This window comes from Actibacterium mucosum KCTC 23349 (genome assembly GCF_000647975.1).
Lineage (GTDB): Bacteria > Pseudomonadota > Alphaproteobacteria > Rhodobacterales > Rhodobacteraceae > Actibacterium > Actibacterium mucosum.
Genome location: NZ_JFKE01000003.1, coordinates 109,166 through 548,243, shown reverse-complemented (window position 1 = coordinate 548,243; position 439,078 = coordinate 109,166). Strand labels below are relative to the sequence as shown.

The window sequence follows — 439,078 nt, the reverse complement described above, 5'->3', positions numbered from 1 at the left end:
CGCGCTGATCGCGGGCAAGATCATGTGCTACGCGCAGGGCTTTGCGCTGTTGTCGAAGGCGGGCGCGACCTATGGCTGGGACCTGCCGATGCCGGCCATTGCCGAGGTCTGGCGCGAGGGCTGCATCATCCGCTCGTCCATGCTGAACGACATGGCGACGGCGTTGACCCAGGACGCCGCGCGCAACCTGATGTTCGCGCCTTACTTCGCCGATTTGATGACCACCCACGCGGGCGCTTTGCGCCGTGTGGTGGGCACGGCGGTGGCGCACGGGCTGCCGGTGCCGGCGATGTCGGCGGCGCTGAGCTATTTCGACACGATGCGCACGGGGCGCTCGACCGCCAACATGATCCAGGCCCAACGCGACTTCTTCGGCGCCCACTCCTTCGAACGCACCGACACCAAAGGCGCACACCACGGACCATGGGGTTCAAACGCGTGAGGGGGCACTAGCTCCAACAAGCCCGCAAATAGTCGATCATAACCCTGATTTTTTGCGGCATGTACGATCGGCTGGGGTAAAGTGCCCATGCGCCCGTGTCGAATTCGGTCGCTGTGCACTCGTAGCCAGGAAAAAGTTCAATCAAGTGGCCCGCGGCAATATCACGGTCCACCAGCCAATCCGCCAGCATCACGGGTCCCAATCCGTCACGTGCGGCTTGCCTCAGCGACAATGCGTTGGCTATTACGCACCACCCGTGCAGGGGAACTTCGAAAGACGCCTCTGTATCTTTCCGGAACAACCAGCGGCTGCGAAACTCGGGCAGGGCGAAACGCAGGCAATCGTGGTTGGCAAGGTCACGTGGATGGTCGAGTTTTTCAGCGGTTTTAAGGTATTCCGGGCTTGCACAGACGCGGTACCGCGTTGTCCTTATCCGCGTGCTGATTACATCGCCTGAAGGGGCAGAGGCAAGGCGCAGCGCCAAGTCGATACCATTGGCCAAAATATCCAGGTTGGCGTCTGTTGGAATCAAATCAATCGAGATTTTGGGGTATCGGCGGTGAAAATCTGCCAGAAAAGGCACGACACACTCATGCGCGAAGGCGACCGATGCCGTCATGCGCAGGGTTCCCGACGGCGTTTTGCGAAGCTGGGTCGCCTCGTCACGTGCGCGATCCAATTCCTCGACCAAAGGTGAGACGCGCCTAAGATACAATTCGCCCTCTTCCGTGACGGATAGTGACCGTGTTGTGCGCTGAAACAGGCGCAGACCGACTTCGGACTCGATGCTGGCCACCAATCGGGAGACGGAAGAGGGATCAACATTCAGGACACGGGCAGCGGCTGCAAAGCTGCCGTGCTGCGCGACCAGAGCGACGGTTCTGAGGGCTTCAATATCCATTAGTGCAAAAATTGCACGGCTGAGATGATATGCAAGGCCTTTTTGGGCGAATTTATCATCTTTACTTCAAAGCCATCACCACCCAATCCGCCATCTGTAACGCATTCAGACGGGCGGCTGAACTTGAACGGAGACGGAAATGAAACCTGTTTTTTTAGCTGCAGCATTAGCCGGTGCCGGCATGGTGTCTGCGCAGGCAGAACCACGCGAATGGACCCTTGATCTTGGCCATGCCCATTTCGGCTGGCAGGTGGATCATATGGGGCTGAGCAGAACGGTTGGAGTGTTTCGGGAATTCGACGGAACCTTCCTGATCGACGAAGAGAACCCCGCCAATAGCCAGATCAGCTTTGCAGTTAACGCGGCTTCGGTGGAGTCCAACCACATTGGACGCGACAACCATATCCGCAATGCCGACTATCTGAACGTTGGGCAGTACCCTCAAATCACCTTTGTTTCGACCGAGGTCGAGATGCTGACACCCGAGACGGGCATACTGCACGGTGATCTTACTATGCTGGGCGTGTCTGCTCCTTTGACGCTGGACTTCAAGATGGTCCGCAACACGGTCTACCCTGAGTTCATCCCGAACTACGACGAGGTCCGCGTTGTCGGTTTCGAGGTAACAGGACAGGTTCTGCGCTTGGACCATGGGATGGATTTTATCGCGTTTCTCGGTTCACCGACCGGGTTGGCGATCGATCTGGATATCCACTTTGACCTTGTCGATTGCGCGGATGTGCCGGACACGAACATTCCGTGCCACTGGGGCCGCGTCGCGGGCTTTGCTGGGCCGAACGAGTGATTGACATGCGCGCTTGGCATCCAATCGCAAAACTTTTGCACTGGGTCATGGCGGCATTGCTGCTGTCCATGATCGGGTGCGGTTTCTTGATGGCGCAGACCGCCGCCAAAGGGGATTTCGCGGCCCGCGTTTTGGGTTTGCGTGTCTACGACCTGTACCAACTGCACAAGTCGATCGGCGTTTCGTTGTTTGCTTTGCTCGTGTTGCGCGTGGTGTGGCGGGCACTGCATCGGCCGCCACCGTTCCCACAGGGGATGTCGGCAGGTGTTGTCCGGGCCGCGAAACTGACCCATCTTGGACTGTACGTGTTGATGGCGACCATGCCGTTGACCGGGTGGCTGATGGCGTCGTCCTCGCCGCTGGGCATTCCAACGGTTGTGTTTGGCGTCTTGCCAATTCCCCATCTGGTGGGCCCCGATGCCGAAGTCAGCGCGTTTTGGGGACGTCTTCATTGGATGGGGGGCGTGTCGATGTTGGCCCTTGTGACGCTACATGTCGCCGGCGCGTTAAAGCACCACTTTGTCGACCGAGACGATGTTTTGCGGCATATGCTGCCGTTCGGGCGCCGGCTTGGCTGGGTCGTGGTGTTGATCCTTCCCTTTGCATTCGTTCATCCCGCGTTGGCCCAGACACATTGGAAGGTTGACCCCGCAAAAAGCACGCTGGCCTTCGAGGTGAAAATCGGCACCTCTATTGCATTTGGCACCTTTTCAGACTGGACCGCTCATATCCAGTTTGATCCGCAGGACCAGAACCAAAACAGTGTCCAAGTTCAGGTTTCAACCGCGACGGCGTCCATCTCTGCGCCGCAAGCGGCCGCACCGCTGGCGGGGTCATCCTGGCTGGACGCCGACGCGTTTCCAGTTGCCGAGTTCGTCGCAGACAGCCTCACATGGGATGGGCAGCACCTCACCGTGCCGGGAACTTTAACCCTGAAGGGTGTGACATTGCCCCTCGTGCTTTCGGGCACATTGGACATCGCAGGATCAACGGCAACGGCACAGTTGCGCAGCACGCTCAGTCGTCACGACTTTGGCATTGGCGATGCCAACCCGGCGGTTTCAACCGACGTAATAATTGCCGTTTCCCTAACCGCACACCGCGTTCAATGAAGCAGTAAAAGGAACTGAAACATGACAAAAATTGCTTTTCTTGGCCTTGGTGCCATGGGGTCTCGAATGGCCGGAAACTTGCTTGCTTCAGGGCATGAAGTAACGGTCTGGAATCGCAACAGGGACCGAGCCGACGCCTTGGGCAACGCGGGTGCCGTTGTTGCGGAATCCCCAGCGATTGCAGCCAAAGGCGCCGAAATCGTTATTTCCATGGTGCGCGATGACAGGGCGTCGCACGCGGTCTGGGCGGCACCGGAATCCGGAGCGTTTGCGGGTATGAGTCCCGGTACCTTGGGTGTTGAATGTTCAACCGTTTCGCCCGGTCATGCAAAAGCGTTGCACAACATCGCTGCGTCGCGCGGTGTCGGGTTTCTTGATGCGCCATTGGCAGGCTCTCGGCCGCAAGCCGAGGCCGCTCAGCTGATCTTTATGGTTGGCGGCATGGAAAGCGATCTGGGCAAGGCCCAGCCGGTCTTGAACGACATGGGCAGCGCCGTTCACCACGCAGGGGATGCCGGTGCCGGGGCGGTTGTGAAACTGATGGTCAACACGCTGTTTGCAGCGCAGCTTGCGACATTGGCTGAATTGCTGGGGTTGGCTTCCAGCGGCGGTCTGGCCCCGGCGCGGGCTTTGGAAATCCTATCTGCCACGCCAGTAGCCAGCCCGGCGGCAAAGCTTGGTGGCAGCGCGATGTTGGCGCAGGCGTTTCAGCCGGCATTCCCGATTGAGCTTGTGTGCAAGGATTTGGGCCTTGCGCTGGACACAAACGAGGAAGGGGGGCAAGCCGCACCAATGACCCAAGCCACGGCCGAGGTTTTTGCCAAGGCCGCCGACAGTGGGTTTGGCGCCGACAACATCACGGCCATCGCAAAACTCTATGCGCCGTTCGGATAAACCGTCGCCGATCTGAACAATGGCACCGCGCCTTCTTACATTTCGTGCAAGGCGCGGTGCTTCGATTGTGGAATTTGGACTTCACACTTTGGCGCGCTGATAGACAGTATGCTCGGTGGTATAAAACTGAACGGTTGACGGCCCATTTGATCCCCCGACCCCCATGGCGCTGTCTTTGACGCCGACGAAGGGAAGGTGGTTTTCAGGGAAGCTGCCTGCATTCACATGCAACATGCCGCTTTCACTTTCAGCAACGAAGCGTTCGATAACCGGTGCCTGCTCTGAGTAGACGCAGGATGACAGGCCAAAGGAGACGCCATTGGCAATACTTAGCGCTTCGTCGATGGAGCTATACGGAATGACTGAAAGAACCGGGCCAAAAACTTCTTCGCGGGCGATCTCCATTTCACGCGTCACGTTCGAAAGAATGGTCGGCGCGTAGAAATAGCCGCCCGTCTCTGTCTTTATGGCTTTCCCACCCGCAGAAATTTTTGCACCTTGCGCGGCGGCCCGGGCGACAAAGGCAGAGACATCCTCCAACTGCTGACGACTGGAAAGTGGGCCAAGTTGGGCGCCTTGTGCCGTTCCATCCATCGGATGCATGGCCTCAGCACGTGTGGACAGGCCATCGACAACAGCGCGTTCAAGGTTACGGTTCACGATGACACGGCTGACGGCTGTACATCTCTGCCCACACACGGCAAATGCCGCCGCCATGATTTGATCAAGAACCGCATCCAGATCACTGGCGTCATTCAGGATGGCCGGGTTCTTGCCGCCCAGTTCCAAAGACACTTCGGCCAGATGCCCCGCAGCAGCTTGCGCAACACGTTTCCCGACCCCAACAGATCCGGTAAAGCTGATGGCGTTGACGCCAGGATGTTCGGCCAAAGCCTGTCCCAATGCGCCGTTGCCGATAGCGGCTTGAACAATGTTTTCAGGTAAATGATCGCTCGCAATCTGTGCCATCAGGTCAATGGCCCCCGGAGACAGTGATGCAGGCTTCAGGACAATTGCGTTGCCGTACACCAGTGCTGGAATGGCCTTGCGCATAGGTGTGCTGAAGGGAAAGTTCCACGGGTTGATGCCCAAGATAACGCCCCGTGGCCGCCTTGTCGTATAGGCAACGGTTCCCGGCAATTGCGAAGGGAAAACCTCGCCAACCGGCGCACCCGCCCGTGCAACCATGGCCCGCGCTTCGCCCAGAGCTTTGGTCACCTCTCCCCGCGCTTCGGCCAAGGGTTTACCCATTTCCTTGGTGATTGACAGGGCGATGTCCTCGCGACGCGCCTCTAACGCATCAATGTAGCGGGCAATAATTGCACCACGTTCAGGCTGGGGTACCAAGGCCCAATTGGCCTGAGCCTGATGCGCACGCGTTATCAGTCCGTCCAGATCACCCGGTTCCGTTTCGGTGTATCGTGCTGCGACTTCCCCCGGTACAGCGGGATTGCGAATTTCGATGGTCATAATGTGTCCTGCTTTGATTTGGGGTTAGGCGGAAGAGCCGGAGCGGATCAGGTCGGCGGCTTTTTCAGCAATCATGAACGTAGGTGCGTTAGTATTGGCCGAAGTGATCTTTGGCATGACCGAGGCATCCACGACCCGCAAACCTTCCACACCTTTGACGCGCAATTCTGGGTCGACCACGGCGGTGTCATCGCGCCCCATGCGGCATGTACCCACCAGGTGGTACACCGTGGCAGCCACCCGGCGGATGGCGTCCAGCAACTCGGCATCGCTTTGATGCGCGGCCCCGGGGATGATTTCGTGTTTCCAACGGCCGCGGAACTCGGGCCTGTTGTAAATGGCGCGGACCATTCGCAGACCTTCGATCATGACATTCTGGTCCAGTTCCGATGACAAGTAATTGGTGCGAATAATCGGATCTGCAAATGGATCACGGCCGGCGATTTCTATCGAACCGCGGCTTTCAGGATGGCACTGCCAAAAAGAGGTCGTGAAACCGGCATATCGGTGCAGGGGTTTGCCGGGCTTGTCCACCGACAGCGGCATGACGAAAAGCTGCAGGTCGGGGCGGCCGTTCTTGGCAAATTTGCTGCAGGCCGCACCACCAACCTGGCCCGCACCAACGGTCAGCGGGCCGCGTGCACCGATCAGCCATTCCAATCCCATCTTCGCGAGAGAGAAAGGGTTTCTCACGTGATCATTCAGCGACATGCCCCGCTCGGACATCTCGACGATTGTGCGCATCTGCAAATGATCCTGAAGGTTTGCGCCAACCTCGGGGGCGTCGTGGCGCACGGGAATGCCGTGTTCGCGCAAAAGGTCGGCGGGCCCGATGCCGGACAGTTGCAGCAATTGCGGCGACTGCACCGCGCCACCACACAAGATGACCTCGCAGTCGGCGTGCACTTCGTTTGTTTTGCCCCTGTGTACATATCGGACACCTGTGGCCCGCGACTTGTTGAACAGAATTTCGGTTGCGCGTGCGCGGACTTTCATCGTCAGGTTCGGGCGTTTCAGTGCGGGATGCAGGAACGCGGTTGCCGCGCTGTCGCGCCAACGTCCGCGCGGGGTCAGTTGGTATCGACCAACGCCCAGCGAATCTGCGCCGTTAAAATCTTCGTTCTGGGGCAGCCCGTAACCGCTTGCGGCACGCAGCCAGTCATTGCAGGCGGCGTTCTGATTGCGCAAATCCGAGATTTGCAACGGCCCGTGTGCCCCACGATACTGCGACGGCCGCCCATTGTAGGTTTCCACCGCTCGGAAATGAGGCAGCACGTCCCGATAGCTCCAGCCGTCTGCGCCCAAGTCGTGCCAGTCGTCAAAGTCTTGGTGTTGCCCGCGAATATAGATCAGCCCGTTTATCGCGCTTGATCCACCGACAACTTGACCTCGGGGGCAATCCATACGGCGATTTGCAATACCGCTGTCAGGCTGCGCCCGGTACAGGTGAGACACGCGTGCATTATAAATCGACTTATAGTAGCCAACCGGCAGTTTCAGCCAGAAACCACGATCAGGCCCACCCCCCTCAAGCAACAGCACGCGTACTGCCGGATCCTCGGAAAGGCGGGAGGCAAGCGTTGCGCCTGCGGTGCCTGACCCAATGATGATATAATCGTATCCCGCCATTGCGCGCCTCCAAAAGTTCTATGATTAGAACTATTGTGATTCCGCTGGCATCGCAACATAGATTCTATATATAGGATTTTAAGTCTTTTGAGGTTTGGGACCAATGACCGACACATTCCGTCAAAGCCGCGCACCGCTCTACCTTCAGATCACAGAAATCCTGCGACAAAACCTTGAACGCGGTACATGGCTGCCTGGCGAGCTGTTGCCGACGGTAACAGAGCTGTCTCAGAAGTATTCGGTTGCAAAGATCACGATCCGACAAGCCGTGAAGATACTGGAAGACGAAGGCCTGCTGGAATCGCGGCGGGGACGTGGAACAACCGTTCTGCCTCCGCCTCCGACGCCCACGCCATTGCATTTGGGGACTCGCCTGTCGACCCTTGTCGACATGTATCGTGGCGACCGGCCCACGATGGACTTGCTGGATGATCGCAAGGCGGACATACCGGGCGCACCCTTGATCGGCACTTTGTCAGAGACCGGGTATCACCTTCTCAAAAGGACCCATACCCGCGACGGCGCGGTTTATTGCGTTATCGCGATCTACATTGCCCAAGACGTATTCAACCCGCGCGAAGACGCGTTTCGCACGCAACTGGCGCTGCCCGTTCTTGTGGATTCGCCGGATGTGGACATCGCCCGAGCGCGTCAGTCGCTGAGCATCGGTAAATGCGATGACACGTTGGCCGGTATGCTCAACCTTGCGATCGGCGACCCGGTTGTCGAGGTTCGGCGAACGCTTTGCGACAGCAACGACCGTGTGATCTATCTGGCCGATGTCAGTTATCGCAGCGATTATGTGCGCCTCGAAATGGATCTGATGGCATGATCGAGATTGCGCGTATTCAAGCCTGGGCCTTTCGCAGCCCGACAAAGCGCCCGGTCGCCACGTCATTTGGGGTCATGCATGACCGGCCAGCCGTTCTGATCCGCGTTGAGGATCGCGACGGGGTCTTTGGTTGGGGCGAGGCTTTTGCCAATTGGCCCGCCGCGGGCGCTGAACACCGTGTGCGATTGTTGCAGATGGATATTGCGCAACTGGTGTTGAACAAACCCGCCGCCACGCCCGCAGAATTCTTCCACCAACTTGCAGATCAAACCCGAATTCGTGCGGTGCAATGTGGCGAGGTCGGGCCATTTTCCCAGGTGCTGGCCGGGTTGGATATTGCAATCTGGGACCTCGCTGCCCGACGGGCGGGGCTGCCGCTTCGCAAGTTCATTCGCCAAGATGCTGCAGATCAGGTTCCGGCCTATGCCAGCGGGATTCAGATCAACGCTGCCGCCGAAATTTTGCCAGCGGCCCGCATGGCAGGCCACCAGCGTTTTAAAGTTAAGGTGGGGTTCAACATGCCCACTGACATCGCGTTGGTGCATGATGTTCAGACCGACCTGTCCGGCGAAGAAACCCTGGCGTGCGATGCCAATCAGGCCTGGAATCTGGAGCAGGCATGCGCGTTTGTCGACGGCGTCGCGGGTCTGCCCCTGCATTGGCTGGAAGAGCCGATGCCCGTCTTCACCGACCGCACAAAATGGCAAGAGTTGGCCCGCCAAAGCTCTATCCCGCTTGCAGGTGGAGAGAACATCATCGGTGTCCCGGAGTTTGGGAAAGCCATCGACGCGGGTCATTTGTCTGTTGTCCAGCCGGACGTGGCGAAATGGGGGGGGATTACCGGGTGTCTTGCCGTCGCCCAGCAAGCTCTGCGCGCCGGGCGCAGATACTGCCCGCACTTCCTTGGCGCAGGTATCGGCCTTGTCGCGTCGGCAGAATTGCTGGCCGGTGTTGGCGGCGACGGTCAGTTGGAAGTGGATTTCAACGCGAACCCACTTCGCACAATGTTTCTTGACGGCGAAAAAGAACCCATCATTCGCGGCGCGTGGCAATGTTCAGACAAACCCGGCCTTGGCGTCGAAGCCTTGCCCAACGACATCACGCAGTTCCAAACGTTGCACGTGGACCTTTGCTGACAGGTCTCATGTATCTCCTCAGAACACTGCGTCGTCCTTTACGGCCTCCATCGACACATGGGTTGATGTGGTCTGAACATGTGGCAACATGGCAATTGTTCCGCCCAAAAATTCGCGGAATGCTCGCATGTCCGAGCCCCGAACTTTCAGTAGGTAATCATAGTGGGCAGCCACCATATGGCACTGCTCGATCTCGGGATGGTCACGCACCGCTGCGTTGAATTCGCTCAGCGCTGAACTGCGTGTTGAACTCAGTTTCACTTCCACAAAAGCAACATGGCTCAGGTCCAGTTTTACCGGATCCAACAGCACGCGGTAGCCTGTGATAAACCCCTCTGCCTCCAACCGCCGGATGCGATTGTGGCACGGTGTTTTTGAAAGCCCAACCTGTTTGGAAAGATCGGCAACACTGATCCGGGCGTTTTGCCCCAGCGCCTTAATGATCTTAATGTCGAAGTCGTCTAGTGACGCAGAAGCCAATCTTTTCTCCTTCGCAAAAGCACCCCGAGCAGGACTAAGGGCGCGTTTAGTCGTAGTTCTATGCACTACAGTTTCGCACAAATTCGGTAAATTGTACCTCAGTATTCGGAAAAGCAGGAATTTCGTCCAGTCGCGTTTCGCTAAGCTGACTGTGTTGAACTCGGCCATGCTGACGGTCCGGAACAGAAGGCGACAGCTTTAGTCGCGCCCAACAGAAGTTGCTTTTGATGAATATGACTGCGATCAGATCAGAAATGCAGGCGCATTACACGGCTGCGGACACGGCTGTTCTTGGGCAACTTACCAAACGGTTCGCTCCAACGGCTGAACAAAGAAAACGCATCGTTGATCGTGCTACGCACCTGGTGGACACCGTTCGATCCGACACCAAGCCGGGAATAACCGAGGCGTTTTTGGGGGAATACGGTTTATCCTCGGAAGAGGGTGTCGCCATCATGACCTTGGCCGAAGCCTTGCTGCGCATTCCTGATGCCGAAACCAAAGATGCCCTGATCGAAGACAAAACCACAGGTCGCGCGTGGATGCGGCACGCAGGTCAGTCCGAGAACCACGTGGTCAACGCCTCGACCCTGGCCCTGTCACTGACGGGCCAGTTGATGTCCGATGCGGAAGGAACCGGTGTGGGTGCGGCTCTTAGAACGGCAACAAAACGTCTGGGTGCACCAGTCATCCGTACCGCGGTTGGCCGTGTCATGCGTGAACTGGGGCATCAGTTTGTTCTGGGAGAAACGATTCAAAAGGCAACCGGTCGAGCCACCGCATTTGAAGCAAAGGGCTACACTTATTCGTACGACATGCTGGGCGAGGCCGCCATGACAGCGGCAGATGCAAAGGCGTTTTTTGAAGCCTACCTGTCGGCCATTCACCACATCGGACGGACATCGACGGGCACCAACGTCGCCACGCGTGCGGGAATCTCGGTCAAGCTGTCCGCCCTGCATCCTCGTTATGAATTTCTCAAAGGCAAAGTGGTTGTTTCCGAAATTTCAGATCGATTGACGACCCTTTGCATGCAGGCTGCTCGGTTCAACATCGGCTTGAACATTGATGCGGAAGAGGCAGACCGGCTTGACCCATCGCTTGCAATCATCGACGCCACCTTGAAGCGGTTACCTGCCGGATGGGATGGGTTTGGCGTCGTTGTGCAGGCTTATGGCAAAAGAGCGGGCTGGGTCATTGACTGGTTGCACGCACTGGCCGTGCGCGAGAACCGCAAGATCATGGTACGGCTTGTGAAAGGCGCCTACTGGGATGCCGAGATCAAGCAAGCACAAATACAAGGTGTGAGTGGGTTTCCCGTGTTCTCCAGCAAGGCCGCAACCGATGTGTCCTATATCTGTTGCGCTGCAAAGCTGTTGGGAATGCGCGATCGTATCTATCCACAGTTTGCAACCCACAATGCCCACACCGTTGCGGCCGTGGTCGAAATGGCAGGCAACACAACAGGGTTCGAATTTCAGCGTCTTCACGGCATGGGCGAAGCACTGCATGATGTGAACCGGCAAGAGAACAATGCTCTGTGTCGTATCTACGCGCCCGTTGGAACGCACAAAGAACTGCTGGCTTATCTGGTGCGACGCCTTCTGGAAAACGGCGCAAACAGCTCGTTCGTCAATCAGATCGTCGACAAAGGCATTCCGACAATTGACGTGGTTGCCGATCCGTTTGAACAGCTCGGCGAGGGCAGGGTAACGAATGCCGCCCTGCGTCAGCCCGTAGATCTGTTTATGCCCGAACGGTTGAACTCGGCGGGTCTGAACCTTCAAAACATCTGCGATGTCGAAGCTTTGGAAAAGGATCGCGCGCCATACTTGCAGAATTGTTTTACCGCGCATCCCCTTACCGTGCCCAATTGGCACGCCTTAGGGGAAGAGAATGTGATCAACCCGGCTGATCCGACGGACGTTGTCGGAACGGTAAGGAGCGCCGATGGTCCAACCGTCGACGCAGCGATTGCGGCGGCGGTCCCATGGGCGCAAATTGCGCCTCTGGCGGTACGTCAGGAAACGCTGAATCGGGTCTCGGAACTGCTTGAGGGGAACAGACCGAAATTCGCCGCATTGTTGTCTCGCGAGGCAGGCAAAACGCTGACGGATATCGACGCGGAACTGCGCGAAGCTGTGGATTTTCTTCGCTTTTACGCAGCCCGGGCTGCTCGCCATCCCCGCGCACGACCCAAAGGCATCGTGGCGGCGATTTCCCCCTGGAATTTTCCATTGGCGATCTTCACAGGTCAGGTTAGTGCGGCCCTGGCGACGGGCAACGCTGTACTGGCGAAACCGGCAGAGCAAACGCCGTTGACTGCATTTCTTACCGTTCAACTTATGCATGAGGCCGGGGTTCCGATGGAAGCATTACAATTATTGCCCGGTTATGGTGCCGACGTGGGGGCGCGGCTAACCTCGCATCCCAAGGTGGATGCCGTGTGTTTCACCGGCTCAACGGCAACCGGACATGCGATCAACCGGACCATGGCCGAAAACCTGCATCCTGACGCCAGCCTTCTGGCTGAAACCGGTGGCTTGAACGCGATGATCGTGGATTCCACTGCTTTGCCCGAACAGGCCATCAAGGACATTGTCGCGTCCGCGTTTCAGTCTACGGGGCAGCGATGCTCGGCCCTGCGTGTTCTGTATATTCAGGACGATATTGCCGCACCGTTTCTGGACATGCTGATTGGCGCCATGGACGAACTGATCGTCGGTGATCCACTGGACCGGGCCACAGACATCGGCCCGGTAATCGATGCACGCGCAAAGGCAAACATCGAAGCACATATTGCGGCGTGCAAGGGCCGTGTCCTGAAACAGGTTGCTGCCCCCGAAACCGGAACTTTTGTTGGGCCGACCATCATCGAGATCGACGGAATATCAGACCTGCAGGCCGAAGTTTTTGGACCCGTGCTGCATGTTTGCCGTTTCGGGGCTGGTGATATTGCGAAGGTGATTACAGACATCAACTGTTCCGACTATGCGTTGACCTTCGGTTTTCACAGCCGGATCGAAAGCCGGGCTGCCGAGGCAGCGGCGGCGATCCGCGCAGGCAATGTCTATGTCAATCGCAACCAGATCGGCGCGGTGGTGGGTTCACAGCCATTCGGCGGCGAGGGGCTGTCTGGTACCGGCCCAAAGGCTGGCGGCGCGCGCTACCTGACGCAATTCGTGAAAGCGGAAAGGGAAGTCGTCGCAGCGCGTACCACTGCGCAGCTTCCACAGATAGGGCAGGCCGAAATCGACAACGCAAATGCGCGGTTCAAACCAAGGGTCGTGGACCAAAAAGCCCTGGCAGGCCCAACAGGCGAAAGCAACATTCTGACGACCAGCGGGCGCGGTGTGGTGCTGTGTATGGGGCCCGGAAGCCTTGCAGAGCGGCAGGCGTTAATTGCTTCGACCATGGGGTCTGTTGGTGTCATCGGTACCTGCGACGCTGCAAGGCTTGGTGAGTTCAGCGGCTTTACCGGGGTCGCGTACTGGGGCGATACGGACACAAAAAGAAAAATCCGCACGGCACTTGCCGGGCGCGACGGGGCGATCCTGCCTTTGCTGACAACAGCGGATGCGATGGAACATTTTGTGCGCGAACAGCATGTTTGCGTCGACACGACAGCGGCAGGGGGGAACACGGCGTTGCTGGCCGGGCGGCGGGAATAACGACCCGCCTTGTTAAACCACTGTTGCCACGTATTCAGACCGTTCAGTCAAGCAGCCGCCCCAATGTTCCGGTGTGGCTAGAGGGATGAGATTTTGGCCTCGTCCAATGTCCGCGTGTTGTCGGAAATCGTCAGGTTGTGCCGTATTGGCGCCGATTCTGCGATGCATTTTCCCTTGCGGAAAACCTTCAATCGATGCGCACGCAGCCGAATGGCCTCAATCGGATCGTTGGCCTGAAGCACCACAAAGCTCGCGTCGCACCCCTTGTCCAGACCATAACCATCAAGCCCCATGATTTGTGCCGATGTGCGCGTGACTGCGTCAAAGCACCAAGCCATGTCGGCGCGGCTGGACAATTGCCCAACATGCAGCCCCATAAAAGCCACGTCCAGCATGTCGGCCTTGCCCAGAGAATACCACGGGTCCATCACGCAGTCCGACCCAAACCCCACGACGACTCCGGCATCGCGCAATTCCCGTACGCGCGTTTGCCCGCGCCGTTTGGGAAAGGTGTCATGGCGGCCCTGCAGCATGATGTTGATCAGCGGGTTTGGAATGGCGTGAACCTGCGCCTCGGCGATCAGCGGAATAAGTTTCGAGACATAGTAATTGTCCATCGAATGCATCGATGTCAGGTGCGACCCGGCAACCCGCCCCTGCAGGCCCAATCGCTGTGTCTGATAGGCCAGCGTTTCAATATGACGGCTGTGTGGATCGTCGCTTTCGTCGCAGTGCATGTCGACCATCAGCCCGCGCTCCGCAGCAATTTCACACAGCAAACGGACACTTTCGGCACCATCCGCCATCGTGCGTTCGAAATGCGGAATGCCGCCAACAACATCCACACCCATATCCAGCGCCCGCACCGTGTTCTGCAACGCCGTGGCGTCCCGCAACACACCGTCTTGCGGGAATGCGACGAGTTGCAGGTCCAGATAGTCTTGCACTCGTTCGCGCACTTCTATCAACGCCTGCACGCCCTTCAACTCGTCATCGCAGGTATCCACATGGGTGCGAATAGCGCCAATGCCCTTGGCCACGGCCAGATCGCAATACCGCATGGCGCGTTCAATAATGTCGTCCACCGACTGAATGGGCTTCAACTCGCCCCACAGCGCGATACCCTCCAGCAGCGTGCCCGAGACATTCATGCGCGGCGTGCCCAGAGACAGGGTCGCGTCCATGTGAAAATGCGGGTCGACGAATGGCGGCGAAACCAGGTTCCCGGCGGCGTCAAAGACCTGTGCGGCGTCGGCGACGATGCCAGGTTCCACCGCGGCGATTTTGCCTTTCACACAGGCGATGTCTTGTCCCGTGCGGTCGTCGGGCAGGGTGGCATTCCTGACAATCAGGTCGAACATCTTGGGTCTCTCCTAGCGTTGGCCTTTGAACCACGGGGTCAGAAGGGCACGGGGATAATCCGCCGACCGCGCTGCAATCACAAGCGCGACGATCGACAGGATGTAAGGCGCCATCAGGAAGACCTGCCCCGGTACCAATGCGCCCATCTCTGTTTGCAGACGCACCTGCAACGCATCGAAGGCGCCGAACAAAAGCGCACCCAGCAACGCCTTACCCGGCCGCCATGATGCAAAGATCACCAGCGCGATACAGACCCACCCCCGCCCGTTAACCATCCCGAAGAAGAAGGCGTCAAAGGCGCTCATTGTCAGAAAAGCGCCTCCCAGTGCCATCATGGCCGAGCCTGCAACAATGGCCCAGATACGCAGCGCGTAGACCGACAAACCCTGGGCGTCGACACTGTCTGGATTGTCACCCACGGCCTTCAGCGCCACGCCCAATGCGGTGCGGTCCATCACGTACCAAACCAGCGCGACCATAAGCAGTGCCAGCCATGTCAGCGCGGTTTGTTGAAACAGAACCGGGCCAAGGAACGGCAGATCGGAAAGTATCGGCACGTCCATCGGCTGAAACGGTTCGATACGCGGCGGGGACGAGACATTGGGCAAGGCGGTTCGATACGTGAAATAGCTGACCGAAGTGGCAAACAACGTAATGCCCAGCCCCGACACGTGTTGCGACAGGCCCAGGGGCACGGTCAGAAAGGCGTGTAAAAGTCCAAACAGGCCGCCCGCCAAAGCCGCCACAAGCACGCCCCCCCACAGCCCCGCACCCAGCCAGACCGCCATCCATCCGCACATGGCACCTACGACAAAGATCCCCTCGATCCCAAGATTGAGTACACCCGCACGCTCGCAGATAAGCGCGCCCAGAACGCCAAAGATCAAGGGCGAAGCGATCCGTAAAGAGGCGGCCCAAAAGCTTTCGGTGACAAGGATGTTGAACAGGTCCATCATGCTTTGGCCCCCCGGCGTCCGGTTCGCTCGATCCGGAACTTGGCAAGGAAACCGCCGATCAATACGCAAAGCAGCGACATCGATACGACCAGATCGGCCAAAAAGGACGACACACCCATTGCGCGGCTCATGCTGTCCGCGCCAACAAAGACCGAGGCGATGAACAGCGCGGCAATGACAACGCCCGCCGGTGACAGCCCGGCCAGCATTGCCACGACGATGCCGGTATATCCGAAGCCGGGCGAAAGGTCGGTCGTCAGGTAACCCTTAAGGCCCGCAACCTCGCTGACACCCGCCAGTCCGGCCAACGCACCGGAAATTGCAGCGACCCCAAATAACGAGCGGTTTACATTGATGCCGGCATGGCGCGCCGCCGGGGCGTTTTCACCCACAGCCCGCAGTTTGAAGCCCCAGACCGAACGGACCAGCATAAACTGCGCCGCTGCAGCCAGAACCAGTCCGATGATCAATCCTGAATGCACCCGCATCCGGTCCATCAACGGTGGCAACACGCCTTGATCGAGGATCGGCGCGGATTGTGGCCAGCCCAGGCTCATTGGATCCTGTAGCGGACCCTCCAGCATCATTTGCAAGAAGATCAGGATGATAAAGTTCAACAACAGCGTGGTCACAACCTCGTCCGCGCCAAACCGTACTTTCAGATAGGTCGGCGCCACCATGCCCGCGGCGCCCGCCGCGGCACCCATCACAATGACCAGCGGCACCAACAGAACGCCCGAGATGTCCAGCAGGCCCGACCCAACAGCAACGGCGGCCATTGCACCCAGGTACAGCTGCCCCTCGGCCCCGATATTCCAAAGCTTGGCGCGAAAAGCCAGGGCGGCAGCAAGCCCGGTGAAAATCAACGGTGTGGCACGGGTTAGCATTTCGGATATGGCAAAGACCGAGCCAAAGACGCCCTTCAGCATTTGCCCGTAGGCTGCGATTGGATTGGCCCCGGCTGCCAGCAAGGGAATCGCGGCCAAGGCCAGTGCAATCAGGGCCGACAGCACCGGTATTCCCAGCGCAAAGGCTCGGGACGGGTTTTCGCGCGGCTCGATACGGATCATGCGGGTTCTCCAGCCATCATCAGCCCGACTTGCGTGCGGTTTCGGTTGGGTGCTTCGATCAACGCGCCGTCGCGGATCACCATGATCCGGTCCGCCAGACCCAGAACTTCGTCCAGGTCTTCCGAGATCAGGATCACGCCCGCTCCCCGGTTGCGGGCCTCTAGCAGGCGGCGTCCAACCTCGGCCGCAGCCCCCATATCAAGCCCCCGTGTGGGCTGATTTGCCAGGATCACCCGCGGAGAGCGTTCGAAAACGCGGGCCAGTATCAACTTCTGAATGTTGCCTCCCGATAGCAGCCGCGCGGGGGCATCGGTACCCGGTCCGCGCACGTCATAAGACCTGGCAAGCCTTTCGGCATTGGCCTGAATGGCCTCGCGACGCATAAGCCCGCGGGATTGAACTTCGGGGTCGTGCAGGCGCTCGATCACCATGTTCTCGGCGACGCTCATCGCGCCAACAATCCCTTCGTGATGGCGGTCTTCGGGAATGCGGCCTATGCCGGCCTCGATCATTGCCGCCGGGGTAGGGTGGGCGATCTGTTCGCCGTGAACGTGCAAAGTACCGTTGCTGGGTACAGCAAGCCCGGACACCAAGTTGGCAAAGCCTGTCTGTCCGTTGCCTGATACGCCCGCAATCCCCAGAATTTCGTTGGCATGAACGGTTACCGAAACGTCGTTCAGGGTGTCCCGTTTTGAACGCCCTGAAACCGACACGTTTTTGAGGCTGAACAAAGGGGTGCCCGGCGTGGCGGCCTGCCGTGTGACCTTTGGCGTTTCCGCCCCCACCATCAAGGTAGCGATCATGTTCTCGTCTGCGTCGGAGGTGGGCATTTCGCCCACTTTCTTCCCGTGACGCAGCACAGCAATCCGATCGGAAAAGGCCAAAACCTCGCGCAGCTTGTGACTGATGAAAATGACGGATAACCCGTCCTTGGTCATCGCCTTGATGCTGGCAAACAAGGTATCAGCCTCTTGCGGTGTCAGAACCGCCGTGGGTTCGTCCAACACCAGGATCCGGGCATCGCGATACAGCGCCTTCAGGATTTCGACACGCTGACGCTCGCCCACGGACAAACGCCCAACCGGAACGTCCAAGGGCGCGGTCAACCCACTTCGCGCCATAAGCTCTTCGACTTTGGCGCGCGCAGCCTGCCGGTTGCGCCGCAGCGACAACATGGGTTCCGAACCCAGCGTGATATTGTCCAGCGCATTAATGTTCTCGGCCAATGCGAAATGCTGATGCACCATGCCAACCCCCGCGGCCAACGCGGCCTGCGGATGGCCCAGTTGCAGTGCCTGCAAACTGCCCTGAGTATCAGCAACCTCTACCGAACCGGCGTCAGGCAGGTAGTGGCCGAACAGCATGTTCATCAGGGTCGTCTTTCCGGCGCCGTTTTCTCCCAGAAGTGCCAGAACCTCGCCGCGGTTCAGTGACAGGCTCACGTCGTCATTGGCTACGACAGGGCCAAAACGTTTGCTAAGCCCGTTCAGCTTCAGAACCTTGGTGTCAGTCATGGAAAAACTTCAAAAAAGGAGGGCTGGCGGTGACCGCCAGCCCACGGGTTCAATTGTCTGATACCGGGCGCTGGTCGTTCACGTTCACGCGGAACAACCCGTCCAGAATCTCGGTTTCTTTTGCTTTCACCGCAGCCACGGTTTCCGCATCCACCAGGCTTTCGTCCATCACCAGCGAGCCGCCGCCATAAGCCATGAAGCTGTACTGACCATAATCCGCTGCTTCGAACGTGCCAGCGGCTACTTGCGACACCGCCTTGTCGACAGTGGCTTCCATGTGCCAGATGGCCGAGGCCATGATTGTACCCGGATAGTCGCCCGACGTGTCGATCACGTTTCCGATGGCCTTGATACCCCGCTCTACCGCGGCGTCGGACACGCCGAAACGTTCGGCATACATCACGTCGGCCCCGGCATCCATCATTGCAAAGGCGCTTTCCTTGGCTTTGGGCGGATCGTACCAGCTGTCAATGAAGTTCACGAGGAACTTCACCTCTGGGTTTACGGCACGTGCGCCGTCCATGAACGCATGCATCAGGCGGTTCACCTCGGGGATTGCGTAACCACCGACCATACCGATCAGGTTCGATTCCGTGGCCGCCCCGGCGACCATGCCCGTCAGGTAGGAAGGTTCGTGAATCCAGTTGTCAAAGACCGAGAAATTCGGCGCAACAGGCCCAAAGGACGACCCCATCAGGAACGCCGTTTCCGGGTAATCCTTGGCAACCTTGCGCGCCGCGCGTTCAAGTGCGAACACCTCGCCCACGATCAGCTGCATGCCCTGCTCGGCATATTCGCGCATGACACGCTCATAGTCGGTGTTGGCCACGCTTTCCGAGAATGAGTATTCGATATCTCCACGTTCAGCGGCTGTGTTGAGTGCCTTGTGAATGCGGCTGATCCACTGTTGCTCCACCGGCAGAGTATAAATCGCGGCAACTTTCAGCTTCTCTGCTGCCGCAACACCGGCAGACATAACGCCGAACGATGCGACCATCGCCGCAAGGAATGTCCGTCTTAGCATTGAAATTTTCATCTTTTTTCTCCCGTACTGCGGGAAGTTGGCGGCATTTTGATCAGTCAGTCAATTTTTTTCATGCCGTGGCGTAACCCCTGATGGGGCGAACGCTTGGGAATTCGCCGCCTGAAACGTGCAAATTGAATGCGGTGTTCAAATTTTGTGCGGCGTAGGAATTGCTACCAGCGTACAGTGCTTCCTCAGGTGTTTTCAGGGCGTGCACGCTGTGCCAAGCTGTGGCAACTTGTGGGTCAAATTGAACTGTACCTGTGTTATGAGCAGCAAAATCCGTCTTCTTGTCCGCGCCGATGATGCCGGGTCCAGTTGGTCCGCGAATGTGGGCTGTCTGCGCGCCTGCACCCATGGTATTGCCCGCAGCGTCGAGGTCATGATGCCCGGCGCTTGGACAGCCCACGCGGCCGAGCTTTATAACCCGCATTCTGAGATCGATATCGGCATTCATCTGACCCTTGCCAGCGAGTGGGAGGCGGTGAAATGGCGGCCACTCACACACGCGCCCAGCCTGACAGACGCAAACGGGAGCTTTCCGGCATCGATCACCCTCTGGGCGGGCAATGACCGGCCCAGCCTGTCACAGATGAACTGGTCGCTGGACGAGGTGGCGGCCGAGTTTCGTGCGCAAATCGCGCTGGGCCGGTCTATGTTCAAACACGCTTCGCATATCAGCGGGCACATGGTCCGCCATTTCCGAGACTTCGACCCGCGCCTTGGCGATATCATTGTCGAGCTTTGCGATGAGTTCGGTCTTGCCGACGATGCGTTGGGCGATGGCTTGGAGCGGATCAAGGGCTATCCGCCTTTGCCTACAGATACACAGTCGCGGGTCGCTTCTTTCAAAGAAACATTGGCCGGACTGACTGCCGGCACATACGTTTTCATTGACCATCCCGCCGCACCCTCGGCCGAGCTGAATGCGACCGGATTTGCCGGTTACGAAAATGTCGCGGCAGACCGCGTGTCGTGCCTTGAAACGTTGACCAGCGCTCAGTTGGCTGCCCACGTGGATCAACTTGGTATCGAGCTGATCAGCTACCGAGACCTGTAAAAAATGCGATCGCGTCCGTTGTCAAAATGCTCCTGCGGACCGTCCAGTGCGGTAGACATCTTGCTGTCCGTACGATCCGGTTGCGGACCCCATGCGTTTCGAAGCTGAAGGATCGTAAACGGTGGCCGATCTGCCTTCACGCATTGACGACTTGCAGAAAGCTCTCGGTGAGCCGCAATCCGAGTTTGTGTTTGGGGATCACCACACAAGTGGAAAACTGCTGCTTCAGGTCCACCACGCGGATTTCCTTCAATCGATCCTCCTTGACCGAGCTGGCTTCGAGGAAAAAGCCAACCCCGATGCCCTGCAGGATGGCTTCTTTCATAACCGGGAACGTTGTCATGGTGACAAGCCGGCTTGGTTTGATGCCGCTGTCCGCCAACGACTTTGAGATAACACGCTGGGTAAGCGACCCTTTCTCGGGCAGGATCACCGTATAGGGCTGAACGTCGTGCAGAGAAATTATATGCCGCTTGGCCAGTTGGTGGTCCATGCGGGCGTATAACACGTACTGGGCCTTCAGAAGTGGCTGGATATACAAGTCATCCGAGGTGCGCGGCTCGGTAATGATGGCCACGTCCACGCGGCGCTCGCGTACGCGCTCCATGGCCGACGCCCAATCAAAGAGCGTGAAGTCAATGGACACTTGTGGAAACTGCTGCGCGTATTTGTGGATCAGCGACAGCGCCGGCTGTGGGGCATTTGCGATGATCGTCAGGTTCCCCTTTTCCAAGGTGGCGTGACCGCGCAAATGTTCGGTGATCTGCTGATCTAGCGTGTTGAACTGGTCGGCGAGCGGGAACAGGTTCTGACCCGCCGTCGTGAGTTCGATGCCATCGCGTTGCCGAATAAGAACCTGCGCCCCCAATGTCGCTTCCAGCTTGGCGATGTGCTGACTAATGGCAGACTGCGACACCCCCAAAAGCCGCGCTGCGTCCGAGATCGATCCTTCGCGAACCACGCAGGCAAAGGCGCGCATTTGATGGGTGCTGGCAGACATGTGGCGGCTTTAGCACCCATAAGTCTCGCTAATATGACGTTACAGAATCGTGTCCTGCTATCGGCAAAGATTAGTCCGAACGAATTTACTGCTCGGACAAAAGACGACCATGGCGCGCATTCAACTCGACCAAATTGAAAAGCGGTTTGGCGACACGCCTGTCCTTAAAGGTGTGTCACTGGATATCCAGGATGGCGAGTTCGTCACGCTGGTTGGGCCGTCAGGATGTGGGAAATCCACCCTGCTGCGTATTCTGTCCGGCCTGGAGGCCGCGGATTCAGGGCGGGTGGTCATTGACGATCGCGACGTAACCGGCGTGCGCCCGGCTGACCGTAACCTTGCCATGGTGTTTCAAAGCTATGCCTTGTACCCGCACCTGACCGTCGCAGAAAACATGATGACACCGCTTAGGATGCGGGACCTGACACCGGTGCAGCGAATGCCGGTGGTTGGCCCGCTTATCGCGCGCGGGCCGCATCGCGACATGCGCAAGCAGGCCAGTGACGTGGCCGAAACACTCAAGATTACAGCGCTGATGGACCGCAAGCCGGGGCAATTGTCGGGTGGTCAGCGTCAGCGTGTGGCCTTGGGGCGGGCCATGGTGCGCAAACCACTTGCGTTCTTGATGGACGAGCCTTTGTCCAATCTTGATGCGGCTTTGCGTGTGCATATGCGGGCAGAACTTTCAGAGCTTCACCGGCGCCTGAAAGCGACCTTTGTTTATGTGACACATGATCAGGCCGAAGCCCTGACCATGTCAGATCGCATGGCTGTCATGATGCACGGGGACATCCTGCAGGTGGGCGCGCCGGACGAGATCTATCTCGATCCCAACACGCTGGAGGTTGCGCGTTTCATTGGGTCTCCTGCGATCAACACCTTGCCAGCCGAGGCACAGGGCGATGGCTTGTTGCACGTTCTTGGCGTGTCGAAACCAGCGCCGATGACGACAACCCGGCAACCCGTGACCGTGGGTGTTCGGCCCGAGCATCTTGTGCTCAAAGAAGCGGGTCGCTTCAGCGGGACGGTCCGGCATCGCGAAAACCTGGGCGCCGACGTGTTCCTGCATCTGGAAATGGCCGGCCTGCAGCAGCCTTTGGTCCTGCGGGCGACGCCGCAAGACGCCGCCCGCATTGCACTTGGCGACAATGCGGCATTCGACTTTGATCCGGCTGACATGCTGGTCTTTGACGCCCAAGGCGGACGCCTGCGGGCAACGACGCCTGCGCGCGAGGTCGCGTGACCATGCAAAGCCGCGCGCATCTTTGGTTTATCGGGCCTGCCATGGCCCTGATGTTCATCGTTTTGCTGATCCCGATCCTTATCGCGGTGGGGCTGAGCCTGACGGATTACTCGCTTGGCAACCAAGGGGCGGAATTCGTGGGGCTCGAGAACTACGAGCGCATTTTCACTCGCTCCACCTATGAAAAGATGTTTGTTGCCACATTTCGCTATGTCTTTGTGGTTGTGCCTTTGACGGTCGGGCTTGGGCTGGGTGCGGCACTGCTGATCCATTCCCTTGGGCGGTTCGGTGACCTTTACAAAACCATTTACTTCCTGCCGGTCATGGCCGCCCTTATTGCAATGGCCATCGTGTGGGAATTTGCCTTTCATCCGACCATCGGCATCATCAATTCAACGTTGGAAAAAGGCTGCGGGACATTCCTCGAGGCCTGGCCATGGTACGCCAAAGGGTGCGAACGCACCTTTCCGTTGTGGCTGAATGACCGGGACTATGCGATTTGGACCGTCAGTTTCATCGGGGTTTGGCAGGGCTTTGGGTTCAACATGGTGCTGTATCTCGCCGGTCTGACTTCTATTCCGCCCCAGCTTTACGATGCAGCTGAAATGGATGGCGCGACCCGAGGTTGGGACAGGTTTCGCCTGGTCACATGGCCGCTTTTGGGGCCGACAACCGTATTTGTCGTGACGATCAGCTTTATCCGGTCTTTTCAAGTGTTTGACATGGTCGAGGCGTTCTATCCCCAAGGCGGCGGGCCGTCGAAATCGGTCTTTGTCATGATGTTCGCCATCTACGAAAAAGGCATTCAGCAAAACCTGATGGGTATCGGGGCCGCGATTACGGTTGTGTTCCTTGCATTCGTGATGGTCCTGACCGTGATCCAACGGTGGCTTGTGGAACGGAGAACGCACTATGTCTGAAGCCCGCGCACAGTCATTCCGCTTTAACACGGGCGCCGCGACAACCCATGCGATCCTGATTGTGGGGGCATTGATCGTGTTGCTGCCCTTTTACACAATGATCAGCCTGTCCCTGAAAGCCCCGCACGAGATCATGCAACAAACCGGCGGCTTCATCGGTGCGCAAGAGGCGTTTCGAGACGATTATTGCGTAAAGCTCGGCAATGCGGCCGAAAACTGCATGGTTAATCCGATCATCTACAACTACAGCACGGCGTTCGAAAAAGCACCTTTGGTCCGCTATCTTCTGAACGGGTTGATCGTCACGGTGTCGATCTTTGTCATTCAGGTTCTGGTGGCGCTGCCCTGTGCCTATGCGCTGGCCAAGCTCAGGTTCTGGGGCCGAGAGGCTGTCTTTGCGTTGGTCCTGTTCTGCCTGCTGATACCGGTGCATGCCATCGCGCTGCCATTGTACATCATGTTGGCAAAGGCCGGGCTGACAAACACATATGCGGCCTTGATCATCCCGTGGACGATTTCAGTTTTTGGCATTTTCCTGATGCGGCAGTTTTTCATGACCGTGCCGGACGATTTGATCGACGCGGCGCGGATGGATGGGATGACCGAGTTCGCCATCATCTGGCGTGTCATGCTGCCTACCGCCATTCCGGCACTGATGGCCTTTGGCATCTTCAGCGTGGTGGCGCATTGGAACGACTATTTCTGGCCGCGCATCGTGATCACAGGGAACCGTGATCTGTTTACGCCGCCACTGGGACTGAGAGAGTTCAAGGGAGACGCGGACGGCGATAATTTCGGCCCCATGATGGCCACGGCCTGCATCATCGTGACCCCGTTGATCGTCTGTTTCCTGCTGGCGCAACGCCGCTTCATCGAGGGAATTACGCTGTCCGGCATGAAATAGGGTGCGTGGTCGCCCACGCACCCACAAGCATCCCGCAAGGGATTCATCACTGGGGTCCGCCAATCGCCAAACCGTCAGGCCCCGCAACAGGAGTAAACTAATGAAATATGCAATGACTGCAATGGGCTTTGTGCTCGCTGCAACCGCCGCTGCCGCAGAAGACAAGATCGTTGTCGAATTCGGTTACCCTTACAGCCACCTCTTCGACGTGACTTACGAAGCAATCCTGCCCAAGTTCTATGCGGCCCATCCGAACATCGAAATCAAGATGCGCGCCACCTACGAGTCGTATGAAGATGGCACCAACACCATTCTGCGCGAAGCCGTTGCTGGTAACCTGCCCGATGTGACGATGCAGGGTCTGAACCGTCAGGCGATCCTGGTGGAAAAGGGCATCGCGCGCTCGCTGGAGCCATTCATCGCTGCCGAGGCCGATTTTGCAAAAGACGGCTACCACAAGGCGATGCTGGACCTGGGTACATTCGGTGACGAAGTCTATGGTCTGCCCTTCTCGATCTCGCTGCCGGTTGGTTACTACAACATGGAAGTGATGGCCAAAGCGGGCTACGACGCCACCAACCTGCCCGCCACTTGGGAAGACGTTGTTCAGGCTTGTGTCAAACTGCGCGAAGCCGGCGTTGACAACCCCATGTTCTGGGGCTGGAACATCACCGGCAACTGGTTCCTGCAGGCTCTGATGTGGTCGCAGGACAAGCCAACCGTCGAAGGCAACGACTTCCAGCTGGACAGCGACGAAGGCCTGGTTGCCCTGGAAACCATGCAGAACATCTTCACTGGCTGCGAAATGCAGAACCTGGAATGGAAATCTGCACTGGCTTCGTTCTCGGCAGGTGATCTGGGCATGATGTACTGGTCGACCTCGGCGGTTGGTGCCGTGGAACGCGCCATGGGTGACTTCACACTGGTGACCAACGAGTACCCTGGCATCACGGCTGAAGGCCCCATGGGTCTGCCGGCAGGTGGCAACTCGGCCCTGCTGACCTCGACCTCGGACGATCCCGAGCAGCTGGCTGCGGCTTGGGCTTGGCTCAAGTTCATCACGTCGGGCGAAGGTGCCGCAGACGTGGCGCGCACCACTGGTTACATGCCGCCGAACCAGGCCGCCAACGAAATCATCCTAGCGGATTTCTATGCCGAGAACCCCGCCAAGGCCACGGCCGTGCGCCAACTGCCTCTGCTGCGCGAATGGCAGGCCTATCCGGGTGACAACGGTCTGGCGGCCACTCAGGTCATCTATGACGGTCTCGAAGGCATCGTGACCGGCGAATATGAAGACATGGCCGAGCTGCAAGAAGAGCTGTCCGAGGAAGTTCAGGACCTGCTCGACTAATCCCTTCACACCAGAGATCCCGGGCGCCTTGTGCCCGGGATTGACCAAGAAAGTTGGCCATGAAACTCCTGCACTTCACTGATATCCACCTGACCAAGGATGGCGAAACAATCGGCGGGCGCGACCCGAACGCAAACTTTGCCAAGGGTCTTGCCCACGCCATGACGCTTCACAGCGACGCCGAAGCGTTGTTTATTACGGGCGACCTGTCGGATTGGGGCGACGCCGAGGACTACGAGCGCCTGAAGGGTCTTTTGTCCTCCTTGCCCATGCCGGTTCACCTATTGATCGGCAATCACGACGACCGCGGCACGCTGCTGGACGCTTTCCCTGCGTTGGAAGGTCCGGGCGGGTTTGTGCAATACACCGCGCCCCTGTCCCTTGGAACCGCCATCTGTCTGGACACTTGGGGGCCTGAAACCCATGCCGGCCATTTCTGCATCGACCGTGCAGCATGGCTTGATGCCGAGTTGGACAAGGCCGAGGGGCCCGTCTGGCTGTTCATGCATCATAATCCGGTTCCGATCCATGTCGCCCCGATGGATAAGATCATGCTTTTGGACGCGGATCGTTTTGCCGAAACGGTTGCCCCGCACCGGGACAAGATCCGTCATATCTTTCACGGCCATTGCCACTTGCCGTTAACCGGGTCGCTTCATGGCATCCCGCTTTCGGCACCGCGTGGCACCAACCACGCCGGTTGGGCTGATTTCGCCGCTACACGATTGTTGTCCTCGGCGGAATTGCCGCAAGCCTATTCGGTGGTTTTCGCTACCCCTACGTCGGTGCTGTCGCACATGGTCGAGTTCGGCTACGAGGGCGAGATCAAGGGCGAAGGTTCTCCGGATTATGCCGATTGGAACCGGATGACGATGGTGCGGTGACACCCGAAAGCCATGCAAACCATCGATGCCGACAGATCAGCGACCCCGGCTTTGTCATGACAGCTGGGGCCGCGACCAGCGGACGGGTGCCCGATGTGGGCCTCGATTGAAGGTCAGGTCGTCTCGCCCACTCTAAGCTCTGCCGACAGCTCAATTTTCTGCGGGTCGGCGGGCGCGTCAGCCTGCGACAGCCACGTTGCTGCTGCCGTACCAATTTCGAAGCGCGGTGTGACGGTTGTCGTCAGAAGCTTTGGCAAAGCCGTCAGGAACGCCAGCCCGTTAAAGCCGGCCAACGCAACCTCGTCGGGCATCGCAATTCCCTCGGCCAGACAGTGCATCATACCACCGGCGGCCAAGTCATCATTCGCGTAATAGATTGCGCGTGGCGCTTCGGACTGTTGCAAAATCTCATGCGTAATCCTGCGCCCAGCTTCCATCGAGGTCGCCCCCTCCGGAGATTGGTTGAAGACCAGACGTCCCCCGGCCTCGCGGATGACGCGGACAAAAGCATCAAACCGCTTAACCGCGCGCAGGTCGGCACCCCCCTGGCTGCCAACATATCCAAAGGTTCTATAGCCCCGTTCAACGAGGTGTTTCGCCATGTCCGCCCCCGCCTTGGCATGGGAAACACCAAAGCAGGCCGAAATCGGATCGCCATCGACATCCATGACCTCGGCCACCCGCACACCGGTTTGCGCGATGATTTTTCGCAGCGAAGCGGTGTGTTCAAGGCCCGGCAGAATCAACCCCCGAGGCCGCCACGATAACAGGTCGAAAACAAGATCTTCCTCTGCCTCAAGCGAATACTCGGAAACACCAAAGACCGGGCGCAAGCCACTTTCGCTGAGCGCTTCGTTGACGCCTGAAAGAACCTCGGTAAACACCCGGTTTTGCATCGTGGGCACAACGACGCCCACGATTGGATTATCATAGGTGGCGTTCCCACCGGCCAACCGATTGTGGACGTATCCAATCTCTCGGGCAGCTCTAACCACTTCACGTTTAACGTCTTTTGAGATGTAGCCGGTCCCACGCATAACGCGAGACACGGTCATTTGGCTCACGCCTGCGACGCGTGCGACGTCGTGCATCGTGGGTTGAGATTTCTGCGAACTATCGGCGCTGCGTTTAACCATTTTCACTCGCTTTTGAATCTATGCCGAAAGCCTGTTTATGTAAACATCCGGGGCGCTGTCAGTTCTCTTGCCTACATCCGCGCTGTTCAATTGCAAGTAAAACAGCAGTCGGGCATTCCAACTTTTGGGACCCGCGAAGACCCAACTGTTGACCAAGGCGGCCGCCGTGGCAGGCACTGGCACGTTCCCTGCAAACACCTGTAACGTTGAAAATGTTGCGCCATAACTAGGGTCAGGCTTCATGGCCAACGGACGACGAAAGCGGCGGGTGCGATGGCTGACAGGAAGACCTGGGGGCATCTGTCGTATCGTGTTGCGACACGTCGCCAATCTTTCGGCCTGCCAAACATGATCTCGATCCGGTTGCGGCGTTTGCGGCGGCGCTTATCGATTTTCACCGGTTTCTTGCGTTGCTTTCGGCTGGGGATGCGTGGTCGTATCCCTTTGTCTTTCAACGCTTCCCGGAACCAATCGGCGTCATGGCCGCGATCCCCGAGGAGCCAGTCGACATTTGGGCAAGCTGCCGAGTAAAGCCCGGGTGCCAATAAAGTCGCTGACCTGACCAGCCGTCACGAACGGGTTCAGCAGGCGTCCTTGGCTGTTGAAATGGCGTGCAGCTTGGTATTCATCCCGCCTTTGGTTCGATAGGTCTAGCGTCCACGTCCCCCTTTTTGACGCCCATACTGGTCGCCGCGCGATGTGCCCTCATGTAGGTTGCATCGATCGTCACGGTTTTCTTCTCGCCGTGTTCGGCAGCCAGACCCGCCATCATCCGAGCAAAGACGCCCTTATCGCTCCACCGCTTCCAACGATTGTAGAGCGTTTCCGGGGCTTGCGCGGCCCCACCGGGGCCACGGTCCCTTCAACTGTGTGGGCCATAGGCCGCAGAGGCATCGCGCCAGCGTAAGCCATTGCGATTGATGAAGATATGTCCACTCAACACACATCGATCATCGACCCGTGGTTTGCAGTGTATCTTTGGATAAAGAGCTCACGGTGCGCCAACTGGGCATCCGTTAGCCAGAAAAGATCAGACATGGTCACCGCTCGGTTTTTGGAGCCGTGAACCACGCAGCGCTCGGTAAATTAATGCATCCTGACCCAAGACGACCTAGACGAGGACGGTGAGAAAGTGGCGGAGACGAAGGGATTCGAACCCTCGAGACGGTTTCCCGCCTACTCCCTTAGCAGGGGAGCGCCTTCGACCACTCGGCCACGTCTCCGTTGGCCGGTTTAGCGTTCCTGAGGGGGGAGATACAAGCGGTAATTCTGCGAAATCCGCCTGAAAAGAAATTTCACGCCATGTGCGGGGTGGAAATGGTGTTGATTCTGGTATACCAGATCGGAAGAATTCTGGTATACCAAAACACGGGCGGGCTTAACCCGCCACAAAACTCAGGACAACAGACATGGGAAACACCCGCGCCAACAAGACCTTTCGCAGCCAGGAATGGTTCGATAATCCCAATAACCCCGGCATGACGGCGCTTTATCTGGAGCGTTACCTGAACCAGGAGTTTACCCGCGAGGAATTGCAGGGTGGCAAGCCGATCATTGGCGTGGCGCAGACCGGCTCGGACCTGTCGCCGTGCAACAAGATCCACGTCTTCCTGATGGACCGGATCAAGGCAGGCATCCGCGACGGCGGCGGCATCCCGATGGAGTTTCCGGTGCACCCCATTCAGGAGACCGGCAAGCGGCCCACCGCGGCGCTGGACCGCAACCTGGCCTATCTGACGCTGGTCGAGGTGCTGCATGGCTATCCGATCGACGGGGTGGTGCTGACCACCGGGTGCGACAAGACCACGCCCGCGATGCTGATGGGGGCGGCCACGGCCGACCTGCCGGCCATTGCGCTGAACGGTGGGCCGATGCTGGATGGCTGGTGGAAGGGCGAGCGGGCCGGTTCCGGCACCATCGTCTGGGAAAGCCGCCGTTTGCTGGGCGAGGGCAAGATCGACTATGACGAATTCATCAGCCGCGTCTGCGCCTCGGCCCCGTCGCTGGGGCACTGCAACACGATGGGCACCGCCAGCACGATGAACGCCATGGCCGAGGCGTTGGGCATGTCGCTGACCGGCAATTCGGCCATTCCCGCACCGTTCCGCGAGCGTATGGCCATCGCGTACGAGACCGGCAAGCGGATCGTGCAGATGGTGCATGACGATCTGAAACCCTCGGACATTCTGACCCGCGAGGCGTTCGAGAACGCGATTGTCGTGAACGCCGCCATCGGTGGGTCAACCAACGCGCCGCCGCATCTGCAGGCCATTGCGCGCCATGCGGGCGTCAAGCTGGACGTGACCGATTGGGAGACCATCGGGTTCGATGTGCCCCTTTTGGTCAATATGCAGCCCGCCGGTGAATATCTGGGCGAAAGCTTTTTCCGCGCCGGGGGCGTGCCCGCCGTGATGGGCGAGCTGCGCAAGGCCGGGCGCATCCACGAAAGCGCCATGACTGCCACGGGGCAGGGCATGGGCAAGAACCTTGATGGCTGGGCCAGCGAGGACACCGACGTGATCAAAACCTACGACGCGCCGATGCGGGTGAATGCGGGGTTCAAGGTGCTGTCGGGCAACCTCTTTGACAGCGCGCTGATGAAGACCAGCGTGATCTCGGCCGATTTTCAGCAGCGTTTCCTGTCGAAACCGGGCTCCGAGAATGTGTTCGAGGCCCGCGCCATCGTCTTTGAAGGCCCCGAGGATTACCACGACCGTATCAACGACCCTGACCTTGGCATCGACGAAAACTGCATCCTGTTCATCCGCAACGTGGGCTGCGTGGGCTATCCCGGTTCGGCCGAGGTGGTGAACATGCAGCCGCCCGATGCGCTGATCCAGCAGGGCATCCACCACCTGCCAACGGTGGGCGATGGGCGGCAATCGGGCACCTCGGAAAGCCCGTCGATCCTGAACGCCTCGCCCGAAAGCGTTGTGGGGGGTGGCCTGGCCTATCTGGAAACCGGCGACGCGGTGCGGCTGGACCTGAACAATTCCACCATGAACGCGCTGGTTGACGATGCCGAGTGGGAGGCGCGCAAAGCCGCCTGGACCCCGCCCGAGATCCACAACCAGACCCCCTGGCAAGAGATCTATCGCAACACCGTTGGGCAATTGGCCGATGGTGGTTGCATCGAGCTTGCCACCAATTATCACAAGGTTGCGAAGGATTTGCCGCGCGACAACCACTAAGGGGCTGATATGAGCCAGAAACGTATTGTTATCACCGGCGCATCGGGCGGCATTGGCCGCGCCTGCGCCGAACATTTCCTTGGGCAGGGTCATCAAGTGGCCCTGCTGGCCCGCCGCGAAGAGGCATTGCAGGCCGTGGCCGCCGGGCGCGACAACGCGCTGGTTGTGCCGTGCGACGTGGCAGATCCGGGGGCCGTTGCCACAGCCTTTGACACGATCAAATCGGCATGGGGCGGTCTGGACGTCCTGTTCAACAATGCCGGGATCGGTGTACCCGCCGCCACCATCGACGAGGTCCCGACCGAGGATTGGCTGCGCCTGTGCAACATCAACATCAACGGCATGTTCTTCTGCGCCCAACACGCGTTTCGCATCATGCGGCACCAGTCTCCGCAGGGCGGGCGCATCATCAATAACGGCTCGATCTCGGCCCATGTGCCGCGCCCCGGCTCGGCCACCTACACGATGTCGAAACACGCGGTGACGGGCCTGACCCGCTCGCTCAGCCTCGATGGCCGCGCCTTCGACATCGCCTGCGGGCAGATCGATATCGGCAACGCGCATACCGACATGGCCGACGCCATGACCCGCGGTGTGCCGCAGGCCGATGGCTCGGTGAAGGTAGAGCCGGTGATGGATGTCTCCAACGTGGTGTCCACCGTGGCCCATATGGTCAGCCTGCCGCCCGAGGCGAATATTCAGTTCGTCAACGTCATGGCCACCAAGATGCCGTTTATCGGCCGGGGGTAGGGGGCGGCCCGGCCTTCCGCCGGGCGGCCTAGCGCGCGATATCGTCTTCCAGGAACCAGCGCACGCTGTCCTCGAAACTATCATCGGCGACAAACCCCAGATCGATCGCCCGGCCCAGCGTCACCCGCCCGCGCCAGCCGTTCACGATGGCCTCGATCACCGGGTCGCGGTCCCACGTGATGCGTGTCGCGGGTTCCGGCCCGGCCACGGCTGTCATCGCCGCGATCATCGCACCAATGCTGTCACAGCGCCCCGGCAGGTTGATGCACCGGTTTTCGCCCAACGCCCCGCCGTCCATCTCGGCGGCATGGATAAAGTTGCGAATGACCGTGCGCGGCGCCGTGTGCCACAGCTCATAGCTTTCATCGACCGGGCAGTTCGACAGGTTGCCCTGCATCGTGTCGCGAAAGATCGACGACATGAAGCTGCTGGCCGCCGCGTTGGGCTTGCCCGGCCGGATCGAAACCGTCGGCAACCGCAGCCCGCGCCCGTCCAGAAACCCCTTGCGCGACATGTCGGTCAGCAACAGCTCTCCCATCGCCTTCTGCGCGCCATAGGATGTCTGCGGGTTCAGCTCCACCCCGTCCACAATCGGATCGGGCGCCATGCCGCCATGCACCGCCATCGAGCTGGCGTAAACCACAACCGGTGCGTTGCCCTGCGCCCGGGCGGCCTCGAACAGGCCCAGCGTGCCAAACAGGTTCACCCGGATGCCCAAATCGAAATCGGCCTCTGCCGCCCCCGACACCACGGCGGCCAGGTGGAAGATGACGTCAAACGGGCCGTGATCGGCGAAGAGCGTCTCGCGCGATGAGCCGTCGGAAAGGTCGCTGGCCAACCGCACAACCTCAAACGGCGCTTCAATCGCCGCCGGCTCGCCCAGATCGGTCAGCACCAGTTTCGATATCTCCGCCCCGCGCAGCCGACCTTGCGCCGCCAGCGCGCGCGCCAGTTTCTGGCCGATGAACCCGCCACCGCCCGTGATTAGTATGTGCATTTTGTCCTCCCAGAAATGCGTTATCCCGCGGCCCAACCCCCATCCAGGATGTGGGCCTGTCCGGTTGTAAATCCGCTCTCGTCCGAGCCCAGGTAAACCGCCAGTGCGGCCACCTCTTCGGGTGTGCCGATCCGGCCCATGGGCTGGCGCGCGATGAACGCTTTCAGCGCCGCGTCGTAATCGCCCGTGGCCCGCAGCCGGTCGTGCAAGGACGGGCTGTCCACCGTGCCCGGGCAGATGCAGTTGCACCGGATCCCCGCCTTGACGTAATCCACCGCCACCGATTTGGTCATGCCAATCACCGCCGCCTTGCTGGTGCCATAGATGAACCGGCCCGGGGCCGCCAATATCGACGACGCGACCGAGGCGATGTTCACTATCGACCCGCCGCCGCGTTCCAGCATATGCGGCAACGCAGCCTGCATCGCGTGGAACTGGGCCCGCACGTTCAGGTTCATGGCAAAATCAAACTCCGCGTCGCTGGCCTCGGCCAGCGTGCCGCCATGCACGATGCCCGCGCAGTTCACCAGGATATCCGGCTTGGCCGCGTTGACCTCGCGCGTCAGCGCCGCCTTGTCGGTCACGTCCAGCGCCATCACCTCGGCAAGGCCCAGACCCTCCAGCAGATCACCGTTGATATCGCTCGCCGTGACCGTGGCGCCCTCCGCCAGATAGGCCTGCACCACGGCCCGTCCGATCCCTTGGCCCGCCGCCGTCACAAAGGCGGTTTTGCCTTGCAGCCGCATCTTTCCTCCCCGAAATATCTTGCAAAAGGCTTGTCCCTCGACAGCCTGTTAGTTTTGGTATACCAGAATTCCGAACCGCGGCAATGGATAGTTTTTCGGCGCTGCACCGGGCCCATTTTGGCGAAAGGAGCGGCGCGCATGACCGCCGGCACCGAACCCCTGGCAGAACGCATCGCCGCCCAGCTCAGGCGCGATATCCTGCTGGGCAAGCTGGCCCCCGGCGCCCCGGTTAAGGAACGCGACAACGCCACCGAGATGGGCGTCAGCCGCACCCCCATGCGCGAGGCGATCCGCATCCTGGCCCAGGACGGCCTGTTGACCCTGCGCCCCACCCGCAGCCCCATCGTCGCCGACCCCTCGCTGGCCGAGGTGCTGGACCAAATGCAGGTGCTGTCCGTGCTCGAGGCGCTGTCGGGCCGGCTGGCCTGCACCAACGCGTCCGACCGCGAGATCGACAGCATCGTGGCCCTGAACGCCGACATGCCGCGCAAGTTTGAAACGCTCGACCGGGTGGATTTCTTTGAATTCGACATGAATTTCCACCGCGCCATCGCCCGCGCCTCGCACAACCCGTCCCTGATCGAAACGCACGACGCTTACCTGTCGCGCCTGTGGCGCGCGCGCTTCTTGTCGGCCAGCCACCTTCTGGCCCGCACCTCGGTTCTGGGCCAGCACGACGCCATCGTCGACCGCCTGCGCGCCCGCGACGCCGAAGGGATCGAGGCGACGATCCGCACCCATATGGAATTGCTGGAAAGCAACATCTCCGACGCCTATCGCGCCCGCGATGCGGCCACCCAATAGCCAATTACGACCACGAAGGACGACCCAATGAAACTTCTCAATTACGGCCCCAAGGGGCAGGAAAAACCCGGCCTGCTGGACGCCGATGGCAATGTGCGCGACCTGTCGGGCACCGACGCGGTTCTGGCCGGTGCGGGCGTGTCGCTGGACGCGCTGGACAAGCTGCGCGCGCTGGATCCCGCCAGCCTGCCGCTGGTGGCCGAACCCGGCCGCATCGGATCCTGCCTGACCGACGTGCCGAATTTCTACTGCATCGGCCTGAACTACGTGAAACACGCCGAAGAGGCCGGCATGGCCCTGCCGACTGAACCGATCATCTTTTCCAAGGCCACCTCGTGCCTGTCCGGTCCCAACGACCCCATCGTGATCCCGCGCGGCTCCACCCGCTCCGACTGGGAGGTTGAGCTGGGCATCGTCATCGGCAAAACCGCCCATAACGTGTCCGAGGCCGACGCGATGGACTACGTTGCCGGGTTCTGCGTGGTCAACGACGTGTCCGAACGCGAATGGCAGCTGGAGCGTGGCGCCCAGTGGATCAACGGCAAATCCGCCCCCACTTTCGGCCCCACCGGCCCCTATCTGGTCACCGCGGACGAGGTTGCCGATGTGCAGAACCTGAACCTTTCGCTGTCGCTGAACGGCGAGGAACTGCAGAACTCCAACACCTCGGACATGGTGTTCAACGTGGTGCAGATCGTGTCGGCCATGTCGCAATTCCTGGAACTGCGCCCCGGTGATCTGATCGCCACCGGCACGCCGTCGGGTGTGGGCATGGGCCTGAACCCGCCGCGCTATCTGGCGCCGGGCGACGTGGTCGAGCTGCAGGTCGAAGGGCTGGGCAGCCAGCGTCAGGAAGCCATCGCCGCCTCGTGATGCGCGAATGCGGGCGGGGCCGCTTGTGCGGCCTTGCCCATCCCGCCCGCCTCTGCTTTTGTCGGCCCGAATGAACGAGGGGCAGGCGGCATGACATCAGGCCAGTGGGAGTTTTGGATCGACCGGGGCGGCACCTTCACCGATGTGGTCGCCCGCGATCCGTCCGGTGGGTTGTCCACCGCCAAGCTGCTGTCGGAAAACCCCGAACGTTACCCCGATGCCGCCGTCGAAGGGGTGCGCCAGGCGCTGGGCCTTGCGCCTGCCGACGCCATCCCGCCCGGCCGCATTCGCGCGGTCAAGATGGGCACCACCGTGGCCACCAACGCGTTGCTGGAGCGTCAGGGCGAACGCACCCTGCTGCTGATCACCCAAGGTTTCGGCGACCTGCTGCGCATCGGCTATCAAACGCGGCCCGACCTCTTCGCGCTGGATATAAGGCGGCCCGATCTGCTCTATGAACGCGTGGCCGAAATGGCCGAGCGTCTGGATGCCGACGGCAACATCCTGACCCCGCTGGACACGGGCGCGGTGCGCGCCGCGCTGCAATCGGCCTTCGATGACGGCATCCGCGCCGTCGCCGTGGCGGGCCTGCACGCCTATCTGAACCCCGTTCACGAACGCGCCGTCGGCGAAATCGCCGCCCAGATCGGCTTCACCCAGATCTCGCTGTCGCATCAGGTCTCGCGGCTGGCCAAGCTGGTGGGGCGCGGCGACACGACGGTGGTTGATGCCTATCTGTCGCCGATCCTGCGCCGCTATGTCGATCAGGTCGCCGACGCGCTGGACGTAGCGCAGGGCGGGTGTGACAGGCTGCTGTTTATGCAATCCTCGGGCGGGCTGACCGATGCGGGGCTCTTTCAGGGCAAAGACGCCATCCTGTCCGGCCCCGCGGGCGGCATTGTCGGCATGGTCAAAACCGCGCAGGCCGCCGGGTTCGACCGACTGATCGGCTTTGACATGGGCGGCACCTCCACCGATGTCAGCCACTTCGCGAGCACCTATGAACGCAGTTTCGAGACCGAGGTCGCCGGCGTCCGCATGCGCGCCCCGATGATGGATATCCACACGGTGGCCGCCGGCGGCGGCTCGATCTGCACCTTCCGCGATGGCCGCTATCAGGTTGGCCCCGAAAGCGCCGGCGCCAACCCCGGCCCGGCCTGTTACCGCCGTGGCGGGCCGCTGACCGTGACCGATTGCAACGTGATGCTGGGCAAGCTGAACCCGGCGCATTTCCCCGCCGTCTTTGGCCCCGATGGCGGTCAGCCGCTGGATGTCGACGCCGTGCGAACATCGTTCACGCAGATGGCCGCCGACATCGCCACGGCCACCGGACAGCCCCCCGCCACGCCCGAGGATGTGGCCGAGGGCTTCCTGCGCATCGCCGTCGACAACATGGCCAACGCGATCAAGAAAATCTCGGTTCAGCGCGGCCATGACGTGACCGGCTATACCCTGCAATGTTTCGGCGGGGCAGGGGGGCAACACGCCTGTCTGGTGGCCGACGCGCTGGGCATGCGGCGCGTGTTCATCCACCCCTTTGCGGGGGTTCTGTCGGCCTATGGCATGGGCCTGGCCGAGATCCGATCCCTGCACGAACGTCAGGTCGACGCGCCGCTGGATGACCCGCAAGCCGCTGATATCGTGGATGATCTGCGGGCCGACGCGCAGGCCGCCGTCGCCGCCCAGGGCGTGGCCGAGGTTGCCACCATCGCCCATGCCCACCTGCGCTATGACGGCTCGCACCAAGCGCTCGAGGTGCCCTTTGGCACCCCCACCGCGATGCAATCGGCCTTCGACGCCGCGCATCAGGCCCGGTTCGGCTTCACCTCGCCCGAGCGCGCCGTGCTGTTCGAGATGATCGCGGTCGAGGGCATCGGCCAAACCGGCGAGGCACCCGCCGGGCTGCCCGCCGACGGCACCGCCACGCCGCTGGCCCATATCCCCGTGCACTTCCCCGATGGCCTCGCCGACACACCGGTGGTCGCCCGCGACACGCTGGGCCCCGGCACCCGCATCACCGGCCCGGCCATCATCACCGAACCCACCGGCACCAATATCGTCGAACCCGGCTGGTCCGCCTATGCCGATGCCGCCGGCAACCTGATCCTTGAACGCACCACCGCCGCCACCCGCGCCGCCGCCGCAGGCACGCAGGCCGACCCGGTGCTGTTGGAGGTGTTCAACAACCTCTTCATGTCCGTCGCCGACCAGATGGGCGCGACGCTGGCCAATACCTCGTGGTCGGTCAACATCAAGGAACGGCTCGACTTCAGCTGCGCGATCTTTGATGCGGCGGGCGATCTGGTGGCCAACGCGCCGCATGTGCCGGTGCATCTGGGCTCCATGTCCGACAGCATCAAGACGGTGATGCGCGAAAACGCGGGCGCCATCCGGCCCGGCGATGCGTTCATGCTGAACTCGCCCTTCAACGGCGGCACGCATCTGCCCGATGTCACGGTTGTCACCCCGGTTTTTGTCGGGGATGTGGTGCTGTTCTGGCTGGGCTCACGCGGCCACCACGCCGATATCGGCGGGCGCACCCCTGGCTCGGGCCCGCCCGACAGCACCCATATCGACGACGAAGGCGTGCTGATCGACAATTTCCGGCTGGTTGATGGCGGCACTTTGCGCGAGGACGCGGCGCGCGCCCTGCTGGCCTCGGGCCGCTATCCGTGTCGCAACATCGATCAGAACATGGCCGACCTGAAGGCACAGGTTGCCGCGAACGAGACCGGGCGGCAGGAGCTTTTGAAGGTGGTCACGGCCTATGGCGCCGATGTCGTCGCGGCCTATATGAACCACGTTCAGGACAACGCCGAAGAAAGCGTGCGCCGGGTCATCGACACGCTGTCGGACGGCACGTTCACCTACCCGATGGACCACGGCGCCGCGATCTGCGTGGACATCCGCGTTGACCGCGCCGCGCGGCAGGCGGTGGTGGATTTCACCGGCACCTCGGCCCAGAACCCCGGCAACTACAACGCACCTTACGCGATCTGCCGGGCGGTGGTCCTCTATGTCTTCCGCACTTTGGTGGGCGCAAATATCCCGCTGAACGAGGGCTGTCTGAAACCCCTGCAAATCATCGCGCCGCCGGGCAGTATGCTGAACCCCGCCTATCCCGCCGCCGTGATCGCCGGCAATACCGAGGTCAGCCAGGCCGCATGCAATGCGCTTTACGGCGCGCTGAGGGTGATGGCCTGCAGCCAGGCGACGATGAACAACTTTATCTGGGGCAACGAGGCGTTCCAAAACTATGAAACCATCGCCGGCGGCACCGGCGCGGGGCCGGGGTTTGACGGCTGCGACGCGGTGCAAAGCCACATGACCAATACCCGCATGACTGATCCCGAGATCCTGGAAAAACGCTTCCCCGTGCGCCTGGAGGCCTTCGGCATCCGCCCCGCATCGGGCGGCGCGGGGCAATGGCGCGGCGGCCACGGGGTGATCCGGCGGTTGCGGTTTTTGGAGCCGGTTACGGTCACCACGCTGTGCTCGCACCGTTCTGTCGCACCCTTCGGCGGGGCAGGCGGTGCACCCGGTGCCACCGGGGAAAACTGGGCGGAATACCCTGATGGCCTTCGAGAGCGACGCGAAGGCAACGACGAAGTTGAATTGCCCGCCGGCGGCCTGTTCGAACTGCGCACCCCCGGTGGGGGCGGCTGGGGCTAGCTGTTGCCAAAAGGAAATCCCCGCCCGGAGGCGGGGATTAAGACATTCTGATTGGCGCTGTGTTGCGCCGTTCTTTAGATCTCTTCGGGCAGGATCAGGTTGAGCGCGATGGCGATGATCGCCGTTGGCAGCAGCCCCGAGATCGCCAGCGTGTTCAGCACGCCCGGCAGGTATTGCACCGCCGTTGGCACGAGGTTCAGGCCCAGACCCACCGACAGCGACAGGGCGATGATCACCATGTTGCGGCGGCTCATCTGGACTTCGGACAGCATGTTGATACCGGCCGAGGCAACCATGCCGAACATCACGATCACGCCGCCACCCAGCACCGGCAGGGGCATTGTGGCGATCAGCGCGCCGATTTTCGGGATCAGACCGCAGGCCACCAGGATCAGCGCGGCGATGGTCACGACGTGGCGGCTCATCACGCCGGTCATGGCGACGATACCGGCGTTCTGGCTGAACGAGGTGTTGGGTAGCCCGCCGAAGACACCGGCCACGGCCGAGCCCAGACCGTCGGCATAGGTGGCGCCGGCGATTTCCTCGTCTGTAGCTTCGCGCCCGGCGCCGCCCTTGGTGGTGGCCGAGCAATCGCCCACCGTTTCAATGGCCGAGACAATGGCCACCAGAACCACCGGGATCACGGCGGCCATGTTAACCTCGAACCCATAGGGGAAGACCTTGGGCAGGGCGAACCATGCCGCTTTGCCGATCCCGCCGAAATTCACGATGCCGAACAGGATCGCCACGATATACCCGGCGATCAGCCCCACCAAAATGGCGGCGGCCGACAGGATGCCCTTGGTGTAGAACTTCACCGCCAGCGCCACCACGATCACCGTCAGCGCCGGGATCCAATGGGCCAGCGAGCCAAAGCTTTCGGCCTCCATCTGGAACGTCGCGGCCCCGCCTGCGGCGTATTTGATGCCGACCGGGATCAGGTACAAACCAATGGTCAGGATCACCAGCCCGGTGATCATTGGCGGGAACAAATAGCGCAGCCGCCCGATGACCGACCCCAGCGCGAAGTGGAAGATGCCGGCGATCACGATGGCGCCCATCACGGCGCCCATTCCCAATTGCGCGGCCACAATCGTCAGAACCGACACGAAGGCAAAACTGGTGCCCTGCATGATTGGCAGGCGCGCGCCCACCGGGCCGATGCCCACGGTCTGAAACAAGGTGGCCACCCCGGCAAACAGCATCGCCATCTGCACCAGATACACCATGTCGGCCCCGCCAAAGGCAAAGCCCGCCGCGCCCGCCACGATGATCGAGGGCGTCACGTTCGACGCAAACATCGCCAGCACGTGCTGCAGGCCAAGCGGTACTGCGTTGCTGAGGGGGGGCGTCGTATTCGGGTCGCGGAAATCCGCGTTCGCTGTACTGTCCGTCATATCCGTTACTCCTGTTTTTGGGGGCCTTCCCAGCCCTGAAAACCGCTCTTTTCGGCGGCTAAACGCTTAGGAGTAAACCATATATGGGGTCAAAAACCAATGTTCTTCCAGATTTGGTGTCTGCCCGATCCGGTCAATCACCGCGAAAATGCCCGGAGAATGAAGCGGGCACAGCACCCCGTGCCACGTATTTGGGCGAAAATTAATCGCCTGGCCCGGCGCGGTTTCAAAGGCCAGGGGCGTACCGGGGGTGCCTTTAGAATCGGGGGCGACAATCACCAGGTACGGGTGCCAGCTCATCGGGACAAACGCCTGGCTGCCCTCGGGATGGCGCTCAACCATCTCCAGCTTCATCGGCAATTGGCGCGGTTCGGCCTGAAACAGGCTCAGCCCCGCCCGGCCATCGGGCCCGAACTCCAGCCGCGCCCGGTCATGAAACCGGCCGCACAGGCCCTGATTGATGATCTTGTCGGGATCGCCCGCGCAATCCAGCACATCGCCAAAGGGCGCAAAGGCCCCGGCATCCATCGGCTGAAGGTCGATGCGGGTGCTCATGGCAGGGTCAGCGACGGGTGGCGGTTGACGTCTTTATACAGCAAATACCGGAACGGCTCGGACCCCGAGGCATAACAGGCCTGCGGACAAAAGGCGCGCAGCCACATGAAATCGCCCTCTTCCACCTCCACCCAATCCTCGTTCAGGTAATAGACCCCGCGGCCCTGCAGCACATACAGCCCGTGTTCCATCACATGGGTCTCGGCAAAGGGGATGTTGCCGCCGGGCAGGAAGGTGACGATGTTGACATGCATGTCGTGGCGCAGGTCGTTGGGGTCGATGAACCGGGTGGTTGACCACACATCGGCATCGCCATGCATCGGCGTGGGGGGCACGTCGTCATCATGCGCGATCACCAGATCGGGCGCGTCATATCCCGGCGCGGGTTCGTATCTCTTGCGGATCCAGACAAAGTTCGACTTGTCGTCGTGGATGTTCAGGATCTTCCAGTCGGTGCCCGGCGGCAGATAGGCAAAGCTGCCCGGGGTCAGCACATGCGTGTCGGTGTCCACCACCAGATGCATACGCCCGCGGGTAACAAACAGCGCGCCTTGGGCCTGCGGGTCGGGTTCGGGCGTATCAGACATGCCACCGGGGGCCATTTCCACGATATATTGGGCAAAGGTCTCGGCAAACCCGCTCAGCGGCCGGGCCAGGATCCACGCGCGGCAGCCGATCCAGCCGGGCAGAAAACTGGTGACGATATCCGACATCACACCGCGCGGGATCACCGCATAGGCGTTGGTAAAGACCGACCGGTCATGCGCCCGGGTCTTGGGGTTGGGTAATCCGCCACGCGGGGCGAAATAGCTGCGTTCGGTCATAAGATCTCCTCAAGCCGCAACCAGGCAATGCGCTCTACTTGCGTGCAGGCGGTGCGCAGCTCTGTCTCGCGGTCGTTTTGCAGGCGGGCCTCGAACGCGGCGCGGATGCTGTCCTTGGTATTGTCGCGCACGGCGATGATAAAGGGAAAGCCAAACTTGGCGGTATAGTCGTCATTGGCGCGGGTGAAAAAGCCGCGCTCTTCGTCGGTCAGCATGTCCAGACCCGCGCTGGCCTGTTCGGCGGTGCTGTCGGCGGTAAGGCGCCCGGCGGCGGCCAGCTTGCCGGCCAGGTCGGGATGCGCTGTCAGCACGCCCAGCCGCTCGTCGTCCGTCGCGCGGCGAAAGGCCCGGCACAACGCGTTGTGCAGCCCCGCGGCGGTGTCATGGGCGGGGCCCAGTTCCAGCGCATGCGCGCGTTCTGCCACCCATGGGCTGTGTTCGAAAATGCCGCCATAGGTGTCAACAAAGGTCGCACGATCCATCGCCGAAGGGCGCACGCGATCCTGCGGCGGGTGCGTGGCCGCCCAATGGTCGGCAATGTCGATACGGCGCGGGAACCAGACACCCTCATGGCTTTGCGCATAATCGATGAACCGCTGCAACGCCGCCGCGCGCCCCGGCCGCCCGATCAGCCGGCAATGCAGCCCGATCGACATCATCTTGGCCGCCCCGTCCTGACCTTCGGCATAAAGCGTGTCGAAACTGTCCTTCAGATAGGCAAAAAACTGGTCGCCTGCGTTGAACCCCTGCGGTGTGGCGAACCGCATATCGTTGGCGTCCAGCGTATAGGGGATGATCAGCTGATCGCGACCGCCCACCTTCAGCCAATAGGGCAGGTCGTCGTCATAGGCGTCCGAGATATAGGCAAACCCGCCCTCCTCGGCCACAAGCCGCACCGTGTTCATCGAACACCGCCCCAGATACCACCCGGTGGGCCGCGCGCCCGTCACCTCGGCATGCAGGGCGATGGCCTGTTGCAGATGCGCGGCCTCGATGGTTTCGGCCATATCCTTGTATTCGATCCACTTGAACCCGTGGCTGGCGATCTCCCAGCCGGCGTCCTGCATCGCCGCCACCTGCTCGGGCGCGCGGGCCAAAGCGGTGGCCACGCCGTAAACAGTGACCGGAATGCCCGCGCCGGTGAACATCCGGTGCAGCCGCCAGAACCCGGCCCGCGCACCGTATTCATAGATCGACTCCATGTTCCAGTGCCGCTGCCCCGGCCAGGCCGCGGCCCCCACAATCTCGGACAAAAACGCCTCGGACGCCGCATCCCCATGCAGCAGGTTGTTCTCGCCGCCTTCCTCGTAGTTCACCACGAATTGCACGGCAATCTTGGCCCCGCCCGGCCATTTCGCATCTGGCGGATTGGCACCATAGCCCGCCATGTTGCGCGGATAACGGTCTGTCACATCATGTCTCCCGGGTTTTGCGAAACGGGGGCAACCCCCTGTTCCCGCCCGCCAATTCGTGCCACAAATTCAAGGTAAATGGCAATCGCGGAGCTTCACAATGCCCAATACCGGTTATCTGTCCACCCATGTTCTGGATACCGCCCGCGGTGTTCCCGCAAATGGCATCGAAATTCAGCTGTTCCGCGTCTCGGGCAACAGCCACCGCAAGATCGCCACCGCGCGCACCAATGCCGATGGCCGTACCGACACACCGATCCTGCCCGCCGAAAAGTTCGAAACCGGCCAGTACGAGCTGATCTTCTTTACCGGTGATTACCTGCGCAAAAACGGTCTTGTCAGCGGTGAAACCCTGTTTCTGGATCAAATCCCGCTGCGCTTTGGCGTCGATGACGGCAGCGCCCATTACCACGTGCCGCTTTTGCTCTCACCTTATGGCTATTCCACCTATCGCGGCAGCTGACCCTTGAACCTGCCCGCGTTTTGGCGCTGAATTAGGCGGGACAACAAGGGGATAGCGATGCTGGAACTTGCCATCGTCTGGGAATGGGCGCAGTTCGCCATGCGCTGGCTGCACGTGATCACGGCCATCGCTTGGATCGGATCGTCGTTTTATTTCATCGCACTTGACCTTGGCCTGTGGCGCGACCGCAACCTGGCCTCGGGCGCCGATGGCGAGGAATGGCAGGTGCATGGCGGCGGCTTCTACCACGTGCAGAAATACCTGGTGGCCCCGGCGGAAATGCCCGACCACCTGGTCTGGTTCAAATGGGAAAGCTATTCGACCTGGCTGTCGGGTTTTGCCCTGCTGGTGCTGGTCTATTATTTGGGCGGCGAGCTTTATCTGGTTGATCCCAACGTGCTGGATATCCCTGTCTGGCAGGCGGTTGGGATCTCGGTCGCGTCACTGGCAGTGGGCTGGATCGTCTATGACCTGATCTGCAAATCCAGGTTCGGCGACGACAATACCCGGCTGATGCTGTTGCTCTACGTGATCCTCGTGGCGATGGCCTGGGGTTATACACAGGTCTTCTCGGGCCGCGCCGCACTGCTGCATCTGGGCGCCTTCACCGCCACAATCATGTCGGCCAACGTGTTCTTCATCATCATGCCGAACCAGCGCATCGTGGTGGCCGACCTCAGGGCCGGGCGCACGCCCGATGCCAAATACGGCAAAATCGCCAAGCAACGGTCGACCCATAACAATTATCTGACCCTGCCGGTCATCTTCCTGATGCTGTCCAACCACTATCCGCTGGCCTTCGCGTCCGAATGGAACTGGCTGATTGCGTCGCTGGTCTTCCTGATGGGGGTAACGATCCGGCACTATTTCAACACCATCCACGCGCGCGGCGGCGACCCGAACTGGACATGGCCGGTTACGATCATCCTGTTCTTGGCCATCATGGCATTGTCGGTGGCACCGCTTTACGCGCCCCCCGGCGAAGAGCCCCGGGCGATGAGCCCCCGCGCCGAACGCTTCGCCGCCGCACCGGGGTTCGAGGATGTCTATGGCACGGTTCTTGGCCGCTGTTCCATGTGTCACGCAGCCGAGCCGGTCTGGGGCAACATGCGGCATCCACCCAAGGGGGTGATGCTTGAAACCGAGATGCAGGTTGCGACCTATGCCCATCAGATTTTTGTGCAGGCCGGGGCCAGCCACGCCATGCCCCCGGCCAATGTGTCGTACATGGAGCCCGACGAAAGGGCGGCGATTGTCGATTGGTACCGCGCGGGTCTGGGCGGCTGAAAGTTTAAACTTGGACCTGCGCAATGGGAGGAAAGTTTAAAAACCACGTTAAATTTTCTTATTTGGCCACATTTACCCGTTTTGGTCCGGAAACTGGGCCAAAACACCCGCGTTAGCGCTTGTCAGGTGCTTCAAATCGGCTAGTCTGCGCGAAACCACGAAGACATTCCCATGACTGAACACACACATATTCTGGGCGCACGCCTGACCGAACTGCTGGGCCGTATCTACCCAGAACTGGACCGTGACATCCTTGCCAGTCAAGTGATCGGGGCCTTCTGGCCCGAAGGCTCCACCCGTCGTGACGAGGCCCGTGCACCGGGCAATGATCTGTGGTCGCCGGCCGACGCAATGGTGATCACCTATGGCAACAGTTTCGTGGACGGATCGCACAAGCCACTGGATTTGCTGAATGATTTCCTGCGGCGGTACCTGAAGGACACCATCAACTCGGTCCATATCCTGCCCTTCTTTCCCTTTACCTCGGATGATGGGTTTGCGGTCACGGACTATCGCGCGGTGAACCCGACGCTGGGTGGTTGGGCCGATATTCGTCGTATCGCGGATCAGTTCAAACTGATGTCCGACCTTGTGCTCAACCACGTGTCGTCGCAATCGACATGGTTTTCGGACTACCGCCAGGGCCGCGCGCCGTTTGACCGGTTCTTCTTCGAAGCCTCGCCCGATGATGACCTCAGCCAGGTTGTCCGCCCCCGTACCTCGCCTCTGCTGCGCAAAGTCGACACCGCCAACGGCCCGCGTCACGTGTGGTGTACTTTCAGCCATGACCAGGTGGATCTCGATTTCTCGAATCCCGAAGTTCTTATGGAATTTCTGAGGGTTATGCGCCTTCACATTGACAATGGCGTGCGTGTCATCCGGCTGGACGCGGTGGCGTTCATCTGGAAAGAGCTGGGCACCAACTGCATCCACCTGCCGCAAACCCACGCCATCGTTCAGCTGATGCGCGTGCTGTGCGACCACGCCGACGAAGACCTTGTTCTGCTGACCGAAACCAACGTGCCAAACACCGAGAACCTGTCGTATTTCGGCAACCGGAACGAGGCGCACGCGATCTATAACTTCTCGCTGCCACCCCTACTGTTGCACGCTATGATGTCGGGCAAGGCGACCTATCTGCACCAATGGCAACGCACCATGCCCCCGGCACAGCTGGGCTGTGCTTATCTGAATTTCACCGCCAGCCATGATGGCATAGGTATGCGGGGCGGCGAAGGCATCCTGCCGATCGAGGACCGCGACCGCGTCATTGATGCCGTCCGCGACTTCGGTGGCCTTGTTTCAATGCGCGCGCTGCCCGATGGCGGCGAGGCACCTTACGAGCTGAACATCACCTTCTACGATGCCATGGCGGGCACGTTTGACGGAAAAGATGAACATCAATTCAATAGGTTCGTCTGTTCACAGACCATTCCCATGGCAATGGAAGGCATCCCTGCCTTTTACGTGCATTCGCTGTTGGGGACCCATAATGACCATGCCGGGGTCGAGAAAACCGGTATCAATCGCGCCATTAACCGTCACCGCTGGGACTACCCCACGCTGCGTGAAAATCTGGATGATCCTGACAACCTGCACGCACAGGTACTGGCCGCGTTGTCCGAACGCATTCGCATCCGTTGCAGGCAACAGGCGTTCCACCCGAACGCCACGCAATTCACCCTGCACCTCGACGAACGGGTCTTTGGGCTGTGGCGTCAGAGCCTTGATCGCGACCAATCGATCTTTGCCTTGCACAATGTCTCGGCCGAGACGGTGCATATCTCGCCGCAATCGATCAATCTTATTGGCGGAGTGGATTGGGTGGATCTTCTTTCGGGCGAGCATATCTCGGCTTCGGGCAAAGACATCGAGCTTGCCCCTTACCAATGCCGCTGGATCAGCAATACAGCCTAATTCGGGTATGATGGGCCAATGACAGGATTAGGCCTGATTCACCTTGCACTAATGTTGGTCGCCCTAGGCGTTGGAGCGACGGTTTTCCTGCGCCCGAAAGGGACCCGTACCCACAAGAATATCGGGCGTATCTTCGTGGTGGTGATGCTGATCTCGAACGCGATTGTGTTTGCAATTCAAGAGGATACCAAAGGGTTCGGCGTTTTTCATGCCTTCAGTGTCGTCAGCTGCCTGTCGATTGTGGCCGGTGCCACCTTGGCCCGGCTGGGCCGTCGGGTTTCCCATGCGCATGTCATGCTGTGGTCGTTCGGAGGGGTTTGCGCAGCCGGGGCAGGTCAGGGCGCGGTGATGCTGAATTTACCCCCGTGGCCCTTTATCATTTTGACGTTTCTGTTGGTTGGTTTGGTGGCGTTCCGGGCCAACTTTGTACTCCCAAAGCCCCGTGGTCAGCGCTGACCGGTTGCCTGTGGTCTGCGCATTTTTGCGACATCCAAACGCGAAAACTGACCGCACATTCAAACAACAGATTGTGCTGCAACACGTTTTCTGGCAAAACCTGTCCGCTACGTTTTTCTTTTTCGACCCACTCTGTCCACTTACCCGGCTTCAGACACTCGATACAGATCGACTAAGCCAGGGTGGTGCAATTCCGTGACCATCACAAAATCAGGAGTACACAGAATGGCCCAGGGCACTGTGAAATGGTTCAACTCTACCAAAGGCTTCGGCTTTATCGCACCGGATGAAGGCGGCAAGGACGTGTTCGTGCATATCAGCGCGGTTCAGCGTTCGGGCCTGGACGGTCTGGCCGACAACCAGAAGGTCACCTATGACCTGGAAGCTGGTCGCGACGGCCGCGAAAGCGCGGTAAATCTGTCGCTGGCCTAAGCGCCACGCACCAGAGCTTTCGAAACGCCGCCGGGGGGACCTGGCGGCGTTTTGCGTTGGCTCAGGCGTATTCTTCCTGATCCTCGGCCACGGCTTTCAGCATATCCGACGTCAGCCCGGGATCGGCGGCATGCACCCGGGACCAGTTGGGAATGAACGGTTGTTCGGCCGGGTTTTCCAGAAACACCTGCCCGGCGGTCATGATATTCTGGGCAAACAGCTCGATCATCTTTTCCTCGCGGTGCCGGTCCAGCGACAGCCCGTTCAAGCGGGCATCGGCCGAGTAAGCCTCCAACAGGTCCAGCGCGCAGCGGTAATAGGTGGCCTTGAGGCTGCGAAAGATCTCTTCGGAGAACACGGTCCCATCGGCGGCCAGCTTGCGGAACAGCGCCTTGCAGATGTCGACGGACATGCGGCTGAGCCCCTTGGCGGCATCATCCTCGCTAACCGGTTGATGCTTGTGGTCGTAGTTTTCTGCGATCTCGACCTGGCAGACCGATTTGGGCGCCATATTGCGCCAAGCCTCGGATAACACGCCGATTTCCAGGCCCCAGTCTGAAGGGATGCGCAGATCAGGCAAGGGGGCAATGCGCAGTGCAAACTCGCCCGACAGCGGATAGCGGAAGGCGCGCAGGAAATCGATATAGTCGCGGGTTCCGATGACCTTTTGCAGCGCAATCAGGATGGGGCTGACCAACAGGCGGCTGACCCGACCGTTCAGCTTGCCGTCACCAATGCGCGGGTAAAACCCCTTGGCCAGTTGATAGGGAAAGGACGGGTGCGCCAGTGGATACACCATCCGGGTCAGCATCTCGGCCTTATAGGTGACGATGTCGCAATCATGCAGCGCCATCACCGCGCTGTCCGCCTGGCCCAGCAGATAGCCGATGCAGAACCACACATTGCGGCCCTTGCCCGGCTCGCCGGGATCAATGCCCAATGCCTCAAGCCGTTCGTGAATGGCCTTCATCCGCGGGCTGTCGTTCCAGATCACCACGTGGTCTTGCGGCAGGCGGGCAAAGAACTTGCGGGCTGCGCGGTATTGATCCTCATCCGCGCGGTCCAGACCGATGATGATGCGATGCAGGTAAGGCACAGTGGCCAATTCATCGAGGATCTTCGGCAGCGCCTCGCCTTCAAGTTCGGAATACAGTGACGGCAGGATCAGGCTGATCTTTCGACTTTGACCAATCGCGGTCAGCTCGCGCGCCATATCCTCGGCGCTTTGCGTGCGCAGGTTATGCAGGGTGGCGACATTGCCGTTCTGGTGAAAATCAGCCAAGGGTTGGTCCTTTTTGGTTCAGGTGATGCGCGTATCCAACTGCGCGGTCATGGCTTGGGCCCATCCGGCGGGGCCGGGGGCATTGGTGCGAATAATCTGGCCGCTGTCTTCGCCAGGTTGGTGTGGCAGGGCAGGAGAGGCCGGGTTTTGCACGATGATACCAAGGTCAGCGTGGTGCAGCATGGCAAGATCGTTCGGTGCGTCGCCAAGGGCTATGCTGAACGGGTTGCCAAACTGCGTCAGAATCTGGTCCATGCGGTCCGCCTTGGTCGCGCCGTGTGAAAGGGTCAGGAAACGCCCCCCCTGCTGGGCGGTGATGCCCTGTGATTTCAGGTGCTCAAGAAACACCATGCGCGCGTCATCCGTGCCTGACCACAGGCCGGGTTCCGAAAACTGTCGCTGAGCCGCAAGGGCAGCGGCGGCGTTCGACAGCCCGGTTTTCGTGGCAATCCCGTCGGCCCCCCAATCCCCAAAACCCTGATAGGCGCTGCGCAGATCGACAGGCAAGGTGTCCAGCGCCGCCCGGATCCTGCGATAAGCGCTGTCATCACCCGACCCATCTGCGCCCGGCTGCAAGATGCCAGCGCCGTTTTCAACAATTGCGGGCACATCGGTCATGCCGATCTCGGCACGCAGCGGCGCAATCTCGGCGCCTGTCTTGGAACTGGCCAAAACCACGGGAATACCTTTTGCGGCAAGGCGTGACAGCGTGGCGTCCGCGGGTGCGTGTGAATAAGTGCCGTGATCCAGAAGGGTGCCGTCCAGATCGGTGAAAACGATCAACTTTGGGTGGGGCACAGGCGAATCTCCAAGAATTTGCCTCATATTGAGGCTTTGCTGCGGGGAAGCCCACCGGAGGCAGGGGATTTGGGGCGCGAAAATGCGCACATGCACAAAAAATATGCAAACTGAGCAAGTTGGGGTCACTGCGACAAGAAACCGTCAAATAAGGTTCGCGCACGGTTCACCAAACCGCAAACCATGTGCCATGCCACGGGTGCAGTCTGGACGGACTGAACATCCAACCGGGAAACCAACCATGAAACCATCGCTGCTTCTTGCCGGCGCTGCTGTTGCCCTGTCGGGCCTGGCCGCGCCTTCTTTCGCTGACGACGTCACCATCAAACTGTGGTCGCGCGCTGACCGTTCCGGTCCCCTGCGGGCTGGCAACATTGTTGCCGCGGCAGAGCAACTGAACAACGCTTTCGAAGCTGCTGGCGCTGACAAGCGCGTGGTTGTAGAGCTGATCGAGACCAACAACAAAGGTTTTGACGCCGACGCGCTGGCGCTGCTGAAAGCGCATTCGGTGGGTGACACCCCCGACATCGCCGTTGTAGCGCATGAGTGGATCGGCTCGTTTGTCGAGGCTGGCCTGGCTGCCAATCTGGAAGGCCACATTGCCGACAACGCCACCATGTATGCCGACATGATCCCCGAGCTGTGGAACTCGGTCATGTATAAAGGCGAGCGTTTCGGCGTGCCGCAGGACAGCGAAGTGCGCATGTTCTTCCTGAACAACGACATTCTGCGCGCCACCGGCAAATCGGAAGAGTTCATCGCCCAGCTGCCCGCACAGGTCGAAGCCGGTGAATTCACCATGTTCGATTTCTGCGACCTGGCTGCCGAAGCCGTGAATGCCGGCGCTGCCAAGATCGGCTGGGTGCACCGCCCCAATGTTGGCCCGGATTTCCAGATGGCCATGGCCTCGTTCGGCATCGACATCTACAATGAAGACGAAGCCAAGCTGCAGATCACCAAGCAGGGTCTGACCGATTACTATGGCTGGCTGAAATACTGTGTCGACAACGGCTCGCTGCCCGCCGACATGACCACCTATAGCTGGGACAGCACCCACGCCGCGTTCCGCGGTGGGGACGCGCTGGGCAAATTCCACGGCATCTGGAACGTCGGTAAGCAGCTGGAGGCCTTTGGCCTGGAAGGCAAAGACGACTATTTCCACAAACTGACATGGATCCACGCCCCGGCCGGCAAAGCCGGTGGTCAGCCCAAGAACCTGAGCCACCCGATCGCCTATATCGTGGGCGAGACCGAGAACAAAGACCTGGCCGCTTTGTTGGTTGCCATGGCCTCGCAGCACGTGCCGAACACCGCGCATGCCGTAACCACCAACCACACCCCGATCAACTATGGCCAGACCGCCATGCCTGAGTTCCAGGAAAAAGGCTGGGCGCTGATCGCCGGTACGCCGATGCTGAAATATGCCGAGTTCATGCCGAACCACGCCAAGATCGGCCAGTACAACGCCATCACCTATACCGGTGTTCAGGCCGTTGAAACCGGCGAGATGAGCCCGGAAGAAGCTGCCGAGATGGTGATCGAAGAGCTCGAGATCGAGCTGGGCGATGACGTGATCATCCTCGACTAAACCAAAGGATGGGCGGGCCCTTTGCGGCCCGCCCGTTTGCCCGATGCGCACCACCCCCCGCACCCGCGCGGTCTCTGACACCGCCCTGTTCCTTGGCCCGGCCATCGTGCTGCTGGCCATCTTTTTCGTCGCGCCGATCCTTGTGAACATCGTGGTGGCCTTCACCGACATGTCGCAGACGCTGGACTTTAAGGATTTTCCGACAACCAAGCAGTTCAACAAGCTGGGCAAGCTGGATGACGAGGCGCTGTTGGGGATCGAGCTGCGGCGGTCGTTTTACAAGGCGCTGATGCTGACACTGGTCTTTGTGGTGCTGACGCTGGGCATTTTCAACCTGACCTTCGCGCTGATCCTGGGGCTGACAACCACGGCGCTGCCCGACCGGATGGGCGCGTTTTTCCGCGCCGTGTGGCTGTTGCCGCGCATGAGCCCCTCGGTCGTTTACGCCTTGCTGTGGCTGTGGGTGGTCGACAGCACCGAACGCGGGCTGTTCAACCAGATTTTGATGGCCGTGGGGTTTGAGCCGATGAACCTGCGGCTTGACCATCCGATGGCGGTGATCGTGGTGGCGAACGGGCTGATCGGGGCCTCGTTGGGGATGATCATCTTTACCAGCGCCATCCGGTCGATCCCCGAACATCTGTTCCACGCCGCCCGCGCCGACGGGGCCGGGCCGTTTTCGATCATCCGCCATGTGATCCTGCCGGCGCTGCGCTGGCCGATCAGCTATATCACCATCTATCAGGCGCTCGCGCTGCTGGTGTCGTTTGAATACATCTTCCTGATCATGGGGCCGGCGCGGTCGACGATGACCATGGCGATGCTGAGCTATACCAAGACACTGGCACCGCAAATCGGCGGCGGCCAGTACGCCTATGGCGCGGCCATCGCGATGATCCTGATCGTGATCGGCATTCTTGTGGCGCTGGCGATGTGGCGGCTGACCAACATGAAGGCGCTGTTGCAGCGCCCACGGATCGAGGTGCGCTGATGACCCATTCCACCACCGATTGGGACGCGCTGGCCCATCGCGCCCGCTGGCAGCGCCAGGCCCGCACGGCGGCGATCACGCTGTTCCTTGTGGCCGTGTCGATCCCGATCATCCTGCCCTATTTCTGGATGGTGATGATCGCCTTTACCGCCCGCACCGGCGGGGCCGAGGCGGATACGCTGTGGACAGCCTGCGCGGTTCTGGTGCCGATCACCATTGGCTATGCGGTGGCGTATCAGATGCTGTCGGGCCGGGCGCGGCTGGCGGCGGCGGGGCTGGCGCTGGCGCTGGCCATCGCGCTGTTGTTCGTGTTTCTGGGCGACGCGCTGCACGTGAACAACTTCCGCTTTCTGGTGAACCCGAACGTGGTGGAAGAGCTGCGCGGCAAAGCCACCGCCGGGGCGCAATTCCCGTGGGTCTGGAGCGCGTTTTTCAACTCGCTGGTGCTGGCCACGGTGCAGATGCTGATCGTGGTGGCGGTGTCGACCATGGCAGCCTATTACCTGTCGCGGTTCCACTTCATGGGCCGCGCGGCGTTTCTGCAATCGCTGCTGATCCTGCAGGCGTTCCCGGCGATCACGCTGGTGATCCCGATCTTCCTGATCGTCTATTGGGTGGGCTTGTTGAACACGCTGACCGCGCCGATCCTGGTGATCACAACGCTGGAGCTGCCGTTTTTCATCTTCATCATGAAGGGGTTTTTCGACGCCGTCCCCTGGGACACAGAGATGTCGGCCCTGACCGATGGCGCCACCCGCCGGCAGGCGTTCCGAATGGTGGTTCTGCCGCAGGTCACCACCGGCATGATCGCCATCGGCGTCTTCGCCTTCATCAAAGGGTGGGAGGAATACGTGTTCGTCACCGGCCTGCGCACCGGCAATTCCTACTGGGTGATGTCCACCTATCTTTACTACGTTCGCGAGGATGTCATGGGCGTGGATTATGGCCTCGTGGCGGCGGTGTCGGTGATGTATGTGTTGCCGTCGCTGATCCTTTACCTCTTTGCGCAGAAATACCTGACCCAGATGACGCTGGGCGGGGTGAAAGGCTGAGCCATGGCTGAGATCGAGCTGAGAAACCTGTCCAAGGCATGGGACGCAAGCGTGGCGGTGGACGGGATCGACCTGACACTGGCCGATGGCGAGTTTGCCGCGATCCTGGGCCCGTCGGGCTGTGGCAAGTCGACGACTTTGTTCATGCTGTCGGGCGTTTACACGCCCACGGGCGGCGAGATCCGGTTTGACGGCGCGGTGGTGAACGACGTAGAGCCGCGCGACCGCAATGTGGGCATCGTGTTTCAGTCCTATGCGCTGTACCCCAATATGTCGGTGCTGCAGAACATCCTGTTCCCGCTGCGGTTCAAACAGGTGGACGACGCCGACAAGCGCGCCCGCGAGATGGCCGAACTGGTGCAGATCACGCCGCTGCTGGATCGGCGGCCCAGCCAATTGTCGGGTGGTCAGCAGCAGCGCGTGGCGCTGGCGCGCGCGCTGGTGAAACGGCCCAACCTGTTGCTGCTGGACGAGCCGCTGTCGAACCTCGACGCCACCCTGCGGCTGACCATGCGGGCCGAGATCCGGCGCATCGTGACCGAGCTGGGCGTGACCACCATTCTGGTGACCCACGATCAGCTGGAGGCGACGACGATGGCCGACCGGGTGATCTGCATGAATGCCGGCCGGATCGAACAGACCGGCAGCGCCGAAGATCTTTACCTGCGGCCCGACACACTGTTTGTGGCGGGCTTCATCGGCTCGCCGCCGATGAACCTGCTGGCGGTTGATCCGTCGGCGGCGGGGCTGCGGCTGGATGTGGACGGTCCGGTGACGCTGGGCCTGCGGCCCGAGCTGTTGCGGGCCGCCGAAACCGGGGTGCCCGCGACCGTGTCGCATGTGGAACCGATGGGGCGCGAGACGCTTTACACCGCGCAGTCCGAGCTGGGCCAGGTGCGGTTTCTGGAACCCACGGCGCGGCCCAACTGGGCCTTTGGCGACATGCTGAAACTGGCGTTTGACCCGGCTGATACGTTGCTGTTTGCGCCAGATGGCCAGCGTGTTCCGGACGCGCATGCGACGTGGAAGGACCTGGCTCATGCGTAAGCCGATCACCCAAACCGTGGACCAGTTGCAGATGCCCGATGCCGCGCTGCGGGTAACGGCCACCGACGCCGGCGGTGACGCGGCCGCCCATGCGGGGTATTTGCGCGACTGGCCCTGTCTGAACAGCGTCGAATACCGCGCTGGAGACGACACTGCGGAACAGGCGCTGACCATCGCCGCGTGGAACATCGAACGCTGCAAACGGGTCGAGGATGCCGCCGCGCTGATAGCACAGACCGGGGCCGATATCGTTTTGGCGACCGAGATGGATCTGGGCATGGCACGATCAAGTCAGCGGCACACCACCCGCGACCTGGCCGATGCGCTGGGCATGGGCTACGCATTCGGGGTGGAGTTTGTCGAGCTGGGTCTGGGCGATCCGTTCGAAACGGAAACCCACACGGGGCAGACCAACCTGCACGGGTTGCACGGCAATGCAATCCTGTCGCGGTTCCCGCTGTCGAATGTGGCGGTGATCCCCGTTGCGGACGAAGGGTATTGGTTCGCCACCTCTCCCAAGGGCGACGGGCAGTACCGCGTGGGTGGGCGCATGGCCATCGCCGCGCAGGTTGACCTGCCTGGCGGGCCGCTGACCCTGGCCGCGGTGCACTACGAAAGCGAGGATGACGCCACCGGACGCGCCGCGCAGACGCAGGTGATGCTGCGCGCGATGCAGACGCTTTATGGCGATGGGCCCTGCGTGATTGGCGGCGATCTGAACACCAAGGATTTTGGCGCGGCCCGGATGACGGGCCCCGAGATTCTGGCCGCGCCCCAGCCGGTTGAACCCAGTTTCGCCCATTTTGCCGCCGCCGGTTTTGACTGGCGCGGTGCCAATACCGGGGCCCCCACCACCCGCGCCGCGCCGGGCCGGCCGGTTCGCTATCCGCTGAACCGGCTGGATTGGCTCTTTACGCGCGGTGTCACATCCTCGTCGCCATTTGTGCACGCGGCTGTTTCGGAACGCGGCGAGTATCTGTCGGACCACGAGTTGATTGGTACGCGGATTGAATCATGACGAAAACACAGATTGTGTGTCACCGGGGGGCGTGTCGCTTGGCCCCCGAGAACACGATTGTATCTGGCCATATGGCCGCGATGCTGGGCGGAAACTTCATTGAGCTTGACCTGCGCCAATCGCGCGACGGCGAGCTTTACGTGCTGCATGACCTGACATTGGAACGCACCACGAACGGCCAAGGCAGGATCAGCGACATGGATGCCGTTGATTTGGACACGCTGGACGCGGGTACGTGGTTTAGCGAGGAGTTTGCCGGCGAGCCATTGCCCCGTTTTTCGGCCTTTCTGGAAACCCTCAGCGGCGTGGCTGATTTCTATATCGAGGTCAAGCAGGCTGATCCGGATGCGGTGGCACAAGCGGTGTTGAAGGCCGGGTTGCGGGACCGTTGTTTCACCTATTCCGAGACGCCGCAAATGCGCGAGGCGATGCGCAACGCTGCGCCTTGGATGAAGCGCATGGTCAACTGGCGTGACCTGCAGTCCATCGAGGATGCCCGCGCAATCCATGACGCGCAGATAGTTGAGTTTCACGCACCGGATCTGACCGGCGACCGGCTGGATGCTGCGCGCGCGCTGGGTCTTGAAGTGATGGTCTTCACGCCATTGCGGGACGAGGTCACATTTCGCCGAGCGCTGTCACTGAACGTGAATTACCTCAATATCGACTATCCTGAACTCGCCTATCACCTCAGAAAGGTACTGCAATGAAATGTGTCAGCTATAATATCCAATACGGTCTTGGCGCCGATGGGGTTTACGATCTGGCGCGGATCGCGGGCGAAGTGGCCGAGGCGGATATCATCGCGATGCAAGAGGTTGACCGGTTCTGGAAGCGCTCGGGCATGGTCGACAGCCCGGCGGTTCTGGCCGAGCATCTGCCCGGCCATCACTACATGTTCGGTGCCAACCTGGACATGGATGCCTCTTATGACCAGGACGGGCGCATCGTGCATCGGCGCAAGCAGTTCGGCACCGCGATTTTCAGCCGCTGGCCGATCATCTCGTCGCGCAACCACCTGCTGCCGAAATGGGGCGACCGGCGCAATCACTCGATCCAGCAGGGCGTGCTGGAATGTGTGATCGACACGCCGGTTCTAGGCCCGGTGCGGGTCTATTCGGTGCATCTGAGCCATCTGTGCCCCGAAACGCGGCTGCCGCAGGTTGAGGCGCTTAAGGGTATTCTGGCACGTGCCCCCGCCGAGGGCGGCGCGTGGTGCGGCGGACATCCCGACCCCAGCGCCGGTTGGACCGAAGAGGCTGAGCCGCCTATGCCGCGCAGCGCCATCGTGATGGGCGACATGAACTTTGCGCCTGACAGCGACGAATACGCTGCGCTGATCGGGCCAATGTCGCGCGGTTACGGCCGGCTGACCAATCGCGAGGGGCTGGTGGATGCCTGGGTGATGGCCGGCCATGCCGAGGGCACGGGATCCACCCATCCGCAGGCGCAGACGCGGATCGACCATTGTTTTGTCACGGCAGACATTGCCGATGCAGTGGTTGAATGTCGGGTGGATGACGCCGCGCGCGGGTCCGATCACTGGCCGGTCTGGACCAGCTTCGCCTAAGACCCTCGCATCAAGGCATAAAACAGGCGCGGCGGCAGGAACCGGCCCAGCGTGAAAAGCCAGGAAAACGGCGCGGGGAAGGCGTGGTGCAGCCCGCCGCGCCGCATGGCGCGAATTGTCTGGGCGGCCGCGTCCTCGGGTGACATGATCTGCGGCATTGCAAAGCCGTTTTTCTGCGTCAGCCGCGTGTCGATAAAGCCCGGGTGGATGATCTGCACGCGTACCCCGCGCGGGCTCAGGTCGGCAAAGAGGCTTTCGCCCAGCGATGACAGCGCCGCCTTGGACGCGCTGTACCCGATTGCGCCGGGCAACCCGCGAAACGCGGCAAGCGAGCCGATCAGAACGATATGGCCCGCCCCTTGCGCCGCAAAACGCGGGGCAATCTCGGCCAGAACATTAGCCGCGCCCATATAGTTCACGCCGTTCATGCGGGCGACAGCCGGGGCGTTCCAGTCTGCCGCATCAACCGGGTCATAAGCCCCGGCGCAATAGATCAGGCCATCGGCCTGCACCGCGTTTGCCGCGGCCTGTGCGGCCTGCGGGTCGGTCACGTCCAGCGGCAGCACCTGCGCGTCGGCGGTCAGCGTTTCGGCCAGCGATGCCAGCCGCTCGGCCGACCGGGCGGAAAGGATCAGCCGCACGCCTTCGGCGTCCAACGCTTTGGCCAGGGCACGGCCCAACCCCTCGGACGCGCCGATCAGCCAATAGGTTTTGGTGTCAAGCATGCCCGGGCGCAGGCCGCATGGTGGCGATCAGTTCGGCCACCTTTATGCCGAACTTGCGCATCTCGGATTTGTTCATGATCGAGCCGTCATCCATCAAATACATCCAGTCGGTCACGTCCAGCACGTGCCCGCCGGCATCCTCGTCCAACTTCAGCCGATAAGTCATGCGCACCGTGGCGCCCGATTGTTGGCCCTGCGCGGCACCGATCACGTCATCGGCGGTGGCGGTGAACGCGCCGTTTTCGCCCATGGTCAAATGCCATTCCCGGTTCTGAGCCGCGCCCGACGCATAGCGAAAGCTTTCGGCAAGCGTGCCTTTGGCCCCCTGCCAGCTGCCTTGCATATCCGCCACGAACCGGCCCACCATGCGCCCGGTTGGCCCAAAAACCATACCTTCGCATTTGATCGGTCCGTCGAAATGGCGGCGAATGTCGAACCCGGGCTGCGTGGTCTGATACTCGCCAGGGCGCTGGGCGCGAAAGCTCAGCAGGCGCGGCCACAAGAGCGCAAGGGTCACGAAGGCAAGGATAAGAACGGCCAGAACGATCAGCACGGGGGTCTCCTGTTACTCTGCATGGGCAAGTTCAACCTGCACCACGTCCGTCTGCCCGGTGGCAAAGGACGCGGCACACATGTCCAAATAGAACCGCCAGTTACGAAGGAAAGGCTCGGAATAGCCAAGCCCGCGAATTTTTTCTGCTTCGGCGTCCAGCGACCGGCGCCAACGGCGCAGGGTGCGGGCATAGTCGCGGCCAAAGGCAAAGCTGTCGCGCACCACCAACCCGGCCTTTTCGGCCTGTTTGGTAATCACGCTGTCCGACAGCAGCATGCCGCCCGGAAAGGTGTATTGCCGGATATAGTCCGAGCCTTTGCGGTAGGTGTCGAAATAGCCATCGGGCACGGTGATGGCCTGCACCATGGCGCGGCCACCTTCGGACAGACGCTGTTTCAGCGTGTCGAAATAGACGGGCCAGTACCGCTCGCCCACGGCCTCGATCATTTCAATCGACACGATGTTGTCGAATGTTCCGGTGACTTGGCGATAGTCCTGCAGCAGGATGTCGGCGCGCCCGTCCAGCCGTGCATCGGCATAGCCCTTTTGGCTGGGCGAGATCGTCAGCCCGGTCACCCGCCGCCCCAGCTCGGCGGCGCGTTCGGCAAACCCGCCCCAGCCGCAGCCGATTTCCAAGACGTTTTCACCGGGCGACAGGTTTTGCAGGATGCGGTCGTATTTGCGGGTCTGGGCATCTTGCAGCGGCTCGTCGGTGTCATCGGCGAAGATACCCGAAGAATAAGTCATCGTGGGGTCCAGCCACAGCTGATAGAACTCGTTGCCCACGTCGTAATGGGCCCGAATGTTGCGCGACGCGCCGCGGGGCGAGTTGGCGCGCAGGATGCGGTCCACCGCACCGTATTTAAACGTGCTCCACCGGCTGCCATGCACAAATCGCGAAAAATGCTGCTGGTTCATTAGGGCAACCTGGATGACGCGGTCGATCGACGGGGTCTCCCACAGACCGGCCACATAGGTTTCGCCCAGCCCGATATCCCCGCGTGACGCCAACGCCGTTACGACAGACCAGTCGCGCAGGGTCATCTCGGCCTCGGGCTGACCAGCCCCGAATTGGTGCACGTCACCCTCTGGCGTTGTCAGGCGCAAAGTGCCGGATTGGATCCGCGCACACGCGTCCAGGAAATCGGATTTCACCCGTTTGGTGATCAGATACATCAGCTTACTTCCTCCCCGGGGGGCGTGGGGCGCGTCTTGTAGGGTGCCCCTTTCGCCCATAGTTTCAGCGCCTGCCAATGGATCAGTGCTATGGTGCGCACCGGCGCTAAAGGCCGTCGCAATAGCGCACCCAGAAGCGCACCATTGGTCAACGGGCGGCGCGGACCGGTCAGCGTTGCCACCACACCCTTGCCCGCGTTTTTGTGCACGATCCGAATGCACAGGCTGTCGCGGGTGATATCGAAGCCGAATTCATAGCGCCCCGCAACATCTTGAAAGGGCGAGACGTGCAGAATTTTTGTGGTTTGCAAGGTGTCCGTGGCTTGAATAGGCGCAAAATCAGGGTGTCGGCAGAGGTAAGAATGGCGGTCGCCAAACGTGTTGGTAACTTCGGAGATCACGCCAAGCAGGTCGTCGCCGTCCATCATCAGCCAGAAACTGACGGGGTTAAACCCGACGCCAAACCATCGTGGCTGTGTCAAGAGAAACGGGCGCAGCCCGGGCCTGCTTGCCAACCCGTGGGCGGCAAACACCTCCCTGGCCCAGGCTGCACCTTGGCCACGGTTCGGGGAGCCACCGTGGTGGCGGTCTAAAACCATGGCCAGGTTCCATTTGTGGCGCGAAAACAGCGACGGCATCGTCGTGGCATCCGGGTCAATCAGGACGTAATCCACCCGATAGGCAAAACGGTTGTTCGGCCCGCCGGTGCGCGCATGAAAGGTGCGCGCCGGAATTATCTCGGCGTTCATGCGAGGACGCCTTGTTGCAAAAGCCCACGTGCCACCCGTTGCGCGCTGGCAAAACCATCTTCGTGGAAACCGTGACGCAAGTAAGCGCCGGCAAACCAGGTGTGGTTTTGGCCCTGCAACGCTGCGATCTGACCCTGAGCGCGCAGTGCAGCGGCGTCAAAGATCGGATGCCGAAATGTTTTCTCGTCAAAAACCGTTTCCGGCGCAACGTCTGTGGCCGGGTTCAGAGAGACAAAGAGCGGGTCGTTGTCTGGAATACCCTGCAGTCGGTTCATCCAATAGGTCACGCCGATGCCGCCCTGCGGATGGGCCTGATCCGCCTTGTAAACCCAACTGGACCAGCACGCCCGACGCAGTGGCATCTGCGCGGGGTCGCAATGCAGAACCATGTGATTGTCCTGATATCGCAAAGCAGAAAGCGCCGCGATTTCCAGAGCAGTAGGTCGATCCAGCAGTTTCAGGGCTCTGTCGGAATGGCAAGCCATCACAACCTGATCGACCTGCAACGGCTCTCGACCTGCGGCATGAACCGAGGCACCCAGTGCGTCGCGGGTCACGCCGGTGACGGGCGTGCCGGGGCGCAGATCAACACCCTTGGCGGCCAAATGCGCTTGCAGCCGTGTCACATACTCAACGCTGCCGCCTTTGACGGTCCACCACTGGTGCTGACCGGAATGGCTGAGAAGCGCGTGGTTTCGAAAGAACTGTACCAAAGCGCGGGCAGGAAAATTGGCGATCTCGGCCGGTGGCGTCGACCAGATCGCGCCGCAGACCGGGCGCAGGTAGAATTCGTTGAACCAGCGACCCAGTTTCAGGTCACCCACAAGGTCCGAGATCGTGGCACTGTCGTCGCTTGCGGCCTCTTCCGCGCGGGCGTTGAAACGGAAGATGTCGCGCACCATGCGGTGAAACGCGGGGCGTAACAGATTGCGGCGCTGCCCGATCAAAGCAGGAAGATCGCGCAGCCCATATTCCACGGCGCCGTTATCGACCGTAGCGCCAAAGCTCATGTCGGAACGGGTCACAGGCACGTCCAGATCTTTGAACATGGCGGTCAGGTGGGGGTAGTTCACGTAGTTGAAAACGATGAACCCGGTGTCGACAGGTTGATTGCCATTGCGCCCGGCCATGACGGTGCGGGCATGGCCGCCCAGTCGGGGGGATGCTTCGAAAAGTGTAACGTCTGCCTGCTCGGCCAACAGGTAAGCGGTGGCCAGTCCCGATATGCCCCCGCCGATAATCGCAATACGGGGTCGGCGTTCGGGTAGGGCATCAAATGACATGGGGGCTCCGCTCTGATTATGTTGACTATACGGGCAGTTGCATATTGCGGATCAAAAAAAGTGATCCAGTTTTGGACAGGCGGCGTATTAACGATATGCTGGCCTTTGACGACCACGATCTGCACGGAAACAGCGCGGGGATTTCCCCCGTGGCGGCGGCCGTTGTGACACGATTGAAGGAGGCCCCGGCGCTGAAGCCGACACAAGAGCTTTCGGACCAGACGATCTGGATGCTGGCGGTGCGCGATGCGCGCGACCGTGCGGCGTTCGGTCGGCTGTTCGATCATTTTGCACCGCGGCTGAAGGCCATGATCATGCGGTCCGGCATGGCCGCCGATCAGGCCGAGGACGTTGTGCAGGATGTGATGCTGACCGTGTGGCGGAAGGCGGGGATGTTCGATCCGGCGCGCGCGCAGGTTTCGGCGTGGATCTATCAGATCGCGCGGAACCGGCAGATCGATGTGATCCGCCGCGAAACCCGCCCCGTGCCCGAAGAACTGTCGCAAGAGACCAGCTGCGAGCCCGCCGCCGATCAGGCGCTGGCATTGGAACAAGAGGCCGCGCAACTGCGCGCCGCCCTGGCCGAGTTGCCCGAAGCGCAGCGCACCATGGTGGAACAGGCCTATCTGGGTGATCTGACCCATGGCGAGATCCGCGTGAACACCGGTCTGCCACTGGGCACAATTAAGTCGCGGATCCGGTTGGCTCTGGAGAAGCTGCGGCACGATTTGAAGGAACTACGAGCGCAATGAATACGGTTGCTCATCAAATCCCAAGCGACATCCTGGCGGCCTATGCCGCGGGGCAATTGCCGCATCCCTATGCGCTGGTCGTTGCGGCACATGTGTCCATGTGTGACGCTGCCAGGGCCGAGGTTGAAGGCTATCAGATGCTGGGCGGCACGATGATGGAGGCAGAAGGTCCGGTGGACGTGTCTGCCACAATGCGCGACGCGATCTTTGCCCAGTTGGACGCGCCCGCGCCGGTCGAGCCGGAATACAAGGCGCAAGGCCCGATCCCGGCACCGATCATGGCGGCCCTGAAAGGCAAAGCACCAAAATGGCGCGGTGTGGGGTTGGGGGCAAAGCAGGCGCTTGTGCACAAGTCCGACGCCGGCACCGTGCGTCTGTTGCATATCCCGGCAGGGCAAGCCATGCCTGACCACGGCCATGCCGGTCTTGAGATGACCATGGTGTTGCAAGGCGCGTTTTACGACGGCGAGGATCGGTTCGGCGTTGGCGACGTAGAAATTGCCGACGAAGAAATCGATCACACTCCCATCGCTGCGGGTGGAGAGCCCTGCATCTGTCTGGCCGCTACGGACGCGCCGCTTCGGTTCAACAGCCGTTTGCCGCGTCTCTTGCAGCCGATCCTGGGGATCTAACCCAATTTCAGCAGCCGCGCCATGTGCCGCATCGAAAGGGCATATCCGTGGGGGCCATAGCCGGCCATCACGCCTTCTGCACGTGGCGAAACAAAGGAATGGTGCCGGAATTTCTCGCGCTTGTGGATGTTGGAGATATGCACCTCCAGCACCGGGCCGTCGAACGTGTTCAGCGCGTCATACAAGGCCACCGAGGTGTGCGAATAGGCAGCGGGGTTGATGATGATGCCTGCCGCCTCTTCCCGCGCGTCATGGATCCAGTCAACCAGCTGCCCTTCGGAATTGGATTGCAGCATTTTGACCTGCAGCCCGAATTCGGCCCCAACCTGTGAGCACTCGTCTGCGATGGCTTCCAGCGTGGTGGTGCCATAGATATCGGTCTCGCGCTTGCCCAGAAGGTTCAGATTTGGACCGTTCAGAATGTAGATCAGTGTGCTCATGCCCTTGGGACCCTTAGTGGCGGTTCAGGCCTGTTTAGCACAGGCCGCGCCAAAGGGGAGGGGGGAACGTCTAATCCAAATGCTCGCTGATGATGGCGCGCAGATCGTCATCTTGAACCGGGCCGCGTACGACCTGCTGCATCCGACCCCGCGCATCAAACAGCAGCAGGGTTACATGCGGCGCACCGTAACGTGCCGCAAAGGCGCTGCCTTCGGCTGAGGCAATGTTGGCGACAAGGAAGATGCCCTCGTCTTCCTCAAATCCTCGCATCGCCTTGCGGGTCTGTCGTTGCAGCTGCTGGCAAAGGGGGCATTGCGGGTCGTGCACCTGCACAATGGCGGGCACACCCTGACCAACACGGGTCAGATCGTTTTCATGGATCGTCGCCTGCACCGCCCGGACCGAGAAGAGCCCGCCGATCCCAACAATGGGCACAGCAATTGCGCCGGTTCGTAACAAGCGCAAAAACCGGCGGCGGCTTTCCTGTTGCGCCTGCGTGGCGGCGCGGGCCATATCGTCGGCTTGTTTCTTTCGTTTCGGGGTAGATCGTTTTTTCTTCATGACATCGTCCCGCATTGAACCGGGGCGAGCGTCGCGTGGAAAGCCACGCGGGGCCAGTCACAATAGAGTGAGGCCGGCCTGTTTCATCAGGCCGGCCTCGGATTTTGGATCAGACGAAGGCGAACTCGTCCGCCTCGAACCGTTCAACTTCGATCGCGGTGATCGACACGGCCAAGCTGTCGGTCACGCCGATCTCGACGCTGTCAAAGCTGGCATCACCTTCCAGATCATAGGCAATGACGCCATCAACGATGTCGGCGGCGACCATGTCGACCAACTCGCCTTCATCATAGAACTCAAGCGTCACCGAGCCTTCGCCGCGGATTGTGCCAAACTCGATAAAGATCTCGTCGGCGTCGCCAAAGTCCCCGGTCGGGGCGAGGTCCACGATCAGTTCTTCGTTGCCGTCGATCAGGCGCGCGTCACCTTTGGGACCGAACGTGTCCGAGCCGAACGTGGTGATGCCGATGCCCTCGCCGAAGCCATTGATGAACGACGCCTGAACCGGGCGTCCCATCGGTGCAGCCCCGTCAACTGCAGAGCTGATCATCAGACCCGCGCTTTGATCCGCCACCGCCTTGGCAAACTTCGGCAGGAAGCTGGCGTCGGGCGCGTAGTCGCCAACCGTGGTGATCAGGTGGCCGAAGAAGCCGCGATCATTGGTGTCGAAGTCGAACCGGGTTGTAACCGTCGGCATATCCAGCGTGATGCCGATCACCAGCGGGTCGTGATCCGACGAGGCGAACAGATCGTCGTTGAAGAACGCCGGGTTGTTGAAGCTGTTGTCGTAGTTCAACAGGTCCGGTTCGTCTGCGTTGATGTGCCATTCGGCCACGCCCGTGACATTGTCCAGCAGATCACCGCTGATCAGGCCGTAGTCCAGCGTACCCTGCTGGCCGTCAAAGACGAAGCTATAGGCATCTTCGCCGATGAATTCCGCGGCCAGATCGGTGAACCCGTCCTCGGTAATCTCGGATACCGGGTTTTCCTTGGCATAGGCGTTCAAGTCCCCAAGGATCAGCACGTTTTCCGGGCTTGTCGAACCTGTGGGGTTGCCGGCCAACCATTCTGTCAGCTCGGCTGCGGCGTCGGTGCGCACCTGGTTCCAGAAACCCTGGCCATCGTTCTGGTCAAAGTTCGGGTCGGCCAGCAGCGCGTCGATCAGGTCTTGGCTGACACCGGCGTTGATCGCGTCTTCCAGCAGATCGTCCAGCCCGCTGGGGCCTTTCGATTTGAAGTGGTTGACGGCGATGGTGATCTCGGCCCCGTTTTCATCCACGAACGTGGCGGCTACGGCCGGGCGGTTGCGGTCGAAATCGCCAACTTCCTGATCGTTGGTGATCGCCTGGATCTGCTCGGCGATGGCGAAGGTGGTGTCGGCCGAGGGTTCGTCAAACACCAGCACATCGGCACCAGCCACCGAGACCTCGTCGATCTTGTAGATCAGCCCGGTGGTGATCGCGTCGGTGCCGACGAAATCAACGCCCGGATCAACAAAACCGTACACCTCGCCGCCCAGTTCCGCGTTCAGCGCGTCAACCAGCGTGGCAATGGCGCTGCCTTCGCCGAAACCGTTGTTCTCCAGCTCCTGCAGGCCGATGATATCGGCGTCCAGCTCGACCAGAGCGGCGACGATCTTGGCGGTCTGGCGGGCCAGCTCTTCGGCATTGTCTGCACCGCGCGGGTTCAGATCACCGTTCGGGCCGGTGCCGTTCGAGCCTTCGTCCAGCGTGGTGAAGAAGTTCAGCACGTTGAAACTGGCCACTTTCAGGTCGCCACCAACCTCAGGTGCTTCGGTCGGGCGGTCATTGCTGCCCTCGACCTGATCCAGCGGGCCGTCGGCTTGCAGACGATAGTCGCCAAAACGTTCGTCCATCACCCCGGTGATCGACGTCACCTCGGTGCCCAGACGCAGGGTCGGGCCGGCTTCGGTCAGAACGTCGGTCGGGTCCAGCGGGGTGCCGTCGCCGCTGTCGATCAGGCGATAGATATCAGGGTTCTGCGCGGTTGAGCCGTCATCGATGGTCAGGCTGCCCAACTCGTTCGCCTCGATCAGCGCCTGAATCTCTTCCTGCTGGGTCTCGGGGTCCAGGATCTGTGTGGGCTGGGTCTGGGTGCCTTCGGACACGCGCACCTCGCCAAAGCGATCCAGGTTGAAGTTGGTGATCACGGTCAGCGGGTCTTCGCCGCCCGACACCAGTTCAACACGCATGCCTTCCACGGCCTCGTAGCCATCGGTGCCGATGGTGATCAGCGTGGCGGTGGGCAGGGTCATGCCCGATTGCAGGGTCTGGCTGTTTGACACGTTGGTCAGTTCGGTCAGGCCGTTGAACTCGTCCACGTCACCGGTCACGCGGATCTGGTCGCCAACCGCAACATCCGCACCCGGGGCGAAGACAAAGATACCCTCGGAGGTGGCGGCGTCGCCATCGGCGTCGGCGTCTTCTTCCTGCAGGTAATAGCCCGAGATGTTGCCCGACCCGTCGGTCAGGGTTCCAACCACGATGCCTTCGATGGTCACCTCCTGGCCGATCATGGCCGAGGCATCGCCCGAACCCTGAACCTCGTGGATCTTGGTGATCGAGAAGTCGTTGTCTTCGATGTTCAGCGTCAGGTTGTTGACGGCCAGCCCGTCATAGCCATTGTCGCCGCTGGACACGGTGAAGGTCAGGTTGCCGGTATGCGGCGTGGTTTCGTCCACGGCATCGTCAACGGCCTTTACGGTGATGGTCTCGGGCGTGGTGTCCGACAGGTTCACCTGTACCGATGCGGCGAAGTTCACGCCGTCGGTCGACACTAGCGTCTGCGCATCCGGTGCTGCGATGGTGATGGTCACACCCTCGGACGGGGTGGTGGCCAGTTCGACGGTGAAGGTGTCGATGGTCTCGCCTTCTTCGCTGACCGAAACACCATCGCCGGCGCGGGCGATCACGCCGGGCTGCGGGGTGCCGCCACCGGCGCCAACGATCTGGAAGTTGTCAACGGCGAAGTCTTCGTCGCCCGAGTTGACCGAAACAACCAGGCTCAGGTCCAGCGAGCTGCCGGTGCCGTCGATGCCGGCGGTAAAGGCCGCCAGGGCCTCGGACAGCGACGCACCGTCGCCGATGCCGTCGCCGTCAGTGTCGACGCGGAAGATGCCGTTCGAGGGGCTGGAGGACGACGAGAAATCGGCGCCGCGGAATTCCAGAACCGTCTGAACCGGGCCGCCGTCGATGCTGGCCTCGATGCGGATGAAGTCAGCCGCGTCGATGTCGCCGGGGTTGTCAAAGAACTCGGCAAAGCTGCCGGTGAAGCTCAGATCGGTCAGGCCGGTGATGTCCAGATCGCTCCAGGTGACGGTGACGGGCAGGCTGGCGCCTTCGCCGTCCAGGTCCATACCAACCAGATAGTTGCCGTCGTTGCCGGTGATCGCTTTTTCACCCGACGGCGTCGAACCTGCGCCAAAGTCGCCATTGCCGGCGCCATCGGTGATGCCGAAATAGTCAAACCCGCCATCCGAGAAGAACCCGGTTGAGGTGGTGAAACCCGAGGCGTCGTCGAAGGTTTCGTTCAGCACGGTGGTCTGCGCTGCGGTGCCGGTGACCTGGATGTCGTCGAACGAGATATCCTCGTCGCCGGCATTCAGGTTCTCAACAGTGATGCGCACATCCAACAACGCGCCGGTGCCCGCGATATCGGCCATAAAGGTCTGGAATGTGTTGGTCAGCAGGGTGCTGTCGGCGGTGCCGTCGAAATCCAGATCTAGGCCCGGTTCGGTATTGGTGCCGCCGGTGGCTGCAAATTGCAGAACCTTCACGAACCCGCCGCCGTCAATCGACACTTCGATAAAGACCAGGCTGTCGGCATCCCAGTCCTGGTTAGAGCCGTCGTCATCCTCGGCAAACAGGCCCGAGATCTGCAGATCGCTGAACCCGGCGATGTTGATGTCGTTGAATTCCATGGTCAGCGTGGTGGCAAACGGTGCCTCGCCATCGGTGTCCATCACGGCAAACCAACTGCTGCCTTCCTGGCCTGCCACCTGGTAAAAGCTGCCAATGTTGCTGCCGTCGGTCCGGATGAAGAAATCGCCGGTGCCGTCGGTAAATTCGGTTACCGAAGTCACATAGCGGGTGCCATTGCCGTCGGTTTCAAAACCTTCCTGGAAAATAACAGTCATCATTTGTTCCCTAAATGGTGGTCACTGGGCGTTCTGCAGAAAAGCGAATGCCGGATTGGCGCCGGTCTGGCCGACTTGTGCAAAACGATTGTGACAATCGCCAAGCTGAACAAACTTTTGCGCTGACGTATGGGGGATCGGCGAAATTGGGCCGATTGCGTGGCAAACCGGGCTATAGGGGCCCGGCAGCTAGCGCAGAGTTGAACGAGTGCGGTGTGCAACAGTTTCTTTGCACCGAAGATTGTCGGTAACGCGCTGATTTGGTTGCAATTTTTGCGCTATCAGCAGTTTTTGAACCCGGGCTCTGCGCGGCGCGGTGTGGCGCGGATTTTTCACCGAGCTTTCATTTGATCCGCGCGCCCGTGATCGGCAGTTTTGCGATGCATTTCAACCATTTCGGGAAAATCTCATGATGTTCAATCTTCGATCCACAAAGGCCCGCGCCGCAACGGCGGGGCGTATTCTGCGCGGCCTTGGTCTGGCCCTTGCCTGTGCCTTGACGCTGACCTCGCCAGCCATGGCCGACACCGAGGCCAAGAAAACCCGCATCGGCGTGATGCTGTTTGACGGCGTGCTGACCAGCGACGTGACCGCGCCGCTGGAGGTGTTTGGCTCGGCCATCGCGAACGAGACGCTGGACACGCTGGAGGTTGTCACCATCGGCACCACCGCTGGCACGGTCACAACCCACGAGGGGCTGACCCTTGTGGCCGATTACAGCGTCGCCGACGCGCCCGAGCTGGACGTGCTGTTGGTTGGCAGCGCCTATGACATGGACCCGGTTCTGGACGACACGGCGTTTATGGACTTCATCCGCGCACGGGGCGAGGTCGCCGACTGGCTGGCCAGCAATTGTTCGGGGGCTTACGTGTTGGCGGCGGCCGGTTTTTTGAACGGTGTGCGCGCCACAACCTATCCGGGCGGCGAGATCTGGTTGAAGCTGAACCACCCGCGGGTACGGATCGACATGAACGAGACCGTGGTGGTGGACAAGAACGTGATCACTAGCAACGGCTCGATGGTCAGCTATGCGGCCGCGTTCGAGCTGCTGCGTCAGATCGGCGGTGACAAGGTGGCCGACGAGGTGTCCGAGAACCTGTATTACGCGCGTCTGGCCAAAAGCTTTGGCTCGTGACATCGCAGTAATGCACAAGCGGCCCGACAGGATCGGGCCGCTTGGTTTTTGCAGGCAGGCTTACAGGATCGACTGACCGGTTGCGGCCCAGTCTTTCACGAACGCCGCCAGGCCCTTGTCGGTCAGGGCGTGGTTGGCCAGGCCCTTGATAACCGCGGGCGGGATGGTGGCCACATCGGCACCGGCAATGGCGCAGTCTTTGACGTGGTTGGCCGAGCGGATCGAGGCGGCCAGGATCTCGGTCTCGAATCCGTAATTGTCATAGATCGCGCGGATCTCTTCGATCAGCTCCATCCCGTCGATGTTCAGATCGTCCAGACGGCCGATAAAGGGCGAGATAAAGGTGGCGCCAGCCTTGGCCGCCAGCAGCGCCTGGTTGGCCGAGAAGCACAGCGTTACGTTGGTTTTGATGCCCTTGGCAGTGAAGTGACGGCAGGCTTTCAGTCCGTCCAGCGTCAGCGGCAGCTTGATCACAACGTTGTCGGCGATCTTGGCCAGATGCTCGCCCTCGGCAACCATGCCGTCGAACTCGGTGCTGGCAACCTCGGCCGAAACCGGGCCTTCGACCAGCGCGCAGATCTCGGCGATGACCTCTTTGAAGTCGCGGCCCGATTTGGCGATCAGCGATGGGTTGGTGGTCACGCCATCCAGCAGGCCATAGTCGTTCAACTCGGCAATGGCATCCACTTCGGCGGTGTCTACGAAGAATTTCATGTCAAAAGGTCTCCTTAGGATTTTCCGGTCAGCGCCTTGGCGCGGGCCACGATGGCCTCTTTGGTGATTCCAAACTTCTCATACAGGATGTTGGCCGGCGCCGAAGCCCCAAAACCGCGCATCCCGATCACGTCATCCTCGCTGGCCACATAGCGGGTCCAGCCGAAGGTGCTGAGCGCCTCAACCGCGATGCGCGGCGCGTCGCCCAGCGTTGCGGCCCGGTAGTCGGGCGACTGGGCGTCAAAGAGCTCCCAGCACGGCATCGACACAACGGCGACGTTCAGCCCGTCGGCATGCAGCGCCTCGGCGGCCTCAACCGCCAGCGACACTTCGGTGCCCGTGGCAATCAGCGTCACGTCGCGGCCCTCGCCGAACTGGCGGATCACATAGGCGCCCTTGGCCGACAGGTTCTCGGTGCCATCCATACGCAGCTGCGGCACGCCCTGGCGCGACAGCGCCATCAGCGACGGCGTTTTGCGCGACCGCACGGCGATGTCCCAGCATTCCAGCGTTTCCACCGTATCTGCCGGGCGCATTACGTTCAGGTTCGGAATGGCGCGCAGGCTGGCCACGTGTTCCACCGGCTGGTGGGTGGGGCCATCCTCGCCCAAACCGATGCTGTCATGGGTCATCACGTAGATCGTGCCGATCTCCATCAGCGCCGACAGCCGGATCGCGTTGCGCGCATAGTCCGAGAACACAAGGAACGTGCCGCCATAGGGGATCAGCCCGCCATGCACCGCGATGCCGTTCATCGCGGCGGCCATGCCGAACTCGCGCACGCCATAGCCGATGTAACGGCCCGCGTGGTCGGCGGTGAACTGGCTGTCGACGGCCGGCACGCGGGTCAGGTTTGATCCGGTCAGGTCGGCCGAGCCGCCGATCATCTCGGGCAGGGCCTCGGTCAGGGTTTCCAGCGCCATCTGGCTGGCCTTGCGGGTGGCCACTTTCTGCGGTTCAGCAAACAGCGCGGCCTTGGCGCCGGCCACGGCATCCGACAGCTCGGGCGGCATCTCGCCGTTGATGCGGCGGGTGAACTCGGCCTGCAGGTCTGCATCCAGCGCGTCGAACTTGGCCAGCCACGCGGCGTGATCCGCCGCACCGCGCGCGCCGATGTCGCGCCATTTGGTCAGCAGATCGGCGGGCACGTCAAAAGGTTCGGCATCCCACCCCAGCGCCGCCTTGGCGGCGGCAGCTTCGTCCGGACCCAAAGGCGAGCCGTGCACCTTGGCGGTGCCGCCTTTGGTCGGCGCGCCAAAACCAATCACGGTTTTCATCGCGATCATCGTGGGTTTGTCGCTGTCCTTGGCCTGCGTCAACGCGGCATCCAGCGCGGTGGCATCGTGGCCGTCGCATTCCAGCGTGTTCCAGCCACAGGCGCGGAAGCGGGCAGGCACATCTTCGGAGAACGAGATCGACGTGTCGCCGTCGATGGTGATCGAGTTGTCATCATACAGAACGATCAGCTTGTTCAGCTTCTGGTGGCCGGCCAGGCTGATCGCCTCTTGGCCGATACCTTCCTGCAGACAGCCATCGCCAAGGAAGACATAGGTGCGGTGGTCGACGATATCGCTGCCGAACTCTTCGGCCATGCGGCGTTCGGCCAGCGCCATGCCCACGGCTGTGGCAATCCCCTGGCCCAGCGGGCCGGTGGTGGTCTCGATCCCGCCGGCATGGCCGTATTCAGGGTGGCCCGCGGTGTGATAGCCCCACTGGCGGAAATTCTTGATCTGCTCGATCGTCGTGTCTTCGTACCCGGTCAGATACAGCAGGCTGTACAGCAGCATCGAGCCATGGCCGTTCGACAGCACGAACCGGTCGCGATCCGGCCACAGCGGAGCCGAGGCATCGAACTTCAGGTGTTTGGAGAACAGCACTGCCGCCGCGTCGGCCATACCCATCGGGGCACCCGGGTGACCGGACTTGGCAGCCTCGACTCCGTCAATCGACAGGGCGCGGATGCAGTTGGCCAGGGCAAAATTTGCGGGATCTTTTTCTTCGGCAGCTGAAATAATTACGTCTTTGGGCATGAGCGTCCTCCAATAGGTCGAGGGCCTCATACGCCGCTTTGCAGAAAATCACAATACATAACACCAAAATAACAAATTTAACTTGATTACGTTACGAGTTTTGTTACATACGCCTCAGCGAGCGCTAACAAAGCGCCAGGAGGCATCCGTGAAACTCGAAGATCGCAGACAGCAAATTGTCGACCTGCTGATGGTTCAGGGGTCGGTAACGCTGGAAGATCTGGCCAGCCAGTTTGGCGTGTCCAAGATGACGATCCACCGCGATCTGGACGATCTGGAAGAGGCCGGGCTGTTGCGCAAGGTGCGCGGCGGCGCTTCGATCGAGACAAGCTCGCAGTTTGAATCCGACTATCGCTATCGCGAGCGCCGCGGGGCCGAGGAAAAGAAACGCATCGGGCGCGCTGCAATCGAGATGCTGGAGCCCGGCATGACCGTTTTGGTCAACGATGGCTCCACCGCCGGTCTGCTGGCTGACATGCTGCCGGACAAGCGTCCGATCACGGTGATCACCAACAACCACGCGGTCATCCAGACCCTGATCGGGGTCACCGGCGTGACGCTGATCGCGCTGGGCGGGGCCTATTCAAAGAAATACAACGGCTTTTACGGCATCATCACCGAAGAGGCGCTGGCACGCCTGCGGGCCGATGTGGCCTTTATCTCAAGCCCTGCAATCCAGGGCACCACGGCGTTCCACCAGGACCATGAATTCGTAAAGATCAAACGCCTGATGATCGCCGCCGGCACCAAACGTTACCTGCTGGTTGACCATCTGAAATTTGGCCGCACCGCGCTGCACGAAATCGCCGATCTGCGTGATTTCGATGCGGTGATCACCAGCCAGGCCTTGCCCAAAGACATGGCGGTGCCGCTGCGCGACGCCGATGTGAACCTCATCGTTGCGGAGACTGATCCGCAATGACCCAAACACAGACCCACCTATCCGAAAGGAACCTGACATGACTGTTAAAGTTGCCATTAACGGCTTTGGCCGCATCGGCCGCAACGTCCTGCGCGCCATTGTGGAAAGCGGCCGCACTGATATCGAAGTGATCGCCATCAACGATCTGGGCCCGGTTGAAACCAACGCACACCTGGTGCGGTATGACTCGGTGCACGGCAAGTTCCCCGGCGAGGTCACCGTGGCCGGTGACACCATCGACGTGGGCCGTGGCCCCATCCGCGTGACCGCCATCCGCAACCCCGCCGAATTGCCCTGGTCGGACGTGGACGTGGTTCTGGAATGCACCGGCATCTTCACCAGCAAAGAGGCCTGCCAGGCGCATTTGGAAAACGGCGCGAAACGCGTTCTGATCTCGGCCCCGGGCAAACAGGCCGACAAGACCATCGTGTTCGGTGTGAATGACGACACGCTGACCGCAGACGACCTGGTTGTGTCGAACGCCTCGTGCACTACGAACTGCCTGTCGCCCGTGGCCAAGGTGCTGAACGACGCCATCGGCATCAAGCGTGGCTTCATGACCACCATCCACAGCTATACCGGCGATCAGCCGACGCTGGACACGATGCACAAAGACCTTTACCGCGCCCGCGCCGCTGCCATGTCGATGATCCCGACCTCGACCGGTGCCGCCAAGGCCGTTGGTCTGGTTCTGCCCGAGCTGAACGGCAAGCTGGACGGTGTGGCCATCCGCGTGCCGACCCCGAACGTGTCGGTTGTGGATCTGACCTTCGAAGCCAGCCGCGACACCACGGTTGAGGAAATCAACGCCGCCATCATCGCCGCCGCTGACGGCCCGCTGAAGGGTATTCTTGGTTACACCGACGAGCCGCTGGTGAGCATGGATTTCAACCATGATTCGCGCTCGTCGATCTTCCATCTGGATCAGACCAAGGTGATGGACGCTAACATGGTGCGCATCCTGTCGTGGTACGACAACGAATGGGGTTTCTCGAACCGAATGAGCGATACAGCGGTTGCAATGGGCAAGCTTCTGTAACACATCACGGGCGGTCCCTGACGGGCCGCCCGAACACATTTTAGAGGGACCGATATGAGCACAATCATTGATATTGTGGGCCGCGAGATTCTGGACAGCCGCGGGAACCCGACCGTCGAAGTCGACGTCATTCTGGAAGACGGCACCATGGGCCGCGCGGCCGTACCGTCGGGCGCATCGACCGGCGCGCATGAAGCTGTTGAGAAACGTGATGGCGGCGACCGTTACAAAGGCAAGGGCGTGCTGGAAGCCGTCGCTGCCGTGAACGGCGAGATTGCCGAGGCTCTGGTGGGTATGGACGCAACCGAGCAGGTCGCCATCGACGCCGCCATGATCGAACTGGACGGCACCCCGAACAAGGGTCGTCTGGGCGCCAATGCCATTCTGGGCGTGTCGCTGGCCTGTGCCAAAGCGGCGGCCGAGTTCACCACGCAACCGTTGTTCCGCTATGTCGGCGGCACCTCGGCGCGCGTTCTGCCGGTGCCGATGATGAACATCATCAATGGCGGCGAGCATGCCGACAACCCGATCGACATTCAGGAATTCATGATCATGCCCGTGTCGGCATCGAACGTGAAAGAGGCGATCCGCATGGGCGCCGAGGTGTTCCACACCCTGAAAAAAGAGCTGTCCGCCGCAGGCCACAACACCGGCATCGGTGACGAGGGCGGCTTTGCCCCGAACCTGGAGAGCACGCGTGTGGCGCTGGATTTCATCCAGACCGCTGTTGAAAAAGCGGGCTACAAGCTGGGCGAAGACATCTATCTGGCGCTCGATTGCGCGTCGTCCGAGTATTACAAGGACGGCAAGTACGAGTTGGCCGGCGAAGGCAAATCGCTGACCTCGGAAGAAAACGCCAAATACCTTGCTGACCTCTGCGCCGACTACCCGATCATCTCGATCGAGGACGGCATGGACGAGGATGACTGGGAAGGCTGGAAGCTGTTGACCGACATGATCGGTGACAAGGTACAGCTGGTGGGTGACGACCTGTTCGTGACCAACCCGGCGCGTCTGGCCGACGGTATTGCGCAAGGCGTGGCGAACTCGATGCTGGTGAAGGTGAACCAGATCGGCTCGCTGACCGAAACGCTGAAAGCTGTCGATATGGCCCACCGCGCGCGCTACACCAACGTGATGTCTCACCGCTCGGGCGAGACCGAGGACGCCACCATCGCCGACCTGGCCGTGGCCACCAATTGCGGCCAGATCAAAACCGGCTCGCTTAGCCGTTCGGACCGTCTGGCCAAATACAACCAGCTGATCCGGATCGAGGAAATGCTGGGCGAAACAGCCGAATACGCGGGCACGTCGATCCTGAAGTGATCGGCATGCAAAGCCATTAACCTTGAAAACCCCGCCTTTCATAGGCGGGGTTTTTTCGTTTCCTGCAACCGTTTGCGGGCGCCACCAAAGGCTTGCGCATCAACAGTTAACTGCCCAGGAGTTGCGGAATAAGATTGCACCAGAAGGCCAAGCTTGCGAGAATTTTGTACAAGGGTAAGGGGGGCAAGATGGACGACATCACGATCGAACTGTGCACGGCTGTGCCACCAAAAGACGAACTGAACGACATCCTAGTGCAATACTATGCCCTTGTGGTTGAACGGATGCAGGCCATGAATTTCGATATTGATCCCGCCGCCCCGCAAAGCGCGCTTGCCGAATTCTGGGCCAATTCGGCTGATTACCTGCCACCAAAAGGCTGTCTTGTTGTTGCTCGTAACAACGCTCGGCATATTGTTGGCTGTGGGATGATGAAACGCCTTGACGATGAAACAGGCGAGCTGAAGCGGGTGTTTGTCACCGAAACCGCACGCAGAACCGGAACAGGGCGGGCCTTGATCGAAATGCGCGAGAAGGTTGCGCGCGACATGGGACTAAAGCGGCTGATTGCGGATACACTGACCCCCAATGTAGAGATGCGGAACCTGTACCCAAAGCTGGGCTTCGTCGAATTGGCCGAACCGCTTGAAACAACAACTTACAGGGACCAGCCCATGTTACGCCCGCACCTGCACTACTTTGCGAAAGACCTGTAAGGCGCGGATTTGACCACGTTCACTAAACGCTGTTGCCAACTGAGCGCGGGTGAACAGCGTCAAAACGGGTTGTCAGTACCGCGTCCTGCGGCCAAAGTGAACGCATGGTTCAGGCACTGATTTTCGATGTATTCGGCACTTGCGTGGATTGGCGCAGTTCGGTTGCGCGCGAGGTTGCGGCGGACTTGCCGCGTGTTGACGCGCTGGCGTTTGCTGATGCCTGGCGCGGTGAATATCAACCGGCAATGGAGAGGATTCGAGCCGCTGATCGGGGCTATGTGCCGTTGGACGTGCTGCACCTAGAAAACCTACATCGCGTCGCCGACAGGATTGGTGTCATCGCCCCGGACAGTCTGAATGCGGCTTGGGAAAAGCTCGACCCGTGGCCCGATGTCGTTGAGGGGCTAAAGCACCTGAAACAGAGCCGGATTATCGCGCCATGCTCGAACGGGTCCATCGCGCTGATGACGCGGCTGGCCAAATATGGGAGGCTGCCTTGGGATTGTATTCTGGGTGCGGACATTGCCCGGGACTACAAACCCAAGCCCGAGGTTTATCTGGCCGCCTGTTCCGCGTTGGACCTGCCGCCCGGGCAGGTGATGATGGTTGCCGCGCATAACGATGACCTGATGGCGGCGCGCGATGCAGGTTTGCGGACAGGGTTTGTGGCCCGACCCACAGAATACGGCCCCGAACAGCAGGCCGATTTGCAGCCCGAGGCCGATTGGGACATCGTGGCCAGTGATTTTGTTGCACTGGCCGCCGAGGTTAACGGTCGCTGACCATTGTATTGATCAGAAACAGGTCGTTGATTGCGGGATCCCGCAGTTCTTTGATGTTTGCCTGAAACACTTCGGTTGTCACAAACTGATTGAACTCGGCCGCCGTAGGCCAACCTGCGATGCCACTGACCTGATGTTCAAACGTGTCCTTGTCAAAATTGCTCGGCGGCAATTCGGCCAGCGTTTCACGGCCATACGTCAGGGCTGTGGGAATCACGTTCTGGAAGAAAGTGCCCAGCATTTTCGGCGAATCCGGCGACGCCATGTTGCCACCAAAGAACTCGTAAACCTTGCCCTTGGTTGTGGTGTCAATTTCGATCGGGGCGGGAACATCGTGCAAAGCGAACTTCATTTCACGCACAGCGCCGTCGCGGATAGCGGCATTTTCCTGAACACGCGGGTCAGACAGGAAAGTACGGAACGCCTCGGTGCTGGGCCACGCGATCATCGAAACATAGTCGGGCTTCAGGTTACCTTCATGTACGCCAATCACATCAAAGACTGCATGCCACACGCCGCCATGTTCGGCGACAACGGGGTCAAGCGGCCGGGCATAGTCGTTGAAATAGGCATCGTGCTGGCCGTGCTTCAGGTCCAAGTACAGCAGTTGCAGGACACTTCCGGCAGGAACAGTGAAGTCGGCGAAGGCGGCCGTGCCAAGAAAAAGGGCGGGCAAGGTGGCGAGGGCTGTTTTCATAGGTTTCATTCTAAGTCTCCATTTGTGTTTGGTGACACAAATCTGGGGGGCCAGGGCGTGCAGGAAACTGTGCAGGCTTGCCTTATGTATCCGCAAATTTGCATAGTTACCTTATGTTGAAAATTGCGTAGTCATGGATGATGCCTGAAACACACCAACTGCTGCTTGCCATTGAACGTACCGGCTCGCTAACACAGGCCGCGCGGGTCTTGCGGGTGAACTATTCCACAGTTCGACGGCGCCTGACCGAGGTTGAGGACCGCCTGAAAGTTGCGCTGTTTGAACGCGGACCGGCAGGGTATCGGCCGACATCTGCGGGACGTGATTACCTGAGCACTATTGCGCAGGCGGACCAGTTGATTGCGGATGCCGAACGACACGTGGCGGGGCGCGAGTTACAGGCAGACGGTACGCTCAGGATCACCACGACCCAGGCGTTCTTTTCGCATTACCTCACCCCGCTTTTGCCGGGGTTTTTGGTCCTGCATCCGGGCATTCGGTTGTCATTCTCTTTTGGAAACGCTTTTCGCGACTTGTCACGCCGCGAGGCAGACGTGGCGTTGCGGTTTTCAACCGATCCCGGTGACACGCTTGTTGGCGTGCGGCTGTTTGATGTGTCTTTCGCACATTATCGGCATATCTCCCTGCGCGAGGCCACGGATCCATGCTGGATCGGATGGGCCGAAGACAACAAAACCTCGCATTGGCTGCCAAGCGGCCCAATGCCACAGGCGCCCATCGGTGTGTGGGCCTCCGACGAATTGGCGCAACTGTCGCTTTTGCAGGCAGGGCAGGGGATGGCTTGGATGCCGTGCTATCTGTGCGACCCTGACAAAAGGTTAGAACGCGTGCCGGGTAGTGCGCCAAAACCGCAAATCGAGCTTTGGGCATTGACCCATCCAGACCTGCGTACCAATCCGCGTGTTCGTGCATTCTTGGACTACTTTCTGCCGATCCTGCGGTCTGACGCGGCGCGCTTTCGTGGCGAAACCACCTAACGAAGGTTTCACAGTTACGAGAGATCGCTGTCGCATGCTCGCACCGTCGCCCAGCGGCTGCTAGGGTTCGTGCAAGTTATTGCAACAGATCGAGGTACAGACATGTCCCGCGAACTTCTCAGTCGGCGAAATGCCCTTATTGGTGGTGGTGTTGTTGTGTTGGGCGCAGGTGCCGCCTTTGCCGGACGGTCATATGTGATGCGCGTGTCTGTCGAGGGCGACCTGCTGACCCCGCCCGAGGCGCATGATCACGCCACCGCCGGCCGCATTACCTTGGTCGACATTCGACGCCCCGACGAATGGGCCGAAACCGGAGTGGGCGAGGGGGCAGTGCCGCTGGATATGCGACGGCTCGACTTCATTGCCGCGCTGGACAAGGCCACAGGGGGCGACCGGACGGTCCCTATCGCCTTGATCTGCGCGCGCGGTGTGCGGTCTCGCAAAATGACCGAGCGTCTGACCGATGCCGGCTATACCCATATCATCGACATCCCCGAAGGGATGTTGGGATCGCGCGCTGGGCCCGGGTGGCTGAAACGCGGCGTGCCTACTGTTTCCTATTCCGACAGCTGAGAGAGTAACTGATGCGTACATCTTCGATCACGCTGGGTCTTGCGACCTGGCTGTTTGGTGCTGCCGCGATGGCGGCCGATTGCGGTGGGGTCGATCAGGCCTGCGAAGTGCCTATGGGCAGCTATCACATCGCTATGCCCGAAGGGGTCGACGGCGCGGTTCCCGCGGTCATCTTCCTGCATGGCGCGGGTGGGACCGGCGCGAGGGAGATCAGCAATGACGCGATGCGCAATGGGCTGTTGTCGCGCGGCTATGCGCTGATTGCACCTAATGGCATGGGCCGCGAAGGGCGCGGGGGTGGTTTCTGGTCCTTCATTCCGGGCCGCGAAATTCTGCGGGACGAAAACGCGTTTCTGGACGAAGTGGCCGCGGATGCTGCACAGAAATTCGGCGTGGATCGTGACCGGATCGTGCTGTCAGGGTTTTCCATCGGCGGCTCGATGACCTCTTACGCCGCTTGCGCGCAGCCTGACCAATTCTCGGCCTATGCGCCGGTGGCGGGCAGTTTCTGGCGACCCCACCCAGCCGAATGTACGGGCCCTGTACGTTTGTTGCACACCCATGGCTGGACCGACGGCACCGTTCCATTGGAGGGGCGCCCGCTGCGAGGCGGTGCCATTAATCAAGGCGACGTTTTTCACGGCATGTCGATTTGGCGCGCGGCAAATGGTTGTGACGCGTGGAAGGCGGACCGGTTCGAGATGACCGAATCTTTCTGGCACCGCAGATGGGTTAATTGTAACGAGGGTACCGCGCTGGAATTTGTCCTGTTCCCCGGTGGCCACGGCGTGCCACGCGGATGGAGCCAGATGATGCTGGACTGGTACGAAGGCCTCTGATTATTCGGCTGCAAGTTCCGGGCGCGCGGTGTCACCGAACATTGCGCGTTCTGCCTCGGCCGCTTTGCGAATGGCGGGCGGGTCGATATGTTCGGGCGCAGGGATCAGCGCACCGCGACGGCCCATCGCGTTCAGCCCACTTATGGCGGACAACGGCACAGCAATCGCCAGGCTCAGCCCAATGGGCAGCAGCCAAAGCGACACAATGCCAAAGGCAATGCCTGCCAACAAAGCCAGACCTGTTACCGTTTCCAGCGCGTGAAACTTGGCCGTTGTCAGCAGACCGTATTGCCCGCCAGAACGGTTTTGCGGTGTCCAGCCCACGCGCAACCCCAGCGCAATGCGCAATACGGCGACCGTTTGCTGTACCATCTGCACCGGCGCATAAGCGATCGACATCGCCAGTTCAATCAACGCGGCCGGCAAGAACCGGCGCATTCCACCAAATGCACGGCGCCGCGTTCGGCTGGTCAGGATCACCGTGATGCCCAGAATTTTCGGGGCCAGCAACATGCCGTACATCACCGCCAAGAACAGAACCGATTGGGTGCGCGTCAGCTCCGGCCAGACAGGATATAGCGGGTTTGTCTCGCTGAAATAGCGAATAACGCTGGTTTCCTGCCCAGTGCCCAAAAGCGCCCAAATCACCAACAAAACGAACCAAGCGGGCGACAGAAGATAGGCCATCGCGCCGTGAAACAGGTGGTACCGCGACAGCGGGTGCAACCCGCGTGTGGCCAGCAGGCGCAGGTGTTGCAGGTTGCCCTGACACCAGCGGCGGTCGCGCAGAACATGGTCGATCAGCGTCGCAGGGGTTTCCTCGTAGCTGCCGCCCGGTCGTGTCAGAAACCGCACGCCCCAACCGGCACGGCGCAGCAATGCAGCCTCGACAAAATCATGGCTCCAGATCATCTGGTCGCGTCCGCGACGCCCACGCAAATGCGGCAATCCCGCAGCGCCCGCAAAGGCGCGCGTGCGCATGATGGCGTTGTGACCCCAGTAATTGCCCTCGCGCCCCGACCAGCGTGCCAATCCCTCGGCCAGAAGGAAGCCATAGGCGGCATTCGCGAATTGCTGCAGCTGGGCAAAGAGGCTTTCGGCCCCGATCAGGCGGGGACAAGACTGTATCAGCCCTGCGCCGGGATCTGCGGCCAGCTCCTGCACCAAGGACGAGATCGCCTGACCTGACATCAGGCTATCGGCGTCCAGCACCAACATCGCTTCATGCGCACCGCCCCATTGGGTCACCCAATCGGCAATATTACCAACCTTGCGGTCGATATTCGGCACCCGGCGACGGTAATGCACCGGTATCGCGGCGGGTGCGCGTGCATAGAGCCATGCGAAGCCTTCGGCTTCGGCCTGTGTTGCCTCTTCGTCTTGCGTGTCGGAAAGAATGTAAAAACGATAATCGCCCTGCGGATCGGCACGCATCAGGTCCTGCAACATCGCGGCCGCATTGCCAAAAACCTCGCGCGGGGTTTCGTTGTAAACCGGCACAAGAATGGCAGTGGACATGCGGCGATGCACATTATCGTGGCGCGCAACGCGTGGTGGAACTGCCAGCGCATGCAGGCCAGCCAGGGCCGTGCTGACCGAAATCAGGATCCAGATGCCAGTCAACCCTATCAACGCCAAAAGCATAACCTCCAACGCCATCAACCCGCCCATGGCAAGCCAATTGCCAATGGCCGCCAACAACGCGGTCATCGCCAGACCTGCCAGCCCAAAAACAACCAGTCGCCAGAAACGCGTGCGGTTTGACGGCGCAGGGGCGCGCACGGCCAAAGGTGGCGCCGCACGCAGGTCCTGTGGCGGCATCTCTAAGGGTGCATGCGGGGGCATCAGGGCCAGGGGATCGCGCAGATCGCGCGGCATCAGGCCGTCCACCGGTAAAGCCACACCTCGGACAGTGCCTGGCCGGGCAGGCGCAGCTGGGCGCGGAACTCCACCACTTGCGCGTCGCCGGGGATAAACCGGAACGCCAGCCGCGCGCCGCCGGTTTCGGGGTTGCGCTGCAACACGCCCTCGGTCACCTCAACCCCGCCCGAGGCGCGGATCAGTTTGACGACCTGCGACAGATCCTCGGGCAAATCTGGATGGGCGGCAAAATCGATGGCGATGATATGGCCATCCGAAAACGTGCTTTCGCCCATTCGCGTGTTCAGCACCTGCGCCAGCGTGTGCACCGGTGCGGGGTCGGCGCCCCAGTACAGGCGGTAGGCGAAACGATGGTTCTTACCCGGCTCCATCGGGTCCATCGGGCGCCAATAGGCGACGATATTGTCGTAAATCTCTTTGTCCGACGGGATCTCGACCAGCCGCACACGGCCCATGCCCCAATCGCCCTGCGGTTCCACCCACAGGCCCGGGCGGGTGTGGTAATGCGCCTCAAGATCGGCGAAATCACCCAGCTGCCGGGCGCGCTGCATCAGGCCGAACCCTTTGGGGTCCTTGTCCAGAAAGCCCGAAACCTGCAGGCGCTTGGGGTTGGCCAGCGGGCGCCAGATCACCTCGCCCCCGCCATTCATCATCATCAACCCGTCGCTGTCATGCACCGCCGGGCGAAAATCCGAGAACCGTTCGCGGTTGGTCTCGTCAAACAGAAACATCGACGTCAGCGGCGCCAGCCCCACATGGGTCAGCCGCTTGCGGGCAAAAAGGTCGGCCTCGACCTCCATCACCGTGGTGTCGCCGGGCGTGATGCGGAACCGATAGCATCCGGTGACCGAGGGGCCATCCAGCAGCGCATGGATCACCGTGTCCATCTGGCCCGGTGCGGGGCGTTCGATCCAGAATTCGGTAAATTCGGGAAACTCTTCGCCCGATGGCTCGGCCGTGTCGATGGCAATGCCGCGCGCCGACAGGCCGTAATTCTGACCTTTGCCAATGGCGCGGAAGTAGCTCGCACCTTGCATCACCATATATTCGGTGAAAATGCCCGGCGTCTCAAGCTCGGCCCGAAGGCGCAAACCGGAATAGCCCAGATCGGTGGGCACCGGCAGGTCGGGCACCTGGTCGGTCTTGTCGAACACCGCCATGTCGAATTGCACCCGGCGGGTTTGTCCCTCTTCCACGGCGTTGATCTGCACGGCGCGGGGGAAATAGAGGCCGGGGTGAAACACGTCCATCTGCACGGGCGTGTCGCCATCTGCCCACAACGCGTTGCGTGTGTCGAACCAGATGGATTTGTACTGCTCGTAACTCAGCTCACGCCATGCCAATGGCACTTCGGCACGCGGGGCATAGGCGCGTTTGGCCATGTCGCGGGCGCGGTCGATGATAGCGCGGCGCGAGAACGGTTCACCCTTGCCCAGCATCAGCCCCGGTTCGCCATCGGTGGCACCGGCCAGTTGCGGCGCCATGGCGGCCGAGGCGAGAACGGAAAGAAACTGCCGACGATCCATGGTTTACGCCTTTTTCCGCCAGGGTTGGGTTTTGAACCACCCCGCGCCGTAGGCGCACAGGATGATCGCCGCAAAGCCCACCGCGTTGACCCACAGCATGGTCCAGTGCGATTTGCCCACCACGTCGAAGGTCATGCCCATCAGGCGGGCAAAGAACATCGAGAACACGAATACCGCCAGCGATTGCTGCCCAACCTTCATGATCACCGCCAAAAGCGGCGCCCAGGCGCGCGCGATCAGACCCGCGCCGTGCGGCATGATCCGCGCGCCGCCGGGGCCCACAACCACCCAGGCCAGATAGGCCAGCGCCAGGAAATGCACATAACGCAGCAGGCCGAAATCGGATTTGGAGATCAGGGGCCGGTTGTCGATGCGCCATTCGCGGGCGTTGAACAGGGCATCGGCATTGCGCAGGCCAAGCTCGCGCACCCCGATGCTGGACAGCGGGATGTTGATCAGCACCACGAACAAAGCCAAACCGATCAGCCACCAATGCACCGGTGGCTTCGGTAGCCAGCCGATCATGAAGGCAAATCCGGTGAAAAAGATCAGCTGCCAGCCAAACGGGTTGAAGAACCAGCCGCGCTGGGTCCATGGCTCTGCCGGCAGGTTGATATCGGCCCACCATTGCGCCATCAGCCAGCCATCCTCGGACAGGCCCAAAAGCAATACGATGGTCTTGGTATTTGCCGCCAGCCAGATCAGCCCCACGGCCAGCGCCACAAGCCGCAGGTCGACCCGCGACAGGCCCACCATCACCGGCATCATGATGAGGATCACCATGTACATCGGCAAAATGTCGAAATAGTTCGGCACATAGGTCAGGGTGAAAAGGGCCGGCAATTGCTCGAACGGGCGGTTGAAGAACGGGTAGAGGTTCAGCTGCCCCACATAGTCGCGGTCAAACAGCCCGGTATTGTTCAGCGCCGCCATCGTCGCGGCCACCGCAAAGAACAGCCCGATATGGGCCCAATAGACCTGCCAGACGCGGAAGCCGACGCGGGCGGTGCCCAGCGCCATGCCCTTGCGCTCGAACGTTTTGCCAAAGGCGATGGCCGAGGCCATGCCCGAGCAGAACACGAAGATCTCGGTTGCATCCGAAAAGCCCCAGCGCGCCGGGATCCACAGCGTCAGCCAGTTGCCGGGCGTGTGGGCGATCAGGATGATGAACATCGCGATGCCGCGAAAGAAATCCAGCCGCGGGTCGCGCGTGGTGGCAGCGGGCGCCGCCGCCGTTGCGCGGGGCGTCGCCGAGTAGTTGGTGGTCGTCGGGTCAGCGATAGTCATGCAATCCGCCGTATTAAGTTGTTATTGGGCCGGGATATCCGAAAGCGCCTGCTTGGCGCGAGCAATCGTGTCATAGCGCGTTGCGGTAAACCTGTCTTCGGCCCCTTTGCGCTTGTCCTTGCGGCTATCCAGCACATCGGTGGCCTGATCCAGTCGACCAGCGCGGATGCCTGCATCGATGGTGATGCGTTCAAACACGTCGCGTTGGGCGTGGCTGCCACCAATTGATTGCATCGCTTCTCGCGCGCGCAGAAGGTTCAGGAATGCGTTGTCATAGCGCCCCTCGCCAAATGCGGCCAGCCCTTCGGCGGCAGCTAGACCGGGGTGGTTAAAAATCTCGTCTTGGCTGACTGCGTTGCGCGAAGCATCGCGGTGCATTCGGGCCAGCATCTGCGTTTTGGCGGTTTCCCTTTCCCCGCCGATGAGGGCCAGCATGTAATGCAGGTCTGCAAAAACCAGCACGCCGTCGTCCGAGCGCGCCTCGGCAAACTCGGCCAGCTCTTCCCAGCGGGCTCCGACGTCATGTCCTTCAAGCTCCAACCGGCTCAGCAGGGACGTGGCGTTCGAGATGTCGCGGTAATCATCCGTCTGATCAAAGCGGATTTTCTGATCATAAAGCGCAAAGACCTTGTCCACCTCGCCTTGATCCAGATGCAGCAGCGCTTTGTGCCACCAGACATGATAACGGAAGTTGTTGCAGTGTTGCCATTTGCTTTCATTCGCGTCCAGCAGATCGATCCCCGCGCGCGCTTGCGCGGTCATGTCCAGTACATGCGCCACTGCGTGCAAACCCCAGGCGTCGTCGGCGGTAAGTGTCAGCCCCTCACGGCCTACGACTTCGGCGCGCACGTACTCGCCGTTTTCTTCCAGCGCAAAGGCCTGACAGCCCAACAGGTAACCGCGACCGGGGTGGTCTGCCCCATGTGCCTGCTCTACGCGAAGAACCGACCGCAACATGCCCTGCGCATCGCCCAGAATGAACCGAATGGCATGGCTCACCTTCATGGACAGCGTGTCGCCTGGATTTGCCAACAGCACTTTTTCGATCTCGGTCACCGATCCTGCAGGGTTGCCGTCCAGCCAGGATTGCAGCGCGTTTACATAGGCAACCTCACGTGCGGTGGCGCCTCCTTCGGCCCGTGCCAGCTTTGCATTGGTCAGGCTTTCGCGAGCAATGTCGAACAATTCCCGTTTGCCCAGCATCAGGAACATCAGCCCCTTTGTGGCATGTGCCATGACGAAACCGGGGTCCAGTTCGATGGCGCGCATCAAATGCGTGGGCGTATCGGCCCCATGCGCCAGAAAAGCCAGGATCGTCTTGTTCCAGCTTTCAAGGGCCTCAGGGCCGTTTGCGGTGACTTCGCCGCCGAAAATGTCAGTAGCCATTCTATACGCTCCACAACGTCGTTAAATTCGCGCTGAGTCTGTTATACGCTGCGTTGCAGCCAAAAATACGTCTGCAACAAAGAACCAACGCATACGTGAATGGACGTCATCGGAGTTTTCGGCCAAAAACAGCCAGTTTGCCGGAAAACCGGCAAAAAAGCCCCGCTTATTGCCGAAAATAGGTGCGTTGGCAGGATTTAGCCGGTGTGATCTTCGTCTGATCTGGCCAACGACTGTAACACTTCGTCAGTGTCCTGCCCAAACCTCGGCGGGGCAGAACGATAGCGCACCGGTGTGCGCGAGAAGTTCAGCGGGTTGCCCAGAACCTGCACCGTACCTGCACCGTTGGCCTGCATCGGAACGACCATGTGACGCGCGCGCGCCTGATCGGTGGACAGCGCTTGCTTTACGGTGTGAATCGGGCCAACCGGCACTTTGCGTGCCTCCAGCCCATCGATGATTTCCGCCATGGACCGGGCCGCAATTAGCGGCGTGATTTCGGCAATCAAACCGACGCGGTTTTCCAGCCGCGCGGGGTTAGTGGCAAACTCCGGCAGTTCGGCCAGATCAGGCCGCCCGACGAAGTCGCAGAACCGGCGGAATTGGCCGTCATTGCCGACGGCCAGAATCACATGGCCATCCGCAGCGGCAAACACCTCGTAGGGCACGATATTCGGATGCGCATTGCCACGCCGCACCGGGTTCTGTCCCGAAGCCAGGAAATTTGTACCTTCGTTGATCAGCCAAGCCATTTGTGCATCGACCAAAGAGAGGTCGATATGTTGGCCTTCGCCGGTGGCATCGCGGTGCCGCAGCGCCGCAAGAACCCCGATGGTGGCATACATCCCGCACATCACGTCGGCGATGCCCACGCCCACTTTCATGGGCTGGCCGTCCGGATCCCCCGTCAGGCTCATGATCCCGCCATAGCCCTGCGCCATCAGGTCATAGCCGGGTTTGTCGCGGTTTGGTCCGGTCTGTCCAAACCCCGAGATCGAGCAATAGACCAACCCCGGATGCGCAGCACAAAGCGTTGCATGATCCAGCCCGTATTTGACCAGACCGCCGGGTTTGAAATTCTCGATCACAACATCGGCTCGCGCCGCCATTTGGCGCAGAACACGTTGGCCCTCGGCGCTGGCCAAGTCGACGGCAATGGACTTCTTATTCCGGTTCGCGGCCATGAAATAGGCCGATAAATCAGTGTCTTGCCCATCTGGGGTGGGCGCATAGGGTGGGCCCCAGGCGCGGGTGTCATCTCCGCCGGTTTTGGGGTTTTCGATTTTCCAGATCGTAGCGCCCAGATCGCCCATCATCTGCGTGGCCGTGGGGCCGGCCAGAATGCGCGTCAGGTCCAGAACGACGATTCCATCCAGCGCGCCCGGTGTCTCAGATCCGGCCATCATAGGCCCCCTTGTCGATCACTGCGGCGATCACGGTGAATGTGTCGGCCTCTTGGGCTGCCGCCAGCGCGGTCCGCAGTTCCGCGCGCGAGGTCACGGTGTGCCCCGCGCCGCCAAAGGCGCGTCCGATAGCAGCAAAGTCATGGCTGCCAAAATCCACACCGTTATTGGCCATTTGACGTTGGCGTTGCTTCAGTTCGATCAGGGCAAGCGAGGCATCGACGAATACGACAAAGATCGTTTTCAGGCCCAGCTCCTTGGCTGTGGCCAGCTCGCCCGCGACCATCAGGAACCCCGCATCACCCGAGAAGGACACAACTGTGCTGTTGGGCGCGGTCAACGATTGCCCCATCGCCAATGGCACCGCGCATCCCATCGTGCAAAGGCCTGAGCTTTGTACCAGTTCGCGCGGCGCGTCGCAGCGCCACATCTGGCTGAGCAAAATGCGATGCGCGCCACTGTCGGCACTGGCCAGCGTCCCAACCGGCAGCACGTCGCGACATTCGTCCATCACGGCGGCAGGGCCCCAAACGTCGTCGATAGGAAACGCCTCGGCCAGCGCGGATTTCAGAACCTCGACTTCGCCACTCGTCCATGTTTCGTGCGGCGTAAGGCCCGCGTCCAATGCGGTCAGTGTTTCGGCGCAGCCGGTTACAAAACTGAGCGTCGCTTGATGCATATAGTGATGGTTCGGCGCGGCGGTGATGTCGATCACGTTCTGTTGGCGCGCGTCCCAGATATCGCGCCACCCCACGCGCATCTCGATCGGGTCATAGCCGACGCAAAGGATCAGGTCCGACGACTGCAAAAACGGCAGCAACAAAGCGTCTGCCTTGGGCGACAAACCCGCCCCACCCAGTGACAGCGCGTGACCTTCGGGCAGGATACCTTTGGCCTTGTAGGTGGTTACCACGGGCAGGCCGTGTTTCTCGGCAAAGCGCTGCACGGCAGCGGCCGCACCTTCGTTCACGGCATCCAACCCTACAACCATAACGGGGCGCTGCGCTTCGGCGATTATGGCACGGGCACGGTTCAGATCGGGGCCCTCGGCCGGGGCTGCGGGGCTGGTTGGTACCCGGCGCGGGCCGGGCTGTGCGGGCGCGTCGGCCACGCTGATCGGTACATCGATATGCACGGGGCCGGGGCGGCCTTCGGTGGCGATACCCAGGGCTTTGTCGGCGATCACACCCGCCGCCCCCGCGCTTAGAGTGAAGGTCGCCTTTGTAATCGGATCAAACACCGCGCGGTGGTCCAGCACCTGATGCGTATATGTCTGGGCCTCGTCTGCATCCACACAGCCCGACAATACAATGACCGGTACACGATCCTGTTCGGCATTGGCGACAAAATTTACCGCGTTCAGAATGCCGGGCCCCACCGTGCCCACCAAGATGCCAGGTGCACCTGTGCGATGCCACGCGCCCTCGGCCATGAAGCCGGCGGCGTTCTCGTGTTTGCAAAGAATGAACCGAATTCCGGCTTTTTCCAGCGCGTCGACAATCGTCAGAACCTCGCCCCCCGGCATTCCGAATGCATGGCGACACCCGGCATCGTAAAGGCGTTGGGCAAGGACATCGGCGGCGCGAAGAGGCATGGCAGGCTCCGTATTAGGCTCACAGATGGCCTAGCGAAGCCCCGAAGGGATGACAAGCAACCGCCCGGCCGGGTTACAGGAACCTACGGGGATGTGAACTCAGGTGTCCTCGGAAGCCAAGGCCAGCAACAGCGCGCCATCCGTGACCTGATCGCCCTCGGCCACCGCCACGTCTGCCACCTCGCCATCGCGCGGGGCTTGCAACGTGTGCTCCATCTTCATGGCTTCCAAAACGATCAACGGGTCGCCCGCCCGCACCATCTGCCCGACCCGGGCCGAGACCTGTTTCACCACCCCCGGCATCGGGGCAAGGATTGTGTCACCGCTGCCCCCGCTATCCCCGCCTCGCGCCAGTGGGTCGAGCAAGGTAAACCGATAGGTGTTCCCCCAATACACGTTGACCTCATCACCATCGCGCCGCGCCTTGGCCACGGACTTGGCGCCGTCAATCCACCAACCACCGGCACCTCGCCGGATGTCATGGCGGGCCTCGCCCACCTGCGTGGTGAACGTGCCGGGGCCACGAGCGGTGATGCGAACCTGCACATCCTCGTCTTGCCAAATCAGCGCGACATCCTGCGGCGCGGGCGCCCAATGCGCGAACCCGGCCAGTGGGTCATTCAGTTGATCCAGGCCGGATGCAGCCAACGCTGCCAATGATCGGCTGCGCGTACACGGCACTGGTTGGGCGGCCAGATCTTCCAGATCGCGGCCAATCAAGCCGGTATCGACCTCACCGCGAGCAAAGCCCACGTGCCGCGCCAACTTGCGAAGGAAGGTCAGGTTCGTGACCGTGCCCGCCACCTGCGTAGCAGCAATGGCGCGTTCCAGCGACATCAGCGCCTCGGCCCTTGTTTCACCGTGCACAATCAGCTTGGCAATCATCGGGTCGTACCACGGGCTGATCGTGTCGCCGCCACGTACGCCGCTGTCGATCCGCACCGCGCCTTCGCCGAACTCGGCCCCATTCGGGAACTGAAGATGTTTCAGTGTGCCGATAGCAGGAAGGAAACCGGCGGGCACGTCCTCGGCATAAATCCGCGCCTCGAAGGCATGGCCGGCGATGGCCAGATCTTCCTGCGCAAATGGCAAAGGCGCGCCAGCGGCGACGCGCAGTTGCAATTCCACGAAATCGAGGCCCGTTATCGCCTCGGACACCGGGTGTTCCACCTGCAGGCGCGTGTTCATCTCCATGAACCAAAACCCGTCGGGCCGCAGGCCGTCTGCGCCGTCCACGATAAACTCCACCGTGCCCGCGCCGCGATATCCGATCGCCTTGGCCGCTTCCACGGCAGCCTTGCCCATGGCGGCGCGCATCTCAGATGTCATGCCGGGGGCAGGAGCCTCTTCGATCACCTTCTGGTGGCGGCGTTGCAAAGAGCAATCGCGCTCGAACAGATGCACCACGTTGCCTTGGGCATCACCAAAAACCTGTATTTCGATGTGGCGCGGTTGCTGAATGTATTTCTCCACCAGAACCGCCGGGTCGCCGAAACTGGCCGCGCCTTCGCGCTGCGCCCCTTCCAGTGCCTTGGCGAAATCGGCGGGATCCTCGACCAGCCGCATACCTTTGCCGCCGCCGCCCGCCCGCGCCTTGATCAGAACCGGATAGCCGATCTTGTCGGCCTCAGCCGCCAGCAACGCAGCGTCCTGATCCGCGCCGTGATAGCCGGGCACAACCGGCACGCCGGCCTTCTCCATCAGTGCCTTTGCGGCGTCCTTCAAACCCATGGCCCGGATCGCGTTGGCCGTTGGCCCCACAAAGGTCAGCCCGGCCTTTTCCACCGCCTCAACGAAATCGGGATTTTCCGACAGAAAGCCATAACCGGGATGGATCGCCTGCGCTTTGGTATCCAGGGCGGCCTGAATGATCCGTTCACCCAGCAGATAGCTTTCGGCCACCGGCGCCTTGCCAATACGCACCGCCTCATCCGCCATGGCCACATGTTTCGCGCCTGCATCTGCGTCCGAGTAGACAGCCACGGTGGCAACGCCCATCCGGCGGGCGGTGGCAATCACGCGACAAGCAATTTCGCCCCGATTGGCGATCAGGAGTTTAGTGAACATGCTAACCTCTTCTTTAGGTGCACCAAGAGTCTCGTCTTCCACCGCTGTATTCCTTGCCCAGTCCGGCCTTAATCATTGGCCGGGCGACACCCTTCCCGTCGATCAGCAACAAGACAAGGGCCCGCCCGTATCGGTCAATTCCCTCGGTCCGAGCTGAGATGTGGCCACTGGACCAAAGCAACCATCGAAGATACTGTTTCGCTGCAAATGCTTTGAGGGCTTCCGATGTGCATTGTGCATTCATCTCGGGCGTGTCGTAGGCCAATATCCGACCGCGCTGAATACCACTCAACGGGCAGATCAGCGTTACCGTATCGCCATCTATGACACGCACAACACGGCAGCCATCATGTGGGGTTAGATAGCCATTTGCGATGTCCCCGAGAGACGGCCCAAAAGCCAGCAAAACGATCGCAATCACCAAAAAAAACTGCCGGCTACGGCGTTTGCGCTTGCCAGAGCCCGGGCGGTAGGGTGGCAGCCCCATGTCGAATTTGCGCGCCTTTCGATAGTCGCGACTGAACCTGACGACTTTGCGACGGGGTCGGGCCATGCCTCACATCCTAAACACGCCAAACCGCGTGTCCTCGATGGGTGCATTCAGGCTAGCGCGCAGGCTCAGGCTCAGAACGTCGCGGGTTTTGGTGGGGTCGATGATGCCGTCATCCCACAGCCGCGCGCTGGCATAAAGCGGGTGCGATTGTTCGGCGAACATGTCGATGGTGGGTTGCTTGAACGCGGCCTCCTCGGCGTCGGACCAGGTTTTGCCCGCCCGCTCGATCGCGTCGCGTTTCACGGTGGCCAATACACCTGCTGCCTGTTCGCCGCCCATCACGGAGATGCGCGAGTTAGGCCAGGTCCACAGGAAATTCGGCGAATAGGCGCGGCCGCACATGCCGTAATTGCCCGCCCCGAACGAGCCGCCCACGATCACCGTGATCTTGGGCACAGCCGATGTGGCCACGGCGGTCACCAGCTTGGCGCCATCCTTGGCGATGCCACCGGCCTCGTAGCTTTGGCCAACCATGAACCCGGTGATGTTCTGCAAAAACACCAGCGGGATCTTTCGTTGCGAGCAAAGCTCGACGAAATGCGCACCCTTCAGCGCGCTTTCCGAGAACAACACCCCGTTATTGGCGATGATGCCCACCGGCACACCGTCGATATGGGCAAAACCGCAGACCAGCGTGGTGCCGTACCGCGCCTTGAACTCGTCGAGTTTCGAGCCGTCGACAATCCGCGCGATCACTTCGCGGATGTCGTAGGGTGTGCGCAGGTCCTCGGGCACAACGTCCAGCATGGTGGCCGGGTCTTCGCGCGGGGGTTCGGGGGCGCGCAGATCCGGCTGTGCCGGTTTCACAATGTTCAGATTTGCCACGGCCTGTCGGGCAAGGGCCAGCGCGTGGGCGTCATCCTCGGCCAGGTAATCGGCCACGCCCGACAGGCGCGTGTGCACATCACCACCGCCCAGATCCTCGGCGGTGACCACCTCGCCAGTGGCCGCTTTGACCAGTGGTGGGCCGGCCAGAAAAATTGTGCCCTGTTCTTTCACAATAATGGTCACGTCGGACATGGCGGGCACATAAGCGCCCCCGGCGGTGCACGAGCCCATCACCACCGCGATCTGCGGAATGCCTGCCGCGCTCATCTGCGCCTGATTGTAGAAGATCCGGCCGAAATGCTCGCGGTCGGGAAAGACCTCGTCCTGGTTGGGCAGGTTCGCACCGCCACTATCTACCAGGTAAACGCAGGGCAGGCGGTTTTGCGCGGCGATCTCCTGCGCGCGCAGGTGCTTCTTTACCGTCATCGGGTAATAGGTGCCGCCCTTCACCGTGGCGTCGTTGCAGACGATCATGCAATCGCGCCCCGCGACACGGCCAATCCCGGCGATCACACCGGCGGCCGGCACCTGATCGTCATACATGCCGTGGGCGGCAAACAGGCCAACCTCAAGAAAAGACGAGCCGGGGTCCAGCAAGTTCGCCACCCGGTCCCGCGGCAGCATCTTACCGCGCGACAGATGCCGCGCGCGGGCTTTGTCCGACCCGCCCTGCATGGCGGTTTGCGCGGCCGTTTGAACGGCGTTCAGATCGCTCACTTCATTGCCCCCATCAGCTCGCGCCCGATCAGCATGCGGCGGATTTCCGAAGTGCCGGCGCCGATCTCCATCAGCTTGGCATCGCGGAAGATGCGGCTGACCGGCGTTTCGTTCATGAATCCCGCGCCGCCCATGGCCTGCACGGCCTGATGCGCCACCTTCATGGCTTCTTCGGAGGCGTAAAGAACACAGGCCGCCGCGTCCTGGCGGGTGACCGTGCCGCGGTCGCAGGCCCGGGCGACCTCGTAGACGTAGGCGCGGGCCGAGTTCATCGCGGTGTACATGTCGGCGATCTTGCCCTGCATCAGCTGGAAATCTCCGATCGGTTTGTCGAACTGCTTGCGTTCGGCCAGATACGGCATGACCTCGTCCAGACATGCGGCCATGATGCCGGTGCCGATGCCGCTGAGCACGACGCGTTCGTAATCCAAACCCGACATCAAAACCGCTACACCGCGCCCTTCCTCGCCCAGCACGTTTTCAAATGGCACCTGGACATCCTCAAAGATCAGCTCGGCCGTGTTTGACCCCCGCATCCCCAGCTTGTCAAAATGCGGGCTGGTGCTGAAACCCGTCATTTCCTTTTCGATCAGAAAAGCCGTGATGCCCTTGCTGCCTGCCTCCGGGTCGGTTTTTGCATAGACCACCAGCGTATCGGCATCCGGGCCGTTGGTGATCCAGAACTTGGTACCGTTCAGGCGGAAGTGGTCATTGCGTTTTTCGGCCCGCAGTTTCATCGATACCACGTCGGAACCGGCGCTCGCCTCGGACATGGCCAGCGCGCCGACATGTTCGCCCGAGATCAGGCGCGGCAGGTACTTTGAGCGTTGCTCGTCCGTTCCGTTCAGCTTGATCTGGTTCACGCATAGGTTCGAATGCGCGCCGTAGCTGAGGCTGACCGACGCACTGGCGCGCGCGATCTCTTCCGTCGCCACCACATGGGCCAGATACGACATGCCCGCGCCGCCATATTCTTCGGGCACGGTGATGCCCAAAAGGCCAAGTTCACCCATCTCCTGCCACAGCTCGGCGGGGAATTCGTTCTTGGCGTCAACCTCGGCTGCGATGGGTTTGATCCGGTCCTGTGCCCAGCGATGAACCATGTCGCGCAGTGCGTTGACGTCTTCGCCGAGGTCGAAATTCATAGTTGCGTTGAACATTACCTGCCCCGCCATTATTGAACACTTGTTCATTTATTGGCGGATACGGTGAGTCGCGTCAAGGATGTTTGGGCCGGGCACCCGCCACGGGCGTGGCAGGTGCAGCGGGTCAGGCGACCTTGGTGACGTCGGATTGGCCGCCACCATTGGCGTAAACGGCGTAGAAATCGATCAGCCGTGCCTCGTAGCCTTTTGGCTCGGGGATGGTGGCCGCGTAAGCCGGATGGGCCACCACGCGGCCGAGCCAATTGTGAAATTCGGCCCAGGGCCCGTCCGTGGGCAACGTGTAGCCTTTGTAATGCGGCAGCAGCAGTGCCGCGCGGGCCGCGAAGGGTGCAAGCGCGATGTCCAGAACGCCGGGCGCGTCGGATCCCGAGAGCCATGGCGCCGGCGGGTTGGCCGCGATCAGGCGGGTCAGCCCCTGTTCAAACGCTTCTTGGGCCTTGCGGCCCTCGTCGCTGTGGTTGGGGGCTTTCAGCTGGCGATAGAAATAGGGGATAACCTCGCGCCCGATCTGGTCCAGCCAGAACCTTTGTTCGGCCCGTTTTTCGGGATCGGGGTGCAGCAGGCGCCCGCCGGAGCGGTCGTTCAGGTAGTCCATCGTACGCAGCGAATCCGGGATGCGGTGCGGGGTGTCTTCGCCCTGCACCTCGAGCACCGGAACCTGGCCCAGCCCGCGCGAGATTTCCAGCCATTCGGGCGATTTCACGTAAGGGTCGACCTCGGCATATTCATAGGCGATTCCCAATTGCTCCAGCGCAAACCAGGTGCGCTGGGCAAAGGGGCAGTACCATGCCGAATAAAGCGTCAGCGCGGTCATTACGACCGCACCCGGCGCAGCCTGGGTTCCACCAGTTCGGCGCGTGTTTCCGGTGTCATGGCGCGCTGCATCAGGAAGCCAAACAGCTTGGTCGGCCACATGCGCGGGATGAAGCGGTTCTCGAACGCGTAGATCTTGTTCAGGAAGCCCGGCACAACCGACGCTTTGCGGCCCAGCGATTTCAAGCCGACGCGGGCGACAAATTCGGGTTTGCCCAGCGTGATCGGCATTTTCTTGAAATTCACCGGCATGGCGGCGGGCATGTTCGTGTCGGTCAGACCCGGCGACACCACGATGACGTCGACGCCGCGCTTTTTGAACTCGACATTCAGACCTTCGCCCAGCGACAGGATGTAAGCTTTGGAGGCCGAGTAGTTGGCGACGGTCGGCACACCCTGATAAGCAAACAGGCTGGCCAGGAATACGATGCCACCCGAACCGCGGCGTGACATGTCCTCGCCGTAAAGGCGGGCCAGTTCGGCAGGGGCCTGGATGTTCAGCTTGATCAGGTTGCGGTGCGAGGCCAGGTCAACCTTGGTGTAATCTCCGGTGGTTTCCACCCCGGCGCTGAGAACCAGCATCCCGACCTTTTTGCCTTGCGTTGCCTCGTAAAGTGCCTCGGGCGCGCCGTCGACGGACATGTCCAGTGCAACGGTTTCGGCCTTGACCCCGTGGCGTTTGCGCAAGGTGTCGGCGGCTTCCTTCAGCGGGCCTTCGCGGCGGGCCACAAGAACAATGTTCAGACCCTCGCGGGCCAGCTGATCGGCAAAGGCAAAGCCGATGCCATTGGACCCGCCGGTGATGACGGCCCAGTCCTGGTATTTGCGGAATTTGCGTTTCATGTCGCTCTCCTTGGTTGCGTTGACAAGGAGATGGGGCGTACCTAGGTTTTGGATAAGTAAACCGATTAGACTTAGATAAATCCAAAAAGGGCAATAATATGGATAATGAAATGGCACTGCGCCTGTTCGTTAATGTTGTCGAGGAAAACAGCATTTCCCGCGGTGGGGCGCGGCTGAGTATTCCGCAATCATCGGCATCACGTATGTTGTCGAAACTGGAAGATCGGCTGGACGCGCGCCTGTTGCAGCGTTCGACCCGCCGGCTGCAGCTGACCGAGGCCGGGCGGATCTACTTCGAACGTGCGCGGCAAATCGTGACCGAACTGGACGAGGCCGCGCTTGCCATACGTGACCTGACGAACGTCCCCTCCGGCTTGTTTCGACTGGCCGCACCGGCCTCTTTCGCTCAGCGATACGTCGCGCCTTACCTATCGGAGTTCCGGGAGAAGTATCCCGACATAACGTTTGGACTGGCTTTGACGGACCGGATGGAGGACCTGATTGGGCAGGGGTTTGACGTCGCAATCAGGCTGGGCCAATTGCCGGATTCCAGCCTCGTTGCAACGCGTTTGGCGATGTCTTCGTCCATCGTCTGCGCCAGCCCCCTGTACCTGGAGCGACGCGGCGCTCCAAAGAGCGTGCAGGATCTGGAAAACCACGATTGCCTTTTGTTTCGCGGCAGCCCGGGAACCAACAACTGGAAAATCCTGCAAGGCGGGGCAGAGCAACAAGTTCGCGCCGCAGGACCGTTCTATTGCGATAGCGGCGAAGGCCTTCTTGCCGCTGCGCTGAACGGTTTGGGAGTTTGCATGTTGCCGATCTGGTTGGTAGGCGAGTTCCTGGCCGATGGCCGGTTGCAACCCGTCTTTGCACCGGAGGATTCGCGCACTGCGGTCAGCCCCGTTCAGGCTGTCATGGCTCATCGACAACATATACCGGCAAAGACCCGCGTTTTTGTCGATTTCCTGCGCGACAAGCTGTCGTCTTATGACTGGACCTGACCGGAAGGGCCAATATAACCTCTGGCATTTTCCTTGAAATGGCTCGACAGGAAATCCACCAGAACCTGAACACGTGCATTACGGCGCAGGTCGGGGTGGCGCAGAACCCAAAGGGCATAATGCGGAGGGTGCCGAACCTCGGACAATCGCTCCAATTGGTCATCCGGTTCCGCCATGAAACAGGGCAATGTTGCCATACCCATTTCCGCTTTGCACGCGGCCATTTGACCTGCCAAGCTGGCGATAGTCCCGACGATCGGCGCACTTGGGTAGGGCGTTCTTTCGCGCCACGCTTTCGAGGCATTCTGCGGTTGAAAACCGATCCATTGCGGCGTGAATTCGGACCCCTCATCGCGAAACCGCATCGCGTAAGTTTTGCTGGCGTAAACGGCTGTGCCACATTGTACCAGCTTTCGCCCGATCAGGTGCTCGTCCGGTTCCTTGGTGAAGCGCAACGCAAGGTCTGCCTCGTGCCGGTCCAAATCAGCCACACAATTGCGCAGATCCAGTTCCAGATGAATGCAGCTGTATGTGGCACAGAAAACCTTGAGGGCGGCCATAATGGGGGAATGGATCATAGCATCAACCATCGAGAGCCGAATCTCGCCGGTAAGGTCCTGCGATTGACCAACCGCTCGGCGCTCAAGTCCTGTGACAGAGCTGTTAATCTGACGCGCCACGTTCAACATGTCTCGCCCCGCTTCGGTCAACACGTATTCGCCGCGGTGACGAGACACCAGCGGTAACCCAACGACGTCTTCCAGGTGGGAGATTCTACGGGCAACAGTGGAATGGCTGATGCCCAAATCTTCACCCGCCTGCCTGACTGTGCCGGCCTCGATCAAGGATTTAAAAAGCCGAAGATCATCCCAATTCAGATGTCGCATTGATGCACCAAACTGTCCTAAGTGCCTATATTGCATAAGCATTCTTGCTGCTTAACCTTTTTAGGGCAAGCCGCGCAGGAAAACACCTTCTGCGCAAAATCAAACAGGAGACTTATCATGAACCGACGTTCCGTTCTGGCACGGGCGATGGCCCTCGTGGGTGCCGCCGCCACCGCCATCAGCCTTTCGGCCGCGCCCGCAACCGCCGAAGGTGCGCCTGAATTCTTTCTGGTCGATGTCCTGATTCTGAAAGAGGGCAAAACCCCCGCCGACGCCAAAGTCTATTTCGACAAGGTGGGACCGGTTGCAGCCAAACATGGGTTGGTGCAGCTGAACTCGTTGCAGATCGCGCAAAAGCTGCGCGGTAACCTGGACGCCAAGGTTGTAAATATCTGGTCGGTGTCCGACCCGAAGAAAACCTTGCCCGGACTGCTAAGCGATCCGGACTATCAGCAGCACATCCCGGTGCGGGATTCGACGTTTGACCTGCCCAACTCGTCGATCTTCATGGCCATGCCCAACGCCGAGTAACAGCCCCCCCGTCCGTCCCATGTTCCCCTTGGGGGGTTACAGGTCGATCCCGATTTCGCCATCGGGGTCGGCCGCCCGCGACTGGCACAGGATCATCGTGGTTGCGCGCTGCTTTTTCGACAGCACAAAGTCGCGATGTTCCACGTCCCCGCTCAGCACGCCGCATTTGCACACGCCGCAAATGCCGTCGCTGCATTTCACATCCACCGGCACCCCGTTTTCGTTCAACACATCGGCGGCCGATCTGTCCGCCGGCACGTGCAGCACGCGCCCGTCGCGCAGTTTCAGCGTGAACGGGTGGTTTTCGTAGTCGGGCTGTTCGGGGACCGAGAAATACTCCAGATGCCGTGCTTCGTCGGGAAACCCGCCCTGGGTGGCGGCCGCGATCACGGCGTCCATGTACCGCTCGGGGCCGCAGGTATAGACATGCCAGCCCTGCCGATACCCCGACAGGATGGCGCCAAGATCGGCGCGCGTGCCATCATCCGAGAAATGCAGATGCACCTTGTCGGCCCATGCCATGGCCCGCAGGTCATCCAGGAACCCCGCCTGCGCGGCGCTGGAGGCGGAATAGTGCAGCTGAAACGGTTTGCCCAAGGCGTGCAGCCGATGGGCAAAGGCGATCATCGGGGTGATTCCAATGCCACCGCCCATCAGAAAAGTCTGGCTGGCCGATTCCTTCAGCGTGAAATGGTTAATTGGCTTTGAAATAAATACCTTTCGCCCCTCGGCAAAGATGCGATGCATCAGGGCCGAGCCGCCGCGACCGGCATCCTCGCGCAGCACGCCGATCTGGTATTTCGACCGGTCCGCCGGGTCGCCGGACATCGAATATTGCCGCAGGTATTCGGGCGCCACGACAATGTCCAGATGCGCGCCGGCGGTCCATGCGGGCAGGTCGCTGCCATCAAGGCTGCGCAGCTCGTATTTGGTGACGTCGCTGGTCATCTTCTGGGCCTTCGCCACCTCGACCCGCAGTACCGGCGCGTCGCCCGGCACGTGATATTCGTGAATGTGGTCGGTCTCGCCGCGCGCCAGTTTCAGCTGGTATTCCTCGGCGGTGACCATGGCCTGATAGGCCTCGATGCCGGCCTCGCGATCCATCGGGAACGGATAAGGCCACGGGTGCGGGGCCAGCGGCGCGGGATAAACGGCCAACGTCTGATCCTCGTATTTCAGGTCCAGGTCTTTTTGCAGGTCGCGCCGGTTCAGCGGTTTTTTGGTGGGGTGATAGGCGCCGTCATCGGCCAGCTCGATATCCCACCACCATTTCTTGGTGTCGTTCAGCCCGCCATTGCCCACCATGTCGTCCAGCCTGGCCAAAGGCCGGGCCAGCGCCGGGATGTTCGACGCGGCCCAACGGAACGGCGCCTCGGCGAACAAGCCCTCCAGGTTCCACGGGCAGGTTTTCATACACCGCCCGCACATCGCGCCGCCCTCGGTGGTGACGCGATAGGTGGCGCATTTCTGGCTGTCGGATTTCCAGATTTCATAGCCGTTGAACATCAATTTCGGCCCGGCGGTGATCGCGCCCGAGGGGCATTCGCGCGCGCATTTGTTGCAGTTCTCGCAAAAGTTCTGCAGGCCGAAATCGATCGGCTTGTCATGGGCCAACGGCATATCGGTGGTGACAACGCCCGATTTCAGGCGCGGGCCCAGATAGGGGTTCAGGATCACCTCGCCAATGCGGCTGACCTCGCCCAGCCCGCTTAAAAGCAGCAGCGGCGGTTGCAGCACCTCGCCGTCCATCACCGTGTGCGCGCGTGCCTCGTAGCCAAGATTGCGGATCTGCTTGGCGATCACGCCACCCAGAAGCGAGAACCGCAAATAGGCGCGCATAGATTGCGCGACCGAGATCCAGTCATCACCAGACGCGCCCTCCATCGTTTCGTAGCCCTGGTCGATGATCATCGAGATGGCGTTGTCGTGGCGCGGGTCGATGGGGGCGCCGGTGGCGTCGTGGCTGTACCACGCCCAGTCGGGACAGCGCGAGATACCCACCGCGTCGACACCCAGGAAATACGCGGCGGCCTTGACGTTGTCGGCATTGGTCTGCGGGTTGGTGGGGCGGTGGCCGGGTTTGTCGGGCGGGCCGTCCTGGATCAAGACGAACGCGCCGAGCGCCCGACGCTGGGCCATCGACGGGGCAGCCTTGCGCGCGTAATGCCCGCCCTTCGCACCCTCTTGCAGCGGTTTGCCCATATCGCCGAACTGGGCGCGGGCGAACATGTCGGTGCGTTTGGGCACGCGGGCCACGTGCGCCTCGTCGATAAAGGTGGTGGGGGTGTCGACGCGCCTCAGGCGCTCAAACGGTTGCGCGCCGTTCACATAGTCGCGGCGCGCATAGGGGTCACGGTTCAGTGCCGATTTGGCGTGGCCCGCGCCGATCCACCAGCCGGGCATGGCGCTGGGCTGTTCGTTGGGCGGCGCAAGCGGCGCGTCGGCGGCCAGCGCCAACGTTGTCGTGACGAGGGCCACGCCATAGCGGGGACCAAGGAACGGCGCGTGCGGGCGCCCGGCGGCGGGGTGCGCCAGGCCGGCGGCCACGGTAATGCGGTTCAGGTCGATATCGGTTGACGTGGCCGAATGCGCCCGCGCCGGATAACCCAGCACCCGCAGGTAATTGGCAATGACACAGGCAGTTTCGGTGGCGCGCAGGCAGGCACGGGCGTCCTGAACATCGTTCAGCCATTCGGTCCCTGGTTCGCCCACGCGCGGATCGCGGTGGTGTTCGTACAGGAACACGATGGCGTGGCTGTGGGTGTCGATGGTGCTGGGCGGGGCCTCCATCGACTCTTTGAGATCGGCCATGATCATGTCGATGCCCGAGGCCAGCGTTTTGGTTTGCCGCGTCTTCAGGTCATGGGCCAGCCGGTCGATATCGGGGTTGCGCCGCGGGGTGGACAGGCGGGCGGCATCGGGGATGGGGGTGATACCCACCATCGAGGCGTCAGAGAAATAACCAAACGCTTTCAGGTGGTTGGACCGTTCCTGCAGATCAGCCGGAATGGTGGATGGCGCACGCGCAACCAGCCCGTCGCGAATTGCATCCATCATCGCCTGGTACTCGCCCATCGCGTTGACCAGCGAATGCGGTGTGTCCAGGCGGTGAAAATCGACGGGCGCGGCTGGGTGGACGCGGGCAAGATCGGGCATCGGGCCGCGTTTGAGCTTTTCCAGAGGGTAGGGGCCCAGATGGACCGGCCGGTTCTTGTCCGAAAAGAGTTTCACCTGCGCGCCTTCTGACCAAACCTTCTTTGGGCACCCTAGAACGCGGTCAATATCCCCCGCAACACCTCTTGTGTGCGGCGCACAAGGGGTGTGCACCAACCTTTTGCGTTGTACCGTACGTATGTGGGCAAAAAGGAGATTGCCATGTCGAAGTTTACCAACAAAACCATCTTCATAACTGGCGCAAGCCGGGGTATCGGCGCCGCTGCGGCGCGGTTTTTTGCGGCAGGGGGTGCGCATGTCGTTTTGGCCGCACGGAGCATCGCGGCGCTGCAGTCTCTCGCGACCGAAATCGAAGGCACCGGGGGGCAGGCCCTTGCGGTTGCTTGCGACGTTGCCGACTACGGGCAGGTCGATGCGGCCGTGGCCAAGGCAATGGACCGTTTCGGCAGCGTGGATGTGTTGATCAACAATGCCGGATTGATCGAACCGATTGCCCGGATCGAAGACAGCGATCCGGCGGCATGGGCGAAAGTTGCGAACGTCAACCTGACCGGTGCCTACAACGCTTTGCGTGCTGTGCTGCCTGGGATGGTGCGCAGGAAAACGGGAACAGTGATCAATATCAGTTCAGGTGCAGCAACGGGTGCGTTGGAAGGTTGGAGCCATTACTGCGCCACCAAGGCCGGTCTCTTGTCGCTGACCAGATGCGCCGACAAAGAACTGCGCGAGAAGGGAATTCGTGTGATGGGTCTGAGCCCGGGTACGGTGGCAACCGAGATGCAAGTTCAAATTCGCGCGTCAGGCATCAATCCTGTGAGCCAGCTGGACCCGGGGGTGCATAAGCCGGTGGAATGGATCGCGCAGGCGTTGGGGTATCTGGCCGGCGATGGGGGCGACGCCTATCTTGGTACGGACTTTGTTTTGAAAACCGAAGAGGCGCTGCGGGAAGTCGGGTTGCCGGTATCCTGACGATGTTCGGCCATGTTGGTCTGTTGGTGGCGCGCGACCGGTGGCTTTGAGCTGCCAAACCACGCACCCTCTCGACGGCATGCCGAAGCCTCGGCATCATAGCCAATATGCAACCCTGAAAACGCGGATATTGCCGCGGGTGAAGAGCTTTCCGGTCAGCGCACCATGTGGCGTGCTGCGGCGTCTTCCTTCTTTCCCAAGATGACGGTTTTACGACCAATTGGGGTATATCTCGATCTATCCACAACTTCTTGCGGATATCCACAAAATTTTGCTTTACAGCCGGAATCTTTGTGCCCACCATATGTTGTAGGGACAGCGGGCATTGCCGCCGTTTCTAGAGCAGGCACCTAGTTTTTGTGGGCTGCCACCCACAAAAATCAAACAACAGAGAGGCCGGGCATGTCGCTATCCGAAGAATTTCTTCAGACCGAAGATTTGCATCCAATCGACATTGTTGAACACATTGCCGAGCATCACGAGTGGGACTTCGACCGAGTGGCGGACGACCAGATCGCCATGGCGGTGGAGGGTCAGTGGCGCACCTATTCGATCACCCTGGCCTGGTCGGGCTATGACGAGACACTGCGTCTGATCTGCACCTTCGAAATGGACCCACCCGCCGACAAGATGCCGCCACTTTACGAAGCCCTGAACCTGGCCAACGACAAGTGCTGGGCCGGCGCGTTCAGCCATTGGAATGCGCAGCGTCTGATGGTCTATCGTTATGGTCTGGTCCTGTCGGGCGGCCAGTTTGCCAGCCTCGACCAGATCGACCGGATGATCGGCACCGCCGTGGCCGCATCCGAGAGGTTCTACCCCGCGTTTCAGCTGGTCTCATGGGCCGATCAGTCGCCGGAAGAAGCGATGCGGATCGCCATGGACGAGGCCTACGGCCGGGCATAAACGGCACCGCAACTCTCCCATTGCGGTGGGGCGCAGCGAGTTCTAGGCTGCGCCCAAAGCGGGAGAGATTTCATGGATATTCAAGCATTGGCGGCGCGCGGCCTTGTCTTGCAGGGTTGCGGCAAAATGGGCTCGGCCATGTTGCAAGGATGGCTGGCAGGCGGACTGCCAACCAGCAGTGTCTGGGTGCAGGATCCCTATCCGTCTGACTGGCTTCAATCGCTTGACGGGTTGCACCTTAACACCGGACTGCCCGCCGACCCGGCGGTGGTTCTGGTGGCCGTGAAGCCGCAGATGATGGCCGAGGCGCTGCCGCAACTGGCCCCGATGGGCAATGGTGACAGCTTGTTCGTGTCGGTCGCTGCAGGTACGCCGATCCACTTCTATGAACAGGTGCTGGGCGGAGATACGCCGGTTATTCGCGCCATGCCCAACACGCCCGCCGCGATTGCAAAAGGGATCACCGCGATTATCGGCAATGCAAACGCCACTGACGCTATGCTGGACACGGCACAAGGGCTGCTGTCAGCCGTTGGTCAGGTGGTGCGCCTGCAAAGCGAGGCGCAGATGGATGCCGTTACGGCGCTGTCTGGCTCGGGCCCAGCTTACGTGTTCCATTTGATCGAGGCGATGGCCGCAGCTGGTCAGGCACTGGGCTTGTCGGAAGATCTGGCGATGCAGTTGGCCAAAGCCACGGTCGGCGGCGCGGGTGCGCTTGCAGAAGAAGCCGGCGAAGATCCGGCGCAGCTGCGGGTTAACGTCACGTCGCCGGGTGGCACGACTGCTGCTGCGCTTGACGTGTTGATGGATGGCAATTCCGGCTTGCCCCCGCTGATGGCGCGCGCCATGGCAGCCGCGGCCAATCGCAGTCGAGAGTTGGCACAATGACAATCTCCTTCGACGACTTCCTCAAGCTCGACATTCGCGTTGGGCAAATCGTGCAAGCCGAACCATTCCCCGAGGCTCGCAAACCCGCGATCAAGCTGTGGGTGGATTTTGGTGCCGAAATCGGGGTCCGCAAAAGCTCAGCCCAAATCACGGTGCACTACGCGCCCGACACGTTGGTCGGAAAAAGGGTGATGGGCGTGGTCAATTTCCCGCCCCGACAGATCGGAAAATTCATGTCCGAGGTCCTGGTGCTGGGCGTGCCGGATGAAAACGACGCGGTGGTTCTGCTGACCCCCGACAAAGATGTGCCACTTGGCGGAAGGATGTATTGATGACAAAGATTTTGCTGACCCGACCTTTCCCCGAGGCCGTTATAGAGGCGGCCCAGCAGTTGGGCGACGTTGAGCTGCGCGACAACCCCGAGCCCATGACCGCGACCGAACTGCGCGCCGCACTTGCGCTTTACGACGCGATCATGCCGACACTCGGCGACCGCGTGACCGAGGAATTGCTGGCCGAGTTTGAAACGCCGCGCACCAAGATTCTGGCCAATTTCGGGGTGGGGTATAACCATATCAACGCCGAGGCCTGCCGGGCCAAGGGCATAGTTGTGTCCAACACGCCGGGCGCGGTAACCGATGCCACTGCAGATATCGCCATGACGCTGATCTTGATGTCGTGCCGCCGTGCGGGCGAGGGCGAACGCATGGTGCGCGCCGGCAAATGGGAGGGATGGACCCCAATACAGATGCTGGGCACCCATGTAACCGGGCGCAAGCTGGGCGTCGTGGGTATGGGGCGGATTGGCAAGGCCATTGCCGCGCGTTGCCACAACGGGTTCGGCATGGAGATTGCCTTCTACAACCGCAGCCGCGTTGCCGATGCCGGTGTCCCCGCAACGCAGATGGACAGCCTGAGTGACTTGGCGAACTGGGCCGAGATTATCGTGGTTGCCGTTCCCGGCAGCCCCCAAACGCATCACATGATCAATGCCGAATTCTTCCAGGCCATGCAGTCCCGGGCCCATTTTGTTAACATTGCTCGTGGCGACGTCGTGGACGAGGCGGCTCTGATCACGGCGCTGCAAACCGGCCAGATCGCGGCGGCGGGCTTGGACGTCTATGAATTTGAACCCGAGGTGCCCGAAGCCTTGCGCGTGCTGGACAACGTGACGTTGTTGCCACATCTGGGTACAGCCGCCTTGGAAGTACGCGAGCGTATGGGGTTGATGGCGGTCGAAAACATTCGTGCGGTGCTGGCCGGCGAAGTGCCGCCTAACGCAGTTTAAAGATCGCCCATAGCCTCGCGCCAGTGATAGCGGCAAAGAGAGACATAGGTCTCGTTGCCGCCAACCTGTACCTGATCGCCGTCGCGCATGACCTTGCCGTCCGGACCCAGCCGAACCACCATTGTGGCCTTCTTGCCGCAATGGCAGATCGTGCGCACCTCGCGCATTTCGTCGGCCAGTGCCAACAGAGCCGCTGAACCCGGAAAAAGCTTGCCCTGAAAGTCTACACGCAGCCCGTAGCACATAACCGGAACCTTCAGGTCGTCGACGGCACGGGCCAGTTGCCAAACCTGCGCTTCGGTCAGAAACTGTGCCTCGTCGATGAAGGCACATGCACATGGTCCGGCGACCAGCCGCTTTTCCAAAGCTGCAAAAAGATCGTCGCCCGGAACAAAGGTGTCAGCCTGATCTGAAATGCCAATGCGCGACGCAATCTGCCCCTCGCCGGCGCGGTCGTCCAGTTTGGCGGTCATCAGGTGCACCTGCATGCCGCGTTCACGATAGTTGTAGGCCGCTTGCAACAGGACCGTCGACTTGCCCGCATTCATGGTCGAGTAATGAAAATACAGCTTGGCCAAGATCGCCGCCCGTCACAAAATTTCGGTTCGTTCCGGTATGGCAAAACGCCCCAACGCCCGCAAGTCAAGTTGCCGCCGGTTGGGGAAAACCGGCGGCATTTCTTGAGCACCTTCAAGACGGGAACAGGGGCGGCTGACGCACAACAATGCACTTGTAATGTACCCGACCAGGGTACTGATCAGCACGCCCCTTGACGCAGAATCGATGCTGGGGACACCGATTACTCGCTACGGTTCCCGCAGCGGGAACCGTTTTCTATATGACAAATCATGATCTTGGCATTAATGGGAAAAGAGAGGGGGCTTTCCCCTTAGGAACGATATTGCGAACGTAAAGGTAAGTATGGCGGGCATTGGAAGCTATCTGAAGAAGCACTGCGAAGCACTGGTCAAGGACGTGGGCATCGAAGCTGCGTGCGAAATCACCGGCAAATCCAAGGCGACTCTGGGCCGGTATTATTCAGATTCCGACGAACACTCGGACCGGTTCATGCCGGTCGACGCAGTGGCCGCCTTGGAAAAAGAGGCGAAATTTCCGCATGTTACAACGGCTTTGGCCGAATTGCAGGGGATTACGCTGTCGTATTCGCAAAACCGCCGCAACTCTGAAAGCAGCGGTGGCGTGACCAGTGACGTGGTGGCCCTGTCACAACGGTTCGCAATGCTAATGTCGGAATACACCCAGTCGATCGAGGATGGAATCATCACCATCAACGAAGCCAAACGCCTGTTGCGCGAAACCGTGGCGCTGCAAGAAGTTCTGTTGGAAATGAAGCTGCACCTCGAAGAAGAGGCAACGTAGGGCATCCCTTCGTCGCTAGGCTTCCGTGACGTCATCCAAGCCTTCTGCAAAGATCCGGCTTGCCAGGGGGCAGAATTCTGACTCTGTGTTCTTGTTTTGCGTGCGATCTTTGCTTTTCCAGCCGGTTGTGATGGCCGCACAGTGAAAATAGCCAAGGTCCTTGCTGTAGAACGCTTTATCGATCGAAATGAAGTCGGGCTTGTGGACGTCCCAACTGACGCTGCGCATCAGCCCGCGCGGATTGATACAGTATTTCATTGAACAGCGTGAGTTCTCGCGCGAGATCCAGACATGGTCGCGATGCAGGGGTTTACCTTCAGCCATCGGTGGGGGCGCGCGCCAAAGGCCGGGGAATGACACAAATCCAATTGGTGATTGAACCGCCGCGTCAAAAACCGAGCGTCCAGAATTACTGTAGACCATTTCGTCAATATCGCACACCAACACGGCGCGGGCACAGGACAAAAGCCGTTGTCGTGCCACTTCCATGCCGCTCACCTGCATGAAATTGGTATGCATTTCAGCGCCGTAGGGAAATGGAAAGCGAAGAACCTCAACCGCGTCCAGGCCCACCGGTGCCAGAGCGTCACAGATCTCGTCCGGGGCGAAGTCGGTTGATCCGTTGTCCAGGATCACCATGGCCTGCATCCCGTGCAGGCGTTTTGTGAACCTGGCAAAGTCTCTGATCCACTCAAGATCGTCGTTTTTCAGCATGTTCACATGCGCATTTAGGCCCGCGAACCTGTCCAGTTGGTGATTGTTAACCGGCAGATCGAAGGCCACGTCGCCTGCGTCAACGGACAATGTGCCGGGTTGGCGGCGACAGGGGATCGTCACATAGTCATGTCGCCGGCGCTTGCGCAGCTTGAGTTTTGTTACCTTCTCGCGATCCAGACGAAGGTCGGCTTGCATCAGCAAAGGTTCAAAGTTGCGCAGCTTTGGGCAGACGATGACAACCTTTTTGCCCGTCCAGAACACGTCGTAGATCAGGGTATTGAAATCAAACCGACGATCAAAATTGTCGGGCAAGTCCTCGGGCGCAATGAAGGTGTCTCGTGAATACCTGTCGCGAGGTAATTGGTAACTGCTGATAGATGCCAAACCTCCCCCTTTCGCACACGGGCCTAAACTTGCAGTGCCTTCACCTCGATCTCACCCATCTCGCGCGATTTCATCGCCAGAGCGGCGGCGTGGCTTGCGGCGGCGGTTGTAAAATACGGGATTTTGTCGTGCAGCGCGACCGAGCGCATTGAACGGCTATCTTCAACCGCCTGCGCGCCTTCGGTGGTATTCATTACCAAGGCAATGCCGCCGTCTTTCATCACGTCAACGATGTTCGGGCGGCCTTCATAGACCTTGTTGACCACCTCGCAGGCAATACCTTGCCCTTCAAGGAAAGCCGCCGTGCCGCGTGTGGCAACGATGGAGAAGCCCAGATCCACAAGAATTTGACCGGTCTCGGCCAGTTGCGGGGTCTTGTCATCATCCTTGATCGAGAAGAACACCACACCATCGGTGGGCAGGTCCACCCCTGCACCCAGCTGCGCCTTGAGGAACGCCCGGGCGAAGGACGTGTCTGATCCCATGACCTCGCCTGTCGACCGCATTTCCGGTCCCAACAACGTGTCAACGCCAGGGAAACGGGCAAAGGGCAGAACGGCTTCTTTCACCGCGAAGCGGTCAATCTGCGGATCCACCAGATCGAATTCTTTCAGTTCCTCTCCGGCCATCAAACGCGAGGCAATTGATGCGATGGGCGAGTTCACAGCCTTGGCCACAAATGGCACCGTGCGGCTGGCGCGCGGGTTCACTTCGATCAGGAAAATCTCGCCATCTTTTACCGCGAACTGCACGTTCATAAGGCCCACAACGCCCAATGACAGCGCCAGCGCCTCGGTCTGGCGCTTTAGTTCGTCAATTATGTCAGCCGGCAGCGAATGCGGCGGCAGCGAGCAGGCGCTGTCGCCCGAATGTACGCCGGCCTCTTCGATATGCTGCATAATGCCGGCCACATGTACGGCTGTACCATCGCTCAGCGCATCTACATCCACCTCGGTGGCGCCCGACAAATAGCTGTCCAGCAATACCGGGCTGTCACCCGAAACCACCACGGCCTCGCGGATATACCGTTCCAGCTGCGCCATATCGCGCACGATTTCCATGGCGCGGCCACCCAGAACGTAGGACGGGCGGATCACCAATGGAAACCCGATCTCTTCGGCAATCTTCAACGCTTCGGCATCGGTTGCGGCGATGCCATTGCGCGGTTGCTTCAGGTTCAGCTTGTTGACCAGCGCCTGGAACCGTTCACGGTCTTCGGCCAGATCGATGGCGTCGGGCGAGGTGCCGAGGATCGGGATGCCCTCTTCCTCCAGCGCGTTGGCCAGTTTCAGCGGCGTCTGCCCGCCAAACTGCACGATCACGCCGTGCAGCGTGCCCTTTTCCTGCTCGACCCGCAGAATCTCCATCACATGCTCGAAGGTCAGCGGTTCGAAATACAGCCGGTCCGAGGTGTCATAGTCGGTCGACACTGTCTCGGGGTTGCAGTTGATCATGATCGTTTCGTAACCCGCGTCGGTCAGCGCAAAACAGGCGTGGCAGCAGCAATAATCGAACTCGATCCCCTGGCCGATCCGGTTCGGGCCACCGCCCAGGATCACCACCTTGGTTTTGTCGGACGGGCGCGCCTCGTCCTCGACCTCGCCCATCACCGGGTGCTCGTAGGTGGAGTACATATAGGGCGTCTGCGCCTCGAACTCGGCGGCGCAGGTGTCGATGCGTTTGAACACGGCATTCACACCCAGATTGCGGCGGGCGCGGCGCACCTGGCCCTCGTCGCGTCCGGTCAGGACGGCAAGGCGGGCATCGGTAAAGCCCAGCATCTTGATGGCGCGCAGACCTTCCTCGGTCGTCGGCAAACCGTTCTTGCGCAGATCAGCTTCGGCGTCCACGATCTCGCGGATGCGGTTCAGGAACCAAGGGTCAAAGGCGGTTGCCGCCTGAATCTCGTCATTGGTCAGCCCATGACGCATGGCCTGCGCGATGGTGCGCATCCGATCCGGTGTTGCCACCGAAATGGCGGCAATCACGGCGGCCTTGTTGGGCGCACCTTCGATTTCCACCTCGTCAAAGCCGGTCAAACCCGATTCCATCGAGGCCAACGCCTTTTGCAGCGACTCGTGGATCGTGCGGCCAATGGCCATTGCTTCGCCCACAGACTTCATCGCCGTGGTCAGATAGGGTTCCGAACCCGGGAATTTCTCAAACGCGAATTTCGGGATCTTGGTGACCACATAGTCGATGGTGGGTTCAAACGACGCGGGCGTGACCTTGGTGATGTCATTGTCCAGCTCGTCCAGCGTATAGCCCACCGCCAGTTTCGCCGCGATCTTGGCAATCGGGAACCCGGTGGCCTTGGAGGCCAGCGCCGAGGACCGCGACACCCGCGGGTTCATCTCGATCACCACCATGCGGCCGTCTTCGGGGTTTACCGCCCATTGCACGTTTGATCCGCCGGTTTCCACCCCGATCTCGCGCAGCACGTTGATCGAATGTGTGCGCATCAGCTGGTACTCTTTATCCGTCAGCGTCAGGGCCGGGGCCACGGTAATGCTGTCGCCGGTATGCACGCCCATCGGGTCGACGTTTTCGATGGAACACACGATGATGGCGTTGTCGGCTTTGTCGCGCACCACCTCCATCTCGTATTCTTTCCAGCCCAGCAGGCTTTCATCGACAAGGATCTGACCCACCGGCGAAGCGTCCATGCCCGACCGACAAATCGCCTCGTAGTCGTCGCGGTTATAAGCGACGCCGCCGCCGGTACCGCCCAGCGTAAAGGCCGGGCGGATGATGGCCGGCAGACCGATCTCTTCCAGCGTATCCATCGCCAATGCGACGCCGGCGGACAGGTCTTTCTTGCCCGAAGCGTCCTTGGGGGCCGTCACGATGGCCGCGCGCGGGTTCTCGATGCCCAGGCGGTCCATTGCCTCGCGGAACAATTTGCGGTCTTCGGCCATTTCGATGGCGTCGCGCTTGGCGCCGATCATCTCGACCCCGAACTTGTCCAGAACGCCCATCTCTTCGAGCGCCAGCGAGGTGTTCAGGCCGGTCTGCCCGCCCATCGTGGGCAGCAGTGCATCCGGGCGCTCTTTCTCGATGATCTTGGCGACAATCTCGGGTGTGATCGGCTCGATATAGGTCGCATCGGCCAGTTCGGGATCGGTCATGATCGTGGCAGGGTTCGAGTTCACCAGGATCACGCGATAGCCTTCCTCGCGCAGCGCCTTACAAGCCTGCGCACCGGAATAGTCGAACTCGCACGCTTGCCCAATAACGATGGGCCCTGCGCCGATGATCATAATGGAACTGATATCGGTTCTTTTTGGCATCTCGGACCCCCGGCGTATGGCAAATTCTGGGGGGTTATAGACTTGCGGCAGAACTGCGCAAGCCCAAAAACCCGCTTATTGGGCGGGTGTTGGTTTCGGCATGCGACGTGGGCGCGCGTGCGGACGCGAGGTGATGGCCCAGATTGTAAGCAACATCATGATGGTACTGGCGGCCATTACTGGCAGATCGCTCGAATAGGCCGAGCGCAGCATGTTGAAGGCGGGCACAGACGTCATCAGACCAAACACCAACAGAATCAGCCCCCCGGACCGCGCCCCCAGAATCGGGATCATGGCCGGAACCAAAAGCATCTGCAGAACGAAGTAATGTGCCCAACCCAGGGGACCAAAAAGGCTGAACAAACCCGCAATGGCAAAGATCCGCACGGTTAGACGTGTGCGTTCGCTCATGGCCCGGGTGCGCCACAACACGGCGATCAGTGAGAAGGCGAGCAACGCAAGGCAAAGGCGGTCTACCAGGACTTCGCTGCTGTTCAGGCGAATGTTGCGCGTATTCAGATCGACCCAGGTTTGGAAAAAACCCATCTCGATCCCGATACCGTGCAACATCGCGTTGACCGAGTAGTTGACCGACGTGATAAAAACACCGTCCGACAGGCTGCGCACGCTGTCCAGAAACGCAAAATGCAATTGCGGCCCCATCAAGGTCACGCTGACAGCCGCAAGGCAGACGCCAACCAACGCGCACATGCGAAAAGCTGTCCAATTGCGGTCCATAACAAAGATCACCGCCAGAACGACCGGCGCCAGCTTCAGCGCCGCTGCAATCGCAAGGATCGCGCCCGCCATCTGTGCTTTGCCTGCACCATATCTTTCGAACGACAGCAGGATCAGGAATATCACCGTGATCTGCGGTTGAAGCTGCACCACTGCGAATTTTGACAGCATCGACGTGCTGAGCAAACCAACCGAAATCATGATCCACGCCCAAAGCGGCAGCGACGTAGGCCGCAGAATGCGCCAGGCCAACACAACCGACGCAGCGATCATTGGGATCTGGATCAACAACGCGCCACGAAAAAACGCCTCGGGTGAAAGGGCGCCGGCAATGGGCGACAACAACCCGGCCCAAAGCGGCGGGTACACGTATGGCAACACGTTTTCGCCGGATAGGCCCAACCGGGGCAGGATGCCCCACCACTCGCGCGGGGTGCCGCCGAAAAACCCGCTGGGGCGGGCATAAATCAGGTCATACATGCCTTCGGCGTGCAGATAGCCCGCCATGTAAAGCGCCGACAAGTCCGGCGGAAACGCGGACCACATGCGCCAGAACTGGAACAGGCACCATCCTGCCAACGCCGCCACGGCAAGGGCAGTTTTGATACAAATGCTCTGTTTTTTCTGCGACATGTGCTGCTCGACCGTTTGTTTCACGCGGGTCTAACAGGCGAAAACGGCAGGATTACGGCCTTTGCAGGTAGATATAGTCGCGTGTCAAGGGCACCGCATCCTGCTGTTTGGTCAGTTGGAACTGAAACACCACCTGGCGGTGCTTGCGAAAGGTCATCTCGCTGGCCGCCAGATAATAGCGCCACATGCGACAGAACCGGTCGTCGTAAAGCTCGCGCGCATCGTCCTGTCGCGCGACGAACCGATCGTACCAATGGCGCAGAGTATCCGCATAGTGCAGGCGCCAAATTTCGACATCGGTTGTATAAAGCCGCTCTTTCTCTATCGCCTTCATGGCTTCGGACATGGCGGGCACATAGCCGCCGGGAAAGATATATTTAAGCACCCAGGGGCTGGTTGTGCCCGGCGGTTCAGCCCGCCCGATGGTATGAATCAGCGCCACGCCGGACTTGTTCAGCTTGTCGTGAACATGGCGGAAATACTCGCGATAATGCGGAACGCCCACATGTTCGAACATGCCCACCGAGACAATCCGGTCGAAGGTTTCGTTCACTTCACGATAATCGACCAGCCGGAAATCCACACGTTCCGACAGCCCAGCCTCGGCCGCGCGCGCAACGGCGATTTTGTGTTGCTCTTCGCTGAGGGTCACGCCGACCACGCGCACGCCGTAATCCTTGGCCAGTGTCAGGCCCATACCGCCCCAGCCACAGCCGATATCCAGAACACGCATTCCGGGCGACAGGTTCAGTTTGGCGGCAATATGGGCCTTTTTCTGCGCCTGCGCCTGCTCCAAACTGTCATCCGGCGTTTTGAAGTAGGCGCAGGAATACTGTTTGTCGGCATCCAGAAACAGGTCATACAGCGCCGCCGACAGGTCATAGTGATGCGCAACGTTGGATTGCGCCGTACCGATGGGGTTGTTTTGCTGTACCCGGCGGATCAGGCGCCGCAGTAAAAGGTTTGCGTTCAGCGACCAGTGGCTGGCCCCATGCCCGCGATTGTCCAGGACAAGGCCCAGAAATCCGTGCAGGTCGTCGTCGCCAATGGTCAAACGCCCGTCCATATAGGCCTCGCCCACGGTCAGGTCTGGGTTTAACACCGCTTTGCGCGCAAAATCCGGGTCCTCGACAAATAGCCGTATCGCGTCAGCACCTGCATCGCCATAGCGACGGGTGGGTTGGTCCGGCAGCGTTATTTCAAGTGCACCTCGTCGGATCAGGTGCGTCAGCATCTGGTCAAGCAGTCTATCCCACATGTCCCCTCGCAATGCGGCCATTTTGGCCGCGCGTTGTTCCCGTGTTGAAATGCTTGGGAAAAATTCAGCAAAATTTGTGCGACCTGTCCAGTATTTCGGGCCACTGGCGCATGGCGGATGAATTGGCTAAAGGATCGGCGCATCAGATTTGGGCGGGCATTTTGGCGATCCGACAGCGATATATTCAGTTTCAGAATGGCCCTGGCGGCGCGCCGGCGCGTTTCGCCATGCCCGATGAAATGATCGTTGCATGGCAGCAAGACGGGGTGGAAACCGCGCTGAGTCGGATTTCGCAGGCGCAACAGGCGGGCAAGTGGCTGGCTGGCTTTGCCAGTTACGAGCTGGGCTATGTGCTGATACCCGGTTTGGCCGACCTGATACCCACCCGGCGAGATACGCCTTTGCTGGCGTTTGGTGTATTCGACGGACCCGAAGCGCGTGCGCCAATTGGCGGACAAGGCAGCCTGCAAGCCCTGCTGCCGCATTGGTCCGCAACACGATACGCACACGCCTTTGCACGCCTACATGATTACATTGGTGCAGGCGACGTCTATCAGGCCAACCTGACCTTCCCATTGTCAGCGCGTTACAACGGCGGGCCAGAGGGCCTTTATGCCGCGTTGGCCGCCACGCAGCCTGTCGATCACGCTGCGTTGGCGGATTTGGGCGCTGGGCCGGTGATCCTGTCCCGCTCGCCCGAGTTGTTCTTTGCCACCGATGCGCAGGGGCGCATCACCACGCGGCCCATGAAAGGCACCGCACCACGCGGCGACACTCCAGTGCAGGATCAGGCCCACCGTAATGCCCTGCAACGCAGCGAAAAAGATCGGGCCGAGAACCTGATGATCGTCGATCTGCTGCGCAACGATGTGTCGCGAATTGCGCAAGTCGGCTCGGTAGAGGTGCCAAAACTGTTTGACGTGGAAACCTACGCAACCGTGCACCAGATGGTCAGCGAGGTTACAGCAGAATTGCTGCCCGGCACCGACCTGCCGGCGATCCTGCGTGCCCTGTTTCCCTGCGGTTCGATCACGGGAGCGCCGAAACGCCGGGCGATGGAAATAATTCGCGAGCTTGAACCCGATCCGCGCGGTATCTATTGCGGCACTCTGGGCTGGATGGGGCCGGATGGTGCTTCTTGCTTCAATGTTGCCATTCGCACGCTGTCGCTCTTTGATGGCGGTGCTGCACGGCTGAACGCTGGTGGTGGGGTCGTTTGGGACAGCACCGCGGCCCGCGAATACGAGGAAGCGCTATGGAAAACACGGTTCGCCCGGACATCCCCGCAGGGTTAGAAATATTCGAGACCATGAGGGCCGATCAGGGCGGCGTAGCCCTGCTGTCGTTGCATCTGGATCGGATGTGCGAAACCTGCCGGGTGCTGGACGTGCCTTTTGACCGGGCGGTTCTGACGCGGGCCGTTTTGGGCGCCGCCGGTGGTACGGCTTCGCGACTGCGGCTGACCCTGCAAACCGATGGTCGCCACCGCGTGGATCGGTTCAACCTGCCACCTGCGCCGGAAGGCTGGCGGTTGGGCCTGGCGGAGGCGCGTGTGGATGCGGGTGAGTTCTGGCGCGGCCACAAGACAAGCCACCGCGCCATCTACGACACCGCGCGCGAGGAAATGCCCGAAGGGATTGACGAGCTGCTGTTTCTGAACACCGCCGGTCATTGCGTCGAAGGGACAATCACGAACCTGTTCGTCGATCCCTGCGACGGTCTCTTGCGCACGCCACCTCTTTCTGCTGGTGCCCTTCCCGGCATCCTGCGCCGCAAGTTGATCGAGGCCCGGGACGCCCGGGTTGCGCCGCTGCGCCTGGTCGATCTGACGTCGGCGCGCCGTGTTTACGTGGGCAATGCCCTGCGCGGCCTGATCCCGGTTTCGCTTGACATTCCGGCCCCCGCATAGGAATCCCGGCCCAACCCATCCGCTGTTCGCGAAGAGAGTTTCACATGCACGCTTATCGCAGCCATACCTGCGCCGATCTGAACAAATCCAATGTCGGTGACACCGTCCGTCTGTCGGGCTGGGTGCACCGTATCCGCGACCATGGCGGCGTGCTGTTCATCGATCTGCGCGACCATTACGGCATCACCCAGGTGATCGCCGATGGCGACAGCCCGGTTTTTGCCGAGCTGGAGAAGGTGCGGTCGGAATGGTGCATTCGCATCGACGGCAACGTTCTGGCCCGCGACGAAAGCCTTGTGAACCCCAATCTGCCCACCGGCGAGATTGAGGTGTTCATCCGCGATCTGGAGGTTCTGGGCGCCGCGGACGAGCTGCCGCTGATCGTCTTTGGCGACCAAGAATACCCCGAGGAAACGCGCCTGCGCTATCGGTACCTGGACCTGCGCCGCGAGGTGATGCAGCAAAGCATGACCCTGCGGTCGGACGTGGTGGCCTCGATCCGCCGGCGTATGTGGGACAAGGGGTTCCGCGAATACCAGACGCCGATCATCACCGCCAGCTCGCCCGAAGGCGCGCGCGACTTTCTGGTGCCGTCGCGCCTGCATCCGGGCAAGTTCTACGCCCTGCCGCAGGCCCCGCAGCAGTTCAAACAGCTGATCATGGCCTCGGGTTTTGACAAGTATTTCCAGATCGCGCCGTGCTTCCGCGACGAAGACCCGCGCGCCGACCGCTCGCCCACCGACTTCTACCAGCTGGATATGGAGATGTCCTTCGTCACCCAGCAGGACGTGTTCGACACGATCGCGCCCGTTCTGGCCGGGATCTTCGAAGAGTTCGGCGGCGACAAAACGGTCGACGCGCCCGCCAACTGGCCGCAGATCTCGTACAAGGACGCCGCCCTTTGGTACGGCACCGACAAGCCCGATCTGCGCAATCCGATCAAGATGCAGGTGGTCAGCGAACATTTTGCCGGGTCCGGCTTTGCCATCTTTGCCAAGCTGCTGGAGCAAGACGGCACCCAGATCCGCGCCATCCCCGCACCTGGTGGTGGCAGCCGAAAATTCTGCGACCGGATGAACAAGTTTGCCCAATCCGAGGGCCTGCCCGGCATGGGCTATATCTTCTGGCGCGAAGGGGTCGACGGCATGGAAGCCGCCGGTCCGCTGGCCAAGAACATTGGCCCCGAGCGCACCGAGGCGATCCGCCAGCAGCTGAACCTTGGCGTCGGCGACGCGGCTTTCTTCCTGGGGGGTAAGCCCAAGGCGTTTGAAGGCGTGGCCGGCAAGGCCCGCACCGTGATCGGGGAAGAGCTGAAGCTGACCGATCCCGACCGGTTCGCTTTTGCCTGGATCGTCGATTTCCCGATCTACGAGGCGGACGAAGAAACCGGCGCGATTGATTTTGAGCACAACCCGTTCTCGATGCCCCAAGGTGGCATGGACACGCTGAACGGTGACCCGCTGGCGGTCAAAGGCTATCAGTATGACCTGGCGTGCAACGGCTATGAGCTGGTTTCGGGCGCGATCCGGAACCACAAGCCCGAGATCATGCTGAAAGCCTTCGAACTGGCCGGCTACGGCGCCGATGAGGTCAAGAACCGCTTTGGTGCGCTGTTCCAGGCCTTCCATTACGGCGCCCCGCCGCACGGGGGCTGCGCCGCCGGGATCGACCGCATCGTGATGCTGCTGGCCGAACAGGCCAACATCCGCGAGGTCATCATGTTCCCGATGAACCAGCGCGCCGAAGACCTGATGATGAACGCCCCCAGCGATCCGGCCAACGAACAACTGCGCGAACTCAGCCTGCGCGTGATCGAACAGGACTAAGATGCAGGCGGCGGCGATCTCGGCCTTCGGGCACTATCTGGATCGCATCGCCCGGCTGCTGGACCGCATCGCGGACGCAGACAATCCGCAAACCTTGCTGACCGCCCGGCCTGCGCCCGGGCGGTTTTGTGCAGCCGAGCAGTTGGGCATCGCCACGGGATTTGCCGCGCGGGGCCTTTGCGCGGTCGCAGGGCGCGAGACGCCGGATATCGGCCTGCCTGCCAACCTGCCCGAACTGCGTGCTGCTCTGGCGACCGTTCGACATGCTATTGGAGGGATCAGCCCGGCGGATCTGTCCAACCGGCCGGTTACGCATTCTGCAGGGCAGGGGACACTGACACAGCCCGCAGACGAATTCCTGCTGCACTATGCGCTGCCCAATATGTTGTTCCACCTGTCGCTGGCTTACGCGGCGCTGGCCTCGGCTGGAATGACGCTGGGCAAGGCAGATTTTGACGGGCTGCACACTTACGCGCCGGGCTTCTCCTTTCCTGACTGATCGGCGGAAAGACGCAAATCACAAAAATCTTGCGACGGAACTCTGCGCGGCCCCCGTATAATGGTCAAACAGGGACCGGAAACGGGGTTTGAGATATGAGTTTTGATCCAACCACGGCGGCTTTGCGATTTGGCACGGGAACAGGGCCTTTGGTGCCTCCACCCGCGGATACCCAAGCTTTGCTGGACGGGCTGAACGCACGCGACACCATGGCACGACGCTTTGAGATCGCATTGTTCAACGACCTTCTGCCCGAGATGCGCGATTACCGGGGACAGCAGCGCCGGCGACAAATGGCCAGTGACGTCAAACGGCAAGGTGAAGACGACCGCCTGAAGGCCATGCGACGTTCCAATCGTCAGGCACAGCTTTCTGCCCTCGGAGCGACCGTGGCACGCTGGGTCGACACCCCCCACGGCTTTCGCGAGCGGCTGGTGGCGTTCTGGGCGGATCATTTTACCGTTGTTGGCAAACTGCCTGCACTGCGCCACGCCGCACCTTCGTATGTCGAAGAGGCGATACGCCCCAATATCACCGGTAAATTCGAAGACCTTTTGATCGCCGCGGTCCCGCACCCGATGATGCTGGTCTACCTGGATCAGTTTCAGTCGGTTGGCCCCGGCTCTCGTGCCGCAAAGGAAGGCGAACGGGGGCTGAACGAAAACCTCGCACGCGAAGTGTTGGAGCTGCACACGTTGGGTGTGGACGGGTCCTACACGCAAAACGACGTCCGGCAACTGGCCGAGCTGTTCACGGGCCTTTCCGCCCGGTATCGCGATGGATTCTTTTTTGCACCGTCCCAGGCTGAACCCGGGGCCGAAACGGTTCTGGGAAAAACCTATGGGGGCGGGCGGCCACGGCTGTCCGACATCCACCAGGTATTGCGCGATCTTGCCCGCCACCCTGACACCGCGCGCCACATAGCACGCAAATTGGCCGTGCATTTCGTGTCGGATGATCCCGATACAGCGCTGGTCGACCATATTGCGGCAGCCTACAGCGCGACGGACGGTGACCTGATGGCCAGCTATGCCGCGCTGTTAGAGCACCCCGCCGCATGGGAAACGATCCCTCAAAAAGTGCGACAGCCTTTTGATTTCCTTGCCGCGGCCATCCGTGCGCTGGGTGTGGATGGCAAACGCGTGGCGCGCCTTTCTCCGCAGGTGGTTCTGCGCGGCTTCGTGCGCCCCATGATCGCGATGGGGCAAACATGGCATCAGCCATCAGGGCCGGACGGCTGGCCCGAACAGGCGGAATACTGGCTGACACCCCAGGCGCTGGCTACCCGGATCGAATGGTCGATGAAAGCGCCGCCGGTATTGCAGCCTGATCTGCCCGATCCACGCCAGTTCGTGAAGGCAACTCTGGGCGAACGGGCCAGCGAGGCCCTGATCTTTGCCGCAGGTGCTGCCGAAACCCGCGCCGCAGGCGTTGCGATGACCCTGATTTCACCCGAGTTTCAACGGAGGTAACCGATGGCCAAGCTTCTTTCCCGCCGTTTTGTTCTTGGCGCGTTGGGCTGTTCGGCGGCTGCTGCGCCGATGCTGACGCCCGTCACCTTGGCCGCCGCGCCGTGGGACACACGCCTTGTCGTGATCATTCTACGCGGGGCGATGGACGGTCTGGACGTGGTGCAGCCCTATGGCGACCGCGACTTTGCCAGCTGGCGTAACACGCTGGCGATTGGCCCGGACAATGGGGCACAAGACCTTGACGGCTTTTTCGCCCTGCATGGTGGCTTGTCTTCCCTGATGCCGCTTTGGACCAAGGGCGAGTTGGGTTTTGCCCACGCGGTTTCCACCCCTTATCGCGACAAGCGCAGCCATTTCGACGGTCAGGACCTGCTGGAGGCCGGCACCGGCTTTGATACGGGCCTGACCGGAGTGCGCGATGGCTGGCTGAACCGGATGCTGCAGGCCGTGCCCGGGGTGCAGGCTGAAACCGCTTTTGCCATAGGGCAGGGCGAGATGCGGGTGTTACGCGGGCCGCTGCCCACCTCCAGCTGGTCGCCCGAGGCACAGTTGGGCCTGACCCCTGCGGCGCGTGACCTGATGGCCCTTGTGACACGCAACGACCCGCTGTTGGGCGGGGCGTTCAACAGCGCGATCGACATCGCCCAAGACCTGCAGGAAACACTTGCCGACCCTGAAACACGTCAGGGCCCCGCACACCAGACTTTGGCGCGCTTTGCCGCTGACCGTCTGCTGGACGAAACCCGTGTAGCCGCGTTTTCGATCAATGGGTGGGACACGCACAACGCACAGGCGCGGACGATTAACGCGCCGCTGGAACGTCTGTCCGACATGATCCTGACATTGAAAGACCGGCTTGGCGATGTCTGGGGCAAGACCATGGTCATGGCGATGACCGAGTTCGGTCGCACCGTCCATGAAAACGGCACCGGCGGCACGGACCATGGTACCGGCGGTGCAATGCTCATGGCGGGCGGTGCGCTTGGCGGTGGACGGGTTTATGGCGCATGGCCCGGTCTTGGGCATGGTGACCTTTACAAGGGCCGAGACCTTATGCCCACCGCCGATGTGCGCGCTTATGCAGGGACCGCGATGAAAGGGTTGTTCGGCCTGAACCGCGACGTAATCGAGGGGGCCGTGTTTCCGGGGCTGGACATGACCGGTGTGCCGCAATTCCTGGCCTGACCCCCCTTTCGTCCCTGCCGCTTTGGTGATTTTATCCAGCCAAGCAGCAGGGGCGAAAAACGATGCCGAACCAACAGAAACTTGGGGCCGTGGTTGACGGTTGGACACCGCCGCCACGTCCCGGGCCAGACCTTTTGCAGGGGCAATATGTGCGCCTCGAACGGCTGAACGCCGCGAGCCACGCTGCCGATCTGTTCAATGCCTTCGCGCCGGGCGGGGATCCGTTGTGGACTTACATGCATGTGGGCCCGTTTCACTCTGCCGCGCAGTTTCATCGCTGGGCCGCGCAGGCGGCTGCAGCGGAAGATCCGTTTTTCTATGCGATCTGCGACACAAAGACGGGCCGCGCCCTGGGTCAGGCGGCCTTGATGCGCATCGATCCGGCCGCCGGCTCGATCGAGGTTGGCTCCATCACCTACGGCCCCGCTTTGCAACAAACGCCTGCCGCAACCGAGGCCATGATGCTGATGATGCAATGGGCGTTTGGGGCGGGCTATCGCCGTTACGAGTGGAAATGCAACGCCCTGAACCTGCCATCGCGCCGCGCGGCGCAGCGGCTGGGTTTCAGCTACGAGGGTGTGTTCCGCCAGGCGATGGTCAGCAAAGGTCGCAACCGCGATACCGCCTGGTTCGCGGTCATCGATTCCGAATGGCCTGCGCTGAAGGCCGCTTACGACGCCTGGCTTGCGCCGTCGAACTTCGCGGCCAACGGCGCTCAGGCAGAACGGCTGAGTGACCTGACGGGGCTGGTGCGCGTCGCAAGCGATCCGGCACTGTAGGCGTCAGATGGGGCGCGCTGCCTCGATCCGCGCATCCAGCATTGTAACCAATTTGGTTCGCGTCGCGTTCGAGACCTTCCCGCGGGCGCGTTGCCGACCAAACTTTTCCACGGTTCGCTGCAGCGGCATATCGCGTGACGCCCGCGCCACGCCACCGATGAACTGCACCACGTAATCCACCGCCGTGTCACCATCGGCCACCGCCAGGATATCCGCGGCGTGCATGATGTCGTCGCGCAGCGCAAATGGGTCCGGTTCGATCTGTTTTTCCTGATCCAACCGGACCTGCGGCAGTTTCATTTCGTCGGGAAGATGCGCCAGCAAGGCGTCCTGAAATGCGCGCAGGCTCAATGCCGGTTTCGTCAGAAAGTCGTCCGCTCCGGCCTCTCTGGCCAAGGCTTCGACGCCATCGTCGCCGCTGGTCCCAAGGATCACGGGGATGCGCGGTTTGGCGGTGCTCAATTCTCGGATCAAGGACAGGCCAGATCCGTCTGGCAGTCCGATATCGATCAGGATCACGGTGGGCAGGTAGGTTTCAAGATGTTTGCGCGCAGAACCCAATGTCTCGGCCCGACGGATTCGGGCGCCCAACCGTTGGCACATCATGCGCACGCCTTCGGATGCGAACCTGCTGTCCTCAACCAGCAACAAAGTCACACCCAACAAGGGGCGTCCGGGGACCCAGCCGCGTCTCAGCATGATGTCCTCCATCTCGTTGGGCATGTGTTCCCTCCTGATTTATCCCTCCAATTCAACGCACAAGCCCTTAAGACTGCGTAAACTTGCGGTCGCGGCCATTCGTCACCCCACTTGCCGCCATTGCCGCGCCGCCGCATAAAGCGGGTCGAGAGCTGTGGGAGAGAGAGAAATCATGATCGGACGTTTGAATCACGTTGCCATCGCCGTGCCGGACCTTGCCGCCGCCTCGGCCCAATATGCAGACACTCTGGGGGCCAAGGTTGGCGCGCCCCAGGATGAGCCCGACCACGGTGTGACCGTGGTGTTCATCGAGCTGCCCAACACCAAGATCGAGCTTCTGTACCCTTTGGGGGATGACAGCCCCATCAACGGCTTCCTCGAAAAGAACCCTGCCGGTGGCATCCACCACATCTGCTATGAGGTGGAAGATATCCTTGCCGCTCGTGACAAGCTGAAAGACAGCGGTGCGCGCGTGCTGGGCAGTGGCGAGCCAAAGATTGGCGCCCACGGCAAACCTGTTTTGTTCCTGCATCCGAAGGATTTTAACGGAACCCTGGTCGAGTTGGAGCAAATCTGATGGGTGTCACCTCGGCCATGGTCCTGTTTGCCGTGATTTGGTTCATGGTGCTGTTCGTTGTTCTGCCTTTGCGCCTGCGCACGCAAGGCGAAGAGGGTGACGTGGTGAAGGGCACCCATGCCAGCGCACCGGCAAATTTTCAGCCACGCCGCACGGCACTGATCGTGACAGGCGTGGCCGCCGTGATCTGGGCCGTGGTTGCAGGCACCATCTGGTCGGGGGTGATCACGATGGATCACCTCGACAAGCTGAACGAGATCACAATCTTGAAACCCGGTGGTAGAGGTGAGTGAACGTCGCCACCCCTAGTATCGGGATCAGCAGGTTGATCACGGGCACGGTCAATGGCACCGCCATCAGCGTGCCGGCGATCCAGACGGTCAGGAAATGCTTGCGGCGCAGCTCGGACGCGCCGCGGCGCCCCAGCCGGCGCATGGCAACCATCTGAAAGTATTCGCGGCCCAGAAGGTAGCCGTTGGCCAGCCAGAACAGCGGCATAAGGGTGCCCAGGCTGATCAGGACCAGAAGGCCGACCAGGATATTCACGCCCAGCATCACGCCCAGAAACCCGATGGAATCGCGCAGGACCTCGCCGAAACCCACCGATGGTGCCGGGGGCAGGCCCGGATAGTGTTTGTCTTCCACCGCTGCGGCGACTTCGTCCAGGAAGAACCCTGTGAACATCGACGCGACCGGCACCATCAGGAAAACCGACATCACCAACATCGCAAGGATCACCGCACCTGACAGGACATTGTCGATCCACGCAACCGTTCCGATCCACGGCAAGGTCACCGTGTCCGGAAGGAACCAGCCCAGCACCGTGACCGCCACGACCGTCGCGGCGAAAAGCAGCGCGAGGGTCAGGCCGATGCCAAGCCACAGAACTTTCTGGAACCGGCCATCTGGCAGCTGAGCAACCGCGCGTTGGAAGTCCGACAGGATCATACGTCACGCCACTCTACGATGGCCGACATATCCGGCCGGGGACGTTCCGGCGGGGTGGCGGTTTCGGTGCCGATATGGATGATCCCGGCGACTTGCTCATCCCGGCTCAGCCCCAGCGCGCCTTCGACGAATGCACGGTCGTGGCTGGCCCAGCCACTGAGCCAGTTCGCCCCCCAACCAGCCGCCAGCGCCGCGTTCAGCAGGGCAAGACAAACCGCACCGGCCGAATAAAGCTGTTCGATCCGCGGAATTTTGGGCGAGGGCACAGGGGCGGCCACAACAACCACAGCCAGCGGGCTGTCGGCGTAGGATTTGGCGGCCTTGGCGATGGCGTCTTCGTCCATATCAAGCGCTCGGCCTCTCGCGATCGCTGCCTCGGCGACACGGGCAAGCGCACCGCGTTCCAGCACAACAAAGCGCCACGGTTCCAACTTGCCGTGGTCCGGCGTACGCGCGGCGGCGGTCAGCAATTCGGTCAGGGCGGCCCGGTCTGGCGCGGGGCCCGCCAGTGTTTTTGCCGGGCGCGAGCGACGGGTCAGCAGGAACTGCAGGGCATCGGGATTGGGTGTTGGCATATTGGAACCTCCGTCCGCATTCATGTCGGCCATTGCGCGCGGGGGTTCAAGGGGTTTCGGTTATTCCTCCGCCATACCGGGCCGTTCGCCCTGCAATAGCGGTGCGTGGCGATGCAAGGCTTCGGTCAGGTAACGCACGCAGGTCCGCACGCGTTCGGTTGTTTTCAGGTCGGGATGGGTCAGGACCCAGCAATCGTAACGCCCGGTGATCTGGGTGCCGGGCACGCGCACCAGCCGGGGATTCGTGTCGCCCAGAAAGCAGGGCAATTCGGCAATTCCCAAACTGGCCTCTGCCGCCGCCATCTGCGCCAGGGGGTCCGGCATCATATGGTGGGCAGGTAAGTGGGCCAGCGGAGTGATCTGTGTCCAGCCGGGGAAGCGATCGGGCACGTTCCATCCGATCCAGCGCGCCGAATCTCCGCTGCGTTCCAAACTTTTGCTGGACAGGTAATCCGGGCTGGCAAAGATGGCATGCGCCGAATGCGGAGCGCGGCGACCAAAAAGGAATGGCTCGGGCGCGGTCTGGAACCGCACCGCCACGTCAGCCCCGTGTCGCGACATGTCGGCCAGATCGTAAGTGGAGGCGATCTCCAGATCGATCTCTGGATAGGCATCAGCAAACGCAACCAGATCAGGCATCAGCAGGTGTTGAACCAGCGGCGGCACCATGGTCACGCGCACCGGGCCAGACAATCGCGCGTCGCGCCCCTGCACCGTGCGTTCCAGCGCCAGCATCTCGGCCTCGACCCGTTTGGCGCGGTCCACGATATCGTCAGCAGCGGCACTTGGTTGCAAGCCGTCCGCCGCGCGGTTGAAGAGCCGTACACCCAGCTGTGCCTCGATCGCCGCAAGCCGTCGCGAGACCGTGGAGTGGCTGCTGCCCAGCTGCCCCGCCGCCCCGCGGATCGAGCCGCTGCGATGCAGGGCGAGGAACACTTTCAGGTCGTCCCAGTTCATATCGCGCATGTGATGTCCATTTCACGGGTGGACCAAAATTGCACCAATGCGGTCCGGTTTGGGTGGATCGTGGTCCGTTTTCGGGCATGTTACCACGTTAATAAATTCAGTCCAGACGGAGTGTCCCATGTCCCAGATCACTATATCCCTCCCTGCCAACGCCTTGTTTGAATTTGCCGTTGGCAAAGCTGTCGAAGGCAAGGAAGAACAGCTTTTTGGTCAGTATTTCCCGCAGGTTGGGCCAATTGTCGGCAGTCATGGCGGCCGCCCGGTCGGCGGGTTCCAGGTGTTGTCCTATCCCGCGGGCAGCGCCGAGGTGGCCTTTGGCGCCTTGTTTCTGTGGCCCAGCCGGGCCGCCTATGACGCGTTGCACGCGGATGAGGCATTCAAAGCAGTAGTGCCTTTGCGCGATGAGGCAATGAGCGTGCTGAATTCCGGCAACTTTTTTGACACGGGCGCCGGGGCCGAGGTAACTCTGGACCCCGCGCAGACCTATGCGATTGTGATGGCAGACCATCCCATCGAAGGCGCGCTGTTGGCGTTACCCGCAGCAACAGATACCCAGGGAAGGGACTTCGCCGGCAAGACCCTGTCGATCCTTCCGGCGGAAACCGCGCCCGAGTGCGACACGCGGTTTGAAATCCGGATGAACCCGCCCGCCTAGACGTCCAGGTGCAGTGCCACCAGATCGTCGATGCGGGCAGAGACAAAGGCGTTGAAACCCGCATCCGGCTGGCGCGCATCGAAGGTTGCGGCCAATGGATCGGCTGCCGCCGTATTGCTGCGCGCCATTTCCTGCACCACCCGATGTGTGCAGAATGGTGCGTAAGTGTCGGAATAGCCGCCCTCATGCGTGGCAACCAGCCGCCCGGAACACAGCTCGTCCGCCGCATCGCGCAGGCGCATGGTCATCTGACCAAACGTTTCGGCAGTGCAGAGCATCCGGCCCAACGGGTCGTTCGCGCCCGCATCCACACCATTGGCGATCACGATCACATCTGGCTGAAAGGCAAGCAATTTGGGCAAAACCAGCCGATCGATTGCCTCCAGGTAACTCACATGCCCCGCGCCCGGGGGCAGGGGGATGTTCACATTGGTACCTGCTCCGGCCCCTTCGCCCCGAACCTCGGCCATGCCGGTGTCCAACGGATAATTCCGGTCCTGATGGATCGAGATGGTCAGAACCTCGGGGCGGTCGATGAAACAGGCCTCGGTCCCGTTGCCGTGGTGCACGTCCCAATCGACCACCGCGATGCGCTCGGCGCGGCCTTCGGCCAGTGCAGCTTCGACCGCCACGGCGATATTGTTGATCAGGCAGAACCCGTTCTGCCAGTCGGGTGTACAGTGATGGCCCGGCGGGCGGCACAGGGCATAGGCGCTGTCCAGCTGCCCCGACAAAACGCGCCGCAGGGCTTCGGTGGCCAATCCGGCTGACAGCGCGGCGATCTCGTATCCACCCGGACCAAAGGGCGCGCGCAGGCCTAACTCGCCGCCATCGCCATCTGACAATGCCTTGAACGCATCCAGCAGGCTGGCCGGGTGCACACGCAACAGCTCGGCCCGGCTGGCCGGAGGTGCGGATTGCACCGCCAGTTCACCGGCCAGACCCGTCACTTGCATCATTGACAGCGCCCGGCGCTTAGCCTCGGGGCCCTCGGGCAACCCGCCCGCCGTCAGGGGCTGAACCAAGCCACCCACCGGCATGGTGCCGGCATAGTTTCCGCCGCCATGCCAGAAACAACGCTCGTCGGTGAAAAACCCCGCGCTCATTTCTTGGACTGAGACGCCAGCTTGTAAACACCTTCCGGCAGGTCCAGCGCTGCGGCCAGCTCGTTCAGCTGCCCAATGGACAGGGTCACCTTTTGCACCCGGTCGGTGCGGGGGTCGTATTGTTCAACTGTCACGCATTCCTCAAAGGCCTGAATGGTGACATCTTCCATCAGATGCGCGCGCCCCTCGTCGACAAGGGTCACCACGGTCGCGTCGAATTCGTGCTCAATGGTAAACATGGGTCTGACCCTAGACCGCCTGCCGCGCACTTGCCAACGGGGAAAAACGGCGGCTTCGGCGCAAAACCGCAATGCACGAGATTGTCACCTGCCGCCGCGCCCTCGATATGCAAAAATGGTAGAAAAGGTCGGAGAATACGCAGATGTGGCGATGGATTGCAGCGGGCTTGATCGCGATGCTCGTGGCCGGGTGCGAACCCGTGCCTCCGGTCGCTGTATCTCCGGCACAGCCCACTGACGGCCGGCTGGATGCCGAAGCGGCCGTGCGCAATTTCGTCGAGGTTCTGACCGCGGTTGAGCCCGTGGCCGAGGCCGAATGCGCCCGCAGAACCACCGGGGTGAACTGCGACTTTGCCATCTTTGTTGACGCGGACCCGCGGGCCGCCGCCAACGCGTTTCAAAGCCTCGGCCGGTCGGGTCAGCCGCGGATCACGTTCACCATTGCCCTGATTGCCGAGGCACGAAACGTGGACGAACTGGCATTCATTCTGGGTCACGAGGCGGCACATCACATCGAAGGCCATTTGGAAATTCGGGCGCAAACGGCCGCTGTCGGCGCTGAAATCATCGAAAACGCGGCCTCGCAAGCAGGCGCCACGGGGCGCGAGTTGCGTCGTGCGCGTCACTTCGGTGCGTTCCTTGGAGCGCGCGTATTCAGCCAAGAGATGGAATTGGAAGCCGATGCCATGGGCGCCCGCATTGCTGCGCTGGCCGGATATGACCCGGTCCGCGGCGCGGCGTTCTTCAACCGCATTCCTGACCCCGGCGAAACCTTCTTGGGCACCCATCCCCCCAATGCACTGCGCCTTCAGGCGGTGCGAAAGGCCGCAAGCGGGATTTGATCCCGATCAAGGCGCCCGCACACGAACCATGGCAGCCTGATGGTGATTTCACCACAGGAGGATGTCATGAAACCGCTCGGCAACACGATGGAGCATTTTTGGAAAATGAACACTATGGCGCGTGTCACGGGCGTGGACCCAGCCGAGTCCTACGAAAAAGGAGACCTTTCAACCGCTGAATGGGCGGAAATGGTGACCCGATGCCGGGGGTGTGACTGGGTTGATGGTTGCACACGTTTTCTCGAAATGCACGTCGAAGGCGACGCCGAGGTGCCGGATGCCTGCGCAAATGCCGAGATCTACAAGCGCCTGCAACCCTGACCTCTTTACCTTCGCGGCGCACCCATGCAGGGTCGCGCAATGCGACAGATTGAAAACGTTCTCACCGATCGCGGGTCCAAATACGCGGTCTCGGGTGGCCCCGCCCACAGCCGGGCCGAGGTGGACGCGTTTTTGAAGACACTTAAGCGCACAAAGAAATACGCAAAGGCCACACATAACAGCTGGGCCGTGCTGCTGCCTGAGGGGCCATTGAAGTCAGACGATGGCGAATCGGGGGCGGGCATGGTGATCATCCGCATGCTGGAACGTGCGGGGCTGCACAACCACGTCGTTGTCGTGACCCGCTGGTATGGCGGCAAACATCTGGGCGGTGACCGGTTCCGCCATGTGCAGGAATCGGTGCGTGTGTATCTGGCCGGCATGTCCTGATCGGTAAAAAACGTTGCGCGGGGCTGCGCCCTCTGACAGGTTTCGGGCATTGGTTTTCAGTGATTGCGTAGGGACATTATGGCCCAGGATGATATTGAAGGCACCGCCGACCGCGACGGGGTGGTGGGTATAGAACGCTCTCCCTTCGGACTGCCACGTGAACAATTGGCCGATTGGCTGTCCCACGATCCCGAGGGGCTGGCCCGTATGGCGGCGGACGTGATCCGGCAAGGCGGCGCGACGCCTATGCCGCAATTCCAGACCGCGCGCGGCGGGCTGAAGGGCCTGTCGGATCAACTTCTTGGCATCCTCATCGACCGGCTGCAAACCCCGTTGACCCAAATTCTGGATATCGAAAGCGGCAACTTCGTCACGTTGGACAACGAAGACAAACTGCTCGGCTGGTTCGAACGGATCTTCGGCCCATTCTACCCCACCGGTAAAGTGATAGAAAAACGCCACTATGCCCCCGTCTTTGACTTGCGGTTGGGCTTTAACGTGGATCAAACGATCAAGGCCGCCGTGACCTACAAGACGGAAGACAAGCGCAGCGGCTCGATTGTGTTCAAGGCCGATGGCGTGGCCAGCACGCTGAAATTCTGGCGCAACGTGACGGTGGATGACAACTTCCCGGCCATCCCCGGTGACCAACAGGTCGCCCTGCCGGTTTTGATGCGGTTCCGCGAATACGAAAACCATTACCAACCCACCGACAAGCGATACTCGGCCACGGTCCTGCGCGTGTACGAGCCGATCCAGTCGCGGCCCACAGACCCCTATTTTACTCCAATCAACGACGTTAACTGGGGCAATACCGGCCACCCGATCGGCAGCGGCGCCAGCAAGCTGAACAAGACACAAACCGTGGTCGAAGGGGTGTCGTTGGAAAACAAACTGACGCTGGATCTGGGCGACGAACGCAGCGTCGAGATGACCTATACCGCCGAACAGAACTCGACCCTGGCCATTACGCTGACCAGCGAACGTTCCGGGCATTTCTGGCAAGAGTTTGGAAACAACAGTGAAATGATCCGACGAATCGACCAGGTGGATGACGACAAGGAAGAAACATCATGACCGGCCGCCACGTTGGAATGAATCGCGACTATTGGAACGGCATGGCCGATGACTGGGTCGAGCCCGGGCGGCTTGCCTGGGGGTCACCGAATGTCAACTGGGGCATTTGGCGCAATCCAGAGACCGAGGTTCAAATGCTGCCCGAGGATATGCGCGGCATGGATGCGATCGAACTGGGGTGCGGCACGGCCTATATTGCCGCCTGGATGGCCCGGCGCGGCGCAAAGGTGACGGGTATTGATATCTCGTCCGGGCAGTTGGCCACCGCGCGCGAACTTGCGGCCGAGCACAAGATTGATCTGACCTTGATCGAAGGCAATGCCGAGGAAACCGGCCTGCCGGATGCAAGCTTTGACTTTGCGATTTCCGAATATGGCGCGGCGATCTGGTGTGACCCCGACCTGTGGCTGCGCGAGGCGTGGCGCTTGCTGCGCCCCGGCGGGCGGCTGGTTTTTCTGGGCAATCACCCGTTGGTTATGGCATGCACGCCTTGGGACGGCGCAAAATGCGAGCCGACGCTGCACCGCCCGATGCGGGACATGCGCACCTTTGACTGGAGCGAGGTCGAGATTGATCCCGGCGGGTTCGAATTTAATCTCAGCCATGCCGACTGGATGAAGCTTTTTGCCGAAATCGGGTTCACCATCGATGGCTATCTCGAACTGTACGCCCCGCCCGACAACACGCGGGATCTTTTTGCCATCTCTGGAACCTGGGCGCGCGACTACCCATCGGAACAGGTTTGGAAACTGACCAAACCGTTGTGATCAGCTGCGTAGCAAAAGAAGAAATCGAGTGACGGCCAGATCGGCCTCGGCCCGCGTTTCCTCGGTGCCGGGGGCGGGAAGGGTGCCGATCACCCGCCGGATCTGACGGTCGCCGATCAGCAAAGACAGGAAAAGATCGGTTTGCGCGCGCACCTGATCGGCCCGCGCATCCGGCAGCCTTGCGATCAGCGCACTGATCCGTGGGGCGATCTGGTCGCGGCCCTCGGCGGCGATCACCTGTCCCAACTCGCCACTTGCATCGCAGGCTGCGGCGCGGTTCAGAAGGATCGCCTTGTCGCCCAGAACCATCTGCAACAGTGCCGGGGCGGCCTGCCGCAGGCTGTCCTCGGGCGCGGTTTGCGCAACGCGCCCTGCATCAAGCTGGTCACGCAGGTCGCTGGCGTTCCGACGAACCATGGCCGCGAAAAGGCCGCGCTTGTCACCGTACCAGCGATACATCGTCTCGTTCGACGCTTTGGCCGCCCGCGCCACTTTCAGCATCGAGGCACCGCCATACCCTACTTGGGCCAACAGGTCATAGGCCACGCCTTCGATCTGCTGCATCCTGGCATCTTTCTGGTCGTCGCGCATGTCCCTGCCCGGTGAAATCCCATCTTGCAATCTTCCGAACACATCTGTACGCATCAGTCAATCCGTACAGCTATGTACGCATAAGAGATCGGAGTTACTCATGCGCCTCATTGCCCTTTCAACCGGAATCGTTGCCGTGCTGTTTGCCGGTGCCATCTTTGGTTTCTTCTATGCCTGGATCTGTTCAACCATGTGGGGGCTGGACGCCGCCGACCCGCGCATCGCGATCGAGGCGATGCAGGCCATGAATGCCTCGGTCCGCAATGCCACATTTGCCCCGGCTTTCTTTGGTACGCCGTTTGTTTTGTTCCTGGCCGGGTACTGCGCCTTCCGGGTCGGTGCGCGTGCCGCTGTGCTGGCCTTTGTTGCGGGCGGGGCGGTCTGTGCCTTTGGTGGCGTGATCCTGACCATGTCGGTCAACGTGCCGATGAACGAGGCGCTGGCCCTTGTCGATATCCCGTCGGATCGCGACGCGGCCGCTGACATCTGGGACGCTTATTCGCAACCATGGCAGGTCTGGAACATCACCCGCACCATCGCGTCGGGCGTTGCTCTGGCCCTTGCGGCCACCGGCGTGGCAGCCCTCGGTCGGGCCTAGTGATGTGACCAGTCGTCGGGGTTTTCTGAATTTCCCGGCGACAGGCCCAGCACATCCCCTTGGGTGGAACAACCCAGCCCCAGCACCGTGCGGTTGGCATAGGCAAAATAGGCGGTGACCTGGTTGATCTCGAGGATCTCGCCATCGTCCCAACCCGCGGCGCGCAATGTGGCCATGTCGCCCTCGGTCACGCTGGCCGGCGCTTCGGTCAGTTTGCGCGCATAGTCCAGCGCGGCTATCTGCGCGTCGGTCAAGCCGGTTTGGTTGGGCGCGGCGGCCTCCAGCCCTGCGCGGACTGCCTGCGCCCGCGCCGGATCGTCCAGCAGGCGCGACAGACCGGCAAAATGGTGTTCCACACAATAGTCGCAGCGGTTCAGCAGGCTGACCCAGACCCCGAGCACCTCCAGAAACCATTTCGGCACCACATTGCCGGTGTGGTGCAGCACGTTCTTATACAGCGCCATATGCCCCTCCATCGAATGGGGGCGCAGGCTGTGGGCCATCATGATGTTGTCGACATTGTCGCCCGGCCCCTTCACCCGGTCGTAAAGGCGGCGCAATCGGCCAGAGCTTTCGGCATAGGGGACGGTTTTGATCCAGGCCATGTCGGGTTCCTTTGTGACACCCCCGCCAAGGAACGCGGGTTCGCGACAAGATGCAACCCTGCGCGTAAAACGGCAAGGCAGCCACCAGTTATTATGGAGAAATGGAAACGCAAGAAATTTACGTTGTGGTTGAAGCAAAAAGCGTATTGCGGTTACGCTGGGATCAACTTTGAGGGGATTACATATGGTTCGTCCAGATTTTCTTAGCCAAGGCGAAGTTGCACGCCTTTTCCCGGTTTTGGCAACAACCTCAAAAGAGGGAAGAACAACATCAATTGTTTTGTCCTGCCTTGCGCTAGTTGAAGAGTTTGGCGTGGAGCTGTTAGGGACAGTCGGACAGCGTGTTGGAAAACGAACCACCGTGCAAGCGTACACAGAGATTGTATTCAAAACCGAAAAGAACATCTCAAAGGACCGCCCCGACGGGCTGATCGTGGTAAAAACGGGTGCTCGCGAATGGCGGGCAATTGTGGAATCCAAAGTGGGGAACGCACAACTTACTGCCGAGCAAATTGAAAAGTACCGTGTCCTAGCAAAGGACAACGGTATCGACTGCGTGATCTCTATCTCAAACCAATTCGCCACTAGACCCCAACAACATCCAGTCGAAGAAGTTCGTAGAAGCCGCTCAAAGCTGCCCGTGTTTCATTGGTCTTGGATGTTCATACGAACCGCCGCAGAATTGTTGATAAACAACCAATCGGTTTCAGACGGCAAACATCTGATTATACTGGAGGAGTTGGTCCGGTTTCTTACCCACGAGAGTGCAGGAGTTAAAGGGTTTGACCGTATGCCTCCAGAGTGGACCGACCTCAACCGGCAAATCTCGGCAGGTGGAAAGGTTATTCCCAAGTCTTCAGAAGTTGCCGTAGTTATAGAAGCTTGGCACCAGGAAACAAAGGACCTTTCGTTGATTCTGACCCGAGAAACTGAAACTCCAGTCCATCAAAAATTGCCACGCAAACACCTTAATGATCCTGCAGAGAGATTTAAGGACGATCTTATTCTGCTCAGGGAATCTCATCAACTGAGTGTCTCTTTGGATGTTCCTCATGCAGCAGCGCCTTTGGACATTGTCGCCGACTTAAATCGGCGTACCGTCGAGGTGGGTATGACAATCCGCGCACCTGAAGATAGGCGTTCTTCCAAGGCAAGATTGAATTGGTTGTTAAGACAACTCAAAACTGAAAAGTCGGAGGATGTATTTGTCAGGTTTTCGTGGCCCGGTAGGAGCGAAAATACTGTACACGCTTTAAGCGATCTACGTGCCGACCCCGGCTTGTGCGAACAAGACAAGAGCGATTTGCAGGTGATTAGCTTCCATGTCTACTTGGCAAGGCGGCTAGGAGCCAAATTTACGCAACAAGCGAACTTTGTTGCTGAGCTCGAAGGAATGGTCCCCGAATTCTATCGTGAAATTGGCCAAAATCTAACTGTGTGGCAGAAGCCTGCGCCGAAAATTCGGGAGGTAGTTACCGAAGTTGTAGAGAACGACGATGAAAAAGGTACGGATTAAACTACGCCGCCCCACAGGTCGTATTCACCGGCCTCGTCCACCTCAACCGTCACGATCTGACCCACCCGCAGCCCCTCGGTGCCTTCGTCGATAAAGAGGTTGCCGTCGATCTCGGGCGCGTCGGCTTTGGTGCGGCAGGTGGCGATGCCGTCTTCGTCGATATCATCCACGATCACCTCCATCCGGGTGCCAACCTTGGCGGCCAGCTTGGCCTCGGATATCGCCTGCGCCTTCTCCATGAACCGGTTCCAGCGGTCTTGTTTCACCTCATCCGGCACATGGTCGGGCAGGGTATTGGACCGGGCACCATCGACGTTTTCGTATTGAAAACAGCCCACCCGGTCCAGCTGCGCCTCGTCCATCCAGTCCAGCAGGGTCTGGAACTCCGCCTCGGTCTCGCCCGGATAACCCACGATAAAGGTCGACCGAAGGGTGATATCAGGGCAGTCGCGCCGCCACGCCGCGATCTCGTCCAGCGTTTTGGCCGCCGCCGCGGGCCGGGCCATCCGGCGCAGCGTGTCGGGATGGGCGTGCTGGAACGGGATGTCCAGATAGGGCAGGATCAGCCCCTCGGCCATCAGCGGGATCAGCTGACGCACATGCGGATAGGGATACACGTAATGCAGCCGCACCCAGGCGCCCAGACCGCCCAGATCGCGGGCCAGATCGGTGATATGGGCGCGGTGGCCGTTCGCCTCGGCATGTTTGATATCCACGCCATAGGCGCTGGTGTCCTGGCTGATCACCAGCAGCTCTTTCACCCCGGCCTCCACCAGCTTCTCCGCCTCGCGCAGCACCGCATGGGCGGGGCGGCTGGCCAGACGGCCGCGCATATCGGGGATGATGCAGAACTTGCATTTGTGGTTACAGCCCTCGGAGATCTTCAGATAGCTGTAATGGCGCGGGGTCAGCGACACGCCACTGGCCGGCAGCAGGTCGATATAGGGGTCGGGCGCGGGCGGCACGGCGGCATGCACCGCGTCCAGCACCTGTTCATACTGATGCGGCCCCGTGACCGCCAGAACCGAGGGGTGGGTGCCGCGAATGTAATCCTCTTCGGCGCCCAGACAGCCGGTGACGATCACCCGCCCGTTCTCGGCCAACGCCTCGCCAATCGCCTCAAGGCTTTCGGCCTTGGCGCTGTCCAGAAACCCGCAGGTGTTCACAATCACCGCCTCGGCGCCGGTGTAATCGGGGCTGATCGCATAGCCCTCGGCGCGCAGGCGGGTCAGGATGCGCTCGCTGTCCACCAGCGCCTTGGGGCAGCCCAGCGAGACCATGCCAATGGTTGGCTGGCCGGGGCGGGCGGGGTCAGACATACGCGGTTTCGGCGCAAGATCAGGGCGGAGGTCGGGCGGATTGCTGGACATAGGCGCCGTATAGCGACGCGCGCCCGAATATGGAATAGCGCCGTTGCACCCTGCCGCCCCGCGGCATACCCTGCGGTTGTGTGTTCACAGGACGTAACGATGGCCGATCTGACCCCCGCAAATAGGAACCCCTGGTACGTGCTGGCCACGCTTTATGGCGAGCAGGAGGGGGAAATTGATTGGGAACTGGAGCAGCGCAACCGCCGGGTCTGGAACGCCTGGGCCTGTCAGAACATGTCGCCCGAGCGCCGGGCCGAGGTCGCCGTGACCTGCCGCATTGATGTGGAAGAGACCGAAGGCTGGGACGCCATCGCAGACGAGGTTGCACGGCTTCACAAGGAAGAGATGCAAACGCGCAATGGCGATGGGTTCCCCTATCCCGGTCTGCCGGATCCGTCGGACGTAATGGATTGCTCAAAAACCCACTTTCCCAAGTCGGTTGTATTGGAAAAGCGGGTTTTTGCCTCTGCCGCCTACTTCGACTCCGCCACATTCAGCGCCGACGCCAACTTCGAATCCGCCACATTCAGCGCCGACGCCAACTTCGTCTCCGCCAACTTCGTCTCCGCCGCGTTCAGCGCCGACGCCTACTTCGACTCCGCCACGTTCAGCGCCGAAGCCAACTTCGACTCCGCCACATTCAGTGACGTCGCCTACTTCTCCTCCGCCACATTCAGCGCCGACGCCTACTTCGACTCCGCCACATTCAGCGCCGACGCCAACTTCGTCTCCGCCGCGTTCAGCGCCGACGCCAACTTCGACTCCGCCACTTTTGACGGGCCGGTCTTCTTCGACAATTCGGAATTTGGAACGGCAAAGCGCAGCAAACCCGCCCCCGTCACGTTCGCCGGGGCGCAGTTTGCCCGGCCCACCAGTTTTCGGCTGGCCAAGTTCCATCAGACCTTCCCTGATCTCAGCGGGGCCATCCTGCACGATCAAACCACCTTCACCGCGCGCGATGGGCATTGGCCGGTGCAGATTGACAGGCCCAAAGACCAAGACGCCCTGATCGCCGCGCGGGAATCTGCGGCCACCATCCGGCATGTGGTGGGCAAACAGGGCCTGCCGGAAGACGAACATTTCTTTTTCCGCAAGGAAATGGGGTTTGCCCGGCGCGTCGGGTCGATCTGGCAACGGCTGCCCTATTTCGCCTTTTGGGTGTTTTCGAACTACGGCTATTCCATCGCGCGGCCCATGAGGTGGCTGGCGCTGCTGTTCACAGTTCCGTCCCTGTACTACGGCTGCTATTTTTTTGGCCAGAACGGGGCTTCGCTCACCGAGCGGTTCCTCGGCGCCGTTGGCCTGTCCTTCTCGTCCATCTTCAACTTCTTCGGGTTTCAGCGCAGCTTTTTTCGCGATGAGATCGACCAGTTTGATACGGTGATGGCCCTTCTCAGCGGAACGCAGACGGTCATGGGCTATATCCTGCTGTTTTTCCTGGCGCTGGGCCTGCGGCAGCGGTTTCGCCTGCGGTAGGGGATTGTTGCACGGCCCGCCTGTGCGTAGGTTTCCCGCAAACGCTATTCACAAGGGGTGGTCATGCGCTGGTTGATCCGGATTTTCTTTGCCTTGGTGTTGCTGGTCGTTCTGCTGGTGGGGGGGCTGTTCCTGCTGCCGGCGGACAAGATCGGTGATCTGGTTTCCAACCAGGTGGAAAAGGCCACCGGGCGGCACCTGGCGATGTCGGGGCGGCTGGTGCCCTCGGTCTGGCCCGAACCGGGGCTGCGCACCGGCGCGGTCAGCCTGTCGAACGCCGATTGGGCCAGCGACGCGCCCATGTTGCGCGCCGAAGGGTTGACCGTGGGGCTGGATATGCAGGCGTTGCTGGGCGGGCAGGTCAAGCTGCGCGAGATCACGATCCTGTCGCCGGACATCGTGTTGGAGCGTCACAGCGACGGGCGCGCCAACTGGGTGCTTGCGCCGGAAACCGCGCCCACCCAAGCGTCCGAAGGCACGCAGAGCAGCGCTCAGGCAACGCCCGCGGCACCTCCGACGATCGAGACGCTGACCATTCGCGATGGGCGTTTGCGCTTTGTTGATCATGGCACCGGGCAGGCGCTGGACCTGCAGAACGTGACGCTGAACCTTGCCGCGCCGGATCCCGGTCAACCGGTTGCGGTGGATCTGTCGGGGCGGCTGCGCGGGCAGGATTTCGCGGCCTCTACCAAGCTGGGCGCCCTGGCCGCGCTCATGGCGGGGCAGGTCAGCCCGGTCAGCTTTGACTTTGCAGCCGGTGACGCGCGCATTGCTTTTGACGGACGCGCGGGATTGGCGCCGCTGGCTGCCACCGGCGCGCTGGAGGTTGATGTCAGCGATCTGGCGCCGCTTTTTGCCCTGTCTGGCACGACGCCACCCAACCTGCCCGCTGGTTTTGGGCAGGCCGTCAAGCTTAACACACAGCTGACCCTTGCCCCCGAAGGCTCCGCCCATTTGCGCGAATTGGTGGTGCAGGTGGATGGAAACCGCGTGACCGGCGCGCTGGACCTGATGCCGGGCGACCGTCCGCGTCTTGTGGGGCGGCTGGATGGTGGTCCCCTGAACCTTGCGGCCCTGACCCCTGCCGCGCAGCACAGCACCGGCGCAAGCGGTGACGCCACCGTCGCGAACACCCCGCAAGGCTGGCCCAAGACGCCGATCGACATCGCACCGCTTGCGTTGATGGAGATGGAGCTTGCCGTCACTGCCGACAGTGTCGATTTCGGGCAGACAAGCCTTGGCCGCCTCAACAGCCTGATCACCCTGACGGACCGTCGCCTTGTGGTCGATATCCGCGATCTGCGGGCGTTCGACGGCCAGATCACCGGCAATTTTGTCATGAATGGCCGCGGCAGTCTGTCTGTCGGCGGTGACCTGACGGCGCGCGGTATTGGTCTGCAACCGCTTTTGTCCACGGCGGGCGACTTTGACCGGTTGACCGGGGCCGCGGATATGAGCCTGGATTTCCTTGGCGTTGGCGGAAATGTCGACGCCATCATGCACAGCCTGAAGGGCAACATGTCGCTGGCGCTTGGGCCGGGTGTTCTGTCGGGCATTAATGTGCGCGAGCGCTGGCGCAACCCGGATGGCACGCCCCAATCGAACACACAGACCGTGTTCAATGGCGCAACGGCCACGTTTCGGATCGAAAACGGTGTGGCACGGACGAATGACTTTCAGGTGGCCTCGGACCGACTGTCGGCCACTGGCAAGGGCGACATCGCTTTGGGACCGCAAACGCTCGACATGTTGCTGACCCCGCGCACCGTCGCTCAGACCGAGGGGCAGGGCGCACTTGTATTGCCGCTGAAAATCCGGGGCCCGTGGTCTGGCCCGAAGCTTTCCGTGGATATTGACGAGTTCGCCAAGGAACAGTGGAAAGCCCAGAATGCCGAACGCCGCGAAGAAGCCGAAGAGCGTGTGCGCGACGAGATTTCGCGCGCTTTGGGCGTTGATCGCGAAGAAGGTGAAACGGTTGAAGATGCCGTGCGCCGCGAACTGCGTGAAAAAGCCCGCGAAGAGTTGTTGAAACGGTTGAAGAAGAACTAGGCCTCAGGGTCTGTGCGGCCAGTTTGGGTGCAGCGCGTCGATCACAACAGGATGGGCGTGGGGGCCTTGCCCGCCTGCCAGATGCGGGTGGTCGGGGGGCAGGTCGTCATGGGCATGTGCAATCGGCGCCCGGCTGTCAGGACGCCACAGCCGCAGCGCCAACACCACGCCAATGGCCGACAGCACGGCCAGCGCGAGCAGGGCCGCCGATAACGATATGCGCCCGCCGATCCACCCGGCCATCGGATAGGTGAACAGCCAGCACAAGTGGCTCAGCGCAAAATGCGCCGCGAAAACAGCGGCTCGATCCCCCGAATGCGCGGACCGGCGCAAAAGCCGCCCGGCCGGGGTCACAAGCGATGAATAGGCCATGCCCAGCAAGACCCACAGCACCAGCAAAGCCAACCAGCTTGTCACACCTATCGCCCCTGCCAGAACCGCCAACAATCCAACCATCACCATCCCGCCAACCAGCATGACCGTCCGGTCTCCGACACGGTCCAAGAGTGGCGGCAATCCCAGTGCCACAACCATGGAACCCGCGCCATAGGATGCCATGGCCACGCCCAACGCCACCTCGCCGCCGCCAAAGGCGCCCCGTACGATGACCACCGTGTTGACGATCACAAAGGCTGACCCCGCGGCCGCAACAAGGGTCAGCGCCAGCAACCCGCGCAGGCGGGGCGTGGCAAGGTAGATGCGGGTGCCCTTGGTCACTCGGGTCCAGAACGGCTGATGCTGGGACTGGGCGGCGGGGATGGCTGCGCGCGCCACCAACAGGGTCGACAGGGCAAAGCCCATAACCGTGCCAAGGAACAGGTTGGAATAGCTCATCAGCCCCAACAGCAGGGCGGCCATCGCAGGGCTCAGCAGCGATTCCAGATCATAGGCCAATCGCGACAGGGACAATGCGCGGGTATACCGCCGCTCGTCTTTCAGAATGTCCGGGATCGTGGCCTGAAAGACCGGGGTGAATGTGGCCGATGCGGCCTGCAATACGAAGATCAGCACGTAGATCTGCCAGATCTCGGTGACAAACGGCAAAGCCACGGCCACCACGGCCCGGATCAGGTCCGCCCCCACCAGCACCGCCTTGCGCGGCAGGTTGGCCAGCGCCGCTGTCGCCAGCGGTGCAAGGCCCACATAGGCCACCATCTTGATGGCGTAAACCGTGCCCAGAACCGTGCCCGCATCTGCGCCAGCCAGATCAAAGGCCAACAAGCCCAACGCAACGCTCAGCAACCCGGTCCCCAGCAACGCTACGACCTGCGCCGCGAAAAGGCGTGCAAAAACGGGGTGGCGAAGCAGGTTCAGCATACGCCCAGCTTAGCAGGGCCGGGCGCGATGACGCTACTGCCGGATGCGCCAACCGGTGCGGAAGATCCACCAGACAAAGCCAAGGCAAAGCGCCAGAAAGAACAGCACCGCTGCCAAAGACCAGCCAACCGGCATATCCGCGACGCCATAAAACGACCACCGAAAGCCCGAGATCAGGTACAGAACCGGGTTGAACCGCGTCAACGTTTCCCAAAACGGGGGCAGCATCGACGCGGTATAGAACGCCCCGCCCAGAAACACCAACGGCGTGATCAGCAACAGCGGCACCAGTTGCAGTTGTTCGAAATTGCTGGCCCAGATGCCGATGATGAACCCCAACAGCGAAAAGCTGATTGCGGTCAGCAGAAGAAAGCCAATCATCCAGACCGGGTGCTGGATTTGCAGATCGACGAAAAACGCCGAGGTGATCAGGATAATCACCGCAATCATCACCGCCTTGGTCGCCGCCGCGCCCACATAGCCGATGACGATCTCGATGAACGAAAGCGGCGCGGTCAGAACTTCGTAGATCGTGCCGATGAATTTCGGGAAATAGATCCCGAACGAGGCGTTGGCGACGGCCTGTTGCAGCAGTGTCAGCATGATCAGGCCCGGCACGATAAACGCGCCATAGGTCACGCCCTCGACATCCTCGATCCGGCTGCCAATGGCGGTCCCGAACACGACGAAATACAGAACCGTCGACAGAACCGGCGAGATCACCGATTGCGCCAGCGTGCGGAAAGTTCGGGCCATTTCATAGGCGTAGATTGCCCAGATCGCGCGGAAATTCATGGTTGCCCCTCCTCGACCAGCGTCAGGAATACATCTTCAAGCGAGCTCTGCCGGCTTTCCACATCGCGTACCGAAAGACCAGCGGCGGCCATATCGGCGACCAGCCGGGTAATGCCCGTGCGTTCAGACCGCGCGTCATAGTCATATTGCAGCACATCATCGGTTTTGCCGCGCTGCAGCTTGTATTCGCTCAGCGCTTCGGGAATGTCCTTCACCGGAGATTGCAGCGACAGGATCAGTTGCTTGCGGCCCAGCTGTGTCATCAGCTTGTCTTTGTCTTCAACCAGCAGCAGCTTGCCCTTGTTGATCACCCCGATCCGGTCGGCCATCTCTTCGGCCTCTTCGATATAGTGGGTGGTCAGAATGATCGTCACGCCGCTTTCACGCAGACGGCCCACCATTTCCCACATATCCCGGCGCAGCGAGACATCGACACCCGCGGTGGGTTCGTCCAGAAACAGGACCTGCGGTTCGTGGCTCAGCGCCTTGGCGATCAACACCCGTCGCTTCATGCCGCCCGACAGCGCCATGCAAGGCGTGTCTTTCTTGTCCCACAGCGACAGGTCTTTCAGGACCTGTTCCAGATACGCCTCGTTGCGGGGCTTGCCGAACAGGCCGCGCGACAGGCGAACGGTGTTCAAAACGGTCTCGAACGGCTCGATCGTAATCTCTTGCGGCACCAGCCCGATCAGGTTGCGCGCGGCTCGGAAGCTGCGGATGGTGTCATGGCCACCGACGCTGATGGTTCCTTCGGTCGGAGTGATCAGCCCGCAAATGGCCGATATCAACGTGGTCTTGCCCGCGCCGTTTGGCCCAAGAAGGGCCAGAATCTCGCCCTTCTCGATCTCAAGCGACACGTCGTCAAGCGCGCGCATGCCGCCTGCATAGGACTTGCCCAGCCCGTTAATGGAAATAATCGATGTCATGGCCGCCCCTGCTGAACCGTATGGTTTAGGCTTTAGCCCATGGCTGGTGCGGCCGCCAAGACCCGCTTGCGCAGGTTCCATTGTGCGCCGACGCGCATGCTGACATCAAACTGACACAAAATGTGCGCTGGTTAACGCTTGCGGTCGCGCCGCGAGCTCATTGGCTGGAACGCCACGCCCACATGTGCCTCGCAATAGGGTTTACCCTGCTGCACCGGCAGGCCGCAGAACCAGAAATCGTCGGTCGACGGGTCGCCGATCGGCCATTTGCAGGTGCGCTCGGTCAATTCCATCAGCGTCAGTTTGCGCGCCTTCTTTTCCACCTCGCGGACCGAAGCCAGCGCTTCGGGGCTGATCTCGTTGGCCGAAGGCTGTGGTGGCAGCGGCTGGCCAGCGGGGATGATCGCCTTGCGGGCAGGCGTGGGGGCCGGCGCGGGTGCCGAGGCGGCGGGTGCTTCGGTGGCCGGCTCTTCCTTGGGGGCGGGCTTCGCGGCAGGCTTGGCGGCACGCGGTGCGGCCTCGGCCTTGGCGGGTTTTGCGGGTTTTGCAGCCGGGGCCGCGCCGCCGCTTGTGCGGTTTGACAGACCCAACCGGTGCACCTTGCCGATCACGGCATTGCGGGTCACACCACCCAGTTCTTTTGCGATCTGGCTGGCCGACTGGCCTTCACCCCATAGTTTCTTCAGCGTCTCAACACGCTCTTCGGTCCAGGACATTCGGTTTCCTTGGCTGACTGGCGGGCGCTGTGCGTGAATGCACGCGCAAAATTCTGATCTGGCCTATTCTAATTGCACTGCAACCCGGGATACAACCCCAACAGAACACCACATCTCAAGAGGCCGCCGCATGTCCGCAACAGATACGATGGGAACCCGCCGATTTGGCCGGGTGAATTGGTTGGGGCTGGCCACGCTGACCCGCCGCGAAATCCGACGTTTCATGAGCGTCTGGACACAGACCGTTGCCGGGCCGCTGGTTTCGTCCGCCTTGTTGCTGGCGGTCTTTGCACTGGCCGTGGGCCCGCGGCGCGGCGAGGTGATGGGTGTGCCCTTCATCCAGTTCCTGGCGCCGGGCATCCTGATGATGACCGTGATCCAGAACGCTTTTGCCAACACATCTTCGTCGCTGATGGTGGCCAAGGTACAAGGCAATATCGTGGACACGCTGATGCCGCCATTGTCAGCGGGCGAGATGCTGTTTGGGTACCTGGCCGGGGCCATTGCGCGCGGTGCGCTGGTGGCCGTGGCGGTTCTGATCTTTATGCTTGTGCTTCTGGGCGGATCGGTTGCGCATCCTTTATGGCTGATCGTCTTTGTAGTGCTGGGCGGCGCGATGCTGGGCGCGTTGGGGCTGGTGGCGGCGATTTACGCGCAGAAGTTTGACCAGATGGCCGCGATCACCAATTTCATAGTTACACCGCTGAGCTTCCTTTCCGGCACGTTTTATTCGCTGGACGTGTTGCCGCGGTTCTTGCAGATCGCGTCACACGCCAACCCGTTTTTCTATCTGATCGACGGCGCGCGGTTCGCGGTGATCGGGCAATCGGACAGCAGCCCGGTTCTGGGGCTGGTGGTGTGTCTTGTCGCCAATGGGGTGATTCTGGGGCTGGTCTGGCAGTGGCTTCGATCAGGATATCGCCTGAAAGCGTAGCCGGGCCGCTGTTAAAATGCGCGCCTTGCGGCGCAAGACATGCTGATTGGCGCCTGGTTGCGCCGGTTTCATACCTTTCTTACGGGGGAGGGGGTGGACAGGGCGTTTTCTTGTCGCTACGGCTGCGATCATGATCAATACGCTGCATATCGCCCCTTCGCGACGTCGACGCGCCTAAGCGCTCGCGTTTGATCTTCCTGTGCCTTTGGCACATCCCCCACCCCGTGCCTGTGGCACATCCCCGACATTGTTGACAGCCACGTCCCGCTGGGGCACCCATTGGCTTCTATTTCAAAGGACCACGATCATGATCCCCTCGATCCTGCCCACCTATAACCGTGCCCCGCTTGAGTTTGTCTCGGGCAAGGGTGTTTGGCTTGAGGCATCCGACGGGCGACGTTTTCTGGACCTCGGCTCGGGCATTGCGGTGAATTCGCTGGGCCATGCGCATCCGGACCTTGTCGCGGCCCTGACCGATCAGGCGGGCAAGCTGTGGCATGTGTCGAACCTCTACCAGATCCCACAGCAGCAGGCATTGGCCGATGCGCTGGTGGGGGCAAGCTTTGCCGATACCGTGTTTTTCACCAATTCCGGCACCGAGGCCTGCGAGCTGGCGGTGAAGATGGCGCGCAAGTATTGGCACGATAAGGGCCAGCCAGAAAAGACCACGATTATCGCCTATCACGGGGCGTTTCATGGCCGCTCGTCGGCTGGGATTGCCGCCGCCGGTTCGGAAAAGATGACCGCCGGGTTTGGGCCGCTCTTGCCCGGTTTCGTGCATCTGGATTACGGCGATATGGCGGCCACCAAGGACGCGCTGAAGGACCCCGGCGTCGGTGCCGTGATTGTCGAGCCGATCCAGGGCGAGGGCGGCATTCTGCCCCTGCCGGACGCCGATATGAAGGCTCTGCGCGCCTTGTGCGACGCGGCCGGTGTTCTGCTGATCCTGGACGAGGTGCAATGCGGCGTGGGCCGGACGGGCAAGCTTTTTGCCCATGAATGGGCAGGCATCACCCCCGATATCATGATGGTGGCCAAAGGCATTGGCGGCGGCTTCCCCCTGGGCGCGGTTCTGGCGACCGAGGACGCGGCCAGCGGCATGGTTGCGGGCACCCATGGATCGACCTATGGCGGCAACCCTCTGGGCTGTGCGGTGGGCACCAAGGTGATGGAGATTGTCGCCAATCCCGAATTCCTGGCCGATGTGTCGCGCAAAGGCGGTCAGTTCCGGCAGGGGCTTGAGGGGCTGGTGGCCAGCTTTCCCGACGTGTTCGACCATGTGCGCGGGGCCGGCCTGATGCTGGGCATCGTGTGCAAGGCACCCAATGTGGATGTTGTGGCCGCGGGCTATGACGCGGGCGTTCTGGCCGTGCCGGCGGCCGACAACGTGGTGCGCCTGCTGCCCGCGCTGAACCTGAGCGATGATGAGATAAACGAGGCATTGGCCCGTCTGACCAAGGCCGCCGAGGCCGTGCAGACCGCCCTTGATGCCAAGGCCGAAGGATAAAAACCATGCCGCATTTCCTGGATATTCACAAAACCCCCACCGCCGACCTGAAAGCCATGATGGCGCAGGCCCACGCGATGAAAGCCGCGCGCGCCGGGTTGCCCAAGGGCACCCCCGATGCCGATCAGCCGCTGGCCGGGCGCATGGTGGCGCTGGTGTTCGAAAAACCTTCGACCCGGACGCGCGTGTCCTTTGACGTGGGCGTGCGCCAGATGGGCGGGCAGACGCTGGTTCTGTCGGGCAATGACATGCAGCTGGGCCATGGCGAAACCATCGCCGACACGGCCCGCGTGCTCAGCCGCTATGTCGACCTGATCATGATCCGCACGTTCGAGGAATCGACGCTGCTGGAGCTGGCCGAACACGCCACCGTGCCGGTGATCAACGGGCTGACCAACCGCACCCATCCCTGCCAGATCATGGCCGACATCCAGACGTTTGAAGAGCATCGCGGCGCGATCGAAGGCAAGAAAGTGGTATGGTGCGGCGATGGCAACAATGTCTGTGCCTCGTTCCTGAACGCCGCCGGGCCGTTCGGCTTTGACCTGACCTTCACCGGCCCCGAACCGCTGGACCCCGAGGGTGCGTTTGTGCAGGCCGCGCGCGAGGCCGGGGCTAACGTACAGATCGAACGCGACGCGTTCAAAGCGGTCGAAGGCGCCGATCTGGTGGTGGCCGATACCTGGGTCAGCATGCATGACCCGGCCTCGACCCGCGAACGCCGCCACAACCAGTTGCGCCCTTATCAGGTGAACGATGACCTGATGGCAGCGGCGGGTGATCAGGCGCTGTTCATGCATTGCCTGCCAGCCCATCGCGAGGAGGAAGTGACCTCATCCGTGATGGACGGCCCGCAATCGGTGATCTTTGACGAGGCCGAGAACCGCCTGCACGCGCAAAAGGCCATCCTGCGCTATTGTCTGGACGTCTGAGCACAGTTCAGCGGCGCGGCTTGGCCCGCGTCGTTGGTTTCTCGTTCGCGGGGTCTTCGGGCCAGACATGTTTGGGGTATTGCGCCCGCATGTCCTTGCGCAGATCGGCGTATGATCCCGCCCAGAACCCCGGAATATCGGTGGTGATCTGAATGGGCCGCTGCGCCGGGGACAGCATCGTCACCTTCAGTGGCACCTGCGCGGGGCCAACGGTCGGGTGCCGGGTCACCCCCAGAAACTCTTGCAGTTTCGCCTGCACGGCGGGCTGCCCGTCGCCATAATCGATGGGCAGTTTGCGACCCAGCGGGGTTTGCCAATGCGCGGGCACCTCGCGGTCCAGCCGCGCCATCTGGTCCCAATTCAGCATTGCGCGCAGGGCGGGCAGCATGTCGAAGTTCTTCCAGCCCTCGGCGCTGCGCACGCCCCCCAGATGCGGCACCAGCCAGTCGTCCAGCGTTGCCATCAACGCGGCATCCGACAGGTCGGGGAAGGTGTCGTCGCCGTCCTGCATCAGGCGGGCGCGCGCCGCAAAGCGGCGCGCGGCATCGCTCCAACTGAGGCCCAGCGTCCGCACGCCATCGGCCATGGCGCCGGCGATGGCCTCAGACGGGGCGCCCTTCCACGCCTCATCGGCCAGCACCAGCGCGCCGAACCGTTCCTGCCGCCGCGCCAGCACGCGCCGGTCTCGTTTCGACCAGTGGCAGGCGTTGTCCCACGTGATCTGATCGGCAAATTCGCCCCTGAGCTCGGCCTCGCTCAGCGCGGCGGCCAGCCGGATCCTGGCTTCGCGCGGGTTGCCGTCCAGCGTGGCGGCCACGATCATCCGTTGCCCGGCCAGCGTGTCATGATCGGCCATCACCGCGCCTTTGCCGCCCGACATCACGTAACGCGCCGCGTCGCCCTTGCGGCGCAGCGCCACCCGGTCGGGATAGGCCAGCGCGGCCATGGCGGCGGCGCTGCGTTTGGGGAAATCACCGCGCGGGGCCAGCCGGCGCAGCCGCTTGGCCTCGTCCCGGATGCGCGCCAGGGTCTTCGCGTCGCCGGCACCGCGCCCGTCAATGGCGCGCAGGCGGCGGGTCAGGTCGCTGCCGCCATCGCGCAGCGGGTCACGCTCGCCCAGCAGCGCCGCCAATGGCGCGGCATCTGCCCCGGCGCGCAGCAGCATATGCCCCAGCCGCGGGTGCAGCGGCAGCGCGCCCAAAGCCCGGCCATGATCGGTGATGCGCCCGCCCGCCAACGCGCCCAGCTGCGCCAACAGCGCCCGCGCCTCGGCCAATGCGCCCTCGGGTGGCGGGGTCAGAAACGCCAGTTCGCCCGGCTCGGCCCCCCAGATCGCCAGTTCCAGCGCCAGATCGGACAGGTCGGCGGCCTCGATCTCGGCCGGGGGGAAGGCGGCCAGCGCCCCTTCCTCGCCCCGCGTCCACAACCGATAGCACCAGCCTTCGGCCACACGTCCCGCGCGCCCGCGCCGTTGTTCCGCCTCGGCCCGGCTGACCTTTTCGGTCACCAGCCGTGACATGCCCGAGCCCGGATCAAACCGCGCCCGCCGCGACTGCCCGCCATCCACCACCACCCGCACGTCCTGAATGGTCAGCGAGGTTTCCGCGATCGACGTGGCCAGCACCAGCTTGCGCACGTCCCCCTTCAGCGGCCGGATCGCCGCCTGCTGCTTGGCGAAGGGCAGGGCGCCGTAAAGCGGCATCAGCGCGACATTGCCGGGCAGGCGGCCGTCCAGCGCGGCGGCCACGCGGCGGATCTCGCCCTCGCCGGGCAGAAAGGCCAGAACGCCGCCCTTGGTCTCGCGCAGGGCGCTGACGATCAGATCTGCCATCGCCGCCTCGCGCCGCACCTCTTTGCGCAACGGCGCGTCCAGCCAGCGGGTTTCAACCGGAAAGGCCCGCCCCTCGGACGTGATCACCGGCGCGTTGTTCAGCATCGCCGCCACCGGCCCTGCGTCCAGCGTCGCCGACATCACCACCACCAGCAGGTCGTCGCGCAGCGCCTCGCGCGCCTCCCATGTCAGCGCCAGCCCCAGATCGGCGTTCAGCGAGCGTTCGTGGAACTCGTCAAAGATCACCGCGCCGACGCCCTCCAGCGACGGGTCCGATTGCAGCATCCGGGTCAGGATGCCCTCGGTCACCACCTCAATCCGCGTGTCCGGGCCCACGCGCGCCTCGCCGCGAATGCGGTACCCCACGCGATCGCCAACCTTTTCACCCAGCGTCTGGGCCATGCGTTCCGCCGCCGCGCGCGCGGCCAGACGGCGCGGCTCCAGCATCACGATGCGACCCGCGCAAAGCCCTGCCTGCAACATCGCCAACGGCACGCGCGTGGTTTTACCGGCGCCCGGCGGGGCTTGCAGCACGGCGCGGCCCGCATCCCGCAGGGCGGCAATAAGGTCGGGCAGGGCGTCATCAATGGGCAGGGCAAAACTCATGCCCGCCTTATCGGCGATTTGCCGCGTCTGCGCCAGTTGGTCTGGACATCCGCCGCGCCGCTTGGTCAAACAGGACCCCAAAGGGAGAAGTAGATGACCCAAGATCTTGCCACGCGCCTGCTGGCCGGGGAACGCCGGGCACTGGCCCGCGCCATCACGCTGGTGGAAAGCGCCCGCCCCGATCACCGCGATCAGGCCGAGGCATTGTTGGCGCAGGTCGGTCAGTCAGGCCGTCAGGCGCTGCGCATCGGGCTGTCGGGCACGCCGGGCGTGGGCAAGTCGACCTTCATCGAGGCATTTGGTGGTCTTCTGACCGATCAGGACCTGCGCGTGGCGGTTCTGGCTATCGATCCGTCCTCGGCCCGGTCCGGTGGTTCGATCCTTGGCGACAAAACCCGGATGGAACTGCTCAGCCGCAACCCCAACGCCTTTATCCGCCCCTCGCCCAGCCAGACCAATCTGGGTGGCGTGGCCCGGCGTACCCGCGACGCGGTCGCCCTATGCGAGGCCGCGGGCTTCGACGTGGTGATCATCGAAACCGTCGGCGTCGGACAGTCCGAGACGATGGTGGCCGACATGGCCGACCTTTTCGTGCTGCTGTTGGCACCCGCGGGCGGGGACGAGCTGCAGGGGGTCAAGCGCGGCATCATGGAGATGGCCGACCTGATCCTTGTGAACAAGGCCGATGGCGCGCTGAAATCCACCGCGATCCGCACCTGTGCCGACTATGCCGGCGCCCTGCGCCTAATGCGCAAGCGCCCGAATGATCCCGACGGCTTCCCCAAGGCGCTGACCGTTTCGGCGGCCGAAGGCGACGGTCTGGCCGAGGCCTGGGCGGAAATGCAACACCTGCACAAATGGCGCCAGGCCGAAGGTCACGGCGCCGCGCGCCGCGCCGCACAAGCCCGCCACTGGTTCGAAGAAGAGGTGCGTCAGGGTCTTTTGGCCCGCCTGCAAAGCGATCCCGACAAACTGGCCGCCATGGACCGGATGGGGGCCGACGTCGCCGCCGGAGATCTGCCCGCCACCACCGCCGCGCGGCGGATGCTGGACATGCTGGGCGGCTAGGCCAATCCGTCGCATGGACGAACGCCGTCCGCCCCACCAGATGTGCGGTATGGAACAGATTTACCTGATGTCCGCCGCTGCGCTCAGCGCTGTTTGGTTCTTGGTTCACACATTCCTCGGCGGGCGCCAGGTTGCGCGGCCCTTGCGGCAAGCCACCGGCATGACCGACGAGGCGCGCGTCGTCGCCTGGATGTGCTGGCATTTTGTGACCGCAACCCTGTTGGTGCTGACGCTGTGCTTTGGCGGCGCGTTGATCTGGGCAATGCCGGGGTTAACGCTTGCAGGCACCGCACTGGCCGCGGGCTTTGTCGCGGTTGGCACGTGGGTCACTGCGCGCTCAGATATCGGCTTTGCCAAGGCCCCGCAGGGGTTGCTTTTCATCCCGCAGGTGGTTCTGGGAGCATTGGCGTTGCTGTAAGGGCCGCCTTTCAGCCAACCGCGCCCGTCAGGGTGGCCAGCGTCACGTCGGTTTTCACCCGGTAAGTCAATTGCCCGGCGTCATCCGCGTGGGGGTGCAATAGGGCCGCAAGCTCGCGGTGAAACGCTGCGCGGCGGCTGCCCAGTTTCGACAGGGCAAAAGTATCGCGGGAATGCTGGCACTTTATGAAGCTGTCTACCGATTGCTGCACGGGCTCTGACAGGAAGGATTGGGTGTCCACAACCTCTACATGGTCCAGATACGCCCTGCGCGACCCGCACCATTGCGCCGAGTTCACGGGCTGCCCGGTCAGCGCGGGCACCCATTTGTCCAGAAAGCCCTGCCATGCGTCCTGCCACGGCGGATCGTGCGGCGTGTCGCCGCTGACCACGGCCAGCAGGTGACGCGGGTGCAGATGCGGGGCCAGCCGATCGAACAGTTGTTCGGGGTTCATCCAATGGATCGACGAAGCGAAGGTCACCACGTCGAACGCGCCCGCCAGGGGCGCATCCTCGGCATAGGCCTGCAGCCATGTCAGGTTCGCGGCGTCACCCCGCGGCAAGGTTCGGCCCAGCGCGATCATGTTGGCCGAGGGGTCCACCGCCACAACCTGATCAAAGCGCGGCGTCATCGGGCGGGCAATCTTGCCCTCGCCACATCCCAGGTCCAGCAGCCGCCCGCTGTCCGGGGCCATGTTGTGGATGTGATCCAGCGCTTGCGTTGCATAGGGTGGGCGATGCGGGTAGAGGTCAACGACATCCGCGTCCTGAAATGACGCACCGGCGGGGTCTGGCATGGGATCCTCCGAAATGGCAAACGGCCCCGTTCTTGAGGATTGCATGGTTTGGGTCAACCCAAACATGTCCCACCAACACGCAAATAATCGCGCGCCAAGGCTTGACCTTTCCTTGCGATTCCCCTTAAAGCACCCAAACGGAATTTGCGGCGCTGCCTTCTCGCAGCGCTGCTGTCATTTCAGAGACAAGGAAAAGTCCCATGTCGCGCGTTTGCGAACTGACCGGAAAAGGCCCGATGACTGGCAACAATGTCAGCCACGCCCACAACAAAACCCGCCGCCGGTTTCTGCCGAACCTGAATGACGTGACCCTGATCTCGGATGCTCTGGGCCGCTCGTTCAAGCTTCGCGTATCGGCTGCTGCACTGCGCACGGTAGACCACCGTGGCGGTCTGGACGCATTCCTGGCCAAAGCCAAGGATGCCGAGCTTTCGACGAAAGCCCTGAAGATCAAGAAAGACATCGCCAAGGTACAGGCTGCTGCCTGATTGCCACCCGGCTGATGCGGAATTGACGGCCCTGTCGCGAAAGTGACAGGGCCGCTTCATTTCGTCCGCTTCCCTTTTGGATGCCGATGCGATAGTCCGCGTCTGATGGCAATTCTGCGCGCAATAACCGCCAGCCTCCTGCTGGTTTCCGTTCTGGTCAGCTCGATCGGGCTGGCCTCGGCGCGCGGTCAGGCACCCGCGGTTGATATGATCGTGATCTGCGCCGGTCAGGGATTTGCCACCATCGCCATCGATGCCGATGGCAACCCAACCCATGCCCCGGTTCTGTGCCCTGACGGGCTGATGGGGTTTGCCGATACCACGGCCCCGCAGCCCAACCCGGCGCCGGTTGCCTTGCAGGTTGCCATCCTGCGCCCGGTCACGCCGCTGGGCTTTGCGCCAGCCGCGCAGGCCACCGGCCCACTGGCCCGCGGGCCGCCCCCCTCCTTCGTTGCCTGACATCTCTGACATTCCAACGAAGGACTACCCCATGCTGAAATCCACCGTTTTCGCGGCTGCCGCCGCCATCCTGTCTACCATGCCCGCCTTTGCCGACGGCATCATGGTCAAAGACGCCTATGCCCGTTCGGCCTCGCCCGCGGCCAGAACCGGCGCCATCTTCATGGTGCTGGACAACCACACCCATGCCGATGACCGTCTGATCGCGGCCACGTCCGAGGCCGCCGCCCGGGTCGAGCTGCACACCCATACCGATGACGGCAATGGCGTGATGCGTATGCACGAGGTCGAGGGTGGCTTTGCCATCCCCGCCCATGGCGAACACGTCCTGGCGCGCGGCGGCGACCACGTGATGCTGATGGGCCTGACCGCGCCGCTGGTGCATGGCGAAACCGTCGACGTCACCCTGACCTTCGAGAAAGCGGGCGAGATGACCGTTTCCGTGCCCGTCGATCTGGAACGTAACGACGCCCATGCGGGCCATGGCGGCCATGGCGATCACGGCGGCGGGCACAAGGCCAAAGGCCACGGTAAACACAACCACTGACCCGGTCCGCGGCGTGGGTTAAAACCCGCGCCGCACCAATTCCTCGTCCACCCATGCGGGCACGATCTCGGTGGCGGCGCCTTGCCGCACCTCGGCGAAATCGCTGGTCACGGCCGACGCCTCCAGGTTCAGTTCCAGCGTATGCGCCCCGGCGCGGTCTGCGTCCTGCACAAAAGCTGCCGCCGGATATACCTGCCCCGACGTGCCGATCGACACGAACAGCTCGGCCCCCCGCAGCACGTCCCAGATCTGGTCCATATACATCGGCATCTCGCCGAACCACACGATATCGGGGCGCGTGGCCGGTGCGGCGCAGGTGGGGCAGGGGTCATCAGTTGCCATAACCGCCGGCGCGTCCCATGTGGCCCCGCAGGCCGCACAGCGCGCACGGTTCAGCCGCCCATGCATGTGCCACACGCGGGTTGACCCCGCCGCCTCGTGCAACCCGTCGACATTCTGCGTGACGATACGCAGATCATCACCCATCGCTGCCTCTAGGCGTGCCAGTGCGTGGTGGGCGGCGTTTGGCACGGCCTGCGCGGCATTGGCCCGGCGCATGTTATAGAAATTGTGAACCTTCGCCGGGTCGGCGGCAAACCCCTCGGGCGTTGCCACCTCGGCCAGGTCATACTGCGTCCACACCCCGCCCTTGTCGCGAAACGTGCCCAGCCCGCTTTCGGCCGAGATACCGGCACCGGTCAGGATCACGATTCTGGCCATGCTGCCCTCCATAGGTTACCTCTTTGTGCCAAAGGAGGCCCCCGGATGACCACCCGAATTCTGTTTGTCTGCCTTGGAAATATCTGCCGCTCGCCCACCGCGCATGGCGTGTTCGTGGCGCAGGCCGATGCGCAGGGCGTGCCGGTGCAGGTCGAAAGCGCCGGGACCGGCGGCTGGCATATTGGCGATCCACCCGATGCGCGCGCCACGGCCGAGGCAGCGGCGCGCGGCTATGACCTGTCGGCCTTGCGCGCCCAGCAGGTGCAGGTGGGGGATTTTGACCGGTTCGACCTGATTATCGCGATGGACACATCGAACCTGGCGGCGCTGGAACGGATGCGCCCGGCGGGCAACACAACCCCGGTCGAGCTGTTCCTGCGCTATGCCGAAACCGACCGCACCGAGGTGCCCGACCCCTATTACGAGGGCGAGTTCGACATGGTGTTGGACCTGATCGAGGATGCCAGCCGCGGCCTGTTGGCCAGCCTCAGCCGCTGATCAGCCGCAAAAGGCTTCGGCGGTGTCGCCGAATTCGCGGTACCGTTTCCAGAACGATTCGTGGCTGCGATTGTCCGACTGGCGGATCTCCTGCGCCTTGTGCGGGTCGGAAAAGAACTTGGCCGCCAGCGACTGGTCCTTGGTGCTCAGCACCAGATCGGCCGCGTCCTGGATACAGCCGCACAGGCTGCGCGTGGCGGCTTTGCGGTCCGACTGGTTACATGCGCGCTCGATCTTGCCTGCGTGCAGGGGTACCGCCAGGCACATTGACAGGATTGCCACAGAAAAAATGGGTCTCATTGCTCTGCCTCACTCTTCCCCGTCTGGCCGCGGCTTTGGCGCCGTCTGTCCGCCGGGGCTTGCTCATTGCCGATAGAATGCCGAATTTTTTCGCAATTTTCAATTCACTACAATTTGTGTCGGCTGATCGATGCCGACCCAGATAGGCGCATTGTTCACAAAAACGCGAAACTGTGTAATCTTCCCAAAAGCTATCTGGTATCCTTTGGTAACTTGGTATAGAAAGACCCTACCGGCGAACAAATCGCCAAGTAGGAGAGCCATGATGCGTGTGACCAAAGTTCTGATCAAAACCCTCTGCGCTTCTATCAGCCTGCATCAGGCAAGCCGCAGCGCCCGCGCCCGGCTGTTCTCGGCAGGCACATCGGCACCGGTTGCACCGATGCCACGTTTCTGCACCATGTGCCATTGCGGCTGATAGGTCAGGCCGCGCGGGCCGCCATTTGGGTGGCCACCGTCTGATCCGCTACATCCGCAGGTGACCGGTTCTGGGCCCGCGCCTGCGTCAAAACCGCATCAAGCGTCGCTTCGGCGGCGCTTAGTTTTTCGGCCACAAAGGCCGGGCGATCTGCAATCCGCAAGATCTCGGTCGCCACGTTGATGATCCCGCCCGCATTCGCGACATAGTCCGGCGCATACAGAATGCCGCGTGCATGCAGCGCTTTGCCGTCGTCAGACGTGGCAAGCTGATTATTGGCACCACCGGCCACGGCCTTTACCTGCAATGCGGGGATCGTGCGGGTGTTCAGCACCCCACCTATGGCGCAAGGGGCAAGGATGTCGGCCTCGACCGACAGGATCGCATCAGGCGCAACCACCGTGGCCCCGAACTCCTGCGCGCCCCGGGCGGTACGCGCTTCGCTGATGTCGGCCACAGTCAACCTTGCGCCCGCATCCTGCAACAAACCGCACAGCGCCCAACCCACATGGCCAAGCCCCTGCACCGCCACATGCACCCCGCGCAGTGTGTCGCGCTGCAACCGATGACGGGCGGTCACGCGGATTGCGTTGAAAATCCCGCGCGCGGTGATGGGCGAGGGGTCGCCACTGGCAAATTCCCCATCGTCCAGCCCCGCAACATATCGCGTACCGCGCGCCACATGCGCCATATCGGCCGGGCTCATGCCCATATCCTCGGCCGTCCAATACCGGCCCGCCAGCGTCTCGATCGCGCGACCAAAGGCCGCCAGCATATCGGGTGTCTTGTCCGCCGGATTGCCCATGATCACCGACTTGCCACCGCCCAATGGCAGCCCCGCCGCCGCGTTTTTGAACGTCATGCCCTGCGCCAACCGCAACGCATCTGCCGCCGCCTCTGCCTCGGTCGGATAGGGCCGCATCCGCAGACCACCCGCTGCCGGACCCAGCTGCGTTGAATGAATGGCGATGAACCCGGTCAGCCCGGTCTCGGAATCCTGCACGCGCAGCAGTTGTTCATGGGTGGCGGCTGGCTGGTTCGTGATCTGCATCTGGGTCCTCCTTTTGATCAGCCTATCGCGCCGGTCGCAGCGGATTTAGCCAAATTCGCACAGCTATGGTGCAATCTGCGCCAAAATTCCCTATCCTATGTGGGTTACTTAGGGGAAATCACCAATGGACGCGCTGGACCAAAAGATTCTCACCACCCTGCAGGCCGATGGCCGCATCGCCATCACCGACCTTGCCGACCGCGTGGGCCTGTCACCCACGCCCTGCGCGCGCCGCGTCGCCCGGCTCGAGGCCGAGGGCATCATCACCGGCTACACCGCCCGCGTCGACGCCGCCCGGCTGGGCCTGCCCCTGACCGCGTTTGTGTTTGTCGAGCTTGACCGAACCGCCGCCGACACGCTGGCCGCGTTCGAGGCCGCCGTGGCCCGGTTTGACGCGGTGATGGAGTGCCACCTGATGACCGGCACGCGCGACATCCTGCTGCGCGTCACCGCCGCCGACCTGGCCGATTTCGACCGCTTCATCGAAACCCAACTGATGCGCACCCCGGGCATCCGCGCCATGCGCTCCAGCTTCACCCTGCGCACCATGGTCCAACGCGACACCCTGCCGGTGGGTTAGGGGACGTAAAATGCCAATCTGAAGTGCTCGTCACCCAAAGTTGCCCCGCCTAGCGGCACCGCCGGGCCGCGCCCGACATTGTTTGACCTTGTCTTTCGCTCTCGGGCAAGTCACCCCTTATTTATAGAATTAACAAAAGACTCCAACAGCTTTAGAAGCAAAAAACAAAGAGGGAAAATAATTACCATCCCCATGCCATTCATACCAGTTCCAACCCAACTAATAATTACAGAATCGCTGTGCATCATGGAAAAAGTGGTAGCCATATACAGAACAAAACCAATGATGGATGCAAATAATGAAACAACAGGGTGCTTCATCATGAATTTGAATATAGGTTTCGCCTTCAATACTATTCGGGAGAACACCGTTCTAAATTGCAATATTACTCCTCCGAAGCGGTATTGAGTGCACTTTTGGGAAGAACATCACGGCCAACATATCCAAATTTTTGCGAGGTTGGCCAGATAAAAACCACCATGTCAAGTGGCGCCCAGTTACTCCGCCAAAGATTGAAATACGAGACGCTGTTGTCGGTTAGGGTGGAGCGAATTTTGCACCTTGTGGCCCTTGGCTAACGCTACTCGAATGAGCTAGGTGCCTTTCGTGAAGGTTGTTGGCAAACCTCCCTCCGGGGAGGACGCGTTGCCACGGGTTCGGCCCGGGCAGGCGCCGCCCCCTTTGCCTCGTCAGCCACCCAAAACCCCGTTGCATGCGCGCCCCCAGGCGCGGGCGCGGCCCTTTGCGCCCTGCTGCCGCTTGACCGCCCCTGAAAACCAACGCATATCCACCCAATGACCGACCTGAAGCACATCCGCAATTTCTCGATCGTGGCGCATATCGACCACGGCAAATCCACGCTGGCTGATCGTCTGATCCAGATGACCGGCACCGTGGCGGCGCGTGACATGCAAGAGCAGCTGCTCGACAGCATGGATATCGAACGCGAGCGCGGCATCACCATCAAGGCCAACACCGTGCGCATCGAATACCCCGCGCAGGATGGCGACACCTATGTGCTGAACCTGATCGACACGCCCGGCCACGTGGATTTCGCCTATGAGGTCAGCCGGTCGATGCAGGCGGTTGAGGGCTCGCTGTTGGTTGTCGACGCCTCGCAAGGGGTCGAGGCGCAGACGCTGGCCAATGTCTATCAGGCTATCGAGGCCGACCACGAGATCGTGCCGGTCCTCAACAAGGTTGACCTGCCCGCGGCCGAGCCCGAACGCGTCGCCGAACAGATCGAGGATGTGATCGGCATCGACGCTTCGGACGCGGTCGAGATCAGCGCCAAAACCGGCCTTGGCATCCCCGACGTGCTCGAGGCCATCGTGCAACGCCTGCCGCATCCCGAAGGCGACGCCGACGCGCCCCTGAAGGCGATGCTGGTCGACAGCTATTACGACCCCTACCTGGGCGTGGTCGTCATTATCCGCGTGCTCGACGGCAAGATCAAAAAGGGCGACCGCATCCAGATGCTGGGCACCGGCGGCAAATACCCCGTTGACCGCCTTGGCGTCTTCCGCCCCAAAATGCAGGATATCGCCGAACTTGGCCCGGGCGAGATCGGCTTTCTCACCGCCTCGATCAAACAGGTCCGCGACACCCGCGTCGGCGACACCATCACGCATGAGAAAAAGCAAACCGCCACCCCGCTGCCCGGTTTCAAACCCGCGCAGCCGGTGGTGTTCTGTGGCCTCTTCCCGGTGGATTCGGCCGAGTTCGAAGACCTGCGCGACGCGATCGAGAAACTGGCGCTGAACGACGCCTCGTTCAGTTTCGAGATGGAGACCTCCGCCGCCCTCGGTTTCGGCTTCCGCTGCGGCTTTCTGGGCCTCTTGCACCTTGAGGTCATCCGCGACCGCATCGAACGCGAATACGATATCGACCTGATCACCACCGCGCCCAGCGTGATCTATCACATCCACATGAAAGACGGCACCATGCAGGAGTTGCACAACCCTGCCGACATGCCCGACCTGACCCATGTGGACCACCTGGAAGAGCCGCGCATCAAGGCCACCATCATGGTGCCCGACGAATATCTGGGCGACGTGCTGAAACTGTGCCAGGACCGCCGCGGTATCCAGCTCGACATGACCTATGCCGGCACCCGCGCCATGGTCGTCTACGATCTGCCGCTGAACGAGGTTGTGTTCGACTTCTACGACCGGCTGAAATCGGTCACCAAGGGCTATGCCAGCTTCGATTACCAGATGGAGGGGTACCAGACCGACAACCTGGTCAAGATGCAGGTGCTGGTGAATGACGAGCCCGTGGACGCCCTGTCCACCATGGTCCACCGCGACCGGGCCGAACAACGCGGCCGGGCGATGTGCGAAAAGCTCAAGGACCTGATCCCGCGCCACATGTTCAAGATCCCGATCCAGGCGGCCATCGGCGGCAAAGTCATCGCGCGCGAGACCCTCTCAGCCATGCGCAAAGACGTGACGGCCAAGTGCTATGGCGGCGACGCGACGCGGAAGAAAAAGCTGCTGGAAAAGCAGAAGGCCGGTAAAAAGCGCATGCGCCAGTTCGGCAAAGTCGACATCCCGCAAGAGGCGTTTATCTCGGCGTTGAAGATGGATGACTGAGGCGCCTTTCAGATTCTAGTCAAACAAACTAGGCTGATCGTCGTCGTAGTCACGATCGGCGTCTCGTTTTTCATCACGTGGCGATTCCGCCGGCTCAGCTTCTAGGATGGCTTTGGCTTTTACATAGCCATCCACAAAGGTCTCGAGCATTTCGGTCTTGTCTCGTTGAGACAAAGGTTCAATCTCGGCGGCGTTTGTGACAACCAAGGACCTTTCATTGCTACCCTTAGGAGCGCTGAAGTCTAAAATCTCAAAAATGCAATCTTCCAAGTCGGGGTCGTCGCGCAAGATTTCATCTACAATGGTAACGAAGAGCCTCAAGTTCATATCTTTTAGAGGATTGGTCTTCCAGAAACTAAACCAAGGGAAACGCAATTGCCCACCCACACCGTAAATAAGTGGGGGTGTAAACGGCACATCCAGTCCTGAGCCAATCGGATACACCCGTGTGCTCACCGGATTTACAAAGTCTGGTTTACAATCCCGGAAATGGCTCTGAATCAATCCGAGCAGTTCCAAGTAGTTGTCCCTCACATGTTCCCGTTTTTCCTTGTTGCGAATGCCGGTTTCAATTTGGTCTAACGAAACACCGAATTGCAACAGATCAGAAGTGGCCGAATAAACAGGTCTGTAAGTGAACCTTGGGGGATTTCGAACTAATCGAACGAGATCGCGCGAAATCACGCCACTCTGCGGATCCCAATTTCTGGCAAGGTGTTGGATTGAGGGAACTTTTAGCTTGGCCATTTACTGGATAGGCCTCCCTTCCATCGCACTGGAGTAAAACTCGCGAATTGCATTGTGAGAAATTTTCATTCCCGGGTTCACTCGTTGGGCATTGTTCCACACGCTGTGCCATGGCCCGCCTTCAACGTGTGATAAGTCAACTAAGTCCCAAGGCTCAAGGCGACCATAGAAACCTACAACTTTCCTGATTCTTGCTCGTGTGCTCGAATCGATTTCACCTTGAGCCACCTCATGACGTCCATTGAGTGGGTTTAACTTTTTGGCTCTCGTTCTGATCGGGCGGCTCTCGCTTTCTTTGAATTGACGATAAATAAACTGAAGGACTGGCCCATGCTGCCAAGCCTCGAACTCGTGTTTTATCAGAGGCTTTCCAGTGTCGACGAGGTGCCATGCGTGGCAGAAAAACATAACTTTCTGAAGGGCAAGATTGGACAAGGGGTGTCCCTGACTTTCGGCTTCGTCAAGCACAATGTTTGCTATCAATCTTGCGTCGTATTCCATTTTGCCGCTCGCTCAGTGTTCACGTTTTGTTTTATCGCTTCTGAAACCCGCTGTCAACTTGCATCGCCGGGCGGCGCCCGACCCAGCCCCAGGTCGAGCGCTGCCCTTTGGGGCGGAAGTCACATGTGCAAAGCTTAAAACAACCCGTCCCCGCCGTTCTCTTGTTCAACCACTTCGTCGGCCACAACGACGGCCGCCGCGCCGGTGGCGACGACAAGCGGGGTGCAGGCGGGCAGCAGGGCAAGGGCACTCAGCAGAAGGATCAGGCGAGGCATTTCGGTCTCCTATCATTTTACTCCTGCCTATCACGGGACGCCCAGAACTGTCTCAGCTTTTCTGCCACCCCGGTTCCCGACAGTTTCATGACCCCACCCGGCCGGCGACCCGTTGCCGGATCGATCGGGCCGAACAGCGCGTCTTCCTCTGCGTCCCAGACGCGTGCGTAATCCGCCATGTTCACCAGTGCGGCCACCGGTTTTCCGTGGCGCCGCAAGATCAGTTTTTCGCCCCGCTCCACCCGTTTCAGGCAGGTGGTCAGGTGGGGGCGCAGGTCGGTCAGTCGAATTGAAAAAACCGGCATTGATACCCTCGCAAAGTTTAAAATCCGGGCCCCAGATTGGGTGGAAACTTGCAAAACCCCGTTAAACTTCCGTGCGCAGCCTGTCTCTTTGGACGACTTGCCCCGCGTCGCCACACCCGGCATTTTGCCGCCAGAGGGAACCATGCAGTCGAAACCGTACAGCCGTTTGCAAAAGTGGCTCCACCTGTTGGTGGTGGTGTTTCTTGTTGTCGACGTAGCGTTTCAGGGCGGTATGACAACTGCGTTCCGGCGCGGGGTGCAGACCGGCGAATTTATGCTAAGCCCTTCTGCATCAATGCATTTTCTGATCGGTATCGCGGTGTTGTTGGCCGTTCTGGCGCGCCTGACACTGGTGCGCGAGCAAGGCGGCATGCAGACCCGCGCCGCGTTGCCGTTCATGGCGATCTATGTGTTGCTGATCCTCGTCGCGCTTAGCGGTGTATTGGCATGGGGCCTTGGCAGCGCCACCGTCGCCAAACTTCACCACCTGATCTCCCTGGCCCTCTATGGCGTGGTCGTGGTGCATGTTATTGGTCGTTTCGTGGTGGAATTTGTGTTGAAAAACAACACGTTGTCACGAATGTTCTCGGACTTTTGGTAAGGCGTCAAACCGGTAGAAAGGCGCGCAGAGAGGCCTCGAAAGCATCGGGTTTTTCGGCATGCAGCCAGTGGCCCGCCCCCGGGATCTTGGCAAACCGCGCCTTAGGGAACAGCCCCCGGATCTTTGTGCGATGCTCGGGCAGAACATAGTCCGAAGCCCCGCCAGACAGGAACAGCGTGGCGGCGTCGAAACTGCCTGAAATCTCTGGCCACCCCACGACATTTGGCATCTCGCGCTCCAGAACATCGAGGTTCAGAACCCATTTTTTCTCTTTTCGGTCAAAGCTTTGCAGCAGGAACGCCCGGATTCCGGCGTCGTCTATCCGCGCGGCCAACTGAGCATTTGCAGCGGATCGTGTGTCGGCGGTTTCGACGTCCAGAGCGCGCATGGCGTGAATAAACTGCAACTGGTCATGCGTATATGCGACGGGTGCAATGTCGGCGACCACAAGCCGGTTCACCATATCCGGCTGCGTCAGGGCAAGGGTCATGGCGGCCTTGCCCCCCATCGAATGCCCAACCACATCCGCAACACCGCCATGGGCGGCAATCACCTCGGCCAGATCGGTGGCCATATCCGGGTAGCTATGGCTTTGAAACCATGGACTTTCCCCGTGATTTCTTTGGTCAACCGTGATCACCTTTCGGGTGTCGGATAACCGCTTGGCCATCCCGTTCCAATTGCGTGCCGAGCCGTAAAGGCCATGCACAATCAAAAGCGGAGGGGTGGCAGTTTCTGGACCGGCAACATAAGTTCGAAGCATGGGCCAAGCCATAGCGCCGGTTGCGCGGGCTGGCCAGTCACTTTCGTGACGACAGGAGAAGGATCATGGCCGAGGTGACGGTCGAAGAATTGGCGGCAAACGTGTCGCAACTGATGCAGGAACGGCTGGGGGTTCGCTCAGGTCCGCTGTCGCAGCAACTGCGCCGCGCTGGTCGTCGCCTACCCAAACGTGTTCGCCGCGACATTTCTTCGATCGCTGATGCGTTGCCATTGGCCGCAAATCCCAAGCTCAGCCGGCAGATCAATCTACCGCGACTTGAGGCCGCTGAACGCCGTGCGGTTGCCCATTTGCGAACTATCGACCGGGCGATGGACCGGTTGCAAATGGCGCTGACCATTGGCACCGGTATCGGGTTGAGCCTGTTTTTTGCCGCTGGATTTGCCGCCTTGTTGGTTTGGTATCAGTCAACCCTGTAAGCGCCTGCTGGCGCTGGGACCGTTTAAACGGAGGCGACAGATGGACAATCGGAAATTCACCGAACGCCTGATGAGCATGGACGACCAGACATGGGCCCGCCATGCCAACCCATGGAGCGGTTGGACACGTGTGCCGATCCTTCCCTTGCTGGCCTTGGCCGTCTGGAGCCGCGTTTGGCTGGGCTGGTACGTTTTGATACCTATTGCCGCGTTGGTTGTCTGGACGTGGCTGAACCCCCGCGTTTTCGGTCCGCCCAAGCATTTGGATGCATGGATGTCGCGCGGTGTCATGGGCGAGCGGATGTGGCTGGCCCGCAAAGAGGTGCCGATCCCGCCACATCATGCACAGATGGCGTTCGTATTGAATTTGGCTGCCGGAGGGGGCGTCGTAGTGTTCGCCTGGGGCCTTTGGCAGTTGGACCTTGGCCTGACACTTGCGGGCCTCGTGGGGGCGATGGGGGCCAAGCTTTGGTTTCTGGACCGAATGGTCTGGCTTTACGATGACACCAACAGGTGATCCGCCTGCTTGCAAATTGCCTTGCAATCCCGGTGACTTGCCAGAAGATAGCGCTTGCTATCTATCAGGGCCGGGCACATGTCAGATCACCCCAAATTCAAGAGCTATGACGTTGTCATTATCGGCGGTGCGATAATGGGATCCGCCACTGCGTGGTTCCTGAGCAGCAATCCGGATTTCAATGGCCGCGTTCTGGTGGTTGAGCGGGACATAAGTTTTGCCGACAGTTCGACGATGCGCACGAATTCGTGCATGCGACAGCAGTTCAGCACCGAGTTGAACGTACATATTTCGCAATTTGCCGCCGATTTCGTGAACAATTTCCGCACCCATCTGGGGGATGACCCAAGGGTGCCCGAGCTGTCGATCAAGTCCTTCGGATACATGTATCTCGCCGGTGATCGCGCGATGGAACAGCGGCTGCGCCGTGATCAGGCTGTTCAGGTGACTGCCGGGGCCGCGACCGAGTTGCTGTCACCGGAAGACATTGCCGCCCGCTATCCGTTTTATAACCTTGAAGACGTGACCTTGGGGTCGATCAATACCGTGGACGAGGGGTATTGGGATGGTGCGGCGGTGTTCGACTGGTTGCGACGTAAAGCGCGCGAAGGCGGTGTTGAATACATCGAAAACACGGTCACCGATCTGGACGTTGCCGATGGTCGGGTCACCCATCTGCATCTGGCCGCTGGTACGCGCGTTGCCTGCGGTCAGGTCGTAAATGCGGCGGGGCCGCGTGCATCAGACGTGGCGGCCATGGCCGGGATCGATCTGCCGGTTGAGCCACGCAAGCGCTATACGTGGGTTTTCAGGGCCGAACGCCCGCTGGACCGGCCGCTGCCGCTGACGATCGACCCTTCGGGCGTGCATGTGCACGACAATGGCGGTGGCACGTATCTGTGCGGCTCAAAAGGGTTCGACGACCCGGCGGTTGCCGCGAGTGATTTTGCCATGGATTTCTCGTTGTGGGAGGGGCACGTCTGGCCTGCATTGGCCCACCGTATACCTCAGTTCGAGGCTATCCGCGTGCAGGCCGAATGGGCTGGGCATTATGCAATGAACACGCTGGATCAGAACGCCATTGTTGGGCCGCATCCTGATCTGCCCAACTTTCTGTTCCTGAACGGTTTCTCAGGCCACGGGTTGCAGCAGGCCCCGGCAATGGGGCGGGGGCTGGCCGAATGGATCACCTATGGCAACTATCGCAGCATCGATCTGTCACCGTTCAGTTTTGACCGCATTGCGGCCAACGTACCACTGGTAGAACACGCTGTGATCTGAGCCTAGCCCTCGGGCGGAAAGGTAAACTCGGGCAGGCAGTGGAACGCTTCGCGCAGGGCCACGCCCCAACCTGACGAGATTTCCTGAAAATAGGGGTCATCGGTGTTGATCCGGAAGATCGGGCCGTTGCGCAAAGACCCGTTGTGATAGACATGCACGTCCAGCGGCAGGCTAACCGACAGGTTGGCTTTGATCGTGCTGTCAAAGGACACGGTCAGCAGTTTGACCGCGTCGGCAAAGCTCATCTCGGCGTCGTAAGCGCGTACAAGGATCGGGCGGCCATATTTGGTTTCGCCGATCTGAAAAAACGGCGTGTCAAAGCTGGCTTCGACAAAATTGCCTTCTGGATAGATCAGGAACAGGCGCGGGTCGCCGTCGCCGATTTGCCCACCCAGTATCATCGTTGCATTGAAGGTGGCGTCGGCCCGCTGGCCGGTTTCAGCATGCGTTGCGATCACCTCTTTCAACAAACCGCCGACCATCCGCGCCGTTTGAAACATCGAGTCGGTTTCCAGAATGCAGGGCGCACGGTTGCCCGGTTCCTTTACGCGTTCGTCCAGAAGGCTGACAACGGCCTGCGTGGTCGCCAGATTACCGGCGGTCATCAGAGTGATCGATCGTTCGCCCGGAACCTCCCAATTAAACATCTTGCGGAAGGTCGAAATGTTATCGACGCCCGAGTTCGTGCGGGTGTCGGACATAAAGACCAACCCGCCCCTCAACATCAGGCCAACGCAATATGTCATGGCGCCCCTCTTTTCATCGCTTCTTTGAAGCAGCCTATTGCTGAACCTGCAAGGCCACATGCAGGTTTTCCTGCCCCGCGCCTTGCCGAACGCCCAGAATGGGCGCCGCGTCGTTGTAGTCGCGGCCGGTCGCCACGCGGACATAGCGCGCATCGGGGCAAATCCCGTTCGACACATCAAAACCGACCCATCCCAGGCCCGCGGTCCAAACCTCGCACCAGGCATGGCTGGCATCCTGCGCGGTTTGACCATCCATCAAAAGGTAGCCGCTGACATAGCGCGCAGGCATTCCCATATGCCGCGCTACGGCGATCATGATGTGGGCGTGGTCCTGACAAACCCCGACACCGGCGCTTAGCGCTGCTTCGGCTGTTGTGGTGCTGTCGGTGTGGCCCAAGGTATAGGCGACCTTGTCCGCGATCATGCGCGACATGGTGTGCAGACGATCCAGATCGCCCATCTCGCCGGCGTCCGCCCGCAGGTTGGCCGCCATTTGACGCACGTTGTTTCCGGCCGCAGTCATCGATGTCGGCGCTTTGAACAACCAAAGCGGGGCAAAACCGGAATGGTCGCCAACGATACCGTTGCGGTCTTCGGTTTCGACAATACCCTTGCTGACAATCTCGATCCGCGTTGCACCGGGGTCAACTTTCACAAGCTCGGTGTGGTTGATGAACTGATCGTCGAAACTCAACTGCTTGGTGCCACCGAAAATCTCGGAAGCCCATTCCACCACCTTCTGACCATGTCCACTGCGTGGGATCAGGCGCAACTGTTGCAGCGCATAATGCACCGGCTGATCGTAGGTGTAAGTCGTGACATGAGTGATGCCGAGTTTCATAGGCTAGCCGTAAAACCGAAAGTCTTTTTCGATTGTGCCCGAAAGGCAGGTGATGTCACGGATCATTTCGCCAAGGAACTCGTGCAAACCGTCCTGAAAGATCGAGTTGATCGTGCAGGACGAGATACGATCGCAGATCCTTCCGGCCTGTGCCTGGCTGTCGTGACGCAATGCGTATTCCTTTTCCAGTTGCGCAAGGTGTTCGCCGATCTGCCCGCAGCAAAAGGCCAAAGAGCGCGGCATGCGCGCGTCCAGGATCAGGAACTCGGCAATACCCAGCGGCGACGTCTCACCCGCATGCAACCATCGGAACGACCGCTCGGCCGAGACCGATCGCAAGATCACCTCCCACTGGGCATTGTCGACGCTGGTCCCCACGAAGGCCGCCGATGGCAAAAGCACGTAGTATTTCACGTCAAGAATGCGCGCGGTGTTGTCCGCGCGTTCGATAAAGGTGCCAAGCCGCGCGAACGAGAAGATGTCGTTGCGCAGCATCGTGCCATGCAGTGCGCCCCGTACAACCGATGTCCGGAACCGGATAGACGCTAGGATATCGTGCAGGTTGCGTGCCGTTATCGGGCGGGCCAGCGCTTCTTTCAATGTCATCCAGCATTCGTTCGTGGCCTCCCACACCTCGCTGGACAAAGCGGTGCGGACCAGACGGGCGTTGGAGCGGGCTGCCTGAATGGTCGAGATCACGCTGGACGGGTTTGCCTTGTCTCGAAGCAGGAAGTTGATGACATTCTGCGAGGTGTATTCGTCGTGGCGTTCTTCATAGGCGACGTTCATGCCCGCCGTCGTGACAATCGACCGCCATTCGCTTTCGCCGTTGGCCGAGCGCGTCAGCGCCATATGCCACCCCGCCTCAAGCAGGCGCGCCGTGTTTTCGGCCCGTTCAAGATAGCGGAACATCCAGAACAGCCCACCGGCGGTTTTTCCCAACATCATCGCGTCAGTCCCCCAGCACCCAAGTGTCCTTGGTCCCGCCACCTTGGGACGAGTTCACAACCAGCGACCCTTTCTTCAGCGCCACGCGTGTCAGGCCGCCCGGCGTAATGTCGATCCGGTTGGGCGACACCAAAACAAATGGCCGCAAGTCCACGTGGCGCGGGGCCAGCCCTTCTTTGGCGAGAATGGGCACCGTCGACAGCGCCAGGGTGGGCTGTGCGATATAGTTGGCAGGTTTTGCGCGCAGTTTCTTTTCAAAATCAGCCAGTTCCCGCTTGCTGGCAGCAGGGCCCACCAACATGCCATACCCGCCCGAGCCGTGAACCTCTTTCACGACCAGATCCTTCAAATTGGCCAATACATGCGACAGCGCCTCGGGTTCCGAGCACCGCCATGTCGGAACGTTTTTAAGGATCGCTTGCTCGCCGGTATAGAACTCGATGATTTCCGGCATGTAGGAATACAGCGCCTTGTCATCTGCAATGCCGGTGCCGGGGGCATTGGCCAGGGTGATGTTGCCTGCGCGATAAACGTCCATGATGCCGGGCACACCCAACAGGCTGTCAGGATTGAAGGTCAGGGGGTCGAGGTATTCGTCATCTACCCGTCGATACAGCACGTCGATCGGCTGATAGCCCTGCGTGGTCCGCATCGCGATGCGTCCATCCACCACCTGCAAATCGGCACTTTCGACCAGTTCCGCACCCATCTGGTCCGCCAGGAACGCATGTTCGAAATAGGCCGAGTTGTGGATGCCAGGGGTCAGCACGGCCAGCACTGGCTTGCTGTTGGGCGAGCCTTCCGGTGCTGTATCACACAAAGATTTTCGCAGCTTTTGCGGATAGGCGGATACCGGGCGCACGTTCAGCTGTGTGAAAAGTTCAGGGAACATCTGCAGCATCGTTTCCCGGTTTTCCAGCATATAGGACACGCCGGAAGGGGTGCGCACGTTGTCTTCGAGCACAAAAAACTCGTCCGGACCGGTCCGCACAAGGTCGACGCCCACGATGTGGGTATAGACACCTCCGGGCGGGTTCACGCCGATCATCTCGGGAAGGAAGGCCTCGTTTCCGGCGATGATCTCGGCAGGAATGCGGCCTGCGCGCAAAATCTCTTGCCGATGATAGATATCGTGCAGAAAGGCGTTCACGGCCCGAACGCGCTGTTCGATACCGCGTTCCAGCCGGGCCCATTCGCGTGCAGCGATGATCCGCGGGACAATGTCGAACGGGATCAGACGCTCGTCTGCCTCGGCCTGTCCGTAAACGTTGAACGTGATACCGATGCGCCGAAAAAAGGCCTCGGCATCCTGCGATTTGCGCCGCAGCTGTTTCAGGTCCTCGGAATGAAACCATTCCGAATAGACCTTGTAGGGGTCGCGTACCTGGTCCGGCCCAAGCAGCATCTCGTCAAAATTTGCCTGCGTCATTGGCCGATTAAAGCCACGGGTTTGGGCAAAGTCACAAGTAATTAGCAATTCTTGCGCCGGTACCGTGCCATCCGCCGCGTAAGCTGTGCTATTTCAGGGGTTATCGCCAAAAATTTAGGCAGATCGCGGCTACTTTTTACCAATCTTGGTTTCAGTGCCAGCTTTGAGGCGCTGAATGTTCTCCCAATGACGCACATAGATCAGGAACGTCAGCACCAGCCCAAGGACCAACATCGAGCCGTTGCCAGTGTAGACCATGAAGATGGGTGAAACCGCAGCCGAAACCAATGCCGATAGCGAGCTATAACGGGAAATCACAGCGCAAATCAGCCAAGCGGCGCAGGCCAGCAGGCCAACGGGCCAGGCCAGTGCCAAAAGCGTACCAAGAAACGTGGCCACCCCTTTGCCGCCCTTGAATCCAAGGTAGACCGGGAAAAGATGCCCCAGAAAGGCGCACAGCCCGGCAATCTGCGCAGCATCCTCGCCAACGGTGTACCTTGCAATCAAAACAGCTATGCCACCTTTGCCTGCATCCAGGACCACAGTCAGAAAGGCAGCCAGCTTGTTCCCCGTCCGCAACACGTTCGTTGCGCCGATATTTCCCGACCCGATCTTGCGTAAATCACCAAGGCCAAAGAGGCGTGCCATAACGATGCCAAACGGCACCGCGCCCAACAGATAAGCCAGACCGGCCACCACTGCCAAAAGGCTCCAGCTGCTTGTAATATCAGGCATCTTTCATCTTTGCACGTTCTCCTGCTGCTGGCTGATTGGCGTGATCACCCGCCGAAAACGCGTGCGCCACCCACCCATGTGCTCAATACCTTACCCTGCATCCGTGCCCCGTCAAACGGGGTGTTCTTGGATTTGGAGTTCAACTTGAACCGGTCCAGAACAAAGGGTGCGTCGGGGTCAAACAGCACGAGATCCGCCGGACTTCCGGCAGTCAGACGCCCTCCGGCCAGGCCAAGCCTCTTTGCCGGGTTCAACGACAGGGCCCGCCACAGGGTCGGCAGGTCGATCTGGCCGGAATGGACAAGCCGCATGGCGGCGGGCAGCAGGGTCTCCAACCCCACGGCGCCGCTGGCGGCCTCTTCGAAGGGCAGGCGTTTGCTTTCCTCGTCTTGCGGCGTGTGCATCGAACAGACGACATCAATCAGTCCGCTGGCCACCGCTTGGATCAGGGCTTGCCGGTCATCCTCGGACCGCAGCGGCGGCTTAACCTTGAAGAAGGTGCGGTAATCGCCGACATCCAACTCGTTCAGCGTCAGGTGGTGGATCGATACGCCGGCGGTGACGTCCAGCCCGTTTTTCTTCGCGCGTTCCAGCGCGGGCAGGGCGCGGGCGGTGGTGATCTGATCGGCGTGATAGCGCACGCCCGTCATTTCGACCAAGGCCATGTCGCGGTCCATCGCCATGCGTTCGGCCATCGGGCTGACGGCGGGCAGACCGCGCAGGCTGGCAAATTTGCCCGAGGTGACGGCGGCGCCCTTCGACAGGCTGGGATCCTGTGGATGGGCCATCACAAGCGCGCCGAGGCTGCGGGCATAAGTCATTGCGCGGCTCAGAACCTTGGCATCGGTGGTCACCGCGTCGCCATCGGTAAAAGCGACCGCGCCGGCGTCCAGAAGGAACCCGATCTCGGTCATCTCACGGCCTGCGCGGCCCTTGGTCAGGGCGGCCATGGGGGCGATGCGGACGGGGCTGTCTTCGGTGGCGCGGCGGGTGACAAATTCCAGCGCCTCGGGGGTGTCGATGGCGGGCGTTGTATCGGGGCGTGTGACCATGGTGGTCACGCCGCCGGCGGCCGCGGCGCGACCGGCCGAGGCAAAGCTTTCCTTGTGCCGCTCACCGGGCTCGCCGATTTTTACGCCGATATCGACGATACCCGGTGCAAGGCATTTGCCGGCGCAGTTGATCCGCTCATCAGCCCCTTGCGGGGCTTCTTCGCAACCGGTGCCGGCGATGGCGCCGTTTTCGATCAGCAGCCAACCGATGCGGTCGGTGCCGCCTTCGGGGTCAATTATGCGGGCGTTTTCAAGAAGCGTTTTCATCGTCGCCTCGCTGGATGTTGCGGATCATCTGGTAGACGCTTTGAGCGTCGCCGATGTTTTCAAAGGCAAAGTCGTTGGACTTGCCGGACCACGTCAAGGAAGCGTTCCATTGTCGCGCATTGACAGTTTTGGGGCCAAGCGTGACCTTGCCATTGGTTCCTGGCACCAATTCAAGCGGCATTGATTTGGTGATTGGCATTTCCTGAAGAGTTTCCGAGAACAGGCTTGTCGCAATGAATGCGCGTTTGTTGGAAAGTGCGTATCGTGTTCTTCTCCGTGCGGCTGCGGAAACGAAAAAGCGACCCACGGTGATGTAGGCGCCCGCAACGAGGAACGGAAGACCGAAGAGTTTAAAGTAAAAGGGTGCGCCGATATTCCAAACACCCAAGTTCCAAAACAACGCGAAACCGGCCCAAAGAAGCGAAAAGGGGATCAAGATTAGGTCGTTCGAAGACAACAAAAAAACTGACCTGCGCGGCGCGCCTTCCCAGACGATCGCTTCGTCGGAATCAAGGAACATGTCCCACTGAGAACTAGGCATATCTGCCCTCATCCAGCTTGGCCCGCAGGTTCCGCGCCAGCAGGTCCATCGCCGCCATCCGCACCGCGACCCCCATTTCCACCTGTTCCTGGATGACCGAGCGGGTGATGTCGTCGGCGATCTCGCCGTCGATCTCGACCCCGCGGTTCATGGGGCCGGGATGCATCACGATGGCGTCGGGCTTGGCGACCGACAGCTTGTCGGCGTCCAGCCCGAAGCGGTGGTAATACTCGCGTTCCGACGGGATGAACCCACCATCCATGCGCTCGCGTTGCAGGCGCAGCATCATCACCACATCGACATCGCGCAGGCCCTCGCGCATGTCGTCGTAGACTTCGACACCGAATTCGTCGATGCGTGCGGGCATCAGGGTGGGCGGGCCAACAAGGCGGATGCGGTTCTCCATCTTGCCCAGAAGCAGGATGTTCGACCGGGCGACGCGCGAATGGGCGATGTCGCCGCAAATGGCGATGTTCAGGCGGTGCAACTGACCCTTGGCGCGGCGGATTGTCAGCGCGTCCAACAGCGCCTGCGTGGGGTGTTCGTGGCGCCCGTCGCCGGCATTCAGCACCGCGCAATTCACCTTCTGCGCCAGCAGGTCCACCGCACCGGAATGCGGATGGCGCACCACCAGCAGATCGGGATGCATCGCGTTCAGTGTCAGCGCTGTGTCGATCAGGGTTTCGCCCTTTTTGATCGAACTGGCCTGCATCGCCATGTTCATCACGTCGGCGCCCAGCCGTTTGCCGGCCAATTCGAAACTAGCCTGCGTGCGGGTCGAGTTCTCGAAGAACATGTTGATCTGCGTCAGGCCGGCCAGCGTGTCGGCGTGTTTCGACGAACCGCGATTGAAATCAACATATTGGTCGGCAAGGTCGAGGACGGTACGGATTTCCTCGGGGTGAAGCGGCTCGATGCCTAGCAGGTGCTTCTGGCGGAACGTCATGCGGCCTCCGGTCTGACTGGGCTGCTTATAGGAAGGGTGGCGAAGATCGGCAAGCATTGCGTCCGGGTCAGGCGGCGCTTAGGTTGAAGCCATGGATCAGGCACTGGATTGGCACACGGCGAAAGCCCTGCTGGAATGGCAGGTCGAACTTGGCGCGACCGAAGCCATTGGTGACCGGCCAATCAACCGATACGAGGCGGTGGAAAAGCCCAAGCCAGCCCCCGTGGCGCCGAAAGCCGCCCAGGCCGCACCGGTTGCCGCCTCCACCGAAGACCCTGTTGCCATTGCAAAAACCGCCGCTGCGGCCGCGCGAACCCTGGAAGAGCTGCAAGCCGCCATGTCTGGTTTCGATCACTGCGATCTAAAGAAGGGCGCGCGCAATCTGGTCTTTGCCGACGGCCAACCCAAGGCACGGGTTATGGTCATTGGCGAAGCGCCGGGGCGGGACGAGGACATTCAGGGCAAGCCATTTGTTGGCCGTGCCGGGCAGTTGCTGGACAAGATGTTTGCAGCGATTGGCATGGGCCGTGCGTCGCCCGACATCGGGTCGGCGCTTTATATTACCAATGTTCTGCCTTGGCGACCGCCGCAAAACCGTGATCCGCAACCCGAAGAGGTGGCGATGATGCTGCCTTTTCTTGCGCGCCATGTCGAGCTGGCCGCGCCCGAACTGTTGGTTTTGATGGGCAACCATTCCTGCAAAGCGTTGTTGGGCCGGGCCGGAATCACCCGTCTGCGCGGCAATTGGCAGCAGGCGCTGGGGCGCCCAGCCATGCCGATGTTTCACCCCGCCTATCTGCTGCGTAACCCCAGTGCCAAGCGCGAAGCTTGGCATGACCTGTTGATAATACAGGATAAATTGAGAAAGTCCTGACATGTCCCGCATCGACGAAAGCCGCGAGTTCATTCCGGTTCGTATCGCCATTCTGACGGTCTCTGACACGCGGGGGCTGGATCAGGATCGGTCGGGCCAGACGCTGGTTGACCGGTTGGAAAAGGCCGGTCACCTGCTGGCCGACCGCAAGATCCTGCGCGACGAACGGGCCGAGATCTCGGCACAGTTGCGGGCGTGGTGCGAAGATCCGGGCGTGGATGTCGTGATCTCGACCGGGGGTACGGGGCTGACCGGTCGTGACGTGACTGTTGAGGCGCACCGGGACGTTTATGAGAAAGAAATCGATGCCTTTGGTACTGTTTTCACGTTGATTTCAATGGAAAAAATCGGAACGTCGGCTGTACAGAGCCGTGCCACCGGAGGCGTGGCCAATGGCACCTATCTGTTCGCACTGCCCGGCAGTACGGGCGCGTGCAAGGATGCATGGGATGGTATTCTGGAGAAGCAACTGGACTATCGCCATATGCCCTGCAATTTCGTTGAAATCTTCCCGCGTCTGGATGAACACAAGCGACGGAAATAGGTCGCAGGCGCGTAATACGATTGTGGTTTGACGCCGCGCCCGCGCGTCCTATCATGCTAAGGGTCTGACAAAACTTTAAACTTTCACCCTGCGAAAAGGGGCGTTCTTGCAATTTTTGCGCCGCAGTTTAACGGGAATTTTCATCTTGGCGGTGACGCTGGGCTGCCTGACTTTTGCCGGGCGGATGGTGTTTGACGCGGTTCAGGCGCAGCTGGGGGATGACGGCCCGCGCCGCCCCGCACGTGAACGGGTCTTTGCTGTGAACGTGATCACGGTTGAGCCGGGACAGGTGCAGCCGGTGCTGCGCAGTTTCGGCGAGATACGCAGCGCCCAAACCCTCGATCTGCGCCCACGCGTGGGCGGTAAGGTCACCGAGTTGCACCCGAACTTTCGGGACGGCGCGCGTGTGGAGGCCGGGCAGGTGCTGCTGCGGATTGATCCCGCTGATGCAAAGGCCGCACGGGACATCGCACAGGCAGACCTGACCGCGTCGCAAACCGCGGTGCGCGACGCGGCGCGCGATGTGATTCTTGCGCAGGATGACCTGACCGCCGCGCAGGAACAGGCGGCGCTGCGGGACAAGGCGCTGGCACGCCAACAGAAGATTTCTGAAAGCGGCTTTGGTGCGGCCGCGCAGGTGGAAACAGCGGAATTGGCGGCGGCCTCGGCGCATCAGGCCGTAGTGTCCCGCCGACAGGCCGTTGCCGCCGCAGAAACCCGGCAATCGCAGGCCGCCACGGCGCTGGCCCTGTCCGAGATTGCGATGGCCGAGGCGGAGCGCCGTTTGGCCGACACCACGTTGATCGCTGAATTTGACGGCACGCTGACCGATGTCTCGTTGGTGCAAGGCGGGGTCGTGACCCCGAACGAGGCGCTGGGTCGCTTGATCGGCGAAGGCCGGATCGAGGTGGCCTTTCGCGTATCGGTCGCGCAATACAGCCGCCTGCTGGATGCCAATGGCAAGTTGTTGACCGCGCCGGTTCAGATTCAGCTGGATATGTTCGGCACCGCGCTGACCGCCGAAGGGCGCATCACACGTGACAGCCCAGCGGTGGGCGAGGGGCAGACCGGGCGCCTGATCTTCGCCGAAATGCCCGCCGCGCCCGGCTTTCTGCCCGGCGATTTTGTAACCGTCCTGACGCAGGAGCCTTTGTTGCGCGGCGCCGCAATAATTCCGGCCACCGCGTTGGGCGCGAACAACACCGTTCTGGTCGTGGGCGAGGGGAACCGACTGTCCGAGGCCGAGGCGCAAGTGATGCGCCGCCAGGGGGATGACGTGATCATTCGTGCCCGTGAGCTGGCCGGGCAACAAGTGGTTGCCAGCCGATCGCCGGTTCTGGGCGCAGGCATTCGCGTACGCCCGGTGACCCCGGCGCCCGAGGGCGAAGCATTGGCCGCTGCCGAGCCTGAGATGCTGGAGCTGTCCGATGAAAGGCGCGCGGCCCTTATCGCTTTTGTTGAGGGCAACCAGCGCATGCCGGATCAGGTTAAAACTCGGCTTTTGGCACAATTGGCCGAGCCGATGGTGCCGGCGTCCATGGTCTCGCGCCTGGAAAGCCGGATGGGGGGCTAGACCATGGCGGGCCGCATATCCGGGGCGGCAGGGGGCATCCTGTCCTATTTCACACGCCACCGGACGGCGGCGAACCTGCTGTTGGTGGTGCTGATCGTTCTGGGCATCGCGTCGATACCGCGCATGCGGGCGCAGTTCTTTCCCGACGTGATTGTGGATTCCGTCAGTGTTTCGGTGGCCTGGCAAGGGGCCGGGGCCGAGGATGTGGACCTGGCCATTATCCAGCCGTTAGAGCCGGTCTTGCTGGGCGTGGAGGGTGTCGCCAGCGCGGTGGCCACCGCGCGCGAGGGCAGCGGTTCGATCAGCTTGGAGTTTGAGCCCGGCTGGGACATGGCGCGCGCGGCCAATGATGTGCAGGCGGCGGTGGACACCGTGACGGTGCTGCCCGACGGTGCCGATGACCCGAACGTGCGTCGCGGGGCATGGCGGGACCGGGTGACCGACGTGGTGATCTCGGGGCCGGTGGGCACCGACCAGCTGGCGCGGTTTGCCGATGAATTTGTGGCGCGCCTGTTTGCCGAAGGGGTCACACGTACCACCATCCGGGGCATCGCTGCACCCGAGATCGTGGTCGAGGTGCCGTCGGTGGCGCTGATCCAGCATGACCTGACCTTGGCCGAGATTGCAGCGGCGATCCGGGCCGAGGCCGACACCGCCCCGGCGGGTGAGGTGTCGGGCGGTACGGCACGGGTGCGCACGGGCGTGGCCAAACGCGACGCGGCATCCATTCGCGACATCGTGCTGCGCAGCGCGCCCAACGGCACCAATCTGACCGTGGGTGATGTGGCCGTTGTTCTGACTGGCAGCGTCGACCGCAACCGTGGTTATTTCGTTGGCGACAACCCGGCCATGTCGGTGCGAATTGACCGGTCGGACCGGGGCGATGCGATCGCCATTCAGGCGCAGGTGCAGGCGGTCGCGGACGAGATGTCGCTGACCCTGCCCCAAGGCGTGATGGTGGAGCTGATCCGCACCCGGGCCGAGGCGATTTCGGGACGGCTGAACATCCTTTTGGACAACGGGTTGATGGGGCTGGGTCTGGTGCTGGCGCTGTTGTTCCTGTTTCTGAACGCGCGCACGGCGTTCTGGGTGGCTGCCGGCATTCCCGTGGCAATGCTCAGCACAATTGCGTTGATGTATGTCGGCGGGCTGACGATCAACATGGTGTCGCTTTTTGCGCTGATCATCACGCTGGGCATCGTGGTGGACGACGCCATCGTGGTGGGTGAACACGCCGATTTCCGCGCGCGGCGGCTGGGCGAAGGCCCGGTAGAAGCGGCCGAGAACGCCGCCCGGCGCATGGCGCTGCCGGTCTTTTCTGCAACGGTCACCACCATCATCGCCTTTTTCGGGCTGGTGGCCATCGGCGGGCGGTTTGGCGACCTGATCCGCGACATTCCGTTCACGGTGATCGCGGTGCTGGCGGCGTCGCTGGTGGAATGTTTTCTGATCCTGCCAAACCATATGGCGCACGCCCTGAAACACACCGCTAAAGAACATTGGTACGACTGGCCGTCGCGGCAGGTGAACCGGGGCTTTCGCTGGGTGCGGACGCGACTGTTCCGGCCGTTCATCGCGCTGGTGATTCACGCGCGCTATGCAGTGGCATCGCTGGCGGTGCTGGCGCTGGCCAGCCAGGCGGTGCTGCTGATTTCGGGTGACGTGCCATGGCGGTTCTTCAACGCGCCCGAACGCGGGTCGGTGTCGGGTAATTTTGCCATGACACCGGGCGCGACGCGCGACGACACATTGGCCATGATGCGCGAGATGCAACGCGCGACCGAGGCCGTGGCCGAACGGTTGGAGGCCGAGCACGGCACCTCGCCGCTGTCCTTTGTGCTGGCCGAGGTCGGGGGAAACACCGGCCGCAGCCTTGCCGCCGCAGCCAACCGCGACAGCACGCTTTTGGGCTCGATCGCGATCGAGCTGATCGATGCCGATCTGCGCCCCTATAGCAGTTTCGAATTTGTCGCGATGTTGCAGGACGAGGTGCGCCAGCACCCGCTGGCCGAGGTTGTCAGTTTTCGCGGATGGCGGTCTGGTCCGGGTGGCGATGCAATCTCGGTCGAACTTAGCGGGGCGGATACCGAGGTTCTGAAAGACGCCGCCGAGGCGTTGAAGACCGCCCTGTCTGTCTATCCCGAGGTCTCGGCGCTGGACGACACGCTGGCATTTGACAAGGAAGAGCTGATCCTTGAGCTGACGCCGCAGGGCGCTGCGCTGGGATATTCGGTGGACGGGTTGGCCCGGGTCCTGCGGGACCGTTTGAGCGGGATCGAGGCCGCAACCTTCCCTGACGGGCCGCGAACGGCGACGATCCGGGTCGAACTGCCGCCAGGCGAACTGACGGCTGATTTCCTGGACCACACTTTGCTGCGCGCACCGCAGGGCAGCTATTTGCCACTGGCCGATATCGTGCAGGTGGACCGACGCAGCGGGTTTTCCACGATCCGGCGCGAAAACGGGCTGCGGGTGGTCGAAGTGACCGGCGACCTGTCCGAAGACGATCCGGTGCGGGCCGAGGCGATCATGGAAGCGCTTGAAACCGAAATCCTGCCCGAGGTCGAAAGCCGGTTTGGCACAGCCTTCACACTGACGGGGTTGTCGGAACAGGAAGACCGTTTCCTGTCCGAAGCCGCGACCGGCCTGATCCTGTGCCTGCTGGGCATCTACCTGACGCTGGCCTGGGTCTTTTCCAGCTGGACACGACCCGTCGTGGTGATGGCAATCATCCCGTTTGGACTGGTTGGCACGATCTGGGGCCATGCCTATCATGACGTGCCGCTGTCGATGTTCAGCATCGTCGGGCTGATCGGGATGACGGGGATCATCATCAACGATTCGATCGTCTTGGTCACCACGGTGGACGAATACGCCCGCAACCGGGGCCTTGTGCCCGCGATCATCGACGCGGCGTCCGATCGCCTGCGGCCGGTTTTCCTGACCACCGCCACAACGGTTCTGGGCCTGATGCCATTGCTGGGCGAGCAGTCACAACAGGCGCAATTCCTGAAGCCAACGGTGATCACGCTGGTTTATGGGTTGGGATTTGGCCTGTTCTTGGTGCTGCTTGTGGTGCCGGCGTTGCTGGCCATGCAGCAAGACGTAGGGCGCATCTGGACGTCGATGCGGCGCGGTGCGCGGGCACGGGGCATGCGCGGGCCGGTCTGGCTGTCAGGATTGGCAGTGGCGGGGGTGTTCGCGGTGACGCTGGGCCCGGTTGTGGCCGGGCAAAGCTTCCCCGAATGGTTGCAGCCTTACTTGCCCGAGGCGCCAGAGATGCCGCTGGCGCTGGGCCTATTTTTGGCGGGCAGCGCGGCGGTGGCGCTGGCTGCTTACATCCTGTCGGCACTGGTTATCGCGTTTGGGCGGTTGCGGCGGGCTTAACCGCCCACGCAGCCTTTGATATCCACGGCGCGGTTATCGGTCAGAACGGTGATGCGCACCTGGCTGCGATCAATGGCGAAGGGGGCCGCGGTGGGGGGCACCATTTCGGCCTCGGCCACCAGAACGTTCCCTTCGCGGGTCACGCGCGCCTCGGAAATCCAGACGCTGGGATCGTTCAGTTCAAACACGGCGATTTCTCCCTGACCCAGTTGGCCAATGGGAATGCGGGCGGTCAGGTGCATGCCGTCGCTGATCGGGCGCGCCTCGCAGACCACACGGCCTACGCCTGCGCTGCGGGCGGTTTCCGGGCGCGCCGACAGGGCCGCGCGGATCGAGCTTTCGCCGCCCTGGCCGGGCAACTGGCCCGCAACCTGCAACGAGACAGGCACGCAGACATCCTGGCAAACACCCAGTTCCAGCGCACCGCGCAGGCGCAGGGGCTGACCGCTGTTGCGTGGCACAAAGGTGATGGGCAGAACAACCACATCGCTGTAGCCCAGCGTGCGCATGCCGTTTTGGTCCTGTACCTCGGGGCGTGGCCAGAAAACGCGCATGGCGCGCAGATTGTCGGAACCCGAGAAGTCAAACTGCGGGGGAATGCCCGCATCGCCCGGTGCACGCCAATAAGTTTTCCAACCCGGTTCCAATGTCAGGCGCAAACCGGCCATGACCGAACCATCGGGCTGAACCCAGCCGGGCAGCAGCTGGGCCGAGACAACATTGTCGAATCCGTGGCCATTTTGCGCCTGTGCAGGCATGACGAGTGCAGCGGCAGCAAGCGCAGTAGCGGCGAGGGCGGTTTTCAGGCGTTTCAAACTCATGGGGTTAAAATACGAACTGGGGACAAAGTTAAAAATCACTTTCGGGCGACGAAAGCGCGAGAATTGCGTTATGTGCCTTGAACGCACCGCCAATGCGGGCCAGATTCAGAATATGGATCTTACCGGAAAACTGCTGATCGCCATGCCCGGCATGCCCGATCCGCGTTTCGAACTCAGCGTCATCTACATCTGCGCGCATTCCGACGAGGGCGCGATGGGGCTGATTGTCAACAAACCGTCGGACGAGCTGAAATTCTCGGACCTGCAGGACCAGTTGGACCTGCCGCAGGGCGATTGCCCTGACTTTGCGGTGCATTTTGGCGGGCCTGTAGAGTTTGGACGGGGATTCGTCTTGCATTCGACCGACTATTCCTCGGCTCCGTCACAGACAATGACCGTGGACGACAACTTTGGCCTGACCTCGACCATGGCGATTCTCAGCGATGTGGCCCGCGGCAGAGGCCCGGATCAGATCATCCTTGCGCTGGGGTACTCGGGCTGGGGTCCGGGACAGTTGGAAGACGAGATTTCCGCCAATGGCTGGCTGACCTGCGATAGCGATCCGGGTTTGGTGTTTGGCGGTGACAATGATGTGAAGTGGACGGCCGCGCTAAAGACCATGGGCGTGGACCCGATGTTGCTGTCTGCCGAGGCCGGGCGGGCCTGATACGTGCCCCGTCAACCGATTGCGACGGTGATCGGTACGCCTAAACGGTGCGGAAGCCTATGCGGTCAATCGCGAAACGAAGGTGTAGCAGATCACGGGCCTAGCGTCTGGGGGCGGCGGCGCGGGCCAGCCGGTCGTTTATGGCCAGTCCCAGCCCATGCGCCGGGATCGGTGCAATGTCGATGATCTGGCCTTGGGCCGCCAATTCGTCCATGTCCCGCAGGTAGGTGAACAGGTTGGCGGCAGCCTCGTGCAGGTCACCGGCAGGCGACAGGTTCCGTTCAGCACCTGCGCAAGCCGGGCCAAATCCCAACCACAGCGCCGCCGGATCGCGCGTATCGCGGTTCAGGCGCACCATGGCCTGCGGGGCATAGTGCGAGGCCAGCTGCCCCGGCGCCTGCACCTTTTGCGGCGTGGTATCGCGGGACAATGGCGCACCCAAACACGCCTCGATCGCTTCAACGGGCACGCCACCGGGACGCAGCAGGGTGGGCGTGTCTGAAAGGCCGATGATCGTGCTTTCAACGCCAACTGCGCAGGCACCACCATCCACAACGCCATCGATATGACCCGACAGCCCGGCCAGCACGTGGTCGGCTCGTGTAGGGCTGACCCGGCCCGAGGGGTTGGCCGAGGGCGCGGCAACCGGTCCGCCAAAGGCAACCAGCAATGCCTGAGCAACGGGGTGGGAGGGCACGCGAAGGGCCACGGTATCAAGCCCCGCTGTCACAAGGTCGGATAGCCCGCTGCCGGGTTTGCGCGGCAAAACCATGGTCAGCGGTCCGGGCCAGAATGCGGTTGCAAGCGCGCGGGCCCTATCATCGAATTCGGCCAGTGCCAGTGCCTGATTCAGATCAGCAACATGCGCGATCAGCGGGTTGAAAGTGGGCCGGCCCTTGGCCGCGTAAACCCCCGCAACGGCCCGCCCGTCGCACGCATCGGCACCCAGCCCATAAACCGTTTCGGTTGGAAAGGCGACCAGGCCGCCTGCGCGCAAAACCGCCGCGGCGCCCTTTATGCCGGCCGCATCCGTGCCGAATACCTGAGTGTTTTTTGTCGCGGTCATGTGACGTAGCGTTCAACTTGAGTGGCGGGCAGCAGGGTCTAGGCTGTGATGAATTCGGGCTGATGTAGCGCCGAGCTGCCAAAATCACAAGACGCAAGCCAAAGAGGTTGCCATGCCGTATCGCGCCCCCGTATCGGACTATCAGTTCATTTTCGATCATCTTGTCGGGTTGTCGGATGTCACGGCGACCGAACGGTTCAGCGACACTACACCCGATGTTGTGGGCGCAATCCTGAACGAGGCGGGGCGGCTGTGCGAAGAGGTACTGGCCCCGGTTCAACGCGCCGGCGACTTGCACCCCGCAGTTCTGGAAAATGGCAATGTACGCACCACGCCCGGCTATGCCGAGGCTTATGCGCAGATCGCCGAAGGTGGCTGGGTTGGTATGACTGCGGATCCCGAGTATGGCGGCATGGGCCTGCCGGCCAGCCTGAACGCCGCCGTCTACGAGATGATGAGCGCGTCTTGCCTGTCGCTGCAACTGAACCCGCTGCTGACGCAGGGCCAGATTGAAGCGTTAGAGCATCATGCCAGCGACGAGTTGAAAGCGCTGTACCTGCCCAAGCTGATATCGGGCGAGTGGAACGGCACGATGAACCTGACCGAACCGCAGGCGGGCTCGGATGTCGGGGCGCTTAGCACGCAGGCGGTGGCCAACGGCGATGGCACCTATGCGGTGACCGGCCAGAAGATCTTTATCACGTGGGGGGAAAGCGATTTTAACGCCAACACCTGCCACCTGGTACTGGCGCGCCTGCCCGACGGGGCACCGGGCACGCGGGGCATCAGCCTGTTTATCGTGCCGCGTTTCATCCCCGACGAAAACGGCGTACCGGGCGTGGCGAACACGCTGAAAGTGGTCAGCCTGGAGCATAAGCTGGGCCTGCATGGTTCGCCCACTGCCGTGATGCAGTTCGACGGGGCGCAAGGCTGGCTCGTGGGGGAGCCGCACAAGGGCATGGCTGCGATGTTCACCATGATGAACAACGCCCGGCTGGGTGTGGGGCTGCAGGGTGTGGGCGCGGCCGAGGGCGCGTATCAGCAGGCGCTGGGCTATGCGTTGGAGCGCAAGCAGGGCAAGACGGTGGGCCCGGATGGCACCATTTCCGACCACGCCGATGTGCGCCGGATGCTGCTGACCATGAAGGCCGAGATCTTTGCCGCCCGCGCCATCGGTCTGGCCAATGCAGCGGCCATCGATATGGCCACGGCCACCAGCGCACCGGAATGGGTGGCGCGCGCCGGGTTGCTGACGCCGATATCCAAAGCTTATGGCACCGACACCGGGATCAACGTGGCCTCGACCGGCGTGCAGGTCCATGGCGGCATGGGCTTTATCGAGGAAACCGGCGCGGCGCAGTTCATGCGCGACGTGCGGGTGACGGCGATTTACGAAGGCACGAATGGCATTCAGGCCGCCGATCTGGTGGGGCGTAAGCTTGCCGATGGTGGCGAGGCGGTGTTCCGGCTGCTGGACGAGATCGAGACCGCGGCCGAAGCGGCGCGCACAGCGCAGCCCGATCTGGCCGGGATGGTCTGGTCTTCGGCCGAGAACCTGCGCGACCGGACCGAGGCTTTGCTGAACGCCGAAATGAACGACCGCATGGCGGGTTCGGTCCCGTATCTGCGCGGCTTCGCTCTGGTGCTGGGTGGCCATTACCACCTGGCTGCGGCGATGGCCGAGGGCGGTGACGGGCCGCGCACGTCGCTGGCGTCGTTCTTCATCCGCCGGTTGCTGCCCGAAAATACGGCCCTGTTCCAGCATGCAGGCGAGGGGGCTGACGACCTGTACGCGCTGAATGCCGACGAGCTTGCCGCATAAGATGGACGGCGCGCCAAACGGTATCCGCTATCCGTGGAACGACCCGCCCGCCGAGGGTGGCGCCACCGAGGTTGCCCCCGGCATCCTGTGGCTGCGCGTGCCGCTGCCGATGGCGCTGAACCACGTGAATGTATACGCGCTGGATGACGGCGATGGCTGGACGATCATCGATACCGGGCTAGATACGCGGCGCACGCGCGCGCTGTGGCAATCGTTGCTGGAAACCGGCCCGCTGAAGGGCAAGCCGATCCGCCGCGTGGTGGTCACCCACCACCATCCCGACCATGTCGGTCTGGCCGGGTGGTTTCAGGCCGAGATGGGGGCCGAATTACTGATGCCGCGCACGGCGTGGCTGATGGCGCGGATGCTGGTGCTGGATGAGCAGGCGCTGCCTGCGCCGCAGGCGATCGACTTTTACCGTCAGGCAGGTATGGATGCCGACCGGTTGAAGGAACGCGCCGAAAACCGCCCGTATAACTTCGCCGATACGGTTGCGCCGCTGCCTTTGGGATATACCCGGCTGGACGAAGGGGGCACCCTGCAGGCTGCGGGGCGCGTTTGGGACATCCGCTTTGGCGATGGTCATGCCCCGGATCACGCCACGTTCTGGAGCCGCGATGGCGACGTGGTGATTGGGGGTGACCAGTTGCTGCCGTCAATTTCGCCCAATCTTGGGGTCTATCCGACCGAGCCGATGGCCGATCCCGTGGCGGAATGGCTGGACAGCTGCACCCGGCTGCTGCCCTATGCGACCGATGCGCAGCTGGTTCTGCCGGGGCATAAGCTGCCCTTCACCGGCTTGCCGGCGCGTTTACAGATGCTGATCGACAACCACCACGGTGCGCTGAAACGCCTGCGTGGGTTCTTGCAGACACCGGCAACGGCGGTTGACTGTTTTCCCACGCTTTACAAGCGAACCATTGGCGATGGCGAATACGGGCTTGCATTGGTCGAAGCGGTCGGCCATCTCAATCACCTATGGCACCTGGGCCTCGTCACACGCCAATTGCGGGAAGACGGGGCGTGGTTGTGGCAAGTGAAGGGCAGCGAAAGCGATGACAAAGAAAACGGCCTCGACCCCGCGGATTGACGATACCGCACCCGCTCACGTGATTCACGTGGACCCTGAGGCACCAGCCTCGCCCGAGGATCAGCCCCTTCCTGCCGGTGTTGCGCGTAAACCCTATGCCGAGAAAAGCCCGGCCCAATGGGCCTATGAACGGGTGATCCTCTATATCAAGAATTTCGAAGAACAGCTGGACGCCACGCAGGAGGTTGCCATTGGCTTTACCGATGGTGGCAGCGCAGGTGTGTTGCGGATTGAGGGGCTGGGCTATTTCGACCCGGATGTTCTGACCTTTTATGGCCGCGACGCGACAGGGTTGCGGACGCAACTGATTCAACATGTCAGCCAACTGAACGTGATGTTGCGCGCCCTTCCTAAGGTCGACGATGCGCCCGAGCCGCGCCGTATTGGTTTTCGACTGGCGCAGGATCTTGAACTGGACGAATAGCCGCGCCGGTTGGGCGTGACAGCGCGGGCCAAATAAGCTAAACGCGCAAAAAAGACGAACACGCGAAAGGACGCCACAATGGCCGAAAACGAAACCAAGCACGAGCCGGGCACCATGGACATTTCGGTGCAAGAGGAAACCTTTACCGGTTTTGTCAAATTTTCCACCGTTGTGGCGGTAATTTGCATCGTCGTCGTAATTTTCCTGGCGCTGGTCGGCGCGTAAGGTATCTGTACCGCGCTGCTGGCGCGGCCTGAATTGTTTCGTGAGGTGACGATGCGACGCGCCCTGATCATTGCGGCCCTGCCGCTGTTTCTTGCCGCATGTGGCGCCGAGAGCGTCTATGCCCCCGAAGAACAGGTGCAAGCCGCCGTTTATCGCGACGCGGGGCCTGCGTCATTGACCCTTTTCACGATGATTAACAACCGGTCGGGCAGCGGCGCCCATACCGGGTTGATGATCAACGGCAGCCAGCGCGTGATCTTTGATCCGGCCGGGTCGTGGTGGCACCGCACCGCACCCGAGCGCAACGACGTTCATTTTGGCATGACGCCGACGATGGTTGAGTTCTATATCGACTATCACGCGCGTGAAACTTACCGGGTCGAACGGCAGACCGTTCAGGTGTCGCCGGAAGTGGCCGAGATGGCCCTGCAGCTGGTACAGGCGTATGGCGCGGTTCCCAAGGCGATGTGCGCAAACTCGACCAGTGCGATCCTGCGGCAATTGCCCGGTTTCGAAAACGTGCCGCAAACGTGGTTCCCCAACAAGATCCGCGACGCATTTGCTGAACTGCCGGGCGTGCAGACGGTTGTGATACGTCAGGACGAAGATTCGGACGACAATTCCGGCATTCTGACTGCGCAGCAGCAGGCGGCACGCTGAGACCAGCGCAAGATACCGTGGAAACTGGGATTGCCGGTGTGATCCTTGCCGGCGGGCAGGGTCCATGGCTTTCAGGTGCGGACAAGGCCGCGCTGCCTTTTGCCGATACCACGCTTCTTGCCCATCAGGTCGCACGCATTTCGCCGCAAGTGGCTCGTTTGGCAATAAACGCGGACGGTGTGTCCATCGAAGGTATGGCCGTCCTGCCGGACGCCGTCCCCGGGCAGCCGGGGCCCCTTGCGGGGATCCTTGCAGCCATGGATTGGGCTAAGGCGCTGGGCTTTGCACAGGTTGCCTGCGTGGCGATGGACGCTCCGTTCCTGCCGACCAACCTCGTGGCCGAACTGGCCACTGCCGCGCAACGAAGCCCCACGGGGATCGCATTGGCACGCAGCGATGGGCAGGCTCATCCAACCTTTGGTTTGTGGCCCGTGGACATGCGTGCGGCAATGGCGACCGATTTGGGCAAAGGGCAACGCCGCATTCGCATATTTGCCGAGGCGCAGGGCTGTGCCTATGCGGATTTCCCAACCCATGGCGGGTTGGACCCGTTTTTCAGCATCAACACCGCAGATGACCTGGCAACCGCACGCGCGCGCCTGGGTTAGTCAAACGTACCGGACACCCGCCCCAGCAACATGAATGCCCGCGCCGTGCGGGTTTCGGCCAGATCGCTGAGATCCTGATCGCTGGCTTCGGTCTCGAACGTGGTAAGGGTCTGATCGAACTGACGCAGGAAATGGTGGACGGCATCGCGAAAAATCGGATCCTGTCGCATACGACCAGCCGACAACGCCAGACACGACCTGTCGCGGACACCGCCAAGGGCAGCCACGGCTATCCCGCGCTCACCATGGGCAAAACGGCGCCAAATCTCAGGGCGGGCACGATCTGGACGCAGGTCGTCCATGTAGATGCCATCCTGACTGAGCAGTGTCAGAACATCCTGCGCCGAGCGTACCAACTTGGCGGCATTGCGGTCCTGCAGTGCACGGCGCAGGGCACGGAACCCATCGCGATCTTCGGCGTTTTCGGGGAAATTCACGGCCTTGATGAAATCGCTGACCTCCAGGGGCGGGCCAATTTCTTCGGCCGTGGTGCCCAGTTCAAGCGAGGGTTGGGCCATTGCCACGGCGGGCGATTCTTCGTCCGGTTTCTCGGGTGACGGCAGGGCCGTGCGCGGGCGGATCGAGGTGAAGGTCGCGATCCGGTCTTCGGTCTGCTTTTGAACCGCGGCAATCTCGTCCAGCTTCTTTTCCACCGACGGACGCACATGCATCGCCGCGTTTTGTTGCTGTTCGATATAGGTGTGGCGCATTGCATCGATGGCCGCCTGAAGGCGCGCCGATTCCTCGCGGATGATACGCGCGCTTTTTGCTGCCGATGCCCCCACCCAGATCAGCGCGACGGGCAGGGCAATCGCCAACAACGTCAAAACGAACGTGATCGGATCAAATGGCAGGGTCTCGCTTTGCTGACGGGCGACAAGAAAGAACGCAGCCGCGCCACCGACCCATAAAAGGCTGAGGACAATGGCAATCACGTCCGACGCCATCAGGCGCGGTTTGTTCGAGTGATTCCCGAATACCGTCAGTTCAATTGGTGGTTCAACGGGGTTATCCGCCATATCAGCACGCCCGCCATCCTTTGTCTCAGACATAGCGGATGCCAAGAACCTCGTAGCCTTTCACGCCGCCCGGCGTCCGCACTTCAACACTGTCACCTTCTTCTTTGCCAATCAAGGCACGGGCCAGCGGGGACTTGATATTGAGCAAACCTTTGTCGATGTTCGCCTCGGTCTCGCCCACGATCTGATAGGTCTTTTCCTCGTCGGTATCCTCGTCCACCAGATCAACGGTGGCCCCGAACTTGATGGCCCCCGACATGGTCGACGGGTCAATCACGTCGGCCAGCGAAATGATGCCTTCCAGCTCTTTCACGCGGCCCTCGATAAAGCTCTGTTTTTCGCGTGCGGCGTGGTACTCGGCATTCTCCGACAAATCGCCATGCTCGCGCGCCTCGGCGATCGCCTTGATCACTGCGGGGCGTTCCTCGGACTTGAGGGTCTTCAGCTCGGCTTCCAGCGCGGTAAAACCCGCGCGCGTCATCGGTATCTTTTCCATCGGCCTCTATCGGATATGACTGGCGGCGAGCCGGTCAGCTCGCCGCCGTGGTTACGTTAATGTCTCAAATGAGCAAATGGCGCGCCAGAATGCAAGACAAAGAGACCGTAACAATGCGACGCGTTGTTGCACCGCAGCGAAATGATGTTGCGTAACGATTGACGACTGCACCGACCCTGCGCTAGGCCATGGCGGATGCGCCAGGGCTTATGGGATTGCCCAGCAAAAAGGGATGAGAAATGGCTGAATTCGAACGTGAGTCGATGGAATTTGACGTGGTGATCGTAGGGGCGGGGCCGGCGGGCCTGTCTGCGGCGATCCGTTTGAAACAGCTGGACGCGGACCTGAACGTGGTCGTTCTTGAAAAAGGGTCCGAGGTTGGCGCGCATATCCTGTCGGGGGCCGTGTTGGACCCGTCGGGGCTGGACCGCTTGATCCCGGATTGGAAAGACAAGGGCGCGCCGCTGAACACCAAGGTGAAAGAGGACAACTTCTATGTCCTGGGCGAGGCCGGCCAGATCCGCCTGCCCAATTTCATCATGCCGCCGCTGATGAACAACCATGGCAACTATATCGTGTCGATGGGCAATGTCTGCCGCTGGATGGCCGAACAGGCCGAGGGTATGGGGGTGGAGATCTTCCCCGGCATGGCCTGTTCCGAGCTGGTCTTTGGCGAGGGTGGCGAAGTGAAGGGTGTGGTTGCGGGCGAGTTCGGCAAGAACCCCGATGGTACACCGGGCGACGGGTACGAGCCGGGGATGGAGCTGTATGGCAAATATGTCTTCCTGTCGGAAGGCGTGCGCGGCAGCCTGTCGAAGGAAGTGATCGCCAAGTACAATTTGGATGCCGACAGCGACGTGCCGAAGTTTGGCATCGGCATGAAAGAGATCTGGGAAGTTAAGCCCGAGAACCATAACGAGGGCGAGGTGACGCACTCCATGGGCTGGCCGCTGGGCTTCAAGCAGTCGGGCGGTTCGTTCATGTACCACCTGGAGAACAACCAGGTATATGTGGGCTATATCATTGACCTGAATTACAAAAACCCGCACCTCTTCCCGTATATGGAGTTTCAGCGGTTCAAGCACCACCCACGCATCGCGAAGGTCCTGAAGGGTGGCAAGCGCGTGGCCTATGGGGCGCGCGCGGTGACCAAGGGCGGGTTGCAATCGATCCCGCAATCGGCGTTTCCGGGGGGTGCGTTGCTGGGTTGCTCGGTTGGGCTGGTGAACCTGCCGCGGATCAAGGGCAACCACAATGCAATGCATTCGGGCATCGCGGCGGCCGAGGCTGCGCATGCGGCGATGGCCGCGGGCCGGTCCGGTGACGTGCTGAGCGATTATGACACCGCACTGCGCGATGGCCCCGTGGGCAAAGACCTGAAAAAGGTGCGCAACGTTGCGCCGCTGAATGCCAAGTACGGGCCGCTGGGCGGTCTGGTTCTGGGCGGGTTCGACATGTGGTTCCAGACCATCTTTGGCGCCAGCCTGTTCGGCACCATCGCCCATGGCAAAACCGACGCGCAGTCGACCGAAGAGGCCGCAAAGCACAAACCGATCGACTATCCCAAGCCCGACGGCACGCTCAGCTTTGACCGGCTGACCAATGTCTCGTTCGCGATGACGAACCACGAAGAGCAGCAACCTTGCCACTTGCAACTGGCCGATCCGGCGCTGCCGATCTCGGTCAACCTGCCGAAATTCGCCGAACCGGCACAGCGCTATTGCCCGGCGGGCGTGTACGAGATTGTCGAAAAGGATGGCAAGCCCGAGTTCGTGGTGAACTTCCAGAACTGCGTGCATTGCAAGACCTGCGATATCAAGGACCCCAGCCAGAACATCAACTGGGTCACGCCGCAGGGCGGCGATGGGCCGAACTATCCCAATATGTAACGCCTGTGTCAGGTTGGGCGAAAAGGCGCCGGGTTGCATTGCGCAGGCCCGGCGTTTTGCCTAGGCTTTCCAGAACAACTTCGTTGCTCAGGAGATTTGCCTTGCCGATCCGTTTGCGCCCCCTTGTCCTTGCCGCCCTCGCGGCGACCCAACTGGGCGCACCTGTCGCCGCACAGGATGGCCTGGCTGGCCCTTATCTGGCGGGACAGGTGGCAAGTTTCCACAACGACTATGAAGCGGCGGCGCAATACTATGCGCAGGCGCTGCTGCGTGACCCTTCGAACCTGTCATTGCTGGAAAACGCCACATTGGCTTTCATCGGCCTGGGGCAGGTCGACAAGGCCGTCCCGATTGCTCGCCGCATTCAGCAGGCCGGTGCATCCAGTCAGGCGGCGGACATGGTTCTGTTGGCCGATCAGGTGAAACGTGGCCGTTTTGATGCGCTGCTGGACGATCAGGAGGCCGGGCTGAGCATTGGGCCGCTTGCCGATCGCCTTCTGTCCGCCTGGGCACAGTTTGGCGCAGGGCGCATGTCCGAGGCGATCAACGGCTTTGATGAGGCGGCGAATGATCCGGGTCTTGGGCTGTTCGGTGCGTACCACAAGGCGCTTGCGCTTGCCTCGGTTGGTGATTTCGAAGGTGCGGTTGAGATCTTTGAAAGCGGCAACGGCGACGGGTTGCGCTATACACGCCGGGGGGCAATGGCCAATATTGCCGTGCTTAGCCAATTGGAGCGCAACGACGAGGCCCGGCAACTGATCACCGACCTGTTCGGTCGCGATCTGGACCCGGGCATGGCCGATATCGCCGCAAAGCTTGACGCCGGCGAGGCCTTGCCATTCGAGACCATTCGCGATGGTGCTGACGGTGCAGCCGAGGTGTTCTTTACCGTTGCCGAAGCCGTGAATGGCGAGGCCGACGATGCCTTTACACTCCTATACGCGCGTCTGGCCGAATTCCTGCGCCCGGACCATGTTGACGCCATTTTGCTGTCGGCGGACCTGCTGGAAGCGCAACAGCGCTATGACTTGGCTGCGCGCGCCTATGCCGCCGTGCCGGTGGATGATCCGGCTTACTACGCGGCCGAACTGGGCCGCGCCAATACGCTGGAACGTTCTGGCAAGCCGGATGCCGCAGTGGAGGTTCTGGCAAGTCTGGCCAAGGATTACCCTTCGGTGCCGATTGTGCAAACCACGCTGGGCGACACGCTGAGTGGGCTGCGCCGTTTTGAAGAGGCCACGGCAGCCTATGACGCGGCAATTGGCCTGTTCAGCGAAACCACCCCCAGCCAATGGTATATCTACTACGCCCGCGGCATCACCTTTGAGCGCCGCCAGCTGTGGCCACAGGCCGAGGCCGATTTCCGCAAGGCGCTGGAACTGTCGCCCGATCAGCCGCGCGTGCTGAACTATCTGGGCTATTCGCTGGTGGAAAAGCGCATCAAACTGGACGAGGCGCTGGATATGATCGAACGCGCCGTCGCGGGCCGCCCAGATGACGGCTATATCACCGACAGCCTTGGCTGGGTTCTGTATCGCCTGGGCCGGTTCGACGAGGCCGTGCCGCATATGGAACGCGCGGTGGAGCTGATGCCGATTGATCCGATCATCAACGACCATCTGGGCGATGTTCTGTGGAAGGTGGGCCGCAAGCTTGAGGCCGAGTTCCAGTGGAAGCGTGCCCTGTCGCTGGTTGATCCCGAGGACATCCCGGTCGAGCTGAGCCCCGAGCGCATCCGCCGCAAGTTGGATGTGGGTCTGGACGTGGTACTGGACGAGGAAGGCGCCGAGCCGTTGTCGGTGGCCGATGGCAATTGAGGCCTTTGCGCCCGCCAAGATTAACCTGACCCTTCACGTCACCGGCCAGCGCGCCGATGGCTATCACTTGTTGGACAGTCTGGTGATGTTTGCCGACGTGGGGGATACCGTTGGTCTGGTCGAAGGGCAGGGGCTGAGCCTGCGTGTGACGGGACCTGCAGCAGAGGGTGTGCCAACGGGGCCCGAAAACTCGATCCTGAAAGCGGCAGGATTTGCCGGACAGACGGATCTGGCCTTTAGCCTGAACAAGGTCCTGCCCAGTGCCGCCGGGATCGGCGGCGGAACGTCCGACGCGGCGGCGGCTCTGCGCGCCATTTCGGCACTGCGGGGCGTAAGTTTGCCACCCGATACACTGCCTTTGGGCGCGGATGTCCCTGTGTGCATGCTGGGCACAGCGGCGCGTATGCGGGGCGTGGGCGGGCAGGTGACGCCGGTTCAGGGCCTGCCACGGTTGCATGCGGTTTTGGTGAACCCGCGCATTTCAGTGCCGACGCCATCCGTATTCAAAGCGCTGACAGACAAGAACAACCCGCCGATGCTCAAGACTTTGCCCGCCCTGAAAACGGCCACGGATTTTGCGGCGTGGCTGTCGGAACAGCGGAACGATCTGCAGGCCCCTGCGATTGCCGCTGCGCCGGTCATTGCCGATGTGCTGGGCGTGCTGCGGGCGCAGACGGGCCGTTTGTTGACCCGCATGTCGGGCTCCGGTGCCACGTGCTTTGCCCTGTTTGAAACGGAAGAGGCCGCGCGTGTGGCGGCCTTGAAGATCCAGAGGTCCCACCCGCAATGGTGGGTCGCACCGTGCCAGCTTAGCTGATACGCGCGACCACGTAGTCGGCCAGATCGCCCAGCATGCCACGCAGCTCGCTGTCTGGCAGGGTTTGCAGCGCTTTCTTGGCGGTGTCGGCCCATTGAATCGCCGTGGCGCGGGTGCTTTCCAGCGCTCCATGGGTGTTCAGCAAATGCAACGCCTGTTCCAGATCGCCGTCGCGCTGATCGCCCTTTTCGATGGTGCGTTGCCAGAACGCCCGCTGCGTCGCGTCGCCGGCAGCCACCGCGCGGATCACCGGCAAGGTCAGTTTGCGCTCGCGGAAATCGTCGCCGATGTTTTTGCCCGTGGCCCCGGTGCCCCAGTAATCCAACAGATCGTCGACAATCTGAAAGCTGATGCCCAGCGCGTCGCCATAGGCGTTCAGCGCGCGCACCTGAGCCTCGGGCGCGTTGGCGATCACGCCGCCTACCTCGCAGGCTGCGGCGAACAGCGCGGCGGTTTTGCCGCGGATCACTTGCAGGTAAATCGCCTCATCCGTGGCCAGATCCTGCGCCGCGGTCAGTTGCAGCACCTCGCCCTCGGCAATTGTGGCCGAGGCGTTGGACAGGATGTCCAGCACCCGCAGCGACCCGGTTTCCACCATCAGCTGAAAGCTGCGCGAGAACAGGTAATCGCCCACCAGAACGCTGGACTTGTTGTCCCACAAAAGGTTCGCGGTGGGCCGCCCGCGCCGCTGGCCGCTTTCGTCCACCACGTCGTCATGCAGCAGCGTCGCAGTATGAATGAACTCCACCGTCGCTGCCAGACGCAAGTGGTGATCGCCCTGATACCCGCACAGATGCGCCGCGGCCAGCGTAAGCATCGGGCGCAGGCGCTTGCCGCCGGCCTCGACCAGATGCGCGGTCACTTCGGGAATGCGCGGTGCATGTTCCGATGCCATACGCGCTCGGATCAAATCATTTACGGCGGCCATGTCGTCGGCCAAATACGCGTTCAACCGTTCATGCGGTTTGCTTTGGGCTGTGTCCAATCCCATCACGCCTCTGCCTGTTGCCTCGACATTTGGGGCGCGGTGCCCTTATGTCGGTTCTTATGAAAGAATTGCTCCGCAGCACCGACCCCACCGTGATCGCTTTTGCGACAGCGCTTCTCGACGGAGAGGAGATAGCCTCGTTTCCCGTTGATGTCCATATGAGCGTGCTGGAGGGATCCATCGGCATATTGCCGCGCAGACTGATGGTGCGCGAAGGCGACTTGACGCGCGCGCAGCGCGTTATGCGTGACAACAACATTGAAATTTCCGAGCGGCCGTGAATGACGACCTGACACATGACCGGTTTTTGGGCGACCGTTTGCACGTCTGGCAGCCAAGGGCGGGGTATCGGGCCGGGGTGGATCCGGTTCTGTTGGCCGCATCGGTGAACGCGAAGACCGGGCAGTCCGTGCTGGAATTGGGGTGTGGCGTGGGGGTTGCGTCGCTGTGCCTGGGCAGGCGGGTGCCGGGGCTTCGATTGACAGGACTAGAGTTGCAGCCGGGCTATGCCGACTTGGCGAGGCGCAATGCCGCCGAGAATGACGTGCCCTTTGACGTCGTGCAGGGCGATCTGGCCCAGATGCCGGCCGCGCTGCGACAGCAGAGCTTTGATCACGTCATCGCCAACCCACCCTATTTCCTGCAGGCGGAAAATACCGGGTCGGACGACGACGGGCGTGACACGGCATTGCGCGGTGAAACACCTTTGGCTCAATGGGTTAAGGCCGGTATGCGCCGTCTGAAGCCGCGCGGTATGCTGTGCGTGATTCAGCGCGTAGAGCGGTTGCCGGAACTGCTGTCCTTGGTTGCAGAGGGGGCGGGGGCCATCGAGGTGCTTCCGGTATCCGGACGCGCGGGCCGTGCACCGGGGTTGATCCTGCTGCGCGCGATCAAAGGCGCTCGTACGCCATTTCGCCTGCATCCGCCCCTGATCATGCATGATGGCGCCCAACATCCGGGCGATTTCGAAAGCTATACAACGGCCGTTTCAGCGGTTCTGCGCGAAGGTGCGGCACTGCCTTGGCCGGATGCCTGATCCGGCAGCATCGCGCCGGTTCCTAAAATTCGCGCTGTTGTGCGGCGTGACACGACTCGAAATCTGTGATGGGATGTAACAGTTAGATGAAAAATTAGACATAGAGAGGTGCCGCCTATGAGCCTGAGTTCGCATTTGCAGGAACTCCGTAAGAAACATCAAACTCTCTCCGATCGCGTTGAAGAAGAACAACGCAGACCCGGCTATGACGATTTAACCATTGCCAATCTGAAGAAACAAAAACTTCGCCTGAAAGAAGAAATTACACGCCTCTCGGAGGCCTGATTAATCAGTTCGCGCGCTGGCCCGCGCGGCCAGCGCTGCACCTGCCGTCAGCAGGATTGCGGCAAGTCCCAGCCCGAGCGACAGTTCGGCAAATCCCGTAACAACCAAAATCAATGTCGATGCCAATGGCGCTGCGTAGCTTGCGACGCCAAGAATCTGGATGTCGCCGCGTTTCATGCCGACATCCCACAAGAAAAACGCCAGCCCAACCGGTCCAAGACCCAGCCCCAAAACGGCAGCCCACCCCACCGGGAATTCTGGCCAAGCGGTTGTTTCCAAAGCCATATGCAAGATCACGGACAATCCGGCAGACACGATGCAGTATACCGCAACCGCCCCGGTAGGCACCTGCGCAAATCGACGGGACAGGACCGAATAGCCTGACCATGTCAGCGCGCAAAGAACGGCCAGTGCATACCCCGCCATGGCGCCCGTTTGCGCGGCGGCGCCTGACCCCGCCAGGATCAGGGCCGCGCCGCCAAAGGCCAGACCCGCGCCCACCACGTGCCCACGTCGCAGAACCTCTCCGGGCAAAAGACCCGAGAACAGAACGATCAATAGAGGCCAAAGATACGCGATCAGTCCGGCCTGTGCCGGTGGCGCAAGCCGAAGGGCCCCAAAATAGAATGCGTGGTACCCGAAAAGCCCGGCAATCCCCAACGCATAGGCTGCAATCGGGACCTCACGCAGAAAGCCCAACCCCTTTTCCGCCCGCCACGCCCAGATCAACCCGACAAACCCAGCCAGCGCAAAGCACATCGCGTTTAACTGAAACGGGGGAACCGGTGCCGACGCTACGGTGAGCAGCGCCAGCGTTGACCAGGCCGCGATCGCACCCAGCCCGACAACCGTCGCTTTGGTGCGGGTCAAACCGGGTTGCCGTCCATGTCTACAAAGTCATGATTGGCGTCAAAATTCTGCATGGCGTCCGTCTGCTTTACGATCCATTCCTCAAAGGCCGCCACATGTGGGCGGTTCTGGGACTCGGGCGGTGTCAGCAGACGATACCGATAGGGCAAGCGTATGGCCAGCCGGAAGGGCGCGATCAACTGTCCGGCAGACAGGGCCGATTCCGACAGGGAATAGCGCCCCATGACGGCACCAGTGCCAGCTATGGCGGCATCCAGGGCGTGGTCAGCTTGCGAGAACCGTGGCCCACCCTTCGGCGGCGCGCCTAACCCGGCAAACCGGAACCACGTGGCCCAGTCCAGCGTGCGGCTGTCAAACGGGAACAAGTCCTGATGCAGCAGGGTGTGATTGGCGAGATCCGCAGGTGTTTTGATGATTTCTGCCAATGCGGGGGCCATCATTGGGGTAACCCACTCGTCAATCAACGGGCGGGCATAAAGCCCATTGTCATCGCCGCCACCAAACCGGATCGCCAAGTCAATCTCGTCACGCTCAAAATCCATGACGCGCAGACTGGCGGAAAACCGCAGTTCAATTTCCGGGTGGGCCTGCGCAAATTCGAACATGCGCGGCGCCAGCCATTTAGATGTGATGGCGGGGCCGGCGGTTACCGTCAGCACGTTGTTGCTGATCATGCGCCGGGCCCCACGCCAAGCAGCGTAAAGCGCTTCGAATCCGTCCTGCGTGCCGGGTTGCAGCACGCGCCCGGCCTCCGTAAGGGTCACGGCGCGGTTGAGACGGTGAAACACCGGGGCGCCCAGGCGTTCTTCAAGAGATTTGATCTGAAAGCTCAATGCCGCCGGGGTCACGTTCAACTCGTCTGCAGCCTTGGCAAAGCTGAGGTGCCGCGCCGCTGCCTCAAATGCACGCAATGCGGTAAGGGGGGGCAGGGCATCACTCATCTCAGTTAAATTCTTCTTATGTGACTGGCAAATGTTCTCGTTTGTCACAGCTTAGTGCAGCGGCCATATTCCTATCAATCAAGAAATTCTGTTGAAAAGGAGAGCCCGATGTACGAGGCAACCGCACGCTTAACAACCCGTCAGGGTATCGAAGCAGCCCACCGTGAAAGAGCTGCAGCATTTCGTAATTTGTTTCGCCGAACCCGCACCCGCCGGTCCGGAACGGTACGCCTTTGGAGCAGGGCTGCGGCGTAACAAAAAGGGCCGCCGGGCGTTTCGCCCGGCGGCCGCAGAACTACATGAATCTTGTTCAGACGAAGAACTGTCCACCATTGGCAGAGATCGTCGATCCGGTGATGAAACCGGCCTCATCCGAGGCAAGAAAAACTACACAACGCGCAATTTCCTCGGGTTCGCCAAGACGGCCCACCGGGATTTGCGGAATAATTTTTTCATTCAGAACCTTTTCAGGAATGGCGCGGACCATCTCGGTTCCGATGTAACCGGGACAGATTGCGTTAACCGTGATCCCTTTGAACGCGCCTTCCTGTGCCAGCGCCTTGGTGAAGCCCAGGTCACCGGCCTTGGCCGCGGAATAGTTTGTCTGGCCCATTTGGCCTTTCTGTCCGTTGATCGACGAGATGTTGATCACACGGCCAAAGCTGCGGTCGCGCATGCCCGGCCAGACCGGGTGGGTCATGTTGAAAATTCCGGTCAGGTTGGTGTCGATCACCTGGCTCCACTGTTCCGGCGTAATCTTGTGGAACATGGCGTCGCGGGTGATGCCGGCGTTGTTGACCAGCACGTCGATGGGGCCAAGCTCGGCCTCGACCTTGGCGATGCCTTCGGCGCAGGCCTCGTAGTCGGCAACGGACCACTTGAAGGTGGGAATGCCGGTTTCTGCAGTAAAGGCCGACGCGGCCTCGTCATTGCCGGCATAGTTGGCGGCGACCGAATATCCGGCCTCTTTCAAGGCGATGCTGATGGCGGCGCCGATGCCACGGCTGCCACCGGTTACCAATGCTACACGGGTCATAAGGTTTCCTCCTTGCCCAATTTGCTTGGCAATCTTTTAACAAAATAAAAAGCCCTTGCACAACATTGTTGCGCAAGGGCGAATTGTCTCAGCTTTAAGTCGCTTATGGGCGCTCAAGGCACATGGCAACACCCATGCCACCGCCGATGCACAGCGTGGCCAGGCCTTTCTTGGCGTCGCGGCGTTTCAATTCGAACAGCAGGGTGTTCAGAACGCGCGCGCCCGAGGCGCCGATCGGGTGACCGATGGCAATGGCGCCGCCGTTCACGTTCACGATCGACGGGTCCCAGCCCATGTCTTTGTTCACAGCGCAAGCCTGTGCTGCAAAGGCTTCGTTGGCTTCCACCAGGTCCAGGTCGTCCACGGCCCAGCCAGCTTTGTCCAGCGCCTTGCGCGAGGCATAGATCGGGCCAACGCCCATGACCGACGGGTCCAGACCGGCGGTGGCGTAGCTGGCGATGCGGGCCAGCGGTTCCAGGCCGCGCTTTTCGGCTTCCTCAGCGCTCATCAACAGAACGCCGGCGGCGCCGTCATTCAGGCCCGAAGCGTTGGCCGCGGTGACCGAGCCATCTTTGGTGAAGGCCGGGCGCAGCTTTTGCATGGCTTCGATGGTGGCGCCGTGGCGGATATATTCGTCTTTGTCGACAACGATGTCGCCCTTGCGTTGCTTGACAGTGAAGGGGATCACCTCGTCATCGAACTTGCCGGCGTTTTGGGCGGCTTCGGCCTTGTTCTGGCTGGCGACGGCAAATTCGTCCTGCTGATCGCGGCTGATCTGCCATTGCTCGGCAACGTTTTCAGCGGTCTGACCCATGTGGTAGCCGTTGAACGCATCCCACAGGCCGTCGCGGATCATCGAATCGATGAATTTCATGTCGCCCATCTTTTGACCGGCGCGCATATGGGCCACGTGCGGGCTCAGCGACATGCTTTCCTGACCACCGGCGGCGACGATATCGGCATCGCCCAGCTGAATGTGCTGCGCGGCCAGAGCCACGGCGCGCAGGCCCGAGCCACATACCTGGTTGATGCTCCAGGCGGCGCTTTCTTTCGGCAGGCCGGCATTGATATGCGCCTGACGGGCGGGGTTCTGGCCCTGACCGGCGGTCAGCACCTGACCCAGAATGGTTTCCGAAACGTCGGCTTTTTCCACACCGGCGCGGTCCACGAGAGCTTCCAGGACGGCAGCGCCCAGGTCATGTGCGGGGGTGTTGGCGAAAGATCCGCTGAAGCTGCCGACGGCAGTACGTGCGGCAGATACGATTACGACATTGGTCATGGGCGTTGTCCTCTTCCCTAGCGGTTGCGCAAGGCGATCGGCCCAAAGGGTGGACCGATGCTGCTCCTAAGTCCGTAGTGACAGAGGTAAAGGACCAATGCTGCAGGTGCAACATAATTGAGCGTGCAGCGACGCAAAGCCGCTATGCGCGCCGTTTTTTGCCGGAATCTTCTTCCCATGGTGGGTGCACGGTGGGGGCGCCGAAATGATACCCTTGCATGCAGTCGATGCCGACAGATGCCAGAAATGCAGCGTCTTCGACGGTTTCCACGCTTTCGGCGACGGTAAACATGTCAAAGTGCCGCCCGATGGAAATCAGCGCCTGAGTTAGCACCTGATTGTCGGTGTCCGATGCCACGTTGCGGATAAACTGACCGTCGATTTTGAGGATGTCGAAGTAGAAATCGCGTAAATACCGGAACGAAGTGTATCCTGCGCCGAAGTCATCCAGCGCAAAGGAAATGCCGCGGTGCTGAAGTTCGCGCATGAACACGGTGACAAGTTCAGGCATCATCATTGCCGAGCTTTCCGTGATCTCAAGGATCAGCCGTTCGGCAAGGGTGCTGTCCCGGTCTAGCCCGCGGTTGAGAATGCTGTTCCACTGTGGATAGCCGATGGATCGGGCCGACATGTTGACCGCGATACGGATATCGGGCGCATCGCGCAGAGCTTTCAGGCCAAGTTTGAGGGCGACACAGTCGATCTGCCGCCCCAGTTCCTGCATCTCAACCTGCTGGATGAAGTCGCGGGCAGGGATCACGCGGCCTGCATCGTCAAAAATACGGATCAACCCCTCGTAAAACGCGGGGCGGCTGTCGTCCCCGGCGCGCATCACGGGTTGAAAGGCCAAGGCGACACGACTGTCCGACAACGCCTCGCGAACAAGGTCCACGGCGCTGCCAGCGCGTTGGTCCTGCGCCGCTGAAAATGGCGAGTCGTCAACCCCGGCTATGGCGGGCTCGGTTGGGTCAACAAATCCGGGCATGTTGTTCTCCGTCGGGTTATGTCGTCAATTTGACGCCCAAAACCCTAACGCGCGCTTAAACGAGGCCCGGTTGAATAAAATGCGGGCCGAATTAGTCAAACCCGGGTGTTCCGGCCTTTTCGGGGTGCTGCTCCAGGTGCGCTGCTTTCAAAGCTTCGGAGGCTTTGCGGCTGCCATCATGGCTCCAACCCGGCGGGGCTATGGCATACATCAGCCGTTCGCGCAGGGTCAAACCGCGCTGTGACATGTCGCGCGCAATCGACAGCCACTCGTGAAAGGCAACGCGCAGCGGGTTGAAGGTGCCGATATTGTGGACCAGGCCGTAGTCGACCTTTTCGTCCTCTTGCTCGGGCACAAAAGTGCCAAACATCTTGTCCCAGATGATCAGCACGCCGGCATAGTTGCAGTCCAGATAGCGGGCGTTGCGGCCATGGTGCACGCGGTGGTGGCTGGGCGTGTTCATCACCGCCTCGAACCAGCGGGGCATCTTGCCGATGGCCTCGGTATGGATCCAGAACTGATAGATCAGGTTCAGACCCCCGACAAACAGCACCATGGCCGGGTGAAACCCCAACAGGATCAGCGGGGCGCGGATCACCATCATGAAGGTGAAGGTGCCGGTCCAGGTCTGCCTGAGCGCGGTGGTCAGGTTGTAATGCTGGCTGGAATGGTGGTTCACATGGCTGGCCCAGACCCAGCGGATGCGGTGCCCAAACCGGTGGACCCAATAGTACCGCAGATCATCCAGGATGAAGCAGATCACGATCACCGGCCAGCTGAGCCCAAGGTCCAGCGGCGTGATCCGCCACAGCACCATGAAGAACCCCCAGGCGACAAAGCCCAGGATAATGCCCGAGGCGACGCTGCCGGCGCCCATGATCAGCGAGGTGACCGCGTCGCGCGTCTCGTACCGCCCACCGCGGCCCGACAGGTGGATCCACACCAGTTCGGCCAGGATGGCAGCCAGAAACAGCGGCACTGCCCAGGACACCACGTCGGGGAAACTGACCAATCCGTCCATCATTGCTCTCCTTCGTGCAGCAGGTCGCGCCATTGCGCGACGGTCTCGGGTGGCAAGGGGATGCGCAGTTGCCCGGTGCCGTAATCGGGGAACCGCAGGGCAATGTGATCGCCGTGCAGCCGGGCCTTTGGCGACAAGCGCCGCGCCACGGTGTCTGCGCCAAATGCCCAAACAATTCCAGCGCCTGCCGATGACATGACCAATGCCGCCCTGCCATTGCCGGCCATGGCCACCTGCAAGACCTTCGTGTCCGGGAATTCACGAACCCAGGCCGCACGCGCCTGGGCCTCGTCCCGCAGGTTTACGCGGCGCGAATAGCCCAACAAATGCAACAAAACGGCCACGAACAGGATGCCAAAGACAACCAACGGCCCAAGTATTTCCAGCGGCATTTTCCTCTCCCGTCAGGAAATGGACAATCTGGGCGATCCGCTGTCAATATTATCAATACGTGACCTAGGGTCATGTTTTGCTTGCCAAGTGTTTTTCGCCCGATGAATTCTTTCACAAGGAATTGAACTTGGGGAATCTGGTGGTTTTTGAAAGCAGATTTAGCGCGGTAGTGGCCGGCAATCGGACACTGACGTCGCTTTTCTTGGACGAGATGCAGAATCGCGGCCCGGCTTGGGTGATCCGCGATGGGGTGTCCGGCCATGTCTTGACAGGCGACGCGTTGGCAATGGCCGTGCCGCGGGTGGCGGGGTTTCTGCACGCGCGCGGTGTCGCGCGCGGCGATTGTGTCGCCCTGATGTTGCCGAACAGTCCTGCTTTTTGCGTTATCTTTCACGCGTTGCTTTGGGCCGGGGCGACGGTGACACCGGTGAACCCGGCTTATAAGCCAGCAGAATTGTCGCGCCAGATGGCCAAGTCAGGCGCGCGGCTGATTGTTGCGGCATCCACCGAAACGCCAACCGCTGCTGGCATCGCCGCCGACGATCAGGTCCTGGTCGACCTGGATGCAGGTGATCCGCTGGCGTCCTTGGTGGGCGACCCGATACCGGAACAACCTGCGGCTAACCCCGCTTTGCTGCCTTTTTCATCCGGTACAACCGGCGCGCCAAAAGCCGCTCAGCTGCCGCCTGAAAACCTTGTACATAACTTGCGGCAAACACAGGCCATGCTGCGTGTTGAACCGCACGAGGTCACAATCGGCTTTCTTCCGTTCTTTCACATATACGGTCTTGCCACTGTCATGAACGCTTTCTTCTTGGCCGGTGGACGATTGGTAACCCAGCGTCGGTTTGATGCGGGCGAGATGGCCACGCTGATCGATAGGCACAAAGTGAAGCAGCTTTTTATTGTGCCCCCCGTGGCCACGATGCTGATCGGTCACCCGGCAGCGGCAGCGGCAGATCTGCAATCGGTGGACTATGTGCTGTCTGCCGCGGCTCCTTTGGGGCCCCGGCTGCAAACTGCGTTGGAGGACCGGCTGGGGGCAACCGTGTGTGAAGGGTTCGGGATGACCGAGCTCAGCTCCTTCTCATATATTGCGCCCGCCCATCTGCCTCGCGATGGCAGCTGTGGCCTGGCCCTGCCGGGCGTGCGCACGCGGATCGTGGACCCGGAAACGCAAAAAGACCTGGCCGCTGGACAGGTGGGCGAAATGTGGTTGGCCGGTGCACAGTTGATGACCGGTTACAAAGACGCGCCAGAGGCCAATGCCGACACATTGGTGGAGGGCGCGTGGCTGCGCACTGGCGACTTGGCCAGCATCGATGCCGATGGTTATCTGTTTCTGCATGGCCGATTGAAGGACATCGCCAAGATCCGTGGCTTCCAGGTTTCGCCGGTCGAAGTTGAGGCCGTGCTGACCGCGCATCCCGGCATTGCCGACGCGGCGGTTATCGGTGCCGCGGGGCCCATGGGGGACGAGATGCTGTTTGGCTTTGTGGTGCCACAACCCGGTGCCGAATTGCCGGCTGAGGATGATCTGTTGGCGCATCTGTCGGCAGAACTGTCCAGCTACAAGATCCCGCGACGCCTGTTGCCCATTGACGAGATCCCGAAATCACCAGCAGGCAAAATCGCCCGTCACGAACTGCGTGCACGGGCCGATGCTTGGGTGGCGCAACAGCGTTAGGTCAGCTTTCGCCTGCGATCAGGGTGTTCAGGATGGCCTTGGCGCTTTCACTGTCCCATTCGGCGTCCCCTTGCAGGCGCGCAATCTCGCGGCCCTCGCGGTCAAGGATCATCGTCATTGGCAATCCCAGCACGCGCATCTGCCGAGCAAACTGTTGTTTCGGGTCGCGCAGGGTGACGATGTCGTCCACCTCGATGGATTCAAAGAACTTGTTGATCGCAGGAACAGGGTTCCGACCCGTGGCAATGGCTACAACGTCAAAATCGTCACCGCCCAGTTCCTCCTGCAGGGCCTCCAGCCCCGGCATTTCCTTGCGGCAGGGCGCACACCACGTGGCCCAGAAGTTCAGAACGACGTATTTACCATGGAACGCGTCCAAGCTGTGTATGCCTTCAGCCATATCCAGCAATTCAGCAGGGGGAACCTCGGCCGGGGTGCTGTGAAAATTCAGCTTCTTGATCGACCCTTCGCGCATCGCCTCCAGCGTGGCAATATCTGCCGCCGCAACGAAGTTTGCACCCAGCGCCAACGCCGTGTACAGCACTGCGGAACGAATAAAGCTCACTTTCATACGACCTCCAGGGGTGCTCAATGACCAAAGACAGCGCGAATACGATGTGGGGCGGCCGCTTTGCCGCCGGACCCGATGCGATCATGGAGGCGATCAATGCCTCGATCGGGTTCGATCAGCGTATGGCAGCCCAGGATATCGAAGGCTCGCGCGCCCATGCCGCCATGTTGGCCGCCACAGGCATCATTACCGATAACGATGCAGCGGCGATCCGGGAAGGGCTGCTCACGGTGTTGTCAGAGATCGAAAGCGGAAATTTCGCGTTTTCGACCGCTTTGGAAGACATTCACATGAATGTCGAGGCGCGTTTGAAAGAGGTTATTGGCGAACCGGCGGGCCGTCTACATACCGGGCGCAGCCGCAACGATCAGGTGGCGACCGATTTCAAACTGTGGGTCCGCGACCAGTATGACGCCGCGATTGCCGGGATCGAGGCGCTGATGAAAGCTTTTGTCGCGCAGGCCGAGGTGGGCGCCGATTGGGTCATGCCCGGTTTCACCCACCTGCAAACCGCGCAGCCGGTGACCTGGGGCCATCACATGATGGCCTATGTCGAGATGCTGGGCCGCGATCTGAGCCGGTTTCGTGATGCCCGCGCGCGGATGAACGAGGCGCCCCTGGGTGCGGCGGCACTGGCCGGCACATCGTTTCCCATCGACCGCGAAATGACCGCCGCCGCGCTGGGCTTTGACCGGCCCGCGGCCAATTCGCTGGACGCGGTGGCCGATCGGGACTTTGCGCTGGAGTTCCTCAGCTGTGCCTCGATCTGCGCGATGCATCTCAGCCGCTTTGCCGAGGAATTGGTGATCTGGTCGTCGGCGCAGTTCCGGTTCGTGGTGCTGTCGGACCGGTTTTCGACCGGTTCGTCGATCATGCCGCAGAAAAAGAACCCTGATGCGGCCGAGCTGATCCGCGCCAAGATCGGGCGGATCATGGGTGCAATGGTGGGGCTGTTCACGGTGATGAAGGGGCTGCCGCTGACCTATTCCAAGGACATGCAGGAAGACAAGGAACAGGTCTTTGACGCTGCTGACAGCCTGATGTTGGCGCTGGCGGCGATGGAAGGCATGGTCAAGGACATGGAAGCCAACGTGGATGCTCTGGAAACCGCGGCTGCCAGCGGGTTTTCCACCGCCACCGATCTGGCCGATTGGCTGGTGCGGGCGTTGAACATGCCGTTCCGCGATGCCCATCATGTGACAGGGTCGCTGGTGGCGATGGCCGAAAACAAAGGCTGTGATCTTCCAGACCTGACACTGGATGACATGCAGACCGTGCATGCGCAGATCACAGCCGATGTATTCGACGTGCTTGGCGTTAAGAATTCCGTTGCCAGTCGAATGAGTTATGGTGGGACCGCGCCGACACGGGTTCGCGAACAGGTGGCGCGGTGGAAAGAGGTGTTGTCGTGAAGAAACTGGTTCTCTTAGCAGTGGTGTTTCTGGGCGCTTGCGGCGCTGACGGCCCGCCGGTCACTCCGGCGCTGAACGCCGGGGTGAAACTGACGCCAAAAGGTATCTCTACCTCGGCCTCGGCCGGGGTGCGTGCCGGCAACGTCGCGGTGTTGGTCGGGCTTTAACCCGCGACCGGATGCCCACGATCACGGAGGCAGCCGATCAGGATGTCCTTGCGCAAATGACGGGTTTCGAGCGCACCCGCCGCTGCACCCGTGGCCGCGCCAACAATAAGACCCGAAACCAAACCCTCTTCGTTCGACACATCGTCATCGGCAAAGCCGGCCAATGCACCCACACCGGCGCCAACTGCGGCGGCTGTGCGTGTTTCCCCGTTCCACACCGATTGCGACTTGGCCAAAGCCCGGCATTCTGCAAGGTCTTGTTGATAGCCGGGGCCGGCCTTGCTGCTGAGGGCGGGTTCGTATGACGCCCCGGTACCCGAACACGCGCTGACGGCAAGGGTGGCACAGAGGGCGGAGAGAATCGTTGTTTTCATAATGTTTACCTTTCTTTTCATACAGTTCAGCCAGCCCACTGCCGGTAGGCAGCGGAGGAAGAGAGTTGGTTATTGACTGATGGGTCAGTAACTAGGTAACGCGTTGTTGACCTGCAAGTCATTATTTATCTTGTGGTCAAATTTTTTTTCTGAAGACTGCACTGCAGGAAGGAAAAGCAATGCCCAAGATTGTCGATCGCGAAGAAATGCAGGAGCGGATCATCGCGGCCACCATGTCTGCATTCGTCAAATACGGCCACGCCGCAACCAAAATGACGGATATCGCGACCGAGGCAGGTTTGGCCAAGGGAACGCTGTATCTGTATTTTCAAAACAAGGAAGAACTGACCCTTGCGCTAGTCCGGGCCTGCTTTGCTCTTTGGGAGGAGCAGGTGAAACGCGCAGAACCCCCTGAAACCCTTGAAGACTTTATCGTAATTGTGCGCGGTGCAATCACGCCGGGACAAACAGACCGGCAGGCGACACGGATGTTCTTCGAGATCATGGGGGCCGGCACGAACACGCCGGGCCTGATGGAAGAGGTGGCAGCGTTTTATAAAATGCTGGGGCGGTTCTATGCTCAGAACCTGCGGGCTTTGAAGAATAATGGTGTCCTTTCGCCGCGGCTGAACGCACGGGCCCATGGGCGCGCAATTGCATCCATCGCCGATGGCTTGGTGATTCACCGGGCGATGTTCGAACTGGATGACGCCCTGTATGACGAAATGGTTGCGGCCGTTCTTGCGCAAGTGCGGGCGGGCCTGACCGTGGGAGGGGTGGAGCATGGATAGGATACGCTGGCTATTTCTGGCGCTGGCGCTGTGGGGCGCTGTGCATCCAATGGCCTATTTCCTGGCGTGGTTCGGCGAGAACGGGTTTGATCTGGCGGGCATGATCGATGCCTGGCACGTCAATGACGCCAGCAGCGGCTTGGTCTGGGACCTGACAATTGCTGCCATTGCCCTGACGGTTTGGGTCGTGGCGGAATGCGCTGCGGCCCGCCGTTGGCGGGGGCTTTGGGCCATTCCGGCGACGTTTTGCATCGGCGTAAGCTGTGGGTTGCCCTTGTACCTGTTTTTGCGCGTCGGGATCCAAAGGCGCGCCTGACGGCGCAAGTTTTTTGTCTCGCTTGGCGCCTTCGGCTTCGCGCTCGGTTGGGGTGCTTGGGGCACGGTTGCATTGGCGTTGGCGAGCGGCTATTGCGCGGATATGGATCATTTTCTTTATCGCGATGGCATTCTTCATGCCGAAGACGTGCCGCTGAGCCAGATTGCCGCGGCGGTGGGCACGCCGTTCTATTGCTATTCCACGGCGACATTTACCCGGCATTTCCGTCTATTTGACGAGGCGTTGGAGGGAATGCCGCATTTGGTCTGTTACGCGATGAAGGCCAATTCGAACCAGGCAATCCTGACCTTGATGGCCAATCTGGGCGCGGGCGTTGATGTGGTCTCGGGTGGGGAGTATGCGCGGGCACGCGCAGCCGGGTTCGAAGGCGACAAGATCGTGTTCTCGGGCGTTGGCAAAACGCGCGACGAGATGCGTACGGCCCTTGCCGGCGGTATCCGACAGTTCAACCTGGAAAGTGAGCCCGAGATGCGGGTGCTGGACCAGGTGGCGCGCGCGATGGGCGTGGTGGCCCCGGTCACGGTTCGGGTGAACCCGGATGTGGATGCCAAGACCCATGAGAAGATCGCCACGGGGAAATCCGAGAACAAGTTCGGCATTCCGATCGCCAAGGCGCGTGAGGTTTATGCCGAGATCGCCACGTTGGAAGGCTTGCGGGTTGTCGGGATCGACGTGCATATCGGCAGCCAGCTGACGGATTTGGAACCGTATCGTCTGGCCTATCGCAAAGTGGCGGAATTGACAGACGTGTTGCGAGCGGACGGTCATGCGATTGAGCGTCTGGATCTGGGCGGCGGCCTGGGTATTCCTTACGAACGCTCCAATGATGCGCCGCCTTTGCCTGTGGAATATGGCGCGATGGTACGTGAGGAGCTGGGTCATCTGAACGCAGAGATCGAAATTGAGCCGGGCCGCCTGATTGCCGGGAACTCGGGTGTTCTGGTGACCGAGGTGATCTATCTCAAAGAGGGCGAAGGCCGTGACTTTCTGATCGTGGATGCGGCAATGAATGACCTGATCCGCCCCTCGATGTATGCCGCCCATCACGACATCGTTTCCGTGGTCGAGCCAGCAGCGGGTGCAGATCCGGCCACCTATGACGTGGTTGGGCCGGTATGCGAATCAGGCGACACTTTTGCCAAGCAACGGGTGATGGCGCAGTCGGGGCCGGGCGACCTGATCGCGTTCCGGTCGGCCGGTGCTTATGGCGCCGTTATGGCCTCGGAATACAATTCGCGGCCTTTGGTGCCCGAAGTGTTGGTCAGCGGGGATCAATTCGCTGTCATTCGACCACGTCCCAGCTTTGACGAAATGATAAACCGCGATAGGGTACCTGAGTGGCTGTAGCCGCGCGTTTCGCGATGGCGGCCCGAGGTATCGAGGATCTGTTATCGCGCAACCGGACAACTCTGACATTCTGAGCCACATCGCCTGGCCACTGCGATGGACGCAGGCCGGGATGGTTGTGGAACGTGCCGCGCGGGCGTTTTGGCCGGCGGGGTCGCTGGCTCTGTTGGCGTTCGGGTTGGTTTCGTTGGGGCTGTACCGGGTGGTGCCGCCTATGGCGGCGATGATCCTGACGGGTCTGGCCGGGCTGGGTGTTCTCGGCTTGCTGGCACATGGGGCGCGACGGTTCCGGTGGCCGACACGCGCCGCAGCGTTGCAGCGTCTGGATGACAGCCTTCCGCATGCCCCCATTACCACATTGCTGGACCAGCAGGCGGTTGGCGCGCAGGATGGTGCCTCGCGCGCGGTTTGGGCCGCGCATCGGGCGCGCCTGCGGAAACGGTTGGACGGGTTGCAACCCGTGGCCCCGCGCCCTGCGTTGCACCTGCATGACCGGTATGCCTTTGGTCTTCTTGCCTGCACCCTGGCCCTGACAGGGTTGGTTTTTGGCACGGGGTTGCGCCCCGGCGAAGTGGCCGGTGTCGTGGCCCAGTCCGGGCAAACCGTGGCGGCCGGACCGGCGTGGGAAGGGTGGGTAGAGCCCCCCTCGTTTACCGGCAAGCCCACGCTGTATCTCAATGATCTGGGGGGCGAAACGCTGACGGTGCCTCAAGGCAGCCGTGTCACCCTGCGCTTGTACGGCGAGGCGGACAGCTTGCAGGTGGTCGAAGATGTGTCGGGCGGCGAGGCCTTCCCGCTGGCTGACCCGATGGCCCAGAGCTTTGAGATCGCGCGCGCGGGCGAGATGCGGATCGACGGGCCCGGTGGGCGCGCATGGCAGGTTTTGCTGAGCCCCGATGGCCTGCCGTCGGTGGAGTTCAACGGCGCCATGCGACGCCGCGCCGATGGGGAATTGCAGCAACCGTTTGCGGGGGCCGATGATTATGGCGTGGTCCTGGGACGGGCGCAGATTGATTTGAACCTGGCTGCCGTCAGCCGGCAACACGGTTTGGTCGCCAACCCCGACCCACGACCGGAAATCCTGCTGGACCTGCCAATGCCCATTAGTGGTGACCGGGCGAGCTTCGAAGAACTGCTGATCGAAAACCTGTCCGAACATCCGTGGGTTGGGCTGCCGGTACAGATCCGGTTAAGCGTGGATGACGCGCGAGGGCAGACAGGGTTTTCAGACAATCTGGCGACCGAGCTGCCGGGCCAAAGGTTCTTTGATCCGCTAGCCAAAGCCGTGATCGAACAAAGGCGTGACCTGTTGTGGGCGCGCAGCAACGGCACGCGGGTGCTGCAGATCCTGCGAGCTGTGTCTTACAAGCCTGATGATGTTTTTCGCGAGGGCAGCGCATATGGCGCAATGCAACAGGTGTTGCGCGATCTGGCTGAAGCGGCCAAAGGCGATCTGACGCCCGAGCAGCAGCAGGAACTGGCCGATGCTTTATGGGACCTCGCCAACCTGATCGAATTTGGTGACCTTTCGGATGCGGCCGAGCGTCTGAAACGGGCGCAGGAACGTCTGGAAGAGGCGATGCGCAACGGCGCCTCGGACGAGGAAATCGCCGAGCTGATGCAAGAGCTGCGCGACGCGATGAACGAATACATCCGGCAACTTGCACAGCAGCAGCAGAACCAGCAACAGCCGGGTGACGGAACCGATCAGCCCGGCAGCGGTGAACAAGAACAGCGCGAGATCACCGGCGAACAGTTGCAGGAGCTCTTGGATGAAATCCAGCGCCTGATGGAAGAGGGCCGGATGGCCGAGGCCATGCAACTGATGGAACGGTTGAGCCAGATGATGGAGAACCTGCAGGTCACTCAGAACCCTAATGGCCAAAGCACGCCGGGCCAGGAGGCGATGGAAGGGCTGGGCGAGACCCTGCGCGAGCAGCAGGGCCTGTCTGATCAGGCCTTCCGCGATCTGCAGGAACAGTTCAACCCAGGCGCACAAGCCGGACAAAGTGGCCAGAACGAAGGGCGCAATGGCGGCGAGGGGCGCGGCTCCAGCCACGAAGGCCAGCAGGGCGAAGGACAGGGGCAGGGCGGCGACCAGCCGGGCGCGCAGTCCGGCGATGGCGGGCAAGGCCAACCGCAAAGCCTGGCTGAACGGCAGCGCGCGCTGCGCCGGCAATTGGAACAGCAACAGCAGAACCTTCCGGGTGTCGGCGGCGAAGCCGGACGCCAGGCGCGCGACGCGCTTGACCGTGCAGGCCGCGCCATGGATCGGGCTGAACGCAACCTGCGAGAGGGCGACCTTGCAGGGGCTCTGGACGATCAGGCCGATGCCGTGGATGCGCTGCGCGACGGCATGCAAAACCTCGGCGAAGCCCTGGCGGAGCAGCGCCAGCAACAGCAGGGACAACAGGGCCAGCAGGTGGGACAAGGCGATCCTAATGGACGGCGTGACCCACTGGGCCGCGAGGATACCGGTCGGGGCGGTTTGGAAAGCGACGAGAACTTGCTGGGCCAAGGGAACGATCCCTTCGCCCAGGCGCGTGACCTGTTGGATGAAATCCGCCGTCGATCGGCCGAACAGGAACGCTCGACAGAAGAGCGCGACTATCTGAACCGCTTGCTGGACAAGTTCTGATTACTCGCCGCTAAGCCCGTTCAGAAACGCCGTCAATTGCTCGGTGCCCGTGCTGACAAGGCCGTTGACCGTTACGCGCAAACCATCCGCAAATTGAACATAAGCGGTCAGGGCGGGCGCCGTGGCAGGGACCTTGTCCGCGATGAGCGGTGCCATTGTATAAACAACCGCCAGGATCACGCCCAGCAGGATCATCAGGCCAAAGCCAGTGCCGAAACGGCTGCGTCGCCTGAGGGGTGCTGATGCGCCCCCGGGCGTGGCGCCGGCCACCTCGTCGCCAACGCGGTCCGAACTGGCACGCAGGGTCGAATTTATTTCCTCGATGTCGGGCAGCATTTCGCGGCGCGGTGCGTCGTCTTGCTCGAACACTTCGGGCGTAACACCGCGCAGGCGGGCAATGCGATCCCGCAACTCGGTCCCGTCCGGGCGTTCCGACGGCGCGTTCAAACCAAGGTCAGGCTGACTTTCCAGCCCTGTATTCTCGGCCTGCCGAGCCTGGGATTCACGGGCGGCTTCCTCGCGCAGAATGTCTGCGACCCCTTCGTCCAGCTCTCGACGCGCCGGGGTGTCGTCGGTCTGAGGTTCGGTCGGGGGCTCGGGTTCCGGTGCAGGGTCCGGGTCCGGCACGGGGGCGGCTGCAACGTCGACCCTTGGTTCCAAGCCGGAATCTGGCTCGGGCTGTGGTTCTGGTTCCACGATGGTCTCGTCGATCGTGGCGAGGGGCTCTGGTTCGGCGGCCTCATCCGCCAGCTGTTGAGCGCTTTTCTGAAACCACGTAGTGCCGCAGTTTGAACATTGTACATCGCGGCCCCCGTCGGGGATTACCGCGTCATCCACTTCGTAAACGGCATCACAGTTTGGGCATACCAGTCGCATATTGCCTCTTTCGTTTTCGGCGATATTTGTCCGCCGTGCTCCCCGATTGGGTCACATTTTGAATCAAACGGTCGAAAAATTCAAAGAAATTGCGTAGCAACGGCATTGAAACCCTAAATACTGTGGGGCAAAACCTGCAAAAACCAACCGGGGGCTGCAGTGATCGATCTTGAGAACGTGTCTCAGAACTATGGTGGCGACGAGCTGCTAAGCGGTGTTTCACTGCGCCTGGCACCTGGTTCGTTCCATTTTCTGACCGGGCCTTCGGGGGCGGGCAAGACCACCATGATGAAGCTTTGCTATGGCCAATTGCTGCCAAGCACAGGCTCTGTGCGTCTGTTCGACAAGGAGGTTACAGCGATGGACCGCGACATGGTGGCAAACACCCGACGCCGCATTGGGGTGGTCCACCAGGATTGCCAATTCCTTGACCATCTGACCTTGGCTGAGAATGTCTTGCTGCCGCTGACAGTTGCGGGACGCGACACCGGTGCAGAAGCGCAGAATTTGAAAGACCTGCTGGGCTGGGTTGGGCTGGGGGCCCAAACACATGCGCGGCCACCACAGTTGTCAGGCGGTGAGCGGCAGCGCGCTGCACTGGCCCGCGCGGTGATTATGGACCCCGAGGTGATCCTGGCAGACGAGCCGACGGGCAACATCGACTGGGACATGTCGCTGCGCCTTTTGCAGTTGCTTACGGAATTGAACCGCATGGGAAAAACCGTGCTGATTGCCACGCATGATCTGAACCTGATCCGTGCCGCCAAAAGTCAGGTCGCGGCCCGTGTGTTGCGGATCAAGGACCGGCGCGTGCAACTTGCGGGGGCGGATCTGTGAGTGTTTTCAGAGGATTGATCACCCTGCTGCGCGGAGATCCCCAAGCCGACCGGGTGGTGCCACCCACCGGCTTCACGGTACGGCTGACGGTGTTCACCTCGGCGGCCATGGCGTTTCTGGCGGTGTTCGCACTGGCCTTGTCGATCTCGGCCGGACGGTTGGCTGATCGCTGGTCTGGCGCATTGGCGCGGACCGCAACGGTGCGTATCTCGGCACCCGAAGGTCAGATGGCCACACAGGCCGCGGCGGTGTTGGAAGCGCTGCGAACTACACCCGGCGTGGCCGAGGCACGTTTGCTGACACCTGACGACCAGAAAACCCTTTTGGCTCCGTGGTTTGGCCCGGATTTGCCGGTAGAGGACTTACCGCTTCCGGCCCTGGTAGAGCTGCGCGAAACGGCCGAAGGTTTTGACGCGGCCGCGCTGCGCTTGCGCCTGTCAGCCGAGGCGCCGGGGGCGGTTCTGGACGATCACACACGCTGGCGGCAACCGCTGGTCACGGCGGCGGACCGGCTGCGCCTGCTTGCCGTCTTGTCACTGGCGCTGATCACGGCGGCCTCGGGTGCGATGATCGTTCTGTCGGCCAACGCAGCCCTTGCTGCAAACGAAAAAGTCATTGCCACGCTTAGACTTGTGGGCGCGCGCGACGTGTATATCGCACGGGCCTTTGTACGGCGTTTCACCGGGCGCGCGTTGCAAGGCGCGGCTGTCGGAGCCGCTTTGGCAACCGGTGGCGTAGCGCTGTTGCCGGGGGCGGACAGCGCAGGTGGGTTTCTGACAGGGCTGGGATTTGCCGGGGCGGGCTGGGCTTTGCCGGTGATCATTCCGGTGGCCGCAGCAGTGGTTGCGTTTTGGTCAACGCGGCTGGCGGCGTTTCGGGTTTTGCGAGGAATTTCATAATGTTGGCATATGCTTGGCGTTGGTTCAGGTCGCTGGTCTTTGTAGCCCAGATGTACCTGACGATGGCGATTATGGCGCTGTATTTCACCCCGCTTGCAGCCATCAACCGGGTTTGGGCGTTCAGAGGGGTGCACACTTATTGCCGGTGGGTCCGGTGGACGGCGTCGTGGATGATCGGCCTGCGATCCGAGATCCGTGGCGACGTGCCGGACGGAGAGGTGCTGATTGCCTCTAAGCATCAGAGTTTCTTTGATATTATCATGATCGTGTCGGTGGTGCCGCGGCCGAAATTCATCATGAAACACTCGCTGAAATGGGCGCCGATCCTTGGGTGGTTTGCCTTGCGTATTGGCTGCGTCCCGGTGGATCGGGGCAAGAAAGCCAAGGCCGTTGAGCAGATGGTTGCAGGGGTGCGGGCAGGGGTTGAGACGCCGGGGCAGTTGATCATCTATCCGCAAGGGACCCGCGTCGCGCCGGGGGCCAAAAAGCCTTATAAAATAGGGCCTGCGGTGCTGTATGGCGAGTTGTCACAGGATTGTGTGCCAGCGGCAACCAACGTGGGTGTCTTCTGGCCGCGCACGGGCATATACCGCAAACCGGGGCTGGCAGTGGTAGAGTTTTTACCGCCCATTAAACCGGGGCTGAGCACCGAGGCGTTTATGGAAACGCTGGAAACCACGATCGAGGCTGCATCCGATGCGCTGATGGCGGAAGCGGGAAAATTGTAGCTTTTCTTTAAACTTTCAGGGATCCGGAACATGGATTTTTTAAACTCTCTGGATGAGCTGGAGGCGCTTTACGGTGCCCCCGGCCCGGCGGCCACGCGGAAGGTGGCGCGCCAAATGACACCGCTCTATCGCAAGTGGATCATGGCGTCGCGGTTTTGCGTGCTGACGACGGTGGGCCCCGAGGGCTCCGATGGCAGCCCGCGTGGCGACGATGGCCCCGTGGTGGTCGAGCTGGACCCCGGCACGCTGGCGCTGCCGGATTGGCGCGGCAACAACCGGATCGACAGCCTGCGCAATATTGTGCGCGACGGTCGGGTGTCGCTGATGTTCATGGTGCCGGGATCAAACAACGTGATACGGGTAAACGGCACGGCGAAGCTGACAGCTGACCCGGCGATGTTGGCCCGGTTCGATCGCGACGGCAAACAGCCGCGTACCGTGGCGGTGATCACCATCGCCGAGATCTACAGCCAATGCGCCCGCGCCCTGATGCGGGCACGCACCTGGACGTCGGGCGACGAAAGCGATGGCTTGCCCAGCGTCGGGGACCTGCTGCAGGAAATGACGCAAGGCGAGATTGACGGCAAAGCCTATGACGCAGAATGGCCGGGCCGCGCCGCCACGTCTATGTGGTGATCAGCTGTCCTGAAACAGCTGGTAAGCCTCGGCGCCGGTGGCGCCGTGGTGCACCACAGCCTCGAGCGCTTTGAGCATCGCCAGCGGTTTTTCGGACTGGAACACGTTGCGGCCCATATCCACGCCGGCCGCGCCCTGATCAATGGCGCGGTAGGCCATTTCCAGCGCGTCGGCCTCGGGCAGTTTCTTGCCCCCGGCGATCACGATGGGCACCGGGCAGCCCAGCACGATGTTTTCGAACCCTTCGTCAACGTAATAGGATTTGACCACCTGCGCGCCGATCTCGGCGGCGATCCGGGTGGCCAGGCCGAAATAGCGCGCATCGCGCACCATGTCGGCGCCCACGCCGGTGACGGCCATGGTGGGGATGCCATAGCGCAGGCCGCTGTCGATCAGCTTGACCACGTTGCCGATGGATTTGTGCTCATACTCGGCGCCGATATAGACCTGCGCGGCCATGGCGGACACGCCCAGACGCAGGGCGTCCTCGATCTCGACCGAGATCAGCTCGTTCGACAGCTCGGTCAGGATCGAGTTGCCGGCCGAACAGCGCAGCGCGACAGGTTTGTTGACCTCGGGCGGGATCATGGTGCGGATGGCCCCGCGGGTGCCCATCAGAACGTCGGTGTAAGGGGCCAGGGGGGCGATCGTCAGGTCGATCCGTTCCAACCCCGTGGTGGGGCCCTGAAAATAGCCGTGGTCAAAGGCCAGCATCACCGTGCGCCCGGTTTCGGGCCGGAACATCGCCGACAGCCGCGCCTTCATGCCCCAGTCGTGATGGGCCGCGCCCTTTAGGAAAAACCGGCTGGTGTCGGGCGGGGTGCCTGCGCCAAAATCTTTGCCGTCCTTGATATCGTCCAGATCCGCCATGGGATTGCCCTCCGCTAATGTGTCGGGGGTTTTGTAGCGGGTTGTGGCGATTCACTGAATATACTTCATTGCTGGAAATATATTTCCAATGAATTCAACTATGCAGGTGCAGCAAAAGCTGGCAGCAAAAGGCCGCTTTGCGGTAACAAGGTTGAAAGGGCCGGTGGAGGACAGGCCCTCGGAGGAGGCAATGTCATGAGTGAAAAGATCATGTCGGCCCGCGAGGCGGCGGCTTTGGTGAACAGCGGCGACACCGTTACGACGTCCGGGTTCGTGGGCATCGGCGTGCCCGAGGCGTTGCTGAAAGCGCTGTCGGCGCGGTTTATGGAGGAAAAAGCGCCGCTGGACCTGACGCTGTTTTTTGCCGCGGGCCAAGGCGATGGCAAGGACCGGGGGCTGAACCATCTGGGCCACGAGGGGCTGCTGAAACGGGTGATCGGCGGGCACTGGGGGTTGATCCCCAAGGTGGGCCGGCTGGCCACCGAGGGCAAGATCGAGGCCTATAATCTGCCACAAGGGGTGATCAGTCACCTGTTTCGTGACATCGCGGCGGGCAAGCCCGGGACGCTGACACCGGTGGGGCTGGACACGTTTGTGGACCCCGCGCTGGGCGGCGGGCGGATCAATGACGCCACCACCGAAGAGCTGGTTTCCCGGGTCGAGATCGGCGGCGATACGCATCTGTTTTACAAAGGGTTTCCCATCGATGTGGCCTTTCTGCGCGGCACCACCGCGGACGCGGCGGGCAACGTGACGATGGAGCACGAGGCGCTGGTGATCGACAACCTGGCGCAGGCGATGGCCACCAAGAACTCGGGCGGGATCGTGGTGGTGCAGGTGGAACGCACCGTGGCGCGCGGCACGCTGTCGCCGCGCGAGGTGCAGATACCGGGCGCGCTTGTCGACGCGGTGGTGATTGCCGCGCCTGAGGATCACATGCAGACCTTCGCCACCCCGTTCTCGCACGCCTTCACCGGGCAATACCGCACCGATGCCAGCGCGATGCCGGCCATGGCGCTGGACGCGCGCAAGGTGATCGCGCGGCGCGCGGCGTTTGAACTGCCGGTGAACGCGGTGGCCAATCTGGGGATCGGCATGCCCGAAGGGGTGGCCGCCGTGGCCGCCGAGGAAAAGCTGTTGCAGCATATCACCCTGACGGCCGAGCCGGGCGTGATTGGCGGGCAACCGGCCAGCGGTCTGGATTTTGGCGCGGCGGCCAATACCGATGCGGTGATCCCGCAGGCCTCGCAGTTTGATTTCTATGACGGCGGCGGTTTGGATATCGCTATCCTTGGCATGGCCGAGGTGGACGGGACCGGGGCGGTGAATGTCTCGCGCTTTGGGCCACGGCTGGCCGGTGCAGGCGGGTTCATCAATATCAGCCAGAACGCCCGGCGGGTGGTGTTCTGCGGCACCTTCACATCGGTCGCGTTGCAGGTTGAGGTGGCCAACGGTGCGCTGAAGCTGGTTCAGGACGGCCGGGTGCGGAAATTTGTGAACGGGGTGGAACAGGTCACGTTCTCGGGCCGCCGGGCGGCGTCGCTGCGCCAGCCGGTGCTGTATGTCACCGAACGCTGCGTGTTCCGTCTGACGCCCGAGGGGATGGAACTGATCGAGATCGCGCCGGGGGTGGATCTGCAAAAGGACATTCTGGACCAGATGGCCTTTGCCCCGGTTATGAACGATGTGGCCCAGATGGACCCGCGGATTTTCGAGGACGGCCCGATGGGGCTGGCGGCGGATCTGCTGCATCTGGATCTGGACGAGCGCATCACGCTGAGCGACGACACGCAGCGGCTGTTCATCAACCTGTCGCGCATGCGCATCCGCAATGGCGGCGATATCGAACAGGTCCGCGCGCGGGTCGAGACGCTGTGCGCGCCGCTGGACCACAAGGTGGCGGCCATCGTGAACTACGAGGGCACGACGATTTATCCCGAGGTCGAGGACCGCTGGGCCGCGATGGTGAACGGGCTGGAGGATGCCTATTACGGGCTGACCAGCCGCTATTCGGGGTCGGCCTTTATGCGGATGAAGCTGGGCAAGGTGTTCACGCGCGACGTGGAACCGGCAGTGTTTGCCGATGCCGACGCCGCCGAGGAATTTGTGCAAAAGGCCCGCGACTAACTGCGCGCGGGGCGCAATGTGCCGACGCAGTCGCCAAACCCCACCCGGTAGCCCGCGCCAATGGCCGCACCGCGCAGGGTCATGGTGTCGCCATCCTCGATAAAGCTGCGGGTCTGGCCGTCGGACAGGGCAAAGGGCTCTTTGCCGCCCCAACTGATCTCAAGCAGGCTGCCGCGATTGCCCTTTTCCGGCCCCGAGATCGTGCCCGAGCCCAGCAGATCCCCCACCCGCATCGGGCAGCCCGAGGTGGTGTGATGGGCCAGTTGCTGGGCGGCGGAATAATACATCTCGGCATAATTGGTACGGGCGATCACCGTTTCGGTGCCGTTTTCGGGGGTCATGCCGACCTGCAGCGCGATGTCATAGAGCATCGGGCCAGGCTCGTGCAGGTGGTCCAGCAGCGGCACCTCGCGCGGCGGCGTGGCGGTGCGGAACGGCGCCAGCGCGGCGGCGGTCACGATCCACGGGCTGATCGTGGTGGCGGTCGCCTTGGCCTGAAACGGGCCCAGCGGCTGATACTCCCACGCCTGAATGTCGCGCGCCGACCAGTCGTTCAGCAGCACGTAGCCAAAGATGTTGTCAAAGGCCTGGGCCACCGAAATAGGGCCATCCGAGGGTTGGCCGACAATCGCGCCCATCTCAAGCTCGATATCGAACCGGGCCGAGGGGGCAAAGCGCGGGGCGTCGTCATTTGGCCCCTTCAGCTGGCCGTGGGGGCGGGTGATGTCGGTGCCCGAGATGACCACCGACGAGGCGCGGCCGTTATAGCCGATGGGGATGTGTAACCAATTGGGCGGCAAGGCGTTTTCGGGGCCGCGGAACATGGTGCCGACATTCTGGGCGTGGTGGCGGCCGGCGTAGAAATCGGTGTATTCGGCGACGTCAAACGGCATGTGCAGCCGGGCCGTGGACATGGGCAAAAGGTGGGTCTGCAACGGAGCGGGCTCGGCATCGGCGGACAGCCCGCGCGTCAGTTGCGCCCGCAGATCGGCCCAGGCGGCCTGACCCAGCGCCATGAAGGCATTCCAGCGGCCTGTTTGCAGTGTGCCCTGCGCGGTGATCACCCCCGCGGCTTCGGCACTGGCCAGATCGAGGATCTGATCGCCGATCGCCACCCCGCAGCGCGGTGCGGCGCCATCGGCAGAGAAGACGCCATAGGGCAGGTTGTTCAGCGGGAAATCGGTGTCGGGGCTGTTGGCGCTGGTGACCCAGCTGGGCAAAAGAGTGGTCATGATGTGATCTCGGCGTCGGGCTGCGCGTTGGGATGGGCGGCAACAAAGGCCGGCAGCGCGGCGCAGCGGGTTTCAATTTCGGTGAGGCGGGGCAGAGCGGTCATGTCGACGCCCCAGCGATGGGCATTGTAAAGCTGCGCGACCAGGCAGATATCGGCCAGCCCGGGCGTGTCGCCAAAGGCGAAAACGGGGCCATCGGGCAGCAGCGCGTCAAAGGCGGCCAGCCCCTGGATCATCCAATGATGCATCCAGTTCAGCACCGTGTCTTTGTCGTGGCCCATGGCCTGCAGCCGCTGGGTGACGCGCAGGTTGTTCACCGGATGCACGTCGCAGGCCATGGTCAGCGCGGCGGCGCGGACCTGCGCGGCGGCGACGGGGTTGGGTGGCAGCAGCGGCGGGGTGGGATGCGCGGTGTCGAGGTAGTCGAGGATGGCCATCGACTGCGTCAGCACCGTGCCGTCCTCCAATGCCAAGGCAGGCACCCCGGCGCCGGGATTCAGGGCGGTATAGGACGGGTCGCGCTGTGCGTCTTTCAGCAGGTCAACAGGGTGAATGTCGAACGCCAAGCCTTTGAGATGCATGGCAATCCGCACGCGGTAAGACGTGGTTGAGCGCCAGTAGGAATAGAGGGTCACAGCGGGATCCTCAGCCCGTCGCGACCGATATGCAGGGGGCCGGCGAAATGCGGTGCAGCCTCGGCGCGCCAGTCGTTTTCGGTGAAATCGGGGTCGTCCGAGGGGACGAGGTGGTTCAGCGCCAGTTGTTTTGCGCCCGCGCGCGTGGCGATTCGTGCGGCCTCGGCGGCCGGGGTGTGGCTGCGCAGCAGGTGGGTTTTTAGCCGGTCGTCGCCATTGCCAACCCGGGCGCAAAGCGCGTCGATCCCGGCGGTCAGCATCGCTTCGTGCACCAGCAGATCGGCGTCTTTGGCGAAGTCCACCATGGCAGGAAAGGTGGCGGTATCGCCGGAAAAGACCACGCTGTGGTCGCCGTCAAACCGCAAGGCGAAGCTTTCGGCGATGGGCGGGTGGTCGTTCAGCATGGCAGTGATCCGCAGGCCGGCGGGGTTGGGCACGTCGCCGGGTTCCAGCAGCTGCAGATGTACAAGATCGCGCAGGTCGGGGCGGCCCTCGTCGGCGATGCGCAGGTCGATATCTTCGGCCATTGCGGCAAAGAACCCGTCGACATAGGCTCGCAGCCCCGAGGGGCCGATCACGGTGACCGGATCGCGCCGCCCGGCGGTCCAGGCGGTATGCAGAAGCGGCCCAAGCTCAAGATAATGGTCGGAATGCAGATGCGTGATCAGGATCAGGTCGACCTGATGCACGCCCACGCCCTGATCGATCAGCCCGCGCGACACGCCCAGCCCGCAATCCACCACCACGTTCTGCCCGCCCATCTGCAACAGATGCGCCGTGGGCATGGGCGCGCCGGGGCGGATGGCGGGGCCGCCCTTTACCCCCAAAAGCGTAACAGATGTCATGTGTTCCAATTCCCCTCGGGTGTGCCGTCGAATTTCTTTTCAAGGTCTGACCAGCAGTCGATGTAGTCATCCTGCAACGGTGCTTCGGTTGCGGCAAAGGGGGTCAAATGCTGCGGAAAGCGGGTTTCGAACATGAAGGACATGGTGTTTTCCAGTTTCTCGGCGCCCAGTTCGGCGGTCGAGGCGCCCTCGAACGCGCTTCGGTCGGGCCCGTGGGGCAGCATCATGTTGTGCAGGCTCATCCCGCCAGGGACAAAGCCCTGCGGCTTGGCGTCGTAGATGCCGAAGATGTTTCCCATCAGCTCGGACATGATGTTCTTGTGATACCAAGGCGGGCGGAAGGTGTTTTCGGCCACCATCCAGCGATCTCGGAATAGCACAAAATCAATATTTGCCGTGCCTGGAATCCCGGATGGGGCGGTTAGAACTGTAAAAATCGAAGGATCTGGGTGATCGAACAGGATCGCGCCCACCGGGCAATATGTCCGCAGGTCGTATTTGTAGGGCGCATAGTTTCCGTGCCAGGCCACCACGTCCAGCGGGCTTTGCGCGATCTGGGTTTTGTGGAACTGGCCGGCCCATTTCACCGTGATGGTCGATGCCACCTCGTGATCTTCGAAGGCCGCAACGGGGGCCTTGAAATCGCGCGGATTGGCCATGCAGTTCGCGCCGATGGGGCCGCGGCCCGGCATCTCGAACTTTTGGCCGTAATTCTCGCAGACAAAGCCGCGGGCGGGGCCTTCGATCAGCTCAACCCGGTAGACGAGGCCGCGGGGGATAATGGCGATCTCTTGCGGTTCAAGGTCGAGGATGCCGAGTTCGGTGTAGAACCGGATGCGACCCTCTTGCGGGACCACCAGCAGTTCGCTGTCGGCTGAATAGAAATAGTCATCCACCATGCTTTCGGTGATCAGGTAGATGTGGCTGGCCATGCCCACCTGCGTGTTCACGTCGCCCGCCGTGGTCATGGTGCGCATGCCGGTCAGCCAGGTCAGCGCGGTGCCATCGGCAGATACGGGATCCCAACGATACTGGCCCAGGCTGGCCACTTCGGGGTCCACGCAGGGGGCGGATTTCCAATAGGGCAGCGCGACCGGCGCGTAGCGGGTGGAATGTTTAACCGAGGGGCGAATGCGATAACACCACGTCCGCTCGGGCAGGTCGGCGGTGAAGGCGGTGCCAGAAAGCTGTTCAGCGTAAAGACCATAGGGGCATTTTTGCGGGCTGTTCATGCCTTGCGGCAAGGCGCCTTGCAGGGCCTCGGTCTCGTGATCATTGCCAAAGCCGGGCATGTAGCCGGGCGTGGTGCCATTGGTGGCAAGCTGCTGGGTCATCGGGCGGTTCATGGGTGGCCTCTTGCAGATTCGGTCAATTTGGTTACATTCGTGACTGTTAATTTTGTAACTAACAAGGGCACCATGCTGCATCTGGAGAGATTCCTACCCTATCGCCTGAACCGTGTGGCCGAAGCGGTCAGTGACGAAATCAGGCCGATTTACAAAGGGTTGCACGGGATGAACCGCCCGGAATGGCGGGTTTTGGTGGCTTTGGCGCATATTGGCCCCGCGACGGCAACGGCGCTGTGCCGCCATTCGGCGCAGCACAAGACCAAGGTCAGTCGCGCCGTTGTGGCGTTGGAGAAACGACGGTGGATCACGCGCGACAACGACCCGGCCGATCGGCGCAGCGAGATCTTGCAGCTGAACGCAGCAGGGCACGCGGCCTATCGGCAGATTGCGGGGCCGGTCGCGGATGCGGATGCCGCGATACAGGCCAAGCTGGCCCCCGGTGATCGCGCGGCGTTGGAGCAGGGTCTGGCCGCACTGGAACGCGCGATGGGCTTGGTCGACTAAGGGCGGGTTGTAACCTGCCCGGCGCGCGGTATGTTTTCAGGATCACGCCGCGTTGCGAGGGGGCCATGATCCGCGCTGTTCTGTTCTGTGTTGCGATGGCCGTGCCTTGTGTGGCGCGGGCTTTGGACGTGGCCGTGGCAACAAATTTCGCCGGGCCGCTGACCCAGATCGCGGCGGCATTCACCGACGCGACGGGCGAGGACGTTGTGATCACGGCGGGCTCTACCGGCAAGCTTTACGCACAAATCCGCGCCGGCGCGCCGTTTGATGTGTTCCTGTCAGCGGACCGGGAGCGGCCCGCCTTGTTGCATGAACAGGGGCGCGGCGGCGAACCGGTGACCTATGCCACGGGGCGGTTGGTGCTGTGGGCGGGCAAAGACAACCTTCCGGGCGAGGGTCTGACTGATGCGTTGACAGACAGTGGCGTGCGCCATGTCGCCGTGGCCAATCCGGGCCTTGCCCCCTATGGCGCGGCGGCGGTTGAGGTGTTGCAGGCTTTGGACGTCTTCGACACTCTCGAGGCCCGTTTGGTATACGGACAGAATGTCGGGCAGGCGCATGCACTGGCTGCCAGCGGCAATGCGCAGCTTGCGTTGATTGCCGCGTCGGTTGCGCCGGATACCGGCCGGGTTTGGACGGTGCCGACCAACCTGCATGCACCGATCCGACAGGACGCGATCTTGTTGCGCGACGATCTGCAGGCGAAGGCATTCCTGACCTTTCTGCAATCACCGCGCGCGCGCGATATCATCGCGGCGCATGGCATGATCGCGGGGGCAAGCGAATGAGCTGGCCGGACATGGGGCCGGTGTGGTTGACACTGCAACTGGCGGCGGTCACGACGCTGGTTCTGCTGATCGTCGGCACGCCGCTGGCGTGGTGGCTGAGCCAGACGCGGGCGCGGGTGAAACCGGTGATCGAGGCCTTGACGGCGCTGCCATTGGTATTGCCGCCGACGGTCCTGGGGTTCTACCTGCTGATCCTGTTCAGCCCGGATGCGCCTTTGGGCGCGTTCTGGATCACGGTCACGGGTGACAGCCTGTCCTTTTCGTTCACGGGGCTGGTTCTGGCGTCGTGCCTGTATTCGCTGCCCTTCATGGTGCAGCCCCTGCAGGCGGCGTTCGAGGCGTTGGGCCGCGCCCCGTTAGAGGCCGCGGCCAGCCTGCGCGCCGGGCCGGTGGACCGGTTCTTTACGGTTGTGGTGCCCTTGTCGCTGCGCGGATACCTGACCGCCATCGTCCTTTCCTTCGCCCACACAATCGGCGAGTTCGGCGTGGTGTTGATGGTGGGTGGCAACATCCCCGGACGCACGCGCGTGTTGTCGATTGCGATCTACGAACATGTTGAAACCATCCAGTACGATCAGGCGCACCTGTTGTCGGCGGGGCTGTTGGTGTTCTCGTTTGTTGTGCTTCTGCTGGTCTATGTGCTGAACCGGCGCTTTCCGATGGGGGCGCGGTGATGGGGGCGTTGTCGTTTGACCTGCTGCTGTCGCGCGGAGATTTCCACCTGAAGGCGGCGTTCGAGGGCGCGGTGGACGGGGTGACGGCCTTGTTCGGCCCGTCAGGCGCTGGGAAATCAACGCTGCTGCGCGCGATTGCAGGGCTGGAGGCGGCCGAGGGGCCGGTGCGGTTTGACGGCGCGCTGTGGCAGGGGGCAGGGCAAAAGGCCTTGCCGGCGCATAAGCGGCCGGTGGGGTTCGTGTTTCAGAACGCCGCCCTGTTCGCGCATTTGGATGTGGCGGGCAATCTGCAATACGCCGCGCGTCGGGCCGCACCGCGGGCCGGGCCGGACGTGGCCGAAGTGGTGGCGGCACTGGAACTTGCGCCGCTGATGCCGCGGGCCGTGGGTGGATTGTCGGGCGGTGAACGGCAGCGGGTGGCGCTGGCACGCGCGCTGCTGACGCGCCCGGCGCTAATGCTGATGGACGAGCCGCTGTCGGGGCTGGACATGAAGCGCAAGGCGGCGATCCTGCCGCTGATCGCCGAGGTGCCGCGCCGGTTCGGAGTGCCGGTTCTGTACGTGACCCACGCGATTGACGAGGTCACGCGGATTGCCGACCGGCTGATTGCGCTGCGGGACGGGCAAATCGCGGGCAGCGGCCCAATGGCCGAGATGGTGGCACAGCTGGACCTTGGCCTGGGTGGCAGCCGGTTCGAGGCCGGCGTGGTGCTGCGTGCGACGGTGACCGGGACGGATGCGGGGTATCAGCTGACGCGCCTGGACCTGGACGGGCAAACGCTGGTGATGCCTGCCGCCCCGGTGGAGGCCGGCGCCGAGGTACAATTGCGCGTGCGCGCGCGCGACGTGATGGTGGCAACGGTCCGGCCCGAGGGGCTGAGCGCGCAGAACATCCTGACCGCGACCATCGAGCGGATCGAGCCCGAGGAAAGTCGCGCCTTTGCCGAGGTGTTTCTGCGCGTCGCCGAACAGCCGTTAAGGGCGCGATTGACGAGGGCGGCGGTGGATCAGCTGGCGCTGGCGCCGGGGCGCGAGGTGTTTGCGGTGCTGAAGGCGATCTCGTTTGACCGGCGGGTGCTTTAGCCCAGTGTGATCACTTGACCACCGGCCGCCTGCGCGTCCTCGGCATCGTGGGTAACCATCAACACCGGCAGATTGCGCGCACGGGCACGCGCAAAGACCAGATCGCGCACTTGCGCGCGCAGCGTGGCGTCGAGGCGGCCAAAGGCCTCGTCCAGCAGCAGCGCGCGCGGTTCCGACAGAAGCACACGCATCAGGGCCACCCGGGCGCGCTGCCCGCCTGACAACGTGGCCGGATCACGCGGGGCAAAACCGCTCAGGCCAACCTCGTCCAACGCGGCGTCGACCCGTTCGCGGCGCGACAGGCGGCTGCGCAGCGTGGCGGGCAGACCAAAGGCGAGGTTCGCGCCGACCGACATGTGGGGGAAAAGCAGATCGTCCTGAAACAACAGCCCCGTGCGGCGCAGATGTGCCGGTGTATTGGTGATGTCCGCGCCATCCAGCAACACCGCGCCGGTACAGCGCAGCGCCGGGTCCAGCGTGCCGGTGATGGCGGCCAGAAGGCTGGACTTGCCCACGCCGGACGGCCCCATCAGCGACAGGATCTGTCCCGGTTCGATCCGCGCATCCAGCGAGGCGACCTGCCGGGTGCCATGCCAGACGGCGAGGGTGTTCAGTTGCAGGCCCTTGGTCATCTCATTGTCCATGACGCATTCCCGCGCGGTTCAGCCACAAAAGACGCGGGGCCGCAATGGCCAGCGCAAAACCCAACGCCACAAGTCCGGTTTGCACCAAGGCAAAGACCCCGATCACGCGACGGTCACCGCCCGAGGCCAACGCCACGGCCTCGGTTGTCAGGGTCTGCACCCGCCCGCCTCCGATGACCAGCGTGGGCAGGTATTGTCCGACGGATACCGCAAGACCAACGGCGGCGGCTGTCAGCACCGGGGCCAGCAGCATCGGCAGGCGAAGACGCCAGAAAATGCGCCGGTCAGATGCGCCAAGGCTGGCGGCCACGCAGGCATGCCGGCTGTCCCAGGCGTGGTAGGGCGCCGACAATGACAGGTAGACATAGGGCACCACAAAGACCAGATGCGCAGCGATTACGGCAAGGGTGCCGGTGCTGAGCCCGGCCTGCAACATGCCCCATTGCAGCCCCGGCAGGAACGCCACCTGCGGGATGATCAGCGGCAGATAGGACAGCAGCCGCGCGAAGGGCCGCAGGCGCGGGTTGGGGGGATGGGTGCGGTGGGTCTCGAGGCTGGCAAGCACAAGGATCACGGCCAGCGTGGCAGAGACAGCGGCGATCAGCATCGTCTGGCTGGTCAGCCCGGCGATGGTGGAGGTCTGGCTGTGCCAGCTGCGCAGGCTCCATTCGGCAGGCAAGGCATCGGGGAAGTGCCAGCGGCGGGTCACCGACCAAAGGCCAAGGACCAGCAGACCCAGCCCGATGGCACCGGCCACAAGGCCGGTGGCACCCAGACCTGCAAGGCTGATCACGCGGCTGGCGCGATGCCCGCGCGTGCCGCTTGCCGTCCACGACGCCATCAGGCGCGCGCCCAGCATCTCGGCCAGCCGCCAAAGCGCCAGTGCAAGCAGGACCAGCAGCAGTTGCGCAACGGCCCCGGCCGCGGCGACATTGCGGCCCGAAAGGTCGGGCGCGTTCATCCAGCGAACCACCTCGACCGCAAGGGTCGGCGGGGTGGAGGGGCCAAGGATGATGGCCATGTCGACGGTGCTCATCCCGTAGGCCAGCACGGCATAAACAGGCAGGCGAATTTGCGGATAAAGGCGCGGCCAGACGGTTTTCAGCCACCCTGTCGCCGCGCCATAACCCAGCGTGGCGGCCACCAGCGCGCTGCGGCGCGGTTGGGTTTGGGGCAGGGCGGCGATCGACATAAGCAGCAGGAACGGCACCTCTTTCACCACCAATCCCAATGTCAGCGCCAACCCGTATGGGTCGTTCAGGATCAGCCAGTTTGGCGGTGTGTCCAACCCGGTGGCCCAGGGCGACAACAGGCGCATGATCCAGCCTGACGGAGCAATCAGAAAGGCCAATCCAAGCGCGGCGGCGGCATGGGGCACCGAAAGAAGAGGCGAGATCAGACGTTCGATCACGCCAAAGCCACGCCGCCCTGACCATCCCGCCAATATCAGCGCGGTCAGCGCCAGTGACAGGGCGGTGGCGGCCAAACCGGTGCCAAGGCTGAGACCCGCCGCGCGCGGCAAGCCGGGCCAGTTCAGCAAAGCGGTAAAGGCGCCCGGCTGCCCGGTGACCCCCAGTGCGGGCAGCAGCGTGCCCAGCACACCGGCCAGCACGGGCCCGGCCAAAAGGCCAAGCACCAGTATGGGGATCAGGCGGCGCGTCATGCCTTAGCGCGCCACTCCGTAACGCTCTGTCCAGCTGTCAGCCAGCGCGGTGGCCCAGCTGGGATCGGGTTCGGGCAGTGCGGCACCCAGCTCGGCCGGACTAAGCGTGGCAATACCCAGATCCAGTGCATCGAAAAGTGCGCGGTCGGCAGGGGCCAGCGCGTCCATGTCCAAAACGGTGCCATAGCCCAGAATCTCGGGATCTTGGGCGCGGGATTGCGCCTCGGGCGACAGCAGGAAATTGGCCAGAACCATCGCCCCCTCGGGCGCCGAGGCGTTATAGGGGATGGCAACGAAGCTGGCATTGCCGATGGTGCCGCCCTCCAGCACGAATGTGCGCACCGTATCGGGCAGCTGCCCGTTTGCGATGGCGGCAGAAGCCTCGCCCGGGCTGAAGGAAATGGCCAGGTCGATCTCGCCATCGGCCATCATCTGCAGCTGTCGCGGGCCGGTTTGCGGGAAGGCACGGCCGGCGCGCCAGAGGTGCGGATGGGCGCGATCCAGCCAGTTCCAGAGGGGCGCGGTGACCGCGTCGTAATCCACCGCGTCGGCGGGCTGTTGCAGCAGCGTGGCGTCCGCCGTCAGCTCGATCAGCGCTTGTTTCAGGAAGGTAGTGCCCAGGAAATCGGGCGGCTGCGGATAGGTGAACCGGCCGGGATTGGCGGCGGCCCAGTCGCCCAATGCGGCGATACTGGTGGGCGGTTCCGGCAGGCGGGCGCTGTCGTAATAGAACACCACCTGCGCCATTGCCCACGGGCTTTCCTGCCCGTCGGTTGGTACGGTGAAATCCGAGGTCACCGCAGGTTTGCCGGCCACATCGACATATTGCCAGTTCGGCAGGGTTTCGACCCAAGAGGGGTAAAGCAGCCCGGCCTCTTTCATCGCGGCGAAATTGGCGCCGTTGATCCAGATCAGGTCCACCGCGCCGCCGGTGTCTTTGCCCGCGGCCTTTTCCGCCACGACCCGGCCCACCGCGTCTGCGGTGTCGGACAGTTTGACATGTTCAAGGGTCACGCCGTGGCTGGCCGCGACTTGATCGCCCACCCAGCGAATGAAGTCATTGGTCGTGGTGGCCCCGCCCCATGCGTGCCAATACACGGTCTGCCCGCGCGCGGCGCTCTCTACTTTGGTCCAGTCACCGCTTTGCGCGGACGTGCCCGAGGTGCCAAGGATCGCGGCGGCAACCGCCAAGACGTGCAAAGGTTTCATTCAATTCATCCGTTCCCATTTCCGTGCGGCGGTTAGAAAACAATCCGCTGGTGGAACACCATACAAGTTTTTGTGTAAAATCCGCCGGAAAATCGGTCGCGGCGGGGGGTGGCTGGCACGGCCATGGGCGCCGATTGAAACACCGCCCCTTGCAGCCCCTCGGTCGCGCGCCTAAGACTCTGTCAGGTATTGCGGTCCTAACATGGGGCCATGTCAGACAGGCAGGCAAAGATGAACGATCCATACGAAACGTATATGAACACCCTGGTCCCGATGGTGGTTGAACAAACCTCACGCGGGGAACGGGCCTATGACATTTTCTCGCGCCTGCTGAAAGAGCGCATCATTTTCGTGACCGGCCCGGTGCATGACGGCATGTCCAGCCTGATCGTGGCGCAGTTGCTGCACCTGGAGGCCGAGAACCCCACGAAAGAAATTTCAATGTATATCAACAGCCCCGGTGGCGTGGTCACCAGCGGTCTGTCGATCTATGACACGATGCAATACATCAAGCCCAAGGTCAGCACACTGGTTGTTGGGCAGGCCGCATCGATGGGCTCGCTTTTGCTGGCGGCCGGTGAAAAAGGCATGCGGTTCTCGCTGCCCAACAGCCGCATCATGGTGCACCAGCCTTCGGGCGGCTACCAGGGTCAGGCGACGGATATCATGATCCACGCGCAGGAAACCCAGAAACTTAAAGACCGTCTTAACGAGATTTATGTCAAACACACGGGCCAAAAAATGAAGGCGGTTGTGGACGCGTTGGAGCGTGACAACTTCATGTCGCCCGAAGACGCGAAAGACTGGGGTTTGATCGACGAGATCGTGATCAACCGCGCCAAGGACGACGACACGGCGGAGTGATCCGCATATCACCATTCGGGCATTGCGCCGATTTTGGCGTTGTGCCCGGAATTTCTCTGCCATAGGCTGGCAGAAATACCGAACCGCGAAGGGCCATGTTGGACCCAAGCGGGTTTCCAGAGGACGATCATGGCGAACAATTCCGGCGATTCGAAAAACACTCTGTACTGTTCTTTCTGCGGCAAGAGCCAGCACGAAGTGCGCAAACTGATCGCCGGGCCCACCGTATTCATTTGCGATGAATGCGTTGAGCTGTGTATGGACATCATCCGCGAAGAGACGAAATCGGCCGGGCTGAAATCGTCGGACGGGGTGCCAACGCCCAAGGAAATCTGCGAGGTTCTGGACGATTATGTGATCGGGCAGTTCCACGCAAAGCGGGTTCTGTCGGTGGCGGTGCACAACCATTACAAGCGCCTGAACCACGCGCAGAAATCCGGCGATATCGAGTTGGCGAAATCCAACATCCTGCTGATCGGCCCGACGGGCTGTGGCAAGACGCTGCTGGCGCAAACGCTGGCGCGTATTCTGGATGTGCCCTTTACTATGGCCGACGCCACCACCCTGACCGAGGCCGGTTACGTGGGCGAGGATGTGGAAAACATCATCCTGAAATTGCTGCAGGCCAGCGAATACAATGTGGAACGCGCGCAGCGTGGCATCGTCTATATCGACGAGGTCGACAAGATCACGCGGAAATCCGACAACCCGTCGATTACACGCGACGTGTCGGGCGAAGGCGTGCAGCAAGCGCTGCTGAAGATCATGGAAGGCACCGTGGCCAGCGTACCGCCGCAGGGCGGCCGCAAGCATCCACAGCAGGAATTCCTGCAAGTGGACACCACGAATATCCTGTTCATCTGTGGCGGTGCCTTTGCCGGACTGGAAAAGATCATCGCACAGCGCGGCAAAGGGTCAGCCATCGGTTTTGGCGCCGATGTGAAGGAAAACGACACCCGCGGCGTTGGCGAGATGTTCAACGAGCTGGAACCCGAAGATCTGCTGAAATTCGGCCTGATCCCGGAATTTGTTGGCCGTCTGCCAGTGATCGCCACCTTGCAGGATCTGGACGAAGACGCACTGGTCACCATCCTGACCGCGCCGAAAAACGCGCTGGTCAAGCAATACCAGCGCCTGTTCGATCTGGAAGACACGCAACTGACATTCACCGATGATGCACTGAGCGCCATCGCCAAACGCGCGATCGAACGCAAGACCGGCGCGCGCGGGTTGCGGTCGATCATGGAAGACATCCTGCTGGACACGATGTTCGACCTGCCGGGCATGGATGACGTGACCGAGGTTGTGGTGAACGAAGAGGCGGTGGCCGCCGACAACAAGCCGCTGATGATCTACGCCGACAAGGCCGAGGAAGCCTCGGCCAGCTAAGGCGGCGACATTTTGAATACCGACGCGCGGGGCGAAACCTCCGCGCGTTTTTCTTTTGGCAAGGAGAGCTGTGATGAAACGTATCCATTCCGGTGGCCCGTTCGAGGCGAAGATCGGATATTGCCGTGCTGTTGTGGCCGGTGGCTTTGTGCACGTGGCGGGCACGGTGGGGCAGGGCGACACGGTGACCGAACAGTGCAAATCGGCGCTGGAGATCATTGGCAAGGCGCTGGCCGAAGCCGGCGTGTCCTTCGCCGACGCCGTGCGCGTAAACTATTATCTGCCCGACGCAGCCGAATTCGAACCCTGCTGGCCGATCCTGGCCGAAACCTTCGGCGCAAACCCGCCGGCGGCCACGATGATCGAATGCGGCTTGATTGACCCGAAATACCGGATCGAGATCGAAGTCACGGCGGTGGTGCCGGAATAACGCGCATCAGGGCAGGGTGCGGGGATCAAGACTGGACCTTGCCGCGCGATTGGGTCATATCATCGATGAAGATATGCCGGAGGGCCTGATGGGAATCCTGAACACATTGCTGCGCGCCGTGACCTGGTGGAACGGGTCGACGCTGAACACTGCCATCTATACGCGCCGCAAGGGCGTGAAAGTCGGCGAGGACGATCAGGGCAACGTCTTTTACGAGACGCGCGACGGCAAGCGCCGCTGGGTCATGTTCAATGGCGAGGCCGAGGCAAGCCGCGTCAGCCCCGATTGGCATGGCTGGCTGCACCACACCTATAAAGAACCGCCCACCAAGGCGCCGCTGGCGCACAAGGATTGGGAAAAGCCGCATCAGGAGAACCTGACCGGCACCGCGCTGGCTTATGCGCCCGGTGGCTCGATCCGTCAGGCTGACCCCGCGCCGCGTGGCGATTACGAGGCGTGGCAGCCCGAATAAGGCCCCGATATGTCGGAAAACCGCACAGAAATCCTTGTTGGCGCCGGTGTTTTGGCCGTGGCGTTTGGTTTTGCCCTCTATGCCGCGCAGGTGGCGGGGCTGACCCGGTCCGAGACCGGGCAATATGACCTGACGGCCTCGTTCCGGTCGGTGCAGGGCATTTCAGTTGGCAGTGACGTCAAACTGGCCGGTGTGAAGGTTGGGACGATCACCGGGCTGGACCTGAACCCAACCACGTTCCGCGCCGACGCCACGTTGCGCATCGACGAGGCCATCATCCTACCCGATGACAGCGCGATTCTGGTCTCGTCCGAAGGGCTGCTGGGCGGCAATTTCATCGAGATCGTGCCGGGCGGGTCGCCCTTTGATCTGGAACCCGGCGGCGAGATTATCGACACCCAAGGCGCTGTCAGCCTTGTACAATTGCTGATGCGGTTTGTGGGCGCAGCAGCCGGTGAAGACGAGGGCGAAAATTGATCCTGCGCGCCCTGGCAGCATGCGCGGCGGCCCTTGCGGCGGTGCCTGCGGTGGCACAGGATAGCCGCGTGCTGACCGAAAGCGCGCCCGGTGCGGTGATCCGCGTTCTGGACCGCGTGACGGGCAACCTGGTGGATCTGGATATGGGCAACGGGCAAAGCGCCGAATATGGCCGTGTCCGCATTGGCGTAAATGGCTGCCGGTTTCCGGCCGACAACCCGGCCTCGGACGCGTTTGCCTTCCTTTCCATCGAAGACATGATTGACCCCACGATCCGGTTCGAAGGCTGGATGGTGGCATCATCCCCCGCGCTGAACGCGCTGGACCACCCGCGTTACGACGTTTGGGTGCTGCGCTGTATCAGCAACTGAGGGCTGGGCGTCGCCGGGGCGTTGAAATTTCCGTTCAACTCCAACGCGGCCGCCAACTCTTCCTGAAACGCGGCGCGCGGAATTTCGACCGCACCAAGCGTGGCCAGATGCGGTGTGATGAATTGCGTGTCGAAAAGGGCAAATCCACCCATTCGCAAGCGATCCACCAGATAAGCCAGCGCGATTTTGGAACCGTTGGTGGCGCCTGAGAACATGCTTTCCCCGTAGAACGCACCGCCCAGCGACACGCCATAAACACCGCCGATCATCGTATCGCCGCGCCAGACTTCCAGCGAATGGGCGTGGCCCATGTCGTGCAGCATACCATAAAGCGCGAAAATGTCGTCGTTGATCCATGTTTCGGGCCGGTCGGCGCAATGGCGCATCGTACCCTCGAAATCACTGTTGACGGCAATGCGGTAGTCGGCGGCCAGAATGGCGCGGCGCAGCGAGCGAGAAATGTAAAAGCCATCCAGAGGGAAGACCCCACGATCGGTAGGGTCCACCCAAAACAGCGCGTCCGAGTCCCGCGATTCGGCCATGGGAAAGATGCCCATCCCATAGGCCTGTAGCAGCAACTGAGGCGTCAGTTCGTCGCTCATCCGGCGTTAGCCGGCCAGATCGCCGTTCTCTTCCAGCCAACGCTCCAGCCAGTGGATGTTGTAGTCGCCGGAATGGATATCCGCCTCGGCCAGCAGGGCCGAGAAGAGCGGCACCGTGGTGTCGATGCCGTCGATGATCAGCTCGCCCAGAGCGCGGTCCAGCCGGGCCAGCGCCTCGGCCCGGTCGCGGCCGTGTACGATCAGCTTGCCGATCAGGCTGTCATAGTAGGGCGGGATCGAATAGCCGTCATAAAGCGCCGAATCCATCCGCACACCCAGCCCGCCGGGGGCGTGGTAATGGGTGATCTTGCCCGGGCAGGGGGCAAAATTGGGCAGGCGTTCGGCGTTGATGCGCACCTCGATCGCGGCGCCGTTGATCGTCAGATCATCCTGGCTGAACGACAGCGGCAGGCCGGCGGCCACGCGGATCTGTTCGCGCACCAGATCGACGCCAAAGATGGCCTCGGTCACCGGGTGTTCCACCTGCAGGCGGGTGTTCATCTCGATGAAATAGAACTCGCCGTTTTCGTACAGGAACTCGATGGTGCCGGCGCCGATATAGTTGATCTGCGCGACGGCATCCGCGCAGATCTTGCCGATGCGGGCGCGTTCCTCGGGCGTGATGGCGGGGCCGGGGGCCTCTTCGAACACTTTTTGGTGGCGGCGCTGCAACGAGCAGTCGCGTTCCCCCAGATGCACGGCGTTGCCCTTGCCATCGCCAAAGACCTGAATTTCGATATGGCGCGGCGTGGTCAGGTATTTCTCGATATAGACCTCGTCATTGCCAAAGGCGGCCTTGCCCTCGGCACGCGCGGTGCGGAACGCGGTCTCCATCTCGTCGGCGGAATGGGCCACTTTCATGCCGCGCCCACCGCCACCCGCGGTGGCTTTGATGATCACCGGATAGCCCATCTCGGCCCCCAGTTTCTGGGCGGTTTCCAGATCGGGCACACCGCCATCCGAACCGGGCACGCAAGGCACGCCAAGTTTCTTCATCGTGTCCTTGGCGGTGATTTTGTCGCCCATCACGCGGATATGTTCGGCGGTGGGGCCGATAAAGGCCAGATCGTGATCTTCGACGCATTGCACGAAGGTCGCGTTTTCCGACAGGAAGCCATAGCCGGGGTGGATGGCCTCGGCCCCGGTGATCTCGCAGGCGGAGACGATGGCCGGGATCGACAGATAGCTGGCCGTGCCCGGCGGCGGGCCGATGCACACGCTTTCGTCGGCCATGCGCACATGCATCGCGTCGGAATCGGCGGTGGAGTGCACCGCCACCGATTTGATGCCCATTTCACGGCAGGCACGGATCACGCGCAACGCGATCTCGCCCCGGTTGGCAATCAGGATTTTCTCGAACATGGGCAGGGCCTTATTCGATGATCATCAGGGGCGAGCCGAATTCGACCGGCGCACCGTCTTCGACCAGGATCCGCTTGACGGTGCCGCCCGTGGGGGCGGGGATCTGGTTCATGGTTTTCATGGCTTCGACGATCAGGATCGTGTCGCCTTCGGCCACTTTGTCACCGACCGAAACAAACGCCTTGGCGCCGGGTTCGGGGGCAAGGTAGGCCGTGCCGACCATGGGCGATGTCACGGCGCCCGGCAATTGGGCGGGGTCCTCGGCCACCTCGGCAGCGGGCGCTGCCGCCGGTGCAGCAGGCGCAGCAGCTGGCGCTGGCGCGGCGGCAACCGGTGCCGCAACCTGTGCGACGACGTTGGTGGTTTTTGCAACACGCACGTCCAGGCTGTCATCTTCGCCATATTCGCGCTTTACCTGCAATTCGGTCAGGTCGTTCTCGCTCAGAAGTTCAGCCAGGGCCTGAATGAAGGCTACGTCTGCTTCGTGGGAGTTTTTTGTCATGCCGTCCTCGATCGCTGCCCATGTCCCGTTCCCCCGGGATGGGCCGTTAACTTTGGGAGCTTATACGCCACCGCCGCGGGTGTGGAAAGTATCTGATATGCGCTTCTCGGCGGGAATTCCGGACTGGAACGCACCGGATGTGCTCGTTTTGAAGGCACCAAGCCCGAAATCCGACGGCAGGTTGCGCAGAAAGGGGGATTCTGCGCCCATCCAAAATTTACCATTTGATAAAAAATAAGACCCATGGCAGTCTGAATGCAACAAATCGGATCTAGGGAGCAAGCAAAATGGCCAACTCTCGTCTGACGCCAGGCGTTGTGGCGCAACGATTGGGTGATCAAGACTACAGCCGCAATTTCGCCGACAAGGACCCCTTGTTGGATACACACGAGGCCGCCGTTGCGGCGGATCGGTGCTATTTCTGCCATGACGCGCCCTGCGTGACGGCCTGCCCGACGGATATCGACATTCCGATGTTCATCCGCGAGATCCAGACCGGCAATCCGCAAGCGGCCGCGCGTACAATCCTGGAACAGAACATTCTGGGTGGTATGTGCGCCCGCGTCTGCCCGACCGAGCAGCTGTGTGAAGAGAAATGCGTGCGCGAAGTGGCCGAGGGCAAGCCGGTCGAGATTGGCCGACTGCAGCGCTATGCAACCGACACGCTGATGTCCGCGGATGTACATCCGTTTACACGGGGCGCGGCGACCGGCAAGAAGGTTGCCGTTGTTGGCGCGGGGCCTGCGGGTCTGTCGGCGGCGCACCGTTTGGCGATGAAGGGCCATGACGTCGTGATCTTTGACGCGCGCGAAAAGCCCGGCGGGCTGAACGAATACGGTATCGCAACCTACAAGACGGCCGACAATTTCGCGCAGCGCGAGGTGGACTGGCTGATGCAGATCGGTGGCATTACCATAGAGACTGGCAAAGCACTGGGTGGCGATCTGACATTGGACGGACTGCGCGGTGATTACGACGCCGTGTTCCTGGCCATTGGCTTGGCGGGTGTGAATGCCTTGCGTGCCGAGGGCGAGGAAAAGACACATGTGACCGACGCGGTCGACTTTATCGCCGCCTTACGTCAGGCCGGGGATTTCGGCTCGGTTCCGGTTGGCCGCGACGTAGTGGTCATTGGCGGTGGCATGACAGCGGTGGATGCCGCGGTGCAGTCGAAACTGTTGGGCGCGGAACACGTGACGATGGTCTATCGCCGTGGCCGCGACGCGATGAGCGCCTCGGAATACGAACAGGACCACGCCGCCAGCAAGGGCGTGCGGATCATCACCGGCGCCGCACCGCTGCGGCTGCACGGCAATGGCGCGGTGGCCGAGATCGAGTTCGCCTATACCGAGGCCGGGCCGGATGGCCTGACGCTGACCGACAACACGTTCCGTCTGAAGGCCGATCAGGTGTTCAAGGCCATCGGTCAGACACTGGACGGGGTGCCGGCGGGGCTGGAACTGACCGGTCGCAAGATCAGCGTCACCGGCGCCGGGCGCACCAGCCTGACCGGCGTCTGGGCCGGGGGCGATTGTGCGGCGGGTGGTGACGACCTGACCGTGACGGCGGTGGCCGAAGGCCGCGATGCCGCCGAAGACATTCACGCAACGCTGATGGGAGGCTGAACCATGGCTGATCTGACGACCGATTTTGTAGGTATCAAATCCCCCAACCCGTTCTGGCTGGCCTCGGCGCCGCCCACGGATAAGGAATACAACGTGCGCCGCGCGTTCGAGGCCGGATGGGGCGGTGTGGTCTGGAAAACCCTGGGCGCCGAAGGCCCGCCGGTGGTGAACGTCAACGGTCCGCGTTACGGCGCGATCTACGGCGCTGATCGCCGTCTGCTGGGGCTGAACAATATCGAGCTGATCACCGACCGCCCGTTAGAGGTGAACCTGGAGGAGATGGCCAACGTCAAGGCCGATTACCCCGACCGGGCGCTGATCGCGTCGATCATGGTGCCCTGCGAAGAGAAAGAGTGGAAAGCCATCCTCCCGCGGGTGGCCGAAACCGGCTGTGATGGTATCGAGCTGAATTTCGGCTGCCCGCACGGGATGAGCGAACGCGGCATGGGCAGCGCCGTGGGGCAAGTGCCCGAATACATCGAAATGGTCACCCGCTGGTGCAAGCAATATTACGACCGCCCGGTGATCGTGAAACTGACGCCCAATATCACCGATATCCGCTATCCGGCGCGCGCGGCGCATAACGGTGGCGCGGATGCGGTCAGCCTGATCAACACGGTCAGCTCGATCACCTCGGTGAACCTGGACACGATGAGCCCCGAGCCGTCGATTGACGGGCAGGGCAGCCATGGCGGCTATTGCGGGCCGGCAGTGAAACCCATCGCGCTGAACATGGTGGCCGAGATTGCCCGTGACCCCGAAACGCGCGGCCTGCCGATCAGTGGCATCGGCGGCGTGACCACATGGCGCGACGCGGCCGAGTTCTTGGCGCTGGGCGCGGGTAACGTGCAGGTCTGTACGGCGGCGATGACATACGGGTTCCGCGTTGTGCAGGAGATGGCATCGGGCCTGTCGCAATGGATGGACGAAAAGGGCATCACCTCGGTCGACGAGGTTGTCGGCCGTGCCACGCCGAACGTCACAGACTGGCAGTTCCTGAACCTGAACTATATCGCCAAGGCCAAGATCAACGAGGATCTGTGCATCAAATGCGGCCGCTGCTACGCCGCCTGCGAGGATACCAGCCACCAGGCCATCGCCATGTCCGAGGACCGCACCTTCAGCGTGATCGACGAGGAATGCGTGGCCTGCAACCTGTGCGTCAATGTCTGCCCGGTCGAGGAGTGTATCACGATGGAGAAGATGCCCAACGGCGCCACCGATCCGCGCACCGGCAAGGTGGTCGACGACACCTATTCCAACTGGACCTCTCATCCCAACAACCCAGCGGCAACTGCCGCCGAGTGATGCCCTTCCAGTGACGGGATGAGACCCCGGTCCGGCGAGCCCCGGGCCGGGTATTTCTTTGCTTATATTGTGGCTACGTTGAATCCATGATAAAACTTATCTACGAATCAGGAGGCGCGATATGAAACTGGGCGACGGGGTCGAGGCGGCCATTCACTGCACCACCACTTTGGCGGGGCTGCGGTCTGACGCGGTGATTTCGGGGGCCGATCTGGCCAACGGCTTTGGGGTGTCGGCAAGCTATTTGCTGAAACATCTCAAGGCGTTGACGGGGGCGGGTATCCTGGCCTCGGTGCCCGGACCCAAGGGCGGCTACCGGATCGGGCGGCCGGCCGACCAGATCACCCTGCTGGATATCGTTCTGGCGGTGGAGGGGGCCGAGCCTGCCTTTCGCTGCGCCGAAATCCGCCGGCGCGGGCCGGGCGCGCCGGGGGCGGATGCCTATCCAAACCCTTGCGGGATCAATGCCGCGATGCTGCGGGCGGAGCGGGCGTATCGCGCCGCATTGCGCGAGGTGCGCGTGTCAGACCTGCTGGCGGATCATCTGGCCAATTCAGACCCGCGCGTTGTGCGCCATGGCTGCGCGATGGTCGAACAATTTCAACGGCTTCAACCAAATGCCGCAAACTAAAGGAGATGAAAATGGAACCCCGGATGGATTATTGGGCGGCTGCGCCCGAGTTGGGCAAGGCCCTGGTGGCACTGAACATGGCGGTCGAAAGCAGCGGCTTGGAACAAAGCCTGTTGCACCTCGTCAAACTACGGGCATCGCAGATCAATGGCTGCGCCTTTTGCACCGATATGCACACGCGCGAAGCCCGCAAAGATGGTGAAACCGAACAGCGCCTCTACCTGACCGCAGTTTGGCATGACAGCTTTCTGTTCTCAGACCGTGAAAAAGCGGCGCTGGAATGGACCGAGGCGCTGACTAAACTGGGGGACCACTCCCCGGACGACGCCCTTTTTGCAAAGGTAGAGGCACAGTTTCCCGGTGCCGAGATGGTCAAGCTGACAATGTTGGTGAACATGATCAACGCGTGGAACCGGTTGGGCATCGCCTTCCGCAGCGTGCATGCCGCGCCGGCCGAAATTGCGGCCTAAACCGACAGCAGGCGTGTAAACAGCGTGTCAATATACGTGCCGGCGGCCGGGAATGGGTCGTCGGCATCCAGCACCGCGCGCACCTGCACGTCGAAGTCGGCGTAATGCTGGGTCAGCGCCCAGATCGAAAAAATCAGGTGATAGGGATCGACTGGGGCAATTTTGCCTGCTTTGCTCCAATCCGCGATCACCGCGGCCTTTTCATCGACCAATGTCTTCAACTCGCCGGTCAGCGCGTCATGGATGCGCGGCGCGCCTTGCAGGATCTCGTTGGCAAACAGACGGCTTTCGCGTGGATAGTCGCGGCTCATCTCCAGCTTGCGCTGAACATAGCCCATGATCTCGTCCAGAGGCTCGCCGTCGGGATCCATCTTGTACAGTGGATCAAGCCAGGTTTTCAGAAGACTTTCAAGAAGTTGCGCATGGATCGCGTCCTTGGACGGGAAGTAATAGAGCAGGTTCGGCTTTGACAATCCCGCGGCCTGCGCAATCTGATCCAACGTGGAACCCCGGAACCCGTATTGCGAAAACACCTCCAACGCGGCGCCAAGAATGGCTTCGCGGTTTTTGCGTTGGATTCGGGTCAGCGGTTTCATTTCGTTCATGGAAAACCCTTCTATGACGTGACGTCAGTCAATGTCCAGTACAGCGGCCTTCGCGCGCTGCCCAAAACTTGGGCACAAGCCGTCATGGCAAGGCAGAGTTTCCTTCGCGGAAAACGGAAATTCTGCTACGTCTTGACTGATTGCAAGGCTTTGTTACCGTATTTCTGACCATTTGGTAAAACATAGCAAAAATATCTCCGTCCGACGATGCCAAAAAGAGCACGCGGAACCCACAGAGAGGAAACAGCAATGGCGCTTGATCGCAAATCCGTCCCGAACGACCTGTCGGCCTTTTGGATGCCCTTCACGGCGAACCGGCAGTTTAAGCAAGCGCCGCGTCTTTTGGTGGGCGCTGATGGCATGTGGTACAAAACCCATGATGGCCGCGACGTGCTGGATGGCACCGCGGGGCTGTGGTGCTGTAACGCGGGCCATAACCGCCCGAAGATCACCGAGGCGATCCGCCAACAAGCCGGTGAGCTGGACTATGCCCCCGCATTCCAGATGAGCCACCCAAAGGCGTTTGAGCTGGCCAGCGCGCTGCGCGATATGGCGCCCGACGGGATCGACCACGCGTTTTTCACCAATTCCGGCTCGGAAAGCGTGGAAACGGCTCTGAAGATCGCCATTGCGTATCACCGCGCGCGGGGCGAGGGCACGCGCACCCGGCTGATCGGCCGCGAAAAGGGCTATCACGGGGTGAATTTCGGCGGCATCTCGGTGGGCGGTTTGGTGAATAATCGCAAGTTTTTCGGCACGCTTCTGAACGGTGTTGATCATCTGCCGCACACGCAATTGGCCGAAAACGCGTTTACCAAGGGCGTGCCGGAACATGGTGCGTATCTGGCTGACGATCTGGAGCGTAAAATTGCGTTGCACGGTGCCGATACCATCGCGGCGGTCATCGTCGAGCCGGTGGCCGGTTCGGCGGGCGTGATCATGCCGCCCAAGGGCTACTTGGAAAAACTGCGTAAGATCACCCGTGAACACGGCATCCTGCTAATTTTTGACGAGGTGATCACCGGGTTCGGGCGCACCGGCGCGGCCTTTGGCGCCGACACGTTTGGCATTCAGCCCGACATGATGACCACCGCCAAGGGCCTGACCAACGGGGTGATCCCGATGGGTGCGGTGCTGGTCAGCGGCGACATTCACGACACGTTCATGACCGGCCCCGATCACATGATCGAGCTGTTCCATGGCTATACCTATTCGGGCAACCCGATGGCCGCGGCCGCCGGTCTGGCGACGTTGGAGACCTATCGCGAAGAGGATCTGTTTACCCGCGCGGCCGACATGGCGCCCTATTGGGAAGAGGCGCTGCATTCGCTGCGTGATTGTCGCCACGTGATCGACATTCGCAATATCGGCCTGATCGGCGCGATCGAGCTGGAACCGATGGCCGGTGAGCCAACCAAGCGCGCGTTTAACGCGTTCCTGCAGGCCTATGAAAAGGGCATCCTGATCCGCACCACGGGCGATATCATCGCGATGTCGCCGCCGCTGATCATTGAAAAAGAACATATTGACCAACTGGTTGGCACGCTGCGCGATGTGCTGACGACGCTCGACTAAGAAAGGAGCCAGCCTGTGCCAGCCCCCGGAGAAAACCTGAGGATCAACGGCGCCCGATTGTGGGACAGCCTGATGGACATGGCCAAAATTGGCCCCGGCATCGCCGGTGGCAATAACCGCCAGACACTGACCGACGAAGATGCCGAAGGCCGCGCGCTGTTCCAAAGCTGGTGCGAGGCGGCAGGCATGACCATGGGATTGGACCAGATGGGCAACATGTTTGCCCGGCGCGAAGGCACCGACCCCGACGCGCTGCCGGTTTACGTGGGCAGCCATCTGGACACGCAACCCACGGGCGGCAAATACGATGGCGTGCTGGGCGTTCTGGGCGGGCTGGAGGTGATCCGCACGCTGAACGATCTGAATATCCAGACCAAACATCCCATTGTGGTGGTCAACTGGACCAACGAAGAAGGCACCCGGTTTGCCCCGGCGATGCTGGCCTCGGGCGTGTTTGCTGGCAAGCATACGCAGGATTGGGCCTATGACCGGGTGGATGCGGCGGGCAAATCCTTTGGGGACGAGCTGAACCGGATCGGCTGGCGCGGTGACGAGGTGGTGGGCGATCGCAAGATGCACGCGATGTTCGAGCTGCATATCGAACAGGGCCCGATCCTGGAGGCCGAGGGCAAGGATATCGGCGTGGTCACCCACGGGCAGGGGCTGCGCTGGGTTGAGTGCACGGTGACGGGCAAGGAAAGCCATACCGGCTCGACACCCATGCATATGCGCAAAAACGCCGGCCGCGGCCTGGCCTTGGTGACCGAGCTGGTGCACGAGATCGCGATGAAGAACCAGCCCGGCGCGGTGGGGGCGATCGGGCATGTGGATGTCTATCCCAACAGCCGCAACATCATCCCCGGCAAGGTGGTCTTCACCATCGATTTCCGCACGCATCTGCTGGACAAGCTGAACGGCATGTATGACGAGCTGATGGCCCGCGCGCCAGGCATGTGCGAAGAAATCGGGGTTGAATTTTCCGCCGAGATCGTCGGCCAGTTTGACCCGCCCGCGTTCGACGAAGGCTGTGTAGGCGCGGTGCGCGACGCGGCCGAGCGGCTGGGATACAGCCACATGGACATCGTCTCGGGCGCGGGGCACGACGCGTGCTGGATCAACGATGTTGCGCCCACGGCAATGATCATGTGCCCCTGCGTCGACGGGTTGAGCCACAACGAGGCTGAAGAAATCAGCCCCGAATGGGCCGCCGCCGGCACCGATGTGCTGTTTCACGCGGTGGTCGAAACGGCTGAGATTGTTGGGTGAATAGCGAACAAGGCTTGTTGTCGGTACAGCGTGTGAGCTTTGTACGCATTGCGTCTGGGACGTTCGGTACCGGAGAGGATGCTGGAAACTGGAACGAATTTGGAATTCGGTGGGAGGACGGTGAAATAGCAGAAGACGCGGTACTGTGTGTAACTGACGGTTACTATGATGGTGAGGATGGTATCGAATTCGAAGGTCTCACCTATTCGCTGGAATTTTCTGGCGACACCGTTGGTGATGTTATCAAGAGGCTTGGTGCATTGCCTCAGTCCAAGCGTCCGCAAAACCACATTGCACTGCGGTATTATGTTGAGTTCGATGCATATTTTGATCCTGACGTGCCTCGGGTTGGCGGCAGATCGAGCTGGGGGCGACGTGGTGGAAGGCCGGATAAACGGGATCCAGATGACTTCTGGATTAAGTGGATGGAGGGGCAGTTTACGGACAAAGGAAACTCGGACGATGGTAGAGGATAGTGGAGCAATGGCGTGAGCCAATTTGGATCGCCTCCTAAAGGAGCGCAAATTCGCTTCGACCTGGCCGCAGCCTTGCGGCTGGACCGCCAGGAAGGCTGCTACAAGGGTGTGGCAAATCACCTTTCGGTGGCTGCCAGCGCAGACAGCAACATGTCTGCGATCAACGCGCGTTGGGCGTACTTGAGCCGCATGCGTGCAGGCGATCTGATTGCAATGGATGCCGGCGATCTTGCTACGAATGCGCGCCCCGATGCCCCGGACCCCAGTCCATGTTCGATCCTCTCTGCGCTGCACCGGCGGCTGCAACTGGCGCGGGTCGCCCTGTATGTTCTCCCGCTCTATGTGATGACGCTGTTTGCCCATTTTACCGAGATGAAGTGGTTACTGGATGCAAAGGAGCCGGTTTATGGCGCTTGAGGTAACGAGGCCCAGCCATCAGCAGCTGATTCACCAAACTGCGCGATGGCGGGCCGAAGGAAACAAGCGGTATGATTTGGCACAACGATATTGGTGATCAATTTGGCAACGGGTAAGGTTTTTAGAAAGCGGCTGCTGCACGGTTGGGTCTTGGCGCCCGGCCTGTTGCTGGCTGGCTGCATGTCGGCCGACCCGGTGGGCTATATCTCGCCCGCGGCCTTGGCGGCACTGCCAGAGGGCACGGATCTGCGCACCGTGGTGCGGCGCGACGACGGCTGTTACTTCATCCAGACCGAGGACGAGTTGAGCGGCTATTGGATCCGGGTGCGCGATGAAAGCGGCACGCAGGTGTGTGATCCGCAATGATCGGGAATGGCCGCATAGATCTTGCACCGTCAGGTGCTGTTTGCGTCGCGAAAGTCGGCGGCCAGCTTTTCGACCCCTTCTTTCAGCGCATCCATGGCCGTGAAATGCGCAATCGCAAGGTTTTCACGGGTCGCGGCAGACCAGATCGCCGTGGTCTTTTTCAGGTTCGGATTGCGCACCATCACGTATTCCTCGTTGATGGCAAACGAGATGGCGTAGGGGATGATGCAGCCCGCACTTTCGCGGCGTTCGGAATAGCGGACGGTCAGCGTGGGACGGCCCGGCGTGGCCTCCATCTGCTCTTTGGTGAGGAATGTCAGGCCCGCGGCCGAAAGCTCACGCCGCACAAAGGCCGAAAAACCGGCCAGATCGGGGTCAGCGTCCAGCGCGCTGCTGTCGAAATAAACGCCGGGATGGTTAACCAGCGGCGCAAGTCGGTCAGCAACCGGCAACTTGTGCAGCTGCGGCACCATCGCCATGACATCGTTGGGCTGAATGTCTGCGTCGGTGATGCCGCGAATGGACGAGATGGTGTTGACCACACGCAGCAACGTGGCGCGCTCATCCTTGGTGATCCGCATCAGGTTGCGCAAGATCGGACGGGCCTGATCAAGACAGCTGAGCGGGTCGCTGCAGCCGGTCGGCAGCGTTCGCGCCTCAACATAAATCCATTCCTTGGACTGCGCGGCCAGTGGCCCGGCCAGTCCCAAGACAACAGCGATTGCACCAATCCAGGGACGAAGACCCAGAATACTCATACACTTGCTCCGATTTCGGGCGTTCGGCCTCAGGCTCGCAGCAGATGTTTAAGGAATCGTAAGTTTTGCCTCGCCAAACCAGCTGGGCAGCCATTCGTGAACGCCGCGCGCGGTGAAACAAGGAGATAGCACATGAGCACAGTGATCAAAGGCGGCACCGTTGTCACCGCAGATCTGAGTTACGCGGCGGATGTTCTGGTTGAGGGGGGCGTGATCACCGAGATTGGCCAGGGCTTGACGGGTGACGAGGTTCTGGACGCCTCGGGCTGTTACATCATGCCGGGCGGGATCGACCCGCACACCCATCTTGAGATGCCGTTCATGGGCACCTATTCCAGCGACGATTTCGAAAGCGGCACGCGCGCGGCCTTGTCGGGCGGCACCACGATGGTTGTCGATTTCGCGCTGCCCAGCCCGGGGCAGGGGCTGCACGATGCGCTGGCCATGTGGCACAACAAATCAACCCGCGCCAATTGCGATTACAGCTATCATATGGCGGTCACCTGGTGGGGCGAGCAGGTGTTCGACGAGATGAAGACGGTGATCGAGAAGGAAGGCATCACCACCTTCAAGCATTTCATGGCCTATAAAGGCGCGCTGATGGTGAATGATGACGAGATGTATGCCTCGTTCACCCGTCTGGCCGAGCTGGGCGGGATCGCGCTGGTGCATGCCGAAAACGGCGATGTGGTGGCCGAGCTGTCGGCGAAACTGCTGGCCGAGGGCAATGTAGGCCCCGAGGCGCATGCCTATTCGCGGCCCAGCCAGGTAGAGGGCGAGGCGACGAACCGCGCAATCATGATCGCCGATATGGCCGGCGTGCCGCTTTACGTGGTGCATACCTCTTGCGAGGAGGCGCACGAGGCCATCCGCCGGGCGCGCATGCAGGGCAAGCGCGTGTGGGGTGAGCCCTTGATCCAGCATCTGACGCTGGATGAAAGCGAGTATTTCAACCCTGATTGGGACCACGCCGCGCGCCGGGTGATGAGCCCGCCTTTCCGCGACAAGAAACATCAAGACAGCCTGTGGGCGGGGCTGCAATCAGGCTCGCTGTCGGTTGTGGCCACCGACCATTGCGCCTTTACCACCGACCAGAAACGGTTCGGCGTGGGCGATTTTACCAAGATCCCCAACGGCACGGGGGGGCTGGAAGATCGCATGCCGATGCTGTGGACGCAGGGCGTGAATACCGGGCGGCTGACCCCGAACGAGTTTGTGGCCGTGACCTCGACCAACATTGCCAAGATCCTGAATTGTTACCCGAAAAAGGGTGCGGTTCTGGTGGGGGCTGACGCCGATCTGGTGGTCTGGGACCCCGAGAAAGAGAAAACCATTACCGCCGGTGCCCAGCAATCGGCCATTGATTACAACGTGTTCGAGGGCCACAAGGTCAAGGGTCTGCCTCGGTTCACGCTGACCCGCGGGCAGGTGGCGATCTATGATGGCGAGGTGCGCACGCAGGAAGGCCACGGCAAGTTCGTGCGCCGCGATACCGGGCAGCCGGTGAACAAGGCGCTGAGCACGTGGAAAGAGCTGACCAGTCCGCGGCCCGTTGAGCGCACCGGTATTCCGGCAACGGGGGTTTAGGAACGTGAAGACGGGGCACGCAGACCCAAAAGCCATCAGAACGCCAATAATTGGCGTTGTGATGGGTTACGTTGTGGCCTGCCTTTATGCCCCTTGGGGCGTGGCTGTGATGTTTGCGGATGAGATGTTTGCGGAGCCCGGGCAACTAAAATCGATATCGATACTTTTCACGGGTCTTAGCCTTATACCTTTTGGATTGGTGATTTGCCTTGCCCCGGCTGTGGTTATGAGGTCCATGTTGGCAACTTACAAACCCTACCAACTTTGGAAATTTGCGGTTTCCGGGGCGCTCGTCGGTTCGGTCGTTGGCCTTCTATTTGTATTTGAGAACGTAATTGTATTGGCAGTTTTGGTCTTGAACGGGGCGATTTGCGGGATGTTTTGGTTCCAGGTGGAGCAATGGGCGCGCAAATGGCGACTTGCTTGGATGATCGAAAAACAGGCAACCAATCCGGGTTGGCAAGGAACCCTTTCCGAAGAATTGAAGAGGGCGCAGCAAAAGGGTTTTGTGGATTGAGAGCGCGCCTTCAACCATCTTCCTGGACCTTTTTCACAACGCGGGCGACCAGTGTGCGAAGGAATGGAAATCTTTGCCGGAGGGGGCAGAAAAATTGATCGGTTTCAGGCCAAGTAGCCCCTGATCTCATCGAAGGGCGGAGGGTTTTCCTCCACTAAGCGACAAGTGTTATCTTTGGTGGATCACTGCCAAGGCACAAAGAAAACAAGGCCCGAAACGGGCGAGGGACAAGACGAATGACGAAGACCAAGGGCACCGAATGACCGTGATCGAAGCCAAATCGCTGGATTTGACGTTCCAGACCAATGACGGCCCGGTGCATGCGCTGAAAGGTGTGGACCTGCAGATCGGCAAGGGCGAGTTTGTCAGCTTTATCGGCCCGTCGGGCTGTGGCAAGACAACCTTTCTGCGCTGTGTCGCGGCGTTGGAGACACCCACCGGGGGCAGCCTGACCGTCAACGGCATGTCGCCGGACGAGGCGCGGCGCAGCCGGGCCTATGGCTATGTGTTTCAGGCGGCAGGGCTTTATCCGTGGCGGACAATTGCGCGCAATATCAAGTTGCCGCTTGAGATCATGGGCTTTGACCGGGCCGCGCAGGAGCGCCGCGTGGACGAGGTGCTGAAACTGGTGGATCTGGAGGGGTTTGGCAGCAAATACCCCTGGCAATTGTCGGGTGGTATGCAGCAACGGGCCTCGATCGCGCGGGCGCTGGCGTTTGATGCCGACATCTTGCTGATGGACGAACCTTTTGGCGCGCTGGACGAGATTGTGCGCGACCATCTGAACGAACAGCTGTTGGCGCTGTGGGCGCGGACCGAAAAGACCATCGGATTTGTCACCCATTCGATCCCCGAGGCGGTGTACCTGTCGACCAAGATCGTGGTGATGAGCCCGCGTCCGGGCCGGATCACCGATATCATCGACAGTCCGCTGCCGAAGGAACGGCCGCTGGATATCCGCGACACGCCCGAGTTTCTGGCCGTGGCGCACCGGGTGCGCGAGGGGCTGCGGGCGGGCCATGCCTATGACTGACGCGCCCCTCATCCGCCGCGCCACGCCCGATGACGCCGCTGCCTGCGCGGCCGTGGTGCATGGCTGGGTGACGGGCACCAGCTGGATGCCCGCGCGGTTTTCGCTGGGCGAGCTGGAGGGGATGATCCGCAACGGGCTGCCCATCCGCGAGATCTATGTGGTGGGTGACCCGGTGGCCGGGTACCTGTCCTTCAACCCCGAAAACAAGCAGGTTGTGGGCCTTTACACCAACGCGCCGGGGCGCGGATTGGGCAAGGCGTTGATGGACCATGTGAAGGCGCAGAACGACTATCTTCAGCTGTGGACGCATGAACCCAACACCGCGGCGCACCGGTTCTATGACCGCGAGGGGTTTTGCCGCGTGGAACGCAACCCCGAAGGCGGCGACGGCCTGCCCGAACTGCGGATGGAGTGGCACGGTGTGCGCGCCGCGCGGCCTGACGATGCCGAGCCCTGCGCGGACATTCTGAACGCGTGGATCGACCGCACCGCGTGGATGCCGCGCGTGCATCCCGATCATGATGTGCGCCGGCATTACCGCGAATTTGTTTTTGAAAACCGCGAGGTTTGGGTGATTGGCGACCCGGTCCAGGCCTTTGTGTCGCTAGACCACGAGGATGGGTTCATCGCGTCGCTTTATTCCGCCCGTCCCGGACAGGGGCTGGGCAAACGCCTGCTGGATCACGCCAAGATGCGAGGCAATGGCTGGAAGCTGTGGACGTTTCAGGCCAACGAGGGGGCGCAACGGTTCTACCTTCGCGAAGGCTTTGCCGAGGCGGCCCGGACCGATGGCGAAAACGAGGAAAACCTGCCCGATATCCTCTATGAATGGAGGGCGGCCTGATGCGGAGCGTCCTGCCGGTTCTGACCGTGATCGCGGCGCTTTTGGCGCTGTGGTACATCGCCGTGGTGCCGATGAACGCCGCCCGCGCGGTGGAGCAGGCGGCGCGCAGCGATGTGACGCTGGGCACCGCCGACCTGATCCGCGCCACGATGGATATGGAACGCCCGCGCCTGCCCAGCCCGCATCAGGTTTTTGCCGAGCTGTGGGACAGCACGGTGGAAAAGAAGGTGACCAGCAAACGCAGCCTTGTGTTTCATGGCTGGATCACGCTGGGTGCCACGCTGTGGGGATTTGCGCTGGGGGTCAGCCTTGGCATCGCGCTGGCCGTGGGCATTGTCTATTCGCGCGTGATGGAGATGAGCGTGATGCCCTGGGCGGTGATCAGCCAGACCATCCCCATCGTGGCGCTGGCGCCGATGATCATCGTGCTGAGCTCGTCGGTGGGGATCGAGGGGCGCGGGGTGCCCAAGGCGATTATCTCGGCCTATCTGTGTTTCTTCCCGGTATTGGTGGGCATGGTCAAGGGGCTGCGCAGCCCCGACCAGATGCAGCTGGACCTGCTGAAAACCTATGGCGCATCGGGGGCGGCGGTGTTCTGGAAGCTGCGGTTGCCCAGCTCGGTGCCGTATCTGTTCACCTCGCTGAAGATCGGCATCGCGGCAGCCTTGGTGGGCACGATCGTGGGTGAGCTGCCGACGGGGGCAATCCGTGGCCTTGGCGCGCGCATCCTGATCGGAGATCAGTTCGGCAACCCGATCATGATATGGTCGGCGCTGTTTGCGGCGGCGATCCTTGCGGGGGCCCTGGTGACGCTCATGAGCCTGCTGCAATCCGTCACCCTGAAACGGATGGGGATGGCGCGATGATGATGGTTTTGTTGGCGGTTCTGGTCTGGCTGGCGCTGTGGGCGCTGAACGTGCGGTTGGCGCGCAGTGCGGCGGGCGGCGTGCGCGCGGCTGTGCCGTTGATCTTTGGCCTGGCCACCTTGATCCTGTGGGAAGGCGTGGTGCGCGGGCTTGAGGTAAGCCCGATCATCCTGCCCGCCCCATCGGCGATTGCGGCGAAATTTGTGACCGAGATCCCAACCCTGTGGGTGGATTTCAGCCAGACGGTTCTGAAAGGCGCGTTGTCCGGATTTGTCATCGGCTGCGCGGCGGCCTTTGCCATGGCGGTGGCGGTAGACCGGTCGCCGTTTCTGCAACGCGGCCTGTTGCCCTTTGGCAATTTCGTCGCCGCCCTGCCCATCGTGGGCACCGCGCCGATCCTGGTGAACTGGTTCGGGTTCGACTGGCATTCCAAGGCCGCGGTGGTGGTTGTGATGGTGTTTTTCCCGATGCTGACGAACACCGTTCAGGGCCTGCGGGAAACGGATGCCATGCAGCGCGATCTGATGCGCACCTACGCCGCCAGCTATTTGCAAACATTGCTGAAATTGCGTTTGCCGGCGGCGATGCCCTTTGTTTTCAACGGGCTTAAGATTGCAACAACATTGGCCCTGATTGGCGCGATTGTGGCCGAATATTTCGGCTCGCCCACGCGCGGGATGGGTTTTCGAATTTCCACCGAGGTGGGACGGCTGGGCCTTGATATGGTCTGGGCCGAAATCGCGGTTGCCGCATTGGCCGGATCGGTCTTTTACGGCACGGTGGCAATGATCGAGAAGGGGGTCACGTTCTGGCACCCCTCGCAACGAGGATAAGAGCAAAACCACAACATGGAGGTTCCAAAATGAACAAGTTTATCGCAAGTGCCGTTGCCGCAACGATGGCCGCCGGCGTGGCAAATGCCGCCGACGACCTGACGCTGCAGCTGAAATGGGTGACCCAGGCGCAGTTTGCCGGATATTACGTGGCGCTGGAGAAAGGCTTTTACGACGAGGCCGATCTGAACGTCACCATCAAACCCGGCGGCCCGGACATCGCCCCCACGCAGGTGATCGCCGGCGGCGGCGCCGATGTGACGGTGGAATGGATGCCCGCCGCGCTGGCCGCCCGTGAAAAAGGTCTGCCGCTGGTCAATATCGCGCAACCCTTCAAAAGCTCGGGCATGATGCTGAGCTGCCGCAAGGATACCGGCATCACCAGCCCCGATGATTTCGGCGGCAAAACGCTGGGCGTGTGGTTCTTTGGCAACGAGTTCCCGTTCCTGAGCTGGATGAGCCAGCTGGGCCTGAGCACCGATGGCGGCGACGGCGTGACCGTTTTGAAACAGGGGTTCAACGTTGACCCGATCCTGAACAAGCAGGCCGATTGCGTGTCGACCATGACCTATAACGAGTATTGGCAGATCATCGATGCGGGCGTGACCCCGGACGAGCTGATCACGTTCAAATACGAAGATCAGGGCGTGGCGACGCTGGAAGACGGGCTGTACGTGCTGGAAGACAAGCTGTCGGATGCGGCCGAAGTTGACAAGCTGACCCGGTTTGTGGCCGCGTCGATGAAGGGCTGGAAATACGCCGAGGCGAACCCGGATGAGGCCGCCGATATCGTGCTGGAATATGACGAAACCGGCGCCCAGACCGAAAAGCATCAGCGCCGCATGATGGGCGAGATTGCCAAGCTGACCGCCGGTTCAAACGGCGCGCTGGACCCGGCCGATTACGAACGCACGGTGGCCTCGCTCTTGTCCGGTGGCTCGGACCCGGTGATCACCAAGGCGCCCGAAGGGGCCTGGACCCATGTCATCACCGATGCCGCGCTGAACTAAGCGGCCTGCAGAAACAGCGAAAAGGCGCCTTTCGGGGCGCCTTTTTTCATGGGGTTGTCGTCGGTGGTCTGGGATGTGGTATCACGGGGGGCAAAGCCCAAGAGGATTGCCATGACCAAACGCCTTGTCACCGCCCTGTTCGTTCTGACCCTTGCCGGATGTATGGAAGCGCCGGTGCTGACCTCATCCGCGGATGCCTGCAACACCGGGCCGGGACAGGTGGGCGATATCTCGCCCGAGGGCTGTTAGGGGCAGACCAGCTCGATCAGGCTGGGCCCGTCCGAGGCAAAGCCATCGGCCAGCGCCTTGTTGAATGCCTCCATCGTGTCGGCGCGGGTGGCGGGCACGCCGTGACCGCGCGCCAGCGAGACCCAGTCCAGCTGAGGCTCGACAATATCGAACATCCGCGCGGCGTTGCGGCCGGGTTGGCCTGCGCCCACGTCGTTCAACTCGCCATGCAGGATCTGATAGCCGCGATTGGCAAAAACCACGACGGTGACGTCCAATTGCTCGCGCGCCATGGTCCACAGCGATTGCAGCGTATACATGGCCGAACCGTCGCCGGTCAGCGCCAGCACCTTGCGGTCGGGCGCGGCCACGGCGGCGCCGGTGGCACAAGGCAGGCAGATGCCGATGGACCCGCCAGTACCGGTCAGCAGGTCATGCGGGCGCGCGCCCACGGTGGGCGGCATGACAACAAAGCTGGAGGTGATGGATTCGTTCATCACGATGGCGTTTTCGGGCAGGTAATGGGCCAGCGACGCCCCAACCTTTTCCAGCGTCACGGCACCGGTGGGCGCATCGGGCAGCGCCAGAGGCTGGGCGTTAAACGGCGCGTCGGCGGGGATGTCCAGCGCCTGGGCCAGTGCCTGGATCGTCCAGGGCGCGTCCATCTGCGGATCGCACAGTTCGTGCACACGGGCGGTGGGCGGTTCGGGCAGGCTGGGCCGGTCGGGATAGGCGAAAAAGGCGACGGGGCGGTTATTGCCGACGCAGATGATCTGGGTCGCGTCTTTCAGCATCTCCATCTTGGGCGGCACAGGGTAGGGCAGCTGCCCCATCACCGGCGTGCCGGCGCCGCGTTCGGCGCGGGCAAAGAACGTATCGGCCATCAGCCGCGCGCCGGTATGGGCGGCGATTTGCCCGGCCAGACGGCGGGCCGGGCCAAACATCGCGCCACGCCCGATGTAAAGGATCGCGCCGGGTTGCGTCAGGGCGGCGGCGGCGGCCTCGACCTGTGCGGCGCTGGGCCGATCAGGGGCCGGGGCGGGTTCGGCCACCAGGGGGGCGCTGCCAGCCTCCCACGCGGTGTCGGCGGGCAGGATCAGCGTGGCGATCTGGCCGTTTTTCGACCGCGCGGCGCGGATCGCGGCGGCGCCGTCGGCGGCCACATCCGTGGCATCGGCGCTTTCGCGCACCCAATGCGACACCGCCCCGGCCACGCCGGGCACGTCCCCGCGCAGGGGGCTTTCGTATTTCATGTGACGGCCCGCGTGGTTGCCCACAACATGCACCATGCCGCTGCCGGCTTTGCGGGCGTTATGGGTGTTGCCAAACGCGTTGCCGAAGCCCGGCGCAAGATGCAGCAGGGTTGCCGACACATCACCCTTCATGCGGAAATAGCCATCGGCGGCGCCGGATACCCCGCCCTCGAACAGGCACAGAATGCAGTTCATGTCGGGGTGATCGTCCAGCGCGGCGACAAAATGCATCTCGGACGTACCGGGATTCGCGAAACAGGTGTCGACGCCGCTGGCCAACAAGGTTTTTACAAGGGACTCAGCGCCGTTCATTTTCATCTCCGCCTTCGATCGTCGAACAACTGAACCACGAATTGAATGGCAATGCACGGGTGAAAACGCCCGGTTTCCCGGGGTGCTTTGCGTCGCGAAAATGTGACAAGACGGTGCAAAAACGCACGTTTCGAAATGATCCCAGGCCTGCCTAAGGTGAAGCGGCGAAAACTTATCTCTCAGGAGGAAATGATGACGATCAGCTTGCAGGTATTGTACCCCATTGGCGATGGGATCAGCTTTGACCACGCCTATTACACAGAAACGCATTTGCCTTTGGTGGCCAAGCATATGGGCCCGCATATGCGGTCGATCCAGGCGAGCAAAGGGTTGTCCGGCGGTGGCGAGGAACCGGCAGGTTTTGCGGTCATCGTCACAATGCTTTTTGAAAACGAGGCGGCCTTGGGCGCAGCAATGGGCGCGGCAGGTCCCGTTCTGGAAGATATTCCCAAATACTACAACGCCGCGCCGCAAATGCTGGTTGGCGAGGTTCTGGACTGACACCCGGTGGGTTGTGACAAAGAAAAAGGGCCAGCGTAAAGCCAGCCCTTTTTGAGTGTTTCATGAGTGGTGTTTTTAGTCTTGCCGGTTCATCCGGTTCTCGATCAGCTCGTCCACCACGCCGGGATCGGCCAGTGTCGAGGTGTCGCCCAGCGCGCCGAAATCATCCTCGGCGATCTTGCGCAGAATGCGGCGCATGATCTTGCCGGAACGGGTTTTCGGCAGGCCCGGCGCCCATTGGATCAGGTCGGGGCTGGCGATGGGGCCGATCTCGGTGCGGACCCAGGTGCGCAGCTCTTTGCGCAGCTCGTCGGAGGGCTCTTCGCCCGACATCAGCGTGACATAGCAATAAATGCCCTGGCCCTTGATGTCGTGCGGATAGCCAACCACGGCGGCCTCGGCCACCTTGGCATGCGCGACCAGCGCGCTTTCGACCTCGGCGGTGCCCATGCGGTGGCCCGAGACGTTGATCACATCGTCAACGCGGCCGGTGATCCAATAGTCGCCATCTTCGTCCCGGCGGCAGCCGTCGCCGGCGAAATAGTAGCCTTTGTAATCCGAGAAATAGGTTTTCTCGAACCGTTCATGGTCGCCCCAGACGGTGCGCATCTGGCTGGGCCAACTGCCTTTCAGGCACAGCACGCCTTCGCAGGGATAGGTGTGGATCTCTTCGCCTGATTGCGGCTCCAGAACCACCGGCTCGATCCCGAAAAACGGTTTCATCGCCGAGCCCGGTTTGGTCGCGTGCGCGCCGGGCAGGGGGGTCAGAAGGTGGCCGCCGGTTTCGGTCTGCCACCAGGTGTCGACGATGGGGCAATTGCCCTTGCCGACCACGTCATTGTACCAGTTCCAGGCCTCGGGGTTGATCGGCTCGCCCACGGTGCCCAGCACCTTGAGGTCGGAAAGATCGTATTTCTGCACCCATTCGGGGCCTTGACCCATCAGCGCGCGGATGGCGGTGGGGGCGGTGTAGAACTGGTTGACCTTGTGCTTTTCGCACACGGCCCAGAACCGGCCTGCATCGGGGAAGGTAGGCACGCCTTCGAACATCAGCGTGGTGGCGCCATTGGCCAGCGGGCCATAGACGATATAGCTGTGCCCGGTGACCCAGCCCACATCGGCGGTACACCAGAAGATGTCGCCCTCGTGATAGTCAAACACGATCTCATGGGTCAGCGCGGCATAGGTGATATAGCCGCCGGTGGAGTGCACAACGCCCTTGGGCTGCCCGGTAGAGCCCGAGGTGTAGAGGATGAACAGGGGGTCTTCGGCGTTCATCTCGGCCGGTTCGAACTGGTCCGAGGCTTCAGCCGCCATCGCGTTGTAATCCACGTCGCGCCCGTCTACCCAGGTGGTCTGGCCGCCGGTGCGTTTGACCACAAGGCATTTCACCGTGTCGGCGGTGTGCAACAGCGCCTGGTCGGCATTGGTTTTCAGAGGCGTCTTGCGGCCGCCGCGCGGGGCCTCGTCGGCGGTGATCACCACCTTGGCGTCGCAACCATTAACCCGGGCCGCCAGCGCGTCGGGCGAGAAACCGGCAAACACGATCGAATGGATCGCGCCGATGCGCGCGCAAGCCAGCATGGCATAGGCGGCCTCGGGGATCATCGGCAGATAGATCACCACGCGGTCGCCTTTTCCAACGCCCAGATCAGCCAGAACATTGGCCATCTTGCAGACATTGCTGTGCAGCTGGTTATAGGTGATGTGCTGGGCGTCTTCGCTGGGATCGTCGGGCTCCCAGATGATGGCGGTCTGATCCCCACGCGTTGCCAAATGACGGTCGATGCAATTGGCCGCGACGTTCAGGGTGCCGTCTTCGAACCATTTGATCGAGACATTGCCGAACTCGTACGAGACATCCTTGACCTTGGTAAACGGTTTGATCCAGGTCGTCCGCTGCGCCTGTTCGCGCCAGAACGCCTCGGGGTCGGCGATGGATGCGGCATACATTTCGTCGTATTTCGCGGCATCGACATGAGCGTTGGCCGCCAATTCTGCGCTGGGCGGATAAGTGGTGTCTGGCATAGGTCTCCTCCCCCGAAAACCGGGTTGTCGTCGTCAATAAATATGCCCGGCCCGACGGCCGGGCAGGGGATGTGTCAGATGGCCAGGTATTCGGCGCGCAACGCTTCGTCGTGCAGAACCTCGGCAGCGGTACCGTCAAAGACGATCGTGCCGGTGTCAAGGATCACGGCACGGTCTGCCAGTTCCAGCGCGCGCACGGCGTTCTGTTCCACGATCACCGTCGTGATGCCCTGTTCCTTGATGTGGATGAGGGTCTTTTCGATCTCGTCCACGATCACGGGGGCCAGCCCTTCGTAGGGTTCGTCCAGCAGCAACACCTTGATGTCCCGTGCAAGCGCGCGGGCGATGGCCAGCATCTGTTGCTCGCCGCCCGACAAGGTCACGCCTTCCTGCTTGCGGCGCTCGCCAAGGCGGGGGAACAGTTCATAAAGGCGATCCAGCGTCCAGCCCACGGGCTCCATGATCTGGGCCAGCTGCAGGTTTTCCTCAACCGTCAGGCCGGGAATGATGCGGCGATCTTCGGGCACCAGCGCCATGCCGCACACCGCCGCCTCGTGCGAGGACATGGTGTGCAGGTGCTGGTGGTCCAGCCAGATCTCGCCGTGGGTGACCTGCGGGTCGCCCAGCCGGGCAATGGCGCGCAGGGTCGAGGTTTTGCCCGCCCCGTTGCGGCCCAGAAGCGCCAGGATCTCGCCCTCGTGCACGTTGAAGGTCACGCCCTGCACGATATAGCTTTCGCCGTAATAGGCGTGCAGGTCCCAGACCGACAGGAAAGCCGGGGCCGTTGTGGCCTGGTTCGCGTTCTTGCTGAAGTCGGGTTTCACGTTCATGTCTTTATCCTTTCCCTCAGCTTAATGGGCTTCGCCCAGGTAGGCTTCCCGTACTTTAGGATGACCTTTGATGTTTTCCGGCGTGTCCTCGACCAGGGGCGTGCCCTGCGCCAGAACGGTGATCCGCTGCGCCAGGCTGAACACCACGTGCATGTCGTGTTCGATGATCGCCATGGTGATGTCGCGCTTTTCGTGGATCTCTTTCAGCAGGTCGATCGTGTTGTTGGTGTCGGCCCGCGCCATGCCGGCGGTGGGTTCGTCCAACAGCAACAGTTTGGGCTGCTGCACCAGGCACATCGCCATCTCGAGCCGCCGCTTGTCGCCGCGAGACAACGAGGCCGCATGCATGTGCCGTTTGTCGGCCATGTTGACGTCTTCTAGGATTTCTTCGGCCTGCGCGAGGATATCTTTCTGACCCAGCGCCGGGCTGAACGCATTCAGTTCGAATGCCCCGTCCCGTTTGGCAAAGCAGGGGATCATCACGTTTTCCTGCACGGACAGATCACCAAAGATCTCGGGCGTTTGGAACACGCGGCTGATGCCCATCTGGTTGATCTCATGCGGCTTGCGGCCCAGGACCGATTGCCCGTCGAACATCACCGACCCGGTATCGGGGATCAGCTTGCCCACAAGACAGTTCAGCAAGGTCGACTTGCCGGCGCCGTTGGGGCCGATGATGGCGTGGACCGAGCGTTCGTTGACGCTGAGGTTCACATCACCCAGCGCTTGCAGGCCGCCGAACCGTTTGCCAACACCTTTGACTTCAAGGATTCCCATTGTTCGTCCTCCTCTTATTCGGCCGCGTGCGGCGCGTGTTTGGTGTCCTGATCGTCGGACTTCTTGCGGTTTGCGCCGGTGATCCAACGCCACAGGCGCTGTCCACCTTCGACAAGGCCACCCGGCAGGAAGATCACCACCAGCATGAACACGATGCCCAGCGTCAGGTGCCAACCTTTGCCCACAAAGGGGTGCACGATAAAGACCATCGCGTCTTCGAGGCCATCAGGCATGAACGCGAACCAGCTGTGCAGCACGTCGTCGTTGATTTTCGAGAAGATGTTCTCGAAATACTTGATCAAGCCCGAGCCCAGGATCGGCCCGATCAACGTGCCGGCACCGCCAAGGATGGTCATCAGAACCACCTCGCCCGAGGCTGTCCACTGCATCCGCTCGGCGCCAGCCAGCGGATCCATCGCGGCCAGAAGGCCACCGGCCAGACCGGCATAAGCACCCGAGATCACAAACGCGGCCAGCGTGTAGGGGCGTGAGTTCAGCCCGGTATAGTTCAGGCGTGTCTGGTTGGTCTTGATGGCCCGCAGCATCATGCCGAAGGGCGACCGGAACAGGCGGATCGCGATATAGAACGCTGCAACCATGAACACAGCGCTCAGGTAGTAGCCCGCGTTCAGGGTAAAGGTCCACGGTCCAAGCGCGATATCGGTACTGGCCCGCATGGACAGCCCGAACAGGTGCGGCAGGTCAGGCAGGCGGTCGCTGTGGAAGATCTGCGGGTCGTCGTTATAGACCTGCAGGCCGGTTTCACCATTGGTCAGGTTGAACTTGGGGTTCGACAGGACCGAATAGGCCAGCGCAAAGGACATCTGCGCAAAGGCCAGCGTCAGGATCGAGAAATAGATCCCCGACCGGCGCAGTGACACGAAACCGATGGCCAGCGAGAAGATTGCCGCGACGATCACGCTCAGCGCGATGGCGGGCAACACGTTATAGCTGAGCAGTTTGAACATCCAAACCGCCGCATAAGACCCCACGCCCAGGAACGCGGCGTGACCGAAGGACAGATACCCGGTCAGTCCGAACAGGATGTTAAACCCGATTGCGAAGATGCCGAAGATCACGAAACGCTGCATAAGGTCCGGATAGCCGGCGTTGAACTGTGCAAGTCCGCTTTCGGTTGGAAAGGGGTTCAGCAGGACCGGGGCGAACAAGGTCAGGCCGATCACCACCAGGAACAGGCGAAAGTCTTTTGAGTTAAGTCCCAGCATGGATTAGTCCTCCATCACGCCTTTGCGGCCCATCAACCCGCGCGGACGGGTCAAAAGCACGACGATTGCGACAAGGTAGATGATGATTTGGTTGATGCCCGGAATGGTCGTGGTGGCCCAGGTTGTCGAGGCATAGCTTTCAAGGATGCCCAGAAGGAACCCGGCCAGAACCGCGCCCGGCAACGAACCCATACCGCCCACAACCACCACAACAAAGCTGAGCACAAGGAAGTCCATGCCCATGTGATAGTTCGGCGCGTTGATCGGCCCGTACATCACGCCCGCAAGCCCTGCCACCGCGGCGGCGATGCCGAACATGATGGTAAAGCGGCGGTCGATATTGATGCCCAGCAGGCCGACGGTCTCGCGGTCGGCCATGCCGGCGCGCACCACCATGCCGAAGGTGGTGAATTGCAAAAAGGCAAAGACCGCACCAATGATCAATAGCGAGAACAGGAAGTAGACAAGCCGCCAAACCGGATAGACGATGTCCATCCCGAAGATGATGCCGACATTGGCCACCCCGTTCAGAGCATCTGGCGGCGGGGTCTGGATCGGGTTGGCGCCGAAAAAGTATTTCACAACCTCTTGCAACACGATGGCCAGGCCAAAGGTCACCAGGATCTGGTCCGCATGCGGGCGCTTGTAGAAATGTTTGATCAGGCCGCGCTCCATCGCGAAGCCGACGCCGATCATGATGGGAATGGCAAACAGCAGCGCAAGCGGCACCGACCATTCGATGATCGCCCCGCCCACATCTGGTCCGAACCAACTTTCCACATAAGGCGTTTTGACCTTCAGCGGATTACCGAGAAAGTCCTTCTGCGTTTCGTCGATGGTTTCATAGGAAAGGCTGAGCACGCGCTGCAGCGTGACGGCACAGAAGGCACCGATCATGAAAAGCGCGCCGTGGGCGAAGTTGACCACACCCAGCGTGCCAAAAATAAGCGTCAGGCCGAGGGCAATCAGCGCATAAGCTGAACCCTTGTCGAGGCCGTTGAGGGTTTGCAGAAGGATGGCGTCCATCGGGTCTCACCCTTTTTATTTGGGGTTAAAGAAGGGACCGGACGGGGCAAAGGGACCCCGACCGGTTGGGAGTCTGCCGCGCCGGGGAGGGCGCAGCAGGACAGGATCGCGATTAAGCGCCCGGGTTACATGTGCCCAGATCGCCGCCCGCAAACATCGGGTGGTCAGGGGTATAGGTAACCTGCTCGACCGGGGTAACCTCGACGATTTCCAGCGTGTCGTAGGCGTTGGTCGGGTTCTGCGCGCCGCGCACAACCAGAACGTCCTTGAAGCACTGGTGGTCGTCTGCGCGGTACAACGTCTTGCCGTTGCCCAGACCGTCGAACTCATAGCCTTCCAGAGCTTCAACAACACCGCAGGGGTTGAAGGTGCCGGCACGCTCGCATGCGTCTGCATAGAGCAGAACCTGGGCATAACAGGTCTGCGCAGAGTTGCTTGGCGGACGACCATACTTTTCACCGAAGGATTTAACGAAGGCTTTGGTGCCCGCATCCTGCAGCTGCCAGTTCCAGTTCATCGAACCCAGCACGCCCTTGATGTTCTCGCCCGCACCAGCGGCCATCAGCTCGGAATACAGCGGAACAACGATCTTGAAGTCTTTGTTGTTCACGACTTTGTCGAGCAGACCGAACTGGATCGCGTTGGTCAGCGAGTTCACCATGTTACCGCCGTAGTGGTTCAGAACCAGAACGTCGGCGCCCGAGTTCAGAACCGGGGCGATATAGGACGAGAAGTCGGTCGAGGCCAGCGGGGTTTTCACCGTGTTCACGGTTTCCCAGCCCATGGCTTCGGTCGATGCCACGATCGACTCTTCCTGGGTCCAGCCCCAGTTGTAGTCGGCGGTCAGGTGATACGCGCGGCGTTCGGTACCCATCTCGGCGGCCAGCACCGGTGCCAGAGCGGCACCCGACATGTAGGCGTTGAAGAAGTGGCGGAAACCGTTGGCTTTGCGGTCCTTACCGGTGGTGTCGTTGGCGTGGGTCAGACCCGCCATGAAGATCACACCAGCTTCCTGGCACAGGCCCTGAACAGCAACAGCCACGCCCGAGGACGAGCCGCCGTTGATCATCACAGCGCCATCTTTTTCGATCATCGACTTGGCCGATGCACGTGCGGCGTCCGACTTGGTCTGGGTGTCGCCGGTCACGAACTCGACCTTCTTGCCCAGGATGCCGTTGCCTTGCAGCGCCTTCGAGGTGAAAGTGTTCAGGCAACCGCCATCGCCTTCGCCGTTCAGGTGCTCGACGGCCAACTGCTGTGCCAGCAGTTCGTCATTGCCTTCATCAGCATAGGGGCCGGTCTGCGGCACGTTGAAGCCCAGGGTCACTGTGCTGCCGGTAGGCGCGTTGGTGTAGGCGTGGCCGTCAGCCAGCAACAGTTTCGGCGCGGCCAGACCTGCACCGGCTACAGCACCGGTTTTCAGGACCCCACGACGCGATACAGTTGTTTTGGACATTAAAATCCTCCCGTTTGTTGAATTGGCCGGGCAGGCTCCTCTTCCCGCGTCGACCCGCTTTTACAAAGCACCTTGATTATCGGGCCCAGAACGAAAATTTCGCAACAAGGCGTTTACACGAAACGATTTTTTTGTAAAAAAATATTCTGACAGGATAAGGTTGTTGTAAATTGGTTTTCACTGCGCCGCAGCAATCGTTTGATTCCGGAGGTATGGCATGCCGCAGCGGGCACTGACAGGTACGCGAATCCGCGAGCGCCGGCTCGCCCGTGGCGTGCGGCAGAGCGATCTGGCACGTCAGGTTGGCGTATCGCCCGCCTATCTGAACCTGATTGAACACAACCGTCGAAGAATCGGTGGCAAGCTGCTTTTGGACCTGGCCGACGTGCTGGAGGTGGATGTTCAGGCCCTTTCCGAGGGCGCAGAAGGGGCGTTGATCCAGACCCTCCGCGAAGTTGCCGGTGTACAAGGTGAAACCACCGAAGAGTTGCAGCAACCCGAAGGCTTTGCCGGCCGTTTTCCGGCATGGGCGGCGCTGATGTCGGAACAACATGGCCGGGTGCGCGCGTTGGAACGTGTGGTTGGCGTGCTTTCGGACCGGTTGGCACAAGACCCGTTCCTGTCGGAATCGCTGCACGAAGTTCTCTCTACGGCGGCGTCGATCCGTTCTACCGCCGCGATTTTGTCAGACGACACGCTGGACCCGGAATGGCAGGCCCGGTTTCGGCGCAATCTGGGCGAGGACAGCACGCGCCTTGCCGGCGCGGCGCAATCACTGATCGATCACCTTGATACCAGCCCTGCGGACTCTGCCGGGCAGCAATTGCCGCAGGACGAGGTTGAGACCTTTCTGACCGATCCGGCCGGAATGATCGCCCAATTGGAACGGGCCCAGATTGCGCAACACGCAGAACTGGTCGACACGATGGTGGCCAGTCCGCAATTGACCAGCGCCACTGCAAAAACGCTGGCGCGGGAAATGCTGCTGCGGTTTGGGCAGGACGCGGTGGCTTTGCCCTTCGATGTGTTGCAAGCCGCGGTCGAACGCTTTGGTGTCGATCCGGGACTTCTGGCGGCGCAGACGGGTGCGGATGTCGCGGTTGTAATGCGGCGCTTGGGTGTCGCGCTTACCTCTCCGCCCCGTGGCCCGGCCGGGTTGGTGATCTGTGATGGATCGGGCACGATGGTGTTTCGCCGGGCGCTGCCGGGGTTGGAGATGCCTCGTTTCGGCGGCGGTTGCCCGCTTTGGCCACTTTATCGTGCCTTGGCGCAGCCAGGGATGCCGATCTGCGATCATGTGGAGCTGCCCGGGCAGCCGGTGCAGCGATATGTCTGTTTTGCATTGTGCGAAGTCTTGCCGCAGGGCGGTTTCGATCAACCCCCTGTACGTCGCTCGACAATGCTGATTTTGCCGCCGACGCCAAGTGACACGGTGCCGTCGCGTCCGGTCGCCGTTGGGCCCAGCTGTCGGATTTGCCCGCGCGAGACGTGCGCGGCCCGACGCGAGCCATCAATCCTGGCCGGAGGGTTTTGACAGGGCGCGGCAAAGCGGCAATAGTGCCTTGCGGGCCGGGGAGGACGGCCTGCCTGACCAGTTGGAGGGGGAATGGGCCGAAACGTCCTTTTGATCGAAGATGAGCCCAACATCATCGAGGCCATAAGGTTTATCCTGTCGCGCGACGGGTGGGATGTGCGCACGCATTCCGACGGTACAACCGCCATGGACAAGGTGCAGCAATTCGCACCGGACGTGGTTATCCTCGATGTGATGTTGCCGGGGCGCAGCGGGTTCGACATTTTACGCGAAATTCGGGCGACGGGGCCGCTTGCGGCGCTGCCCGTGCTGATGCTGACCGCCAAGGGCCAAACGCGTGACCGCGAGATGGCTGAAAGTCTGGGCGTCACGCAGTTCATGACCAAACCATTCTCAAACGAAGATGTCCTGAGCGCCGTGCGGGACATGGCCGAGGCGTGAGCCGCCCGCCGCGCCAGCCGCTCTTTCTTGCGCGCCAGACTTATAGATGGCGCCGAGCCACAGATGCCGCGCGGTTGTTGCCGATCCTGGGCGTTTTGCTGTTTCTCTTCCCGTTGTTGCGCGGGGGTGGGGGCACGGCGGCCTATTCTGCCTATATGTTTATGGTCTGGCTGGCCTTGATCATTGCCGCAGCTTTCCTGTCAAATCGCCTGAGCCCCCCGCGTAACGAGACCGAAGACGAGGATGGCGGATGATCCCATTCAACATTCTTGTCGCCGTCTGTGTCGCCTATGCCGCGTTCCTGTTCGCGGTGGCCTTTGTTGCCGAACGCCGTGCCGAGGCAGGGCAACTGGGCTGGCTGCGCTCGCCCTTGATCTATACCCTGTCGCTGTCGGTCTATTGCACAGCGTGGACGTTCTACGGGGCGGTGGGATATGCCGCACGATCGGGGCTGGAATTCGTCACGATTTATATCGGGCCGACGTTGGTCTTCGTTGGCTGGTGGTGGCTGCTTCGCAAATTGGTGCGGATCGGTCGAACGCAAAGGATCACCTCGATTGCCGACCTGATCTCGTCCCGATATGGCAAGTCGAATTTTCTTGCGGCCATCGTCACGATCCTGGCCGTGGTGGGCACGACCCCGTACATCGCGTTGCAATTGCAGTCGGTGACGCTGTCTTTCTCTGTCTTCGCGCTTGAGGATCTGCGGCCCTGGGTGCCCAGCGATCTGAACGCGACAGCCATCTGGGTGGCCGCCGGGCTGGCGCTGTTCACGGTATTGTTCGGCACGCGGAACCTGGATGCCAACGAGCGTCACCACGGCGTCGTAACGGCCATCGCGGTCGAGGCGCTGGTTAAACTTCTGGCGTTGTTGGCCGTTGGTGTCTTTGTGGTTTGGGGCGTGGCCGGTGGCATGGGGCAGGTGGCAGATCGTATCGCAGAATCTCCGTTGGCCGAAACAACCTTTCAGGGCGGGCGTTGGGCCGGGATCACCTTCCTTTCCGCCGCTGCTATCATCACGTTGCCTCGGATGTTTCAGGTGCTGGTGGTGGAGAACGCGGATGAACGCCACCTTGCAACGGCCAGTTGGGCTTTTCCGCTGTACCTGTTCCTGATGAGCCTCTTCGTCGTGCCAATTGCTGTTGTTGGACTGCAAACGCAGCCCGAAGGGGCAAATCCCGACCTGTTCGTACTGACGATCCCCCTGTCGATGGGGGCCGAGGGCGTGGCAACATTGTCGTTCCTTGGCGGGTTCTCGGCCGCCACGTCGATGGTGATCGTGGCATCCATCGCGCTGTCGACCATGGTGTCGAACCATATTGTCATGCCCTTGTGGCTGTATGTGCAGGGTCGCGGTGCAACCGTGTCAGGCGATGTCCGCCGGGTTGTGCTGATGTCGCGGCGATTGTCCATCGCGGCAGTCATGACACTGGGCTATCTCTACTTTCGATTGACCGGCGGGACCGAGGCGCTGGCCGCTATCGGCCTGATCGCCTTTACCGGTGTGGCGCAGGTTTTGCCGGCGTTGGTTGGCGGCATCTTTTGGCGGGGGGCAACGAAACGAGGCGCGGTTGCGGGGCTTTTGACCGGGTTTTTCCTGTGGGGCTATACCCTGTTCCTGCCCAGCTTTGGCCCCGGCGGGGTGATGAGCCCGGAATTGTTGCAACACGGGCCATGGGGTATTGAATGGTTGCGGCCGCACGCCTTGCTGGGTGTCGCCGGCCTCGATCCATTGATCCACGCGGTGTTCTGGTCGCTGACCCTGAACACCGTTGCCTTCCTTGCGGTGTCGCTCAGCGGCTTTCCCTCGCCCTTGGAGCGGCTGCAAGGGGCGCAATTCGTCAACGTGTTCGAACATTCCACGGGCGTGCAGGGATGGTTGCGAGGCGCGGCCGAAGCCGAAGACCTTTTGGTCATGTCCCAACGCATCCTTGGCAGCGAGAAAGCGCAGACAATGTTCCACACCGCCGCCAGCGGGCAGGGCAAGGCCGGATACCTTCCCGACACTACGCCAGGCTTTCTGGAACAGTTAGAGCGCGAACTGGCAGGTTCGGTTGGCGCAGCCACAAGTCACGCGATGGTTGGGCAGATCGTGGGCCGTTCGTCTGTATCGGTCGAGGATCTGATGGCGGTGGCTGACGAAACCGCGCAGATGATGGAACACTCGATCCAGTTGGAAGCGAAATCAGAAGAAATCTCGCGGACGGCGCGCCAGTTGCGTGAGGCCAACGAAAAGCTGACCGAGATTTCGGTACAAAAGGACGCGTTCCTGAGCCAGGTCAGCCATGAATTGCGGACACCCATGACCTCGATCCGGGCGTTCTCGGAAATCTTGAAAAGCGACACCCCGCTGGCGGCCGAGGATCGGGCAAGGTACAGCCAGATCATCCATGACGAGGCCATCCGGCTGACCCGCCTGCTGGATGACCTTCTGGACCTGTCGGTACTGGAAAACGGCGAGGTTCAGTTGAACACCCAAACCGGCGATCTGCAGGACCTGTTATCGCGCGCCATTACGGCGGCCACGGCCAGTGACGGGCCAAACCTGCGTGTAGCGCGGGACGGAACCACTGATCCGGTGGTTCTGACCACAGACACGGACCGGCTGAGCCAGGTGTTCATCAACCTGATTGCCAACGCGCGCAAGTACTGCACGGCCGAGACCCCGCGGCTGACCATTCGCGTACGGCAAAACAAGGGGTCGGTCGAGGTGGATTTCGTCGACAATGGCGACGGTATTCCCAAGCGCAGCCAGTCCATTATTTTCGAGAAGTTTTCGCGCCTTGGCGACCGTAATGCCGCGGGTGGCGCGGGGCTTGGCCTGGCGATCTGCCGCGAGATCATGGCAAATCTTGGGGGCGACATTGCCTACGTCCCCGGTCAGGGCGGTGCAGCTTTCCGTGTCCGTCTGCCTCTGGACGTCGCGAAAGCAGCCTGAGGTAAGGATTTGTGAACCCTGTTCCGCAATGTTCGGGGGAAACAACATCGGACATTGCAAAATGGCAGAGCTTTCTCAATCCGTTCTTCGTAAAATGGCTGCAAACCGGGCAGAGAGTGCGGCGGAAAACACCGTGGACGCCGCGCGCGCATGGCGACAGGCGCTCCCCCGGGTTGCGCAGTCCGAGATTGGCCTGACCTTGATGGTGCAGGACATAACCTGCGACACGGTTCAGGCCACCGATGCCGCCGAAAACATCGCGGACAATGCGTTGCTTTGCCTGTTGGAGGGGCATGGCGGCATGTCGGGGCTGGTGGCGTGGGATCCGGCCGCGTTTGCTGCATTCGTCGCGTTTCGGATGACGGGCAAGCTGCCAGGCGCCTTGGCGGAACGCCCGGCCACGCGGGTTGACGCCAAGCTGACAAGCGGCTTCGTTGGCAAGCTGGTACAGGCGTTTGGACACGGGTTGGGCGATGGCGGTGACACGTTCGCCACCATGAATTACAGCGGCTTTCTGGCGGATGCGCGGTTGGTACAATTCGCTTTGCCCGAAGGCCCGTTAACCCGCGCCCGGATGGAGGTTCAGTTCGCAAGCTCGGGCATCAGCGGCAGCCTGCAGGTGATCCTGCCGTCGCCCAGTGTTTCAAGACCTGAACGGGACGTCCCCAAACGCCCTGCGCAAGAATGGTCGCAGGCTCTGGGCCAGAATGTGCATGCCGCACCTATGCGACTGGACGCTGTTCTGGCGCGATTGCAACTGCCCCTTTCACTGCTTTTGTCTCTGCAGGTCGGCCAGATCGTCAGCCTGCCGGGAAACTGTCTGGACGGCGTTTCACTCGAATCCGGCGACGGCCGGACCATCCTGACCGGGCGGCTTGGTCGCGCGTCGGGCGACCGTGCCGTGCGCGTCGCGAATGCCGCGTCAGGATCCCACTCGCAACTTGGTCAGCCAGAGCCGCAACCTGCCGCAACAGCCTAGCCACCAAAACAGTCCGAGGCCGGGTGGGCAGCCTTACCACCGTTGATCTGGGTCAAGGCACCCAGTCCATTGCGCAGGTATCAAATAAAGCGCGCGAAAATATGATAGGGTGAATGTGGGCGCTGCCCACGCGCCCTTTGCAATGGGAGGTTGAATATGGCTTTTGAAGCCCTTCGTGCCGGCATCGCGTTGATTATGCAGGAAATCGAGAAACGCCCGCAGGATAGGCATATCCTGCTTGAGGAACTGCGTGAAAAAGTCTCAGAATTGCGTTCGCTTGGTCTGCCGGTGCCCGAGGATCTGACTCGCCTTATGGCTGAGTTGGAGGAAGACGACGCAGATGAATTGTACAACAATATGCCTGTGTGAACATGGTTCCCTCTAGGTCTTGCGCTTTTTGCCCTTCTGGATACTAATAGTAGAAGGCATGCGGCGGTTGTCGCCCATAAGATCATAGCGCGCCGCCAAGAAGCAAAAGACAATACAGGAGGGGGCTTGCGATGCTGCGGCGCGCAGTCGAAGAAGGCGGTATAGCGCGGCTTTGCTTGTCAGCACCGCCAGACAATGCGCTCCGCGTTCAGCTTGCCCGTTCGTTAGCCCAGCAAATCACCGACCTTGGCATGCAGTCGGATCTTGTGGGAATCATCCTGCATTCCGACGGCCCGATTTTCGCAACAGGACCCGACCTTTCCGGAAGTGATCTGCGTGGGGAACATGCCGCATTGGCGCTGGTTCAAACCGCAATTCAGGAAAGCAAAGTGCCCGTTGTTGCGGTGATCGATGGATTGGCCCATGGCGCGGGGTTGGAACTGGCGCTGGCGGCGCATACCCGGGTTGCCGGCGCGAACGCGCGTATCGCACATTCCTATCTGAAGCTGGGGTTGCTGCCGATTATGGGGGCCGCGCACCGCATGACACGCCTTGCCGGACCGGCGGTTGCGTTGGAATTTCTGCGCGCCGGGCGACCGATTTCGGCAGAAGAGGCCGCTCGGCTTGGCCTCGTTGATGTGGTTGTTGCGCAGGGGGGCACCATGGACAAGGCGCGCGAGATCCTGCGCAACCCCAATTCGCATACGGACGTCTTGCGGCCCGTATCTGAACGCCACGAGCATCTGGTCAAGCCCGGTCAGTTTCTTGCAACGATCAAGCACTATCGCCAAATGGATTTGCCCGCCACACAGAAGCGTCTGGTGGATTGCGTCGAAGCTGCCCAGTTGCTGCCTTTTGAAACAGGTATCGACTACGAGGGGGCCGCTTTCCTTGAAAGTCAGGCCGATGATACCTCGCGCGCGCTGCGTCACCTTGTCGGTGCAACGGCGCGCCTTGTGCCGGTTGATGCGAAAGCGTCGGCCGAGACACAGGACATTCGTCGCATGGCCGTTCTGGGAACCTCCAGCCATGTTGTCCGGTGGAGCACGGCTGCGTTGCAAGCGGGGTTGTCGGTGTCTCATATCGCCTCGGGTGACGCATCGGCCGACAAAAACGTTGCGGAACAAGTGCGTCAGCGTCTGGCCCAGTTGCCGGATGCGCCGCAAGCGGATGACAAGAATGCACGTGCACTCAGGTTTCAGTCTGCCGCGCATCCGGATGTGTTGCGCGATGTCGATCTGGTGCTGATCGCGGATCCGTTACGGGTGCCCGACACCGTCGCCGCGATGCCTCCGGGGCGTATCGTTGGCTTGGTCGTGTCCGGTGACGCCGAACCGTCATGGCCGGTGCGCACGGATTTGCGGACCTTGGGCCTGCGGCATTCCGGCGGGCTTCCAAATGCGGATCTGGTCGAACTTGTGGCCCCTGCCGAAGCACAGAATGACTTTTTGAATGGCATGGCCAAATTCGTGCAGCGACTGGGCGGCACACCAATCCGGTCAACGCCCGGCGAGGGTGGTGTTGCAACGGCGGTGTGGGGCGCATGCGTTCTGGCGGCGCGTGATCTGGTCAGACTGGGCGCTGACCCGGCGGTCGTCGACGACGCGTTGGCGGCCGAAGGGTTCAAGGTTTTGCCCTTTGGCGGGCGTCAGGTGCCGATGGGCCGCGCCATGCGCAGCGTTTCGGCCGAGGACGTGGTTGCCCGGTGCTTTGACGCAATGGGAAATGCGGGCGCGTTGCTGGTTCAGGCGGGGGTGGCACAGCGGCCCGGCGATATCGACATTGCCATGGTGCACGGTTTTGGTTTGCCGCGCGCGCTTGGCGGGCCAATGTTCGCGGCAGATATGCGTGGCCTGCTGACCGTGCGGAACCGAATGCGATCCCGACAGGGCGAAGACCCCGAGTTCTGGGCCCCGGCGCCGCTGTTCGACGAGTTGATCAAGAATGGCAAACGGTTTGCCGATATGGATCGCGGTTGGTCCTGATCAGGCCAGGAAAACGCCCAGCACCACCATCATCAAACCGATGGCCGAAACGAACAAGGCGGCCATGTTCACCACGACAACACGTTGCAGGCGGGCTTTCATGGCCTCGCCCTCCAACCTTTCGCGGCGCGCCTTGACCGCCTGCAGAATGCACCAGACCAACGCACCGATCCCCAACAGCGACAGCACCGCGCCGGCCCAGACCAAAAGCTCCATCCCGCATCCCTTTCGCAAATGACGCCGCAGCATCTAGCCTGACCAAGGCCGCGAGACAAGGCAGGGCTTGCGGCATTGCGCGTGGGCAGGTATCGGTTCTTGCTCAGAACCCCCGCGAATTTTGCAGCACGAGGCCGAGATGAACGAGCATTCCCCCGATACTTCCTACCGTGTGACCGCCGACGAACTGCGTCAGTTCATCGAGCGATACGAGCGGTTGGAGGCCGAGAAAAAGGACATCGCCGAGCAGCAGAAGGAGGTGATGGCCGAGGCCAAAGGCCGGGGCTATGACACCAAGGTGATGCGCAAGGTTGTGGCCCTGCGCAAGCGCGACAAAGACGACATCGCCGAGGAAGAGGCGGTTCTGGAAATGTATAAAGAAGCGCTGGGCATGTAAGCCCGTGTCTTAGGGCGCGATGAAATTCACGCCCGCCATTTTCTCGATCTGGTACACGTCTTCGTCGTAAAGCTCGGTCAATTCGTCGACCAGCGCGTCGTCCCAGCCGGGCAGGTCAAGTTCTACCTCGATTTCGTCCGGAATAGCGAACTTGTCCAGGAACGCGGCAACGATGCGGCGCCGCTGTACTTCGGTGGCTGGCGGATGGGTGGACATATACACCAACATCCGCTCCATCCCTTCGCGCGACATGATAGACGCAAGGAAATCATTGGTTCCCTCAAGGGCCAACAAGGGATCATGCGCGGCCAGTTCCCGCAGAACCTGCGGCCAGATCAACGGGGTATCTTCGTTGCACCAAATGGTCAGCGGAACATCGGGGTTTTCGCCCCGGATACGCGCCACCATATCTGACCATCGCAGGCCGCGAGGGTCTGTTGTGGACAGCACCTGCATAAAGTCCGCAGGCGCCTCGACAGATCCCGGAACAACTGGCAAAAGCGTCGCCGGGTTGCGCAATCCAATAAAAAATTCGTTCTGCGCGTCGGGGAATATCGAACACAGCGACGCAACCCGTTCGCCTGCACGTTCATACAGCGCCCCATCGCGCAGCATCGCGCCGGGATTGCCCAACAGGTTCGGGGCCGAGAAGATGATGCGTTCGGCATATTCACCTTCTAGGGCGGCTTCCAAAATCTCTTGCTGTTGATCGCGCGTGGCCGGTCCGCCGCGCAACCCAAACAAGGTTTGCCGCAGCAATTTGCGATACCGGCTGGGCCCCGGCACGGCGGTGCCCTCGTTGGCAAGTGCGCCCTTGTTTTTCAGAAGGCATTTCAGCAACCGCTCTTCGTCGGTGAAATGCACTCCCAGGTGATAAACAATCTGCATGCCGGTCCGAATTCTGTAACTTTCTGTTGTCCTTATGGATAACCGAGGTTTCTGGACAGTAAAACCGCTTTCCTGTAGGGCGAGCCACATGACCGATCTGCCCCATTCTGTGTCTACGGCCACGCGCCGACGCCGTTTGCCCAGCATTTGGGCCATTGGCGCTTTGATCATCGCAGTTTTGGTGTTGATGCCGTTGGTTTGGGTGCTTTTCATGGCCCTGACACCCGAAGACAATATCTGGCCCCACCTGATCTCGACCACGCTGCCCCGCTATGCGGGCAACACGGTTCTGCTGGCAGGTGGTGTGGCGGTTCTGGCGGCTGTCATGGGCTGCGGGACTGCGTGGCTGATCGCGATGTACCGCTTTCCCGGCGCCCGACTGCTGGAGTGGCTGTTACTGTTGCCGCTGGCCATCCCCGCCTATGTCAGTGCCTATGCCTTGGTCGATTTTCTGGAATATGCGGGGCCGGTACAGACGGGCTTGCGGGCGCTGTTCGGCTGGGAAACCGCGCGCGACTACTGGTTCCCCGAGGTCCGCTCGCGCGGGGCGGCGATTTTGGTGCTGGCCTCGGTTCTGTACCCTTATGTCTATCTTCTGTGCCGCGCGGCCTATCGCGAGCAATCGGGCGGCATCTATGACGTCGCGCGCGCCTTGGGGGCAGGCGCCTTCATGCGGTTCTGGCGCGTTGGGCTGCCGCTGTCGCGTCCGGCCATCGCCGCGGGCACAGCCATCGTGATGATGGAAACCGTCAGCGATTTCGGTGTGGTCGAGTTTTTTGCCGTGCAGACTCTGACCACCGGCATTTTCTCGGTCTGGTTAGAGGCCGGAAACCCCGGCGGTGCGGCACAGATCGCCTCGCTGGTGCTGGGAATGGTTCTGTTGCTTGTGGCGTTAGAGAAAATTGGCCGCAATCGCATGCGCTATTTCACAACCGTGCGGCAAAGCCGTGCAGTCAGCCGGATACACCTGACCGGCTTTGCGGGCTTGGGGGCGGCGGCGGTCTGTGTGCTGCCCTTTGCCATGGGGTTTGTCTTGCCGGTTGGGGTAATGCTGGGCCATGCGGTGGGCGACTGGCATGTGTGGAAGGCCCCCGGTTTGACCGAGGCCGTGTGGAACACCGTGTCGGTCGGCGGCATTGCTGCGCTGACCACCGTTCTGGCGGCTACGTTTCTTGTCTACGGCGTGCGCCTTTCGTCCAGCCGCCTGCCGCGCCTTTTGCTGCCCGCCACCACGCTGGGCTATGCGGCACCGGGGGCGGTTCTGGCGGTGGGGTTGCTGATCCCGTTGGCGGCGCTGGACAATGCCGTGGCCGATGTGATCGAGCAGGTAACCGGGCGCCCGATGGGGCTGCTGCTGACAGGCTCTGCGGCGGTTCTGATCTATGCTTATTGCATCCGGTTTTTTGCCATCGCCCAAGGCGCGGTTGATGCCGCGATGGGCCGAATCTCGCCCAGCTTGCCGATGGCCGCACGCTCGCTTGGGCGCACGCCGGGGCAGACCCTGCGCGAGGTGTTCCTGCCTTTGATCCGCAGTTCGTTCGGCACAGCGCTGCTGCTGGTCTTTGTCGACTGCGCAAAGGAATTGCCGGCCACGCTTTTGCTGCGCCCCTTCGGCTTCGACACCTTGGCGACACGTGTCTACGAGAAAGCATCGTTGGAAAACATCGCCGAGGCCTCGCCCGCTGCATTATTGGTCATGAGCGTCAGTCTGGTCGCGGTCCTGATCCTTGCGCGCGCCAATCGCGAACGGGCTTGAACTCGGCGAAACACACCGCTAGAACGCCCGCAACGTGCCCCTATAGCTCAGCTGGTAGAGCAACTGATTTGTAATCAGTAGGTCCGCGGTTCGAGTCCGTGTGGGGGCACCAAACAGTCCCATCGTTATCGTTTTTGATCGGTTCAGCGAATGCTTGGGCCTGATTCCGCGTTGCATTTCCCCCATCCGGCTTGGCTTTGACCGAATTTGATCGATATTTTTCGAATTTAGTCGTATTGAGGCTTTTTGCGTTGTCGGTTCTCGCCATCTGCGCAATGTAAGCGAAAGGGAGCGATAAATGATCAAAAGCCTTCGGCATAAGCGGATACTTTCGATCCTTCAGAAGGAAGGGGTGATCGAATTGAGCGCTTTGGCGCGCGTCCTGCCGGAAGTGTCGCTTGTCACGCTCCGACGTGACCTGAGCGAGTTGGCCGACGCCGGGGCGTTGCGGCGCACGCATGGGGGCGCGACCTTGCCTGATGCGGAAATCCTCAAGTCCGGCGCGCAGGTTTTGGCCAAAACCGAAGGCTTTGCGTCCGAGCTGGACCATCTGGATGCTGTCATCCTGCCGCCTATCCCCGGCCATGGCGGGGACGCCCTGCGTCGTCAGATTGCGCGATCCGGGATACCGTTCATTGCCGAAAGTGCCCCGCAGGTTGGCGGCACCTATCTGGGACCCAACAACCGGCAGGCCGGGTTCGATCTGGGACAGCATGCGGCCCGAAACACGCCGGGTGAAACGGCGCACTTGTTGCTTGTCACGCAGCCTGAACTGGCCAATACCAGCGATCGCTGCGAGGGATTCGAAGCCGGGTTCCGCGATGCCTTTGCCGGACAGGTTCAAGTGACGCGGGTGAATGGGCAGGGCAGCTATCGTCCGGCCCTGCGTGTGGCCGTCGACGCATTGAAAGCACAAACGCGGATCGGCGTTGCGTTCGGTGTAAACGATCATTCGGCTATGGCGGCGATGGATGCGGCGCAAAAGCTGGGCCGGGCGTTGGATGTTTATGCTGCTGGGGGCGAAAGTCCGAACTTCGTGGCAAAACTGGCCGAACAAGGCGCGCTGCGCGGCCTTGTTGCCTTTTTCCCCGATATTGTTGGGCAACGTGCCGTTGATTTGGTCGCAGGCGTTCTGGCCGGTGCAGCGCAACCGGGCAGTTGCGAGACCCCACATGCCGTGATCACGCCACAGAATCTCGCCGAATACTACACCAACGGCCCCGGGGGCTGGACGCTGTTGGATGACAAGCGCGCCGCGCTTTTACCCGATGCACCGTTCGTGCATGCGGTGCAGGGGCGCGTCGGGTTCATGCCGCATTACCCGGCCCATGATTGGTACCGGGTGATGATGCAGGCGATGCAGCTGCGCGCGGTGGAACTGGGCCTGCAGTTGGTTGTTTCCCCACCGCATCAAGGCATCGCGGCCGAAATGTCGCGTTTGCGTCGCGAGATTGGTCGCCGTGCTGCGGCCTCGATCCAGCCCGGCCAGACGGTGATCGTCGGCGAAGGTGAAGCGACCCGATACATGGCCGAAGCCCTTCACCAACGCGCTGTTGCCGCGCCCGAACAGCTGAGCGGGGTCACCATCGTCACCAACGCGCTGGATGTGATGATGCAGCTTGAAGGCAAGCCGCCCCTCAAGGTGATCCTGACCAGCGGCGAATACCAAAAAGCCGATCACTGCCTTGTGGGCCCCAGCCTTGGTGCCTTGTTCGAACGCATGCGCGCCGATGTGGCTTTTCTGAGCGTCGCAGGTGCTTCGGCCGAGTTTGGCCTGTCCACCATGGATGAACGTCGCGCCCTTGCCGGCAGCCGCTTTGTGCAAGCTGCGCGTCGGGTTGTGGCATTGGCCGATCACACCGCCATTGGGGCCGAATCCAACCATCGCGTCGCGCGGCCAGACGAGCTTCACGAGATCATCACCGATGACGGCGCGCTGCCCGCCGACCGTCAACGGCTACGCGCTGCAGGGATCGAGGTTCTGATCGCAAACGAGGCCGACGATCCGTCACCGCAGAACACCGACATCAGCCGGGCGCTGGTGCGGGAAACCTGAAACCATCATCCAAATTCTGGGAGGAAATGATGAAAACCAAACTGCTCGCAACCCTGACAAGCTCGGCCATTGCGCTGGCGTCGGCCGCATCGGCCGAGGTCACGCTGCAATTCTGGGACAACCAACAGACCGAAAGCGGCCTGTCGCAGTTTCAGCAGGCCGCCGTTGATCGGTTCATGGCCGAAAACCCTGACATCAAGGTGGAAGTCACCACCATTCCTTATCCCGAATACCAACAACGCCTGCTGACCGCGGTACAGGGCGGAAACGCGCCCGATATCGCGACGCTGGACCAGATCTGGGTGGCTGCATTTGCTGAAGCTGGTGCCGTTGCTGATCTAAGCGAGGCCGCCGCCGGTGCGGGCCTGTCGCGCGATCAGTTCTTTGGCGGTGCCTGGGATTCCGCCAGCTATAATGACGGCCTTTATGGCATCCCCTTTAACGTCGATGTCTGGCAGTTCAATTTCTACAACAAGGACTTGCTGGATGCGGCAGGTGTCAGCCCGTCTGATCTGACGACCTTTGAAGGGCTGCGCGCGGCGTCCGAGAAACTGACCGGTGACGGCAAGTTCGGCATTGGCCTGTTTGGGCACCGCGGCGAAGACACCGTGGTTGTGATGAACTCGTTCATCTTCTCCAATGGCGGTGCGGTGCTGGATGACGCGGGTGCCTGCGCTCTGAACGCGGCTCCGGCAGTGGAGGCGATGGAATATGTGCAGGACCTGGCCCAATTCGCCCCCGAAGGTATCCTGAACGCCAATTCCGGCAACATGCGCGAGCTGTTCCTGAATGGTTCGTTGGCGATCGAATTCTGGCCGGCGTTGGAGCAGCCGACCCTGCAGAAATCCGACATCAACTGGGGTTTCGTGAACGGCACCGCCGGGGCATCCGGCAAGGGTGTGGGCACCTTTGGTGGCTGGAACCTGGCCGTGTTCGAAAGCTCGGCTCAGCAAGAGGCCGCGTGGAAGTTCATCGAGTTCATGGTGCGTGAAGACGTCAATGGCGACGTTGTCGACCTGATCCCGGCAAACAAAGCCGCCGCAGCACCTTTCCTTGAGGCCAACCGGCAGGGTGCGGACGACATCATGGCGCATCTGTCCAACGCCAATCCGCGCCCGCTTTCAGCCCGTTATCTGGAAGTCGCCGACATCCAGATGACCCTGTACCAGGACGTATTCTCGGGCGCGAATGTGCAGGAGGCTGCTGACGCCGCCTGCGCCGATATCGACGCCCTGAACTAAGCTGGCCGGGAAACCGGCCCTCCCCGGGCGCGGCAACGGGCAACTGCCGCGCCCACTTACGGACAAAGTGATGACACGCAAAGACAATTGGCTGATCTGGGCATTCCTTGCCCCCACACTCACCCTTTTGGGGGTGTTTCTTTACTACCCGATGATCGGCACGGTCATCGAAAGCTTTTACGACACCTCGTTCATCTCGCCTGAGCCGCGCTTTGTCGGCTGGGCCGTGTACGAGAAGGTCCTGAACTCGCGCCAATTTTCCGAGATCGTCTGGAATTCTGTCATCTGGACGTTGGGCGTTGTGGTCTTGCAGAACCTGTTGGGGTTCTTCACCGCGGTGCTGCTGAACCAGGGGCTGCCGGGACAGGGGGTAATCCGGGCATTGGTGTTACTGCCGTTTGTTTTGCCGGGCGTTGTCACTGCGATCCTGTGGCGGTTCATGTATGACCCGCAACTGGGACTGGTGAATTCCATCTTCATACGGCTGGGGCTTTTTGAAGACAGCGCGGCGTGGCTGGCCTCGTCCGATACGGCAATGGCGGCGGTGATCTTTGTGGCAGTTTGGAAAGGGTTCCCCTTTTCGATGCTGATCTATCTGGCCGCCCTGCAGAACGTTGACAAAAGCCAGATGGAGGCCGCAACGCTGGACGGTGCCGGCGCTTTGCGGCGGCTGATCGACGTGGTGCTACCCGCAATTCGTGACGTGATCCTTGTGAACTTCGTCCTGACGCTGATCCTGACCTTCAACTATTTCGACATCGTTTGGGTGCTGACCCGCGGCGGTCCGCAGAACGCCACGCATATCTTTCCGACCAAGATCTTCGAAACCGGATTTGGCCAGTTTCGGTTTGGCGAGGCCGCAACCTATGGCGTGTTCTCTATCCTTGTTCTCGCGGTGCTGGTGGCGATCTACGTGATCGTGCAGCGCGCCACCGCAAACCGGAGGCCGGTGGCATGAACGCATCGAAATCTACCCGTGTCATCCAGATTGCGTTGCAGATTGCGCTGGCGGCCTTCGTGCTGCTGCCATTTTTCTGGATGATCTCGGTCAGCCTGAAACCCGCGACCGAGCCCTTTGCCATCCCCGCGCGCCTTTGGCCGCAGGATCCGACGCTTGAAAACTATGTCACTGCCTTCCGGCCCGAATTCCGGACCTATTTCGTCAACTCGATGATCGTTTCAGGCGCGTCGGTGGTAATCACCGTGGTACTGGGCCTTTTGGCAGCTTATTCCTTCAGCCGCGCGCAATTGCTGATCATTACGGTCCTGATGGGCGGTGTGGTTTTGGCGCAGATGTTCCCGCATTCGGCCATCATCATCCCGTTCTACAAGATGATGCGCGCGGCGGATCTGCTGAACACCTATGCCAGCCTGATCATCGCCTATGTCTCGGTCACGCTGCCGGTTGCGGTGTGGATGTTGCGCGGTTTTCTGCTGAAGCTACCCGTCTCGCTGGAAGAGGCCGCGGCTATTGATGGGGCCAGCCCCCTGCGCATCTTTTGCGAGATCGTGGTACCGCTGGCCCGGCCCGGCGTGATCGCCACCGCCGTCTACGTTTTGATCGTGACGTGGCAGGAATTCCTCTTTGCGCTCAGCTTCACCTCGACCAAAGAGATGCGCACGCTGCCCGTGGGACTGAACGACTTCATCGGCCAATACGGTATTCGATATGGCGAGTTGATGGCGTCCTCGGTGATGGTCTCGATGCCGGTGATCGCGGTGTTCTTCTTCCTGCAACGCTACTTCGTCGCCGGGCTGACTGCCGGCGCGGTGAAAGGATAAGGCCCATGGCTTTGATCGAGATTTCCCAGCTGATCCCCGGTGTGCGGCAACTGATGTTCAACCGTCCTGACAAGCTGAACGCGCTGTCGACGCCTTTGATGGCCGAATTCGATACGGCACTTGATGCGGTCGCAAAAGATGAAACGGTGCGGGTTCTGGTGCTGCGCGGGGCAGGCGGCAAGGCCTTTGTGGCGGGTGCGGATATTGCCGAATACCAAGGCGACAAACGGGCCGCGTTCATTGCGTATCAGATGAATTCGCGCCGGGTATTTGACAAGCTGGAGGCGCTGGGCAAACCGGTTATCTGCGCGATTGATGGCTTTGCCCTTGGCGGTGGGTTCGAGATCGCACTGTGCTGCGACATCATCCTTGTGACGCCCAATGCGCAGTTGGGGCTGCCCGAGGGGCGTTTGGGCCTTTGCCCCGGCGGCGGTGGTACACAGCGCCTGACCCGTGCCGTGGGCAAATATGCGGCCCTTGACCTAATGCTGGCCGGTTGGCGGATGAGCGGTGAGCGCGCGCATCAACTGGGCATAGCGGCAGAGGTGTCCGAGGATCTGGACGCCGCGTTGATGCAACGTGCCCGCGCCTGTCTGAAGATTGCGCCGCTGGCCCAGGCCGAGATGAAGAGGCTGGCGCTGCAAGGCCCCGATGCGCCGGCAGAGACCGCCAAAAGCTACGAGCAAGAGGTGCTGTTCCGCCTCTATTCCACCGCGGACGGTCAAGAGGGGATCGATGCGTTTCTTGAAAAACGCGCCCCGGAATTCAAGGGGGCGTGAAGGATGGAATTTGAAGGCAAAACAGCCGTGATCACCGGCGGGGCCATGGGAATTGGCTTTGCTTGCGCGCAGATGTTGTATACCCGCGGTGCCTCGGTTGTTGTGGCGGATGTCAACGCCGAAGAAGGGGCCGCCGCTGCTGCCCAACTGGGCGACAGGGCGCGGTTCGTGGCCACCGACATGCGCGACATGAACGCAGTTCAGGCCATGGCAGATACGGCCGCTGACGTTTTTGGTGGCGTCGATATCCTGATCAACAATGCCGCCATCGCGCTGGACGGCGTGGTCGACGAGATTGACGAGGATCGTTGGACCACGGTCATCGACACCAACCTGACGGGATATTGGCGCGCCATGCGGGTCTGCGTGCCGATGATGCGCGCGCGTGGCGGAGGGGCAGTGGTGAACATGTCGTCGGTCCAGGGGCTGCGCGGCTTTCGCGGCTGGCCGGCCTATGCGGCAGCCAAGGGTGGGGTAAACGCGTTGACGGTACAGGCGGCGGTCGATCTGGCCCCGGCGGGCATTCGCGTCAACGCCGTGGCCCCGGGCACGATCATGACCCCCCTGAACGAAAAGATATTTGCGACGCGTCCGGATGCCGAAGAACTGATCGAAACATGGAACGCGGCGCACCCGCTGGGCCGGTTTGGGCAGCCGGAAGAGGTTGCCGAGCTAGCGGTTTTTCTTGCTTCGGACAAAGCGGGGTTCATCACCGGCGAGGTGGTCCGTGTGGATGGTGGCCTTGCCATGAAGGCAGAACGATGAGCCAGATGTTCACCCTTTCCAACAACCACGGTTCGATCACCATCGACCCGGCTTTGGGGCAGTTGTTCGAGGTGTTCCTGACCGATGGCGAACGCCTTATCGCGCCATTGAACCGCGCGCCTTGGGTGGATGACCCGGCCATTCAGGCTGATCCATCATTACTGCCCATCGAGAAACGGCTGGGCGGCGATTTTTTCTGCGCACCATTCGGGGGCAGCGAGATCGATGGAGTTCCCAACCACGGCCACACTGCCAATTCCCCTTGGGACATTGAGGCGCGTGAGGCTGCGCAGGTCACCATGCGCTCTGCCTTTCCGATCCTTGGCGCGACGGTTCGCAAACGGGTTCAGCTCGGTGCAGACGCCCCGTTGATCTATCAGGAACACTGGATCGAAGGTGGCGAGGGCAAGTTGCCCGTCGCTCATCATCCTATGACACGGCTTGCCGGGCGGGGGCGGCTTAGCTGCTCACCCAAACGCATGATCCGCGGTCGTAAAACACCATTGGATCCCGGGTTCAACCGCCTTGCCGTGGGCGTACAGACGCAAGACCTGACGGCCTTTCCGGCGGCCGATGGTGGCACCGTGGACCTGACCCACCAACCCATCGGTACACGGCACGAGGACATGGTCGTGATGATCGAGGCCGAAGACAGCCTGCTTGGCTGGACGGCGATACTGCGCGAGGCCGAAGATGACATCGTTTTTGTCCTGAAACACCCGCGCATTTTGCCGTCTACCATGTTGTGGTTTTCCAACGGCGCGCGCGACTATGCCCCGTGGAACGGCCAGCATACCGGCGTGATCGGGATCGAGGACGGTCGCGCCCTGGGGGGAGAGCCAGGGTCCAACGCTGCCGGTCCCAACCCGGTCAACGCCCTGGGTGTGCCGACGGTGTTTGATCTGTCGCCGGGTACGACACACCGTATTCCCCATGTCATCGGCGCCATCGCCCGGCCGGCGGGTTGGGACATGGTTGAAAATATTGAAATCGATGGCGCGCATCTGATCCTGACCGGATCAAATGGCGCGCAATACGGCCTGCCTTTCCACGCAGGTTTCTTTGAGGAGGACGGCTGAATGGCCACGGTAGAGCTGAGCAATCTGCAAAAGAACTTTGGCGCTTACACGGCGCTGGAAAACCTCAATCTCTGCATCGAAGACGGCGAGTTTCTGGTCCTGCTGGGGCCCTCGGGCTGCGGCAAGTCCACCACGATGCGGCTGGTTGCCGGTCTGGAAGAGCCGACATCGGGCGACATCCTGATTGGCGGGCAGCGCGTAAATGATATGGCGGCACGCGACCGCGACCTTGCCATGGTGTTCCAGAACTATGCGCTGTACCCGCATATGACCGTGGGCGAGAACATTGGCTATCCGTTGAAAATTGCCCGCATTCCCAAGGCGGAACGGGCAAACAAAGTGGCCGAGGCTGCTGGCAAGGTGGAAATGGACCATCTGCTCACCCGCCGCCCTGCCGAATTGTCCGGCGGGCAGCGGCAACGTGTTGCGCTGGCCCGCGCCATCGTGCGTCGTCCGCAATTGTTCCTGATGGATGAACCGTTATCGAACCTCGACGCCAAGCTGCGCACCGTGATGCGGGCAGAGCTGAAACACCTGCAAAAAGAGCTGGCCACCACCACGATCTATGTCACCCATGATCAGGTCGAGGCGATGACGCTGGCCGATCGGATCGTCATCCTGAATGATGCGCGCATTCAACAGATGGGCACCCCTGCAGAGATCTATGCGCGCCCTGCCAACACCTTTGTCGCCAGCTTTATCGGCTCCCCCCCGATGAACCTGATCACCGGTACCCTGGCCGAGGGCATGTTCCGTCATACCGCCGGACAGGTTGCCGTTGATGGCGCGGCAGGTCCCGTGACACTGGGCATTCGCCCCGAAAACATCAGCGTGAGTGACACCGGTGATTTGACCGGGACGGTCTATTCCTCAGAGCTGCTGGGCGATTCCACCTTGCTGAACATCCGCGTGGGTGACGGGTTGGTCGCCGCCAAAGTCGGTCCTGACGAAGGTCGCGCCATGGGGGCACCCGTTGGCCTGACACTGAACCGGGCCAAGTTGCACCTGTTTGACGCCGAAACCGGAGACCGCCGCGCGTGAGCTATGCGATCGACACGTCACCAATCCTGCCGCTGAACAAGGCGCGCGTGTTCTTCGACGGCACGTTTTCTGACCCCAAGCTCAGCCATCCCGAAGGGGTGGCCGTGGGCCCCGATGGCTGGATCTGGGCGGGAAATCAGGATGGCGATATCTGCCGCATCTCGCCCGATGGCGCGGTTCTGGAACGGGTCGCCTCGACCGGAGGCTTCGCACTGGGCCTGGCCTTTGACGCCGACCGGGCGTTGTTCATTTGCGATATGAAACACGCGGCTGTGTTCCGGCTGAGCCTGAAAACCCGCAATCTGCGGCGGTTCACCCGACCCGGCATACGCATCCCCAATTTCCCGGCCATTGACCCGGCCGGCGGGCGGCTCTTTGTGTCTGACAGCTATGCGTCCGGCCAGTCGGGGCCGGGTATCTGGGCCTTCGACCTTGTGACGGGCGAGGGTGGGCTTTGGTACGATCAGCCGATGCAATTTGCCAACGGTCTGGCCCTTCGGGGGGATGATCCGGCGGTCTACGTTGCCGAAACCTTTGGCCACAAGATCACCCGCATCCCGATCCGGCCCGATGGCCGCGCGGGACAAGCCGTGGATTTTGCAACTGATCTGCCGGGGTTGCCCGACGGCATCGCTTTCGATGGCGCCGGTAACATGGTCGTCGGCTGCTACGAGCCCTCGCGCCTGCTGCGCATCACGCCCGACGGTTCGCGCACCGATCTGCTGATCGAGGATACGACCGCGCATACTTTCTGCCACCCGACCAATGTCGCCTTTGACGGTGACCGCCTGTTCACCGCCAATCTGGGCCGGTGGCACCTGACCGAGGTTCAGATGGATGTTGGCGCGCCTGCCTTGTGGAGCCTGACATGAGCTTTCTGGGCCTCACATGGGATCACCCGCGCGGCTATGACGCCTTGGCCGAGGCAGCGCGGAGGGTGAACGCGCCCCGCAACAAGCCATTGATCACATGGGCGAAACAGCCCTTGGAAGGGTTCGAAAGCGCGCCCATTGCCGATCTTGCCGCGCGTCACGACCTGCTGGTGCTGGACCATCCCCATATTGGCGAAGCCGTGGCAGAGCAGTGCCTGATCCCGCTGGAAGACCTCTATGAAGCCCGCCAAATTACGGCATGGCAGGCAGAATGCGTTGGGCCTTCGTTGGCCTCTTACGCTTGGAACGGCGTGCATTGGGCCTTGCCTCTGGACGTGGCCACGCAGGTTATGGCCTGGCGCGCCGACCGCGTCGCGGCACCGGGCAACTGGGCTGATGTTTTGGCGCTTGCCGAAAAAACACCGGTGGCCCAGTCGCTGGGCGGGCCGCATGCCTTTCTGACGCTGATCTCAATAGCGGCAGGGCAGGGGCACAGGGTCGGCGGCAACGACCTGTTGCCCGGCGAAATGATGGGCGTTGCGCTGGACATCATGCACCGCCTTTACGCGCAACGTCCCAAGGGTTCGGAACATGCCAATCCGATCCAATTGCTGGAAACCATGGCGGCGGGGCATGACATCGCGCTGATCCCACTGATCTTTGGCTACGTTACTTATGCGCGCCCGGGTCCCCACGGCCACGCGATCCGTTTTGGCGACAGCTTGGCCAAACCCGGCGGGTCCGGCGGCGTGCTGGGGGGCACTGGCATTGCCTTCACCAAGCGCGCCAAACCTGACCGCGACCTGCTGGATCACGTTGCGTGGCTGATGCAGACCATGACACAAACCGCCTTGATCCCGGCTTTTGGCGGCCAACCTTCGGCGCGCACGGCTTGGCGTGATGCCGACGTGAATGCCGATTGGGGAGATTTCTATGCGGGCACGTTGCAAACTGCAGAAACCGCGCTGCTGCGCCCGCGCTTTGACGGCTATATCGCTTTCCAGAACGCCGCCGCCGCCGTGATCCGCGAGGCACTGGCGGCAGGCACCCCGATCCCGAACACCATTCAAACCATCAAGAACCAATGGCACCGCGCCCGAATTGCCGCACGTGGTGAACTTGACGACAACAGAGGACCGGCAACATGACCGATGCATCCCAACCGCAGGCGCTTGGCGGCCTGCGTATCCTCGATTTCTCTCACCTTCTGCAAGGCCCGTTTGCCACGCAATTGCTGGCCGATCTGGGGGCCGATGTGATCAAGATCGAACGGCCCGGCAAAGGCGACCTGTTCCGCTCGCTCACGTTTCGCAACAAGTGGGTCGGCGGCAGTGAAAGCCCAAACTTCCTGGCTTGGAATCGCAACAAGCGCAGTCTGGCCCTGAACCTGAAAGAGCCGCGCGCGCGCGACATCATCATGGACCTTGCGCGCGAGGCCGATGTGGTTGTGCAGAACTTTCGCCCCGGTGTGATGGCGCGGCTGGGCTATGGCTACGATGACTTCGCCGCCGTTAACCCGCGAATCGTTTATTGCTCGGGCTCAGGCTATGGCGAGGACGGGCCCTATGTGACGCGTCCGGGCCAGGACATGCTGATCCAGGGGCTGACCGGGGTAATGGCCGCCACCGGGCAGGCCGACAACCCGCCCACGCCGGTGGGTGCGGGGTTCTCGGACCAGGTGGGCGCCATGAACATGGTCTACGGCATTCTGTCCGCGCTGCTGTGGCGCGAACGGTCCGGCAAAGGGCAGGAGGTGCGCATCAACCTGCTGGCCGGGATGTTGGCGCATCAAAACCAGGAAATGGTTATGGCAATGAATTTCAACGAAGATTTCCAGCGCCCCAATTCTGGCATAGGTCATCCGGGCATGGACGCGCCCTTTGGCACCTATCCGACCACCGATGGCTGGGTCACCATCGCGATGAGCCCCTTTGCCACGCTGGTGGGCGTGCTGGGCAATGACGACCTGCTGGCCTATGACGACCCCGAAACTCTGTTCACCAAACGAGATGAGGTGTGGCGAAAACTGGCCGCCGAAACCGGCAAATGGTCGACCGATGACCTGTTGCGGGCGCTGTTGGCTGCCGACATTTGGTGTGGCGAGGTGAAATCGCATCTGGGTGCGGCCGAAGATCCGCAAGTGCAACATCTGGGCCTGATCCAGGGCTATGAGCACCCCAAGGCGGGCCATGTCCGTGTGGTCGGACCGGCTATCGGCATGTCAGAAACGCCGCCCGCGATCACGCGGCACGCGCCCATGGTTGGCGAACATACGCGCGAGATTCTGGCCACACTGGGGCTGGATTCGGCACAGATCGACACGCTGATTGCTGAAAAGGTGGCCGGGGTCAGCGACTGACCCCGGCATTCTGATACCCGCGCTGACCTAGTCTTTTTGGGCCGCTGTCTTCTTTGCAGGCGTCTTTTTGGTCGCGGTCTTTTTCGCCGTGGTCTTTTTGGCGGCGGTCTTCTTGGGGGCGGCCTTTTTCTTGCCGCCCTTCTTTGCGGCGCGTTCGGCGATCAGTTCTACCGCCTGTTCCATGGTCACCGTGGCGGGGTCCATGTCTTTCGGCAAGGTGGCGTTGATCTTGTCCCATTTCACATAGGGGCCATAGCGCCCCTCCATCACGTTTACCGGGCCACCGTCCTGCGGGTGTTCGCCCAGTTCTTTCAATGCCTTGGCCGTGCTTCCACGCCCGCGCCCGTTCTTGGCCTTTTCGGCCAACAGCTCGACCGCGCGGTTCATGCCGACGACAAACACCTCTTCGACATCCGGCAGGTTGGCATAAAGGCGGCCATGTTTCACAAATGGCCCATAACGGCCGATGCCGGCCTCGACCAGTTCGCCATCCTCGGGATGTGCGCCAATCTCGCGCGGCAGGCTCAGCAATTGCAGCGCGCGGTCCAAATCGATCTCGGCCGGTTCCCATCCTTTGGGCAGCGAGGCGCGCGGTGGTTTCGGCTCCTCTTCGGTGGGCTCTCCCTTTTGCACATAGGGGCCAAAGCGGCCAATGCGCAGGGTGATCTCATCCTCGCCATCATGGCCCAGAACCTTGCCGTCCAGCTCGGCATTGCCATCGTCGCCATTGGGCACACCCAAAGGCCGGGTATAACGGCATTCGGGGTAGTTCGAGCAGCCGATGAAAGCCCCACCCGACCGGGCGGTTTTCAGGTTTAGCGTGCCAACCCCGCATTTCGGGCACAGGCGCGGATCGGTGCCATCCTCGTTTGGGGGGAACAGATGCGGGGCCAGAACCTCGTTGATCTTGTCCAGAACCTCGGAAATGCGCAGCTCGGCCGTTTCTTCGATCGCTGCCGTGAATTCGCGCCAAAAACGGCCCAGAACGTCGATATAATCGCGTTCACCTGCCGAGACATCGTCCAGCTCGGTCTCCAGGTTCGCAGTGAACTCATAGCCCACATATTTGCGGAAATAGTTCATCAGAAAGGCGGTCACCAGGCGGCCCTTATCCTCGGGCTTCAGGCGGTTTTTGTCCTTCAGAACGTAACCGCGATCCTGAATGGTGGTCACGATCGACGCATAGGTCGACGGGCGGCCAATGCCCAGCTCTTCCATGCGTTTCACCAGCGTTGCCTCGGTGTAGCGGGGCGGCGGCTGGGTGAAATGCTGTTCCGGGGAAATCGCGCGTTTGTCGGCGGTTTCGCCTTGGGTGATCTGGGGCAGGCGCTTGTCGTCGTCATCGACAACAACATCGTCCTTGCCTTCCTCGTAGACCCGCATGAAACCGTCGAACAGAACAACCTGACCGGTGGCGCGCAGCACTACTTGGCCATCGGCGCTGCTGACATCCACGGTGGTGCGTTCCAGCCGCGCACCGGCCATCTGGCTGGCCAGGGTGCGTTTCCAGATCAGGTCATAAAGCTTGCGCTGGTCGTCATCGGCCACCCGCAGGTTCGCCGCATCGCGCGTCATGTCCGTGGGGCGGATACATTCGTGTGCTTCCTGCGCGTTCTTGGCCTTGTTTTTATAGATGCGCGGGCTGTCGGGCACGTATTCCTTGCCGTAACGGTCGCCAATGGCATCGCGGGCGGCGGCCACGGCCTCGGGCGCCATGTCGATCCCGTCGGTCCGCATATAGGTGATGTGCCCGGCCTCATACAGCCGCTGCGCCAGGCTCATGGTCTGCCGCGCGCCAAAGCCAAACTTGCGGCTGGCCTCCTGCTGCAGGGTCGAGGTCATGAAGGGCGGGCTGGGGTTGCGGTTGGCGGGCTTGGCCTCAACCGATTTGACCGTCAGCTCGCGGCTGTTGATCGCCTGCACCGCCAGTTCGGCCGCGGTTTCATTCTCGATATCGTAGCGGTCCAGCTTTTGGCCGCCCAGAACCGTCAGGCGCGCCTCATAGGTCTGGCCGCGCGGCGTGGCCAGCTGCGCTTTAACCGACCAGTATTCGCGGGGACGAAAGGCCTCGATCTCCATCTCGCGCTCGACGATTAGGCGCAGACAGACCGATTGCACCCGACCCGCCGATTTGGCCCCCGGCAGCTTGCGCCACAAAACCGGGCTGAGGTTGAAACCCACCAAATAGTCCAGCGCCCGGCGCGCCAGATAGGCATGTACCAACGGCTCGTCCACGGCGCGCGGGTTCTTCATTGCGTCGGTCACGGCGGCCTCGGTGATGGCGTTGAACACCACGCGGCTGACGGGTGTGTCCTTCTTGATGGCCCGGCGTTTGCGCAGCGCCTCTTCCAGGTGCCAGCTGATCGCCTCGCCCTCGCGGTCGGGGTCGGTTGCGAGGATCAGCGCGTTGTCATCCTTCAGCGCGTCGGCGATGGCTTTGACATGTTTGCGGCTGTCAGTGCCGACCTCCCATTTCATGTCAAAAGCATTCTCAGTATCGACCGAGCCATCTTTGGGCGGCAGGTCACGCACGTGGCCGTAAGACGCCAAAACGGTGTAGTCAGGCCCCAGGTATTTATTGATTGTTTTCGCTTTCGCGGGGGACTCAACAACAACGACGGGCATAGAATTCCTTTCGACTCGGGGCAGTCCCCTTGGCGCGGCAACATGTGGCGCGACAGCGGGTATTGTCAATGCGGGCAATCGCCCGGAACAACCTTTGCGCGTGGAATGGATGAGGAAACAGGATGAAGATCGGTCGAATTCTAACATTGGTTTCAGTTGTTCTTTTGGCCCAAATGGGCGCGGCGCAAGGGTGGCAGGAGCCAGAGCGCGGCAGCGCCACGCGTAGCGACCTGATGAATGCAATTCGGCCGCATGCCGAATGGGCATTGGGTGCGCCGGTGGAGTTTGTCGTAAACGATCTGCGTGTCGCCGGTGGGATCGCCTTCGCGTCCTTGGCACCGCAACGCCCCGGTGGCGCGGTGATTGATCCTGCGCGAACTCCTGCCGCTATGCGCGGGCAGTTTGATCCGATCTATATGGACGGTGTGGCGCTACAAGTGCTGTACGTGCAATCGGGCGCGCTGTGGGTTGCATTGCATTGGGAGTTCGGGGCAACCGACGTATGGTGGGCAGATCCCTCGCTTTGCCTGCGGTTTTCACCCGTGATCCCCGAAGTCTGCTAGTTCACCCGTGCCAGCAGCCCACCGGGCTGACGCTGAATGCGCCCTTCCAGTTCCAGTGTCAGCAATTGCGGGGTCACGGACTGTGCCGGCAGCGCCAGATCGCGGATCAACTGATCCTCTGCCAGTGGAGAGGGGCCAAGACGGTCAAGGATTTGGCGGTGCAACTGCGCGGTTTCGGCAAGGGCGCGGGGCCGTTCAGGCGGCGTTTCGGCCGGCAGTGCGGGCGGTTGGTCGAACATGTCCTGTTGAACCGGCGCTGTCGCGGGCTGCAGCAACTCAATCACGTCATCCACGCCCCGGATCAAGGTGGCGCCATCACGGATCAGCATATTACACCCCGACGCGCGGGCGTCGAACGGGTGGCCCGGCACGGCCAGCACCTCGCGCCCCTGGTCCAACGCGTCGCGCGCGGTGATCAGGCTGCCGGATTTTGCCGCTGCCTCAACCACAAGGACGGCTTGCGCCATGCCAGAGATGATGCGGTTGCGGCGCGGGAAATGGCGCGCCTGCGGTTGCAGCCCCGGGGGCTGTTCCGAGATCAACAGCCCCGATTTGGCAATGTCGTCTGCCAGGGCGGCATTCTCGGCGGGGTAAATCACGTCCACGCCACCGGCAAGAACCGCCGCAGTCCCGTGTGGCAGGGCCGCCAGATGTGCGGCGGTGTCGATCCCGCGGGCCAGGCCCGAAACCACGACAAACCCGGCTTCGCCCAACTCTCCGCCCAGTCGCCGCGCCATGCGCGTGCCCAGAGACGAGGCGTTGCGCGCCCCCACCAGCGCCACCATCGGGCGCCGGGTCAGGGCCGCGTCGCCGCGTATCCACAAAAGTGGTGGCGGGTCGGTGATCTGCGCCAATGCCGGTGGATAGCTGACAGCCCCGACAGCTTCCAACCGGGCACCGCTTGCGCGGCCTTGGGCCAATTCCTGAATGGCAAGGGTTTCGGGATAAGGGGTGTATTTCTTTTCCCCTGCGTTTCGGGCGACTTCGGGCAAATGGTCCAGTGCTGCTTGCGCCGATCCGTGTTCGCTCAGAAGGCGGTAAAAGGTGGTCGCGCCAACACGGCGCGACCGAATGAGCCGAAGCCACGCCACCAGGTCCTCTTCCTGGGTGGGTGGTGCGAGAGGGTGGGTGGAAGAATATGTGTCCACTGGTCGCGCAGCTCCGCTCATTCGTGGAGCCAGTCTTGGCGAAAGAGGGTTAACGCGTGGTTACCATAATCCCGATGTTCGCGTTTTTTTCACGTCTCACGCCGCCGAGCCGCCAACCGTCAGCCCGCCCATCAGCAGGGTGGGTTGTCCCACCCCCACAGGCACCCATTGCCCCGCCTTGCCGCAATTGCCCATACCGGGATCCAGAGACATGTCGTTGCCGATGGCGCGGATCTGCTGCATGGCCGCCGGACCGTCGCCAATCAGCGTCGCACCTTTGATCGGCGCCCCGACCTTGCCGTTCTTCACGCGATAAGCTTCGGTGCACGAGAAGACAAATTTGCCGTTTGTGATGTCGACCTGACCACCGCCAAAGCCCACCGCATAGATGCCATCCCTGAGATCGGCCAAGATGTCCTTCGGGTCGGCATCGCCGCCCAGCATGTAGGTGTTGGTCATGCGCGGCATGGGCGGGTGGGCAAAGCTTTCGCGACGCCCGTTGCCGGTTGGGGCCACATCCATCAGGCGTGCGTTCTGGCGGTCTTGCATGTACCCCACCAGGATGCCGTCCTCGATCAGAACGTTCTTGCCTGATGGCGTGCCTTCGTCGTCCACGGTGATCGATCCGCGTCGATCCGGGATCGTGCCATCGTCCAGCACCGTGACACCCGGTGCAGCCACCTGTTGGCCCATCAGCCCGGCAAAGGCCGAGGTGCCTTTGCGGTTGAAATCGCCTTCCAGCCCGTGACCCACGGCCTCGTGCAGCAGGATACCGGGCCAACCGGGCCCAAGCACCACGTCCATCTGGCCGGCCGGCGCAGGTTCGGCGGACAGGTTGACCAGGGCAATGCGCAAGGCTTCGCGCGCAACAGGTTGCCAATGGTCCTGCGCAATCAGGCCGTCCAGCCCGTAGCGCCCGCCACCGCCGGCCCCGCCGCTTTCCCGGCGGCCGTTCTCTTCCACGATGACCGAGATGTTCAGCCGGCTCATCGGGCGGGTGTCCGACACCAGATGCCCATCGGCACGCATGATAAACACTTCTTGCAGGCTGGCCGCCAAGGTGGCCGAAACCTGCACCACGCGTTTGTCCAGACCTCGGGCAAAGTCATCGATCTCTTTGAGGACGTCGATTTTTACGCCGAACGGTGCGGCACTGACAGGATCGGCATCCGTATATAGTCGCGTATTCGTTGGTTGCGGAGCGGGGGCCATGACGCCGCCGCCATCGCCAACAGCCAGTCGTGCGGTCTCGACCGCGCGGCGCAACGACGATTCGCTGATCTCGGTGGAATGGGCATAGCCCGAAACCTCGCCACGAACCGCGCGCAGGCCGAATCCCTCGGACGCGTCGTAATTGGCCGTCCGGATGCGCCGATCATCCAGAACCAGCGACTCGGACCGACGCCGTTCAAGGAAGAGTTCGCCATCGTCAGCCCCTTCAAGCCCTGCGCGCAACTGTGTCAGCGTGGTTTCACGGTCCAGTTTGGTCTGAAACGGGTCGAAGGGGGCATAGCTCATGAGGCGTGCGAACCTTTGTGTCGTTGATCTGTCGCAAATCGCGGCCCAATGCCGCAACAGATTTGCTTGTTTCACCTCGCCTAATATGGTTTTTGGGCCGCGAAACACAACGGGTACCGGCCAAACCGGGCCCGCCGGCGGCATTTGTCGCGCTACGAACGGGAAAAAAACATGCGGATTTCGAACTTGTTTTCGGGCCTTTCGGCCATGGCTGCGGCAGGAATCAGCGCCAAGACAGCAGCGGCGCAGGACGGGATTGAAGGGCTGGACGTGATCGGTGTACCGACACCGGGCGCCCTCGGCTTCCAACCCGCCGCGACCGAGCTTGCCCGGGATCTGCAAGGTCTCAACAGCCTGATCCTTGTGATCATCACCGTGATCACGATCTTTGTAGTCGTCTTGCTGGGCTATTGCGTCGTGCGCTACAACCAGCGCGCCAACCCGACCCCTGCCAAGTTCACCCATAACTCGCCGCTGGAAATCGCCTGGACCCTGATCCCGATCCTGATCCTGATCGTGATCGGCGCCTTTTCGCTGCCGGTGCTGTTCAAACAGCAGGAGATCCCGGTTGCCGACGTGACGATCAAGGCCACCGGGTACCAGTGGTACTGGGGTTACGAATATGTCGACGAGGGCGTGGAGTTCGAAAGCTTCATGTTGCCCAAGGAAGATCTGGCTGATTATGGCTATGAGCCCGAACACTATCTGCTTGCAACGGACACCACTGTTGTTGTTCCCACCGGCAAAACCGTTGTGGTGCAGGTCACCGGTGCCGATGTGATCCATGCATGGACCATCCCGGCCTTCGGCGTGAAGCAGGACGCGGTGCCCGGCCGTCTGGCCGAGCTGTGGTTCGAAGTGGATGAAGGCATGGAAGGCGTGTATTTCGGCCAGTGTTCCGAGCTGTGCGGCAAGGATCACTCCTATATGCCGATCACCGTCAAGGCGGTAACGCAGGATGAATACGATGCATGGCTGTCGCGCACGGCAAGCGCACAGACCGGCGTGCCGCAAAACGTACAGCTGGCCTCGGCCGACTAAGATCGGGGCGGCGCAGGCCGCCCTGCGCCACCCTTCTCGAAAAGGTAGCAAATGACCGACGCAACCTCGAACCTGGCCCAAAGCGGCGAAGCGCAGTTCGGCGACTATATCGCCCTGCTGAAGCCCCGCGTGATGTCGCTGGTGGTGTTCACCGCGATGGCCGGTTTGCTTGTGGCGCCGGTGCATGTGCACCCGTTGCTCGCCTTTGCGTCGATCCTGTTCATCGCCATTGGCGGCGGCGCGTCCGGTGCGCTGAACATGTGGTGGGACGCCGATATCGACCGGGTGATGAAACGCACTCGGAACCGCCCGATCCCCTCGGGCCGCGTGACCGCAGACGAGGCGCTGGCCGTGGGGCTGGCGCTGTCGGGCTTGTCGGTGATGATGCTGGGGCTGGCCTCGAACTGGCTGGCGGCGGGCCTTTTGGCCTTTACCATCTTCTTTTACGCCGTGATCTACACGATGTGGCTGAAACGCTCCACCCCGCAGAACATCGTCATCGGGGGCGCGGCGGGGGCCTTCCCGCCGATGATCGGCTGGGCCGTGGCCACCGGCGGTGTCAGCGTCGAAAGCGTGCTGATGTTCATGCTGATCTTCATGTGGACGCCGCCGCATTTCTGGGCCTTGGCGTTGTTCATGAAATCCGATTACAAGGATGCCGGCGTGCCGATGCTGACCGTGACCCACGGGCGCAAGGCCACCCGCGCGCATATCCTTGTCTACACCGTTCTACTGGTTCCGTTTGCTCTGGCGTTGGGCGTGACTTCGATTGGCGGGCCGGTCTACATGGGCACCGCATTGCTGTTGAACGCCCTGTTCCTGAAAGGCGCATGGGACATCTGGCGCCGGGACGAGGCGCAGGCCGAGGCCGACGGTTATGCGACCGAGAAATCGGTATTCAAACTGTCGCTGGCCTATCTGTTCCTGCATTTCCTGGCGCTCATGGTGCAAAACCTTGTTCCCGGGTTCGGGTGGGAGTTGCTGGCATGAGCTTTCGCGACGACCACGAATTGCACAAGCGCCGCTTTGGCCGCAACATGGCCCTGTTTGCCGTTCTGGCGGGCTTTGTTGTGTTGATCTTTGGCATGACCATCGTTCGCGTGGGCGAGATCGGCCCGGGCAACGAATCTGCGCAGGAGGCCAGCGAGTGAGCGTTGCCCCCAACCCCAAGCGCACCGTGATGCAACTGGCTGGCGTGATCCTGTTCATGGGCGGCATGGCATGGGCTTCGGTTCCGCTTTACGATCTGTTCTGCCGCGTCACCGGCTATGGCGGCACGCCTTTGGTGTCCGAACAGGGTGCCGACGCGGTGTTGGACAAGACCGTAACCGTGCGCTTCGACGCTTCGAAAGAGCGTGACATGCCATGGGAATTCAAACCCGTGCAGCGCAAGATGGATGTGAAAATCGGTGAAACCGGGCTGGCGTTTTACGAGGCCTACAACCCGACAGACCGGCCCATCGCCGGCAGTGCCGCCTTCAACGTCGCGCCTTATGCGGCGGGTGGGTATTTCACCAAGATCGATTGCTTTTGCTTTACCGAACAGGTGCTGCAACCCGGCGAACGGGTGCAGATGCCCGTGACCTTCTACGTTGACCCGGCGATTGTTGACGATGACGAGGGCAAGTTTGTCCACACCATCACGCTGAGCTATACGTTTCATCAAATCGAGCTTCCTGAGGAGCTTGCACAGACAGATGCTGCCGTGGACCTGACCGGGCCACGGACCGCAACCCAATAACACGGCTTAAACGAGGGAGCCTGACTGCCATGGCGCACGCAAAAAACCACGATTACCACATCATCGACCCGTCGATCTGGCCTTTGATCGGCGCTGTTGGGGCGTTTTTTATGTTGTTGGGCGGCGTCGCTTGGATGACCGGCGGCATCGAAGTGCTGGGTCTTCTGTTTGGTACGCCTTTGACAATCTCCGGGCCGTTTCTTTTCCTGGCTGGTTTGATTGCTGTCCTCTATGTCATGTTCACATGGTGGTCGGACGTTGTGGCCGAAAGCCGCGCCGGCGACCACACGCCCGTTGTGCGCATCGGCCTGCGCTATGGCTTTATCCTGTTCATCATGTCCGAGGTCATGTTCTTCCTCGCGTGGTTCTGGACCTTCTTCAAGCACGCGCTGTACCCGATGGGCCCTGACAGCCCCGCAATTGATGGCGTTTGGCCGCCCGCGGGGATCGAGACATTTGACCCCTGGCACCTGCCGCTGATCAACACGCTGATCCTGCTGTGCTCGGGTTGTGCGGCCACCTGGGCGCACCACGCGCTGGTGCATGACAACAACAAGACCGACATGAAGAACGGTCTGATCCTGGCTATCGCTCTGGGTGTGCTGTTCACCTTCTTCCAGGGCTACGAATATTCCCACGCCGCCTTTGGCTTTGCCGGGAATGTCTATGGCGCCAGCTTCTTCATGGCCACCGGCTTCCACGGTGCGCACGTGATCATCGGCACGGTGTTCCTGTTTGTCTGCCTTCTGCGTCTGACCATGAAAAACGACTTTACGCAGGAAAAGCACATCGGGTTCGAGGCCGCTGCGTGGTACTGGCACTTCGTTGACGTTGTGTGGCTGTTCCTGTTTGCCGCCATCTATGTCTGGGGTCAGTAACGCCCGCCGGGCGACGCCCGTTGATTAAATGCCCAAAGCGCGGAGCGATGCTTCGCGCTTTGTTTGTCTAAGGGACTCGAACCATGCTGCGCCGCGCCATCCTTCCGCTGATCTTCGGGCTCGCCGGGGCGGCGGCCCTCATCTCGCTGGGCCTGTGGCAGATGCAGCGGTTGGAATGGAAAGAGGGGGTGTTGGCCGAGATCGAGGCAAAGATCTCCGCCGATCCCGTGCCTTTGGGCGATGCCCCCAACAAGTATCAGCCCGTGCGCCTGCAAGGCGACCTCGCGGCGTCAGAGCTGCATGTTCTGGTCAGCCGTAAACTGGTCGGCGCGGGGTATCGGGTGATCGTGGCGATGGACGACAGCCTGTCGGGGCAGCGTGTGCTGCTGGACCGTGGCTTTGTGGCGCTGGATGCACGGGATGACAGCCGCCCGGCGCAGACCGGGCTGACGGTGACCGGCAATGTGCATATCCCCGACGAACGTTCGAACGCCACGCCCGACAATGACCCGGCCCAAAACATCTGGTTCGCCCGCGATATCGACCAGATGGCCGCCGCGCTGAACACCGCGCCGATCCTGGTGGTGGCGCGCAGCGACACGGGGCAGGGGGTGGATCCCTGGCCCGTGGGCACCGAGGGTATTCCGAACGACCATCTGAACTATGCAATTACGTGGTTTTCGCTGGCATTTGTCTGGCTGGGGATGACAGCGCTGTTTGTCTGGCGTATCAGGCGGCAAACAGACTGAAGGGATGTCGCGCGATGCGGTATGTTTCGACCCGGGGGCAGGCCCCGGTTCTGAGCTTTGAAGAAGCCATGATGACCGGGCTGGCCCGCGATGGCGGCCTTTACGTGCCCGAAACCATCCCGCAGATGACCCATGCGCAGATTGCCGAACTGGCCGGTGCCTCGTACGAAGAGGCCGCGTTTACCATCATGCGCCCGTTTATCGGCGACGCCTTCACCGATGATGAATTCCGCGCCATCATCGCGCGTGCCTACCAAGGCTTCGGCCACGACGCCCGCGCGCCTTTGGTTCAGCTGGGTGCAAACCACTATCTGCTGGAGCTGTTCCACGGCCCCACGCTGGCGTTCAAAGACTTCGCGATGCAGCTGATTGGTCAGCTGTTTCAAGCCTCTCTGGCGCGGTCGGGCAAGAAGGTGACCATTGCCGGCGCCACCTCGGGCGACACAGGGTCCGCCGCGATCGAGGCGTTCCGGGGGCTGGACAATGTGGATGTCTTCATCCTGTTCCCCCATGGCCGCGTGTCCGAGGTGCAGCGCCGCCAAATGACCACTCCGGTTGAGGACAATGTGCACGCGCTGGCACTGGATGGTGATTTCGACGATTGCCAGGCCCGCGTAAAAGACATGTTCAACCATTTCGAGTTCCGCGATGCCGTGGGGTTGGCGGGTGTGAACTCGATCAACTGGGCGCGTGTTCTGGCACAGGTGGTCTATTACTTCACCGCGGCCGTGTCGCTGGGCGCGCCGCACCGCGCCGTCAGCTTCACCGTGCCCACCGGCAATTTCGGTGACATTTTTGCGGGCTATATCGCCAAGCGCATGGGCCTGCCCATCGACCAGCTGGTGGTGGCCACCAACCAGAACGACATCCTGCACCGCGCGCTCAGCGGGCAGGGGTATGTCACCCAGGGCGTCACGCCGTCGATCAGCCCGTCGATGGATATTCAGGTCAGCTCGAACTTCGAACGCGCGTTGTTTGACGCCTATGACCGCGACGGCGGTGCGGTGGCGCAGTTGATGGACGAATTGAAATCCGATGGCGGGTTCCAGATCAGCCAGGGCGCCATGCAGGTGCTGTCGGAAACCTTCGCCTCGGGCCGCGCATCCGAAGAGGAAACCAGCGCCACCATCGCCACGCAGTTCAAGACAAATGGCGAGATCCTGTGCCCGCATTCGGCGGTGGGTGTCAAGGTTGCCTCGGAATTGCCCACCAGTGCCACGCCAATGATCACCCTGGCCACCGCACACCCGGCCAAGTTCCCCGATGCGGTCGAAGCGGCCACCGGAACGCGCCCGCCTCTTCCAAATCGGATGGCGGACATGTATGAGCGGTCTGAACGGGTGACCCGCGTGGCAAATGACCTGACCGCGATCGAGGCCCTGATCAACGAAAGGCGACGGGCTTGACCGTAGAAATTCACCAGCTTTCCAACGGCTTTCGGGTTGTTACAGAACACATGCCCGGGTTGAAATCGGCCGCTTTGGGCATCTGGGTAACGGCTGGCGGGCGGCACGAGGCCGCGCCGCAGAACGGCATCGCGCATTTTCTGGAGCATATGGCGTTCAAAGGCACCGCCACCCGCAGCCCCTTGCAGATCGCCGAACAGATCGAGGACGTGGGCGGCTATATCAACGCCTATACCAGCCGCGAGATGACAGCCTATTACGCCCGCGTTTTGCAGGCCGATGTGCCGCTGGCGCTGGACGTGATCTCGGACATCGTGCTGAACCCGGTCTTTGACCCCGCCGAGATCGAGATCGAACGCGGGGTGATCTTGCAGGAAATCGGTCAGGTCATGGACACGCCCGATGATGTGGTGTTCGACTGGCTGCAAGAAGCCGCCTATCCCGATCAGGCATTGGGCCGGTCAATCCTCGGCCCGGCGGAACGCGTTTCGAGTTTTTCGCGCGAAGACCTTTTTGGATTCGTGAAACAGCACTATGCCCCGTCGCGCATGATCTTGTCGGCCGCTGGTGCTGTGGACCACGACCAGATCGTGAAAATGGCGGAACAGCTGTTTGGTCATCTGAAACCTGTGGCCGATCACGCACTGGCACCCGGCGTCTTTGCCGGTGGCGAACGTCGGCAGGTAAAGCCACTGGAGCAGGTGCATTTTACTCTGGGCCTCGAATCGCCGGGCTACCGCGACGATGATTTTTATGCGGCTCAGATCTATGCCAGCGTCATGGGCGGCGGCATGTCTTCGCGCCTGTTTCAGGAAGTGCGTGAGAAACGCGGGCTATGTTATTCGATCTTCGCACAGGCCGGCGCTTATGCCGATACTGGCATGATGACGTTTTATGCCGGCACGTCGGGCGACCAGATCGATGCGCTGGCCCGCTTGACCGTGGACGAGCTGGTGCGTGCCGGCGATGATGTCACATCGGCCGAGGTGGACCGTGCCCGTGCGCAAATGAAGGCCGGGCTGCTGATGGGGCTGGAAAGCCCCTCGTCGCGGGCCGAACGTATTGCGCGGCTGGTGTCGATCTGGAATCGGGTGCCCGATCTGGACGAAACGGTTGCGCGGATCGATGCGGTTGGGCGCGATCAGCTACGCGCGTTTGCCGCCCGCATTGCCGGGCAGGCTCCGATGGCCATGGCGCTTTACGGTCCGGTTGACCTTGCGCCTACTCTGGCCGATCTGCAGGGTGGGCTTGCGGCCTGATGCTTGGCTTTCGGCGGAAGGTGCGGATCGAAACCGAGCGCCTGACGCTGCGCCCTCCGCAGCACGCCGATTTTCAGGGTTGGGCAGACCTGCGCCGGCAGTCTCGGGATTTCCTGACCCCGTGGGAGCCCGCATGGGCCCCCGACCACCTGACGCGCAAATCCTTCACCAACCGTGTCTACTGGGCGCAACGCGCCATCAGTGGCGGCACGGCGGTGCCGCTGTTCATGGAACGCCGTCAGGATGGCCGGATCGTTGGGGCGATCACGCTGGACAATATCCGCCGCGGCCCCGCGCAGTCAGGTACCCTTGGCTATTGGGTGGGGCAGCCATTTGCCCGGCAGGGCTACATGAGCGAGACCATTCTGGCCGTCCTGCACCACGCCTTCGTAAACATGGACCTGTCCCGCCTCGAAGCCGCCTGCCTGCCGGAAAACACGGCCTCGCGCGGGGTGCTGGAAAACTGCGGGTTCAAATATGAAGGCGTCGCGCAAAGCTATCTGCAGATCGACGGGCGCTGGCGCAATCACGTGCTGTATTCCAGCCTGCGCAACGACCGGCGCGGACGCACGCAATCGGGATAATTGAAACCGGCAAACCTGTGCTAGGCTGCAGCACGGAGGTTTGCCCATGTTGTTCCGACTTGCCCTGACCCTGTGCCTGACCCTGCCTGCGGCCTTGTCCGCACAGGAACGTACCCCCAGCCATTGCATCGCGCTGGCCGACGCCAACCCGGCGCTGCATTTCGTGCACCGCGCGGCCTATGGTGACCCGTTGCAGGCCGAGACGGTGCGGCTGAACTATGTGGATCACTCCACCTTTTTGCTTGAAACCGCCGGTGGGTTGACTGCGGCGACGGATTATACCGGCTTTATCGGTGTGGGGGCCAAGATCCCCGACGTTGTCAGCATGAACAACGCGCATTCCTCGCATTGGACGGCCTTCCCCGATCCGGCCATTCCGCACGTGCTGGAAGGGTGGGCGAAGGACGGCTTAGCCGCCGACCACCATCTGGATCTGGGCGAGATGTTGGTGCGAAACATCCCCACCGACACGCGCGGGCGGTTCGACATTGAACGCCGTGTTGCCGGAAATTCGATCTTCGTGTTCGAGGTCGCGGGCCTTTGCATCGGCCATCTGGGGCACCTGCATCACGAACCCGACGCCGCGCAATACGCGGCCATCGGGCGACTGGACGTCGTGATGGCGCCCGTGGATGGGGGCATGACATTGGATTTGCCTACAATGCTAAAGGTCGTGGGGCGGTTGCGGTCATCAATCATCATTCCCATGCACTGGTTTTCCGAGTTTTCGTTGCAGCAGTTTCTTGACGGCGTGCCCGATGGGTTCGACAAGGTGCGCCCAGGGCAAAGTGACTTGACCGTGTCGCTGAACACCTTGCCGGGCAGGCCCACGGTGTTTGTGCTGGAACCCGCCTTTCTGCGCAGCCCTGAGGACTGACTTGCCCCGCGGCGCCGGGCGTGATTGAACCATGCCCAAACCCCGGAGAAGTCCCATGCTGAACGCTGCCGATCCTCCCTTTGTGTCCCATCTGCAATCGCTGCTGCCGGCGGCGTGCTTTCGCGCGCCTACACCGGGCTATTTCGAAGAGCCACGCGGACGGTTCCATGGCGTGCCTGCACCGGTTCTGGCCCCGGCTACCACCGAAGAGGTCGCTGCGTTGATCCGCGCCTGCAATTCGGCGCGCGTTGGCGTCGTGCCCTATGGCGGCGGCACCGGTCTTGTGGGCGGGCAAATACAGCCCGACGGACCGGCGCCCGTGGTCCTGTCACTGGAGCGCATGCGCGCCATCCGCCGCCCTGCAGACCCGCGCGAGAATGTGTTGGTGGTCGAGGCGGGGATGATCCTTGCCGACGTGCAAGCCGAGGCTGAACGGGTTGGCCGCCTTTTTCCCTTGTCGCTGGCCTCCGAGGGGTCAACACGCATCGGGGGCAACCTGTCGACCAACGCGGGCGGACTGAACGTGCTGCGCTATGGCAACGCGCGCGATCTGTGCCTTGGGATCGAGGCGGTGTTGCCCGACGGTACCGTGTTCAACGGGCTGACGCGCCTGCGCAAGGACAATACCGGCTATGACCTGCGCAATCTCTTGATCGGGGCCGAGGGCACGCTGGGTATCATTACCGCCGCCGCGCTGAAGCTTTTCCTGCAGCCGGCCAACCGCATGACGGCGCTTTTTGTTGTCGACAGCCCTGCCGCCGCTTTGGACCTACTGGCGCTGGCCCGCGATGTTGCGGGCGAGGCGATCTCGGCCTTCGAATTGATCGGCCGCACCGGATTCGATTTCCTGACCGAGCATTTTCCCGACCTGCGACAGCCTTTTGCCCGGCCGCCGCAATGGGCGGTTCTGACCGAGCTTGGCCTGTCTGGCGGGGGCGACGCACAGGCCGCGTTGGAAGCGCTCTTTGAACAAGCGGCCGAGGCGGGGTTGGTCAGCGACGGCGTTGTCGCCCATTCGCAGGCGCAAAGTGCCGCGCTGTGGGCCCTGCGCGAAACCATCCCGGCAGCGAACAAGCGCATCGGCTCCATCGCGTCGCACGATATCTCGCTGCCCCTTTCCGCAATTCCCGACTTCATCGAAACCTGCAGCACCGCGTTGGCCGCTCTTGCGCCGTTCCGCATCAACTGCTTCGGTCATCTGGGCGACGGCAACCTGCATTACAACCTGTTCCCGCCCCAAGGCCAATCCCGTGACGCATATGACAACATCCGCAAGCAGGCCACAAAGATTGTGCATGACCACGTGCACGCAATGGCGGGGTCATTCAGTGCCGAACACGGGGTCGGGCGCATGAAAACCGGCGATCTGGAAACCTATGGCGATCCGGGCAAACTGTTTGCCATGCGCGCCATCAAGGCGGCGCTGGACCCTAACGGCATCATGAACCCCGGTGCCATGCTGGCCCAAGGGCATTAACGGCTCATTCAGACCTTGTGGGCACAGTGGTCAGGTCTTTCCACAGTTCTGCCCCGAGGATCCGATGGCTCATAAAGGCCGTGTGCAAACCGTTCGCGATAGTTTTCAGGTTGTCCGCACCGACGCGGATGCCTTTGCGCGGGGGTTCTATGATCGTCTGTTTGCGAAACGCCCCGAAATGCGGGGCCTGTTCGCCGATGACATGTCGGCGCAGCAGGCCAAACTGGTCACAACGCTGGTCACTGCGGTGAACATGTTCGACACGCCGTCGCAGCTGATCAAACCGTTGAAGCAGCTGGGCGCGTCGCATGCGCAAATGGGGTTGTCTCAGGCGGATTACCAACTGGTTGTGGATACAATCATCGAAACGCTTGAAACCACCTTGGGCAGCGCCTGGGACGTTGCCCATGATCGGGCCTGGCGTGGGCTTTTGGATTTTGTCAGCAACGTCATGCAGGAAGGCGCCGCAGACGCGGCCTAAAGCCCTTCGAAAGCGCACAGGGCCTGTACGTCCACGCCGAGCGACTCAAGCTTCTTGCGGCCGCCCAGATCGGGCAGGTCGATGATGAACGAACACCCGACGATCTCGCCGCCCAACCGTTCGATCAGCTTGATCCCGGCCTCGGCCGTGCCGCCCGTGGCCAACAGGTCGTCGACCACCAGAATGCGCTCGCCAGCCTCGATCGCGTCGTCGTGTAGCTCGACAATCGCCTCGCCATATTCCAGCTTGTAGTCTTGGCTGATCACGGTGCCGGGCAACTTGCCCTTTTTGCGCACAGGTACAAAGCCAACGGTCAACTGATGCGCAATCGCACCGCCCAGGATGAACCCGCGTGCTTCCAGCCCCACAACCTTGTCGATTTTTACACCCGCATAGGGGTGCAGCATCTGGTCGATGGCCATGCGAAACCCGCGCGGATCGGCAAACAGGGTCGTCACGTCGCGAAACATGATGCCCTCGTGGGGGAAATCAACGATGGTGCGGATATAGTCTTTGACAGAAGCTTTGCTGTTCATCGGCCCGGCCTTGTGCGTTCATACGCGGGCACCGTGGCCCATGGGCGCAGGGCGTGCAACCGTCAATGCGACGGGCCGCGAACGGCCCGCGCATTTCTTTGTTATTTGCCAGTTACTTGGCGAAACAAGCGGTAGTTCCAGCTGGGAATCCAACGCAGATGTGGCTTGTTCCAGTCCATCTGATCATGCACCAACATGGTTTTTGCGGCCTGTAAGATCATTTTTTCTTTCCTTTCTGTACTAAATACCGATACTCACTGCATCTACTACGCATGCACTATGTATATACATTGCATGCACTAAATTCAAGGCCGCGCTACGAAAATGTCCAAGAAGACCGAAAAGAAGAAGAATAAAAAAGACAGCCAGCTGGTGCTGCGACTGGATAAGGAACAGCGTGATGCCTTCGTGCAGCTGTGCAATGATCTGGACACAAGTGCCGCGCGCGAGATCCGCGCGTTCATTCGTGATTTCCTGAAAAACCACGCCCAAGACGAATAGATTACGCGATTATTGTCAATTTGGCCACGCGGGGCGCTGCACCGCGGCGGGGGCCTACCAATCTGTACGCATACATGATAGCGCAAGCGCAACTCTCCTCCGCGCGAAGCAATTGGTGATCCCTTGGCCATAAATCCTTACTCGACCTTTGCCCGAAACCTGATGTCGAATGTCTCTGGTTTCGATACCACTCGTCCCACGCCGGCCGTTCTAAAGACAGAGATCCTGTCAGGCCTGACCGTGGCCCTTGCCCTTGTGCCCGAGGCCGTGGCCTTTGCCTTTGTCGCCGGGGTCGAGCCGCTGGTGGGGCTTTACGCAGCCTTCATCGTGGGGCTAATCACTGCGCTGATTGGCGGGCGTCCGGGCATGATCTCGGGCGCAACCGGGGCGCTGGCGGTGGTGATGGTGGCGCTGGTGGCCGAGCATGGGGTCGAATATCTGTTTGCCACCGTGGTGCTGATGGGCATCCTGCAAATCCTCGCGGGTATCTTCCGGTTGGGCCGGTTTATCCGGCTGGTGCCGCACGCGGTCATGCTGGGCTTTGTGAATGGGCTGGCCATCGTGATTTTCCTGGCCCAGCTGGGCCAGTTCAAAGTGCCCGGCAGTGCCGAGGCTTCGGGCCATGGCATGGCGGGCGGTGAATGGCTGTCGGGTGGGCCGCTGGCGATCATGTTGGGGCTGGTGGCGCTGACCATGGCGATCATCTGGCTTTTGCCCAAGGTGACCAACGTGATCCCGGCGCCGCTGGCCGGGATCCTGATCGTGGCGCTGATCGTGATCGGCTTTGGCATCGACGTGCCGCGGGTGGGCGATATGGCCTCGGTCGAAGGCGGGTTGCCGCCGTTCCACGTTCCGATGGTGCCGTTCAATCTTGAAACGCTCGAGATCATCCTGCCCTACGCGGTGATCCTGGCCGCCATCGGCCTGATCGAAAGCTTGCTGACGCTGAACCTGGTGGGTCAGATGACCGACAAGCGCGGCGGTGCCAGCCAGGAATGTGTGGCCCAGGGTGTGGCCAATACCGTTACCGGCTTCTTTGGCGGCATGGGCGGATGCGCAATGATCGGTCAGTCGATGATTAACGTGAAATCGGGCGGTCGCACGCGGATTGCCGGCATCGCGGCGGCGCTGTTCCTGCTCAGCTTCATCCTCTTTGCCTCGCCCCTGATCGAGCAGATCCCGCTGGCCGCGCTGGTGGGCGTGATGTTCATGGTGGTGATCGGCACCTTCGCCTGGAACACGTTCCGTATCATGCGGGTCAGCACCAAGTTCGCCAGCTTTGTCACCATCCTGGTGACGGTTGTGACCGTGTGGCAGGACCTTGCCGTCGCCGTAGTGGTGGGTGTGATTGTGTCGGCGCTGCAATATGCCTGGGTCAACGCCACGCGCATTTCGGCCCGCAGCTATACCACGCCCGAGGGGGAAAAGGTCTATCAGGTGCGTGGCCCGCTGTTCTTTGGCTCCGCCGCCGGATTTACCGAGCTGTTCACCCCCAAGGATGACCCCAAGCTGGTTGTGGTGGATTTCGCTGACAGCCGCGTGGCCGACCAATCGGCGCTGAACGCCATCGAAGAGCTGACGGTGAAATACAAAGAGCTGGGCAAAGAGTTGCAGCTGCGCCACCTGTCGCCCGATTGCCAGCGCCTGCTGTCGCAAACCGGCATGATCATCGTGAAATCCGAAGATGACCCCGATTATCAGCTGGCGGCGAATTACTCGGTCAATACCGGTCTGTTCGGCGGCGGCCACTAAGACACTGGCGCCCGGGTATCACTCGCCCGGGCGTTTCAGCGAAAAGAGGTTTTCGACAACCGAATAGTCGCGATAGCCCAGCCGCGACAGCGGCCGGAAGGTGGTGACGTCGAAGATGCCGTCGACAAGGCAATCGTCGCGCATATGCACGCCCACAACCTCGCCCAGCACCAGCTTGTTGGCCGCGCCGGGCAGGTCCACGATCTGTGTCAGCTTGCATTCCAGCGCCGCCGGGGCGTTGGCCACGTAAGGGCAGTTGATCACCTGCGCCTCGGCCTTTTCCAGACCTGCCGCGACAAACTCGTCCTCGTCCGCCGCCAAGGCGCCCGATGTGACATTCATCGCGTCCCGCGCCGCGTATTCCACGATGTTCACCACGAACACGCCGGTATCGCGGATATTGGCCACGCTGTCCTTGGTGTCGCCACGGTCGGGCTTGGTCGAGGTCGAGGCGAACATCACCTGCGGCGGCACATAGGCCACGGCGTTGAAAAACGAATAGGGCGCAAGGTTGTCGCGGCCATCCGCCCCCCGGGTCGAGATCCAGCCGATGGGCCGCGGTGTAACAATGGCGTTGAACGGGTTGTGGGGCAGGCCGTGGCCTTCCTCGGGGCGATAGAACATCAAGGGCTCCGCGTGGATGGTGTTTGCCCCCCACCTAAGCACGTGCTACGCCCGAATCCAGAGGAAAAGAGGGCAGCCGGTGCTGACATTGCACACCGAAACGGCCGAAGACTGGTGGGAGGTCGAGGCGCTGTATGACCTGTGTTTCGCGCCGGGCCGCGAGGCGCTGTCGTCCTATCGTCTGCGCGACGGGGTGCCGCCCATCGCCGATCTCTGCCTTGTGTCCCGCGACGAATACAATGCCGTGGCCGGTGCAATCCGCCACTGGCCGGTGCGCGTGGGCGGCGATCCGGCCGTTCTTCTGGGCCCCATTGCCGTGCACCCAACCCACCAGGGCGAGGGTTTGGGGGCGTTTTTGATCCAACAGGCCATGGACCGCGCCCGGGCGCTGGGCCATCCGCGCATGTTGTTGGTGGGGGACGCGCCCTATTACGGACGGTTTGGGTTTCAACGGCTGCAAGATGTGGAAATGCCCCCGCCCACCAACCCTGCGCGGGTGCTGGGTGCGGCGCTCTGTGACGGTGCATGGGACGGTGTGACCGGGCAGGTGAGGCAACCCTAGGGACTTGCGCGCGGCCCGTTCCGCCCCCATCTTTGACCGGTAACAATACCGTGTAGGAGGTGCCGATGACCGCTTTGACCACCCTGTCGCCCGAACAGATCGCCCGCGAAGTTGATGCGTTGGCGGCCCGGTACCGGCAGGCAAACGGGATTGGCATCCAGATATTGAACATGGCCGGCGAACAGGCCGAGAACCTTTTGACCCGCATCCCCGAACCCATGCGCAACCGCATGGACGAGATCACCGAAAAAGCGCTCTTTGCTGCGCTCGAGACCGCAGCGCGCACGCGCGGGCAGGGGCTGCCGGACGGTTCGGCCCGCATAAACACATGGGCCTCGGCGGTGATGGGGGCAGCGGGCGGCGTTGGCGGGTTGCCATCCGCCATGGCCGAGCTGCCGGTCACCGTTACCCTGCTGATGCGCGCCATTCAGGGCATCGCCGCCGAATACGGATTTGACCCCGAAACCGAGGCGTTGAAAGCCGATTGTGTGCAGGTTTTCGCGGCCGCCGGGCCGCTGACGGATGATGACGGGGCCAATACCGGTTTCCTGTCGGCCCGCGTGGCCATCACGGGTCCGGCGCTGCAAACCATCGTGGCCCGCGTGGCGCCGCGCCTTGCCGCCGCGCTTGGCCCGAAACTGGCTGCGCAATCGGTGCCGATCCTTGGCGCCGTGGCCGGGGCCGGCATCAACGCCGCCTATACGCGCTATTACCAAGAGATCGCGCATGTGCAGTTCGGGCTGAAGAAACTGGCCATCGACAATGACGTGCCCGAAGAAGACCTGCGCGCGCAATTGGTTGAAAAGATGGGGAAACCCCCGGTGCAACGGGCCGGCTGACGCCTTAGTCCCGGTTGCGCATCCACTCCATTACCGCCGGTCGCACCGATTGTGCGCCCGAGGTAAAGGCGGTCTCGATCACATCGCGCGCCTCGGCCAGATCGGTGCGGCGCAGCAGGTGTTTCACCGGCCCGATGGAGGCCGGGCGCATTGAAAGTGTCCGCATCCCAATGGCGGCAAAACACATCGCCTCCAACGGGCGCCCGGCATCTTCTCCGCAGAAGGACAGATGCGTGCCCGAGGCGCTGGCCCGCTCAACGATCTGTTTAAGAAAGCTCAGATAGCTGACATTCAGCGTGTCATATCGGCGGCGCACCTGCTCGTTTTCGCGGTCGGCTGCAAAGAAGAACTGTTTCAGGTCGTTGCCGCCGATCGAGATGAAATCGGCCATGTCAAAGAACTGCTTGGGCGCAAAGGCCAACGACGGCGTTTCCAACATCGCGCCAACCTCGACGCTGGCGGGCAGGGTGTGGCCCAGCTTTTCCTCGCGATCAATCTCGCGCATCAGGTGCTCGCGTGCGGCTTTGAACTCGTCAAACTGCGCAACAAACGGGAACATCACGGTCAGGGGGCGGCCATTGGCGGCCCGGATCAGCGCCTGCAACTGCATGCGCATCACGCCAACCTTGTCCAGCCCAACCCGAATCGCGCGCCATCCCAATGCCGGGTTCGGTTCGTCGGGGCGTTTCATATAGGGCAGCACCTTGTCCGACCCGATATCCAGCGTGCGAAAGGCCACGCGCTTGCCTCCGGCGGCATCCATGACACGCGCGTAAAGCGCGGCCAGATCACCGCGTTTGGGCACTTGCGACTGCACAAGGAATTGCAGTTCGGTCCGGAAAAGGCCCACGCCCTCGGCGCCTGACCCTTCCAGCGACGGCAGATCGGCCATCAGGCCCGCATTCATATGCAGCGCAATGCGGTCCCCATCCAGCGTTTCGGCAGGTTTTTCGCGGATCGAAGAATAGCGTTGCTGTGCCTTGGCGCGCATCGCCATCTTGTCGGCAAAGGCGGTTTCCACCGAGTCCTCAGGGCGCAGATGCACCACGCCTTCGTCGCCATCCACAAGGATCGCATCGCCGTTCAAGGCCTCGGCGGTGATGCCATCGGCATTGACGACCAAGGGGATTGCAAGGGCGCGGGCAACAATCGCCGCGTGGCTGGCGACCGAGCCTTCCTCCAGAACAATCCCGCGCAGCGACCGACCATAAGCCAACAATTCGCCCGGCCCGATATTGCGGGCAATCAGGATCGGATCGCCGGGCATTTCAGCGCCAGTATCGCTGCCTTGCCCGGTCAGGATGCGCAGCAGCCGGTTGGACAGGTCGTCCAGATCATGCAGGCGCTCGCGCAGATAGGCGTCGGGCGCGGTCTGCAGGCGCGCGCGGGCCACGGATTGTTCTTTCTCTACCGCCGCCTCGGCGGACAGGCCGCGGTCGATGTCTTCCTCCATCCGGCGCAGCCAACCGCGCGAATGGGCGAACATGCGATAAGCCTCCAGCACCTCGCGCTGTTCGACGTCACCGGCAGCAGCAAGTGACAACATATCGTCGACCGACACGCGCAGTTGCGCCACAGCATCGCGCAGGCGTTCCACCTCGGCCGCCGGATCGTCGGCCACCGGATTGGTGACCACGACACGGGGTTCATGCAGCCAGACCCGGCCCGCTGCCGCGCCTTCCTGCCCAACGCCACCCTTGAACGATGTGGCCCGCTGGTGCAGCGCCGACAGGGCCGCGCCTTCGCCGATGAACGCGCCCAGCTCGGTCATTTCGGCCAGCACCATCGCGACCACTTCCAGCGCGTAAACCTCGTCTTCGGAAAACTGCCGCGCCTCGCGTGACTGCACAACCAGCACACCCAGACCGTCACCAAGGCGCTGAATAGGCACGCCGAGGAAGCTGGAAAACACTTCTTCGCCGGTTTCCGGCATATAGCGGAAACCGCGTTCAGACGGCGCGTCGCCGGTGTTGATTGGCTGGCTGGTGGCCGCGACCCGGCCCACCAGGCCCTCGCCCACACGCATGCGTGTCTGGTGCACGGCGTCGGGGTTCAGGCCCTCGGTTGAACACAGTTCAAGCGTTTCTGCATCGCGAAACAGATAGATCGAGCACACGCCCGTACGCATGCTGTCCGCGATCAGATGCGTGATCCGATCGAGCCGTTCCTGCCCTTCGCCAGCTTCTGCCAGCGTGTCGCGAAGCCGTTGCAGCAGCTTGCGGCTTTCGCTTTCGGTGGTTTGCGCCATGGCCCTCCGGGGGTCAGCCTGCCTTTTCCAATCCGAACTCATCATGAAGGGCTTGCACCGCAAGTTCCATATATTTCCGATCCACAAGCACGGAAATTTTGATCTCGGATGTTGAAATAACCTTGATGTTGATGCCTTCGGCCGACAGCGCCTGGAACATTTGGCTGGCCACACCGGTATGGCTGCGCATGCCGATCCCCACGACCGAGACCTTGGCAACATCCGTATCGGCCACCAGACCGGCATAGTTGATCACGCCGTCATCCTTGACCTTCTGCATGGCCGCCTTGGCCCGTTCCACCTGGTTGGTGGGGCACGAAAAGGTCATATCCGTGCGCCCGTCCTCCGAGATGTTCTGAATGATCATGTCGACATTCACGCCGGCCTCGGCCAGCGGGCCAAAGATGGCGGCGGCGATACCGGGGCGGTCGGCAACCGATGTCAGGGTCATCTTTGCCTCATCCCGCGAATGGGCCACGCCCGAGACGATATTCTGTTCCATGATTTCCTCCTCGGCGCAGACCAGCGTGCCGGAGTTTTCGTTGTTTTCCTCAAAGCTCGACAGCACCCGCAGGCGCACATTGTACCGCATCGCCAGTTCAACCGACCGCGTCTGCAACACCTTGGCGCCCAGCGAGGCCAGTTCCAGCATCTCTTCCAGCGCGATCTTGTCCAGCTTGCGCGCCTTGGCGCTGATGCGCGGGTCGGTGGTGTAAACACCGTCCACATCGGTATAGATGTCGCAACGTTCGGCATCAAACGCGGCTGCAAAAGCCACCGCCGTGGTGTCCGAGCCACCCCGGCCCAGCGTCGTGATCCGGCCCTCGGGGCTGATGCCCTGAAACCCCGCCACAACGGCCACGCGCATACCCTCGGCAAACTTGGCGTCGATATTGTCGCGCGGGATCTCCTCGATCCGGGCGGCTGAATGCACGCTGGTGGTTTTCAGCGGCACCTGCCAGCCCTGCCAGCTGCGCGCCGGAATATCCATTTCCTGCAAAGTCAACGACATCAGGCCCGCGGTAATGTTCTCGCCCGAGCTGACAACCGCGTCATACTCGCGCGCGTCGAACATGGGCGAGGTCTCTTCGACCCAACCGACAAGCTCGTTCGTCTTGCCCGACATGGCCGACACGATCACGATCACGTCGTATCCGCGTTCCACCTCGCGGCGCACTTTGTCGGCGGCGTTCCGGATACGCTCCAGATCAGCCACCGAGGTGCCCCCAAATTTCATTACAAGAAGCGGCATGCCGGCCCCTCTGCCTTAGTCGAAGTCCGGCACCGTCTAGGTCATGGGCGCGCCAAGGGCAAGGGCAGGGTGCCCAATCCGGGTGCGACGAGGGGTCCTGTGGGGCAAATTCTGTGTGAAACCGGCGTGACCGGCAGATCGCACCCGTTTGCAGTGGTTCAGGGCAGTGCCCATTCAACCGTATCCAACCCCGCCAGCCTGGCCAGCCTGGACAGTTCTGCATGCAGCTTGGCTGCGCGTTTCTCGGAATTCAGGCGTGGTGACTCGGTCCAGTATTTCGACAGGGTCAGGGTGCCTTTCGCGCGATCGCCCTTGGCCTCGATCCGGCCAACGAACCGTCCGCCCTCCAACAAGGGAAAGATGTAATAACCCCATTTACGCTTGGCGGCGGGCACAAACATTTCGACTGTATAGTCAAAGCCAAACAGCCGGTTCAGGCGCACCCGGTCGCGGATGGCCGGGTCAAACGGGTTCAGCACGCGCAGACGGGCGGTGGGCGTGGTCAGCGCGGCGATCCGCGCCTCGATATCCGCGCAGGCCACGGCGCTGGTCCAGCTGCCATCGGCGCCCTGCACCTCGACCTCAACCAGGTCTGCCGTTTCGGACCATGCCTTGACCTCGGGCACCGCGCAGGCGTCCCAGAACCGTCGGATCTCGCCCAGCGTGCCGAACCCGATCCGCTCCAGCGCCGACTGGCACAGCTGCGCAATCTGTTCTGTGTCGCCAAGCGTCGGCTGGTCCTGCGGGAACACCCGTTCGGCCAGGTCGTAGTATTTGGTGAACCCGTCGCGATGGCAGGTGGCCAACTCGCCCGAATACCACAGGTAATCCAGCACCATCTTGTGGGGCGGGCGGCTCCACATTTCTTTCTTGCCGCGCACCTTGGTTTCGAAATCATGGGTGGACAGGGGGCCTTCATCCGCAATGCGCCGCAACACCTCGGCGATCAGGTCGGGATGCAGGTGCTTGCCGAACCAGTTCGATTTGCCCACCTGTTCCTTCTTGCGCCGGAACTGCCGCTGCCACATTGGCAGAAAATCCATCGGCAGGACCGACGCATCATGGGTGTAGTGCTCGAACACCTGCCGTTTGTCGCGCAACAACGGGTCCAGCATCGTTTCGCGATAGTTCTGGTTGCGGCTCCACAGGATATGATGGTGCGCGCGTGCGATCACCTGAATGGTGTCCAGCTGCACAAAGCCCAGCTGCTTGATCAGCGCCAGCGTGTCCAGCGGCCCGGTTGGCGTCTGCGCCAACCCGTGCGAGGTCAGCCACAGCGCCCGCGCGGTGGAATTGTCGATCTTCAACGGGGCCAATGGGCTGCTCTCCCTGTGTGTTCTCACTTTGTTTCACAACCGGCGCGCCGGGAAAAGAGGCCACGGCGGTACGGTTGCAATAAACCGCATGATTCCGTATGCCCAAGGCACGGTCGGCAGACACCGAGGCGTCGCTGCTCCTGACAGGAGTGCTAAACCTGCCCGAATACGCAAAATGACATCGCTTCCCATGGGCGCCTTTCGTCAAGCCAGCGACCAACGACCAAGCACCGCGCCCGAAATGGATGACCGATGACAAAATCTCCGATCCCGTTGCGAGTCGATGACCTGACCCATTTTGCCCGCGCCATGTCGCGACAACTGGGCGAAAACAGCCCCTCGCATCTGTCCCTGATGAACATGCTGGCCCGGTCCGCCGGGTTTCAGAATGTGCAGCATATGCGCGCCGCAACGGCTGCCGCACGGCGGCTGGCGCAACCCGCGCAGCCTGCCATGGCCGACGCCCGCACGGTGGAGCGCGCCCTGCACCAGTTCGACGCGCAGGGCCGCCTGCGCCAATGGCCGTCCAAGCGCGCCACGCAATCGCTGGCCTTGTGGGCGTTGTGGGCCACCTTGCCCGCGGGCCGGGCGCTGTCCGAGCGGCAGGTGAACGACGCATTGGCGGCCCAACACCTGTTTGATGACGTGGCCACCTTGCGGCGCACGATGATCGCCGAGGGCCTGATGACCCGAAAGTCGGACGGTTCGGAATACCGGCGCATCGAACAGAAGCCATCGCCCGAAGCCCGCACCGTGATCCACGCGCTCAGCCGCCGCCGACAATCCCGTTAGGGTCTCAATAGGGGTGCGGCGCGCCGTCCAGCCGGGCGAAAAAGCCGGTGGTTGCCATGTCGATCGCGTCCAGCCGGGCGCGCAGCATCGGGATGGATTGCGCCAGCGTCAGGTCCGCCACGCCGCCCCCCATATCGGTCTGCACCCAGCCCGGCTCGACAATGCCCACCGCGATGCCCTCGGGCGCCAGGTCGGCGGCCAGGTTGCGGCCCAGGTTCAGCACCGCGGCCTTGGACGCGCGATAGATATACGACCCGCCTGGCGCGCGTTCGTGGCTGGCCATCATCGACGAGATGATGGCGATGCGCGGCGCGCGCGACAGGCGCAGATTGGGCAGCAGCGCCTCGATCGTCAGGTAGGCGCCGGTGACATTCACCGCGAATGTGTCGGCCCATTTCTGCGCCTCGAACCCCGCGCCGATCCGCGCGCCCTTGTCCAGATAGATACCGGCATTGCAGACCAGCAGATCAACCGGATCGCCCGCCATCCGCGCGGCCAGATCCGCATGGCTGGCCGGGTCGGTCACGTCCAGCTGTTGCCAGCCGTCACCGGCCGGCTGGTCGCCGCGATAGGTGCCGGTCACCCGGTCGCCGCTGGCGGTGAAATTCTGCGCCAGCGCGTGCCCGATGCCGCGATTGGCACCGGTGATCAGGACATGCATCAATTGGTCTTTCGGGTTGGAACAAAAGGCAGCGGTGCCACCGGCACGCCGTCATCGATCAACGCCTTGGCGTCGGCCAGGTTGGCCTCGCCATAGATCGCGCGTTCGGGGGCGGTACCGTCATGCATCGCGCGCGCCTCGGTCGCGAATTTGTCGCCGACATAGTCCGAGTTTTCCTCGATCTTGCGCTTCAATTCGGCAAGCGCGGCCTCGGGGCCCGGCGCCTCGGCGGGTTCAGGGGTGGATGCAGGGGCAGGCGGTTTGGCCTCGGACAGTGCGACATTGGGCGCCATCAGGCTTTTGCGCACATCCGTTTCGCCGCAATGGGCGCAATTGACCAAACCGCGGGCCAACAGCGTGTCAAACGCGTCGGCTGATTGGAACCAGCTGTCAAAGCTGTGCCCATTCTTGCAGGTCAATGCATAACGGATCATCACGTGCCTCTGTTGTTCAGTCGCCCAAACCTAGGCAATTCCGCGCGGAAATCAACGCGGTTTCGTGTCGCTTATCCCTTAAAACGCTTCAGCAACCTTGCCAATTCCGGCTCGGCCACCCGCGATGCCGCTTTTTTGGACGGGAACCATTTGCGACGGCGTTGGCCCATTTCGGGAAACTTGTCCGACAGTTTGTCGACCTGGATCGGGTATACGGCCACAACGCATGGCATTGCCTTGCCGTCATCCATAACCTTGGAATAGCTGTAAAAGCCCAGCAGGCTCTTACCCAGTTTGCCGACCACGCCGGCCTCTTCCCATGCTTCGCGGCTGACATTGGCGGCAGGGTCTTCCTTGCCCTTGGGCCAGCCTTTCGGCACCACCCAACGGCCGCTGTCGCGGCTGGTAATCAACAGAATCTCAGTCTTTTTGCCTGCACCGCGATAACACAACGCGCCAAACTGCGTGCGCGCGGATTTTGATGCTGGCGCCTTTGCGAAAAGCGGAAAATCGGATGCTTTTATCAAACTCACGTTTACACTTGCCCTGCGGATCTAAATGCAGATGCCGCGCTCCTCCGGGATTTTTGTTATAGGGGTGAATGTAAGGTCACAGCGCCGTGAATACCACAGCAGCAGGAGTTTTCCTTAAGTTATCCACCGTTTTCTTGGGCCAACGCCGGATTTCCCGTCAAACGCGCCAATTCTTGCAGCACCGGGTGCAAGGCCAGCTGCCCGCGCAGCCCGTCGACCGCGGCCTGCGCTCGCAATGCCGTTACCGCCAAGGCGCGGCGGTTCAACAAATGCGTTTTCAGTTCATCGGCCGATTGCACCAATGTTGCCGCGCGGTCGGCCTGTAGCCTGTCATAAAGCTCGGCAAAATTGTCCAGATGCGGCCCGTGCAGGATGGCCGAGCCGAATTGCGCCGGTTCCACCGGTGTGTGGCCGCCCTTGTCCACCAACGAGCCACCCACGAATGTCACCCCGGCAAGGCTGTACCACAACCCCATTTCGCCCAGCGTATCGGCCAGCAGAACCGCCGTGTCGGGCGCCGGGCCCTGTCCCGCCGACCGCATTGCGTGGCTTAGCCCCTCGCGGTTCAACAGCGCGCTGATTGCCGCGCCCCGGCGGGGGTGGCGGGGGGCAAGGATCATCTTCAGGCTGGGGTCCTCGGCCCGCGCCCGGGCAAAGCCGCGGATCAGGGGGGCGTCCTCTCCGTCATGGGTCGACGCGGCAAGAAACGTGTTTTCCCGCTTAAGAACCCCGGCCAGTTTCGCCAGCGCTTGTGCATCCGGCTTCATCGCTGCGGTGCCCAGTTTCAGGTTCACCGGGTCGGACAGGCGCAGCGGGCTGAGGCCAAGCGCGCCAAGCCGGTCGCCATCGGCCGAACTTTGCGGCCAGACCATCGTCAGCCCGGCCATCACACGTCGCGCCACACCCGGGAACCGCGACCACATGCGGGCGCTGCCCGACGACATGCGGGCCGACACAACCAGCACCGGGCGGTTGCGGCGGGCCATGGCGGCGATACGGTTCGGCCACAGCTCGTTTTCAACGATAATCAGCGCCTCGGGCGTCCAATTTGCCAGAAACGACCGCAGCGCCAGCCGGTAATCCAGCGGTGCCGGCAGGGCGGTCACCCCGGTCAGTTTCCAGCTTTCGACCAAGGCGCGTCCTGTGGTCGAGTTGCATGTCACCAACAAGGTCAGTGCCGGGTCGCGGGCCACAAGCGTTTCGATCAAACCGCGCGCCGCCGTCGCCTCGCCGTTTGATGCGGCATGCAGCCAAAGCACCTGACCGCGCGTGGCGCCATCCGGGCCAACCAGCCCCAGCCGCGCCCGGCGGGTGTTCTGATCCGCACGCAGCATGTGCAGCGCGAAAAACGGCGACAGCAATGTCAAAACAATCCGGTACAGGAACAAGGCGGGCATCCATTGTTGCGTTGCCCCAAACTCGCCTGTGCGCGCGCAGGGGGCAAGCGCGAAAATGCGGCAAACGCACTCAAACGTTATTGTGTGCATACGCCTTTTACCTTGAGTTGCGCGCCGGGCCGCCGCACAGATTTGCCCATGAATGCATCCGATATCCTTGACAGCCGCCGATCATGGCTGCGGCTTGCCATTGCCCTGACCGCCTCGGTCGTGGGCAGCGCCGGCCTGTGGTCGATCGTCGTGGTCATGCCCGCCATCGAGGCCGAGTTCGGCCTGACCCGCGCCGGCACCTCGGCGCCTTTCATGCTGACCATGTTGGGTTTTGCCGTGGGCAACCTCGTGATTGGTCGTGCCGTCGACCGCTATGGGTTGTCCAAGGCGCTGATCGTTGCGGCCATCGTCGTGGCGATTGCGTTTTCGGGGGCCGCGCTTGCGCCGTCTTTCCTTTGGCTCTGCGTGGTGCAGGTCATCATCGGTTTTGCAGCCGCCGCAGGTTTCGCGCCGGTCATCTCGGACATCTCGCACTGGTTCTACAAACGGCGCGGCATTGCCGTGGCGCTGGCGGCCAGCGGCAATTACCTAGCCGGAGCGATCTGGCCCATTGTCCTGAGCGGCATGATGGCCAATGACGGCTGGCGCGCGGTTTACCTGACACTGGCCGGGTTGACCGTTGTGATCGTGATCCCGCTTGCGCTGCTGCTGCGCGAGAAATTACCCGAAGGCGCCGGTGCCCATGCCGAGGCGCAGGCCACGGCCCGCACCCATGGCACCGGCTTGTCGCCGCGCATGTTGCAGGCGCTCTTGGCGCTGGCGGGGCTGTCGTGCTGCGTGGCGATGTCGATGCCGCAGGTGCATATCGTCAGCTTCTGCGTCGATCTGGGCTATGGCCCGGCTGTGGGGGCCGAGATGTTGTCGCTGATGCTGGCCGGCGGGGTGGTGTCGCGCCTGATCTCTGGCGCGCTGGCGGACAAGCTAGGCGGGGCGCGCACGGTGCTGATCGGCTCGGCGCTGCAATGCCTTGCGCTGTTTTTGTACCTGCCGTTTGACGGCATGGTGTCGCTCTACATCGTCTCGACGATCTTTGGCCTGTCGCAAGGCGGCATCGTGCCCGGCTATGCCATCATCATCCGCGAATACATGCCCGCGCGCGAGGCCGGGGCCCGCGTGGGATTCGTGATGATGATGACGGTGCTGGGCATGGCGCTGGGCGGGTGGATGTCGGGCTGGATCTACGACATCACCGGGTCTTACTCGGCGGCGTTCCTGAACGGCATTGCGTGGAACGGGCTGAACATCCTGATCGTGCTGTTTGTACTGATGCGATCGCGGGCACGACCCACCGGGGCCGTCCCCGCATAGGGTCAGATTTCAGTCGTTGGGCCAGGCATATTGCCCGGCGAAATCCACAACCACGTCATCGCTGGCCGATTGCTGCGTTGCCATACCCATGGCGACGGCCATCCAGCCGTCGCGCAGGGTCACCTGCGGGTCGATCTCGCCGCGCACCACGCGCACGAATTGCTCGTGCTGGTGGAAGGTGGAACCGTGGTGATCACCCGCCGTGGCCAGCGTTTCGTCCACCGGCACATCGATCACCGTCACCGCCGACTTGTCGCGCGGGCTGATCACCACCTTGGCCTCGGGCTGCGGGCCACGATGGGCGGGCCACATCCGCGCGGGACCGGGGACAAGGCATTCGATCTTGCCCTTCGGACCCACGGCCGAGATCTCTTCCTGATAGTCCGAGCCCTCGGCGAACATGCAGATCTCAAGCATGGCGCGGGCGCCATTGTCGAAATCGATGGCGGAATAGCCCGAATCCCAGATATCCGGCGCAACCCCATCCACCCGCTCGTCCTTATGGTTGGCCATCTGGCCGCCACTGCCCACGATGCGCACCGGATCTGCCTTGGTGATCAGGCGCATCAGGTCAAAGAAATGACAGCATTTCTCGACCATTGTACCGCCCGACTGGCTGTTGAAACGGTTCCAGTTGTTGACCTTGTGCAGAAACGGAAAGCGATGCTCGCGCAGGGTCAGCATCTTGACCCCACCGGTGGCCTCTTCAACCAGTTCCAGGAACTTGGCGATCGGCGGCATAAAGCGGTATTCCATCGCCACCCAGATCGGTGCGCCGTAATTCGCGGCCATCTCGGCCACGGTGGCACGGTCGGCCGGATCGGTGGCCAGCGGCTTTTCCACCAGGATCGGAAGGGTGCGCAGCGCCGTAATCTCGCGCAGTTGGTCCACATGCATATAGTTGGGGCTGGCGATCAGCAGGCAGTCCAGTTCGGGCGTCTGCACCAGATCCGCGATGGAGGTTGCAACCTTCGCATCAGGTACCAATTCCCGGGTCACGGCCAGCATACCGGCATCGGGTTCATACACCGCGCCGATCTTTGTGTCGGGGATCAGGGCAAGGTTGCGGATGTGTTCCTGTCCCATCATCCCGCAACCGATCACACCATATACCGTCGTCATGCCCTTGCCCCTCCGTATTATTGCAAGCCTACAGGGTCTGGCCGTGTTCTGTCATGGCGCGCGACTCTGTTGGCCTGTGTTTTAGGCCGTTTCGCGAGGTGAAGCAATAGTGTATCAATTTTGAGTCCCCCACCCGACAAGGCCGGCAGGGCAGGCGCGGGGCCTCAGGCCCAATCGCCGGAAAATCCCTTGGGGACCAACAAGATATCGCGATCCAGATCCTGCACCGACTTGCGCCCGCACAGCGCCATATTGGTGTCCAGCTCCTTGTGGATCACTTCCAGCGCGCGGGTCACCCCGTCCTGACCCATCGCGCCCAGGCCAAAGACCATCGCCCGGCCGACCATGGTGCCCGTGGCCCCCATGGCCAGCGCCTTCAGCACGTCCTGGCCGGACCTTATGCCGCTGTCCAGATGGACCTCGATCCTGTCGCCCACGGCGTCCAGTATCGGCGCCAGCATCCGGATAGAGCTCAGCGCGCCGTCGATCTGCCGCCCGCCATGGTTGGACACAATAATTGCATCGGCGCCGACATCCAGCGCCTTTACCGCGTCCTCGGGGTCCAGAATACCCTTCAGGATCAGCTTGCCGTCCCACCGGCGGCGGTATTCCTTGACCTTGTCCCAATCCAGCCGCGGGTCGAACTGTTTATGCGTCCACGCCATCAGGCTTTGCACATCGTCCACATCCTTGGCATGGCCGACGATATTGCCAAACTGCCGCCGCTTGGTGCCCAGCATGCCAAGGCCCCAGCGCCACTTGGTCGCCAGATCGGCGATCACCGGCAGGGTCAGCTTGGGCGGGGCCGACAGCCCGTTTTTCAGGTCGTTGTGCCGCTGGCCCAAAATCTGCAGGTCCAGCGTCAGAACCATCGCGTTGCATCCGGCATCCTTGGCCCGCGCGATCAGCCGGTCGGTATAGTCCTGATCACGCATCACGTACAGCTGAAACCAGAACGGCGCGTTTGTGGCTGCCGCCACATCCTCGATCGAACAGATCGACATGGTGCTCAGCGTGAAGGGCACGCCGAAATCGCGCGCGGCGGTGGCGGCCTTGATCTCGCCATCGGCGTGCTGCATGCCCAACATGCCGACAGGTGCCAGCGCCACGGGCATCGCCACGTCCTGACCAACCATCTGGCTGGCTGTGCTGCGCCCCTCCATGTTGATGGCCACACGCTGACGCAGGCGAATCTGTTCGAAATCCTTGCAGTTCTCGCGGAACGTCTGCTCGGTCCAGCTGCCCGACTGCGCATAGTCGTAAAACATCTTGGGGACACGGCGTTTATAGATGCGATGCAGGTCTTCGATACAGGTGATAATGGGCATGCCGAACCTCTGGTATTGGTCATAATGACTTACCGAAATCGAGGGGGTCGATCAATCCCTCACGGGGACCATCCCAACACCCAGACCATGGCCGGGATCGGTGCCACCGCCAACAGGACACAGGCCAGAAAGCCCGGCCAGCTAAACAGCCGCGACAGCCCGGCAAACAGCGCCAGCCCCCCGCCGCCACCGGCCACCGAGTTGCCGGGGATGTTGAACGCCACCGCCAGCGCCAGATAGCGATGCCGCAACAGCGCAGGCCCAATGGCCGCCGGTGCACGTTCCGCCAGCACCGCCTGGCGTTCGTGCGGGGTCATGCCGGCGGTGCGCTCGACCAGCTCTGCCGCCCGGCGCAGGTTCAGAAAGCGGAACACCCGTTGCAGCATCGCCGGCGGCACCAGCCGCCCCATGCAAAACGCCAGTGACAGCGCCAGCACCATGCACAGGTAAACCGGCAACACCACCGGCGCGCCAAAGGCCGCCAGCATGATCCACCCGATCTCGGCCCCCGGAACAAAGGGCAGGGCCGAGGCCACGACGAACAGCGCAAGGATCATCAGAACCATCTTGTTCATGGCAAAGCGATTGTCCTCGTCGGCCAGAACTTCGGCCTCCATCAGGAAGAACCCGCCCACCATTGCGCCGCCGCCAAACAGCGCGACCCACAAGGTCAGAACCAGAACCCAGCGCAGGGTGACGGGCCCGATCATGCGCGTGCGGACATGTGTGTAAGGGGATAGCCCATGCCTCACCCTAGCGGCAGTGGCGCATCTTCCCAAACGCTTCCGACACGTTCTCCAACACCATCGGTCACAAGAAACTCTACTGGAGGGTTGCATTTGGTTCGATATCGGACTAAATGGTGCGATATCGAACCAAAACACATCGGACCAAAAGCCATGAAACTCAACCGTCGAAATTTCCTGCGTCTTGCTGGTGGGGGCATTGTTGTCGCCGCTGGCGCTTATGGCGGCTTTGCCGCAACCCGTCGTCCCGATCAGGCTCTTGCGCCCTGGGCCGCCGCCGGTACGCCCACCGATCCGCGCCTTGCTGCGCTGTCCTACGCCATTCTTGCGCCCAACCCGCACAACCTGCAGCCCTGGATGGCCGAGCTTTCCGGTGACGCCACCGTGATCCTGCACCGCGACCCAACGCGCAACCTGCCGGAAACCGACCCGTTCGACCGGCAGCTGACCATCGGCATGGGCTGTTTTCTGGAGGTGATGCGCATCGCCGCCGCCCAAAACGGCCACACCCTGCAGACAGACCTGTTTCCGCAGGGCGAAGACGGCCCCGTCGCCCGCATCACCTTTGCGCCCGGCGCCACGCCCGACCCTCTGTTCGCGCAGATCCTGCACCGGCGCACCAACCGCCAGGCTTATGACGACCGCGCCATCCCCGCCGCAGACGTGGCCGCGCTGCGCAGCCACGGCGACATCCTGACCGATCCGGCGCAGGTCGCCCCCCTGCGTGACCTGACCTGGACCGCCTGGATGACCGAGGTTCAGACCCACCGCACCCATATGGAAAGTGTCAATGTCATGCGGTTCGGCAAGGCCGAGATCAACGCCAACCCCGACGGCATCGCGCTGGGTGGTCCGTTCCTTGAAACCCTGATGCTGGTCGGGCAGCTTTCGCGCGAAGGGCAGGCCGACAGCTCCAGTTCCCAGTTTCAGCAAACCCTGAACGTGATCAAACCCAGCATGGACGCCACCTTTGCCTACGCGGTGGTCCGCACGCCGGGCAATACCCGCCGCGATCAGATCGAGGCCGGGCGGGTTTGGGTGCGCATGCAACTGGACGCCACCGCGCGTGGGCTGTCGATGCAGCCGGTCAGCCAGGCCCTGCAGGAATACCCCGAACAGGCGGAATACTATGCGCAGGTTCACGACATGCTGGCCGAACCCGGAGAAACGGTACAAATGCTGGGGCGGCTGGGCTATGGTCCGTCTATTGACCCCAGCCCGCGCTGGCCGTTGGACACAAGAATGGTGCATGCCTGAGATACATCCCGACCCCTTTGTTGCCTTGTTCTTCGAGGCCGGCATCATCAACCAGATCGGCACTACGTTCCTTGAAAAGCGCCTGTCTGATGGTCTGCTGGCCTCGCATTTCGGGGTGGTCAACCACCTGATGCGTGTGCGTGATGGCGCGACGCCTCTGGAACTGGCCCGCGCGTTTCAGGTACCCAAGACGACGATGACTCATACCTTGGCCGGGTTGGAAAAGCACGGGTTTGTGCAGATGCGGCCCAACCCGGATGACAAGCGGTCAAAACAGGTCTGGCTCACCGATGCTGGCCGCGCCTTTCGCGACGAGACGCTGGCCGCTGTTGGCCCCATCTTTGCCGAGATCGCGCGGCGGTTTGATCGCAAGGATGCCGAAGATATCCTGCCCACGCTTACCGCGTTCCGACAGATGATCGACCAGTTGCGCGACGAGATGGACTAAGAAACGCCTGCCGTTCAACTTTGCGCGAAAGACCGCGGGTTGGCGATCAAACCGTTGTAATGAAACGCTTTATGGCCGCGACATGCCTCCACCAGCGGATACCGGGCAGGGCCGCTGCAAAATCGCCAGCCCTCTGGGGCGGTCTGGCGATCAGCCGGGCGCCTGCGGCGCTGTTAACCGGCTGACGGCGTAAACCTAAGCCCGATGCGCCCCATCGGCCAGCGACGCCACATAGGCCAGGATCTCGGGCACCGGTTTGCCTTCTTCGACCAGCTTCACGATGGCCGATCCCACAACCGCCCCATCCGCCACGCCGGCGATGGATTGCGCCGCCTCGGGCGTCTTGATGCCAAAACCCACGATCACCGGCAGGTCGGTCGCCGATTTGATCCGCGCCACTTCCGGCGCCACGTCGGTTGCCTGAGCCTCGGCCGCGCCGGTGATCCCGGTGATCGACACGTAATAGACAAAGCCGCTGGTGTTTTGCAGCACCTTGGGCAGGCGCGCGTCATCGGTTGTGGGTGTGGCCAGACGGATGAAATTCATTCCCGCCGCCTGCGCCGGAATGCACAGCTCGCTGTCTTCTTCGGGCGGCAGGTCCACCACGATCAGCCCGTCGATCCCGGCCGCCTTGGCGTCTTCCAGAAACCGGTCAACGCCGCGGCTGTAGATCGGGTTGTAATAGCCCATCAGCACAATCGGCGTGGTCTGATCGGTCTCGCGAAAGGCCCGCGCGGTGGCCAGCGTTTTTTCCAGCGTCATGCCGCCATCCAGCGCGCGTTGCCCGGCCAACTGAATGGTGGGGCCATCGGCCATCGGATCGGTAAAGGGCAGGCCCATCTCGATGATGTCCACGCCCGCGCCGGGCAGGCCCTTGATGATCTCCAACGCCGTCGCCTCATCCGGATCGCCGGCCATCACATAAGCCACAAATGCTTTCTTACCCTCGGCGCGCAACCGCGCGAATGTGTCGTCGATCCGGGTCATCGGGTCCCTCGTGTTCAGCCTTCTGTGCGGTGTGCGCTATGGCCGCCGGAAAATCAATCAGGTTTCGACAAAATCCTCGGCGTTCGGTGGGGCCAAAACTTTAATGAACGGGCCTCTGATAGCCGCGAAAGTTACAAGAAAACTTGCAATTTTCCGATTTCGGCGGGCTTTGGGGCTGGCCCCTTGCGCCGCCCTCCAACTGCCCCTAGAAGCATCCCGAGTTTTCGATGGAGACGACCAATGGGTTTCAAAACCGGGATTGTAGGGCTGCCGAATGTGGGCAAGTCGACGCTGTTTAACGCGTTGACCAAAACCGCCGCGGCGCAGGCGGCAAACTTTCCGTTTTGCACCATCGAGCCCAATGTCGGCGACGTGGCCGTGCCCGATGCGCGGCTGGACAAGCTGGCGCAAATCGCTGAATCCAAACAGATAATTCCGGCGCGCATGACCTTTGTGGATATCGCCGGGCTGGTCAAGGGCGCCTCGCAGGGCGAGGGGCTGGGCAACCAGTTTCTGGCCAATATCCGTGAATGTGACGCCATTGCGCATGTGCTGCGTTGTTTCGAGGATGACGACGTCACCCATGTCGAGGGCCGCGTAAACCCGGTCGAAGACGCCGAAGTGATCGAGACCGAATTGATGCTGGCCGACATGGAAAGCATTGAAAAGAGGCTACAAAATATCGTCCGCAAGGTCCGCGGCGGCGACAAGGAAGCCGTTCAGCAAGAGCGTTTGCTGCGCGCCGCACAGGCGGTTTTGGAGGAGGGCAAGCCCGCCCGTACCGTCGATGTGGCCGAGGATGACCAGAAAGCGTGGGAGATGCTGCAGCTGCTGACCACCAAGCCCATCCTTTATGTCTGCAACGTGGCCGAGGACGAGGCCGCCGAGGGCAATGCCCATTCCGATGCGGTGGCCAAGATGGCCGCCGAACAAGGCGCTGCCTCAGTGGTGATCTCGGCCCGGATCGAGGAAGAGATCAGCCAGCTGGAAGCTGATGAGGCCGAAATGTTTCTGGGCGAAATGGGGTTGGAAGAGGCTGGGTTAGACCGCCTAATTCGTGCGGGATATCAACTGCTTGGCCTGCAGACCTACTTTACCGTGGGCCCCAAGGAAGCGCGCGCCTGGACCATTGCCCAGGGCACCGGCGCGCCGGCCGCGGCGGGTGTTATCCATGGTGATTTCGAGCGCGGGTTTATCCGTGCCGAAACCATCGCCTATGCCGATTACGTGGAACTTGGCGGCGAACAGCCGGCGAAAGAGGCGGGCAAGATGCGCGCCGAGGGCAAGGGCTATGTCGTCAAGGATGGCGACGTGATGCACTTCCTGTTCAACGCCTAGGTCGCGCCCAGCAGCGGTTTCAGCAGGCCCTGCGGGCCTTTTTCAACCAGGTCGGCATAGGTCCGCGCGATGGGGCTGGCCAGTGTGGCGCGCAGCGAAGTGTCGGCCGGAAAGACGCCTGGCAACGCCACCATTGCCGCGACGAATTCCGGGCCGTCGGGCAGGCTGGCCGCGGCGCGGATCTGGTCGGCCAGCGGGTCTTGCAGGGGGGCGAAATCTGGGTTCAGCACGGCCTTGCGCACAAAACCCATCCAGCCCGCCACACCGGCGGTAATCAATGGCCATTCCGCGCCACGTTTGGCCAACACGGACGCACCGGCCAGCAGTCTTTGGGGCAGTTTCTGGCTGCCATCCATGGCGATCTGCACGGTCTTGTGGCGCAAGGCGGGGTTTGAGAATCTTTCAATTAAATCATCGGCATAACCGGTCAGGTCAACGCCGGCCGGGGCCGCGATGCTGGCCGCTTGCTCGGTCAGCATCAACGCACGTGTGGCCGCGCGCAATGTGGGATCATCCATGCAATCCGCCACGGTTTCATATCCGCTGAGCGCCCCGAGATAGGCAATGAACGAATGCGGGCCATTCAGCATGCGCAGCTTCATATCTTCGTAAGGCGCAACATCCGAGACCATCAGCGCACCGGCCTTTTCAAAGGCTGGACGACCGGCGGCAAAGCTGTCCTCGATCACCCATTGGCGGAAGGGTTCGCACAAGATGCCGTTAGGGTCGTCGCGCCCCGCGCATTGGGCGATCAGGGCGCGGCTGTCGTTGGTCAGCGCCGGCACGATCCGGTCCACCATGGTGGCCGGAAAGCGGCATTCCTGTGCGACCCAGGCGGCCAGGTCTGGATCGATCCGCTTGGCCATACCCAACACCGCTGCGCGGCAGAGCGCGCCGTTATGAGGCAGATTATCGCAGCTGAGCACCGTCACCCCGCCCAGCCCCGCAGCGCGCCGCCGGGCAAGACCCCGCAAGATCACGCCCACCGCACTGCGCGGGGCATCAGGGTTTGCGATATCGGCGGCATTGGCGGGCAGGGCGGGGTCAAAGGCACCGTCCGTCAGGCCATAGCCTTTTTCGGTGATCGTCAGGCTGATGATCGACAATGGGGCCGAGGCGATCAGGTCGGGCAGGGCTTCGGATCCGTCGCGGGCGGGGTGGGCCGTACCGATCACGCAACCAACCGCGCGCGTATCCGTACCGCTGCCATCCTGCGCAACAACGTGGTACAGGCCGTCTGCCGCGTCCAGTTCCGACAGTTCTGCCGCGCCGGAATTCAGACGTGCCGCCACGACGCCCCAATCGCCATCCGTCTGGTCAAGAACCTCGTCCAGATAGACCAACTGATGCGCCCGCGCAAAGGCGCCGAACCCGATATGCAGAATACGGGGGCGCAGCAAGGCGCGGTCATAGCTGGGCGAAGTGATCGTCATTACATTGCCTTTCAGGCAAACGGGATGGCGGTGCCCGGCAAAATGGGGTTGCCGTCGATGAACAGCGTTCGGCTTTCGGATGCCGGCAGGCGCGGCGTAATCCGTGCCCAAGCGTTCTGATAGGCGCCGCTTTGGGCCCAGTCCAGCGCGACAGCGTTGTCCGCGCTGCGCAGTATGAAACTTGTTTCACGCGCAGGGCCATTTTCAGTTTCGCCATCATCCTCGTATAGGTCCGAGGAACGGGCAACGCAGCCATCGGGGGCGGGAAACAGGGCCAGATCGCCATTGGCCATTGGCACAACCGCGCCCCCGCGAACGTATAAGGGGATCGAGGCCAGGTCGACCGGACGCTGGACCGTTTGGCCACCTGCCAGCCAGGTACCGGTTTCAAAGTCCCACCACCCCTCGGGGCAATCGGGCAGGTAAAGCACACGCTCTACTGCAAGGGGTTCGATCACCGAGGCAACCAACAGATCGGGGCCAAACATGAACTCGAACTGTGCGTTTGTGGCTTTGGGATCGTCCGGAAACTCCATGACCAGCGGGCGCAGCATCGGTTGGTCAGTGGTATGGGCCAGCCAAAGCTGCGTGTAAAAATACGGCATTAATTGCACCCGCAGGGCCATTGCGTCGCGTACAAGGTCAATGACCTCGGCGTGCATCCACGGCTCGTTCGCGGTGCCGTCATCGTTCCAGGAGTGGATGGTGAAGCGTGGGTGGAAAATGCCGTTCTGGACCCAGCGCAGGAACAGCTCGGGCCCCGGTTTGTCGCCAGCGAACCCGCCGACATCGTGGCCGATATTGTAAAACCCCGACAGGCTGAGCCCCAGCCCCATCGGGATGTTCCAGCGCAGCGTGTGCCAGCTGGTGCGGTTGTCGCCGGTCCAGGTTTGCGCATAGCGCTGGGTGCCGGGCATGGCGCAGCGCGAGATCAGATAGGGCCGCTTGCCCGGCGCAAAACCGCGCTGTGCATCGTACGAAGCGCGGGTCATCAGGTGGCCATGCAGCGGGCGGATCAGCCCGGCGGGCAGGGCCTGGCCAAAACCGGCGCACTGGGCGTTGTGATCCCAGACCTCGAACTCGTTATTGTCGTTCCAGGTGGCGGTGACGCCTTTGTCCAGCAGCTGGGTGCGGACGTTGTCCTGCCACCAGCGGATCGTGTCGGGGTTAGTGAAATCCAGATGGCTGCCATTGTCATCCCAAAAGGGCGAGACCTCGGCCTTGCCGGTTTCGCTGTCGCGGATGAACAGGGGTTCGGCCTCGGCATATCGGGGGTGATCGGTCAGCAGCACGGGTTTGATATTGGCCACCAGCCGCACGCCGGCCTGATCGAACTGGGCGGCCAAAGCGGGGAAGTTGGGGAACTTGTCGGTGTTCCAGTTGAAGACGTACCGTTTGCCATTGATCGAGGTATAGCCCGACGACATCTGGAAACTGTCGCACGGGATGTCATGGGCCGCGATCTGGTCCAGAAACCCGGCCATCTGATCCTGCGCATCGGGCGCGTCGGTATAGGCCATGGTCGAGCCGGAATAGCCCAGCCCCCAGCGCGGCATAAACCCCATGCCGCCGATCAGCCGGTGTTGCGCGCGGACGACTTCGGCCATGTCGGGGGCCCAGTGCAGATAGAATTGCAGGTCGCCATCCTCGGCCCGGAAGGCGCGATAGGGGGCGTGGTAATTGTCCAGCTCGTTGCCCAGATCGAACCAGCAGGTGGCCATCGTGTCGTAAAACAGGCCCAGCGTGCCGGCGCCGGGGCGCGTGGTCAGGGTGAAGGGGATGTGTTTATAGAGCGGGTCGGTGGTCTCGGCGTTATAGCCCAGCGCGTCGAGGTTGCGCATCTCGAACCGGCGGCCGCTGCGGTCCAGCGGCCCCGATTTCTCGCCCAGCCCATAGAACCGGTCGTCGGGGTGGCGGGCCATGAAATGCGCGTGCTTGTGGTCGGCGGTCCCCAGCAGGTAGGCGCCCGTGGGCCGGTCGGCGGCGATCTGGACCCAGTCATCGCCCATCCGCGCCTGCCATGTCAGCGTCAGCGGCGTTTGAACCGTCACCCGCAGGGTATCGGTTTGCAGGATCAGCGTGCCGTCATCCTCGCGCAGCGTGACATCGGGCAGGTTGAACCCCGCCACCGCGTCCCGGCTGCGGCCCGTCCAAGGCACATCGCCGTCGGGCGCCACCGACCAGCTGCGCCCTTGACGATACGCGCCGTCCTTGGTCAGCGTGACGCGCGCCAGGGCGGGGCCAAGGAATTCCACCTTGAACGCATGCCGCCCACCCACGCGCAGGACCGCGCCATGGGGCAACACATCGGCCAGCTGCCAATCGCATAACGGCTTCATTGGTAGCCAAGCAGCAATTGCGGCAGGAAAAGGCTCAACTCCGGCACATAGGTCACCACCAGCAGCAGGCACACCAGCACGGCATAAAAGGGCAGCAGCGGGCGGATCACCTGACCGATCTTCACATCCCCAACCGAGCAGCCCACAAACAGCGCGGAACCGACCGGCGGCGTGCAGATGCCGATACACAGGTTGAACGTCATCATCACGCCGAAATGCACCGGATCCATGCCCAGATCGCTAACCACGGGCAGGAAGATCGGGGTAAAGATCAGCAGGGCCGGGGTCATATCCATGAACGTGCCCACCGCCAACAGCGCGATGTTGATGATCAACAACAGCACCAGCGGGTTTTCCGACAGCGCCAGCAAGCTGTCCGAGATCGAATAGGGGATATCGGCAAAGGCCATCGCCTTGGACATCGCGATCGAGCAGCCGATCATCAGCAGTACGATCGACGTGGTCACCGCGCTTTCCAGGATGATCCCCGGCAGTTGGCGCCAAGTGATCTCGCGATACCAGATCAACGCCAGGAACAGGGTATAGATGACCGCGACGGCCGAGGCTTCGGTGGCGGTGAACACGCCGCCGACGATGCCGCCCATCACGATCACGATCAGGCCCAGCGGCAGCGCGGCGTTCAGCGCCTTTTCGGCCACCTCGGCCCAGCTGGCGCGTGGGGCGATGGGGTATCCGCGGCGCTTGGCGATGACACCGGCCACGAACATCAGGCTAAGGCCCATCAGGATGCCCGGCACGTATCCGGCCACGAAAAGGGCGGCGACCGAGGTGCCGTTGGTGATCAGCGAATAGACGATGAAGGTGGCGCTGGGCGGGATCAGCAGCCCGGTGGGGCAGCTGGCCACGTTCACGGCGGTTGAAAAGGCGGGGTCGTATCCTTCCTTCTTCTGCAACGGCGCCATCACGCCGCCCACGGCGGCGGCCGAGGCGACGGCCGAGCCCGAGATCGAGCCGAACATCATGTTGGCGATCACGTTGCAATGGGCCAGCGCGCCGGGCAGGCGGCCGCCCAGAACCTTGGCGAACTCGATCAGCCGCAGGGCGATGCCGCCGCGGTTCATGATATTGCCGGCTAGGATGAAGAACGGGATTGCCAGCAGGGTGAAACTGTCCAACCCCGAGGCGACCTGCTGCGCAACGATAAAGACCGACTGATCAAAGCTCATGAACAGCAGGAAGGTGGCCAGCGCGGCCAGACCGATGGCAAAGGCAATCGGCACGCCCAGAACCATCAGGATGGCGAAGGTGCCGAACAGGGTGGCGACGGATTGAATGTCCATGATCTGCGCCCCTTAATCCAATGGTCCGCCGGGGGCGGTCGGCCCCAGCTGTTCAGTTGGGCCGCGACCGGTGCGCAGCAAGTCGATCAGGAAGATCACGCAGTAATACAGCATCGCCGAACCCGCGAAGGGAATGGCGATGTAGACATAGCCCATTGGCAGGCGAAGTGCAGGCGACACCTGCCCGGTTTTCAGCGTGCGCGCCACAAGGTCCAGCCCGCCATAGATCATCACCACCCCGGCAAACCCGGCAATCGCCGTGATGATCAGCAGATCCACCACCCGTTTGCGCAGGCCGGTCGAGGTGGACGACAAAAGGTCGATGGCCAGATGCCGCCGTTGGCCCAGCGTGTAGGCCCCGCCCAGCAGTGCCACCCAGATGAACAGAAACCGCGCCATTTCATCGGTCACCGTGCTTGGCGTGCCCAGCACATAGCGCGAAAAGACCTGCCATGTGACACAGGCGACAAGAACGGCGAATGCTGCAATGATCACGACACGCAGCACCCCGTTCACAACCATGGTTGTGTGGTGCATCTCTCTCTCCCTTTGGGCCATGAGTGGCGCGGAATCGCTAATTGGTCAACCAATTTCGAAAAATGTTTGACTAATCATCAAAATTGGTCGATCAATTTTCGCGAATTGTGGGATTCTGGCTGACCGCAATACAGATTTATCGGGCCAAATTCAACGAATCGGCTCGCCAATTCGCCAGATGGGAGGACTGGAAACATGAAATTCACCAAGATTACCGCGGCCGCGATGGTCAGCGTACTGGCATTGACAGGTGCAGCAAGCGCCAAGACCCTGCGTCTGAACCACAACAACCCCGAAGATCACCCGCTGCACAAATCCATGGAGTTCATGGCCGAGCGTGTGGAAGAGCTGACCAATGGCGACCTGAAGATCCGCATCTTTGCCAACGCGCAGCTGGGCACGCAGCGCGAATCGATGGAACTGATGCAGAACGGTGCGCTGGATATGGCGCGGTCGAACGCATCGGAACTTGAGGCGTTCGAAGAAAGCTATGGCGCGCTGAACCTGCCCTATATCTTCACCTCGGCCGATCACTATTTCGACGTGCTCAGCAGCGATGTGGGCGACGATATCCTGGCCGCGTCGGCCGATAAGGGCTTTATCGGGCTGACCTATTACATCGAAGGCGCGCGCAGCTTTTACGCCAACAAAGAGATCCACTCGCCCGCCGACCTGCAGGGCCTGAAGATCCGCGTTCAGCCCAGCCCCTCGGCCATCCGCATGGTGGAACTGCTGGGCGGCAACCCCACGCCGATCGCCTGGGGCGAGCTTTACAGCGCGCTGCAGCAGGGTGTTGTCGACGGGGCCGAGAACAACCCGATGGCGCTGACCAGCGCGCGTCATGGTGAGGTGTCGAAGGTTTATTCGAATGACGGCCACACCATGATCCCGTCGGTTGTGATGATCTCGACCCAGTCGTGGGAAGGTCTGTCGGCAGACGAACAAGCCGCCCTGCGCACTGCGGCCAAGGACAGCATGGTTTTCCACCGCACGCAGTGGGATTCGATGGTGGCCGAAGCCATCGAGCAAGCCAAGTCCGAGCTGGGTGTGAAGTTCATCGAGGTGGAGAAAGGCCCGTTCATCGAAGCGGTTCTGCCGATGCATGAAGAAGCTGCGGCGAATTCGCAGAAAGTGGCCGATCTGATCGACCGTATCAAGGCCATGGCCAACTAAGGCCCCTAAAACAAGGAAGAGCCGATGCTTGAACGCTCGGACCTGGCGGAAAACGCGCTGCAGGCGCTGCATGACGAGGCCTATGACGCCCCGTTCAATACGCAGAACCTGAACGCGGAAACGCTTCTCTTCACCGGCGGGCGCCATGCGCGCCCGCTGGATGGTGATTGGAATTTCTGTGTCGATCTGTTGGACACGGGCCTGCGCCAGAAATGGTTCGCGATGCTGCCCGAAGACCCGATCGACCGGCTTGAGCCCTGGGACTACGACCCCTATCTAGGCGAAACCGTGCCGGTGCCCGCGTGCTGGGCGATGCTGAAAGAGAAATGGTATTTCTTCGAAGGCTCGGCCTGGTACACGCGCGCGCTGGATATGGACGAGATCGCCGCCGACCAACGCTATTTCCTGCGGATTGGCGCGGCGCAATATGACTGCAAGCTGTTTCTGAACGGCGCATTCATCGGCAACCATTATGGCGGTTCCACTCCGTTTTGCGCCGAGTTGACGGGCCATCTGAAACCCGGCCGCAACTGGGTGATGGCCTGTGTGAACAACACCCGCACGCTGGACCGCGTGCCGATGCGCAACACCGACTGGTTCAACTATGGCGGCATCTACCGCGAGGTGGCGCTGTACCAGACCCCGCGCACGATGATCCGCGACCTGTTTGTGCACCTTGTACCCGATGGCACCTATGCGCAGATCCGCGTGGCGCTGCGCGTCGACGGGCCGGCGGACGGCCCGGTGCGGGTGGAAATCCCCGAATTGGACATCGTTCAGGACATTGCGATTGCCGATGACGGGGCGGGCGAGGCGGTGATGACTGCCTCGCCGGATTTATGGTCGCCCGAAACCCCGCGTCTTTACGATGTGACGGCGACGCTGGGCGCGGACCGGGTGACCGACCGCGTGGGTTTCCGCCAGATCGAACGCCGCGGGACCGAGATTGTGCTGAACGGCGTGCCAGTCTTTCTGCGCGGTATCTCGGTGCATGAGGATGACGCCGAAACCGGCAAGGTCACGTCCGAGGCCGACCTGCGCCGCCGGTTTCAGGATGCGCGCGAGCTGGGCTGCAACTTTCTGCGGCTGGCCCATTACCCGCATCACGAACGGGCGGCGGAGATTGCCGACGAGGTTGGCATGATGCTGTGGGAAGAGGTGCCGGTCTACTGGGCCATCGCCTTTGACAACAAGGCCACCTATGCCGATGCCAAAAACCAGCTCTCCGAGCTGATCCTGCGCGACCGCAACCGGGCCAGCGTGATCATCTGGTCGGTGGGCAACGAGAACCCCGACACCGATGCGCGGTTGGATTTTATGCGCGGGCTGGCCGACACCGCCAAGGCGCTGGATCCCACGCGCCTGACCTCGGCCGCGTGCCTTGTGAACCACGCCAAGCTGAAGATCGAGGACCGCCTGGCCGACCATATCGACGTGATCGGCCTGAACGAATATTACGGGTGGTACGAGGAGGATTTCGAAGACTTGGAGCGTATCGGCGTGAACTCGGCCCCCGACCGGCCCGTTGTGATCTCGGAAACCGGGGCCGATGGGGTGATCGAGCCGCAAGGACCAAAGGCGGGGCTGTTCTCGGAAGCCTACCAATCCGAGGTCTATCGCAAACAGATCGCCACCCTGCGCAAACTCGATTATGTTAAGGGCATGTCGCCCTGGATCCTTTACGACTTTCGCGTTGAACGCCGCCAAAATGCGTTCCAGCTGGGCTATAACCACAAGGGGCTGATTGCCGCTGACAAGACCACCCGCAAAGAGGCGTTTGGCATCCTTTCTGCCTATTACGCTGAAAGGGCCGCGGACGAATGACGGCAAAGCGGCGATATCAGGATGTGGCGGAACAGTTGGTGGCCCGGATCCAAACCGAGGGGTTCCAGCCCGGCGACAAGTTCCCAACCGAACGCCAGATCTCGGAAGAGATGGGCATCAGCCGCTCGTTGGTGCGCGAGGCGTTCATAATGCTCGAGATCGAGGGCTGGCTGGATGTCCGCAAAGGCTCGGGCAGCTATGTGAACGCGCGCCCCGAACCCGCCGCCGCGACGCTGCGGTCGGATGTGGGGCCGTTCGAATTGCTGCAGGCGCGGCAGCTGCTGGAATGCAACATCGCCGGTTTCGCCGCCTCAACCGTGACCAAGGCCGACATACTGCGCCTGCGCGAAACGCTGGCCCTGGAACGCGCGGCCATCGATGCGGGCGATGATGACTACAAGGCCGACCGGCAGTTCCATGTGCAGATCGCCGAGGCCACACAGAACTCCGTTCTGGTCGATCTGGTCGAAGAGCTGTGGGACAAACGCGAGGTCAGCCCGATGTGGGACCGCCTGCATCGGCGCATCTTTGACATGGGCTACCGGACCCAATGGCTGGACGATCACGAGGAAATCCTCGAGGCGCTGCGCCACCGCAACCCCGACCGTGCACGGCAGGCCATGTGGCAGCACCTTGAAAACGTGCGGCTGACTTTGCTGGAGTTGTCCGATGTGGGCGACCCGGATTTTGACGGATATCTCTACGCCGCTGCAGGCGGCATCGCCGGAGGGGCGTAAATGCAGGAATGTTGGCGTTGGTTTGGCCCCGAAGATCCGGTCTCGTTGGCCGATATCAGGCAGGCCGGAGCGACAGGCGTTGTGACCGCATTGCACGAATTGCCCAATGGCACCGTCTGGCCGGTGGATGCGATCCGCGCGCGCCGCGAGATGATCGAGGCCGCGGGTCTGACATGGGCCGTGGTTGAAAGCATTCCGGTGCACGAGGAAATCAAGATTGGCGCCGGCAACTGGCGGGCCCATGCGGATGCCTGGGCGCAGACGGTCCGCAATCTGGCGGCAGAGGGGATCACCACGATCTGCTACAACTTCATGCCCGTGCTGGACTGGACCCGGACCGAGCTGAACCATCCTCTGCCCGATGGCGCCTTGGCCTTACGGTATGATCACACGGCCTTTGCTGCGTTCGACATGCATATCCTCGCCCGTGAAGGTGCCTGTACTGACTATGACGCCGCCACTCAGGCCCGCGCCAAGGCGTGGATGGACGCCGCGACCGATGCGGATGTGCAGGCCCTGACCGACACGATCCTGGCCGGGCTGCCGGGGGCCGAGGAAAGCTATACGCTTGATAGCTTCCGCGCGCAGCTTGACGCCTATTGCTGCATCAGCGGTGACGGGTTGTTCGCCAACCTGACCGCGTTTCTGAAACACGTGCTGCCCGTGGCCGACGAGGTGGGCGTGGTGCTGGCCATCCATCCCGACGACCCGCCCTATGCCCTGTTCGGGCTGCCGCGGATCGTGTCGACGATGCAGGACCTGCGCCGCATTTCCGAGATTTGCTCGATGCAGGCCAACGGCTTTACCCTGTGCACCGGGTCGCTGGGTGTGCGGGCAGATAATGACCTGTTGATGCTGGCGCAAGAGCTTGGCCCGCGCATCCATTTCGCCCATCTGCGTGCTGTGCGGCGCGAAGAGGACGGGCGCAGCTTCTTCGAAGACAGCCATCTGGGCGGCGATGTCGACATGGTTGGCGTGATGCAGGCGCTGATGCGCCAGGAACGCGCCGATGGCCGCGTGATCCCGATGCGGCCTGATCACGGGCACCGCATCCTCAGCGATCTGGCGGTGAATTCGACCCCCGGCTATCCGGCCATCGGTCGGCTGCGCGGGCTGGCTGAACTGCGCGGCGTGGCGCGCACCCTGCAGGCGTTGGATCCCGATCTGGCCTAGCGCTTGTCGTAATACAGGCCAACCACATGTTCGGCCTGGGCAAAGAACAGCCAGCGCGCGGCCAGCACCCCAACCAGATGAGACAGGACGGCAATCGCGGCGGTTAAATGGCCCGGATCGGTGGCCAGGATCACCACGGGCAGGCCCACCATAAAGATCATCGACAGCACCCGCAGCCGGGCCGCGTGTTTGCGGCCAACCACGTAAACCATTTCCTTCAAAAGGAAATTTGTGCCGGTATGGGGCGGCTCGAACAGGCGCGGCGTGCCGATGTCGCCCAGTCCCGTGGCCGTTGACAGGGTTGATCCGGCCTCGGCAAAGCGCCGGTCGCCCACGCGCCAGGTGGCCAATTGCACCAGCCCGGCCAGGACCAGCAGCACCAGCGCCACGCGCACCTGGCCGGCCAGCAACGCCCCGCCACCCAGCGACAGCGACAGGAACAGGGCCGGGGTCAGCGGCTGGTTCCAGCGCGGCACGGTTTTCAGCTGCGTATAGATCATCGAGGTGGTGAACACCGTGCCCACCGACAGCGCCGCGCCGATCCATCCGATCACGCTCCAACGCTGGCCAAAGAACACCGCCCCCATCGCGAAGAGCCCCATGGAGATGAGCGCTGCGACGGCAAAACAGCCCTCGCGGCTGAGCCAGCTGCTGCGCCACTGGCTGAACGCCTTCATCGCGTTTTTCGGGTTGCCCAGGTGAAAGGTCGACGCGACCAGCCCGCCCACCGACAGCGCAAAGGCGATGGCGAAGAACACGAAGGCCACCCAGCCGGTGACATCCGGCAGGCCCAGCCCCAAAAAGGCCAAAAGGCCAAAGCCCAAACCCGACAGCGCGGTGAACAGGATCACGGAAGGGGCGGGATGCATCAGAGTTTCTCCAGCGCTTTGTCAAGCCAGCCCAGCAGGCCCGAGGGCGTCTCGGCCACCGGCTCCAGCAACGGGGCCAGCACGTCGATCTGCTCTTTCGGGCGGGGCGGCAGGTATTTGTTCACCGGGCGGGTGCCCTGTTCGGGCATCAGGTCCATGCCGCCGCGTTCGGCGCTCAGCCGCGAGACGTTGCTGTCGGGATCGGCGAAATCGCCGAAATGGCGCGCGCCGGCAGGGCAGGTGCGCACGCAGGCCGGTTCGCGGTCTTCTTCGGGCAGGTTCTCGTTATAGATGCGGTCGACGCACAGGGTGCATTTCTTCATCACGCCTGCGACCTGATCCAGCTCGCGCGCGCCATAGGGGCAGGCCCAGGCGCAGAGCGAACAGCCGATGCAGGCGTCTTCGTTCACCAGCACAATCCCGTCCTCGGCCCGCTTATAGCTGGCGCCGGTGGGGCAGACGGTGACGCAGGGCGCATCCTCGCAATGCAGGCAGGATTTGGGGAAATGCACGGTCTGGGCCGGGCCATCCTTGGGCGTCACCTCGTAGGTGTGAACCCGGTTCAGAAAAGTGCCCGACGGAGCCGCGCCATAGGCGTCGGCGTCGCCCAGCGGCACGCCGTAGTTTTCGGTGTTCCAGCCTTTGCAGGAAATCACGCAGGCATGGCAGCCCACGCAGGTATCCAGGTCGATGACAAGGCCCAGCTTGCGGTCGGTTTTGGCGGGCAGGTCGGTCATTTGCCCACCTTCCAGGCCAGGTCTTGCGGCCCTTTTCCCACCGGGGAGTGCTGCGGGTCAAACCCGGGTTTGGTTTCGGCGTCGGCGGGCGGGGCGGTTTTCTCGATCTTGACCTTCAGGTCGAACCACGCGGCCTGACCGGTGATCGGGTCCGAGTTCGACCAGCGCAGCCCGTCGCCCTTGGGCGGCAAAAGCTCGCCAATCAGGTGGTTCAGCAGAAAGCCCTTGGTGGCCTCGGGCGCGTCGTCAGACAGCGCCCAGGCGCCTTTGCGCTTGCCGATGGCATTCCACGTCCAGACGGTGTTGTCGTTCAGCCCACCATGCAGCGCGACGGGCACGGTGATTGAACCATGGGGGCTGCTGACCCGGGCCCAGTCGCCTTCGGCAAAGCCATGTGTGTCCCAGAGCTTTTGCGGGATATAGAGCGGGTTGCGCCCGTGAATCTGCCGCAGCCAGGCGTTTTGCGTGCCCCAGGAATGGTACATGGCCATCGGTCGCTGGGTCAGGGCCGTGATGGTGAACTCACCTTCTCTGGCGTTGCTTTCATACCAGTAGGGCAGCGGGTCCATATGGGTGCGCACGCGGTCGCGCAGATGCGCGGGCGGCTGGCGGTCGCCATGGCCCTCGGCCGCGCGTTGGAAATGGCGCATGGGCTCGGAATAAAGCTGAAAGAGGTAGGGTTGCGGCGTGTCGTAAAGGCCCAGATCAACCGCCCAGTTCTGATAGGCGCTGTTCCAGGGTTTGTAGAACTGCGCGGCTTCGGGGATGTGGTGGATGAAAAAGCCACCATTTTCGATATAGGTGTCGATCTGGTCGGGGTTCGGTGACCCGCGACCTGTGGCTGCGCCACGGGCCGGCGACCCACCCACCCCCGAACCTTCCGGGGCGGTGCGCCAGCCGGCAAGCGGGCCGATGCCGGGTTTGCGTTCGTGGTTGGTGATGTAATCGGCGTAGTCAGCATAGCGCGCGGTGCCGTCGTCGGTGGTGAAGCCCGGCAGTTTGAGTTTGTTGGCCAGCTGGATCAGCACGGTCTGAAAGCCGCGCACGTCGCGGTCGGGTTCGATCACCGGCCAGCGAATGGCGTCGGCGGCGGCCTCGGCCTCGCAGATCGGGCGGTCGAGCAGCGAGATACAGTCGTGGCGTTCCAGATAGGTGGTGTCGGGCAGGATCAGGTCGGCGAAGGCCACCATTTCCGAGCTGTAGGCATCGGAATAGATGATGCGCGGGATGACGTAATTGCCGTCATCATCCGTGTCGGTCAGCATCTCGGTCACGGCCTTGGTGTTCATCGAGCTGTTCCAGGCCATGTTGGCCATGTAGAGAAACAGCGTGTCGATCTTGTAGGGATCGCCCGCATGGGCGTTCGAGATCACCATATGCATCAGCCCGTGCGCCGACATCGGGTTTTCCCAGGTGAAGGCCTTGTCGATGCGCGCCGGGCTGCCGTCATCTTTCAGCGCCAGACCCTCGGGGCCGCGCGGGAAGCCCAGATGCGGGCCGTCCAGCGGGCAATCGGGTTTGGCGTGGCAATGGGGGGTGGGGTGCGCCTCGACCGGTTTGGGATAGGGGGGCTTGAAGCGGAAGCCGCCGGGCACTTCGACCGTGCCCAGCAGGATTTGCAGCATGTGCAGGGCGCGGCAGGTCTGAAAGCCGTTGGCATGGGCCGAGATGCCGCGCATGGCGTGAAAGCTGACCGGGCGGCCGGTCATGGTGGGGTGGGTTTCGCCGCGGAAATCGGTCCATTCGATGGGCAGGGTGAAGGCCTGGTCGAAGGCGACGCGGGCCAGTTCGGCGGCGATGGCGCCGATGCGGGGGGCGGGGATGCCACAGCGTTCGGCCACAGCCTCGGGCGCATAGTCGGGCGACAGGTAGCGTTCGATCAGCTGATAGAACACGGCGCGGTGGGGCCCGGAAGTGCCGCGCAGGTCGGGGCGGATGCCGGGCTTGTCGAACGGCGCCAGGTCACCTGTGTTGCGGTCGATGACCAGCGGTTTGTCATTGTCGTCCCGCAGGAACAGCCCGGTTTCGGCGTCCAGCAGCACCGGCGCGTTGGTATAGCGCGCCAGATAATCGAAATCGACCTTGCCAGCGCGCAGCAATTCGTGGACCAGCGCCAGGATGAACAAACCGTCGGTGCCCGGCGTGATGCCGACCCAGTCATCGGCAACAGCGTTATAGCCGGTGCGGATCGGGTTCACGCCGATCACCCGGCCGCCATTTGCCTTAACTTTGCCGATGCCCATCTTGATGGGGTTGCTGTCGTGATCTTCGGCCACACCAAACAGCATGAACAGCTGCGTGCGGTCCCAGTCGGGCTGACCAAATTCCCAAAACGCGCCGCCCATCGTGTAGATGCCGGCCGCCGCCATATTGACGGAACAAAACCCGCCATGCGCGGCATAGTTCGGGGTGCCGTAGTTTTGTGCCCAGAAGCTGGTGAAGCTTTGCGATTGGTCGCGGCCGGTGAAAAAGGCCAGCTTTTCGGGGTTGTCGCGGCGGATGGGTTCCAGCCAATCCGCGGCGATTTGCAGCGCTTCGTCCCAGCTGATTTCCTCGAATTCGCCCGATCCGCGCGGGCCCACCCGTTTCAGCGGCGTGCGCAGGCGCGAGGGCGCATTGACCTGCATGATCCCGGCGCTGCCCTTGGCGCACAGCACCCCCTTGTTCACCGGGTGGTCGCGGTTGCCTTCGATATAGGCCACCTTGCCGTCTTTCATATGCACGTTGATCCCGCAGCGGCAGGCGCACATATAGCAGGTGGTTTTGCGCACCTCATCGGAAACCTTGGGCGAGGTGTCGAGGCTTGGTTGTTGGAAGGTCAAAGAAGTGTCCCCGGGCAATCCTGATGTGTATCACTTGTGTATGACTTGCGGGCCAATTTCAAGCGATCAGCGACGGTTTTCTGCAGAATGCGCAATGTTGGAATGAAATTTCTATCAAAGCTTAAAATTTGGGAAACTGTTTCTCAAGGCATTTGTGCAAGACTGCAACGTTTTTGACAGGCTGTATGTCAACGAATTGCCATTGAAGATTTTCGTTGTTTCTGTCGCGAAATCGGTCAGATTGACCCCATGGTTGATGTGACATGCCCGAACTGTGGTGATAAATTTGCGCCCGTCATTGCGGGCCTCAAGATGACAAGTTGTGCGTCTTGTGGAACAGCCCTGTTTTTGCAGGACGACGTTGCGCGGCTGGCGGGTGAACAGGGTGTTATGCATGACGCACCAATGCTTTTCGGTGTCGGCGATCTGGTGATCAACGGCGGCGTGACGGTCGCGATCCATGGGCATGCACGGTTCAGCTATGGCCGCGGGTTTTGGGACGAGTTTTGGGGGCTGGACGAAGCGCAGAACCCGGTCTGGATCTCGGTGGACGAGGGAGATGTGGTTTTGCAGCGCAAAGTCCACGAGGCGCCAATTGACGCACGGGCCTCGATGGGCACCACGTTCAACATGATGGATGTCGAATACACCGTGACCGAGAGGGAAACGGCAGAATGCGTTGCTGTACGCGGCAGTTTCGATGAAGAACTCGCGGTTGGCGAGACCTTTACATTCTTGAATTGCACCGGCGAATATGGCGGGCTGGCCTCGGGTGAGTTCTGGCCACAGGGTGAGGCGTGGTTCGTCGGACGTTGGCTGGACCCGTTCGAAATCGAAATTGTGAGGGCCAATGGCGCGGCAAGCTGACCTGACGGCCATCAACTGCACCAGTTGCGGTGCGGGGCTGGACATCCTTGGTGGTGGCCGGGTGACCACGCATATCTGCCCCTATTGCGGCTCTGAACTGGACGCGACGGCCGGCTACAAGGCATTGCGCAAATACACTGAAATGCCGCGCCCCGATTCCCCGTTCAAGATTGGTATGGTGGGTCAGATCAACGGTGTGGAATTCACGATCATCGGCACACTTGGCTATGCCGAAGGCCGGTGGGAATGGGTGGATCACCAACTGTACTCGCCGACACATGGCTACGCCTGGTTGACGGTCGAGGACGGCCACATCACGTTTACCCGTCGCTTCCGCAAGGAAGTGCATCCCGGTTTCATAACCTCAAACCGCGTGGAACGGGCTGAGCACCGCCCCAGTGCCCACGCAGCAGGCCAACGTTACGAATACTACGAAACGTCCGAGCCAACGCTGACCTTTGCCGAGGGTGAGTTTACGTGGAGCCCTATGAAGGGCGCCAAGTCCACGTCTGTTTCCACCATGTCCGACAACGCGATGCTGACCTTTGTCGAAACCGAAAACGAGCGGGAGGTGGAACACAGCGTTTACCTCGATGCCGAGGAAACGCTGCAAGCGTTTGGCGCGCCCTCTGTAGCGCCTCGTGGCACCCACCCGCTTATGCCCTATCGCGAAATGCGCGACGAGGCGTTGCGCAAAAAGATTTTTATGGCGGCAGCGGCGGCCAGCCTCGTTTTGCTGGGTTTGCTATTGGCAGGGGGCAACGTCGTTCTTCCGCGCACCACATTCGACGCATCCGAACTGCCTGCTGAAATCACTTTTGACCTGACACGCCCCGGCAAACTGACACGGATCACCTTTGACGCGGATGTGTCAAACAGTTGGGCCGAAATGGATGTCACAGTGTACGACCCTCAAGAAGAGCCTCTTTTTGAAACCGGACGCCTCGTAGAACGCTATTCGGGTCGCGATTCCGAAGGGTCGTGGACCGAAGGATCAGGCACGGCCAGCCTGGTATTTCGTGCGCTTACCGCGGGGTCATATACAATCGAGGTGGACTTGGCGGCGGCTGGCAATTGGCAACGCACGGGCACGCCGGTCTCTGCAGTTTCCGTTGGGGCCGTTGAAGGTGTCGTCGCGATACGTTGGCTGATATACAGCAGTCTTCTGCTGGGGTTCGGGGCGCTGGCTGTGACCGGTCGCCACTGGCTGCACGATCGCCGGCGCTGGGCCGGATCCGATTGGGTTGAGGAGGACGACGACTGACATGTCACCAACAACCATTGCCATAGCCGCTGTTGCGGCCCTGATCCTGGGCGGGGCGGGCTATCTTTCCTATAACGGCGTCTGGGGTGAAAGCCGCGACCTGGACCGGTCAGTGCGCGTGGGCACTTATGGCGTTTCCGGGCGCATCAAGTAACGGAGGTTTCTTCATGGACATTTTCTCGGCCATCCAGCTGTCTGAAGTTGTCAGCACGATCCTGTACACCGCTTTGGGCGTTGTGCTGATGGGGGTCTGCTGGAAAGTGATCGACTGGCTGACGCCTTTTCCGATTATGAAAGAGATCGAACAAGATCAGAACATGGCGTTGTCGATCCTGATCGGGTCGATCTTTATCGCGCTGTCGATCATCATCGCGGCTGTTCTGCTTTCATGACATCGGCCTCTCGCGGTCGCGAGGTTTGGTTGCTGATTGCTACCTTTCTGGTAGCCGTCGCCGGATTGATCTACGAGCTGATTGCCGCGACCTTGTCGAGCTACTTGCTGGGCGATTCCGTCCGGCAGTTCAGCCTTGTCATCGGTGTGTTTCTGACCGCGATGGGGCTGGGCGCATGGCTGTCGCGGTTCGTGAACGCGGCGTTACCCGGCTTTGTTTGGGCGCAGATCATGCTGGGCGTTGTTGGCGGGTTCATGGCGCCTGCGCTGTTTTTTACCTATGCGGCAACAGGGTTGGTGCAGGGTCTGCTTTACACAATGCTGGGCCTTGTGGGCGTGCTGTCGGGGATGGAGATCCCCCTGATCGCCCGCGTATTGAAGGAAATCGGAGCGCCCGAGTTTCGCTTCGAAAATGTGCTCACGGTAGACTACGTCGGCGCCTTCGCGGCGTCCCTGGCCTTTCCGATATTAGTGGTTCCGCATCTTGGTTTGATGTCGGCCAGCCTGGCCTTTGGTGTGTTGAACCTGTGCGTTGCGGGGCTGTCATTGCTGGTTTTCCGCGGGCGCTTGGGATTTGGCGTACATGTGGTTTGGGCGGTGGCTCTGGTGGCCAGCCTTGCAGGGGTGTGGAAGTCCGAGCAGATGGTTGCTGTGGTGGATGCGGCCTTGTTCGAGGATGACGTGATCCTGTCGGAAACCACGCCATACCAGCAGGTGACCATAACCCGGTTCCGCGACCGCACCCGGTTGTTTCTGAACCATTCGATCCAGTTCGACAGCTATGACGAGCACCGCTATCACGAGGCGCTTGTGCACCCCGCAATGTCGCATGCCCCGCGCCGCGCGCGGGTGCTGATCCTGGGCGGCGGGGATGGTATGGCGGCGCGTGAGGTGCTGCGTTGGGACGATGCGCGCGAGGTGGTTCTGGTGGATCTGGACGCGCGCGTGACCGAACTATTCCGCGATCATGATGACCTTGCCGCCCTGAATGCCGGTGCATTATCGGACCCGCGCGTGCAGGTGATCAACCGCGACGCCTGGCAATACCTGGAACAGATGCCTGGGCCGTTCGACGTGGTGATCCTGGACCTGCCGGACCCGAAGTCGCTTAGCCTGTCAAAGCTTTACAGCCGCGAGTTTTATGGCTTGCTGGTTCAAAACCTTTCGGCACAGGGCGTTGTGACGACGCAGGCCGGATCACCGCTTTTTGCGCGGCAGGCGTTCTGGTCAATCGAGGCAACTTTGGCGGCGGTTTCCAACCCGTTTGCGCCGGGTAAAGGACTGGAAACACTACCCTATCACGCTTATGTGCCCAGTTTCGGCGACTGGGGGTTCGTGATGGCAGCGCCGGTTTTGGCGCGCGACGCGGCGGCGCTTCCTGGTGGGCTGCAATTCTGGACACCGCAGCAATGGGTGGCATCACAGGTCTTCGCCAGCGACATTGAGCCTATCGAAGCCGAGGTCAATAGCCTGCAGGACCATGCGTTGGTTGGGTATTACCTGGACGGATGGGACCGCTGGTTCCGCTAGGCCGAGCGTGCCACTTCGGTGATCTGTTCCCGCTTCGGCTGCAGCCCGTCGCGTAACACTTGTAGCGCCTTCAGTGGCTGGGCAGTGCCGCACATGAAGATATCGATCGCGGCAAACCCGCTTTCCGGCCACGTGTGGATCGAAATATGGCTTTCGGCCAAAAGGACCACGCCCGTCACCCCGCCCGCGCCGCCGAAATGGTGAAAACTGCACTCAAGGACGGTGGCGCCCGCGGCATTAGCGGCCGCGACCAGCGCGGCCTCGATCCGGCCAAGGTCGTCCAGCGCAGTGCAGCCGTGGAAATCGGCCAGCACGTGCAGGCCCGGTGAGTACTTTGCGTCGTCCATCATAGCGGTAGCCATACAAGCGAGGGGGCGGAAGGAAAAGCCTGCCGATGGTGCACGGAGTGGCCGGCGGCGCTCATCACGCCGTGGGCGGCGTTCTTCGCACCGCCCGCGCGAAGGGCCCGTCAGGGTCCGACAAGCGGTTGGAAGCCACTAACCTTAGGCTGCATGCGCACGGCTGCGTACGACAAATGCCAGGATGAAAAGAAGTGTCAGGATCAGGATGATCGTGGGTGCCGGTGCACTGTCGATCCAGAAACTCAGGTAGACACCACCAATGCCGGCCACAAGCGTCACCGCCACAGCCACCGCCATCATGGCGCCGAACCGCCGGGTCAGCAGGAAGGCAATTGCACCCGGTGCAATCAGCAACCCGATGGCCAGGATCAGCCCCACAGCTTTCAGCGTGGCCACAATGGTCAGGGACAACACCGCCAGCAATCCGTAATGCAGCAGCTGCGTTGGCAGACCAATGGCGCGCGCCTGCGCCGGGTCAAACGCGTGCAGCAGCAAGTCGCGCCAGAAGACCAGCAACACAGCTGTAACGCCACCCGCCACCAGCCCGGCCGTCAACAGATCCACCGAGCCAACACCCAGAATGTTGCCAAACAGGATATGGTCCAAATGTACATTGGTCTGAATCTTGGTGTAAAGCACCAAACCAAACCCAAACATGCCGGCAAAGACCACCCCCATCACGGTGTCCTGCTTGATCCGGCTGTGATCTTTCAGATACCCCACCGACAGCGCGCAAAACATCCCTGCACAAAACGCGCCGATGATTAGCGGGATGCCGACGATATAGGCCACCACGATCCCCGGCAACACCGCGTGGCTGATGGCGTCGCCCATCAGTGACCAGCCCTTTAGCACCATGAAACAGGACAGCATCGCACATGGCACGGCAATCAGCGCCGCCACCAGAAAAGCGTTTTGCATGAACGGAAACTGAAACGGCAGAAGGATCGTCTCCATCATCGCCCCCGCAGCGCCGCGGCGGCCTTGCGGCGGGCCGCCAGCAACCCGTGTTTGGGGGCGAACACAAAGACAATCAGGAAGATCAGTGTTTGCAGCGTGATGATGATCCCACCTGTCGCGCCATCCAGGAAATAACTGATATAGGCGCCAAAAAAGCTCGACAATACACCGATGGCGACCGAGATCATCAACAGTCGCGGAAACCGGTCTGCCAGCAGATAGGCCGTGGCCCCCGGCGTCACCACCATCGCGATTACCAGAAACGCGCCCACTGTCTGCAACGCCGCCACGCAGCTGGCCGACAGCAGCACAAAGAACAAAAACCGCAACCGCGCCGGGTTTAACCCGATGGACCGCGCGTGGTTTTCATCAAAGAACGCCACCATCAGGTCTTTCCACTTCACCAGCAGCACCGCCAGCGACCCGAACCCGATGATCGCCAGTTGCAGCGTATCGCCCGGCGTGATCGCCAGGATATTGCCCAGGATGATCGTCTGCACGTCCACCGGCACCGGCGATACCGACACCATAAAAAGACCCAGCCCGAAAAACCCGGTGAAGATGATGCCAATGATGGCGTCTTCCTTCAGCCCGGTGCGCTGGTTCAAAAACAGCATCGCGCCGGCCGCCAGCCCGCCCGACAGGAACGCGCCCAACGCAAAGGGCAGGCCCAGCATATAAGCCCCCGCGACGCCAGGTACGATGGAATGGCTCAGCGCGTCACCGATCAGCGACCAGCCTTTCAGCATCAGATAGGCCGACAGAAACGCGCAGACCCCACCCACCAAGGCGCTGACCCACATCGCGTTGGTCATATAGCCATAGGTAAAGGGTTCAAGCAGCGTCATCTTCGCCCGCCGCCGTCTTGGTCTTGTCGTCATACATGACCACCGGGCGCTCGTCATCGGTCAGGATGGTGACCGCGCGCGCGTCGTCATCGTCATGCAGATCCTGCCCGCCCAGAACGAAGTGCCGCAGCACGCCGCCAAAAGCCAGCTCCAGGTTCTCGCGGGTAAAGACCTGCGGCGTGGGGCCGTAATTCAGCACCGTGCCTTTGACCAGAACCGTCTGGTCGCAGAACTCAGGGACCGAGCCCAGATTGTGCGTGCTGACCAGCATCACCCGCCCCTCGTCACGCAGCTCGCGCAGCAGGGCGGTGATGGCGTCTTCGGTTTGGACGTCCACACCGGTGAACGGCTCGTCCAGCAGGATCACCTGCCCGTCCTGTGCCAGGGCGCGGGCCAGAAACACCCGCTTGCGCTGCCCGCCCGACAGCTCGCCGATCTGGCGATGGCGGAAATCGGCCATGCCGACCCGGTCCAGCGCCTCGGCCACCGCCTTGCGATCCGCCGCCGAGGGGATGCGCAGCAGCCCCATGCGGCCATAGCGGCCCATCATCACCACATCTTCGACCAGAACCGGGAAGGACCAGTCGACCTCTTCGGCTTGCGGCACATAAGCCACCAGCCCGGATTTTAATGCCTGCCGCACCGATTGGCCCAGCACGCGAATGTCACCGGCGGCCAAGGGCAAAAACCCCATGATGGCCTTGAACAATGTGGATTTGCCCGCCCCGTTCACCCCAACCAGCGCCGCGATGGCGCCTTTGGGCACGGCAAAACTGGCCGCATGCAGCGCGGTGACCCCGTTGCGGTAAGTCACGGTCACATCGCGGGCCCACAGGCCCGATTGTTCGAACGGGGGCAGGGGCGGCACCATCAGTTCACCGCAGCCGTCAGCCCCTGAGACACGGTTTGCGAGGTGACCCGCAGCAGGTCCAGATAGGTGGGCACCGGGCCGTCTGTTGACGACAAGCTGTCGACATAGAGCTCCCCCCCATAGGCCGCGCCGGTTTCGCGCGCCACCTGTTTGGCCGGGTCGGTGTTGACGGTGCTTTCACAGAACACCACGGGGATGTCGTTTTCGCGCACCGTGTCGATCACCTTGCGCACCTGCTGCGGTGTGCCGGTGGCGTCGGCGTTCATCGGCCACAGATACACCTCGGCCAGCCCAAAATCGCGCGCCAGATAGCTGAACGCGCCCTCACACGTCACCAGCCAGCGCTGCGCCTCGGGCACTTCGGCCACGGCGGCTTTCAGCGGGGCAATCGTATCGGCGATCTGCGCCTTGTAGGCGGCAGCATTTGCGGCGTAAACAGCGGCGTTTTCAGGGTCTTGGGCGGACATCGCGGCGGCGATGTTGTCCACATAAATCAGCGCGCTGTCCAGCGACATCCAGGCATGGGGATTGGGCTTGCCCTCGTAACTGCCCTCGGCGATGGGCATCGGCTCGATCCCGTCGCTGACAATGGCTGCAGGCACGTCGCGCAGATTGGCCAGGAACTGTTCGAACCACAGCTCCAGATTCATGCCATTCCACAGGATCAGGTCGGCGTCCTGCGCGCGAATCAGATCGCGTGGGGTGGGCTGATAGCCGTGGATCTCGGCCCCCGGCTTGGTGACCGAAACCACCTCGGCCGCGTCACCGGCTACGTTTTGCGCCATATCGGCCAGAACCGTGAAGGTTGTAACCACTTTCAACTTGTCGGCCACGGCCGGCGTGGCGACGCCCAAGGCCAGAGCCGCTGCGAATCCCACTGCGCGCATGACATTTCTCCTGTTCGAGTCTGAGGCAAATATGCCGCACGACTCGAAAGTGTCAATGCAAATGCGAATTATTCGCAATTAAGTTTTTGTGACGGCCTCAAACATGTTCGTTTGTGGAAACCATGGCGGTAACCGCGGCATTCAGATTACGGCGCAGGTCACCTTCGGGCAAAACCGGCAGCCGAGGGTCAAGTGACATGGCTGTAATGCCGTGGATCGTGGCGAACAGAACGCGCGCGCTGCGCAGGACCATCCGTGTTGAATACGCAGGCAGCAGTTCCGCCATCGGGTCGACAAAAATGTCGATGATTGGCGCAAGGGCGGCGTCGCCTTCACCTTCGGGCAGGCCGGTTTCGAATGCCATCTTCCAACGCGGCGTGTGGTCGGTGGCATATTGGGCATATGTCGCGGCAAGCGACTTAAGAACGTCCAGAGCACCGCCACGGCTGTCACCGACCTGCTGCATTGCAGAAAGAATCTGGTCGAAACTGCGTTGGTTCACCGCCGCGCCTACATCACCCAAATCACCGAAGATCGTGTAGATGCTGCCCAAGGCACAACCCGCCTCGGACGCAAGATCGCGGGCCCTAAGCCCTGAAATTCCTTCGTTTTCTGCTTTGACTTCGGCAATTTCAATTACGCGGTCACGCAACGCAGCGCGTTTGGGGGGCAGGGTCTCTAACATGGTCACCTCCGTGCCTGTGCACCTCATACTCTCATGCTGCATTGCAGCATGTCAAGGAAGCAACACGCAATACGGGTAATCCCTTAGTGCAACTCTGTATGGATGCTCAAAAGGATGTCGGACAGCATTTGAGGGTGCGACAATTGCGGAAAATGACCCGTGGGTATCGGGATTGTCGTGCAGATCGGTGCGGCACCAGACATGGCGGCCTGTTTGGCGGGTGTGATCACGCGGTCGTTCAGGCATTGGACAAAGGTTTTCGGGATCAGTCGAAACCTTGGATCATGCATTGAAAACGGGTCAGTTTGCGGCCGGTTGGGTTGGGCACGCAACTGCGCAGCGGCCCAATCAACCAGATCCTGGGGGGCATCGTGCATAAGCTCACCCCCCGCCTTCGCGGCAATCAGTCGGGTGCTGTGTGCGTCCTCGACTTGAACCGAGTCGATCAGGCTGCGGCTGTCAGATTTCTTGATGTCGATCAGGCTCTGCCCATCTTCCGGCAAAAACGCGGCGACATAGACCATGTGCGGAAACCGCTCCGGATCCCGCGCCGCCGCAGCCGAGATGGCCATGCCGCCCATAGAATGACCAACAAGCAAATCGCCCTTTATCGTGGCATCCAAAATCGCGTTGGCATAGGCGTCCAACGTGATGTCAGCTGCAGGGCTGTCGGGCAGATCTATCGCCAGTACATCGTGCCCGGCCTGTCGCAACAGGGCAGGCACCCGGCCCCAATGCACCGCGCGGCACCACGCGCCATGCACCAGAACGAACCTCAATTCACATCCAGACCGCGGGTGAAATCGCGGATCAGCGTGGCATAGTCGTCGGGCTTTTCAACAAAGGGCAGATGGCCCGCACCACGCAGCAGTTCGAACCGGGCGTCTTCAATCAGCGCCGCCATCTCGCGGACCATGTCAGGAGGCGTAGAGCCGTCGATATCGCCGGCGACACACATCACCGGCAGGTTCAGCGTGGCGGTCTGCGTGTAAAAATCCGTGCCGGCGATGGCATGGGCACAACCGATGATCCCCTCGATCCGCTGTTGCAAAACGATCTTTTCTACCGCCCCGATATCCGCTTTGCGCCGCGCGAGAGGGCCGAACCAGCGTTCGAACGTGTCCTTGGCATATTGGTTGATATCGGCCTTCTGCATCTCGGCAATCCGCTTTTCCCACATGGTGCGAATGCCGATCCGCGGCGCAGTGTTCGACAGGATCAGTCCACGCAAAAGCTCGGGCCGTTTAAACGCCAAGCCTTGGGCAATCAGCCCCCCGATGGATACGCCCAGCAACACCGCATCGCGCAAGTTCAACTCAGCGAATACTTTTTCAGTGTCCGCGATCAGGGTGCCCATGCCATAAGGTGGCGGCGGGCATTCCGAACCGCCATGACCGCGCATATCGATCCGGATAATCCGCATATCGTCGGGCAACAGGGGCAACAGCCCGTCAAACACCCGCAAGTCGCTGCCCAGCGGGTGCAGCAACACCAAAGCCGGGCCGTCTTCGGGGCCGTCCTGACGCCAGTTGATGTGGATGCTTCCCCTCATCCCCGCAGCCGGAAATGCGCCATGATCTGTCCGTGATCCGAGGCCAGCTTGTTATACGGCGCTTCGGGGTGCGAACCATCGGTCAGGTGGTCGTTGAAGACCGAGAAATACTCCATCTCGCCAATTGCCCCGTCCCATTCGGGCAGGAAATGGCGTGACATCAGGATCTGGTCGATGGATTCGAACACGCCGCCAAAGGCCGCCGTATAGACCATGTCGCGTGACGATTTCCGCACAAACAGCTTTTCGGCCGAATGCAGGCGCATCGCCTCGACGCTTTCGGTGATCTGTTCGGCTTCTTCGCGGCTGTACCGGTCGGCCTGATGCGTGGCGTCGTGGCGGCGCATCCAGGCGTAGTTCTTGAACGGCACTTCGCCCGAGATGATCTCGGACGACACCGCATGTTCGCCATCGTTGAAATCACCCAGGACCAGCACCGGTCGCCCCTGTTTCAGTTCACCCAGGATCAGGTTCCGCAGGACCCATGCCTCGGCCATGCGGCGCACAGCGGCACGCAGTGAACCCATCGCGCGGCCCGCCGCGTCATAGGACAGCAGGTTCGCCTCGGGTGCAAAATCCGCGTCATCGGGCCGGACAAATTCGCCAAGTTTTGATTTCAGGTGGCAGTTGAAGACCGTGATCACCCGGTCCCCTACAGGCACGCGGGCCTTAAGGATCGGGCGGGAAACGCGCGGCAGGCTATAGCCACCTTCCTGCCCCGGAAAGGGGATTTGCAGTGGCGGATCAAGATCCTGCACGATCTCCGGCGGCTCGGCAAAGCCAAAGCGCGAGAGGATCGCAAGGCCGGGGCGCCGCTCGCCCGGTTCACCGTCCGAGGCATTGGGCGCAAATGCCAGCGCCGCGTCCTTGTAGCTGTCGGTTGCCAGCTTGCGAAAAATTGCCTTGCGGGCGTACCGTTTGGACCGGTCCGGAACCGAGGCCGCGTTCAGTGCAGCACCACGCGCGTCGGCCTCGTCCACCACGTCGCGCAACGCCTCTTCCTCGAAGATCTCCTGAAAACAGACGATATCAGCGTTCAGGGTCAGCACCTGATCGGCCAGCCAATCCTGTTTCCACGCGTATTCTTCGGGCGTGTATTTCTCGAACCGGTAATACTCCTTGTCGGCCCCGATCAGGTTTTTGACGTTGAAACTGGCGATCGTGAATTCGGTCATCTATCCGTATCTCTGCAAGGTTTCGGCAAACAGGGTTGGGTCGACGTTACCGCCCGATACGACGGCCGTCACGGTCGGACCTTCAACTTTGTCGGCGTGAAACAGGGCCGCTGCCAGCGCCACGGCCCCGCCCGGTTCTGCCACGACTTTCAGATGCTGCCATGCCAAAACCATGGCCCGGCAGGCCTCTTGTTCGGTGACCACCAAGCCCGGGCCGCATAGGCGTTGGATAATCGGAAAGGTGATCTCGCCCGGTTGCGGTGTCAGAATGGCATCGCAAATGTTACCGGTCCCGGTGTCGTTCTTTTCGATGACCCCAGAAATCATCGAGCGCGCCATGTCGTCGAACCCAACCGGTTCAACCGGCCGCACCCGCATCTTCGGGGCCGTTTCAGCAAGCGCCAGCGCGATCCCGGCCGTCAGCCCGCCACCCCCGCAGCACACCAAAACGTCGCCGTCCTGTGACTGTTCCGCGATTTCCAGCCCAACCGTCCCCTGACCTGCAATCACCAGCGGCTCGTCAAAGGGTTTGATCAGCGTAAGCCCCCGCTCGCGTGCCAGCGCTTCGCCCACGGCTTCGCGGCTTTCGCCGCCGGGGCGGTCATACAGCACCACCTCGGCGCCATAGCCTTTGGTGTTGGCGATCTTCAGCGCCGGCGCGTCGTTGGGCATGACGATAACAGCGGGGATCGCATGTTCACGCGCAGCCAGCGCAATCCCCTGCGCGTGATTGCCCGAGGAAAAGGCAATCACACCGCGTGCACGCGTTTCCGGCGACAGGGCCGATATGGCCGACCAAGCCCCACGGAACTTGAATGACCCTGTGCGTTGCAGGCATTCAGGTTTTACCATCAGCTTGCGGCCTGCGATCTCGTCCAGAAAGGGCGAAGACAGGATCGGCGTTTGACGTGCATGACCGTCCAAACGTCCGGCTGCGGCTTTGATCATCTCGAAATTCATACTACCGCCATAAAATCGTTGATTACCTGCAGCGCCTCGGGTTCGTCCAGGAACGGCACATGGCCGCGATCCGGCACGTCGGCCCAGTTAAGGTCAGGGCGCAGGCCCTTCATTTTCAGTGCAGTTTCCCGCGACATCAGGTCAGACCCCGCACCGCGGATCAGTCCCACCGGCTTGCCATTCAGCGCCTCGAAGAACGGCCATGCTTCGGGCATGGGCACCACAAAGGCCTCAAGAAACGCATCTCGCAGGGCCGGATCATAGTTGATGCGCAGGCCGTCACTCTCTTCCCGGAAATGGGTGCGGGCTTCCTGCACCCATCGATCGGGTGCGACATTGGCAAATCCATACGCGCCCTTTTCCAAATGGGCCGCCGCGGTGTCGAAGCTGGGCAAGCCCGGGTTGACACCGACATAGTCGCGGATGCGCTCCAAACCTTCGGGCTCGATCACCGGGCCGATGTCGTTCATGCACAACCCGGCCACAACATCGGGCACCGTCAGTGCCAGTCCCAAGCCGATCAACCCGCCGCGCGAGGTGCCAAGGATCGGCACCGAACCAAGACCCAGATGCGCAAGCAACTGCACCACATCCGTGCCTTCGCGCTGCAAGGTGTATGTCTCTGCCCCGGTCCAGTCCGACTTGCCGCGCCCGCGATAATCCATGCATATCATTCGTATGCCGGGCAGATGCGGCCGCAGATACTGAAAATCATCCGAATTGCGCGACAAGCCGGAAAGGCACAGCAGAACCGGACCGTCGCCGGTATCGGTGAAATGAATGCGCGCGCCGTCATCGGCGTGGAAATGGGGCATCAAAGACGTCCTGCAAGTTCGGGGATGGTGGTCAGGTCGGTCAGGATATTGGGCGGGGTCCATGGCAGCCGGTCCACCGGTTCGCCGGCGCGGTTCACCCAGACGGTCTGAAACCCATACCCCGTAGCCCCCGCGGCGTCCCAACCGTTGGACGAGACAAACAGCACCTGATCGGGCGTGCCGCCAAAGCGTTTGCAAACAAGGTCATAGACCGATTTGTGCGGTTTGAAGACGCCAACGCTTTCGACGGACAACACATCGTCTAACACGTCGCCAACCCCCGCCGATTGCACCGCCCCGTCCAGCATCGCGGGCGATCCGTTCGACAAGATGCCGGTCTGCATCCCCGCCGCCTTCAGCGCGGCCAGCATCGCGGGCACCTCGGCATAAGCCGACAGTTCCCAATAGAGGTCCAGCAGGCGCTGACGCAGATGGTCGTCTGAAAGGCCCGCAGCCTCCATCGCCCAGTCCAGCCCGTTTTGCGTGACCTCCCAGAAATCGCAATGAGCATTGGCCACGGCCCGCAGCCACGTGTATTGCAATTGCTTGAGCCGCCAGTCATTGGCCAGCTTCGGCCAGATCCCGGCCAGCGCTTCGTTGCCGGGTTCGGCGGCGGCCTCGCGCGCGGCGGCGGCCACGTCGAACAGCGTGCCGTAGGCGTCAAAAATACAGGTCTTGATCGTCATGGCGGTCCTCCACTTCGTTGCGACACTGGCACAGCCGGGGGCAGGGGAAAAGACTACGTTTGTACCGATTCAGCTGTATCGGTTTACATCTGTGATCAGTGCCCTAGATTGGCCCCCTGTTTCAGAGCTCTGCGCGGAATTCGGGTGGCCTCTGTCCCGCAACAAGGAAAGAGGGTTCCATGACCGAAGTGAAGTCCGGCGACAAGGTTGCCATTCATTACACCGGCACGCTGGCCGACGGCACCACATTCGACAGCTCGACCGGGCGCGATCCGCTGGAGTTTCAGGTGGGGTCGGGCCAGATCATCCCGGGTTTGGACAAGGCGCTGCCAGGCATGGCTGTCGGTGACAAGAAAGTGGTCGACGTGCCCGCCGACGAGGCCTATGGCACCCGCGACGACCGCGCGATTCAGCAGGTTGCGCGCGCCGAAGTGCCCGACGACATCCCCACCGATCTTGGCACCAAGCTGCAGATGCAATCGCCCACCGGGCAGGTCATGGTGGTGACCATCACCGAGGTGACCGACGAGCACATCACGCTGGACGCCAATCACGAGCTGGCTGGCAAAGACCTGACCTTTGCGATCGAGCTGGTGTCGATCGGCTGACGGTCGCCAGAACACGGGGACATGATGGCAGGGCCCGAGACCTATTATTCCGAACCGGCGGGGCGGGCGCCCAATAACCCGCTTGCGCTGCTGGTCTATCGCAATGCAGTGCCCGGGGGTGGTGCGGCCGCGTTTTATCGGCAGTTTCAGTCGCAGGGGTAGGGGCATAACTGGTGTATTGCCGGACTGTTCACCTATGCGCATTTCCATTCGTCCACGCATGAATGCCTTGGCTGCGCCGCCGGTTGGATCGACATTTTGGTGTTCGGTGAAGGCGGCACCACGATCCGCCTGGAAACTGGCGATGCGGCGGTTTTACCGGCAGGTGTGTCGCATCAGATGGTGGCCATGTCCGACGATAACCTTGTGGTCGGCGGCTATCCGGGCGAGGGCAATTGGGACAATATGCGCGTGGCCGAGATTTCCGCGCAGGCATACGACGACGCCGTAGAACGCATTGCCGCGCTGCCGGTGCCCGCGCGCGACCCGGTGACCGGCGGGCCGATGGGGCTGTGGTCGGCGTAACCGGGCCGCGGCGGCGGCGGGTTACAGGTTCTCCGGCTGTGGCATGCCCAGAACGTGGATGCCGCCGTCAACCGTGATGATCTCGCCCGTGGTGCACAGCCCGTGGTCGCAGGCCAGATACACCGCCGTCCCGCCGATGCTTTCCAGCGTGGCGTTGTCGCGCAGCGGGGCGTTGGCGGCGGTATAGCGAAAGGTTTTGCGCGCCCCGCCGATGGCCGCCCCGGCAAGGGTTTTCATCGGGCCGGGCGAAATCGCGTTCACGCGGATACCCTCGGGGCCCAGATCGTTGGCCAGATAGCGCACCGCGCTTTCCAGCGCCGCCTTGGCCACGCCCATCACGTTATAATGCGGCGCCACGCGGTTGGACCCGGCATAAGTCAGCGTGGTGATCGACCCGCCATCGGTCATCAGCGGCCGCGCCCGGCGCGCCACATCCACCAGCGAATAGCACGAGATCGTCAGCGAATTGCGGAAGTTGTCGCGCGAGGTGTCGATGAACCGCCCGGCCAGCTCGTTCTTGTCGGAATAGGCGATGGCGTGGATCAGGAAATCCAGCTTGCCCCAGCGCGCCTCGATCTGCTCAAACGCCGCGTCCAGTGACGCGTCATCGTTCACGTCAACATCCAGCAGGAAGTCTGATCCCAGCGTCTCTGCCAAGGGTGCCACGCGCTTGCCAAACGCCTCGCCTTGATACGAAAAGGCCAGCTCGGCCCCCTCGGCGTGCAGCGCCTTGGCGATGCCCCAGGCGATGGACCGGTCATTGGCCACACCCATCACGAGGCCCCGTTTTCCTGTCATCAAATCAGGCATCTGGAACTCACCCGTGGAATTTGCTCAGAACCAAGGTCGCGTTGGTGCCGCCAAAGCCAAAGCTGTTGGACAGAACCGTATCGAGGCTGACATTGTCGCGGCGTTGGGTCACGATTTCGTCGGGGTGCAACGCGGGGTCCAGCTCGGTCACGTTGGCCGATGCGGCGATGAAATCACCCTGCATCATCAGAATGCTGTAAATGGTTTCGTGCACACCGGTCGCGCCCAGCGAATGGCCGGTCAGCGATTTGGTGGACGAGATCGGGGGCGTGGACCCTTCGCCAAAGACGCGGCGCACGGCCTCAACCTCGGTCACGTCGCCCGCGGGCGTCGAGGTGCCGTGGGCGTTGATGTAATCCACCTTGCGGTCGCCCAGATCCTTGATGGCCAGACGCATCGACCGCTCGCCACCCTCGCCCGACGGGGCCACCATGTCGTGGCCGTCCGACGTGGCGCCGTACCCGGTCACCTCGGCGTAAATCTTGGCACCGCGGGCCTTGGCGCGTTCCAGTTCCTCCAGAACCACAACCCCGCCGCCACCGGCAATCACGAACCCGTCGCGGGCCGCGTCAAAGGCGCGCGAGGCCAGTTCCGGCGTGTCATTATACTTGCTGGACATCGCGTTCATCGCATCAAACAGGCACGACAGGGTCCAGTCGACCTCTTCCCCGCCACCGGCAAAGACAATGTCCTGTTTGCCCATCTGGATCTGCTCAACCCCGTTGCCGATGCAATGCGCACTGGTCGAACAGGCCGAGGTGATCGAATAGTTCACGCCCTTGATCTTGAACGGCGTTGCCAGGCAGGCCGAGTTGGTCGACGACATGCAGCGCGTCACCATATAGGGGCCCATGCGCTTGGGCGCGCCTTTCTTTTTCACCGTGTCAAAGGCGGTAAAGAAATTCGAGGTCGACGGCCCGCCCGATCCCATGATCAGGCCCGACATCTCGTTCGAAACCTCGTTCTCTTCCAAGCCGCTATCGGCAATGGCCTGTTCCATCGCGATATAATTATACGCCGCGCCGGGGCCCATGAACCGCAGCTGCCGCTTGTCGATCTCGGCCGCCAGGTCGATCTGCGGAATACCCGCCACCTGGCTGCGGAACCCGTTCTCGGCATAAACCGGTTCGGTCACAATGCCCGAGCGCCCGTCGCGCAGGCTGGCCTCGACCTCGGCCACGTTATTGCCAATGGGCGACACGATGCCGATCCCGGTAATCACAACACGGCGCATGCCTGCACTCCCTTCGTTTTCTAAGCCCTTACTAGGCGATGGAATAAAGGGGTGCAAGCGCACTTGGTCAAAGGGCAAACGCGCGCGAAAGGCATTGTTTCGTTGGAGCGCTGACTTACGGATGGCTGCTCAATCGTGGCAAATGGTAATCTCGTCCACGTCGTCAATCCCCGTGCCGCCATTGGGGTCAGGGATGACCAAAAACGTTTTGTATTTCAGCAATTCAATACAGAATTCGGCGTTCGATCCCACGGTGCGGACTTCACGATAGGTAGCCTTGAAAGGCGTGCGTTTTGGCTCGTGTTGGTGGGCAAGCACGTGACATAGCACTCCAAAAAAGTCCGAATTGGTATGCGTCACGCAAATGCTGGGGATATCCGCATGCTCTTTCGGATCAAAGGTTTCGTGCGCCTCAACATCAAGACCTGCTGCGCAAAAAATAGTGGAAAAGAACAGTGTTTTTAGATGTTTGACCATTTCTAGGCCCTCCCGGTGATCATTAAAACTGGCGGTTCGCAAATAAAAAATGCCAATCAGCCATTCGTAGGCATTTTTGACACCCGCAGCAACTCTGGATTGATATTGAGGGTTTCGCCATTGCATGCAGAAGCGCCCGATCCCATGCTTGAAGCGGGGTGTTTAGCCCAAGTGGGCGAATGATCTGAAATTCCGGAAGTTTCGCGGCGTCTGACGGTGTCACCACGTTGCAATCGTGCCCGCGGCTGCCGTTTGCCGCGGAGGTCAGCTCTCCGACAGAGCGACCTTCATGTCCTTCACCTGATAGATCACCTCGCCATCGGCCTCAACCCGGCCGTCGGCCACGCCCATGGTCAGGCGACGTGTTTGCACCGCTTTGGTGAAATTCACGTAATAGGTCAGCATCTTGCGATCGGGGCGGACCATTCCGGTCAACTTAACCTCGCCCACACCCAGCGCATAACCGCGCCCCTTCCAGCCGCGCCAGCCCAGGTTGAACCCGGTCAATTGCCACAGCCCGTCCAGGCCAAGACATCCGGGCATGATCGGGTTGCCGGGAAAGTGGCAGTCAAAGAACCACAGGTCGGGCACGATATCGAACTCGGCCACCACGTGGCCCTTGCCATGTTCCCCGCCGTCGCCCGAAATGTCGGTGATCCGGTCCATCATAAGCATCGGCGGCGCCGGCAGCTGTGCATTCCCCGGACCAAACAGTTCCCCGCGGGCGCATTTCAGCAGCGCCTCTTTGTCAAAGCTTGTGGGGTACTGGGTCATGTAGCGGCGCCTCTTATATAGGGTCTGGACTAGGTTTGACGACATGTATCACCGGGCTTTGCAGCGTTGCAAGGGGCGGTGCGACACTGGGGCGCGCAGGTTTTTGATTTGAAATCGACCCGTTGCCGGTTTTATATATGGGTTGCACCATAAGGTAGGCTTAACTGGATGACACCTTCGCAGCTTGAAACCGGAACGCAATGGCTGGCGCAGGCCGGCTTGCGCCCCACGCGCCAACGCGTGGCTTTGGCGGCGTTGTTGGTGGGCGATGGTCGGCATCGGCATGTCACCGCCGAAAGCCTGTTTGCCTCGGCCAGCGAGATGGACGAGAAGGTGTCGCTGGCCACGGTCTATAATACGCTCAAAGCCTTTTGCGCCGTTGGTCTTATGCAAGAGGTGATGGTCGATGGTGCCAAAAGCTATTTCGACACCAATACCCATGATCACCCGCATTTCTTCTGGGAAGACGAGGGCCGTATTTCTGACGCGCCGTCTGATGCTGTGAAGATCACCGCGTTGCCCGACGCGCCAGAGGGGATGGAGATCGCCAAGGTTGATGTGGTGATCCGACTGCGCAGCAAGGCCTGACCCCACAACCGCCAACGCCCCATCAATCGCTGCATACGCCGCCCCGGTAGCTTCCGACGCTGCGAATGATGTCCGATGCAGGGGCCTCGTGGCGAATGCCGTCAAGCTCGGATCGCAGGACACGCGTGACCAACCCGCTGAGGTCCGTGACCCTATAGCAGCTGATCGAAGGCTCGGCATGGCCGTATCCCACACCGCTGTCGTCGGTCAGGAACAGGTAGCGCCCGCCAGTCTGCACCGCGGCCTGACGCATCAGGAACTCGGCCTCAATTCCCACGCCACTGGCTCCCAGACCAAACACCTGCACACCCTTCTTCGCCGCTGCCTGTGCTGCATGCAGATAGGCGCGCGCCTCGTGGTCATGCGGCGGCGCGTCGGCAATGTGGAACAGCAGGCGTTCCCCCTTGCCACGGCGCCAGTTCAGATCGACACCCGCTTGCAAACCGGCTGCTGCGGCCTCGGGATAGTCTCCGCCCCCGCTGGCCGTTTGTGCGCGCAGCCAGCCCACCATTTGCCTTTGGCTTTTGGTAAAGCCGAAATTGCGGACGGTATATGCGTCCTGCCGGTCACGATACACCACAAGTCCATAGCGAATATCGGCCTTGGGCGCCGCCTTTTGCGCGGTACGCACGATGCGTCTGAGATCCTTGGTCAGCCAGGCCAATTCGTCCCCCATAGAGCCGGTGGTGTCGACCACAAACAGCAGGTCGAGGAACTCTGGCGTCCAGCCCTGCGCATGCGGAATGCTCAATCGCTCGCGTGATCCGTTCAGCGTCACGATATGGGACTGTACCGCGCCCTGCTGTGCGTCGTCGAAGGTGCGGACTTCGACTTTCGACAAGTTGGTCTGGCCAAAAAGCGACGGAAAGACCGTGACGTAACCGCCCGGCGCGGCATAGCCGGAATAGAAGGGATCGGCAGCACCGGGTTTGCGCAACGTGACACGCGCACCCGGGGCCGGGCGACCATCGGGGCCTGTCAGTTGCAACAGGATCGGGCGGCGCAGATCGGCCAGTGGCAGGTTCAATTCCCGGCGGGCGCGACTGGCAAACCGGCCAAATGCGCCCAGGTTCAGCGTGTCGTCGATATCACCGGCGGTGATTACACCCGCGCGCGGGGCCGGGACGCGGCCTGTCGGGGGTTCCGGTTCAATTATGGCCAATTCGGGTTCAGCCAGAACGTCTTCGGCCACCACAACCGGGTTGGTCATCCCGGCGTTGATGGACGCGATGAGCGCTGGATCACAGGCCGCCAGCGCGGCAATTCCGGACAAGGCGGCCGCATGCGCGGGGCGGAAAAAGGACAGGGGCATTTTTGAGTCTCCAAAAAATGTGTAATTTGCACATTTATCGGGTCGCTTGATCGAGTCAAGAAAAATGTGCACATTGCACATTATGTTTGATATGCTCGATTCCCTTCTTGCGCCCTTTGCCCGGCTTATGGTCGCACGCGGCATTCCGTTTCCGGATCTCGCTGAACGGCTGAAAGCGCATTACGTCGAAGCGGCGCAGACGCTTTCCGAAGGCAAAGTGACCGACAGCAAACTGTCGGTCATGACCGGGCTGCAACGGCGTGATGTCGCCCGGCTGCGTGATTTTACCCCCAAACCGCAACGTTTGAACCACCTGTCGCGGCTTGTTGCGCTTTGGCAGACCGAGGCGGCTTACTTGTCGAATGGTCAGCCCCGCATCCTGCCGAAAAACGGCGCGGCGCCTTCGTTCGAAGACCTTGCCCGGTTTGTTCGGCGCGACGTGCACCCGCGCACGATGCTGGACGCGCTGGAGGCGGCGGGAACCGTGCGCGTGCATGCCGAAACCGGCGCGGTGGAACTGATCGAGGCGTCATTTCAGCCCGCCACGGGCTCTGACGACCAGATCGCCTATCTGGTGGCGAATGTGGGGGACCATCTGGATGCGGCCACTGATAATGTCACCACCAACCCCGCCCCGCATTTCGAACGCGCCGTGCATTATACCGGCCTGTCGGCAGATGACCTGGCGAAGCTTCAATCGATGCACCACACGGCCCAGATGAAACTGTTCCGGGATCTCAGTTCCCGCGCAGCAGAGATGAAAAAGACCACCAACCCCGACCATCCGCACCGGTTCCGTGCCGGCGCCTATTTCTATCATCCCAAGGGGGATCAAGAATGAACAAGAACCTTCGCGCAGGCTTGGCCATTGTCGGACTGGTCACCTTGTCCAATTGCGCCATAACCGATCCGGTCATCATGGCACCCGAGGCCGTGGTCGAAGAGCCGGTTCTGGTGGAAGAAGAGGTTCTGAACGCCCCCCACGACACCCCCGATTGCATCACGTCGGCAGATGGCGACGGTATCGGCGGCACCGGCTGCAGGGTAGACTAAGCGCCTAGAACCACTGTCCGGGCTCCATCAACCCGAGGTCCAGCAATTGTTGCGAATTCCACTCGAACCGGGTCGAATTGTGCCACTCGAAGGTTGAGATATCGAAGGTTGAGCCGGGGTTCAGTTTTAGCGCCTTGGCCGTGCGGAATGAACAGATCGCCGCCGTCAGGTTGTGATGCCACGGGCAGGAATACGTGTTGTACTCCTCGTCACTGAACGTGTAGTCGGGCCGCAATTGAAGACCCGCCTTGGCACGGAACAGCGCAATGCGATCGATCTTGCGGCGTTCCTTGGGAATGTGTTCTTCGAACCGCCAGCGCAGCCCGCCAAAAAAGTCCAGCTGCCGCTCGCGCGGGTGTTCGTTCTCGTCGGGGCGAGCCAGCGCGTAATAGCCGGATTTGTCCAACATCGCCTCTTCCAGTGAGACGGCCTGCGGGTACTGGGCCAGGTCGCCGGCATACAGATCGACCACATAGGTCAGCATCGCGTCGCGGCGTTCCTCGGTGTGAAAGGCCAGCATTTCGCCGATTGTGCGTGTCTCGCAAAACGGGAAGAACAGGTATTCTGCGTTATAGCAGTAGTATATCCACTGCCCTTCAGCGGCTGGAATGATCTGGTTCATGGCCCTGACAAGGGCCAGATCATTGAACACGGGCGTATCGATCCGGTGCACGCGCTCCGTCAGGTCCGATGGCAGCGCCAATTCGGGCGGCGCCAAGACCAGTACAGCCCGGAAACCCAGGTGCAGGTGATGGCGGACCGACGTATCGATCTCGATCTCGTCCTCGACGAAAATCACCGCAATGGGGCCCTTGGCCAGCGCGCCCACCCCATCCTTGAGGAAATGTTTCAGATCCCTGTAACGCATGATTTACCTAGTTTTCCGCCCGTTGCCCGGACCTTAGAGGATGATTTCTTCGCGGTCCATCATGCAGGCTTGACCTTCCAGCTGGTGGAACCCTTATGTGCCAGTAAAGTTAAGATTCCATTCCGGGAAATGCGATGTCCGTTGCAACAATAGAACTTTCGATACCGGCCATGCACTGCGCCGGATGCGCCGCAAAGGTGACGCGGGCCCTTGAGGCAACACCCGGTGCGTCTGACGTGTCTGTCAGCGCGATATCGCAGAGCGCGCGATTGAACGTCAAAGGCGATCCTCACACCGTTCTGCAAGCCCTGCAGGAAGTCGGATATCCCCCCGAATTGACCGAATTGCAGTTCCATGTTCCCTCGATGAGCTGTGGCAGCTGCGTTGCTCGCGTCGAAAAGGCCGTGGCCGAAGCGCCCGAGGTTCTGGATGCCCGCGCAATGCTGACCGATCATAGCCTGCATGTCACACTGACAAGCCCCGCCGCCGCGGCCGAGGTGGCGCGTCTGGCCGCACGTGCCGGATATCCGGTGACAGCACGCCCGGCCGGCACGCTGACCGCCACCCCGCGCGACGGGGCGCGAGCCTTGCTGGCCGGGCTGCTGACACTGCCCGTGTTTCTGGCCGAGATGGGGGGGCATCTTTGGGCCCCGTTGCACCACACGCTGATGTCGCTGGGCGCGGTGCCCTTCTGGGCGGCGCAGCTTGTGCTGATTGGCGCGGTCTTGGCTGGTCCGGGGCGCGGGCTGATGGTGAACGGCGTTCGTCGCCTTCTGCGCCGCAGCCCCGACATGGACAGCCTCGTGGCGCTGGGCGCTGGCGCGGCGTTCTTGTACTCCACCCTCGTTCTGTTGGCCCCAACCCTTTTTCCCGACACAGCCCGCGCAGTCTATTTCGAGGCCGCCGGTGTCATCGTCACCTTGATCCTGACCGGTCGCTGGCTGGAGGCGCGCGCCAAAACCCGGTCCGACAGCGCAATTCGCGCGCTGGTCGGGCTGCAACCGGATACCGCGCCGGTCTGGCGCGAAGGCCAGTTTGTGGAAACGGACCTTGCCGATGTCGCGCCGGGTGATCGCCTGCTGCTACCCCAGGGCGCGCGTGTCGCTGTGGACGGAGAAGTTATCGAAGGCACAGGGGCAGTGGATGAGGCCATGTTGACCGGCGAGCCCTTGCCCGTGACCAAAACCCCGGGCGACATCTTGTCGGCGGGCACGGTTAATGCTGGCGGTGTTCTAACCTATCGTGCAACCGCGGTCGGCGCGGATACCGCGTTGGCGCGGATCACCGCGATGGTGCGTGCCGCGCAGGCGTTGCGCCTGCCGGTGCAGGCTTTGGTTGACAGGATCGCCCTGTGGTTTGTTCCTGCGGTTTTGGCCCTGGCGACGCTGACCGTGATGGTTTGGCTGCTGTTGGGGGGCGCGGTGAACCAGGCGCTGGTGGCCGGGGTGTCGGTCCTGATCATCGCCTGTCCCTGCGCGATGGGGCTGGCGACGCCGGTCTCGATCGTTGTGGGCGTCGGTCGCGCGGCAGGGCAGGGGATCTTGTTCCGCCAGGGTGCGGCGTTACAGACGGTGGGGGATCTGGACATTGTCGCCTTCGACAAAACCGGCACGCTGACCGCCGGCAAGCCGGTGATGACGGACATTGCCCTTGGCCCTGGTATCAGCCGGCACGAGGCGCTGGCCATCGCCGCCGCGGTAGAGGCCGGGTCAACCCACCCGCTTGCGCAGGCACTGGTCGCGGCCGCGCCCGCAGCCTACACCCCCGCCACGGATATCCGCGAAACTGCGGGGCAAGGGGCCGAGGCTTTGGTCAACGGGCGCAAAGTCCTGATCGGCAAGCGCGACCTGCTGGCGCTGCATGGCGTTGCCACCGACATGCTGAACCCACCGGGCAGCGTGACGGCCAGCCTTGTGTACATGGCCGTTGACGAGGCCCTGAGCGCGATCTTTGCGTTCGAGGACCCGGTCAAACCGGAAGCCGCCCCTGCCATCGCCGCACTGCGCACCCAGGGCATTCAAACGCTGATGCTTTCGGGCGACCGGGCCGAGGCCGCCGATGCAGTGGGGGCGTCGCTGGGCATGGACCGGGTCGAGGCCGCTTTGTCCCCGGCCGAAAAGCTTTCGCATATTCATGCCCTGCAGAAACAAGGCCATCATGTGGGTTTCGTCGGGGATGGCATCAACGACGCCCCCGCATTGGCGGCGGCCGATGTGGGCTTTGCCATTGGCACCGGCACCGATGTGGCGATCGGCGCGGCCGATGTGGTGCTGATGTCGGGCGATCCGGGCCGGGTCGCGTCCGCGTTGTTCCTGTCACGCCGGGTCATGACCAATATCCGGCAGAACCTGTTTTGGGCCTTCGGCTACAATGTTGCACTGATTCCGGTCGCTGCAGGGGTGCTTTACCCCGTGACAGGCACGCTGTTGTCGCCCATGCTGGCGGCGGGCGCCATGGCGCTGTCCAGCCTCTTCGTGCTGGCCAACGCGCTCAGGCTGCGCCACGCCGGAGGGATCGCATGAACATCTCGCAAGCTGCCAAACGCGCGGGCGTACCCGCCAAGACCATTCGGTATTACGAGGATATCGGCCTGATCACGCCTGCCCGCGGGGCCAACGGGTATCGCGACTTTTCGGATCAAGACCTGCACCGGCTTGCCTTTCTGGCGCGCGCGCGGCGCCTAGGCTTTTCGATCGAACAATGCCGTGCCCTGCTGGAACTGTATGCCGATCGCAACCGTGCCAGCGCCGAGGTCAAGGCCGTCGCCCAGACCCATCTGGCCGAGATTGACGCCAAACTGGCCGAGATGCAGGCCATGCGCGCCACGCTTGCCGCGCTGGTGCATTCCTGCGCCGGTGACAACAGGCCCGATTGCCCGATCCTGTCTGACCTTGCGAGCGGCTCACAGACCATTGCGGCGCAGGGCTGAACCCTGTAAAGGGCAGGGCCAACCCCGCGACAGGACCTCGATCATGGCCGATACCAAAACCGCGCCGAAAAAGCTGTTTGTCAAAACCTATGGCTGTCAGATGAACGTCTATGACAGCGAACGCATGGCCGAAGCGCTGGGCGGGCAGGGGTATGTGGAAACACAAACCCCCGACGATGCCGACATGATCCTGCTGAACACCTGTCACATCCGCGAAAAGGCGGCGGAAAAGATCTATTCCGAGCTGGGGCGCTATAAGGGGCTGAAGGCGGCCAATCCTGATCTGAAGATCGGTGTTGCGGGATGCGTCGCGCAGGCCGAGGGTGAAGAGATCGTGAGCCGCCAGCCTATGGTGGATCTGGTGGTGGGTCCGCAAAGCTATCACCGCCTGCCCGAGATGGAGGCGAAAATCCGCGAAGGCAAACGCGCGCTGGACACTGACTTCCCCGAGGAAGACAAATTTGCCCACCTCAAATCCCGCCCCAAGGCCAAGCGCGGCCCGACGGCGTTTCTGACCGTGCAGGAGGGCTGTGACAAGTTCTGTGCCTTCTGCGTGGTGCCCTATACGCGCGGCGCCGAGGTCAGCCGCCCGGCTGACCGCGTGCTGGCCGAGGCCCGCGATCTGGTCGAACGCGGCGTGGCCGAGATCACCCTGCTGGGCCAGAATGTAAACGCCTATCACGGCGCGGCGGATGGGGGCGAATGGTCGCTCGCGCGCCTGATCCGCGAACTGGCCAAGGTGGATGGGCTGGAACGCATCCGCTATACCACCAGCCATCCCAACGACATGGATGATGACCTGATCGCCGCCCATGGCGAGGTGGACAAGCTGATGCCGTATCTGCACCTGCCGGTGCAATCGGGCAGCGACCGTATCCTGAAACGCATGAACCGCAGCCACACCGCCGAAAGCTATCTGAAGCTGATCGAGCGCATCCGCGCCGCGCGGCCCGATATCCTGCTGTCGGGCGATTTTATCGTGGGCTTCCCCGAGGAAACCGATGCCGATTTCGACGACACATTGGAACTGGTCCGGCAGGTCCGGTACGGCCAGTGCTATTCGTTCAAATACTCCACCCGCCCGGGAACCCCTGCGGCCGAGCGGTCGCAAGTGGACGCCGACGTGGCCAGTGACCGTTTGCAACGGTTGCAAGCGTTGCTGAACCAGCAACAAACCGAGATCCAACAAGCGATGGTTGGCAAGGAAGTTCAGGTGCTTATCGAACGTCCCGGACGTCTGGACGGGCAGTTGGTTGGCAAATCACAGCACCTGCACGCTGTGCATCTTGACGGTCCAATCAGCCTGAAAGGCCAGATTGTTCGCGCTCGGGTAACGGAAAGCTCCACGAATTCGCTGGCGGCCACGCTTCTGGAAGACTGATTTCCGGGGAGATGCCAACAAATGCGCCATGTGGCTGTGATTGTTGCCGCTTTGGACACAATATATAGATAAATTTCTTTTTTTTGTAACGAACTCTGGTACCCTCTCGGCATCTAGGGGGACTGTCCGCGCGTGTATCGCTGGCGGGGGTCTGCGATGTATGTAAGGGGCAAAACCGTGCTAAAGAATTTGTTTCCAAATCCGCGCCAATTGGTCGGAGTTTTCCTGTCGGCTGCTGTGGCCGCGTCGCTTGTTGCGACAGCGTCTGTCGCGCAGCAGCGTAAAGAGCGTTACGTGCCGGGAATCTGGGTTGATCCGGATGGCTGCGAACACTGGGTGATGGATGATGGCTGGGAGGGATTCATGACCCCCCACGTGAACCGGGATGGTATTCCTGTCTGCCGCCGTGGCAACACCTGCGGTGTGATGCCCTCGGATCAGCTGTTTGCCACCGACAAGTCGCATATCAACGCGGCCGGGCGCCAACGGTTGGCCAGTTTCTTTCAATCCTCTTCGGCCCGTGCCTTCGTGATCACAGGCCACACCGACGCCCGCGCTTCGGATGAATACAACATGGGCTTGTCGCTGCGCCGCGCCAATGCGGTTGCCGCCGTTGGCCAGTCGGTCGGCGCCAATATCGTGGATGTGCGCGGCTATGGCGAGCGTCAGCCCGTTGCCACCAACCGTACCGCCGCCGGCATGCAGAAGAACCGGCGCGTCGAGATTATTTGCATTCGCTGAGGGAGCGGAACATGACGATTGTTAAAGGATTGCTGCTGGCAACGGTCACACTCAGCCTCTCGGCATGTGTCGGCTCCAAGCAGAACAAAACCGTAGACCGCGGTTTGGACGCCAAGCCGCTGACCGAATTGAAGGCCGGTATCTGGACCGACCCGAACGGTTGTGACCACTGGATCATCGATGACGGCATCGAAGGTTACCTGTCGCAGCGGCTGGACCGCTATGGCAAACCGGTCTGCTCGGGCGCAGGTGAACCCGGCACGGCCGTGGGTGGCTTCAAGTCGGGTTCGGGCATCGGCGACCCGGTCTGACCGACCGTCAACATTGACACCAAGAACCGCGCCCATTTTGCCCCGGGCGCGGTTTTTTGATTCAAATCTGTGAAAGATCGCGACTGCCTCTTGCGTTATTGGCACGGCCCAGCCACCATATCTGTACAGGTTTAATCTCAAGAGGCTATATTTGGGCTTTTCTGCACCCACCCCCCCGTCTCAGCCGAGCGACAACCACGAAGTGCTGGTTGAGTTTCCCGACAACCGCCTTCTCATTGATCTGTGTGGGGAATTTGACAAAAACCTTGCACGTATCGAACAGAAACTGAGCGTGCATATCCTGCGTCGCGGCAACCAATTGGCGATTGTCGGCGAGGGTGAGATGCGTGAACAGGCGGTGCAGGTTCTTGAGCAACTTTATGCCCGGCTCGAATCGGGCAAAGCGCTGGAAAGCGGTGACGTGGATGCCGCGCTGCGCTTTGGTGACACGGGCGCTGACACCGGCGTGCGCGACGGTGATCAGATCGAGATGTTCAAAGGCGACGCGGTCGAGATCAAGACACGCAAGAAGCTGGTCGAACCCCGCACGCAGGCGCAAAAGGCCTATGTGAAGGCGCTGTTTGACAACGAACTGGCCTTTGGCATCGGCCCGGCGGGCACCGGTAAAACCTATCTGGCCGTGGCGGTGGGCGTGAACATGTTCATTGGCGGCCACGTGGATCGTATCATCCTGTCGCGCCCTGCTGTCGAAGCGGGCGAAAAGCTGGGCTATCTGCCCGGCGACATGAAGGACAAGGTCGATCCTTACATGCAGCCGCTTTACGACGCGCTGAACGACTTTCTGCCGGCCAAGCAGGTGGCCAAGCTGATCGAAGAGAAAAAGATCGAGATCGCGCCGCTGGCCTTCATGCGCGGGCGCACGCTGTCGAACGCGTTTGTGGTGCTGGACGAGGCGCAGAACGCCACGACGATGCAGATGAAAATGTTCCTGACCCGCCTGGGCGAGGGCAGCCGCATGGTGATCACCGGCGACCGGTCGCAGGTAGACTTGCCGCGCGGGGTGCAATCGGGCCTGCGCGATGCCGAAAACCTGCTGTCGGGCATCAAGAACATCGCCTTCAACTATTTCACCTCCAAAGACGTCGTCCGCCACCCGCTGGTCGCCAAGATCATCGAGGCCTACGACGCCGCCGACGCCAAGGCCGTCTCGCAGACGAAGTGACTACCACCACGACCCGCTTTTGCCGTCGCTCAAGTGGGCGCGCACGTAATCGGGCAACGGCCAGGCATTGCGGTCCATGCCACCGATGGGGCCACGCGGCCCGTCGCGCCAGGCAAAGTCGTGCAGTTCGGGATGCACTGTCACCTCAATCCGGGTCAGGGCGTCTTCGACTTGAGACTTGGTCTTTTCGATTTCTTCACCAACCGACTGTGCGGTGACAGCACGCTTCGCACTGCTTTTGCCGCGGCCGAACAACATCCAAAGGCTGCCACCAACAGCAAGGGCCGAGCCAAGAACAAGGGTCGGGATAACCCCACGCAGCGACAACAAAGTCGCCGCACCCAAGTCCCAGCCAAAACTCAGCCAGCCGCTGCCCGATTTCTTCTGTTGGGCCAACGCGTTACGCATGTTGTCAAATTCAGTCGCGAAAACCTCGCGAAATTGGCGCGCAAATTTCAAACGGCTGAAGTCGTCGCGCCCTGCGAACAGGTGAAGCTTTGGTCGCGCAAAAAATCCAGCATTCGACGCGGATACGAACTCTTCAAAATCGAAAAGGAAAAAGTAATCCTCGGGGTCGCGCGAGTTGTGGATGACATAAACCGCAACCGGCACCTCCTTGGTCAGGCTGGGCAGCTGAATGCGGTCCAGACGATCCAAAAGGCGTTTTCCGAATGTGTGCATAGGTTTACTCGTGATGGTCTGTTCAACAGCTAAGAAGCCAGCGCGAGTCGCACAAGAGCCATTCCCACGAGCTTTATGGTGCGCTAGGGAATTGGTCATGGATATCGACATTTCCATTGACAGCAACCATTGGGGCGCAGCCCAGCTGCAGGCGCTGGCCGACCGGTTCTGCGCGGCGACCCTGGCGCATCTCAAGCTGGACCCCAACGCGTGGGAGATCAGCTTGCTGGCCTGTGACGACGCGCGGATTGCCGTGTTGAACGGCGATTTCCGGGACAAACCGCGCCCGACCAATGTGCTCAGCTGGCCGTCTGCCGAACGTGGCGCCGCCGCCGATGGGGCAATGCCCGCGCCGCCAGATGGGCCCGATCCGGAGCTTGGCGACATTGCCATTGCCCATGAAACCTGCACGCGCGAGGCGGTGGAACAGGGGAAGACATTTGATGCGCATGTGGCCCATCTTCTGGTGCATGCAACCTTGCATCTGTTGGGTTTTGACCACATTCGCCCCGGTGATGCCGCGCTAATGGAAGGTTTTGAGGTGGAAATACTTGCATCTTTGGGCCTTCCGGACCCATATGAATAGCGCAGGGGCCGTGGGCCGCTGGGTTTTTGGTAAGGAAAGATGGACGTAGAGACCGACGGGTCGTCTAATGCGGCGCGGAGCGCGCCGGACCCGGACATACAAAGTAAACCCGGATTAATCAGCCGGCTTTTCGGCGCGCGTAATGCGCCCGAAGACACCGGCGTTGACATTCCCACAAATGGAACCGCCGTGAATGGCGCCGCACAGACCACCGGATTGGGGCAACTGACCCGACTGCGCGTGGACGATGTGGCGATTCCCAAGGTCGAGATCGTTGCCGTGCCCGATGACATCTCGAAGGACGAGCTGATCGCCACCTTCCGCGACAGCGGCATGACCCGCCTGCCGGTTTACGATGGCACGCTGGACACCCCGCTGGGCCTGGTGCACCTCAAGGACCTTGCACTGAAATTCGGGTTCAACGGCGGCAATGGCGATTTCAACCTGCGCGCGCTGATGCGCCCGTTGCTGTTTGCGCCGCCTTCGATGCCCATCGGTGTCCTGATGCAGAAAATGCAGTCGGAACGGCGGCACATGGCGCTGGTGATCGATGAATATGGCGGTGTGGACGGTCTGCTGACGATCGAGGATCTGATCGAACAGGTTGTGGGCGAGATCGAAGACGAGCATGACGCCGACGAGGTTGCCCTTTGGGTGCAGGAGAAACCGGGCTGCTACATGGTGCAGGCCCGCGCGCCACTGGATGAGTTCGAGGCCGAGATTGGCGTCAAGCTTCTTGAGGCAGAGGACGAGGAAGAGGCCGACACGCTGGGCGGACTTGTCTTCATGCTGACCGGGCGTGTGCCAACCCGCGGCGAGGTTGTTGGCCACCCCTCGGGCGCCGAGTTCGAAGTGATGGATGCCGATCCCCGCCGGATCAAGCGCCTGCGTGTTTGGGTGCCGGATGTCGCCAAGGGCTGACGGGCTTTGGGCGCGCGGGGTGCCCCGCCGCTTGATCCTTCCCGCATGTTTTCTGTCAGGGGCGGTGGCGGCCACGGGGCTGGCGCCCTTGGGGCTGTGGCCCTTGGCTTTGCTGGGGCTTGCTGCTGTGCTTTGGCTGGTCGGGCAGGGCGAAAACAGCCGCGCAACAGCACGTCGCGCCTGGGTCGCGGGGGCCGGTTATTTCGCGCTGGCGCTGGCCTGGATTGTCGAACCTTTCCTGGTGGATATCGCCAAACACGGCTGGATGGCCCCGTTTGCACTTTTGCTGATGTCATTCGGCCTGGCGTTGTTCTGGGCCGTGGCGGGGACACTGGCCGGATGGCTGGGCACGGGGTGGCGGTCGCGGATCGCGCTGTTCCTGCCGGCCCTGGCCCTGATGGAGCTGTCGCGGGGATACGTCTTTACGGGTTTTCCGTGGGCCTTGATCGGCCATCATTGGATTGACACACCAGTGGTGCAACTGGCGGCTTTTACCGGCGCGCACGGGTTGTCGGCGCTCAGCTTGCTGGTGGTGGCTTTGCCGTTGCTGTGGGGCGCGCGTGGTTTGGCGGGGGGCGTTGCGGTGGTCGCAGCCGTGTGGGTTTTCGGCACCCTGCAACCGGCACCACCCGCGGCGCCCGACGCCCCAACCCTGCGCCTCGTGCAACCCAATGCCGCGCAGCATTTGAAATGGCGCCCTGATATGGTGCCAGTATTCTGGCGCCGGATGATGGCCCAAACCGCTGCCCCCGGTGCACCCGACGTGGTGATCTGGCCCGAAACCTCGGTGCCGTATTTCCTTGAAAACGCCGATCAGGCGCTTGCGGCGATGGCCCAGGCCGCTGACGGCACACCGATCATCGCCGGTATCCGTCGCTGGCAGGAAAACCGGATCTATAACAGCCTGATCGCCATCGACCCGCTGGGCCGCGTCAGCCACCAATATGACAAGCACCACCTTGTGCCCTTTGGCGAGTATATGCCTTTTGCGGCCACCTTTGCGCGGCTGGGTATCTTTGGGCTGGCGGCGGAAGACACATCCGGCTACACGCCCGGGCCAGGTGCGGCCGTGCTGAACCTGGGCGGCGCGCTGGGCACGATGTTGCCACTGATTTGTTACGAGGCGATTTTCCCGCAGGATCTGCGCGCCGCGCCCACCCGGCCCGACTGGGTACTGCAGATCACCAACGATGCATGGTTCGGGCGGTTTTCGGGGCCGTACCAACATCTCGATCAGGCCCGCCTGCGCGCGGTCGAGATGGGATTGCCCGTTGTGCGTGTCGCCAATACCGGGGTGTCAGCGGTGATCGATGCGCGGGGTCAGGTGACCCACGCGCTGGCGCTGAATACCGCCGGTTTCCTCGACGCGCCTTTGCCCGCCGCCTTGCCCGAAACGCCCTATGCCCGGATCGGTGACGCGCCGGCGGGTGGTGCGTTTTTGTTGCTGCTTGGGTTGATCATCGCCTTTCGCCGTCGCCTACCTCATTGACCCGGCCCTGTAACCCGCGTAACAGCCATCTAGCACCTGCCCCAACGGCTTCCTGACGGGGTGGGAAAAATCTATCGGAGCATTTTCATGACACGTCAGAACTATCTCTTCACTTCGGAATCCGTTTCCGAGGGCCACCCCGACAAGGTCTGCGACCGCATCTCGGATGCCGTACTGGACGCGTTCCTTGCCGAGGAGCCGCAGGCCCGAGTGGCGTGTGAAACCTTTGCCACCACCAACCGCGTCGTGATCGGCGGCGAGGTGCGCGGACCGCAATCGGTGATGGACCGTGTCGAAGACATCGCCCGCGATTGTGTGCGCGACATCGGCTATGAACAGGACGGGTTCCACTGGCAGAACATGTCCGTGGACAACTACCTGCACGAACAATCCGCCCATATCGCGCAAGGCGTGGATGCCGGTGACGCCAAAGACGAAGGCGCGGGCGATCAGGGCATCATGTTCGGCTATGCCGTGAACGAGACCGAGCATCTGATGCCCGCCCCTATTCACTATGCCCACGCGATCCTGCGCCGTCTGGCCGAGGTGCGCAAAGACGGCACCGAGCCCGAGCTGGAGCCCGACGCAAAATCGCAATTGTCGGTGAAATACGAAAACGGCAAGCCGGTGGGCGTCACGTCGATCGTGCTGTCAACCCAGCATAAATCCGAAAGCACCGACAGCGCCGCGATCCGCGCGATTGTCGAGCCCTATATCCGCGAAGTTCTGCCCGAGGGTTGGATTTCGCCGGAAACCGAATGGCACGTGAACCCGACCGGCGTGTTCGTGATCGGTGGGCCGGATGGTGATGCGGGCCTGACCGGGCGCAAGATCATCGTGGATACCTATGGCGGTGCCGCACCCCATGGCGGCGGCGCCTTCTCGGGCAAAGACCCCACCAAGGTGGACCGCTCGGCCGCGTATGCCGCGCGCTATCTGGCCAAGAACGTTGTGGCCGCTGGTATGGCTGAACGGTGCTGCATTCAGCTGAGCTATGCCATTGGTGTCGCCAAGCCGCTGTCGATCTATGCCGACACCTATGGCACCGGCCAGGTGGGCGAGGCCGAGATCGAACAGGCGCTGGCCAAGGTTATGGACCTGACCCCGCGCGGCATCCGCGAGCATCTGGGCATGAACCGCCCGATCTATCAGCGCACCGCGGCATATGGCCATTTTGGTCGCGCGGCCGAGGCTGATGGCGGCTTTGGCTGGGAGAAAACCGATCTGGTCGATGCGCTGAAATCTGCAGTGTAATCGACGGGCCTAGGGGCAAGACGGGCCTACAGGCAGGGTGTGCGCACCAGTTTCAGATAGACATTGTGGGGGAAATCACCGCGCCCTTTGCGGTATTTCACCTTCTTCACCCGAAAACACTCATGCGCGCCTGCCAGGGCGCGCATTTTTGATGTGACATGGATGTCTGCGCGTCCCGGCGTCGGCTCGTCCCCGTTCGAGGCCGTGGCGTATACCAGATCGCCAGGTAACAGGTTAAGCTGTTTCAGAACAAACGCCACCGCCGCGTCGTTATCGGCCACCTGGATGCCGGCAAAGTCGTTCCGTTCTGACCACAGAAAATTGTAGAAATTATTGGCCCGCGTGGATTTCACGATGGCGCCGTTTTCTTCGGAAATTTGCATTTCGGTTGCAAAATACCATGCTTTCACGCCGAATGTTTCCACCAGAATCCGCTCGACCGGTGGGGCGACGAAGAAGGCGATGGTGCCGCAAATGGCCACCATTGTCCCGATTTCCCTAATAAACGCGATGCTTTCGGTTGCCCGCACGATCCAGCTCTGCCCGGCCATTCCGGCTCCTCCCACCCTTGTGCGCCCCGCAGGCTTGATTGCCCGGCCTTTGCGCGCGTAACGTGCATTCAAGGGGAGTGAGTTGGGGATTTCAATGATTTACCACATGTTCCGCGCCGCGTTTATGGGCGCATTGGCTTTTGCGCCGCTGTCGGGCTTCGCGCAGGAGACCTCCAAGTTTCAGGTCAAGGGCGATACGCTGTTCTTTGATACCGAAAGCGAAGGCAACGAGTCCGAGATCGTCAGTGCAGATGCTGATACCATGCGGGCGCTTCTGCGCGACAATCCTGCCATCAGGAATGTCGATCTGAACAGCGGCGGCGGCAGCTATTTCGCCGGGTTCGAGATGGGCGAGGTGCTGCTGGATTTCGAAGTGAACACCCATGTATCCGGGATCTGTTCCAGTTCATGCGTCTACATCTTCCTTGGCGGCCTCAAACGCACGCTGGCCCGCGGCGCGCGGATCGGGTTTCATCAGAATTCGTGGTCGGCAGAGTCCATCGAACAGTTCTATACCTCCAAGACCGAAGCCTTCGGTTGGGCCTCGCCTTATGAATTTGCCGAATGGATGTACGAGGACACGCAGCAGGAAACCTATCTGGAACTGCAATATTACCTCGAACGCGGGGTTGATCCGGTCTTTGCCGTCGAAACCATCCGCAATCAGGGCGACAATGTCTGGTACCCGCGCCGGTCCGAGTTGCTCGAGGCCGGGTTGCTGACCGAATAACCATGTACGAGCCCACAGGGCATGGCCGCGACAAGGTTGTCAACGACGTGGATTTTGCCGAAGCCGCGCCGCCCGCTGACCTGCAGGCAGTTGTGCACCGGGCGCTGCGTGTGCAGACCCGCGCACCGCTGGCCACCGATTACCGGTTTCACGCGCTGCCCGATGCCTGCGCCTATGTGGTGCTGAACCAGCGTGACCCGGCGATTGCCGGGGTGACCCGCCTGCGTGCCTCGTCCGAGGAACTGAACCTTGGCCGCGATTTTCATTTCGTCAACATGCGCCTGCTGCCCGGCGTGTGGCAGGGTCCGCGGCTGTCTTACGGGCAGGTGGAGGCCCCCTATGACGGTGATTTGCCGCTGCTTGCATTGAACCGGTCCATCGCCGGGCACAGCTTCGACACCGCGCTTCCGGCACTTTGGGATTTCGCCCGCAACCTAGTGGGGCAGGGGCTGCTGAAACCCAACCCGGTGACTCAGGCAATCTTTGCCCGGATCGTCGACATTCACTCGGTGGCCGACATGGCCGCGGTGGCGGGCCTGTCCACCCGACAGTTGCAACGTGTGTTGAAATCCACCGCCGGGTTCACCCCGCATGACTTTCTGAAGGTCCTGCGTCTGCAACAATCGCTGCGCGGCACGCCGTCGCTGTCTTATGCGGACCAGTCCCACTTCATCCACGCCTTTCGCCGTGCCACCGGCTATACCCCCGGTCAATACGCGCGCAAGTTCAATGTCTGAAATCTACAATACCGGCTTGGCGTCCCCTGATATCCCGCCCCCGAAGGCAACCCAATCAGGAGACCAACATGTCCAAAATGAATGCCATTGGCTGGTTCGATATCTTCGTTACAGACCTTGACCGCGCGGTTGCGTTTTACCAAGCGGTTCTGGGCTGCCATATGGATCCGATCGAAGACCCCACCGGCGAGACGCAGATCATGAGCTTTCCGGCTGACATGACCCAATACGGTGCAGGCGGCGCGCTGAGCAAATCCGCCCATGCAGGTCCGGGTGTCGGCGGTACCATCGTTTATTTCAACTGCACCGATTGTGCGGTGCAACAGGACCGCGTGCAGGATGCTGGCGGGCAGGTTGTGCGCCCGAAATTCTCGATCGGGGCGCATGGGTTCGTGTCGCTATGCATGGATACCGAAGGCAACATGTTCGGGCTAAGCTCGATGGCGTGATGCCCTGCGCGGGTCAGTTGGGGGGCGGTTGGGGGCCAGTTGGGGGATTGTGTGCACGGCCGTGCGGCGCTACATCCGCGCGCATGAGCACCGACAAGCACCCCTCTGGCGCGCCATGGCGCAACTTCTACGGCCGGTTTCGTGGCAAAACCCTGCGCGACAGCCAGAAAGAGTATCTGGAAAACGACCTTGCCGAATTCGCGCCGGGTCCGGTGACATGGGACGAAAACCCCGACCGCACCCCTCTGGATCTGCAGGCGCTGTTCGGTGACCGCGATATCTGGCTTGAGGTTGGGTTTGGTGGGGGCGAGCATCTGGTGCATCAGGCCGCTGAGAACCCCGATGTCGGCATCATCGGTTGCGAGCCTTTCATCAACGGGGTGGCGATGCTGCTGGGCAAGCTGCGCCAGCAGCAATGCGACAATGTCCGCATTCATCCCGGTGACGCGCGCGACATGTTCGACGTGCTGCCCGACCGCTCTTTGTCGCGCGCCTTCCTGCTTTACCCTGATCCCTGGCCGAAAAAGCGCCACCACCGCCGCCGCTTCGTCACGCCCGAGCATCTGGAACCGCTGGCCGCCAAGCTGAAACCGGGGTCGATCTTTCGCGTGGCCACCGACATCCCCGATTACGTGCGCCAAACGCTGGAACAGGTGCCGCGGCACGGGTTTGAATGGCTGGCCGAGCATCCCGATGACTGGCGCGTCGCCTGGCCCGACTGGTATTCAACCCGGTATGAACAAAAAGCGCTGCGCGAAGGCCGCACCCCGCACTACCTGACCTTTGTTCGCACCTAAGTGATGACGAAACGTCATCCGGGCGTGGTAAGCTGGGCCTATTCACCCCCGGTTTTTTCCGCGTTTCAGGTACGTTTTCATGAAGATCATCAATTGCCACATCCACACATTCACCACGGCCCATGTGCCGCTCTACTTTCCGTTTCAGGCCGTCGCCGCGTTTCGCAAGATGCCCGGTCTGGTGAAACTCCTGCGCTGGGTCACATCGATCCTGCCATGGGAGAATCTGCACGACTGGATGTTGCGGATGGAGAATTTTCACGACACGTCGCGCCGCCGCTGCCAAGAGGACATCCTGCGCGAGGTTCTGTGCCACTACCCCGGTGACACCAAATTCGTGGTGTTGCCGATGGACATGGCCGAGATCGGGTTTGGCCCGGTCGAAGAAGACATTGACGAACAACACGACGAACTGGCCGAAATCTGTCGCAAGGACCAGTTCAAAGATCGTGTGATTCCCTTCGCCTCGGTCTTTCCACCCCGCGCCAATGCCGCGTCCGAGTTTCGCCGCTGCGTTGAAAACCACGGTTTCAAGGGGTTGAAGCTTTATCCCAAGCTGGGATTTGCCCCCGATCACCCGGTGCTGATGAACGAGATCTATCCCCTGTGTGTCGAACACAATATCCCGGTGGTGAGCCATTGCTCGCGCGGCGGGGTCTATGGCAAAGGCTGGAACGGCGCGCGTGGTGACGCGGTGACCGATCCGCACGCGTTCCTGCCCGTGCTCAAGGCATTTCCCGACCTGCGGGTATGCCTGGCGCATTTCGGCGGCGATGCGGAGTGGGCCGATTACATGAACAAGGGGTTCGATCCCCTGAACCCGGCGGCGCGCCGCGAAAACTGGGTGGCCGCCATCGCCGACCTGATCCGGTCGGGGGATTATCCGAACCTCTATACCGACATCTCTTACACGATCTTCAAGTTCAACGAATACATGCCGTTGCTGGCGCTGTTCCTTGAAGATCCGAAGTTGAAGGAACGTGTGTTGTTCGGGTCCGATTTCTACATGACCCGTCAGGAACACCTGTCGGAAAAGGCTGTTTCGATCCGTCTGCGCGAACATCTGGGCGAAGATTGCTTTTGTCAGATCGCCGAAAAGAACCCGCGCGTCTGGCTGGGCGAGGAGGCGTAGGTTTGACTAACCCAGTTCTTGGTGCTTGACGCGAAAGACCGCGGGGTGGCGATCAAACCCTGGTTTCGAAGCGCTTTATGGTGCCTCATACCTGCAAGGGGTTTGTCGCGCGGTGCGGGATGCAAAATCGCCAGCCCTCTGGGGCGGTCTGGCGCACTCGGTGTTTCCTTCTGAAACACCTGTTGCCAATGGATCAGCCGGGCCCCTGCGGCGCTGTTAACCGGCTGTGAGCGCCCGTTCGCGCCGGGTACGTAAAATCGCGGTGGAATCCCGCGCGCGAAGCCGTTAAGCCTGCGAGCGCAAACAACCAAGGAGCCCCGCCGCATGTCCGCACATGGCGATCCGATCCCGATGACCTCGCGCAAGGCTGCCCCCCTGAAAGGCGTGGCCCATGTTCCCGGTGATAAGTCGATCAGCCACCGGTCACTGATTTTCGGGGCCATGACCGTGGGCGAGACGCATATTACCGGCCTGCTGGAAGGCCAGGACGTGCTGGACACCGCCAAGGCCATGCGCGCCTTCGGGGCCGAGGTCACACAGCACGGGGCAGGGGAATGGACGGTCTCGGGCGTTGGCGTCGGCGGCTTTGCCGAGCCTGAGGACGTGATCGATTGCGGCAATTCGGGCACCGGGGTGCGGTTGATCATGGGGTGCATGGCCACATCGCCCATTACCGCCACCTTCACCGGCGATGCCTCGCTGCGCTCGCGCCCGATGGGCCGCATCACCGATCCGCTGGCGCTGTTCGGCGCGCAATCTTATGGCCGTCAGGGCGGCCGCCTGCCGCTGACCATCGTGGGGGCCGCCGATCCGGTGCCCGTGCGCTATGCCAGCCCCGTGCCCTCGGCCCAGGTGAAATCGGCGGTACTGCTGGCCGGTCTGAACGCCCCCGGCGAAACCGTGGTGATCGAGAAAGAGGCCACCCGCGACCATTCCGAACGCATGCTGGCCGGTTTCGGCGCCGAGATTTCGACCGATCTCACCGACGAGGGCCGCGTCATCACCCTGAAAGGTCAGCCCGAGCTGTCGCCGCAATCCATCGTGGTGCCGCGCGACCCGTCCTCGGCCGCCTTCCCGGTCTGCGCCGCGCTGATCGTCGAAGGCTCGGACGTTTTGGTGCCCAATATCGGGCTGAACCCGACGCGCGCCGGCCTCTTCACCACTCTGCGCGAAATGGGCGCCGACCTGACCTATGAAAACGAACGGGTTGAGGGCGGCGAGCCGGTGGCCGACCTGCGCGCCCGTTTTTCGCCCGACATGAAAGGCATCGAAGTACCGCCAGAACGCGCGCCCTCGATGATCGACGAATACCCGATCCTGTCGGTAGTCGCCTGCTATGCCGAGGGCAAGACGGTGATGAAAGGCGTGAAAGAGCTGCGCGTGAAAGAAAGCGACCGCATCGACGCCATGGCGCGCGGGCTGGAGGCCTGCGGCGCCACCATCGAAGAGGATGAAGACACCTTCATCGTGCACGGCATGGGCCCCGGCGGCCTGCCCGGCGGCGGCACTGCCGAAGCACGTTTGGACCACCGGATCGCCATGTCGTTCATGTGTGCGGGTATGGGGTCGCAGAAACCGGTTTCCGTCGACGACGCGGGGCCGATTGTGACCTCGTTTCCGATCTTCGAGCCATTGATGCGTGAGCTTGGCGCGCAGCTGGTGCGCAGGAACGTATGAGCTTCACCGTCGCGATTGATGGCCCCGCCGCAGCGGGCAAAGGCACGATCGCACGCGCGGTGGCTGACCATTTCGGCTTTGCGCATCTGGATACGGGGTTGCTGTACCGGGCGGTTGGCGCGCGGATGCTGACCGGCGTGGACGCCATAAAGGCCGCAAAGGCGCTGCGCCCCGAGGATCTGAATGGTGATCTGCGCACCGCCGAGATCGCTCAGGCCGCCAGCAAGGTGGCCGTGATCCCCGAAGTGCGCGCGGCACTGGTCGACTTTCAACGCGCCTTTGCCCGCAGGGCAGGGGGCGCGGTGCTGGATGGGCGCGACATCGGCACGGTGATCTGCCCCGATGCAGACGTGAAACTGTTTGTAACGGCCTCTGATCAAGTGCGGGCCGAACGCCGGTTTCTCGAACTGGCTGCAAAAGGCGCCGAAACCAGCCGCGCCAAGGTTCTGGCCGATCTACGTGAACGCGACGCCCGCGACAGCGCGCGCGCCACGGCGCCCCTGACGGCGGCGGCGGATGCGCTGGTGCTTGATACGTCCGAAATCTCGGCCAAAGACGCCACTGCTGCTGCCGTTGCGCATATTGCCAAATTGCGCGCCTGAAGGCGCATTTCTTTATCTCGCCTGTCGCCAAGGGCTCCATGCTCGGGTTGCCGCCTGCGGCACCAGCGGCGACAAACCAGAACCTGGCCACTTGCGGCAACCCGAGGCGTCGCAAGGCGCCGAGACCAATGGCGTATGGCCGCCAGGCCATTCCTTTTGACAGCGCCCCCCTTGCCTCCATGCTCAAACGCCTCTATAGAAACGCCCGTCAACAAGGCGAAAACGCCACAGCACAGAGAATTCGAGCAGGGTCGGGTCCACCGGCCCTCTTTGTTTTGTGGTTCGTCCAGACCAACCGGCCCGCTGATGGGCGCCAACCAAGACCGGCGGAGACAACCGCGCGGCCAGAAACATGTGTAAAGGAAACCGAGACCTTATGGCTCAAAACGCATCGATGGAGGAATTCGAAGCCCTCCTGCAAGAAAGCTTCGAAATTGACACGCCCGACGAGGGCTCTGTTGTCAAAGGCCGTGTGATCGCTATCGAAGCTGGTCAGGCCATCATCGACGTCGGCTACAAGATGGAAGGCCGTGTCGAGCTGAAAGAATTCGCAAATCCCGGCGAAGCCCCCGAGATCGAAGTTGGCGACGAAGTTGAGGTGTTCCTCGACCGCGTGGAAAACGCCCGTGGCGAGGCTGTCATCAGCCGCGACAAGGCCCGCCGCGAAGAAGCCTGGGACCGCCTGGAAAAAGCCTATGCCGACGACGCGCGCGTCGAAGGTGCCATTTTTGGCCGCGTCAAAGGTGGCTTTACCGTCGATCTGGGCGGTGCCGTGGCCTTCTTGCCCGGCTCTCAGGTTGACGTGCGCCCCGTACGCGATGCCGGCCCGCTGATGGGTCTGAAGCAGCCCTTCCAGATCCTGAAAATGGACCGCCGCCGCGGCAACATCGTTGTCTCGCGCCGCGCCATCCTGGAAGAAAGCCGCGCCGAACAGCGTGCCGAAGTTATCGGCAACCTGGCCGAAGGTCAGGCCGTGGATGGTGTCGTCAAGAACATCACCGAATACGGTGCCTTCGTGGATCTGGGCGGTGTCGACGGCCTGCTGCACGTCACCGACATGGCCTGGCGCCGTGTGAACCACCCGTCGGAAATCCTGTCGATCGGCGAGACCGTCAAGGTTCAGGTCATCAAGATCAACAAGGAAACCCACCGTATCAGCCTGGGCATGAAACAGCTGCAGGACGATCCGTGGGATACCGTTGCCGCGAAATACCCGCTGGAATCGGTGCATACCGGCCGCGTCACCAACATCACCGATTACGGTGCCTTTGTTGAGCTGGAAGCCGGCGTCGAAGGTCTGGTGCACGTTTCGGAAATGTCGTGGACAAAGAAGAACGTTCACCCGGGCAAGATCGTGTCGACCAGCCAGGAAGTCGAGGTCATGGTTCTGGAAATCGACGGCGCCAAGCGTCGCGTTTCGCTGGGCCTGAAACAGACCATGCGCAACCCGTGGGATGTGTTCGCCGAAACCCACCCGGTCGGCACCGAGGTCGAGGGCGAGGTCAAGAACATCACCGAGTTTGGTCTGTTCATCGGTCTGGACAACGACATCGACGGCATGGTTCACCTGTCGGATCTCAGCTGGGACCAGCGTGGCGAGGAAGCCATGCAGAACTACCGCAAGGGCGACGTGGTCAAAGCCGTTGTCACCGAGGTGGATGTCGACAAAGAGCGCATCTCGCTGTCGGTCAAAGCCCTGGGTTCGGATCAGTTCGCCGAGGCCGTTGATGGCGTCAAGCGTGGCTCGATCATCACGGTCGAAGTGACCGCGATCGAAGATGGCGGCATCGAGGTGGAATACGAAGGCGCCAAGTCCTTCATCCGCCGTTCCGACCTCAGCCGCGACCGTGCCGAGCAGCGCCCCGAGCGTTTCGGCGTGGGCGACAAGGTCGACGTGCGCGTCACCAATGTCGACGCCAAGTCGCGTCGTCTGGGTCTGTCGATCAAGGCACGCGAGATTGCGGAAGAGAAAGAGGCCGTCGAACAGTATGGCAGCTCGGACTCGGGTGCATCGCTGGGCGACATCCTGGGCGCCGCTCTGAAGGGCGACGAATAATCCCGAACACGCCCTCGGGTGTGAACAAAGTTCATTTTGGGCCCCGCCAGAAATGGTGGGGCCCAAATCTTTTTGACCCGAATCGAGTACCTTGTTTCCCCGAACTAGGTCCGGGGCGGACCCAAATTTGCGCCATGCCGCGCCGCAGCAGTCGCCTTTAACGGTGAAATTAATGGCGGCAACGCCATGTTTCCCCCATTTTTCAATGGTTTCTGTTTCTCACGCAGGAAAAACACGCCTATAGTCGACGGGTAAAATACGTTGCCAACAAAGGGGCCAGAATAGGCGCCGATAACAGGGGGATGATGCTCGATGATCCGGTCGGAACTGATCCAGAAGATTGCTGATGACAATCCGCATCTTTATCAGCGGGATGTTGAGCGCATCGTGAACACGATTTTTGAAGAGATTATCGGTGCCATGGCCGATGGCGACCGCGTGGAACTGCGCGGTTTTGGCGCCTTCTCTGTCAAGAAACGCGATGCCCGCACTGGCCGAAATCCGCGCACCGGTGACGCGGTAGAGGTTGAAGAAAAACACGTTCCGTTCTTTAAGACGGGTAAGCTGCTACGCGACCGTCTCAATGGAATCGAACCGGAATAACTCATGTTTCGTTATCTTAGGTATCTGATCTGGGGTCTGTTGGCCCTGGTACTTGTCGTCGTGGCCCTGGCCAATCGTGGTCCGGTCACGCTGAACCTGCTGCCGGCTGAAATGGCCACCTTTGCGGGGTTCAACCTGTCGCTGCAACTGCCGCTGTTCCTGGTGGTGCTGGCCGCGGTGGTGGTTGGCCTGCTGGTTGGCTTTGGCTGGGAAGGCCTGCGCGAAATGCGCATCCGCGGTCAGCGCAACCGCGCACAGCGCGACGCGGCCAGCCTGAAACGCGAAGTGGATCGCCTGAAAGGCAGCCCCAAACAGGCCGACGACGTGCTGGCCCTGCTTGAGGATGGCGGCAAGGCCGGGTAAACCGGCTGCATGTCACAGCAAACCCGTGTGAAAATCTGCGGTCTGAAAGACACCGCCCATATCGACGCCGCCGCGCAGGCTGGCGCGGCCTATGTGGGCTTTGTCTTCTTTCCCAAATCGCCCCGCAACGTGTCCATCGCACAGGCGGTGCCTCTGGCCGGGCATGTGCCGCTGGGCGTGGCCAAGGTGGCGCTGACCGTGAATGCCGACAATGACGCGCTGGACGCGATCACCGGGGCCGTGCCGCTGGACATGCTGCAGCTGCACGGGGCCGAGACACCGGCCCGCGTGGCCGAGGTGAAGGCGCGCTATGGCCTGCCGGTGATGAAGGCCATCGGCGTGGCCGAGGCCGCCGACCTGGCCCAGATCGACGAATATGCCCCCGTGGCCGATCAATTGCTGATCGACGCCAAACCCGCCCCCGATTCCGACCGCCCCGGCGGCAATGGGCTGCCCTTTGACTGGCAATTGCTGGCAGGCCGCAAATACTGGACGAAACCGTGGATGCTGTCGGGCGGTCTGACGGCCGATAATGTCAGCCGCGCCATCAACCTGACCGGTGCCAAACAGATCGACCTGTCCTCGGGCGTTGAAACTGCGCCGGGCGTGAAAGACGCGGGCCTGATCCGCACCTTTATGGACGCCGTCAAAGGCCCGCCCGCCCTGCGCTGAGCCGCTTGCGCTCGGCCCCGTGCTTCACTAGGACATTCCTAACATCTTGAGGGAACGCGCCATGCCGAACGATCTTTTCAACAGCTTCATGACCGGCCCCGACGAAAACGGCCGGTTCGGCGATTTCGGCGGCCGGTTCGTCAGCGAAACCCTGATGCCGCTGATCCTGTCGCTTGAGGAAGAATACGACCGCGCCAAGGATGACCCCTCGTTTTGGGCCCAGATGGATGACCTGTGGGAACACTATGTCGGCCGCCCCAGCCCGCTTTACTTTGCCGAGGGCCTGACCAAGCATCTGGGCGGCGCCAAGATCTATCTCAAACGGGACGAGCTGAACCACACCGGCGCGCACAAGATCAACAACGTGCTAGGTCAGATCCTGCTGGCCCGCCGCATGGGCAAAACCCGCATCATCGCCGAAACCGGCGCCGGGCAGCACGGGGTGGCCACCGCCACCGTCTGCGCCAAGTTTGGCCTGAAATGCGTGGTCTATATGGGCGCGCATGACGTTGAACGGCAGGCCCCGAACGTGTTCCGCATGCGCCTGCTGGGGGCCGAGGTGATCCCGGTAACCTCGGGCCGCGGCACGCTGAAGGACGCGATGAACGACGCGCTGCGTGATTGGGTGACCAATGTGCGCGACACGTTTTACTGCATCGGCACCGTGGCCGGCCCGCACCCATACCCCGCCATGGTCCGCGACTTTCAGGCGATCATCGGCAAGGAAGCCAAGGCGCAGATCATGAAGGCCGAGGGGCGCTTGCCCGACACGATCATAGCCGCCATCGGCGGTGGCTCCAACGCCATGGGCCTGTTCTTTCCGTTCCTCGACGACAAGGATGTGCAGATCATCGGGGTCGAGGCCGGCGGCAAAGGCGTAAACCAGAAGATGGAACATTGCGCCAGCCTGACCGGCGGGCGCCCCGGCGTGCTGCACGGCAACCGCACCTACCTGTTGCAGGACGATGATGGTCAGATCCTCGAAGGCTTCTCGATCTCGGCGGGTCTGGACTATCCCGGCATCGGCCCCGAACACGCCTGGCTGCACGAGATCGGGCGCGCGCAATATGTCTCGATCACCGATGTCGAAGCGCTGGAGGCGTTTCAGCTTTCCTGCCAGACCGAAGGCATCATCCCCGCGCTGGAGCCCAGCCACGCGCTGGCCCATGTGATGAAGATTGCCCCCGAACTGCCCGCCGACCACATCATCATCATGAACATGTGCGGACGCGGCGACAAAGACATCTTCACCGTCGCCCGCCACCTGGGCTTTGACATGTCCGGCCCCGAGGGTCGCTCGGTCGAATAGTTCAAACTTCGCCGGTTTCGTGGGCCCAAAGTTGAAAACCTCGCCTTCACCGGGCGGGGTTTTTTGTAATTTTACCATAAACCAAAGTTTATGGCCCTCATTCGCCGGTTTATGACGCTGCCCCTAACCCTGTGGCATATTTTTTTTCGGCGGCCGGTTCGCCAGGCTTTTCCCACAGGCAGCGCAAAAGGCGCAGCCGAAAACGGGAAAGGACCCCATCATGAAACTGTTTAAACTTAGCGCAATCTCGGTTTCGGCCGCCTTGCTGGGCACCAGCGTTCTGTCTCAGTCAACCGACCCGGTTGCCGATGCAATTGTCGCGGATCTGACCAGTGCCGGTTACTCGCAGATCGAAGTGATCCAGACCAAAAATGGTTATGAAATTGAAGCGGTTAGCGCCACCGACGAGATCGAACGGACATACGATGCCGCAGGTAATCTTCTATCCGAGGAATTGGAACCCCTCGACGACGAAGATGACGACGACGCGGACGACGACGACGAAAATGAAGAAGATGATGATGATGACGAGGACGAAGATGACGAGGACGAAGATGACGACGAGGATGAAGACGACGACGATGAATGATCATCTAACACGTTGATCTTGTACGACCTTCCCTGTTCCGCTTTAGTGGGGCAGGGTATCTGACGGAGGTTCCATGACCCGCCACATCGCTATGTTGGTCCTCGTTTCAGCGTTGTGCGCACCGGTGGTTGCTGGGGCGCAGACGCCCTATGTCGACCGGATCGTCGCCCAATTGCTGGCTGACGGATACGCTGACATCGAGGTTTCACGCACGTGGTTGGGCCGTTTCCTGATCGAGGCTGAACGCAACGGTCATGAACGTGTGATCGTCGTGAACGCGCGTACCGGCGAAGTTCTGCGTGACGTTTGGCAGCTGGACGATGACGGGCGCGAAAACGGAGACGACGATGACGATTGATTGTTGTTGCGGTGGCCGCGAATGAACCGACAAGTCATTGTCTTTGTTGTGATATTGGTAATTCAGGCGATCTGCACCCTATTCTTTCTGTCCGACCTGCTGTCCAGCTTGATTGGCCTTCGGGCCCGGCCGTTGAACTGGCAGTTGCGCGAATTGATGGAAATCGCAGCCGCCGGTGGGCTGATCCTTGGCGGAGTGTTGGCCTTTGTCCTGTTGCGCGGTTCTCTGCGCGAGGCCCGACAGGCGCGCACCGCTCTGCGGGCTGCTTCGGGGGCCTTCGCCGACGTTTTGGAAGAACATTTTCAGGACTGGGCACTGACCCCTGCCGAACGCGATGTCGCTCTGTTCGCCATTAAAGGACTCAGCACGCACGAGATTGCCAAAACCCGCAACACGTCCGAAGGCACAGTGAAAGCCCAGACCGCCGCGATATACCGCAAGGCTGGCGTTACTGGACGACCTCAGTTGCTCAGTCTGTTCATCGACGAATTGATGGATGAAGGTCTGAGGATCTGAATTCTGAATTCGGCAATTTTCGACATGCCTGGCAGACCGGATCGGCGTTCCTTCGGCCGTGATTTGCCATTCGGCTTTGCAAAAGTTGCGCAACGTTGAAATAATGTTGCGCCCGCGCAACGGGTGCATTTGCCGCAAAAATTACTTTACCGCGAATCCAGTTTCGCCGCCTAAAAGGGCGCCCTGTCCTGACGGGCATATCCTAGCGGGTCGGAGGTGATCACTCCCCCGGTGCGGACGGCGCTGCCGGTTCCGTATGCCAGGAATGTCGTGAATGGACGGTTATTCGAAGCTCAATGGATAGAGCAACAGATTCAGGTTCTGTGGGTTGAGGGTTCGAATCCCTCCGAATGAAGTAGCTCAATTGGATAGAGCGCTAGACTACGAATCTAGAGGTTCCGGGTTCGACTCCCGGCTTATTGAACGCGTCTCGAAAGAACGCACCATATCGGTTCCGGGGCTGCCTTGCGGGGTGGTCCGTGCGTCAAGGGTGGCCTTCGGGCGACCTGCGATGCGGGCCCGCCACGCTCTGGCCTTTGGCCGGGCAGCTGGGCGCGGCAACCGGGCAAGGGCAACCCGGCCGGGTGGGTTTCGATCCATCCCACGCCGCGCCGCCCGGTCCCCGCGTTGTCGCCCCCTTCGGCCCCGCCTCTGGCCACGGCAAAGGCGGCCCCGGCGCCCTTCATTTTCGTCCGCGCAATCCCGCGTGGATGTCACACCTGTCACCCGTTCCGGGTGCAACCAACTGAAACCAAAAGGAGAATGCGTTTGCGCGGTTAGCGAGACGAAGAAGAAGGAGATGTAACCAATGACGTATTTGTTTGAAAAAATGCTGGGCTACCAGCGTGTGATCGTGGCCGAGACCAAGCGTGTGCTTGTTCTGCAAAAAGGCCGTTTCGTCGATATTCTGGGCCCGGGCGAGCACCGTCTGAAGGCGCGGAACCTCGACATGCACTCCTTCGCGCTGAGCGATCTGCGCTTTGACTCGCATCTTGAACAGCCGCTGCGGAACACCCGCCCGGACCTGGTTGAACGCCATTTCTTCGAGGTTGTCACCGGCCCGGACGAGGTGGCCGTGGTGGCCCGTTCGGGGCGCGCCCATGCGGTGGTCAGCCAGGACAAGCAGATGTTGTTCTGGAAGGACGCCGCCGACTGGTCGGTGGAAATGGTGCCGCTGGGCGAGCGCCACGAGGTGCCGGCCGAACTGGCGCAGCGTCTGATGCGCTCGGGCCTGACCAAGCAGATGGTCGCGACCGAGGTGGCCGAGGGCAAGGTGGGTCTGTTGACCGTGGATGGCGTGTTTGACCGCGTTTTGCAGCCGGGCACCTATTGGTTCTGGATGCTGGGGCGCAAGCACCTGGTGAAACAGGTCGATCTGCGCTGGCAGATGCACGAGGTGAACGGGCAGGAAATGCTGACCCGTGACCGCGTGACGCTGCGGGTGAACATCACCGCCGATTACCGTGTGGTTGACCCGGTCAAGGCGGTGCAGTTGGTGAAAGACTTCGCCGAAACGCTGCACCGGGCGCTGCAACTGGCCTTCCGCAAGACGCTTGGCGCGCTGACGCTGGACGCTTTGCTGGCTGACAAGGTCAGCGTCGATGCCGAGGCCGCCGAGGCCGTGCGGGTCGAAATGGCCGGGATCGGCATCGAGCTGGGCGAGATCGCGTTGAAAGACGTGATCCTGCCGGGCGAGATGCGCGAGATCCTGAACCAGGTTGTGACCGCGCAGAAAGAGGCCGAGGCCAACGTGATCCGTCGTCGGGAAGAGACGAACGCCACGCGTTCGCTTCTGAACACGGCCAAGGTCATGGCCGAGCATCCGGTGATGATGCGCCTGAAAGAGCTGGAAGCTCTGGAAGCCGTCGCCGACAAGGTCGACAACCTGACCGTCCTCAGCGGGACCGAGGGGTTGATGAACGACCTTGTCAAAATGCGCTGACAAAGCCCCGTCCGGCCCCGTGCCGGGCGGGGTGTTACATTGCGGTGTTAAAGGCCCGGCATGACTAAATTCGCGTCCTATATTCTGTGCACCTCGCCCCGCAGCGGCAGCACTTTGCTGTGCGATCTTTTGGCCCGCAGCGGTGTGGCCGGTCACCCTGAATCCTATTTCCACCGGCCCGAAATGGCGTCATGGGCGCGCGGTGTCGGCCTGCCTGAAACCGCGCCCTTTGCCGATATCCTGCGGGCCGCGATCGGGCAGGGCCGCGGGGATGCCGGCGTGTTCGGCCTTCGCCTGCAAAGCCACAGCCGGGTGGTGTTCCTTGAAACCCTGGCACGCGAAACGGCGGCTGGGGCGTGCGATCTCGACCTCCTGCAATGCGCCTTTGGCCCCACGGCCTTCATCTACCTGAACCGCGACGACAAGGTGGCACAGGCGGTGTCTTATCTGAAAGCCACGCAATCGGGTCTGTGGCACCGGGCCCCCGACGGGTCCGAGATCGAACGCACCGCCCCCCCGGAACAGCCCCGCTATGACGCCGCGTTCATCGCCAAGAACGCGGCGCAGTTCGCCGATGACCATGCCGGCTGGAACAACTGGTTCGCGGAACAGGGGATCGAACCCCTGCGCCTGACCTATGACGCGCTGTCCGCCGATCCCATCGGTGAACTGCGCCGGGTTCTGGAACATATCGGTCAGAATCCCGATGCCGCGAACGCGGTTCAGATTGGCGTCGGCAAGCTGGCTGATCAACAGAGCCGCGACTGGATCGCGCGGTTCAAGGCCAGCCATCCGGCCGGGTGAAAATCTTTAAACTATGGCCTTCGGGCGGCAGTGAAAGTTTAAGAACCCCGTTAAACTTTCCATGGCACCGGTCACACCGCGTGGGATTGCAAAACGTCCAACGGCACCACCTCCAACGCCCGCTGGTGGGTGGCTCGCAGGCTGACCTTAGGGGCGCAACCCTCGTCATGGGCTTGCAGAAAACGCGCTGCGCACAGGCACCATTGGTCGCCCGGTTTCAGGCCGGCGAAATGGTATTCGGGGCGCGGGGTGCTCAGGTCATTGCCTACATATTTGGAATAGGCCAGAAACTCGGCCGTCATCACCGCACAGACCGTGTGGCTGCCGGTATCCGCCGCGCAGGTATTGCACGCCCCATCGCGGAAAAACCCGGTCACCGGGTCCATCGAGCACGGCTGCAATTCGGTTCCTAATGCGTTGATAGAAGGGTCTTTTTCCATAAAAGGCTCCGTTCTCTCAGCTCGGTGGGGTCCAGATCAGCCAGCGACCGTGGAAATCCATCCGTCCGATATTCAGCGTCACATCGTCCGGCCAAAGGCGCAAGCACATTCCCGCGCCGGGCTTTTGGTCGTCTGCCTCAATGCCCAGCCACGCGAGGGGGGCATTTTCTGTGGCCCGCGCCCCGGCGGCGACGATTGCGGCGGCGCATCGTTCCTTCGTTTCCTGAGGAAAATACTGCCATGCAATCGTATGATAAATAAAGGTAATCTCGCCTTCAGGCAGGTCTTGCAGCACCCGCTCTAACCACGGTGCGGCGTCCCCCGCGGCGACCTCTGGCTTGTGTTTATGCGCCAGCTTAATCGCGGCATCTGTCCGGGCACGCCGATCCGGCTGATCGGGCCACAGATAGGCGCGCAGGCGCAGAACGTCGCCCTCATCGGCGATGCTCAGCGGTGAGAGGTCAACACCGCGCCGGCGGGTCACGTGCACCGGGGCCTGCGGGGGCAGGGGGCCGGTCCAGTCTGGTGACAGGCGTAGCGTCGCGTCGTCTGGGCCAAACCGGACATCGGGCAGGTCCAGCGCCATCCGGTCCCATTGCAGGTTCAATCCTGCGCTTGCGCCCAGTTCCAGCAAGTTGAACGGCAGGCCGCATCGATTGCTAAGCCATTGACCTACAGCGATTATTCCGGTGCTGCGGCGCACCTCGTTGGTCTGTGGGGCATTGTCTAGCCACGCCTGAATACGCGTCTCATGGGTTGAAATTGCCGCCAAAACCGCGCGCCGAAGGGCGTCGTCGTCGGTCTGATTTGGTGGATAGACGGCGGCCAATTCGGGCGCGGTTCCGTCGATCACCAAGCCATGCAGCGCCCCGCACAGGCGCAAGGGCACCGAATGCCCCGCCGCCGAGACATCGCCCGGCCACGCGCGCATCCGTTCAAAAACCGGGCCGGGGCTGTCCAGCATATCGGCCAGCAGGCCGCAAAGCTGTCCCATGAAAGGCGAGCCAAGCTGCGGACAAACCGTCGCCTGGCGCAGAAACGCGTCGCGCAATGTCATCGAAACTTGTCCATCAGGCGCTCCAAAGGCGACTTTTGCGGTACTTCGGGTTCCGGTTCGGGCGCGGGTTTTGCGGCCTTGGCGGGTTTTTCGGCCGCGTTATTGGAACTGCGGGGCGGGGCAGTGCGCAGCGACACTGCGTTCATGAATTTGCCCTTGTCCCCATCAGCCAGCGCCGGGGCGCCATCGGCGATGCCACGCAGCAGATCTTCGAGCCAGCCTTCCTGCTCCACCCGGACAAAATCGCCCAGAACCCAAGGGGATACGCGATCTTTGTGGCCCGGATGCCCGATGCCCAGCCGCACGCGGTGAAAGTCATTGCCGATATGGGCGTCGGTGGACCGCAACCCGTTATGGCCAGCCAGCCCGCCGCCGGTTTTGACCCGGCATTTGCCGGGGGCAAGGTCCAGCTCGTCATGGAAAACAGTGACATCCGCGGCGGTCAGCTTGTAAAATCGCATCGCTTCGCCGATGGCCTGGCCGGATTTGTTCATGAAGGTGTCGGGCTTCATCAACAGCACTTTGCCGCCGCCCAAACGCCCCTCGGCCACAAGCGCCTGAAACTTGGCGCGCCAAGGGCCGAACCCGTGGGCCTCGGCAATGGATTCAACGGCCATGAACCCGATATTGTGCCGGTTTTTCGCGTATTTCGCGCCGGGATTGCCCAAACCTGCAAAGATCTGCATCGCGTGCCTCCGTTTGCAGTATTCCTAGGGATGGCACGGAAGGCGGGCAACAAAAAAAAGCGCGGCCCAAGAGCCGCGCTTTGGTATTTGATAGGGGTCGTCGAGGGCTTATTCCTCGGCAGCGGCCTCTTCGGCGGGTGCTTCGGCGTCGTCGTCACCCTCGTTGTCTTCCGAGCGCAGACCCGACGGAGCTGCGATGTTGGCAACCACGAAGTCACGGTCGGTGATCATCGGGCGCGTGCCCTCGGGCAGCGCGATGTCCGAGATGTTGATCGTATCGCCAACATTCAGGCCGGTCAGATCGGCAACCAGCTTTTCAGGGATATCGCCGGCGGTCACTTTCAGCTCAACCTCGGGGCGCACAACAGCCAGAACACCGCCGCGCTTGATGCCGGGGGACTCTTCCTCGTTGATGAACTCAACCGGGATATAGAGGTTGATGCGCGAGGTGCGGCGCAGGCGCATCAGGTCCACATGGGTTGGCAGGTCTTTGACAACATCGCGCTGTACGCCGCGGCAGATCACGCGCACGTCTTCCTGGCCTTCAACCTTCAGGTTGAACAGCGTCGAAAGGAAGCGGCCAGCTTTCAGGCGCTTCAGCAATTCGTTGAATTTGATGTTGATTGCGATGGGGTCTTCGCCACCACCATATACAACGCCCGGTACCAACTGCTCGCGACGAGCTTGGCGGGCGGCCCCCTTGCCTGTCCCCGCGCGGACCGTGGCGTTCAGATCAGGAATCTGTCCTGCCATGAGATCTCTCCAATTTTGATAAGGGCATCCTCCAAGGGTGCATGCCCGAGTGAAGACGCGCGTATAGGCCAGAATCCAGCAAAGGGAAAGAGGAAAATGTGCGCGCAATCAGGATGGCGCTTTGCCGGGGGCTCTGTCATGAGTGGGCGTATGAATGCAAGCGATTTGCCATATGCCGGGCTGAGCGATGCGCCCTGTTTTTTGCCGCGCAGCGCCGATGCGGATGCGCGGCGCTTTGCGGTGTTGGCCAATCAGGCGACGGGCGTGCCGAGGGCGCGGCTGCCGCTGGGTGATGACGGGGATGTGGCGCGCGCGGTGGGGCGTGCGCGGATGGCGTTTGACCTGCGCGCGGCCGAGGATCGCGCCGCGCTGCTGGAGGCGCTGATTGCCGGGATCGAGGCGCGGCACGAGGATTTTGCCCAGGCCATCAGCCGCGAGATGGGTGCGCCCATTGATTTTGCGCGCGCCAAGCAGGTGGACGCGGCATTGTCGCATTTGCGGGTGATCCGCGCGGCGATGGATCAGGCCGCGGCGCAGGTGCCCGAACCGCTGGCCCCGCACGCGGTGCGGTACGAGCCATTGGGCGTTGCGGCGCTGATCACACCGTGGAACTGGCCGCTGAACCAGGCGGCACTGAAGGTTGGGGCGGCGTTGGCGGCGGGCTGCACGATGGTACTGAAACCCTCGGAACTGTCCCCCGAAAGCGGAGCGATGCTTGCCGAAGTCGCTGATGACGCCGGTTTGCGCGACATTCTGACGGTGTTGCAGGGCGACGGGCAGACCGGCGCGGCTCTGGTCGGCGCCGAAGGGGTGGATGTGGTCAGCTTCACGGGATCCACCGCGGCGGGGCGGCAGGTGGCCGCATCGGCGGGCGCAATGTTGCGGCCCGTGCTGCTGGAGCTTGGTGGGAAGTCTGCCAATATTCTGTTTGACGATTGCGCGCTGCCGCTGGCCGTGCAGCAGGGTATGGCGCATTGCGTGCGCAACTCGGGTCAATCCTGCAACGCGGCCTCGCGAATGTTGGTGCACGCGGCGATCTATGATCAGGTGGTTGAGCTGGCGGTGGCCGAGGCGGGGGGGTATGTTTTCAACGCGCCCGCAACCGCCGGGGGGCATCTGGGCCCACTGGTCTCGGCCACGCAGTTCGACCGGGTGCAGCGCTGTATCGCCGAGGCGATCGAGGATGGCGCGCGGCTGGTGGCGGGCGGTCTTGGCACCGACATGGCCGGACCGTTCTGCCCGCGCGTGACCGTTTTTGCAGATGTCACGCCCGAAATGCGGCTGTTCCACGAAGAGGTGTTTGGCCCGGTTCTGGCAATCTCGCGCTTTGCCGACGAGGCCGAGGCGGTGCGCCTGGCCAATGACAGCGCCTATGGGCTGGCCGGGTATATCCAAACCGCTGACCGCGAACGTGCGGCCCGTGTGGCGGGCGGCTTGCAGGTGGGCATGGTGCAGATCAACGGCACCTCGCGCGCACCCGGCGCGCCGTTTGGCGGGCGTAAGGCCTCGGGCTTTGGGCGCGAGGCGGGGCTGTGGGGGATCCGCGCATTTCAGGCGGTGAAATCGATCAGCGGCGTTTAGGGCAGGATCGACAGCCACATCCAGACGCTGAGGATCGACAGGACCGTGCCCAGCAGCACCGATGACGCCGCAACCCGTCGTCCCACACCGTAGAAATCCGCGAACAGGTAGACGTTGACGCCCGGGGCCATGGCGGCGGTAATGACCGCTGATCGGAATTGCGCTGTGGTCAGGTCCAGCGTCTGTCCCATTGTCCAGACAATCGCGGGGTTTATCAGCAAGGACAATGCGCAGATGAACAGGATGGTAGCCATGTCGCCCTCGGGGCGGTACCGCAGTAACACCCCGCCCAAGCCGAACAGCGCCACCGGCAGGGCCGCGGCGGCGGCCATGTCGATCACTTGCCACAGGGTGTCGGGCACCGGAATCGCGCCCAGATTCACCACAAACCCGCACATGATCGCCACCACTAGCACGTTTGAAAACATCGCGCTGAGCACCGCGCGCAGTTTCACCAGGCTGGACGCGCCCGAAAACCGCAACAGCTCCATCGCGGTGACACCCACGCAATAGCACAAGGGCGCGTTGATCGAGATCAGGGCGAAATTGGCCTGCAACGCATCGGCGCCATAGGCGCGTTCGGTCACCGGCAGGCCCAGCAGCACCGAGTTCGAGAAAAACGCCGCAAAGCCGATCGCCACGCTGTCCTGCCAGGGGCGCCCAAACAGAAAGCGCGCGCCAAGAAAGCCAAGTGTAAAGACACAAAGCGCGCCGACATAATATGACGCCAGCAACGTTCCGCGAAACTGCGTGGCCAGGTCCAGCCGCGCGATGGCGGCAAAAAGCAGGCACGGGATCGCGAATTTCTGCGAAAACAGCATCAGGCCGTCAACCGCAGCCTCACCCAACACACGGAACCGCGCCGCCAGGTATCCGCAGGCCACCAAGATGGCGACCGGCAGGATGACCTGAACCATCAGCGCCATGGCGTCATTCTGCCAATTCTATGACAAGCCCGTCATGGGCAGGTGTCACCTGGTCCGGCGTCTCGGTGGCCACGGTCGTATAGTCCAGATCGATATGCATGTTGGTCAGAACCGCGTGGGCGGGCTGAAGGCGGGCGATCCATTCCAGCGCGGTGGCCAGATTGATGTGGGTTGGATGCGGGCTGCGCCGCAAGGCGTCCAGAACGAGATATTCCAAACCCTCAAGCTGTGGCCAGGTCTCGTCATACATCTCGACCACATCTGGGATATAGGCCAGATCGCCGATGCGGAACCCAAGCGCGTCGATGGCGCCATGCCCCACGCGCAGTGGCTGAAAACTAAGGCCACCACCTGCACCGTCGATTTCAAACGGCCCGTCGATTGTGTGCATGTCCAGGATTGGCGGATAGGGCGAGCCTTCGGGCTGTACAAAGGCATATCCGAACCGTGAAAACAGATCGTTCTGTGTGGCGCCGTCAGCCCAGACATCCAGACGTTTGCGCATGTTGAAGACCACTTGCCGCAGATCGTCCAGACCGTGCACATGGTCGGCATGAGAATGGGTGTACACCACCGCGTCCAGTGTGCCGACACCGGCGGCCAGCAATTGTTGGCGCATATCGGGTGACGTATCGATCAGAACACGCGTTGTCCCCTCTGCGCCGATACGCTCTACCAGCATAGAGCAGCGACTGCGCCGGTTGCGTGGTTCGTTGGGATCACATTCGCCCCAATGCCCGCCCAAACGGGGTACGCCGCCCGATGACCCGCAGCCAAGGATGGTAAAGCGCAGGCTCATGCCGCAACGGCCTTCCACGAGGCGGCCTTGGTGAAAAGCCGATCAAAATTCTGCTGCGTCTGTGCGGCAAAGGCAGCATAGTCCATGCCAAATGTCTCGGCCGCTGCGCGTGCGGTATGGGCGGTATAGGCCGGCTCGTTTCGTTTGCCGCGATAGGGGGGTGGCGCCAGGTACGGGGCGTCGGTTTCCAGCAGGATCCGGTCAATCGGCGCGGCGGCAAAAATCTCGCGCAGTTCGGTCGACCGCGGGAAGGCGGTGATGCCGGACATCGACAGATAAAACCCCAGATCCAGCGCGGCACGTGCCAGTTCAGCGCCGGACGAGAAACAATGCATCACGCAGCTATAGGCGCCATTGCTGTGCTCTTCGGCCAGGATACGGGCCATGTCGTCGTCGGCGTCACGCGAATGGATGATCAGCGGCAGGCCGGTTTGTCGTGCGGCGTCGATATGTACGCGCAGGCTGGCCTGTTGCATATCAGCGCTTTCGGCCGTGTAGTGATAGTCGAGCCCCGTTTCCCCGACCCCGACAAATTTCGGATGCGCGGCGGCGGCGATCAGCTCGTCCACCGTCGCCATCGGCTCATCGGCGGCATTCATCGGATGAGTGCCGGCCGCAAAGAAGACGGGTGCGTGGGCCTCGGCGATGGCACGGATCTTGGGCAACTCGCGCAGGCGGGTGCAGATGGTGACCATGCGCGTCACGCCTGCTTCGGCCGCGCGCCCGATCATCTCGGGCATCTCGTCGGCAAAAACATCATAGTCGATGTGACAGTGGCTGTCGGTGATTTCGGGTGGTGTCATTGCAATGGCCGCGCCTATCGGGCGACAAGTTCTGCCGCCATCTCGTTCATCCTCAGAACCGTATCAAGGATGAGCGTCGAAGGGTCAAGGTTCACCGCGCGCCCATGGCCCAGCCGGGCGTTGATTTCGGTGGCGCCCTGCGCCCATTTGCGGGCGGCGGGGATGTCGGGGCAAAGACGGGCGAAAATCTGGATCTCGCCCTGGGCGGCCTCGACCTCGGGCGGTTGACCGGCGCCGGCACGGGCCAGGCGTGTCAACAGCAAGTCAAGCAGGCGCAGCGTCAGGTCATAGCGCGCCTCATTCGCTTTGCCCGCGCAGCTATTGGCCAGCGCAAGAGCGGCGGGGCGGTCGACGTTGGGCATGGAGTTCAGAAGTTGCAGCAAGCCCGCATAATGCTTTAACCCGTCCTGATGGGTCAGCCGGATTGCTTCGCCCACGGACCCGGCCGCCAGCGTAGCAAGGGCAGCGCTGTCATCCGTTTCCGTACCAGCGGACTGCATGGCCTGCGCCATATCCCCCGGCGCCAAGGGCGACAGGCGCAACTCGCGGCAGCGCGAGCGGATGGTGGGCAGCAGGCGCGCCGGTTGGTGCACGATTAGAAAGATCGTGGCGTTTTCGGGCGGCTCTTCCAGCAGTTTCAGCAGCGCATTGGCTGCGTTCACATTCATCTCGTCGGCCGCGTCCGCGATCACTACCCGTCGCCCACCGCCTGCGGCGGAAAGGGCAAAGAACTCTTTCAGCCGTCGCACTTCGTCCACGGTAATCACCGTTTGCAGGCGGGCAGGGGAAGGTTTCTCGCGCCATGCGCGGCGCAGCAGGAACAGGTTCGGCTCCGAAAGGGCGCGCAGGCGCGTGGCGACCGGGTGGTCAGGATCAACCTCCAGCGAGGTCGGGGCAGGGGGCGCGCCAAACAGACCGTCATCCGCGTCCAGGGGTTGTGTCAGCAGAAACCTTGCGGCGCGCCAAGCAAACGTGGCTTTGCCGATGCCCTTTGGCCCCGTAATCATCCATCCATGATGCAAACGACCCGAATTGAACGCATCCAGAAACGCCGCCTGAGCCGGGTCCTGCCCGAACAGCCGAGTGGTTTCACGCGGATGCGGCGCACCTTCGATGCGGTCGGGTTCGGGGATATCGTCGCTGCTCATGGCGGGCAGGCTACGCGGATGCGGCGTCGGGTGAAAGACGGTCCATCGTAATTCGCGCCACGTCGGCGGCCACGGCGTCGATTGCACGCGCGCCATCGACGACAACGCAGCGGTCCGCGAATTCATGTGCAAGGTTCAGGAAACCCTCGCGCATGCGTTCCTGCAGGCCAAGGCCAAAATCCTCGAACCGTTCCTCTGTCCCTTGGCGGCCCTTGGCGCGGGCCAAACCCATCGCCGGGTCCATATCGATGACAAAAGTTAAATCCGGTTCGCACGCGATCATTTGATCATGCAGCCGATCCACCACGCCCCGCAGATCGCCACGTGTAATCCCTTGATACAGGCGAGTGGAATCGGCAAACCGGTCGCAGATCACCACCTTGCCGTCCTCGAGCGCAGGCCAGACGGTTTTTTCCAGATGGTCGCGGCGGGCGGCGGTAAACAGCAGAATCTCGGTCTCGGCTGACCATTTGTCGGGATCACCCTCCAGCACCAGCCGCCGAATTTCCTCGGCCCCGGCGGAGCCGCCAGGCTCGCGCGTGAGAACCACGTCGCGCCCCGCTTGCCGCAGGTGGTCGGCCAGCATCCGCGCCTGGGTGGACTTGCCCGAGCCATCGATACCTTCGAACGACAGGAAATGCCCGGTCATCACTTAAAGGGTCTGTGCCCGCGCGCCAAGGCGATCCAAAAGGATCATCGCAGCGGTTTTGACGCGGGGCAGAAAGCCGCCTTTGGCAACATCACTTTCAGCCACCAGCGGGATTTCGACCGCCTCCATGTCTGGCAGTTGAACAATCATCTTGCCCAGTACGTCACCCTTTGTAACTGGCGCTTGAATTGGGCCTTCGAACTGCACCTCGGCCTGAACCGAACCTTGGGTCAGCGCAGGTACCAGCAGCGTTACATCGTCGGCCACCACAAGGCCAACGCGGGGGGCCGCGCCCATCCAAACCTGTGCCTCGGCCATGCGTGTGCCCGCCTTGGCCACCGATTTTTCAACAAACTGGCGGAAGGCCCAGTTGATCAGGCTTTCGGCCTCGCGCGCGCGGTCTGCTGCCGATTGCAGCCCCGAGAACACGACAATCACACGCCGGGTTCCCTGCCGGGCCGATCCAACAAGGCCATAGCCCGCCTCGTTCGTGTGGCCGGTTTTCAGGCCGTCCGCCCCGATGCCCAGTTTCAGCAGCGGGTTGCGGTTGAACCGGTTGTCCGGCGCGCGGCCATCATATCCAAACTCGGTCTCGCCAAAATAGCCGTAATACTCTGGAAATTCGGTGATCAGGCGGTTGGCCAGAACGGCCAGGTCTTCCATGCTCATCCGCTGGTTCGGATTGGGCCAGCCGGAGGCGTTGGCGAAGGTCGAGTTGTTCATCCCCAGCGCTTTTGCGCGGGTGTTCATCAGGCGGGCAAAGGCGTCTTCGGTCCCGGCCAGACCTTCGGCCACAACCACGCAGGCATCGTTGCCGGACTGCACAACGATGCCGCGGATCAATTCCTCGACCGTTGGGCGGTCGCGTTCGTTCAGGAACATCGTGGACCCGCCCATCGACTTGGCGCGGGTTGACACGCTGAATTGCGTGTCCAGCGTCACGCGGCCATCGCGCAGGGCCTCGAACAACATGTTCAGCGTCATCAGCTTGGACATAGAGGCGGGCGGCAATGGCACTTGGGCGTTCTTGTTCAACAGCACCGTGCCGGTGGTCTGATCCAGTACAAAGGCCGAGGTCGCCCGGGTTTCGAAGCCCATCACCGGGCTGGCAACCAAAGCGGCCAGGCAAAGCCCGATGAGATTCGCGCGCATCTTGAGCATCACTGCTTCCTTAGTTCGTCACGAAATAGGCGTCGGCAAAGCCCAGCCCTCGTGCTTTTTCCAACAAGGCATCGCGGTCGGCCTTGGTGCCCGCGGGCCCAACGATAACACGCCAGAACGGTTTGCCCTTCACTTCGCCTTTTTTGACGGTGGGTACCACGCCGGCCTTGCGCAGGTTGTCGCTGGTCCGGTTTGCATTGGCTTCTACCGAGAAAATGCCAATCTGGATGAATGGTTTGTCCAGCGCCGACTTGGGCAGCGCTGCTGGAGCGACAGCCGGAGCAGCGGGCGCGTCGGCCGGTGCGATATCTCCGACCTGTTCTTCGGCACGATCGATCGCGGCCGCGGCGGCTTCAATCGGATCGTCCAGGGTTTCGGTCGACACTTCGTCAACCGGCGCCGCCTCTGCCGGTGGTGCGTCGGTAACTGGGGGCGCAACCGGAACCTGCTCTTTGCGCAAGGCTGTGACATTCAGCGGCGTCGGCTGACCGGCCAACATGCCCAATGCCGAAGCCGCATCCGACGACACCGTCAGGCGCGGGCCGGGGTTGTCGCGTTCACGGTCGAACAGTGCGCCAATCACGAATTTGCCGTTGGCCTCGTTACGGATGATGACTTGTTCGGGGCTCTTTACGTCGGGAAACGTGACCCAAACGCCGCCAAAGCTTGGGCGTCCGTCCCACAATCCGTTCTCGGTGGCTTGGAAAACCTCGGGCGCTTCGACCTCGCGCTCGACCAGTGTTGTTTGGTTCGTGGCATCTTCGCTTGAGACGTTGCCGCCTTCGAACAGCGACAGACCGGTGCCTTCTTCGCACCCTGCCAGCAAAACCAATCCAATTCCCGCCGCCGCGATGCGCGCTGAAATCCGATGCGCCATAACTTGCCCCTTTACCGCCCTTACCTGGCCATCCTGATCCATGCCGGTCTGGCCGAGTTGCCCTCGAATACGCGCTTCTTGATGGCGCGCACGCGCGAAGGATAACCGTGATGCCGACCTATGGAAAGGCCGCTACCCGGCAGTTGGGCAATTTTCGGCCTGTCGATTGGGGTTTCAGAATCATTTCTTGCAGGTTAATCCGAAGCTTCCGCGGAGGAGTGGCAGAGCGGTCGAATGCGGCGGTCTTGAAAACCGTTGAGGGTTAACGCCCTCCGGGGGTTCGAATCCCTCCTCCTCCGCCACGAAAACCGTGGACAGTGAAAGAGCTCGTTTTAGGTTGCAGAGCCCTCCTGTTCCTACGAGGGGTCGCGGGAGTTGCCTTGCCGCATTTTGTTGTTGGTCTGAGCAGTGCGTATAGGGCCAAAGCTTCCTTGCGTAGTTCAAAACGTGGAGCGCCGCTTTCCAACCTTGGTGCCTACTAAGCGCTTGTCTAAAAAACAGGGAAGTGGTGGCGTAGTCGTCGAACTGGCGAATGTTGATCCATTGGGCCGAACGGCGTTCCTAAGGGGGGCGTCTATTCCCAGTCTGCTTCCGAAAGACCGAAAGACTTAATGCGCGAATACACGGTCGTCGCCGGCATATCCAGGATCGCGGCAGCACCGGTTGGCCCCGACACTTTGCCTTGGGTGATCCGCAATGCAGCAGCAAGGTTTGCCCGAACGAAGGCCTGCAGCTCGGCCTCGGTTTTGATGTTGTCTTCGCTGGTTGCGCCTTCGAAAATGTTGCCCGAAAGCTCAATTTGCAGCTTGTTCCCTTTGGAAACAATGACGGCGCGTTCAATCAGGTTGCGCAACTCCCGCACGTTTCCGGGCCAGGAATAGCTTTGCAGTTGCTGCATGACCCGCTCTGTGATCTTGGGGACCGGCCTGTTGAGCTTTTTGCAGGCATCTTTGAGAAGATGTGCCGCCAGAGACGGGATGTCCTCGGGCCTTTCGCGAAGTGGAAGGCATGAAATCGGGAACACGCTCAAGTGCATATACAGAGCCTCGCGAAGCGTCTTTTTTGCAGAGGCGCGACTGGGCGAAAGGGTCGTGGCGGAAATCACACGGATGTCCAGCGGTTTTTCGCGTGTATCGCCCAGACGAGTGACGGACTTGTTTTGCAAAGCGTGGAGCAGCTTTCCCTGGATATTTGTCGGCAGGTCTTCAACCTCGTCCAAAAACAACGTTCCGCCATGGGCAAGCTCCAGCTTGCCGGGCTTGTCGTGCTTGGCGGCGTTCGGCCCGCCGCGCACTTGCCCGAACAACTCCGCCTCTACGGCTTCCGGCACAACAGAGCTGCAGTTGAAATGGATGAGGGGGCGTTTGCGTCGGGGGCTGCCTTGGTGAATCTCTTTCGCAATCAAAGACTTGCCCGTGCCGGGTTCCCCCGAAATCATCACTGTCGCTTCGGTTTCTGCAACCAGGTCGATCTGGGCAAGAACCTGCGCAGTAGCCGCGGATGTACCGATAATATCGTGGTGCGCACGCTCAGAGTTGATTTCTTCTTGCAGATAGGCGTTTTCCTCTTCCAGCCGGTCGCGCAGTTCTGCCACTTCCTGAAGCGCGGTTTTGAGTTTGAACTCGTTTTCCTTGCGCTCGCTTATGTCGCGGAAAATGACAACCGCCCCGGCGAGGATCTGGTGGTCGTAAATTGGGGTTGAAATATACTCGACGCGGATCGGTTTGCCGTCTTTCCGCCAGAACACTTCGTCTTCGATGCGATTAACCTGTTCGAACCGGAAGGACTTGTAGATGGGGCAGTCATGGTGGTGGTAAGGTTCGCCGGACAAATGGGTATGATGCATGATTGAATGGATGTCTTTGCCCAAAAGATCGTCGGTTGTCCAACCCAGCATTTCTTGCGCGGCACGATTGACGAAGGTCGTCTTGCCTTCGGCATTTAGCCCATAAATGCCTTCGCCGGCCGCATTCAGGATCAGCTGATTGCGACGCTCAAGTTCGGAAAAGAAGCTTTCCGCACGGCGCCATTCGTCCAGTCCGGCGCGCTGAAGCTCGGCCACCTCTTCGATATGAGCGCGACGATCCATCGAGTCGAGGTCGGTAATCATCAACAGTATACGGTTCGTGCCGTCTTCGTATCGGCGCGCTTTCAGCTCGCACCTCAGGACATCGTCTTGCAAAGAAGTGATGCTGATTTTGCGCGTCCATGCCTCGCCACGGGTGTCCACCTCGTCGATGAAGACCATGAACTCGGCAAGCTGAGCGCCAATAAAGCGCGCAAAAGTCGGAAACGGGCCGTCTTTTAAGCCCAGCAAGCTGAGCGCGTGGTCGTTGATGTCGCTAATCGTATCCGTGCGGGTGCACAGAACGAGTGCCGCCTCGGGCAAACCCGCGACAGGAGAGGCGGAAGCATGATGGGCTGTATTCATGGTTCCAGCGTTAACACATTCCGCCGCAGAGCCAACGAAATTTCGTAAATTACGAAAAATCGTATTTCATCCCTTCCGCTAACACTGAGTTAGGCATTGTTTTTGTTGTAAATTTTTAGACAGCACAAATTTTTGGCAACGCCTTTTTTTTCCCAAGGGCCAAAGCAAAATGGGTTGAGACGCGATTTAATCGACAGAGTCGAGTCGTTGCCCAACGCAATGATCCCCCTCCGTCGTTCGTCGCGCAAACGTTTTGAAAACCAAAACAGGGATAATCGATGACCCACTTTAAAGATCCGTTTAACCCAAACATTGATGTTTGGAATGAATGCGGCGAAGCGTCGGGCGAACCGGCGGACCCCTATGCCGGGCTTACGCCGGAGGATGCAGATGTTCTGCGTCGCAGGGCCAAGCAGTCGCTGAACGCCGAGGTCGGGATGACGCGGGCGCTTGAAAGCTCGGTTATGCAGGGGCTCTTCAAAACCGATATTTCGCGCCGCGCCTTTTTGCGCAGCGCGGGCGTCACCGGTGCTCTTGCAGCTGTCGCGACCGTCTTCCCGTTGTCATCGCTGCAATTGATGGCCGAAGAGGCCATGAAGAACCTGGAAAAAACCAAACTGACGCTTGGCTTTGTTCCCATCACCTGTGCAACGCCGATTATCGGTGGCCACGCTTTGGGCTTTTATCAGCGCTACGGGCTGGACGTCGATATCGTGAAAACCGCTGGTTGGGCCGTGTCTCGTGATAAGTGTCTGAATGGTGAATATGACGGCTCGCACCTGCTGTTCCCGATGCCCATGGCCATGTCCTTGGGGATCGGCTCGACCGCGCAACCCTGGAAAGTGGTGTCGAATGTAAACACCAACGGTCAGGCCATTGTGTTGGCCAACAAGCACCGCGATAATCAGGATCCTGCCAACTGGAAAGGCTTCAAATTCGCCGTTCCCTTCGAGTATTCCATGCACAACCTGTTGCTGCGCAACTACGTGTCCGCCGCAGGTTTGGATCCCGACCGCGACATTCAGATCCGCGTTGTTCCGCCGCCCGAGATGGTCGCTAACCTGCGCTCGGAAAACGTGGATGGGTACCTCGCACCGGATCCGTTCTGTCAGCGCGCCGTCTATGACCAGGTGGGCTTTATCCACAAGCTGACACTGGATCTCTGGAAGCAGCATCCGTGCTGTGTGTTTGGCCTGTCAGAGACATTCATCAACGAGAACCCGAACACAACCATGGCCCTGACAACGTCCATTCTGGAATCTACAGCCGCGGCTGAGACCGCGGAAGGACGCGTCGCCTTTGCCGAATCCATGGCGCCGGCCAACTATCTCAACCAACCGGTCGAAATCCTGAAACAGATCCTGACAGGTGTATTCCCGGATGGTCAGGGGAACATCAAGAACGTGCCGGACCGGATTTCGTTCATGCCGTTGCCGACACAGACCATGGGCACCTGGGTCCTGTCGCAGCTGCGTCGCTGGAACTATATCGACAGCGATACGAACTATGCGACATTGGCAGAGGACCTCGTTCTGACCACCACGACGCGTGAAACCATGCGCAAAATGATGGCGGCGGATGCGAACTTGACCTTCTCGGACGCAGAACAGGACGTGTATGCGCCGGTTGAGATCCAGGGTGAACAGTTTTCGCCCGCGCAGGCGCAAGAGTTCATCAACAACCAGCCGTTTAGCCGCACCATCTAAGGCGTAGTGAAGCCACAGGGTCGGGGTGCGTGCGTGCCCCGACCCCCAATTTTTTATCTGGAGCAGCGGAATGTTCGCAAATCTTGACGCACGGAGCACCTTGCTTTCGGTTGCCATATTCGTCGTCGGTCTTCTGATCTGGCATGCGGCAACACATGTCCCCGATACCGGACCGATCGGCGTTCAACTTTCGCAAGAACAGCGCGACACCCTGTTGGCCGCCAACATGAGCGGCGAAGATATCGACACTTATGCGGCCGAGGGCGTGGCCTATGCTCAGCTTGAACAAATCGCCAATCTTGGCCTGTCCCGCGCCATGATTGAAGCTGCTGGAGGCATTCGTGCGCTTGGAATCAGTGTGCCCGACGAAAACTCGGCCCCGGCGCCAGGTTCGCTCTTCCCCTCGCCGGCGCTAATCGGCAAAGAGCTTTGGGCCACCATCACCGACCCATTTTATGTCAATGGAACCAATGACATGGGGTTTGGAATCCAGATGGGCTATTCGCTATTGCGCGTTGTGATTGGCTATACCCTAGCCGCCGCGGTTGCGATCCCGCTGGGCTTTCTTATTGGCATGTCGCCTTTGTTTTTTCGTGCCCTTGACCCCTACATTCAGGTTCTCAAGCCCATTTCGCCGCTGGCCTGGATGCCAATTGCCCTTTTCACAATTGGAGACAGCGAGCTTTCGTCGCTGTTCGTGATCTTCATTTGCTCGCTCTGGCCGATGCTGACCAATACAGCCTTTGGCGTTGCAAACGTGCGCTCTGATTGGGTCAACGTTGCCCGCACGCACGAGCTGGGCTCAATGCGCACAGCTTTGACGGTGATCCTGCCAGCTGCCGCACCAACCATCATAACGGGCATGCGTATTTCGATTGGCATTGCGTGGCTTGTGATCGTCGCGGCCGAGATGCTCGTTGGTGGTACGGGTATCGGCTACGTCGTCTGGAACGAATGGAACGGGCTGCGGCTCGATCGCATGATCGTTGCGATCTTGTTCATCGGTGTTGTCGGCATGCTGCTGGACGCGGCGTTTGCCCGCCTGCAACGCGCCGTTGCTTACTCGGAATAAGGAAACCAACATGGCTAAACCGTTTCTTTCGATTGAACGCCTTACCCAACAGTTTCCGGACGGGGCGGGTGGGACGCTCACCGTGTTCGAGAACAGCACTTTCGGTGTGGAGAAAGGTGAATTTGTCTGCATCCTGGGCCATTCCGGTTGTGGCAAGTCGACAATCATGAACATCTTGGCCGGTCTGGCCGAGCCAACCTCGGGCGTTGTCAAGATGGATGGTATGCACGTGTCTGGCCCGTCGCTGGACCGTGGTGTGGTGTTTCAGAACTATTCGCTGCTGCCGTGGCTGTCGGCGTTGAAGAACGTCACATTTGGCGTCGCTGCACGGCACAAGGATTGGTCGAAAAAGCAAGTAGAGGATCACGCACGCCAATACCTGGCAATGGTGGGGCTTGAAGGCGATGTTGTGCACCGTAAACCCAGTCAACTATCAGGGGGGATGCGCCAACGGGTTTCGATCGCGCGGGCTTTTGCCAACCAGCCAAAACTGCTGCTGCTGGATGAACCGTTTGGCGCGCTGGACGCCCTGACACGTGGCACGATCCAGGATGAATTGATCAAGGTTTGGAGCCAAACCGAACAGACCGTGTTCATGATCACCCACGACATCGACGAGGCGATCCTTCTGGCCGACCGGATATTGTTGATGACAAACGGCCCTTTTGCCCGTGTGGCCGAGTCCGTTGAGATCACCATCCCGCGTCCGCGCAATCGGACCGAGATTGTCGAGCATCCGAATTACTATGCGATCCGAAACCACCTCGTACAGTTTCTTGGTCAGCGCTCGCTGGAGCTTGCCGGACAAAAGTCCGACCAAGATGACCAGTCGCCGCAAAGCGTAGTGATTGACAAGACAAAAGACGACACAGACCCGGAGCCTGCACCGGCCCTGCAGGCGGTTGTGAACGAGTGAGGCGCTGGAAATGACAGATCAGCCCCAACTTCGCCCCCCACTGCCGCCTTTCACCCATGAAGACGCAGTCAAGAAGGTGCGGATGGCCGAGGACGCTTGGAACACGCGCGATCCAGATAAGGTGGCGATGGCTTATTCGCCGGAAACGCGCTGGCGCAACAGGGACGCGTTCCTGAACGGCCGAGAAGACGTGCGCGCCTTCCTGAAGCGCAAATGGGCCAAAGAGAACGGTTATCGCCTGATCAAGGAAATCTGGGCCCATGAGGGCCACCGGATCGCCGTTCGGTTTTGCTATGAATGGCATGACGAGACGGGCCAGTGGTTCCGCGCCCATGGCAACGAAAACTGGGAGTTCACCCAGACAGGCCACATGGCGGTGCGCCATGCCTCGATCAATGACGTGGCGATCGCAGAGAGTGATCGCCTGTTCCATTGGCCTCAGGGCAGACGCCCGGACGATCACCCCGGGCTCAGCGAACTTGGCCTATGACGCAAAAATCCACCAAGAGGAAAACCCATGAAAGATGCAATTGAGGTGCCAACGATGATGACCAAAGAAGACGTGACAATGATGATCCTGTCCGCCAAGAAAACGGCGGGTCTGACCTGGGAAGACATTGCAGAAAAGATCGATATGTCACCTGTTTTTACCCATTCCGCCTCTATGGGTATGAACGCATTCCCAGAGGAAAAGGCCGCGCTTTTGGTTGCAGCGTTGGGGCTTCCGCAGGAAGCAGCCAGCGTTTTGAATGAAGCGCCCACCAAAGTGTGGGAGCAGGCGGTTCCAACGGACCCGTGCATTTACCGGTTTTACGAAATTGTTGGCGTCTATGGCCCTACATTGAAGGCTCTGATCGAAGAAAAGTTCGGCACAGGGATCATGTCTGCGATCGACTTTGACATGTCCGTCACCAAGGTCCCCCATGAGAAAGGTGACCGTGTAAAGCTGGAAATGTCAGGGAAATTCTTGGCGTACAATTCGTGGTAAGCAGATAAGCCAATGCGCGCGTGGACTAAAGGAGCCAAAAGCGCGCACGTTTGGCCAATTGCTTGCCGTCTTAGCGTCTGAGCGCTTGGGCATCTGTTGTGCGTCGGAAAACGTCATGTGGACACCTGGTGCGATAAACCGGGGGCGCAACTTCGCCACTGCAAATCGAGGTGTCTAAAGGCAAGCTGCAAAGCTTTGTCCGGAAAGCAAAGTAGGGCAGCGACCCGGTTGGGGCCGCTGCCCTTATTGGTTTGATCAGCGTGCTGGCAGCGGCATCCAATCGGGGGTGGCTACGTCTGCGTGTGCAAATTGCGGCATGTTGGCAGCCAGATCGCCCATGTTTTTGATGTCTTTGTCATTCAGGAATGACTGGGTGATCAGGGTCGGTGGGACAATGACGCTGTCACCGGGGTCTTCGCCGGCCAGAAGCATAGCCAAGGCGCGCACCGAAACCTCGCCCACAACGGCCGGGTTCGTGGCAACGGTGGCTTTCCAGGCCGAGCCCGGCTCGCGCATAGCGGCAATGTCGGCGGTCGACACGTCAGCCGAATAGATGGATACCTGATCGGTCATGCCGGCCTCGTCCACCGCGATTTTCACACCCTTTGCGAACTCGTCATAGGGCGCAAAGAACACGTTGATGTTCGGGTTGGCCTGCAGCGCCGCGCGTGCCTGGTTGGCATTGGAGTTCGCGATGGGGTTGTCCAGCGTGCCGATCACCACTTTCTCTACGATATTGGGGTTGGCGGCTTTCACTTCTTCCCATGCAACGTGGCGGCGATCCAATGGCGCGATGCCGGGGACATAGACATAGCCGGCCTCCCAGGTGGAGCCGTTATCCTCCAGCGCCTGTTCCAGCGCCAGCTTGCCCAACAGATAATCCGACTGTTCGATCTGCGGAATGGCGGCGTTTTCGACATTCACGTCAAAGGCCACAACCTTGATGCCCGCATCCACGGCGCGCTGGGCCGCGTCCTTCATCGACTCGGTCAGCCCGTGCTGAATCACGATGCCGTCCACGCCCAGGGCAATCGCCTGGTCTACCATGTCCGATTGCAGCGCGGCGTCCTGACGGCTGTCAAACACGCGCAGATCAACGCCAAGCGCAGCCGCCTGCGTCTCCACGCCCGACAGATAGGCTTGGAAAAAGTCTCCGGTTGAAAGATAGCGCACAAGCGCAATCTTCACGTCGCCGGCATTGTCGAACGGCGCGGGCATGTCCGCCGAAAGTGCAGCCCCTGCGCCAAGCGCGGTGGCTGCGCCGCCGATCAGACCCAGTACATTGCGTCTTAGTAGTTTCATTGTTCTTCCTCCCATGAAGATAATGCGGGCTAGTGCCCTGAGCCGCGCTTCCTCCCTGACAGCGCGAAAGTGAATACAAGCGCTACGACAAGCACGGCGCCTTTGACGAAATCCTGTGTGTAGTAGGGGGCGTTCATCATCGTCAGACCTTGCAACAGGATGCCCACAAAGATCGCCCCGACGGCGGTGCCAAAAGCGTTTGGTTTGGCTGCCCCCAATACTGCGAACCCGATTAGCGCGGCGGCGACGCTGTCCAGCAGCAGGTTGTTGCCGGATGCCACATCGCCACGTCCAAGACGTGCAGCCAGTAATATGCCCCCGATCGACGCCGTTACGCCCGAGATCATGTAGGCGGCAATTTTGTAGCCCTGTACATTTGCCCCGGCCAACTCGGACGCTCTTTCGTTCGATCCGATGGCATACATCAGGCGCCCATGCCGGGTGAGGTGGAGAAAGATCCAGATCAGCACGCCAAGCAGCACGAAGATGATCACCGGAACCGGGATCAGTTTTTCGAGGAAAAAGTCAAACCGGTGACGACCCAGCCACAGGAAGGCGGCGGAGAACGTCCCCTCGGCATTGCCTCCGCCGGGCAACGCCATGCCCGTGGAGATGGAGCGCCCCTCGGTCGGGATGCGCTGCAGGCCGATCAGCAGGAACATCATTCCCAGCGTCGCCAGAAGGTCCGGCACGCGCATTTTCACGATCAACAGCCCGTTGACCAGCCCAACGAAGGCGCCCATCGCCAAGCAAGCCAGCACCGCCACCCAAGCGGGCTGTTCGAGGATCACCATGAAATAGGCCGACATCATTAAGGCCGACGTGGCAACCGAGCCGATGGACAGGTCGAACCCGTCCACCACCAGCGTGCAGGTTACCCCCAAGGCCAGAATGCCGGTGATCGCCACCGACTGGAACACGAAGACCGCCGAGCGTGGCCCGGCAAAGCCAGGCGCAAAGATCGAGAAATAGAGGACCAGCCCCGCCAGCAACAGCAAAAAGCCGTATCGGATGGCAAAGTGGATCAGGTTGGAGTTCTTCTGCACGTTATGCCCCCAGAATGGCCTCGGACCGCCCGGAAATCTGGGCCATCAGCGTCGCCAATTCGATGTTTTCATTTTTGTGTTCACCCACCAGGGCCTGTTCGTTCAGCACAACAATGCGGTCTGCAATTTCCAGCGCCTCGTCGATCTCGGCGACAAAGACAATCGTGGCGCGCTGACCCGCTGTTTGCCGAATGTGCTCGCCGATGTCGCGGCGCGCCTTGATGTCTACGCCCTGAAATGGCTCGTCCAGCACCAACAGCGCGCAAGGTTGGCTCAGCCACCGCCCCACCATCACTTTTTGCTGGTTGCCGCCTGACAACGTGCCGATTCCATCGGTTTCGCCCTGACAAACCACGCCCAGCGTTTCGATCATTGATCGGGTTGCCGCGCGCTGGCCGCCCCGGCCCAGCATCGACAAACGTGAGAAATTCTTGAGGAAGGGCAGGGTCAGGTTGTTGGTGATGTCAAACTCGGGAACAACTCCGTTCGACGCGCGGTCTTTTGGGCTGAAATGCACGCCGGCGCGGATGGCTTCGGCTGGATTGGCCGGCGCGTAGGGCGCACCGTTCAGCGTCAGACGACCAATTGCCGGTTTTTCCAATCCAAACAAGATCGAAGCAAGGCGCGATTTCCCACTGCCAAGCAGGCCGGTGACAGCAATCACCTCGTTCTTGTGGGCTGTCAGGTTTATTGCAGGTCCGCCAGGTTGCATCGACAGATTCTCGATGTGCAACACCGGCGCGCCAGGTGCAGTCGGGCGCACGGGCACATCTGTCATGGCGTGGCCCAGCATGGCAGTCACCGCGCCTTCGTAATCCAGCGGCGTTTCCTCGAAAACCCCGGCAATTCGCCCGTCGCGCATCGATACAATGCGGTCGGCGATCCGCTGAATGTCGGATCGGCGATGCGAGATATAGAGGATCGCCACCCCGGTCGCGCGCAGACGGTCAATCAGGGTAAACAATCGCTCGGATTCGGCCGCGGACAAGGAAGAGGTCGGCTCGTCCAGGATCAGAACTTTGGGTTCGCGCACCATTGCACGTGCAATCGCGATCATTTGCCGGTCAGCCACGCCCAGCGACGAGACCGGCGCGCGTACATCCAACCCCAACTGCATCGCTTCGGCGATTTTGCGCGCCTCGCGACGCAGGGCCCGGTCTGACAGGAAAAAGCCTCGCGATTCTGTCAGGCGGTCGATCATAAGGTTCGAGGCCACGTCCAGATCGGGCGCGACGCCGTCATTGATCGACTGGTGCACCGTGACCACCCCTTTTGCGAAGGCGTCGCGCGGGGAATGTGGAGTAAAGGGTTGATCAAAAAGAGTTATCTGGCCGGTATCCGGTTCGTGCACGCCGCACAGAACCTTCACCAGCGTCGATTTGCCGGCACCATTGGCCCCCATCAACACGGTGACCTGCCCACTAGGCAATTCAAGGTCGATATTGCGCAGAACCCTGTTGGGCCCAAACGCTTTTTCCAACCCCGATACTTTGCAAACGATGGTGTTCACAACATGCCTCCCTGGCGGCATGATTGGCGGACCGGTGTCATTTGTCAACATCCTTGACAAATGACAATCGAGTCGCGAAGACAGTGAAAGACCACCATTCCAACCAACGGGGAGCGGCATGAGCGAAGACGCGGAATACGAGGCCCTGACCGTCGAAAATCTGATCCCAAGATTGGGTCAGGTTTCCGCTGTGACAGACCGCGTTGGCGGCGATCCGGCAGGCTGGTCGGTGACCGAGGTTGGCGACGGTAATCTGAACCTTGTTTTTATCGTAACCGGCCCGGATGGCGCCGTAATTGTAAAGCAAGCGCTGCCCTATGTGCGGTTGGTTGGCGACAGCTGGCCATTGCCGCTTTATCGCGCGTTCTACGAGTTTCACGCCCTGACACGGCAGGCCACACGCGATCCCGGATCCGTGCCCGAGATCTACCATTTTGACGAGGTGCAGGCCCTGATCGTGATGGAGTATCTCAGCCCGCATGTGATTCTGCGCACCAAGCTGATTGCCGGAGAACAGGTCGCCGGTTTGGGCCAGAGGTTGGGTGAGTTTTGCGCGCGAACGGCGTTTCGCGGATCGGAACTTTGCATGAAATCCGCGGAAAAGAAGGCCGATCTTGCGCTGTTTTCAGGCAGCGTCGAAATACCTGCGATTACCGAGGCTCTGATTTTTCGCGATCCATACTTTGCCGCCGAGATGAACCACCACACCAAGGGGTTGGACCCCGTGGTCGCACATTTGCGCAGCGACGTTGCGATGAAGGAACAGGTGCAGCATCTGTTCCGCACGTTTTCGGCCAAGGCGGAAACCATGTGCCACGGTGATCTGCATTCCGGTTCGGCCATGTGCACAGACACCCAAACCCGCGTGATCGATCCAGAGTTTGTGTTCTACGGTCCCATGGGCTTCGATTTGGGGATGTTGGTCGCCAACTACCTGATGGCCTATTTCAGTCAACCCGCCCATAGGTCCGCCGACAGCTTGAACGCGTATCAGGAGTGGATTCTGCAGGTAATTATCGAGACCGTGGATACATTCATGGCCGAGTTCAAAGCCCTCTGGGCGGCCGAGCGGACCGGTATGCTTTATGACCGCTCACAATTCGAAGATCAGGGGCATAGTTCCGATAACGCACGCGATGCGCTGTTGGACGAGATTTGGTCGGATGCGCTGGGCTTTTGCGGGATCGAGATGCACCGCCGTATCCTGTCGCTGGCCCACAACGCTGATTTTGAGGCCATCGATGACGTTGCCATTCGCGCCCCGCTTGAGGCGCGCAACCTTATGATGGGGCGCGATCTGATCTTGCGCCGTGACATGGTGGCAGATGTCCGGAGGCTGTCAGACATCGCAAGGCAGTTCAACGGGGAGGATTTCCTATGAAAGTAGGTGGCACGCATTACCGGTCGATCTGGCGCGATGGCGACAGTGGCGAAGTGCGGATTATCGATCAGCGCTGGCTGCCGCACGAGTTTAAGGTCGTTACGCTGAACACCCTCGACGAGTTCGCGGTGGCGATACGTGATATGTGGGTGCGGGGTGCGCCGCTTATCGGGGCAACAGCAGCATATGGCGTCGCTTCGGCGGTGACGCGAGACCCGTCAGATGCAAACCTGGCCGAAACCTGCGAGGTGCTGAACGCCACCCGGCCTACGGCTGTGAACCTGAAGTGGGCGCTGGACCGGTGCAAGTCAGCGCTGTCGCCTTTGGCGATCGAAAGCCGGGCGGCGGCGGCATGGGTGCTTGCGGAAGAGGTGGTTGAGGAAGACGTCGAGATCAACCGTCGCATTGGCGAAAACGGCCTTGCCCTGATCCGCGAGATTGCCGCCAGCAAACCAGAGGGCGAGCCGGTGCACTTGCTGACACATTGCAATGCGGGTTGGTTGGCTACGGTGGATTGGGGCACCGCCACCAGCCCGATGTATCACGCGCAGGACGCTGGCATTCCGATCCACGTTTGGGTCGATGAAACGCGTCCGCGAAACCAGGGCGCGCTGACCGCATGGGAACTGGGCGAAGCTGGGATCAGTCACCAATACATTGTCGACAATGCGGGCGGCCATTTGATGCAGCACGGGATGGTTGACCTGGTGATCACCGGCACAGACCGAACCACTGCGCGCGGCGATGTGTGCAACAAGATTGGCACCTACCTGAAAGCTTTGGCCGCGCGGGACAACAAGGTGCCCTTCTATGTGGCCTTGCCATCGCCGACGATTGACTGGTCTATCAACGACGGCGTGGCCGAGATCCCGATCGAGGAACGTCCTTCCCGCGAGATTTCGCATGTACTTGGTATGACCGACGCTGGCATCGGCGATGTACGCGTAACGCCCGAAGGGGCAGGAACGGGTAACCCGGCCTTTGACGTGACACCAAACCGGCTGGTCACCGGGCTGATCACCGAGCGCGGCATTTGCGAGGCCAGTTTCGAAGGGCTGGCCGCGCTTTTTCCCGATAAGGCTGGCTGACAAATGCCGCAGACGGATGCCGCCAACCTGGAACTGATCACACAGGCCGCCTGGGCCTATTATCAGGATGGCATGAAGCAGTCCGAGATCGCGGCGATGCTAAAGGTTAGCCGGGCGTCGGTTGTGAACTATCTGGCCGAGGCGCGCGCGCGCGGATATGTGCGCGTCACCATGCATCCTGACGTGTTCATGGAGCATCAACTGGGCCGTGAATTGGCCGATGCGTTTAACCTTGAACAAGCTTTGGTGGTGCCAGATGGACCAACCCCCGACAGCTCGCTGCGGCGCGTGGCAAAGGCTGCTGCGGATTGGCTGCCAAAGCTGTTGAGCTCGGGCGACCGGCTAGGCGTGTCGTGGGGGCAAACCGTCTATGAGGTGGCCGAAGTCGCCAGCCGCGCACCCATCGAAGGGTTGACGGTGGTGCAACTGGTTGGCTCGCAGGTCACGCCGTTGGGCTTTGCCGCAGAGACCTGTTCGGCCAACCTCGCGCGCGCGTTTCAGGCCGAATGCGTGAACCTGCACGCACCGCTTGTGTTGTCGACCGCTGACTTGGCTTATCAATTGTCTCGGGAACCGGTGATTGCCCAGCAGCTGCAAGCCGTGCGCCATTGCAATAAGACCATTTTCGCCGCCGGGAGTTGTTCCGAAGACAGCCACGTTGTCGCCTCGGGTGTTGTAACCCAGGATGAATTGCGCGCGTTTCGCAGGAAAGGTGCAGCGGCTGTGATCTGCGGCCGGTTCATCGACGCCGATGGTGCGCCGATCCCGGCCGAGGTGGATGAACGCATGATCGGCGTCACCCTGCCCGAGATGCAGAACAAGGAAACCGGGTTGCTTGTCGCCTCGGGGATTGACCGGGCCGCGCCAGCCCGCGCGGCGATCCTGGGGGGCTATGTCAGCCATTTTGTCACCGACGTTTCTACCGCGCGCGACCTGATGGCGCGGGCCTGAACAATATGATGCACGGCCAAAAGTGCCGGAACAGCAAGGACTTGGACGATGATTGAGAATTGGTACGACGCCGCCAAAGCCGCAGAATGGCGCAGCAATGCAGGCGATGATCCAGCAGATCAGGAACTGGGAGAGCGTGTCTATACCTCGCGCCTGATTGGCCAGAACCCCGACCTTTTGATGCATGGCGGTGGCAATACCTCGGTCAAATTGGAACGGCCTGATATCTTCGGCAATATGCAGCGGGTGTTGCATGTTAAAGGGTCAGGCTGGGACCTGGACGTGATCGAGGCACCGGGATTGCCGGGTGTGTGGCTCGACCCGTTGTTGAAACTGCGGGCGCTGGATGCAATGTCGGACGAGGACATGGTGAACTATCAGCGCTCAAGCCTGCTGAACTCGGCGTCGCCAAACCCGTCAGTGGAAACCTTGCTGCACGCATTCCTGCCGCATAAATACGTTGATCACACTCATGCCACGCCCTTCCTGGTCTTGGCAAACCTGCCAAATGCCGCGGATATCTGTCGCGAAATCTTTGGTGACCGGCTGGGCATTGTGCCCTATATCATGCCGGGTTTCGGGCTGGCCAAAAAGGCCGCGGAGGTTTACGAGCAAAACCCCGATGTCGAAGGGCTTTTGCTGATCCAGCACGGCCATTTTGCCTTTGGCGGCACTGCCAAGGAAAGTTATGACACGATTGTGCGCCATTCCAACGAGGTTGCGGCCTATTTCGGGCTGAACAGTCTTACACCCATCGGTGAACGCGTGCCAGCAGCCGGATTGGACGCCTTGCCTGTTCTGCGCGGTGTGATCGCCGAGGTGACGGCAGACCGCGACGGAGCGATGCCGGTTTTTGATCTGCGCAACGGGCCGGCGACACATGAGTTCATGCTGCGCGACGATATCGAGGCCCTTGCAAAGCGTGGTATGGCCTCGCCCGATCATGTTCTGCGCACCAAGGGTCAGCCGCTGATCCTGCGCAAGGCAGATTTGGTCAGCCGCGACGCGATCAAGGCCAAGGTCGAGGCATTTGCAAACGACTATCGCGCCTATTTTGACCGCCAGGCGCCAAATGCCAACGAGCCCAAAAAGCTGCTGACGCCTGATCCCAAACACGCATGGATCGAAGGGATTGGTCTTGTCGGCATGGGCGGCAATGCCAAGGCGGCCTCGGCCGCGGCGGACTTGGCAGAGCAGAATATCCGCGTGCGTGCCGTTGGCGAGGACGCCGGCGGGTTTTACCCGTTGAACGAAAAAGACCAGTTTGATTGCGAGTACTGGTCGCTGGAACAGGCCAAGATGGGCAAAGGAACGCCACCGCCATTTCAGGGGAAGGTCGTGATGGTGACCGGCGGGGCCGGGGCCATCGGATTGGCGACGGCCAAGGCTTTTGCGGCGAAAGGTGCTAATATCCTGCTGGTTGATATGGACCAAGGTGCACTTGATAAATCGCTGGAAAGCCTTGGGAAGTGGCATGCAACCCACGCTGCGGATATCACAGTTTCGGGTGCCGCCGAGGCCGCGGTGCAAGCCGCGATTGCTGCCTTTGGCGGGCTGGACATTTTGGTGTCGAACGCTGGTTCCGCCACAGGCGGTGCGATGCTGGACCTTGATGATGCGGCGTTCCGCAAGGCGTTCGAGCTAAACTTCTTTGCCCACAAGAATTTTGCGACGACTGCTGCAAAACTTATGCAGACACAGGGGCGTGGGGGGCAAATTCTGTTCAATATTTCCAAACAGGCGATCAATCCGGGTAAGAACATGGGCGCATATGGCACGCCAAAGGCGGCGACCCTGTTCCTTATGCGGCAACTGACGTTGGAACTGGCCGGTTCTGGCATCCGTGTGAACGGCATGAATGCCGACCGTATCCGGTCAGGCTTGTTGACCGACGATTTCATCAAGGAACGCGCTGCCGCGCGCGGTGTCAGCGAGGAAACATATATGGGTGGCAACCTGTTGGGCCGTGAAGTTGAAGCGCGCCACGTCGCCGATGGCTTCGTCAATCTGGCGCTGATGGAGCGGACCACAGGCCATGTGGTGACAGTGGATGGCGGTAACACCGAGGCCGAGTTACGCTGAACTTTAGCGCGCCGGCCCGAGATTGCGCATCACCTTCCGGGCGGCACTGACCAAGGGGTCATGAGTGGCTGACAGGATGTCAATCCGGTCGAAATTCTCAGGGTCTGCAGCCAGTTTTTGCCTAAGGGCTTGCCCAAAGACCTGCCGCAATTCGGTGCCGATGTTGAACTTGCAGACAGGTGTATGGCGGGCCAAGTTCTGTCGCTGATATGCTGGCACACCCGAGCCGCCATGGATCACCAGCGGTACATCCGTTTGTTCGGCGATTTGCGCAAGTTTTTCGGTATTTACGGGGCGCGATTGATCCGGGGACAAATGCGTGTTGCCAACGGAAACCGCCAATGCGTCCACACCAGTCCGTGCTGCAAACTCGGCGGCTTCGTCGGGATCCGTTCCCGTCGAGGCGGCGCCTTCAGCGTAGCCGACAAACCCGATCTCCCCTTCGCACGACGCGCCCAGATCATGGGCCATTTCGGCAATCGCCGCGGTCCGGGCAGCGTTTTCAGCGAAAGGCAGGGCCGAGCCGTCATACATCACCGATGTAAACCCGGCCTCGAGCGCGGCGCGGCATTCTTCGGCCGAGGCGCCGTGATCAAGTAGGGTTACAACGGGAACTTGCGATCGTTCCGCAAGATGGCCGTACATGGCCCCAAGCACGTGCAACGGCGTATGGGCTCGACATCCCGGTCCGATCAGCAGGATGACGGGACAATTTTCCTCCTCGGCCGCGACGACATAGGCGCGCGCGTCTTCCCATCCAAGGCAAACCAAACCTGCAACGGCATAGCCGCCCCGCAGGGCAGGTTGCAGAACGTCGGCCAGCGTGGCGCGCGTCATTTGAACTTGGCGATCATGTCTTTGATGCCCGGTATGGTTTCGATTTGGTCCGCATGACTGGGTTGAAAATGCTGCACGAGGCTGCGTTGTGACAATCCACCCAAAATGGTGAAATAATACATCTCGTATCCCGGCAAAACTGCACAGGGATGGTACCCGCGATCAAGGCAAATCGTCGAACCGTCCACCACGTGATAGGCATCGCCCGGCTGGCCGTCCTCGCGTTGCAGCATTTGCAAGCCCGAGCCGTGTTTGGGCCGAAAGCGAAAGTTATAGGTCTCGTCATGCCGTGTTTCGTCAGGCAGGCGGTCGGTGTCATGCTTGTGGCTGGGAAAGCCTGACCATCCACCGGCGCCTACCGTATAAAGTTCGGACACCAGCAGCCGCCCGACTTTGCCATGTTGCTTTTGCCCCAGTATATGCTTGATTTTCCGGTGGGTTTTTGTGTCGTCAGAACCATATTGAACCAGGTCCAGCTCGTTTGCGCGGACGGTGAAGGGGTCCAGAACCTTGTCATAGCGCGCGCCAGCCACAAAGATTTCCGCCTTGTCGCGCGCGATGATCGTTGTCTCGGCACCGGATGGTACATAGGCCCCTTCGGGCTCGCCATCCCAGACATCGATGCCCCGGCCACCCAGATCGCTTGCGGCAAACCCTTCAACTTCTAGATCTACACTGCCGGTGGCAGGCACGACACAGGTTTCATAGCCCGGCACGCGGTATGTAAATGTTTGCCCGGGTTCCAGGTGGAGAATGTTGAAATAGTTCAAGGGTACCGTGGGGTCATCGACGCCCACGATCGGCCGGTTCTGGTTATTGAAGGGGGGGATATGCATCACAAGCTCCTAACCTGTCTGGGGGCCGGGGTGGGTGGACAGAAACGCGGCCAGTTCCTGCGGGGTCGGCATGGCAGGTGCACATCCCGGCCGGGACACGGTGATTGAAGCGCAGGCTGACCCGCGCAGGATCGCCGACTTCAACGCGTGGCCATCGGCAATTGACGTCAGAAGGCCCGCCAGAAAGCTGTCTCCGGCGCCGGTGGGTTTCATCGCTTCAACGGCGTAGATTCCGGTGCGTATCTCTTCACCCTGCCAGAAGGTCACCGCGCCTTTGGGGCCCATCTTGTAGACGACCAAACGCTCGTTTCGCGCTAAGCCTCGGGCTGATGACAACCCGTCGCCGAGAAACGCAAATTCTTCGTCATTGCCGACGATCACATCACTTTGCTCGGCCGCACGGCTCAGGACGCGGCTGGCCATTTCGGCTGATGGCCAGGAATAGGGGCGATAGTCGATGTCGAAGATGACCGGCAGCCCCGCCTGATGCGCACGCTCCATCGCGTGGAACGCGGCGCTGCGTGAGGGTTCGGCGGCGAAAACCGTGCCAGCGGTGATAAGCCCGCTGAACCGGTCGAAGTCCACGCGCTGAACATCCGATTGATCCATTTGAAAGTCAGCGGCGCCGTTGCGGTAGATGACGCTGCGGTGCCCCTCGACCCGGCTTTCATACAATGCCAGCGAATTTCGGTTCTCTCCGGCAACGGCACGCACATATTCGGCACCCACACCATAACCGACCAGTTGGTCCAGGCAATAACTGCCAATGCCGTCATCAGAAACACAGGTCAAAAGCGACGCCTTACCGCCCAGCTTGCAAATGCCCGCAGCGATGTTTGCCGCCGAACCGCCAAGGCCAAGGTTCACCGTCTGTGCATCCTCCAACGCCACGCCGGGGTCGGTGAACAAGTCGATCCCCGCCCGGCCAACGACCAGGTGTCGGTTGCGTTTGATAGCAGCCCAAAGGTCAATCTTTGTCTGAGACAAGGGCCCCTCCGACGTGGAAAGATGATTGCAGCTTGTGCCTTGATCAGGGTTAGGCTACAAAATTTGCAACCGGTTGCAAGAATTTTCTGGCGGAGGAGACATGGCGGAAATTGGCATCGGGATTGTAGGGGGCGGCTACATGGGCAAGGCGCATGCGGTGGCCATGGCTGCCGTGGGTGCAGTGTTCAACACTTCCCTGCGTCCCCGGCTTGAAATGATCTGCGCCAGCAGTCCAAAATCGGCCGACGCGCATCGTCGAGCATTAGGATTCGCACGGGCAACCGACGATTGGCGAATGCTTGTGGCCGATCCGGCCGTAGAGGCCATCATCATCGCAACACCGCAAGCGCTGCACCGCGAGATCGCCGAGGCCGCATTTGCACTTGGCAAACCGGTCTTTTGCGAAAAACCGATGGGGGCGTCGCTGACCGACGCCAAGGCCATGGTCCGTGCCGCGCAGGGTCATGTGAATATGGTCGGTTATAACTATATCCGCACACCTGCCTCGCAATTCGCACGGCAATTGGTGGCCGAAGGCGTGATCGGTGACGTCACATGGTTTCGGGCCGAACACACCGAAGATTTTCTGGCCGACCCGCAAGCGCCCGCCACATGGCGAACGGACGGCATGGCCAATGGCTGTATCGGTGATCTGGCCCCACATATTTTCAACGCCGCGCTGGGTCTTGTGGGCCCGATCGACCGAGTGATGGCGGAACTTGAGACGGTCCACGTCACCCGCCCGGGTGGCCGTGTGACCAATGACGACCAGGTTCAGATGATGTGCCGGTTCGATAGCGGTGTGATGGGGCATATTTTTGCCAGCCGCGTCGCGACTGGCCGCAAGATGGGTTACGCCTATGAGATCACTGGAACCAAAGGTGCGATCCGCTTTGATCAAGAGGATCAAAACGCGATCTGGCTCTATAAGATGGAGGGGCCCGAGGCGACGCGCGGGTTTGCCAAGATCCTTACGGGGCCCGCACATCCGGATTACGAACCGTTCTGTTTGGGGCCGGGCCATGGCACGGGATACCAGGATCAGATCATCATCGAGGCGCGCGATTTTTTGCGGGCTATCGAAACCGGCGAACCGGTTTGGCCCACGTTTGCTGATGGTCTGGCCGTAGTGGAGGTCGTGGATGCAGCGTTGCGGTCTGCCAGGGCCGGTGCGTGGGTACAGGTTGAAAGGGCAGGACATGGTTAAGTTGAAATGGGGCCTTGTTGGAGGGGGCGAGGGCAGCCAGATAGGCCCGGCCCATCGACTGGGTGCGCAGGCGGACGGGCTTTTCACCCTGACCGCAGGAGCATTGGACCACGATGCAGATCGTGGCCGGGCTTTTGCACAAGATCTGGGAATCGCGTCCGACCGTGCTTATGGCGACTGGGCCGAGATGTTGGCGGCGGAATCCGCGCGCGAAGATCGTGTTGATCTGGTGACTGTAGCCACCCCAAACGCAACCCATTTCGAGATCACCAAGGCTTTTCTGCAGGCCGGTTTTCACGTGCTGTGCGAAAAACCGATGACCATGACGGTGGCCGAGGCCGAGGAAATTGTGCAAACCGTCGCGGAAACCGGCAAGATTTGCGCGGTGAACTATTGCTACTCTGCATATCCGCTTGTGCGCGAGATGCGCCGCATGGTGACGGATGGTGAGATCGGCAAGGTTCGCCTGGTTGTCACCAATTTCAGTCATGGCCATCACGCCGATGCCGCAGACGCCGACAATCCACGCCTGCGTTGGCGATATGATCCGGCGATGGCGGGTGTTTCAGGGCAATTTGCCGATTGCGGCATCCACGCGCTGCACATGGCTGGGTTCATCTGCAACGACCAGGTCACCGCTCTGCAGGCCGACTTTGCCTCGACCGTTGCCAGCCGGACGCTGGAAGACGATGCAATGGTGAATTTCCGGATGCAGGGTGGCACGGTGGGTCGGCTTTGGACGTCGTCGGTTGCGTTGGGGCGGCAACACGGGTTCGACATTCAGGTTTTTGGCGAAACCGGCGGTCTGCGCTGGGCGTCCGAACAACCGAACCAGGTGCTGTATACACCGCTGAACGGCCGAACGCAGATCATTGAAAAGGGTGAAGGCGGCTTGTCGGACGAGGCTGCGCGACTGTCCCGTGTGCCGATTGCCCATCCTGAGGGGTTCCCATTGGCCGTTGCCAATATCTATGTCGACCTGGCCGCTTCAATCCGGGGGCAGCCGCATGGCGCCTTGCCGACGGCCGAAGATGGGCTTCGCTCCATTGCGGCAATCCATCAGGCCGTCATTTCAGCCCGCGATGATGGCGCGTGGGTCGATGCCCGGCCGCCGTCACTTAGGGGCCAGTGACCCGCGTTCGATGATCCTGCAAGGCAGGATTTGCGAATGAGGTGTTTCGCCCGCCAGTAACGCGCAGATGTTGTCCACCGACATCTCCACCACCCGCGCGATGGGTTGGCGGATCGTTGTCAGGTCAAATCCGGGCCAAGCGGCCATCGGCATGTCGTTCAAACCCAACAGCCCGACATCAGCCGGCACGTTCCGACCGGCGGCACGCAGCGCCCCAATTGCTCCTATGGACAATACGTCGTCACCGCAGAAATAGGCCTGTGCCAAGGGACCTTTGCCAATAAGGCGCGCCATTTCCGCGTGCCCGGCCGAATAGGAGTAACTTTCTGCAAAGGACAGGCCCAAATCATCGCCCAGCACATCACGAAACCCGGCGAGTCGGTCTTGGGTCGACGTTGCATCCTCGGGGCCGCCCATGAACCCAATGTCGGTATAACCGCGCGCGCGCAATTCCTCGGCCGCCAATCGCCCCGCTGCGCGGTTGTCAATGCCAACTACCGGCACCGGGGAAACCGTGCCATGGCGCCCAAAGGCATGCACCACCGGCACGCCAGCAGCATGGAAGCTGTCAGCAAAACTGACAGGCAGGGTCGAGGACGCCACGATCACCGCATCTACCGAGTATTGCCGTAGCATGCGCAATGAATGGGTGGGGTCGGTTTCGTCTGACAAGTTCACCAGCAAAGGCCGCAAACCGCGATCCTGCAACATGCGGGTGAACAGGTCGAAAACCTCAAGGAAAACCGGATTGTGAAAATTGTTGCTGACCAACCCGATCAGCTTGGTACGGCCGGTCGTCAGGGACGAGGCCAGAGCATTTGGATGGTACCCCAGCTTTTCGGCGGCTTCGACCACCCGGGCGCGTGTCTTGGCACTGACCGAAGCGCCTTCGGTAAAACAGCGCGATACGGCCGAGCGCGAGACGCCCGCCAACTCCGCCACTTCTTTCAGCGTTACCGCCATGCCCTTGCCCTGAATTGTCGTTCTAATGGCTTAGCACGGGTGAAGGCACAGCGCTAATCCTCAGCCCATGCGCTCGGACGCGAAGGATCCCGGAGAGGCAGGGAAGATCACGGTTTTGTCGCTGTTCAGGAACACGCGGCGGTCGGCATGGGCGTGGATGGCGCGCGCAAGTACCGAGGCCTCGACCTCGCGGCCCAGCGAAACGAAGTCTTCGGGCGACTGCCGGTGGGTAACGCGGACGGTATCTTGCTCAATGATCGGACCCTCGTCCAGATCAGCGGTCACGTAATGCGACGTCGCCCCGATCAGTTTGACGCCCCGCGCGTACGCTTGTTTATACGGGTTCGCGCCCTTGAAGGAGGGTAGGAACGAGTGGTGGATATTGATGATGCGGCCCGACATTTTCTGGCACATTGCGTCCGACAACACCTGCATATAGCGCGCCAGCACCACCAGCTCGGCCCCGGTTTCCTCGACAATCGCCATCTGGGCGGCCTCGGCCTCGGGTTTGTTGTCCTTGGTGACTTTGATGTAGTGGAACGGGATGTCCTGGTTGACCACCGCCTTCTGATAGTCGAGGTGGTTAGAGATCACGCCCACGATCTCGATCGGCAGCGCACCAATGCGCGAGCGGTACAACAGATCGTTCAGGCAATGGCCAAAGCGCGAAACCATGATGATGGTTTTCATCCGGGCGCCTTCTTCAAGAAATTGAAAAGTCATGGCGCGCGCCTTGGCTATGGGCAAAAACGCATCTGTCAAAGATTGTGGTGTTGCGCCGTCGGGGGCCGTGACCGCAATGCGTGCGAAAAAGCGTTCGGTTTCGGCGTCGTCAAACTGTGACGCATCCGTGATGTTGCACCCGTTATCCGCCAAGAATCCCGAGATGGCGGCAACCAGGCCCAGCCCGGTTTTGCACCGAACGGTAAGGACAAGTTTCGTCATGATTGTGAGCCTCCGGCAAGCCACCTGATTCTTTGTGTCCCCCGGAATCGCCAAATCCGGACCAAGAGGCAAGCCCGCAAAGGGTCGATTGTTCACAAAGTGCGTGGAACACCGCGGCGGGTTGCCGCAGTCGGTTTTTTGGACGCTAACATCACTTGTGATTTCTGTTGCAGATTCGCGTGATTTTCTGCGCCTGCGAAGGTGAAACCTGCCCTATTTGCAATCATCCGCTCACGAATTGCCCAAAATTGAACCGGCATCGTTGACAAGGGCTGTCTGGCGCACGTAGACCCTGCTGTAGTTGTTAATTAGCAGTTACGTTCCTATGACAATGTTCCAGCGAATTGCGTAGGTGGGAAATTATGAAAGATATTCTTACTGAGTTTGATGTTGCCGAACCGAGCGTCCAAATTTCTGACGCTCCCGGTACAGGGTTGTATGCAACCGTGGGTAAGCGTGTATTTGACGTTTTCCTGGGTGTTCTTGCCCTTCCGGCGTTGGTGCCCGTTCTGGCGCTGATCTGGGTTTTGATCCGTAAGGACGGCGGCAAAGCTCTGTTCATCCAAGACCGTGTTGGTAAGAACGGAAAAACCTTCCGTTGCTTCAAGTTCCGCACCATGGTCGAAAATGCCGACGAAGTGTTGAAGAAGCTTTGTGACGAAGATCCAGAGGCTGCCGCCGAATGGAACCTGAACCAGAAACTGCAGAATGACCCAAGAATTACACGGGTTGGCAAGGTTCTGCGGGCAACCAGTCTTGATGAGCTGCCGCAGATCTTCAACGTTCTTAAAGGCGACATGAGTTTTGTGGGTCCGCGCCCGTTCATGGTCGAGCAGCAGGATATGTATGTGGAAGCTGGCGGTACGGCTTACTTCAAACTGCGTCCGGGTATCACGGGGACATGGCAGTTGGAAGGACGCGGCAAGACGAGCTTTGTTGCCCGTGTTCGCTTTGACAACGACTACCTTCGCGACCTGACCTTCTTGTCGGACGTGAAGATGGTGCTGAAGACCGTTCTGGTTGTTTTTGACCGCACTGGTCGATAAGAAATTCTTAGCCACCAATCCGAAAGGTCGCGTTCAACGCGGCCTTTTTTGTCTCGATCAGTCATAGCCAGAAACGGCGAAGGCATCGTCGTTAAGGATGGTCGAAACACGGTGTCTCACAACAGGTCAGCACCTGCCTTGTGACATGTGCACCAATCTACTGACAGGGGCGTTCTAAGCAGTTTTTTACCTCTCGCTGCGGTGCATCGCGCAGCAAAAACTGTCGTGTATCGGTCGTAAAAAGAGCGGCACGGAACAGTTCCGTGCCGCTTTCTTCTCAACGGTGTTTGTACGTTTATTGACCGATCCGAGCGCCGAGCCCCTGACCAAGACCGCGGGCAAAGTTGTTTAGCGCGTTGTTAAGCTGCTGGTTCGAGGATGTGGTCTTTTTCTTGGTGCTGCTGCTAGAGCTACTTGACGTGGCGGGGCGCGCAACCACAGCCGTCAGGTGCTGTTGATAGGTTGCTTCGGTCTGGCTGGTCAAAAGCTCCAACTGTAGCTGGTTCATGTATCCCGTGGGGATCAAGCCCTGACTGGCCTGCCAGCCAGAGATACCGGCACGAGATTTGCGGCCCAATGCACCATCTGCACTGCCGACGTTGAACCCGGCCGCATTCAGGCGGGCCTGCAGAACGCGGCGTGCCTGCTTGTCCAGGAATAGCGCGTTTTCGGTCTCTGCCGACGAAGGCATAGCCGCCAACGCAGGTGTCACGGACAGCAGCAAGGGGCCCGATGGCTGCAAGCTGCGTGTCGCGAGGGTGGCCGTGGATTTTTCAAGGGCAGCGGTTTGCGTTTCCTTTGCACTGTTCCGCTCGATCGCGTTCCGGGCCATTGGGGCGAAAACACCATCGGGGAAAGCGTCCAGATAGGATTGGTAGTCTGCGGAATCTCCGGATTTTTGCGCAACTTCAAACATGAATTTCTGCGTTTCCAAAGACGCGGCCAGAGCCGTCGCGGCGGGTTCGGCCTGTGTTGGGGTGGGTGTAACTGTTGTCGTGTCTGCAACAACCGCGGTCACGGGGTTTAGGACCACCGAGCCGGTCAGCGACGCGTTCAGCCACGGGCGTTGACGTTGATTGGTCGAGTTGTAGACCTCGCCGGTTACGCGCGACATCACTTCGGTGAAATCCGTGTTGGCCGCGCCGATATTGTTCAGCAGCGCCGTGGTAAACGGCGAATGCTCTCCTTGGCCGTCCTCGGCAACCGCGCCGGGGCTTGTTGCAAAGGCAATGGCAAGGCCTTCGCCCGCATTGTCCAGACCCATTTCAGCCAATCCGGCGCCAACGCGCATCGACCGGGTGGCGCCAACTGCAGACAATTGGGTGGCCATCGGGTTGTCGCGACATGCATCCAGCAAGACAAGGTTTACACCGTTTCCGTACTTCATCTGATCGGTGATCATGTCGACGGGGACGGTTTCGAAATCGACGGCGGTTGGGTCCGACAGCTGCGCGTCGACCGGAACGATGTAGTTTGTGCCGTTCACGGCAATCCCGTGGCCTGCATAAAAGAACAGGGCAACGTCCGAGCCTTGGGCAAGAGAGGCAAACTCACGCGCTTTGGATCGCATGCCCAGGAAGTCCAGATCGTACCCTTCAACCGTTTCGAACCCCAGCGAACGCAGCTTTGCCGCCATTGCCTTGGCGTCGTTCGATGGGTTTTTCAGTTGTACCGTGTGTTGATAGGCACTGTTGCCAATCAAAAGCGCAACGCGCTTTTCCGCCATGGCCTGACCAGAGATAACAACGATTGCCAGGGAAATGGCCGCGGCCAGCTTTCCGGCTTTCTTAAGGTAAAGTGATGCCAACATGTTTAATGTCCTTTCACGTTACTTGTTCAGTGGGGCCAGGTTGATCAGCTCGATCCGATTGTTCATCGGATGGGCCGCCTGGGCCAGATCAAAAGGTGCACTTGTGCCGTACCCCACAGGGATCAGACGTTCGGTTGGAATGTCATAGAAGACATTCAAATGCTGCGTTATCGTCGTAGCACGTCGCGTTGTCAGAACCTGCGCTCCGGCCAAATTCGCCGGATCATAGGCGTGGCTTCCAACCTGAAAGGGAGCGTCGGCAAGACGCGGGTCTTTCAAGGCTGCTGCAATCGAGCGCAGGGCACGCAAACCCGGTTCCGTCAAGCGGTGCGAATTTCCTTCGAAACTGACAATCAGTTGCGCCTTGGGAAGGTCGAACACTTCGGGGATGGGGGCTTGGCGTTGAATGCCGCGCGTCAGTTCAGCCGTCGCACCCGAGATCACGGGGCCTGTGCGTTCCGGCAGTAAGGATTGAACAATCGTTTCCACCGGCAAGTCCTGAGACGTTGCGGCAAAAGGCACCATCAAAAAAGAAATCGTGGCGCAGAGAGTTAAAAATAGTTTCTTCATAACAATACCCGGACGTGCCTATTGGCACATGATTCTTGAAGTTTCGGCAACGCAACGATGTTAACGCGACAAGGCCCAAACGCAAAATATTCCAAAAAACATGGCGGGCGCGAACGGGGCGAGGGTAGGTGAGGGGCCTCCTGCGAAACGTTGAACAAGCAGTCCCAAGAGATGTGCAGCGGTTGAAACCAAAATGGCCCACGCCAGGTGGATGGGCCCCAGCCACATTCCGGCGGCGGCAATTAGCAACAGATCGCCTTCGCCGATTGGAATGGGTCGGTTGCGGGCGCGCACGGTCACAAGCAATGCAACGATCGCTGCGGACGTGACCACAAACGGAAGCCACTGCGCCCCAGTCAGGAACAGCATTGCGGCCCCTGTCAAAGCAAGCACCGCAGGAACGACATCAGGGATACGCCCGGTTTGATGGTCTATGACTGCGGCCAATGCCAACAAGGCGCTTAATACCGTGCTGAAAACGGCCCAAAGCAGTGACACCGAATACAGCTGTGACGCGGCAAAGCTGCAAACAGCTGCGAAGGCCGCCATGAGGGCAAGCAGCCAACGCGACGATTTTGTTTTGCAAGCCGGCCAAACCGCAAGCGTTCCGCAAAACGCCATCAATGCGGACGTCATCCGTCGCTTTGTGTTGTGAAGAACGAGAAAACGGCCACCGCCACGTCATCGCGCTCGGCAAGAGTTCCGTGCAAGCTGTCCCAAAGCCCGGCCATGTCAGATTGACCATTAAACAAGCGAAGTGTCTGGTCCAGCTCGGGAATTTCGCCTTTTGCTTCAATTGCGATTATTGCGTCTGCTCCAAAAGGCGACGTGACCCCAAGTGGGATGGCCAAAGTGTCCGAGGGCGCGCTGGTCGTTGGGTCGTTGTACTCGGCCAGCGGAAACAAGTGTGTAATTGTCCCGGTTGACGATAGATGCAGCAGCCAGATCTTGTCGCTTTCCCGTCCTCCAATATGGGTAACTACGGTTTCGCCATCCTTATAGGTGCCATTGCCCCCCTGGAACGAGACATCCAGAGGTTGCCCCGGATCGTATTGGCGCAGTTCGTCAAGGATGCGACGTTTGTCCACCATGCGTTGTACGGCGATTGCGGCGTCTGCTGGGTCATCCGGCAAAGTCGCCAGGGTATCCCCAATTGACGAGAACATCGCATCCGATTGCGTATCAATGATGAGTGAGGCGCTTGTTTCGGAGTCAACGCTTTGTGCACCACTTGGAAAGAAAACACCGCTTTGACTGGTCCAGACTTTTTGCGGGGGCAACGCGTCAAAACCCAAGGTAAAGGGGTTGGCGTTGACAACGTTATCGATGGAGGCCACCGCGTCCGCCGAAAGAGACACCGCATGCGTGTCGACATGTCCGGCGGGGCCGACCTGAGGGCGCTGGATGCCGCTGGAAATCGATTTGACCGTTTCCAAGACGTGCACTTCCAACTCGCCTTTTGTCAGAACTCCGTTGCGGTCGGCGTCGGCAAAGCCGCGCATCGCCTCAGCGAAAGCAATCGAAAGAGCCCCACGGATTTCGCCGTCAACCTCCATTTCGGGCGCCAGTTCGCTGTCCGCGACGGCGGACAGAAAAATCGTATTTGCAGCCACCAGATCATCGGGTCGTGTTTTCGGCGGCGGAGGTGGCAGGGGGTCATCGGTAATCTTGTCGCCATCGAAATAGCGGTACCCATGCACATTTCGCACACTACGCATCATGGTGCCGGAATGGCAACTGTCGGCAACAAGGATCATCGTTGCGCCGTCCGGGATCAGGGCCACCAGTTCGGCAACCTCGTCGTCTCGAATGCGGTGCGCTGCTGCCGCGCCCTGTTCTGCAAAGGCCCCCAGAAGGAATGTTTCATCCTGCCCGTCGGTTTCATTGCCAGGATGTGCTTCGGGTTCATGCCAACCGTGCCCGGCATAGGTCACGATCATCGTGTCACCGGGCTGCACCTGCTTGGCCGTTTTGCGCCAGTGATCAAGAATGGCATCGCGCGTCGCGGCGTCGTTCAACAAGGTGGTGACCTGAGCGCCCGGCAAGTCTGACAGGGCGTCCGAGATATCGTTGGCGTCGTTTACCGCCCCTTTGAGCGAACCAATATGTTCATACTCGTCGATACCGATCACCAGCGCGTGCACTTGCGGTTCGCGGGCCTGAACGTCCACCGGCATCAGGCCAAGCGCAGCCATCACGGCCAGATTTGCAAAACAAAGAGGGCGCATAAGGTTATCCCAGTTTGAACACAACACGGCGCGACAGGCGATGGAATTCTTGGCTGTCTGTATCCATGCCGTTGACCGCTTGGGGTGGCTGCGTTTCACCAAAGCCCTGAACCGAAATCTCGCCTTCGAACCCTTGTTCGACCAAGAATTCCTCCAATGCCTTGGCACGTTTCAGCGACAGCTTCATATTCGCATCCTCGTCCCCAATTGGATCGGTATGACCGCTGAGTTCAACACGCTTGGCGCCGACTTCGACCAAATGGTCTGCCAGCAGGGATGCAAACCGCGCTCCGCCCTCATCGAAGGTTGTCTGGCCAAAAAGGAAGGTCACCGGCAAGGAAACCTCTTCCACGACAAAACCGCGAACAGATCCAACCAGGATCCCGCCAGGTGCACCGCTGCGTGTCTTGGGGACCTCGATCTCGCCATCTGCCAAGGCCACCGCCGCTGATGCCAGATCGAAAACGGTTTCGATATCCTCTTGCGTTGCGTGGTGTTCCGCCGGCCCGTCAGCCAGCATATTGACCGACATCTGATAGTACTTGGCCGAGGCGTTATAGTCGCTGCGATCCCATGCCAGGTGGCCCAGTTCCGCGTAGGTCCGCCAATGCTCTTCGTAGTTCAGTGCGGCTTCGTAGTATCCCTCCGACGCTGCGGGGTCATCCGCTTTCTTACCGCGAATGAAGTTCTCGCGCGCCAGGTAGCGTGCCCCCCAATTCCGCAGTGCGGTGTCGCAGCTGGGGTTGAGGTACAATGTCTCATAAAGCGCGGTTGCGTCTTCGAACGCGTTGTTCTGCACGGCCGCCGTAAAGGGATCATACTCGGTGCAATCGGCCCACGCCGCACCTGCCAATGACAAAGCAACAATTGCCGTAGATGCAAAAAGAGAAGATTTCAGCATTCTTCGTGTCCTCCTGCGTTACCTTCGAATTTCGTATTCAATGTATTGCGTTGACCAAATCTGTGTGGCCGTGCCGGCCGTTGCGTACAGGCCCAGCAAAGAGTCGGCCAATTCGTACAGGAAATTGAACCCGTCATTGGCCGGGCGCCCGGCGAGGTCCTCGGGCAGAACCTTGTCGATTTGCTTCAGGTCGCCTTCCACGAAGATGGCCATCAAAAGACCTTGGCCCACCGGCTCGGTCACAGAAATCTGTAAGGGCATCCCATTTGCACTCAGGATCGACGGGATCAGAACCTCGGTACCTGCTTTGACACTTGTGCTGTCGGTGGGGCTGAGGGATGACGGGTAAACCTGAACGACCCGGCCCAGCGGGTCGATATCGATCAGAATAAAGCTGCCATCCTTTTCTGCCGACAGTTCAAACCAAACCTTGTCACCAAGAGACATGGTCGGGCCGGGGAAAACCTCAAGCTGAACGTTCGCTCGATTGATGCTGCCGAAGCGGTCGGAAACGAAGGCCACACGTTGTTCATGCGACATTTCCGGGATAGCCGGGGGTGGTGCGAATGAGGACACATCGGTGGGCAGGGCGTCTGACAGGATGCCATCCAAACGCGCGTCTGAAAGCACCAGCCGCGTATCCTCGACAACCACGCGTGAAGGGTTGAACCCCTGCCGGCCAACCTCGCAATATTCGATCGACGCACAAACCTGCGCAAGTGTCTCGACGGAATGGCTCATCAATTCCGTGCTGCTGGTCACGCCGCTGTCGTTCAGGTCAGCATTGCCCTTGGTCATTGCGTCAACCAGCATCGACGTGAACGACCCGATGCCGGTCGCATCGCTCCATGCACCCGAATCCGGTGTGGCGGCGCTCCAAATCTCGGCAGTTGGGTTGGTTGTCTCCAGCGGACCAGGCTCGGCCGCAACCTCGACCTTCTCTTCGGTTTCAACGGCGACGGTTTCAGGCTGGGTTTGCGGGGCAATCCGACCAACGCCACGATATCCCGCGGCTTTGGTGGGCGACATCCCCTTGAACGCAGTGTCCAGATACACACTGACCCGTCGACCCTCCAGAGCGTCAATGGCGGCCTCCAACTCGTCGTCCAGCAAATGCTCTTGCGCGTTCAGGACAAACGCCTCGTCCATACCATCGGCTTCGGAACTTGCCTGTGCACCTTCTACCTGCCCACCGACACCCGAGAAATAGATCACGACAGCGTCGCCAGCTGTGGTATTTGCTTGCAGGTCATGGGTCAGGGCATTCAACACAACCGCGCGGGTTACGTTTCGGCCTGTCAACACAAGGACGTCCGCAGCCGAAAACCCACCGCTTTGAATCAGTGCATCCGCAAAGCGCTGCGCATCTGCGGCGCCGTCCACTGTGGGGCTTTGCCCCCCAATCAAAACGGCACGATCCGCCATAACAGGCGATGTCGTGCCAAATGCTGCCATAGCCGTGGCAAAAAGAACTTTGTTCAAATTCATCATTCCGGCCACCGTTCCAAATCAAAGGCACAGCGCACACCGTGGTCGTCACCGGCAATATCCAATGGCGCAATCAGCCGCGAGGATACGGCCAGCTGAATACCCGTTTGTGCGCGGTATGATCCCCCTTTTAGCACAAATCCGCCGTCTGTGGTTACCCATTCCGCAACACCACCTGACAGGCCAAGGTAGCCTTCGGGTGAAACGCGCTGGCTGAGCGCGCCTGCGGTGCTGGACCAGTTAAACGAATCCCAAGGGGTTTTGGGGCGTTCGTTCTCGGACCATGAAAACAGCCGTTTGCCGCCACCTGAGGCAAGGTATTCCCATTCGGCCTCGGTCGGCAGCCGTTTGCCAACCAGTTTGCAATAGGTTTCCGCGTCGCGGGCGCTGAGGCCCGAGGCAGGCCGTAAGGGGCCAAGACGCTCTGCCTTGCCAGCCAAAGACAATGTCGTGGCCGTATCCCAATTCATAACGCCATTTCGCACAAGGCCAACGCGGGTGCCGTTGGTGCTGTCGGCAACATAGTCCGCCTGATCAAAGGCTGTCAGAACCGCATTAAAGGTTGCTTCTTCGCGGTCCAAACCAAAGGGCCGCAACGTTGCACTGCGTTCTTCGGCACCATCTATGAAGATCTTGCAGCGCAAGCATTCATTGGCCCGTGATGGATTATTGAGTTGTGCAAGCGTCTCTTCGGCAAAGCCAATGGTCACATTGCGCGGCGCGCTGCGGGCTGCTGCAATCTGGGCAAAGGTGCGGGCTGCTTTGCGGTAGTTCAAGGTTGCCGTCCAAAGTGCGCCGTTCTTGCGGGCTTCGTCGGCGTCAAACAATGGCCCAAGCGCTGCAGTGTCGTCCACCGGTCCCAAGTCGGACAGCGCGCTGCGGGCGGCGTTGGATTCGGTTTCAACCATGCGTGACGCTAACTGTAACGCCTGTTGCAGCACTTCGGTGGATTGCGCGACCTGCTGTTGCAATGTTGCGCTTGGAATGCCATTGGTTTCGGGTTTCTTCAACGCTTGGCCAAGCGTGTCGGGTGTTACATTGCTTTGATTGATCCCAAATTCAGTCAATTGCGCCGAAATGGCCTGATCAACCAGTTCAGCATGCCTGCGTATGGCTGCTGTCAGACCGGCCTGCGTATTGGCAAAAGCCTTTGCCGCAACTGTGATCAGTCCATCTGCTTCGTCCGCGCGGGCGAAGGCCGCGTTCAGGTCCTCGGCATCCTGCACGGCGCCCAGGGCGACGCTGGCTGCCTCGAAGGCTTTGCTGGTCTGGTCGTCGGCTTGGGCGGCGCCACCCTCGGCCAGACGCGAAAGCTTGCCTGCCAACTCCTCCACTTGCTGCGATAGCTGCGTCTCGGCCGCCTGAACAACGGCGCGGAAGCCGCCAGTTGCCGCATTTATTGCGGCAGCCCGTGCGATGACGTTGGGCTGGCTGTCGGCTGCAACCAACTGGTCCTGTGCATTCTGAAAGGTTTCCGGGGATCTTGATCGGAAGGCGGCGGCGTTTTGCTGTAACTCGGTTGCCGTGGCTTTGGCCGTTTCCAGCCGCGTGGCGACGTCCGTGCGCAACTCGGACACGTATCCCGCATATTCCGATGGTGCCACCGGTTCAGATGGCGGAACAAACGTGCCGCTTCCAAGTGCTGCGTCCAATGCAGCCGTTGCGGCCCGCAACCCGTCATGCAAAGCGCGTTGTTGCATCAAAAGGTCAGTCCACGTCGCATTGCCAGCCGGGTCTGGTTCGGGTGGCCAAAATGCATGAAGCCCGTCCTGGTTTTGCGCGATGGCTTGGCGGGCGGCAACGAGGTCGCTCGATAATGCGGCTTGGTATGCGGAAACCTCGCCTTCCAACTGCGCCGAGCTTTCCCGCAGCGCCGCAGCGGTCTGATCGATCCCATCCGCGGTCACGTCTGCGCCGGCCGCCAAGGCAGATTGCAACAGGCCGTTGGCCACCGACAGGTCGATCGCAGCGGTATCTGCAAACGGCGCGGACCGCACATCGTCAACCTGCGCGGCCAGAGACAACCGCGCGGCGTCCAGCTGACGCGCGGCAGGGGCAAGGGCCAGCACGGCGTCGCGCCGGGCACAGGCCTGTGTCAACGCGTCGGGGTTTTGGTCGATTGCATTGGCAATGTCAGCTTGCGCGGCCTGCAGCGCAGGCCACAGGTAGCTGCCGGGCAAGCCGTCTTGGATAGGGGCCATGTTGCCAACACATGCTTTCGCGGCCGCCAGTTGCGCGGCTGCCGCGGTTTGCAAACCATCGATCTCTGACGATTTGGCGTCGATGGTGGCCAGGTGTGTGGTCACCTCTTCAGACCTGCTGCGTAGGGTCGAAGCGAGGTTGGCATTGGTCGCAGACAGGTCGGCCAGTTCGCCACGCTGGATGAAGTTATACGCCCCCGAGCCCAGCAGAAGAACGGCCAAACTGGCCGCGACAGCCAAAGAGGCCGTGCTCCACGTCTTGGCTTCGGCGGCCACGGGTTGCTCTACGGCGCCGCCCATATCGGCAGATTGCAAAGCGGCGTTCACTTCGTCGATCGAGCTGTATGGCTGTTCGCCAGGCGCACCGACCATTCGAGCCAGAATTTTCGCAAGCTTTTGCGGGACGTTGCCTGCCAGGCCGGTAAATGCATCTGCTTGGACAATGGTCTGTGGGCCGCGTTTTACAGCGGTTGCCAGAGACACTTCGTCCAAGGGTGCGTCGCCGCCCGTCAGCGCGCGGTAGGGGCCCGAGACACCCAGCATGATGCGATACCCGATCATACCGGCAGCATAGAGGTCAGACTGTACGTCGGGCGTCATTGATTGGCGCAGTTCCGCGCTGTGATACAACAGCGCCTCTTCGGGCAGGGCCGTTGGCTCGCCCGTGTGCATGGCCAGATCGCACAGGCGGGGGTGATCCTCGTGATGTTCTTTGCGGATCGAACCCTCGTGAATGTTGCCATGGATCAGGCCCAGCGTATGCAACTCGGCCAACGAGGCCATCAACCCTTTGAAATCCGCCAGCCGTTCATGCGCCCACGTGTTGTCTGCGTCCGGGAAGTAGCCATATGGGCAGCCGGCAACAACGGCCACCGGCGGCAGCCCTTTCAAAGATGCGGGCGAAATGACGTCGGGCACCGATTGCGGCGCGCTGAGTGAGCGCAGGTTCTCGATTGCCTCGAAATGCCCTTTGATCAGTTTCAGCTTGGCTGCGTCTTTTCCGATCAAGTGGCGCGGCACATAGGCGTCGATCTGAGCTACCAGTTCGCCACGGGCCGGCGCGGTGAAGCGAACCAGATCGCCCAGGACCTGTTTGTCTGGCACGCTGCCGGACTGAAATACCACGCTTTCCAGAAGCGCCTCGATATCGGCATTTATTCGCGTCTCTGTTCCGCTCATGTTAATCTTCCAAAAAATCGCAATTTAATTTCGTGCCCGGGTTAGCCTAGTCATATCAGCGTATGCGTATTCAACAAAATCGCAAGCGACCGGCGAAACCGGGATCATGTTCACGACGGCTTCCAACTCGTTGATTATCGCGGCTGTATTGCCTGCCTGATACAACAAGCCGGCCCGGTGCACGGCCGAGGATAGTTCGTTCAGCAAAGCAGACTTCAACGCGGGATCCGCGGTTTCCCCACCCGAAACTTGGTTGTGCAGCGTCAGGAAGGCGAAATTCGGCAGGTTCGGTCGTGGCGTCGCGATGTCTTCGGGGGGCAAGTGTGGCTTGGCTTTCAGACACTCGTCCAACCTTGCGGCGGCTCTGGACCCGTCGGATTTGAACTCGTTCATCTGCAACACGAACTTGGGTGCATTTGAAGTGGCCGCCGGGCGCAGCTTCAAATGCCAAAAGCCGGCGCCAAAGACTGCAAGTACCAGCACAATGATGGCAAGCGACAGCCCCAGAGGCAACTCGCCCTTCTCCCGGGTCGGCTTGGCCTTAGGGCCTTGCGTGTCGTCAACGATCTGCAGGCGGGTTTCGCCAAGATCAAAGGTCAATCCTTCTTTGATCGTCCCAAACCGGGCGTTGCCTTCGCTGTTCTTGATCTCGACACCGGGGCGATAGGCGAACCGCCATGTCTCTGGAACCGCGTCGGGATTGGTGCTGTCTATGTCCGGAAAAATGCGCAGATGTGCGGCCTGCACACCGGTTTCAAAGACCTTGAGCGTGTCATCCTGGCCCGAGCCCACCGTAATGGTATTGTATCCCAAAGGATCCTCGCGTGAGGCGTCGGGACCTTTCACAACGCGTAGGGCAAATGCGTCTGTTTGTGCCATGGTTCCCTCCTGTTATCCGAAAGCGCTGATCATTGGGTAGACGGTTGCGAAGATGCTGAGAAACACCGCACCCAGCGCCACGAACGTGATCAGGTTCATTTTGGTCGATATGCTTTTGGCCAAGGCGTTTGCATTCTCTTGCCGGATCAGGCGCAAGCGTTCCGCCTGTTCGGCGTCCTTAGTGGGGTCGCCCCCGGTTTCGATCCCTTTGGCGATTGTTCCGATAACCTGCTCGATGGCCTGATCCGGAATGCGCTCGGCCAATTGCATCAGCGAAGCCGCATCCCCCTGCAGTGAAAGCTGTTGCCGGATCATCTGTGCTTCGCGCCGCATGGCGCCCGAGGGCACAGATTGAATATAGGTCTCGATTGCTGTGCGGAAGTTGCCGCCAGCCTGCAAAACCAACACCAGAAGGTCCAGGAAATACGGTATCTCACGCACGACGTCGGCCATGTGCTCTTTGGCTTTGCGACGGATCAGCGTCATTTGGTTGAAACCAATAAGCAGGGGCACCACGATTATCGTTCCCAGCGCAAAGAGCGGCGATACTGGTACAATGAACGAGGCCACCGCAAAGGTGATGGTCAGCACGATGGCTGACATAATGGTCATCATCATGCAGCCGACAAGGAACTGATCACCCGTCAGCGCGCCCACCGGCCGGCCGCCCGACCAGAACAAGTCATCAAATTCCGCGGCCATCCCTTCGGGGGCTGTAAGGCTGCGCGGGGCAAGACGATAAAAGAAGGCCATGCGCCATGCTTCGTCGTTCCAGTTGGCCTGGTCGGAACCGGGTGTCTGCCCCAGGCCCGCGCGGTCGGCCGCAGACAACTGCGCCTCGAAAAACGCAAGGCCAGCATGCAGCACCGCAAGGCCCAACGCGAAAACGACAACAAAGATGGCGCCGGAATAAAGGAGGTTTGGATCAATCGAGGTCATACTTTGCTCCTCGACACCAAATAGGCGGCAATCCATGCGCCAACGACCATCGCGATCGACATGCCAAACATGATCTGGCTGACAACGGTGGGGGCGGCCTTCTCATCACCGGGCAACTCGATGACGTTTACGGCGATTGCGATCAGAACGCCCAGCCCCATCATCAGGGCGACGTTGCGACGGCCAGATTCAGACTCTTTTGCGACCTTCAGTTTCAGGTTCTCAACGTCCTGCAACGCTTCGGACACAGAGGCAAGAGCCGGGCCCAGCTTGCCAGCCCGTGCCCCGGCTGAAACAACGGCAACTACCATCGCAAAGGCTTCGGAGCGTACGCCGCGTCGCTCCATACGCATTTGTGCGTCTTGAAAGGCCGACACCGGATCTTCGCCCAGCTTGGGCAAGATGGCCGCAAGGATTTGTCGGATCAATGGGGTGGCATCTGCATACGAGGCCTGCACTGCCCGATCAAAGGACAACCCGCCTGCCATATCGTTGGACCAGCGCGCAAGCAGGGTTGGCAGACCTTCTTCAAACTTAAAGATCGCCTCGCGCCGTGCCTTTTCTTGTTGAAAGAACCCAATGACCAGCGCCCCCACAAAGGCGACCAGCCCGACAAAAGGCATTTGCAACGGCACAGCCAGCACAAAGAACGCAGCCGCGCCCAATATCCCATAAATCAGCAGACCAAGGATGCTGACTTTCGGGTTCATCAGACTGTTGTCTTCGGCTGCTGTCTCTTCGGCCCGATCCCGGTAGAGTTGGAATAGCAGGGAAAGAATGGCGGCGGTTGCAAGGAAACAACCCACGACACCAACGATTAACCAGAGGGGATTGTCCGCGTTCACTGCGTCACCTCCGCGAAAAAGTCCTGAATGTGGAAGCCGGACCGTTCAGCCAGTTCCTCGAGGAAACTTGGCACGTAACCCGACACAAGAAAAAATGGCTCGGTACTGGGTTGTGCCATTTCAAAGATCGGAAATACCGGGATTTCGCCGGTCTCTTCTTCAAAATCTCCAATCTCGGCGACTTGGACCACGGACCGCTGCTTGCGCCCTTCAGCGCGTTTCTGCGGGTCGATGGAGGCTGTCCGATGCACCTGCACAACGATATCTACGGCTGACGCGATCTGCTGTCGAACCACCCGCGCAGGCAAGTTCGAAGCGCCCTGCAGCGCAAGGTTTTCAAGCCGCAACAACAACTCTTCGGGCGAGTTGGCGTGGGCAGTGGTCATCGAACCATCGTGGCCCGTGTTCATCGCTTGCAGCATGTCCAGCGCCGCACCATCGCGGCATTCGCCAACGATTATCCGGTCCGGCCGCATGCGCAGGGCGTTGCGCAGAAGATCTCGGATTGTGATGGGTGACCCGAAGGTCCCATCGCGCGCCTCGAGCGCGACAAGGTTGCGCGAGCGACCCAGATCGTCGGGGTCGTCTGCTGAATCCGTGATCTTCAGTTCCCCGGTATCCTCGATGGTGACGATCCGTTCGTCATAGGGAACCGTCAGGGCAAGGGCATTCAGCAAGGTCGTTTTGCCCGTGCCCGTCCCACCCGAGACGACGATGTTGCGCCGTGCCTTGACGGCCGCGCGCAGGAAACGTTCCATCTCGGGGCTCATCATGTTGAACTCGCTCAGCTTGCCCAGCGTCAGCACAGATTTGGAGAATTTGCGAATGGTGATGGCGTTGCCCTGCAAGGCCGTGGGGTTCAACACAGCGTTCACGCGGCTGCCGTCAGGCAGGCGCGCATCCAGCAACGGGTCGCGCATCGTCAGCGCCTTGTTGTCTGCGCTGGCGATGCGCTTTGCGATACGTTCGACCTCGCTTTCTTCTTCGAACCGCAGCCCGGTATCAAACACCCGCCCCACTTTTTCGACGAAGATGCGGTCATACGAGCAAATCATGACCTCAGAGATCACTGGCGCCTCGAGAAGGTATTCCAATGCCCCCATCCCGAACCTTTGTGACATGACCCAATCGCGTACCGCGTCGTCTACAATGGACCGTTGCAACAGGTCAGACATAGGCATCTTGGCATTTGCCATGGTCGGTTCGTACTTGGTGCGCAGCAATTCCAAATCGTCCGCCGTATCGATGGGTTTGGTGGACAGGCCCAATTGAACGGAAACCAGGTTGATCACCTTGCGGACTTCGTTCCGCTCGGCGTCGTTCATTTCCGCATAGGGCGAAAACGAGGCCGGGTGCCCGGCATCATTGGTCGATAGACAATGCAGTTCCAAATGCCGTAGAAGTGCTTGTTTCGCCAACGACGCGCGCTGCTTGGCATCAATTTTGCGATTGATCTCGTTCAGGAACGCATTGACCTGCTCTGACAAGGCAAGCTTGCGTTTGTTTTCAGCCATCTGCGTGATGCTGGGCTGACGTTCTTCGAAATCCAAAAGCTGGTTGTGCACGGTCAGCTGAATTTCGGAGAGATCCAAGGTTCCCAGCTGTGCGGACCGCTCGGCGTTGGGCAATTTGACGATCAGCGATGCATCGCGCAGGCGAATGCGGGACTCGTACTGGATCGGAACAGCCTCACCCTCACGCAAGGGGACGCCACCCATGTCGACCATGCCGTCTGCAAGGGCTGTTACCGTCCATTGGTCAAATGGGCCGTTCAGGTCCAGTTTGAAGCCACGCAAAGGCAGGGCACTGCCATTCAGAAACACGTAGTTGCGGTCATGCAGCCTGCTTGGATCGCCGCCGACAAAATACGTGTCCGGCCCCACGATGCGCATCCTGTCATGCACCGACCCCGCGTCGGTCATATAGAGGTGATAACGTTTGGCCAGGCTGAATTCGTTCATTGGCTCTCACCAGCCGCTTTGCGCAGCACTACTGTCAACTGGCCGCGCGATGCCTCGGTTCGGTTCAGAAAGTTGGCGATCTGGTCGGGGTTTGCCTGAACGGTTATCGACGTATAGGTTGGCCGGCCGGCCTGAACAAATGCTGCTTCTGATTGAAAATCTCCAACGGCCATCAGAGTGACATCCTCCAGCAACGTGGCGGTCTCGGACCGTTCATCCTGCGTCAATGTGGTGTGCAACACGTCAACTTGCGCGCCCGGTGTCAGGAAGATGCCGACCGCACTGCCGGGTCGCACGGGAATTGAAAAGGCCCGTTTGCCTTCATTGACGCTGAGCGACAGAACATTGTTCGACTGGTCCACGAAATCTTCGGCCCGAAGGAAATCACCGGGTTGCAGGTCTGTTTTCAGGACCAATCCGCGCAGGCTTTCAACATTGGCACGCGAACCTGCCATAGCCCAGTCAAGCTGACTATTCGCGACGTTAGCGGGAAGCGTGATAATGCGAAACTTGCTGATGATGTCGTCGTTGACCTCGGTCCCTTTGGGCAACGGCTCAAACGGCGTTGCGGCCAAAGCCAGCTTGCGCACGGTTTGCTGGGCCTCGGTCACCTTTTGATAATAGGTCGCAGCCGCCAGTCCAGCGATAATCGCGATGCCTAGGTAGATCGAAATCAGCCTGCTTTTCGTCATCTGCATTGGGGCCTCCGGTCAGTTAATTGCGGCGGGAAAAACGCGCGGGAAAAGCTTCTCGGCGTCGCCAATTTGTTGAATCTGGCGCCAGATCGTGGGGTCGAGCCCGTCACGCCAGGGTTGATCGTCTTCGGTCCAGGTGTCTTTTGTCGGCCAGTCGCGCAATTGGGTTGTCTGCGCCGCCCGGCGGTTGTGCAGGAAATCCGGGGCACGGAACCGGGCACGGCCAAAGGCTTGTGCAAATACAGTGTCTGCACGCATTTCCGGCCCAACGTCGTCTAACAGGAAAGTGGCTGCGGATGCCGCGTTACGCATCGCGTCGTCAAACCGCAACTCTTCTTCGGCGATCTCTTCGGCGTCATCCAGCCAACAAAAGGTGCGGACCCGCCGCCGGACGTCGATACGCGGTCCGCCATCGGTGCGCGTGGGCCAACAGGCCTCGGTTTCCGACATTGCGACCACCGACTGGCGGGCATCCGACGCCGTGTCGGACCGGATCAGATGCGACTCGGCGACCACCCGGGCCATCAGAACCAACGCAACGAGTGGTGGCAGGATCAGGATCGCCTCGAATGACACCCCACCCGGGCGCGTATGTGTGAAAATCCTAATGCGCATTAATCCAGTCCCATTTCTCGGCACCGTCAACGGCATTCAGCAAGTTGGCCAGTTCCGCAAAAGCGGGCGCGGCGTTGGCACTGATATCCGCGGCTGGAGGGGCGGGCTGGTCAAGCTCGCTGGCTGGCATCATCTGGGCTTCCCACAGGGCCGAAAACGTGTCGACCGAGCTGCGATTGATCAGACTTGCCTGACCATATGCAAAATGGCGGGTCGGCACCGCACCAAAGTGAGACTGTCCAAATCGCGTGCCTGACAGGGCAGCCACAGCCACCAGTGTGTGAAAGTCATCCGGCATATGCTCGGGGCGTTTGAGCGACAGACGATCAAATTGCCCAACATTGTTGGCGGCCCAAACGGTGGTCAAAGGCGCGCGCAAGCCGCCAAATCCCATGATGGAGGGGACCCCACCACCAATGCACACATCAATTGTCTTCATGGCGAAGAACAGGGTGAACATGTTCAGGCCGTCTTCGCTCTGCTTGAACGGGAGGTTCAGAATTTGCGGGTATTTGGGGGGCGAACCAATTAGGTAGGACCGGCTGTACCAGTCATAGAAGCTTTCCAACCGGTTGCCGATGTCGGTTTCCTCGTTGATATGCCGCTTGAGGTTGGGGTTGCCGGAAGACCCGCCATAGCTGAGTGGGCCACGGAAAATCGGAAATCCGCGCGCCATGAAACCGGTGCGCCCGTTCATTGTGCCAAAGAACATGGCAGCGCATTTTTCGACCTGCCCGGCGGTGCCAGCGTCGTAAACCGGCAGTGGTTTGCCACCCTGACGGGGCGAGGGGGCGCAGGCCCGAATGTCCGAGCCCACACAGGAATCTAGAAAATACCATGCCTCCAGCCCGGCGCGTTCTGCATAAGCTTGCGTGGCGTCTTCCATTGCCCTTGGAAAGCGGGCGATGATCTCTTTGTTCATCTCTTCGGTTGCCCGCAATGCGCGATGGGCCAGATCTTCAACCTGTCCTGGTTTGTACTTGCTCTTGGTGCTGGCAACATAAAGCGCAGCACTGACCGCTTCAGACGCCTCGAGCGCGTGTTGCGCGAAACATGCCGGTGCACCAAGCAAAAGGGGCGGACAATTGATACCGGCGTGGATGGCGATATAACCCGTCGCGATGCCAGAATAGATCGCCAGAACGTCTAGCGCGTCGTCCAGGGCTTCGGCGCCGATCGCTGTTGCTGTCAGCTGTACCGCTGCAACTTGGTTCATAGAGATCGTGTTAAGTGATCGCGCGGCCCAGCTTTGATGGCTCATCGCGATGGCATCCGCTGCATCCTGCAAGGCACGGCGTTCTTGCATGGCCTGGCCAGAGTTCATGGACGCTAACAAGATCAGGGCGACAGGAATAAGCCCAATCAATGCCGCAAGTCCAACGCCGCCTTTTCGCGCCCGGCCCAACCAAGTTAAGTGTCGTGTCCGGCCGGTCATCGGATCACCACCCGGGCGCTTTTCTCGATCCAGTATGACCCGTCGCCGCGCTGCCCATCCGCGATGAAGCGGGCAAGCGGCGTTGCCGCCGGATAGCGAAAGGTTACATTGGCCTCGATTGCGTGACTAACCGGGCCTTCCAATGCGCCGATAAAGTCGAACGGGCTGACCCGCCATGCGACTTGAACCCCAACGTTTTCCGGTTCAAAGGCATAGCAAATACGGTTGCGCATAGCTTGTGTCAGGTCTCCGCGCAGCCCGGCCTGTTGAATTGCGCGCTCGGCTGCGGGCACCGTTTCACAAGCGCCTCGGTTCACGGCGTGACGCGAACCGGGTGCCGCGCTGATCAACGCCCACCTTGCGGCGTGGTCCCACCGGTCCGGTTGATCAACACATGGCGCGGCGGTCGCGCCAGTGATCAGTTCGAACGGGGTGCCCAGACTTGGCAACGGGCAAAGATGCACCAGCGCCGAACGTGCGGCGGCATAGGCCGCTTTTTCAACAGCGACACGCCGCTGTGCGGTAACAAAGAACTCGGCGGCCAAAGCTGTCACGAAAAGAAGAATTGGCAAAACCATAACGGCTTCCAGCGCCACGGATCCCTCCGTGGCGCGCGT

At 61.3% G+C, this 439,078-nt stretch carries 434 protein-coding genes, 4 tRNA genes, 2 pseudogenes and 1 riboswitch; of the genes and pseudogenes, 242 read left to right on the top strand and 198 right to left on the bottom strand.

Annotated features, from left to right (window positions below; genetic code table 11):
* Positions 1-442, top strand: a pseudogene (locus ACMU_RS09255) (NADP-dependent phosphogluconate dehydrogenase); the annotation flags it as partial.
* A 7-nt stretch (positions 443-449) separates the two neighbouring features.
* On the opposite strand, the gene ACMU_RS09250 reads toward ACMU_RS09255, so the two are convergent.
* Positions 450-1,343, bottom strand: a complete 894-nt coding sequence (locus ACMU_RS09250; protein ID WP_035258630.1) for a LysR family transcriptional regulator — start codon at positions 1,341-1,343, stop codon at positions 450-452.
* A gap of 139 nt (positions 1,344-1,482) precedes the next feature.
* Between ACMU_RS09250 and ACMU_RS18750 the strand changes: the two genes are divergently transcribed.
* Genes ACMU_RS18750 through ACMU_RS09235 form a run of 3 tightly spaced genes read left to right on the top strand, consistent with a single transcriptional unit; the run spans position 1,483 to position 4,154 of the window.
* Complete coding sequence (locus tag ACMU_RS18750) at positions 1,483-2,148, top strand: YceI family protein (protein ID WP_081805466.1); 666 nt, start codon at positions 1,483-1,485, stop codon at positions 2,146-2,148.
* Positions 2,149-2,153: 5 nt separating this feature from the next.
* On the top strand, positions 2,154-3,260 hold the full coding sequence (locus ACMU_RS18745; RefSeq protein WP_152544566.1) for a cytochrome b/b6 domain-containing protein: 1,107 nt from the start codon (positions 2,154-2,156) through the stop codon (positions 3,258-3,260).
* Between the two features lie 21 nt (positions 3,261-3,281).
* Entirely contained in the window at positions 3,282-4,154 is an 873-nt protein-coding gene (locus tag ACMU_RS09235; protein WP_035258627.1) for an NAD(P)-dependent oxidoreductase, read from the top strand.
* 81 nt (positions 4,155-4,235) lie between these two features.
* Here ACMU_RS09235 and ACMU_RS09230 read toward each other — a convergent pair whose 3' ends face one another.
* On the bottom strand, positions 4,236-5,624 hold the full coding sequence (locus ACMU_RS09230) for an aldehyde dehydrogenase family protein (protein WP_035258625.1): 1,389 nt from the start codon (positions 5,622-5,624) through the stop codon (positions 4,236-4,238).
* 24 nt (positions 5,625-5,648) lie between these two features.
* Positions 5,649-7,253, bottom strand: a complete 1,605-nt coding sequence (locus ACMU_RS09225) for a GMC family oxidoreductase (protein ID WP_035258623.1) — start codon at positions 7,251-7,253, stop codon at positions 5,649-5,651.
* A gap of 103 nt (positions 7,254-7,356) precedes the next feature.
* Between ACMU_RS09225 and ACMU_RS09220 the strand changes: the two genes are divergently transcribed.
* Both ACMU_RS09220 and ACMU_RS09215 read left to right on the top strand, forming a co-directional pair.
* Positions 7,357-8,085 carry a GntR family transcriptional regulator gene (locus ACMU_RS09220; RefSeq protein ID WP_035258621.1) on the top strand — a complete coding sequence of 243 codons (729 nt, stop codon included), beginning with the start codon at positions 7,357-7,359 and terminating at the stop codon, positions 8,083-8,085.
* A complete protein-coding gene (locus ACMU_RS09215; RefSeq protein ID WP_035258619.1) occupies positions 8,082-9,221 on the top strand; it encodes a mandelate racemase/muconate lactonizing enzyme family protein in 1,140 nt (379 codons plus the stop codon). The genes ACMU_RS09220 and ACMU_RS09215 overlap by 4 nt, the downstream gene beginning before the upstream one ends.
* An 18-nt stretch (positions 9,222-9,239) precedes the next feature.
* Here the strand turns inward: ACMU_RS09215 and ACMU_RS09210 are convergent, their stop codons facing one another.
* Entirely contained in the window at positions 9,240-9,869 is a 630-nt protein-coding gene (locus ACMU_RS09210) for an Lrp/AsnC family transcriptional regulator (RefSeq protein WP_081805465.1), read from the bottom strand.
* Between the two features lie 59 nt (positions 9,870-9,928).
* Between ACMU_RS09210 and putA the strand changes: the two genes are divergently transcribed.
* Positions 9,929-13,372, top strand: coding sequence for a bifunctional proline dehydrogenase/L-glutamate gamma-semialdehyde dehydrogenase PutA (gene putA / locus ACMU_RS09205; protein WP_035258616.1), 3,444 nt, complete (start codon positions 9,929-9,931; stop codon positions 13,370-13,372).
* Positions 13,373-13,449: 77 nt separating this feature from the next.
* On the opposite strand, the gene ACMU_RS09200 is transcribed toward putA, so the two are convergent.
* Genes ACMU_RS09200 through ACMU_RS09180 form a run of 5 tightly spaced genes read right to left on the bottom strand, consistent with a single transcriptional unit; the run spans position 13,450 to position 19,310 of the window.
* Complete coding sequence (locus ACMU_RS09200; RefSeq protein WP_035258614.1) at positions 13,450-14,733, bottom strand: amidohydrolase family protein; 1,284 nt, start codon at positions 14,731-14,733, stop codon at positions 13,450-13,452.
* A gap of 12 nt (positions 14,734-14,745) precedes the next feature.
* Positions 14,746-15,687, bottom strand: coding sequence for an ABC transporter permease (locus tag ACMU_RS09195; protein ID WP_035258915.1), 942 nt, complete (start codon positions 15,685-15,687; stop codon positions 14,746-14,748).
* Entirely contained in the window at positions 15,687-16,757 is a 1,071-nt protein-coding gene (locus ACMU_RS09190; RefSeq protein WP_407636992.1) for an ABC transporter permease, read from the bottom strand. Before ACMU_RS09190 ends, ACMU_RS09195 begins: the two co-directional genes overlap by 1 nt.
* Positions 16,757-18,274, bottom strand: a complete 1,518-nt coding sequence (locus ACMU_RS09185) for an ABC transporter ATP-binding protein (protein WP_035258610.1) — start codon at positions 18,272-18,274, stop codon at positions 16,757-16,759. The genes ACMU_RS09190 and ACMU_RS09185 overlap by 1 nt, the downstream gene beginning before the upstream one ends.
* Positions 18,275-18,323: 49 nt before the next feature.
* A complete protein-coding gene (locus tag ACMU_RS09180; protein ID WP_035258609.1) occupies positions 18,324-19,310 on the bottom strand; it encodes a BMP family protein in 987 nt (328 codons plus the stop codon).
* A 256-nt stretch (positions 19,311-19,566) separates the two neighbouring features.
* On the opposite strand from ACMU_RS09180, the gene ACMU_RS09175 reads away from it, so the two are divergent.
* On the top strand, positions 19,567-20,358 hold the full coding sequence (locus ACMU_RS09175; protein WP_035258608.1) for a ChbG/HpnK family deacetylase: 792 nt from the start codon (positions 19,567-19,569) through the stop codon (positions 20,356-20,358).
* A 136-nt stretch (positions 20,359-20,494) separates the two neighbouring features.
* Here ACMU_RS09175 and ACMU_RS09170 read toward each other — a convergent pair whose 3' ends face one another.
* Entirely contained in the window at positions 20,495-21,337 is an 843-nt protein-coding gene (locus tag ACMU_RS09170) for a LysR family transcriptional regulator (RefSeq protein ID WP_161635655.1), read from the bottom strand.
* Between the two features lie 130 nt (positions 21,338-21,467).
* Here ACMU_RS09170 and ACMU_RS09165 point away from each other — a divergent pair, with 130 nt between their 5' ends.
* The 5 genes from ACMU_RS09165 (at position 21,468) to ACMU_RS09145 (ending at position 26,660) form a co-directional block, all read left to right on the top strand.
* Positions 21,468-22,601: an ABC transporter ATP-binding protein gene (locus ACMU_RS09165; RefSeq protein ID WP_035258605.1), complete on the top strand. Its 1,134-nt coding sequence runs from the start codon at positions 21,468-21,470 to the stop codon at positions 22,599-22,601.
* A gap of 2 nt (positions 22,602-22,603) precedes the next feature.
* A complete protein-coding gene (locus ACMU_RS09160) occupies positions 22,604-23,521 on the top strand; it encodes a carbohydrate ABC transporter permease (protein WP_035258603.1) in 918 nt (305 codons plus the stop codon).
* Positions 23,514-24,425, top strand: a complete 912-nt coding sequence (locus ACMU_RS09155; protein WP_035258600.1) for a carbohydrate ABC transporter permease — start codon at positions 23,514-23,516, stop codon at positions 24,423-24,425. Before ACMU_RS09160 ends, ACMU_RS09155 begins: the two co-directional genes overlap by 8 nt.
* Before the next feature lie 100 nt (positions 24,426-24,525).
* Entirely contained in the window at positions 24,526-25,776 is a 1,251-nt protein-coding gene (locus ACMU_RS09150) for an extracellular solute-binding protein (protein WP_035258598.1), read from the top strand.
* Between the two features lie 59 nt (positions 25,777-25,835).
* Positions 25,836-26,660, top strand: a complete 825-nt coding sequence (locus ACMU_RS09145; RefSeq protein ID WP_035258596.1) for a phosphodiesterase — start codon at positions 25,836-25,838, stop codon at positions 26,658-26,660.
* A 113-nt stretch (positions 26,661-26,773) separates the two neighbouring features.
* Here ACMU_RS09145 and ACMU_RS09140 read toward each other — a convergent pair whose 3' ends face one another.
* The 3 genes and pseudogenes from ACMU_RS09140 to ACMU_RS09130 all read right to left on the bottom strand — a co-directional run bounded on the left by ACMU_RS09140 (position 26,774) and on the right by ACMU_RS09130 (position 29,019).
* Positions 26,774-27,751: a LacI family DNA-binding transcriptional regulator gene (locus ACMU_RS09140; protein WP_035258912.1), complete on the bottom strand. Its 978-nt coding sequence runs from the start codon at positions 27,749-27,751 to the stop codon at positions 26,774-26,776.
* Positions 27,752-28,035: 284 nt separating this feature from the next.
* Positions 28,036-28,834: pseudogene (locus ACMU_RS19055) on the bottom strand (IS5 family transposase).
* A 95-nt stretch (positions 28,835-28,929) separates the two neighbouring features.
* Positions 28,930-29,019, bottom strand: a tRNA-Ser gene (locus ACMU_RS09130).
* A gap of 186 nt (positions 29,020-29,205) precedes the next feature.
* Here ACMU_RS09130 and ACMU_RS09125 point away from each other — a divergent pair.
* Together ACMU_RS09125 and ACMU_RS09120 are read left to right on the top strand one after the other, a co-directional pair.
* A complete protein-coding gene (locus ACMU_RS09125) occupies positions 29,206-30,987 on the top strand; it encodes an IlvD/Edd family dehydratase (RefSeq protein WP_035258594.1) in 1,782 nt (593 codons plus the stop codon).
* Between the two features lie 9 nt (positions 30,988-30,996).
* The gene (locus ACMU_RS09120) at positions 30,997-31,737 is read left to right on the top strand and encodes an SDR family oxidoreductase (RefSeq protein ID WP_035258592.1); all 741 of its coding nucleotides are present in this window, start codon (positions 30,997-30,999) and stop codon (positions 31,735-31,737) included.
* Between the two features lie 28 nt (positions 31,738-31,765).
* On the opposite strand, the gene denD is transcribed toward ACMU_RS09120, so the two are convergent.
* Positions 31,766-32,734, bottom strand: coding sequence for a D-erythronate dehydrogenase (gene denD / locus ACMU_RS09115; RefSeq protein ID WP_035258910.1), 969 nt, complete (start codon positions 32,732-32,734; stop codon positions 31,766-31,768).
* A 20-nt stretch (positions 32,735-32,754) separates the two neighbouring features.
* On the bottom strand, positions 32,755-33,480 hold the full coding sequence (locus ACMU_RS09110) for an SDR family oxidoreductase (RefSeq protein ID WP_035258590.1): 726 nt from the start codon (positions 33,478-33,480) through the stop codon (positions 32,755-32,757).
* A 138-nt stretch (positions 33,481-33,618) separates the two neighbouring features.
* On the opposite strand from ACMU_RS09110, the gene ACMU_RS09105 reads away from it, so the two are divergent.
* From ACMU_RS09105 to ACMU_RS09095, 3 genes are all read left to right on the top strand, one after another.
* Positions 33,619-34,284 carry a GntR family transcriptional regulator gene (locus ACMU_RS09105; RefSeq protein ID WP_035258588.1) on the top strand — a complete coding sequence of 222 codons (666 nt, stop codon included), beginning with the start codon at positions 33,619-33,621 and terminating at the stop codon, positions 34,282-34,284.
* 27 nt (positions 34,285-34,311) lie between these two features.
* Positions 34,312-35,157, top strand: a complete 846-nt coding sequence (locus ACMU_RS09100) for a fumarylacetoacetate hydrolase family protein (protein ID WP_035258586.1) — start codon at positions 34,312-34,314, stop codon at positions 35,155-35,157.
* A gap of 90 nt (positions 35,158-35,247) precedes the next feature.
* Positions 35,248-38,829 carry a hydantoinase B/oxoprolinase family protein gene (locus ACMU_RS09095; RefSeq protein WP_035258584.1) on the top strand — a complete coding sequence of 1,194 codons (3,582 nt, stop codon included), beginning with the start codon at positions 35,248-35,250 and terminating at the stop codon, positions 38,827-38,829.
* Between the two features lie 74 nt (positions 38,830-38,903).
* Here the strand turns inward: ACMU_RS09095 and ACMU_RS09090 are convergent, their stop codons facing one another.
* The 4 genes from ACMU_RS09090 to puuE form a co-directional block, all read right to left on the bottom strand.
* On the bottom strand, positions 38,904-40,226 hold the full coding sequence (locus ACMU_RS09090; RefSeq protein WP_035258581.1) for a uracil-xanthine permease family protein: 1,323 nt from the start codon (positions 40,224-40,226) through the stop codon (positions 38,904-38,906).
* Between the two features lie 66 nt (positions 40,227-40,292).
* Positions 40,293-40,781, bottom strand: a complete 489-nt coding sequence (locus ACMU_RS09085; RefSeq protein WP_035258579.1) for an ureidoglycolate lyase — start codon at positions 40,779-40,781, stop codon at positions 40,293-40,295.
* The gene (locus ACMU_RS09080) at positions 40,778-41,605 is read right to left on the bottom strand and encodes a bifunctional allantoicase/(S)-ureidoglycine aminohydrolase (RefSeq protein WP_035258575.1); all 828 of its coding nucleotides are present in this window, start codon (positions 41,603-41,605) and stop codon (positions 40,778-40,780) included. Before ACMU_RS09080 ends, ACMU_RS09085 begins: the two co-directional genes overlap by 4 nt.
* Positions 41,602-42,993, bottom strand: coding sequence for an allantoinase PuuE (puuE, locus tag ACMU_RS09075; RefSeq protein WP_035258908.1), 1,392 nt, complete (start codon positions 42,991-42,993; stop codon positions 41,602-41,604). The genes ACMU_RS09080 and puuE overlap by 4 nt, the downstream gene beginning before the upstream one ends.
* A gap of 124 nt (positions 42,994-43,117) precedes the next feature.
* Here puuE and uraH point away from each other — a divergent pair, with 124 nt between their 5' ends.
* The 5 genes from uraH (at position 43,118) to ACMU_RS09050 (ending at position 47,572) form a co-directional block, all read left to right on the top strand.
* The gene (gene uraH / locus ACMU_RS09070; protein ID WP_035258574.1) at positions 43,118-43,480 is read left to right on the top strand and encodes a hydroxyisourate hydrolase; all 363 of its coding nucleotides are present in this window, start codon (positions 43,118-43,120) and stop codon (positions 43,478-43,480) included.
* Positions 43,481-43,537: 57 nt separating this feature from the next.
* Positions 43,538-44,767, top strand: a complete 1,230-nt coding sequence (locus ACMU_RS09065; RefSeq protein ID WP_035258573.1) for a urate hydroxylase PuuD — start codon at positions 43,538-43,540, stop codon at positions 44,765-44,767.
* 171 nt (positions 44,768-44,938) lie between these two features.
* On the top strand, positions 44,939-46,684 hold the full coding sequence (locus ACMU_RS09060) for an alpha-amylase family glycosyl hydrolase (RefSeq protein ID WP_035258571.1): 1,746 nt from the start codon (positions 44,939-44,941) through the stop codon (positions 46,682-46,684).
* 18 nt (positions 46,685-46,702) lie between these two features.
* Entirely contained in the window at positions 46,703-47,140 is a 438-nt protein-coding gene (locus tag ACMU_RS09055) for a DUF2306 domain-containing protein (protein ID WP_081805463.1), read from the top strand.
* A 225-nt stretch (positions 47,141-47,365) separates the two neighbouring features.
* Entirely contained in the window at positions 47,366-47,572 is a 207-nt protein-coding gene (locus tag ACMU_RS09050; RefSeq protein WP_035258566.1) for a cold-shock protein, read from the top strand.
* 61 nt (positions 47,573-47,633) lie between these two features.
* Here the strand turns inward: ACMU_RS09050 and ACMU_RS09045 are convergent, their stop codons facing one another.
* Positions 47,634-48,854: a glycosyltransferase family protein gene (locus tag ACMU_RS09045; RefSeq protein WP_035258564.1), complete on the bottom strand. Its 1,221-nt coding sequence runs from the start codon at positions 48,852-48,854 to the stop codon at positions 47,634-47,636.
* Positions 48,855-48,872: 18 nt separating this feature from the next.
* Complete coding sequence (locus ACMU_RS09040) at positions 48,873-49,652, bottom strand: HAD-IIB family hydrolase (RefSeq protein ID WP_035258554.1); 780 nt, start codon at positions 49,650-49,652, stop codon at positions 48,873-48,875.
* Positions 49,653-49,893: 241 nt separating this feature from the next.
* Between ACMU_RS09040 and ACMU_RS09035 the strand changes: the two genes are divergently transcribed.
* The 7 genes from ACMU_RS09035 to ACMU_RS09005 are packed head-to-tail and all read left to right on the top strand — an operon-like array spanning position 49,894 to position 56,918.
* A complete protein-coding gene (locus ACMU_RS09035; protein WP_035258551.1) occupies positions 49,894-51,240 on the top strand; it encodes an ABC transporter substrate-binding protein in 1,347 nt (448 codons plus the stop codon).
* Between the two features lie 43 nt (positions 51,241-51,283).
* Positions 51,284-52,231: a carbohydrate ABC transporter permease gene (locus ACMU_RS09030; RefSeq protein ID WP_035258550.1), complete on the top strand. Its 948-nt coding sequence runs from the start codon at positions 51,284-51,286 to the stop codon at positions 52,229-52,231.
* Positions 52,231-53,283 carry a carbohydrate ABC transporter permease gene (locus tag ACMU_RS09025; protein ID WP_051588200.1) on the top strand — a complete coding sequence of 351 codons (1,053 nt, stop codon included), beginning with the start codon at positions 52,231-52,233 and terminating at the stop codon, positions 53,281-53,283. Before ACMU_RS09030 ends, ACMU_RS09025 begins: the two co-directional genes overlap by 1 nt.
* Before the next feature lie 3 nt (positions 53,284-53,286).
* Complete coding sequence (locus ACMU_RS09020; RefSeq protein ID WP_035258549.1) at positions 53,287-54,330, top strand: ABC transporter ATP-binding protein; 1,044 nt, start codon at positions 53,287-53,289, stop codon at positions 54,328-54,330.
* The gene (locus tag ACMU_RS09015) at positions 54,323-55,348 is read left to right on the top strand and encodes an endonuclease/exonuclease/phosphatase family protein (protein ID WP_051588199.1); all 1,026 of its coding nucleotides are present in this window, start codon (positions 54,323-54,325) and stop codon (positions 55,346-55,348) included. Before ACMU_RS09020 ends, ACMU_RS09015 begins: the two co-directional genes overlap by 8 nt.
* Positions 55,345-56,058 carry a glycerophosphodiester phosphodiesterase gene (locus ACMU_RS09010; protein WP_035258547.1) on the top strand — a complete coding sequence of 238 codons (714 nt, stop codon included), beginning with the start codon at positions 55,345-55,347 and terminating at the stop codon, positions 56,056-56,058. Before ACMU_RS09015 ends, ACMU_RS09010 begins: the two co-directional genes overlap by 4 nt.
* Complete coding sequence (locus ACMU_RS09005; protein ID WP_035258546.1) at positions 56,055-56,918, top strand: endonuclease/exonuclease/phosphatase family protein; 864 nt, start codon at positions 56,055-56,057, stop codon at positions 56,916-56,918. Before ACMU_RS09010 ends, ACMU_RS09005 begins: the two co-directional genes overlap by 4 nt.
* On the opposite strand, the gene ACMU_RS09000 is transcribed toward ACMU_RS09005, so the two are convergent.
* From ACMU_RS09000 to ACMU_RS08980, 5 genes are read right to left on the bottom strand one after another with little or no spacing between them, the layout of a single operon-like run.
* A complete protein-coding gene (locus tag ACMU_RS09000) occupies positions 56,915-57,643 on the bottom strand; it encodes an SDR family NAD(P)-dependent oxidoreductase (RefSeq protein WP_035258545.1) in 729 nt (242 codons plus the stop codon). The genes ACMU_RS09005 and ACMU_RS09000 overlap by 4 nt on opposite strands.
* The gene (locus tag ACMU_RS08995) at positions 57,636-58,196 is read right to left on the bottom strand and encodes a DUF3833 domain-containing protein (protein ID WP_035258543.1); all 561 of its coding nucleotides are present in this window, start codon (positions 58,194-58,196) and stop codon (positions 57,636-57,638) included. The genes ACMU_RS09000 and ACMU_RS08995 overlap by 8 nt, the downstream gene beginning before the upstream one ends.
* A gap of 12 nt (positions 58,197-58,208) precedes the next feature.
* Positions 58,209-59,372, bottom strand: coding sequence for an SAM-dependent methyltransferase (locus tag ACMU_RS08990; protein WP_035258541.1), 1,164 nt, complete (start codon positions 59,370-59,372; stop codon positions 58,209-58,211).
* On the bottom strand, positions 59,372-60,121 hold the full coding sequence (locus tag ACMU_RS08985; RefSeq protein ID WP_035258539.1) for a DUF1365 domain-containing protein: 750 nt from the start codon (positions 60,119-60,121) through the stop codon (positions 59,372-59,374). Before ACMU_RS08985 ends, ACMU_RS08990 begins: the two co-directional genes overlap by 1 nt.
* Positions 60,118-61,404 (bottom strand): NAD(P)/FAD-dependent oxidoreductase, encoded by a 1,287-nt coding sequence (locus tag ACMU_RS08980; protein ID WP_035258537.1) that lies wholly within the window; start codon positions 61,402-61,404, stop codon positions 60,118-60,120. The genes ACMU_RS08985 and ACMU_RS08980 overlap by 4 nt, the downstream gene beginning before the upstream one ends.
* Before the next feature lie 230 nt (positions 61,405-61,634).
* On the opposite strand from ACMU_RS08980, the gene ACMU_RS08975 reads away from it, so the two are divergent.
* Entirely contained in the window at positions 61,635-62,156 is a 522-nt protein-coding gene (locus ACMU_RS08975) for a sigma-70 family RNA polymerase sigma factor (RefSeq protein WP_152544571.1), read from the top strand.
* Complete coding sequence (locus ACMU_RS08970) at positions 62,153-62,788, top strand: ChrR family anti-sigma-E factor (protein ID WP_035258535.1); 636 nt, start codon at positions 62,153-62,155, stop codon at positions 62,786-62,788. Before ACMU_RS08975 ends, ACMU_RS08970 begins: the two co-directional genes overlap by 4 nt.
* Here the strand turns inward: ACMU_RS08970 and aroQ are convergent.
* From aroQ to ACMU_RS18740, 3 genes are all read right to left on the bottom strand, one after another.
* Positions 62,785-63,228 (bottom strand): type II 3-dehydroquinate dehydratase, encoded by a 444-nt coding sequence (aroQ, locus tag ACMU_RS08965; protein WP_035258534.1) that lies wholly within the window; start codon positions 63,226-63,228, stop codon positions 62,785-62,787. The two genes, ACMU_RS08970 and aroQ, sit on opposite strands and share 4 nt — an antisense overlap.
* Before the next feature lie 70 nt (positions 63,229-63,298).
* On the bottom strand, positions 63,299-63,790 hold the full coding sequence (locus ACMU_RS08960; RefSeq protein ID WP_152544565.1) for a thioredoxin domain-containing protein: 492 nt from the start codon (positions 63,788-63,790) through the stop codon (positions 63,299-63,301).
* 109 nt (positions 63,791-63,899) lie between these two features.
* Positions 63,900-67,946: an ExeM/NucH family extracellular endonuclease gene (locus tag ACMU_RS18740; protein WP_161635654.1), complete on the bottom strand. Its 4,047-nt coding sequence runs from the start codon at positions 67,944-67,946 to the stop codon at positions 63,900-63,902.
* A gap of 409 nt (positions 67,947-68,355) precedes the next feature.
* On the opposite strand from ACMU_RS18740, the gene ACMU_RS08950 reads away from it, so the two are divergent.
* Positions 68,356-69,081 carry a DJ-1/PfpI family protein gene (locus tag ACMU_RS08950; RefSeq protein WP_051588196.1) on the top strand — a complete coding sequence of 242 codons (726 nt, stop codon included), beginning with the start codon at positions 68,356-68,358 and terminating at the stop codon, positions 69,079-69,081.
* Positions 69,082-69,141: 60 nt separating this feature from the next.
* Here the strand turns inward: ACMU_RS08950 and fsa are convergent, their stop codons facing one another.
* Positions 69,142-69,795 carry a fructose-6-phosphate aldolase gene (fsa, locus tag ACMU_RS08945; protein WP_035258531.1) on the bottom strand — a complete coding sequence of 218 codons (654 nt, stop codon included), beginning with the start codon at positions 69,793-69,795 and terminating at the stop codon, positions 69,142-69,144.
* 14 nt (positions 69,796-69,809) lie between these two features.
* Positions 69,810-71,825, bottom strand: coding sequence for a transketolase (gene tkt / locus ACMU_RS08940; protein ID WP_035258528.1), 2,016 nt, complete (start codon positions 71,823-71,825; stop codon positions 69,810-69,812).
* Between the two features lie 148 nt (positions 71,826-71,973).
* On the opposite strand from tkt, the gene ACMU_RS08935 reads away from it, so the two are divergent.
* The 5 genes from ACMU_RS08935 (at position 71,974) to ACMU_RS08915 (ending at position 76,610) form a co-directional block, all read left to right on the top strand.
* Complete coding sequence (locus tag ACMU_RS08935; RefSeq protein ID WP_035258524.1) at positions 71,974-72,747, top strand: DeoR/GlpR family DNA-binding transcription regulator; 774 nt, start codon at positions 71,974-71,976, stop codon at positions 72,745-72,747.
* A gap of 37 nt (positions 72,748-72,784) precedes the next feature.
* Positions 72,785-73,786, top strand: coding sequence for a type I glyceraldehyde-3-phosphate dehydrogenase (gene gap, locus ACMU_RS08930; protein WP_035258522.1), 1,002 nt, complete (start codon positions 72,785-72,787; stop codon positions 73,784-73,786).
* 54 nt (positions 73,787-73,840) lie between these two features.
* The gene (gene eno, locus ACMU_RS08925) at positions 73,841-75,112 is read left to right on the top strand and encodes a phosphopyruvate hydratase (protein ID WP_035258520.1); all 1,272 of its coding nucleotides are present in this window, start codon (positions 73,841-73,843) and stop codon (positions 75,110-75,112) included.
* Between the two features lie 188 nt (positions 75,113-75,300).
* Positions 75,301-75,828: a GNAT family N-acetyltransferase gene (locus tag ACMU_RS08920; protein ID WP_035258518.1), complete on the top strand. Its 528-nt coding sequence runs from the start codon at positions 75,301-75,303 to the stop codon at positions 75,826-75,828.
* A 104-nt stretch (positions 75,829-75,932) separates the two neighbouring features.
* Positions 75,933-76,610, top strand: a complete 678-nt coding sequence (locus tag ACMU_RS08915) for a haloacid dehalogenase type II (protein WP_035258515.1) — start codon at positions 75,933-75,935, stop codon at positions 76,608-76,610.
* Here ACMU_RS08915 and ACMU_RS08910 read toward each other — a convergent pair.
* A complete protein-coding gene (locus tag ACMU_RS08910) occupies positions 76,597-77,316 on the bottom strand; it encodes a DUF1330 domain-containing protein (protein WP_035258512.1) in 720 nt (239 codons plus the stop codon). The two genes, ACMU_RS08915 and ACMU_RS08910, sit on opposite strands and share 14 nt — an antisense overlap.
* Positions 77,317-77,447: 131 nt before the next feature.
* Between ACMU_RS08910 and ACMU_RS08905 the strand changes: the two genes are divergently transcribed.
* The 3 genes from ACMU_RS08905 to ACMU_RS08895 all read left to right on the top strand — a co-directional run bounded on the left by ACMU_RS08905 (position 77,448) and on the right by ACMU_RS08895 (position 79,717).
* Positions 77,448-78,305 carry a LysR family transcriptional regulator gene (locus ACMU_RS08905; protein WP_161635652.1) on the top strand — a complete coding sequence of 286 codons (858 nt, stop codon included), beginning with the start codon at positions 77,448-77,450 and terminating at the stop codon, positions 78,303-78,305.
* Positions 78,306-78,407: 102 nt separating this feature from the next.
* On the top strand, positions 78,408-78,878 hold the full coding sequence (locus tag ACMU_RS08900) for a rhodanese-like domain-containing protein (RefSeq protein ID WP_035258508.1): 471 nt from the start codon (positions 78,408-78,410) through the stop codon (positions 78,876-78,878).
* Positions 78,879-78,889: 11 nt separating this feature from the next.
* Positions 78,890-79,717 carry an alpha/beta hydrolase family esterase gene (locus tag ACMU_RS08895; protein WP_035258506.1) on the top strand — a complete coding sequence of 276 codons (828 nt, stop codon included), beginning with the start codon at positions 78,890-78,892 and terminating at the stop codon, positions 79,715-79,717.
* Here the strand turns inward: ACMU_RS08895 and mdoH are convergent, their stop codons facing one another.
* From mdoH to ACMU_RS08835, 12 genes are all read right to left on the bottom strand, one after another.
* The gene (gene mdoH, locus ACMU_RS08890; protein ID WP_035258891.1) at positions 79,718-81,595 is read right to left on the bottom strand and encodes a glucans biosynthesis glucosyltransferase MdoH; all 1,878 of its coding nucleotides are present in this window, start codon (positions 81,593-81,595) and stop codon (positions 79,718-79,720) included.
* A complete protein-coding gene (locus ACMU_RS08885; protein WP_035258505.1) occupies positions 81,595-83,124 on the bottom strand; it encodes a glucan biosynthesis protein in 1,530 nt (509 codons plus the stop codon). Before ACMU_RS08885 ends, mdoH begins: the two co-directional genes overlap by 1 nt.
* 3 nt (positions 83,125-83,127) lie before the next feature.
* The gene (locus ACMU_RS08880; RefSeq protein WP_035258503.1) at positions 83,128-84,411 is read right to left on the bottom strand and encodes an OpgC family protein; all 1,284 of its coding nucleotides are present in this window, start codon (positions 84,409-84,411) and stop codon (positions 83,128-83,130) included.
* A gap of 21 nt (positions 84,412-84,432) precedes the next feature.
* On the bottom strand, positions 84,433-85,797 hold the full coding sequence (locus ACMU_RS08875) for a tetratricopeptide repeat protein (RefSeq protein ID WP_035258501.1): 1,365 nt from the start codon (positions 85,795-85,797) through the stop codon (positions 84,433-84,435).
* A 197-nt stretch (positions 85,798-85,994) separates the two neighbouring features.
* Complete coding sequence (locus ACMU_RS08870) at positions 85,995-87,200, bottom strand: CaiB/BaiF CoA transferase family protein (RefSeq protein WP_035258889.1); 1,206 nt, start codon at positions 87,198-87,200, stop codon at positions 85,995-85,997.
* Positions 87,187-88,794, bottom strand: coding sequence for a thiamine pyrophosphate-binding protein (locus ACMU_RS08865; RefSeq protein ID WP_035258500.1), 1,608 nt, complete (start codon positions 88,792-88,794; stop codon positions 87,187-87,189). Before ACMU_RS08865 ends, ACMU_RS08870 begins: the two co-directional genes overlap by 14 nt.
* Before the next feature lie 99 nt (positions 88,795-88,893).
* Complete coding sequence (locus ACMU_RS08860; protein ID WP_035258498.1) at positions 88,894-90,861, bottom strand: acetyl/propionyl/methylcrotonyl-CoA carboxylase subunit alpha; 1,968 nt, start codon at positions 90,859-90,861, stop codon at positions 88,894-88,896.
* Between the two features lie 13 nt (positions 90,862-90,874).
* A complete protein-coding gene (locus ACMU_RS18735) occupies positions 90,875-91,414 on the bottom strand; it encodes a thermonuclease family protein (RefSeq protein ID WP_051588195.1) in 540 nt (179 codons plus the stop codon).
* A gap of 3 nt (positions 91,415-91,417) precedes the next feature.
* Positions 91,418-92,917, bottom strand: a complete 1,500-nt coding sequence (locus ACMU_RS08850) for a carboxyl transferase domain-containing protein (protein ID WP_081805473.1) — start codon at positions 92,915-92,917, stop codon at positions 91,418-91,420.
* 38 nt (positions 92,918-92,955) lie between these two features.
* A complete protein-coding gene (locus ACMU_RS08845) occupies positions 92,956-94,119 on the bottom strand; it encodes an isovaleryl-CoA dehydrogenase (RefSeq protein ID WP_035258496.1) in 1,164 nt (387 codons plus the stop codon).
* Positions 94,120-94,228: 109 nt separating this feature from the next.
* Positions 94,229-94,939: a glutathione S-transferase family protein gene (locus ACMU_RS08840; protein ID WP_035258494.1), complete on the bottom strand. Its 711-nt coding sequence runs from the start codon at positions 94,937-94,939 to the stop codon at positions 94,229-94,231.
* Positions 94,939-95,781 (bottom strand): SDR family NAD(P)-dependent oxidoreductase, encoded by an 843-nt coding sequence (locus tag ACMU_RS08835; RefSeq protein WP_051588194.1) that lies wholly within the window; start codon positions 95,779-95,781, stop codon positions 94,939-94,941. The genes ACMU_RS08840 and ACMU_RS08835 overlap by 1 nt, the downstream gene beginning before the upstream one ends.
* A 98-nt stretch (positions 95,782-95,879) precedes the next feature.
* Between ACMU_RS08835 and ACMU_RS08830 the strand changes: the two genes are divergently transcribed.
* Entirely contained in the window at positions 95,880-96,782 is a 903-nt protein-coding gene (locus ACMU_RS08830; protein WP_051588193.1) for a LysR family transcriptional regulator, read from the top strand.
* Here ACMU_RS08830 and ACMU_RS08825 read toward each other — a convergent pair.
* Complete coding sequence (locus ACMU_RS08825; RefSeq protein WP_081805458.1) at positions 96,767-97,711, bottom strand: LysR family transcriptional regulator; 945 nt, start codon at positions 97,709-97,711, stop codon at positions 96,767-96,769. The two genes, ACMU_RS08830 and ACMU_RS08825, sit on opposite strands and share 16 nt — an antisense overlap.
* 75 nt (positions 97,712-97,786) lie before the next feature.
* Between ACMU_RS08825 and ACMU_RS08820 the strand changes: the two genes are divergently transcribed.
* Entirely contained in the window at positions 97,787-98,200 is a 414-nt protein-coding gene (locus tag ACMU_RS08820) for a hypothetical protein (protein WP_035258492.1), read from the top strand.
* Positions 98,201-98,236: 36 nt separating this feature from the next.
* Here the strand turns inward: ACMU_RS08820 and ACMU_RS08815 are convergent, their stop codons facing one another.
* Positions 98,237-101,356, bottom strand: coding sequence for a reductive dehalogenase (locus ACMU_RS08815; RefSeq protein WP_081805472.1), 3,120 nt, complete (start codon positions 101,354-101,356; stop codon positions 98,237-98,239).
* A gap of 219 nt (positions 101,357-101,575) precedes the next feature.
* Here ACMU_RS08815 and ACMU_RS08810 point away from each other — a divergent pair, with 219 nt between their 5' ends.
* The 5 genes from ACMU_RS08810 (at position 101,576) to ACMU_RS08790 (ending at position 105,425) form a co-directional block, all read left to right on the top strand.
* Entirely contained in the window at positions 101,576-102,343 is a 768-nt protein-coding gene (locus tag ACMU_RS08810) for an SDR family oxidoreductase (protein WP_035258876.1), read from the top strand.
* A gap of 402 nt (positions 102,344-102,745) precedes the next feature.
* A complete protein-coding gene (locus ACMU_RS08805; protein WP_035258487.1) occupies positions 102,746-103,249 on the top strand; it encodes a type III secretion system chaperone family protein in 504 nt (167 codons plus the stop codon).
* Between the two features lie 72 nt (positions 103,250-103,321).
* Entirely contained in the window at positions 103,322-104,137 is an 816-nt protein-coding gene (gene proC / locus ACMU_RS08800) for a pyrroline-5-carboxylate reductase (RefSeq protein WP_035258485.1), read from the top strand.
* Positions 104,134-104,469, top strand: a complete 336-nt coding sequence (locus tag ACMU_RS08795; RefSeq protein WP_035258483.1) for a tRNA-binding protein — start codon at positions 104,134-104,136, stop codon at positions 104,467-104,469. The genes proC and ACMU_RS08795 overlap by 4 nt, the downstream gene beginning before the upstream one ends.
* Positions 104,469-105,425, top strand: coding sequence for a 2-hydroxyacid dehydrogenase (locus ACMU_RS08790; RefSeq protein ID WP_035258482.1), 957 nt, complete (start codon positions 104,469-104,471; stop codon positions 105,423-105,425). The genes ACMU_RS08795 and ACMU_RS08790 overlap by 1 nt, the downstream gene beginning before the upstream one ends.
* Here the strand turns inward: ACMU_RS08790 and ACMU_RS08785 are convergent.
* Positions 105,422-106,003, bottom strand: a complete 582-nt coding sequence (locus ACMU_RS08785; protein ID WP_035258480.1) for a thymidine kinase — start codon at positions 106,001-106,003, stop codon at positions 105,422-105,424. The genes ACMU_RS08790 and ACMU_RS08785 overlap by 4 nt on opposite strands.
* A 343-nt stretch (positions 106,004-106,346) precedes the next feature.
* Between ACMU_RS08785 and ACMU_RS08780 the strand changes: the two genes are divergently transcribed.
* Entirely contained in the window at positions 106,347-106,805 is a 459-nt protein-coding gene (locus tag ACMU_RS08780; protein WP_035258477.1) for a hypothetical protein, read from the top strand.
* Positions 106,806-106,820: 15 nt separating this feature from the next.
* On the opposite strand, the gene ACMU_RS08775 is transcribed toward ACMU_RS08780, so the two are convergent.
* The 4 genes from ACMU_RS08775 to ACMU_RS08760 form a co-directional block, all read right to left on the bottom strand.
* Positions 106,821-107,834, bottom strand: coding sequence for a hypothetical protein (locus ACMU_RS08775; RefSeq protein ID WP_035258474.1), 1,014 nt, complete (start codon positions 107,832-107,834; stop codon positions 106,821-106,823).
* A 95-nt stretch (positions 107,835-107,929) separates the two neighbouring features.
* Positions 107,930-111,196, bottom strand: coding sequence for a carbamoyl-phosphate synthase large subunit (carB, locus tag ACMU_RS08770; RefSeq protein ID WP_035258472.1), 3,267 nt, complete (start codon positions 111,194-111,196; stop codon positions 107,930-107,932).
* Between the two features lie 75 nt (positions 111,197-111,271).
* Positions 111,272-112,567 (bottom strand): glycosyltransferase family 87 protein, encoded by a 1,296-nt coding sequence (locus tag ACMU_RS08765; RefSeq protein WP_152544564.1) that lies wholly within the window; start codon positions 112,565-112,567, stop codon positions 111,272-111,274.
* Between the two features lie 52 nt (positions 112,568-112,619).
* The gene (locus ACMU_RS08760) at positions 112,620-113,825 is read right to left on the bottom strand and encodes an SAM-dependent methyltransferase (protein ID WP_035258467.1); all 1,206 of its coding nucleotides are present in this window, start codon (positions 113,823-113,825) and stop codon (positions 112,620-112,622) included.
* 227 nt (positions 113,826-114,052) lie between these two features.
* Here ACMU_RS08760 and ACMU_RS08755 point away from each other — a divergent pair, with 227 nt between their 5' ends.
* The 7 genes from ACMU_RS08755 to ACMU_RS08725 all read left to right on the top strand — a co-directional run bounded on the left by ACMU_RS08755 (position 114,053) and on the right by ACMU_RS08725 (position 121,495).
* Entirely contained in the window at positions 114,053-115,120 is a 1,068-nt protein-coding gene (locus tag ACMU_RS08755) for an aminodeoxychorismate synthase component I (protein ID WP_051588222.1), read from the top strand.
* Positions 115,081-115,734 carry an aminotransferase class IV gene (locus ACMU_RS08750; RefSeq protein ID WP_035258464.1) on the top strand — a complete coding sequence of 218 codons (654 nt, stop codon included), beginning with the start codon at positions 115,081-115,083 and terminating at the stop codon, positions 115,732-115,734. The genes ACMU_RS08755 and ACMU_RS08750 overlap by 40 nt, the downstream gene beginning before the upstream one ends.
* Positions 115,735-115,778: 44 nt before the next feature.
* Positions 115,779-117,560, top strand: a complete 1,782-nt coding sequence (gene aspS / locus ACMU_RS08745; RefSeq protein WP_035258461.1) for an aspartate--tRNA ligase — start codon at positions 115,779-115,781, stop codon at positions 117,558-117,560.
* A gap of 1 nt (position 117,561) precedes the next feature.
* Positions 117,562-118,059: a DUF1993 family protein gene (locus ACMU_RS18730; protein ID WP_051588191.1), complete on the top strand. Its 498-nt coding sequence runs from the start codon at positions 117,562-117,564 to the stop codon at positions 118,057-118,059.
* A gap of 95 nt (positions 118,060-118,154) precedes the next feature.
* Positions 118,155-119,531 carry a DUF1800 domain-containing protein gene (locus ACMU_RS19275; protein ID WP_035258458.1) on the top strand — a complete coding sequence of 459 codons (1,377 nt, stop codon included), beginning with the start codon at positions 118,155-118,157 and terminating at the stop codon, positions 119,529-119,531.
* 3 nt (positions 119,532-119,534) lie between these two features.
* Complete coding sequence (locus ACMU_RS19270) at positions 119,535-120,716, top strand: DUF1501 domain-containing protein (RefSeq protein ID WP_035258455.1); 1,182 nt, start codon at positions 119,535-119,537, stop codon at positions 120,714-120,716.
* A 62-nt stretch (positions 120,717-120,778) separates the two neighbouring features.
* Positions 120,779-121,495, top strand: coding sequence for a GNAT family N-acetyltransferase (locus ACMU_RS08725; RefSeq protein ID WP_035258453.1), 717 nt, complete (start codon positions 120,779-120,781; stop codon positions 121,493-121,495).
* 3 nt (positions 121,496-121,498) lie between these two features.
* Here the strand turns inward: ACMU_RS08725 and ACMU_RS08720 are convergent, their stop codons facing one another.
* Positions 121,499-122,218 carry a response regulator gene (locus ACMU_RS08720; RefSeq protein ID WP_152544563.1) on the bottom strand — a complete coding sequence of 240 codons (720 nt, stop codon included), beginning with the start codon at positions 122,216-122,218 and terminating at the stop codon, positions 121,499-121,501.
* 148 nt (positions 122,219-122,366) lie between these two features.
* Here ACMU_RS08720 and mce point away from each other — a divergent pair, with 148 nt between their 5' ends.
* Positions 122,367-122,771, top strand: coding sequence for a methylmalonyl-CoA epimerase (gene mce, locus ACMU_RS08715; RefSeq protein ID WP_035258451.1), 405 nt, complete (start codon positions 122,367-122,369; stop codon positions 122,769-122,771).
* Positions 122,771-123,064: a DUF1467 family protein gene (locus ACMU_RS08710; protein ID WP_035258449.1), complete on the top strand. Its 294-nt coding sequence runs from the start codon at positions 122,771-122,773 to the stop codon at positions 123,062-123,064. The genes mce and ACMU_RS08710 overlap by 1 nt, the downstream gene beginning before the upstream one ends.
* On the opposite strand, the gene ACMU_RS08705 is transcribed toward ACMU_RS08710, so the two are convergent.
* Genes ACMU_RS08705 through ACMU_RS08695 form a run of 3 tightly spaced genes read right to left on the bottom strand, consistent with a single transcriptional unit; the run spans position 123,030 to position 125,260 of the window.
* The gene (locus tag ACMU_RS08705; RefSeq protein ID WP_035258446.1) at positions 123,030-123,719 is read right to left on the bottom strand and encodes an EI24 domain-containing protein; all 690 of its coding nucleotides are present in this window, start codon (positions 123,717-123,719) and stop codon (positions 123,030-123,032) included. The genes ACMU_RS08710 and ACMU_RS08705 overlap by 35 nt on opposite strands.
* Positions 123,716-124,294 carry a nitroreductase family protein gene (locus tag ACMU_RS08700; protein WP_035258862.1) on the bottom strand — a complete coding sequence of 193 codons (579 nt, stop codon included), beginning with the start codon at positions 124,292-124,294 and terminating at the stop codon, positions 123,716-123,718. The genes ACMU_RS08705 and ACMU_RS08700 overlap by 4 nt, the downstream gene beginning before the upstream one ends.
* 60 nt (positions 124,295-124,354) lie before the next feature.
* Positions 124,355-125,260 (bottom strand): LysR family transcriptional regulator, encoded by a 906-nt coding sequence (locus tag ACMU_RS08695; RefSeq protein ID WP_035258444.1) that lies wholly within the window; start codon positions 125,258-125,260, stop codon positions 124,355-124,357.
* A gap of 118 nt (positions 125,261-125,378) precedes the next feature.
* Here ACMU_RS08695 and ACMU_RS08690 point away from each other — a divergent pair, with 118 nt between their 5' ends.
* Positions 125,379-125,915 (top strand): DUF1330 domain-containing protein, encoded by a 537-nt coding sequence (locus tag ACMU_RS08690; protein WP_152544562.1) that lies wholly within the window; start codon positions 125,379-125,381, stop codon positions 125,913-125,915.
* Here ACMU_RS08690 and ACMU_RS08685 read toward each other — a convergent pair.
* Together ACMU_RS08685 and ACMU_RS08680 are read right to left on the bottom strand one after the other, a co-directional pair.
* A complete protein-coding gene (locus ACMU_RS08685; RefSeq protein ID WP_035258440.1) occupies positions 125,912-127,021 on the bottom strand; it encodes a class II histone deacetylase in 1,110 nt (369 codons plus the stop codon). The two genes, ACMU_RS08690 and ACMU_RS08685, sit on opposite strands and share 4 nt — an antisense overlap.
* Positions 127,018-127,260, bottom strand: coding sequence for a hypothetical protein (locus ACMU_RS08680; RefSeq protein WP_035258436.1), 243 nt, complete (start codon positions 127,258-127,260; stop codon positions 127,018-127,020). The genes ACMU_RS08685 and ACMU_RS08680 overlap by 4 nt, the downstream gene beginning before the upstream one ends.
* Before the next feature lie 143 nt (positions 127,261-127,403).
* On the opposite strand from ACMU_RS08680, the gene ACMU_RS08675 reads away from it, so the two are divergent.
* The 5 genes from ACMU_RS08675 (at position 127,404) to ACMU_RS08655 (ending at position 130,657) form a co-directional block, all read left to right on the top strand.
* Positions 127,404-128,102 (top strand): M48 family metallopeptidase, encoded by a 699-nt coding sequence (locus tag ACMU_RS08675; RefSeq protein ID WP_035258434.1) that lies wholly within the window; start codon positions 127,404-127,406, stop codon positions 128,100-128,102.
* 66 nt (positions 128,103-128,168) lie between these two features.
* Positions 128,169-128,423, top strand: a complete 255-nt coding sequence (locus tag ACMU_RS08670) for a DUF6455 family protein (protein WP_035258431.1) — start codon at positions 128,169-128,171, stop codon at positions 128,421-128,423.
* Between the two features lie 39 nt (positions 128,424-128,462).
* A complete protein-coding gene (locus ACMU_RS08665) occupies positions 128,463-128,813 on the top strand; it encodes a YigZ family protein (RefSeq protein WP_035258860.1) in 351 nt (116 codons plus the stop codon).
* A 78-nt stretch (positions 128,814-128,891) separates the two neighbouring features.
* Positions 128,892-129,890 carry a hypothetical protein gene (locus ACMU_RS08660; RefSeq protein ID WP_035258429.1) on the top strand — a complete coding sequence of 333 codons (999 nt, stop codon included), beginning with the start codon at positions 128,892-128,894 and terminating at the stop codon, positions 129,888-129,890.
* Positions 129,887-130,657 (top strand): class I SAM-dependent methyltransferase, encoded by a 771-nt coding sequence (locus tag ACMU_RS08655; protein ID WP_035258427.1) that lies wholly within the window; start codon positions 129,887-129,889, stop codon positions 130,655-130,657. Before ACMU_RS08660 ends, ACMU_RS08655 begins: the two co-directional genes overlap by 4 nt.
* Here the strand turns inward: ACMU_RS08655 and ACMU_RS08650 are convergent, their stop codons facing one another.
* Positions 130,658-131,248, bottom strand: a complete 591-nt coding sequence (locus ACMU_RS08650; RefSeq protein WP_035258426.1) for a TetR/AcrR family transcriptional regulator — start codon at positions 131,246-131,248, stop codon at positions 130,658-130,660.
* Positions 131,249-131,348: 100 nt separating this feature from the next.
* On the opposite strand from ACMU_RS08650, the gene ACMU_RS08645 reads away from it, so the two are divergent.
* Entirely contained in the window at positions 131,349-131,846 is a 498-nt protein-coding gene (locus ACMU_RS08645; protein ID WP_035258424.1) for an anthrone oxygenase family protein, read from the top strand.
* Here ACMU_RS08645 and ACMU_RS08640 read toward each other — a convergent pair.
* A complete protein-coding gene (locus ACMU_RS08640; RefSeq protein ID WP_035258422.1) occupies positions 131,843-132,451 on the bottom strand; it encodes a carboxymuconolactone decarboxylase family protein in 609 nt (202 codons plus the stop codon). The genes ACMU_RS08645 and ACMU_RS08640 overlap by 4 nt on opposite strands.
* Before the next feature lie 184 nt (positions 132,452-132,635).
* Between ACMU_RS08640 and ACMU_RS08635 the strand changes: the two genes are divergently transcribed.
* Positions 132,636-133,967 carry a hypothetical protein gene (locus tag ACMU_RS08635; RefSeq protein ID WP_152544561.1) on the top strand — a complete coding sequence of 444 codons (1,332 nt, stop codon included), beginning with the start codon at positions 132,636-132,638 and terminating at the stop codon, positions 133,965-133,967.
* Here ACMU_RS08635 and rimO read toward each other — a convergent pair.
* A complete protein-coding gene (gene rimO / locus ACMU_RS08630) occupies positions 133,964-135,337 on the bottom strand; it encodes a 30S ribosomal protein S12 methylthiotransferase RimO (RefSeq protein ID WP_035258420.1) in 1,374 nt (457 codons plus the stop codon). The genes ACMU_RS08635 and rimO overlap by 4 nt on opposite strands.
* A gap of 99 nt (positions 135,338-135,436) precedes the next feature.
* Between rimO and ACMU_RS19715 the strand changes: the two genes are divergently transcribed.
* Positions 135,437-136,813 (top strand): pentapeptide repeat-containing protein, encoded by a 1,377-nt coding sequence (locus ACMU_RS19715; protein WP_051588189.1) that lies wholly within the window; start codon positions 135,437-135,439, stop codon positions 136,811-136,813.
* A gap of 63 nt (positions 136,814-136,876) precedes the next feature.
* Positions 136,877-138,862 (top strand): AsmA family protein, encoded by a 1,986-nt coding sequence (locus tag ACMU_RS08620; RefSeq protein WP_035258419.1) that lies wholly within the window; start codon positions 136,877-136,879, stop codon positions 138,860-138,862.
* A 3-nt stretch (positions 138,863-138,865) separates the two neighbouring features.
* Here ACMU_RS08620 and ACMU_RS08615 read toward each other — a convergent pair whose 3' ends face one another.
* From ACMU_RS08615 to ACMU_RS08600, 4 genes are all read right to left on the bottom strand, one after another.
* Positions 138,866-140,179: an MFS transporter gene (locus ACMU_RS08615; RefSeq protein WP_035258418.1), complete on the bottom strand. Its 1,314-nt coding sequence runs from the start codon at positions 140,177-140,179 to the stop codon at positions 138,866-138,868.
* A gap of 33 nt (positions 140,180-140,212) precedes the next feature.
* Complete coding sequence (locus ACMU_RS08610) at positions 140,213-140,974, bottom strand: ABC transporter permease (RefSeq protein WP_035258417.1); 762 nt, start codon at positions 140,972-140,974, stop codon at positions 140,213-140,215.
* Entirely contained in the window at positions 140,971-141,900 is a 930-nt protein-coding gene (locus ACMU_RS08605) for an ABC transporter ATP-binding protein (RefSeq protein WP_035258416.1), read from the bottom strand. The genes ACMU_RS08610 and ACMU_RS08605 overlap by 4 nt, the downstream gene beginning before the upstream one ends.
* A gap of 131 nt (positions 141,901-142,031) precedes the next feature.
* Complete coding sequence (locus tag ACMU_RS08600; protein ID WP_035258414.1) at positions 142,032-142,616, bottom strand: GcrA family cell cycle regulator; 585 nt, start codon at positions 142,614-142,616, stop codon at positions 142,032-142,034.
* A 130-nt stretch (positions 142,617-142,746) separates the two neighbouring features.
* Between ACMU_RS08600 and ACMU_RS08595 the strand changes: the two genes are divergently transcribed.
* The 3 genes from ACMU_RS08595 to argF all read left to right on the top strand — a co-directional run bounded on the left by ACMU_RS08595 (position 142,747) and on the right by argF (position 145,989).
* Positions 142,747-143,550 carry an ABC transporter permease gene (locus tag ACMU_RS08595; protein WP_035258411.1) on the top strand — a complete coding sequence of 268 codons (804 nt, stop codon included), beginning with the start codon at positions 142,747-142,749 and terminating at the stop codon, positions 143,548-143,550.
* A gap of 307 nt (positions 143,551-143,857) precedes the next feature.
* Positions 143,858-145,057, top strand: a complete 1,200-nt coding sequence (locus ACMU_RS08590) for an aspartate aminotransferase family protein (protein WP_035258408.1) — start codon at positions 143,858-143,860, stop codon at positions 145,055-145,057.
* 5 nt (positions 145,058-145,062) lie between these two features.
* On the top strand, positions 145,063-145,989 hold the full coding sequence (gene argF / locus ACMU_RS08585) for an ornithine carbamoyltransferase (RefSeq protein WP_035258407.1): 927 nt from the start codon (positions 145,063-145,065) through the stop codon (positions 145,987-145,989).
* Positions 145,990-145,996: 7 nt separating this feature from the next.
* On the opposite strand, the gene hrpB is transcribed toward argF, so the two are convergent.
* Positions 145,997-148,426 (bottom strand): ATP-dependent helicase HrpB, encoded by a 2,430-nt coding sequence (gene hrpB, locus ACMU_RS08580; RefSeq protein WP_035258854.1) that lies wholly within the window; start codon positions 148,424-148,426, stop codon positions 145,997-145,999.
* A gap of 93 nt (positions 148,427-148,519) precedes the next feature.
* Here hrpB and meaB point away from each other — a divergent pair, with 93 nt between their 5' ends.
* Positions 148,520-149,494, top strand: a complete 975-nt coding sequence (meaB, locus tag ACMU_RS08575) for a methylmalonyl Co-A mutase-associated GTPase MeaB (RefSeq protein ID WP_035258405.1) — start codon at positions 148,520-148,522, stop codon at positions 149,492-149,494.
* Between the two features lie 13 nt (positions 149,495-149,507).
* Entirely contained in the window at positions 149,508-149,912 is a 405-nt protein-coding gene (locus ACMU_RS08570) for a hypothetical protein (protein ID WP_051588188.1), read from the top strand.
* 10 nt (positions 149,913-149,922) lie between these two features.
* Here the strand turns inward: ACMU_RS08570 and ACMU_RS08565 are convergent, their stop codons facing one another.
* On the bottom strand, positions 149,923-150,708 hold the full coding sequence (locus tag ACMU_RS08565; protein ID WP_035258850.1) for a class I SAM-dependent methyltransferase: 786 nt from the start codon (positions 150,706-150,708) through the stop codon (positions 149,923-149,925).
* 200 nt (positions 150,709-150,908) lie between these two features.
* On the opposite strand from ACMU_RS08565, the gene rpmB reads away from it, so the two are divergent.
* The 3 genes from rpmB to ACMU_RS08550 all read left to right on the top strand — a co-directional run bounded on the left by rpmB (position 150,909) and on the right by ACMU_RS08550 (position 152,202).
* On the top strand, positions 150,909-151,196 hold the full coding sequence (gene rpmB, locus ACMU_RS08560; RefSeq protein ID WP_035258404.1) for a 50S ribosomal protein L28: 288 nt from the start codon (positions 150,909-150,911) through the stop codon (positions 151,194-151,196).
* A gap of 105 nt (positions 151,197-151,301) precedes the next feature.
* Positions 151,302-151,655: a hypothetical protein gene (locus ACMU_RS18720; protein WP_051588186.1), complete on the top strand. Its 354-nt coding sequence runs from the start codon at positions 151,302-151,304 to the stop codon at positions 151,653-151,655.
* A gap of 31 nt (positions 151,656-151,686) precedes the next feature.
* Entirely contained in the window at positions 151,687-152,202 is a 516-nt protein-coding gene (locus ACMU_RS08550; RefSeq protein ID WP_035258403.1) for a copper chaperone PCu(A)C, read from the top strand.
* Between the two features lie 18 nt (positions 152,203-152,220).
* Here ACMU_RS08550 and ACMU_RS08545 read toward each other — a convergent pair whose 3' ends face one another.
* Positions 152,221-152,922 (bottom strand): NAD-dependent deacylase, encoded by a 702-nt coding sequence (locus ACMU_RS08545; protein ID WP_035258844.1) that lies wholly within the window; start codon positions 152,920-152,922, stop codon positions 152,221-152,223.
* A 45-nt stretch (positions 152,923-152,967) separates the two neighbouring features.
* Between ACMU_RS08545 and ACMU_RS08540 the strand changes: the two genes are divergently transcribed.
* Entirely contained in the window at positions 152,968-153,420 is a 453-nt protein-coding gene (locus ACMU_RS08540) for a low molecular weight protein-tyrosine-phosphatase (RefSeq protein WP_035258401.1), read from the top strand.
* Here ACMU_RS08540 and ACMU_RS08535 read toward each other — a convergent pair whose 3' ends face one another.
* Complete coding sequence (locus tag ACMU_RS08535; protein ID WP_035258398.1) at positions 153,421-153,720, bottom strand: hypothetical protein; 300 nt, start codon at positions 153,718-153,720, stop codon at positions 153,421-153,423.
* A gap of 265 nt (positions 153,721-153,985) precedes the next feature.
* On the opposite strand from ACMU_RS08535, the gene ACMU_RS19450 reads away from it, so the two are divergent.
* On the top strand, positions 153,986-154,138 hold the full coding sequence (locus ACMU_RS19450; RefSeq protein WP_161635651.1) for a hypothetical protein: 153 nt from the start codon (positions 153,986-153,988) through the stop codon (positions 154,136-154,138).
* A 4-nt stretch (positions 154,139-154,142) separates the two neighbouring features.
* On the opposite strand, the gene ACMU_RS08530 is transcribed toward ACMU_RS19450, so the two are convergent.
* Entirely contained in the window at positions 154,143-155,189 is a 1,047-nt protein-coding gene (locus ACMU_RS08530) for a Leu/Phe/Val dehydrogenase (RefSeq protein WP_035258396.1), read from the bottom strand.
* A 124-nt stretch (positions 155,190-155,313) separates the two neighbouring features.
* Here ACMU_RS08530 and ACMU_RS08525 point away from each other — a divergent pair, with 124 nt between their 5' ends.
* The gene (locus ACMU_RS08525) at positions 155,314-155,769 is read left to right on the top strand and encodes an Lrp/AsnC family transcriptional regulator (protein ID WP_035258394.1); all 456 of its coding nucleotides are present in this window, start codon (positions 155,314-155,316) and stop codon (positions 155,767-155,769) included.
* Between the two features lie 110 nt (positions 155,770-155,879).
* Here ACMU_RS08525 and ACMU_RS08520 read toward each other — a convergent pair whose 3' ends face one another.
* Positions 155,880-156,089: a hypothetical protein gene (locus ACMU_RS08520; protein WP_152544560.1), complete on the bottom strand. Its 210-nt coding sequence runs from the start codon at positions 156,087-156,089 to the stop codon at positions 155,880-155,882.
* Between the two features lie 474 nt (positions 156,090-156,563).
* Between ACMU_RS08520 and lepA the strand changes: the two genes are divergently transcribed.
* The gene (gene lepA, locus ACMU_RS08515) at positions 156,564-158,363 is read left to right on the top strand and encodes a translation elongation factor 4 (RefSeq protein WP_035258390.1); all 1,800 of its coding nucleotides are present in this window, start codon (positions 156,564-156,566) and stop codon (positions 158,361-158,363) included.
* Positions 158,364-158,378: 15 nt separating this feature from the next.
* Here lepA and ACMU_RS08510 read toward each other — a convergent pair whose 3' ends face one another.
* From ACMU_RS08510 to ACMU_RS08500, 4 genes are all read right to left on the bottom strand, one after another.
* A complete protein-coding gene (locus tag ACMU_RS08510; RefSeq protein WP_035258387.1) occupies positions 158,379-159,110 on the bottom strand; it encodes a hypothetical protein in 732 nt (243 codons plus the stop codon).
* Positions 159,111-159,611 carry a Panacea domain-containing protein gene (locus ACMU_RS08505; RefSeq protein WP_081805454.1) on the bottom strand — a complete coding sequence of 167 codons (501 nt, stop codon included), beginning with the start codon at positions 159,609-159,611 and terminating at the stop codon, positions 159,111-159,113.
* A 134-nt stretch (positions 159,612-159,745) separates the two neighbouring features.
* On the bottom strand, positions 159,746-159,886 hold the full coding sequence (locus tag ACMU_RS19445; protein WP_161635650.1) for a hypothetical protein: 141 nt from the start codon (positions 159,884-159,886) through the stop codon (positions 159,746-159,748).
* Positions 159,887-159,903: 17 nt separating this feature from the next.
* Complete coding sequence (locus ACMU_RS08500; RefSeq protein WP_035258384.1) at positions 159,904-160,191, bottom strand: type II toxin-antitoxin system prevent-host-death family antitoxin; 288 nt, start codon at positions 160,189-160,191, stop codon at positions 159,904-159,906.
* 142 nt (positions 160,192-160,333) lie between these two features.
* On the opposite strand from ACMU_RS08500, the gene ACMU_RS19440 reads away from it, so the two are divergent.
* Positions 160,334-160,792, top strand: a complete 459-nt coding sequence (locus ACMU_RS19440; RefSeq protein WP_035258382.1) for a cytochrome b/b6 domain-containing protein — start codon at positions 160,334-160,336, stop codon at positions 160,790-160,792.
* A 4-nt stretch (positions 160,793-160,796) separates the two neighbouring features.
* On the opposite strand, the gene ACMU_RS08490 is transcribed toward ACMU_RS19440, so the two are convergent.
* Complete coding sequence (locus ACMU_RS08490; protein ID WP_035258380.1) at positions 160,797-161,555, bottom strand: alpha/beta fold hydrolase; 759 nt, start codon at positions 161,553-161,555, stop codon at positions 160,797-160,799.
* 65 nt (positions 161,556-161,620) lie between these two features.
* On the opposite strand from ACMU_RS08490, the gene ACMU_RS08485 reads away from it, so the two are divergent.
* The 3 genes from ACMU_RS08485 (at position 161,621) to ACMU_RS08475 (ending at position 163,790) form a co-directional block, all read left to right on the top strand.
* The gene (locus ACMU_RS08485; protein ID WP_051588185.1) at positions 161,621-161,992 is read left to right on the top strand and encodes a hypothetical protein; all 372 of its coding nucleotides are present in this window, start codon (positions 161,621-161,623) and stop codon (positions 161,990-161,992) included.
* Positions 161,993-162,032: 40 nt separating this feature from the next.
* Entirely contained in the window at positions 162,033-162,509 is a 477-nt protein-coding gene (locus tag ACMU_RS08480) for a DUF6653 family protein (RefSeq protein WP_035258370.1), read from the top strand.
* A 78-nt stretch (positions 162,510-162,587) separates the two neighbouring features.
* Entirely contained in the window at positions 162,588-163,790 is a 1,203-nt protein-coding gene (locus tag ACMU_RS08475) for an NAD(P)/FAD-dependent oxidoreductase (protein WP_035258368.1), read from the top strand.
* Positions 163,791-163,792: 2 nt separating this feature from the next.
* On the opposite strand, the gene ACMU_RS08470 is transcribed toward ACMU_RS08475, so the two are convergent.
* The 8 genes from ACMU_RS08470 to ACMU_RS08435 all read right to left on the bottom strand — a co-directional run bounded on the left by ACMU_RS08470 (position 163,793) and on the right by ACMU_RS08435 (position 171,295).
* Positions 163,793-164,536 (bottom strand): peptidase, encoded by a 744-nt coding sequence (locus ACMU_RS08470; RefSeq protein WP_035258365.1) that lies wholly within the window; start codon positions 164,534-164,536, stop codon positions 163,793-163,795.
* 34 nt (positions 164,537-164,570) lie between these two features.
* On the bottom strand, positions 164,571-165,377 hold the full coding sequence (locus ACMU_RS08465; protein ID WP_035258363.1) for a transglutaminase family protein: 807 nt from the start codon (positions 165,375-165,377) through the stop codon (positions 164,571-164,573).
* 3 nt (positions 165,378-165,380) lie between these two features.
* Positions 165,381-166,322, bottom strand: coding sequence for an alpha-E domain-containing protein (locus ACMU_RS08460; RefSeq protein WP_035258838.1), 942 nt, complete (start codon positions 166,320-166,322; stop codon positions 165,381-165,383).
* Between the two features lie 7 nt (positions 166,323-166,329).
* Positions 166,330-167,754: a circularly permuted type 2 ATP-grasp protein gene (locus tag ACMU_RS08455; protein WP_035258360.1), complete on the bottom strand. Its 1,425-nt coding sequence runs from the start codon at positions 167,752-167,754 to the stop codon at positions 166,330-166,332.
* Positions 167,755-167,883: 129 nt separating this feature from the next.
* Positions 167,884-168,489: a glycerol-3-phosphate 1-O-acyltransferase PlsY gene (gene plsY, locus ACMU_RS08450; protein ID WP_035258358.1), complete on the bottom strand. Its 606-nt coding sequence runs from the start codon at positions 168,487-168,489 to the stop codon at positions 167,884-167,886.
* 44 nt (positions 168,490-168,533) lie between these two features.
* Positions 168,534-169,808 (bottom strand): dihydroorotase, encoded by a 1,275-nt coding sequence (gene pyrC / locus ACMU_RS08445; protein ID WP_035258356.1) that lies wholly within the window; start codon positions 169,806-169,808, stop codon positions 168,534-168,536.
* The gene (locus ACMU_RS18715) at positions 169,792-170,328 is read right to left on the bottom strand and encodes a hypothetical protein (RefSeq protein WP_051588184.1); all 537 of its coding nucleotides are present in this window, start codon (positions 170,326-170,328) and stop codon (positions 169,792-169,794) included. Before ACMU_RS18715 ends, pyrC begins: the two co-directional genes overlap by 17 nt.
* Positions 170,329-170,341: 13 nt before the next feature.
* Positions 170,342-171,295, bottom strand: coding sequence for an aspartate carbamoyltransferase catalytic subunit (locus ACMU_RS08435; protein WP_035258355.1), 954 nt, complete (start codon positions 171,293-171,295; stop codon positions 170,342-170,344).
* Between the two features lie 91 nt (positions 171,296-171,386).
* Here ACMU_RS08435 and ACMU_RS08430 point away from each other — a divergent pair, with 91 nt between their 5' ends.
* The 4 genes from ACMU_RS08430 to ACMU_RS08415 all read left to right on the top strand — a co-directional run bounded on the left by ACMU_RS08430 (position 171,387) and on the right by ACMU_RS08415 (position 177,673).
* A complete protein-coding gene (locus tag ACMU_RS08430) occupies positions 171,387-172,169 on the top strand; it encodes a uracil-DNA glycosylase (RefSeq protein WP_035258354.1) in 783 nt (260 codons plus the stop codon).
* 1 nt (position 172,170) lies between these two features.
* Positions 172,171-172,713, top strand: a complete 543-nt coding sequence (gene moaB / locus ACMU_RS08425) for a molybdenum cofactor biosynthesis protein B (protein WP_035258352.1) — start codon at positions 172,171-172,173, stop codon at positions 172,711-172,713.
* 106 nt (positions 172,714-172,819) lie between these two features.
* Positions 172,820-174,286, top strand: a complete 1,467-nt coding sequence (locus ACMU_RS08420; RefSeq protein ID WP_035258350.1) for an efflux RND transporter periplasmic adaptor subunit — start codon at positions 172,820-172,822, stop codon at positions 174,284-174,286.
* 3 nt (positions 174,287-174,289) lie between these two features.
* Positions 174,290-177,673 (top strand): efflux RND transporter permease subunit, encoded by a 3,384-nt coding sequence (locus ACMU_RS08415; RefSeq protein ID WP_035258347.1) that lies wholly within the window; start codon positions 174,290-174,292, stop codon positions 177,671-177,673.
* Here the strand turns inward: ACMU_RS08415 and ACMU_RS08410 are convergent.
* Complete coding sequence (locus tag ACMU_RS08410) at positions 177,670-178,494, bottom strand: protein-disulfide reductase DsbD domain-containing protein (RefSeq protein WP_035258344.1); 825 nt, start codon at positions 178,492-178,494, stop codon at positions 177,670-177,672. The genes ACMU_RS08415 and ACMU_RS08410 overlap by 4 nt on opposite strands.
* A gap of 112 nt (positions 178,495-178,606) precedes the next feature.
* On the opposite strand from ACMU_RS08410, the gene ACMU_RS08405 reads away from it, so the two are divergent.
* Positions 178,607-179,161, top strand: a complete 555-nt coding sequence (locus ACMU_RS08405) for a YqgE/AlgH family protein (RefSeq protein WP_035258834.1) — start codon at positions 178,607-178,609, stop codon at positions 179,159-179,161.
* 100 nt (positions 179,162-179,261) lie between these two features.
* Here ACMU_RS08405 and ACMU_RS08400 read toward each other — a convergent pair whose 3' ends face one another.
* On the bottom strand, positions 179,262-180,227 hold the full coding sequence (locus ACMU_RS08400; RefSeq protein WP_035258342.1) for an L-threonylcarbamoyladenylate synthase: 966 nt from the start codon (positions 180,225-180,227) through the stop codon (positions 179,262-179,264).
* A gap of 112 nt (positions 180,228-180,339) precedes the next feature.
* Between ACMU_RS08400 and ACMU_RS08395 the strand changes: the two genes are divergently transcribed.
* From ACMU_RS08395 to mobA, 6 genes are all read left to right on the top strand, one after another.
* Complete coding sequence (locus ACMU_RS08395) at positions 180,340-182,049, top strand: acyl-CoA dehydrogenase (protein ID WP_035258339.1); 1,710 nt, start codon at positions 180,340-180,342, stop codon at positions 182,047-182,049.
* A 1-nt stretch (position 182,050) separates the two neighbouring features.
* A complete protein-coding gene (locus ACMU_RS08390; RefSeq protein ID WP_051588182.1) occupies positions 182,051-183,139 on the top strand; it encodes an MBL fold metallo-hydrolase in 1,089 nt (362 codons plus the stop codon).
* The gene (locus ACMU_RS08385) at positions 183,105-183,563 is read left to right on the top strand and encodes a DUF6173 family protein (RefSeq protein ID WP_035258336.1); all 459 of its coding nucleotides are present in this window, start codon (positions 183,105-183,107) and stop codon (positions 183,561-183,563) included. The genes ACMU_RS08390 and ACMU_RS08385 overlap by 35 nt, the downstream gene beginning before the upstream one ends.
* A gap of 78 nt (positions 183,564-183,641) precedes the next feature.
* On the top strand, positions 183,642-183,788 hold the full coding sequence (locus tag ACMU_RS19035) for an aa3-type cytochrome c oxidase subunit IV (RefSeq protein ID WP_081805452.1): 147 nt from the start codon (positions 183,642-183,644) through the stop codon (positions 183,786-183,788).
* 51 nt (positions 183,789-183,839) lie between these two features.
* A complete protein-coding gene (locus ACMU_RS08380) occupies positions 183,840-184,448 on the top strand; it encodes a hypothetical protein (protein WP_035258334.1) in 609 nt (202 codons plus the stop codon).
* Between the two features lie 17 nt (positions 184,449-184,465).
* Positions 184,466-185,056: a molybdenum cofactor guanylyltransferase MobA gene (gene mobA, locus ACMU_RS08375; protein WP_035258332.1), complete on the top strand. Its 591-nt coding sequence runs from the start codon at positions 184,466-184,468 to the stop codon at positions 185,054-185,056.
* Here mobA and ACMU_RS08370 read toward each other — a convergent pair.
* Both ACMU_RS08370 and greA read right to left on the bottom strand, forming a co-directional pair.
* A complete protein-coding gene (locus tag ACMU_RS08370) occupies positions 185,053-186,075 on the bottom strand; it encodes a hypothetical protein (RefSeq protein WP_051588218.1) in 1,023 nt (340 codons plus the stop codon). The genes mobA and ACMU_RS08370 overlap by 4 nt on opposite strands.
* A 25-nt stretch (positions 186,076-186,100) precedes the next feature.
* The gene (greA, locus tag ACMU_RS08365) at positions 186,101-186,571 is read right to left on the bottom strand and encodes a transcription elongation factor GreA (protein ID WP_035258329.1); all 471 of its coding nucleotides are present in this window, start codon (positions 186,569-186,571) and stop codon (positions 186,101-186,103) included.
* A gap of 239 nt (positions 186,572-186,810) precedes the next feature.
* Between greA and ACMU_RS08360 the strand changes: the two genes are divergently transcribed.
* The 3 genes from ACMU_RS08360 (at position 186,811) to ACMU_RS08350 (ending at position 191,094) form a co-directional block, all read left to right on the top strand.
* The gene (locus ACMU_RS08360; protein WP_035258326.1) at positions 186,811-188,460 is read left to right on the top strand and encodes an electron transfer flavoprotein-ubiquinone oxidoreductase; all 1,650 of its coding nucleotides are present in this window, start codon (positions 186,811-186,813) and stop codon (positions 188,458-188,460) included.
* A gap of 101 nt (positions 188,461-188,561) precedes the next feature.
* Positions 188,562-190,277, top strand: coding sequence for a tetratricopeptide repeat protein (locus tag ACMU_RS08355; RefSeq protein WP_035258323.1), 1,716 nt, complete (start codon positions 188,562-188,564; stop codon positions 190,275-190,277).
* Positions 190,267-191,094: a 4-(cytidine 5'-diphospho)-2-C-methyl-D-erythritol kinase gene (locus tag ACMU_RS08350; protein ID WP_035258321.1), complete on the top strand. Its 828-nt coding sequence runs from the start codon at positions 190,267-190,269 to the stop codon at positions 191,092-191,094. The genes ACMU_RS08355 and ACMU_RS08350 overlap by 11 nt, the downstream gene beginning before the upstream one ends.
* Here ACMU_RS08350 and ACMU_RS08345 read toward each other — a convergent pair.
* Positions 191,087-192,085 (bottom strand): polyprenyl synthetase family protein, encoded by a 999-nt coding sequence (locus ACMU_RS08345; protein ID WP_035258319.1) that lies wholly within the window; start codon positions 192,083-192,085, stop codon positions 191,087-191,089. The two genes, ACMU_RS08350 and ACMU_RS08345, sit on opposite strands and share 8 nt — an antisense overlap.
* A 56-nt stretch (positions 192,086-192,141) precedes the next feature.
* On the opposite strand from ACMU_RS08345, the gene ACMU_RS08340 reads away from it, so the two are divergent.
* The 3 genes from ACMU_RS08340 to ACMU_RS19030 all read left to right on the top strand — a co-directional run bounded on the left by ACMU_RS08340 (position 192,142) and on the right by ACMU_RS19030 (position 193,403).
* A complete protein-coding gene (locus ACMU_RS08340) occupies positions 192,142-192,363 on the top strand; it encodes a putative signal transducing protein (protein ID WP_035258825.1) in 222 nt (73 codons plus the stop codon).
* Positions 192,360-193,118 carry a tRNA1(Val) (adenine(37)-N6)-methyltransferase gene (locus ACMU_RS08335; RefSeq protein ID WP_035258317.1) on the top strand — a complete coding sequence of 253 codons (759 nt, stop codon included), beginning with the start codon at positions 192,360-192,362 and terminating at the stop codon, positions 193,116-193,118. The genes ACMU_RS08340 and ACMU_RS08335 overlap by 4 nt, the downstream gene beginning before the upstream one ends.
* Before the next feature lie 117 nt (positions 193,119-193,235).
* Positions 193,236-193,403: a YdcH family protein gene (locus ACMU_RS19030; protein WP_081805451.1), complete on the top strand. Its 168-nt coding sequence runs from the start codon at positions 193,236-193,238 to the stop codon at positions 193,401-193,403.
* Here the strand turns inward: ACMU_RS19030 and yddG are convergent, their stop codons facing one another.
* The 7 genes from yddG to ACMU_RS08300 all read right to left on the bottom strand — a co-directional run bounded on the left by yddG (position 193,404) and on the right by ACMU_RS08300 (position 199,927).
* Positions 193,404-194,273: an aromatic amino acid exporter YddG gene (gene yddG / locus ACMU_RS08330; RefSeq protein ID WP_035258314.1), complete on the bottom strand. Its 870-nt coding sequence runs from the start codon at positions 194,271-194,273 to the stop codon at positions 193,404-193,406.
* The gene (gcvA, locus tag ACMU_RS08325; protein ID WP_035258312.1) at positions 194,270-195,214 is read right to left on the bottom strand and encodes a transcriptional regulator GcvA; all 945 of its coding nucleotides are present in this window, start codon (positions 195,212-195,214) and stop codon (positions 194,270-194,272) included. Before gcvA ends, yddG begins: the two co-directional genes overlap by 4 nt.
* A 310-nt stretch (positions 195,215-195,524) precedes the next feature.
* Complete coding sequence (phbB, locus tag ACMU_RS08320) at positions 195,525-196,250, bottom strand: beta-ketoacyl-ACP reductase (protein ID WP_035258310.1); 726 nt, start codon at positions 196,248-196,250, stop codon at positions 195,525-195,527.
* 103 nt (positions 196,251-196,353) lie between these two features.
* Positions 196,354-197,529 (bottom strand): acetyl-CoA C-acetyltransferase, encoded by a 1,176-nt coding sequence (locus tag ACMU_RS08315; protein WP_035258308.1) that lies wholly within the window; start codon positions 197,527-197,529, stop codon positions 196,354-196,356.
* A gap of 142 nt (positions 197,530-197,671) precedes the next feature.
* Positions 197,672-198,514, bottom strand: a complete 843-nt coding sequence (locus tag ACMU_RS08310) for an EAL domain-containing protein (protein ID WP_051588180.1) — start codon at positions 198,512-198,514, stop codon at positions 197,672-197,674.
* 91 nt (positions 198,515-198,605) lie between these two features.
* Positions 198,606-199,535, bottom strand: a complete 930-nt coding sequence (locus tag ACMU_RS08305) for a sterol desaturase family protein (RefSeq protein WP_035258307.1) — start codon at positions 199,533-199,535, stop codon at positions 198,606-198,608.
* Complete coding sequence (locus tag ACMU_RS08300) at positions 199,535-199,927, bottom strand: hypothetical protein (protein WP_035258304.1); 393 nt, start codon at positions 199,925-199,927, stop codon at positions 199,535-199,537. Before ACMU_RS08300 ends, ACMU_RS08305 begins: the two co-directional genes overlap by 1 nt.
* A gap of 170 nt (positions 199,928-200,097) precedes the next feature.
* On the opposite strand from ACMU_RS08300, the gene ACMU_RS08295 reads away from it, so the two are divergent.
* Complete coding sequence (locus ACMU_RS08295) at positions 200,098-201,615, top strand: class I adenylate-forming enzyme family protein (protein ID WP_152544558.1); 1,518 nt, start codon at positions 200,098-200,100, stop codon at positions 201,613-201,615.
* A gap of 1 nt (position 201,616) precedes the next feature.
* Here ACMU_RS08295 and ACMU_RS08290 read toward each other — a convergent pair whose 3' ends face one another.
* Positions 201,617-202,186, bottom strand: a complete 570-nt coding sequence (locus tag ACMU_RS08290) for a TlpA family protein disulfide reductase (RefSeq protein ID WP_035258302.1) — start codon at positions 202,184-202,186, stop codon at positions 201,617-201,619.
* 20 nt (positions 202,187-202,206) lie between these two features.
* Between ACMU_RS08290 and argH the strand changes: the two genes are divergently transcribed.
* Positions 202,207-203,598 (top strand): argininosuccinate lyase, encoded by a 1,392-nt coding sequence (gene argH / locus ACMU_RS08285; RefSeq protein ID WP_035258300.1) that lies wholly within the window; start codon positions 202,207-202,209, stop codon positions 203,596-203,598.
* A complete protein-coding gene (locus tag ACMU_RS19590; protein WP_169737934.1) occupies positions 203,595-203,765 on the top strand; it encodes a hypothetical protein in 171 nt (56 codons plus the stop codon). Before argH ends, ACMU_RS19590 begins: the two co-directional genes overlap by 4 nt.
* On the opposite strand, the gene ACMU_RS08280 is transcribed toward ACMU_RS19590, so the two are convergent.
* On the bottom strand, positions 203,762-204,139 hold the full coding sequence (locus ACMU_RS08280) for a hypothetical protein (protein ID WP_035258297.1): 378 nt from the start codon (positions 204,137-204,139) through the stop codon (positions 203,762-203,764). The genes ACMU_RS19590 and ACMU_RS08280 overlap by 4 nt on opposite strands.
* A gap of 179 nt (positions 204,140-204,318) precedes the next feature.
* Here ACMU_RS08280 and ACMU_RS18710 point away from each other — a divergent pair, with 179 nt between their 5' ends.
* The 4 genes from ACMU_RS18710 (at position 204,319) to ACMU_RS08260 (ending at position 209,252) form a co-directional block, all read left to right on the top strand.
* Entirely contained in the window at positions 204,319-204,930 is a 612-nt protein-coding gene (locus tag ACMU_RS18710; RefSeq protein WP_051588176.1) for a TetR/AcrR family transcriptional regulator, read from the top strand.
* Positions 204,923-205,246, top strand: coding sequence for a DUF2834 domain-containing protein (locus ACMU_RS08270; RefSeq protein WP_035258295.1), 324 nt, complete (start codon positions 204,923-204,925; stop codon positions 205,244-205,246). Before ACMU_RS18710 ends, ACMU_RS08270 begins: the two co-directional genes overlap by 8 nt.
* 102 nt (positions 205,247-205,348) lie before the next feature.
* Entirely contained in the window at positions 205,349-206,614 is a 1,266-nt protein-coding gene (gene lysA / locus ACMU_RS08265; protein ID WP_035258292.1) for a diaminopimelate decarboxylase, read from the top strand.
* A gap of 43 nt (positions 206,615-206,657) precedes the next feature.
* The gene (locus ACMU_RS08260) at positions 206,658-209,252 is read left to right on the top strand and encodes a DUF4175 domain-containing protein (RefSeq protein WP_051588174.1); all 2,595 of its coding nucleotides are present in this window, start codon (positions 206,658-206,660) and stop codon (positions 209,250-209,252) included.
* On the opposite strand, the gene ACMU_RS08255 is transcribed toward ACMU_RS08260, so the two are convergent.
* Entirely contained in the window at positions 209,253-210,128 is an 876-nt protein-coding gene (locus ACMU_RS08255; protein ID WP_081805449.1) for a zinc-ribbon domain-containing protein, read from the bottom strand.
* Positions 210,129-210,287: 159 nt separating this feature from the next.
* On the opposite strand from ACMU_RS08255, the gene ACMU_RS08250 reads away from it, so the two are divergent.
* From ACMU_RS08250 to ACMU_RS08235, 4 genes are read left to right on the top strand one after another with little or no spacing between them, the layout of a single operon-like run.
* On the top strand, positions 210,288-210,965 hold the full coding sequence (locus tag ACMU_RS08250; protein ID WP_035258288.1) for a cell division ATP-binding protein FtsE: 678 nt from the start codon (positions 210,288-210,290) through the stop codon (positions 210,963-210,965).
* A complete protein-coding gene (locus tag ACMU_RS08245) occupies positions 210,962-211,864 on the top strand; it encodes a cell division protein FtsX (RefSeq protein ID WP_035258285.1) in 903 nt (300 codons plus the stop codon). Before ACMU_RS08250 ends, ACMU_RS08245 begins: the two co-directional genes overlap by 4 nt.
* Positions 211,865-211,866: 2 nt before the next feature.
* The gene (locus ACMU_RS08240) at positions 211,867-212,592 is read left to right on the top strand and encodes a lysophospholipid acyltransferase family protein (protein ID WP_035258813.1); all 726 of its coding nucleotides are present in this window, start codon (positions 211,867-211,869) and stop codon (positions 212,590-212,592) included.
* Between the two features lie 30 nt (positions 212,593-212,622).
* Positions 212,623-213,228, top strand: a complete 606-nt coding sequence (locus ACMU_RS08235) for a pyridoxamine 5'-phosphate oxidase family protein (RefSeq protein WP_035258282.1) — start codon at positions 212,623-212,625, stop codon at positions 213,226-213,228.
* Here ACMU_RS08235 and lsrF read toward each other — a convergent pair whose 3' ends face one another.
* Positions 213,229-214,098 (bottom strand): 3-hydroxy-5-phosphonooxypentane-2,4-dione thiolase, encoded by an 870-nt coding sequence (gene lsrF, locus ACMU_RS08230; protein ID WP_035258279.1) that lies wholly within the window; start codon positions 214,096-214,098, stop codon positions 213,229-213,231.
* Positions 214,099-214,293: 195 nt separating this feature from the next.
* Between lsrF and ACMU_RS08225 the strand changes: the two genes are divergently transcribed.
* Positions 214,294-216,225: an acyl CoA:acetate/3-ketoacid CoA transferase gene (locus ACMU_RS08225; RefSeq protein ID WP_035258277.1), complete on the top strand. Its 1,932-nt coding sequence runs from the start codon at positions 214,294-214,296 to the stop codon at positions 216,223-216,225.
* Here the strand turns inward: ACMU_RS08225 and fahA are convergent.
* Genes fahA through hmgA form a run of 4 tightly spaced genes read right to left on the bottom strand, consistent with a single transcriptional unit; the run spans position 216,222 to position 220,271 of the window.
* The gene (fahA, locus tag ACMU_RS08220) at positions 216,222-217,457 is read right to left on the bottom strand and encodes a fumarylacetoacetase (RefSeq protein ID WP_035258274.1); all 1,236 of its coding nucleotides are present in this window, start codon (positions 217,455-217,457) and stop codon (positions 216,222-216,224) included. The two genes, ACMU_RS08225 and fahA, sit on opposite strands and share 4 nt — an antisense overlap.
* Complete coding sequence (gene maiA, locus ACMU_RS08215) at positions 217,454-218,092, bottom strand: maleylacetoacetate isomerase (protein ID WP_035258273.1); 639 nt, start codon at positions 218,090-218,092, stop codon at positions 217,454-217,456. The genes fahA and maiA overlap by 4 nt, the downstream gene beginning before the upstream one ends.
* The gene (locus ACMU_RS08210; protein ID WP_035258270.1) at positions 218,089-218,937 is read right to left on the bottom strand and encodes an MBL fold metallo-hydrolase; all 849 of its coding nucleotides are present in this window, start codon (positions 218,935-218,937) and stop codon (positions 218,089-218,091) included. The genes maiA and ACMU_RS08210 overlap by 4 nt, the downstream gene beginning before the upstream one ends.
* Entirely contained in the window at positions 218,934-220,271 is a 1,338-nt protein-coding gene (hmgA, locus tag ACMU_RS08205; protein WP_407636991.1) for a homogentisate 1,2-dioxygenase, read from the bottom strand. Before hmgA ends, ACMU_RS08210 begins: the two co-directional genes overlap by 4 nt.
* Positions 220,272-220,322: 51 nt before the next feature.
* Between hmgA and ACMU_RS08200 the strand changes: the two genes are divergently transcribed.
* The 4 genes from ACMU_RS08200 (at position 220,323) to modC (ending at position 223,334) form a co-directional block, all read left to right on the top strand.
* Positions 220,323-220,790 (top strand): MarR family winged helix-turn-helix transcriptional regulator, encoded by a 468-nt coding sequence (locus ACMU_RS08200; protein ID WP_201769879.1) that lies wholly within the window; start codon positions 220,323-220,325, stop codon positions 220,788-220,790.
* 65 nt (positions 220,791-220,855) lie between these two features.
* Positions 220,856-221,578: a molybdate ABC transporter substrate-binding protein gene (gene modA, locus ACMU_RS08195; RefSeq protein ID WP_035258264.1), complete on the top strand. Its 723-nt coding sequence runs from the start codon at positions 220,856-220,858 to the stop codon at positions 221,576-221,578.
* Positions 221,575-222,252, top strand: a complete 678-nt coding sequence (gene modB, locus ACMU_RS08190; RefSeq protein WP_035258261.1) for a molybdate ABC transporter permease subunit — start codon at positions 221,575-221,577, stop codon at positions 222,250-222,252. The genes modA and modB overlap by 4 nt, the downstream gene beginning before the upstream one ends.
* Entirely contained in the window at positions 222,252-223,334 is a 1,083-nt protein-coding gene (gene modC / locus ACMU_RS08185) for a molybdenum ABC transporter ATP-binding protein (protein WP_051588170.1), read from the top strand. Before modB ends, modC begins: the two co-directional genes overlap by 1 nt.
* On the opposite strand, the gene ACMU_RS08180 is transcribed toward modC, so the two are convergent.
* Genes ACMU_RS08180 through ACMU_RS08170 form a run of 3 tightly spaced genes read right to left on the bottom strand, consistent with a single transcriptional unit; the run spans position 223,331 to position 226,850 of the window.
* A complete protein-coding gene (locus ACMU_RS08180) occupies positions 223,331-223,966 on the bottom strand; it encodes an ATP-binding cassette domain-containing protein (protein WP_035258807.1) in 636 nt (211 codons plus the stop codon). The genes modC and ACMU_RS08180 overlap by 4 nt on opposite strands.
* A gap of 1 nt (position 223,967) precedes the next feature.
* Positions 223,968-225,641 (bottom strand): ABC transporter permease, encoded by a 1,674-nt coding sequence (locus ACMU_RS08175; protein WP_035258258.1) that lies wholly within the window; start codon positions 225,639-225,641, stop codon positions 223,968-223,970.
* 3 nt (positions 225,642-225,644) lie between these two features.
* Positions 225,645-226,850 (bottom strand): ABC transporter substrate-binding protein, encoded by a 1,206-nt coding sequence (locus ACMU_RS08170; protein WP_035258256.1) that lies wholly within the window; start codon positions 226,848-226,850, stop codon positions 225,645-225,647.
* Between the two features lie 231 nt (positions 226,851-227,081).
* Here ACMU_RS08170 and ACMU_RS08165 point away from each other — a divergent pair, with 231 nt between their 5' ends.
* The 6 genes from ACMU_RS08165 to ACMU_RS08140 all read left to right on the top strand — a co-directional run bounded on the left by ACMU_RS08165 (position 227,082) and on the right by ACMU_RS08140 (position 230,853).
* A complete protein-coding gene (locus ACMU_RS08165; RefSeq protein ID WP_035258804.1) occupies positions 227,082-227,714 on the top strand; it encodes an ATP-dependent Clp protease proteolytic subunit in 633 nt (210 codons plus the stop codon).
* A 129-nt stretch (positions 227,715-227,843) separates the two neighbouring features.
* Positions 227,844-229,103 carry an ATP-dependent Clp protease ATP-binding subunit ClpX gene (gene clpX, locus ACMU_RS08160; protein WP_035258253.1) on the top strand — a complete coding sequence of 420 codons (1,260 nt, stop codon included), beginning with the start codon at positions 227,844-227,846 and terminating at the stop codon, positions 229,101-229,103.
* Between the two features lie 70 nt (positions 229,104-229,173).
* Positions 229,174-229,533, top strand: coding sequence for a RidA family protein (locus ACMU_RS08155; protein WP_035258251.1), 360 nt, complete (start codon positions 229,174-229,176; stop codon positions 229,531-229,533).
* An 88-nt stretch (positions 229,534-229,621) separates the two neighbouring features.
* Positions 229,622-230,005 (top strand): NADH:ubiquinone oxidoreductase subunit NDUFA12, encoded by a 384-nt coding sequence (locus tag ACMU_RS08150; protein WP_035258800.1) that lies wholly within the window; start codon positions 229,622-229,624, stop codon positions 230,003-230,005.
* 9 nt (positions 230,006-230,014) lie between these two features.
* Positions 230,015-230,482, top strand: a complete 468-nt coding sequence (mlaD, locus tag ACMU_RS08145) for an outer membrane lipid asymmetry maintenance protein MlaD (RefSeq protein WP_035258249.1) — start codon at positions 230,015-230,017, stop codon at positions 230,480-230,482.
* The gene (locus ACMU_RS08140; protein WP_328286656.1) at positions 230,479-230,853 is read left to right on the top strand and encodes a DUF2155 domain-containing protein; all 375 of its coding nucleotides are present in this window, start codon (positions 230,479-230,481) and stop codon (positions 230,851-230,853) included. The genes mlaD and ACMU_RS08140 overlap by 4 nt, the downstream gene beginning before the upstream one ends.
* On the opposite strand, the gene aat is transcribed toward ACMU_RS08140, so the two are convergent.
* The 3 genes from aat to accB are packed head-to-tail and all read right to left on the bottom strand — an operon-like array spanning position 230,817 to position 233,319.
* Complete coding sequence (gene aat, locus ACMU_RS08135) at positions 230,817-231,455, bottom strand: leucyl/phenylalanyl-tRNA--protein transferase (RefSeq protein WP_035258247.1); 639 nt, start codon at positions 231,453-231,455, stop codon at positions 230,817-230,819. The two genes, ACMU_RS08140 and aat, sit on opposite strands and share 37 nt — an antisense overlap.
* 6 nt (positions 231,456-231,461) lie before the next feature.
* Entirely contained in the window at positions 231,462-232,817 is a 1,356-nt protein-coding gene (accC, locus tag ACMU_RS08130; RefSeq protein ID WP_035258245.1) for an acetyl-CoA carboxylase biotin carboxylase subunit, read from the bottom strand.
* Between the two features lie 10 nt (positions 232,818-232,827).
* The gene (gene accB / locus ACMU_RS08125; RefSeq protein ID WP_035258244.1) at positions 232,828-233,319 is read right to left on the bottom strand and encodes an acetyl-CoA carboxylase biotin carboxyl carrier protein; all 492 of its coding nucleotides are present in this window, start codon (positions 233,317-233,319) and stop codon (positions 232,828-232,830) included.
* Between the two features lie 287 nt (positions 233,320-233,606).
* Here accB and ACMU_RS08120 point away from each other — a divergent pair, with 287 nt between their 5' ends.
* From ACMU_RS08120 to ACMU_RS08105, 4 genes are all read left to right on the top strand, one after another.
* Positions 233,607-234,944 (top strand): NAD(P)-dependent oxidoreductase, encoded by a 1,338-nt coding sequence (locus tag ACMU_RS08120; RefSeq protein WP_035258243.1) that lies wholly within the window; start codon positions 233,607-233,609, stop codon positions 234,942-234,944.
* A gap of 3 nt (positions 234,945-234,947) precedes the next feature.
* Entirely contained in the window at positions 234,948-236,252 is a 1,305-nt protein-coding gene (preA, locus tag ACMU_RS08115; RefSeq protein ID WP_035258242.1) for an NAD-dependent dihydropyrimidine dehydrogenase subunit PreA, read from the top strand.
* A gap of 121 nt (positions 236,253-236,373) precedes the next feature.
* On the top strand, positions 236,374-236,883 hold the full coding sequence (locus ACMU_RS08110; RefSeq protein WP_035258240.1) for an RrF2 family transcriptional regulator: 510 nt from the start codon (positions 236,374-236,376) through the stop codon (positions 236,881-236,883).
* An 11-nt stretch (positions 236,884-236,894) separates the two neighbouring features.
* Positions 236,895-237,353 (top strand): carboxymuconolactone decarboxylase family protein, encoded by a 459-nt coding sequence (locus tag ACMU_RS08105; protein WP_035258796.1) that lies wholly within the window; start codon positions 236,895-236,897, stop codon positions 237,351-237,353.
* Here the strand turns inward: ACMU_RS08105 and ACMU_RS08100 are convergent.
* Positions 237,350-237,958, bottom strand: coding sequence for a TetR family transcriptional regulator C-terminal domain-containing protein (locus ACMU_RS08100; protein WP_035258238.1), 609 nt, complete (start codon positions 237,956-237,958; stop codon positions 237,350-237,352). The genes ACMU_RS08105 and ACMU_RS08100 overlap by 4 nt on opposite strands.
* A gap of 249 nt (positions 237,959-238,207) precedes the next feature.
* Between ACMU_RS08100 and ACMU_RS08095 the strand changes: the two genes are divergently transcribed.
* From ACMU_RS08095 to ACMU_RS08075, 5 genes are all read left to right on the top strand, one after another.
* Entirely contained in the window at positions 238,208-239,533 is a 1,326-nt protein-coding gene (locus tag ACMU_RS08095) for an aspartate aminotransferase family protein (RefSeq protein WP_035258235.1), read from the top strand.
* Between the two features lie 15 nt (positions 239,534-239,548).
* Positions 239,549-240,799 carry a Zn-dependent hydrolase gene (locus ACMU_RS08090; RefSeq protein ID WP_035258232.1) on the top strand — a complete coding sequence of 417 codons (1,251 nt, stop codon included), beginning with the start codon at positions 239,549-239,551 and terminating at the stop codon, positions 240,797-240,799.
* Positions 240,796-241,275: a hypothetical protein gene (locus tag ACMU_RS08085; protein WP_035258230.1), complete on the top strand. Its 480-nt coding sequence runs from the start codon at positions 240,796-240,798 to the stop codon at positions 241,273-241,275. Before ACMU_RS08090 ends, ACMU_RS08085 begins: the two co-directional genes overlap by 4 nt.
* 12 nt (positions 241,276-241,287) lie before the next feature.
* Positions 241,288-241,692, top strand: a complete 405-nt coding sequence (locus ACMU_RS08080; RefSeq protein ID WP_152544557.1) for a class II aldolase/adducin family protein — start codon at positions 241,288-241,290, stop codon at positions 241,690-241,692.
* A gap of 93 nt (positions 241,693-241,785) precedes the next feature.
* The gene (locus ACMU_RS08075; protein WP_152544556.1) at positions 241,786-242,058 is read left to right on the top strand and encodes a hypothetical protein; all 273 of its coding nucleotides are present in this window, start codon (positions 241,786-241,788) and stop codon (positions 242,056-242,058) included.
* A 29-nt stretch (positions 242,059-242,087) separates the two neighbouring features.
* Here the strand turns inward: ACMU_RS08075 and ACMU_RS08070 are convergent, their stop codons facing one another.
* Entirely contained in the window at positions 242,088-242,816 is a 729-nt protein-coding gene (locus tag ACMU_RS08070; RefSeq protein WP_035258225.1) for a hypothetical protein, read from the bottom strand.
* Positions 242,817-242,948: 132 nt separating this feature from the next.
* Between ACMU_RS08070 and hydA the strand changes: the two genes are divergently transcribed.
* The 8 genes from hydA (at position 242,949) to ACMU_RS19435 (ending at position 249,755) form a co-directional block, all read left to right on the top strand.
* Positions 242,949-244,403, top strand: a complete 1,455-nt coding sequence (gene hydA, locus ACMU_RS08065; RefSeq protein ID WP_035258222.1) for a dihydropyrimidinase — start codon at positions 242,949-242,951, stop codon at positions 244,401-244,403.
* Between the two features lie 61 nt (positions 244,404-244,464).
* Positions 244,465-244,920 (top strand): hypothetical protein, encoded by a 456-nt coding sequence (locus ACMU_RS08060; RefSeq protein ID WP_035258219.1) that lies wholly within the window; start codon positions 244,465-244,467, stop codon positions 244,918-244,920.
* A gap of 259 nt (positions 244,921-245,179) precedes the next feature.
* Positions 245,180-245,953, top strand: coding sequence for an ABC transporter ATP-binding protein (locus ACMU_RS08055; RefSeq protein ID WP_051588166.1), 774 nt, complete (start codon positions 245,180-245,182; stop codon positions 245,951-245,953).
* Entirely contained in the window at positions 245,946-246,797 is an 852-nt protein-coding gene (locus tag ACMU_RS19710) for a GNAT family N-acetyltransferase (RefSeq protein ID WP_081805448.1), read from the top strand. Before ACMU_RS08055 ends, ACMU_RS19710 begins: the two co-directional genes overlap by 8 nt.
* Entirely contained in the window at positions 246,797-247,663 is an 867-nt protein-coding gene (locus ACMU_RS08040) for an ABC transporter permease (protein WP_035258777.1), read from the top strand. Before ACMU_RS19710 ends, ACMU_RS08040 begins: the two co-directional genes overlap by 1 nt.
* Positions 247,660-248,496: an ABC transporter permease gene (locus ACMU_RS08035; RefSeq protein ID WP_035258217.1), complete on the top strand. Its 837-nt coding sequence runs from the start codon at positions 247,660-247,662 to the stop codon at positions 248,494-248,496. The genes ACMU_RS08040 and ACMU_RS08035 overlap by 4 nt, the downstream gene beginning before the upstream one ends.
* Positions 248,497-248,525: 29 nt before the next feature.
* Positions 248,526-249,506: an ABC transporter substrate-binding protein gene (locus ACMU_RS08030; protein ID WP_035258214.1), complete on the top strand. Its 981-nt coding sequence runs from the start codon at positions 248,526-248,528 to the stop codon at positions 249,504-249,506.
* 111 nt (positions 249,507-249,617) lie between these two features.
* A complete protein-coding gene (locus tag ACMU_RS19435) occupies positions 249,618-249,755 on the top strand; it encodes a hypothetical protein (RefSeq protein WP_161635648.1) in 138 nt (45 codons plus the stop codon).
* Here the strand turns inward: ACMU_RS19435 and ACMU_RS08025 are convergent.
* On the bottom strand, positions 249,752-251,299 hold the full coding sequence (locus tag ACMU_RS08025; protein ID WP_035258774.1) for an acetolactate synthase large subunit: 1,548 nt from the start codon (positions 251,297-251,299) through the stop codon (positions 249,752-249,754). The genes ACMU_RS19435 and ACMU_RS08025 overlap by 4 nt on opposite strands.
* Positions 251,300-251,491: 192 nt before the next feature.
* On the opposite strand from ACMU_RS08025, the gene ACMU_RS08020 reads away from it, so the two are divergent.
* The gene (locus tag ACMU_RS08020) at positions 251,492-251,800 is read left to right on the top strand and encodes an EthD family reductase (RefSeq protein WP_035258771.1); all 309 of its coding nucleotides are present in this window, start codon (positions 251,492-251,494) and stop codon (positions 251,798-251,800) included.
* 75 nt (positions 251,801-251,875) lie between these two features.
* Here the strand turns inward: ACMU_RS08020 and acs are convergent, their stop codons facing one another.
* The 6 genes from acs to ACMU_RS07990 form a co-directional block, all read right to left on the bottom strand.
* The gene (acs, locus tag ACMU_RS08015) at positions 251,876-253,828 is read right to left on the bottom strand and encodes an acetate--CoA ligase (RefSeq protein WP_035258213.1); all 1,953 of its coding nucleotides are present in this window, start codon (positions 253,826-253,828) and stop codon (positions 251,876-251,878) included.
* Positions 253,829-253,902: 74 nt separating this feature from the next.
* Entirely contained in the window at positions 253,903-254,658 is a 756-nt protein-coding gene (locus ACMU_RS08010) for an ABC transporter ATP-binding protein (RefSeq protein ID WP_035258210.1), read from the bottom strand.
* A 21-nt stretch (positions 254,659-254,679) separates the two neighbouring features.
* Positions 254,680-255,435 (bottom strand): ABC transporter ATP-binding protein, encoded by a 756-nt coding sequence (locus ACMU_RS08005; protein WP_035258209.1) that lies wholly within the window; start codon positions 255,433-255,435, stop codon positions 254,680-254,682.
* 14 nt (positions 255,436-255,449) lie between these two features.
* Positions 255,450-256,661 (bottom strand): branched-chain amino acid ABC transporter permease, encoded by a 1,212-nt coding sequence (locus tag ACMU_RS08000; RefSeq protein ID WP_035258207.1) that lies wholly within the window; start codon positions 256,659-256,661, stop codon positions 255,450-255,452.
* Positions 256,662-256,664: 3 nt separating this feature from the next.
* On the bottom strand, positions 256,665-257,687 hold the full coding sequence (locus ACMU_RS07995; RefSeq protein ID WP_035258204.1) for a branched-chain amino acid ABC transporter permease: 1,023 nt from the start codon (positions 257,685-257,687) through the stop codon (positions 256,665-256,667).
* A gap of 112 nt (positions 257,688-257,799) precedes the next feature.
* A complete protein-coding gene (locus tag ACMU_RS07990) occupies positions 257,800-259,143 on the bottom strand; it encodes a substrate-binding protein (protein ID WP_035258202.1) in 1,344 nt (447 codons plus the stop codon).
* Between the two features lie 217 nt (positions 259,144-259,360).
* Between ACMU_RS07990 and ACMU_RS07985 the strand changes: the two genes are divergently transcribed.
* The 7 genes from ACMU_RS07985 to ACMU_RS07955 all read left to right on the top strand — a co-directional run bounded on the left by ACMU_RS07985 (position 259,361) and on the right by ACMU_RS07955 (position 267,389).
* Positions 259,361-260,677: a helix-turn-helix transcriptional regulator gene (locus ACMU_RS07985; protein WP_035258200.1), complete on the top strand. Its 1,317-nt coding sequence runs from the start codon at positions 259,361-259,363 to the stop codon at positions 260,675-260,677.
* A gap of 72 nt (positions 260,678-260,749) precedes the next feature.
* The gene (locus ACMU_RS07980) at positions 260,750-261,118 is read left to right on the top strand and encodes a response regulator transcription factor (RefSeq protein WP_035258198.1); all 369 of its coding nucleotides are present in this window, start codon (positions 260,750-260,752) and stop codon (positions 261,116-261,118) included.
* Positions 261,115-261,372, top strand: coding sequence for a hypothetical protein (locus ACMU_RS07975; RefSeq protein WP_035258196.1), 258 nt, complete (start codon positions 261,115-261,117; stop codon positions 261,370-261,372). Before ACMU_RS07980 ends, ACMU_RS07975 begins: the two co-directional genes overlap by 4 nt.
* Positions 261,369-264,056 carry an ATP-binding protein gene (locus ACMU_RS07970; RefSeq protein WP_152544555.1) on the top strand — a complete coding sequence of 896 codons (2,688 nt, stop codon included), beginning with the start codon at positions 261,369-261,371 and terminating at the stop codon, positions 264,054-264,056. The genes ACMU_RS07975 and ACMU_RS07970 overlap by 4 nt, the downstream gene beginning before the upstream one ends.
* A 61-nt stretch (positions 264,057-264,117) precedes the next feature.
* Positions 264,118-265,035, top strand: coding sequence for a FliM/FliN family flagellar motor switch protein (locus tag ACMU_RS07965; protein WP_161635647.1), 918 nt, complete (start codon positions 264,118-264,120; stop codon positions 265,033-265,035).
* 156 nt (positions 265,036-265,191) lie between these two features.
* Positions 265,192-265,404, top strand: coding sequence for a hypothetical protein (locus ACMU_RS07960; protein WP_035258194.1), 213 nt, complete (start codon positions 265,192-265,194; stop codon positions 265,402-265,404).
* A gap of 131 nt (positions 265,405-265,535) precedes the next feature.
* Entirely contained in the window at positions 265,536-267,389 is a 1,854-nt protein-coding gene (locus ACMU_RS07955; protein ID WP_035258193.1) for an enoyl-CoA hydratase/isomerase family protein, read from the top strand.
* Here ACMU_RS07955 and ACMU_RS07950 read toward each other — a convergent pair whose 3' ends face one another.
* Positions 267,390-267,605 (bottom strand): hypothetical protein, encoded by a 216-nt coding sequence (locus ACMU_RS07950; protein WP_035258192.1) that lies wholly within the window; start codon positions 267,603-267,605, stop codon positions 267,390-267,392. It abuts the gene before it with no gap.
* A 139-nt stretch (positions 267,606-267,744) separates the two neighbouring features.
* Here ACMU_RS07950 and ACMU_RS07945 point away from each other — a divergent pair, with 139 nt between their 5' ends.
* Positions 267,745-268,002, top strand: a complete 258-nt coding sequence (locus tag ACMU_RS07945; RefSeq protein WP_035258190.1) for a DUF2312 domain-containing protein — start codon at positions 267,745-267,747, stop codon at positions 268,000-268,002.
* A 9-nt stretch (positions 268,003-268,011) separates the two neighbouring features.
* Here the strand turns inward: ACMU_RS07945 and ACMU_RS07940 are convergent, their stop codons facing one another.
* A complete protein-coding gene (locus tag ACMU_RS07940) occupies positions 268,012-268,890 on the bottom strand; it encodes a hypothetical protein (protein WP_035258189.1) in 879 nt (292 codons plus the stop codon).
* Positions 268,891-268,978: 88 nt separating this feature from the next.
* Here ACMU_RS07940 and ACMU_RS07935 point away from each other — a divergent pair, with 88 nt between their 5' ends.
* From ACMU_RS07935 to ACMU_RS07875, 13 genes are all read left to right on the top strand, one after another.
* The gene (locus tag ACMU_RS07935) at positions 268,979-270,646 is read left to right on the top strand and encodes an ABC transporter permease (protein WP_035258187.1); all 1,668 of its coding nucleotides are present in this window, start codon (positions 268,979-268,981) and stop codon (positions 270,644-270,646) included.
* Between the two features lie 36 nt (positions 270,647-270,682).
* Positions 270,683-270,758: transfer RNA gene (locus ACMU_RS07930), tRNA-Thr, on the top strand.
* 186 nt (positions 270,759-270,944) lie between these two features.
* On the top strand, positions 270,945-272,702 hold the full coding sequence (locus ACMU_RS07925; RefSeq protein ID WP_035258184.1) for a substrate-binding domain-containing protein: 1,758 nt from the start codon (positions 270,945-270,947) through the stop codon (positions 272,700-272,702).
* Between the two features lie 29 nt (positions 272,703-272,731).
* Positions 272,732-273,943, top strand: coding sequence for an ABC transporter substrate-binding protein (locus tag ACMU_RS07920; RefSeq protein WP_035258766.1), 1,212 nt, complete (start codon positions 272,732-272,734; stop codon positions 273,941-273,943).
* 70 nt (positions 273,944-274,013) lie between these two features.
* On the top strand, positions 274,014-274,901 hold the full coding sequence (locus ACMU_RS07915) for a carbohydrate ABC transporter permease (RefSeq protein WP_035258181.1): 888 nt from the start codon (positions 274,014-274,016) through the stop codon (positions 274,899-274,901).
* Complete coding sequence (locus tag ACMU_RS07910) at positions 274,898-275,725, top strand: carbohydrate ABC transporter permease (protein ID WP_035258178.1); 828 nt, start codon at positions 274,898-274,900, stop codon at positions 275,723-275,725. Before ACMU_RS07915 ends, ACMU_RS07910 begins: the two co-directional genes overlap by 4 nt.
* Before the next feature lie 5 nt (positions 275,726-275,730).
* Positions 275,731-276,504, top strand: a complete 774-nt coding sequence (locus ACMU_RS07905; RefSeq protein WP_035258175.1) for an enoyl-CoA hydratase/isomerase family protein — start codon at positions 275,731-275,733, stop codon at positions 276,502-276,504.
* Between the two features lie 3 nt (positions 276,505-276,507).
* Complete coding sequence (locus ACMU_RS07900; protein WP_035258174.1) at positions 276,508-277,269, top strand: SDR family NAD(P)-dependent oxidoreductase; 762 nt, start codon at positions 276,508-276,510, stop codon at positions 277,267-277,269.
* Entirely contained in the window at positions 277,266-278,348 is a 1,083-nt protein-coding gene (locus ACMU_RS07895; RefSeq protein WP_051588164.1) for a hypothetical protein, read from the top strand. Before ACMU_RS07900 ends, ACMU_RS07895 begins: the two co-directional genes overlap by 4 nt.
* A complete protein-coding gene (locus ACMU_RS07890; RefSeq protein ID WP_035258172.1) occupies positions 278,349-279,389 on the top strand; it encodes an ABC transporter ATP-binding protein in 1,041 nt (346 codons plus the stop codon). It abuts the gene before it with no gap.
* Positions 279,386-280,261, top strand: a complete 876-nt coding sequence (locus tag ACMU_RS07885) for an SMP-30/gluconolactonase/LRE family protein (protein ID WP_051588162.1) — start codon at positions 279,386-279,388, stop codon at positions 280,259-280,261. Before ACMU_RS07890 ends, ACMU_RS07885 begins: the two co-directional genes overlap by 4 nt.
* The gene (locus ACMU_RS07880; protein ID WP_081805446.1) at positions 280,258-281,409 is read left to right on the top strand and encodes an extracellular solute-binding protein; all 1,152 of its coding nucleotides are present in this window, start codon (positions 280,258-280,260) and stop codon (positions 281,407-281,409) included. The genes ACMU_RS07885 and ACMU_RS07880 overlap by 4 nt, the downstream gene beginning before the upstream one ends.
* Positions 281,406-282,620 (top strand): CaiB/BaiF CoA transferase family protein, encoded by a 1,215-nt coding sequence (locus ACMU_RS07875; protein ID WP_035258170.1) that lies wholly within the window; start codon positions 281,406-281,408, stop codon positions 282,618-282,620. Before ACMU_RS07880 ends, ACMU_RS07875 begins: the two co-directional genes overlap by 4 nt.
* Before the next feature lie 27 nt (positions 282,621-282,647).
* Here ACMU_RS07875 and topA read toward each other — a convergent pair whose 3' ends face one another.
* Positions 282,648-285,245: a type I DNA topoisomerase gene (gene topA / locus ACMU_RS07870; RefSeq protein WP_035258168.1), complete on the bottom strand. Its 2,598-nt coding sequence runs from the start codon at positions 285,243-285,245 to the stop codon at positions 282,648-282,650.
* A 122-nt stretch (positions 285,246-285,367) separates the two neighbouring features.
* Between topA and ACMU_RS07865 the strand changes: the two genes are divergently transcribed.
* Entirely contained in the window at positions 285,368-285,808 is a 441-nt protein-coding gene (locus ACMU_RS07865) for a hypothetical protein (protein WP_035258165.1), read from the top strand.
* Here the strand turns inward: ACMU_RS07865 and dprA are convergent.
* Complete coding sequence (dprA, locus tag ACMU_RS07860) at positions 285,805-286,977, bottom strand: DNA-processing protein DprA (protein WP_035258164.1); 1,173 nt, start codon at positions 286,975-286,977, stop codon at positions 285,805-285,807. The genes ACMU_RS07865 and dprA overlap by 4 nt on opposite strands.
* Positions 286,978-287,052: 75 nt before the next feature.
* The gene (gene tldD, locus ACMU_RS07855) at positions 287,053-288,474 is read right to left on the bottom strand and encodes a metalloprotease TldD (protein WP_035258162.1); all 1,422 of its coding nucleotides are present in this window, start codon (positions 288,472-288,474) and stop codon (positions 287,053-287,055) included.
* Between the two features lie 171 nt (positions 288,475-288,645).
* Between tldD and coxB the strand changes: the two genes are divergently transcribed.
* The 12 genes from coxB (at position 288,646) to ACMU_RS07795 (ending at position 298,967) form a co-directional block, all read left to right on the top strand.
* The gene (gene coxB, locus ACMU_RS07850; RefSeq protein WP_035258160.1) at positions 288,646-289,515 is read left to right on the top strand and encodes a cytochrome c oxidase subunit II; all 870 of its coding nucleotides are present in this window, start codon (positions 288,646-288,648) and stop codon (positions 289,513-289,515) included.
* A 51-nt stretch (positions 289,516-289,566) separates the two neighbouring features.
* Complete coding sequence (cyoE, locus tag ACMU_RS07845; RefSeq protein WP_035258158.1) at positions 289,567-290,505, top strand: heme o synthase; 939 nt, start codon at positions 289,567-289,569, stop codon at positions 290,503-290,505.
* A complete protein-coding gene (locus ACMU_RS19585) occupies positions 290,502-290,666 on the top strand; it encodes a hypothetical protein (protein WP_035258156.1) in 165 nt (54 codons plus the stop codon). Before cyoE ends, ACMU_RS19585 begins: the two co-directional genes overlap by 4 nt.
* Entirely contained in the window at positions 290,663-291,256 is a 594-nt protein-coding gene (locus tag ACMU_RS07835; protein ID WP_268870861.1) for a cytochrome c oxidase assembly protein, read from the top strand. Before ACMU_RS19585 ends, ACMU_RS07835 begins: the two co-directional genes overlap by 4 nt.
* Before the next feature lie 29 nt (positions 291,257-291,285).
* Positions 291,286-292,134, top strand: a complete 849-nt coding sequence (locus tag ACMU_RS07830) for a cytochrome c oxidase subunit 3 (protein WP_035258154.1) — start codon at positions 291,286-291,288, stop codon at positions 292,132-292,134.
* A gap of 83 nt (positions 292,135-292,217) precedes the next feature.
* The gene (locus ACMU_RS07825) at positions 292,218-292,883 is read left to right on the top strand and encodes an SURF1 family protein (protein ID WP_035258151.1); all 666 of its coding nucleotides are present in this window, start codon (positions 292,218-292,220) and stop codon (positions 292,881-292,883) included.
* A gap of 14 nt (positions 292,884-292,897) precedes the next feature.
* Positions 292,898-294,289, top strand: coding sequence for a threonine synthase (gene thrC, locus ACMU_RS07820; RefSeq protein ID WP_035258149.1), 1,392 nt, complete (start codon positions 292,898-292,900; stop codon positions 294,287-294,289).
* Complete coding sequence (locus ACMU_RS07815; protein WP_035258146.1) at positions 294,286-295,548, top strand: M16 family metallopeptidase; 1,263 nt, start codon at positions 294,286-294,288, stop codon at positions 295,546-295,548. The genes thrC and ACMU_RS07815 overlap by 4 nt, the downstream gene beginning before the upstream one ends.
* Positions 295,548-296,132, top strand: a complete 585-nt coding sequence (locus ACMU_RS07810; protein ID WP_035258143.1) for a GNAT family N-acetyltransferase — start codon at positions 295,548-295,550, stop codon at positions 296,130-296,132. The genes ACMU_RS07815 and ACMU_RS07810 overlap by 1 nt, the downstream gene beginning before the upstream one ends.
* A 49-nt stretch (positions 296,133-296,181) precedes the next feature.
* On the top strand, positions 296,182-297,009 hold the full coding sequence (locus ACMU_RS07805; protein ID WP_035258754.1) for an MBL fold metallo-hydrolase: 828 nt from the start codon (positions 296,182-296,184) through the stop codon (positions 297,007-297,009).
* Between the two features lie 55 nt (positions 297,010-297,064).
* Positions 297,065-298,486: an FAD-binding oxidoreductase gene (locus ACMU_RS07800; protein ID WP_035258140.1), complete on the top strand. Its 1,422-nt coding sequence runs from the start codon at positions 297,065-297,067 to the stop codon at positions 298,484-298,486.
* A gap of 64 nt (positions 298,487-298,550) precedes the next feature.
* Positions 298,551-298,967 carry a globin domain-containing protein gene (locus ACMU_RS07795; RefSeq protein ID WP_035258138.1) on the top strand — a complete coding sequence of 139 codons (417 nt, stop codon included), beginning with the start codon at positions 298,551-298,553 and terminating at the stop codon, positions 298,965-298,967.
* Here the strand turns inward: ACMU_RS07795 and ACMU_RS07790 are convergent.
* Positions 298,964-299,503 (bottom strand): adenine phosphoribosyltransferase, encoded by a 540-nt coding sequence (locus ACMU_RS07790; RefSeq protein WP_035258135.1) that lies wholly within the window; start codon positions 299,501-299,503, stop codon positions 298,964-298,966. The genes ACMU_RS07795 and ACMU_RS07790 overlap by 4 nt on opposite strands.
* A 324-nt stretch (positions 299,504-299,827) precedes the next feature.
* Between ACMU_RS07790 and ACMU_RS19580 the strand changes: the two genes are divergently transcribed.
* Complete coding sequence (locus tag ACMU_RS19580) at positions 299,828-300,004, top strand: hypothetical protein (RefSeq protein WP_169737933.1); 177 nt, start codon at positions 299,828-299,830, stop codon at positions 300,002-300,004.
* Between the two features lie 162 nt (positions 300,005-300,166).
* Positions 300,167-301,756 (top strand): SulP family inorganic anion transporter, encoded by a 1,590-nt coding sequence (locus ACMU_RS07785; RefSeq protein ID WP_152544554.1) that lies wholly within the window; start codon positions 300,167-300,169, stop codon positions 301,754-301,756.
* Positions 301,757-301,774: 18 nt separating this feature from the next.
* Here the strand turns inward: ACMU_RS07785 and ACMU_RS07780 are convergent, their stop codons facing one another.
* Positions 301,775-302,380: a flavin reductase family protein gene (locus ACMU_RS07780; protein WP_035258133.1), complete on the bottom strand. Its 606-nt coding sequence runs from the start codon at positions 302,378-302,380 to the stop codon at positions 301,775-301,777.
* A gap of 79 nt (positions 302,381-302,459) precedes the next feature.
* Here ACMU_RS07780 and ACMU_RS07775 point away from each other — a divergent pair, with 79 nt between their 5' ends.
* Together ACMU_RS07775 and ACMU_RS07770 are read left to right on the top strand one after the other, a co-directional pair.
* Positions 302,460-302,942 carry a GNAT family N-acetyltransferase gene (locus ACMU_RS07775; RefSeq protein WP_035258131.1) on the top strand — a complete coding sequence of 161 codons (483 nt, stop codon included), beginning with the start codon at positions 302,460-302,462 and terminating at the stop codon, positions 302,940-302,942.
* 65 nt (positions 302,943-303,007) lie between these two features.
* Entirely contained in the window at positions 303,008-303,781 is a 774-nt protein-coding gene (locus ACMU_RS07770) for an EcsC family protein (RefSeq protein WP_035258128.1), read from the top strand.
* Between the two features lie 4 nt (positions 303,782-303,785).
* Here ACMU_RS07770 and ptsP read toward each other — a convergent pair whose 3' ends face one another.
* From ptsP to ACMU_RS07755, 3 genes are all read right to left on the bottom strand, one after another.
* Positions 303,786-306,029, bottom strand: coding sequence for a phosphoenolpyruvate--protein phosphotransferase (gene ptsP / locus ACMU_RS07765; protein WP_035258127.1), 2,244 nt, complete (start codon positions 306,027-306,029; stop codon positions 303,786-303,788).
* A 13-nt stretch (positions 306,030-306,042) separates the two neighbouring features.
* The gene (locus ACMU_RS07760; RefSeq protein ID WP_035258126.1) at positions 306,043-307,281 is read right to left on the bottom strand and encodes an aspartate kinase; all 1,239 of its coding nucleotides are present in this window, start codon (positions 307,279-307,281) and stop codon (positions 306,043-306,045) included.
* 158 nt (positions 307,282-307,439) lie between these two features.
* On the bottom strand, positions 307,440-308,597 hold the full coding sequence (locus tag ACMU_RS07755) for a winged helix-turn-helix domain-containing protein (RefSeq protein WP_035258125.1): 1,158 nt from the start codon (positions 308,595-308,597) through the stop codon (positions 307,440-307,442).
* 252 nt (positions 308,598-308,849) lie between these two features.
* Between ACMU_RS07755 and ACMU_RS07750 the strand changes: the two genes are divergently transcribed.
* Positions 308,850-309,389, top strand: coding sequence for a DUF2087 domain-containing protein (locus ACMU_RS07750; protein ID WP_035258124.1), 540 nt, complete (start codon positions 308,850-308,852; stop codon positions 309,387-309,389).
* Positions 309,390-309,393: 4 nt separating this feature from the next.
* Here the strand turns inward: ACMU_RS07750 and ACMU_RS07745 are convergent, their stop codons facing one another.
* The 4 genes from ACMU_RS07745 to ACMU_RS07730 all read right to left on the bottom strand — a co-directional run bounded on the left by ACMU_RS07745 (position 309,394) and on the right by ACMU_RS07730 (position 312,414).
* Positions 309,394-310,050: an SDR family NAD(P)-dependent oxidoreductase gene (locus ACMU_RS07745; RefSeq protein ID WP_035258123.1), complete on the bottom strand. Its 657-nt coding sequence runs from the start codon at positions 310,048-310,050 to the stop codon at positions 309,394-309,396.
* Positions 310,050-310,484, bottom strand: coding sequence for a DUF1178 family protein (locus ACMU_RS07740; RefSeq protein ID WP_035258122.1), 435 nt, complete (start codon positions 310,482-310,484; stop codon positions 310,050-310,052). The genes ACMU_RS07745 and ACMU_RS07740 overlap by 1 nt, the downstream gene beginning before the upstream one ends.
* 71 nt (positions 310,485-310,555) lie before the next feature.
* Complete coding sequence (locus tag ACMU_RS07735) at positions 310,556-311,017, bottom strand: NUDIX hydrolase (RefSeq protein ID WP_268870860.1); 462 nt, start codon at positions 311,015-311,017, stop codon at positions 310,556-310,558.
* Between the two features lie 119 nt (positions 311,018-311,136).
* Positions 311,137-312,414, bottom strand: coding sequence for a 3-deoxy-D-manno-octulosonic acid transferase (locus tag ACMU_RS07730; protein ID WP_051588153.1), 1,278 nt, complete (start codon positions 312,412-312,414; stop codon positions 311,137-311,139).
* Positions 312,415-312,552: 138 nt separating this feature from the next.
* On the opposite strand from ACMU_RS07730, the gene ACMU_RS07725 reads away from it, so the two are divergent.
* Complete coding sequence (locus ACMU_RS07725; protein WP_035258121.1) at positions 312,553-313,773, top strand: MFS transporter; 1,221 nt, start codon at positions 312,553-312,555, stop codon at positions 313,771-313,773.
* Positions 313,774-313,782: 9 nt separating this feature from the next.
* Here the strand turns inward: ACMU_RS07725 and ACMU_RS07720 are convergent, their stop codons facing one another.
* The 3 genes from ACMU_RS07720 to ACMU_RS07710 form a co-directional block, all read right to left on the bottom strand.
* Positions 313,783-314,895 carry a Gfo/Idh/MocA family protein gene (locus ACMU_RS07720; protein ID WP_035258120.1) on the bottom strand — a complete coding sequence of 371 codons (1,113 nt, stop codon included), beginning with the start codon at positions 314,893-314,895 and terminating at the stop codon, positions 313,783-313,785.
* Between the two features lie 164 nt (positions 314,896-315,059).
* A complete protein-coding gene (locus ACMU_RS07715; RefSeq protein ID WP_035258119.1) occupies positions 315,060-316,223 on the bottom strand; it encodes an alpha-hydroxy acid oxidase in 1,164 nt (387 codons plus the stop codon).
* Between the two features lie 59 nt (positions 316,224-316,282).
* Positions 316,283-316,933 carry a hypothetical protein gene (locus ACMU_RS07710; RefSeq protein ID WP_051588151.1) on the bottom strand — a complete coding sequence of 217 codons (651 nt, stop codon included), beginning with the start codon at positions 316,931-316,933 and terminating at the stop codon, positions 316,283-316,285.
* 189 nt (positions 316,934-317,122) lie between these two features.
* Between ACMU_RS07710 and ACMU_RS07705 the strand changes: the two genes are divergently transcribed.
* Both ACMU_RS07705 and ACMU_RS07700 read left to right on the top strand, forming a co-directional pair.
* Positions 317,123-318,226, top strand: coding sequence for an Acg family FMN-binding oxidoreductase (locus ACMU_RS07705; RefSeq protein ID WP_035258117.1), 1,104 nt, complete (start codon positions 317,123-317,125; stop codon positions 318,224-318,226).
* Complete coding sequence (locus ACMU_RS07700) at positions 318,219-318,674, top strand: MarR family winged helix-turn-helix transcriptional regulator (RefSeq protein WP_035258115.1); 456 nt, start codon at positions 318,219-318,221, stop codon at positions 318,672-318,674. Before ACMU_RS07705 ends, ACMU_RS07700 begins: the two co-directional genes overlap by 8 nt.
* Positions 318,675-318,869: 195 nt before the next feature.
* On the opposite strand, the gene trpA is transcribed toward ACMU_RS07700, so the two are convergent.
* Complete coding sequence (gene trpA / locus ACMU_RS07695; protein ID WP_035258113.1) at positions 318,870-319,661, bottom strand: tryptophan synthase subunit alpha; 792 nt, start codon at positions 319,659-319,661, stop codon at positions 318,870-318,872.
* Positions 319,662-319,901: 240 nt separating this feature from the next.
* Here trpA and ychF point away from each other — a divergent pair, with 240 nt between their 5' ends.
* The gene (gene ychF, locus ACMU_RS07690) at positions 319,902-320,999 is read left to right on the top strand and encodes a redox-regulated ATPase YchF (protein ID WP_035258112.1); all 1,098 of its coding nucleotides are present in this window, start codon (positions 319,902-319,904) and stop codon (positions 320,997-320,999) included.
* Here the strand turns inward: ychF and ACMU_RS07685 are convergent.
* The 4 genes from ACMU_RS07685 to ACMU_RS07670 are packed head-to-tail and all read right to left on the bottom strand — an operon-like array spanning position 320,996 to position 326,609.
* Positions 320,996-322,432 carry a mannitol dehydrogenase family protein gene (locus ACMU_RS07685; protein WP_051588149.1) on the bottom strand — a complete coding sequence of 479 codons (1,437 nt, stop codon included), beginning with the start codon at positions 322,430-322,432 and terminating at the stop codon, positions 320,996-320,998. The genes ychF and ACMU_RS07685 overlap by 4 nt on opposite strands.
* Before the next feature lie 11 nt (positions 322,433-322,443).
* Entirely contained in the window at positions 322,444-324,771 is a 2,328-nt protein-coding gene (locus tag ACMU_RS07680) for a glycoside hydrolase family 31 protein (protein ID WP_035258110.1), read from the bottom strand.
* Positions 324,768-326,072 carry a TRAP transporter large permease gene (locus ACMU_RS07675; RefSeq protein ID WP_035258108.1) on the bottom strand — a complete coding sequence of 435 codons (1,305 nt, stop codon included), beginning with the start codon at positions 326,070-326,072 and terminating at the stop codon, positions 324,768-324,770. Before ACMU_RS07675 ends, ACMU_RS07680 begins: the two co-directional genes overlap by 4 nt.
* Before the next feature lie 12 nt (positions 326,073-326,084).
* Entirely contained in the window at positions 326,085-326,609 is a 525-nt protein-coding gene (locus tag ACMU_RS07670) for a TRAP transporter small permease (protein WP_035258104.1), read from the bottom strand.
* Between the two features lie 195 nt (positions 326,610-326,804).
* Here ACMU_RS07670 and ACMU_RS07665 point away from each other — a divergent pair, with 195 nt between their 5' ends.
* From ACMU_RS07665 to uxuA, 4 genes are read left to right on the top strand one after another with little or no spacing between them, the layout of a single operon-like run.
* The gene (locus tag ACMU_RS07665) at positions 326,805-327,782 is read left to right on the top strand and encodes a TRAP transporter substrate-binding protein (RefSeq protein ID WP_035258103.1); all 978 of its coding nucleotides are present in this window, start codon (positions 326,805-326,807) and stop codon (positions 327,780-327,782) included.
* 24 nt (positions 327,783-327,806) lie between these two features.
* Entirely contained in the window at positions 327,807-329,606 is a 1,800-nt protein-coding gene (locus ACMU_RS07660) for a glycoside hydrolase family 2 protein (RefSeq protein ID WP_035258100.1), read from the top strand.
* Positions 329,603-330,343, top strand: coding sequence for an FCD domain-containing protein (locus ACMU_RS07655; RefSeq protein ID WP_035258097.1), 741 nt, complete (start codon positions 329,603-329,605; stop codon positions 330,341-330,343). Before ACMU_RS07660 ends, ACMU_RS07655 begins: the two co-directional genes overlap by 4 nt.
* On the top strand, positions 330,344-331,516 hold the full coding sequence (gene uxuA / locus ACMU_RS07650; protein ID WP_035258095.1) for a mannonate dehydratase: 1,173 nt from the start codon (positions 330,344-330,346) through the stop codon (positions 331,514-331,516).
* Here the strand turns inward: uxuA and ACMU_RS07645 are convergent.
* Genes ACMU_RS07645 through ACMU_RS07635 form a run of 3 tightly spaced genes read right to left on the bottom strand, consistent with a single transcriptional unit; the run spans position 331,513 to position 335,944 of the window.
* The gene (locus ACMU_RS07645; RefSeq protein ID WP_035258092.1) at positions 331,513-332,385 is read right to left on the bottom strand and encodes a dimethyl sulfoxide reductase anchor subunit family protein; all 873 of its coding nucleotides are present in this window, start codon (positions 332,383-332,385) and stop codon (positions 331,513-331,515) included. The genes uxuA and ACMU_RS07645 overlap by 4 nt on opposite strands.
* The gene (locus ACMU_RS07640; RefSeq protein WP_035258089.1) at positions 332,385-333,122 is read right to left on the bottom strand and encodes a 4Fe-4S dicluster domain-containing protein; all 738 of its coding nucleotides are present in this window, start codon (positions 333,120-333,122) and stop codon (positions 332,385-332,387) included. The genes ACMU_RS07645 and ACMU_RS07640 overlap by 1 nt, the downstream gene beginning before the upstream one ends.
* Positions 333,119-335,944: a molybdopterin oxidoreductase family protein gene (locus tag ACMU_RS07635; protein ID WP_035258087.1), complete on the bottom strand. Its 2,826-nt coding sequence runs from the start codon at positions 335,942-335,944 to the stop codon at positions 333,119-333,121. The genes ACMU_RS07640 and ACMU_RS07635 overlap by 4 nt, the downstream gene beginning before the upstream one ends.
* Positions 335,945-336,292: 348 nt before the next feature.
* Between ACMU_RS07635 and ACMU_RS07630 the strand changes: the two genes are divergently transcribed.
* From ACMU_RS07630 to ACMU_RS07615, 5 genes are read left to right on the top strand one after another with little or no spacing between them, the layout of a single operon-like run.
* Positions 336,293-336,811, top strand: a complete 519-nt coding sequence (locus ACMU_RS07630; RefSeq protein ID WP_236626222.1) for a DUF4178 domain-containing protein — start codon at positions 336,293-336,295, stop codon at positions 336,809-336,811.
* Positions 336,795-338,075, top strand: coding sequence for a DUF4178 domain-containing protein (locus ACMU_RS07625; RefSeq protein ID WP_035258083.1), 1,281 nt, complete (start codon positions 336,795-336,797; stop codon positions 338,073-338,075). Before ACMU_RS07630 ends, ACMU_RS07625 begins: the two co-directional genes overlap by 17 nt.
* Position 338,076: 1 nt before the next feature.
* Complete coding sequence (locus tag ACMU_RS19575; RefSeq protein WP_169737932.1) at positions 338,077-338,229, top strand: hypothetical protein; 153 nt, start codon at positions 338,077-338,079, stop codon at positions 338,227-338,229.
* Positions 338,230-338,242: 13 nt separating this feature from the next.
* The gene (locus ACMU_RS07620) at positions 338,243-338,467 is read left to right on the top strand and encodes a DUF350 domain-containing protein (RefSeq protein WP_035258081.1); all 225 of its coding nucleotides are present in this window, start codon (positions 338,243-338,245) and stop codon (positions 338,465-338,467) included.
* Entirely contained in the window at positions 338,464-339,996 is a 1,533-nt protein-coding gene (locus tag ACMU_RS07615; RefSeq protein ID WP_035258078.1) for a polyamine aminopropyltransferase, read from the top strand. Before ACMU_RS07620 ends, ACMU_RS07615 begins: the two co-directional genes overlap by 4 nt.
* Here ACMU_RS07615 and speD read toward each other — a convergent pair.
* The 12 genes from speD to ACMU_RS07555 form a co-directional block, all read right to left on the bottom strand.
* Complete coding sequence (gene speD / locus ACMU_RS07610) at positions 339,993-340,343, bottom strand: adenosylmethionine decarboxylase (RefSeq protein ID WP_152544553.1); 351 nt, start codon at positions 340,341-340,343, stop codon at positions 339,993-339,995. The genes ACMU_RS07615 and speD overlap by 4 nt on opposite strands.
* 156 nt (positions 340,344-340,499) lie before the next feature.
* Positions 340,500-341,318 carry a metal ABC transporter permease gene (locus tag ACMU_RS07605; protein ID WP_035258073.1) on the bottom strand — a complete coding sequence of 273 codons (819 nt, stop codon included), beginning with the start codon at positions 341,316-341,318 and terminating at the stop codon, positions 340,500-340,502.
* Positions 341,315-342,166: a metal ABC transporter permease gene (locus tag ACMU_RS07600; protein WP_035258072.1), complete on the bottom strand. Its 852-nt coding sequence runs from the start codon at positions 342,164-342,166 to the stop codon at positions 341,315-341,317. Before ACMU_RS07600 ends, ACMU_RS07605 begins: the two co-directional genes overlap by 4 nt.
* Complete coding sequence (locus tag ACMU_RS07595) at positions 342,153-343,034, bottom strand: manganese/iron ABC transporter ATP-binding protein (protein WP_328286655.1); 882 nt, start codon at positions 343,032-343,034, stop codon at positions 342,153-342,155. Before ACMU_RS07595 ends, ACMU_RS07600 begins: the two co-directional genes overlap by 14 nt.
* Positions 343,035-343,036: 2 nt before the next feature.
* A complete protein-coding gene (locus ACMU_RS07590) occupies positions 343,037-343,924 on the bottom strand; it encodes a metal ABC transporter substrate-binding protein (protein WP_035258067.1) in 888 nt (295 codons plus the stop codon).
* 97 nt (positions 343,925-344,021) lie between these two features.
* Positions 344,022-344,609 carry a TetR/AcrR family transcriptional regulator gene (locus ACMU_RS07585; RefSeq protein WP_161635645.1) on the bottom strand — a complete coding sequence of 196 codons (588 nt, stop codon included), beginning with the start codon at positions 344,607-344,609 and terminating at the stop codon, positions 344,022-344,024.
* 83 nt (positions 344,610-344,692) lie between these two features.
* The gene (locus ACMU_RS07580) at positions 344,693-345,388 is read right to left on the bottom strand and encodes an alpha/beta fold hydrolase (RefSeq protein ID WP_035258062.1); all 696 of its coding nucleotides are present in this window, start codon (positions 345,386-345,388) and stop codon (positions 344,693-344,695) included.
* Positions 345,385-346,161 carry an alpha/beta fold hydrolase gene (locus ACMU_RS07575; RefSeq protein ID WP_035258061.1) on the bottom strand — a complete coding sequence of 259 codons (777 nt, stop codon included), beginning with the start codon at positions 346,159-346,161 and terminating at the stop codon, positions 345,385-345,387. Before ACMU_RS07575 ends, ACMU_RS07580 begins: the two co-directional genes overlap by 4 nt.
* On the bottom strand, positions 346,158-347,336 hold the full coding sequence (locus tag ACMU_RS07570) for an endonuclease/exonuclease/phosphatase family protein (protein WP_035258058.1): 1,179 nt from the start codon (positions 347,334-347,336) through the stop codon (positions 346,158-346,160). Before ACMU_RS07570 ends, ACMU_RS07575 begins: the two co-directional genes overlap by 4 nt.
* Positions 347,337-348,296 carry a threonine ammonia-lyase gene (locus tag ACMU_RS07565; protein ID WP_035258057.1) on the bottom strand — a complete coding sequence of 320 codons (960 nt, stop codon included), beginning with the start codon at positions 348,294-348,296 and terminating at the stop codon, positions 347,337-347,339.
* The gene (locus ACMU_RS07560) at positions 348,293-349,114 is read right to left on the bottom strand and encodes an alpha/beta fold hydrolase (RefSeq protein ID WP_161635644.1); all 822 of its coding nucleotides are present in this window, start codon (positions 349,112-349,114) and stop codon (positions 348,293-348,295) included. Before ACMU_RS07560 ends, ACMU_RS07565 begins: the two co-directional genes overlap by 4 nt.
* Positions 349,111-349,797: a haloacid dehalogenase type II gene (locus tag ACMU_RS07555; RefSeq protein ID WP_035258054.1), complete on the bottom strand. Its 687-nt coding sequence runs from the start codon at positions 349,795-349,797 to the stop codon at positions 349,111-349,113. The genes ACMU_RS07560 and ACMU_RS07555 overlap by 4 nt, the downstream gene beginning before the upstream one ends.
* A 179-nt stretch (positions 349,798-349,976) precedes the next feature.
* On the opposite strand from ACMU_RS07555, the gene ACMU_RS07550 reads away from it, so the two are divergent.
* From ACMU_RS07550 to ACMU_RS18705, 3 genes are all read left to right on the top strand, one after another.
* On the top strand, positions 349,977-350,405 hold the full coding sequence (locus ACMU_RS07550) for an FKBP-type peptidyl-prolyl cis-trans isomerase (RefSeq protein ID WP_035258053.1): 429 nt from the start codon (positions 349,977-349,979) through the stop codon (positions 350,403-350,405).
* 24 nt (positions 350,406-350,429) lie between these two features.
* The gene (locus tag ACMU_RS19430; protein ID WP_161635643.1) at positions 350,430-350,567 is read left to right on the top strand and encodes a hypothetical protein; all 138 of its coding nucleotides are present in this window, start codon (positions 350,430-350,432) and stop codon (positions 350,565-350,567) included.
* A 99-nt stretch (positions 350,568-350,666) separates the two neighbouring features.
* A complete protein-coding gene (locus ACMU_RS18705) occupies positions 350,667-350,930 on the top strand; it encodes a cupin domain-containing protein (RefSeq protein WP_152544552.1) in 264 nt (87 codons plus the stop codon).
* Between the two features lie 21 nt (positions 350,931-350,951).
* On the opposite strand, the gene ACMU_RS07540 is transcribed toward ACMU_RS18705, so the two are convergent.
* The 4 genes from ACMU_RS07540 to fabA all read right to left on the bottom strand — a co-directional run bounded on the left by ACMU_RS07540 (position 350,952) and on the right by fabA (position 354,225).
* Positions 350,952-351,740, bottom strand: coding sequence for an enoyl-ACP reductase FabI (locus ACMU_RS07540; RefSeq protein ID WP_035258052.1), 789 nt, complete (start codon positions 351,738-351,740; stop codon positions 350,952-350,954).
* A 7-nt stretch (positions 351,741-351,747) separates the two neighbouring features.
* Positions 351,748-352,974, bottom strand: coding sequence for a beta-ketoacyl-ACP synthase I (fabB, locus tag ACMU_RS07535; protein ID WP_035258050.1), 1,227 nt, complete (start codon positions 352,972-352,974; stop codon positions 351,748-351,750).
* A 129-nt stretch (positions 352,975-353,103) separates the two neighbouring features.
* Entirely contained in the window at positions 353,104-353,577 is a 474-nt protein-coding gene (locus ACMU_RS07530; RefSeq protein WP_035258048.1) for a hypothetical protein, read from the bottom strand.
* A 138-nt stretch (positions 353,578-353,715) separates the two neighbouring features.
* The gene (gene fabA, locus ACMU_RS07525) at positions 353,716-354,225 is read right to left on the bottom strand and encodes a bifunctional 3-hydroxydecanoyl-ACP dehydratase/trans-2-decenoyl-ACP isomerase (RefSeq protein ID WP_035258045.1); all 510 of its coding nucleotides are present in this window, start codon (positions 354,223-354,225) and stop codon (positions 353,716-353,718) included.
* 168 nt (positions 354,226-354,393) lie between these two features.
* On the opposite strand from fabA, the gene irrA reads away from it, so the two are divergent.
* Positions 354,394-354,813, top strand: a complete 420-nt coding sequence (gene irrA, locus ACMU_RS07520) for an iron response transcriptional regulator IrrA (RefSeq protein WP_035258042.1) — start codon at positions 354,394-354,396, stop codon at positions 354,811-354,813.
* Between the two features lie 22 nt (positions 354,814-354,835).
* Here irrA and ACMU_RS18700 read toward each other — a convergent pair whose 3' ends face one another.
* Positions 354,836-356,125 (bottom strand): vWA domain-containing protein, encoded by a 1,290-nt coding sequence (locus tag ACMU_RS18700; protein WP_161635642.1) that lies wholly within the window; start codon positions 356,123-356,125, stop codon positions 354,836-354,838.
* Between the two features lie 91 nt (positions 356,126-356,216).
* Here ACMU_RS18700 and ACMU_RS07510 point away from each other — a divergent pair, with 91 nt between their 5' ends.
* Together ACMU_RS07510 and ACMU_RS07505 are read left to right on the top strand one after the other, a co-directional pair.
* A complete protein-coding gene (locus ACMU_RS07510; RefSeq protein WP_152544551.1) occupies positions 356,217-356,966 on the top strand; it encodes a DUF6502 family protein in 750 nt (249 codons plus the stop codon).
* Complete coding sequence (locus ACMU_RS07505) at positions 356,963-357,178, top strand: hypothetical protein (protein WP_035258040.1); 216 nt, start codon at positions 356,963-356,965, stop codon at positions 357,176-357,178. Before ACMU_RS07510 ends, ACMU_RS07505 begins: the two co-directional genes overlap by 4 nt.
* Before the next feature lie 4 nt (positions 357,179-357,182).
* Here the strand turns inward: ACMU_RS07505 and ACMU_RS07500 are convergent, their stop codons facing one another.
* Positions 357,183-358,046 carry a glycosyltransferase family protein gene (locus tag ACMU_RS07500; protein WP_035258037.1) on the bottom strand — a complete coding sequence of 288 codons (864 nt, stop codon included), beginning with the start codon at positions 358,044-358,046 and terminating at the stop codon, positions 357,183-357,185.
* Positions 358,047-358,180: 134 nt separating this feature from the next.
* On the opposite strand from ACMU_RS07500, the gene ACMU_RS07495 reads away from it, so the two are divergent.
* From ACMU_RS07495 to ACMU_RS07470, 6 genes are all read left to right on the top strand, one after another.
* The gene (locus ACMU_RS07495; protein WP_035258035.1) at positions 358,181-360,568 is read left to right on the top strand and encodes a heavy metal translocating P-type ATPase; all 2,388 of its coding nucleotides are present in this window, start codon (positions 358,181-358,183) and stop codon (positions 360,566-360,568) included.
* A complete protein-coding gene (gene cueR / locus ACMU_RS07490) occupies positions 360,565-360,975 on the top strand; it encodes a Cu(I)-responsive transcriptional regulator (RefSeq protein WP_035258032.1) in 411 nt (136 codons plus the stop codon). Before ACMU_RS07495 ends, cueR begins: the two co-directional genes overlap by 4 nt.
* A 43-nt stretch (positions 360,976-361,018) precedes the next feature.
* Positions 361,019-362,356 (top strand): tRNA (N6-isopentenyl adenosine(37)-C2)-methylthiotransferase MiaB, encoded by a 1,338-nt coding sequence (gene miaB / locus ACMU_RS07485; protein ID WP_035258030.1) that lies wholly within the window; start codon positions 361,019-361,021, stop codon positions 362,354-362,356.
* A 237-nt stretch (positions 362,357-362,593) separates the two neighbouring features.
* A complete protein-coding gene (locus ACMU_RS07480; protein WP_236626225.1) occupies positions 362,594-363,097 on the top strand; it encodes an OmpA family protein in 504 nt (167 codons plus the stop codon).
* Positions 363,098-363,108: 11 nt separating this feature from the next.
* Positions 363,109-363,408: a hypothetical protein gene (locus ACMU_RS07475; RefSeq protein WP_035258028.1), complete on the top strand. Its 300-nt coding sequence runs from the start codon at positions 363,109-363,111 to the stop codon at positions 363,406-363,408.
* Between the two features lie 151 nt (positions 363,409-363,559).
* Positions 363,560-364,591 carry a PhoH family protein gene (locus ACMU_RS07470; protein WP_035258026.1) on the top strand — a complete coding sequence of 344 codons (1,032 nt, stop codon included), beginning with the start codon at positions 363,560-363,562 and terminating at the stop codon, positions 364,589-364,591.
* Here ACMU_RS07470 and ACMU_RS07465 read toward each other — a convergent pair whose 3' ends face one another.
* A complete protein-coding gene (locus ACMU_RS07465) occupies positions 364,592-365,272 on the bottom strand; it encodes a hypothetical protein (RefSeq protein ID WP_035258024.1) in 681 nt (226 codons plus the stop codon).
* Positions 365,273-365,369: 97 nt separating this feature from the next.
* Between ACMU_RS07465 and ybeY the strand changes: the two genes are divergently transcribed.
* The 4 genes from ybeY (at position 365,370) to metK (ending at position 369,522) form a co-directional block, all read left to right on the top strand.
* Positions 365,370-365,858: an rRNA maturation RNase YbeY gene (ybeY, locus tag ACMU_RS07460; RefSeq protein WP_035258023.1), complete on the top strand. Its 489-nt coding sequence runs from the start codon at positions 365,370-365,372 to the stop codon at positions 365,856-365,858.
* Positions 365,859-365,897: 39 nt separating this feature from the next.
* Positions 365,898-366,779, top strand: a complete 882-nt coding sequence (locus ACMU_RS07455) for a hemolysin family protein (protein WP_035258021.1) — start codon at positions 365,898-365,900, stop codon at positions 366,777-366,779.
* Entirely contained in the window at positions 366,763-368,268 is a 1,506-nt protein-coding gene (gene lnt / locus ACMU_RS07450) for an apolipoprotein N-acyltransferase (RefSeq protein ID WP_152544550.1), read from the top strand. Before ACMU_RS07455 ends, lnt begins: the two co-directional genes overlap by 17 nt.
* 33 nt (positions 368,269-368,301) lie before the next feature.
* Positions 368,302-368,350: riboswitch (SAM-SAH riboswitch) on the top strand.
* 5 nt (positions 368,351-368,355) lie between these two features.
* Positions 368,356-369,522 (top strand): methionine adenosyltransferase, encoded by a 1,167-nt coding sequence (metK, locus tag ACMU_RS07445; RefSeq protein WP_035258019.1) that lies wholly within the window; start codon positions 368,356-368,358, stop codon positions 369,520-369,522.
* A 26-nt stretch (positions 369,523-369,548) separates the two neighbouring features.
* Here metK and ACMU_RS07440 read toward each other — a convergent pair whose 3' ends face one another.
* The gene (locus tag ACMU_RS07440; RefSeq protein ID WP_035258016.1) at positions 369,549-370,073 is read right to left on the bottom strand and encodes a hypothetical protein; all 525 of its coding nucleotides are present in this window, start codon (positions 370,071-370,073) and stop codon (positions 369,549-369,551) included.
* Between the two features lie 94 nt (positions 370,074-370,167).
* Between ACMU_RS07440 and ACMU_RS07435 the strand changes: the two genes are divergently transcribed.
* From ACMU_RS07435 to ACMU_RS07345, 18 genes are all read left to right on the top strand, one after another.
* The gene (locus ACMU_RS07435) at positions 370,168-370,803 is read left to right on the top strand and encodes a COG3904 family protein (protein WP_081805438.1); all 636 of its coding nucleotides are present in this window, start codon (positions 370,168-370,170) and stop codon (positions 370,801-370,803) included.
* A gap of 2 nt (positions 370,804-370,805) precedes the next feature.
* The gene (locus tag ACMU_RS07430; RefSeq protein WP_035258014.1) at positions 370,806-371,540 is read left to right on the top strand and encodes a helix-turn-helix domain-containing protein; all 735 of its coding nucleotides are present in this window, start codon (positions 370,806-370,808) and stop codon (positions 371,538-371,540) included.
* Positions 371,541-371,608: 68 nt separating this feature from the next.
* Positions 371,609-371,989 carry a VOC family protein gene (locus ACMU_RS07425; protein WP_035258012.1) on the top strand — a complete coding sequence of 127 codons (381 nt, stop codon included), beginning with the start codon at positions 371,609-371,611 and terminating at the stop codon, positions 371,987-371,989.
* Positions 371,990-372,072: 83 nt separating this feature from the next.
* Positions 372,073-372,786: a tRNA (guanine(46)-N(7))-methyltransferase TrmB gene (trmB, locus tag ACMU_RS07420; protein WP_035258009.1), complete on the top strand. Its 714-nt coding sequence runs from the start codon at positions 372,073-372,075 to the stop codon at positions 372,784-372,786.
* A 79-nt stretch (positions 372,787-372,865) separates the two neighbouring features.
* The gene (locus ACMU_RS07415; protein WP_035258007.1) at positions 372,866-373,918 is read left to right on the top strand and encodes an amidohydrolase family protein; all 1,053 of its coding nucleotides are present in this window, start codon (positions 372,866-372,868) and stop codon (positions 373,916-373,918) included.
* A gap of 324 nt (positions 373,919-374,242) precedes the next feature.
* Positions 374,243-375,595, top strand: a complete 1,353-nt coding sequence (gene aroA / locus ACMU_RS07410) for a 3-phosphoshikimate 1-carboxyvinyltransferase (RefSeq protein ID WP_035258004.1) — start codon at positions 374,243-374,245, stop codon at positions 375,593-375,595.
* Positions 375,592-376,197, top strand: a complete 606-nt coding sequence (locus tag ACMU_RS07405; RefSeq protein ID WP_035258002.1) for a (d)CMP kinase — start codon at positions 375,592-375,594, stop codon at positions 376,195-376,197. Before aroA ends, ACMU_RS07405 begins: the two co-directional genes overlap by 4 nt.
* Before the next feature lie 376 nt (positions 376,198-376,573).
* Positions 376,574-378,253, top strand: a complete 1,680-nt coding sequence (gene rpsA / locus ACMU_RS07400; protein ID WP_035258000.1) for a 30S ribosomal protein S1 — start codon at positions 376,574-376,576, stop codon at positions 378,251-378,253.
* Positions 378,254-378,565: 312 nt separating this feature from the next.
* On the top strand, positions 378,566-378,856 hold the full coding sequence (gene ihfB / locus ACMU_RS07395; RefSeq protein ID WP_035257997.1) for an integration host factor subunit beta: 291 nt from the start codon (positions 378,566-378,568) through the stop codon (positions 378,854-378,856).
* A 3-nt stretch (positions 378,857-378,859) separates the two neighbouring features.
* Positions 378,860-379,219 (top strand): lipopolysaccharide assembly protein LapA domain-containing protein, encoded by a 360-nt coding sequence (locus ACMU_RS07390; RefSeq protein WP_035257995.1) that lies wholly within the window; start codon positions 378,860-378,862, stop codon positions 379,217-379,219.
* A 9-nt stretch (positions 379,220-379,228) separates the two neighbouring features.
* The gene (locus ACMU_RS07385) at positions 379,229-379,891 is read left to right on the top strand and encodes a phosphoribosylanthranilate isomerase (protein WP_035257993.1); all 663 of its coding nucleotides are present in this window, start codon (positions 379,229-379,231) and stop codon (positions 379,889-379,891) included.
* A gap of 61 nt (positions 379,892-379,952) precedes the next feature.
* On the top strand, positions 379,953-381,200 hold the full coding sequence (gene trpB, locus ACMU_RS07380; protein WP_035257991.1) for a tryptophan synthase subunit beta: 1,248 nt from the start codon (positions 379,953-379,955) through the stop codon (positions 381,198-381,200).
* Positions 381,201-381,420: 220 nt separating this feature from the next.
* Positions 381,421-381,789 (top strand): hypothetical protein, encoded by a 369-nt coding sequence (locus tag ACMU_RS19625; protein ID WP_051588140.1) that lies wholly within the window; start codon positions 381,421-381,423, stop codon positions 381,787-381,789.
* A 73-nt stretch (positions 381,790-381,862) separates the two neighbouring features.
* Entirely contained in the window at positions 381,863-382,147 is a 285-nt protein-coding gene (locus tag ACMU_RS07370; protein ID WP_035257989.1) for a hypothetical protein, read from the top strand.
* Positions 382,148-382,168: 21 nt separating this feature from the next.
* The gene (locus tag ACMU_RS07365) at positions 382,169-382,663 is read left to right on the top strand and encodes a helix-turn-helix transcriptional regulator (RefSeq protein ID WP_035257987.1); all 495 of its coding nucleotides are present in this window, start codon (positions 382,169-382,171) and stop codon (positions 382,661-382,663) included.
* 348 nt (positions 382,664-383,011) lie between these two features.
* Positions 383,012-383,086: transfer RNA gene (locus ACMU_RS07355), tRNA-Arg, on the top strand.
* A 385-nt stretch (positions 383,087-383,471) separates the two neighbouring features.
* The gene (locus tag ACMU_RS07350) at positions 383,472-384,605 is read left to right on the top strand and encodes a slipin family protein (protein WP_051588138.1); all 1,134 of its coding nucleotides are present in this window, start codon (positions 383,472-383,474) and stop codon (positions 384,603-384,605) included.
* A 60-nt stretch (positions 384,606-384,665) separates the two neighbouring features.
* Entirely contained in the window at positions 384,666-385,409 is a 744-nt protein-coding gene (locus tag ACMU_RS07345; RefSeq protein ID WP_035257983.1) for a Stf0 family sulfotransferase, read from the top strand.
* Positions 385,410-385,480: 71 nt separating this feature from the next.
* On the opposite strand, the gene ACMU_RS07340 is transcribed toward ACMU_RS07345, so the two are convergent.
* From ACMU_RS07340 to ACMU_RS07325, 4 genes are all read right to left on the bottom strand, one after another.
* Positions 385,481-385,849, bottom strand: coding sequence for a DUF2237 family protein (locus tag ACMU_RS07340; protein WP_035257982.1), 369 nt, complete (start codon positions 385,847-385,849; stop codon positions 385,481-385,483).
* A gap of 16 nt (positions 385,850-385,865) precedes the next feature.
* Positions 385,866-386,906 (bottom strand): DUF2332 domain-containing protein, encoded by a 1,041-nt coding sequence (locus tag ACMU_RS07335; RefSeq protein WP_035257980.1) that lies wholly within the window; start codon positions 386,904-386,906, stop codon positions 385,866-385,868.
* Complete coding sequence (pth, locus tag ACMU_RS07330) at positions 386,903-387,592, bottom strand: aminoacyl-tRNA hydrolase (protein WP_035257978.1); 690 nt, start codon at positions 387,590-387,592, stop codon at positions 386,903-386,905. The genes ACMU_RS07335 and pth overlap by 4 nt, the downstream gene beginning before the upstream one ends.
* Positions 387,593-387,700: 108 nt before the next feature.
* Positions 387,701-388,345: a 50S ribosomal protein L25/general stress protein Ctc gene (locus ACMU_RS07325; protein ID WP_035257976.1), complete on the bottom strand. Its 645-nt coding sequence runs from the start codon at positions 388,343-388,345 to the stop codon at positions 387,701-387,703.
* A 138-nt stretch (positions 388,346-388,483) separates the two neighbouring features.
* Here ACMU_RS07325 and ACMU_RS07320 point away from each other — a divergent pair, with 138 nt between their 5' ends.
* Entirely contained in the window at positions 388,484-389,926 is a 1,443-nt protein-coding gene (locus ACMU_RS07320; RefSeq protein ID WP_161635641.1) for an aldehyde dehydrogenase family protein, read from the top strand.
* On the opposite strand, the gene ACMU_RS07315 is transcribed toward ACMU_RS07320, so the two are convergent.
* Genes ACMU_RS07315 through ACMU_RS07285 form a run of 7 tightly spaced genes read right to left on the bottom strand, consistent with a single transcriptional unit; the run spans position 389,923 to position 396,289 of the window.
* Positions 389,923-390,852 (bottom strand): AEC family transporter, encoded by a 930-nt coding sequence (locus tag ACMU_RS07315; protein ID WP_035257974.1) that lies wholly within the window; start codon positions 390,850-390,852, stop codon positions 389,923-389,925. The two genes, ACMU_RS07320 and ACMU_RS07315, sit on opposite strands and share 4 nt — an antisense overlap.
* A gap of 4 nt (positions 390,853-390,856) precedes the next feature.
* Positions 390,857-391,651, bottom strand: coding sequence for an MBL fold metallo-hydrolase (locus tag ACMU_RS07310; protein ID WP_035257971.1), 795 nt, complete (start codon positions 391,649-391,651; stop codon positions 390,857-390,859).
* Entirely contained in the window at positions 391,648-392,454 is an 807-nt protein-coding gene (locus tag ACMU_RS07305) for a TatD family hydrolase (RefSeq protein ID WP_035257968.1), read from the bottom strand. Before ACMU_RS07305 ends, ACMU_RS07310 begins: the two co-directional genes overlap by 4 nt.
* Positions 392,455-392,468: 14 nt before the next feature.
* Positions 392,469-393,602 (bottom strand): DNA polymerase III subunit delta', encoded by a 1,134-nt coding sequence (locus ACMU_RS07300; protein WP_035257966.1) that lies wholly within the window; start codon positions 393,600-393,602, stop codon positions 392,469-392,471.
* Positions 393,603-393,612: 10 nt separating this feature from the next.
* Entirely contained in the window at positions 393,613-394,251 is a 639-nt protein-coding gene (gene tmk / locus ACMU_RS07295; protein WP_035258713.1) for a dTMP kinase, read from the bottom strand.
* 3 nt (positions 394,252-394,254) lie between these two features.
* On the bottom strand, positions 394,255-395,403 hold the full coding sequence (locus ACMU_RS07290) for a D-alanyl-D-alanine carboxypeptidase family protein (protein WP_035258712.1): 1,149 nt from the start codon (positions 395,401-395,403) through the stop codon (positions 394,255-394,257).
* 19 nt (positions 395,404-395,422) lie between these two features.
* Positions 395,423-396,289 (bottom strand): SPOR domain-containing protein, encoded by an 867-nt coding sequence (locus tag ACMU_RS07285; RefSeq protein ID WP_081805435.1) that lies wholly within the window; start codon positions 396,287-396,289, stop codon positions 395,423-395,425.
* A gap of 212 nt (positions 396,290-396,501) precedes the next feature.
* Between ACMU_RS07285 and ACMU_RS07280 the strand changes: the two genes are divergently transcribed.
* Positions 396,502-396,591 (top strand) — tRNA-Ser (locus ACMU_RS07280).
* A 272-nt stretch (positions 396,592-396,863) separates the two neighbouring features.
* Here the strand turns inward: ACMU_RS07280 and ACMU_RS07275 are convergent.
* The gene (locus ACMU_RS07275) at positions 396,864-398,720 is read right to left on the bottom strand and encodes a sigma-54 interaction domain-containing protein (protein ID WP_035257961.1); all 1,857 of its coding nucleotides are present in this window, start codon (positions 398,718-398,720) and stop codon (positions 396,864-396,866) included.
* Between the two features lie 278 nt (positions 398,721-398,998).
* Here ACMU_RS07275 and ACMU_RS07270 point away from each other — a divergent pair, with 278 nt between their 5' ends.
* The 5 genes from ACMU_RS07270 to cynS all read left to right on the top strand — a co-directional run bounded on the left by ACMU_RS07270 (position 398,999) and on the right by cynS (position 403,402).
* Positions 398,999-400,426, top strand: coding sequence for an ABC transporter substrate-binding protein (locus ACMU_RS07270; protein WP_035257958.1), 1,428 nt, complete (start codon positions 398,999-399,001; stop codon positions 400,424-400,426).
* 70 nt (positions 400,427-400,496) lie between these two features.
* Positions 400,497-401,498: a nitrate ABC transporter permease gene (gene ntrB / locus ACMU_RS07265; protein WP_035257954.1), complete on the top strand. Its 1,002-nt coding sequence runs from the start codon at positions 400,497-400,499 to the stop codon at positions 401,496-401,498.
* Between the two features lie 10 nt (positions 401,499-401,508).
* Positions 401,509-402,414, top strand: coding sequence for an ABC transporter ATP-binding protein (locus tag ACMU_RS07260; RefSeq protein WP_035257952.1), 906 nt, complete (start codon positions 401,509-401,511; stop codon positions 402,412-402,414).
* A 10-nt stretch (positions 402,415-402,424) separates the two neighbouring features.
* Positions 402,425-402,904 carry a nuclear transport factor 2 family protein gene (locus ACMU_RS07255; RefSeq protein WP_035257949.1) on the top strand — a complete coding sequence of 160 codons (480 nt, stop codon included), beginning with the start codon at positions 402,425-402,427 and terminating at the stop codon, positions 402,902-402,904.
* 57 nt (positions 402,905-402,961) lie between these two features.
* On the top strand, positions 402,962-403,402 hold the full coding sequence (gene cynS / locus ACMU_RS07250) for a cyanase (protein ID WP_236626221.1): 441 nt from the start codon (positions 402,962-402,964) through the stop codon (positions 403,400-403,402).
* 255 nt (positions 403,403-403,657) lie between these two features.
* Here cynS and ACMU_RS07245 read toward each other — a convergent pair whose 3' ends face one another.
* From ACMU_RS07245 to ACMU_RS07235, 3 genes are read right to left on the bottom strand one after another with little or no spacing between them, the layout of a single operon-like run.
* Complete coding sequence (locus tag ACMU_RS07245; RefSeq protein ID WP_035257944.1) at positions 403,658-404,704, bottom strand: substrate-binding domain-containing protein; 1,047 nt, start codon at positions 404,702-404,704, stop codon at positions 403,658-403,660.
* Positions 404,705-404,733: 29 nt separating this feature from the next.
* On the bottom strand, positions 404,734-405,750 hold the full coding sequence (locus ACMU_RS07240) for an ABC transporter permease (protein WP_051588132.1): 1,017 nt from the start codon (positions 405,748-405,750) through the stop codon (positions 404,734-404,736).
* A gap of 1 nt (position 405,751) precedes the next feature.
* Complete coding sequence (locus ACMU_RS07235; protein WP_035258706.1) at positions 405,752-407,260, bottom strand: sugar ABC transporter ATP-binding protein; 1,509 nt, start codon at positions 407,258-407,260, stop codon at positions 405,752-405,754.
* A gap of 118 nt (positions 407,261-407,378) precedes the next feature.
* Between ACMU_RS07235 and mtnK the strand changes: the two genes are divergently transcribed.
* Genes mtnK through ACMU_RS07215 form a run of 4 tightly spaced genes read left to right on the top strand, consistent with a single transcriptional unit; the run spans position 407,379 to position 412,762 of the window.
* Positions 407,379-408,641, top strand: coding sequence for an S-methyl-5-thioribose kinase (gene mtnK, locus ACMU_RS07230; RefSeq protein WP_035257941.1), 1,263 nt, complete (start codon positions 407,379-407,381; stop codon positions 408,639-408,641).
* Complete coding sequence (gene mtnA, locus ACMU_RS07225; protein ID WP_035257933.1) at positions 408,638-409,729, top strand: S-methyl-5-thioribose-1-phosphate isomerase; 1,092 nt, start codon at positions 408,638-408,640, stop codon at positions 409,727-409,729. The genes mtnK and mtnA overlap by 4 nt, the downstream gene beginning before the upstream one ends.
* Before the next feature lie 3 nt (positions 409,730-409,732).
* Positions 409,733-410,680 (top strand): sugar-binding transcriptional regulator, encoded by a 948-nt coding sequence (locus ACMU_RS07220; RefSeq protein ID WP_035257932.1) that lies wholly within the window; start codon positions 409,733-409,735, stop codon positions 410,678-410,680.
* A gap of 48 nt (positions 410,681-410,728) precedes the next feature.
* Entirely contained in the window at positions 410,729-412,762 is a 2,034-nt protein-coding gene (locus ACMU_RS07215; protein WP_035257929.1) for a bifunctional aldolase/short-chain dehydrogenase, read from the top strand.
* Positions 412,763-412,765: 3 nt separating this feature from the next.
* Here the strand turns inward: ACMU_RS07215 and ACMU_RS07210 are convergent, their stop codons facing one another.
* Genes ACMU_RS07210 through ACMU_RS07200 form a run of 3 tightly spaced genes read right to left on the bottom strand, consistent with a single transcriptional unit; the run spans position 412,766 to position 415,422 of the window.
* Positions 412,766-413,599, bottom strand: a complete 834-nt coding sequence (locus ACMU_RS07210) for a class II fructose-bisphosphate aldolase (RefSeq protein ID WP_035257926.1) — start codon at positions 413,597-413,599, stop codon at positions 412,766-412,768.
* Positions 413,596-414,435 carry a 5-deoxy-glucuronate isomerase gene (locus ACMU_RS07205; RefSeq protein ID WP_035257924.1) on the bottom strand — a complete coding sequence of 280 codons (840 nt, stop codon included), beginning with the start codon at positions 414,433-414,435 and terminating at the stop codon, positions 413,596-413,598. Before ACMU_RS07205 ends, ACMU_RS07210 begins: the two co-directional genes overlap by 4 nt.
* A gap of 9 nt (positions 414,436-414,444) precedes the next feature.
* Positions 414,445-415,422 carry a PfkB family carbohydrate kinase gene (locus ACMU_RS07200; RefSeq protein ID WP_236626220.1) on the bottom strand — a complete coding sequence of 326 codons (978 nt, stop codon included), beginning with the start codon at positions 415,420-415,422 and terminating at the stop codon, positions 414,445-414,447.
* Positions 415,423-415,522: 100 nt separating this feature from the next.
* Here ACMU_RS07200 and ACMU_RS07195 point away from each other — a divergent pair, with 100 nt between their 5' ends.
* Entirely contained in the window at positions 415,523-416,629 is a 1,107-nt protein-coding gene (locus ACMU_RS07195) for a Gfo/Idh/MocA family protein (protein ID WP_035257922.1), read from the top strand.
* Positions 416,622-417,761, top strand: a complete 1,140-nt coding sequence (locus ACMU_RS07190; protein ID WP_035257920.1) for a Gfo/Idh/MocA family protein — start codon at positions 416,622-416,624, stop codon at positions 417,759-417,761. The genes ACMU_RS07195 and ACMU_RS07190 overlap by 8 nt, the downstream gene beginning before the upstream one ends.
* Here ACMU_RS07190 and ACMU_RS07185 read toward each other — a convergent pair.
* Both ACMU_RS07185 and purU read right to left on the bottom strand, forming a co-directional pair.
* Positions 417,744-418,724: a LacI family DNA-binding transcriptional regulator gene (locus ACMU_RS07185; RefSeq protein ID WP_035257917.1), complete on the bottom strand. Its 981-nt coding sequence runs from the start codon at positions 418,722-418,724 to the stop codon at positions 417,744-417,746. The genes ACMU_RS07190 and ACMU_RS07185 overlap by 18 nt on opposite strands.
* Before the next feature lie 60 nt (positions 418,725-418,784).
* Entirely contained in the window at positions 418,785-419,669 is an 885-nt protein-coding gene (purU, locus tag ACMU_RS07180; protein WP_035257914.1) for a formyltetrahydrofolate deformylase, read from the bottom strand.
* Positions 419,670-420,031: 362 nt separating this feature from the next.
* Between purU and ACMU_RS07175 the strand changes: the two genes are divergently transcribed.
* Positions 420,032-420,715, top strand: coding sequence for a sugar transferase (locus tag ACMU_RS07175; protein WP_236626219.1), 684 nt, complete (start codon positions 420,032-420,034; stop codon positions 420,713-420,715).
* Between the two features lie 295 nt (positions 420,716-421,010).
* Here ACMU_RS07175 and ACMU_RS07170 read toward each other — a convergent pair whose 3' ends face one another.
* The 3 genes from ACMU_RS07170 to ACMU_RS07160 all read right to left on the bottom strand — a co-directional run bounded on the left by ACMU_RS07170 (position 421,011) and on the right by ACMU_RS07160 (position 423,593).
* Positions 421,011-422,525, bottom strand: a complete 1,515-nt coding sequence (locus ACMU_RS07170; RefSeq protein WP_051588125.1) for a caspase family protein — start codon at positions 422,523-422,525, stop codon at positions 421,011-421,013.
* 18 nt (positions 422,526-422,543) lie between these two features.
* Positions 422,544-423,014, bottom strand: coding sequence for an OmpA family protein (locus tag ACMU_RS07165; protein WP_161635640.1), 471 nt, complete (start codon positions 423,012-423,014; stop codon positions 422,544-422,546).
* A gap of 141 nt (positions 423,015-423,155) precedes the next feature.
* Positions 423,156-423,593 carry a prepilin peptidase gene (locus ACMU_RS07160; RefSeq protein ID WP_236626224.1) on the bottom strand — a complete coding sequence of 146 codons (438 nt, stop codon included), beginning with the start codon at positions 423,591-423,593 and terminating at the stop codon, positions 423,156-423,158.
* Between ACMU_RS07160 and ACMU_RS19705 the strand changes: the two genes are divergently transcribed.
* The gene (locus ACMU_RS19705; protein ID WP_236626230.1) at positions 423,529-423,750 is read left to right on the top strand and encodes a hypothetical protein; all 222 of its coding nucleotides are present in this window, start codon (positions 423,529-423,531) and stop codon (positions 423,748-423,750) included. The two genes, ACMU_RS07160 and ACMU_RS19705, sit on opposite strands and share 65 nt — an antisense overlap.
* On the opposite strand, the gene ACMU_RS07155 is transcribed toward ACMU_RS19705, so the two are convergent.
* The 12 genes from ACMU_RS07155 to ACMU_RS07100 form a co-directional block, all read right to left on the bottom strand.
* The gene (locus ACMU_RS07155) at positions 423,728-425,290 is read right to left on the bottom strand and encodes a caspase family protein (RefSeq protein WP_161635638.1); all 1,563 of its coding nucleotides are present in this window, start codon (positions 425,288-425,290) and stop codon (positions 423,728-423,730) included. The two genes, ACMU_RS19705 and ACMU_RS07155, sit on opposite strands and share 23 nt — an antisense overlap.
* Before the next feature lie 37 nt (positions 425,291-425,327).
* The gene (locus ACMU_RS07150) at positions 425,328-426,224 is read right to left on the bottom strand and encodes an OmpA family protein (protein ID WP_035257901.1); all 897 of its coding nucleotides are present in this window, start codon (positions 426,222-426,224) and stop codon (positions 425,328-425,330) included.
* 18 nt (positions 426,225-426,242) lie between these two features.
* A complete protein-coding gene (locus ACMU_RS07145; RefSeq protein ID WP_161635637.1) occupies positions 426,243-427,679 on the bottom strand; it encodes a DUF4384 domain-containing protein in 1,437 nt (478 codons plus the stop codon).
* A gap of 32 nt (positions 427,680-427,711) precedes the next feature.
* Entirely contained in the window at positions 427,712-431,092 is a 3,381-nt protein-coding gene (locus ACMU_RS19255) for an SUMF1/EgtB/PvdO family nonheme iron enzyme (RefSeq protein ID WP_035257895.1), read from the bottom strand.
* Positions 431,093-431,116: 24 nt separating this feature from the next.
* Positions 431,117-431,971 (bottom strand): FHA domain-containing protein, encoded by an 855-nt coding sequence (locus ACMU_RS07135; RefSeq protein ID WP_035257892.1) that lies wholly within the window; start codon positions 431,969-431,971, stop codon positions 431,117-431,119.
* A gap of 12 nt (positions 431,972-431,983) precedes the next feature.
* Complete coding sequence (locus ACMU_RS07130; protein ID WP_035257889.1) at positions 431,984-432,910, bottom strand: type II secretion system F family protein; 927 nt, start codon at positions 432,908-432,910, stop codon at positions 431,984-431,986.
* Positions 432,907-433,755: a type II secretion system F family protein gene (locus ACMU_RS07125; protein ID WP_035257887.1), complete on the bottom strand. Its 849-nt coding sequence runs from the start codon at positions 433,753-433,755 to the stop codon at positions 432,907-432,909. Before ACMU_RS07125 ends, ACMU_RS07130 begins: the two co-directional genes overlap by 4 nt.
* Positions 433,752-435,716 carry a CpaF family protein gene (locus ACMU_RS18690; RefSeq protein ID WP_051588123.1) on the bottom strand — a complete coding sequence of 655 codons (1,965 nt, stop codon included), beginning with the start codon at positions 435,714-435,716 and terminating at the stop codon, positions 433,752-433,754. The genes ACMU_RS07125 and ACMU_RS18690 overlap by 4 nt, the downstream gene beginning before the upstream one ends.
* Positions 435,713-436,414: a Flp pilus assembly protein CpaB gene (gene cpaB / locus ACMU_RS07115; protein ID WP_035257884.1), complete on the bottom strand. Its 702-nt coding sequence runs from the start codon at positions 436,412-436,414 to the stop codon at positions 435,713-435,715. Before cpaB ends, ACMU_RS18690 begins: the two co-directional genes overlap by 4 nt.
* A 12-nt stretch (positions 436,415-436,426) precedes the next feature.
* Complete coding sequence (locus ACMU_RS07110) at positions 436,427-437,026, bottom strand: hypothetical protein (protein ID WP_152544548.1); 600 nt, start codon at positions 437,024-437,026, stop codon at positions 436,427-436,429.
* Positions 437,016-438,332, bottom strand: a complete 1,317-nt coding sequence (locus tag ACMU_RS07105) for a hypothetical protein (RefSeq protein ID WP_152544547.1) — start codon at positions 438,330-438,332, stop codon at positions 437,016-437,018. Before ACMU_RS07105 ends, ACMU_RS07110 begins: the two co-directional genes overlap by 11 nt.
* Positions 438,333-438,457: 125 nt before the next feature.
* On the bottom strand, positions 438,458-439,057 hold the full coding sequence (locus tag ACMU_RS07100; protein WP_161635636.1) for a hypothetical protein: 600 nt from the start codon (positions 439,055-439,057) through the stop codon (positions 438,458-438,460).
* Positions 439,058-439,078 lie beyond the last annotated feature (21 nt).

Bases quoted from the DNA above. Each gene is read 5' to 3' on its own strand.
- preA (WP_035258242.1), top strand. From the start codon at position 234,948: ATGGCTGATCTGACGACCGATTTTGTAGGTATCAAATCCCCCAACCCG.
- ACMU_RS08860 (WP_035258498.1), bottom strand. From the start codon at position 90,861: ATGTTCACTAAACTCCTGATCGCCAATCGGGGCGAAATTGCTTGTCGC.
- ACMU_RS07220 (WP_035257932.1), top strand. From the start codon at position 409,733: ATGCCGCAGACGGATGCCGCCAACCTGGAACTGATCACACAGGCCGCC.
- ACMU_RS07640 (WP_035258089.1), bottom strand. From the start codon at position 333,122: ATGACCGACCTGCCCGCCAAAACCGACCGCAAGCTGGGCCTTGTCATC.
- ACMU_RS08000 (WP_035258207.1), bottom strand. From the start codon at position 256,661: ATGCTGGGACTTAACTCAAAAGACTTTCGCCTGTTCCTGGTGGTGATC.
- ACMU_RS07495 (WP_035258035.1), top strand. From the start codon at position 358,181: ATGTCCGTTGCAACAATAGAACTTTCGATACCGGCCATGCACTGCGCC.
- ACMU_RS07730 (WP_051588153.1), bottom strand. From the start codon at position 312,414: ATGCCCGCCTTGTTCCTGTACCGGATTGTTTTGACATTGCTGTCGCCG.
- ACMU_RS19435 (WP_161635648.1), top strand. From the start codon at position 249,618: ATGACCAAACGCCTTGTCACCGCCCTGTTCGTTCTGACCCTTGCCGGA.
- ACMU_RS07740 (WP_035258122.1), bottom strand. From the start codon at position 310,484: ATGATCCGTTATGCATTGACCTGCAAGAATGGGCACAGCTTTGACAGC.
- ACMU_RS08300 (WP_035258304.1), bottom strand. From the start codon at position 199,927: ATGCCGCTGGAAATACTTGGGCCGTTGGTTGTCTTTGGCATCCTGTTC.
- ACMU_RS08500 (WP_035258384.1), bottom strand. From the start codon at position 160,191: ATGCCGGTTTTTTCAATTCGACTGACCGACCTGCGCCCCCACCTGACC.
- ACMU_RS09090 (WP_035258581.1), bottom strand. From the start codon at position 40,226: ATGACGGACAGTACAGCGAACGCGGATTTCCGCGACCCGAATACGACG.
- cynS (WP_236626221.1), top strand. From the start codon at position 402,962: ATGACCAAAGAAGACGTGACAATGATGATCCTGTCCGCCAAGAAAACG.
- ACMU_RS19440 (WP_035258382.1), top strand. From the start codon at position 160,334: ATGCAGTCGAAACCGTACAGCCGTTTGCAAAAGTGGCTCCACCTGTTG.
- ACMU_RS19255 (WP_035257895.1), bottom strand. From the start codon at position 431,092: ATGAGCGGAACAGAGACGCGAATAAATGCCGATATCGAGGCGCTTCTG.
- ACMU_RS07185 (WP_035257917.1), bottom strand. From the start codon at position 418,724: ATGGCGGTAACGCTGAAAGAAGTGGCGGAGTTGGCGGGCGTCTCGCGC.
- ACMU_RS08795 (WP_035258483.1), top strand. From the start codon at position 104,134: ATGACAATCTCCTTCGACGACTTCCTCAAGCTCGACATTCGCGTTGGG.
- ychF (WP_035258112.1), top strand. From the start codon at position 319,902: ATGGGTTTCAAAACCGGGATTGTAGGGCTGCCGAATGTGGGCAAGTCG.
- ACMU_RS07600 (WP_035258072.1), bottom strand. From the start codon at position 342,166: ATGACGCTGCTTGAACCCTTTACCTATGGCTATATGACCAACGCGATG.
- lysA (WP_035258292.1), top strand. From the start codon at position 205,349: ATGGATCATTTTCTTTATCGCGATGGCATTCTTCATGCCGAAGACGTG.
- rpsA (WP_035258000.1), top strand. From the start codon at position 376,574: ATGGCTCAAAACGCATCGATGGAGGAATTCGAAGCCCTCCTGCAAGAA.
- ACMU_RS07780 (WP_035258133.1), bottom strand. From the start codon at position 302,380: ATGTTCTATCGCCCCGAGGAAGGCCACGGCCTGCCCCACAACCCGTTC.
- ACMU_RS07725 (WP_035258121.1), top strand. From the start codon at position 312,553: ATGAATGCATCCGATATCCTTGACAGCCGCCGATCATGGCTGCGGCTT.
- ACMU_RS07585 (WP_161635645.1), bottom strand. From the start codon at position 344,609: ATGTTAGAGACCCTGCCCCCCAAACGCGCTGCGTTGCGTGACCGCGTA.
- ACMU_RS08805 (WP_035258487.1), top strand. From the start codon at position 102,746: ATGTCGCTATCCGAAGAATTTCTTCAGACCGAAGATTTGCATCCAATC.
- ACMU_RS08105 (WP_035258796.1), top strand. From the start codon at position 236,895: ATGGAACCCCGGATGGATTATTGGGCGGCTGCGCCCGAGTTGGGCAAG.
- ACMU_RS08870 (WP_035258889.1), bottom strand. From the start codon at position 87,200: ATGGCCGGATCTGAGACACCGGGCGCGCTGGATGGAATCGTCGTTCTG.
- ACMU_RS07430 (WP_035258014.1), top strand. From the start codon at position 370,806: ATGTACGAGCCCACAGGGCATGGCCGCGACAAGGTTGTCAACGACGTG.
- gcvA (WP_035258312.1), bottom strand. From the start codon at position 195,214: ATGAGTGATGCCCTGCCCCCCCTTACCGCATTGCGTGCATTTGAGGCA.
- ACMU_RS18700 (WP_161635642.1), bottom strand. From the start codon at position 356,125: ATGCCCCTGTCCTTTTTCCGCCCCGCGCATGCGGCCGCCTTGTCCGGA.
- ACMU_RS08810 (WP_035258876.1), top strand. From the start codon at position 101,576: ATGTCGAAGTTTACCAACAAAACCATCTTCATAACTGGCGCAAGCCGG.
- ACMU_RS07960 (WP_035258194.1), top strand. From the start codon at position 265,192: ATGGCTTTTGAAGCCCTTCGTGCCGGCATCGCGTTGATTATGCAGGAA.
- ACMU_RS09020 (WP_035258549.1), top strand. From the start codon at position 53,287: ATGGCTGAGATCGAGCTGAGAAACCTGTCCAAGGCATGGGACGCAAGC.
- tldD (WP_035258162.1), bottom strand. From the start codon at position 288,474: ATGAGCTATGCCCCCTTCGACCCGTTTCAGACCAAACTGGACCGTGAA.
- fsa (WP_035258531.1), bottom strand. From the start codon at position 69,795: ATGAAATTCTTCGTAGACACCGCCGAAGTGGATGCCATTGCCGAGTTG.
- ACMU_RS08430 (WP_035258354.1), top strand. From the start codon at position 171,387: ATGGATCAGGCACTGGATTGGCACACGGCGAAAGCCCTGCTGGAATGG.
- ACMU_RS07675 (WP_035258108.1), bottom strand. From the start codon at position 326,072: ATGGACATTCAATCCGTCGCCACCCTGTTCGGCACCTTCGCCATCCTG.
- aroQ (WP_035258534.1), bottom strand. From the start codon at position 63,228: ATGAGCACACTGATCTACATTCTGAACGGTCCAAATCTGAACCTTCTG.
- ACMU_RS08175 (WP_035258258.1), bottom strand. From the start codon at position 225,641: ATGACGCGCCGCCTGATCCCCATACTGGTGCTTGGCCTTTTGGCCGGG.
- ACMU_RS07875 (WP_035258170.1), top strand. From the start codon at position 281,406: ATGACCGATGCATCCCAACCGCAGGCGCTTGGCGGCCTGCGTATCCTC.
- ACMU_RS07905 (WP_035258175.1), top strand. From the start codon at position 275,731: ATGGCTTTGATCGAGATTTCCCAGCTGATCCCCGGTGTGCGGCAACTG.
- ACMU_RS08875 (WP_035258501.1), bottom strand. From the start codon at position 85,797: ATGGCTACTGACATTTTCGGCGGCGAAGTCACCGCAAACGGCCCTGAG.
- ACMU_RS09010 (WP_035258547.1), top strand. From the start codon at position 55,345: ATGACGAAAACACAGATTGTGTGTCACCGGGGGGCGTGTCGCTTGGCC.
- ACMU_RS19270 (WP_035258455.1), top strand. From the start codon at position 119,535: ATGGCCAAGCTTCTTTCCCGCCGTTTTGTTCTTGGCGCGTTGGGCTGT.
- ACMU_RS09215 (WP_035258619.1), top strand. From the start codon at position 8,082: ATGATCGAGATTGCGCGTATTCAAGCCTGGGCCTTTCGCAGCCCGACA.
- ACMU_RS19710 (WP_081805448.1), top strand. From the start codon at position 245,946: ATGACTGACGCGCCCCTCATCCGCCGCGCCACGCCCGATGACGCCGCT.
- ACMU_RS07190 (WP_035257920.1), top strand. From the start codon at position 416,622: ATGGTTAAGTTGAAATGGGGCCTTGTTGGAGGGGGCGAGGGCAGCCAG.
- fabB (WP_035258050.1), bottom strand. From the start codon at position 352,974: ATGCGCCGTGTTGTGATTACCGGGATCGGCATCGTGTCGCCCATTGGC.
- ACMU_RS08950 (WP_051588196.1), top strand. From the start codon at position 68,356: ATGATGTTCAATCTTCGATCCACAAAGGCCCGCGCCGCAACGGCGGGG.
- ACMU_RS18715 (WP_051588184.1), bottom strand. From the start codon at position 170,328: ATGTTCCTTGATTCCGACGAAGCGATCGTCTGGGAAGGCGCGCCGCGC.
- ACMU_RS07150 (WP_035257901.1), bottom strand. From the start codon at position 426,224: ATGCTGAAATCTTCTCTTTTTGCATCTACGGCAATTGTTGCTTTGTCA.
- ACMU_RS08610 (WP_035258417.1), bottom strand. From the start codon at position 140,974: ATGAATTTCCGCGCGATCTGGGCAATCTACGCCTATGAAATGGCCCGA.
- ACMU_RS08060 (WP_035258219.1), top strand. From the start codon at position 244,465: ATGGGTTACGTTGTGGCCTGCCTTTATGCCCCTTGGGGCGTGGCTGTG.
- ACMU_RS07405 (WP_035258002.1), top strand. From the start codon at position 375,592: ATGAGCTTCACCGTCGCGATTGATGGCCCCGCCGCAGCGGGCAAAGGC.
- ACMU_RS08390 (WP_051588182.1), top strand. From the start codon at position 182,051: ATGGACGGCGCGCCAAACGGTATCCGCTATCCGTGGAACGACCCGCCC.
- denD (WP_035258910.1), bottom strand. From the start codon at position 32,734: ATGCACATACTAATCACGGGCGGTGGCGGGTTCATCGGCCAGAAACTG.
- ACMU_RS08110 (WP_035258240.1), top strand. From the start codon at position 236,374: ATGAAACTGGGCGACGGGGTCGAGGCGGCCATTCACTGCACCACCACT.
- lepA (WP_035258390.1), top strand. From the start codon at position 156,564: ATGACCGACCTGAAGCACATCCGCAATTTCTCGATCGTGGCGCATATC.
- ACMU_RS08535 (WP_035258398.1), bottom strand. From the start codon at position 153,720: ATGAGACCCATTTTTTCTGTGGCAATCCTGTCAATGTGCCTGGCGGTA.
- ACMU_RS07385 (WP_035257993.1), top strand. From the start codon at position 379,229: ATGTCACAGCAAACCCGTGTGAAAATCTGCGGTCTGAAAGACACCGCC.
- ACMU_RS08820 (WP_035258492.1), top strand. From the start codon at position 97,787: ATGAACCGACGTTCCGTTCTGGCACGGGCGATGGCCCTCGTGGGTGCC.
- ACMU_RS08385 (WP_035258336.1), top strand. From the start codon at position 183,105: ATGACAAAGAAAACGGCCTCGACCCCGCGGATTGACGATACCGCACCC.
- ACMU_RS08825 (WP_081805458.1), bottom strand. From the start codon at position 97,711: ATGCTTATGCAATATAGGCACTTAGGACAGTTTGGTGCATCAATGCGA.
- ACMU_RS07210 (WP_035257926.1), bottom strand. From the start codon at position 413,599: ATGACGCGCGCCACGCTGGCCGACGTTCTGCAACCTGCCCTGCGGGGC.
- ACMU_RS07540 (WP_035258052.1), bottom strand. From the start codon at position 351,740: ATGCCTGATTTGATGACAGGAAAACGGGGCCTCGTGATGGGTGTGGCC.
- ACMU_RS08960 (WP_152544565.1), bottom strand. From the start codon at position 63,790: ATGAAGAAAAAACGATCTACCCCGAAACGAAAGAAACAAGCCGACGAT.
- ACMU_RS09195 (WP_035258915.1), bottom strand. From the start codon at position 15,687: ATGGACCTGTTCAACATCCTTGTCACCGAAAGCTTTTGGGCCGCCTCT.
- ACMU_RS08755 (WP_051588222.1), top strand. From the start codon at position 114,053: ATGCCCGATGAAATGATCGTTGCATGGCAGCAAGACGGGGTGGAAACC.
- ACMU_RS07935 (WP_035258187.1), top strand. From the start codon at position 268,979: ATGACCGATCTGCCCCATTCTGTGTCTACGGCCACGCGCCGACGCCGT.
- ACMU_RS08590 (WP_035258408.1), top strand. From the start codon at position 143,858: ATGATCCCCTCGATCCTGCCCACCTATAACCGTGCCCCGCTTGAGTTT.
- ACMU_RS08025 (WP_035258774.1), bottom strand. From the start codon at position 251,299: ATGAACGGCGCTGAGTCCCTTGTAAAAACCTTGTTGGCCAGCGGCGTC.
- ACMU_RS08225 (WP_035258277.1), top strand. From the start codon at position 214,294: ATGAGTGAAAAGATCATGTCGGCCCGCGAGGCGGCGGCTTTGGTGAAC.
- speD (WP_152544553.1), bottom strand. From the start codon at position 340,343: ATGGACGACGCAAAGTACTCACCGGGCCTGCACGTGCTGGCCGATTTC.
- plsY (WP_035258358.1), bottom strand. From the start codon at position 168,489: ATGCCTGATATTACAAGCAGCTGGAGCCTTTTGGCAGTGGTGGCCGGT.
- ACMU_RS07275 (WP_035257961.1), bottom strand. From the start codon at position 398,720: ATGAATACAGCCCATCATGCTTCCGCCTCTCCTGTCGCGGGTTTGCCC.
- ACMU_RS08370 (WP_051588218.1), bottom strand. From the start codon at position 186,075: ATGGCGGATAACCCCGTTGAACCACCAATTGAACTGACGGTATTCGGG.
- rimO (WP_035258420.1), bottom strand. From the start codon at position 135,337: ATGTCCAGCAATCCGCCCGACCTCCGCCCTGATCTTGCGCCGAAACCG.
- tmk (WP_035258713.1), bottom strand. From the start codon at position 394,251: ATGACCGGGCATTTCCTGTCGTTCGAAGGTATCGATGGCTCGGGCAAG.
- ACMU_RS09210 (WP_081805465.1), bottom strand. From the start codon at position 9,869: ATGGCCGAGTTCAACACAGTCAGCTTAGCGAAACGCGACTGGACGAAA.
- ACMU_RS08830 (WP_051588193.1), top strand. From the start codon at position 95,880: ATGGATAATGAAATGGCACTGCGCCTGTTCGTTAATGTTGTCGAGGAA.
- ACMU_RS07625 (WP_035258083.1), top strand. From the start codon at position 336,795: ATGGCGCGGCAAGCTGACCTGACGGCCATCAACTGCACCAGTTGCGGT.
- ntrB (WP_035257954.1), top strand. From the start codon at position 400,497: ATGTTCGCAAATCTTGACGCACGGAGCACCTTGCTTTCGGTTGCCATA.
- ACMU_RS08975 (WP_152544571.1), top strand. From the start codon at position 61,635: ATGCTGGCGGTGCGCGATGCGCGCGACCGTGCGGCGTTCGGTCGGCTG.
- ACMU_RS08255 (WP_081805449.1), bottom strand. From the start codon at position 210,128: ATGCGACTGGTATGCCCAAACTGTGATGCCGTTTACGAAGTGGATGAC.
- ACMU_RS07925 (WP_035258184.1), top strand. From the start codon at position 270,945: ATGATCAAAAGCCTTCGGCATAAGCGGATACTTTCGATCCTTCAGAAG.
- ACMU_RS08180 (WP_035258807.1), bottom strand. From the start codon at position 223,966: ATGACCAAGGGCCTGCAACTGAACACCCTCGCCGTCTGGCATGGCACC.
- ACMU_RS08845 (WP_035258496.1), bottom strand. From the start codon at position 94,119: ATGTTCAACGCAACTATGAATTTCGACCTCGGCGAAGACGTCAACGCA.
- ACMU_RS08635 (WP_152544561.1), top strand. From the start codon at position 132,636: ATGGTTCGTCCAGATTTTCTTAGCCAAGGCGAAGTTGCACGCCTTTTC.
- ybeY (WP_035258023.1), top strand. From the start codon at position 365,370: ATGGATATCGACATTTCCATTGACAGCAACCATTGGGGCGCAGCCCAG.
- ACMU_RS07655 (WP_035258097.1), top strand. From the start codon at position 329,603: ATGACGGCAAAGCGGCGATATCAGGATGTGGCGGAACAGTTGGTGGCC.
- ACMU_RS08970 (WP_035258535.1), top strand. From the start codon at position 62,153: ATGAATACGGTTGCTCATCAAATCCCAAGCGACATCCTGGCGGCCTAT.
- ACMU_RS09105 (WP_035258588.1), top strand. From the start codon at position 33,619: ATGACCGCCGGCACCGAACCCCTGGCAGAACGCATCGCCGCCCAGCTC.
- ACMU_RS08725 (WP_035258453.1), top strand. From the start codon at position 120,779: ATGCCGAACCAACAGAAACTTGGGGCCGTGGTTGACGGTTGGACACCG.
- fahA (WP_035258274.1), bottom strand. From the start codon at position 217,457: ATGACCACTCTTTTGCCCAGCTGGGTCACCAGCGCCAACAGCCCCGAC.
- ACMU_RS09225 (WP_035258623.1), bottom strand. From the start codon at position 7,253: ATGGCGGGATACGATTATATCATCATTGGGTCAGGCACCGCAGGCGCA.
- accB (WP_035258244.1), bottom strand. From the start codon at position 233,319: ATGACAAAAAACTCCCACGAAGCAGACGTAGCCTTCATTCAGGCCCTG.
- ACMU_RS08270 (WP_035258295.1), top strand. From the start codon at position 204,923: ATGGATAGGATACGCTGGCTATTTCTGGCGCTGGCGCTGTGGGGCGCT.
- ACMU_RS08350 (WP_035258321.1), top strand. From the start codon at position 190,267: ATGGCAATTGAGGCCTTTGCGCCCGCCAAGATTAACCTGACCCTTCAC.
- ACMU_RS09230 (WP_035258625.1), bottom strand. From the start codon at position 5,624: ATGACCATCGAAATTCGCAATCCCGCTGTACCGGGGGAAGTCGCAGCA.
- modA (WP_035258264.1), top strand. From the start codon at position 220,856: ATGATCCGCGCTGTTCTGTTCTGTGTTGCGATGGCCGTGCCTTGTGTG.
- ACMU_RS07145 (WP_161635637.1), bottom strand. From the start codon at position 427,679: ATGGCAGCATTTGGCACGACATCGCCTGTTATGGCGGATCGTGCCGTT.
- ACMU_RS18750 (WP_081805466.1), top strand. From the start codon at position 1,483: ATGAAACCTGTTTTTTTAGCTGCAGCATTAGCCGGTGCCGGCATGGTG.
- ACMU_RS08910 (WP_035258512.1), bottom strand. From the start codon at position 77,316: ATGAAACCTATGAAAACAGCCCTCGCCACCTTGCCCGCCCTTTTTCTT.
- puuE (WP_035258908.1), bottom strand. From the start codon at position 42,993: ATGGCGGGCTATGGTGCCAATCCGCCAGATGCGAAATGGCCGGGCGGG.
- uraH (WP_035258574.1), top strand. From the start codon at position 43,118: ATGCCCAATACCGGTTATCTGTCCACCCATGTTCTGGATACCGCCCGC.
- cueR (WP_035258032.1), top strand. From the start codon at position 360,565: ATGAACATCTCGCAAGCTGCCAAACGCGCGGGCGTACCCGCCAAGACC.
- ACMU_RS08985 (WP_035258539.1), bottom strand. From the start codon at position 60,121: ATGAACGCCGAGATAATTCCGGCGCGCACCTTTCATGCGCGCACCGGC.
- ACMU_RS07575 (WP_035258061.1), bottom strand. From the start codon at position 346,161: ATGAGGGGAAGCATCCACATCAACTGGCGTCAGGACGGCCCCGAAGAC.
- ACMU_RS09050 (WP_035258566.1), top strand. From the start codon at position 47,366: ATGGCCCAGGGCACTGTGAAATGGTTCAACTCTACCAAAGGCTTCGGC.
- ACMU_RS08565 (WP_035258850.1), bottom strand. From the start codon at position 150,708: ATGCCAGACCCCGCCGGTGCGTCATTTCAGGACGCGGATGTCGTTGAC.
- aat (WP_035258247.1), bottom strand. From the start codon at position 231,455: ATGAGCGACGAACTGACGCCTCAGTTGCTGCTACAGGCCTATGGGATG.
- ACMU_RS07530 (WP_035258048.1), bottom strand. From the start codon at position 353,577: ATGCAATGGCGAAACCCTCAATATCAATCCAGAGTTGCTGCGGGTGTC.
- ACMU_RS08530 (WP_035258396.1), bottom strand. From the start codon at position 155,189: ATGCAGATCACGAACCAGCCAGCCGCCACCCATGAACAACTGCTGCGC.
- ACMU_RS07785 (WP_152544554.1), top strand. From the start codon at position 300,167: ATGTCGAATGTCTCTGGTTTCGATACCACTCGTCCCACGCCGGCCGTT.
- ACMU_RS07105 (WP_152544547.1), bottom strand. From the start codon at position 438,332: ATGCAAGAACGCCGTGCCTTGCAGGATGCAGCGGATGCCATCGCGATG.
- argF (WP_035258407.1), top strand. From the start codon at position 145,063: ATGCCGCATTTCCTGGATATTCACAAAACCCCCACCGCCGACCTGAAA.
- hrpB (WP_035258854.1), bottom strand. From the start codon at position 148,426: ATGAGTTTTGCCCTGCCCATTGATGACGCCCTGCCCGACCTTATTGCC.
- ACMU_RS19275 (WP_035258458.1), top strand. From the start codon at position 118,155: ATGAGTTTTGATCCAACCACGGCGGCTTTGCGATTTGGCACGGGAACA.
- ACMU_RS08405 (WP_035258834.1), top strand. From the start codon at position 178,607: ATGGATCTTACCGGAAAACTGCTGATCGCCATGCCCGGCATGCCCGAT.
- pyrC (WP_035258356.1), bottom strand. From the start codon at position 169,808: ATGAAAACGCTTCTTGAAAACGCCCGCATAATTGACCCCGAAGGCGGC.
- ACMU_RS07915 (WP_035258181.1), top strand. From the start codon at position 274,014: ATGACACGCAAAGACAATTGGCTGATCTGGGCATTCCTTGCCCCCACA.
- ACMU_RS08540 (WP_035258401.1), top strand. From the start codon at position 152,968: ATGACCACCCGAATTCTGTTTGTCTGCCTTGGAAATATCTGCCGCTCG.
- ACMU_RS08615 (WP_035258418.1), bottom strand. From the start codon at position 140,179: ATGCTGAACCTGCTTCGCCACCCCGTTTTTGCACGCCTTTTCGCGGCG.
- ACMU_RS07660 (WP_035258100.1), top strand. From the start codon at position 327,807: ATGCTTGAACGCTCGGACCTGGCGGAAAACGCGCTGCAGGCGCTGCAT.
- ACMU_RS08040 (WP_035258777.1), top strand. From the start codon at position 246,797: ATGCGGAGCGTCCTGCCGGTTCTGACCGTGATCGCGGCGCTTTTGGCG.
- ACMU_RS18745 (WP_152544566.1), top strand. From the start codon at position 2,154: ATGCGCGCTTGGCATCCAATCGCAAAACTTTTGCACTGGGTCATGGCG.
- ACMU_RS08815 (WP_081805472.1), bottom strand. From the start codon at position 101,356: ATGCCCGATCTTGCCCGCGTCCACCCAGCCGCGCCCGTCGATTTTCAC.
- ACMU_RS07750 (WP_035258124.1), top strand. From the start codon at position 308,850: ATGACAAAATCTCCGATCCCGTTGCGAGTCGATGACCTGACCCATTTT.
- ACMU_RS08720 (WP_152544563.1), bottom strand. From the start codon at position 122,218: ATGCCCAACGAGATGGAGGACATCATGCTGAGACGCGGCTGGGTCCCC.
- ACMU_RS08710 (WP_035258449.1), top strand. From the start codon at position 122,771: ATGGGTGTCACCTCGGCCATGGTCCTGTTTGCCGTGATTTGGTTCATG.
- ACMU_RS19715 (WP_051588189.1), top strand. From the start codon at position 135,437: ATGGCCGATCTGACCCCCGCAAATAGGAACCCCTGGTACGTGCTGGCC.
- ACMU_RS09005 (WP_035258546.1), top strand. From the start codon at position 56,055: ATGAAATGTGTCAGCTATAATATCCAATACGGTCTTGGCGCCGATGGG.
- ACMU_RS09065 (WP_035258573.1), top strand. From the start codon at position 43,538: ATGCTGGAACTTGCCATCGTCTGGGAATGGGCGCAGTTCGCCATGCGC.
- coxB (WP_035258160.1), top strand. From the start codon at position 288,646: ATGCGGATTTCGAACTTGTTTTCGGGCCTTTCGGCCATGGCTGCGGCA.
- ACMU_RS08290 (WP_035258302.1), bottom strand. From the start codon at position 202,186: ATGAAAGTGAGCTTTATTCGTTCCGCAGTGCTGTACACGGCGTTGGCG.
- ACMU_RS08685 (WP_035258440.1), bottom strand. From the start codon at position 127,021: ATGAGCGCGGGGTTTTTCACCGACGAGCGTTGTTTCTGGCATGGCGGC.
- ACMU_RS07340 (WP_035257982.1), bottom strand. From the start codon at position 385,849: ATGGAAAAAGACCCTTCTATCAACGCATTAGGAACCGAATTGCAGCCG.
- ACMU_RS19625 (WP_051588140.1), top strand. From the start codon at position 381,421: ATGAAACTGTTTAAACTTAGCGCAATCTCGGTTTCGGCCGCCTTGCTG.
- cyoE (WP_035258158.1), top strand. From the start codon at position 289,567: ATGACCGACGCAACCTCGAACCTGGCCCAAAGCGGCGAAGCGCAGTTC.
- ACMU_RS08595 (WP_035258411.1), top strand. From the start codon at position 142,747: ATGTCCGCAACAGATACGATGGGAACCCGCCGATTTGGCCGGGTGAAT.
- ACMU_RS07995 (WP_035258204.1), bottom strand. From the start codon at position 257,687: ATGGACGCCATCCTTCTGCAAACCCTCAACGGCCTCGACAAGGGTTCA.
- ACMU_RS08655 (WP_035258427.1), top strand. From the start codon at position 129,887: ATGACCGGCCGCCACGTTGGAATGAATCGCGACTATTGGAACGGCATG.
- ACMU_RS07895 (WP_051588164.1), top strand. From the start codon at position 277,266: ATGAGCCAGATGTTCACCCTTTCCAACAACCACGGTTCGATCACCATC.
- thrC (WP_035258149.1), top strand. From the start codon at position 292,898: ATGCGGTATGTTTCGACCCGGGGGCAGGCCCCGGTTCTGAGCTTTGAA.
- ACMU_RS07170 (WP_051588125.1), bottom strand. From the start codon at position 422,525: ATGTTGGCATCACTTTACCTTAAGAAAGCCGGAAAGCTGGCCGCGGCC.
- ACMU_RS08675 (WP_035258434.1), top strand. From the start codon at position 127,404: ATGTGGCGATGGATTGCAGCGGGCTTGATCGCGATGCTCGTGGCCGGG.
- ACMU_RS07955 (WP_035258193.1), top strand. From the start codon at position 265,536: ATGCTGCGGCGCGCAGTCGAAGAAGGCGGTATAGCGCGGCTTTGCTTG.
- ACMU_RS09015 (WP_051588199.1), top strand. From the start codon at position 54,323: ATGCGTAAGCCGATCACCCAAACCGTGGACCAGTTGCAGATGCCCGAT.
- moaB (WP_035258352.1), top strand. From the start codon at position 172,171: ATGTCCCGCATCGACGAAAGCCGCGAGTTCATTCCGGTTCGTATCGCC.
- ACMU_RS08835 (WP_051588194.1), bottom strand. From the start codon at position 95,781: ATGAAACGCAAATTCCGCAAATACCAGGACTGGGCCGTCATCACCGGC.
- ACMU_RS07315 (WP_035257974.1), bottom strand. From the start codon at position 390,852: ATGGCGCTGATGGTTCAGGTCATCCTGCCGGTCGCCATCTTGGTGGCC.
- ACMU_RS07620 (WP_035258081.1), top strand. From the start codon at position 338,243: ATGGACATTTTCTCGGCCATCCAGCTGTCTGAAGTTGTCAGCACGATC.
- ACMU_RS07155 (WP_161635638.1), bottom strand. From the start codon at position 425,290: ATGGCTGCGCTTGGCCTGATGCCGGTGGACGTTCAGGCCCGCGAACCG.
- ACMU_RS08490 (WP_035258380.1), bottom strand. From the start codon at position 161,555: ATGCTTCGAACTTATGTTGCCGGTCCAGAAACTGCCACCCCTCCGCTT.
- ACMU_RS07205 (WP_035257924.1), bottom strand. From the start codon at position 414,435: ATGCATATCCCCCCCTTCAATAACCAGAACCGGCCGATCGTGGGCGTC.
- ACMU_RS08315 (WP_035258308.1), bottom strand. From the start codon at position 197,529: ATGACCAATGTCGTAATCGTATCTGCCGCACGTACTGCCGTCGGCAGC.
- ACMU_RS08510 (WP_035258387.1), bottom strand. From the start codon at position 159,110: ATGGCCAAGCTAAAAGTTCCCTCAATCCAACACCTTGCCAGAAATTGG.
- ACMU_RS09200 (WP_035258614.1), bottom strand. From the start codon at position 14,733: ATGTTCGACCTGATTGTCAGGAATGCCACCCTGCCCGACGACCGCACG.
- ACMU_RS08020 (WP_035258771.1), top strand. From the start codon at position 251,492: ATGACGATCAGCTTGCAGGTATTGTACCCCATTGGCGATGGGATCAGC.
- ACMU_RS19445 (WP_161635650.1), bottom strand. From the start codon at position 159,886: ATGCCTCGCCTGATCCTTCTGCTGAGTGCCCTTGCCCTGCTGCCCGCC.
- ACMU_RS07260 (WP_035257952.1), top strand. From the start codon at position 401,509: ATGGCTAAACCGTTTCTTTCGATTGAACGCCTTACCCAACAGTTTCCG.
- ACMU_RS08340 (WP_035258825.1), top strand. From the start codon at position 192,142: ATGAAAGAATTGCTCCGCAGCACCGACCCCACCGTGATCGCTTTTGCG.
- miaB (WP_035258030.1), top strand. From the start codon at position 361,019: ATGGCCGATACCAAAACCGCGCCGAAAAAGCTGTTTGTCAAAACCTAT.
- ACMU_RS09180 (WP_035258609.1), bottom strand. From the start codon at position 19,310: ATGAAAATTTCAATGCTAAGACGGACATTCCTTGCGGCGATGGTCGCA.
- ACMU_RS07865 (WP_035258165.1), top strand. From the start codon at position 285,368: ATGAAGATCGGTCGAATTCTAACATTGGTTTCAGTTGTTCTTTTGGCC.
- ACMU_RS07425 (WP_035258012.1), top strand. From the start codon at position 371,609: ATGTCCAAAATGAATGCCATTGGCTGGTTCGATATCTTCGTTACAGAC.
- ACMU_RS07440 (WP_035258016.1), bottom strand. From the start codon at position 370,073: ATGGCCGGGCAGAGCTGGATCGTGCGGGCAACCGAAAGCATCGCGTTT.
- mce (WP_035258451.1), top strand. From the start codon at position 122,367: ATGATCGGACGTTTGAATCACGTTGCCATCGCCGTGCCGGACCTTGCC.
- ACMU_RS09140 (WP_035258912.1), bottom strand. From the start codon at position 27,751: ATGCACGACGTCGCACGCGTCGCAGGCGTGAGCCAAATGACCGTGTCT.
- carB (WP_035258472.1), bottom strand. From the start codon at position 111,196: ATGCCAAAAAGAACCGATATCAGTTCCATTATGATCATCGGCGCAGGG.
- ACMU_RS09110 (WP_035258590.1), bottom strand. From the start codon at position 33,480: ATGCGGCTGCAAGGCAAAACCGCCTTTGTGACGGCGGCGGGCCAAGGG.
- ACMU_RS19705 (WP_236626230.1), top strand. From the start codon at position 423,529: ATGACTGCGGCCAATGCCAACAAGGCGCTTAATACCGTGCTGAAAACG.
- ACMU_RS08545 (WP_035258844.1), bottom strand. From the start codon at position 152,922: ATGGCCAGAATCGTGATCCTGACCGGTGCCGGTATCTCGGCCGAAAGC.
- ACMU_RS08645 (WP_035258424.1), top strand. From the start codon at position 131,349: ATGCGCCTCATTGCCCTTTCAACCGGAATCGTTGCCGTGCTGTTTGCC.
- eno (WP_035258520.1), top strand. From the start codon at position 73,841: ATGAGCACAATCATTGATATTGTGGGCCGCGAGATTCTGGACAGCCGC.
- ACMU_RS08455 (WP_035258360.1), bottom strand. From the start codon at position 167,754: ATGACGCAGGCAAATTTTGACGAGATGCTGCTTGGGCCGGACCAGGTA.
- ACMU_RS08055 (WP_051588166.1), top strand. From the start codon at position 245,180: ATGACCGTGATCGAAGCCAAATCGCTGGATTTGACGTTCCAGACCAAT.
- ACMU_RS18720 (WP_051588186.1), top strand. From the start codon at position 151,302: ATGGCAATTCTGCGCGCAATAACCGCCAGCCTCCTGCTGGTTTCCGTT.
- modB (WP_035258261.1), top strand. From the start codon at position 221,575: ATGAGCTGGCCGGACATGGGGCCGGTGTGGTTGACACTGCAACTGGCG.
- ACMU_RS08840 (WP_035258494.1), bottom strand. From the start codon at position 94,939: ATGACCGCGCTGACGCTTTATTCGGCATGGTACTGCCCCTTTGCCCAG.
- ACMU_RS09165 (WP_035258605.1), top strand. From the start codon at position 21,468: ATGGCGCGCATTCAACTCGACCAAATTGAAAAGCGGTTTGGCGACACG.
- ACMU_RS18740 (WP_161635654.1), bottom strand. From the start codon at position 67,946: ATGACTGTTATTTTCCAGGAAGGTTTTGAAACCGACGGCAATGGCACC.
- ACMU_RS08280 (WP_035258297.1), bottom strand. From the start codon at position 204,139: ATGAAAACAACGATTCTCTCCGCCCTCTGTGCCACCCTTGCCGTCAGC.
- ACMU_RS07900 (WP_035258174.1), top strand. From the start codon at position 276,508: ATGGAATTTGAAGGCAAAACAGCCGTGATCACCGGCGGGGCCATGGGA.
- ACMU_RS07325 (WP_035257976.1), bottom strand. From the start codon at position 388,345: ATGGCAGGACAGATTCCTGATCTGAACGCCACGGTCCGCGCGGGGACA.
- ACMU_RS08920 (WP_035258518.1), top strand. From the start codon at position 75,301: ATGGACGACATCACGATCGAACTGTGCACGGCTGTGCCACCAAAAGAC.
- ACMU_RS07920 (WP_035258766.1), top strand. From the start codon at position 272,732: ATGAAAACCAAACTGCTCGCAACCCTGACAAGCTCGGCCATTGCGCTG.
- putA (WP_035258616.1), top strand. From the start codon at position 9,929: ATGAATATGACTGCGATCAGATCAGAAATGCAGGCGCATTACACGGCT.
- ACMU_RS07715 (WP_035258119.1), bottom strand. From the start codon at position 316,223: ATGCCCATTATCACCTGTATCGAAGACCTGCATCGCATCTATAAACGC.
- ACMU_RS18735 (WP_051588195.1), bottom strand. From the start codon at position 91,414: ATGGCCCGACCCCGTCGCAAAGTCGTCAGGTTCAGTCGCGACTATCGA.
- lnt (WP_152544550.1), top strand. From the start codon at position 366,763: ATGTCGCCAAGGGCTGACGGGCTTTGGGCGCGCGGGGTGCCCCGCCGC.
- ACMU_RS07760 (WP_035258126.1), bottom strand. From the start codon at position 307,281: ATGCCGCTTCTTGTAATGAAATTTGGGGGCACCTCGGTGGCTGATCTG.
- ACMU_RS07810 (WP_035258143.1), top strand. From the start codon at position 295,548: ATGCTTGGCTTTCGGCGGAAGGTGCGGATCGAAACCGAGCGCCTGACG.
- ACMU_RS08235 (WP_035258282.1), top strand. From the start codon at position 212,623: ATGGATTTTTTAAACTCTCTGGATGAGCTGGAGGCGCTTTACGGTGCC.
- clpX (WP_035258253.1), top strand. From the start codon at position 227,844: ATGGCGAACAATTCCGGCGATTCGAAAAACACTCTGTACTGTTCTTTC.
- ACMU_RS09025 (WP_051588200.1), top strand. From the start codon at position 52,231: ATGACCCATTCCACCACCGATTGGGACGCGCTGGCCCATCGCGCCCGC.
- ACMU_RS07335 (WP_035257980.1), bottom strand. From the start codon at position 386,906: ATGACATTGCGCGACGCGTTTCTGCGCCAGGCGACGGTTTGTCCGCAG.
- ACMU_RS08305 (WP_035258307.1), bottom strand. From the start codon at position 199,535: ATGGACGGATTGGTCAGTTTCCCCGACGTGGTGTCCTGGGCAGTGCCG.
- ACMU_RS19450 (WP_161635651.1), top strand. From the start codon at position 153,986: ATGCGTGTGACCAAAGTTCTGATCAAAACCCTCTGCGCTTCTATCAGC.
- ACMU_RS07705 (WP_035258117.1), top strand. From the start codon at position 317,123: ATGAAACTCAACCGTCGAAATTTCCTGCGTCTTGCTGGTGGGGGCATT.
- ACMU_RS08360 (WP_035258326.1), top strand. From the start codon at position 186,811: ATGGCTGAATTCGAACGTGAGTCGATGGAATTTGACGTGGTGATCGTA.
- greA (WP_035258329.1), bottom strand. From the start codon at position 186,571: ATGGAAAAGATACCGATGACGCGCGCGGGTTTTACCGCGCTGGAAGCC.
- ACMU_RS08570 (WP_051588188.1), top strand. From the start codon at position 149,508: ATGGACGAACGCCGTCCGCCCCACCAGATGTGCGGTATGGAACAGATT.
- ACMU_RS07720 (WP_035258120.1), bottom strand. From the start codon at position 314,895: ATGACGACGGTATATGGTGTGATCGGTTGCGGGATGATGGGACAGGAA.
- ACMU_RS07615 (WP_035258078.1), top strand. From the start codon at position 338,464: ATGACATCGGCCTCTCGCGGTCGCGAGGTTTGGTTGCTGATTGCTACC.
- ACMU_RS08210 (WP_035258270.1), bottom strand. From the start codon at position 218,937: ATGACATCTGTTACGCTTTTGGGGGTAAAGGGCGGCCCCGCCATCCGC.
- ACMU_RS08310 (WP_051588180.1), bottom strand. From the start codon at position 198,514: ATGCCCGGATTTGTTGACCCAACCGAGCCCGCCATAGCCGGGGTTGAC.
- ACMU_RS19575 (WP_169737932.1), top strand. From the start codon at position 338,077: ATGTCACCAACAACCATTGCCATAGCCGCTGTTGCGGCCCTGATCCTG.
- ACMU_RS07605 (WP_035258073.1), bottom strand. From the start codon at position 341,318: ATGATGGAGACGATCCTTCTGCCGTTTCAGTTTCCGTTCATGCAAAAC.
- uxuA (WP_035258095.1), top strand. From the start codon at position 330,344: ATGCAGGAATGTTGGCGTTGGTTTGGCCCCGAAGATCCGGTCTCGTTG.
- ACMU_RS08650 (WP_035258426.1), bottom strand. From the start codon at position 131,248: ATGCGCGACGACCAGAAAGATGCCAGGATGCAGCAGATCGAAGGCGTG.
- ACMU_RS09125 (WP_035258594.1), top strand. From the start codon at position 29,206: ATGGGAAACACCCGCGCCAACAAGACCTTTCGCAGCCAGGAATGGTTC.
- ACMU_RS07670 (WP_035258104.1), bottom strand. From the start codon at position 326,609: ATGCACCACACAACCATGGTTGTGAACGGGGTGCTGCGTGTCGTGATC.
- ACMU_RS19030 (WP_081805451.1), top strand. From the start codon at position 193,236: ATGAGCCTGAGTTCGCATTTGCAGGAACTCCGTAAGAAACATCAAACT.
- ACMU_RS08780 (WP_035258477.1), top strand. From the start codon at position 106,347: ATGGCGGGCATTGGAAGCTATCTGAAGAAGCACTGCGAAGCACTGGTC.
- ACMU_RS08990 (WP_035258541.1), bottom strand. From the start codon at position 59,372: ATGTATCTGATCACCAAACGGGTGAAATCCGATTTCCTGGACGCGTGT.
- ACMU_RS08760 (WP_035258467.1), bottom strand. From the start codon at position 113,825: ATGTGGGATAGACTGCTTGACCAGATGCTGACGCACCTGATCCGACGA.
- aspS (WP_035258461.1), top strand. From the start codon at position 115,779: ATGCACGCTTATCGCAGCCATACCTGCGCCGATCTGAACAAATCCAAT.
- ACMU_RS07910 (WP_035258178.1), top strand. From the start codon at position 274,898: ATGAACGCATCGAAATCTACCCGTGTCATCCAGATTGCGTTGCAGATT.
- gap (WP_035258522.1), top strand. From the start codon at position 72,785: ATGACTGTTAAAGTTGCCATTAACGGCTTTGGCCGCATCGGCCGCAAC.
- ACMU_RS07710 (WP_051588151.1), bottom strand. From the start codon at position 316,933: ATGATCGGGCCCGTCACCCTGCGCTGGGTTCTGGTTCTGACCTTGTGG.
- ACMU_RS08380 (WP_035258334.1), top strand. From the start codon at position 183,840: ATGCGACGCGCCCTGATCATTGCGGCCCTGCCGCTGTTTCTTGCCGCA.
- ACMU_RS07305 (WP_035257968.1), bottom strand. From the start codon at position 392,454: ATGACACCACCCGAAATCACCGACAGCCACTGTCACATCGACTATGAT.
- ACMU_RS07290 (WP_035258712.1), bottom strand. From the start codon at position 395,403: ATGCGCGCGAATCTCATCGGGCTTTGCCTGGCCGCTTTGGTTGCCAGC.
- ACMU_RS08170 (WP_035258256.1), bottom strand. From the start codon at position 226,850: ATGAAACCTTTGCACGTCTTGGCGGTTGCCGCCGCGATCCTTGGCACC.
- ACMU_RS08705 (WP_035258446.1), bottom strand. From the start codon at position 123,719: ATGATCCTGTCGGACTTCCAACGCGCGGTTGCTCAGCTGCCAGATGGC.
- mtnK (WP_035257941.1), top strand. From the start codon at position 407,379: ATGAGCGAAGACGCGGAATACGAGGCCCTGACCGTCGAAAATCTGATC.
- ACMU_RS07195 (WP_035257922.1), top strand. From the start codon at position 415,523: ATGGCGGAAATTGGCATCGGGATTGTAGGGGGCGGCTACATGGGCAAG.
- ACMU_RS07770 (WP_035258128.1), top strand. From the start codon at position 303,008: ATGACCGCTTTGACCACCCTGTCGCCCGAACAGATCGCCCGCGAAGTT.
- ACMU_RS09235 (WP_035258627.1), top strand. From the start codon at position 3,282: ATGACAAAAATTGCTTTTCTTGGCCTTGGTGCCATGGGGTCTCGAATG.
- ACMU_RS18690 (WP_051588123.1), bottom strand. From the start codon at position 435,716: ATGAACGAATTCAGCCTGGCCAAACGTTATCACCTCTATATGACCGAC.
- ACMU_RS18710 (WP_051588176.1), top strand. From the start codon at position 204,319: ATGCCCAAGATTGTCGATCGCGAAGAAATGCAGGAGCGGATCATCGCG.
- ACMU_RS08790 (WP_035258482.1), top strand. From the start codon at position 104,469: ATGACAAAGATTTTGCTGACCCGACCTTTCCCCGAGGCCGTTATAGAG.
- ACMU_RS09145 (WP_035258596.1), top strand. From the start codon at position 25,836: ATGAAACTCCTGCACTTCACTGATATCCACCTGACCAAGGATGGCGAA.
- rpmB (WP_035258404.1), top strand. From the start codon at position 150,909: ATGTCGCGCGTTTGCGAACTGACCGGAAAAGGCCCGATGACTGGCAAC.
- acs (WP_035258213.1), bottom strand. From the start codon at position 253,828: ATGCCAGACACCACTTATCCGCCCAGCGCAGAATTGGCGGCCAACGCT.
- ACMU_RS07795 (WP_035258138.1), top strand. From the start codon at position 298,551: ATGGCTCATAAAGGCCGTGTGCAAACCGTTCGCGATAGTTTTCAGGTT.
- ACMU_RS08980 (WP_035258537.1), bottom strand. From the start codon at position 61,404: ATGTCATTTGATGCCCTACCCGAACGCCGACCCCGTATTGCGATTATC.
- ACMU_RS08395 (WP_035258339.1), top strand. From the start codon at position 180,340: ATGCCGTATCGCGCCCCCGTATCGGACTATCAGTTCATTTTCGATCAT.
- ACMU_RS08695 (WP_035258444.1), bottom strand. From the start codon at position 125,260: ATGCGCGATATGAACTGGGACGACCTGAAAGTGTTCCTCGCCCTGCAT.
- ACMU_RS07475 (WP_035258028.1), top strand. From the start codon at position 363,109: ATGACGATTGTTAAAGGATTGCTGCTGGCAACGGTCACACTCAGCCTC.
- ACMU_RS07950 (WP_035258192.1), bottom strand. From the start codon at position 267,605: ATGGAGCTTTTGGTCTGGGCCGGCGCGGTGCTGTCGCTGTTGGGGATC.
- ACMU_RS08475 (WP_035258368.1), top strand. From the start codon at position 162,588: ATGTCAGATCACCCCAAATTCAAGAGCTATGACGTTGTCATTATCGGC.
- ACMU_RS08670 (WP_035258431.1), top strand. From the start codon at position 128,169: ATGAAACCGCTCGGCAACACGATGGAGCATTTTTGGAAAATGAACACT.
- ACMU_RS07500 (WP_035258037.1), bottom strand. From the start codon at position 358,046: ATGCGTTACAGGGATCTGAAACATTTCCTCAAGGATGGGGTGGGCGCG.
- lsrF (WP_035258279.1), bottom strand. From the start codon at position 214,098: ATGGCGGATCTGGACGATATCAAGGACGGCAAAGATTTTGGCGCAGGC.
- ACMU_RS07970 (WP_152544555.1), top strand. From the start codon at position 261,369: ATGATCCCATTCAACATTCTTGTCGCCGTCTGTGTCGCCTATGCCGCG.
- trpA (WP_035258113.1), bottom strand. From the start codon at position 319,661: ATGACCCGGATCGACGACACATTCGCGCGGTTGCGCGCCGAGGGTAAG.
- ACMU_RS08605 (WP_035258416.1), bottom strand. From the start codon at position 141,900: ATGACATCGATTATTTCCATTAACGGGCTGGGCAAGTCCTATGCAGGC.
- ACMU_RS08660 (WP_035258429.1), top strand. From the start codon at position 128,892: ATGGCCCAGGATGATATTGAAGGCACCGCCGACCGCGACGGGGTGGTG.
- ACMU_RS08100 (WP_035258238.1), bottom strand. From the start codon at position 237,958: ATGAACGAAATGAAACCGCTGACCCGAATCCAACGCAAAAACCGCGAA.
- pth (WP_035257978.1), bottom strand. From the start codon at position 387,592: ATGCAGATCTTTGCAGGTTTGGGCAATCCCGGCGCGAAATACGCGAAA.
- ACMU_RS09170 (WP_161635655.1), bottom strand. From the start codon at position 21,337: ATGCGCGCCTTTGCCTGCGTGGTTCGCGAAGGATCGATCTCGGACGCA.
- ACMU_RS07800 (WP_035258140.1), top strand. From the start codon at position 297,065: ATGCTGAACGCTGCCGATCCTCCCTTTGTGTCCCATCTGCAATCGCTG.
- ACMU_RS07990 (WP_035258202.1), bottom strand. From the start codon at position 259,143: ATGTCCAAAACAACTGTATCGCGTCGTGGGGTCCTGAAAACCGGTGCT.
- ACMU_RS07945 (WP_035258190.1), top strand. From the start codon at position 267,745: ATGAACGAGCATTCCCCCGATACTTCCTACCGTGTGACCGCCGACGAA.
- ACMU_RS08035 (WP_035258217.1), top strand. From the start codon at position 247,660: ATGATGATGGTTTTGTTGGCGGTTCTGGTCTGGCTGGCGCTGTGGGCG.
- ACMU_RS19035 (WP_081805452.1), top strand. From the start codon at position 183,642: ATGGCCGAAAACGAAACCAAGCACGAGCCGGGCACCATGGACATTTCG.
- ACMU_RS08030 (WP_035258214.1), top strand. From the start codon at position 248,526: ATGAACAAGTTTATCGCAAGTGCCGTTGCCGCAACGATGGCCGCCGGC.
- ACMU_RS08620 (WP_035258419.1), top strand. From the start codon at position 136,877: ATGCGCTGGTTGATCCGGATTTTCTTTGCCTTGGTGTTGCTGGTCGTT.
- ptsP (WP_035258127.1), bottom strand. From the start codon at position 306,029: ATGGCGCAAACCACCGAAAGCGAAAGCCGCAAGCTGCTGCAACGGCTT.
- ACMU_RS07320 (WP_161635641.1), top strand. From the start codon at position 388,484: ATGAGTGGGCGTATGAATGCAAGCGATTTGCCATATGCCGGGCTGAGC.
- ACMU_RS08895 (WP_035258506.1), top strand. From the start codon at position 78,890: ATGCGTACATCTTCGATCACGCTGGGTCTTGCGACCTGGCTGTTTGGT.
- ACMU_RS08460 (WP_035258838.1), bottom strand. From the start codon at position 166,322: ATGTTGGGAAAAACCGCCGGTGGGCTGTTCTGGATGTTCCGCTATCTT.
- ACMU_RS09120 (WP_035258592.1), top strand. From the start codon at position 30,997: ATGAGCCAGAAACGTATTGTTATCACCGGCGCATCGGGCGGCATTGGC.
- ACMU_RS09185 (WP_035258610.1), bottom strand. From the start codon at position 18,274: ATGACTGACACCAAGGTTCTGAAGCTGAACGGGCTTAGCAAACGTTTT.
- accC (WP_035258245.1), bottom strand. From the start codon at position 232,817: ATGTTCGAGAAAATCCTGATTGCCAACCGGGGCGAGATCGCGTTGCGC.
- ACMU_RS07415 (WP_035258007.1), top strand. From the start codon at position 372,866: ATGAAGATCATCAATTGCCACATCCACACATTCACCACGGCCCATGTG.
- ACMU_RS09085 (WP_035258579.1), bottom strand. From the start codon at position 40,781: ATGAGCACCCGCATCGACCTTCAGCCGATGGATGCCGGGGCCTTTGCG.
- ACMU_RS19585 (WP_035258156.1), top strand. From the start codon at position 290,502: ATGAGCTTTCGCGACGACCACGAATTGCACAAGCGCCGCTTTGGCCGC.
- ACMU_RS09150 (WP_035258598.1), top strand. From the start codon at position 24,526: ATGAAATATGCAATGACTGCAATGGGCTTTGTGCTCGCTGCAACCGCC.
- ACMU_RS08550 (WP_035258403.1), top strand. From the start codon at position 151,687: ATGCTGAAATCCACCGTTTTCGCGGCTGCCGCCGCCATCCTGTCTACC.
- ACMU_RS07245 (WP_035257944.1), bottom strand. From the start codon at position 404,704: ATGAAACTACTAAGACGCAATGTACTGGGTCTGATCGGCGGCGCAGCC.
- ACMU_RS09000 (WP_035258545.1), bottom strand. From the start codon at position 57,643: ATGCTTGACACCAAAACCTATTGGCTGATCGGCGCGTCCGAGGGGTTG.
- ACMU_RS09100 (WP_035258586.1), top strand. From the start codon at position 34,312: ATGAAACTTCTCAATTACGGCCCCAAGGGGCAGGAAAAACCCGGCCTG.
- ACMU_RS08915 (WP_035258515.1), top strand. From the start codon at position 75,933: ATGGTTCAGGCACTGATTTTCGATGTATTCGGCACTTGCGTGGATTGG.
- ACMU_RS18730 (WP_051588191.1), top strand. From the start codon at position 117,562: ATGCAGGCGGCGGCGATCTCGGCCTTCGGGCACTATCTGGATCGCATC.
- ACMU_RS07255 (WP_035257949.1), top strand. From the start codon at position 402,425: ATGACAGATCAGCCCCAACTTCGCCCCCCACTGCCGCCTTTCACCCAT.
- ACMU_RS08690 (WP_152544562.1), top strand. From the start codon at position 125,379: ATGTCCCAGATCACTATATCCCTCCCTGCCAACGCCTTGTTTGAATTT.
- ACMU_RS08410 (WP_035258344.1), bottom strand. From the start codon at position 178,494: ATGAGTTTGAAACGCCTGAAAACCGCCCTCGCCGCTACTGCGCTTGCT.
- cpaB (WP_035257884.1), bottom strand. From the start codon at position 436,414: ATGCAGATGACGAAAAGCAGGCTGATTTCGATCTACCTAGGCATCGCG.
- ACMU_RS08070 (WP_035258225.1), bottom strand. From the start codon at position 242,816: ATGAGTATTCTGGGTCTTCGTCCCTGGATTGGTGCAATCGCTGTTGTC.
- ACMU_RS08165 (WP_035258804.1), top strand. From the start codon at position 227,082: ATGAACGATCCATACGAAACGTATATGAACACCCTGGTCCCGATGGTG.
- ACMU_RS08765 (WP_152544564.1), bottom strand. From the start codon at position 112,567: ATGTCGCAGAAAAAACAGAGCATTTGTATCAAAACTGCCCTTGCCGTG.
- ACMU_RS08750 (WP_035258464.1), top strand. From the start codon at position 115,081: ATGGAAAACACGGTTCGCCCGGACATCCCCGCAGGGTTAGAAATATTC.
- ACMU_RS08465 (WP_035258363.1), bottom strand. From the start codon at position 165,377: ATGAAACTCGGCATCACTCATGTCACGACTTACACCTACGATCAGCCG.
- ACMU_RS07685 (WP_051588149.1), bottom strand. From the start codon at position 322,432: ATGACGATCACTTCGCCCAGCTATGACCGCGCCTTGCTGCGCCCCCGT.
- mlaD (WP_035258249.1), top strand. From the start codon at position 230,015: ATGTCGGAAAACCGCACAGAAATCCTTGTTGGCGCCGGTGTTTTGGCC.
- proC (WP_035258485.1), top strand. From the start codon at position 103,322: ATGGATATTCAAGCATTGGCGGCGCGCGGCCTTGTCTTGCAGGGTTGC.
- ACMU_RS08435 (WP_035258355.1), bottom strand. From the start codon at position 171,295: ATGACGTTCCGCCAGAAGCACCTGCTAGGCATCGAGCCGCTTCACCCC.
- phbB (WP_035258310.1), bottom strand. From the start codon at position 196,250: ATGACCCGTGTAGCATTGGTAACCGGTGGCAGCCGTGGCATCGGCGCC.
- meaB (WP_035258405.1), top strand. From the start codon at position 148,520: ATGACCCAAGATCTTGCCACGCGCCTGCTGGCCGGGGAACGCCGGGCA.
- ACMU_RS08900 (WP_035258508.1), top strand. From the start codon at position 78,408: ATGTCCCGCGAACTTCTCAGTCGGCGAAATGCCCTTATTGGTGGTGGT.
- ACMU_RS07130 (WP_035257889.1), bottom strand. From the start codon at position 432,910: ATGACCTCGATTGATCCAAACCTCCTTTATTCCGGCGCCATCTTTGTT.
- ACMU_RS09060 (WP_035258571.1), top strand. From the start codon at position 44,939: ATGACTGAACACACACATATTCTGGGCGCACGCCTGACCGAACTGCTG.
- metK (WP_035258019.1), top strand. From the start codon at position 368,356: ATGACACGTCAGAACTATCTCTTCACTTCGGAATCCGTTTCCGAGGGC.
- ACMU_RS08095 (WP_035258235.1), top strand. From the start codon at position 238,208: ATGGCGCTTGATCGCAAATCCGTCCCGAACGACCTGTCGGCCTTTTGG.
- ACMU_RS08120 (WP_035258243.1), top strand. From the start codon at position 233,607: ATGGCCAACTCTCGTCTGACGCCAGGCGTTGTGGCGCAACGATTGGGT.
- purU (WP_035257914.1), bottom strand. From the start codon at position 419,669: ATGACGAAACTTGTCCTTACCGTTCGGTGCAAAACCGGGCTGGGCCTG.
- ACMU_RS08640 (WP_035258422.1), bottom strand. From the start codon at position 132,451: ATGGCCTGGATCAAAACCGTCCCCTATGCCGAAAGCTCTGGCCGATTG.
- ACMU_RS07110 (WP_152544548.1), bottom strand. From the start codon at position 437,026: ATGCGCATTAGGATTTTCACACATACGCGCCCGGGTGGGGTGTCATTC.
- aroA (WP_035258004.1), top strand. From the start codon at position 374,243: ATGTCCGCACATGGCGATCCGATCCCGATGACCTCGCGCAAGGCTGCC.
- ACMU_RS08415 (WP_035258347.1), top strand. From the start codon at position 174,290: ATGGCGGGCCGCATATCCGGGGCGGCAGGGGGCATCCTGTCCTATTTC.
- ACMU_RS08005 (WP_035258209.1), bottom strand. From the start codon at position 255,435: ATGGGAATCCTTGAAGTCAAAGGTGTTGGCAAACGGTTCGGCGGCCTG.
- ACMU_RS08700 (WP_035258862.1), bottom strand. From the start codon at position 124,294: ATGCCAACACCCAATCCCGATGCCCTGCAGTTCCTGCTGACCCGTCGC.
- ACMU_RS07370 (WP_035257989.1), top strand. From the start codon at position 381,863: ATGACCCGCCACATCGCTATGTTGGTCCTCGTTTCAGCGTTGTGCGCA.
- ACMU_RS08525 (WP_035258394.1), top strand. From the start codon at position 155,314: ATGGACGCGCTGGACCAAAAGATTCTCACCACCCTGCAGGCCGATGGC.
- ACMU_RS07300 (WP_035257966.1), bottom strand. From the start codon at position 393,602: ATGAGCAGCGACGATATCCCCGAACCCGACCGCATCGAAGGTGCGCCG.
- ACMU_RS08480 (WP_035258370.1), top strand. From the start codon at position 162,033: ATGGACAATCGGAAATTCACCGAACGCCTGATGAGCATGGACGACCAG.
- ACMU_RS07505 (WP_035258040.1), top strand. From the start codon at position 356,963: ATGAACAAGAACCTTCGCGCAGGCTTGGCCATTGTCGGACTGGTCACC.
- ACMU_RS08520 (WP_152544560.1), bottom strand. From the start codon at position 156,089: ATGAAGCACCCTGTTGTTTCATTATTTGCATCCATCATTGGTTTTGTT.
- topA (WP_035258168.1), bottom strand. From the start codon at position 285,245: ATGCCCGTCGTTGTTGTTGAGTCCCCCGCGAAAGCGAAAACAATCAAT.
- ACMU_RS08470 (WP_035258365.1), bottom strand. From the start codon at position 164,536: ATGACATATTGCGTTGGCCTGATGTTGAGGGGCGGGTTGGTCTTTATG.
- trpB (WP_035257991.1), top strand. From the start codon at position 379,953: ATGCCGAACGATCTTTTCAACAGCTTCATGACCGGCCCCGACGAAAAC.
- ACMU_RS08905 (WP_161635652.1), top strand. From the start codon at position 77,448: ATGCCTGAAACACACCAACTGCTGCTTGCCATTGAACGTACCGGCTCG.
- ACMU_RS07565 (WP_035258057.1), bottom strand. From the start codon at position 348,296: ATGAATTTCGAGATGATCAAAGCCGCAGCCGGACGTTTGGACGGTCAT.
- ACMU_RS07680 (WP_035258110.1), bottom strand. From the start codon at position 324,771: ATGAAGCCGTTATGCGATTGGCAGCTGGCCGATGTGTTGCCCCATGGC.
- ACMU_RS07350 (WP_051588138.1), top strand. From the start codon at position 383,472: ATGACGTATTTGTTTGAAAAAATGCTGGGCTACCAGCGTGTGATCGTG.
- ACMU_RS07455 (WP_035258021.1), top strand. From the start codon at position 365,898: ATGGACGTAGAGACCGACGGGTCGTCTAATGCGGCGCGGAGCGCGCCG.
- dprA (WP_035258164.1), bottom strand. From the start codon at position 286,977: ATGAGCGGAGCTGCGCGACCAGTGGACACATATTCTTCCACCCACCCT.
- tkt (WP_035258528.1), bottom strand. From the start codon at position 71,825: ATGCCCAAAGACGTAATTATTTCAGCTGCCGAAGAAAAAGATCCCGCA.
- mtnA (WP_035257933.1), top strand. From the start codon at position 408,638: ATGAAAGTAGGTGGCACGCATTACCGGTCGATCTGGCGCGATGGCGAC.
- ACMU_RS07285 (WP_081805435.1), bottom strand. From the start codon at position 396,289: ATGGCGCATCGGATTTCAGCGCGCATCGCGGCGGCGGGAATTGGATTG.
- ACMU_RS08665 (WP_035258860.1), top strand. From the start codon at position 128,463: ATGCGACAGATTGAAAACGTTCTCACCGATCGCGGGTCCAAATACGCG.
- ACMU_RS08865 (WP_035258500.1), bottom strand. From the start codon at position 88,794: ATGCCTCTTCGCGCCGCCGATGTCCTTGCCCAACGCCTTTACGATGCC.
- ACMU_RS07830 (WP_035258154.1), top strand. From the start codon at position 291,286: ATGGCGCACGCAAAAAACCACGATTACCACATCATCGACCCGTCGATC.
- ACMU_RS07965 (WP_161635647.1), top strand. From the start codon at position 264,118: ATGGCAGAGCTTTCTCAATCCGTTCTTCGTAAAATGGCTGCAAACCGG.
- ACMU_RS09155 (WP_035258600.1), top strand. From the start codon at position 23,514: ATGTCTGAAGCCCGCGCACAGTCATTCCGCTTTAACACGGGCGCCGCG.
- ACMU_RS07175 (WP_236626219.1), top strand. From the start codon at position 420,032: ATGAAAGATATTCTTACTGAGTTTGATGTTGCCGAACCGAGCGTCCAA.
- ACMU_RS07310 (WP_035257971.1), bottom strand. From the start codon at position 391,651: ATGAGCCTGCGCTTTACCATCCTTGGCTGCGGGTCATCGGGCGGCGTA.
- ACMU_RS07550 (WP_035258053.1), top strand. From the start codon at position 349,977: ATGACCGAAGTGAAGTCCGGCGACAAGGTTGCCATTCATTACACCGGC.
- ACMU_RS08680 (WP_035258436.1), bottom strand. From the start codon at position 127,260: ATGTTTACCATTGAGCACGAATTCGACGCGACCGTGGTGACCCTTGTC.
- ACMU_RS07510 (WP_152544551.1), top strand. From the start codon at position 356,217: ATGCTCGATTCCCTTCTTGCGCCCTTTGCCCGGCTTATGGTCGCACGC.
- ACMU_RS07135 (WP_035257892.1), bottom strand. From the start codon at position 431,971: ATGGCACAAACAGACGCATTTGCCCTACGCGTTGTGAAAGGTCCCGAC.
- ACMU_RS07590 (WP_035258067.1), bottom strand. From the start codon at position 343,924: ATGCGCGCAGTGGGATTCGCAGCGGCTCTGGCCTTGGGCGTCGCCACG.
- ACMU_RS07880 (WP_081805446.1), top strand. From the start codon at position 280,258: ATGAGCTTTCTGGGCCTCACATGGGATCACCCGCGCGGCTATGACGCC.
- ACMU_RS08505 (WP_081805454.1), bottom strand. From the start codon at position 159,611: ATGGAATACGACGCAAGATTGATAGCAAACATTGTGCTTGACGAAGCC.
- ACMU_RS07345 (WP_035257983.1), top strand. From the start codon at position 384,666: ATGACTAAATTCGCGTCCTATATTCTGTGCACCTCGCCCCGCAGCGGC.
- ACMU_RS09220 (WP_035258621.1), top strand. From the start codon at position 7,357: ATGACCGACACATTCCGTCAAAGCCGCGCACCGCTCTACCTTCAGATC.
- ACMU_RS07390 (WP_035257995.1), top strand. From the start codon at position 378,860: ATGTTTCGTTATCTTAGGTATCTGATCTGGGGTCTGTTGGCCCTGGTA.
- ACMU_RS07645 (WP_035258092.1), bottom strand. From the start codon at position 332,385: ATGCATCCCGCCCCTTCCGTGATCCTGTTCACCGCGCTGTCGGGTTTG.
- ACMU_RS09095 (WP_035258584.1), top strand. From the start codon at position 35,248: ATGACATCAGGCCAGTGGGAGTTTTGGATCGACCGGGGCGGCACCTTC.
- ACMU_RS07465 (WP_035258024.1), bottom strand. From the start codon at position 365,272: ATGCACACATTCGGAAAACGCCTTTTGGATCGTCTGGACCGCATTCAG.
- ACMU_RS09030 (WP_035258550.1), top strand. From the start codon at position 51,284: ATGCGCACCACCCCCCGCACCCGCGCGGTCTCTGACACCGCCCTGTTC.
- ACMU_RS07745 (WP_035258123.1), bottom strand. From the start codon at position 310,050: ATGCATGTCCTGATCACCGGTGCCAATCGCGGCATCGGGCACGCGCTG.
- ACMU_RS07940 (WP_035258189.1), bottom strand. From the start codon at position 268,890: ATGCAGATTGTTTATCACCTGGGAGTGCATTTCACCGACGAAGAGCGG.
- ACMU_RS07825 (WP_035258151.1), top strand. From the start codon at position 292,218: ATGCTGCGCCGCGCCATCCTTCCGCTGATCTTCGGGCTCGCCGGGGCG.
- ACMU_RS09055 (WP_081805463.1), top strand. From the start codon at position 46,703: ATGACAGGATTAGGCCTGATTCACCTTGCACTAATGTTGGTCGCCCTA.
- mdoH (WP_035258891.1), bottom strand. From the start codon at position 81,595: ATGCCGCGCGATCTGCGCGATCCCCTGGCCCTGATGCCCCCGCATGCA.
- ACMU_RS07215 (WP_035257929.1), top strand. From the start codon at position 410,729: ATGATTGAGAATTGGTACGACGCCGCCAAAGCCGCAGAATGGCGCAGC.
- ACMU_RS07555 (WP_035258054.1), bottom strand. From the start codon at position 349,797: ATGACGATCAAGACCTGTATTTTTGACGCCTACGGCACGCTGTTCGAC.
- ACMU_RS19580 (WP_169737933.1), top strand. From the start codon at position 299,828: ATGTCCAAGAAGACCGAAAAGAAGAAGAATAAAAAAGACAGCCAGCTG.
- ACMU_RS07890 (WP_035258172.1), top strand. From the start codon at position 278,349: ATGGCCACGGTAGAGCTGAGCAATCTGCAAAAGAACTTTGGCGCTTAC.
- ACMU_RS08600 (WP_035258414.1), bottom strand. From the start codon at position 142,616: ATGTCCTGGACCGAAGAGCGTGTTGAGACGCTGAAGAAACTATGGGGT.
- trmB (WP_035258009.1), top strand. From the start codon at position 372,073: ATGAGCACCGACAAGCACCCCTCTGGCGCGCCATGGCGCAACTTCTAC.
- ACMU_RS09175 (WP_035258608.1), top strand. From the start codon at position 19,567: ATGAGCAGCAAAATCCGTCTTCTTGTCCGCGCCGATGATGCCGGGTCC.
- irrA (WP_035258042.1), top strand. From the start codon at position 354,394: ATGACACCTTCGCAGCTTGAAACCGGAACGCAATGGCTGGCGCAGGCC.
- ACMU_RS07790 (WP_035258135.1), bottom strand. From the start codon at position 299,503: ATGAACAGCAAAGCTTCTGTCAAAGACTATATCCGCACCATCGTTGAT.
- modC (WP_051588170.1), top strand. From the start codon at position 222,252: ATGGGGGCGTTGTCGTTTGACCTGCTGCTGTCGCGCGGAGATTTCCAC.
- ACMU_RS09250 (WP_035258630.1), bottom strand. From the start codon at position 1,343: ATGGATATTGAAGCCCTCAGAACCGTCGCTCTGGTCGCGCAGCACGGC.
- hmgA (WP_407636991.1), bottom strand. From the start codon at position 220,271: ATGACCCAGCAGCTTGCCACCAATGGCACCACGCCCGGCTACATGCCC.
- ACMU_RS08885 (WP_035258505.1), bottom strand. From the start codon at position 83,124: ATGGATCGTCGGCAGTTTCTTTCCGTTCTCGCCTCGGCCGCCATGGCG.
- ACMU_RS09160 (WP_035258603.1), top strand. From the start codon at position 22,604: ATGCAAAGCCGCGCGCATCTTTGGTTTATCGGGCCTGCCATGGCCCTG.
- ACMU_RS07270 (WP_035257958.1), top strand. From the start codon at position 398,999: ATGACCCACTTTAAAGATCCGTTTAACCCAAACATTGATGTTTGGAAT.
- ACMU_RS08010 (WP_035258210.1), bottom strand. From the start codon at position 254,658: ATGAACGTGAAACCCGACTTCAGCAAGAACGCGAACCAGGCCACAACG.
- ACMU_RS08150 (WP_035258800.1), top strand. From the start codon at position 229,622: ATGGGAATCCTGAACACATTGCTGCGCGCCGTGACCTGGTGGAACGGG.
- argH (WP_035258300.1), top strand. From the start codon at position 202,207: ATGACCAAAGACAGCGCGAATACGATGTGGGGCGGCCGCTTTGCCGCC.
- ihfB (WP_035257997.1), top strand. From the start codon at position 378,566: ATGATCCGGTCGGAACTGATCCAGAAGATTGCTGATGACAATCCGCAT.
- ACMU_RS07985 (WP_035258200.1), top strand. From the start codon at position 259,361: ATGCCGCAGCGGGCACTGACAGGTACGCGAATCCGCGAGCGCCGGCTC.
- ACMU_RS07700 (WP_035258115.1), top strand. From the start codon at position 318,219: ATGCCTGAGATACATCCCGACCCCTTTGTTGCCTTGTTCTTCGAGGCC.
- ACMU_RS08400 (WP_035258342.1), bottom strand. From the start codon at position 180,227: ATGACCGCGACAAAAAACACTCAGGTATTCGGCACGGATGCGGCCGGC.
- ACMU_RS08485 (WP_051588185.1), top strand. From the start codon at position 161,621: ATGGCCGAGGTGACGGTCGAAGAATTGGCGGCAAACGTGTCGCAACTG.
- ACMU_RS08850 (WP_081805473.1), bottom strand. From the start codon at position 92,917: ATGCAGGGCGGGTCGGACAAAGCCCGCGCGCGGCATCTGTCGCGCGGT.
- ACMU_RS19430 (WP_161635643.1), top strand. From the start codon at position 350,430: ATGGCAGGGCCCGAGACCTATTATTCCGAACCGGCGGGGCGGGCGCCC.
- ACMU_RS09080 (WP_035258575.1), bottom strand. From the start codon at position 41,605: ATGACCGAACGCAGCTATTTCGCCCCGCGTGGCGGATTACCCAACCCC.
- ACMU_RS08880 (WP_035258503.1), bottom strand. From the start codon at position 84,411: ATGACTATCGCTGACCCGACGACCACCAACTACTCGGCGACGCCCCGC.
- ACMU_RS07365 (WP_035257987.1), top strand. From the start codon at position 382,169: ATGAACCGACAAGTCATTGTCTTTGTTGTGATATTGGTAATTCAGGCG.
- ACMU_RS08345 (WP_035258319.1), bottom strand. From the start codon at position 192,085: ATGGGATTGGACACAGCCCAAAGCAAACCGCATGAACGGTTGAACGCG.
- ACMU_RS09035 (WP_035258551.1), top strand. From the start codon at position 49,894: ATGAAACCATCGCTGCTTCTTGCCGGCGCTGCTGTTGCCCTGTCGGGC.
- ACMU_RS07435 (WP_081805438.1), top strand. From the start codon at position 370,168: ATGATTTACCACATGTTCCGCGCCGCGTTTATGGGCGCATTGGCTTTT.
- ACMU_RS07570 (WP_035258058.1), bottom strand. From the start codon at position 347,336: ATGACCGAATTCACGATCGCCAGTTTCAACGTCAAAAACCTGATCGGG.
- ACMU_RS07980 (WP_035258198.1), top strand. From the start codon at position 260,750: ATGGGCCGAAACGTCCTTTTGATCGAAGATGAGCCCAACATCATCGAG.
- ACMU_RS07665 (WP_035258103.1), top strand. From the start codon at position 326,805: ATGAAATTCACCAAGATTACCGCGGCCGCGATGGTCAGCGTACTGGCA.
- fabA (WP_035258045.1), bottom strand. From the start codon at position 354,225: ATGACCCAGTACCCCACAAGCTTTGACAAAGAGGCGCTGCTGAAATGC.
- hydA (WP_035258222.1), top strand. From the start codon at position 242,949: ATGAGCACAGTGATCAAAGGCGGCACCGTTGTCACCGCAGATCTGAGT.